The sequence below is a fragment of the Knoellia sp. B-D-2 genome (genome assembly GCF_057714695.1).
The window spans coordinates 1,859,365-2,313,983 of the sequence record NZ_CM173189.1 but is presented as its reverse complement, the minus strand read 5'-3'; the positions used below and the strand labels follow the sequence as shown (position 1 = coordinate 2,313,983).

419 protein-coding genes, 7 tRNA genes, 9 pseudogenes and 2 riboswitches (2 of these 437 only partly in view) are annotated in these 454,619 nt (G+C 70.7%); of the genes and pseudogenes, 190 read left to right on the top strand and 245 right to left on the bottom strand.

From position 1 onward, the window contains the following. Nucleotides 1-272 carry the 3' portion of a DUF302 domain-containing protein gene (locus AC3EU2_RS11045; protein ID WP_488176347.1) on the top strand. It extends 118 nt beyond the left edge of the window, so 272 of the gene's 390 nt are visible here — the last part of the coding sequence; its start codon lies off the left edge, out of view; it ends in the stop codon at nt 270-272. 26 nt (nt 273-298) lie between these two features. Then, a complete protein-coding gene (locus tag AC3EU2_RS11040) occupies nt 299-565 on the top strand; it encodes a metal-sensitive transcriptional regulator (protein ID WP_488176346.1) in 267 nt (88 codons plus the stop codon). Between the two features lie 32 nt (nt 566-597). Here the strand turns inward: AC3EU2_RS11040 and AC3EU2_RS11035 are convergent, their stop codons facing one another. Beyond that, nucleotides 598-1,041: a hypothetical protein gene (locus AC3EU2_RS11035; protein ID WP_488176345.1), complete on the bottom strand. Its 444-nt coding sequence runs from the start codon at nt 1,039-1,041 to the stop codon at nt 598-600. Nucleotides 1,042-2,047: 1,006 nt separating this feature from the next. On the opposite strand from AC3EU2_RS11035, the gene AC3EU2_RS11030 reads away from it, so the two are divergent. Further along, a complete protein-coding gene (locus AC3EU2_RS11030; protein WP_488176344.1) occupies nt 2,048-2,470 on the top strand; it encodes a hypothetical protein in 423 nt (140 codons plus the stop codon). A 390-nt stretch (nt 2,471-2,860) separates the two neighbouring features. Here the strand turns inward: AC3EU2_RS11030 and AC3EU2_RS11025 are convergent, their stop codons facing one another. Then, complete coding sequence (locus AC3EU2_RS11025; protein WP_488176343.1) at nt 2,861-3,175, bottom strand: hypothetical protein; 315 nt, start codon at nt 3,173-3,175, stop codon at nt 2,861-2,863. Nucleotides 3,176-3,345: 170 nt separating this feature from the next. Between AC3EU2_RS11025 and AC3EU2_RS11020 the strand changes: the two genes are divergently transcribed. Beyond that, on the top strand, nt 3,346-3,627 hold the full coding sequence (locus AC3EU2_RS11020) for a type II toxin-antitoxin system Phd/YefM family antitoxin (protein ID WP_488176342.1): 282 nt from the start codon (nt 3,346-3,348) through the stop codon (nt 3,625-3,627). Next, nucleotides 3,624-3,899, top strand: a complete 276-nt coding sequence (locus AC3EU2_RS11015) for a type II toxin-antitoxin system RelE family toxin (RefSeq protein ID WP_488176341.1) — start codon at nt 3,624-3,626, stop codon at nt 3,897-3,899. The genes AC3EU2_RS11020 and AC3EU2_RS11015 overlap by 4 nt, the downstream gene beginning before the upstream one ends. 62 nt (nt 3,900-3,961) lie before the next feature. Here AC3EU2_RS11015 and AC3EU2_RS11010 read toward each other — a convergent pair whose 3' ends face one another. Continuing rightward, nucleotides 3,962-4,879, bottom strand: a complete 918-nt coding sequence (locus tag AC3EU2_RS11010) for a hypothetical protein (protein ID WP_488176339.1) — start codon at nt 4,877-4,879, stop codon at nt 3,962-3,964. 446 nt (nt 4,880-5,325) lie between these two features. Here AC3EU2_RS11010 and AC3EU2_RS11005 point away from each other — a divergent pair, with 446 nt between their 5' ends. The 3 genes from AC3EU2_RS11005 (at nt 5,326) to AC3EU2_RS10995 (ending at nt 8,695) form a co-directional block, all read left to right on the top strand. Beyond that, on the top strand, nt 5,326-5,841 hold the full coding sequence (locus tag AC3EU2_RS11005) for a SigE family RNA polymerase sigma factor (RefSeq protein ID WP_488176338.1): 516 nt from the start codon (nt 5,326-5,328) through the stop codon (nt 5,839-5,841). Further along, the gene (locus AC3EU2_RS11000) at nt 5,838-7,133 is read left to right on the top strand and encodes a hypothetical protein (RefSeq protein ID WP_488176337.1); all 1,296 of its coding nucleotides are present in this window, start codon (nt 5,838-5,840) and stop codon (nt 7,131-7,133) included. The genes AC3EU2_RS11005 and AC3EU2_RS11000 overlap by 4 nt, the downstream gene beginning before the upstream one ends. Nucleotides 7,134-7,418: 285 nt before the next feature. Next, a protein-coding gene (locus tag AC3EU2_RS10995; RefSeq protein ID WP_488176336.1) for an IS3 family transposase occupies nt 7,419-8,695 on the top strand; the annotation gives its coding sequence in 2 pieces (ribosomal slippage) (nt 7,419-7,692 and nt 7,692-8,695; 1,278 coding nt in all). A 25-nt stretch (nt 8,696-8,720) separates the two neighbouring features. Here AC3EU2_RS10995 and AC3EU2_RS10990 read toward each other — a convergent pair. Next, nucleotides 8,721-9,718, bottom strand: a pseudogene (locus AC3EU2_RS10990) (IS3 family transposase); the annotation flags it as partial. An 80-nt stretch (nt 9,719-9,798) separates the two neighbouring features. Here AC3EU2_RS10990 and AC3EU2_RS10985 point away from each other — a divergent pair. Further along, nucleotides 9,799-10,827: a tyrosine-type recombinase/integrase gene (locus tag AC3EU2_RS10985; RefSeq protein WP_488176335.1), complete on the top strand. Its 1,029-nt coding sequence runs from the start codon at nt 9,799-9,801 to the stop codon at nt 10,825-10,827. Between the two features lie 61 nt (nt 10,828-10,888). On the opposite strand, the gene AC3EU2_RS10980 is transcribed toward AC3EU2_RS10985, so the two are convergent. Then, nucleotides 10,889-10,961: transfer RNA gene (locus tag AC3EU2_RS10980), tRNA-Ala, on the bottom strand. Between the two features lie 73 nt (nt 10,962-11,034). Between AC3EU2_RS10980 and AC3EU2_RS10975 the strand changes: the two genes are divergently transcribed. Beyond that, nucleotides 11,035-12,342 (top strand): AI-2E family transporter, encoded by a 1,308-nt coding sequence (locus AC3EU2_RS10975; protein ID WP_488176334.1) that lies wholly within the window; start codon nt 11,035-11,037, stop codon nt 12,340-12,342. 60 nt (nt 12,343-12,402) lie between these two features. On the opposite strand, the gene AC3EU2_RS10970 is transcribed toward AC3EU2_RS10975, so the two are convergent. From AC3EU2_RS10970 to AC3EU2_RS10945, 6 genes are all read right to left on the bottom strand, one after another. Continuing rightward, on the bottom strand, nt 12,403-13,377 hold the full coding sequence (locus AC3EU2_RS10970) for a hypothetical protein (protein ID WP_488176333.1): 975 nt from the start codon (nt 13,375-13,377) through the stop codon (nt 12,403-12,405). Nucleotides 13,378-13,402: 25 nt separating this feature from the next. Further along, nucleotides 13,403-14,068: a GNAT family N-acetyltransferase gene (locus AC3EU2_RS10965; RefSeq protein WP_488176332.1), complete on the bottom strand. Its 666-nt coding sequence runs from the start codon at nt 14,066-14,068 to the stop codon at nt 13,403-13,405. Continuing rightward, nucleotides 14,068-14,574, bottom strand: coding sequence for a MogA/MoaB family molybdenum cofactor biosynthesis protein (locus AC3EU2_RS10960; protein ID WP_488176331.1), 507 nt, complete (start codon nt 14,572-14,574; stop codon nt 14,068-14,070). The genes AC3EU2_RS10965 and AC3EU2_RS10960 overlap by 1 nt, the downstream gene beginning before the upstream one ends. Further along, nucleotides 14,571-15,002, bottom strand: coding sequence for a cyclic pyranopterin monophosphate synthase MoaC (moaC, locus tag AC3EU2_RS10955; RefSeq protein WP_488179476.1), 432 nt, complete (start codon nt 15,000-15,002; stop codon nt 14,571-14,573). The genes AC3EU2_RS10960 and moaC overlap by 4 nt, the downstream gene beginning before the upstream one ends. A 75-nt stretch (nt 15,003-15,077) precedes the next feature. After that, entirely contained in the window at nt 15,078-16,283 is a 1,206-nt protein-coding gene (locus tag AC3EU2_RS10950) for a molybdopterin molybdotransferase MoeA (RefSeq protein ID WP_488176330.1), read from the bottom strand. Beyond that, complete coding sequence (locus AC3EU2_RS10945) at nt 16,280-17,629, bottom strand: UTP--glucose-1-phosphate uridylyltransferase (RefSeq protein WP_488176329.1); 1,350 nt, start codon at nt 17,627-17,629, stop codon at nt 16,280-16,282. Before AC3EU2_RS10945 ends, AC3EU2_RS10950 begins: the two co-directional genes overlap by 4 nt. A gap of 85 nt (nt 17,630-17,714) precedes the next feature. Between AC3EU2_RS10945 and AC3EU2_RS10940 the strand changes: the two genes are divergently transcribed. Then, nucleotides 17,715-18,275 (top strand): 5-formyltetrahydrofolate cyclo-ligase, encoded by a 561-nt coding sequence (locus AC3EU2_RS10940; protein ID WP_488176328.1) that lies wholly within the window; start codon nt 17,715-17,717, stop codon nt 18,273-18,275. Nucleotides 18,276-18,278: 3 nt separating this feature from the next. Here AC3EU2_RS10940 and AC3EU2_RS10935 read toward each other — a convergent pair whose 3' ends face one another. After that, a complete protein-coding gene (locus tag AC3EU2_RS10935) occupies nt 18,279-20,942 on the bottom strand; it encodes a penicillin acylase family protein (RefSeq protein ID WP_488176327.1) in 2,664 nt (887 codons plus the stop codon). A 47-nt stretch (nt 20,943-20,989) separates the two neighbouring features. Between AC3EU2_RS10935 and AC3EU2_RS10930 the strand changes: the two genes are divergently transcribed. From AC3EU2_RS10930 to mscL, 4 genes are all read left to right on the top strand, one after another. Further along, a complete protein-coding gene (locus AC3EU2_RS10930; RefSeq protein WP_488176326.1) occupies nt 20,990-22,570 on the top strand; it encodes a potassium/proton antiporter in 1,581 nt (526 codons plus the stop codon). Between the two features lie 214 nt (nt 22,571-22,784). Further along, entirely contained in the window at nt 22,785-23,147 is a 363-nt protein-coding gene (locus tag AC3EU2_RS10925) for an FmdB family zinc ribbon protein (RefSeq protein ID WP_488176325.1), read from the top strand. Nucleotides 23,148-23,187: 40 nt separating this feature from the next. Next, nucleotides 23,188-23,865, top strand: a complete 678-nt coding sequence (locus AC3EU2_RS10920) for an SAF domain-containing protein (RefSeq protein WP_488176324.1) — start codon at nt 23,188-23,190, stop codon at nt 23,863-23,865. A gap of 129 nt (nt 23,866-23,994) precedes the next feature. Next, nucleotides 23,995-24,363, top strand: coding sequence for a large conductance mechanosensitive channel protein MscL (gene mscL / locus AC3EU2_RS10915; protein WP_488176323.1), 369 nt, complete (start codon nt 23,995-23,997; stop codon nt 24,361-24,363). 267 nt (nt 24,364-24,630) lie between these two features. Here mscL and AC3EU2_RS10910 read toward each other — a convergent pair whose 3' ends face one another. Both AC3EU2_RS10910 and AC3EU2_RS10905 read right to left on the bottom strand, forming a co-directional pair. After that, nucleotides 24,631-24,945 carry a hypothetical protein gene (locus AC3EU2_RS10910; protein ID WP_488176322.1) on the bottom strand — a complete coding sequence of 105 codons (315 nt, stop codon included), beginning with the start codon at nt 24,943-24,945 and terminating at the stop codon, nt 24,631-24,633. Further along, the gene (locus AC3EU2_RS10905) at nt 24,942-28,694 is read right to left on the bottom strand and encodes an AAA domain-containing protein (RefSeq protein WP_488176321.1); all 3,753 of its coding nucleotides are present in this window, start codon (nt 28,692-28,694) and stop codon (nt 24,942-24,944) included. Before AC3EU2_RS10905 ends, AC3EU2_RS10910 begins: the two co-directional genes overlap by 4 nt. 97 nt (nt 28,695-28,791) lie before the next feature. On the opposite strand from AC3EU2_RS10905, the gene AC3EU2_RS10900 reads away from it, so the two are divergent. Continuing rightward, a complete protein-coding gene (locus tag AC3EU2_RS10900) occupies nt 28,792-29,613 on the top strand; it encodes an enoyl-CoA hydratase/isomerase family protein (protein WP_488176320.1) in 822 nt (273 codons plus the stop codon). Here the strand turns inward: AC3EU2_RS10900 and AC3EU2_RS10895 are convergent. After that, on the bottom strand, nt 29,600-30,877 hold the full coding sequence (locus AC3EU2_RS10895; RefSeq protein WP_488176319.1) for an MFS transporter: 1,278 nt from the start codon (nt 30,875-30,877) through the stop codon (nt 29,600-29,602). The two genes, AC3EU2_RS10900 and AC3EU2_RS10895, sit on opposite strands and share 14 nt — an antisense overlap. Nucleotides 30,878-30,980: 103 nt before the next feature. On the opposite strand from AC3EU2_RS10895, the gene AC3EU2_RS10890 reads away from it, so the two are divergent. Together AC3EU2_RS10890 and AC3EU2_RS10885 are read left to right on the top strand one after the other, a co-directional pair. Continuing rightward, nucleotides 30,981-31,052: transfer RNA gene (locus AC3EU2_RS10890), tRNA-Arg, on the top strand. A 161-nt stretch (nt 31,053-31,213) separates the two neighbouring features. Continuing rightward, entirely contained in the window at nt 31,214-31,453 is a 240-nt protein-coding gene (locus tag AC3EU2_RS10885; protein WP_488176318.1) for a hypothetical protein, read from the top strand. Here AC3EU2_RS10885 and istB (AC3EU2_RS10880) read toward each other — a convergent pair. Together istB (AC3EU2_RS10880) and istA (AC3EU2_RS10875) are read right to left on the bottom strand one after the other, a co-directional pair. Continuing rightward, entirely contained in the window at nt 31,450-32,247 is a 798-nt protein-coding gene (istB, locus tag AC3EU2_RS10880) for an IS21-like element helper ATPase IstB (protein ID WP_488176317.1), read from the bottom strand. The genes AC3EU2_RS10885 and istB (AC3EU2_RS10880) overlap by 4 nt on opposite strands. Next, nucleotides 32,247-33,470: an IS21 family transposase gene (gene istA, locus AC3EU2_RS10875; protein WP_488176316.1), complete on the bottom strand. Its 1,224-nt coding sequence runs from the start codon at nt 33,468-33,470 to the stop codon at nt 32,247-32,249. The genes istB (AC3EU2_RS10880) and istA (AC3EU2_RS10875) overlap by 1 nt, the downstream gene beginning before the upstream one ends. A 109-nt stretch (nt 33,471-33,579) precedes the next feature. Between istA (AC3EU2_RS10875) and AC3EU2_RS10870 the strand changes: the two genes are divergently transcribed. Continuing rightward, nucleotides 33,580-34,548: a tyrosine-type recombinase/integrase gene (locus tag AC3EU2_RS10870; RefSeq protein WP_488176315.1), complete on the top strand. Its 969-nt coding sequence runs from the start codon at nt 33,580-33,582 to the stop codon at nt 34,546-34,548. A gap of 591 nt (nt 34,549-35,139) precedes the next feature. On the opposite strand, the gene AC3EU2_RS10865 is transcribed toward AC3EU2_RS10870, so the two are convergent. From AC3EU2_RS10865 to AC3EU2_RS10755, 23 genes are all read right to left on the bottom strand, one after another. Next, a complete protein-coding gene (locus AC3EU2_RS10865; RefSeq protein WP_488176314.1) occupies nt 35,140-35,874 on the bottom strand; it encodes an SLOG cluster 4 domain-containing protein in 735 nt (244 codons plus the stop codon). A gap of 16 nt (nt 35,875-35,890) precedes the next feature. Beyond that, nucleotides 35,891-38,317 (bottom strand): hypothetical protein, encoded by a 2,427-nt coding sequence (locus tag AC3EU2_RS10860; protein ID WP_488176313.1) that lies wholly within the window; start codon nt 38,315-38,317, stop codon nt 35,891-35,893. Between the two features lie 521 nt (nt 38,318-38,838). Next, entirely contained in the window at nt 38,839-40,836 is a 1,998-nt protein-coding gene (locus AC3EU2_RS10855; protein ID WP_488176312.1) for an ATP-binding protein, read from the bottom strand. Continuing rightward, complete coding sequence (locus AC3EU2_RS10850) at nt 40,812-42,164, bottom strand: hypothetical protein (protein ID WP_488176311.1); 1,353 nt, start codon at nt 42,162-42,164, stop codon at nt 40,812-40,814. Before AC3EU2_RS10850 ends, AC3EU2_RS10855 begins: the two co-directional genes overlap by 25 nt. Nucleotides 42,165-42,278: 114 nt before the next feature. Then, entirely contained in the window at nt 42,279-42,497 is a 219-nt protein-coding gene (locus tag AC3EU2_RS10845; protein ID WP_488176310.1) for a hypothetical protein, read from the bottom strand. 11 nt (nt 42,498-42,508) lie between these two features. Further along, complete coding sequence (locus AC3EU2_RS10840) at nt 42,509-44,503, bottom strand: hypothetical protein (RefSeq protein ID WP_488176309.1); 1,995 nt, start codon at nt 44,501-44,503, stop codon at nt 42,509-42,511. Then, a complete protein-coding gene (locus tag AC3EU2_RS10835; RefSeq protein WP_488176308.1) occupies nt 44,500-46,077 on the bottom strand; it encodes a hypothetical protein in 1,578 nt (525 codons plus the stop codon). The genes AC3EU2_RS10840 and AC3EU2_RS10835 overlap by 4 nt, the downstream gene beginning before the upstream one ends. Nucleotides 46,078-46,256: 179 nt before the next feature. Next, complete coding sequence (locus AC3EU2_RS10830; RefSeq protein WP_488176307.1) at nt 46,257-48,746, bottom strand: AsmA family protein; 2,490 nt, start codon at nt 48,744-48,746, stop codon at nt 46,257-46,259. A 9-nt stretch (nt 48,747-48,755) separates the two neighbouring features. Then, nucleotides 48,756-50,843, bottom strand: a complete 2,088-nt coding sequence (locus AC3EU2_RS10825) for a hypothetical protein (protein ID WP_488176306.1) — start codon at nt 50,841-50,843, stop codon at nt 48,756-48,758. Next, entirely contained in the window at nt 50,840-52,813 is a 1,974-nt protein-coding gene (locus tag AC3EU2_RS10820; RefSeq protein WP_488176304.1) for a putative baseplate assembly protein, read from the bottom strand. Before AC3EU2_RS10820 ends, AC3EU2_RS10825 begins: the two co-directional genes overlap by 4 nt. Before the next feature lie 2 nt (nt 52,814-52,815). After that, entirely contained in the window at nt 52,816-53,211 is a 396-nt protein-coding gene (locus AC3EU2_RS10815; RefSeq protein ID WP_488176303.1) for a GPW/gp25 family protein, read from the bottom strand. 9 nt (nt 53,212-53,220) lie between these two features. Further along, a complete protein-coding gene (locus AC3EU2_RS10810; protein ID WP_488176302.1) occupies nt 53,221-53,982 on the bottom strand; it encodes a hypothetical protein in 762 nt (253 codons plus the stop codon). A 5-nt stretch (nt 53,983-53,987) separates the two neighbouring features. After that, nucleotides 53,988-54,776 (bottom strand): phage baseplate assembly protein V, encoded by a 789-nt coding sequence (locus tag AC3EU2_RS10805; RefSeq protein WP_488176301.1) that lies wholly within the window; start codon nt 54,774-54,776, stop codon nt 53,988-53,990. Beyond that, nucleotides 54,773-55,999 (bottom strand): phage late control D family protein, encoded by a 1,227-nt coding sequence (locus tag AC3EU2_RS10800; protein ID WP_488176300.1) that lies wholly within the window; start codon nt 55,997-55,999, stop codon nt 54,773-54,775. The genes AC3EU2_RS10805 and AC3EU2_RS10800 overlap by 4 nt, the downstream gene beginning before the upstream one ends. A 6-nt stretch (nt 56,000-56,005) precedes the next feature. Then, on the bottom strand, nt 56,006-56,707 hold the full coding sequence (locus AC3EU2_RS10795) for a CIS tube protein (protein ID WP_488176299.1): 702 nt from the start codon (nt 56,705-56,707) through the stop codon (nt 56,006-56,008). Continuing rightward, a complete protein-coding gene (locus AC3EU2_RS10790) occupies nt 56,695-56,910 on the bottom strand; it encodes a hypothetical protein (RefSeq protein WP_488176298.1) in 216 nt (71 codons plus the stop codon). Before AC3EU2_RS10790 ends, AC3EU2_RS10795 begins: the two co-directional genes overlap by 13 nt. Before the next feature lie 3 nt (nt 56,911-56,913). Further along, nucleotides 56,914-57,471 carry a phage tail protein gene (locus tag AC3EU2_RS10785; protein ID WP_488176297.1) on the bottom strand — a complete coding sequence of 186 codons (558 nt, stop codon included), beginning with the start codon at nt 57,469-57,471 and terminating at the stop codon, nt 56,914-56,916. Continuing rightward, nucleotides 57,468-59,501, bottom strand: a complete 2,034-nt coding sequence (locus AC3EU2_RS10780; protein ID WP_488176296.1) for a phage tail sheath family protein — start codon at nt 59,499-59,501, stop codon at nt 57,468-57,470. The genes AC3EU2_RS10785 and AC3EU2_RS10780 overlap by 4 nt, the downstream gene beginning before the upstream one ends. 3 nt (nt 59,502-59,504) lie before the next feature. Then, nucleotides 59,505-59,945, bottom strand: coding sequence for a phage tail protein (locus AC3EU2_RS10775; RefSeq protein WP_488176295.1), 441 nt, complete (start codon nt 59,943-59,945; stop codon nt 59,505-59,507). A 21-nt stretch (nt 59,946-59,966) separates the two neighbouring features. Then, the gene (locus AC3EU2_RS10770) at nt 59,967-63,332 is read right to left on the bottom strand and encodes a phage tail sheath C-terminal domain-containing protein (RefSeq protein ID WP_488176294.1); all 3,366 of its coding nucleotides are present in this window, start codon (nt 63,330-63,332) and stop codon (nt 59,967-59,969) included. 24 nt (nt 63,333-63,356) lie between these two features. Further along, a complete protein-coding gene (locus tag AC3EU2_RS10765) occupies nt 63,357-64,397 on the bottom strand; it encodes a hypothetical protein (protein WP_488176293.1) in 1,041 nt (346 codons plus the stop codon). A 101-nt stretch (nt 64,398-64,498) separates the two neighbouring features. Beyond that, nucleotides 64,499-65,107, bottom strand: a complete 609-nt coding sequence (locus tag AC3EU2_RS10760; protein WP_488176292.1) for a Pvc16 family protein — start codon at nt 65,105-65,107, stop codon at nt 64,499-64,501. Then, nucleotides 65,104-65,532: a hypothetical protein gene (locus AC3EU2_RS10755; RefSeq protein WP_488176291.1), complete on the bottom strand. Its 429-nt coding sequence runs from the start codon at nt 65,530-65,532 to the stop codon at nt 65,104-65,106. Before AC3EU2_RS10755 ends, AC3EU2_RS10760 begins: the two co-directional genes overlap by 4 nt. A gap of 406 nt (nt 65,533-65,938) precedes the next feature. On the opposite strand from AC3EU2_RS10755, the gene AC3EU2_RS10750 reads away from it, so the two are divergent. The 3 genes from AC3EU2_RS10750 to AC3EU2_RS10740 all read left to right on the top strand — a co-directional run bounded on the left by AC3EU2_RS10750 (nt 65,939) and on the right by AC3EU2_RS10740 (nt 67,278). Next, entirely contained in the window at nt 65,939-66,619 is a 681-nt protein-coding gene (locus tag AC3EU2_RS10750) for a LuxR C-terminal-related transcriptional regulator (protein WP_488176290.1), read from the top strand. Between the two features lie 115 nt (nt 66,620-66,734). Further along, nucleotides 66,735-66,905, top strand: a complete 171-nt coding sequence (locus AC3EU2_RS10745; protein WP_488176289.1) for a hypothetical protein — start codon at nt 66,735-66,737, stop codon at nt 66,903-66,905. A 157-nt stretch (nt 66,906-67,062) separates the two neighbouring features. After that, on the top strand, nt 67,063-67,278 hold the full coding sequence (locus AC3EU2_RS10740; RefSeq protein WP_488176288.1) for a hypothetical protein: 216 nt from the start codon (nt 67,063-67,065) through the stop codon (nt 67,276-67,278). Nucleotides 67,279-67,392: 114 nt separating this feature from the next. Here the strand turns inward: AC3EU2_RS10740 and AC3EU2_RS10735 are convergent. Together AC3EU2_RS10735 and AC3EU2_RS10730 are read right to left on the bottom strand one after the other, a co-directional pair. Next, a pseudogene (locus tag AC3EU2_RS10735) lies at nt 67,393-68,561 on the bottom strand (IS3 family transposase). 58 nt (nt 68,562-68,619) lie between these two features. Then, a complete protein-coding gene (locus AC3EU2_RS10730; protein ID WP_488176287.1) occupies nt 68,620-69,216 on the bottom strand; it encodes an alpha/beta fold hydrolase in 597 nt (198 codons plus the stop codon). Nucleotides 69,217-69,389: 173 nt separating this feature from the next. Between AC3EU2_RS10730 and AC3EU2_RS10725 the strand changes: the two genes are divergently transcribed. Then, entirely contained in the window at nt 69,390-69,977 is a 588-nt protein-coding gene (locus AC3EU2_RS10725) for a GNAT family protein (RefSeq protein ID WP_488176286.1), read from the top strand. A 64-nt stretch (nt 69,978-70,041) separates the two neighbouring features. On the opposite strand, the gene AC3EU2_RS10720 is transcribed toward AC3EU2_RS10725, so the two are convergent. The 3 genes from AC3EU2_RS10720 to AC3EU2_RS10710 all read right to left on the bottom strand — a co-directional run bounded on the left by AC3EU2_RS10720 (nt 70,042) and on the right by AC3EU2_RS10710 (nt 71,976). Beyond that, nucleotides 70,042-70,608, bottom strand: coding sequence for a dihydrofolate reductase family protein (locus AC3EU2_RS10720; protein ID WP_488176285.1), 567 nt, complete (start codon nt 70,606-70,608; stop codon nt 70,042-70,044). 120 nt (nt 70,609-70,728) lie between these two features. Further along, nucleotides 70,729-71,763, bottom strand: a complete 1,035-nt coding sequence (locus tag AC3EU2_RS10715; RefSeq protein WP_488176284.1) for a zinc-dependent alcohol dehydrogenase family protein — start codon at nt 71,761-71,763, stop codon at nt 70,729-70,731. A 12-nt stretch (nt 71,764-71,775) separates the two neighbouring features. Continuing rightward, nucleotides 71,776-71,976, bottom strand: coding sequence for a hypothetical protein (locus AC3EU2_RS10710; protein WP_488176283.1), 201 nt, complete (start codon nt 71,974-71,976; stop codon nt 71,776-71,778). A gap of 75 nt (nt 71,977-72,051) precedes the next feature. On the opposite strand from AC3EU2_RS10710, the gene AC3EU2_RS10705 reads away from it, so the two are divergent. The 6 genes from AC3EU2_RS10705 to AC3EU2_RS10680 all read left to right on the top strand — a co-directional run bounded on the left by AC3EU2_RS10705 (nt 72,052) and on the right by AC3EU2_RS10680 (nt 75,746). Continuing rightward, a complete protein-coding gene (locus AC3EU2_RS10705; RefSeq protein WP_488176282.1) occupies nt 72,052-72,519 on the top strand; it encodes a MarR family winged helix-turn-helix transcriptional regulator in 468 nt (155 codons plus the stop codon). 176 nt (nt 72,520-72,695) lie between these two features. Beyond that, nucleotides 72,696-73,412 carry a hypothetical protein gene (locus tag AC3EU2_RS10700; protein ID WP_488176281.1) on the top strand — a complete coding sequence of 239 codons (717 nt, stop codon included), beginning with the start codon at nt 72,696-72,698 and terminating at the stop codon, nt 73,410-73,412. Next, complete coding sequence (locus AC3EU2_RS10695; RefSeq protein WP_488176280.1) at nt 73,409-73,831, top strand: phage holin family protein; 423 nt, start codon at nt 73,409-73,411, stop codon at nt 73,829-73,831. The genes AC3EU2_RS10700 and AC3EU2_RS10695 overlap by 4 nt, the downstream gene beginning before the upstream one ends. Continuing rightward, entirely contained in the window at nt 73,828-74,445 is a 618-nt protein-coding gene (locus AC3EU2_RS10690) for a DUF3618 domain-containing protein (protein WP_488176279.1), read from the top strand. Before AC3EU2_RS10695 ends, AC3EU2_RS10690 begins: the two co-directional genes overlap by 4 nt. Nucleotides 74,446-74,632: 187 nt before the next feature. After that, complete coding sequence (locus tag AC3EU2_RS10685) at nt 74,633-75,130, top strand: hemerythrin domain-containing protein (RefSeq protein WP_035934695.1); 498 nt, start codon at nt 74,633-74,635, stop codon at nt 75,128-75,130. Then, on the top strand, nt 75,114-75,746 hold the full coding sequence (locus tag AC3EU2_RS10680; RefSeq protein ID WP_488176278.1) for a DUF2231 domain-containing protein: 633 nt from the start codon (nt 75,114-75,116) through the stop codon (nt 75,744-75,746). Before AC3EU2_RS10685 ends, AC3EU2_RS10680 begins: the two co-directional genes overlap by 17 nt. Before the next feature lie 39 nt (nt 75,747-75,785). Here the strand turns inward: AC3EU2_RS10680 and AC3EU2_RS10675 are convergent, their stop codons facing one another. After that, complete coding sequence (locus AC3EU2_RS10675; protein WP_488176277.1) at nt 75,786-76,028, bottom strand: hypothetical protein; 243 nt, start codon at nt 76,026-76,028, stop codon at nt 75,786-75,788. Nucleotides 76,029-76,318: 290 nt separating this feature from the next. Between AC3EU2_RS10675 and AC3EU2_RS10670 the strand changes: the two genes are divergently transcribed. Next, nucleotides 76,319-77,131, top strand: a complete 813-nt coding sequence (locus tag AC3EU2_RS10670; RefSeq protein ID WP_488176276.1) for a sigma-70 family RNA polymerase sigma factor — start codon at nt 76,319-76,321, stop codon at nt 77,129-77,131. Between the two features lie 21 nt (nt 77,132-77,152). On the opposite strand, the gene AC3EU2_RS10665 is transcribed toward AC3EU2_RS10670, so the two are convergent. The 5 genes from AC3EU2_RS10665 to AC3EU2_RS10645 all read right to left on the bottom strand — a co-directional run bounded on the left by AC3EU2_RS10665 (nt 77,153) and on the right by AC3EU2_RS10645 (nt 82,109). Continuing rightward, nucleotides 77,153-77,734, bottom strand: coding sequence for a DsbA family oxidoreductase (locus AC3EU2_RS10665; RefSeq protein ID WP_488176275.1), 582 nt, complete (start codon nt 77,732-77,734; stop codon nt 77,153-77,155). An 84-nt stretch (nt 77,735-77,818) separates the two neighbouring features. Further along, complete coding sequence (locus tag AC3EU2_RS10660; protein WP_488176274.1) at nt 77,819-78,664, bottom strand: C40 family peptidase; 846 nt, start codon at nt 78,662-78,664, stop codon at nt 77,819-77,821. Nucleotides 78,665-78,669: 5 nt separating this feature from the next. Continuing rightward, nucleotides 78,670-78,822: riboswitch (cyclic di-AMP (ydaO/yuaA leader) on the bottom strand. 247 nt (nt 78,823-79,069) lie between these two features. After that, a complete protein-coding gene (locus AC3EU2_RS10655; RefSeq protein WP_488176273.1) occupies nt 79,070-79,924 on the bottom strand; it encodes a VldE C-terminal domain-containing protein in 855 nt (284 codons plus the stop codon). Between the two features lie 167 nt (nt 79,925-80,091). Then, nucleotides 80,092-80,832 carry an iron-dependent transcriptional repressor DtxR gene (locus AC3EU2_RS10650; protein ID WP_488176272.1) on the bottom strand — a complete coding sequence of 247 codons (741 nt, stop codon included), beginning with the start codon at nt 80,830-80,832 and terminating at the stop codon, nt 80,092-80,094. Continuing rightward, complete coding sequence (locus tag AC3EU2_RS10645; RefSeq protein WP_488176271.1) at nt 80,829-82,109, bottom strand: MFS transporter; 1,281 nt, start codon at nt 82,107-82,109, stop codon at nt 80,829-80,831. The genes AC3EU2_RS10650 and AC3EU2_RS10645 overlap by 4 nt, the downstream gene beginning before the upstream one ends. Nucleotides 82,110-82,148: 39 nt before the next feature. Between AC3EU2_RS10645 and AC3EU2_RS10640 the strand changes: the two genes are divergently transcribed. From AC3EU2_RS10640 to serC, 3 genes are all read left to right on the top strand, one after another. Beyond that, nucleotides 82,149-82,862 (top strand): hypothetical protein, encoded by a 714-nt coding sequence (locus AC3EU2_RS10640; protein ID WP_488176270.1) that lies wholly within the window; start codon nt 82,149-82,151, stop codon nt 82,860-82,862. A 70-nt stretch (nt 82,863-82,932) separates the two neighbouring features. Further along, nucleotides 82,933-84,078, top strand: coding sequence for a citrate synthase 2 (locus AC3EU2_RS10635; protein ID WP_488176269.1), 1,146 nt, complete (start codon nt 82,933-82,935; stop codon nt 84,076-84,078). A 155-nt stretch (nt 84,079-84,233) separates the two neighbouring features. Beyond that, nucleotides 84,234-85,358, top strand: coding sequence for a phosphoserine transaminase (gene serC, locus AC3EU2_RS10630; protein ID WP_488176268.1), 1,125 nt, complete (start codon nt 84,234-84,236; stop codon nt 85,356-85,358). A gap of 271 nt (nt 85,359-85,629) precedes the next feature. On the opposite strand, the gene AC3EU2_RS10625 is transcribed toward serC, so the two are convergent. Continuing rightward, nucleotides 85,630-86,928, bottom strand: coding sequence for an MFS transporter (locus AC3EU2_RS10625; protein ID WP_488176267.1), 1,299 nt, complete (start codon nt 86,926-86,928; stop codon nt 85,630-85,632). Next, complete coding sequence (locus tag AC3EU2_RS10620; RefSeq protein WP_488176266.1) at nt 86,925-87,380, bottom strand: MarR family winged helix-turn-helix transcriptional regulator; 456 nt, start codon at nt 87,378-87,380, stop codon at nt 86,925-86,927. The genes AC3EU2_RS10625 and AC3EU2_RS10620 overlap by 4 nt, the downstream gene beginning before the upstream one ends. Before the next feature lie 116 nt (nt 87,381-87,496). On the opposite strand from AC3EU2_RS10620, the gene AC3EU2_RS10615 reads away from it, so the two are divergent. Beyond that, nucleotides 87,497-88,984, top strand: coding sequence for an NCS2 family permease (locus AC3EU2_RS10615; RefSeq protein ID WP_488176265.1), 1,488 nt, complete (start codon nt 87,497-87,499; stop codon nt 88,982-88,984). A 121-nt stretch (nt 88,985-89,105) separates the two neighbouring features. Here the strand turns inward: AC3EU2_RS10615 and AC3EU2_RS10610 are convergent, their stop codons facing one another. Genes AC3EU2_RS10610 through AC3EU2_RS10600 form a run of 3 tightly spaced genes read right to left on the bottom strand, consistent with a single transcriptional unit; the run spans nt 89,106 to nt 90,557 of the window. Continuing rightward, entirely contained in the window at nt 89,106-89,408 is a 303-nt protein-coding gene (locus tag AC3EU2_RS10610; protein ID WP_488176264.1) for a DUF2530 domain-containing protein, read from the bottom strand. Nucleotides 89,409-89,415: 7 nt separating this feature from the next. Further along, the gene (locus AC3EU2_RS10605) at nt 89,416-90,153 is read right to left on the bottom strand and encodes a DUF3027 domain-containing protein (protein ID WP_488176263.1); all 738 of its coding nucleotides are present in this window, start codon (nt 90,151-90,153) and stop codon (nt 89,416-89,418) included. Beyond that, nucleotides 90,153-90,557 (bottom strand): cold-shock protein, encoded by a 405-nt coding sequence (locus tag AC3EU2_RS10600; RefSeq protein WP_488176262.1) that lies wholly within the window; start codon nt 90,555-90,557, stop codon nt 90,153-90,155. Before AC3EU2_RS10600 ends, AC3EU2_RS10605 begins: the two co-directional genes overlap by 1 nt. Before the next feature lie 298 nt (nt 90,558-90,855). Here AC3EU2_RS10600 and AC3EU2_RS10595 point away from each other — a divergent pair, with 298 nt between their 5' ends. Continuing rightward, nucleotides 90,856-92,124, top strand: coding sequence for an MFS transporter (locus tag AC3EU2_RS10595; RefSeq protein ID WP_488176261.1), 1,269 nt, complete (start codon nt 90,856-90,858; stop codon nt 92,122-92,124). On the opposite strand, the gene AC3EU2_RS10590 is transcribed toward AC3EU2_RS10595, so the two are convergent. Further along, the gene (locus AC3EU2_RS10590; protein ID WP_488176260.1) at nt 92,111-93,031 is read right to left on the bottom strand and encodes an aldose 1-epimerase family protein; all 921 of its coding nucleotides are present in this window, start codon (nt 93,029-93,031) and stop codon (nt 92,111-92,113) included. The genes AC3EU2_RS10595 and AC3EU2_RS10590 overlap by 14 nt on opposite strands. A 43-nt stretch (nt 93,032-93,074) precedes the next feature. Here AC3EU2_RS10590 and AC3EU2_RS10585 point away from each other — a divergent pair, with 43 nt between their 5' ends. Both AC3EU2_RS10585 and AC3EU2_RS10580 read left to right on the top strand, forming a co-directional pair. Then, nucleotides 93,075-95,360 carry a helicase-associated domain-containing protein gene (locus AC3EU2_RS10585; RefSeq protein ID WP_488176259.1) on the top strand — a complete coding sequence of 762 codons (2,286 nt, stop codon included), beginning with the start codon at nt 93,075-93,077 and terminating at the stop codon, nt 95,358-95,360. Nucleotides 95,361-95,530: 170 nt separating this feature from the next. After that, complete coding sequence (locus tag AC3EU2_RS10580; RefSeq protein ID WP_488176163.1) at nt 95,531-96,706, top strand: IS30 family transposase; 1,176 nt, start codon at nt 95,531-95,533, stop codon at nt 96,704-96,706. A 49-nt stretch (nt 96,707-96,755) separates the two neighbouring features. Here AC3EU2_RS10580 and AC3EU2_RS10575 read toward each other — a convergent pair whose 3' ends face one another. Beyond that, nucleotides 96,756-97,688: a hydroxymethylglutaryl-CoA lyase gene (locus tag AC3EU2_RS10575; RefSeq protein WP_488179475.1), complete on the bottom strand. Its 933-nt coding sequence runs from the start codon at nt 97,686-97,688 to the stop codon at nt 96,756-96,758. An 80-nt stretch (nt 97,689-97,768) separates the two neighbouring features. Here AC3EU2_RS10575 and AC3EU2_RS10570 point away from each other — a divergent pair, with 80 nt between their 5' ends. The 8 genes from AC3EU2_RS10570 to AC3EU2_RS10535 all read left to right on the top strand — a co-directional run bounded on the left by AC3EU2_RS10570 (nt 97,769) and on the right by AC3EU2_RS10535 (nt 107,380). Beyond that, nucleotides 97,769-98,539, top strand: a complete 771-nt coding sequence (locus AC3EU2_RS10570; protein WP_488176258.1) for a DUF4190 domain-containing protein — start codon at nt 97,769-97,771, stop codon at nt 98,537-98,539. A gap of 6 nt (nt 98,540-98,545) precedes the next feature. Beyond that, nucleotides 98,546-100,186 carry a DNA repair helicase XPB gene (locus AC3EU2_RS10565; RefSeq protein ID WP_488176257.1) on the top strand — a complete coding sequence of 547 codons (1,641 nt, stop codon included), beginning with the start codon at nt 98,546-98,548 and terminating at the stop codon, nt 100,184-100,186. A 69-nt stretch (nt 100,187-100,255) separates the two neighbouring features. Next, the gene (locus AC3EU2_RS10560; RefSeq protein ID WP_488176256.1) at nt 100,256-100,876 is read left to right on the top strand and encodes an LURP-one-related family protein; all 621 of its coding nucleotides are present in this window, start codon (nt 100,256-100,258) and stop codon (nt 100,874-100,876) included. A 196-nt stretch (nt 100,877-101,072) separates the two neighbouring features. Further along, complete coding sequence (locus AC3EU2_RS10555) at nt 101,073-101,783, top strand: response regulator transcription factor (RefSeq protein WP_488176255.1); 711 nt, start codon at nt 101,073-101,075, stop codon at nt 101,781-101,783. Next, on the top strand, nt 101,780-103,240 hold the full coding sequence (locus AC3EU2_RS10550; protein WP_488176254.1) for a sensor histidine kinase: 1,461 nt from the start codon (nt 101,780-101,782) through the stop codon (nt 103,238-103,240). Before AC3EU2_RS10555 ends, AC3EU2_RS10550 begins: the two co-directional genes overlap by 4 nt. Nucleotides 103,241-103,293: 53 nt before the next feature. After that, the gene (locus AC3EU2_RS10545; protein ID WP_488176253.1) at nt 103,294-104,790 is read left to right on the top strand and encodes a S1C family serine protease; all 1,497 of its coding nucleotides are present in this window, start codon (nt 103,294-103,296) and stop codon (nt 104,788-104,790) included. Nucleotides 104,791-104,887: 97 nt separating this feature from the next. Next, nucleotides 104,888-106,729: a DUF2339 domain-containing protein gene (locus AC3EU2_RS10540; protein WP_488176252.1), complete on the top strand. Its 1,842-nt coding sequence runs from the start codon at nt 104,888-104,890 to the stop codon at nt 106,727-106,729. Between the two features lie 12 nt (nt 106,730-106,741). After that, nucleotides 106,742-107,380, top strand: a complete 639-nt coding sequence (locus AC3EU2_RS10535) for an HD domain-containing protein (protein WP_488176251.1) — start codon at nt 106,742-106,744, stop codon at nt 107,378-107,380. Here AC3EU2_RS10535 and AC3EU2_RS10530 read toward each other — a convergent pair. Continuing rightward, nucleotides 107,352-108,107 (bottom strand): DUF4031 domain-containing protein, encoded by a 756-nt coding sequence (locus AC3EU2_RS10530; protein ID WP_488176250.1) that lies wholly within the window; start codon nt 108,105-108,107, stop codon nt 107,352-107,354. The two genes, AC3EU2_RS10535 and AC3EU2_RS10530, sit on opposite strands and share 29 nt — an antisense overlap. A gap of 126 nt (nt 108,108-108,233) precedes the next feature. Here AC3EU2_RS10530 and AC3EU2_RS10525 point away from each other — a divergent pair, with 126 nt between their 5' ends. Beyond that, a complete protein-coding gene (locus AC3EU2_RS10525) occupies nt 108,234-108,524 on the top strand; it encodes a WXG100 family type VII secretion target (RefSeq protein WP_488176249.1) in 291 nt (96 codons plus the stop codon). 141 nt (nt 108,525-108,665) lie between these two features. Here AC3EU2_RS10525 and AC3EU2_RS10520 read toward each other — a convergent pair whose 3' ends face one another. The 11 genes from AC3EU2_RS10520 to AC3EU2_RS10470 form a co-directional block, all read right to left on the bottom strand. Next, nucleotides 108,666-111,209 carry an ABC transporter permease gene (locus AC3EU2_RS10520; protein WP_488176248.1) on the bottom strand — a complete coding sequence of 848 codons (2,544 nt, stop codon included), beginning with the start codon at nt 111,207-111,209 and terminating at the stop codon, nt 108,666-108,668. 3 nt (nt 111,210-111,212) lie between these two features. Then, nucleotides 111,213-111,995, bottom strand: coding sequence for an ABC transporter ATP-binding protein (locus tag AC3EU2_RS10515; RefSeq protein WP_488176247.1), 783 nt, complete (start codon nt 111,993-111,995; stop codon nt 111,213-111,215). 211 nt (nt 111,996-112,206) lie between these two features. Continuing rightward, nucleotides 112,207-113,835 carry a chaperonin GroEL gene (gene groL / locus AC3EU2_RS10510; protein ID WP_488176246.1) on the bottom strand — a complete coding sequence of 543 codons (1,629 nt, stop codon included), beginning with the start codon at nt 113,833-113,835 and terminating at the stop codon, nt 112,207-112,209. Nucleotides 113,836-114,236: 401 nt separating this feature from the next. After that, entirely contained in the window at nt 114,237-114,701 is a 465-nt protein-coding gene (locus tag AC3EU2_RS10505) for a hypothetical protein (protein ID WP_488176245.1), read from the bottom strand. A gap of 3 nt (nt 114,702-114,704) precedes the next feature. Next, nucleotides 114,705-115,007 carry a DUF3263 domain-containing protein gene (locus AC3EU2_RS10500; RefSeq protein WP_488176244.1) on the bottom strand — a complete coding sequence of 101 codons (303 nt, stop codon included), beginning with the start codon at nt 115,005-115,007 and terminating at the stop codon, nt 114,705-114,707. A gap of 102 nt (nt 115,008-115,109) precedes the next feature. Continuing rightward, nucleotides 115,110-115,787, bottom strand: coding sequence for an HAD family hydrolase (locus tag AC3EU2_RS10495; protein ID WP_488176243.1), 678 nt, complete (start codon nt 115,785-115,787; stop codon nt 115,110-115,112). Between the two features lie 362 nt (nt 115,788-116,149). Then, nucleotides 116,150-116,515 carry an arsenate reductase ArsC gene (locus tag AC3EU2_RS10490; RefSeq protein ID WP_488179474.1) on the bottom strand — a complete coding sequence of 122 codons (366 nt, stop codon included), beginning with the start codon at nt 116,513-116,515 and terminating at the stop codon, nt 116,150-116,152. Nucleotides 116,516-116,595: 80 nt separating this feature from the next. Continuing rightward, a complete protein-coding gene (locus AC3EU2_RS10485) occupies nt 116,596-117,207 on the bottom strand; it encodes an arsenate reductase ArsC (protein ID WP_488176242.1) in 612 nt (203 codons plus the stop codon). Continuing rightward, nucleotides 117,204-117,647: an arsenate-mycothiol transferase ArsC gene (locus tag AC3EU2_RS10480; protein ID WP_488176241.1), complete on the bottom strand. Its 444-nt coding sequence runs from the start codon at nt 117,645-117,647 to the stop codon at nt 117,204-117,206. Before AC3EU2_RS10480 ends, AC3EU2_RS10485 begins: the two co-directional genes overlap by 4 nt. Then, a complete protein-coding gene (gene arsB, locus AC3EU2_RS10475; protein WP_488179473.1) occupies nt 117,644-118,630 on the bottom strand; it encodes an ACR3 family arsenite efflux transporter in 987 nt (328 codons plus the stop codon). The genes AC3EU2_RS10480 and arsB overlap by 4 nt, the downstream gene beginning before the upstream one ends. A gap of 134 nt (nt 118,631-118,764) precedes the next feature. After that, nucleotides 118,765-119,256 (bottom strand): ArsI/CadI family heavy metal resistance metalloenzyme, encoded by a 492-nt coding sequence (locus AC3EU2_RS10470; RefSeq protein ID WP_488176240.1) that lies wholly within the window; start codon nt 119,254-119,256, stop codon nt 118,765-118,767. A 114-nt stretch (nt 119,257-119,370) separates the two neighbouring features. On the opposite strand from AC3EU2_RS10470, the gene AC3EU2_RS10465 reads away from it, so the two are divergent. Beyond that, nucleotides 119,371-119,691 (top strand): ArsR/SmtB family transcription factor, encoded by a 321-nt coding sequence (locus AC3EU2_RS10465; RefSeq protein WP_035939624.1) that lies wholly within the window; start codon nt 119,371-119,373, stop codon nt 119,689-119,691. A gap of 60 nt (nt 119,692-119,751) precedes the next feature. Here the strand turns inward: AC3EU2_RS10465 and AC3EU2_RS10460 are convergent, their stop codons facing one another. After that, entirely contained in the window at nt 119,752-120,258 is a 507-nt protein-coding gene (locus AC3EU2_RS10460) for an SRPBCC family protein (protein WP_488176238.1), read from the bottom strand. 25 nt (nt 120,259-120,283) lie between these two features. Next, entirely contained in the window at nt 120,284-120,619 is a 336-nt protein-coding gene (locus AC3EU2_RS10455; RefSeq protein WP_488176237.1) for an ArsR/SmtB family transcription factor, read from the bottom strand. Nucleotides 120,620-120,688: 69 nt separating this feature from the next. On the opposite strand from AC3EU2_RS10455, the gene AC3EU2_RS10450 reads away from it, so the two are divergent. Genes AC3EU2_RS10450 through AC3EU2_RS10440 form a run of 3 tightly spaced genes read left to right on the top strand, consistent with a single transcriptional unit; the run spans nt 120,689 to nt 123,366 of the window. Continuing rightward, nucleotides 120,689-121,366, top strand: a complete 678-nt coding sequence (locus tag AC3EU2_RS10450; protein WP_488176236.1) for a uracil-DNA glycosylase — start codon at nt 120,689-120,691, stop codon at nt 121,364-121,366. A 5-nt stretch (nt 121,367-121,371) separates the two neighbouring features. Beyond that, entirely contained in the window at nt 121,372-122,187 is an 816-nt protein-coding gene (locus AC3EU2_RS10445; RefSeq protein WP_488176235.1) for an SGNH/GDSL hydrolase family protein, read from the top strand. A gap of 24 nt (nt 122,188-122,211) precedes the next feature. Beyond that, entirely contained in the window at nt 122,212-123,366 is a 1,155-nt protein-coding gene (locus AC3EU2_RS10440) for an acyl-CoA dehydrogenase family protein (protein ID WP_488176234.1), read from the top strand. A 134-nt stretch (nt 123,367-123,500) separates the two neighbouring features. Here AC3EU2_RS10440 and AC3EU2_RS10435 read toward each other — a convergent pair whose 3' ends face one another. Together AC3EU2_RS10435 and AC3EU2_RS10430 are read right to left on the bottom strand one after the other, a co-directional pair. Continuing rightward, on the bottom strand, nt 123,501-124,844 hold the full coding sequence (locus tag AC3EU2_RS10435) for an MFS transporter (protein WP_488176233.1): 1,344 nt from the start codon (nt 124,842-124,844) through the stop codon (nt 123,501-123,503). Nucleotides 124,845-124,940: 96 nt separating this feature from the next. Further along, entirely contained in the window at nt 124,941-125,399 is a 459-nt protein-coding gene (locus AC3EU2_RS10430) for a GyrI-like domain-containing protein (RefSeq protein WP_488176232.1), read from the bottom strand. Between the two features lie 124 nt (nt 125,400-125,523). Between AC3EU2_RS10430 and AC3EU2_RS10425 the strand changes: the two genes are divergently transcribed. Together AC3EU2_RS10425 and AC3EU2_RS10420 are read left to right on the top strand one after the other, a co-directional pair. After that, nucleotides 125,524-125,596: transfer RNA gene (locus AC3EU2_RS10425), tRNA-Thr, on the top strand. Nucleotides 125,597-125,750: 154 nt separating this feature from the next. After that, nucleotides 125,751-126,869: a tyrosine-type recombinase/integrase gene (locus AC3EU2_RS10420; RefSeq protein ID WP_488176231.1), complete on the top strand. Its 1,119-nt coding sequence runs from the start codon at nt 125,751-125,753 to the stop codon at nt 126,867-126,869. Nucleotides 126,870-127,043: 174 nt separating this feature from the next. On the opposite strand, the gene AC3EU2_RS10415 is transcribed toward AC3EU2_RS10420, so the two are convergent. The 3 genes from AC3EU2_RS10415 to AC3EU2_RS10405 form a co-directional block, all read right to left on the bottom strand. Beyond that, nucleotides 127,044-127,193, bottom strand: coding sequence for a hypothetical protein (locus AC3EU2_RS10415; protein ID WP_488176230.1), 150 nt, complete (start codon nt 127,191-127,193; stop codon nt 127,044-127,046). Between the two features lie 66 nt (nt 127,194-127,259). Then, nucleotides 127,260-127,622, bottom strand: a complete 363-nt coding sequence (locus AC3EU2_RS10410) for a hypothetical protein (RefSeq protein ID WP_488176229.1) — start codon at nt 127,620-127,622, stop codon at nt 127,260-127,262. A gap of 284 nt (nt 127,623-127,906) precedes the next feature. After that, a complete protein-coding gene (locus tag AC3EU2_RS10405) occupies nt 127,907-129,124 on the bottom strand; it encodes a chymotrypsin family serine protease (protein WP_488176228.1) in 1,218 nt (405 codons plus the stop codon). A 444-nt stretch (nt 129,125-129,568) separates the two neighbouring features. On the opposite strand from AC3EU2_RS10405, the gene AC3EU2_RS10400 reads away from it, so the two are divergent. Further along, entirely contained in the window at nt 129,569-129,796 is a 228-nt protein-coding gene (locus AC3EU2_RS10400; protein ID WP_488176227.1) for a hypothetical protein, read from the top strand. A gap of 89 nt (nt 129,797-129,885) precedes the next feature. Here the strand turns inward: AC3EU2_RS10400 and AC3EU2_RS10395 are convergent, their stop codons facing one another. From AC3EU2_RS10395 to AC3EU2_RS10375, 5 genes and pseudogenes are all read right to left on the bottom strand, one after another. After that, on the bottom strand, nt 129,886-130,080 hold the full coding sequence (locus tag AC3EU2_RS10395) for a helix-turn-helix domain-containing protein (RefSeq protein WP_488176226.1): 195 nt from the start codon (nt 130,078-130,080) through the stop codon (nt 129,886-129,888). Between the two features lie 110 nt (nt 130,081-130,190). Beyond that, nucleotides 130,191-134,174, bottom strand: coding sequence for a MobF family relaxase (gene mobF, locus AC3EU2_RS10390; protein WP_488176225.1), 3,984 nt, complete (start codon nt 134,172-134,174; stop codon nt 130,191-130,193). Between the two features lie 366 nt (nt 134,175-134,540). Beyond that, complete coding sequence (locus AC3EU2_RS10385) at nt 134,541-134,819, bottom strand: type II toxin-antitoxin system RelE family toxin (protein WP_488176224.1); 279 nt, start codon at nt 134,817-134,819, stop codon at nt 134,541-134,543. Beyond that, nucleotides 134,816-135,724, bottom strand: coding sequence for an aldo/keto reductase (locus AC3EU2_RS10380; protein ID WP_488176223.1), 909 nt, complete (start codon nt 135,722-135,724; stop codon nt 134,816-134,818). The genes AC3EU2_RS10385 and AC3EU2_RS10380 overlap by 4 nt, the downstream gene beginning before the upstream one ends. Before the next feature lie 399 nt (nt 135,725-136,123). Continuing rightward, nucleotides 136,124-137,367 (bottom strand): annotated as a pseudogene (locus tag AC3EU2_RS10375) (IS256 family transposase). A 177-nt stretch (nt 137,368-137,544) separates the two neighbouring features. On the opposite strand from AC3EU2_RS10375, the gene AC3EU2_RS10370 reads away from it, so the two are divergent. The 4 genes from AC3EU2_RS10370 to AC3EU2_RS10355 all read left to right on the top strand — a co-directional run bounded on the left by AC3EU2_RS10370 (nt 137,545) and on the right by AC3EU2_RS10355 (nt 142,787). Continuing rightward, on the top strand, nt 137,545-138,939 hold the full coding sequence (locus AC3EU2_RS10370) for an NAD-dependent epimerase/dehydratase family protein (RefSeq protein ID WP_488176222.1): 1,395 nt from the start codon (nt 137,545-137,547) through the stop codon (nt 138,937-138,939). Between the two features lie 178 nt (nt 138,940-139,117). After that, the gene (locus tag AC3EU2_RS10365) at nt 139,118-140,032 is read left to right on the top strand and encodes a tyrosine-type recombinase/integrase (protein WP_488176221.1); all 915 of its coding nucleotides are present in this window, start codon (nt 139,118-139,120) and stop codon (nt 140,030-140,032) included. Nucleotides 140,033-140,350: 318 nt separating this feature from the next. Next, a complete protein-coding gene (locus AC3EU2_RS10360) occupies nt 140,351-140,929 on the top strand; it encodes a dihydrofolate reductase family protein (protein ID WP_488176220.1) in 579 nt (192 codons plus the stop codon). Between the two features lie 400 nt (nt 140,930-141,329). Beyond that, nucleotides 141,330-142,787: a carotenoid oxygenase family protein gene (locus AC3EU2_RS10355; protein WP_488176219.1), complete on the top strand. Its 1,458-nt coding sequence runs from the start codon at nt 141,330-141,332 to the stop codon at nt 142,785-142,787. 73 nt (nt 142,788-142,860) lie between these two features. Here AC3EU2_RS10355 and AC3EU2_RS10350 read toward each other — a convergent pair whose 3' ends face one another. The 3 genes from AC3EU2_RS10350 to AC3EU2_RS10340 form a co-directional block, all read right to left on the bottom strand. Beyond that, complete coding sequence (locus tag AC3EU2_RS10350) at nt 142,861-144,060, bottom strand: IS110 family RNA-guided transposase (protein ID WP_488176218.1); 1,200 nt, start codon at nt 144,058-144,060, stop codon at nt 142,861-142,863. A gap of 835 nt (nt 144,061-144,895) precedes the next feature. Continuing rightward, the gene (locus AC3EU2_RS10345) at nt 144,896-145,033 is read right to left on the bottom strand and encodes a hypothetical protein (protein ID WP_488176217.1); all 138 of its coding nucleotides are present in this window, start codon (nt 145,031-145,033) and stop codon (nt 144,896-144,898) included. A 158-nt stretch (nt 145,034-145,191) separates the two neighbouring features. Beyond that, a complete protein-coding gene (locus AC3EU2_RS10340; protein WP_488176216.1) occupies nt 145,192-145,779 on the bottom strand; it encodes a hypothetical protein in 588 nt (195 codons plus the stop codon). A gap of 1,219 nt (nt 145,780-146,998) precedes the next feature. Between AC3EU2_RS10340 and AC3EU2_RS10335 the strand changes: the two genes are divergently transcribed. Continuing rightward, the gene (locus AC3EU2_RS10335; RefSeq protein WP_488176215.1) at nt 146,999-147,838 is read left to right on the top strand and encodes a class I SAM-dependent methyltransferase; all 840 of its coding nucleotides are present in this window, start codon (nt 146,999-147,001) and stop codon (nt 147,836-147,838) included. Between the two features lie 409 nt (nt 147,839-148,247). On the opposite strand, the gene AC3EU2_RS10330 is transcribed toward AC3EU2_RS10335, so the two are convergent. From AC3EU2_RS10330 to AC3EU2_RS10285, 10 genes are all read right to left on the bottom strand, one after another. Beyond that, nucleotides 148,248-148,838, bottom strand: coding sequence for a GNAT family N-acetyltransferase (locus AC3EU2_RS10330; protein WP_488176214.1), 591 nt, complete (start codon nt 148,836-148,838; stop codon nt 148,248-148,250). A gap of 145 nt (nt 148,839-148,983) precedes the next feature. Then, nucleotides 148,984-150,000 carry a hypothetical protein gene (locus AC3EU2_RS10325; RefSeq protein ID WP_488176212.1) on the bottom strand — a complete coding sequence of 339 codons (1,017 nt, stop codon included), beginning with the start codon at nt 149,998-150,000 and terminating at the stop codon, nt 148,984-148,986. Then, complete coding sequence (locus AC3EU2_RS10320; RefSeq protein WP_488176211.1) at nt 149,993-150,478, bottom strand: SigE family RNA polymerase sigma factor; 486 nt, start codon at nt 150,476-150,478, stop codon at nt 149,993-149,995. Before AC3EU2_RS10320 ends, AC3EU2_RS10325 begins: the two co-directional genes overlap by 8 nt. 127 nt (nt 150,479-150,605) lie before the next feature. Continuing rightward, complete coding sequence (locus tag AC3EU2_RS10315) at nt 150,606-151,580, bottom strand: serine hydrolase domain-containing protein (protein WP_488176210.1); 975 nt, start codon at nt 151,578-151,580, stop codon at nt 150,606-150,608. Between the two features lie 314 nt (nt 151,581-151,894). Beyond that, entirely contained in the window at nt 151,895-152,602 is a 708-nt protein-coding gene (locus AC3EU2_RS10310) for a 4a-hydroxytetrahydrobiopterin dehydratase (protein WP_488176209.1), read from the bottom strand. 11 nt (nt 152,603-152,613) lie between these two features. Continuing rightward, nucleotides 152,614-153,231, bottom strand: coding sequence for a GrpB family protein (locus tag AC3EU2_RS10305; protein WP_488176208.1), 618 nt, complete (start codon nt 153,229-153,231; stop codon nt 152,614-152,616). Between the two features lie 469 nt (nt 153,232-153,700). Beyond that, on the bottom strand, nt 153,701-155,842 hold the full coding sequence (locus AC3EU2_RS10300; protein WP_488176207.1) for a DEAD/DEAH box helicase: 2,142 nt from the start codon (nt 155,840-155,842) through the stop codon (nt 153,701-153,703). A 212-nt stretch (nt 155,843-156,054) separates the two neighbouring features. Beyond that, a complete protein-coding gene (locus AC3EU2_RS10295; RefSeq protein ID WP_488176206.1) occupies nt 156,055-156,633 on the bottom strand; it encodes a carboxymuconolactone decarboxylase family protein in 579 nt (192 codons plus the stop codon). A gap of 127 nt (nt 156,634-156,760) precedes the next feature. Then, a complete protein-coding gene (locus AC3EU2_RS10290) occupies nt 156,761-157,042 on the bottom strand; it encodes a hypothetical protein (RefSeq protein ID WP_488176205.1) in 282 nt (93 codons plus the stop codon). A 24-nt stretch (nt 157,043-157,066) separates the two neighbouring features. After that, complete coding sequence (locus tag AC3EU2_RS10285; RefSeq protein ID WP_488176204.1) at nt 157,067-157,501, bottom strand: Hsp20/alpha crystallin family protein; 435 nt, start codon at nt 157,499-157,501, stop codon at nt 157,067-157,069. 208 nt (nt 157,502-157,709) lie between these two features. Between AC3EU2_RS10285 and AC3EU2_RS10280 the strand changes: the two genes are divergently transcribed. Further along, on the top strand, nt 157,710-158,429 hold the full coding sequence (locus AC3EU2_RS10280) for an ANTAR domain-containing protein (RefSeq protein ID WP_488176203.1): 720 nt from the start codon (nt 157,710-157,712) through the stop codon (nt 158,427-158,429). After that, nucleotides 158,426-159,157 (top strand): ANTAR domain-containing protein, encoded by a 732-nt coding sequence (locus AC3EU2_RS10275; RefSeq protein WP_488176202.1) that lies wholly within the window; start codon nt 158,426-158,428, stop codon nt 159,155-159,157. Before AC3EU2_RS10280 ends, AC3EU2_RS10275 begins: the two co-directional genes overlap by 4 nt. Nucleotides 159,158-159,173: 16 nt before the next feature. Here the strand turns inward: AC3EU2_RS10275 and AC3EU2_RS10270 are convergent, their stop codons facing one another. Then, on the bottom strand, nt 159,174-159,938 hold the full coding sequence (locus AC3EU2_RS10270) for a GAF and ANTAR domain-containing protein (RefSeq protein WP_488176201.1): 765 nt from the start codon (nt 159,936-159,938) through the stop codon (nt 159,174-159,176). A gap of 216 nt (nt 159,939-160,154) precedes the next feature. Continuing rightward, the gene (locus AC3EU2_RS10265; RefSeq protein WP_488176200.1) at nt 160,155-160,877 is read right to left on the bottom strand and encodes a GAF and ANTAR domain-containing protein; all 723 of its coding nucleotides are present in this window, start codon (nt 160,875-160,877) and stop codon (nt 160,155-160,157) included. Nucleotides 160,878-161,135: 258 nt separating this feature from the next. On the opposite strand from AC3EU2_RS10265, the gene AC3EU2_RS10260 reads away from it, so the two are divergent. Next, nucleotides 161,136-161,915 (top strand): sigma-70 family RNA polymerase sigma factor, encoded by a 780-nt coding sequence (locus tag AC3EU2_RS10260; RefSeq protein ID WP_488176199.1) that lies wholly within the window; start codon nt 161,136-161,138, stop codon nt 161,913-161,915. A gap of 25 nt (nt 161,916-161,940) precedes the next feature. On the opposite strand, the gene AC3EU2_RS10255 is transcribed toward AC3EU2_RS10260, so the two are convergent. The 4 genes from AC3EU2_RS10255 to AC3EU2_RS10240 form a co-directional block, all read right to left on the bottom strand. Beyond that, nucleotides 161,941-162,630, bottom strand: a complete 690-nt coding sequence (locus AC3EU2_RS10255; RefSeq protein ID WP_488176198.1) for a transglycosylase family protein — start codon at nt 162,628-162,630, stop codon at nt 161,941-161,943. Nucleotides 162,631-162,822: 192 nt separating this feature from the next. After that, on the bottom strand, nt 162,823-164,274 hold the full coding sequence (locus AC3EU2_RS10250; protein WP_488176197.1) for a threonine/serine exporter family protein: 1,452 nt from the start codon (nt 164,272-164,274) through the stop codon (nt 162,823-162,825). Beyond that, nucleotides 164,271-165,998: a serine/threonine-protein kinase gene (locus tag AC3EU2_RS10245; RefSeq protein WP_488176196.1), complete on the bottom strand. Its 1,728-nt coding sequence runs from the start codon at nt 165,996-165,998 to the stop codon at nt 164,271-164,273. Before AC3EU2_RS10245 ends, AC3EU2_RS10250 begins: the two co-directional genes overlap by 4 nt. A 79-nt stretch (nt 165,999-166,077) precedes the next feature. Beyond that, nucleotides 166,078-168,804, bottom strand: a complete 2,727-nt coding sequence (locus tag AC3EU2_RS10240) for an ATP-binding protein (protein ID WP_488176195.1) — start codon at nt 168,802-168,804, stop codon at nt 166,078-166,080. A gap of 126 nt (nt 168,805-168,930) precedes the next feature. Between AC3EU2_RS10240 and AC3EU2_RS10235 the strand changes: the two genes are divergently transcribed. Together AC3EU2_RS10235 and AC3EU2_RS10230 are read left to right on the top strand one after the other, a co-directional pair. Beyond that, entirely contained in the window at nt 168,931-170,010 is a 1,080-nt protein-coding gene (locus AC3EU2_RS10235; RefSeq protein ID WP_488176194.1) for a class I SAM-dependent methyltransferase, read from the top strand. 4 nt (nt 170,011-170,014) lie between these two features. Beyond that, nucleotides 170,015-172,174 (top strand): alpha/beta fold hydrolase, encoded by a 2,160-nt coding sequence (locus tag AC3EU2_RS10230; RefSeq protein ID WP_488176193.1) that lies wholly within the window; start codon nt 170,015-170,017, stop codon nt 172,172-172,174. A 177-nt stretch (nt 172,175-172,351) separates the two neighbouring features. Here the strand turns inward: AC3EU2_RS10230 and AC3EU2_RS10225 are convergent, their stop codons facing one another. Next, nucleotides 172,352-172,780, bottom strand: a complete 429-nt coding sequence (locus AC3EU2_RS10225) for a CBS domain-containing protein (RefSeq protein ID WP_488176192.1) — start codon at nt 172,778-172,780, stop codon at nt 172,352-172,354. A 181-nt stretch (nt 172,781-172,961) separates the two neighbouring features. On the opposite strand from AC3EU2_RS10225, the gene AC3EU2_RS10220 reads away from it, so the two are divergent. The 3 genes from AC3EU2_RS10220 (at nt 172,962) to AC3EU2_RS10210 (ending at nt 176,128) form a co-directional block, all read left to right on the top strand. Further along, nucleotides 172,962-174,068, top strand: a complete 1,107-nt coding sequence (locus tag AC3EU2_RS10220; RefSeq protein ID WP_488176191.1) for an ABC transporter ATP-binding protein — start codon at nt 172,962-172,964, stop codon at nt 174,066-174,068. Between the two features lie 94 nt (nt 174,069-174,162). Beyond that, nucleotides 174,163-175,401, top strand: a complete 1,239-nt coding sequence (locus AC3EU2_RS10215; protein WP_488176190.1) for a DUF4032 domain-containing protein — start codon at nt 174,163-174,165, stop codon at nt 175,399-175,401. 64 nt (nt 175,402-175,465) lie between these two features. Then, nucleotides 175,466-176,128 (top strand): RDD family protein, encoded by a 663-nt coding sequence (locus AC3EU2_RS10210; RefSeq protein WP_488176189.1) that lies wholly within the window; start codon nt 175,466-175,468, stop codon nt 176,126-176,128. Between the two features lie 48 nt (nt 176,129-176,176). Here AC3EU2_RS10210 and AC3EU2_RS10205 read toward each other — a convergent pair whose 3' ends face one another. The 10 genes from AC3EU2_RS10205 to AC3EU2_RS10160 form a co-directional block, all read right to left on the bottom strand. Further along, nucleotides 176,177-176,632: a DUF2752 domain-containing protein gene (locus AC3EU2_RS10205; RefSeq protein ID WP_488176188.1), complete on the bottom strand. Its 456-nt coding sequence runs from the start codon at nt 176,630-176,632 to the stop codon at nt 176,177-176,179. Then, nucleotides 176,629-177,057 carry a CD225/dispanin family protein gene (locus AC3EU2_RS10200; RefSeq protein ID WP_488176187.1) on the bottom strand — a complete coding sequence of 143 codons (429 nt, stop codon included), beginning with the start codon at nt 177,055-177,057 and terminating at the stop codon, nt 176,629-176,631. Before AC3EU2_RS10200 ends, AC3EU2_RS10205 begins: the two co-directional genes overlap by 4 nt. 145 nt (nt 177,058-177,202) lie before the next feature. After that, complete coding sequence (rlmB, locus tag AC3EU2_RS10195; RefSeq protein WP_488176186.1) at nt 177,203-178,150, bottom strand: 23S rRNA (guanosine(2251)-2'-O)-methyltransferase RlmB; 948 nt, start codon at nt 178,148-178,150, stop codon at nt 177,203-177,205. 2 nt (nt 178,151-178,152) lie between these two features. Next, nucleotides 178,153-179,586, bottom strand: coding sequence for a cysteine--tRNA ligase (gene cysS, locus AC3EU2_RS10190; protein ID WP_488176185.1), 1,434 nt, complete (start codon nt 179,584-179,586; stop codon nt 178,153-178,155). Between the two features lie 218 nt (nt 179,587-179,804). Next, entirely contained in the window at nt 179,805-180,476 is a 672-nt protein-coding gene (locus tag AC3EU2_RS10185) for an MBL fold metallo-hydrolase (protein ID WP_488176184.1), read from the bottom strand. Then, the gene (locus AC3EU2_RS10180) at nt 180,476-181,564 is read right to left on the bottom strand and encodes an S-(hydroxymethyl)mycothiol dehydrogenase (protein ID WP_488176183.1); all 1,089 of its coding nucleotides are present in this window, start codon (nt 181,562-181,564) and stop codon (nt 180,476-180,478) included. The genes AC3EU2_RS10185 and AC3EU2_RS10180 overlap by 1 nt, the downstream gene beginning before the upstream one ends. Before the next feature lie 79 nt (nt 181,565-181,643). Beyond that, the gene (gene ispF, locus AC3EU2_RS10175; protein WP_488176182.1) at nt 181,644-182,141 is read right to left on the bottom strand and encodes a 2-C-methyl-D-erythritol 2,4-cyclodiphosphate synthase; all 498 of its coding nucleotides are present in this window, start codon (nt 182,139-182,141) and stop codon (nt 181,644-181,646) included. Further along, on the bottom strand, nt 182,138-182,908 hold the full coding sequence (locus tag AC3EU2_RS10170; protein WP_488176181.1) for an SDR family oxidoreductase: 771 nt from the start codon (nt 182,906-182,908) through the stop codon (nt 182,138-182,140). Before AC3EU2_RS10170 ends, ispF begins: the two co-directional genes overlap by 4 nt. Then, nucleotides 182,905-183,561 carry a 2-C-methyl-D-erythritol 4-phosphate cytidylyltransferase gene (gene ispD / locus AC3EU2_RS10165; RefSeq protein ID WP_488179472.1) on the bottom strand — a complete coding sequence of 219 codons (657 nt, stop codon included), beginning with the start codon at nt 183,559-183,561 and terminating at the stop codon, nt 182,905-182,907. Before ispD ends, AC3EU2_RS10170 begins: the two co-directional genes overlap by 4 nt. 57 nt (nt 183,562-183,618) lie before the next feature. After that, a complete protein-coding gene (locus AC3EU2_RS10160) occupies nt 183,619-184,101 on the bottom strand; it encodes a CarD family transcriptional regulator (RefSeq protein ID WP_035938524.1) in 483 nt (160 codons plus the stop codon). 233 nt (nt 184,102-184,334) lie between these two features. Here AC3EU2_RS10160 and AC3EU2_RS10155 point away from each other — a divergent pair, with 233 nt between their 5' ends. Next, a complete protein-coding gene (locus AC3EU2_RS10155) occupies nt 184,335-184,844 on the top strand; it encodes a hypothetical protein (RefSeq protein ID WP_488176180.1) in 510 nt (169 codons plus the stop codon). 23 nt (nt 184,845-184,867) lie between these two features. After that, nucleotides 184,868-185,659 (top strand): type I methionyl aminopeptidase, encoded by a 792-nt coding sequence (map, locus tag AC3EU2_RS10150; RefSeq protein ID WP_488176179.1) that lies wholly within the window; start codon nt 184,868-184,870, stop codon nt 185,657-185,659. Between the two features lie 55 nt (nt 185,660-185,714). Here map and AC3EU2_RS10145 read toward each other — a convergent pair whose 3' ends face one another. Both AC3EU2_RS10145 and AC3EU2_RS10140 read right to left on the bottom strand, forming a co-directional pair. Continuing rightward, on the bottom strand, nt 185,715-186,395 hold the full coding sequence (locus tag AC3EU2_RS10145; RefSeq protein ID WP_488176178.1) for a response regulator: 681 nt from the start codon (nt 186,393-186,395) through the stop codon (nt 185,715-185,717). Then, nucleotides 186,392-187,579, bottom strand: a complete 1,188-nt coding sequence (locus AC3EU2_RS10140) for a sensor histidine kinase (RefSeq protein ID WP_488176177.1) — start codon at nt 187,577-187,579, stop codon at nt 186,392-186,394. The genes AC3EU2_RS10145 and AC3EU2_RS10140 overlap by 4 nt, the downstream gene beginning before the upstream one ends. 190 nt (nt 187,580-187,769) lie before the next feature. Between AC3EU2_RS10140 and phoU the strand changes: the two genes are divergently transcribed. Next, complete coding sequence (phoU, locus tag AC3EU2_RS10135; protein ID WP_488176176.1) at nt 187,770-188,477, top strand: phosphate signaling complex protein PhoU; 708 nt, start codon at nt 187,770-187,772, stop codon at nt 188,475-188,477. A gap of 91 nt (nt 188,478-188,568) precedes the next feature. On the opposite strand, the gene AC3EU2_RS10130 is transcribed toward phoU, so the two are convergent. Genes AC3EU2_RS10130 through AC3EU2_RS10115 form a run of 4 tightly spaced genes read right to left on the bottom strand, consistent with a single transcriptional unit; the run spans nt 188,569 to nt 191,950 of the window. Continuing rightward, nucleotides 188,569-189,303, bottom strand: coding sequence for a phosphoglyceromutase (locus tag AC3EU2_RS10130; protein WP_488176175.1), 735 nt, complete (start codon nt 189,301-189,303; stop codon nt 188,569-188,571). A 9-nt stretch (nt 189,304-189,312) separates the two neighbouring features. Then, nucleotides 189,313-189,825 (bottom strand): type III secretion system chaperone family protein, encoded by a 513-nt coding sequence (locus AC3EU2_RS10125; RefSeq protein WP_488176174.1) that lies wholly within the window; start codon nt 189,823-189,825, stop codon nt 189,313-189,315. Then, complete coding sequence (gene mshA, locus AC3EU2_RS10120) at nt 189,822-191,135, bottom strand: D-inositol-3-phosphate glycosyltransferase (protein WP_488176173.1); 1,314 nt, start codon at nt 191,133-191,135, stop codon at nt 189,822-189,824. Before mshA ends, AC3EU2_RS10125 begins: the two co-directional genes overlap by 4 nt. A 23-nt stretch (nt 191,136-191,158) precedes the next feature. After that, nucleotides 191,159-191,950, bottom strand: coding sequence for a hypothetical protein (locus tag AC3EU2_RS10115; protein ID WP_488176172.1), 792 nt, complete (start codon nt 191,948-191,950; stop codon nt 191,159-191,161). Nucleotides 191,951-192,041: 91 nt separating this feature from the next. Between AC3EU2_RS10115 and AC3EU2_RS10110 the strand changes: the two genes are divergently transcribed. Further along, nucleotides 192,042-192,848, top strand: coding sequence for a class I SAM-dependent methyltransferase (locus tag AC3EU2_RS10110; RefSeq protein ID WP_488176171.1), 807 nt, complete (start codon nt 192,042-192,044; stop codon nt 192,846-192,848). Here the strand turns inward: AC3EU2_RS10110 and AC3EU2_RS10105 are convergent. The 5 genes from AC3EU2_RS10105 to AC3EU2_RS10085 all read right to left on the bottom strand — a co-directional run bounded on the left by AC3EU2_RS10105 (nt 192,833) and on the right by AC3EU2_RS10085 (nt 195,821). After that, nucleotides 192,833-193,156 (bottom strand): DUF2516 family protein, encoded by a 324-nt coding sequence (locus tag AC3EU2_RS10105; RefSeq protein WP_488176170.1) that lies wholly within the window; start codon nt 193,154-193,156, stop codon nt 192,833-192,835. The two genes, AC3EU2_RS10110 and AC3EU2_RS10105, sit on opposite strands and share 16 nt — an antisense overlap. A 9-nt stretch (nt 193,157-193,165) precedes the next feature. After that, nucleotides 193,166-193,600 (bottom strand): D-aminoacyl-tRNA deacylase, encoded by a 435-nt coding sequence (gene dtd, locus AC3EU2_RS10100; RefSeq protein ID WP_488176169.1) that lies wholly within the window; start codon nt 193,598-193,600, stop codon nt 193,166-193,168. Then, nucleotides 193,601-194,590, bottom strand: coding sequence for an asparaginase (locus tag AC3EU2_RS10095; RefSeq protein ID WP_488176167.1), 990 nt, complete (start codon nt 194,588-194,590; stop codon nt 193,601-193,603). It lies immediately after the preceding gene. Between the two features lie 103 nt (nt 194,591-194,693). Further along, nucleotides 194,694-195,362, bottom strand: a complete 669-nt coding sequence (locus tag AC3EU2_RS10090; RefSeq protein WP_488176166.1) for a hypothetical protein — start codon at nt 195,360-195,362, stop codon at nt 194,694-194,696. A 90-nt stretch (nt 195,363-195,452) separates the two neighbouring features. Beyond that, complete coding sequence (locus AC3EU2_RS10085; RefSeq protein ID WP_488176165.1) at nt 195,453-195,821, bottom strand: helix-turn-helix domain-containing protein; 369 nt, start codon at nt 195,819-195,821, stop codon at nt 195,453-195,455. A 166-nt stretch (nt 195,822-195,987) separates the two neighbouring features. On the opposite strand from AC3EU2_RS10085, the gene AC3EU2_RS10080 reads away from it, so the two are divergent. Then, nucleotides 195,988-196,515, top strand: coding sequence for a DUF4395 domain-containing protein (locus AC3EU2_RS10080; RefSeq protein WP_488176164.1), 528 nt, complete (start codon nt 195,988-195,990; stop codon nt 196,513-196,515). A 149-nt stretch (nt 196,516-196,664) separates the two neighbouring features. On the opposite strand, the gene AC3EU2_RS10075 is transcribed toward AC3EU2_RS10080, so the two are convergent. The 4 genes from AC3EU2_RS10075 to AC3EU2_RS10060 all read right to left on the bottom strand — a co-directional run bounded on the left by AC3EU2_RS10075 (nt 196,665) and on the right by AC3EU2_RS10060 (nt 200,276). After that, the gene (locus AC3EU2_RS10075; RefSeq protein WP_488176163.1) at nt 196,665-197,840 is read right to left on the bottom strand and encodes an IS30 family transposase; all 1,176 of its coding nucleotides are present in this window, start codon (nt 197,838-197,840) and stop codon (nt 196,665-196,667) included. A gap of 78 nt (nt 197,841-197,918) precedes the next feature. Then, nucleotides 197,919-198,761, bottom strand: coding sequence for a beta-keto acid cleavage family enzyme (locus AC3EU2_RS10070; RefSeq protein WP_488176162.1), 843 nt, complete (start codon nt 198,759-198,761; stop codon nt 197,919-197,921). A 64-nt stretch (nt 198,762-198,825) separates the two neighbouring features. Continuing rightward, nucleotides 198,826-199,860: a CAF17-like 4Fe-4S cluster assembly/insertion protein YgfZ gene (ygfZ, locus tag AC3EU2_RS10065; RefSeq protein ID WP_488176161.1), complete on the bottom strand. Its 1,035-nt coding sequence runs from the start codon at nt 199,858-199,860 to the stop codon at nt 198,826-198,828. Then, entirely contained in the window at nt 199,857-200,276 is a 420-nt protein-coding gene (locus AC3EU2_RS10060; RefSeq protein WP_488176160.1) for a Fur family transcriptional regulator, read from the bottom strand. Before AC3EU2_RS10060 ends, ygfZ begins: the two co-directional genes overlap by 4 nt. A gap of 57 nt (nt 200,277-200,333) precedes the next feature. On the opposite strand from AC3EU2_RS10060, the gene AC3EU2_RS10055 reads away from it, so the two are divergent. Then, nucleotides 200,334-201,362, top strand: coding sequence for an LCP family protein (locus AC3EU2_RS10055; protein WP_488176159.1), 1,029 nt, complete (start codon nt 200,334-200,336; stop codon nt 201,360-201,362). 260 nt (nt 201,363-201,622) lie between these two features. On the opposite strand, the gene AC3EU2_RS10050 is transcribed toward AC3EU2_RS10055, so the two are convergent. Next, on the bottom strand, nt 201,623-202,132 hold the full coding sequence (locus tag AC3EU2_RS10050) for a heme-binding beta-barrel domain-containing protein (RefSeq protein WP_488176158.1): 510 nt from the start codon (nt 202,130-202,132) through the stop codon (nt 201,623-201,625). A 35-nt stretch (nt 202,133-202,167) separates the two neighbouring features. Between AC3EU2_RS10050 and AC3EU2_RS10045 the strand changes: the two genes are divergently transcribed. Next, nucleotides 202,168-202,536 (top strand): DsrE family protein, encoded by a 369-nt coding sequence (locus AC3EU2_RS10045; protein WP_488176157.1) that lies wholly within the window; start codon nt 202,168-202,170, stop codon nt 202,534-202,536. 46 nt (nt 202,537-202,582) lie between these two features. Then, entirely contained in the window at nt 202,583-202,954 is a 372-nt protein-coding gene (locus tag AC3EU2_RS10040; RefSeq protein WP_488176156.1) for a hypothetical protein, read from the top strand. Nucleotides 202,955-202,988: 34 nt separating this feature from the next. Here AC3EU2_RS10040 and AC3EU2_RS10035 read toward each other — a convergent pair whose 3' ends face one another. Both AC3EU2_RS10035 and AC3EU2_RS10030 read right to left on the bottom strand, forming a co-directional pair. Beyond that, nucleotides 202,989-203,828 (bottom strand): hypothetical protein, encoded by an 840-nt coding sequence (locus AC3EU2_RS10035; protein WP_488176155.1) that lies wholly within the window; start codon nt 203,826-203,828, stop codon nt 202,989-202,991. Between the two features lie 16 nt (nt 203,829-203,844). Beyond that, nucleotides 203,845-204,087 carry a MoaD/ThiS family protein gene (locus tag AC3EU2_RS10030; protein WP_488176154.1) on the bottom strand — a complete coding sequence of 81 codons (243 nt, stop codon included), beginning with the start codon at nt 204,085-204,087 and terminating at the stop codon, nt 203,845-203,847. 50 nt (nt 204,088-204,137) lie between these two features. Between AC3EU2_RS10030 and AC3EU2_RS10025 the strand changes: the two genes are divergently transcribed. Genes AC3EU2_RS10025 through murJ form a run of 3 tightly spaced genes read left to right on the top strand, consistent with a single transcriptional unit; the run spans nt 204,138 to nt 207,523 of the window. Continuing rightward, nucleotides 204,138-204,845: a winged helix-turn-helix transcriptional regulator gene (locus AC3EU2_RS10025; RefSeq protein WP_488176153.1), complete on the top strand. Its 708-nt coding sequence runs from the start codon at nt 204,138-204,140 to the stop codon at nt 204,843-204,845. Continuing rightward, on the top strand, nt 204,842-205,795 hold the full coding sequence (mshD, locus tag AC3EU2_RS10020; protein WP_488176152.1) for a mycothiol synthase: 954 nt from the start codon (nt 204,842-204,844) through the stop codon (nt 205,793-205,795). Before AC3EU2_RS10025 ends, mshD begins: the two co-directional genes overlap by 4 nt. Nucleotides 205,796-205,825: 30 nt before the next feature. Further along, the gene (gene murJ / locus AC3EU2_RS10015; protein WP_488176151.1) at nt 205,826-207,523 is read left to right on the top strand and encodes a murein biosynthesis integral membrane protein MurJ; all 1,698 of its coding nucleotides are present in this window, start codon (nt 205,826-205,828) and stop codon (nt 207,521-207,523) included. A gap of 82 nt (nt 207,524-207,605) precedes the next feature. Here the strand turns inward: murJ and AC3EU2_RS10010 are convergent, their stop codons facing one another. Next, on the bottom strand, nt 207,606-208,436 hold the full coding sequence (locus AC3EU2_RS10010) for a class I SAM-dependent methyltransferase (protein WP_488176150.1): 831 nt from the start codon (nt 208,434-208,436) through the stop codon (nt 207,606-207,608). Then, entirely contained in the window at nt 208,433-208,669 is a 237-nt protein-coding gene (locus AC3EU2_RS10005; protein ID WP_488176149.1) for a hypothetical protein, read from the bottom strand. Before AC3EU2_RS10005 ends, AC3EU2_RS10010 begins: the two co-directional genes overlap by 4 nt. A 183-nt stretch (nt 208,670-208,852) precedes the next feature. Between AC3EU2_RS10005 and AC3EU2_RS10000 the strand changes: the two genes are divergently transcribed. After that, nucleotides 208,853-211,762: a helix-turn-helix transcriptional regulator gene (locus AC3EU2_RS10000; RefSeq protein ID WP_488176148.1), complete on the top strand. Its 2,910-nt coding sequence runs from the start codon at nt 208,853-208,855 to the stop codon at nt 211,760-211,762. Here the strand turns inward: AC3EU2_RS10000 and AC3EU2_RS09995 are convergent. Both AC3EU2_RS09995 and AC3EU2_RS09990 read right to left on the bottom strand, forming a co-directional pair. Beyond that, nucleotides 211,752-213,062 (bottom strand): carboxylate--amine ligase, encoded by a 1,311-nt coding sequence (locus tag AC3EU2_RS09995; protein WP_488176147.1) that lies wholly within the window; start codon nt 213,060-213,062, stop codon nt 211,752-211,754. The two genes, AC3EU2_RS10000 and AC3EU2_RS09995, sit on opposite strands and share 11 nt — an antisense overlap. A gap of 37 nt (nt 213,063-213,099) precedes the next feature. Then, nucleotides 213,100-214,320, bottom strand: a complete 1,221-nt coding sequence (locus AC3EU2_RS09990) for a lipid II:glycine glycyltransferase FemX (RefSeq protein ID WP_488176146.1) — start codon at nt 214,318-214,320, stop codon at nt 213,100-213,102. Between the two features lie 99 nt (nt 214,321-214,419). Between AC3EU2_RS09990 and cuyB the strand changes: the two genes are divergently transcribed. The 8 genes from cuyB to AC3EU2_RS09950 all read left to right on the top strand — a co-directional run bounded on the left by cuyB (nt 214,420) and on the right by AC3EU2_RS09950 (nt 224,040). Next, the gene (gene cuyB / locus AC3EU2_RS09985; protein WP_488176145.1) at nt 214,420-215,127 is read left to right on the top strand and encodes a cysteate racemase; all 708 of its coding nucleotides are present in this window, start codon (nt 214,420-214,422) and stop codon (nt 215,125-215,127) included. Nucleotides 215,128-215,246: 119 nt separating this feature from the next. Further along, nucleotides 215,247-217,562: an RNA degradosome polyphosphate kinase gene (locus AC3EU2_RS09980; RefSeq protein ID WP_488176144.1), complete on the top strand. Its 2,316-nt coding sequence runs from the start codon at nt 215,247-215,249 to the stop codon at nt 217,560-217,562. A 41-nt stretch (nt 217,563-217,603) separates the two neighbouring features. Next, the gene (locus tag AC3EU2_RS09975; protein WP_488176143.1) at nt 217,604-218,524 is read left to right on the top strand and encodes an NUDIX hydrolase; all 921 of its coding nucleotides are present in this window, start codon (nt 217,604-217,606) and stop codon (nt 218,522-218,524) included. 291 nt (nt 218,525-218,815) lie between these two features. Then, nucleotides 218,816-219,943: a phosphate ABC transporter substrate-binding protein PstS gene (pstS, locus tag AC3EU2_RS09970; protein ID WP_488176142.1), complete on the top strand. Its 1,128-nt coding sequence runs from the start codon at nt 218,816-218,818 to the stop codon at nt 219,941-219,943. Between the two features lie 102 nt (nt 219,944-220,045). Continuing rightward, nucleotides 220,046-221,059, top strand: a complete 1,014-nt coding sequence (gene pstC / locus AC3EU2_RS09965; protein WP_488176141.1) for a phosphate ABC transporter permease subunit PstC — start codon at nt 220,046-220,048, stop codon at nt 221,057-221,059. After that, a complete protein-coding gene (gene pstA, locus AC3EU2_RS09960; RefSeq protein WP_488176140.1) occupies nt 221,056-221,976 on the top strand; it encodes a phosphate ABC transporter permease PstA in 921 nt (306 codons plus the stop codon). The genes pstC and pstA overlap by 4 nt, the downstream gene beginning before the upstream one ends. Before the next feature lie 64 nt (nt 221,977-222,040). Then, complete coding sequence (gene pstB / locus AC3EU2_RS09955) at nt 222,041-222,817, top strand: phosphate ABC transporter ATP-binding protein PstB (protein ID WP_488176139.1); 777 nt, start codon at nt 222,041-222,043, stop codon at nt 222,815-222,817. Nucleotides 222,818-222,987: 170 nt separating this feature from the next. Next, nucleotides 222,988-224,040, top strand: coding sequence for a type IV toxin-antitoxin system AbiEi family antitoxin domain-containing protein (locus AC3EU2_RS09950; RefSeq protein WP_488176138.1), 1,053 nt, complete (start codon nt 222,988-222,990; stop codon nt 224,038-224,040). Between the two features lie 105 nt (nt 224,041-224,145). Here the strand turns inward: AC3EU2_RS09950 and AC3EU2_RS09945 are convergent, their stop codons facing one another. The 3 genes from AC3EU2_RS09945 to AC3EU2_RS09935 form a co-directional block, all read right to left on the bottom strand. Further along, a complete protein-coding gene (locus AC3EU2_RS09945; RefSeq protein WP_488176137.1) occupies nt 224,146-225,150 on the bottom strand; it encodes an anion permease in 1,005 nt (334 codons plus the stop codon). Between the two features lie 5 nt (nt 225,151-225,155). Next, entirely contained in the window at nt 225,156-225,782 is a 627-nt protein-coding gene (locus tag AC3EU2_RS09940) for a DUF47 domain-containing protein (RefSeq protein ID WP_488176136.1), read from the bottom strand. Nucleotides 225,783-226,139: 357 nt separating this feature from the next. Continuing rightward, nucleotides 226,140-226,781 (bottom strand): hypothetical protein, encoded by a 642-nt coding sequence (locus tag AC3EU2_RS09935; RefSeq protein WP_488176135.1) that lies wholly within the window; start codon nt 226,779-226,781, stop codon nt 226,140-226,142. 29 nt (nt 226,782-226,810) lie between these two features. Here AC3EU2_RS09935 and AC3EU2_RS09930 point away from each other — a divergent pair, with 29 nt between their 5' ends. The 6 genes from AC3EU2_RS09930 (at nt 226,811) to AC3EU2_RS09905 (ending at nt 231,965) form a co-directional block, all read left to right on the top strand. Beyond that, nucleotides 226,811-227,710 (top strand): crotonase/enoyl-CoA hydratase family protein, encoded by a 900-nt coding sequence (locus AC3EU2_RS09930; protein ID WP_488176134.1) that lies wholly within the window; start codon nt 226,811-226,813, stop codon nt 227,708-227,710. Beyond that, on the top strand, nt 227,701-228,123 hold the full coding sequence (locus AC3EU2_RS09925) for a DUF1810 domain-containing protein (RefSeq protein ID WP_488176133.1): 423 nt from the start codon (nt 227,701-227,703) through the stop codon (nt 228,121-228,123). The genes AC3EU2_RS09930 and AC3EU2_RS09925 overlap by 10 nt, the downstream gene beginning before the upstream one ends. A 43-nt stretch (nt 228,124-228,166) precedes the next feature. Then, nucleotides 228,167-228,239, top strand: a tRNA-Lys gene (locus AC3EU2_RS09920). A 459-nt stretch (nt 228,240-228,698) separates the two neighbouring features. Next, on the top strand, nt 228,699-229,829 hold the full coding sequence (locus tag AC3EU2_RS09915; protein ID WP_488176132.1) for a cell wall-binding repeat-containing protein: 1,131 nt from the start codon (nt 228,699-228,701) through the stop codon (nt 229,827-229,829). Nucleotides 229,830-230,240: 411 nt separating this feature from the next. After that, nucleotides 230,241-231,254 carry an NAD(P)H-binding protein gene (locus AC3EU2_RS09910; RefSeq protein WP_488176131.1) on the top strand — a complete coding sequence of 338 codons (1,014 nt, stop codon included), beginning with the start codon at nt 230,241-230,243 and terminating at the stop codon, nt 231,252-231,254. A 276-nt stretch (nt 231,255-231,530) separates the two neighbouring features. Continuing rightward, a complete protein-coding gene (locus AC3EU2_RS09905; RefSeq protein ID WP_488176130.1) occupies nt 231,531-231,965 on the top strand; it encodes a hypothetical protein in 435 nt (144 codons plus the stop codon). A 10-nt stretch (nt 231,966-231,975) separates the two neighbouring features. Here AC3EU2_RS09905 and AC3EU2_RS09900 read toward each other — a convergent pair whose 3' ends face one another. From AC3EU2_RS09900 to AC3EU2_RS09890, 3 genes are all read right to left on the bottom strand, one after another. Continuing rightward, nucleotides 231,976-232,803, bottom strand: a complete 828-nt coding sequence (locus tag AC3EU2_RS09900; protein ID WP_488176129.1) for a hypothetical protein — start codon at nt 232,801-232,803, stop codon at nt 231,976-231,978. A 61-nt stretch (nt 232,804-232,864) separates the two neighbouring features. Continuing rightward, nucleotides 232,865-233,227 carry a TFIIB-type zinc ribbon-containing protein gene (locus AC3EU2_RS09895; RefSeq protein WP_488176128.1) on the bottom strand — a complete coding sequence of 121 codons (363 nt, stop codon included), beginning with the start codon at nt 233,225-233,227 and terminating at the stop codon, nt 232,865-232,867. 79 nt (nt 233,228-233,306) lie between these two features. Beyond that, nucleotides 233,307-234,032, bottom strand: coding sequence for a CPBP family intramembrane glutamic endopeptidase (locus AC3EU2_RS09890; protein ID WP_488176127.1), 726 nt, complete (start codon nt 234,030-234,032; stop codon nt 233,307-233,309). Between the two features lie 22 nt (nt 234,033-234,054). Between AC3EU2_RS09890 and AC3EU2_RS09885 the strand changes: the two genes are divergently transcribed. Further along, a complete protein-coding gene (locus tag AC3EU2_RS09885; protein ID WP_488176126.1) occupies nt 234,055-235,050 on the top strand; it encodes an NAD(P)H-binding protein in 996 nt (331 codons plus the stop codon). 33 nt (nt 235,051-235,083) lie between these two features. Here AC3EU2_RS09885 and AC3EU2_RS09880 read toward each other — a convergent pair whose 3' ends face one another. Genes AC3EU2_RS09880 through AC3EU2_RS09870 form a run of 3 tightly spaced genes read right to left on the bottom strand, consistent with a single transcriptional unit; the run spans nt 235,084 to nt 238,393 of the window. Further along, nucleotides 235,084-236,340 carry a class I SAM-dependent methyltransferase gene (locus AC3EU2_RS09880; RefSeq protein WP_488176124.1) on the bottom strand — a complete coding sequence of 419 codons (1,257 nt, stop codon included), beginning with the start codon at nt 236,338-236,340 and terminating at the stop codon, nt 235,084-235,086. After that, nucleotides 236,337-237,116: a DUF1365 domain-containing protein gene (locus AC3EU2_RS09875; protein ID WP_488176123.1), complete on the bottom strand. Its 780-nt coding sequence runs from the start codon at nt 237,114-237,116 to the stop codon at nt 236,337-236,339. The genes AC3EU2_RS09880 and AC3EU2_RS09875 overlap by 4 nt, the downstream gene beginning before the upstream one ends. Continuing rightward, nucleotides 237,113-238,393 carry an NAD(P)/FAD-dependent oxidoreductase gene (locus AC3EU2_RS09870; protein ID WP_488176122.1) on the bottom strand — a complete coding sequence of 427 codons (1,281 nt, stop codon included), beginning with the start codon at nt 238,391-238,393 and terminating at the stop codon, nt 237,113-237,115. The genes AC3EU2_RS09875 and AC3EU2_RS09870 overlap by 4 nt, the downstream gene beginning before the upstream one ends. Before the next feature lie 107 nt (nt 238,394-238,500). Between AC3EU2_RS09870 and AC3EU2_RS09865 the strand changes: the two genes are divergently transcribed. Further along, the gene (locus tag AC3EU2_RS09865) at nt 238,501-239,289 is read left to right on the top strand and encodes a DUF1295 domain-containing protein (protein ID WP_488176121.1); all 789 of its coding nucleotides are present in this window, start codon (nt 238,501-238,503) and stop codon (nt 239,287-239,289) included. Between the two features lie 118 nt (nt 239,290-239,407). Then, the gene (locus tag AC3EU2_RS09860) at nt 239,408-239,881 is read left to right on the top strand and encodes a hypothetical protein (protein WP_488176120.1); all 474 of its coding nucleotides are present in this window, start codon (nt 239,408-239,410) and stop codon (nt 239,879-239,881) included. Nucleotides 239,882-239,964: 83 nt separating this feature from the next. On the opposite strand, the gene AC3EU2_RS09855 is transcribed toward AC3EU2_RS09860, so the two are convergent. Further along, nucleotides 239,965-241,218 carry a DUF445 domain-containing protein gene (locus AC3EU2_RS09855; RefSeq protein WP_488176119.1) on the bottom strand — a complete coding sequence of 418 codons (1,254 nt, stop codon included), beginning with the start codon at nt 241,216-241,218 and terminating at the stop codon, nt 239,965-239,967. Between the two features lie 39 nt (nt 241,219-241,257). Here AC3EU2_RS09855 and AC3EU2_RS09850 point away from each other — a divergent pair, with 39 nt between their 5' ends. The 3 genes from AC3EU2_RS09850 (at nt 241,258) to AC3EU2_RS09840 (ending at nt 244,974) form a co-directional block, all read left to right on the top strand. Then, nucleotides 241,258-242,694, top strand: a complete 1,437-nt coding sequence (locus AC3EU2_RS09850) for a GuaB1 family IMP dehydrogenase-related protein (protein ID WP_488176118.1) — start codon at nt 241,258-241,260, stop codon at nt 242,692-242,694. Continuing rightward, nucleotides 242,691-243,659, top strand: coding sequence for a hypothetical protein (locus AC3EU2_RS09845; RefSeq protein ID WP_488176117.1), 969 nt, complete (start codon nt 242,691-242,693; stop codon nt 243,657-243,659). The genes AC3EU2_RS09850 and AC3EU2_RS09845 overlap by 4 nt, the downstream gene beginning before the upstream one ends. Before the next feature lie 67 nt (nt 243,660-243,726). Beyond that, on the top strand, nt 243,727-244,974 hold the full coding sequence (locus tag AC3EU2_RS09840; RefSeq protein ID WP_488176116.1) for a cysteine desulfurase-like protein: 1,248 nt from the start codon (nt 243,727-243,729) through the stop codon (nt 244,972-244,974). 180 nt (nt 244,975-245,154) lie between these two features. On the opposite strand, the gene AC3EU2_RS09835 is transcribed toward AC3EU2_RS09840, so the two are convergent. Beyond that, the gene (locus tag AC3EU2_RS09835) at nt 245,155-246,495 is read right to left on the bottom strand and encodes an alpha-hydroxy-acid oxidizing protein (RefSeq protein ID WP_488176115.1); all 1,341 of its coding nucleotides are present in this window, start codon (nt 246,493-246,495) and stop codon (nt 245,155-245,157) included. Nucleotides 246,496-246,543: 48 nt separating this feature from the next. Here AC3EU2_RS09835 and AC3EU2_RS09830 point away from each other — a divergent pair, with 48 nt between their 5' ends. From AC3EU2_RS09830 to AC3EU2_RS09805, 6 genes are all read left to right on the top strand, one after another. Continuing rightward, nucleotides 246,544-247,599: a PHP domain-containing protein gene (locus AC3EU2_RS09830; protein ID WP_488176114.1), complete on the top strand. Its 1,056-nt coding sequence runs from the start codon at nt 246,544-246,546 to the stop codon at nt 247,597-247,599. 55 nt (nt 247,600-247,654) lie between these two features. Next, complete coding sequence (locus tag AC3EU2_RS09825) at nt 247,655-248,602, top strand: hypothetical protein (RefSeq protein WP_488176113.1); 948 nt, start codon at nt 247,655-247,657, stop codon at nt 248,600-248,602. Then, a complete protein-coding gene (locus tag AC3EU2_RS09820) occupies nt 248,599-248,973 on the top strand; it encodes a GntR family transcriptional regulator (RefSeq protein WP_488176112.1) in 375 nt (124 codons plus the stop codon). Before AC3EU2_RS09825 ends, AC3EU2_RS09820 begins: the two co-directional genes overlap by 4 nt. A gap of 166 nt (nt 248,974-249,139) precedes the next feature. Next, nucleotides 249,140-249,212: transfer RNA gene (locus AC3EU2_RS09815), tRNA-Glu, on the top strand. A 25-nt stretch (nt 249,213-249,237) separates the two neighbouring features. Continuing rightward, nucleotides 249,238-249,314: transfer RNA gene (locus AC3EU2_RS09810), tRNA-Asp, on the top strand. Between the two features lie 75 nt (nt 249,315-249,389). Next, a complete protein-coding gene (locus AC3EU2_RS09805) occupies nt 249,390-250,013 on the top strand; it encodes a LysE family transporter (protein ID WP_488176111.1) in 624 nt (207 codons plus the stop codon). 10 nt (nt 250,014-250,023) lie between these two features. Here the strand turns inward: AC3EU2_RS09805 and AC3EU2_RS09800 are convergent, their stop codons facing one another. Together AC3EU2_RS09800 and AC3EU2_RS09795 are read right to left on the bottom strand one after the other, a co-directional pair. Next, the gene (locus tag AC3EU2_RS09800) at nt 250,024-250,947 is read right to left on the bottom strand and encodes an NADP-dependent oxidoreductase (RefSeq protein WP_488176110.1); all 924 of its coding nucleotides are present in this window, start codon (nt 250,945-250,947) and stop codon (nt 250,024-250,026) included. A gap of 172 nt (nt 250,948-251,119) precedes the next feature. Continuing rightward, nucleotides 251,120-252,151 carry an aldose epimerase family protein gene (locus AC3EU2_RS09795; RefSeq protein WP_488176109.1) on the bottom strand — a complete coding sequence of 344 codons (1,032 nt, stop codon included), beginning with the start codon at nt 252,149-252,151 and terminating at the stop codon, nt 251,120-251,122. 166 nt (nt 252,152-252,317) lie between these two features. Here AC3EU2_RS09795 and AC3EU2_RS09790 point away from each other — a divergent pair. The 5 genes from AC3EU2_RS09790 to AC3EU2_RS09770 all read left to right on the top strand — a co-directional run bounded on the left by AC3EU2_RS09790 (nt 252,318) and on the right by AC3EU2_RS09770 (nt 262,415). Next, a tRNA-Phe gene (locus AC3EU2_RS09790) sits at nt 252,318-252,394 on the top strand. 923 nt (nt 252,395-253,317) lie between these two features. Continuing rightward, entirely contained in the window at nt 253,318-256,497 is a 3,180-nt protein-coding gene (locus tag AC3EU2_RS09785) for a helicase-related protein (protein WP_488176108.1), read from the top strand. Next, nucleotides 256,494-257,255, top strand: a complete 762-nt coding sequence (locus tag AC3EU2_RS09780; protein ID WP_488176107.1) for a DUF4391 domain-containing protein — start codon at nt 256,494-256,496, stop codon at nt 257,253-257,255. The genes AC3EU2_RS09785 and AC3EU2_RS09780 overlap by 4 nt, the downstream gene beginning before the upstream one ends. A 41-nt stretch (nt 257,256-257,296) precedes the next feature. Continuing rightward, on the top strand, nt 257,297-259,279 hold the full coding sequence (locus AC3EU2_RS09775; RefSeq protein WP_488176106.1) for a site-specific DNA-methyltransferase: 1,983 nt from the start codon (nt 257,297-257,299) through the stop codon (nt 259,277-259,279). 1 nt (nt 259,280) lies between these two features. After that, a complete protein-coding gene (locus AC3EU2_RS09770; protein ID WP_488176105.1) occupies nt 259,281-262,415 on the top strand; it encodes a restriction endonuclease in 3,135 nt (1,044 codons plus the stop codon). A 137-nt stretch (nt 262,416-262,552) separates the two neighbouring features. On the opposite strand, the gene mobF (AC3EU2_RS09765) is transcribed toward AC3EU2_RS09770, so the two are convergent. Next, nucleotides 262,553-265,486, bottom strand: a complete 2,934-nt coding sequence (gene mobF, locus AC3EU2_RS09765; RefSeq protein ID WP_488176104.1) for a MobF family relaxase — start codon at nt 265,484-265,486, stop codon at nt 262,553-262,555. A gap of 182 nt (nt 265,487-265,668) precedes the next feature. Next, nucleotides 265,669-266,115, bottom strand: a complete 447-nt coding sequence (locus tag AC3EU2_RS09760; protein WP_488176103.1) for a hypothetical protein — start codon at nt 266,113-266,115, stop codon at nt 265,669-265,671. A gap of 209 nt (nt 266,116-266,324) precedes the next feature. Between AC3EU2_RS09760 and AC3EU2_RS09755 the strand changes: the two genes are divergently transcribed. Next, the gene (locus AC3EU2_RS09755) at nt 266,325-266,621 is read left to right on the top strand and encodes a hypothetical protein (RefSeq protein ID WP_488176102.1); all 297 of its coding nucleotides are present in this window, start codon (nt 266,325-266,327) and stop codon (nt 266,619-266,621) included. Nucleotides 266,622-266,674: 53 nt separating this feature from the next. Continuing rightward, the gene (locus tag AC3EU2_RS09750) at nt 266,675-267,262 is read left to right on the top strand and encodes an HD domain-containing protein (protein WP_488176101.1); all 588 of its coding nucleotides are present in this window, start codon (nt 266,675-266,677) and stop codon (nt 267,260-267,262) included. Here AC3EU2_RS09750 and AC3EU2_RS09745 read toward each other — a convergent pair. After that, nucleotides 267,203-267,673, bottom strand: coding sequence for an NUDIX hydrolase (locus tag AC3EU2_RS09745; protein ID WP_488176100.1), 471 nt, complete (start codon nt 267,671-267,673; stop codon nt 267,203-267,205). The two genes, AC3EU2_RS09750 and AC3EU2_RS09745, sit on opposite strands and share 60 nt — an antisense overlap. Before the next feature lie 11 nt (nt 267,674-267,684). After that, on the bottom strand, nt 267,685-268,476 hold the full coding sequence (locus tag AC3EU2_RS09740) for an XRE family transcriptional regulator (RefSeq protein WP_488176099.1): 792 nt from the start codon (nt 268,474-268,476) through the stop codon (nt 267,685-267,687). Between the two features lie 294 nt (nt 268,477-268,770). Here AC3EU2_RS09740 and AC3EU2_RS09735 point away from each other — a divergent pair, with 294 nt between their 5' ends. After that, nucleotides 268,771-269,187, top strand: coding sequence for a hypothetical protein (locus tag AC3EU2_RS09735; protein WP_488176098.1), 417 nt, complete (start codon nt 268,771-268,773; stop codon nt 269,185-269,187). Beyond that, nucleotides 269,184-269,591, top strand: a complete 408-nt coding sequence (locus tag AC3EU2_RS09730) for a hypothetical protein (protein WP_488176097.1) — start codon at nt 269,184-269,186, stop codon at nt 269,589-269,591. Before AC3EU2_RS09735 ends, AC3EU2_RS09730 begins: the two co-directional genes overlap by 4 nt. Before the next feature lie 799 nt (nt 269,592-270,390). Here the strand turns inward: AC3EU2_RS09730 and AC3EU2_RS09725 are convergent. Next, nucleotides 270,391-270,885, bottom strand: a complete 495-nt coding sequence (locus AC3EU2_RS09725) for a hypothetical protein (protein WP_488176096.1) — start codon at nt 270,883-270,885, stop codon at nt 270,391-270,393. 153 nt (nt 270,886-271,038) lie between these two features. Between AC3EU2_RS09725 and AC3EU2_RS09720 the strand changes: the two genes are divergently transcribed. Continuing rightward, nucleotides 271,039-272,004: a C40 family peptidase gene (locus AC3EU2_RS09720; RefSeq protein WP_488179471.1), complete on the top strand. Its 966-nt coding sequence runs from the start codon at nt 271,039-271,041 to the stop codon at nt 272,002-272,004. 28 nt (nt 272,005-272,032) lie between these two features. Here the strand turns inward: AC3EU2_RS09720 and AC3EU2_RS09715 are convergent, their stop codons facing one another. After that, the gene (locus tag AC3EU2_RS09715; RefSeq protein ID WP_488176095.1) at nt 272,033-272,746 is read right to left on the bottom strand and encodes a hypothetical protein; all 714 of its coding nucleotides are present in this window, start codon (nt 272,744-272,746) and stop codon (nt 272,033-272,035) included. A 173-nt stretch (nt 272,747-272,919) separates the two neighbouring features. On the opposite strand from AC3EU2_RS09715, the gene AC3EU2_RS09710 reads away from it, so the two are divergent. The 8 genes from AC3EU2_RS09710 (at nt 272,920) to AC3EU2_RS09675 (ending at nt 281,618) form a co-directional block, all read left to right on the top strand. Next, a complete protein-coding gene (locus AC3EU2_RS09710; RefSeq protein ID WP_488176094.1) occupies nt 272,920-273,204 on the top strand; it encodes a DUF6112 family protein in 285 nt (94 codons plus the stop codon). 35 nt (nt 273,205-273,239) lie between these two features. Next, nucleotides 273,240-273,986 carry a hypothetical protein gene (locus tag AC3EU2_RS09705; RefSeq protein ID WP_488176093.1) on the top strand — a complete coding sequence of 249 codons (747 nt, stop codon included), beginning with the start codon at nt 273,240-273,242 and terminating at the stop codon, nt 273,984-273,986. Nucleotides 273,987-274,036: 50 nt separating this feature from the next. Next, nucleotides 274,037-275,302 (top strand): hypothetical protein, encoded by a 1,266-nt coding sequence (locus tag AC3EU2_RS09700; protein WP_488176092.1) that lies wholly within the window; start codon nt 274,037-274,039, stop codon nt 275,300-275,302. 15 nt (nt 275,303-275,317) lie between these two features. Next, nucleotides 275,318-276,766, top strand: coding sequence for an SCO6880 family protein (locus AC3EU2_RS09695; protein WP_488176091.1), 1,449 nt, complete (start codon nt 275,318-275,320; stop codon nt 276,764-276,766). After that, nucleotides 276,763-278,253, top strand: coding sequence for an ATP-binding protein (locus AC3EU2_RS09690; protein WP_488176090.1), 1,491 nt, complete (start codon nt 276,763-276,765; stop codon nt 278,251-278,253). The genes AC3EU2_RS09695 and AC3EU2_RS09690 overlap by 4 nt, the downstream gene beginning before the upstream one ends. A gap of 842 nt (nt 278,254-279,095) precedes the next feature. Next, nucleotides 279,096-279,491 (top strand): hypothetical protein, encoded by a 396-nt coding sequence (locus AC3EU2_RS09685; RefSeq protein ID WP_488176089.1) that lies wholly within the window; start codon nt 279,096-279,098, stop codon nt 279,489-279,491. A 394-nt stretch (nt 279,492-279,885) separates the two neighbouring features. Continuing rightward, entirely contained in the window at nt 279,886-281,226 is a 1,341-nt protein-coding gene (locus AC3EU2_RS09680; RefSeq protein WP_488176088.1) for a type IV secretory system conjugative DNA transfer family protein, read from the top strand. After that, nucleotides 281,223-281,618, top strand: coding sequence for a hypothetical protein (locus AC3EU2_RS09675; RefSeq protein WP_488176087.1), 396 nt, complete (start codon nt 281,223-281,225; stop codon nt 281,616-281,618). The genes AC3EU2_RS09680 and AC3EU2_RS09675 overlap by 4 nt, the downstream gene beginning before the upstream one ends. Before the next feature lie 475 nt (nt 281,619-282,093). Here AC3EU2_RS09675 and AC3EU2_RS09670 read toward each other — a convergent pair whose 3' ends face one another. The 3 genes from AC3EU2_RS09670 to AC3EU2_RS09660 are packed head-to-tail and all read right to left on the bottom strand — an operon-like array spanning nt 282,094 to nt 287,280. Further along, nucleotides 282,094-283,398, bottom strand: a complete 1,305-nt coding sequence (locus tag AC3EU2_RS09670) for a hypothetical protein (RefSeq protein ID WP_488176086.1) — start codon at nt 283,396-283,398, stop codon at nt 282,094-282,096. Then, on the bottom strand, nt 283,395-284,606 hold the full coding sequence (locus AC3EU2_RS09665; RefSeq protein WP_488176085.1) for an McrC family protein: 1,212 nt from the start codon (nt 284,604-284,606) through the stop codon (nt 283,395-283,397). Before AC3EU2_RS09665 ends, AC3EU2_RS09670 begins: the two co-directional genes overlap by 4 nt. Next, a complete protein-coding gene (locus tag AC3EU2_RS09660) occupies nt 284,590-287,280 on the bottom strand; it encodes an AAA family ATPase (RefSeq protein WP_488176084.1) in 2,691 nt (896 codons plus the stop codon). Before AC3EU2_RS09660 ends, AC3EU2_RS09665 begins: the two co-directional genes overlap by 17 nt. Before the next feature lie 918 nt (nt 287,281-288,198). On the opposite strand from AC3EU2_RS09660, the gene istA (AC3EU2_RS09655) reads away from it, so the two are divergent. Continuing rightward, nucleotides 288,199-289,416: an IS21 family transposase gene (gene istA / locus AC3EU2_RS09655; RefSeq protein ID WP_488176070.1), complete on the top strand. Its 1,218-nt coding sequence runs from the start codon at nt 288,199-288,201 to the stop codon at nt 289,414-289,416. Next, nucleotides 289,416-290,216 (top strand): IS21-like element helper ATPase IstB, encoded by an 801-nt coding sequence (istB, locus tag AC3EU2_RS09650; protein WP_488176069.1) that lies wholly within the window; start codon nt 289,416-289,418, stop codon nt 290,214-290,216. The genes istA (AC3EU2_RS09655) and istB (AC3EU2_RS09650) overlap by 1 nt, the downstream gene beginning before the upstream one ends. Before the next feature lie 304 nt (nt 290,217-290,520). Here the strand turns inward: istB (AC3EU2_RS09650) and AC3EU2_RS09645 are convergent. Then, nucleotides 290,521-291,689, bottom strand: a protein-coding gene (locus tag AC3EU2_RS09645) for an IS3 family transposase (protein ID WP_488176083.1) whose coding sequence is annotated in 2 segments (ribosomal slippage) — nt 290,521-291,426 and nt 291,429-291,689 — 1,167 coding nt in all. Because the reading frame shifts where the segments join, the coding sequence is not laid out codon by codon here. 211 nt (nt 291,690-291,900) lie between these two features. Between AC3EU2_RS09645 and AC3EU2_RS09640 the strand changes: the two genes are divergently transcribed. Next, nucleotides 291,901-292,491, top strand: a complete 591-nt coding sequence (locus tag AC3EU2_RS09640; protein WP_488176082.1) for a hypothetical protein — start codon at nt 291,901-291,903, stop codon at nt 292,489-292,491. Between the two features lie 312 nt (nt 292,492-292,803). Here AC3EU2_RS09640 and AC3EU2_RS09635 read toward each other — a convergent pair whose 3' ends face one another. After that, nucleotides 292,804-293,376, bottom strand: a complete 573-nt coding sequence (locus tag AC3EU2_RS09635) for a hypothetical protein (protein ID WP_488176081.1) — start codon at nt 293,374-293,376, stop codon at nt 292,804-292,806. Between the two features lie 197 nt (nt 293,377-293,573). On the opposite strand from AC3EU2_RS09635, the gene AC3EU2_RS09630 reads away from it, so the two are divergent. Together AC3EU2_RS09630 and AC3EU2_RS09625 are read left to right on the top strand one after the other, a co-directional pair. Beyond that, nucleotides 293,574-294,674: a hypothetical protein gene (locus tag AC3EU2_RS09630; RefSeq protein WP_488176080.1), complete on the top strand. Its 1,101-nt coding sequence runs from the start codon at nt 293,574-293,576 to the stop codon at nt 294,672-294,674. Nucleotides 294,675-295,074: 400 nt separating this feature from the next. Beyond that, nucleotides 295,075-295,779 carry a hypothetical protein gene (locus tag AC3EU2_RS09625; RefSeq protein ID WP_488176079.1) on the top strand — a complete coding sequence of 235 codons (705 nt, stop codon included), beginning with the start codon at nt 295,075-295,077 and terminating at the stop codon, nt 295,777-295,779. 159 nt (nt 295,780-295,938) lie between these two features. Here AC3EU2_RS09625 and AC3EU2_RS09620 read toward each other — a convergent pair whose 3' ends face one another. Beyond that, complete coding sequence (locus tag AC3EU2_RS09620) at nt 295,939-297,546, bottom strand: esterase/lipase family protein (protein ID WP_488176078.1); 1,608 nt, start codon at nt 297,544-297,546, stop codon at nt 295,939-295,941. A gap of 971 nt (nt 297,547-298,517) precedes the next feature. On the opposite strand from AC3EU2_RS09620, the gene AC3EU2_RS09615 reads away from it, so the two are divergent. Then, complete coding sequence (locus tag AC3EU2_RS09615) at nt 298,518-299,729, top strand: IS110 family RNA-guided transposase (protein WP_488176077.1); 1,212 nt, start codon at nt 298,518-298,520, stop codon at nt 299,727-299,729. Between the two features lie 106 nt (nt 299,730-299,835). Here the strand turns inward: AC3EU2_RS09615 and AC3EU2_RS09610 are convergent, their stop codons facing one another. Further along, nucleotides 299,836-300,228: a nuclear transport factor 2 family protein gene (locus AC3EU2_RS09610; protein ID WP_488176076.1), complete on the bottom strand. Its 393-nt coding sequence runs from the start codon at nt 300,226-300,228 to the stop codon at nt 299,836-299,838. A gap of 201 nt (nt 300,229-300,429) precedes the next feature. On the opposite strand from AC3EU2_RS09610, the gene AC3EU2_RS09605 reads away from it, so the two are divergent. After that, nucleotides 300,430-301,458: an NAD(P)H-binding protein gene (locus AC3EU2_RS09605; protein ID WP_488176075.1), complete on the top strand. Its 1,029-nt coding sequence runs from the start codon at nt 300,430-300,432 to the stop codon at nt 301,456-301,458. A 188-nt stretch (nt 301,459-301,646) separates the two neighbouring features. Continuing rightward, nucleotides 301,647-302,033 carry a DUF2237 family protein gene (locus AC3EU2_RS09600; protein ID WP_488176074.1) on the top strand — a complete coding sequence of 129 codons (387 nt, stop codon included), beginning with the start codon at nt 301,647-301,649 and terminating at the stop codon, nt 302,031-302,033. A gap of 735 nt (nt 302,034-302,768) precedes the next feature. Here the strand turns inward: AC3EU2_RS09600 and AC3EU2_RS09595 are convergent. The 4 genes from AC3EU2_RS09595 to AC3EU2_RS09580 are packed head-to-tail and all read right to left on the bottom strand — an operon-like array spanning nt 302,769 to nt 310,922. After that, nucleotides 302,769-306,695 carry an SAV_2336 N-terminal domain-related protein gene (locus tag AC3EU2_RS09595; RefSeq protein WP_488179470.1) on the bottom strand — a complete coding sequence of 1,309 codons (3,927 nt, stop codon included), beginning with the start codon at nt 306,693-306,695 and terminating at the stop codon, nt 302,769-302,771. Further along, nucleotides 306,695-307,645 (bottom strand): AAA family ATPase, encoded by a 951-nt coding sequence (locus AC3EU2_RS09590; protein ID WP_488176073.1) that lies wholly within the window; start codon nt 307,643-307,645, stop codon nt 306,695-306,697. Before AC3EU2_RS09590 ends, AC3EU2_RS09595 begins: the two co-directional genes overlap by 1 nt. A gap of 14 nt (nt 307,646-307,659) precedes the next feature. Beyond that, nucleotides 307,660-309,765 (bottom strand): caspase family protein, encoded by a 2,106-nt coding sequence (locus AC3EU2_RS09585; protein WP_488176072.1) that lies wholly within the window; start codon nt 309,763-309,765, stop codon nt 307,660-307,662. Next, entirely contained in the window at nt 309,762-310,922 is a 1,161-nt protein-coding gene (locus AC3EU2_RS09580) for a hypothetical protein (protein ID WP_488176071.1), read from the bottom strand. The genes AC3EU2_RS09585 and AC3EU2_RS09580 overlap by 4 nt, the downstream gene beginning before the upstream one ends. A gap of 1,043 nt (nt 310,923-311,965) precedes the next feature. On the opposite strand from AC3EU2_RS09580, the gene istA (AC3EU2_RS09575) reads away from it, so the two are divergent. The 8 genes from istA (AC3EU2_RS09575) (at nt 311,966) to AC3EU2_RS09540 (ending at nt 319,233) form a co-directional block, all read left to right on the top strand. Beyond that, a complete protein-coding gene (istA, locus tag AC3EU2_RS09575) occupies nt 311,966-313,183 on the top strand; it encodes an IS21 family transposase (RefSeq protein ID WP_488176070.1) in 1,218 nt (405 codons plus the stop codon). Beyond that, nucleotides 313,183-313,983, top strand: a complete 801-nt coding sequence (gene istB / locus AC3EU2_RS09570; RefSeq protein WP_488176069.1) for an IS21-like element helper ATPase IstB — start codon at nt 313,183-313,185, stop codon at nt 313,981-313,983. The genes istA (AC3EU2_RS09575) and istB (AC3EU2_RS09570) overlap by 1 nt, the downstream gene beginning before the upstream one ends. A 344-nt stretch (nt 313,984-314,327) precedes the next feature. After that, nucleotides 314,328-314,969: a hypothetical protein gene (locus AC3EU2_RS09565; RefSeq protein ID WP_488176068.1), complete on the top strand. Its 642-nt coding sequence runs from the start codon at nt 314,328-314,330 to the stop codon at nt 314,967-314,969. Then, a complete protein-coding gene (locus AC3EU2_RS09560; protein ID WP_488176067.1) occupies nt 314,966-316,174 on the top strand; it encodes a CHC2 zinc finger domain-containing protein in 1,209 nt (402 codons plus the stop codon). The genes AC3EU2_RS09565 and AC3EU2_RS09560 overlap by 4 nt, the downstream gene beginning before the upstream one ends. Nucleotides 316,175-316,187: 13 nt before the next feature. Next, entirely contained in the window at nt 316,188-316,520 is a 333-nt protein-coding gene (locus AC3EU2_RS09555) for a hypothetical protein (protein WP_488176066.1), read from the top strand. Then, the gene (locus AC3EU2_RS09550; protein WP_488176065.1) at nt 316,517-317,839 is read left to right on the top strand and encodes a hypothetical protein; all 1,323 of its coding nucleotides are present in this window, start codon (nt 316,517-316,519) and stop codon (nt 317,837-317,839) included. Before AC3EU2_RS09555 ends, AC3EU2_RS09550 begins: the two co-directional genes overlap by 4 nt. Before the next feature lie 81 nt (nt 317,840-317,920). Beyond that, the gene (locus tag AC3EU2_RS09545; protein WP_035940871.1) at nt 317,921-318,121 is read left to right on the top strand and encodes a helix-turn-helix domain-containing protein; all 201 of its coding nucleotides are present in this window, start codon (nt 317,921-317,923) and stop codon (nt 318,119-318,121) included. Beyond that, a complete protein-coding gene (locus tag AC3EU2_RS09540) occupies nt 318,121-319,233 on the top strand; it encodes a site-specific integrase (RefSeq protein ID WP_488176064.1) in 1,113 nt (370 codons plus the stop codon). The genes AC3EU2_RS09545 and AC3EU2_RS09540 overlap by 1 nt, the downstream gene beginning before the upstream one ends. 397 nt (nt 319,234-319,630) lie before the next feature. Here the strand turns inward: AC3EU2_RS09540 and AC3EU2_RS09535 are convergent, their stop codons facing one another. Next, entirely contained in the window at nt 319,631-320,707 is a 1,077-nt protein-coding gene (locus AC3EU2_RS09535) for a J domain-containing protein (RefSeq protein WP_488176063.1), read from the bottom strand. Nucleotides 320,708-321,281: 574 nt separating this feature from the next. Between AC3EU2_RS09535 and AC3EU2_RS09530 the strand changes: the two genes are divergently transcribed. Further along, on the top strand, nt 321,282-321,614 hold the full coding sequence (locus AC3EU2_RS09530) for a cupin domain-containing protein (protein WP_488176062.1): 333 nt from the start codon (nt 321,282-321,284) through the stop codon (nt 321,612-321,614). A 77-nt stretch (nt 321,615-321,691) separates the two neighbouring features. Here the strand turns inward: AC3EU2_RS09530 and AC3EU2_RS09525 are convergent, their stop codons facing one another. Then, nucleotides 321,692-322,387 (bottom strand): winged helix-turn-helix transcriptional regulator, encoded by a 696-nt coding sequence (locus tag AC3EU2_RS09525; RefSeq protein ID WP_488176061.1) that lies wholly within the window; start codon nt 322,385-322,387, stop codon nt 321,692-321,694. A 109-nt stretch (nt 322,388-322,496) separates the two neighbouring features. On the opposite strand from AC3EU2_RS09525, the gene AC3EU2_RS09520 reads away from it, so the two are divergent. Beyond that, a complete protein-coding gene (locus AC3EU2_RS09520) occupies nt 322,497-323,498 on the top strand; it encodes an alpha/beta fold hydrolase (protein ID WP_488176060.1) in 1,002 nt (333 codons plus the stop codon). Continuing rightward, nucleotides 323,491-324,597 (top strand): FAD-dependent oxidoreductase, encoded by a 1,107-nt coding sequence (locus AC3EU2_RS09515; protein ID WP_488176059.1) that lies wholly within the window; start codon nt 323,491-323,493, stop codon nt 324,595-324,597. Before AC3EU2_RS09520 ends, AC3EU2_RS09515 begins: the two co-directional genes overlap by 8 nt. A 63-nt stretch (nt 324,598-324,660) precedes the next feature. Here the strand turns inward: AC3EU2_RS09515 and AC3EU2_RS09510 are convergent, their stop codons facing one another. Together AC3EU2_RS09510 and AC3EU2_RS09505 are read right to left on the bottom strand one after the other, a co-directional pair. Next, nucleotides 324,661-325,272: a hypothetical protein gene (locus tag AC3EU2_RS09510; RefSeq protein ID WP_488176058.1), complete on the bottom strand. Its 612-nt coding sequence runs from the start codon at nt 325,270-325,272 to the stop codon at nt 324,661-324,663. A gap of 61 nt (nt 325,273-325,333) precedes the next feature. Then, a complete protein-coding gene (locus tag AC3EU2_RS09505; protein WP_488176057.1) occupies nt 325,334-327,484 on the bottom strand; it encodes an MMPL family transporter in 2,151 nt (716 codons plus the stop codon). A gap of 236 nt (nt 327,485-327,720) precedes the next feature. On the opposite strand from AC3EU2_RS09505, the gene AC3EU2_RS09500 reads away from it, so the two are divergent. The 6 genes from AC3EU2_RS09500 to AC3EU2_RS09475 all read left to right on the top strand — a co-directional run bounded on the left by AC3EU2_RS09500 (nt 327,721) and on the right by AC3EU2_RS09475 (nt 333,659). After that, complete coding sequence (locus AC3EU2_RS09500; RefSeq protein WP_488176056.1) at nt 327,721-329,049, top strand: wax ester/triacylglycerol synthase domain-containing protein; 1,329 nt, start codon at nt 327,721-327,723, stop codon at nt 329,047-329,049. Nucleotides 329,050-329,119: 70 nt separating this feature from the next. After that, on the top strand, nt 329,120-330,001 hold the full coding sequence (locus tag AC3EU2_RS09495; protein WP_488176055.1) for a hypothetical protein: 882 nt from the start codon (nt 329,120-329,122) through the stop codon (nt 329,999-330,001). Nucleotides 330,002-330,003: 2 nt separating this feature from the next. Continuing rightward, nucleotides 330,004-330,729: a dienelactone hydrolase family protein gene (locus tag AC3EU2_RS09490; RefSeq protein WP_488179469.1), complete on the top strand. Its 726-nt coding sequence runs from the start codon at nt 330,004-330,006 to the stop codon at nt 330,727-330,729. A 131-nt stretch (nt 330,730-330,860) separates the two neighbouring features. Next, the gene (locus tag AC3EU2_RS09485; RefSeq protein ID WP_488176054.1) at nt 330,861-332,336 is read left to right on the top strand and encodes a DUF4389 domain-containing protein; all 1,476 of its coding nucleotides are present in this window, start codon (nt 330,861-330,863) and stop codon (nt 332,334-332,336) included. A 57-nt stretch (nt 332,337-332,393) separates the two neighbouring features. Continuing rightward, a complete protein-coding gene (locus AC3EU2_RS09480) occupies nt 332,394-332,894 on the top strand; it encodes a flavodoxin family protein (RefSeq protein WP_488176053.1) in 501 nt (166 codons plus the stop codon). A 3-nt stretch (nt 332,895-332,897) separates the two neighbouring features. Further along, nucleotides 332,898-333,659, top strand: coding sequence for an SDR family NAD(P)-dependent oxidoreductase (locus AC3EU2_RS09475; protein WP_488176052.1), 762 nt, complete (start codon nt 332,898-332,900; stop codon nt 333,657-333,659). Between the two features lie 17 nt (nt 333,660-333,676). On the opposite strand, the gene AC3EU2_RS09470 is transcribed toward AC3EU2_RS09475, so the two are convergent. From AC3EU2_RS09470 to AC3EU2_RS09430, 9 genes and pseudogenes are all read right to left on the bottom strand, one after another. Then, nucleotides 333,677-335,041: a GntP family permease gene (locus AC3EU2_RS09470; protein WP_488176051.1), complete on the bottom strand. Its 1,365-nt coding sequence runs from the start codon at nt 335,039-335,041 to the stop codon at nt 333,677-333,679. 124 nt (nt 335,042-335,165) lie between these two features. Further along, nucleotides 335,166-336,119: pseudogene (locus AC3EU2_RS09465) on the bottom strand (carboxylate-amine ligase); the annotation flags it as partial. Nucleotides 336,120-336,230: 111 nt separating this feature from the next. Then, nucleotides 336,231-337,148 carry an iron-containing redox enzyme family protein gene (locus tag AC3EU2_RS09460; protein WP_488176050.1) on the bottom strand — a complete coding sequence of 306 codons (918 nt, stop codon included), beginning with the start codon at nt 337,146-337,148 and terminating at the stop codon, nt 336,231-336,233. Nucleotides 337,149-337,213: 65 nt separating this feature from the next. Further along, complete coding sequence (locus AC3EU2_RS09455; protein WP_488176049.1) at nt 337,214-337,438, bottom strand: CDGSH iron-sulfur domain-containing protein; 225 nt, start codon at nt 337,436-337,438, stop codon at nt 337,214-337,216. Between the two features lie 137 nt (nt 337,439-337,575). After that, nucleotides 337,576-339,039, bottom strand: a complete 1,464-nt coding sequence (locus tag AC3EU2_RS09450) for a M28 family peptidase (RefSeq protein ID WP_488176048.1) — start codon at nt 339,037-339,039, stop codon at nt 337,576-337,578. Nucleotides 339,040-339,215: 176 nt separating this feature from the next. Continuing rightward, nucleotides 339,216-340,634, bottom strand: coding sequence for a pyridoxal phosphate-dependent decarboxylase family protein (locus AC3EU2_RS09445; protein WP_488176047.1), 1,419 nt, complete (start codon nt 340,632-340,634; stop codon nt 339,216-339,218). Further along, on the bottom strand, nt 340,621-341,940 hold the full coding sequence (locus AC3EU2_RS09440) for an MFS transporter (protein WP_488176046.1): 1,320 nt from the start codon (nt 341,938-341,940) through the stop codon (nt 340,621-340,623). The genes AC3EU2_RS09445 and AC3EU2_RS09440 overlap by 14 nt, the downstream gene beginning before the upstream one ends. Nucleotides 341,941-341,987: 47 nt before the next feature. Beyond that, nucleotides 341,988-342,758: a hypothetical protein gene (locus tag AC3EU2_RS09435; RefSeq protein ID WP_488176045.1), complete on the bottom strand. Its 771-nt coding sequence runs from the start codon at nt 342,756-342,758 to the stop codon at nt 341,988-341,990. Then, nucleotides 342,755-343,687: an ABC transporter ATP-binding protein gene (locus AC3EU2_RS09430; RefSeq protein WP_488176044.1), complete on the bottom strand. Its 933-nt coding sequence runs from the start codon at nt 343,685-343,687 to the stop codon at nt 342,755-342,757. The genes AC3EU2_RS09435 and AC3EU2_RS09430 overlap by 4 nt, the downstream gene beginning before the upstream one ends. Before the next feature lie 210 nt (nt 343,688-343,897). On the opposite strand from AC3EU2_RS09430, the gene AC3EU2_RS09425 reads away from it, so the two are divergent. From AC3EU2_RS09425 to AC3EU2_RS09415, 3 genes are all read left to right on the top strand, one after another. Beyond that, on the top strand, nt 343,898-344,644 hold the full coding sequence (locus AC3EU2_RS09425) for a hypothetical protein (protein ID WP_488176043.1): 747 nt from the start codon (nt 343,898-343,900) through the stop codon (nt 344,642-344,644). Between the two features lie 66 nt (nt 344,645-344,710). Beyond that, nucleotides 344,711-346,666 (top strand): sensor histidine kinase, encoded by a 1,956-nt coding sequence (locus tag AC3EU2_RS09420; protein ID WP_488176042.1) that lies wholly within the window; start codon nt 344,711-344,713, stop codon nt 346,664-346,666. Continuing rightward, complete coding sequence (locus tag AC3EU2_RS09415) at nt 346,659-347,306, top strand: response regulator (RefSeq protein WP_488176041.1); 648 nt, start codon at nt 346,659-346,661, stop codon at nt 347,304-347,306. The genes AC3EU2_RS09420 and AC3EU2_RS09415 overlap by 8 nt, the downstream gene beginning before the upstream one ends. Before the next feature lie 105 nt (nt 347,307-347,411). On the opposite strand, the gene AC3EU2_RS09410 is transcribed toward AC3EU2_RS09415, so the two are convergent. The 7 genes from AC3EU2_RS09410 to fgd are packed head-to-tail and all read right to left on the bottom strand — an operon-like array spanning nt 347,412 to nt 353,459. Further along, a complete protein-coding gene (locus AC3EU2_RS09410) occupies nt 347,412-348,080 on the bottom strand; it encodes a class III extradiol ring-cleavage dioxygenase family protein (protein ID WP_488176040.1) in 669 nt (222 codons plus the stop codon). Continuing rightward, the gene (folP, locus tag AC3EU2_RS09405; protein ID WP_488176039.1) at nt 348,077-348,943 is read right to left on the bottom strand and encodes a dihydropteroate synthase; all 867 of its coding nucleotides are present in this window, start codon (nt 348,941-348,943) and stop codon (nt 348,077-348,079) included. Before folP ends, AC3EU2_RS09410 begins: the two co-directional genes overlap by 4 nt. Further along, complete coding sequence (locus AC3EU2_RS09400; RefSeq protein ID WP_488176038.1) at nt 348,937-349,911, bottom strand: glucosyl-3-phosphoglycerate synthase; 975 nt, start codon at nt 349,909-349,911, stop codon at nt 348,937-348,939. Before AC3EU2_RS09400 ends, folP begins: the two co-directional genes overlap by 7 nt. Before the next feature lie 8 nt (nt 349,912-349,919). Continuing rightward, nucleotides 349,920-350,705 carry an enoyl-CoA hydratase/isomerase family protein gene (locus AC3EU2_RS09395; RefSeq protein ID WP_488176037.1) on the bottom strand — a complete coding sequence of 262 codons (786 nt, stop codon included), beginning with the start codon at nt 350,703-350,705 and terminating at the stop codon, nt 349,920-349,922. Continuing rightward, on the bottom strand, nt 350,702-351,874 hold the full coding sequence (locus AC3EU2_RS09390; RefSeq protein ID WP_488176036.1) for a thiolase family protein: 1,173 nt from the start codon (nt 351,872-351,874) through the stop codon (nt 350,702-350,704). The genes AC3EU2_RS09395 and AC3EU2_RS09390 overlap by 4 nt, the downstream gene beginning before the upstream one ends. Beyond that, nucleotides 351,871-352,395, bottom strand: coding sequence for a DoxX family protein (locus tag AC3EU2_RS09385; RefSeq protein WP_488176035.1), 525 nt, complete (start codon nt 352,393-352,395; stop codon nt 351,871-351,873). Before AC3EU2_RS09385 ends, AC3EU2_RS09390 begins: the two co-directional genes overlap by 4 nt. Then, nucleotides 352,395-353,459: a glucose-6-phosphate dehydrogenase (coenzyme-F420) gene (gene fgd / locus AC3EU2_RS09380; RefSeq protein ID WP_488176034.1), complete on the bottom strand. Its 1,065-nt coding sequence runs from the start codon at nt 353,457-353,459 to the stop codon at nt 352,395-352,397. The genes AC3EU2_RS09385 and fgd overlap by 1 nt, the downstream gene beginning before the upstream one ends. A gap of 38 nt (nt 353,460-353,497) precedes the next feature. On the opposite strand from fgd, the gene AC3EU2_RS09375 reads away from it, so the two are divergent. From AC3EU2_RS09375 to AC3EU2_RS09360, 4 genes are all read left to right on the top strand, one after another. Continuing rightward, entirely contained in the window at nt 353,498-353,947 is a 450-nt protein-coding gene (locus AC3EU2_RS09375) for a hypothetical protein (protein WP_488176033.1), read from the top strand. 85 nt (nt 353,948-354,032) lie between these two features. Next, entirely contained in the window at nt 354,033-354,716 is a 684-nt protein-coding gene (locus AC3EU2_RS09370; RefSeq protein WP_488176032.1) for a DUF6766 family protein, read from the top strand. A 77-nt stretch (nt 354,717-354,793) separates the two neighbouring features. Continuing rightward, nucleotides 354,794-355,264, top strand: coding sequence for a nitroreductase family deazaflavin-dependent oxidoreductase (locus AC3EU2_RS09365; RefSeq protein WP_488176031.1), 471 nt, complete (start codon nt 354,794-354,796; stop codon nt 355,262-355,264). Nucleotides 355,265-355,348: 84 nt separating this feature from the next. Further along, nucleotides 355,349-356,461 (top strand): Glu/Leu/Phe/Val family dehydrogenase, encoded by a 1,113-nt coding sequence (locus tag AC3EU2_RS09360; RefSeq protein WP_488176030.1) that lies wholly within the window; start codon nt 355,349-355,351, stop codon nt 356,459-356,461. A 427-nt stretch (nt 356,462-356,888) separates the two neighbouring features. Here the strand turns inward: AC3EU2_RS09360 and AC3EU2_RS09355 are convergent, their stop codons facing one another. Beyond that, nucleotides 356,889-357,101, bottom strand: a complete 213-nt coding sequence (locus tag AC3EU2_RS09355) for a hypothetical protein (protein ID WP_488176029.1) — start codon at nt 357,099-357,101, stop codon at nt 356,889-356,891. Between the two features lie 358 nt (nt 357,102-357,459). Here AC3EU2_RS09355 and AC3EU2_RS09350 point away from each other — a divergent pair, with 358 nt between their 5' ends. From AC3EU2_RS09350 to AC3EU2_RS09340, 3 genes are all read left to right on the top strand, one after another. Next, nucleotides 357,460-357,657: a DUF3073 domain-containing protein gene (locus tag AC3EU2_RS09350; RefSeq protein WP_488176028.1), complete on the top strand. Its 198-nt coding sequence runs from the start codon at nt 357,460-357,462 to the stop codon at nt 357,655-357,657. An 85-nt stretch (nt 357,658-357,742) separates the two neighbouring features. Then, on the top strand, nt 357,743-359,242 hold the full coding sequence (locus tag AC3EU2_RS09345; protein ID WP_488176027.1) for a purine-cytosine permease family protein: 1,500 nt from the start codon (nt 357,743-357,745) through the stop codon (nt 359,240-359,242). After that, a complete protein-coding gene (locus tag AC3EU2_RS09340; RefSeq protein WP_488176026.1) occupies nt 359,239-359,793 on the top strand; it encodes a cysteine hydrolase family protein in 555 nt (184 codons plus the stop codon). Before AC3EU2_RS09345 ends, AC3EU2_RS09340 begins: the two co-directional genes overlap by 4 nt. Before the next feature lie 15 nt (nt 359,794-359,808). Here AC3EU2_RS09340 and AC3EU2_RS09335 read toward each other — a convergent pair whose 3' ends face one another. From AC3EU2_RS09335 to purF, 3 genes are all read right to left on the bottom strand, one after another. Next, nucleotides 359,809-360,237 (bottom strand): hypothetical protein, encoded by a 429-nt coding sequence (locus AC3EU2_RS09335; RefSeq protein WP_488176025.1) that lies wholly within the window; start codon nt 360,235-360,237, stop codon nt 359,809-359,811. Between the two features lie 87 nt (nt 360,238-360,324). Next, the gene (purM, locus tag AC3EU2_RS09330; protein WP_488176024.1) at nt 360,325-361,446 is read right to left on the bottom strand and encodes a phosphoribosylformylglycinamidine cyclo-ligase; all 1,122 of its coding nucleotides are present in this window, start codon (nt 361,444-361,446) and stop codon (nt 360,325-360,327) included. A 25-nt stretch (nt 361,447-361,471) separates the two neighbouring features. After that, the gene (gene purF / locus AC3EU2_RS09325) at nt 361,472-363,046 is read right to left on the bottom strand and encodes an amidophosphoribosyltransferase (RefSeq protein ID WP_488176023.1); all 1,575 of its coding nucleotides are present in this window, start codon (nt 363,044-363,046) and stop codon (nt 361,472-361,474) included. 85 nt (nt 363,047-363,131) lie between these two features. Between purF and AC3EU2_RS09320 the strand changes: the two genes are divergently transcribed. The 4 genes from AC3EU2_RS09320 to AC3EU2_RS09305 all read left to right on the top strand — a co-directional run bounded on the left by AC3EU2_RS09320 (nt 363,132) and on the right by AC3EU2_RS09305 (nt 367,011). Next, nucleotides 363,132-364,715, top strand: coding sequence for a molybdopterin-dependent oxidoreductase (locus AC3EU2_RS09320; protein WP_488176022.1), 1,584 nt, complete (start codon nt 363,132-363,134; stop codon nt 364,713-364,715). Between the two features lie 225 nt (nt 364,716-364,940). Further along, the gene (locus AC3EU2_RS09315) at nt 364,941-365,591 is read left to right on the top strand and encodes a fasciclin domain-containing protein (RefSeq protein ID WP_488176021.1); all 651 of its coding nucleotides are present in this window, start codon (nt 364,941-364,943) and stop codon (nt 365,589-365,591) included. Between the two features lie 35 nt (nt 365,592-365,626). Then, complete coding sequence (sigK, locus tag AC3EU2_RS09310; protein WP_488176020.1) at nt 365,627-366,220, top strand: ECF RNA polymerase sigma factor SigK; 594 nt, start codon at nt 365,627-365,629, stop codon at nt 366,218-366,220. Next, complete coding sequence (locus AC3EU2_RS09305; RefSeq protein WP_488176019.1) at nt 366,217-367,011, top strand: anti-sigma factor; 795 nt, start codon at nt 366,217-366,219, stop codon at nt 367,009-367,011. The genes sigK and AC3EU2_RS09305 overlap by 4 nt, the downstream gene beginning before the upstream one ends. 6 nt (nt 367,012-367,017) lie before the next feature. Here AC3EU2_RS09305 and AC3EU2_RS09300 read toward each other — a convergent pair whose 3' ends face one another. The 5 genes from AC3EU2_RS09300 to AC3EU2_RS09280 are packed head-to-tail and all read right to left on the bottom strand — an operon-like array spanning nt 367,018 to nt 369,244. Next, entirely contained in the window at nt 367,018-367,203 is a 186-nt protein-coding gene (locus AC3EU2_RS09300; protein ID WP_488176018.1) for a hypothetical protein, read from the bottom strand. After that, complete coding sequence (locus AC3EU2_RS09295; RefSeq protein WP_488176017.1) at nt 367,200-367,643, bottom strand: SRPBCC family protein; 444 nt, start codon at nt 367,641-367,643, stop codon at nt 367,200-367,202. Before AC3EU2_RS09295 ends, AC3EU2_RS09300 begins: the two co-directional genes overlap by 4 nt. A 47-nt stretch (nt 367,644-367,690) precedes the next feature. Then, nucleotides 367,691-367,939: a hypothetical protein gene (locus tag AC3EU2_RS09290; RefSeq protein WP_488176016.1), complete on the bottom strand. Its 249-nt coding sequence runs from the start codon at nt 367,937-367,939 to the stop codon at nt 367,691-367,693. A gap of 9 nt (nt 367,940-367,948) precedes the next feature. Beyond that, entirely contained in the window at nt 367,949-368,848 is a 900-nt protein-coding gene (locus tag AC3EU2_RS09285) for an LLM class flavin-dependent oxidoreductase (protein WP_488176015.1), read from the bottom strand. Nucleotides 368,849-368,854: 6 nt separating this feature from the next. Further along, nucleotides 368,855-369,244, bottom strand: coding sequence for a sterol carrier family protein (locus AC3EU2_RS09280; RefSeq protein ID WP_488176014.1), 390 nt, complete (start codon nt 369,242-369,244; stop codon nt 368,855-368,857). 183 nt (nt 369,245-369,427) lie between these two features. On the opposite strand from AC3EU2_RS09280, the gene AC3EU2_RS09275 reads away from it, so the two are divergent. Together AC3EU2_RS09275 and AC3EU2_RS09270 are read left to right on the top strand one after the other, a co-directional pair. Further along, a complete protein-coding gene (locus AC3EU2_RS09275; RefSeq protein WP_488176013.1) occupies nt 369,428-371,170 on the top strand; it encodes a bifunctional metallophosphatase/5'-nucleotidase in 1,743 nt (580 codons plus the stop codon). A 70-nt stretch (nt 371,171-371,240) separates the two neighbouring features. Further along, the gene (locus tag AC3EU2_RS09270; RefSeq protein WP_488176012.1) at nt 371,241-372,041 is read left to right on the top strand and encodes a spermidine synthase; all 801 of its coding nucleotides are present in this window, start codon (nt 371,241-371,243) and stop codon (nt 372,039-372,041) included. Nucleotides 372,042-372,071: 30 nt separating this feature from the next. On the opposite strand, the gene AC3EU2_RS09265 is transcribed toward AC3EU2_RS09270, so the two are convergent. The 5 genes from AC3EU2_RS09265 to AC3EU2_RS09245 all read right to left on the bottom strand — a co-directional run bounded on the left by AC3EU2_RS09265 (nt 372,072) and on the right by AC3EU2_RS09245 (nt 380,084). After that, nucleotides 372,072-372,788 carry a hypothetical protein gene (locus AC3EU2_RS09265; RefSeq protein WP_488176011.1) on the bottom strand — a complete coding sequence of 239 codons (717 nt, stop codon included), beginning with the start codon at nt 372,786-372,788 and terminating at the stop codon, nt 372,072-372,074. Then, nucleotides 372,785-376,672: a phosphoribosylformylglycinamidine synthase gene (gene purL / locus AC3EU2_RS09260; RefSeq protein WP_488179468.1), complete on the bottom strand. Its 3,888-nt coding sequence runs from the start codon at nt 376,670-376,672 to the stop codon at nt 372,785-372,787. Before purL ends, AC3EU2_RS09265 begins: the two co-directional genes overlap by 4 nt. Nucleotides 376,673-376,711: 39 nt before the next feature. Beyond that, nucleotides 376,712-378,313: a serine hydrolase domain-containing protein gene (locus AC3EU2_RS09255; protein WP_488176010.1), complete on the bottom strand. Its 1,602-nt coding sequence runs from the start codon at nt 378,311-378,313 to the stop codon at nt 376,712-376,714. Between the two features lie 97 nt (nt 378,314-378,410). After that, nucleotides 378,411-379,076: a class I SAM-dependent methyltransferase gene (locus AC3EU2_RS09250; RefSeq protein ID WP_488176009.1), complete on the bottom strand. Its 666-nt coding sequence runs from the start codon at nt 379,074-379,076 to the stop codon at nt 378,411-378,413. Nucleotides 379,077-379,193: 117 nt separating this feature from the next. Beyond that, nucleotides 379,194-380,084, bottom strand: coding sequence for a phosphoribosylaminoimidazolesuccinocarboxamide synthase (locus AC3EU2_RS09245; protein WP_488176008.1), 891 nt, complete (start codon nt 380,082-380,084; stop codon nt 379,194-379,196). A gap of 121 nt (nt 380,085-380,205) precedes the next feature. Between AC3EU2_RS09245 and AC3EU2_RS09240 the strand changes: the two genes are divergently transcribed. From AC3EU2_RS09240 to AC3EU2_RS09230, 3 genes are read left to right on the top strand one after another with little or no spacing between them, the layout of a single operon-like run. Continuing rightward, the gene (locus AC3EU2_RS09240; protein ID WP_488176007.1) at nt 380,206-380,793 is read left to right on the top strand and encodes a biotin transporter BioY; all 588 of its coding nucleotides are present in this window, start codon (nt 380,206-380,208) and stop codon (nt 380,791-380,793) included. A gap of 17 nt (nt 380,794-380,810) precedes the next feature. Continuing rightward, complete coding sequence (locus AC3EU2_RS09235; RefSeq protein WP_488176006.1) at nt 380,811-381,506, top strand: energy-coupling factor ABC transporter ATP-binding protein; 696 nt, start codon at nt 380,811-380,813, stop codon at nt 381,504-381,506. Continuing rightward, nucleotides 381,506-382,114, top strand: a complete 609-nt coding sequence (locus AC3EU2_RS09230) for an energy-coupling factor transporter transmembrane component T family protein (RefSeq protein WP_488179413.1) — start codon at nt 381,506-381,508, stop codon at nt 382,112-382,114. The genes AC3EU2_RS09235 and AC3EU2_RS09230 overlap by 1 nt, the downstream gene beginning before the upstream one ends. A gap of 37 nt (nt 382,115-382,151) precedes the next feature. On the opposite strand, the gene AC3EU2_RS09225 is transcribed toward AC3EU2_RS09230, so the two are convergent. Both AC3EU2_RS09225 and purD read right to left on the bottom strand, forming a co-directional pair. Next, nucleotides 382,152-382,598: a VOC family protein gene (locus AC3EU2_RS09225; RefSeq protein WP_488179412.1), complete on the bottom strand. Its 447-nt coding sequence runs from the start codon at nt 382,596-382,598 to the stop codon at nt 382,152-382,154. A gap of 30 nt (nt 382,599-382,628) precedes the next feature. Continuing rightward, nucleotides 382,629-383,909 carry a phosphoribosylamine--glycine ligase gene (gene purD / locus AC3EU2_RS09220; protein WP_488179411.1) on the bottom strand — a complete coding sequence of 427 codons (1,281 nt, stop codon included), beginning with the start codon at nt 383,907-383,909 and terminating at the stop codon, nt 382,629-382,631. Between the two features lie 306 nt (nt 383,910-384,215). Here purD and AC3EU2_RS09215 point away from each other — a divergent pair, with 306 nt between their 5' ends. Both AC3EU2_RS09215 and AC3EU2_RS09210 read left to right on the top strand, forming a co-directional pair. Next, the gene (locus AC3EU2_RS09215; RefSeq protein ID WP_488179410.1) at nt 384,216-385,208 is read left to right on the top strand and encodes a helix-turn-helix transcriptional regulator; all 993 of its coding nucleotides are present in this window, start codon (nt 384,216-384,218) and stop codon (nt 385,206-385,208) included. Nucleotides 385,209-385,369: 161 nt separating this feature from the next. After that, nucleotides 385,370-387,583, top strand: coding sequence for a HelD family protein (locus tag AC3EU2_RS09210; protein ID WP_488179409.1), 2,214 nt, complete (start codon nt 385,370-385,372; stop codon nt 387,581-387,583). 313 nt (nt 387,584-387,896) lie between these two features. Here the strand turns inward: AC3EU2_RS09210 and AC3EU2_RS09205 are convergent, their stop codons facing one another. The 6 genes from AC3EU2_RS09205 to AC3EU2_RS09180 all read right to left on the bottom strand — a co-directional run bounded on the left by AC3EU2_RS09205 (nt 387,897) and on the right by AC3EU2_RS09180 (nt 393,437). Beyond that, the gene (locus tag AC3EU2_RS09205) at nt 387,897-389,195 is read right to left on the bottom strand and encodes an adenylosuccinate synthase (RefSeq protein WP_488179407.1); all 1,299 of its coding nucleotides are present in this window, start codon (nt 389,193-389,195) and stop codon (nt 387,897-387,899) included. Nucleotides 389,196-389,291: 96 nt separating this feature from the next. Beyond that, a complete protein-coding gene (locus AC3EU2_RS09200; protein WP_488179406.1) occupies nt 389,292-390,119 on the bottom strand; it encodes a helix-turn-helix transcriptional regulator in 828 nt (275 codons plus the stop codon). Nucleotides 390,120-390,325: 206 nt separating this feature from the next. Continuing rightward, the gene (locus AC3EU2_RS09195; protein WP_488179405.1) at nt 390,326-390,730 is read right to left on the bottom strand and encodes a DUF3151 domain-containing protein; all 405 of its coding nucleotides are present in this window, start codon (nt 390,728-390,730) and stop codon (nt 390,326-390,328) included. A gap of 3 nt (nt 390,731-390,733) precedes the next feature. Continuing rightward, nucleotides 390,734-391,765, bottom strand: coding sequence for a class II fructose-bisphosphate aldolase (gene fbaA / locus AC3EU2_RS09190; protein WP_488179404.1), 1,032 nt, complete (start codon nt 391,763-391,765; stop codon nt 390,734-390,736). Nucleotides 391,766-391,863: 98 nt separating this feature from the next. Continuing rightward, complete coding sequence (locus AC3EU2_RS09185; protein WP_488179403.1) at nt 391,864-393,072, bottom strand: RNA polymerase sigma factor; 1,209 nt, start codon at nt 393,070-393,072, stop codon at nt 391,864-391,866. Between the two features lie 17 nt (nt 393,073-393,089). Next, nucleotides 393,090-393,437: a YciI family protein gene (locus AC3EU2_RS09180; protein WP_488179402.1), complete on the bottom strand. Its 348-nt coding sequence runs from the start codon at nt 393,435-393,437 to the stop codon at nt 393,090-393,092. 137 nt (nt 393,438-393,574) lie between these two features. On the opposite strand from AC3EU2_RS09180, the gene AC3EU2_RS09175 reads away from it, so the two are divergent. Then, entirely contained in the window at nt 393,575-394,873 is a 1,299-nt protein-coding gene (locus AC3EU2_RS09175) for an acyltransferase family protein (RefSeq protein WP_488179401.1), read from the top strand. On the opposite strand, the gene AC3EU2_RS09170 is transcribed toward AC3EU2_RS09175, so the two are convergent. Next, on the bottom strand, nt 394,845-396,866 hold the full coding sequence (locus AC3EU2_RS09170; RefSeq protein WP_488179467.1) for a HelD family protein: 2,022 nt from the start codon (nt 396,864-396,866) through the stop codon (nt 394,845-394,847). The genes AC3EU2_RS09175 and AC3EU2_RS09170 overlap by 29 nt on opposite strands. 126 nt (nt 396,867-396,992) lie before the next feature. Here AC3EU2_RS09170 and AC3EU2_RS09165 point away from each other — a divergent pair, with 126 nt between their 5' ends. Continuing rightward, nucleotides 396,993-397,460, top strand: a complete 468-nt coding sequence (locus AC3EU2_RS09165) for an iron chaperone (protein ID WP_488179400.1) — start codon at nt 396,993-396,995, stop codon at nt 397,458-397,460. Here the strand turns inward: AC3EU2_RS09165 and AC3EU2_RS09160 are convergent. Next, nucleotides 397,441-398,142 carry a TrmH family RNA methyltransferase gene (locus AC3EU2_RS09160; RefSeq protein WP_488179399.1) on the bottom strand — a complete coding sequence of 234 codons (702 nt, stop codon included), beginning with the start codon at nt 398,140-398,142 and terminating at the stop codon, nt 397,441-397,443. The genes AC3EU2_RS09165 and AC3EU2_RS09160 overlap by 20 nt on opposite strands. Between AC3EU2_RS09160 and AC3EU2_RS09155 the strand changes: the two genes are divergently transcribed. Then, nucleotides 398,141-398,689, top strand: coding sequence for a DinB family protein (locus tag AC3EU2_RS09155; RefSeq protein WP_488179398.1), 549 nt, complete (start codon nt 398,141-398,143; stop codon nt 398,687-398,689). The genes AC3EU2_RS09160 and AC3EU2_RS09155 overlap by 2 nt on opposite strands. A gap of 6 nt (nt 398,690-398,695) precedes the next feature. On the opposite strand, the gene narI is transcribed toward AC3EU2_RS09155, so the two are convergent. Genes narI through AC3EU2_RS09135 form a run of 4 tightly spaced genes read right to left on the bottom strand, consistent with a single transcriptional unit; the run spans nt 398,696 to nt 405,567 of the window. Beyond that, nucleotides 398,696-399,433 carry a respiratory nitrate reductase subunit gamma gene (gene narI, locus AC3EU2_RS09150; protein WP_488179397.1) on the bottom strand — a complete coding sequence of 246 codons (738 nt, stop codon included), beginning with the start codon at nt 399,431-399,433 and terminating at the stop codon, nt 398,696-398,698. Next, nucleotides 399,430-400,149, bottom strand: a complete 720-nt coding sequence (narJ, locus tag AC3EU2_RS09145; RefSeq protein ID WP_488179396.1) for a nitrate reductase molybdenum cofactor assembly chaperone — start codon at nt 400,147-400,149, stop codon at nt 399,430-399,432. Before narJ ends, narI begins: the two co-directional genes overlap by 4 nt. Continuing rightward, a complete protein-coding gene (narH, locus tag AC3EU2_RS09140) occupies nt 400,149-401,840 on the bottom strand; it encodes a nitrate reductase subunit beta (RefSeq protein WP_488179394.1) in 1,692 nt (563 codons plus the stop codon). Before narH ends, narJ begins: the two co-directional genes overlap by 1 nt. A 1-nt stretch (nt 401,841) precedes the next feature. Further along, complete coding sequence (locus AC3EU2_RS09135) at nt 401,842-405,567, bottom strand: nitrate reductase subunit alpha (RefSeq protein WP_488179393.1); 3,726 nt, start codon at nt 405,565-405,567, stop codon at nt 401,842-401,844. Between the two features lie 188 nt (nt 405,568-405,755). Between AC3EU2_RS09135 and AC3EU2_RS09130 the strand changes: the two genes are divergently transcribed. Both AC3EU2_RS09130 and AC3EU2_RS09125 read left to right on the top strand, forming a co-directional pair. Then, entirely contained in the window at nt 405,756-407,150 is a 1,395-nt protein-coding gene (locus AC3EU2_RS09130; RefSeq protein WP_488179392.1) for an MFS transporter, read from the top strand. Beyond that, entirely contained in the window at nt 407,147-408,547 is a 1,401-nt protein-coding gene (locus AC3EU2_RS09125; RefSeq protein WP_488179391.1) for an MFS transporter, read from the top strand. The genes AC3EU2_RS09130 and AC3EU2_RS09125 overlap by 4 nt, the downstream gene beginning before the upstream one ends. Before the next feature lie 55 nt (nt 408,548-408,602). Here the strand turns inward: AC3EU2_RS09125 and AC3EU2_RS09120 are convergent, their stop codons facing one another. Continuing rightward, complete coding sequence (locus AC3EU2_RS09120; RefSeq protein ID WP_488179390.1) at nt 408,603-408,872, bottom strand: DUF7218 family protein; 270 nt, start codon at nt 408,870-408,872, stop codon at nt 408,603-408,605. Between the two features lie 121 nt (nt 408,873-408,993). On the opposite strand from AC3EU2_RS09120, the gene AC3EU2_RS09115 reads away from it, so the two are divergent. The 4 genes and pseudogenes from AC3EU2_RS09115 (at nt 408,994) to AC3EU2_RS09100 (ending at nt 412,010) form a co-directional block, all read left to right on the top strand. After that, on the top strand, nt 408,994-409,677 hold the full coding sequence (locus AC3EU2_RS09115; RefSeq protein ID WP_488179466.1) for a DedA family protein: 684 nt from the start codon (nt 408,994-408,996) through the stop codon (nt 409,675-409,677). Nucleotides 409,678-409,723: 46 nt separating this feature from the next. Next, entirely contained in the window at nt 409,724-410,635 is a 912-nt protein-coding gene (locus AC3EU2_RS09110; RefSeq protein WP_488179389.1) for an NYN domain-containing protein, read from the top strand. A 279-nt stretch (nt 410,636-410,914) separates the two neighbouring features. Next, nucleotides 410,915-411,340 (top strand): annotated as a pseudogene (locus tag AC3EU2_RS09105) (HNH endonuclease); the annotation flags it as partial. A 142-nt stretch (nt 411,341-411,482) separates the two neighbouring features. After that, nucleotides 411,483-412,010: a hypothetical protein gene (locus AC3EU2_RS09100; protein WP_488179528.1), complete on the top strand. Its 528-nt coding sequence runs from the start codon at nt 411,483-411,485 to the stop codon at nt 412,008-412,010. A 4-nt stretch (nt 412,011-412,014) separates the two neighbouring features. Here the strand turns inward: AC3EU2_RS09100 and AC3EU2_RS09095 are convergent, their stop codons facing one another. From AC3EU2_RS09095 to AC3EU2_RS09080, 4 genes are read right to left on the bottom strand one after another with little or no spacing between them, the layout of a single operon-like run. After that, nucleotides 412,015-412,440 (bottom strand): FHA domain-containing protein, encoded by a 426-nt coding sequence (locus AC3EU2_RS09095; RefSeq protein ID WP_488179388.1) that lies wholly within the window; start codon nt 412,438-412,440, stop codon nt 412,015-412,017. A 7-nt stretch (nt 412,441-412,447) separates the two neighbouring features. Next, nucleotides 412,448-413,197: a LemA family protein gene (locus AC3EU2_RS09090; RefSeq protein WP_488179387.1), complete on the bottom strand. Its 750-nt coding sequence runs from the start codon at nt 413,195-413,197 to the stop codon at nt 412,448-412,450. 57 nt (nt 413,198-413,254) lie between these two features. Continuing rightward, complete coding sequence (gene pyrE, locus AC3EU2_RS09085; RefSeq protein WP_488179386.1) at nt 413,255-413,809, bottom strand: orotate phosphoribosyltransferase; 555 nt, start codon at nt 413,807-413,809, stop codon at nt 413,255-413,257. A 42-nt stretch (nt 413,810-413,851) separates the two neighbouring features. Further along, nucleotides 413,852-414,622, bottom strand: a complete 771-nt coding sequence (locus AC3EU2_RS09080) for an SDR family NAD(P)-dependent oxidoreductase (protein ID WP_488179384.1) — start codon at nt 414,620-414,622, stop codon at nt 413,852-413,854. Between the two features lie 87 nt (nt 414,623-414,709). Between AC3EU2_RS09080 and AC3EU2_RS09075 the strand changes: the two genes are divergently transcribed. Further along, complete coding sequence (locus tag AC3EU2_RS09075) at nt 414,710-415,495, top strand: exodeoxyribonuclease III (protein WP_488179383.1); 786 nt, start codon at nt 414,710-414,712, stop codon at nt 415,493-415,495. After that, nucleotides 415,492-416,349, top strand: a complete 858-nt coding sequence (locus AC3EU2_RS09070; RefSeq protein ID WP_488179382.1) for an alpha/beta fold hydrolase — start codon at nt 415,492-415,494, stop codon at nt 416,347-416,349. The genes AC3EU2_RS09075 and AC3EU2_RS09070 overlap by 4 nt, the downstream gene beginning before the upstream one ends. Nucleotide 416,350: 1 nt before the next feature. Here AC3EU2_RS09070 and AC3EU2_RS09065 read toward each other — a convergent pair whose 3' ends face one another. The 4 genes and pseudogenes from AC3EU2_RS09065 to AC3EU2_RS09050 form a co-directional block, all read right to left on the bottom strand. After that, on the bottom strand, nt 416,351-418,201 hold the full coding sequence (locus AC3EU2_RS09065) for a hypothetical protein (RefSeq protein WP_488179381.1): 1,851 nt from the start codon (nt 418,199-418,201) through the stop codon (nt 416,351-416,353). 67 nt (nt 418,202-418,268) lie between these two features. Beyond that, on the bottom strand, nt 418,269-418,904 hold the full coding sequence (locus AC3EU2_RS09060; RefSeq protein ID WP_488179380.1) for a hypothetical protein: 636 nt from the start codon (nt 418,902-418,904) through the stop codon (nt 418,269-418,271). Continuing rightward, nucleotides 418,901-419,158: a sigma-70 family RNA polymerase sigma factor gene (locus tag AC3EU2_RS09055; protein ID WP_488179465.1), complete on the bottom strand. Its 258-nt coding sequence runs from the start codon at nt 419,156-419,158 to the stop codon at nt 418,901-418,903. The genes AC3EU2_RS09060 and AC3EU2_RS09055 overlap by 4 nt, the downstream gene beginning before the upstream one ends. Before the next feature lie 107 nt (nt 419,159-419,265). Beyond that, a pseudogene (locus tag AC3EU2_RS09050) lies at nt 419,266-419,634 on the bottom strand (sigma factor); the annotation flags it as partial. Between AC3EU2_RS09050 and AC3EU2_RS09045 the strand changes: the two are divergent. Continuing rightward, a complete protein-coding gene (locus AC3EU2_RS09045) occupies nt 419,588-420,115 on the top strand; it encodes a superoxide dismutase family protein (protein ID WP_488179379.1) in 528 nt (175 codons plus the stop codon). The pseudogene AC3EU2_RS09050 and the gene AC3EU2_RS09045 overlap by 47 nt on opposite strands. After that, nucleotides 420,115-420,687 carry a hypothetical protein gene (locus AC3EU2_RS09040; protein WP_488179377.1) on the top strand — a complete coding sequence of 191 codons (573 nt, stop codon included), beginning with the start codon at nt 420,115-420,117 and terminating at the stop codon, nt 420,685-420,687. Before AC3EU2_RS09045 ends, AC3EU2_RS09040 begins: the two co-directional genes overlap by 1 nt. Here AC3EU2_RS09040 and AC3EU2_RS09035 read toward each other — a convergent pair. The 14 genes from AC3EU2_RS09035 to dnaK all read right to left on the bottom strand — a co-directional run bounded on the left by AC3EU2_RS09035 (nt 420,671) and on the right by dnaK (nt 438,364). Continuing rightward, a complete protein-coding gene (locus tag AC3EU2_RS09035; protein WP_488179376.1) occupies nt 420,671-422,299 on the bottom strand; it encodes an MFS transporter in 1,629 nt (542 codons plus the stop codon). The two genes, AC3EU2_RS09040 and AC3EU2_RS09035, sit on opposite strands and share 17 nt — an antisense overlap. Continuing rightward, nucleotides 422,280-422,975, bottom strand: a complete 696-nt coding sequence (locus AC3EU2_RS09030) for an LppX_LprAFG lipoprotein (protein WP_488179375.1) — start codon at nt 422,973-422,975, stop codon at nt 422,280-422,282. The genes AC3EU2_RS09035 and AC3EU2_RS09030 overlap by 20 nt, the downstream gene beginning before the upstream one ends. Before the next feature lie 115 nt (nt 422,976-423,090). Further along, nucleotides 423,091-424,524, bottom strand: a complete 1,434-nt coding sequence (locus AC3EU2_RS09025) for a D-glucuronyl C5-epimerase family protein (RefSeq protein ID WP_488179374.1) — start codon at nt 424,522-424,524, stop codon at nt 423,091-423,093. A 332-nt stretch (nt 424,525-424,856) separates the two neighbouring features. Continuing rightward, entirely contained in the window at nt 424,857-427,424 is a 2,568-nt protein-coding gene (gene clpB / locus AC3EU2_RS09020) for an ATP-dependent chaperone ClpB (protein WP_488179372.1), read from the bottom strand. Nucleotides 427,425-427,514: 90 nt separating this feature from the next. Further along, nucleotides 427,515-428,972: an LCP family protein gene (locus AC3EU2_RS09015; protein WP_488179371.1), complete on the bottom strand. Its 1,458-nt coding sequence runs from the start codon at nt 428,970-428,972 to the stop codon at nt 427,515-427,517. Between the two features lie 30 nt (nt 428,973-429,002). Then, nucleotides 429,003-429,557: a gluconokinase gene (locus tag AC3EU2_RS09010; RefSeq protein ID WP_488179370.1), complete on the bottom strand. Its 555-nt coding sequence runs from the start codon at nt 429,555-429,557 to the stop codon at nt 429,003-429,005. A gap of 165 nt (nt 429,558-429,722) precedes the next feature. Further along, nucleotides 429,723-430,829, bottom strand: coding sequence for a substrate-binding domain-containing protein (locus AC3EU2_RS09005; RefSeq protein WP_488179368.1), 1,107 nt, complete (start codon nt 430,827-430,829; stop codon nt 429,723-429,725). A gap of 90 nt (nt 430,830-430,919) precedes the next feature. Continuing rightward, nucleotides 430,920-432,170, bottom strand: a complete 1,251-nt coding sequence (gene mmsB / locus AC3EU2_RS09000) for a multiple monosaccharide ABC transporter permease (protein ID WP_488179367.1) — start codon at nt 432,168-432,170, stop codon at nt 430,920-430,922. Continuing rightward, a complete protein-coding gene (gene mmsA / locus AC3EU2_RS08995) occupies nt 432,167-433,699 on the bottom strand; it encodes a multiple monosaccharide ABC transporter ATP-binding protein (protein WP_488179366.1) in 1,533 nt (510 codons plus the stop codon). The genes mmsB and mmsA overlap by 4 nt, the downstream gene beginning before the upstream one ends. Nucleotides 433,700-433,915: 216 nt before the next feature. Continuing rightward, on the bottom strand, nt 433,916-434,212 hold the full coding sequence (locus AC3EU2_RS08990; protein WP_488179365.1) for a hypothetical protein: 297 nt from the start codon (nt 434,210-434,212) through the stop codon (nt 433,916-433,918). Nucleotides 434,213-434,243: 31 nt separating this feature from the next. Further along, a complete protein-coding gene (locus AC3EU2_RS08985; protein WP_488179364.1) occupies nt 434,244-434,699 on the bottom strand; it encodes a heat shock protein transcriptional repressor HspR in 456 nt (151 codons plus the stop codon). A gap of 2 nt (nt 434,700-434,701) precedes the next feature. Beyond that, a complete protein-coding gene (locus AC3EU2_RS08980; protein ID WP_488179363.1) occupies nt 434,702-435,742 on the bottom strand; it encodes a DnaJ C-terminal domain-containing protein in 1,041 nt (346 codons plus the stop codon). A gap of 73 nt (nt 435,743-435,815) precedes the next feature. Then, entirely contained in the window at nt 435,816-436,469 is a 654-nt protein-coding gene (grpE, locus tag AC3EU2_RS08975) for a nucleotide exchange factor GrpE (protein ID WP_488179362.1), read from the bottom strand. Continuing rightward, nucleotides 436,466-438,364: a molecular chaperone DnaK gene (gene dnaK, locus AC3EU2_RS08970; protein WP_488179361.1), complete on the bottom strand. Its 1,899-nt coding sequence runs from the start codon at nt 438,362-438,364 to the stop codon at nt 436,466-436,468. Before dnaK ends, grpE begins: the two co-directional genes overlap by 4 nt. A 182-nt stretch (nt 438,365-438,546) precedes the next feature. Here dnaK and AC3EU2_RS08965 point away from each other — a divergent pair, with 182 nt between their 5' ends. From AC3EU2_RS08965 to AC3EU2_RS08950, 4 genes are read left to right on the top strand one after another with little or no spacing between them, the layout of a single operon-like run. Next, nucleotides 438,547-438,693 carry a hypothetical protein gene (locus tag AC3EU2_RS08965; RefSeq protein WP_488179360.1) on the top strand — a complete coding sequence of 49 codons (147 nt, stop codon included), beginning with the start codon at nt 438,547-438,549 and terminating at the stop codon, nt 438,691-438,693. A 39-nt stretch (nt 438,694-438,732) separates the two neighbouring features. Beyond that, on the top strand, nt 438,733-439,353 hold the full coding sequence (locus tag AC3EU2_RS08960; protein WP_488179359.1) for a hypothetical protein: 621 nt from the start codon (nt 438,733-438,735) through the stop codon (nt 439,351-439,353). After that, the gene (locus AC3EU2_RS08955; protein ID WP_488179358.1) at nt 439,350-439,949 is read left to right on the top strand and encodes a hypothetical protein; all 600 of its coding nucleotides are present in this window, start codon (nt 439,350-439,352) and stop codon (nt 439,947-439,949) included. Before AC3EU2_RS08960 ends, AC3EU2_RS08955 begins: the two co-directional genes overlap by 4 nt. Then, entirely contained in the window at nt 439,946-440,584 is a 639-nt protein-coding gene (locus tag AC3EU2_RS08950; RefSeq protein WP_488179357.1) for a hypothetical protein, read from the top strand. Before AC3EU2_RS08955 ends, AC3EU2_RS08950 begins: the two co-directional genes overlap by 4 nt. On the opposite strand, the gene AC3EU2_RS08945 is transcribed toward AC3EU2_RS08950, so the two are convergent. From AC3EU2_RS08945 to AC3EU2_RS08930, 4 genes are all read right to left on the bottom strand, one after another. Further along, nucleotides 440,562-441,893: a hypothetical protein gene (locus AC3EU2_RS08945; protein WP_488179356.1), complete on the bottom strand. Its 1,332-nt coding sequence runs from the start codon at nt 441,891-441,893 to the stop codon at nt 440,562-440,564. The two genes, AC3EU2_RS08950 and AC3EU2_RS08945, sit on opposite strands and share 23 nt — an antisense overlap. Nucleotides 441,894-441,937: 44 nt before the next feature. Continuing rightward, the gene (locus AC3EU2_RS08940) at nt 441,938-442,459 is read right to left on the bottom strand and encodes an alpha/beta fold hydrolase (protein ID WP_488179355.1); all 522 of its coding nucleotides are present in this window, start codon (nt 442,457-442,459) and stop codon (nt 441,938-441,940) included. Nucleotides 442,460-442,638: 179 nt separating this feature from the next. Next, complete coding sequence (locus AC3EU2_RS08935; RefSeq protein WP_488179354.1) at nt 442,639-443,538, bottom strand: NAD(P)/FAD-dependent oxidoreductase; 900 nt, start codon at nt 443,536-443,538, stop codon at nt 442,639-442,641. Nucleotides 443,539-443,589: 51 nt separating this feature from the next. Next, nucleotides 443,590-444,696, bottom strand: coding sequence for a DNA polymerase IV (locus tag AC3EU2_RS08930; protein WP_488179353.1), 1,107 nt, complete (start codon nt 444,694-444,696; stop codon nt 443,590-443,592). A 54-nt stretch (nt 444,697-444,750) separates the two neighbouring features. Between AC3EU2_RS08930 and AC3EU2_RS08925 the strand changes: the two genes are divergently transcribed. The 4 genes from AC3EU2_RS08925 to AC3EU2_RS08910 all read left to right on the top strand — a co-directional run bounded on the left by AC3EU2_RS08925 (nt 444,751) and on the right by AC3EU2_RS08910 (nt 448,614). Then, nucleotides 444,751-445,185, top strand: a complete 435-nt coding sequence (locus AC3EU2_RS08925) for a MerR family transcriptional regulator (RefSeq protein WP_488179352.1) — start codon at nt 444,751-444,753, stop codon at nt 445,183-445,185. Then, nucleotides 445,178-446,389, top strand: a complete 1,212-nt coding sequence (lhgO, locus tag AC3EU2_RS08920) for an L-2-hydroxyglutarate oxidase (protein ID WP_488179464.1) — start codon at nt 445,178-445,180, stop codon at nt 446,387-446,389. Before AC3EU2_RS08925 ends, lhgO begins: the two co-directional genes overlap by 8 nt. Then, a complete protein-coding gene (locus AC3EU2_RS08915) occupies nt 446,386-447,474 on the top strand; it encodes an SLC13 family permease (RefSeq protein ID WP_488179351.1) in 1,089 nt (362 codons plus the stop codon). Before lhgO ends, AC3EU2_RS08915 begins: the two co-directional genes overlap by 4 nt. A gap of 312 nt (nt 447,475-447,786) precedes the next feature. After that, entirely contained in the window at nt 447,787-448,614 is an 828-nt protein-coding gene (locus tag AC3EU2_RS08910) for a L,D-transpeptidase family protein (RefSeq protein ID WP_488179350.1), read from the top strand. 27 nt (nt 448,615-448,641) lie between these two features. Here AC3EU2_RS08910 and AC3EU2_RS08905 read toward each other — a convergent pair whose 3' ends face one another. The 5 genes and pseudogenes from AC3EU2_RS08905 to AC3EU2_RS08885 all read right to left on the bottom strand — a co-directional run bounded on the left by AC3EU2_RS08905 (nt 448,642) and on the right by AC3EU2_RS08885 (nt 452,934). Then, nucleotides 448,642-449,874, bottom strand: a complete 1,233-nt coding sequence (locus AC3EU2_RS08905; RefSeq protein ID WP_488179349.1) for an MFS transporter — start codon at nt 449,872-449,874, stop codon at nt 448,642-448,644. Between the two features lie 122 nt (nt 449,875-449,996). Beyond that, a pseudogene (locus AC3EU2_RS08900) lies at nt 449,997-450,611 on the bottom strand (energy-coupling factor transporter transmembrane component T family protein); the annotation flags it as partial. 294 nt (nt 450,612-450,905) lie between these two features. Next, nucleotides 450,906-451,337: pseudogene (locus AC3EU2_RS08895) on the bottom strand (ATP-binding cassette domain-containing protein); the annotation flags it as partial. A gap of 405 nt (nt 451,338-451,742) precedes the next feature. Continuing rightward, a pseudogene (locus tag AC3EU2_RS08890) lies at nt 451,743-452,177 on the bottom strand (ABC transporter ATP-binding protein); the annotation flags it as partial. Nucleotides 452,178-452,265: 88 nt separating this feature from the next. Further along, nucleotides 452,266-452,934 (bottom strand): ECF transporter S component, encoded by a 669-nt coding sequence (locus tag AC3EU2_RS08885; RefSeq protein WP_488179348.1) that lies wholly within the window; start codon nt 452,932-452,934, stop codon nt 452,266-452,268. A 76-nt stretch (nt 452,935-453,010) separates the two neighbouring features. Further along, nucleotides 453,011-453,113: riboswitch (TPP riboswitch) on the bottom strand. A gap of 94 nt (nt 453,114-453,207) precedes the next feature. On the opposite strand from AC3EU2_RS08885, the gene AC3EU2_RS08880 reads away from it, so the two are divergent. After that, entirely contained in the window at nt 453,208-453,486 is a 279-nt protein-coding gene (locus AC3EU2_RS08880; RefSeq protein ID WP_488179347.1) for a DUF4235 domain-containing protein, read from the top strand. Between the two features lie 24 nt (nt 453,487-453,510). Here the strand turns inward: AC3EU2_RS08880 and hutI are convergent, their stop codons facing one another. After that, nucleotides 453,511-454,619 carry the 3' portion of an imidazolonepropionase gene (gene hutI / locus AC3EU2_RS08875; protein ID WP_488179346.1) on the bottom strand. 67 nt of this gene lie beyond the right edge of the window, so 1,109 of the gene's 1,176 nt are visible here — the last part of the coding sequence; its start codon lies off the right edge, out of view; the stop codon is at nt 453,511-453,513.

Below are 454,619 nucleotides of genomic sequence, written 5' to 3'. Positions count from 1 at the left end.
CCCTCAAGGAGAAGCTCGACGCCGACATCGCCCCCCAAGTCATCCTCGGTGCCTGCCGGCCGCCGTTGGCCCACGCGGCCCTCGAGGCAGAGCCCTCCATCGGCCTCCTGCTGCCCTGCAACGTCGTCGTGCGTGAGGTCGAGGACGGAACCCTCATCGAGGCCTTGGACCCCGAGGTCATGGTCACCCTCACCGGCAACGAGAACCTCTCAGCAGTCGCCGCCGACGCGCGGGGGCGACTCACGGCAGCCCTGGCCGCGCTGACCACCTGACCCATCCCCATCCCCAAGGAGCACCCATGGTCACCCTCAACACCGACGACATGACGCCGGTCGTCAACCGACTGCGCCGCGCGCAGGGTCAGCTGGGCGGGGTCATCCGCCTCATCGAGGAGGGCCGCGACTGCAAGGACGTCGTCACCCAGCTCGCCGCCGTCAACCGCGCCCTCGACCGCGCCGGGTTCGCGATCGTCTCCTCCGCGCTGCGTGAGTGCCTCACGTCCCCGGACGGCATCAACGAGGAGGACCACGCCGCGATGGAGAAGCTCTTCCTCACCCTCGCGTGACCTCGTCACGACGACTGGAGGCCGGGGACTGATCAGCCCCTCTCGCGCGCCGGCGAGTCGAGGGAGTGCAGCAGGGTGTGCTGCACCTTGCTCAGCTGGGTGCTCCACGCCTGGAGCGGTGCCAACGAACGCTCCAAGATCTCCAGCTGGTCGTCCAGAACCTCCAGCTCTGCCGTGATGGCCTGGATGGTCAGCCGCTTGGCATGGACCTCCTTGAGGACGATCTCGAGCTCGGCGCCGATCTGCGGCGCCGACTCGACTGCCTCGCGCAGGGATTCGAGCATGTGGGTGGCCGACGAGAGGACCGACTCGGGGACGACGGCCTGCGCGCCTGCCCCTCCCGCCTGGGCCACCTGCCGCACCAGCATCCGCGTGCTGCTCAGGAACCGATCCGTCGCCGAGTGCACGAGGCCTTGGTGCTCCTGCCGCGGCCCGCTGCGGGACCCCTCGGCCTCCACACCGTCGTCCTGGTCCATGCTCCCATTGTCGTCCTCGGGGCCGCCGCCGGTGACGCGTTGGCGCATGAGGGTTCCTTCTGTGTGCGCCGGACCACGATCCGAGGCGCAAAGAGAAACCCCGCCCCACCCGGCGGATGCGGGTCGGACGGGGTTCCCGTCGGGTGGAGCTGCGGGGAATCGAACCCCGGACCTTCTCATTGCGAAGGCCTTCCGGCATCGGACCGCTGTCGACCGCACGCTCCCGGCGGTGCCCGCAGCGGGGGTCTCGATGCTGCCGCTGCAAGGTCGGGGGTGCGCCGGGGGTACACGGCTCGCAACTGCCTCGGGCACGCGAAGCCACCGATTCGACAGCGGAGCAGGCAGCTCGGCGGAGTGGCTGGGTCAAGGGGGGCCGTAGGCCATCACGCAGTGACGCGGCAGCGCCCTTGACGCAGACCGGAGTCGAGCGGACGGTGGAGCGTCGGGTCGGCGGCTCTTGGTGAGTGATCCGGTTGGTTGACATCGACCGATTGGCCCGGGCCTCGGCTGCCGCCGCGCCCGGAACGGCCGCCAGGCCGCATGCCCGGCACGGCGGCGGGCCGCTGGCCCGCGCGCCCGAGGCGCGCCTCGAACCAGTAAGGAAAGTTCTCACCGCCGCGCCATTCGAGATGCGGCAAGACTGGCGTATGGACAACTCGTAGCTCGCTTACCCGAGTGGACGATCCGTCCTGTCATGCCGATGGTCGGACGTTTGCCCCGGCGGCCAATCGAGCCGTCAAGACATGCGCGGCTCAGCGCTCGATCCCGGGCAATTCTCGACCCCTCGACTTATCGCGTCGCGGCTTGGAGGTCGCGCGTAGGCACCGCGTGCCTACCAACAGGCAAACGAATACCTGGGACCGGTGGCTGAGCGTGGCGCCCGCGAGACGGGGGAACAGGACCCTGTCACCAGGCGCAGCCGTCCGAAGGTGCCGCAGCGAGGTCGTCGTCGTGCTTCGAATCGCGCCCGCCGTAAGCGTTGGTTCTCGGCCCTACCATCGGTTGCATGCCCTCGGTCGACCCCGATGATGACTCCATTCGGAGATGGGTCGTGCGCCAATACAAGTACGACCCCGATCGACGAGAGCGCCGGCATGTCACTTTGGGCGCTTTCGACAGCGAACGCGAGTTCAAGGCTGCGTTCGACCGCGCACAGCAGGAGTTGTTGGCGGCCCGAGAAGACGACGGTGGCGATCGGCGCGAGTACATCTCCGGCACTCGGCTAGACCCTGGCGACCGCGCGCGCGCCCGGGTTGGCCGCTTCGTGAGACGCTCCATGGAGCATGGCGTCGACCCATGGGCATCGGTGACCGAGGAGGAACTTCCTCACAACATCGCGAGGTACACGGCCACCTCGCCACATCAGCACCTGATCGCATCGCTGCAGCGGCTCAAGCGATGGTCTCGTCGCCCACGGCAAGGCCGTTAGCCCAACCCATGGTCAATAGACCGGGCAGCAGGAGAGGCCATCAACGGGCCGCTCAGCCTGATGTGACGTCCTACATTGCCGCGGATAGCGCTCCCGGATCGGAGCTGCGTCATCGCCGCGGCCCGCTGGGACGCTGGGTCCGGTGGTTACGCCTCAACATCCATGCCGACAGTGCCAGGGCGGCAAGCCCGAGCAGGAGTAGCCCGCCAGAGCCACCACTTCTGCAGGATGAGGCGGCGGCATCAGCAGAGTCGACGCAAGTGCCGGACCGGCTCGCAAGGGCAGCGACGACCAGGATGACCGAGGCGGCCAAGGCGATCCACCACAAAACGAGTCTGGTCATGCGGACATCCTCCCCCTGCCGCATATCTGAAGCGTTGAGGCCAGCAGTCACTTCGGAGGAATGTCGTCATCGGCTGGGCTCACCTCGACGGTCTGCCCGGTCGATTGGTCAACAACGGTGCGCGTGCCGAGTGGCGCTTTCAGGGTGACTACGACGCCATCGGCACAGTCGTCGGCGTTACGACCCAACCAACGTCCGCTCGTGACTTGCACACGCACCTCGGTGTCCGACTCCACCACTTCGGCCGTGGGGTTCTCGTTGCATGACGCGACGTTGAGCTCCAGGCGCGTGGACTCGGCGTCGCCGTAGGCCGCGAAGACAGATCGACTCCGGCCGTCGCAGCCCGTCGAGGCGAGGAGCACGCAAGCCCCAACGGCTATCGCCCCCGCCGTCCGTTGAAGTCCCACGTTCTGACGGTAGCGACCCACACGACAGAACGGCTCCGCTCACCGTTTCAAACGTCCGGAAATGCCGCGAGCAGCGAGGGTTGTGCCACTGGACACCCATCTGCGTTCTAGTCATACTTGTGACCATGACGAGCATTCCACTGGCCGACGCCAAGGCCCACCTATCCGACGTCGTCAGCCGAGTCAGCAAGCACCACGAGCGGGTCACCGTCACCGTGCACGGCCAGCCCTCGGCCGTCCTGCTCTCCCCTGATGACCTGGCCATGCTCGAAGAGACCATTGCTGTCCTGGGCGATCAGGACCTCATGATGCAGCTTGCCGCCGCCGAGGCCGACCTGGCCGCCGGCCGGGTCGAGACCCAAGAGGACCTCGAGGCGGCGATGCGTTCACGCCGGACCTCAGCGTGAGCGATCCGCGCTACCAGCTGCAGATCGTCTCCTCGGCGCGCAGGCACCTCACCGAAGACCTCCCCGAAGCCATTGCCACCGCCGCGTTCGAGTTCATCATCGGCCCATTGCTCGACAACCCGCACCGCGTCGGCAAACAGCTCCGCCCACCTCTGGCAGACCGGCACAGTGCGCGACGAGGCACCTATCGCATCCTGTACCGCATCGACGATCAGGCCCGGACGGTGACTGTCCTCGCCATCGGCCACCGCAGGGACATCTACAACGCCTGAGCATCCGGAGCGGCCTTCCTCATCTGCCGCACGTGGCGCGATATTCGTGCTCGCTGATCGCCTCAGCGCGGGGCTGGAGTCGATGGTGGGAAGCCCGGGGTGGCCGGCTGGGTGAGTACGGGACGGCCGCTGACGGCATCCACGATCGGTCGGGTGCCGACCGGCCGAGTCGTGCGTACCTCGACTCGCTGTAGCACGAGACTGGCGTTGCAGGACGTTCCGGCCTCGGGTGGTGACACGGAGCCACCGACCACGATCACTTCTGGGAACTCGCTGACAAGCCCCTGCGCGCCCTTGTCACATGCACCGATGCCGATGTCGAAGGCTATGGAGTCGCCGCGGCTTGATGCGAGCTGCATCGCGGACACGATCCCATTGCCGGGGTTGGGGCCTGACGGCTCCACCGGCAGGGACGTTGTCGCTGAGGGGGCAACGGCGACCTGTAGTAGCGGCTGTGGCAGTCCGTCGACGGTGAACGACCACGCGGGCACCTCGGCCGGGCCTCTTGACGTCTCGATCGAGGCGGTGGACAGCCGTGCCTGGGTGATGGTCAGCCAGTGGCAACTGGGCGGATGACCATCTGTGGGGCAGTCACCAGACCGCCGGGGCAGTTGGCCGTAGGCCGCCTTCGCGCCCACGAGCGGAACCGAGAGGGACGTGCCGTCCGCGAACTGAATGACCCCGCGCCCGCCCAAATCGGGCAGGGGAGCCGAGGTGCGGATCCAGCCGTTGCCATAGGAGGCCTTGAGAACCTCGTTGGGGCTCCAGTTCGGCTCCACGACGAGGTCTTGTAGGGGGACGAAGCCCTTGGTCCAAGCCGCGGTGATCCCGCGCTCCTGCCAAGCCGCTGCCACCTCCGTCGCCCGGTCTTGGAACGCACCTTCGCTCACAGTGCCGGTCGTCGAACGTTGCGTCGTACCGCAACCCGCGAGGAGGAGTCCGCACGCGACCAAGACCAGTAGCCGGCTTGTCACATTCATGCGACGCTCCGTGCCCCGCAAAGGTTCCGGCTAGTCGCGATCGGCGCAGACCAAAGTCGAGCGGATGCCCGGGGCCGTCGGTCACTGCACCGACGACGAGGGCCGTCCCTCAGGGCGGGTCTCCTCGACGATGGGCTCCTCTGCTGCCACGGGTGATACGGGGTCCACGTGGCCCGGGCCACGATCCCGCTCGGGTTGCCCGCTGATCCCATACCGCTCAGTGTCGCAGCGCGGCAAAGGCGTTTCTGCGAACATCCTCAACTGCCGCGTTCTGCGGGCGTGCCGATGTCCGGTTGCCATGGGGGCTGTTCAGCGAGGGGCGGAGACCTCACGCTTCCGGCGGTCGCCGATCTGCATAACTTGAGGTCTGAATCTTCCACCCGTGGGAGGGTCGGCATACGTCTTCCTGAGTGAACCTGAGCTGCAGGGCCGACGGAGGGAGTGACGTGCCTGACCGTGAGGCCTTCGACTCCTACGTGCGCGACCGCTGGGAGCCGCTGCTCCGCACGGCTGCGCTGCTCACCGGCGACGCCGCTGCCGCCGAGGACCTCGTGCAGGAGTCGCTCGTGCGGGCGGCCCGGCACTGGCACCGCGTCGACCCGGGCGCCGTCGACAGCTACGTGCGACGCGTCATGTACACCCGCTCGATCGACGCTTGGCGGTGGCGTCGCCGCCAGCCCGACCCCGTTGACACATCGCGCCACGACCTGGTCCGCGCCGATGGGACCGACGAATTGGTGACCCGGCTGACCTTGGTCGACGCCCTGTCGCGGCTGACCCCTCGACAGCGGGCTGTGCTGGTGGCCCGGTTCTACGAGGACCGCACGGAGGTCGACACTGCCCGGGTGCTCGGCTGCTCGGTGAGCACGGTGAAGTCGCAGACCCGGCATGCGCTTGCGCGACTGCGCGTTCTCGCACCGGAGCTCACCCCGACGTTCGGCCGTGAGGAGGCCCCGCGATGAGTCCATCCACCGACGAGCTCACCCGCCTGCTGCCCGGTGCTGCCCACGACATCGTCGAGCGTGGCACCGTGCGGGAACCCGACGCTCCAATGCTGTGGAGGCGAGGGCGCCGGGTCACCTGGGCCGGTCGCGCCGCGGCCGCCCTGATCGTGGCTGTTGTGACGGTGATCGTGGCCACAGGCGGGCTGCTGCTCAGCGGCCTGCCCGTGGCCACACCCGCGCAGGGCGGTGCCCCGACCTATCCGGAGGTCGTTTCGGACTTGTTCGTCCAGGACCGGAAGGCCGTGAGCGGTGAGATCTTCGGGTTGGTCGCGGCAACCCCGTCGGACTCACAGCCTGACGACACCCTGGTGATCGAGCGTCAGGGGAGCCTGGCAACTCTCAGGACTCCTGCTTCGTCCAGGGGCGAGCACCTCAGGCTGTCCAGCGGGGCCGCGCTGTCCCTGGCACCGGACGGCAGACGCGCCTGGACCAGTGAGGGCATCCTCGACCTCGACGACGGGTTCATGACCCAACCTCTGGCCGGGTCCCTCGCGAGCATTGGGGTTCCCGGCGTGTGGAGCCCCGACTCCGAGCACGTCCTGATCGACACCGGGGACGGTCCGGCCGTCCTGAACAGGTACGCCGACATCGTGCTCAGCCCCGCCCCCGGTGACGAGGAGGTTCGGCCGGCTGGCTGGGGCGACGCCAGTAGCGTGCTTGCGGTGCGACCCTCTGTTGACGGCCGGCTCGACATCGTGACCCGGGGGCTCACGGACCCGACGTGGCAGACCGTGGCCCGGGTGGCGATTGTTGCTGTGGACGGGGTTGGCGCGCCGTCACGGTTGTTCGCCCCCCCGGATGGTTCGCGTCTGCTTCTCATCTGGGCGGACGGGTCAGTTCCGGAGCGCAGCGTCCTTGTCGACGCCCGGACCGGGAGCGAGGTGCCGCTGGCCGGCCAGACCTCGGCCACCACGGTGGCCTGGGACACGTGTGACCCGGTGTGGCAGGCCGGGCAGCCCCTGCTGGCCTACAGCGGCCTTCGACGGCCGGCCACCGGCGAGAGCGTCTTGACCTTCTCGGGGCACCGCCAACACGGCTGCGTCAGCGTTGCTGGGAACGAGCTGACCGGGGCTCCAGCAACGGGTGCGGCCGGCGCTTGGCAGGAACGTGCTTGGCAGCTGTGGCTGGCGGCGCTGCCCTATGGCGGCGCATTGGCCCTCGTCGGGCTGGTGTGGATGGTCCTGGCCCTGCGTCGCAGTCGACGGCACGGTGAGCGCTTCCTCCCGATGGTTCTCGGGAACCTCTTCTGAGGCGCAGAGGCCGACCCATTTCCCCTAGAGGGATGAGTACGACATCGGTCGGTGGCCTATCGGCGCCAGCGGCGCACCAACCGGCAGCATCAGCCGAGATCGCATGGCCACTTCGCCAAAACCCCGCGAGAGCACCCGCCCTGATTCTCCCCTACCAGAACAACGTCCTCATTTGCCGCTGATAGTCGATGCCGGTCTTGTACGCCACTACGAGCTCAAGTCGGGATTGGATTGAAGCGCCCCGGGTTCCTTGCCGCATTCTTGTGAGTTGGAAGGATGCGAACCATGCCGAAGAAGATCGATCCCAAGGTCAAGGAGCGCTGTGTGCGTCTCGTGCTTGACCACCTGCAGGAGTACCCGACCCTGACGGCGGCCGCGGAGGCTGTGGCTCGTCGTGAAGGTGTGGGGAAGGAGTCGGTGCGTCGCTGGGTGATCCAGGCCCAGGTCGATGGTGGACAGCGCCAGGGCGCGACCAGCCAGGAGCTGGCAGAGATCAAGGACCTCAAGGCCAAGGTGCGACGGCTGGAGGAAGACAACGAGATCCTCCGTCGGGCCTCGATTTTCTTCGCGGGGGAACTCGACCCCCGCGGCCGCTGATCGTCGCGTTCGTGGACGAGATGCGCACCGAGGGCTACGCGGTCGAGTCGACTTGCCGGGTACTGCGTGAGCAGGGCTGCCAGGTCGCCGCGCGGACCTACCGACTCTGGCATCAACCGCGGGTGCCGGCTGATCGTGTCGTCAGCGACGCCGTCGTGCAGGGCCGGGTTCGGGAGCTGGCGTGGGCCGTCGATGAGCACGGTTGTCGGCGGCTCACCCCTGAGGGTCTGTACGGGCGGCGGAAGATGACAGCGCTCGTGCGCCGCCACCTGCCCCAGGCATCGCCGGGATCGGTGGACCGGGCGATGAAAGCGTTGGGGCTGAGCGGGGTTCGCCGTTCCAAGGGCATCCGAACCACGATCCCGGCCAAGGACGGCAAGCGGGCCGGTGACCTGCTCAACCGCGACTTCACCGCTGCCGCCCCGAACCGGACCTGGGTCATGGATTTCACCTACTGCCGCACCTGGGCCGGGTTCGCCTACGTCGCGTTCGTCGTCGACGTGTTCGCCCAGAGGATCCTCGCCTGGCACGCGGCCACCATCCGCGACGCCGACCTCGTCCTGACCCCGCTGCAGATGGCGATCTGGGCGCGCGGTCGCGAGGGACACCCGATCGTGCCCGGCGAGCTGATCGGACACTCCGACGCCGGCCGGCAATACACCGCCATCCGGTACACCGAGCACCTCGAGCTCGAAGGCGGCAAACCCTCGATCGGGTCCGTCGGCGACGCGTATGACAACGCCCTCATGGAGTGCGTGATCGGCCTGTACAAGACCGAGTGCATCCGCACCACTGTCTTCCACGCCGGCCCGTACCGCACCATCGCCGACGTCGAGTACGCCACCGCCGGCTGGGTCGACTGGTACAACAACAGGCGCCTGCACAGTAGCCTCGGCTACACGGCCCCGGCCGAGCACGAAGCCGCCCACTACGCGACCCTCACCCGAGAGCCGCAACCCGTATGAGAGCGGCAGAGAACCTGGGGCGCTTCAGGGCGAAGAAGGACTCCATCGCGGCGTTGTCGGCCGAGGAGGCGACGCGTCCCATCGAGCCGAGCAGGCCGTGGCGGTGCAACGCGGCGACGTAGGGTCGTGAGCGGAACTGGCTGCCTCGGTCCGCGTGGACCACGCATCCGGTGACCTGGTCCGGGCCGCGTCGAGCGATCGCCATCTCGAGGGCGTCGACAGCCAGGTGCGAAGTCATCCGCGAGTCGATCGAGTACCCGACGATGCGGCGGGACCAGACGTCCTTGACCGCGCACAGGTACAGCTTCCCTTCGGCGGTGGGGTGCTCGGTGATGTCGGTCAGCCACAACCGGTTCGGTGCGGGTGCGGTGAAGTCGCGTTCGACGAGGTCGTCGTGCACCGGCGGCCCGGGTTTCTTGGCCCGGCCCCGCTTGCGGGAGTGCGCGGACACGATCCCCGCCTGCGAGCACAGGCGCCACACCCGCCGCTCGGACACGGTGTGGCCGGCGTCGGTGAGCTCGTCGGCGATGAACCGGTACCCGAACCCCGGGTCGTCGGCGTGGACCTCGAGCGCGGCATGGGTGGCGTACGCGTCGACCAGGTCCCGCTCACTGACCGGGTGTACCTTCCACGCGTAGAAGGCCTGCCGGGAGAACCCGAGCAGCCCGCAGGTCACCGCGACGGGGACACCGTCGGCGGCAAGGTCCAGGACCAGCGGGAACGTCATTTTGGGGACTGACCCAGCCTCAGGTTCGCCTGGGAGAGGTACGCCGCGGCCCGACGCAGGACCTCGTTCTCCTGCTCCAGCAGCCGGTTGCGCCGACGCAGGTCCCTGACTTCCTCGGACTCGGCTCGGGTCACGCCGGGACGGTGGCCGTCCTCGACGTCCGCGCGGTGGAGCCAATTCCGAAGGCAGGACTCGGAGATTCCGAAGTCCTTGGCCACTTGCGCGATCGACGCATCGCCTCGGCGCGCGACCGCGACGACGTCATCACGAAACTCTTTCGGGTGAGCAGCTGGCATGTCGACATCCTTCCAGCGGGGATCTCTCGTCCCCACAGATCAGGTGTCAACCAAACCTTCAGCAGTCCCGTTCGTGTCTCGTGGAGCCGTCAGCGACGTGTGGGACGTTCGCGACCAAGCGGGACGCCCAGGCCTGGCTCGCCCGAGAGCGCGCAGCCCTCGCTGGCGGCGTCGACCCCAGGGCGGGGCGCGCGACGGTGCGGGCCCTCCTCCCGGTCTGGCTCGAGGAGCGCGCCCACTCGGTCTCGCGCAAGACCTACGTCTCCGACAAGGCGCTCGTGCGCCTCGTGCCGCTGTCGCTTGCCGCGCTGTCCATCAACGTCGTGACCGACCGCGAGGTGACGAGGGCGCTGGTCGCCCTGACCAAGGACGGACTCGCCGAGGCGTCGGTGCGCCGGTTCCGGGCGTCGCTGTCCTCGTTCTTCGCGTGGGCGGTGCGCGAGCGGCTCATCGTCGCCAATCCCGTCCTCCCGACGCGGGTTCCGCGTTCCGGCGGGGTGCGGGTGGAGATGTTCCCGTTCAGCGAGCAGGAGCTCGAAGAGATCCATGCCGCGGCCGCAGATCGCGACCCGCGGCTGGCCGACATCCTCCTCGTCGCCGGCTGGACCGGTCTGCGGTGGTCCGAACTGCGGGCCATCCGGGTCCGGGACTTCATCGAGGTGCCGATGCCTACGCTCGTCGTCCAACGCGCCGAGCCGGAAGGGAGTGAGGTCAAGACGACGAAGTCCGGGCGCTCGAGACGTGTCCCCGTCGCCGACCGGGTCCTCCCGATCGTGCGCGCCCTGGCAGGGGGACGGGAGGCAGAGGACCCACTCTTCGTCACCTCGACCGGGCATCGCCTCCACGCCTCGGCCTTCAAGCGCACCCTCCACTGGTCCGAGCTCGCGCGCGGTCGCCGGATCCACGACCTGCGCCACACCGCGGCCTGTCTCTGGCTCTCCAGGGGCGTGGACCCGGGCACGGTCCAGGCGTGGATGGGGCACGCCTCGATCGCGACGACGAACATCTACCTGCACCACCTCGGAACCCCCGCCGACCGGGCCGGTCTGGACCGTCTCAACACCCGGGGGTACACCGGGGGCACACACGGGCAGGCGGGGTCCGAATGACAACTGGAAAACCCCGCCCGACCGAGCACATCAGTGCTGGTCGGACGGGGTTCCCGTCGGGTGGAGCTGCGGGGAATCGAACCCCGGACCTTCTCATTGCGAACGAGACGCGCTACCAACTGCGCTACAGCCCCATTGAGCGGCATCACGATAACACCGGCGGCGGCCCGCCACGAAACCGGGACGGGCCGACATACGCTCGTCGACATGCGCCTTCGTATGCCGTCCGGCCGGGTTGGTCGAGCCGACCCCGCCGACCTGCCGCGACTGGGGATGCCGGCCCCGGCCGAGCCCCCGGCCCCCGGTCCGAGCCACCCCACCGCCCACCCCGCTCCGGACCTCGACCCGGCCCACCAGCCCGTCGCCTGGCAGGTGCCCTGGGGGGTGCGGACCGCGAGCGAGTGGTCGTGGCGGGTCATCCTCATCGCGGCGGCGGTGCTCGGCGGGCTGTGGCTGTTCGCGTACCTGTCCGAGGTGACGGTGCCGATCGTCGTCGCGCTCCTCCTCGCGGCGCTGCTCCGCCCGGTGACCCGGTTCCTCACCCGCGCTCTCCCCCGGGGTGCCGCCGCCGGCCTCACCGTCCTCGGCACCCTGGCCGTCACCATCGGGGCGCTGAGCTTCGTCGGATCGCAGTTCACCTCGCAGTTCGGGGACATCCAGGACCAGGTCGGGCAGGGCATCGACGAGATCCGCGTATGGTTCCGCGACACCTTCGGCATCAGCGACACCCAGGTCGACCAGTGGATCGACCGGGCCCGCGAACAGCTCTCCTCGGGCGACTCGAGCGTCGGCCAGACCGCGGCCCAGGCGGGCCTCACCGTGACCCACCTCGTCGCCGGCTTCTTCATCGCGATGTTCGCGCTGTTCTTCTTCCTCTACGAGGGTGAGCGCATCTGGGCGTGGGTCGTGCGGCTCTTCCCGCGCGACTCGCGTGAGCGCATCCACTCCTCCGGGATCATCGCCTGGGGCCAGCTGTCGGCCTTCACCCGCGCCACGATCCTCGTCGCGGCGGTCGACGCCCTCGGCATCGGCGTCGTCGCCGGCGTCCTCGGGGTGCCCTTCGCCTCCGGGGTCGCGGTGCTCGTCTTCTTCGGCGCCTTCGTCCCCGTCATCGGCGCGCTCATCTCCGGCGCCGTCCCGGTCCTCCTCGCGCTCGTCGCCCTCGGGCCGGTGCAGGCGCTCATCATGCTCGGCGGCGTCATCGCCGTGCAGCAGGTCGAGTCGCACGTCCTCCAGCCGTTCCTCCTCGGGCGCGCGGTGCGGGTCCACCCGCTCGGGGTCATCCTCGGGATCGCCGCCGGTGTCGTCGTCGCCGGGATCATCGGAGCGCTCATCGCGGTGCCGCTCGTCGCCGTCCTCAACGCGGTCGGGCACCACCTGCTCGACGGCGACGAGGCCCCGGACGAGGCCGACGACCTGCTCACCGCCCGGGAGCAGCAGCGGTCCGACCATGACGTCGCGCAGGAGCGCCGCCTCGACGAGCAGGCGCTCGAGGACAGGCTCCCGGGGCACTGACCACGGGCACGACGAACGCCCCGCCGGTCGGCGGGGCGTTCGTCGTCGGTGGCGAAGGAGTCAGGCGCCGGCGGTGCGGCGCTGGAGCGCCGCGTCCTCGTATGCCGTCCGCACCGGTCCCGCTGCCGGCTCCACCTCGGGGGCGGGGGCCGGGCGCTGGGCCGCACGGGCCTTCATCGTGTACGTGGGGCGGGGCACGGGACGCGGGTCCCAGGTGAGCGGGATGTCGTCCTCGTCGAGCTCGGGAAGCGCGACCTCGTGCTCGGTGACCGGCTCGGGTGCGGGGGCGGCGACGTCGACGTCGATGACCTCGGGGGCGGACACGTCGTACGGCGCCGGAGCGACCTCGACGGTCTCGACCTGCTCGGCGACCTCGGTCTCGACAGCAGCGGGCTGGGACCTCGTCGAGGGCGCCGCGGGGACGGGCGCGGCGGCGGCACGGGGGGCCGAGGGGGCGAGGCCGGAGGCGGCGCGACGGGCGCGTCCGCGGGCGGCGCGGCGCGCCTTGACCTCGGCCTGCACACCGGCCCGGAGCCAGACGAAGCCACCGACGGCCATGAGGAGGGGCACGACGAACGCCCCCCACACGAGCACCCCGACGGCCGCGAGCAGTCCGAAGACGAGTGTCCCGACGAGTCCGACGAGCAGGACGATGCCGCGGGTCGCACGGCTCGGGGACATCGAGGGGGCGGCGACGTCGCGGCGCTCGGCGGCTCGGCCGGCACTGACGGGAGCCGGACCGGTCGCGACGGGAGCCGCCGCGGTCGCCGGCGACGCGGCATACGCCTCGGCCCGCTTGACGGTCACCTGCGGGCGCATCGCGCGTGCCGGGCTCACGGAGTAGGTGCGGGGCACGCGCCCACCGTCGTCGACGGAGGGCAGGGGCGCACGGACCTGCAGCACCCGCATCGTCTCGGAGAACGCGTCGACGGACCGGATCGTCGCGAGGTGCTCGCGACGACGGACCCAGTACTGGACGAAGTAGGCACCCCAGATCCCGATGATGACCAGGAAGATCAGGCTGCTCGGCTCCACGCGACGACCGTATGCGTGCGGGAGGTCAGGCAGTCGGACCTGTCGCGGTGTGTCGCCCAAGTGACTGCTGTGACGAGTGGGTCAGCCGGTCCATGAGGGTGGATCCGGCCAGGTCCTCGCTCGTCAGCGCGAACGAGCGGTGGTCGCGCCAGTCGCCGTCGATGTGCAGCATCCGCAGTCGCAGACCCTCGTCGCGGAAGCCGAGCCGGCGCACGACCGCGAGGCTCGCCGTGTTCTCCGGCCGGATGTTGACCTCGATCCGGTGCAGCCCGAGGTCGCCCATCGCGTGGTCGGCGACGAGGGCCAGCGCGGTGGGGACGATGCGCTGACCGGCGACCGCCTCCGACACCCAGTAGCCGACGGTGCACGAGCGGAAGGACCCCATGACGATGTTGCTGACGTTGACCTGGCCGACGAGCCGGCCCTCGGTCTCGATGACGAACGGGAGCATGCGGCCGGCGACCGCCTCCTCCTGGTAGTAGTCGACGAGGTCCTGGAAGGTGCGCGCCCCCGTCGGTGGCACGGGCGAGGTCGCGTCCCAGCGGCTCAGCCAGTGGCGGTTGGCGGCGCGGACCGCGGAGTACTCGTCGCCGTCCTCGGGTCGCAGCGGGCGGAGGATGAAGCGCACCCCGGTGGGCGTCGACCCCACGAGGACCTGCGACCACTCCGGGCGCGGGCGACCCCACCGCATCAGTGGTCGCCGCCGGCGAGCTGGCTCAGCGCGTGGCCGAGCACGGGTTCGAGGACCGCGAGCGCGTCGCGGACGCCGCCGGCCGAGCCGGGGAGGTTGACGACGAGCGTGCGGCCCGCGACGCCGGCGAGGCCGCGCGAGAGCATCGCCGTCGGCACTCCCCCGTCGACGCCGGCGGCGCGGATGGCCTCCGCGATGCCGGGGACCACGCGGTCGAGCAGCGGCGCGGTCGCCTCGGGGGTGCCGTCGGTCGGGCTGATCCCCGTGCCCCCGGTCGTGACGAGCAGGTCCGGCCGCTCCCCGAGCGCGGCGGTGAGGGCCTCGGCGAGCCCGGCGTCCGGGACGACCGTGGCGTCCTCGACGTCGGCGCCCCAGGTGCGCAGGGTCGCGACGATGAGGGCGCCACCCGTGTCGGGGTAGACACCCTGCGAGGCGCGGGTCGAGGCGGTGACGACGACGGCCCGCCGCCCGGCGAGGGGCCCGGCTGCGGTGGCGGCGTCGCTCACGGCTCCTCCACCCAGTCGCCGGAGCGCCCGCCGGACTTCGCGGTGACGCGGACGTCGGTGATGCGCGCGTGCTTGTCGACGGCCTTGACCATGTCGATGAGGGCGAGGGCGGCGACGGCCACGGCCGTGAGGGCCTCCATCTCGATGCCGGTCCGGTCCGCGGTCCGCACCGTGGCGGCGATGTCGACCCCGTCGTCGGTGACGTCGAGGTCGACCGAGGCGGCGTGGACGGCCACCGGGTGCGCGAGCGGGATGAGCTCCGGCGTGCGCTTGACCGCCTGTATGCCGGCCAGCCGGGCGACCGCCAGCGCGTCACCCTTGGGGACGGTCCCGTCGCGCAGGGCGGCGACGGCGGCGGGGGCGAGCAGGACGCGGCCGCGGGCGCTGGCCTCACGCACGGTGACGGCCTTGGCGGAGACGTCGACCATGTGCGCCGACCCGTCGGCACGGACGTGGGTCAGGCCGGGGGGTCGGGCGCCGCCGCCCTCGTCACCGCTCACTCCTCAATCCTGCCCCACGAGGGGAAGCAGCCGGACCTCGTCCCCCGGGCGGATCTCGGAGGTGGCGGCGTCGACGACGGCGAGGTGGGTGGCGTCGGCGAGCGCGCCGAGCATGTGGGACCCCTGCCCGCCGGACGGGCGGACGCCGTCGGCGTCGAGCACGACGCGGGTGAGCTCGACCTTGCCGAGGACGGAGGACCAGCCCCGGGTCGCCGTCGCGGTCGTCGTCGGCACCTCGGGGTCGAGGCCGGTGAGGGCTCGGAGCACAGGCAGGACGAACACGTGGAAGGACACGAAGGAGCTCACCGGGTTGCCGGGCAGCGTGATGATCGGGGTGCGGCGCGCCCCGACGACACCGGAGCCCTGGGGCATCCCGGGGCGCATCGCGACCTTGACGAAGTCGACGCGACCGTCCCGGGACAGCACCTCCTTGACCGTGTCGTAGGCCCCCATCGACACCCCGCCGGTGGTGAGGACGAGGTCGGGCTCCCCGGGGACGTCGGCGAGGAGGGCGCCGAGGGCCTCGGGGTCGTCGCGCAGGTGGGCGGAGTGCACGAGCTCGACCTGCGCGGCGAGCACCAGCGCGGACAGCATCGGCCCGTTGGAGTCGACGATCTCGCCGTGGGCGAGGCTCGACCCCGGCGGCAGGAGCTCGTCCCCCGTCGAGACCACCGCCACCCGCGGGCGCCGGACGACCGTGACCTCGGCGAGGTTGGCCGCGGCGATGAGGGCGAGCCGGCCGGGCGTCACCCGGACCCCGGCGCGCAGGACCACGTCGCCCGCTCGCACGTCCTCGCCGCGACGGCGCAGGTGCCGGCCGGGCTCCGCGGCGAGGTCCAGCGAGACCCGGTCGACCCCACTGTCGCTGCGCTCCACGGGCACGACGGCGTCGGCGCCCTCGGGCAGGGGCGCCCCGGTCATGATCCGCATCGCCGTGCCGGGCCGCAGGACGTGCCGGGTCGTGTCGCCGGCGGCGATGTCCCCGTCGACGCCGAGGACGACGGGGGTCCCGGGGGCGGCGCCGTCGACGTCGGCCGAGCGGACGGCATACCCGTCCATCGCGCTGTTGTCGAAGCCCGGGAGGTCCACGGAGGCGGTGACGTCCGCGGCCAGGACCCGCCCCAGCGCCCCGGCGATCGGCACGGTCTCGGGCGGCAGCACGTCGACGAGGGCGAGCAGCACGGCCCGGTGCTCCTCGACGGTCCTCACACGTCCCCTTCGAGGCGCGAGCCGTCGGCGACGGTCCGAGGCGAGTCGGCGCGGACCGTGACGTCGCCGACGCAGGTCACGTCACGCCCGAAGGTGACGTCGCCGTCGACGACGAGCGAGTGGGCCTCTCGGATCGACGGGACGCCGTGGGGGAAGCGGGCGTCGAAGTCGTGGACGAACTTGTAGTGGTCGGACAGGTCGATGAACGGCTCCTCCTCGGCGCTGAGCGACATGACCCGGCTGGCGTGATCGAGCGCGTAGAGGTCCGAGCGGAGGAGGAGGAGCTCGTTCGTCGTCTTGACCGGCCGGAACCGGTCGCGGGGGACGAGCAGGGCACGGGACCCCTCGAAGACCTCGACGGCCGTGCCCATCGCCGACTCGATCTGGATGACCGGGGTCGACTCCTTGCGGGTCGGGTCCACGGTCTTGCGGTTGACGATGATCGGCAGCTCGAGGACCCCGTCGTGCTCGGTGAGCCGGGCGGCGAGGACGTCGAGGTCGAGCCAGAGGTTGTTGACGTGGAAGTAGACGTGCCGGGTGTTGTCCTGGAAGTACTGGTCCTCCCCAGGCGCGACCATCGCCGAGTCCCGCAGGACGAGCCGGCCGTCGCTGCGGCGGGTCGCGAGGTGGCCGCCCTTGCGGTCGTTGCGGGTGCGCTCGCACACCTCGGCGACGTAGGGGATCTGCTCCCGCGCCATCCACGCGGGGATCCTCGGGTCGCACGTCGCACCGAGGTTGTCGGCGTTGGACAGGAAGAGGTGGCGGAACCCCTTGTCCCGCAACGTGTCGAGGAGCCCGCTGGACTGCAGGGCGACGTAGACGTCACCGTGGCCGGGCGGGCACCACTCGAGGTCGGGATCCTCGGGCCACGACACCGGCGTGAGGTCGTCCGCCCGCAGCTTGGGCTCGGCGCTCTGCAGGAAGTCCAGGGGCAGGCCGTCGATCTCGAGACCGTCGTGGACGGCGAGGAGCCGCAGCGTGTCGTCCCGGGTGCGGAACGAGTCCATGAAGACGACGGGCAGGTCGACGTCGTGCTCGCGCCGGATCGCGAGGACCTGGCGGGCGATGATGTCGAGGAAGCTCAGCCCGTCGCGCACGGGCAGGGCCGATTTCGGGCCACTGATGCCCATGGACGTGCCGAGACCGCCGTTGAGCTTGAGCACCACGGTCGTCGCCAGGGCGGCGCGGGCCTCGGCCTCGTCGACGTCGAGGTCGGCGAGCGCGGGGACGTCGCCGAGCGGCGCGATGCTCTCCTCGAGGATGTGACCGGTCGCCTCCTGCTCGAGCATCCCGTAGAAGCGGGTGAAGGCGGCGACCGCCCGCTCGTCGACCTCACGGGCACGCATCAGCTCCGTGCTTCGGCGGAGCCCCTCTGCACCCATGTCGGCAACCCTAGGCGACCCGCGCGGCCCAGACGTGGACACTGGGCGCGTGACCCCGGATTCCGTCGCGAGCGCCAAGGCCGCGCTGCGCCCCGTCCTGCTCGCGGTCCGTCGCGAGCGGGTCGCCGCCCGCGACCGCGACGCCGACGACGCGGCGCTCGCCCGTGAGGTGCTGGCCCTCGCCGCCGAGCTCGGGATCGAGGCGGGCCACACGGTCGCGGCCTACGAGGCCCTGCGCAGCGAGCCACCCACGGCGGCGAGCGTGCACGCACTGGCGACACACGGCATACGCGTCGTTGTCCCGGTCACGTTGCCGGACAACGACCTCGACTGGTGCGACGCGAGCGACGAACGGCGCGTGCCGCTCGGTCCTGAGGCGATCGCGGCCGCCGCCCTCGTGCTCGCGCCGGGCCTGGCCGCAGACCGGGCGGGGACGCGGCTGGGCCGGGGGGGTGGCAGCTACGACCGTGCGCTGGCCCGGCGGCGTCCCGACGCTCGCGTGCTCGTCGTCCTCCACCCGGGCGAGGTCCGGGCCGAGGCGCTGCCGGCGGACGCGCACGACCAGCCCGTCCACGGCGTCCTCACCGCGGACGGGGTGACCTGGCTCTGAGGGTCAGCCGCCACCCTCGGGCACGAGGGTGAGCTCGTCCTCGCTCGCCTCGCGGACGGCCTTCTCGGTGAAGGCCCACGGGTGCTGTCGACCCTCGACCCAGTCCTCGGTCTGGTCGTCGTAGTGCCCGTTGAACGCGTGGCCGCTCGCACCGGTCTGGTTGACCCACGTGGAGCGGTCGAAGCCCCCGAGGTCGACGACCATGCGCATCGAGGGTGCGGCGGTGACCTCGTAGCCGAGGTTGGCCTTCCAGGCCGTGGCGTTGACGATCGCGGACCCCCCGGGCATCTCGTACTCGCCACGGTTGAAGATGCTCCGGACGATCCCGGGCACGGTGTCGCCACCGAGCACCTGGTGGGTGAGGTCGAGCGTGTGCAGTGAGCCCCAGCGCCAGTCCTCGGGGTCCTTGCCGAGCTTGCGGGTCAGCTCGAGCCGGGCCTCCACCTGCGCCTGGCGCAGGATCTCGTCGCGCCCCTCGGTGATGGCGGCGGTCTGCCGGTTGTCCCACCACGCGCTGCGGGGGTTGTCGAGCAGCCCGGCGACGGCTGTCATGTAGCGGCTCCCACCCTCGGCGCGCAGGTCCTCGGGCACCTCGTCGTCGAAGAGGAGGCGCAGCAGGTTGGCCCAGACGGCGTTGTAGTAGGCCGCGGCGGCAGTGGAACGGGACCGGTCGGCGGGCGTCGTGTGGTCCCAGTCGCGCAGGAGGTCCTGGGCCTCCTTGGTGAAGGCGACCTCCGCGTCAAAGTCACCGGCGCCCTTGAGCGGCACCTCGAGCAGCGCCTCGACGAGGACGGGGGCGAAGTCGTTGCGCGAGTCCATCTGGATCTCGCCCATCTGCGCCACCGTGAGCGTGTCGCCGTCGCGGGTGGCCGCGTCGAGGAGCTCACGGATGCGCTGCGAGCGGTAGCCGTAGTCCCATTCGGTGGTGAGGAACGGGGTCGGCCGCGCGGTCACCGCCTGGTTGGCGGCGACGATCATCCCCGACGCGGGGTCGAGAGAGCTCGGCATCGACGCGAACGGGACGAAGCCCTGCCAGTCGTAGGCCTCGTCCCAGCCGGGTGCCGGCCAGTAGCCGGGCGGCGCACCCGCGAAGGCCGACACGCGGACGGGGACCTGGCCGGGCGCCTGGTAGCCGATGTGGCCGTCGACGTCGGCGTAGACGAGGTTCTGCGACGGGACGGCGAACGACCTAGCGGCCTCCCGGAACTCCCCGAAGTTCTGAGCCACGTTGAGCTGGAGGATCGCGTCGGCCGTCTGGCTCGGCTCGAGCCCGGTCCACGCCATCGACACGGCGTACGTCTGGCTGTCGCGGGCGGTGCCCTCGGAGGGCGGGATGGGCGCACGCTCCCCCGCGTCGACGACCGCGGGGATCGCGTCGGACATGAGCGGCCCGTGACGGGTCGCACGGACCGTGAGGTCGACGTCGTCGCCCCCGGCGACCTTGATGGTCTCGCGGCGCGTGGTGAGCGGCTCCCACGTGTCGCCGCGCAGCACGCGGTCACCGTCGAGCCGCTCGAGGTAGAAGTCGCTGACGTCCGGTGACAGGTTCGTCATGCCCCAGGCGATCCTGTCGTTGTGGCCGATGACGACCCCGGGCACGCCGGCGAACGAGAAGCCGGACACGGCGAGGGGGCACTCGGCGCTCTTGGTGCGGCAGTGCAGGCCCACCTGGTACCAGATCCCGGGGATGCTTGGCGAGAGGTGGGGGTCGTTGGCGAGCAGCGGCTTGCCGGTCGCGGACTTCTCCGGTCCGACGACCCACGAGTTCGAGCCGATGCCCTCCCCCCGCCCGATGAGCTGGGGCACGGCGGAGAGCGCACGCTCGACCGCGGCATACGCCTCCTGCGCCGAGGAGTCGGTGAGCGCACCGGCGACCTGCTTCGCGGAGGGCCGCTCGGCCGCCGCGCTCAGCGCTGCCGGGACGGCCGACGACGACTGCTGGAGCGGGGGTGGCGCCGGATCCCAGTCCTCGCCGGAGAGGATCGGCTCCTTCGCGAGGTCGTAGGGCGGGTAGATCTCCGCGATCTGGTTGACGGTCACGCGCTTCGAGAGCCGCGCCCGCGCCAGCTCGTCGGAGTAGTCGCCACGCAGGTCCCACGCCATCGCCTTGAGCCAGGCGATCGAGTCGGCCGGCGTCCAGTCCTCGATCTTGTAGTCGGAGACCCGGGTGCCGAGCACGACGTACTCCAGCGAGGCCTGCGACGGCGAGCGGCCACGGAGGTAGGCGTTGACGCCGTCGGCGTAGGACTGCAGGTACGTCCGTGTCGTCGGGGCCAGGGTCGGCAGCTCGGCCTCGGCGACGCGGCGCCAGCCCATCGTGCGGATGACCTTGTCGGTCTCGACGCCGGCGTCCCCGACGAGCTCGGCCAGCCGGCCCGCCGTGATGTGGCGGCGCATGTCCATCTCGAAGAAGCGGTCCTGCGCGTGCACATACCCTTGGGCCCGGGCGATGTCGGCGACGCTGTCGCCGTAGATCTGGGGGATGCCCCGCTCGTCACGCAGGACGTCCACGGTGCCGGTCAGGCCGGGGACGTCGATCTCACCCTCGGTCTGCGGGAACGACCGCCGGACCAGCGACACCCCGACGACGGACAGGACGAGGGCGGCAATGGTGAGGACGCCGACGACGGTCAGGGCGACGCGACGGGCCACGCGGTGAGGGGACACCCTGCGAGACTAGGACAGACCGCCAGACGAGCGAGCGAGGACGGGCCGTGACCGACATCGTGGGAATGGCGCACGTCGGCTTGGTCAGTGTGCTCGGCGCGGTCAGCCCGGCCTCCGTCGCCGCGGCGGAGGGGGAGAACCTGCGCTCGCTCTCGCTCGGGCTGCTCATCGGCGCCGCCGTCCTCATCGTGTCGATCGCGGCGGTCAAGCTGTCCACCCGCTCGGGCCTGCCCTCGCTCCTGCTCTACCTCGGCATCGGCCTGGCTCTGGGGAACCGCGGCCTCGGCATCGACTTCTCCGACGAGGAGCTCACCCAGGTCCTCGGCTACGCCGCGCTCGTCCTCATCCTCACCGAGGGCGGGGTGACGACGAAGTGGGACTCGATCAAGGGCTCGCTCGCCCCGGCGGCGGCGCTGGCCACCGTCGGCGTCGTCGTCTCGATCCTCGTCGTCGCGCTCGCCGGTCACTACGTCCTCGACATGTCGTGGAGCACCGCGCTGCTCATCGGCGCGATCCTCGCCTCCACCGACGCCGCCGCAGTCTTCGCGGTGCTGCGCCGGGTGCCGCTGCCGAGGGGGGTGAGCGGCATGCTCGAGGCCGAGTCCGGCTTCAACGACGCGCCGGTCGTCATCATCGTCACGGCCATCGCGGTGCAGTCGGCGGCCGGCGAGGAGGTGTCGCTGTGGTCGATCATGCTCATCGTCACCGGCGAGCTCATCATCGGCTCGCTCGTCGGCCTCGGCGTGGGGTGGCTCGGCGGGCGACTCATGTCCCGGGTCGCCGGCGGCTCGTCGGCGCTGTTCGCCATCGGGGTCGTCGCGATGTCGGTCCTCGCCTACGCCGCCGCGGACGTGGTCCACGCGTCGGGGTTCATCGCCTGCTACCTCGCGTCCCTCGTCCTCGGGAACATGTCGCTCCCCCACCGCGCGGCGGTGCTCGGCTTCTCGACCGCACTCGGCTGGCTCGCCCAGATCGGGCTGTTCGTCCTGCTCGGCCTGCTCGCCGACCCGGCGGCGTTCCCGGACCAGATCGGGCGCGCCCTCGTCCTCGGGCTCGCGCTCCTGCTCGTCGCCCGACCCCTGTCGGTGCTCGTGTCGTGCACACCGTTCGGGCTGGGGTGGCGCACCCAGGCGTTCCTGTCGTGGGCCGGCCTGCGCGGCGCCGTGCCGGTCGTGCTCGCCACCGTCCCGCTCACCGTCGGGGCGACGGGGGTGGAGTGGATCTTCGACCTCGTCTTCGTGCTCGTCATCATCTTCACGCTCGTCCAGGCGCCCTCCCTGCCGTGGGTGGCGCACCGGCTGGGGCTCGACCGCGGCCACCACTCCTTCGACCTGGCCGTCGAGGTGACCCCGTTCGACGACATCGGTGCGCACCTCATCGAGGTCACCGTGGGGCCGTTGTCCCGTCTCGCGGGGGTGCAGGTCTACGAGCTGCGGCTGCCGGCGGGGGCCAACGTGGCCCTCGTCGTGCGCGAGGGGGCCTCGTTCGTCCCGCACGAGACGACGCCGCTGCGACGCGGTGACCAGCTGCTCGTCGTCACGCCCGCCACCCTGCGCGCCGCCGTCGAGAAGCGGCTGTATGCCGTGAGCCGGGGTGGGCGCCTCGCCGGCTGGTCCCAGGAGACCTGACTTCTTCTCTCGTCCGCCCCCCTCACCCCCACCCCGGGCCTGTGCGTCTGCGTGGATGGTCAGAGAACTCGCCATCCGCGCAGACGCAATGGGGCGGCATACGGGAGCGGGGGTGGGGGCGGGTGGCGGCGGGCGGGCGCACGGCATACCGGAGCACCCCGTGACGTTCCGTATCCTTGGAGCCGCTCACCCCGCAGTGCCCCAGGAGGAACCCGTGCCCACGTACGCCTACGCGTGCCGTGACTGTGACCACCGCTTCGAGGCGGTCCAGTCCTTCAGCGACGACTCGCTCTCGATCTGCCCGGAGTGCAACGGGTCCCTGCGGAAGGTCTTCAACTCGGTGGGTGTCGTCTTCAAGGGCGGCGGGTTCTACCGCAACGACTCGCGGGCCGCCTCGAGCAGCTCGTCACCGGCGGCGCCGTCCGGCGACTCCGGATCCGGGTCCTCGTCCGGCTCCGGGGCCGATGCGGGCAGCGGCAAGGACAGCGGCAAGGGCAAGGACTCCGGCTCGTCCGGCTCGTCCGGCTCGTCCACAGGAGCCTCGCCCACCCCGGCGTCGTCCACAGCCTCGGCCTGATCCCTGCCGGGCGCGGCTGTGCCGACCTAGCGTCGGCTCCATGCCGCGACCGCACCTCCCCTCCTTCCTGCGCCCCGGACTCCTCGGTCCGTCACGACGTGCGCGCTGGCGACGGTGGGCGCTGCGCCGGCTGGCCTCCGCGGCGTGCGCGGTCGCGGCCGTCGTCGTCCTCGTCGGGGTCGTCCGGCCACCTCCGGCACCCACGACCCCGGTGGTCGTCGCAGCCCGGGACCTGGCGAGCGGCGTCGTCCTCGACGACGGGGACCTCCGGGTCGTCGACGTGCCCCGCGACCCGCCACCGGTGGCGACGTCCCCCGACCCCTCCGGCCTGGTCGGGCGACGCCTGACCTCCCGGGTCACCGGCGGCGAGGTCGTCACGACGACCCGGCTCGTGCCCCGCACCCCGGCCGACGGGCTGCCGTCCGGGACGGTTGCCGCCCACGTGCTGGTGGCCGACGAGCGCAGCCTCGACCTCGTCCCGGTCGGCCACCGGGTCACCCTCTACGCGGAGGTCGGCGGGGCGGCGCTGGCCCGCGACGTGCTCGTTCTGGGCATCGACACGCCCGAGGAGACCTCCGTGACAGGACCGTTGCCCGGAGCCCCGTCCGCCTCGCGCGGTCTTGTCTGCGCCCTGACCGAGACCGACGTGCAGCGCGTCTTCGCAGGTCAACGACCAGAGGGCGGGGCGCCGCGGGTGCTGCCGGTCGTGACCGGCTGAGCCGGGCCGGGCACACGACCCGGTGCAGTCGTTCGTGGACTGTCCTGCATCCCCGACACCTTGTACGGTGGTCGCGCTCGGCCGACCACCAGATCGAGCAGTTTGCCTTCCACAGCAAAGGACACGCTCATGAACGGCTTCAAGGACTTCGTACTCAAGGGGAACGTCGTCGACCTCGCGGTGGCCGTCGTCATCGCCACGGCCTTTGGCAAGGTCGTCGAGGCGATGGTGAAGATCATCATGGAGATCGTCGGCAAGATCGGCGGCACGCCGGACTTCTCCAACTGGAAGCCCGCCGAGCTCTCGATCGGTGGGTTCCTCACCGTCCTCATCTCCTTCCTCATTCTCGCGGCGGTCATCTACTTCTTCGTCGTGAAGCCCTACACGGCAGCCAAGGCCCGGTTCTTCCCGGACGAGCCGGACGCCGAGACGGTCGACCCCAACACCGAGCTCCTCAAGGAGATCCGCGACAGCCTGCGCGCTCGTCCGACTCTCTGACTTCACCGAACCACCGCACCACCGGAGTCCACCGCACCACCGCATCGGGGCGGGAACCAGTACCTGCTGGTTCCCGCCCCGCGTCGCGTCAACCCCCAGCCTCTTCCGCAACGTCAGCGTCAACGGCAGCTAGAACGACCACCGGCGCTGACGCTGTGCAAGCCCCCTCTGCAACGTCAGCGTCAACGGCGGGTAGAACGACCACCGGCGCTGACGCTGCGGGAGCCGGGGGGAACCGGGGGGCGTCGGGTCGCGTCGGCGGGCGGGTCAGGACCAGTGCGGGGGGCGGTTCTCGCGGAGCCAGCGAGCCGACGTGTCGTCGTCGCCCCGCTCCCCCCAGCCCTCGTCGGTGTCGTCGCTCGTCTGCTCGACCGGGGTGCGCTCGACCCCTGCGGCCTCCGGCGACGAGCCGGCGCCAGCTTCCGCGGCCGGCGCCGGGGTCCCGGCGACCCGACCCCCTTGGCCCTTGCCCTCGCTCTCGTCAGCGGCGGCGGCGGCCACCAGGGGCCGGGTCGAGGTCAGGCCCTCGTCCGAGCCGACCCGCTGCGGGGTGCTCGACGCGCGACGTGGGCGCCGGGTCATGACCGCGGGCGGTCGGCCATCGACCTGATCCGCGCGACGTCGCGCGCGGGGTCGCGGAAGGCGTCCCGGGTCCAGACCCGCACGTGCTGCCAGCCGAGCCGGCCGAGGTGCTCCGCGCGGAGGCGGTCGCGGTCGCGGGCGCTGGACATCGCGGCGTACTCCGGTCCGTCCGACTCCACGGCGACGGCGAGCCGTCCCGGGTGGTGCGGGTCCTCGACCGCGAGGTCGATGGGGGCCGCCGACGAGCCGAAGCGCTCGTGCACGACGAGGCCGGTGTCGCGCAGGCGCCTCGCGAACTCGGCCATGACGACCGACTGCGTCGGCGCGCTCGGGACGACGTCGCCGGGCCCGCCCTCGACCGCGGCGGCGGTCGACGTGGCGGCGTGCTCGAGGAAGTCGCGCAGCATCTGGGCGCCGCGGGCCTTGAGCCGCTGCGGGTCGAGCTCGTCCGCACCGATGGACGACACGACGGTCATGCGCTTCTTGGCCCGGGTGATCGCGACGTTGAGGCGGCGTTCGCCCCCTTCGGTGTTGAGCGGGCCGAAGCGGTGCAGCACCCGACCGTGGGGGGTCTTGCCGTAGCCGACGGACAGGATGACGGCGTCCCGTTCGTCACCCTGGACCCTCTCGAGGTTCTTGACGAAGAAGCGCTCGTGGACGTCCTCGGTGAAGAAGGTCGCGGTCCTCGTGTCGAGCCCCTGGAGGGCTCGGCGAAGCGCGTCCTCGATCCGCTGGGTGTGCGCCAGCCCCAACGCGATGACGCCGAGGCTCTCGCTGGGTCGGGTGCGCGCGTGCTCGAGGACCAGCTCGACGACCCGGTCCACCTCGGCCTGCGTCGTCTCGACGCTCGCCGCTCCCTCGGTGAGGACGCCCACGCCGTCGACGAGCTCGTGGCGGAGCACGGGGGCCGAGCCGGTCCCCGGGAAGGTGACGAGCGAGCCGCCGTAGACGTGCTCGTTCGCGAACGAGATGAGCCGCTCGTCCTGCGAGCGGTAGTGCCACGAGAGGCGACGGCTGGGAAGCGTCGCCGCGAGCACGTCGAGGATCGACTCGACGCCCTCGGTGAGCCCATCGTCAGGGGCGGCCATACCGCCGTCGGAAACCGTCGTGAAGAACGACGTCGGGGGCAGCTGCTTGGCGTCGCCGGCCAGCACCACCTGGCGCGCACGGGAGATCGCGGAGACCGCTTCGGCCGGGGGCACCTGGGACGCCTCGTCGAAGACGACCACGTCGAACCAGACGCCGGGCGGCAGCACGGAGGCGACGACGAGCGGGCTCATCACCCAGCACGGCCGCGACGCCGTGAGCAGCTCGCCGGCCACGGGGAAGAGGTCGCGCAGCGGTCGGTGGCGACGTGACTTCGCCGCCTCGGCGCGCACGATGCTCTCCAGCTCGGGCGCGTCGGACAGCACCCGGTCGATGTTGGCGCGCACGGCGGCGCGGACGCGGGAGGCGTTCTGCCGCAGCACCTCCCGGTCGGCGGAGGCGAACTCACCGAGGGTCCGGCGCAGGTCCTCACCGTCGTGGGCACCCACCCGGGGGTCGCGCAGGGCGATGTCGTCGAGCACCGAGCTCCACCAGACGAAGTCGGCCTCGCTCGCGACGTCGTCGGCGGGCACGCGGCGGGTGGCGAGGTCCTCGAGCAGCGAGCCCAGGCCGGCGGCGCGCATCGACTCGACCGGGCCGATGATCGACGGAACGACCGCGAGCCGGTCGGGGGCGTCGGCGAGCGCCTGGAGGCGGTCACGCAGATCGTCGCGCGGCACGTCGAGCAGCGACGCGGACTCGTCGGTGTGCGGCACGCGCTCGTCCAGCCACGCGAGGTCGGCGGCGAGGGCGGCGTACGCGTCGGTGGCGCGGTCGAGGTCGGCGGGCATCTCGGGGCGCCCGCCGGCACCGGCCATCTCCTTCCAGGCACTCCTCTGCTCGCTGGCCGCGAGCAGGGCCGCGTGCAGGTCGGCCGGCGGGCGGCCGGGCCGCACGTGGCGACGGACCTGGCGCCGCAGCCCGCGACGCTCCCACCACCCCAGCTCGGAGCCGACGGAGGACCGGTAGGCCGCAGTGCCGGTCGCCGCGACGAAGTCGCCCAGCGGGACGTCGAAGATCTCGGGCCGGAACGTCTCGAGGGTGTCGCGCACCTGCGCCACGGTGTCGAGGATGCGCCCCCACTCCCGCACGGTGCTCGACGGCGGGAGCCGGAGCCCGGTGAAGACCTCTCGCAGGGTCTGGCCGACGTCCTCGATCGCGGAGCCGGACCAGCGCTCCACGAGCTCGCGGGCCCGGATCGCCTCCTCGGGGGTGCGCACGGTCGCGCCGTACCAGGGGTCCGCGCCGCGGTCGGTGCGCCACGCGCCGAGGGACGCGACCCGCGTCATCTCGCGGGCGAGCACCTCGAACCGCTCGAGCGGCAGGGACTGGAGCGCCTCACCCCGGATCCGCACGCGCGAGTGCGGGGGTCGCTGCGTCGTGCCGAGCCCGCTGATGGCCTCCTGCACGTCGTGGACGGACACCCCCCACGGGTGCCGGGGCTCGTGCATCGCGTCGAGGTGCTCGCGCAGGGAGGACGCGGTCGACCGCAGCCGGTCGACGTCGCGGCTCGCCGGGTCGGCCGGGCGCGGGGAGCCACCCGGCAGGGTGTCCGCGAGCTCGGTCGCGATGCGGCGCCGGCCGCGGGGGCCGTCGTGCAGGTCCAGCACGAGCTCGCCGAGCCCGATCCGGTCGAGGCGTCCGACGACGGCGTCGATCGCGGCCCGCTTCTCGGCGACGAAGAGCACCCGCTTGCCGTCGGCCGCCAGCGACGCGACGAGGTTGGCGATCGTCTGCGACTTCCCGGTCCCGGGCGGGCCGTGGATGACGAGGTGCGCGCCCGAGCGGGCGGCCTCGATGGCCTCCTGCTGGGAGGAGTCGGCGTCGAGGACGAGGAGGCCCCTGGCGGGGTCGGGCACGACGTCGTCGGCGCGGCCGGGGAGCTCGTGCCGCACGGAGCGCAGCGCCGTGGCGTCGCCGGCGATGGCGGCGATGACGTCGTGGTCCGCGAGGGCGTCACCGTGGGCGGCGAGGTCGGCGACCATCGGCAGCTTCGCGTAGGAGAACGTCCCGAGGACGATGCGCGGCGTCACGGCGAAGTCGGGCACGGAGGCGCACGCCTCGGTCAGCGCGGCATACGCGGGGTAGGGGTCGAACCCCCCGGGACGGAAGGCGAGCGCCTCGAGCTTCTCGGTGTCGATGGTGACGCCCTGCTCCGAGGCGAGGTAGTGCTCGAGGACGGGGTTGAGCTCGATCTCGTCGCCGAGGTCGAGCTCGTAGTCGTCGTGCTGCGGCGTGGTCGGACGCAGGGTGCAGCTGCGCAGCAGCACGGGCGCTGCGGGCTCGCGCCCGGCGGCCGCACCGCGACCCCGGCCCAGGCTCCACGTCGCCATGCCCACGGCGACGAAGCCGGTGTCGATGCCGCGCTCCTCCCGCAGCTCGCGGGACTTGGCCGCGATGGTGCGGGCTCGGCGGCGGGCCTCGTCGAAGGCGGCAGGCTCGCGAACCAGGTCGGACAGGCGGGTAGGACGACCGGCGAGGAGCATGGCCACGCCGCCCGGGTGGGCCGTGGTGAGGTCGAGGGTGCCCGTGGGCAGGTCGCGGTACCAGAGCAGGGTGTTGCGCCCGCCGAGGTCGACGAGATGCCTGGTCCACCCCTCGACGGCGTGGCGGACCTTCTCGGTCCGCGAGTCGATCTCTGACTGCGGTCCGGTCTCACTCACCTCAGCAGGCTAACAACGACAGGCGCGTATGCCGTGTGCCGCCACCCTGCGGGCAGCCTCGCCACCCGACGTGGCCGGGATCGGGGAGGATGGCGCCATGTCAGAGGATGCAGCGCAGGACCCCGGATCCGCGACGACCGGGCTCGTCCGGGTCGTCCGTCACGACGACGGGGTCGCCGAGATCGTCCTCGACCGGACGGAGGCCATGAACGCCGTCTCGACCGCGATGGCCCGGGCGCTCACCGAGGCCGCCCAGGGCCTGGCCGCGGACGAGACGGTCCGCGCGGTCGTCGTCTCGTCGTCGCACCCCACGGCGTTCTGCGTGGGCGCCGACCTCAAGGAGCGCAACCGGCTGAGCGACGACGAGCTGAGGGCGCAGCGTCCCGGCAACCGGGCGGCATACGGCAGCGTCCTCGACCTGCCCGTGCCGGTCATCGCCGCCGTGGGCGGCTACGCGCTCGGCGGCGGCTGCGAGATCGCGCTGTCGTGCGACCTCATCGTCGCGTCACCGCGTGCGACGTTCGCGTTGCCCGAAGTCTCCGTCGGCGTCATCCCCGGGGGTGGCGGGACCCAGCTCCTCACCCGGCGCATCGGCTGGTCCCGCGCCGCCGACCTCATCTTCACGGCCCGCCGGGTCGACGGCATGGAAGCCCTCGCCCTCGGCCTCGCGGACAGGGTCGTCGAGGACCCGCGGGCGGCCGCGCTGGAGATCGCCGCGACGATCGCGGCGCACTCCCCCGTGGGCGTGCGCAACGCCAAGGCGGCGATGCGCGCCGGCATGGACGTCTCCCTCGCCGACGGGCTGGACGTCGAGGACGCCCGGTGGCACGACACCGCCTTCAGCCCCGACCGCGCCGAGGGCGTCGCGGCGTTCGCGGAGAAGCGTCGGCCCCAGTGGCCCGGGGTCAGCGCTCGCTGACCTCACCCGTCCCGCGCAGTACCACGGCGAGGACGCCGATGGCCAGGGCGACGACGAGCGCCGCGAGCGCGAGGGCCTGGAAGCTCGCCACGTCGACGACGACCCCGGCGAGCGCCCCGCCGAGGCCGGCGGTGAGCCCCATGACGAGGTCGCTCGCACCCTGGGCGCCAGGTCGCTCGGCGGCCGGGAGGGCCGCGGTGAGCATCGTGGAGCCGGAGACGAGCGTGCACGACCAGCCCAGCCCGAGGAGGAAGAGCGCGACGAGGAGCCCCGTCGAGTGCCCCTCCGGGGCCGTGGAGGCGAGCAGCGTGGCGGTGGCGAGCACCGCCGACCCGACGATCGCGACCGCGCGCCCGCCGAGTCGATCCACCGCCAGCCCGGTCAGCGGTGAGAAGGCGAACATCCCGAGGATGTGGACGCTGATGACGAAGCCGATGACGGTGAGGTCGGCCTGGCCGTGCCTCATGTGCAGCGGCGTCATGACCATGACGCTCACCATGACCATGTGGCCGAGAGCCAGGGTCATCAGGCCGAGCAGGGCCCGCGGATGGCCGGCGACGACGCGCAGCCCGCGGCCGACGCGACCGTGCGTGCGGCCGGAGGCGCCGGGGTCGGCCGCGACGGCGCGACGCCTGGCCTCGACCAGGGGGTCGGGGCGCAGCCGCACGAGCAGGACGGCGATGGCGAGCAGCAGCCCGGCGAGCGAGAAGACGAACGGCCCGGTGAGCCGGGGCAGCCCGAGCAGCCTCGACACCGGCTCGCTCGGGCCGACGAGGTTCGGTCCGACGACGCTCCCGATGGTCGTCGCCCAGACGACGAGGCTGATGTCGCGGCCGCGGTGCGCCGGGGCGGCGAGGTCCGCCGCGGCATACCTCGCCTGGTTGTTCGACGCCGTCGAGCCACCGAACAGCAGGCTGGCGGCGAGCAGCAGCGCGAAGCTCCCGACGACCCCCGACATGATGAGACCGAGCGCGCCGACGAACGCGAGGCCGTAGCCGAGCACGAGCCCGTGCCGCCGCCCGCGCGCCGCACTGAGCCGGGCCATCGGGACGGCGATGAGAGCGGAGCCGAGGACCTGGAACGTCGAACCCAGCCCGGCATACGTCGGCGAGCCGCTGATTTCCTCGGCGAGCAGCGCGCCCACGGCGAGCCCACTGGCGAGCGAGATCCCGCCGAGCACCTGCGACAACGACAGGGTCGCGACGGTGCGCCGCTGCACGAGGTCGCGCTGTCCGCGCACCCCGGTGCCCCCGCTCGCCGTCACCCGCCCGAGTATGCCGTTCGCCCGGCCGGTTCGTCGTCGAACCTCGGTGCGCACCGCGCTGACGGGCGTCAACTAGGCTGGTCAGCGGCCTTCGGGCCTCCCCGCCCTCGTAGCTCAGGGGAAGAGCACTTCTCTCCTAAAGAAGGTGTCGCAGGTTCGAATCCTGCCGGGGGCACTCACGAAACCCGCTGTGAACAGCGGGTTTTCGTGTTTTCCGGGTCATCCGACGTGGACATAGTTGGACACAAATTGACCCTTTTGTGGCACGCTTAAGGCACGGTATGGCACATATATGGCACGGCCCACGGCCACGCCCGACCCTTAGGAGGTCCGCCGATGGCTGGCCGCAAAGGCCGCAGTGGGTTCGGCAGCGTCCGTAAGCTGGCGTCTGGGCGCTGGCAGGCCCGGTACTCCGGGCCGGACACGATCTACCACTCGGGCCCGACCACCTTTCAGACCAAAGGCGACGCCCAAGCATGGCTGGCTGAGGAACGACAGCTGATCTCCCTGTCGACGTCGCTCGAATATGAGGCCGATGCGACGCTCGAAATCGAGGCCACCGGTTCGTGTTTCTAGTGTGCCGTGTCTTGGGTTCTGATGCTGGGCAGGGTGTCGATGCCGCGGTTGCGGAGGCGGTAGCTGGCGCCTTTGAGGGTGAGGACGTCGGCGTGATGGACGACGCGGTCGATCATGGCCGCGGCGACGGCTTGGTCGCCGAACACGGCGCCCCAGCCGCTGAAGGGCAGGTTGGAGGTCAGGATCAGCGAGGCGTGTTCGTAGCGGGATGAGACGAGCTGGAAGAACAGGTTCGCGGCGTCCTGCTCGAAGGGGAGGTAGCCGACCTCGTCGACGATGATCAGGGCGTAGCGGCGCAGCCGGGTGAGCTCTTGGGGTAGCCGGCCGGCGCGGTGGGCGTCGGTCAGGCGGGTGACCCATTCGGTCGCGGTCGCGAACAGGACGCGGTGGCCGTGGTGGGCGGCGGTGATGCCCAGGGCTGTGGCCAGGTGGGTCTTGCCGGTGCCGGGTGGGCCGAGGAGGACGATGTTGCGGGCCTCGGTCAGGAACGCGCCGGAGGCCAGGGCGGCGACCTGCTGGCGTACCGCGGGTTGGGCGTCCCAGTCGAACTCCTCCAGGGCCTTGCGGGCGGCGAAGCCGGCGGCGCGGATCCGCAGCTGGGCGCCGGAGGCGTTGCGGGCGGCGACCTCACGGTCCAGGACGGCGGCGAGGTACTCCTCGTGGGTCCAGCCGGCGTCGCGGGCGTGGTCGGCCAACCGGGCGGCGGCTTCGGTGATCCGGGGCGCCTTCAACGCTGCAGCGAGATAGGTCAGCTGCTTGACCGCCTCGGCGGCGCTGGTGGTCTTGGCCGCCATCACGCGACCTCGCCATCGGTGAGCTCGTCGGTCAGGCCGAAGGCGCGGTCGTACTCGGCCAGGTCCCGCGCCAGCGCGTCGTCAGCCGGTGCGCGACGGGGTTGCTGGAACTGCTCGCGCAGCACCTTCGCGGCAGCGACATGGGCGGGGTCGGTGAGGGTCATGCCACGCGCCCACACCCGGTCATGGGAGGCGACCAGGCGACCTTGGTGGTGCACCTGCACCCGGGACAGGTCAGCGCGGACGTCGACGAAACGGCCGATGGCCGCGGGGTCCACGGAGTAGTCGCTGCTGTCGACGCGGACGTAGTAGTCGCGTCCCAACCGGACCCGGTTGACCCAGCCGACCGCGGGCGGCACCGGTGGCAGCGCCAACATCGCGGCCCGGTCGATGTCGAGCCGGTCGACCGGGCGGGCCTTGGTGGTGCGCACCACCCGGGCGTTGGCGATCCTGAGCCAGGCGGTGAGCTGGGTGTTGAAGTCGGCCGGGGAGGTGAAGTCCCGCCCGGGCATGAAGGAGGTTTCGAAGAACCCGTTGCGTCGCTCGACCACCCCCTTGGATTCGGGGTCGTACGCCTTGAGCCGCTGCAGCGTCGTGGCCAAGGTCCCGGCGAACGCCCCGACCCCTTCGGCGTGCCGCTTGCCGCGGCCGATGCCGGACTCGTTGTCCCAGATCAGCCGCCGCGGGACGGCGCCGAGCTGCGTCAGCAGCTCCCACATCCCCAGCAGCAGATCCGCGGTGTGCCGGGTCGGGATCATCACCGCGAGCATGAACCTGGAGTGCGCGCAGGTGATCACCAGCACCGGCAACAGCGCCGTGGTGCCGTCCTCGAGCGGGATCCGCTTCGCGGGAAACCACAGGTCACACTGCGCCGCATCCCCTGGCAGCCACATCAACCGGTCGCACGGGTCGACCGGGGCGTGCTGCGGACGCACCCGCCGCACGTTGTCACGAAACCAGGTGATCGACCCCGTCCAGCCGACCCGTTCGGCGATCACCGTCGCCGGCATGTCCGGCGTCGTCGCCAGCAGCTGCGCCACCAGCGGCTCGAACGGCGTGAACGCCGTCGGCACCGAAGGCCGCTCGTACTTCGGTGGCCGGTCGCAGGCCAACGCTCGCGCCACCGTGGACCTCCCAATCCCCAAGTCCCGCGCGACCTGACGCTGCGGAACACCGTCCGCGACCAGCCGCCGCACCAACGCCCAATCCTCCACCGAGATCACCCATCCAATCTGTCTGGGTGGCCTCGTTTTCGACCGTCGCTATGGCCTCGTTTTCAAGCGTCGTCGACACTCCCAGCGGCGATGGTCGTCACCGAACGAGCGAGCAGCCGTGGCTGCGGCCGCCGAGGCCAGCCGGCGCGAGCGGACCCTTGCGGCCTATGCAGATGCGTGGCTGTTGGGCCGAGTGACCTCCTCGGGGGCTGCGCTACGCCCGTCCACCAAGGCGGGATACCGGAACTCCCTGGACGTCCACATACTCCCCGGCTTCGGTCAGTTGCCACTGGACGAGATCACCACGCCTGCTGTCCGCCAATGGCGCGGAAAGTTCTCGATGGAAGGGCACGACGCCGCGGGGGCTAAGGCGTACGGCTTGCTGAAGGCCATCCTGCAGACCGCCGAGGACGACGAGCTCATCCTGCGCAACCCCTGCCGCCTTAAAGGTGCTGGCCATGCCCAGAAGCGAAGAGAGTCGATTGCTCTTTCCCCGGCTGAACTCGACCAGATTACCGAGGCCATGCCGCCCCGATGGCAGGCACTCACGCTCGTGTCCGGCTGGTGCGGACTGCGCATCGCAGAATCCGCAGGCCTGAGACGACGCGACGTCGACCTCGATCTCGGGGTTCTGGTCATCGCTCAGACTGCGCAGTATGTCGGCACACCCGCCCGACTGGTCATCGGGCCGCCAAAGTCCTCGCGCGGCGCCCGCGCGGTGCACATGCCGGGCCATGTCACCGAAGCCTTGGCTGCGCACCTCGCTGCCCAGGAACCGGGCCGACCGAATGATTACGTCTGGACCCGTCGGGACGGGCAGCCTATCTCGCGGCACACCGTCCTATCCGCATACAAGTCCGCGACCCGGACGATCGGCCGGGACGGAATGGTGTGGCATGACCTCCGACACACCGCCAACACCCTGGCTGCCGACGCCGGAGCGACCCAAGCGACCCTCCAAGCGCGGATGGGCCACGCCGACCCGAAGGTGAGCTCCATCTACCTCCACACCTCGCAAACCCACGACCGTGAGCTCGCCAGCCGTCTACACCAGATGGCCCGAAAGGAGCCCTCCAAGGACTTCTAACACCGGGACCGGCGCGGTCGAGTGGTACGCCGCCTGAGTGAGGACTCGGACGTCAGCAGGGGCGCATCCGCAGGAGCATCGTCGGTGGCAATGGCGACTCCGTCGGAGGCCGGCGTCCGAATCTCCGTTCAGCTTCCCCGTGCTTGACTTACGCGTCCGCCGGGCGGGGTCAGGCTGAGGTCAACGACCCGCTGACAGTCTCCGTCAGTGGTCGACCAGCCTCCCGCGGGCGAATGATGCATGGGCAGGGAGCAGCCACTCTGCGTCAGTCAGTTCCCTAGGCCAGCGAGACGACGATTCCCCTCAGGCCGACGCATCAGCCCAAGCCCAGATGCCCTCGTCATGTTCGATCCCGCCGACCGTCACCCGTTCTCGGATCGAGCCCATCGTCGCCGGAGGCTTCGGCATCGACACCTCCGGCATCGGGTGCGGCACCGGGTCATCCGCGACGCGCTCCGGAGGTGCCAATACCTCGGGACTACCCACTGCGCGCTCTCCGTCACGGCGCATGAGTGAGATCGCACCGGTCGGGGACACCCGGTTGCCGATGCCGCGCGATGAGTCGCTGGTCAGCCGAGGCCAGCTGACGGATCAGCGGCCGGCGTCGTCGAGGGCTGTTCTTACGTAGCGATCCCAAGTGGTCTCGTCGACCAGGTTGTCGAAGGTCGGCCTAGGGGCGGGTCGGGTGATCCGGCCGATGAGCTCGGTGACGAGGGTCTCCGCGGAGTCGTCGTCGAAGGGAAGCGGTCCGGTCTCAGCGGAGGTGTCGGGGTGGTCGGCCCACGCGTACGCGTCAGCGATGCCGTGGTCGACGCTCAGGATCGGGTGCTCTGGCCAGGGGATCCGCTTCCTTCTCGCGCGTTCCCGGAGGGCAATCGGGGCTACCTCGGCCTCCGGCAGGTCCCCGACGATGACGACCGGGCGTTTGAGGTACAGGCAGAAAAGGGCCTCGGAGGCGGTGCCGTCGCTGCTCCCGCCGATGGCGATCGCAGCGTCGCACAGGCAGGCTTCGACGAAGTTGCGTCGGTGGTCCCAGCCGGGGGTGACGACCATCGCGTGCAGCCCCCGTGGCTGCGGCTCTCGCGCCTCGCTCTCGTTCGCCACACCGATCCAGGTCGCCGGGGCGTCGCGGGATCCAGCGCCCTCCGCAGCCCAGATCGCGGCGTCCTTCACCGTATCGGCATCGATCAGGTCGCCTCCCGTCAGGAGGACGGCCGCGGACTGCTTGACTGCGACGGCGATCAGGCGGGCAGCGGCCAGCTCACCTTCTTTCACTGTGTTGCTGCCGAAAACCGCGATCCTCCGAAGCACAGGGTCTATGGGCATGGTCGCCTCCTCAGGGCTACTTCTTCTTCGGCTTCTGCTTGGGCACCGGTCCGGCCGGTGCCGGATCGGTCTGCGCTGCGGCCGACTTGGCCCCGCCGCCGGCGTGCACTCGGCCGGCCGCGACGGCGGCCTTGTGAGCGAACTCCGCCATCGCTTTCCGCTGCGCGGTCCGTCTGTTGCCCATGTCGAGCTGGTGCACGTCCCAGCCTGCGGCGACCAGCGCCGTGATGTCGCTTGCCCGAGTGAACGGGGCCTTGGTCACCCTTGGATAAGGCGGGAGGATGATCCCTTGCTTACTCACCTTCTGCCTATGTGCTTCCCATTCCGCTTCATCAGCATCGATCTCCTCCTCCGTCGGAACCCTGTCCTGCTCGTAGGTGTGAGTGGGCGCAAGAATGAAGATCGTTCGTTCGCGGATCGACGCCGGGACTTCGGTGATCGCCTTGATGAGCGCCGGCGTACACCAGCCGTGACACGGCGACCGGTTGACCGCGAACACCACTTGGTGCTGACCGGGTAGGTTCTCCAGCTTCTGCAGGACTTTCGGCCAGGACGTGTCCAGCAAATTCTCTTCGGCGTGGTTGAGCGTGTCACTGGCGACGACGCTGCCTTCGGCCACGCGATCGATGGACACCAGCGCATGTGACTTGTAGCTCGGGGGCTTGCGGAACAACTCCTCGCCGAGAGTCTCGATGCTGAACGCGTCAGACCACTTGATGCGCCGGCCCTCCCGTTCGCTGGCCCGCGCCGAGACCACCAGCTCCATCGACTCCTCGTCGGGCACGTCCACGTCGAGGGAGACCAGGCCCTGGCCGGCGTACTCGGAGTAGACGGCGCTGACCAACGACTGGAGCTCGGCGGCCGACCGCAGCTTGCCTCCGCTGGCATGTTCCACGACCTGGCCGAGGGCTGCCGCCTTCACTGCGACTGGGTCGACCGGACGTCCCTTGTCGGTCGCGGCGCCGGGACCCGCGTCGCCCGAGGGTGCACCGGGTGCGCGCCCGGAGCGTCCGGGAGCGCTTGCGGGAGCGGGCGCCGCGCCGCCGGCGGCGACCGGCTCCGCGGCGGTCGGCGGGCCTTCCGGCTCTTCGGTCCAGGTGCCCTGCTTCTCCTGTTCGCCGGTCCGGCCCTTGGGGACGTGGTCGTTGATCAGGTCGGTCATGAACTTGTCGGCGCTGAAGTCAACGGCCGAGAACTCGATCTCGGGGAGATCGGGCGAGCCGACGACGTAGTCGACCTTGGCGCCGATCCCGAACTGGCCGGGGAGCGGGTACTCGAGCTGCCCGAGCGGCCAGGTCCACTTGTCGTCCGGGGCCGGTGACCACCACGGACTGTCGAGCTCCACAAACAGGTCGCCGCTGAGCGCCAGGGAGGGCTGGGCAGCCAGCTCCAGCGCACCTTGTAGGTAGAACTCGCCCGAACGTCCCTCGGCCGGCGCGGCCTTCTCGCGATAGCCGATCCGCGGGCGGGCCTCGACGTACCCCCGGATGCCCGCCAGGGCGGAGAGCCCGACTCCGACCTTGATGTCGTGCTGCGCGATCTCGATCCCGACCCCGCCCTCCGCGCGGAGCCGAAGTCCTGCGAAGGCGGAGATGTTGAGCGCGGCCGAGAGGCTGAGCGCGTTGGCGATCAGGGGGTCGGTGGAGTACTGGCCCTCGACCTTGATGTCGTAGAGGATGCCGGGCCCGAGCTTCGCGAGTGCCTCCAGCCCGATGTTGGCGAACAGGAAGACGTTGCCGACGAGCGGGACGCCGTACATCGTGCGGATCTCGAGGAGGAAGATCCGCTTCACGATGTCGCGCTGGGCGAACAGCTCGACCCGGGCCGGCGGCGCGATCTCGCCGATGACCGTGATCTGGCCCTTGTTGTCGATCGCGACCTTGGCCCGACCAGTGAGCCACTCGGTGAACGCGAAGTCGAGCTCCCCCCAGCCGGCCAGCGCCCGCGGACCCGGCTTCGGCCCCTCACCACCTGCCGCCGGCGCGACAGCGGGTGCGGCGCTCGTGCTCCCGGCCCCCGGGGCTCCACCGGGGGGCACCAGCATCGCGGGGTCCAGCTTGCGGGCAGCGATCGTGCGGGCCGACTCCAGGTCGGTGACGACCAGGTTGACCTCGCCGGTGAGCTTCTCGGTCTGGTAGCGGGCCTTGCCGCTGATGTCGACGACACCGCCCGCGAAGACCGCGACCACGTTGCCGGAGAACTTCGCGATCGTCACCGGCACCTCGATGCGACCCGAGATCAGCCCGGCCGCATCGCGGGTCACGGAGAGCTCGGCCTCGGCAAGCCCACCGACCTTCACGTGCGCCGCACCGGCGAAGCTGAGGGCCTCGTTGGTCAGCCCGAACGCCGCCGTTCCCTTCAGGTAGCCGGCCAGACCGAAGCGAAGGTCGTCCACGCGCACGCAGATCTGGCCGCCCAGGAACGTGTTGACCACGCTCGGCACCTTGAGGTCGTCCAGCCCGATCCAGCCGAGCTCGGCGGGGTGTGTGCGGATCCAGGCGGTGAGGGCGCTGGGGTCCGGTGCGACCTTGTCACCTCGGCGCACAGACACGAAGCCGGAGACGGCTCCGCGCTTCACCTCGACGACCAGGACGGTGTCGAGGCCGGCCGCTCGGGCTGCGGCGAGGGCAGGATGCTCGAGGGTCAGTGCCTCGGACCTGCTCGCTGTCCTCCATGTCTCGCCGTCGGCTTTCATCCGGAGACTGCCTGAGGCCAGCGAGCCCAGCCGCACGGGGACCGCGAGCCCTCGCTTTCCGGCCGCCGTGATCGCCGCCGCGACGTCCGGAGGGGGCGCAAACTCGCTGACCCCGTCCAGGACGACGGGCGTCAGCGCGACCGGAGGCTGGGCGGCCTGGTTGCCCGGCGCGGCATCAGGGGTGACGGGCTTCGATCGCCGGGTCGCGGTTGGGGGTGCGCTCGCCGCTACCGGGGCGACCGTTCGTTCCGGCGTGGCGACCGGGCCGGTCACGGCTCAGCCTCCTGCTCGCGGGCCAGGCGCAGGTAGCCCCGGAACTCGGCCGACGTGGGGAGCTTGCCCTGTTGGCGGCGCTGCCGGGCCAGGGCGAGCATCACGTGCTCCATCCCGATGGGCTCCTCGGCGGCTGCGGCCATGAAGGCCGCGGTGAGCGTGGCGCTCCGGATGTCACCACCACTGAGGGTGAAGCGCTGCGCGAGGGTGGCCGGATCGAGGTCGGGCGACACCGGCGCCTGCGGCGGTACTGCCAACCGCCAGAGCCGCTCCCGGGCCGCCTGGTCCGGCAGCGGGAACTCGACGTGGAACTGCAGCCGACGGGCGAAGGCGTCGTCGAGGTTGCCGGGCAGGTTGGTCGCCAGGATCACCACACCGTCGAAGGCCTCGAGCCGCTGGAGGAGGAACGCGACCTCGAGATTGGCGTAGCGGTCGTGGGCGTCGCGTACCTCCGAGCGCTTGCCGAACAGCGCGTCCGCCTCGTCGAAGAACAGCACGCTCGTGCCCGTCTCCGCGGCCGCCAGCACCCGGTCGAGGTTCTTCTCCGTCTCACCGATGTACTTGCTGACCACGCTCGACAGGTCGACGCGATGCAGGGCCAGGCCCAGCTCGCCGGCGACGATGGAGGCGGCCATCGTCTTGCCCGTCCCGGAGGGACCGCTGAACAGCGCCCGGATGCCCGGGTGGCCGCCCGACAGCCGCCCGAACGCCCAGGTCTCGAAGACCTGGTGCCGCAGCCGGATCGCCGCGACGAGGTCGCGGAGCCGGTGTTCGGCCGCCGGGGGCAGGACCAGGTCCGGCCACGAGTACGTCGCGCGGAGCTGCTCGACCAGGCCGGCCGCGGGCGGCGTGCTGCTCTCGCGCGCGACGCGCCGCAGCGTTGGGAGGTCGGCCCTGCCGGCACGCGCCGCCGCGGCGGCGGCCGTGCGGATCTGGCCCGGACCCAGGGCGAAGAGCCGGGCAACCTCCTCGACGTCGCCCTGGGCCGGCGCGAGCGCGTGAGCAGCGAGCGCGCTGCACCAGAGCGCTTCGCGCTCCATCGGATCCGTTTGGTGCAGCGGCACCCACTCGTGGTCGATCCCCGCCAGCCGGAGCCTGCCGCGGTCCTCGGGGCGAACACCCACCACGACCGGGACCGGTGCGGCGCGGATCCGCTGCCAGACGTCACGGGCGCCGTCGGCGGAGAGCAACCCGACCTCGTGGGCGACGAGCAGCGCAGCCCGGTTGCCCAGCCTCGCAGCCAGGAAGGCCGCAACGACCGGATCGCCGGTTGAGTTGGCGACGGTCGTGCAGACCACCGGGTCCGTGCCAGTGGCCTCGCGGACGGCGGCGACCAGGTCGTCGTGGTCGGTGTGCTCGACGACCATCACCCGAGGCGTCAACGCGGGGCTGAGCGGCCGGTCGGCCGCCCCGTCGACCAGGAAGGCGCGGACGGTCTCGGCCAGCAGCAGGCCGGCCGAGCGCCAGCTGGGGGCTGCCTCGACCCGGTGCACAAGCAGGGCGCCGCTGGCCACCACGGGTGAGTCCGGCGCCAGCCGTCCACCCGGGCCGGCGAGTCGGTGCACCAGGTCGACGGTGGGCAGCCGTCGCGCCACGTCGTCGTTGAGGTAGGCGTAGAGCGCCTGGTAGCCGGGATCGACCTCGGGGGCCAGGCACAGCACCAGGGCGAGCAGCCCCACCTCGTCGAGACCGAGCCGGAGCACTGCCTCGCCGACCGGAGTACGGCGTGCCGTGACGTCGCGGAGCAACGACTCGCGGTCCGCGTCGAGGCGGGACAGCTGGGCGGCGGCCTCTGGGGAGGGCACCTCGCGAGCCACCAGCCGGTCGACCTGTTCGTGGCCGACGTACAGGCCGCGCAGCTCATCGGAGCTCAGGGCGTACCTCGCCCGCAGTCGCAGGATCTCCCGGTGCAGCGCGACGTCGAGCCAGTCCAGCCACGGTTGCAACCAGTCGGGACCGCGGTGGGTGGTCACCCGCGCGTCGACAACGTCCATGTCACCTCCGGGCAGGTGGCGAGACGGAAGGTGCCCCGGGTGAGCCCGGCCATGGACAGGAGTACGTGGAGCGGTGGCTGGCCGAGCTCGACCGCCACCAGCTCCGGCTCGACAGTCGCCGAGGCGGGGAAGCGCAGCAGGTTGTCGCGCAGATGTCCCGTGCTGGACCCGGCCATGCCGGGCAGCCGGTGCGCCAGCACGGCCAACAGCCGGTCAGCAGCGTCGGGGACCAGCCGGCCCTCCGGCTCGTGCCGGCGCAGCCATCGCGGCACCGTCCAGCCGTCGGCTTCCTCCGGGATGCCCAGTGCCCGCCTCAGCAGCCCGTCGAACACCGGGGCGACCCCCTGGTCGTCCAGGGCCGCAGCGACCACCAACAAGCGCAGCCAGCGGGTGGCCTCGACGCCGTCGTGCGCCTCCCAGCCTTCGGTGACGGCCGCCCAGTCCAGGAGGTCGTCGATGAAGGGCAGCAAGAAGAACATCCCCCCGAACGGCGTGGACAACAAGGGCCCCTCGGTCACCTCACCCAGCACGGCCTCGGCGAGCAGGCGCCGGTCTCCCTCGGGCCAGGTGACCAGAGCGAGCAGCTCGTTGGTCGAACCCAGACCGTCGCTGGCTTCCCGCCACCGCCCAGCGGTGAGGTCGGCCAGGATCCTGGGGGCCCGATCGCCCCGGGCGAGCACCGCCGCTACCACTGCGGCGACGTCGGCGGCGGCCGTGGCGACGGAGGCCAGCGATGTCCCCCCGGACCGAGCGGCGGTGACGCAGAGCAGCACGAGCGAGCCCGGACCGGTTAGCAGTCCGCTCCGGACCAGCGGGCCGAGCGCGGTCAGCACGAGGCCGCGGCGGCTCGTCGCGCCCGCCCTCGGGACCAGCGCCGCCAGCACCTCGCGACCTATGCGTCCCGGCAGCCGGCCGAGGACCCGCACCCGGGCCGCGTCATCGAGGTCGAGCAGCGCCGCGGCGGTCGCGTCGGGCTCCGCTGTGGCCAGGGCGAGCAACACCGTCGGCAGGTCGCCGGTGAGGTGGTCGAACTGGGCGTACTCCCACCGCCCGGCAGCACGCCGCGACGCCCTGTCGTCGAGGAAGGCCGCAAGGTAAGCGGCCCGGTCGCGGAACCACAGCACCTCCCCATCGCCCGAGGTGCGGTTGATCGAGTGGACGAGCGCCCGTCCGAAGGCGGCCGCCAGGACGTCGAGCAGCTGCGGCTCGGACCACGCCACGCTCGACTCCATGTCCACATCGAGACGGCGCACCAGCCAGTAGCCCTCGGCCAGGCTGCGGGCGGCCACGGCCTCCCCGAGCCGGGTCTCGAGGCCGTGCCCGGACACGGCTCGGCGTACCGCCGCCGCGGCCACGGCACGGGGAGCCGCAACTCGCACGTAATGCCGGTGCACGGTGAGCCGAGACGCTGTGGCGGCGGCAACAGGCGGCGTGGCCATGTGTCAGGCCTGGCGTGCCAGGGCCGGCTCGGCGACCGGCTCCAGTGCGCCGGCGAGCTGCTCCTCGAGGATCCGCATGCCACCCTCGAGAACGAGCAGCCGATCGCGTACCCGGCTGCGCTCGTCGCTGAGCGCGGCCAGGCGGGCCTCGCCCTCGGCGTACTCCTGGCGGAGCTCCTGCAGTCTGGCCAGCTGCCAGGACAGGTCGTGTGGGCTCTCCACGCCGTCTCCTCTCATCGGGGCCCGAGGGCCAGGAACGTGAAGCCGGCGTTGGCGTCGGCGCCGTTGGCTGCGGCCGTGGCGACCACGGCCGTGCTCGAGTCGAGGTAGTCGATCACCGCGGTCTCGCCCGGGTCGACGCTGGCGCCTGCGTCGATGTCGAGGTCGCCGTACACCCGGGTGACGATCATCGTGCCGGGGCCGGTGAACGGTGTCGTGAAGGTGAGCAGGTACTGCCCGGTCGCCCGGCGGACCACGGTGAAGCCGTCCCCGCTGCGGATCGTGCCGTCGATGCGTACCGAGCCCCAGACCAGCCTGATCCCGGCGACGGCACCCACCGCCTCGAGCCCCTGGAAGCGGAAGGCTCCGGAGGCCAGAACGTCGCCGCGGACGTCCAGCTTCGCGGTCGGTGCGGCTGTGCCGACGCCCACGTTGCCGCCATGGTGGCCCATCGCCACGTCGCCGGAGTGCCCACTGACCAGCAGTCGGGAGGACCAGGTCCGGTTGTCGTTGAGGATCGTGGTGAAGACCTCGAACCGCGGGGCTCCGGGGGCGGCGTCCAGCTCGATGGTGGCGGCGGGCTTGGAGGCATCGGGGAACACCCAGGTCCCGTTGCCCGCGTCGTGGTGGGCGTTGAAGGTCAGGCTGCTCCAGTTGTCGTCGCCGCTGAGATACAGCGAGCGCTGCCGGATGCCCAGGCTGGCGTCCACGTGGAGGGGATGGGTCGGGTTGGTGGCTCCGATCCCGACCCGTCCCGTCGAGGTCATCGACACCAGTGGCACGCCGGCGCCGACGTTGTTGTTGAGGAACCGCAGCGTCTTCGCTGCGGCGTCGGCCTGGATATGGAAGTTCTTGTCGCCGGCCGGGTCGTCACCCCATTGCACGCCGTCTGCCGGCACGTGCAGCGGGGCGGTCGGCCTGTCGATACGCACGCCGACGTTGCCGGCATCGGTCACCACCAGGTGCGGCTCGTGGGTGTCGCGGCCCTGCGGATCGGTGCCCGTCTTGGGTCCGACGACCAGCCGGTTTTCGCCCGCCGACTGGTCGCCGATGACGAGGGTCAGCGCGCTCGAGGTGCCGACGGGGTCGGGCGAGCGGAGCATGCCGAAGGGCTGCACGGGCGAGTCGGTGTGCGAGATCCGGAAGTCCACGCGGCCGTCGTAGAGGCGGACGTCGCCGTCGGCCCGCACATCGCCCTCGACGCTCAACAGCTCGCCGGTGTGGTGCGGCTCGTAGGGCCGGGAACGGTCATGTACCCGCACCACGCCGCCGGTCGCCTCGACGGAGCCGGCCACGACCCCGGCGTACTGCCGGCTCTGCCGATGCAGCTGCATCGCGGCCGCGTCGCGGGCGACGAAGGTGCCGGGCTCGCCAGGTTGGTAGTTGACGAGGCCCAGGGGCACCAGCCACCGCGCGAAGTCACCCTCGTCGGGGAAGTCCTGGTGCGGGACGCTGGCGTCCTCGAGCGGTGCGGCGGCGGGGTCGAACGTCTGCAGCGCCAGGGCGGCGTCGATGCTCTGCCCGGCGATCGTGATCTCGTCACGACGGCTGGCCGTGGTCGGCCGCGTGCCGGCCTCGAGTGCGAAGCCCTCCTCCGCTCGGGAGTACGACGCGCCCTGCCCACACGTCTCGAAGCCGGGCCGGGGCCCTCGGGTCAGCTGCTCGTCATAGCGGATCCACACCTCGACGAGCTGCGGCGGTGGCGGCGGGCTGCCGGACACGAACGTCGCGTCCAACGCCGCGAACAGCGATGCGTTCAGCCGCACTGGATCGGACACCAGGATCGGTCGTCCGTAGCCGTCCCACGCGTAGCCCGGTTGGAGTACGACGTCCAGAGTCGCGTTCGGGCCGGCCACCTCGGTCAGGTCCATACCGAGCGCGATGCCCCACCGGTGGGCGCCCAGCAGCACCCGGGCGCGTTGCACGCGCTCGTAGTCGACGACCGCGGTGAGGTCGTCCGCCTCGAGGTACTGGCCCTCGTAGAAGCGGGGCCGGGCCGCCTCGCTCATTTCTCCACCTTCGCCTTGAGGGTGCGCAGCTGCCCGGCCTGGCTCTTCACGGTCTTGGTCAGCGAGGCGATCGACTTCTCGAGGGCGGCGATCCGGTCGGCCGCACCGCTGTCTCCGCCGCTCGTCACGCCTCCCGGGATAAGGCGCGAGAACTCCGAGGGCACCACGGCCTCCGTCGCGGGCAGCCCGACCTTGGTCAGCGCCATGGCCAGCAGTGGGTTGGCGAGCTCGAGCGGGCTGGCCAGTGCCGTGCCCTTGTCATCGGCGGCGCCCAGGCTGGCCAGCACGGTGGCCTCCAGGCCTGCGAGTGGCGAGATGTCCCCGGCATACTGCGCGGCCAGGCCGAGCAGGGCGGTCGGGGCACCCGGGACAGGTGCCTTCGCCGCGGCCGGCGGCACGTGCACCGACGCCGCCGCGGCGGCCGCACCGGCGGGGCTGGCCGGGGTCGTATCCGCGGCGACCGCCTTGACGCGCAGCTTGGAGTCGAGGTTGAAGCCGCCCCGGAGCGGTTGGCAACAGAGTCGCTCAAGGGCGGACCGCAGGGTGTCGAAGATGGGGATCCAGCCGAGCCAGTACGACAGGTTGGTGGCGGTCAGCGCGAACTTGCGGGCACTCCAGTTGCAGATATCGAGCACCCGGAGATCGGCGGACCGGACCGTCAGCACCGCGAGCGGGACACAGTCGTCCTCGCAGGCGGTCGGACACGGCGGCAGCAGCGCCGAGCACACGCAGGACCGGAAGAGCTCGATGACGATGCCGGCCATCGTCTTGAGGGCCACGATCGCCTTCTCCAGGGCCTGGGGGTCGGCCGGGTCCGGGATCACGACCTCCGAGAGTCGCTGCCCCAGGAGGCAGTTGTGGATCGCACTGGTCTCCAGCAGGTCCGCGAGTTCGGCCTTGAACTGGTCGGCGTAGTCCACCACCTCCTCCGGCTTGGGGTCGTCTGGGAAGTCGCTGATCCGGTCGCGCAGCGACTTTAGGCAGGCCAGCACCCGGTCGGGCAGGTCGCCCGACAGGTCGCGTTCTGCGCCCTTGTCGGTCGTTGGTGCGACCTTGGTGACGGTGAACCGGTAGCCCTCGCAGATGACCGTCGGCTCGCAGCCGCCCGGCCGCGCCGGCCGCGGCGAGCAGGAGCCTCCGCAGTCGCCCCCACCCGACCCGCCACAGGACCCATCGCAGCCGCACCCCGAGTCGCGGGTGCGCAGTGCTCCGATCGGACGGCTCGGCTGTTCGTCGTAGCAGATGCTCAGGACCCACTTCTGGCGAGCCGCCTCACAGTCCTCGGGGGTCACGCCGTACGGCGGGCAGTCGGCCTGGCGGGTCCTGCGCTGCTCGCGCACCAGGGCGCCGACGTCGACGGAGGTGTCGGAGCAGACGACAATGTCCTCTCCGCACGGGCCGAGGGCGTAGCCCGGACGAACAGTCACGGTGTCGTCACACGGGTTGCAGACCACCTCCAGGCCACACACCACGCCGGTGCCGTGCAGATAGTGGTTGTGCAGCCGGTCCTTGCCGATCCGGTACTCGTCCTGCCGGTCGAAGTCCGCGGCGGTGATCACCTGGCCGTCGAACATGCGCGGACGACACAGGCAGACCAGGCCGCACTCCTCGCAGCCGCCACAGCCGCAACCGCAGCCGGACTGCTTGGTGGAGCGACCGCCGGTCCGTGCCGTCGACCGCGACGGCGTACTCGTCCTGGTGCCGCAGCCGCATCCGGAGCTCCTGGATTCGTGCGTGTACATGGGTACCTGCCTCAGTTGTCTCGGACGGGGGCGAGCCAGCTCTGGAAGAGTCCGCCCTGGACGCCGTGGGGACTCCCGTTCGGGTGATCCCCTGTCGGCAGCTCGGCCCGGGTGAACTCCGCATCCACAGCGCGTCCGTCGAGGTCGATGACGAACTCGCCCTGCAGGCGCACCCACAGGTCCTCGATCTCACGCTCGAGGAGCACCGCCTTGACGAACTCGTCGTCGAAGACGAAAACCAGTGCCGTGGCCGAGGAGGCGCCATTGAGCACCTCGGCCTCCTTCAGCACGCCGGCGACGGTGAAGGAAGGCTTCGCCAGGAACACTTCACCGCGGATGGGGCACCGGCAGACGAAGCCGGGTACCCGGGGCTCCTGGTCGTCCTTGGGGTGAGGGGCGTCGACGGTGAACACGTGAGTGCTGTCGACGAACTTGCCCTGCACCTCGCGGCTGAACACCACGATGAGCCCCCACGTGCGACTGCGGCGACCGGTCAGGGGGTCGACGAGCCAGACGTTCTTCAGGCTCGACACCCCGACCTGGGCGGCGTGCTCCCAGCTGATCGCCTCGATACGGGTGAGGTCCTCCTCGAGGCCTGGGCCGGCCGGCCCTGCCGCGCCGGTGGCGCCCGTCGCCCCGGTCGCACCCGTGGCACCAGTCGCCCCGGTCGCACCCGTGGCCCCGGTCGCACCCGTGGCCCCGGTCGCGCCGGTCCCGCCCGCTGGTCCGGCCGGTCCGGCGGGGCCACGTGGCCCGGATCCCGCGCCCAGGCCGGTGTCGCTGGTGAGCAGGCACTCGATCGTCGACTGCAGTGCCTGGGTGCTGCGCAGTCGGCGCCGCCCGGCGTTGTTGTCTATCCGAGCGATCCGGTTGGCGAGATCGTCCTCGGGAGTGGTCGGTGGCTCGGCGGGGTCGAGCACTTTGAAGCCCGGGCGGTAGCCGTGGATCGTCGCCACCACGAGGCAGTCCGCTTCCGCGCAGGACGGACAGTCGCCGAGCTCCTGCCAGCCGGACAGGCACTCACGCGCGTCGACGTCGAAGACCTTGATCCCGGCGGTCGCCCCCTGGTCCGCACCCGAGTAGGCGGCGTACACGCGGCTCTTGTCGACCGAGGCCGCGACGGTGTGGCCGTCTCCCTCGAAGCCGAGCACCGGGCCGGCGGAATCGGTGCGTCCGGCCACGATGCGGTGCAGGCCGACCGCCTGCAGGCGGCTGTGCCCGGCATCGCTCGCAAGCGCGAACGACCAGGGAGCGTCGGCCAGGGACACCGCCGCGCCGCCGAGGCCGTGCTCGCCGGCGACGTCGCCGGTGGCGGGGTCGACGACGACCAGTCGGCCGTCGGCCAGTGCCACGCTGAGGACCGGCAGGGTCCCGACGGTCGCGGCAGAGAGGGCGGTCGGTACGGTCCCGGCGAGAGTGAGCGTGCCGGCGGGGCCGCCGTCGAGGTCGATCACGTCGATCCGGTCGGGCTGCGTGCCAGCGCCACCCGGGGTGACGGCGACGAAGGCCGTCGGATCCGCGGGATGCACTGCCAACAGGCTCCGGTGCTTGTCGAGGGTCAGCACGGCGGGCGCGGCCGGGCTCCCGCCCTCGAGGTCGGTGCCGTAGACGACCATCGAGCCGAGCTCCGGGAAGAGAAGCACCAGTCGACCGTCGGCGCTGATCGCGGTGTGCACCGGAAGCACCGAGTTGGCGACGTCCTCGGAGCTGGTGGCGACCAGATCGTCGATGCCGAGCACGGAGACGACCACCTTGCCGCTGCCGTCGTCGTGCGTGGCATAGATCGCGCCGCCGGATGCCAGTTGCAGGCCGTGCACCTTGCCGGCCAGGGTGGCCGACGCCACCTCGGCGCCCGCAACGTCCTTCCGGACCACCCGGACACCGTCGCCGTACACGAGGTCGCCCCCGTCGATCGGGAGCAGGGGGCCCGGATCGGTCGCCGGCAGATCGTCACCCCGGGTCAGCGTTGGGCCGGTCCAGCCCTCGGGCGGGGTCTGTGGGTCGACGAGCGCGTCGACCTCGTAGCTCTCCAGAATCCAGTTGGGGAGGCATCGGTCGTCGTCGCAGCCGCAGTCGTCGTAGAGAACCGGCACGGGCTCGGTCCCGCACTCGTGATACCGCACGCACAGCTGGACTTCGTGCGACGTGTCCTCGGCGGGATCCAGCGCCGCCACCGCGGGCAGGGCCGCCAGCTCGACGACCTCCTCGTCGACGACGAGGACCTCGTTGCCGCAACAGTCCAGGGCGGTGCCCGGCTGGAGCAGGACGAAGCGGTCCGTGCAGCTGCCGGACTGGTGTTGCCGCACCTGCAGCCCGCACACCACCCCGCTGCCGTGCAACCGCAGGTTGTGGTGCCGGATCTTGTCCCGGAAATAGGTCTGCTCGCCGGTGAAGTCCCGCACGCCCATGAGCTTGGCGAGGAAGAAGTTGTTGCGCTGGAACGGCGAGAACGCGCACGTGTCGCACCTGCAGTCGGTGTGATGGGCCGTCGTGAGTGGCATGCCGGCCTCCTAGCCGAGTACGGCGGTCGTCCCGACCGCGAGAGATGGACGGGATGAGATGGTGGGTCGGGTCCCGAGTGGACCGCCGTCGAGCACGGAGGCGGGTCCGAGAGGGGTCGCGCCGAGGGTGACGCCATGGGGCTGCCGGGCCACCACGGTGTCCAGTCCGATCGAGCACTGCACGCCGATGCGCATCCGGGGCTCGACGTAGCGGATGTCACCGTCGGTGTGCGCGGGCGCGGCCCACCGAACGAGGCCGGCGAGGGCGCGGCGGCGCTCTTCGGTGCGTCCCGCCGAGGCGGGCGCGAAGACCGTGAACCTATGGGCGTACACGTGGAAGGGGTCCCGCGCAGGGTCCTGGGTGCCCTTGATCTGGGTGGTGCCCACGCGAGCGGACTCACCGAGCTGGCTGCGGTTGACGATGCTGTCGCCCCACAGCGTCGTGGTGTCTCCGAGGGCACTCGCGCCGGACTCGAACCAACGCCGCAGCCGGAAGTGCTCGAGGATGAGCGCAGGGGGCTGCCAGTTGTCCACCACCGGGGTTGGCGGGCAGGTCTCCCGGGGTGGTGCGCAGGGCCTGCACCGGCCGCGCACATGTCGGCAGCTGTCGTGCTCCTGTGGCCGTCGGGCGAGCCCCAGGGCCAGCACGAGCAGGCTGTGCAGGCCATGAAGGGTGCCGCGCTCCTCCATCAGCCGGCCGGCGCCGGCCACCAGGTCCCTCTGCAGCCGCTCGGGGAGGCGGCGGTCGGGACGCATCCCGATCCAGCCCGCCAGCCGGTCGAGGTGGCGGGTCGCATGCGGGTCGAGCTCCGCGGGCACGTCGTCGATGCGGCCCTCGATCTCCCGGAGGACGCGGTCGACGATCGCTAGCAGTCGATCCGTGAAGTCGGCGCTGACCGGCTCGGCCCCGAAGACGGCCGGCAGGTGCGGTCGAAGCCCGATCCGGGGAAACTCGACGACGAGCTCGTTGAGTCGCGGCGTGGCCTGGCCGTCGCCCACCAGGCGGAGCCGCAGCCACAGGTGACGACCGCCGGCGCTCCTCACGAGCGCGTCCCATTGTTCTCCCGAGCGGCAGACCTGGCGAGTGGCCCACGCGGCATCGGGGAGCGCGGCCACGTCGTCGGGGGACAGCACGACCTGCGCCGTGAAGGACTCGACGCTGATGCCGGTGCCGGCGGGCACATCCGCACTCAGGACGACGCGGTCCCAGACGCAGTCGTCGAGAAGGCTGTCGAGGGGCCCGACGACGTAGTTCTGCTCCGCCACGAACAACCGTACGGGTGCCGGTGGCGACGGAACCGCCTCACCGTGGGAGCCGAACCAGCCGTCCCCGGGAGGTTGGCAGTACGGCCCGAGGTGCACGGCGCCGTCGGGGGCCACCTGGAAGGGCGGCGCCGGCAGATCCACCTGTGCCGGATCGTCCGTGTCGAGCCTTGTTGGCCGGCCGTCGACCACGAGGAACGCCGTCGTAGGACCGGCCACGACGAGGGCGCCCTCCCGCGTCAACCCGAGGCTGGTCGCATCTCCCAGTACGTCGGACTGCCCCAGGTGGCGACCCGACCAGCCGAAGCGGTGCACGACGTGGGCGGTGGCATCGAGGACATGTACGCGGAACCGGTCGTCGACCACCACCGCGCTGGGCGCTCCGCCCGGGATGTCCCAGATGCCGGAGATCACGAGCTCCGGCGACAGGAACACCTGGACCCGGCTGTTGCCGGTGTCGCACACGAACAGGTGCCCGGCGCAGGCGGCGATGCCGCTCGGTCGATCAAGGCGCCCCGGGGCGCTTCCGTGGCCGCCCACTCCGGGCACGGCCGCGAAGGTGCAGGCACAGTCGTCGAACAGGAGCAGGCGATGGGTGTCGGAGTCGACCAGCCAGACGCGGCCGGCGTCGTCGACGGCCACTCTGGACGGCAGTGCGCGGCCGCCCAGGCTGCCGCTCGGCTCGCCCAGCGATCGCCGGGTGGCCGGGTCCGGGGGCAGCGCCAGCGATGCGCCCGCACCCGTCACACCGGGCCACCCCAGCCGGCCCCCGAGCAGCAGGGTGAGCGGATCGTGGGGCGGGGTCCGCAGGGCCGGGAGCACCGTCGTACTCATGGTGCCGCCTCCCAGCTCTCGTCGCTGTAGGTCACCGCGACACTGTGCGTGAGCGACCAGGCGAGGGTGTCCGGGTTCAGCGGCACGTCGCGGCACTCAGGCCGCTCGAGCCCGCCGACCGTGAGGAGCAGTCGGGTGACCGACGCGACGCCGGGGACCGAGAACACCCGTTGCGCCGTGCGGGAGTAGGAGATGGTCCCCCCGAAGGGCCAGCCCCGACCGTCGTCGCCGCCGTGCAGTGGGTGGAAGTAGCCCATCAGGGTCTGCTCGACGCTGCGCTGGACGTCGGCCAGGTCGGCCTCGGGCTCGGCGGCGACCTCGACGGTGACCGAGACCTCCTCGTACTTCGGCGGGGACACGTACAGCTCACTCGTGAGCAGCCGGCGTTGGTCCAGGTAGGCGCAGACGGTGCGAAGCGTGCCGTCGCTCGGGAGCGGCTTCGGCTCGAGCGAGTCGGGAACGACGAGCACGGTCACGACGCCGGGGACGCTGGCCCCCGGGTAGCCGGGGTGGTGCAGCGGGAGCGCCCGCGCCCGCGCGATCGGGCCGGCCTGGATGGCGAAGAACTCGAAGTCGTCAGCGGTCACGGCCCGGCTGCGAGCGCGGATCTGGCCCGGTGCCCGCTCCTTGGCCTGGTCGATGGTCTCCTCGTCGCGGCCGCCGTAGCTCGCGACCAGCTGGACGACGGCGCTGTCGTCGATGCCCGGAACGGCTGAGCGAAGGGCGTCGACCTTGCCGGCCGGGACGTTGCCCTGGCTGCCACCGCCGTAGGCGTAGCGGCGAGCAACCACGTTGGCGCCGGGGTTGTCGACGTTCGCGATCGGGATGGCGCCGTGCCGACCGTCGCCGGTGCGGATCTCACCGGTCGTCCGGTTGAGGACGAAGTGGAGGTCTCGCGGACCTGAACCCAGCAGGTCATCGACGCTCGCCCAGGCTTCGGGTCCGGAGCCCTGGTCGATCTCGAGCTCGAGGGAGCCGTCCCTGACCGGTGCGTTGGCTAGCCGGAAGGTCTGGTTCGGCCGCCCGGTGCTGCCACCCAGCACCTCGTCGCGGACGGTCTCCTGCTGGACGAGGGTCATCGTGTTGGCTCGGATGCCGAGCACCTCGGGCGGGCGTTCGTACTGGGCGACCTCGAGCTCGGCCCGCAACCAGTAGAGCGAGCGTGGATCGGCCGGGACGGCCAGCCGAGCCATCCCCGGCGGTGTCCGCAGGACCACGGCTCCGCTGCGGGTGAAGGCGAGGGACTCGTCCTTGAGCAGGGTCACCGGCGTCCACTGGAAGGCCGTCCAGGTGCTCCACCGCACCCTGGCCGGCGCGAAGGCTGGCGAAGGGAGGCCACCGGACGACACGGGCGCGGTCCGACCGGCCCCCCTGGCCCACGCGTGCAGGGCCATCTCGGCCGCCGGGAAGGCGCCGGTGTCATCGAAACCCAGCAGCAGGGCGGCCCCGGGTCGCGGTGCCTCGCCGAAGACCTGGAAGCCGGCGACGCCATCGTTCCGGTCGGTGAAGGCGCGGTAGGAGTTGGTGCCGTCGTAGACGACGGTGGCCACCAGCCGAGGCCGAATCACGGTGAGCGCCCGCGTGGCCTCGAAGACGAGAGGTGGCCCCCCGCCGTCGGTCTCCGCGATGACCTGCGTGCCCAGCGGCACGATGGCGGTCGAGCTGGTGTGGGTGGGCTTCACCTCGAAGCCGACCTCGATGCGCGCCGGCTCGGCGGCCCGCAGCTCGATGCCTATGAGCTGCAAGAGCTTCAGGTAGTGCAGGTCGGGCACCTGGTTCATCCGGTAGCCGAGCATCTCGCCCAGCCAGGCCACGACCTGCAGCATCGTGATGCCCGGGTCGGAGTCGTTCAGGTCCGACCAGTCCGGCCGCCACTCGGGGGTGTAGCGCGAGATGCGCGAGCGCATCTCCGCGAGGATCGAGTCGTAGTCGCGATCGTCCAGATTCGGGACGTGGTCCTGGAGCGGCATGCTCACCGCCCTTCGGTCATGAAGAACGGATAGACGAGGTTGCCGCGCGCATTGTTGGACCGAACCCGGTAGTCGACGCGGATCAGCAGGACGTTGCGCTGTCCCGCGGCGGTCTCGACGTCGACAGAGAGTACGTCGATGCGGGGTTCGAAGCTGATCAGGGCAGTCCGCACGGTGGTGGTGATCGCAGCCACCGTGTCGGTGTCGTCAGGAGCGAAGACCAGGTCGTGGATGCCGCAGCCGAACGCGGGCAGGGTCGGCCGCTCCAGGGGAGCCGTGCTGAGGATCAGGTAGATCGACTCCTCGATCTTCTGCTCCGCCCGCGACGTCGCGATGGCTCCGGTGGGCGTGACCTGCACCGGGAACTTCCAGCCGACGCCGAGGAACTCGCGATCCATCATTCCCTCCTAGCCCAGCGACTTCCGCAGGCCGCCGCCCGACGGCAGGTAGGTGATCCGGCCGGCGTCAAGGTCGCCCATGACGACGGTGCGGCCGACCGCGGGAAGCAGCTCGATGGACCCATCCGCGCGCAGGACGACCGATGCGCCCGCGGCGTTCCGCAGTTCCACTCGGGCACCCGGTGCGTCACGGTGCACCTCGAGCCCGCCGATGACGACGCGGGCCGTGTTCTTGAGCTGGAAGCGCAGCTGTGTGGCTTCATCGGGCTCCTCGCCGTCGGGCGGGCCGACCACCAGAAGGCTCGTGTCGGAGACCGAGCCGAACCTCACGGCCTCGCTGGCGGCGCTCGCACCGCTCTGTCCGTCCTTGGCCCGGAACACCGCGCGGAAGGAGTAGGTCGGGTAGCCCCCCACGGCCTTGGCGTACTGCGGCTGCCCCGTGGCGTCCTTGCCGGCCGAGCCGATCAGGACGGCGGTCCAGGGTGTCGCCACGGCCGGGTCGAAGATCAGCGGCTCGCCGGGCAGGTCGGCGTACGCACCGCCGAGATCCGGCACCCAGCTGGTGGCTGCCGAGCTCCAGAGCTGGTTCGGACCGGCGGCCGTCAGCCGGCGCAGCGCCAGCAGGCCGAAAGCCGCCAGGCCAACCGGGTCCAGGGGTGAGCCGGACGACGTGACCGGCCCGATCCCGACCGACACGGGCAGCTCGCGCGGGGCCACGCCCGGAGCAAGGGCCTCGTAGGCGAGCGTGGGAGTCGGCACGGTCAGCGTCATGGACGTCACCACATGTTCCCCACGCCGGGTGTGTAGCTCTGGCTGACGACCGACTGGGTCATCAGGGCACTGCACTGGACGACGCCGCTGAACTGGGTCATGGCCGCCTGGACGGACACCGACGGCGCCACCAGCTTGACCTGCGTGCCCGCCGAGATCGTCACGGTGGTCCCGCCGGTGAGGTCGGTCGAGGTCATCGAGCTCGTCGACATGGACAGGTTGTCAATGGTCACCGTGACGCCCGACCCGCCAGGTCCGACCTTCAGCTCGCACTTGTCGTCCTCGAGGCTGAGCTCGGTGCCGTTCGGACTGCGCACGACGACCTTGCCGGGGGAGTCGGTGAGCCGGACGCGGTGGCCGCCCCGGGTGTTCAGCTCGATCCGGTCATCCGCGTCGTGGAGCTCGAGCTGGTGCCCCTTGCTCGTGGTCAGCCGGATGCTCTCCTCGCCGGCGCGGTCGTCGAGCTCGAACTGCTGCCCGGAGACGCTCTCGAGACGGCGCACGTGCTCATCGATGCCCTTCTGCGGCGGCTTGTCGACGCCGTTGTGCAGGAAGCCCAGCACCATCGGGTGGTCGATGTCGCCCTGCTCGAAGGCGACCAGCACCTCGTCGTCGACCTCGGGAACGTAGAAGAAGCCGCGCTCCTTGCCGGCCATCGGCCGCACCATCGGCGCCCAACCCCCGTCGACGGTGTCCGAGCTCAGCCACGGGAAGGTGACCTTCACCCTGCCCTGCTGGTCGGGGTCGACGACATCGGTGACCAGCCCGATGACGACGGCGAAGTTGCGGCTCATGAGTCCAGCCCCGCTTCGCGTCGGCACTTGAAGCTCGTCAGGTAGCCGGAGTCGTTGATGGTGTGCTCGGACGAGGTGACCAGGTAGCGCCCGCTGAGCCGGGCTCCCAAGCCGGTGATGACGACGTTCTGTCCCGCCCGGAGGTCCGGCAGGCCGACGACCTTGACGTCGGCCGTCACAATCTTCTTCAGCTCGGTCTCGAGGATCGCGATCGCGCGCTCGCGGGCCTGGCAGTTGGTGTACATGGGCTCATCGACCACGACCTCCTCGCGGGCACCGCAGAGGTTGAGCAGCCGGTGCATGTCCTTGTTGGTGGTGACCCTCGGGTCGTCGAGCGTTACCTTGCGCATGATCGGTTGCTTGCGCGTCCGGTGCCAGCCGCGCACTGTGACGCTGGTGACCTGGTTGGCGGTCTGGATGCTCGGCTTGAACTCCACCAGCGAGCGCCCCCACGCGAACTCGAAGGTGACGTCGCGGAGACCGGGGATCGAGCCCGGCCGGGCCCGCCCGAAGTAGAGGCGGCGCTCGCGGGGTGGGCGTGCCGACTTGTCCTCCTCCTGAACGAAGATCACGTAGCCGCGTTCCTGGGCTCGCTTGTAGAGGAAGTCGATGTCGTACTCGTCGGACTGGCGGACGAGCGGGAGCTCCTTCTCGTCCCCGGCCGCGTTGTCGTCGATGGTGATGGGCAGCGGGAAGCGGGCCTTGCCGGCGTCCTTGAGGGAGGCGATGTTGGTGGCGATCTGGCTGTCCGTGCGATTGGTCCAGGTGGTCGAGTACTTCTTGCGGCGCAGCTGGTGGAGCACGTTCAGCCCGCCGACCGACAGCTCCGAGGCGCCGTCGCCGAACGTCGGCGTCATCGAGGTGAACTGGCCGCGGACCATGGTCGTGAGCTCGTTGCCGTAGCCCATCCTGATCACCACGTCCTTGCCGCACGGCTCGAAGAGCGTGACGCGGGCGTGGTCGGGGTGCCCCTTGTCCAGCTCGGCGAGCGTCTCGGCGCCGACGTACTTGAACCTCCCGTGCTCGTCGTCCCAGTTGTTGACGGCCATGGTGAAGCTGTCGATCTCGGCGAGGTCGTCCTTGTAGGTGATGCTCCGGACGTCGTAGAGGAGGTCGCGCGGCAGGTTCGCGCCGTCGATCTGTACCTCGTAGCGCGGCACGTAGAAGCCGCCGGAGCGCTCGGCTTCCTCCTGCAGCGGGGTGGTGACAGCGGTGGGTGGCATGGCGTCCTAGGGCAGCGGTGGGATCGTCAGGGTCAGGCCGGCGGGGATCCGTCGAGGGTCGGTCAGGCCGTTGGCGTCGGCCAGGTGGCGCCAGGCGCGCGCCGACCCGAGATACTCAGCAGCCATCTGGGTGAGCGTCTGGCCGTGCTCGACGACGTGGCTGCGGGTGTGGTCGGAGGACTCCGGGTTGATCGTGTCGACCTGGGTCTGGAGGGGGATGTACTCCTCGAGCGCGAGGGTGAGCTTGGCGCGCAGCGGGGTGCCCTCGGGGCTGAACAGCTTGAACTCCTGCTTGACGCTGGTGACCAGGCACGGGAACACGGTCCGGCGCTGGCTGCCGTATCGCTCGGGCAGGGAGTCGCCCGGGAACTTGGCGCCCCAGGCGAACGTGCAGACGGGGGAGGCGTGGGTCTTGGGGTCGATCTTCACCAGGCCGAAGAAGGGGTCGGTCAGCGTGGTGACGCTGACGGCCTTCCTTCCCGTGCCCTTCTCCGTCGTGTCGAAGAAGAGCTCCACGGACAGGGTCTCGGTCTTGCCGCGGATGAACTGGCGCACCGGGTTGTTGAGTCCGGGGATGGCGATCTCGGCGATCTGGACACCCTTGTCGAAGGCCAGCGAGGCCGGGTTGAACTGCACCGGCAGCGCCGTGTCGACGGTCTTCAGGTCCGCCTTGAGGATGTTGAACGTGGCCTTGGTCAGGCTCGCCATGTCGACCTCCCCAAGGGCAGGGCCTGGCGCTGGGTCATCTGCCGGCGGTCCAGCTCTGCCTCGCGGACGAGATCGAGCCGATCGGTGTCGCGGAGGCGGGCCAGGACGGCCGCCACGACCAGGTCGAGCACGTCCGGGGTCAGCAGCGCGGCTGGGTCGGTGACCTGCACGGTGGTGACGACATCCTCGATGTGAACGTCCATGCCCTAGCCCCCCACGCCGATGAGCTCGGCGCCGATCTTGAGAAGGGACAGCTGCCACAGTCCCTCATGGGCGATCTCGAGGACCTCGACCGCTGCCTCGTTGCCGATGCCGGAGAGCTTGGGTCCCTCGAACTTGACGGGGAAGCCCCGCTTGAAGGTCCAGATGTTGTGCGGCAACGAGCGGTCGTCGAGCAGGACGATGATGCCGTCCATCCGCTTGACCTTGCCGTCGGCGAAGCCGTAGAGCCAGTCCCAGCCGCTCTGGCTGATCCGCGAGACTCCACGGGTCAGGGTGATGTTGGGCCAGGTCAGGCGCGTCGGGAACCTGTGCTCGGTGTCGTTGAGCCCGCCCTCGGGCAGCTTCTCCTCCTCCTGGAGCATCTTGAGTCCTTCGCACTCGGAGAAGCCACCGAAGAGGGCATCGCCCAGCAGCGAGGCGGCGCCGGTCATCGCGAACGACTTCGCGCTGGAGGTGTCGGCCATCATGATCAGGAAGTTGTGGTTCAGCGGTGGGTCCAGCCGCAGGCCCGTGACCGACTCGAAGGCGGGGAGCAGCGTCATGTCGCACCCGTCCCCGTGGCGCTGAGGGTGATGACCTCGTCGGTCTGACCCTGGGCGTCGCGCACCCGCCCCACCCGGACGATCACGAACTCGAAGGGCTGGGACGGCGCGACGCCGATCTCGACCAGCAGCTGGCCCAGCTCACGGGTCTCGGGCGGGTTGTTGTCGAGGTCGCACTTGACGAAGAACGACTCTTGGGCTGTCGGTCCCGCGAGCATGCCGCGCTCGACCAGGGTGTTGAGGAAGAACGTCGCGGTGAGAGTCGCGCGGGCGCGAGTCAGGAACCCGTTGGGCTCGAACACCGCCCACTGCAGCGCCACGCCCAGCGCCTTCTCGACCATCGCCATCAGCCGCCGCACGTTGACGAAGCGCCAGGCTGGGTCCGAACACAGGGTGCGCGCTCCGAGGAGACGGACGCCCCGTCCGCCGGTCGTGCGCCACACGTTCACGGCCGTGCGGTTGAGGACCGCGTGGTGCTCCTCGTTCAGCGAGACCGTGGGGCCGAGCGCCCAGGCGACCGGCCTGTTGGCCGGCGCCCGGTGTACGCCGAGGTCCACGTCGGTGTCGGCGTACTGGCCGGCCGCGTGCCCGCAGGACGGCACCACGCGCACGGCACCCGGGCCGCCGATCGGGTCGGCCACCTCGAGCCAGGGGTAGTCCAGGGCGGCCCAGGCGGTGTCGAAGCGGGATCGCCAGTCAAGGGCTCCCCGCAGGCCACCGATCTCGTCCGCGATGACCTCGAAGGGCACGTCGAGGACGGCGAAGCGGTCGCGTCGCCGCTCGGCCTGCTCGACCATCGCCGCCTGCACCGAGAACACGTCCGCCGGTGAGAACAGCGGCGGCTGCTCGCCGGCCTCGACGGGGAGCGGACCGACGGTGACCGGGGCGGGGTCCAGGCAGGGGTCGGGCACGCAGGCGATCGACGGGGCCGGTGGGTGGGTCTCGACGGGGCGGACGTGGATGTCCGGCACCGCCAGGATCGCCACCTCGTCGACCGCATCCAGAGCGGCGAGCCCGCGCGTGGCCTCAACGCCCCGGTCCGGCGCGGGGGTTCCGTTGCCGGTCCGGACGCCCACGAAGTCAGCGGCCACGAGGGTCTCGAGGCCGTCGGTGCCGCCCGCGAGGCGAAGAGTGGCGAAGGGGTCCACGTGCAGCCCCGACGGCCAGGCGGCGGGCTGGCCGGCGAGTGGCCGCAGCTCCTCGATGACCAGGGGCTCAGGTGACGTTGCGCCGGCAACGCCCTGGGCGCTGCCAAGTGACGGGGCGCGCCGGGGCAGGACGGTCGGTCCGTACGCGGGGCTCTGCGGTGCCAGGGACAGGCCACCGTACGTGCGCACCAGCCGGCCTCGTTCGTTGACGACGATGCGGTGGGTGAGCGCTTCGAGGAGGATCGGAAGCTGCGCGTCGAGCAACGCCCGAGCCTCGCCGGGACCCCTCTTCCCGGACCCTTGCTCGTCGGGGTGCATCCAGAACAACCGTGACCCGGCGGCGTCGACGGCAGCCACGATCCGGTGCTGGGGCGGGTGGCCGGGCTGCGAGAGGCGCACCAGCACGTTGTCGGCGAAGCCGGCCAGGCTGGGCACCGAGGTCCAGCTGCCGAGTACGTCGTGTCCCGTGGCATGGACCTGCGCCCGCAGCTGCTCTCGCACCTGGAGGCTGAGCTGGTTCCCCCAGGAGCCGTGGCTTGCGGCGGACACCCGCCAGGCCGGGCCGGCATCGTCGCTCAGGACCACGCCGGCCGCGGCGGAGCCGCGCTCGGGATCGTCGGAGGTCACGCGGACCACCCAGCACCGCGTTCCGCCGTTCTCGAGGAAGGCGCGCACGCTGTAGGCGAGGAACCCGGTGCCGAGGAAGCCGCCGAACCAGGACACGAACTGCTGCCACGTGCCGATCGGGATCGGCACCCCGACCGGACCCCGCTCCGCGATGCCGACGAAGCCCGCGATGTCTGTGCGCAGCGGGGTGACTGGGGCGGCGCCCGCGTCCACTCGCTGGTAGAGCACTCCCGGTGCCAGGTCGGTCGTGAACATGACCTAGGCGACCTCGAGCTCGATGTTCTCGACAATCAGCTCGACGGACTCGACAACGACCTCGTTGCCGGCCGCCTTGAACTCGGAGGCCTGCACCTTGTTCGGGAAGGCGCTCTGGAAGTGCCATCGCAGTACGTCGACGCGCTGCTCGTCCATCAGGATCACCGTGCCGTTGCGACGGTCGGGCTGGCCGGTGGCGATGTTCTTGTACCAGTCCCACAAGGTGGAGTCGGCGAGCATGCCGCGCTTGAGGGTGATGGGCCCGAACTTGCGCAGGCCGGGCAGCTTCCGGTTGGTGAGCTGCAGGTCCATCCCGGTGCGGTAGTCGGCCACCTCGCCGTCGGACTGGAGGCCGCTCACCTCGCTGAAGGCGGCCACCGTGGTGTCGTCGATCTCGAGCCGGAAGTTGAACCCCCGGAACGGGTCGAACCGCTGCACTGTCATCTCGTGTCTCCTCGCTGGTGGCTAGTTGTCGGCCCGGGCGGTCCACAGCCCTATCCGGACGATCACGAACTCGGCGGGCTTCACCGGCGCGACGCCGACCTGGATGATCAGCCGACCGTTGTCGATGTCGGTCTGGGTCATCGTGGTGCGGTCGCACCGCACGAAGAACGCCTCCTCCGGGCTGGTGCCCTCGAGGGCGCCGTTGCGCCACGCGACGGTCAGGAAGTTGGTGATCGTGCGTTGGACCCGGGCCCACAGCGCCTCGGAGTTCGGCTCGAACACCACCCACTGGAGGCCACGCTCGATGGAGGCCTCGAAGAAGATCAGCAGCCGCCGCACGTTGACGTACTTCCAATCAGGGTCGGAGGTGATCACGCGACCGCCATAGACCCGGATGCCGCGATTGTTGTCGCGGAAGTCGCGGATCACGTTCACGTTGACCGGTGACGGGTTGAGGAGGTCCTGCTGCTCCTTGTTGATGCTGCGGCGCAGTCCGGTGATGCCGCGGACGACCTCGTTGGCCGGCGCCTTGTGGACGCCGCGGTCGACGTCGGTGCGGGCGTAGATGCCGAGGACGTGGCCCGACGGCGGCAGCGGGTAGTCGCGGATGTCGGCCGGGTTGTCGGGGAAGGGGTCGGGCACCGAGAGCCACGGGTAGTACAGGGCGGCGTACTTGGTGTCGTACTGCTGCCGCTGGTCCTGGACGTCGACAATGGTGTCGGCCGGCTCGTTGCGGGAGTCGAGGACGGCGAACCGGTAGCGCATCAGCTCGCAGTGATCGATCAACCCCTGCTGGACCTGCGCACCGAACTGGCCGGGGATGGCGACCAGGCTGACGTCCTCGATGTTGCGCAGGGACTGCAGCCCGGTACGCAGCTCGGGGTCGGCGTTGTCCGTGCCGAGGTAGCTGGCACCGTTCAGCAGGCTGATCGCGTCGTCGCCGAGGATCTCCTCGAGCCGGTGTCGCGCGGGCACCCAGCGCCCGTCGGGGAGCTGGTCGAGGAGGGGCTCGGGGCCCAGCCGCACCTGCTCGGCGGCGGCCGGGCTCGCGGCCAGGTCGGTCACCCGGATGTAGAGAGAGGCACCCTCGGTCCGGCGGTCCCACTTGCGGAGGGTGCCGACGGCGGCGCCGATCACCTTCTCCACGTAGCGGCTGTGCCGGGGGTCCATCGACAGGTTCTGGAACTTCTCGCTGTCGATGATCTGCCCGTCCCGGGACGGCGTGGCCGGATCGGGTTGCCGCCGCAGGAGCACTTCGATCGAGAACTCCCGCGACCGGACCGCGTTGCCCACGACCCGTTGCGGAACGCTGAGGCCGGGTGCTGCCAACGAGATGTTGTTGGCGGTCCGGTCCACCGCACGGACCTTGACCGGCGTGCCGATCACGGTCGCGGTGAGCGGGTCGCGGATCTCCAGGACGGTGCCCGGCTCCACACCTGAGCGAGAGGCGAGCCGGACGGTGGTGGGGTCCACGATCGCGGCCAGCGTGGTGCTCGCGACCAGGCCGACGGCGTCGTCAGTGACGCTGATGCGCAGCCGGTTGCCCCACCCGCCGGCGTCGAGCGCCTGGATCGTGAGCAGGGGATCCCGGGTGACCATCCCCGAGCCCACCGGGTGAGCGCGAGTCAGGGCGTTGGTGACTGTGAGCATTTCGGGCACCACGGCCGCGGCGGCCTGGCTGAGGGTCAGGTAGCTGACGTCACCGCCTGGCGAGGTGATCCGGAGCTCGTCGGCGGCCGCCAGCCCTGTGGCGTCGCTGACGACGAGCCCGTCCGCCCCGGGCGCGGCCGGGAGCACCAGTGTCGTCGCTTGCGCAGCGGCGTCCCGGACGGAGTTCGTGAGCAGGGCAAGCTGGGTGCCGTCGGACACCGTGGCGGCCAGGGCCGGGAACACGACGACGCTGCCCGCGTCCGGCGCGATGCCGGTGCTCCCCGGGACGGAGACGACCGTCACGATCTGCGCGGTCGGTGCCGCGCCGAGGCGGAGGGTCGTGCCCTCTGCGACACCGAGCCGGTTGTCCAGGTTGAGAAGCCGTGAGCCCGCCGGGGCGTCGGCGGTGGTCTCCTTGGCCACCGGCACGACTGCTGAGCCGCTCGCGACCGCGGAGGGAAGGGGCGTTACGTCCACGGTCGCGCCGTCCGCCCGGGTGGCGACGACGGCGACCTCGTCGGCTGCACCGGCCGGATCCAGGGTCAGCGTCTGCCCGGCCGCCAGGCCTATTGCCTCTCCGGCACCGAGCACGATGAAGGCGTCGTTGGCGGCCGCGTTCGCGGCCAGGGTCAGGTCGGGGAAGGTCACCCGCTCTACGCGGCTGCCGGCTTCCAGTCCGTCCACGGGGGCCGGGGTTCCGGCCAGCTCGCCGAGAGTGCCGATCCGCCGCACCTCGAGTTGCTCGTCGGCTCCGATCACCACGAGGTCGGCGCGGTCGTCGAGGTTGCCCTGCCGGTCGTCGACCCAGAGCATCGCCTCGCCGGCGACCCCGCTCTCGACCGCGGCGGTCTGGATCACCGCCCCGGAAAGGTCGACGCGCGTGACATCGTCGCCGGCGGCGTACGCCGCGGTGAGGGGAGCGTCGAGCCGGACCCGGGCCGTGGAGTCGGTTGCGTCGAAGACCGTCACCTGGCTGACCTGACGGCTGACGCGGTACTCCGCAACGCCGGCGGCACCCAACTCGAGAACGGCGTTCCCGGGTCCGCTGAGCGTGTCGGCGAGCAACGTGGCGATGTCGGCGTGGGCTCCGCGGACCACGACGGACGTGTCGCCCGGCTCCACGTCGTTGTCATCAGCGACCGTGTACGCCTCCGCGGTGGCCCGGACGAACTGGTCGACGTTCTCAGGTGCGCCGTGGGACCTGGCCAGGGGCAGGTCGACCGGCACCATGACGGTTTCGGGCACCGGTGCGGCCGCCGCGGACCGGTACTCCGCACGGCTCCCGTCGCCGATCCGTACCTCGTCACCGCCCGCGAGCCCGTTGACCGGGAGGATGACGATCGGCGGGGGAGCGGTGCCCGAGCCGGTGCCCTCACCGGCCGCCCGAAGGAGGGTGCTGGCGGTGCTGGTTGCGTCGCCGCGGTCGTACAGCGAACCCACGGCGCGGGTGGCGGCCGGGTCGAGGACGCGCACAGCAAAGAGCCGCTTGCCGCCGTTGGTGAAGAATCCCTCGACGGCGTGCGGAAGGTACCGATGGGTGCCGAAGGGGTCGTCGCTCAGGAGACCACCGAACCATCGAGAGAACTCACCCGTGCTGGTGACCAGCACCGGCACGTTCGCCGGTCCGCGCTCGGTGACGCCGACCATGCCGGTCGTGCTCGTGCTCACGCCCTCGATGGGCTTGGCGCCGGTGTCGACCTCTTCGACGTACACACCGGGTGCGAGGTATTCGGGCATCTGCTCCTCCGTGGTTCGTGACGCTCACTCGAGCGTCAGGTCGACTTCTGGGCGCTGATCGCTGACGAGCGAGATGGGTGCACCGCCCTGGAGTGCGCCGGCCGAGGCGGCGACCTGGATGGCCGCGAGTCCAGTGAGTGCCGGCAGCCGCGCGACACCGGCTGCGTCGGACAGGACGCGGTAGCGACGGGGCACGACGTACTCCGGGGCGACTCCGCCGCTGACGCGGAGGACACCGCCGTTGACCAGCCCCGTGCTCGTGTGGAGCGTCCGGTCGCCCGCGAGGGCCGCACGGGTCAGTACGCCGACGCCCGACGGGACCGGCGGGATGAGCCGGACGACGGCGGTGCGGTCCGGGTGGTCGTGCTGCAGCGGGAAGCGCAGGACGAGCTCGGCCGGAGAGTCGGGATCGGCGGCGGCGTCGACAGTGACCACTTCGATCCGCTCGGCCACGTCGAGGCTCGCAAGGTCGAGCCCGGCCAGGTTTCCAGCAACCATCCCGCCAGCCCGGCTGACGGGCAGACGAGCCTGCCCGGCCCATGCGGGACCCACGAGGAGCCGGGCCGGCTCGACCGACGCAGCGAGCACGGGGACGTCGACACCCGAGCCCGACGGGTGTGAGGTCGCCAGGCGTGGGGCCACGGCTTGGAGCGTCGTGGAGTCCGGTAGCGCGTCGAGGTCGGCGACCCGCGCCCAGTGGCCGGTCATCTCCACGATCGCACCGGACACCGGAACAGGCAGCGGATCCGTAAGGTAGCGGAATGTGCGCACCTCCACTCTGACCGGGGCGCGGTGCAGTTCGAGCACGCCCAGGTCCACCGGGGTGAAGGTGCCCGGGAACAGCGGCTGGGCAGACAGGGTCACCCGCTCGGTGCGCGCGGCGAAGCCGGCAGCGTCCACGTGCAGGATCAGATCGTACGACTGCGTGTCCAGAGCCGGGAGGGCCGTGGTCGGCGTGCCGACGAGACCCACGAAGCCGTCGCGGGTGGCTCGGCCGCGCAGCCCCGCGGTCTCCGTCCCGATCCGCGTCCGGGCCGTGACCGGGCCGCCGGTCAGCGCGTCCACCAGCCGAGCGATCACAACGGACTGGAAGATTCGCCCTACGGGTCGAGGGTCGGGTTCGGCGACCGCGTAGGCCCGACCCGCGACGGTCACGGTCGACCGGGTCATGGGCCACCCACGATCAGGTGCTCCTGGTGCAGTGGAACCAGGACAGGTGGGCCGACCGTGTCGGGCACGGCGGCCCGGATGTCGACCACCGTCACCTCGTAGGACACCGACGTGCGATACGACGTCTCGAGGGCATCCCAGATCCGGGCTAGCTCCTCGATGCTGAGCGTCTCGAAGCGCACACCGATCTCCACGTCCCGGCGGACGAAGTCGGCCGACAGGTCAACTCCCGAGAGCCGCGGGTGGTCGTGCAGGACCTGGAGGGCTTTGCACAGGATGACCTGCTCGGTCTCCGGTCCGTCGATGCCCTGGACCTCGACCACGGGACACACCAGGTAGTGGAGCCGCGCTGGGAACGGCGAAGACAACACGGTTGCCGGGGTGATGCGTTCGGGAGGCCGGTTCAACGTGACATCGTCGCGAGCGATCCTGTAGAGCCAGACAGACAGACCCGCCTGCGCGCCGGACATCTCGGCGGGGGAGTCTAGGTAGACGCGCATAGCCCCGACCCCGGAGAAGAACAGGCCGAGGTCAGGATCGGCTTCGAACTCGCGCTGGAGCAGATCGGCGATTGTGCGGCTGGCCGCCTTGATGGCTGTGCTCACGGGGACTTCCCCTGGGCGGTGCCAAGCGTCCTTCCGAACGCGCGGGCAATCGTGCTCACTACTTCGTCGGGCGACAGGGCACCGAGCTCGGTGCGTCGGGGGGCCAGTTCCCACAGGGAGGCCCTCCGCCCGTCACCGGTCGTTCCGAGGACCCTTGGGGAGTTTGCGGTGGCACGGCGATGTAGCCAAGCGCCGAGGGTGTCCTCGTCTGCGTCGTTCCAGAGCAACACGTCGACCGCATCGATCCGGTCGAGATCGAGATCGGCAACCGAGTCGATCGACGTCAGCACCTCGATCTGGGGCGCTGCGGTCACCGCGCGTTCAAGGATGTCACCCAATAGTCCGGTACACCCCACGAGCACCACCGAAATCGGCCGGTCCGATCCCGATTGGTTTTGCTTCGGCGCAACAACCTCGTTGTTCACTCGCGTGATCCCCTTGCCCGCGTGGATGGCTAGTGAAGTCCAGTAGGCACCCGCTTGACCCGCTTGACCATGGATCTCGGGGCTCTGGTTGGGACCCCCGGACCAGATCCGGCGCGTGCCGGACCCGGCCAGAAGACGCCGTTGGGCGGGGTGTGGACCGCGTCTTGTGCGGGAAGGTCTACGCCCTCGAATGAGCAATGGTCTGGATCCCGTCAGGAACGCTCGGCGAGGAGCGCTTTCGTGGCGCAATTCGACCCACCGGTGCCTCTGCTGACGGCATTGCGTGCGATGCCACGGGTTGATACGGTTTGCCCTTGGGGGCTAGAGGCAGCATTTGCCGGCAACCCAGCCCTCGTCTCCACCGGCCCTGTCGTTGGGCGCCTGGTAGGTGAGGGAGGTGATCTCCATGCGGGTTCTCGTCGTTGCCGACATCCGGCTGTATCGCGACGGAGTGGCTGAGGCGTTGCGACGGGTCCCTGATATCGCAGTCCCGGCGACGGCGGGGTCGGGTGCTGCAGCGGTGATGGCCGCTCGGCGCACCGAGTGCGATGTGGCGCTGCTTGACATGACGCTGCGCGACAGCACGGCCTTGGTGGCCGCTCTCCTGGCGGCGCGACGAGGTCTCAAGGTCGTGGCCCTCGGCGTTGCCGAGGACGGACCAGACGTGGTGGCCTGCGCCCAAGCGGGAGTGGCGGGCTACGTGCCCCGTGACGCGACACTAGCGGAGTTAGTCGAAGCCCTGCGTGCGGCGTTGCGGGGAGAGGTGTCCTGCTCGGGCACGGTGACCGCCCGTCTAATCAATCATATCGCCCATCAGGCCACAACACGACGAATCGTCCTCGGCCCCGTCCCGCTCACGACCCGGGAACGCGAGGTTCTCGACCTACTCGAGACCGGCATGAGCAACAAGCAGATCGCGGGAGCTCTCGACATTCAGCTGAGCACTGTCAAGAACCACGTCCACAACGTGCTCGGCAAGTACGGAGTTGCTACCCGTCGACAGGCCGCGGCGGCCGACCAAGGAATGTCCGTCGACGTCCCGATCGCCATCATCGGCTGCGGCTCGCCGGAGTCGCACGACAATTGACTTGTCATACGCGCCGACAGGAGGCCCGAGTTCGACGCACAGTTCGATGGGCCTCCTTTCACCGCCGCCAGCCCGCCCCGACGGACGACTGAAGTGGTGGGCCATGGACATGGACATGGACGACAACAGCCTGATCAACCAGACGACCCCCGAGCGGCTCTACGGGGTTCAGAACGCACCCTCAACGGCCTGCGGCACCCGTACCCCTTACGACGAGATCGCCCCACCCGCTATGACCAGCGCCACCCAATCACCGACAACGAAGTTCAAGCCCTCAGGGAGTTGATCGCGCCGTTCACGAGCGACTACCCGACCTCGGTCCTTGATGTCGGTTGCAGCGCGGGTCGCGTGTTGGACAGGGCCTGACCACACCTGAACGGTACGCCGGCATCAACCCGAGCCAGCCGATGCTCAACATGCCCGTCCGAACGTACCCCAACGTCGTGAGGATCTACCCGACGACGATCGAACAGGCACTCACCGACGGCATCTTCACACCGGGCCAGTTCGAGACTGCGGCTTATGGCAGTGCCGATGAGCTGGACTCAACAACGATCTCCGCGCTGGCGACGCTCACCGGTCGAGCACTCGTACTCAGCGGCGCCAGCGGCGTGCCGGAGGTCGTTGACTGTTGGGGTTCGCTGTCTGGCGGGACGTGACGTGGCGGCAAGCGTGAGTTCGAACGGCCGTGCGGCCCCGGTAACGGGGTTACCGACGTGAGTACGCGCGGGCGGGACTGCTGACGATCTGGTTGTCACTTCCGGTGTGGTGTTTCAGGCCGCGTGCGCGGCACGGTTGATGGTCTCAAACTCGATCGGGGTGAGTTTGCCGAGGGCGCGTTGCCGCCGCCGGCGGTGGTAGGTCCGTTCGGTCCAGCTGACGATGGCCAGCCGGAGCTGGTCGCGGGTGTCCCAGCGGCGGGCGTTGAGGACGTTCTTCTGGAGCAGGGCGAAGAAGGACTCCATCGCGGCGTTGTCGGCCGAGGAGGCGACGCGTCCCATCGACCCGAGCAGGCCGTGGCGGTGCAACGCGGCGACGTAGGGTCGTGAGCGGAACTGGCTGCCTCGGTCCGCGTGGACCACGCATCCGGTGACCTGGTCCGGGCCGCGTCGAGCGATCGCCATCTCGAGGGCGTCGACAGCCAGGTGCGAAGTCATCCGCGAGTCGATCGAGTACCCGACGATGCGGCGGGACCAGACGTCCTTGACCGCGCACAGGTACAGCTTCCCTTCGGCGGTGGGGTGCTCGGTGATGTCGGTCAGCCACAACCGGTTCGGTGCGGGTGCGGTGAAGTCGCGTTCGACGAGGTCGTCGTGCACCGGCGGCCCGGGTTTCTTGGCCCGGCCCCGCTTGCGGGAGTGCGCGGACACGATCCCCGCCTGCGAGCACAGGCGCCACACCCGCCGCTCGGATACGGTGTGGCCGGCGTCGGTGAGCTCGTCGGCGATGAACCGGTACCCGAACCCCGGGTCGTCGGCGTGGACCTCGAGCGCGGCATGGGTGGCGTACGCGTCGACCAGGTCCCGCTCACTGACCGGGTGTGCCTTCCACGCGTAGAAGGCCTGCCGGGAGAACCCGAGCAGCCCGCAGGTCACCGCGACGGGGACACCGTCGGCGGCAAGGTCCAGGACCAGCGGGAACGTCATTTTGGGGACTGACCCAGCCTCAGGTTCGCCTGGGAGAGGTACGCCGCGGCCCGACGCAGGACCTCGTTCTCCTGCTCCAGCAGCCGGTTGCGCCGACGCAGGTCCCTGACTTCCTCGGACTCGGCTCGGGTCACGCCGGGACGGTGGCCGTCCTCGACGTCCGCGCGGTGGAGCCAATTCCGAAGGCAGGACTCGGAGATTCCGAAGTCCTTGGCCACTTGCGCGATCGACGCATCGCCTCGGCGCGCGACCGCGACGACGTCATCACGAAACTCTTTCGGGTGAGCAGCTGGCATGTCGACATCCTTCCATCGGGGATCTCTCGTCCCCACAGATCAGGTGTCAACCAAACCTTCAGCAGTCCCCCTTGATCCCGTCGAGCATCGCGTCGATCTCAGCTTGCAGGACGGCTGGGCTTTCGGTGAGGGGCTTGAACCAGTGGTCCAGCACGACGTGCTGATCAATGCGTTGGGTGGTGAGGACCCGCGCCCGCTCAGGCTCGGGCAGCCCCCCGACACCGATGCTGACCGCAAAAGGTTCAAAGGTCGTGCCGAAGTCTGGACCCCTGAGCGCCGGTGCCAAAGTCTGCAGGAAGCCAGCGAACGGTCCCACGCGCAGCGACTGGTCCACATTCACCACCCCTGCGCTGGCATGGGCGAATCCGTAGCCTGTCGCGTGGAGCGCCCCGGAGAAGTGACCGACCACCACGGGCTTGATCACTCCGTTCTCGACCACCGTGGCATGGATCCGCTCGACCACGACCATCGGGTCAGCACCTGACCCGGTGGATTCGCCGTGCCCGGGAAGGTCCACGCACAGACAACGGAACCGGTCCCTGAGCCGGTCAACGATCGGGTCCCACGTCGCCTTCGAGAAGGTCATCCCGTGGACCAGCACGACGGCGGGCAGTTCCCCGCCAGTGTCGACGTGAGCGAGGGGTTCAACAGCCATGGCGGTACTCCCCGTTCAGGTTCGCGATGCGAGGTCTCAGAGAACAGGAAAGCACTCGTTCGAGCGTGCAGCCAGCACGTGGGTGAGCCAGGGCGACGAGACCGCGTACGCGGCGGCCGTGAGAAGGCCGGAGCCATGGACGACCACCCTTCGATCGGGTCTAGGTTGCCCACATGTCCGACGTCACGATCAAGCCGCTCACATCGGAGACCTTCGACGACTTCGCCGCCCTCGTCGAGCGCAGCAAGGGCATGTTCGCGAACTGCTGGTGCACGTGGTTCCATCCCGATGACCGCGAACCGGACGGCACCGCCGAGGACAACCGGGCGTTCAAGAGGCGCCGCGTGGAAGAGGGGATCGCGCACGCAGCGTTGGTCTACGACGGCGATCTGGCCATCGCCTGGGCGGAATACGGCACACCCGAGGAGCTGCCCGGCATCCACCACCGCACGGAGTACCTCGCCACCGCCGAGCGACTGCCCGACTACCGGATCACCTGCATCCAGGTCGAGAAGGCCCACCGTGGCAGAGGCTTGGCTTCGGTCGCCCTGCGCGGAGCCGTGGACCTGATTGCGCAGGCGGGCGGCGGCGTGGTGGAGGGCTACCCGCACGACACCGCCGGGGTACGCAAGAAGAACTCGTCGTTCCTCTACAACGGCACCCGCACGATGTACGAGCGCGAGGGCTTCACCTACGACCGCCCCAAGGGTCTGGGCAACTGCGTCATGGTGCGCACCGTGGCCCCGAGCCCGCGTCGCTGAGGCGTATCGCCGGTCACAGCCTCCGAACGAAAGACCCTGTCACGCCGTTCGTCCGGAGCACGCGTCAGGTGGGCTGTCGGACCGCGTACCGGACGTGGACCACACCGTTGCCGAGACGTCCGTGGTCCAGCAGCTCGAGGTCGAGGCGTACGCCTCGAGGCAGCGCCGGCTTGCCGCCGCCGACGAGGACCGGGCACAGCAGCAGCACGCACTCGTCGACCAGGCCGTGCCGGAAGGCCTCGGCCGCGATCCCCGCGCCACCGATGCTCAGGTCCGAGCCGGCGGCCTCCTTGAGCGCTCGCACCGCCTCGGGCTCGAACCGCCGCTCGATCCTCGTGCGCGCCGTCGACACGGCGGTCAGTGTGGTGGAGTAGACGACCTTGTCCGCGTCACGCCAGACCCCGGCGTACTCGCGGACCACCGGTGGCTCGTCCGTCAGCCAGTCGTCGCTCTCCCACACGCGCATCGCGTCGTACATGCGTCGCCCGTAGAGCGACGTGCCGATGTGCCGCTCGTGCTCGTTCCAGAACGCGTGCAGGGCCTCGTCCGGCACGGACCAGTCGAACGAGCCCGTCTCGTCCTCGAGGAAACCGTCGAGCGAAATGTTGGCCGCGTAGATCAACTTGCCCATGGAGACCTCCGCTCGGTCCGTGGGCAACAGCGTGCGACGTCACACAGACACAGTCAACAACAGCGAGTACGCCTCGTCACGCCCCCGGAGTGTGGGTTGAGGTCACCGACCGCCCGAGGGTCAGCGGGAAGGGTCGACCATGGTCATGCCCGCCACGGTGGCCGAGTCGAAGACGGGCAGCAGCGCGGCCGCCTCGTCCAGCCCGATCGTCCGCTCGACGAGCCGCTGCGGCTGGAGCCGGCCCTGGTCGATGAGGCCGAGCATCCCGGGGTAGTCGACGGCCGCCATGCCGTGGCTCCCGAGCAGATCGAGCTCCCAGCCGATGACCCGCGCCATCGACACCCGGGGGTGTCCACCGACCGGCGGCAGGAGACCGACCTGGATGTGCCGACCTCGCCGCCGGAGGCTGAGGATCGCGTCGGCACAGGTCTGCTCGCTCCCCACGGCGTCGACGGCCACGTGGCTGCCCCCACCGGTGAGCTCGGTGACCGCGGCCGGGACGTCGGTGCCGGTGAGCAGCACGTGGTCGGCGCCAAGGCCGGAGGCGACCGCGAGCGCCTCGGCGTTCCGGTCCACGGCGACGACCTTGGCGCCGAGCGCCTTGGCGATCATCACGGCGCTCAGCCCCAGGCCCCCCGCGCCGACGACGGTCACCCACTCCCCCTCGGCCACCCGCGCCCGGTCGACCAAGGCGCGGTAGGCCGTCGAAAAACGGCACCCGAGGCTCGCCGCGGTCGCGAACTCGACCTGCGGCGGGACGGCGACGAGGTTGGTGTCGGCGGAGTGCAGGGCGACGTACTCGGCGAACGACCCCCAGTGGGTGAAGCCCGGCTGTTCCTGGAGAGGGCACACCTGCGCCTGACCGGTCGCGCACCACTCGCAGGTCCCGCAGCCGGAGACGAACGGCGTGGTGACGCGGTCCCCCACCCGCCACGTCGTCACGGCGCTGTCGACCGCGACCACGACGCCGGCGAGCTCGTGGCCGGGGACGTGCGGGAAGGCGATGTCGTCGTGCCCGGCCCAGGCGTGCCAGTCGCTGCGGCACATCCCCGTGGCCATGACGCGCACCACGACTCCTCCCGCGGGAGGGGTGGGATCGGGCACCTCCCGGACCTCGGGTCGGGCTCTGACGGCATCAACGACCATGGCGCGCACCGCCCCATGGTGTCAGGGGTGGTGCAGCGCCTCGCGCTCGAGCCGTGCCGCACGGGCTGCGGCGACCTTGGCCTCACGGCGGCGCTTGAGCCGCGCCTGCGGGTCGGAGCCGGGACCCAGCTGGGCCGGGCCGAAGACGTGCAGGCCGGCGTACTTGATCCGGTACATGATCCGGTAGCCCAACGACAGGCCCTCGCGGTCGGCCTTGGCCATGACGACATCCTCTATAGTGAGTGCGGTAACAGTTAGCCCACTAATCATAACCCGACATCGCCAGGACGGACGACGATGCCCCGCACGCGCGCACCTCGACCCACGGTCGAGGTTGACCTCCTCGCCCTCGACCGTCAGGTCTGTTTCGCCCTGGCCGTCGCCTCCCGCAACGTCATCGGCCTCTACCGCCCGCTGCTGGAGCCCATGGGGCTCACCCACCCCCAGTACCTGGTGATGCTGGCCCTGTGGGAGGAGTCGCCACTACGGGTCTCCGAGATCGCGGACCGCCTCAGCCTCGAGCCGGCCACGCTGTCCCCGCTCCTCAAGCGGCTCGAAACGGCCGGCCTGCTGACCCGCGGTCGGGACACCCGGGACGAGCGAGCCCTCGCGGTCTCGCTCACCTCCGCCGGGCGCCGGCTCAGGTCGAAGGCTCTCAAGGTGCCGCCCGCGGTCATCGACCGGCTCGGCATGGACTTCGGCGACCTCGAGGCCATCCGCGACCGCCTGAGCGTCCTCATCGAGGCGACCCGCCGCAGGACCTGACCGTTGCGCCCTGCGCGACGATCCGACCCGCCCGTATGCCGTCCTGTCGGCTCGCGTGGTCCCGCTCTCCACGGCATACGTGGAAGTTGCCGCAGGTCACGGGTTTGCTGTGGACGGGCACCGGGTAGGCCGCCCTCGACCGTCGATCGACGACGGCACCGAGAGGAGGGGCACAGATGGACAACCAGACCAGCACCCCGCAGAGCCCCGCGGAGCGGGCCCAGACGGTGGGCCACGACACCAAGCAGGCGGCTCAGAACGTGGCTTCGACAGCCGGCGACGAGGCGAAGAGGACCACGCGTGAGGCCGCGGAGCAGGCTCGCCAGCTCCTGGGCCAGGCACGCAGCGACGTCACCGACCAGGCCGCGGCCCAGCAGACGCGGGCCGCCAGCGGTCTGCGCGAGCTCTCCGACCAGCTGCAGTCGATGGCGCAGGGCACCGGCGACGACGGCATGGCCAAGGGACTCGTCGAGGACGTGGCCCGCAGGGCGAGCGACGCGGCCACCTGGCTGGACCGGCGCGACCCGGGGAGCCTGCTCGAGGAGGCTCGCGGGTTCGCTCGCCGCCGCCCCATGGCGTTCCTCGCGGCCGCGGCAGGGCTCGGCGTCATCGCCGGGCGACTGAGCCGTGGCCTCGTCGACGAGGCCAGGGACGACACTTCATCCTCCACTCCCACCACGGCATGGACCCCCGCCGCCGCAGGTGCGCCGGCACCGCTGTTCACCGAGGACGCGGGGACCGTGCCCGTCGCCCCGATCACGACGGCAACCACCGGTCAGATCCCCGAGCTGCACCGCACCACCCAGCCTGTCGCGCCGGACGGGACCCCGAGCCCGATCGACCCCGAGGGCCGCCTGACCGCCGCCGATGAGCTCGGCGGGGGTGGGCGATGACCGAGCCGCAGACGCGTCCGGACCTCCCTGATGCGTCCCTGCGCTCGGTGGGCGAGCTGCTGGGCGACGTCACCAGCGACCTGTCGACCCTGCTCCGGCAGGAGGTCGCCCTCGCCAAGGCCGAGCTCAAGGAGACCGGCGACCACGCCAAGGCCGCCGGCGGCATGCTCGCCGGCGCAGGAGTCGCAGGGCTCCTCGCCCTGATCTTCCTGTCCCTCGCCCTGTGGTGGGCGCTGGGAGACCTGCTGGACAGCCTGGGGTGGTCGGCGCTCGTCGTCGGCGTGCTCTGGGCTCTCGTCGCCACCGTGCTGGCCCTGCAGGGCAGGAAGCGCATGCAGCGAGCCACCCCGGTCGCCCCCCGGACCGTGGACACCGCCAAGGACATTCCCGATGCACTGAGAGGACGCGAGACATCATGACCACGACCAACCAGGACCCCGAAGCCATCCGCCGGGAGATCGACCGCACCCGCGGCCGGCTCAGCGAGGACGTCGACGTCCTCGCGGAGAGCGTGACCCCCAGCGCCGTCGCCAAGCGCACCGCCGCACGGGCGACGGGTCGCGCCAGCCGACTCAAGGAGACCGTCATGGGCACCGCCCAGGACACGGCCGGCACCGTCACGAGCACGGGTTCCGACGCGGTCCACGGAGCGGCAGACGCCGTCACCTCCGCCCCCGAACTGGCTCGCCGCCAGGCCCGTGGCAACCCGCTCGCCGCGGGTGCCGTGGCCCTCGCCGCCGGGTGGCTCATCGGCTCGCTCCTGCCGGCCTCCGACAAGGAGCGCGAGCTCGCGTCGGCGGCCAAGGAGCAGGCGCAGCCACTCGTCGACGAGGCCACGTCGATGGCCAAGGACGTCGCCGACCACCTCAAGGAGCCCGCGCAGGAGGCCGTCGAGTCGGTCAAGGGCACCGCCCAGGAGGGCGTCGAGAACGTCCGCGGCGAAGGCGCCTCCGCCGCACAGGACGTCAAGGAGACGGCCGCGAGGAGCGGCAGCGACAACGGACGCAACACCCCCTCGTCCCCGACCGCCTGAGCGGACGGGAGGCCCTGCCCCCGACGACCCCTCCGTCCGGGAGTGACCGGACGGAGGGGTCGCCCGCGTGGCCCCGGGCGGCCCCGACCTTCCCGGTGTTTCCGCGGTCGCGTTCCGGGGTAGTGACTCCACATCCGGTCGGGTGCCATCGCGCCCGGCCGCCCCGTGATCCCCGAGGAGACCGCCCATGTCGCAGGACGCCATCGTCATGCTCAAAGCCGACCACAAGGAGGTTCGCGCCCTCTTCCGCGAGTTCCAGAAGTCGACGACCACCGACGCTCGCAAGGGCAGGCTGGTCGAGCAGATCATCGAGCTCCTCACGGTGCACACGTACATCGAGAACGAGGTCATGTACCCGCGGGTGCGTGCCCTGCTGCCCGACCTCGAGGACGACGTGCTCGAGTCCTACGAGGAGCACCACGTCGCCGACGTTCTCGTCATGGAGCTCGTCCCGATGTCGCCGAAGGACGAGCGCTTCGAGGCCAAGACCACCGTCCTCATCGAGAACGTCACGCACCACATCGAGGAGGAGGAGCAGGACTGGTTCCCGAAGGTCCGCGAGGGCCTGTCCCGCACCCAGCTCCGCGAGATCGGCGCCGAGCTCGCCGAGGCCAAGAAGCGCGCTCCGCGCCGCCCGGAGCAGCCGAGCGCCCTCAAGAAGACCGTCGATGCCGTCCTCGCCTGAGCCAGCGCTCCCCGGGCCGGTCGCGACGAGGCCCCGGACGACGCCGCCCCTCGTGACGGCGACCCAGCGCCTCGAACAGGCGGCGGCGCTCGACGGCCTGCGACGTTTCTACGGGATGCTCGCTCGACCCCTCGACCGCTGGTCGGGCAGTGAGCTGCTGCGCTCCGGCCTCGTCGGGCACGCCCTGCACCCGGTGCTCACCGACGTGCCGCTCGGGTGCTGGACCGCCGCGTCGATCCTCGACCTCGGTCGCCGCCCGTCGGACCAGGACGCCAGTCGGCGGCTGGTCGGAGCCGGTCTCGTCGCCGTCGGGCCCACCGCCCTCACCGGCCTCGCCGAGTGGGCGCGCACCGGACGCGAGGCGCAGCGCGTCGGTGCGCTCCACGGTGCCCTCAACGTCGTGGCGACGTCGCTGTACCTCACCTCCTACGTCGCCCGCGGCCGCCGGCGACACGGTCTCGGCGTCGCGACGGCTCTGGCCGGTGCGGCGGTCGCCGGCGCCTCGGGCTACCTCGGCGGACACCTCACGACGGCTCGCAAGGTCGGCAGCAGGGATCCGGCGTACGTCTCCGACCGGGTCCGGGACGAGCTGGGCAGCACCGTCGCCGGCTCGTGACGTCTCGGCCCGGGCGACTGCCGAACGTCTCGCCTGAACCTAGGGGCGGTGGCGCTCCTTGGCCGCCCGGCGGCGACGTCGCAGCTCGCCGACGATGCGGTCCTGCTCCCGCGTCAACGCCGACCTCGCTGTCTCACCGGCGTCCCCATCACGAAGCGCCGCCTCGGACACGGCGAGGTCGGTGAGGAGCTCTCGCACCGTCTGCGCGCGCAGCTTCAACCGTGCTCGAGGACTGCGCGGGACGGTCGCACCCACGATGTCGATGACGTCAGCTTCATCCATGCCTGGCTGCCTCCATGACGCGCCGGGAGGTCCGTCTCCTTGAGGCCCCAACCCGGTCACCACCTCCAGTACCCACCGACCGGTCGCATACGCCTCGGCGGGTGCGGTGTCCGCGCCGATGTGTCGTCGGCCGGGTCGGGCGGCACCCGGGGAAGTCGCCGAGGTTCAAGCGCCCATTGCCCTCTCTGCGGCGGTACGGTCGAAAGGTCTGGAGTGGAGATCGAACCCCCCTGTCTCCCTTGTTCACATGGTCCGACAGTGGTGCCGTCACTCTCCCCAAGGACGAGTTCATGGCTGCCGCCCCGCCCACCCTCGTGTCGACCAGCTCCCACTGGCAGCACACCATCGACCGCCAGGTCGAACCCCTCGCCGAGCGCTGGGCGACCACCCAGGACCCCGCGGTCCGGGCCGACCTGCTCGAGCGCATCGTGCTCATCGCCCTTCCCATGGCCGACACCATCGCCAGGCGCTACCGGTTCCGGGGCATCGAGGACGACGACCTCGAGCAGGTGGCCCGCACCGCCCTCGTCAAGGCCGTGACCCGCTACCGCCCCGACCAGGGTCACGGGTTCGTCGCCTTCGCGGCGCCGTCGATCAGTGGCGAGCTCAAGAGGTGGTTCCGCGACCACGGCTGGGCCGTGAGACCGCCACGACGGCTGCAGGAGCTGCGGCCGCTGCTCGTCAGCGAGGAGGAGCAGCTGAGGCACTCGCTTCTCCGAGAGCCGTTGGACAGCGAGATCGCCACGGCACTCGACATCACCGAGGCTGACGTGACCGAGGCGAGAGTGTGTGCGGCCGGATACCAGGCCGCGTCCCTCGATGAGCAGAACGCCGCCGGCACGAGCCTGGCCGACCGGGCCCTCGTCGCCCCCTCCGCCTGCGAGTGGATCGAGACCCGGGAGGCCCTCCGGTGGGCCGTCGAGCATTTGGACCGACGACAGCGCCTCGTGCTGAGACTGCGGTTCGTCGAGGACCTGACGCAGGCCGAGATCGGCGTGCGCATCGGTGTCAGCCAGATGCAGGTCTCCCGGATCCTGCGCACCGTCATGACGTCGTTGCGGGCCGCTCTGGCGCGGGAGGACCTCCAGCAGCCCGTCGCCTGACCGGCGGACCCGCCCGGGGAGTCAGACCGCGGTGACGCGGTGGATGAGGGACAGGTAGTCCTCGACCCCGGCCGGGCCGGCGCAGTGGACACGCCGGTCCACGAGCAGGTGCGGCGTCCCGGTGACGCCGGCAGCGCGCGCGGCGTCCGCGTCGGCCGCCAGCTGGTCGGCGAGCGCCGACGACGCGAGGACCTCCGAGACGCGGTGCTCGTCCAGTCCCGCCTCGCCCGCCAGTCGCTGGAGCACGTGGTGCGACTCGACGTCGAGCGCCTCACGGAACACCGCGGCATACAGCCGCTCGAGCATGGCCGACTGGAGCGCCGGCCCACCCAGCTCGTGGCCGAGCGCCACGAGGCGGTGGGCGTCCGTGGTGTCCGCGGTCGGTGGCTCGGTCAGCGAGATGTCGAGGCCGTCGGGGCGGGTCTGCACGGCAGCCTGCTCGAAGTCGTCGGCGGACAGGGCCGAACCCGGCAGTGCGTGGTGGTGGATGAAGACCTCAGCGGGCCGTTCGGAGGCGGCGACCGCCGCCTCGAGGCGACGTTTGGCGGCATACGACCACGGATCGGTCACGTCGCCCCAGAGGTCGAGCACCAGGTCAGCCATTCCCTCACTGTGGCACACGACAGCGAACGCCCCCAGACCACGAAGGGTCGGGGGCGTTCGTCAGGCGGGTGCCGCGGGGTCGGCTCAGAACCGACCGAAACCGGTGGGGGTGCCCCACATGTTGCGCTCGCTCGAGAACTTCCCGGTGCGCGGGGAGTCCATCATCATGTCGCCACCGGTGAAGATGCCGACGTGGTAGGCGGGGCTGCCGTAGAAGACGAGGTCGCCGGGGCGGGGGCTCGTCACGCGGGTCGCGGCACGCTGCTGCGCGGACGCGGTGCGCGGGATGCTGATCCCGGCTTTGCCGTAGACGTACTGCGTGAACCCGGAGCAGTCGAAGCCGGCCGGGGTGCTGCCGCCGTAGACGTAGGCGATGCCGAGCAGGCCGCGGGCGATGTTGACGACCCGGCTCGAGGACTGGGTCACCGACTTCTGCGCTGCAGGGATGCGCGCGGCGGTGCGGCTCGGCTGCGTCGTGCCCGTCGTGCGCGTCGACCGGGTGGCAGTGCGCGCCTCGCTCCGCTCGCCGGCGGCGACCAGACGGCTCTCGCGCGGCTGCTCCACCCTGACGACCGGCTTCGGCTTCGGCTTCGGCTTCGGCTTGGGCTTCGGCTTCGCGACGGCCTTGACGCCGACGACGCCGACGATCTCTGCCCGGACGGGGGTGGAGACGGCCGGGGCGCTGATCGCGGGGGCCGAGACGGCGACCGGGGCGGCGGGAGCAGCCGGGGCAACGGTCACGCGTGCCGGGGCGGCCTCGGGGGCAGCCGACGCCGGCAGGGCGAAAGCGGCGACGAGGCCACCGGAGGCGGCGAGGACGGCGGACGCCTTGGCGCCGGTGACACCGACACGGGAGACGATGGTCGACAGTTCGGAGACAGGGTTGTGTCGTCCCGGCGCGCGGTGGCGCCCATGGGTGGAGTGAGCCACGGTGATGAACCTCTCGATGCCTACGAGGTGAGCTGTCGGGTTCGGGCGTGAGGTCTGCCCTGCCAGTCGTGACTGGCTTCACCCCAAGGACCGACCTGGCTGGTCGGCCCACTATTGGGTCCCCCGCTCCTGCCAAGCGGATTGTGCTGCAGTCGACGACGGTGGCAGGACTCGGCGTATCCGTCTCGACGGTTCACCCCAGGGGAGGACGAACCGCAGTCACGGTACCCAATCGAACGGGCAAAGTCACGTTTGGGTCACGGCAGCCGGTTCGGGAAACCCGGCCGACCACGGCGCGGCCCGAGGGCGGGTCAGGGCACGACCGGGTCCGGGCGGCGGGGCCCGGACGTGGCGAGGGCGGGGAGCCGGTCCGGCCCTCCCGCCCTCGTCGTCACCTTCGCGGGATCACTCCACGGAGATGTGCACGTGGTCGTAGTGGTTGGCCGTGACCGAGCCACGGTCGTCCATGGCACGCCAGCCGGAGGCGCCGGCGAGCCAGATGCGCTGCTTCCAGATGACGTAGGTGATGTCGTGGGCACCCATGTTGTTGATCGCCCACTGGGCCACGGCGTCACCGCGCGAGCCGGTGACCATGACGTCGACGGCCTTGCCCGAGCCGTGGTCGCCGCCACCGGCGCGGTAACCACCGATGTTGGTGATGCCGAAGTTGGAGCGGATCGCCGAGTAGACCTTGGCGGCGTTGCCGCCCAGGCCCTTGCCGCGGCCGGCGTCGTAGTAGGCCATGGAGGACCCGCCGCCGGACGAGGAGGGCGACGACGAGGTCGACGTGCGGGCCGACGAGGTGGACCTGGTCGTGGAGGACTTCGCCGCGGCCTTCTTCTCGGTCTTCTTCTCGGGAGCGGCGACCGGCTTCGGCTTCGGGGCCGGCTTCGGCTTGGCAACAGCGGTCACACCGGCGGTCCCGGCGGACACCGCGGCGCTCTCGGCCGCTGCGGGGGCGCTGAGCGCCGTCCGGGCGGTGGCGACCGCGCTGCGGCCGGCGCTGCGCGAGGTCGTGCCGCTCACGGCCTCGGCGCGGTCACGGGCGACGAGGGCCGAGGTCCGGCTGGAGAGCTCGACCTGCTCGGGCGAGGCCTGGACCGGGATGGCGATGGCGGCTGCCAGGCTCGAGGCCAGGCCGAGGCCGACGAGGCCCTTGACGGCGGTGGGGCGGGAGATGGACTTGACGGTCGCGAGGTCGGGCAGACGCCGGGACGTCTGCGCACGGCGGCGACCGGCGCGGGAGACAGGGGAGAACACGAAAAAGGAAACCTTCCGGGTGGATCAGGGGTGTCAACACCGTAGCGGCGCCTCGGACGCATGTCACATTCCGGTAACGGGGCGGCGCCCGCTCCGCGGTCGTCGGGCCGGGTCAGGTCCGCCGACGCTCGTGCCCGGCTCGTGCTCGGCTCGTGCTCAGCTCGTGCTCAGCGGGATACGGCCCCGTCGACCGTGGCGGCGTCGACGTGACGTGCAGCACGTGCGACGAACACGTGCGACGCGATGTCGTCCGGGAGCGAGACCCCGGTGGCTTCGTCGGCCCCCGCGAGGGCCGCGATGACCCGTCCACCATCGCGGCGCACGACGGCCAGCTGGCCCGGCAGCAGCCCGGCGGCGGTGATGAGGCCGAGGGCCTCGTGGTCGTTCTGGGCCGGCTCGCCGATGCGTCGCACGGTCACCGTCACCGGGACCTCGACCGCGACCTCGCTGAGGGTCGACAGCCCGGTCCGGAAGTCCTCGCCCAAGGCCTCGCCGAACTCGTCGAGCCCCGGGATGGGGTTGCCGTAGGGCGACTCCGCGTGGTCGGCGAGCAGCGCGAGGATCTTGCGTTCGACGCGGTCGGACATGACGTGCTCCCAGCGACAGGCCTCGTCGTGGACGTACTCCCACTCGAGCCCGATGACGTCGACGAGGAGCCGCTCGGCGATGCGGTGCTTGCGCATGACGCGGGTCGCGAGGCGCCGCCCCTCCACCGAGAGCTCGATGTGCCGGTCTCCTGCGACGGCCAGCAGCCCGTCCCGCTCCATCCGCGCGACGGTCTGGGAGACCGTCGGGCCCGAGTGCCCCAGGCGCTCGGCGATCCGCGCGCGGAGAGGAGTGATGCCCTCCTCCTCGAGCTCGAAGACGGTGCGAAGGTACATCTCCGTGGTGTCGATGAGGTCGGTCACGGCTCAAGTCTCTCATTCACATCGGCGGGCACCCGACCACGCCGACGGGGGTCGTGGGCCGGCAGCCACCGGGCGAGCAGCGGGGCGCCGGCGAGGACGACGAGCCCGAGGACGACGCTGGCGGCGCCGAGGCTCGCCACGACGGTCACGGCGCTGACCAGGACCGGAGCGCCGTTCTGCCCGATGAGCGAGAGGAAGCGCCACACCGAGAGGAACTGCGCCCGGCCGGCGACCGGCGCGGCGTCCGCCCCCAGCGTCTGGACGATCCCCGACCCGAGCCCGTTGCCGACGCCCATGAGCGTGGAGACCACCGCGACGGCGGCGAACCCGTGGGTCAGCGGCAGCGCCACCAGGCCCAGCCCGAGGACGACGAGGAAGGGCACGGCGACCCACACCCGGCCGAAACGGTCCATGACCGAGCCGGCCGGGTAGAAGAGGAGAACCTCGGCGGCACCGGCGATGCCGAAGAGGACGGCGGTGCCGCTGCTGCTGACGCCGACCGACTCGGCCCAGAGCGGGACGACGATGAACCGTCCCTGCCGGGCGACGCCGATGAGGACCACCCCCAGGCCGATCGTCGACAGGACGCGGCGGTGGCTGCGCACGACGTCGACCAGACGGACCCGCGAAGCAGTCTGCGGGGCGGGCCGAGCCTGCGGCCTCCCACCTCCGGCGGGTGTCGGCCGTGGTGCGTCCACGTCGACGAGGTCGTCGTCACGCAGCGCGAACCACGCCCACACCGCCGCCGACAGACCAGCGACGACGGCGACGGCATACGCGGCCTGGGTTCCCCAGAGCGCGATGACGGGCGCGGCGAGGAAGGGGCCGACGAACAGGCCGATGCGCTGGACGCCGCCCATCGTCGACATGGCGCGGGCCCTGACGTGCACGGGGGCGCGGGCCGTGAGCCACGACTGGCGGGCGAGCAGGAAGACCGACCCGGTCGTCCCCATGAGCGCGACGGCGGCGCCGAGGACCCAGAGGTTCTGCGCGACCACCGCGAGGGTGGCGCCGAGCGCGTCCAGCACCGCGGCGCCGACGAGCGCCCGGCGCTCGCCGATCCGTGACACGAGGGACCCGCTCGGCAGCGACGACGCGAACGCGGAGAGTCCCTCGATGAGGACGAACGCCGCCGCGACCGCCACACTCGCCCCGAGGCCACGGGCGCTGAGCGCCACGACGGGGATGGTCGCGCCGACGCCGATCGACCACACCGCGGTCGGCCCGAACGCCGGGAAGGCAATGCTCCGCAGCGAGAAGTCGTCGGGTACCGGCACGCCCGCCACCCTGACACGTAGGTTGGCAGGGTGCATGTGGTGATCCCGGGTCGACACAACGGCCCTCCGAGCTCGGGCAACGGCGGCTGGGTGAGCGGGCTGGTCGCCGGCCACACCCCGGTGACCGACGACGCGCCCGCCGTGTCCGTGCGCCTGCACCTGCCCCCTCCCCTGGATCGGCCGCTCGTCCTCGAGCCCGGCGACCCGGCCGACCCGGTCGACCCGGCCCACCCCGGCTCCCGGACGGTCCTGCGCGACGGGGACGACGTCGTCGCGAGCGCCGTCGCGGCGCCGACGCCCGCCGGCGACGCGCCCGCACCGGTGACCGTGGAGGTGGCGCGCGAGTCCGAGACGAGGGGCATCACGGCGCAGGAGCACCCCTTCCCGACCTGCTACGGCTGCGGCCCGCTCCACCCGGACGGGCTCCGACTCCGCTCCGGACCCGTCGCCGGAAACACCGGCCTGTATGCCGCCACGTGGACTCCCCGGGACGCCGCACCGCCCGAGGTGTGGGCCGCGCTGGACTGCCCCGGTGGCAAGGCGGCCGGGTTCCCGACCACGCTCATGGTGCTCGGTACGATGACCGCGCAGATCTTCACGCCTCCCGTCGTCGGGCGCGAGCACGTCGTGACCTCGTGGTCGCGCGGCGACGACGGACGCAAACGCCACGCGGGGTCCGCCCTGTTCACCGCCGACGGACGCCTCCTCGCCCGCGCCGAGCAGACGTGGATCGCCATCGACCGACCCGTTTGACCCATTGACACCGTGCGGGGGCGGGCACACTGTTGCTGCCCCACACCGGAAGACACCGAGACGAGGGAACGTGACACCGCAGTCCGACACCCAGACCACCACCCCCCAGCCCGCCGCGGCGGACCCCGACTTCCGCCCCGGGCTCGAGGGCGTCGTCGCCTTCGAGTCCCGGATCGCCGAGCCGGACAAGGAGGGCGGGGCGCTGCGCTACCGCGGCGTCGACATCAACGACCTCGTCGGCCACGTGAGCTTCGGCCAGGTGTGGGGGCTGCTCGTCGACAACGAGTTCGACCCGGGCCTGCCGCCGGCCGAGCCGTTCCCGCTCCCCGTGCACACCGGTGACGTCCGCGTCGACGTCCAGTCGGCGCTCGCGACACTGGCCCCGCTGTGGGGGTTCAAGCCGCTGCTCGACATCGACGCGGCGGAGGCCCGCGACCAGCTCGCCCGCTCCGCCGTCATGGCGCTGTCGTTCGTCGCCCAGTCGGCGCGCGGCCAGGGCCGGCCGATGGTCCCGCAGACCCAGGTCGACACGGGCGCGACGATCGCCGAGCGCTTCATGATCCGCTGGCGCGGCGAGCCCGACCCGAAGCACGTCGAGGCCGTCGACGCCTACTGGATCACCGCCGCCGAGCACGGCATGAACGCCTCGACGTTCACCGCGCGCGTCATCGCCTCGACCGGCGCCGACGTCGCCGCGTGCCTGTCCGGCGCGGTCGGTGCGATGTCCGGGCCCCTGCACGGCGGGGCCCCGTCGCGCGTCCTCCACATGATCGAGGGGGTCGAGGAGAGCGGCGACGCCCTGGCCTACGTCAAGGGCGTCCTCGACGGAGGCGAGCGCCTCATGGGCTTCGGGCACCGGGTCTACCGCGCCGAGGACCCGCGGGCCAAGGTCCTGCGCGACACCTGCCAACGGCTCGGCGCACCCCGCTTCGAGGTCGCCGCGGCGCTGGAACAGGCGGCCCTCGACGAGCTGCACGCCCGCCGTCCCGACCGGGTCCTCGCGACCAACGTCGAGTTCTGGGCCGCGGTCCTGCTCGACTTCGCGGAGGTGCCGGCTGACATGTTCACCTCGATGTTCACGTGTGCCCGGACCGCCGGCTGGTCCGCGCACATCCTCGAGCAGAAGGAGACGGGCCGCCTCATCCGCCCGAGCTCCCGCTACATCGGCGAGGCCACCCGTGGCATCGACGCCGTCGCGGGGTACCGCGAGGGCTGAGCGGGACCGGACGGCACGGCATACGAGGGCTGTGGTCGTATGCCGTGCGCTCCCGGCGGGTGGCCGCGTGCGCCGTGGTGAGCCGACCGCTGGGACGGCGTCCCGGTGGGTGAACTCCGGTCAGCGGCGTCGGCGGCGTTTGCGAGACTGTCCGCGTGACTGACGCCGCGATCACCCTGCCCGCCGACCTCCTCCCCACCGACGGCCGCTTCGGCTCGGGACCCTCCAAGGTCCGCCCCGAGCAGGTCGAGTTCCTCGCCTCCCTCGGCACCACCGTCCTCGGGACCTCCCACCGCCAGGCCCCCGTGAAGAACCTCGTGAAGTCCGTGCGCACCGGGCTCGCCGACCTTTTCTCGCTGCCCGAGGGCTACGAGGTCGTGCTCGGCAACGGTGGCGCGACGGCCTTCTGGGACATCGCCGCGTTCGGGCTGGTGCGCGAGCGTGCCCAGCACCTCGCGTTCGGGGAGTTCTCGAGCAAGTTCGGTGCGGTCACCGCCAACGCGCCGTTCCTCGGCGAGTCCTCGATCATCAAGAGCGAGCCGGGCACCCGCCCGAGCCCGGTCGCCGAGGACGGCATCGACGTCTACGCGTGGGCCCACAACGAGACGAGCACCGGCGTCATGGCCGACGTGCAGCGGGTCGAGGGCGCCGACGACGACGCGCTCGTGCTCATCGACTCCACGTCCGGCGCGGGCGGCCTGCCGGTCGACGTCGCGCAGACCGACGTCTACTACTTCGGCCCGCAGAAGTGCTTCGCCGCCGACGGTGGCCTGTGGCTTGCCCTCTTCTCCCCGGCCGCCCTCGCGCGCGTCGACGAGATCACCGCCTCGGGTCGCTGGGTGCCCGACTTCTTCAGCCTCCCCACGGCGATCGACAACAGCCGCAAGGACCAGACCTACAACACCCCGGCCGTCGGCACCCTCGCGCTCCTCGCCAACCAGCTCGAGTGGCTCAACGGCAACGGCGGGCTCGACTGGGCGACCGCACGCACCAAGGACTCCTCCGACCGGATCTACACGTGGGCCGAGTCCGTGGACTACGCGACGCCCTACGTCGCCGACCCCGCCGCCCGCAGCCAGGTCGTCGCGACGATCGACTTCGACGACGCCGTCGACGCCTCGGTCATCGCCGCGACGCTGCGCGCGCACGGCGTCGTCGACACCGAGCCGTACCGCAAGCTCGGGCGCAACCAGCTGCGCATCGCGACCTTCCCGGCTGTCGAGCCGGAGGACGTCAGCAAGCTCATCGCCTGCATCGAGCACGTCGTCGACGCCCTCTGACCGCCCCTGCCCACGGCCGAGCAGGTCGTGGGTCGGCGCGCGAAGTGCCCCACTCCTCTGACGACACGGACGGTTTCCGAGCGGTAACCTGACCTCACGGCCGTCAGTCTCGTGGGCGCCCAGGCGGCCTGGGCGCCGTCACGCCCACGGAGGGCGCCCGGCCCGGCGCGCGCAGGAGGGGCGCCGGGTCAGGTGAGGATGGCATACGCGACCGCGACGACGAGGAGCACGGCCAGCACGGCCAGCGTCATCCGACGGCGGAAGACCGGGGTCATCGGGCAGCCTCCGGGGCCGGCTCGGTGACCGTGTCACGCACGGGGACCGCCTCGATGGTGATGCGCGGGGAACGCTGCGACTCGTAGCTCACCCGGACATTCTGCTGCCGCGCGAGCCACCACAGCACCGCGACGAGGGTGAGCCCGATGAAGATGGGACCGATGGCGATGGTCCACCGGGGTCCCCACACCTCGCCGATCCAGCCAATGATCGGGGCGCCGATGGGCGTGCCGCCCATGAAGATCGCCATGTAGAGGGCCATCACCCGGCCGCGCACGAGCGGGTCGGTGCGAAGCTGGACCATCGCGTTGGCCGTCGTGAGCGCGGTGAGTGCCGACAGCCCGACCGGCACGAGGGCGAGCGCGAAGAGCTCGTAGGTCGGCGCCAGGGCGGCCGCCGTGGTCGAGACGGTGAAACCGACGAGCGCGAAGAGCAGGACCCGCAGCCGGGGTTCGCCGCGCCTGGCGCTGAGCAGGGCCGCGGTGAGCGAGCCGATCGCCATGATCGAGCCGAGGATGCCGTACTCGGTCGGGCCCTTGTGGAACTCCGCCGTCGCCATGAGCGCGGTCGTCACCTGGAAGTTCATCCCGAAGGTGCCGAGCACGAAGACGAGCAGCATGACCACCTTGAGGTCCGGGCGGTTGCGGACGTAGACGAGGCCGTCGCGGATCGCCCCCTTGCCCCGGGTGAGGGGAGACGGGATGAGCTCGCTGGCGCGCAGCCTGCTCAGGGCCACGAGGACGAAGACGAAGGTCAGCACGTTGACGAGCAGGGTCAGCCCGGTGCCGTAGGCCGCGATCATCAGGCCGGCGACGCCGGGGCCGATGAGCCGACCCCCGTTGAACGAGGCGCTGTTGAGCGCGACCGCGTTGGCAAGCTTGTCGCGGGGGACCATCTCGGAGACGAACGACTGGCGGGCCGGGTTGTCGATCGCGGTGATGACGCCCTGGGTGAGGGCGATCGCGTAGACCATCCACAGGGTCGCGACGTCCGTGATGACGAGCAGGGCGAGCACGAGGCTCGTGACGAGGAGCAGGGCCTGCGTGACGAGGAGGATCCGGCGCTTCGGGAAGCGGTCGGCGATCGCCCCCGCCCAGGGGGCGAGCACGAGGAACGGAAGGAACTGGAGCCCGGTGACGATGCCCAGCGCCTGGCTGGAGTTGTCGGTCAGCTCGGTGAGGACCAGCCAGTCCTGGGCGACCCGCCCCATCCAGGTTCCGACGTTGGACACGAAGGAGCCGGCGTAGTAGATCCGGTAGTTGCGTTCGGAGAACGAGGTGAAGGTCGGGCTCATTCGGCGGCGACCTTGGCGAGGATCGTGGCCGCCTGCTGGAGGACGGCCTGCTCGTGGGGGTTCAGCCGGGCCACGCGCACGACCATCCACGCGTCGCGCTTGCGCCGGGTGTCGCGCAGGACCTGTCGCGCCGCGGGTGTGAGCGTGAGGTTGACCTGGCGCCGGTCGGTGGGGTCGGGCGCGCGCTCGACCCACCCGAGGTCGACGAGACCCGCCACGGTCCGGGACATGCTCGGCGCGCTGACCCGCTCGATCTCGGCGAGCTCACCGGGCGTGCGGGCCCCCTCCTCGAGGCGGCACATGACCGAGAAGTGGTGCGGCGCAATGGTGTCGGTGCTCTCGTAGCGCACGCGTCGCGAGATCCGCATGCAGGCCAGGCGCAGCTCGCCGGCGAGGGAGGACACGGCAGCGGGCCGCAGGGCGGCATACGGGTGGCTGGTGTCCTGAGTCATGTACTTAGCCTAACTCCTTACTTTGGCTAAGTATTCCTCCGAGGTCGGGCTCGCGCTGCAGGTCACGACCCGGACTGCGTATGCCGTCCCACCCGGCGCTCGCTAGGGTTCCGCCCATGCCGACTGCCACCACCCACGCCGCCGACCCACGCACGGGGCCCTCCACCATCGACCGCTACTTCAAGATCTCCGAGCGCGGCTCGAGCATCGGGCAGGAGGTGCGCGGCGGGGTCGTCACGTTCTTCACGATGGCCTACATCGTCGTGCTCAACCCGCTCATCCTCGGCTTCGCCCAGGACGTCAACGGGGACTTCCTCGGCGGCGGGTCCGGTGACGGCTCGAACCTCCCCGCGATCGCCGCGGGCACGGCCCTGGTGGCCGGTCTCCTCACGATCCTCATGGGGGTCGTCGCCAACTTCCCGCTCGCCCTGGCGACCGGGCTGGGGCTCAACGCGTTCGTCGCGTTCGCCATCGCCTCGCAGATGACGTGGGCCGACGCCATGGGCCTCGTCGTCCTCGAGGGCCTCATCATCCTCGTGCTCGTCCTCACCGGCTTCCGAACGGCGGTCTTCCACGCCGTCCCGACCCAGCTCAAGGTCGCGATCTCCGTGGGGATCGGCCTGTTCATCGCGCTCATCGGCTTCGTCGACGCCGGCTTCGTCCGCCGCACGGCCCAGGGCACGGTCCCGGTCCAGCTCGGCGTCGACGGCTTCCTCGGCGGCTGGCCGACCTTCGTCTTCGTCATCGGCCTGCTGCTCATCATCGTCCTGTGGGTCCGCAAGGTCCGCGGCGCCATCCTCATCGCCATCGCCGCGACGACCGTCCTCGCCATCGTCATCGAGGCCATCGCCAAGATCGGCCCCGCGGTCGCGGGCGACAAGGTCAACCCGACCGGCTGGGGCCTCGTCGTGCCCACCCTGCCGGACCAGATCATCGACTCCCCCGACTTCTCGACCGTCGGCCAGTTCTCGCTGTTCGGGTCGTTCCAGTCGGTCGGTGTCGTCGCCGCCGCGCTGCTCATCTTCACGCTCATGCTCGCCGACTTCTTCGACACCATGGGCACGATGACCGCCATCGGCGCCGAGGCGAACCTCCTCGACGAGGACGGCATGCCGCCGAACACCGAGCGCATCCTCGTCGTCGACTCGCTCGCCGCCGCGGCCGGTGGCGCCGCCGGTGTCTCGTCGAACACCTCCTACATCGAGTCGGCGTCGGGCGTCGGGGAGGGCGCGCGCACCGGGCTGGCCTCGGTCGTCACCGGCCTGCTGTTCCTCGCCTCGATGGTGTTCGCGCCGCTCGTCAAGGTCATCCCGTCCGAGGCCGCGGTCCCCGCTCTCGTGCTCGTCGGGTTCCTCATGATGCAGCAGGTCAAGGACATCGACTGGGACGACGTCGAGATCGCCATCCCGGCGTTCCTCACGATCGTGCTCATGCCGTTCACGTACTCGATCACCGCGGGCATCGGCGCCGGCTTCGTCGCCTACGTCCTCATCAAGGTCGTGCGCGGCAAGGCGGCCGCGGTGCACCCGCTCATGTGGCTCGTCGCCGGGCTCTTCGTCCTCTACTTCGCGATCGACCCGATCAAGGACCTCCTCGGCGTCTGACCCCCACCCCCGACTTATTGCGCATTCCGGTCCCACAGCAGCGACTTATTGCGCGTTTCGGCCCCTTCCAGAGACGAGAACCGTCCGCGGGAGGGGCCGAAATGCGCAATAAGTCGGCTTCTCAACCGGCGTCGTGGGCGTTGCCGCGGCCGCGGCGCACGTAGGCCAGGCCGATCGAGCCGAGCACGAACCCGGCCACGCAGCCCCACGGCCACCACGACCGGTCGCCCTCGTGCAGGGCCGGGACGAGCAGGGTCACGGCCAGGGCGACGAGCCAGAGGACGAGCCCGATGGCGATGATCCGCTGGGTCGGGACCTGCATGGCCTCGAGCACCTCGATCTCGCGCTCGGTCACGCCGTCCGGCACGGCTTCGGGCGGTATGCCGTCCGGCCGCCGTCCCTGCGTCCCCTCGGACCCGCTCATCGGGCCGTCAGACCCGCTCGAGCGCGGTGTCGTCGAGCACCGGAGGGGCGATCAGCTCGGGCTCGGGAGCGTCGATGTCGACCTCGGAGTGGGCGCCACACCCGTGGTCACAGCTCACGACGCGACCGTCGGAAGGAGACCACGCGTTGGCGCACACGCCGAAAAAAGACCGCAACGCACCCGCCATCGGGACGAAGAACCCGCACGACGAGCAGGGGGCCGGGGCCTTCTGGGCCACGGGGGCCGACGGTCCGGAGTCGCCCTCGTACCAGCGCTGCGCCGCGGTCTCGCGACCCTCGGCGGACAGCACCCGGGGGCGGCCCAGTCCGAGCTCCCACAGGGCGAGCTGGTCGACGTCCTCGTCGCCGGTGGCCTCGAAGCCGGCCTCCAGCAGCGGGTCGTCGTCGATCCTGGGCGTGACGTCGCCGGGGCCGATGTCCCCGGGAGCCAGCCGGTCGGCATACGGGAGCCACTGCGGTGACAGGAGCGCGCCGTCACCGGGAAGCAGGTTCGCCTCGGACACGGTGACCGTCTTGGAACGCGGCACGCGCGCGACGGTGATCGCCCAGCGCCAGCCGGGGTAGGACGCGGCCGTGCAGGCGAAGTAGTGCGTGCCGACGCGGTCCTCGACCATGTCCATGCCGAGGTGCTCGCCGACGGTGCCCTTCTCGGCGATCGACTCGGCGGCCTCACGGGCGAGGTCGACCGCCCCCTTGAGGGTCGGGTCGGGCTTGACGACCGCCATCAGATCTCGAGGTCGTCGGCGACCGCGCGCAGGACCTGGGCGACCTTGCCGCCGTGGGCCTTGTCGGGGTAGTGCCCACGCCGCAGCGAGCTCTGGACGGAGTCGAGGAGGGTGATGACGTCCTCGACGATGACGACCATGTCCTCGGCCGGCTTGCGGTCGCGCACCTTGCGGTTCGCGGTGACGCTCGCGGCGGGCTCGAGGAGGCGCACGGACAGGGCCTGCGCGCCGCGCCGCCCCTCGACGATCCCGAACTCGATGCGGGCACCGTTCTTGAGCGAGGTCACGCCCTCGGGGAGCGCGCTGGAGGGCACGAAGACGTCACCGCCCTCGGTGGGGTCGTCGGTGGACACGAATCCGAAGCCCTTCTCGGAGTCGTAGAACTTCACCTTGCCAGTCGGCACGGGGCACCTCTGTGGTCGCTGCGAATGGGGCGGAGTGCGGGCGTCGCACCTCCGGTCGGACTCCCACAGGCTATCCCGGCCCGCGTATGCCGCGCGCACACCTTTCCGGGTGACCGCCCCACCCCTCCCGCTTGCGTCTGCGTGGATGGTGAGGAATCCGACCATGCACGCAGACGCAGGCAGCCGGGGGGGCAGCCGGGGGGCGGGCGGGGGCGGGCGGGGGCGGGCGGGGGCGGGCGGGGGCGGGCGGGCGGAAACCGGGTTGGGGGGTGTCGGTCCGGGCTGGGAGAGTGCTCCGGTGACCGCAGCGACCGACCGACCCAAGGTGAGCCTGCGCCAGTTCTGGGCAGACCTGCCGGCGCCGGGTCGGTGGCTGCTGTCGACCGTGGCCGTCCAGACGCTCGGACGCGGCCTGACCCTGCCCTTCACCGTCATCTACATCAACGAGGTCCGCGGCATCGGTCTCGGCACCGCGGGCACGCTGCTCGCCCTCATCGCCGTCGTCGCGCTGCTCGTCACCGGCCCCGGCGGCTCGCTCACCGACCGCATCGGCGCCCGCAGGATGCTCATCGTCGGCACCACGTCGCAGCTCGTCGGGTGCGTCGTCCTCGCGTTCGCGACCACCGTGCCGATGTTCGTCGTGGGGTTCGTGCTGCTCGGGGTCAACTTCGGGGTGTCGTGGCCGGCGTTCAACGCCCTCATCGCCTCGGTCGTCTCCGGGCCGCTGCGCCAGCAGTACTTCGGGGTCAACTTCGCCCTCGTCAACCTGGGCATCGGCCTCGGCGGCGTGGTCGGCGGGCTGTTCGTCGACGTGCGCGAGCCGATGACCTTCACGCTCATCTTCCTCGCCGACGCCCTGAGCATGCTCGTCCCCATCGGGCTGCTCCTCGGCCCGCTGCGTCACGTCCACGGCCGTGCGGAGCGACCCGAGGACGCTCCGACCGTCGGCTACCTCGACCTGCTGCGACGCCCGCCGGTGCTGTGGCTGACCTTCATCACCTTCCTCTGCACCTTCATCGGCTACGGGCAGATCGAGTCCGGCTTCCCCGCGTTCTCGCGCCAGGTCGGCGAGGTCTCGACCGGCGTCATCGGGCTCGCCTTCGCCCTCAACACCCTCGTCATCGTCGCGATGCAGTTCCCGGTGCTCCAGGCGGTGACCGGTCGCCGGCGCACGCGGGGGCTGCTCGTCATGGTCGTCGTGTGGTTCGTCTCGTGGCTGGCCCTGTCGGCGGCCGGCCTCGGACCGGCGACGATCGGCGCGACCGTCGCCGTCATCGGCTTCATGGCCCTGTTCGGCTTCGGCGAGATCTTCATGCAGATCGCCATCCCGGCCATCACCAACGACATGGCCGACGACCACATCCGCGGCCGCGCCAATGCCGTCAACGCGGGGGCGTTCCAGGCCGGGGCCATCCTCGGCCCGATCGTGTCCGGCCTGCTGCTGGAGCACGACCTGTCCGGCGCGTTCATCGCGACCATGCTGGCCGGGCTCGTCGTCATGGCCGGCGCGATCGTCGTGCTCGAGCGTCAGCTCGACGACACCGAGAACGGCGTCACCGTACGCTGATCCCCCACGCGCCCGTCCACGTCGCCCCGGGGGCGAGGACGAGGAGCGAGTCCCCGGAGTTGAACGCGTCCGGCGGGCAGGTCATCGGCTCGACCGCGATGCCGTGCTCGCCACTCTGGTCGGCCTCCGCCTTCCCGGAGAACACCTGCGCCCACGGGAACGCCTCGGCGTCGCCCCACACGTCGACGACCGGCCTCCCGGGGACGGCGACCGTGACCGTCCACGGCCCCTCCCCGGCCGTGAGATCCGTGTATGCCGTGTCGAGCCGCTGCGTCCCCAGCCGCCTCCGCTCCCTGAAGTCGTATGCCGTCCCCTCCACCGGGTGCGTGCCGGCGGGGATGAGCCTGTCGTCGACCTCGACCCAGGTGTCGCCGGGCACGCGCACCTCGACCTCGCCGACGGGGACGTCACCGATGGCGACGTAGGGGTGGGCGCCGTAGCCGAACGGCGCGGCTTCCCCTCCGACGTTCGTCACCCCGGTGGTGACGGTGAGGCCGTCCCGTGACACGGCATACGTCGTCGTCGTCTCGAGGTGCCAGTCCCAGCCCGGCTGCGGGAAGAGGCGATGGCCGACGGTGAGGGAGGTGTCCGTGCGCTCGAGGAGCCGCCACGGGGCCCACCGCACGAGGCCGTGGCTCGCGTTGCCGTGCTCGACCTCGGTGAGCGGCAGCTGTCGCTGCACCCCGCCGTGGGAGTAGCGGCCGTCGCGGATGCGGTTGGGCCACGGGATGAGCTGCTGGCCGCGCCCGGACGTGCACGTCGCGTCCTCGGCGTAGCCCGCGAGGACGTGGACGCCGTCGCGCGTCCAGGTGCGCAGGCCGCCGCCCACCTCGACGACGACGAGCTCGTCCGGACCGACCGTGAGGTGCCACTGCTCGCCGGTGGGTGCGGGGGCGTCAGCGCTCATGTCGGCGAATCTACGCGCGACCGGGCGGGACTACGGTGGTGAGGTGCCGCTCCCTTCTCCCTCCACTGCCCGTTCCCTCGCCGACGACATCCGGGGACGGTCCGACGAGGAGCTGGCGGCACTGCTCGCGGCCCGGCCCGACCTCGCGCGACCCGCGCCGAGCGACCTCACGGCCCTCGCGGCGCGCAGCTCGACGCGCGCCAGCACCGCTCGCGCGATCGACGGGCTCGACGCCGCGCACGTCCAGGTCCTCGAGGCCGCGGCCGTCGGGGGCGAGGTCGTCACCTCGAAGGCGCTGACCCTCAGCCTCGGCGACGCCGACCCCGCCCGGGTCACTGAGCTGCTCGACGACCTGTGGCGGCTCGCCCTCGTCTGGCGGGCGCCCGAAGGCCTCGTCGTCACCCGCACCGCCAAGGACGTCCTCGGTGAGGGGGTCGCCGGGCTCGGGCCGTCGGCCACCGACCTGCCCGGCGGCGACGTTCCCGATGCGGCGACACTGCGTGCCTCGATCGCCGCCGCACCCGCACGGGCGCGCGCGATCCTCGACCGGCTGACGTGGGGGCCCTCGGTCGGCATCGTCCCGCCGGAGGACGGCCCGGGACGCCGCGTCCCTTCCGACGACGGGCCACGCTGGCTGCTCGCCCAAGGCCTCGTCCGCGCGGTGGCCGCCGACCAGATCGCGATGCCCCGCGAGGTGGCGATGGTCCTGCGCGAGGGCCGGGTGCACCGCCAGCCCCAGCTCTCGCCGCCCCCGGTCGAGGGACCGCAGCGGGACGGCGACGCCGTCGACGCGGCCGCCGGTGCCGCCGCGAGCGCCGTCCTGGCCCTCCTCGACGAGCTGCTCGACTCGTGGTCGCAGACGCCGCCGCGGGTCCTGCGGACCGGCGGGCTCGCGGTGCGCGACCTCAAGGCGGCCGCCGCGCGGCTGGACACGTCACCGGAGCACACGGCATACCTCGTCGAGCTGGCCCTCATCGGTGACCTCGTCGCCGACGACGGCGAGGTCGACCCGCACTGGGTGCCGACCGCGGAGTACGACGCGTGGCAGACCGAGCCCGGCGGCGAGCGGTGGGCCCGGCTCGCGCTGGCGTGGCTCGCGACGACCCGCGCTCCGCACCGCGTCGGGTCGCGGACCGACGCCGCCGCGGTCGTCAACGCCCTCGGGCCGGACGTGCAGTGGCCCCCGATCCGGTCGCTGCGCCGCGAGGTGCTGGACCTGCTCGCGAGCGCCGAGCCGGGTGTCGCGACGACGTCCGCCGGGCTCGCGGCCGCGGTGCGCTGGCGTCGGCCCCGCCGTGTCCCCCGCACGCTCGAGGACGTCGTCGAGTCGGTCCTCGGCGAGGCGGCCTGGCTCGGCGTGACCGGGCACGGGGCGCTGAGCGTCGCCGGTCGCGCCCTGCTCGCCAGCGAGGGCGACGTCGCGGTCGTGGCCGAGTCGATCCACCCGCACCTCCCGGCGCCCGTCGACGCCGTCCTGCTCCAGGCCGACCTCACCGCGATCGCGCCCGGGCCGGTGACCGGCTCGCTGGCGGCGTTCCTCCGCCTCGTCGCCGACGTCGAGTCGCGTGGTGGGGCGACGGTGCACCGCTTCAGCGACGCCTCGATCCGCCGCTGCCTCGACACGGGCTGGACCGGTGAGGACATCCTCGCCGGGCTGCGCGACGCCAGCCGGACGCCGGTGCCGCAGCCGCTCGAGTACCTCGTGCGCGACGTCGCCCGCCGCCACGGCACGGTCCGGGTGCGGGGGGTCGGTGCCATCGTCCGCAGCGAGGACGAGGCCGGTCTCGACGTCATGCTCGCCAACCGGCGCCTCGCCGCGCTCCAGCTCCGGCGCATCGCGCCCACGGTGCTCACCTCGCCGGCCGGGCCCGAGGTGGTGCTCGAGATGCTGCGCGAGGAGGGCTACTCACCCGTGGGCGAGTCCCCGTCCGGCACGGTCACCGTGCCCAGGCGGCCCGTGCGACGGGCGGTCCGCCGCACCTCGGTGGACTCGGCCCTCGTGCACGCGATGGACCGGGGGCAGATCGGCTCGCTCGTGTCCGGGCTCCGCGCGGCGGAGTCGCACGCCCGGGCCAAGGCCGCCGCCGCGCCCGGCGGGCGCAGCGGTCCGGCCATCCCCGCGAACGACCCGACGACGTCGGTGGCGGTGCTGCGCGAGGCGATCGCCGACGGGCGGGCCGTGTGGCTCGGCTACTCGGACGGCATCGGCCGCACGCAGCGGCTGCTCTTCTACCCCGAGCGGCTCGACGGCGGGCGCGTCTCCGGCGTGAGCGACGGCATCACCCGGACCCTGTCGATCCACCGCATCACCGGCGTCGTCGCCGACTGACCACCCCACCCCACCCCCCAGCCCCGACTTATTGCGCATTCCGTCCCCAGCCGTGCGACTGATTGCGCAACACGGCCGGCCGAGCCGGCCGTGTTGCGCAATCAGTCCGGCTTGCAGGGGGCGGGTTCAAGGGAGTCACGCAACACCTCGATCACGAGGAGTTGTTTGTCATGAGGGGTCGGCCGAGGGCGCCGCGGGAGCTGGATCGCCGGTTTTGGGCTGGGATCCGGGACGGGTTGAGCGTGGAGGATGCGGGCGGGTTGACGGGGCTGTCGTACAGGTGGGCCAGTCGCATCTTCCGGGAGGCTGGCGGGGTGAAACCCACGTCTGTTGCCGCCCCGGTTGGCCGGTACCTGTCGTTCTCGGAGCGGGAGGAGATCGCGGCGTTGGTCCATGCCGACCGCGGGGTACGGGAGATCGCCCGCCGGCTGGGGCGTGATCCGGGCAGCATCAGCCGCGAGCTGGCTCGGGGCGCGACCAGGCGCGGCTACCGTCCCTCGGTGGCCCAAGCCGCAGTCGATCGTGGCCGCACGGCTCCTCGCGCGGCGAAGCTGGCCACCAATCTCCGGCTGCGTGGGGAGGTCCAGGCCAGGCTGGAGCGGCACGAAAGCCCGGAACAGGTCGCTGGAAGACTGAAGGTCGACTTCCCCGACGAACCGGAGATGCGGGTGTCGCACGAGACGATCTACCAGTCGCTGTACATCCAGGCCCGTGGTGGTCTCAAGCGGGAGCTGACCGCGTGCTTGCGCACCGGCCGGTCGATGCGCCGACCACGCCGCCGCGAGGGTGAGCGCCGCGCGCGGATCCCGGACATGGTGATGATCAGCTCGCGCCCGCCCGAGGTCGAGGACCGCGCGGTGCCCGGACACTGGGAAGGCGACCTCATCCTCGGCTCCACCGCCTCGGCGTCCGCGGTCGGCACGTTGGTGGAGCGCACCACCGGCTTCACGATGCTGCTGCACCTGCCCGACAACCACGGCGCCCTGGCCGTGCAGGACGCGCTGGTGGCCAAGATGCTGACGCTGCCTGAACAGCTCAGACGGTCGCTGACCTGGGACCAGGGCAGCGAGATGGCACGTCACGCCCAGATCGCCGAAGCCACCGGTCTGGAGATCTACTTCTGTGACCCCCACTCGCCCTGGCAGCGCGGCACGAACGAGAACACCAACGGGCTGCTGCGCCAGTACCTGCCCAAAGGTAGCGACCTCAGCTTCTACGGGCCCGGGATGCTCGACAACATCGCCGCCGAACTGAACTCCAGACCCCGCAAACGCCACGCCTTCAAAACCCCAGCCGAGATGCTCAACGAACTACTGTCTGCGAACATCGCCAACGGTGTTGCGTGACTCCCTTGATTCCGCCGGGCCGGAATGCGCAATAAGTCGTCAGGCGGGGTCAGGCGGGGGTGAGGGCGCGGACGACGGCGGAGGGTGAGGGGCGGCCGAGGTGCTGCGCCATCCACGCGCTCGTCCCGAGCAGCGCCTCGAGGTCGACGCCGGTGCGGACCCCCGCGCCCGCCATCGCCCAGACGAGGTCCTCGGTGGCGAGGTTGCCGGTCGCGCTCTCGGCGTAGGGGCAGCCCCCGAGCCCACCGGCCGACGCGTCGACCACGGTGACCCCGCGCCGGAGCGCGACGAGCGTGTTGCTCAGCGCCTGGCCGTACGTGTCGTGGAAGTGGACGCCGATCCGGTCCACTCCGATCCCCCGGTCGTGCAGCGCGTCGAGCAGTCGGGCGACGTGTCCGGAGGTCGCGACCCCGATCGTGTCCCCCAACGACAGCTGGTCACAGCCGAGGTCCATGAGCCGCTCCGCCACCGAGACGACCTGGTCGACCGGCACCGGCCCCTCCCAGGGGTCGCCGAAGCACATCGACACGTACGCACGCACCCACAGCCCCGCCCCCTGCGCGCGCTCGACGACCGGCGCGAACATCGCGATGGACTCGTCGACGCTGCGGTTGAGGTTCTTGCGCGCGAAGGTCTCGGTCGCGCTGCCGAAGATCGCCACCGCGCCGACGCCCGCCTCGAGCGCCCGGTCGAGGCCGCGCTCGTTCGGGACGAGCACCGGCCGCCTCGGCCCGAGCCCCTCGTCGCCGAGCAGCTCGAGGACCTCGCTCGCGTCGGCCAGCTGCGGCACCCACTGCGGGTTGACGAACGACGTCGTCTCCACCGTCCCGAGCCCGGCCGCGGCCAGGCGTCGGATGAACTCCGCCTTGACGGCCGCCGGCACGACCGCCTTCTCGTTCTGGAGGCCGTCGCGCGCCCCCACCTCGTAGATGGTGATCTCCGGCGGCAGTGTCGGGTCGGGCTCGACCTGCGGGGTGCGCATGCTCATGCCTGATCCTGACACGGGCGGCGAGATCACCGACCGAGGCGTGAGCAGGCCGCCGGGCGGGATACCTTGTCGCCATGAGCGAGAACGACAAGGACCAGAGCCCGGGCGAGCACACCGACCCGACCGCCAGCCCGGACTGGACGGCGCCGTCGGGCTCCCAGGGCTCCGGCACCCCCGCGGACTCCTCATCCGACCCCACTCACGAGCGCCCGGCCGCGCCCGAGTCGGCACCCACCGAGCAGATCCCGCAGGGCTCCGACGCCCCCCAGGGCCCTGAGACCCCGCCGGTCCCGCCCGCCCCCAGCTACGAGTCTCCGTACCAGGTGCCCCGCGGCCCGGGCGACCCGTACGCCGGGTCGAGCACCCAGCCCACGAACCCGTATGCCGCCACGCCTCCCCCGTCGCCGCACGACCCGTATGCCGTCCCGCAGCCGCCGCCGTACGACCCCTACGCGGCGACGGGCGGGCAGTGGCAGCAGACGCCGCAGGCCCAGCCCGGTGGCTACCCGGCCTACCAGGTTCCCGGCCAGTGGCAGGCACCGCCGGCCGCCTACGGCGCCCCCGCCACGCAGAACACCAGCGCGCTCGTCCTGACGATCCTCTCGGGCATCGTCACGCTCTCGTGCTGCGTTCCGGGCATCGCGCCGCTCATCCTCGGCATCATGGCGCTCAACAAGCAGTCGACCGACCCGGAGGGCTCGCGCCGGCTGACGAAGTGGGGCTGGATCGCCTTCGGGGTCGGGATGGCCCTCGTCGTCCTCGGGATCATCGGCTTCATCGCGCTCGGCGCCGCCGGGGTCTGGGACGACGGTGGCTACAGTTCCGACTCCGACTTCTCGTACTGAGGCAGCGTGACCGACGGCGCACTCATCGTCCAGAGCGACAAGACGCTCCTCCTCGAGGTCGACCACCCCGGGTCGGCCGACGCGCGGCGGGCCATCGCGCCGTTCGCCGAGCTGGAGCGCGCCCCGGAGCACATCCACACCTACCGGATCACCCCGCTCGGTCTGTGGAACGCCCGGGCTGCCGGTCATGACGCGGAGCAGGTGGTCGATGCCCTCGTCACCCACAGCCGATACCCGGTGCCTCATGCGCTGCTCATCGACGTGGCCGACACGATGGCCCGCTACGGACGGCTCACCCTCAGCAAGGACGCCGAGTCCCGCCTCATCCTCCGGACCACAGATCGCGCCGTGCTCACGGAAGTGTTGCGGCACAAGCGGATCAAGCCGCTCATCGGCGACCGCATCGACGACGACACCGTCGTCGTCCACCCGAGCGAGCGCGGCCACCTCAAGCAGGAGCTGCTCAAGGTGGGCTGGCCCGCCGAGGACGAGGCCGGCTACGTCGACGGCGAGGCACACGCGATCTCGCTCGACCAGAGCGACGGCTGGGCCCTGCGGCCCTACCAGGAGCAGGCGGTCGACGGCTTCTGGGACGGCGGCTCCGGAGTCGTCGTCCTGCCCTGCGGCGCCGGCAAGACCCTCGTCGGTGCCGGCGCGATGGCCAAGGCATCCGCGACGACCCTCATCCTCGTCACCAACACCGTCTCGGCGCGACAGTGGAAGGACGAGCTCATCCGGCGCACGAGCCTGACCGAGGACGAGATCGGCGAGTACTCCGGCGCCCGCAAGGAGATCCGCCCGGTCACCATCGCGACCTACCAGGTGCTGACGACGCGTCGCAAGGGCGTGTACACCCACCTCGACCTGCTCGACGCCAAGGACTGGGGCCTCGTCGTCTATGACGAGGTGCACCTGCTCCCCGCGCCGATCTTCCGGATGACCGCCGACCTCCAGGCGCGCCGCCGACTGGGGCTCACCGCAACCCTGGTGCGCGAGGACGGACTCGAGTCCGACGTCTTCTCGCTCATCGGTCCCAAGCGCTTCGACGCGCCCTGGAAGGACATCGAGGCGCAGGGCTACATCGCCCCGGCCGACTGCGTCGAGGTCCGGGTCACGCTGCCCGACGGACAACGCATGGCGTATGCCGTCGCGGAGCCGGACGAGCGCTACCGCCTCGCCTCCTGCTCGGACGCCAAGCTGCCCGTGGTCGAGCAGCTCGTCGCAAAGCACCGCGGCGAGCCGACGCTCGTCATCGGCCAGTACCTCGACCAGCTCGACGAGCTCGCCGGCCGCCTCGAGGCCGACGTCATCACCGGCGCCACCACCGTCGCCGAGCGCCAGCGCCTCTACTCCGCGTTCCGCGACGGCGAGATCAGCCTGCTCGTCGTCTCCAAGGTCGCGAACTTCTCGATCGACCTGCCGGAGGCGAGCGTCGCGATCCAGGTGTCGGGCACCTTCGGCTCCCGCCAGGAGGAGGCCCAGCGCCTCGGCCGGGTCCTGCGCCCCAAGGGCGACGGCCGCACCGCGCACTTCTACACCGTCGTCGCTCGCGACACCGTCGACGCCGACTTCGCCGCGCACCGGCAGCGCTTCCTCGCCGAGCAGGGCTACGCCTACCGCATCATCGACGCCGACGACCTCGCCTGAGCCCCGACCCGACCCTGAAAGGTGAGCACCCGGCATACTCCGCCGCCGAGCGTGTGTGAGAGTGGCGCCATGACGCAGCAGCCACAGGGCACCCCCACCGCAACCACCCGCTTCCGGGTCCGCCAGAAGCTCACGATGATGGTCAACCGCTACGACATTCACGGCGTGGGCCCGGACGGGACCGAGGTGGGCCTGTGGGCCTTCGCCGAGCAGAAGAGGATGGCGTTCAAGGAGCAGGTGACATTCTTCTCCGACGCCGGCAAGAGCCAGCCGGTGTTCGGGTTCAAGGCCCGCACCCGGATGGACCTCGGCGCGACCTACGACGTCACCGACGCGTCCGGGGCCCCGATCGGCGAGTTCCGCAAGGACTTCGGCAAGTCGCTGCTGCGCTCGACCTGGCACCTCACCACCCCCGACGGCCGCGTCGCCTTCGGCCAGGAGCGCAACAAGAACATCGCGGTCCTGCGACGCGTCTGGGACCTCGTTCCGGTCGTGGGCGACATCCCCGTGCCGTTCCTCTTCCACTTCGACTTCACCCTGCCCGACGGCCAGGTCGTCATGAGCAGCACGAAGAAGGCGGCCATGCGCGACGTCTACGAGGTCGAGCTGCCAGTCGTCGACGGCCACCCGCTCGACTGGCGCGTCGGCGCCGCCATGGCCGTGGCCCTCGACGCCCTCCAGTCCCGCTGACCCTGCGTCGCCCACCCCTGGGGGACGCACGAAGTGGTTCGCGAACCTAGACGTCACTCGTGAGCAGGTTCGAACCGGTTCACGAGCGACAGGCGGGTTCGCGAACCGGCTTGGGCTACCCCACCAGCACGGACTTCCGGGCGAGCTCACGGCGCGCGTCCAGACAACTCCCAGACTCCGGCAGGACACTGCGAAGGTGAACGCCACCCAGACCCCCGAGGCCACGCTCCTCGTCGTCGAGGACGAGCCCAACATCCGCGAGCTCCTCGCGACCTCGCTCCGCTTCGCGGGGTTCGAGGTCCACACGGCGGCCACCGGCGGCGAGGCGGTCCGGCTCGCCGACGCGCACCACCCGGACCTCTGTGTCCTCGACGTCATGCTGCCCGACATGGACGGCTTCGCGGTGACGCGCAAGCTGCGGGAGTCCGGCCGCCAGCTCCCGATCGTCTTCGTCACGGCCCGCGACTCGGTCGAGGACAAGATCACCGGACTCACCGTCGGCGGCGACGACTACGTCACCAAGCCGTTCAGCCTCGAGGAGGTCGTCGCCCGGATCCGCGCGGTCCTGCGACGCACCCGCGGCGAGATCGACGACAGCGCCGCACTGCGCTTCGAGGACCTCGAGCTCGACGAGGACAGCCACGAGGTGCGTCGCGCCGGCCGGGTCATCGAGACCAGCCCGACCGAGTTCAAGCTCCTGCGCTACCTCATGCTCAACCCCAACCGGGTCCTGTCGAAGGCTCAGATCCTCGACCACGTGTGGGAGTACGACTTCCGCGGCGAGAGCGGGATCGTCGAGTCCTACATCTCCTACCTCCGCCGCAAGATCGACACCGAGGGCCACCCGCCCCTGATCCACACCAAGCGCGGCGTCGGATACGTCCTGCGGCTCCCCCCGCAGACGTGAGGTCCCGGCTCGCCGGCCCGCCCGCGGTCGTGTCGCGCCTCGAGCGCATGCCGCTGCGGGTCCGGCTCGTCGCGATCGTCCTCGTGGTCCTCGCGGCGGCCCTGCTGTTCTCGAACCTCGCCACGGCCTACCTCATGCACCGCGACCTCATGGGGCGCGTCGACTCCGAGCTCGAGAGCGTCGCCAGGCCCGTCGCCACACAGGCCCTCGCCGACCTCACCGAGGGGGGCGACTCGAAGCCGACCGGCTACGCCTTCGTGCTCTTCCCGATGAACCGTGAGGCGACCACGGTCAACCCGACGGGCGTCCGCCTGCACCCGGACGTCCCCCGGCTCGCCCTGGACGACTCCCGCGTCCGCGACGGCCAGCCGTTCACCGTGCCGTCCGTCGACGGCGCCATGGAGTGGCGCTTCGTGGCCGGCACGGTCGGGCGCAACGAGGCGACGTTCGCGGTGGGGGTCCCGCTGCGCTCGGTGAAGCAGACGGTGACGCGGCTGCTCGTGACGACGGGTGCGCTCAGCGCTCTCGTCCTCGCCGGGTCGGCACTGCTCGGCTGGTATGCCGTCCGCCGCGCCTTCCGTCCCCTCAACCAGATCGAGGACACCGCCGCAGCCATCGCCGGCGGCGACCTCACGCGCCGCATCCCGGTGCGCGCCGCCGACGACGAGGTCACCTCGCTGTCCCGCAGCCTCAACGTGATGCTCGCCCAGATCGAGTCCTCCTTCGCGGTGCGCGAGGCGTCGGAGGACCGGATGCGCCAGTTCGTCGCCGACGCCAGCCACGAGCTGCGCACCCCCTTGGCGACCGTCCGCGGCTACGCCGAGCTGCACCGCCAGGGCGCCATCTCGAGCCCGGAGGACACCCGCGCGGCGATGGAGCGCATCGAGTCCGAGTCCGGACGGATGAGCGGGCTCGTCGAGGACCTCCTCACGCTCGCGCGGCTCGACGAGCAGCCGACCGCCTCGATGGGCGACGTGGACCTCACGGTCCTCGCCGCCGACGCGACCGCCGATGCGCGGGTGCGCGCACCGGAGCGTCGGATCACGATGACCGGTCTCAGCGGCCCGGTGTCCGCGACCCCCGTGTGGGGGTCGGAGTCGCGACTCCGCCAGGTCGTGACCAACCTCGTCGCGAACGCCATCCGGCACACGCCGAACGGTCGCGCCATCGAGCTCGCCGTCGGCGTCGACGGCCCTGACGGCGTCATCGAGGTGCGCGACCACGGCGACGGAATCCCTTCTGGCACAGCCCATCGCGTCTTCGAGCGCTTCTACCGGGCCGACCCGTCGCGAGGCCGCGCGACCGGGGGCGGCAACGGGCTCGGGCTGGCGATCGTCGCCGCCATCGTCGCCGCACACCACGGTCGTGTCGGCGTCCACGAGACCCCCGGCGGTGGCGCGACGTTCGTCGTGCGCATACCCACAGTCCGCTCACAGGCTCGGCCCAGCGGCTCTTGAGGTCGGGGGGTTTGAGTGTGCAGTGCCCCACCCGACGAAGGAGACACACCCTGATGAGCAGCACCGACCACGGAGACCACGAGCAGTCCGGTCAGCACGGCCAGTCCGGAGAGCCGGGCCCCCACGCGCCCGATGCTCCGGTCACCCACGGTGACGCCCCTACTCAGGCGCTCCCCCAGCAGCCCGCGCCCGAGCAGGCTGCGCCCCAGCAGCCCGGGCCGCAGCAGCCCGGGCCGCAGCAGCCCGGGCCGCAGTTCGCCGCCCCCCAGTACCACCCGAACCACGACGCGCAGGCGTCGAACCACACGCCGACCATCTGGCACGGCGCCCACGAACCCGCCGGACCGGTGTTCCCCCCGCCACCGGCCCACGGGGCAGCCCCGCAGCGCCCGTCGACGGAGCCTCGCCCCAGGCGCCGTCTCGGCGAGCTCGTCGCGGTGGCTGCGCTCACCGCCGCCCTGGCCACGGGCGGTACGTACGCCGCGACCCAGCTGGGGTCGCAGGAGACGCAGTCCCCCACCGCGTCCTCCTCCTCCAGTCTGGGTCGCGGTGCCGAGACCGCGCCCGTGTCGCAGAGCAACCCGCAGTCCCCCAACTGGACCGCCACCGCGGCCGCCGTCTCCCCCAGCGTCGTGGCCATCAAGACCGACAGCGGCGAGGGGTCCGGCGTCATCATCGACGACTCCGGGCACGTGCTCACCAACAACCACGTCGTCGCCGGCGCGGACGAGCTCACCGTGACGATGTCCGACGGCCGGACCTTCAAGGCGCGCATCCAGGGCACCGACCCGTCGACCGACCTCGCGGTCGTCACCATCGAGGGCGCCCCCGACGACCTCCAGCCGATCTCGATCGGCGACTCCGACGCGCTCAAGGTCGGCGACCCGGTCATGGCCGTGGGCAACCCGCTCGGGCTGGCCGGGACCGTGACCACGGGCATCGTCAGCGCGCTCAACCGCCCGGTGACGACCAGCGCCGCCGAGCAGGAGCCGCAGAGCCCGTTCGGCAACGGCCCGCAGCAGCAGCAGTCCAGCACCGAGCCGGTCGTCACCAACGCGATCCAGACCTCCGCCGCGATCAACCCCGGCAACAGCGGTGGCGCCCTCGTCAACGCCAACGGCCAGCTCGTGGGGATCAACTCCTCGATCGCCTCCCTCGGCTCGTCCGGTGGCACGAGCGGCAACATCGGCATCGGCTTCGCGATCCCCGTCAAGGAGGCCGCGTCGATCGCCGAGCAGCTCATCGAGGACGGCACGGCCGAACACGCCTACCTCGGCGTCACCCCGGCCGACGGCAGCGCCTCGGACGGCAGCGCCACCCGCGCCGGCGCCCAGATCCGCTCCGTCATCAGCGGCACGCCCGCCGAGAAGGCCGGGCTGAAGCAGGGCGACGTCATCACCCAGGTCAACGGCGAGGCGGTCGACTCCGCCGAGTCGCTCGTGGCCCACATCCGCGAGTACGCCGTCGGTGACACCGTCAAGCTCACCGTCCTGCGAGACAACACGAGCCAGGAGATCTCGGCGACGCTCGCCGCCGCTCCCGCGAGCTGACCCACGGGCCGGCACTCAGCGGCACACCACCCACCTGAGTGACCCGGTGAGTACCCCGACTCATGGAGTCGGGGTACTCCTCGTCCACGCTGTCACCATGAACCAACAGCTGCAGGACGTGCGGCGACTCGAGGGCGAGTTCGCCGAGGCGATGAACCGGATGTATGCCGTGGGCAACGGGCTCGCACGGATGCGCGCCTCCCTCGAGGTCAGCCAGGCCGCGGAGACGCCGGCGCCCGCTGTGGGAGCGCCCACCGTCCCGGCACCCACCACCGCCACGCAGGCCCAGCCACGCGGCATGGTGCCGCCCCCGTCCGCGGTTCCTCCGCCCGTGCGTCAGACGGCCGCGGCCCTGCCGTCATGGTGGCAGCGCGAGGGCGCGGTGACGAAGGTGCTCGCCCTCGCGGGGGCCGTCGTCACCCTCCTCGGGGTCGCGATGCTCCTCGCCCTCGCGATGCAGCAGGGCTGGTTCGTCCCCGAGCTGCGGGTCGCGCTCGGTGTCCTGCTCGCCGTGGCGCTCGTCGGTGCCGGACACGTCGTCCGCGGACGCGAGGTCGCCGCCGGCCGGTGCAGTGCCGCTCCCGTCGCCCTCGCCGCCACCGGGTATGCCGCGGGCTACCTGAACGTCGTCGCCGTCACCACCGTCTACGGATGGGTGCCGCGCGCCGGGGGGCTGATGCTCGCGGCCGCGGTCGCGGTGAGTGGGCTGCTCCTCGCCCGCAGGTGGGAACGGCAGCTCCTCGCCGTCATCACCGTCGTCGGCGCCACCCTCCTCGCGCCGTTCGTCGCGGGCCGCGCCGGCGACGAGGTGTCGCTCTTCGTCGTCGTGCTCTCCGCCGCAGCGCTCATGGCGCGTGGTGACCGGGGCTGGCCGATGCTCGCCGCGGCCCGCACCATCCCGGCCAGCGGCCTCGTCCTGCTCGGCATCGCCGTGTCCGAGGGCGACGGCACCCCGTCCCGGGTCGCGATCATCGCCGCCACCGCCCTCGCCCTGCTGGCGCTCACCGGGGCGGTCTCCGCCGGCCGCCATGACGGACGCGACCTCGTCGGCAGCGCCACGACCGCGGCCTCGGCCGTCGTCCTGCTCGCCTCGTTCGGGGTGCACGGCGAGACACTGCGGACCACGGGTTTCGCGCTCGTCGCCGTGGCGTTCGCGGTCGCCCTGGCCGTGACCTCGCGCTCGCCCGTCGGGCCGGTGCCCACCCCGCTCGCGACGACCATCGGCGCCGTCTCGGGGGTCGCGGCCCTCCTGGCCGTCACCAGCGGTGCCCCGGACCGCTGGGTCGTCACCGGCGTCCTACTCACGGCTCTCGGGTACGCGGCAGCAGCCGTGACGACGCGCTCGCGGGTCACGCTCTGGGTCGCCGCAGGGGCCACCGTCGTGGCGTCCGTCGCCTACCTCACCCACCCCGTCGCCTTCGTCGAGCTGGGACTGGCCCGCGACCACGACGCGGTCACGGCCCTGGTCGACAGCGCCCTCGCCGGCGGCGTGGCGGCCCTCGGCGCCTGGGGGGTGGACGTCGTGCGCGACGTCTCCGCCCAAGTGCGCCGCCTCACTCGGCTCGCCGCGCTGGTCGCCGGGCTCGTCACCTCGGCCGTCGCCGTGATCTCGCTCGGGCTGCTCGTCGGTGACGCCCTCGATGCCACAGCGACCGGCTTCCTCGCCGGGCACGCCCTGGCCACGGTCCTGTGGATGCTCGCCTCCGCGTGGCTGCTCCTGCGCGGCCTGCGCGCCGAGTCGCGGCGGGTCTTCTCGCTCCGCCTGGGCCTCGGGCTGGCGGCGGTCAGCGTCGCCAAGCTCTTCCTCTTCGACCTGGCCACCCTCGACGGGCTGTGGCGGGTGGTGGCGTTCATCGTCACCGGACTGCTGCTCCTCACCAGCGGGACGGCATACGCCAAGGCCTTGGAGCGGGCACGCCCGGTGGAGGCTGCCGCCTGAGAGACTTCCCGCATGCAGCGGGACGAGGTGTGGGACGAGGCCGTGCGAGTCGTCAGGGGTGACGTGCACGGCCTCGTCCCCGTCCGTGCGGACCTGACCGAGCGGTGGTCGGAGCCACATCGCGGCTACCACGACCTGCGGCACCTCGACGAGGTGGTGGTCGCGCTGGCCCGTCTGCGCGCACCCGCCCTCGACGCCGATGCGGACTGGGCGACCGTCGTGCTCGCCGCGTGGTTCCACGACGCGGTCTACGACGTGACGACGCCGGCGGACAACGAGCGACTCAGTGCCGACCTCGCCCGAACGTCCCTGTCCGCCAACGGCATCGCCCTCACCGTCGTCGACGCCGTGACGTCCCTCGTCCTGGACTCGGCCGACCACGTCGTGTCGGACACGAGGGGGCCGCACGCAGTGTTCCACGACGCCGACCTGTGGATCCTCGCGGCTCCGACCGTCCGCTTCGACGGGTACTGCGCGGACGTGCGGCGCGAGTACGCGTCCGTCCCGGATGCCGACTACGCCCGCGGCCGGACGGCCGTCCTCGAGCCCTTCCTCGACCGCGAGTCGGTGTATCGGACCGAGCTGGCCCGGAGGGACTGGGAGCCCGCGGCCCGGCGCAACCTCAGTCGTGAGCTGCGTCGACTGAGATGAGGCCGAGATGGAGCGCGACCACCGGCCACCAGTGCCGGTCGCTCAGCTCGGCAGCGCTGTCCTGCAACGCGACCCACTCACCCACGGCGAGGACCTCGCGGCCGTCCGACGGGAGCGCGTGCACCGCGAAGCACGCGAACGGTGTGGGCCACGGGTAGGCGGCATCGGGCTCGCGGACGACGTTGCGGACGTAGCCGATGAGCGAGGGAGCCTGCCTCCCAGCCGCGCCGACGGTGGACGCGACGAGGTCGCCGAGAGCGGCCTCGACGGTGGCCCCCCCGACGCGCCTGCTCGGGAGGTCCAGGTCCCCGTCCGGGCGGCGCCGCGCGAGCAGTCCGCTCGGCCCGGTCACCGCGAGGCGCACCACCACGGTGTTCGGCGGTGCGTTCTCCTGCCTCGACGTGATGACATCGGCGCGTCCGCCGCGCGGCAGCCACGAGGCCTGCGACGTGCTCTGCAGCACCCGCTCATGCTTGCGCTTGGCGATGCGAAGACCGCTGTCCCGCAGGCGTTTGAGGAGCTCACGGCCATCGATGGGGAGGGCGCCGGCGGCGACGACCGCGGCATACCGCTCCTCGGGGACGTCGTAGTGGTCGCCCTCGAAGCCGCGACGCGGGATCCCGACCCGCGTGGCGAACGCGTGCAGCTCCTCCACCGAGGTGTCGCTCACGAGGTGAGACCACAGCCGCCCGTGGGCCGGCCACGCGGGCGGGTCGATGAGGAGCACCCCGTGATCGTATGCCGCCCACGTCACCCGAGCCTGTGGACAACTCGACGGACCGCGACGGCGACCTGCCTACGGTCGAGGGAGTGGTCGCACCACCGGGTGCGGCGCCGAGAGAGGAGACCCGCCATGGCGGCGCACTTCCAGGTTGATACCGAGCGGATCCAGGCCGCGTCGGGGGACATCGCCCGCATCTCGAGCGAGATCGAGGGGCAGGTCGCGCAGATGATGGCGCGCCTCACCGCGCTCCAGGACGCCTGGACGGGTGGCGCGGCGACCCAGTTCCAGGGGGTCGTGGCCCAGTGGCAGGGCACCCAGCGCCAGGTGCAGTCCTCGCTCGACACGATCGGTCGGGTGCTCGGCGCCGCGGGTGCCCAGTACGCCGAGACCGAGGCCCAGAACACCCGCATGTTCACCTGACCCCAGCCTTGCGACTTATTGCGCATACCGGCCGTACAGGTGCGACTGATTGCGCATTCCGTTCAGGGCGGAGGGCCTTCGGCCCGAGGACCTGAACGGAATGCGCAATCAGTCGGGGTGTCCTACCAATCAGTCGGGGGGCTACTCGGTCGTCACGGCCCGGAGGATGTCGAGCTTGGCCGCCCGCCAGCCCGGCCACCAGGCGGCGAGGATGCCCACGAGGCCGGCCAAGCCGACGAAGAGCGCGAGCTGCGGCCACGGCACGGCGAGGACGTCGATGCCGTCGTCGGACAGCGACCGCTGGAGCGCCACGCCGAAGGCCACGCCGAGTCCGACACCGAGGGCGGCGCCGAGCAGGGCGATGACGATCGACTCCAGCCGCAGCATCCGCTTGAGCTGACGCCGGCTGAGGCCCACGGCCCGCAGCAGCCCGATCTCGCGGGTCCTCTCGATCACGGAGAGGGCGAGGGTGTTGATGATGCCGAGGATCGCGATGATGACGGCGAGCCCGAGCAGGGCGTAGATGAGGTAGAGCATCTGGTTGACCTGGCTGCGCTGCTCGTCGGCGAACTCGTCCTGGTCCTTGACCGTGACGACGGGCAGGTCGGCCAGCGCCCGGTCGAGGTCGCGGGCCACCTGCGCCGGCACCGTCTGCGCCTTGCGGGTCACGAAGACGAACGAGTCCGTCTTCGGTGCGCCGAGGGACTCGAGCGCCGCGTGGCTGAGCAGGAAGTCGGAGTCGAGCAGGGCGGACTCCCCGTGGATCGCCGAGACCGTGAAGGGCCTGGTCGTCCCGCTGCGGGTCAGCTCCACGGTCGAGCCCACGGCGAGCGAGTCGGCGGTGGCGCGCTCCTGTGAGACCGACACCGACGTCGGCGTGAGGGCGTCGAGCCGTCCCGTGACCATGGGGGTGGGGCCGAGGACGCCGACGTGGGCGGGGTCGATCCCGATGGCGCCCGCGCGGTCGCCCTTGACCGAGACGGCGTCCCAGCGGAACGCGGCCACCTCCTCGACACCCTCGACCCGGGTGAGCCGGTTGGTCACCTCGGACGAGAAGGGCATGCCGACGGCGCTCGAGACGACGTAGTCGGCGACGAACTCGCGGTTGACCGCCTTGTCGATGCTCGCCTTCGCACTGGCCCCGAAGACCGCCATCATCGACACCAGGGTCACGCCGATCATCAGCGCGGACGCGGTGGCGCCGGTGCGGCGCGGGTTGCGCTGGGCGTTCTGCTGGGCCATGAGCCCGACGGCGCCGAACACCCGGCGGTAGATCCAGCCGATGCCGGCGATGACCGGTCGCCCGACGAGCGGGCTGATGAGCGCGACGCCGAGGACGACACCGAGGATCCCGGCGCCGACCCAGTAGGTCGGGTTGGGGACGTCGACGAACAACCCGGTGCCGAGGAGCGCGGCCCCGACGACGGTGAGGAACGACCCGACGATGGTGCGACCGCGCATGCCGCTCTCCGCGAGGACGGCGTCGTCGCGCATGGCTGCGACGGGCGGCACCTTGCCCGCCTTGCGCGCCGGCAGGTAGGCCGCGACGAGGGTGACGACCAGACCGACGACGAGCGAGACGACGATGGTGCGCGGTTCGATGATGAGCGCCTGCTCGCTGAGGTCCAAGCCGAAGCGTCCGAAGAGGACCCGGATCCCCATGGCGATGACGATCCCCACCCCCAGGCCGATGATCGAGCCGATGAGGCCGATGACGAACGCCTCGAAGAGGACCGACCGCGCGACCTGGCGCCGGGTGCTGCCGAGCGCGCGGAAGAGCGCGAGCTCACGGGAGCGCTGCGCCACGAGGATGCTGAACGTGTTGACGATGAGGAACGACCCGACGACCAGCGCCACCCCCGCGAAGATGAGCAGGAAGGTCGTGATGAAGCCGAGCGCCTCCTGGACGTCGGACGCGGCCTGGGCCGCAGCCGTGTCACCGGTGACCGCCTCGACACCTTGCGGCAGAGAGGCCGCGACCGCGTCGCGGAGCTCCTGCTGGCTCGTCCCGTCGGCCGCCGTCACCCAGATGTCGGAGTAGAGGTCCTTGCCCCCGGTGAAGAGCTGCTGCGCCTGCGAGGTCTCGAAGATCGTGATGCTGGCCCCGGCGAGGCCGCCGTCCATCGACGCGATGCCGACGAGCCTGGCCTGGACCTGGGGCTGCGAGCCGGAGGTGACGATGTTGACCTTCTCGCCGACGAGGTAGCCGGCCTTGTCGGCGGTCTTGTCGTCGAGCACGACCTCACCGGGTGTGTCCGGCCAGTCGCCGACGGTGAGGCTCCAGGGCTGCAGGCCCTTGGCCGCCGGCCCGTCGGTGAAGTTGACGCCGATCCCGGGAGGCCCGAAGCCGCCGATGAGCTTGCCGTTCTTGCCGACGACGAACGTGCCGAAGTTCGTGATGTTGCCGTCGGCGCGCTCGGCCCCCGAGGTCTTCGCGAGCGTGGCCGCGAGAGACCCCGGCAGGGTCGCGGTCGACGGCTCCTCCTCGAGGTCGGTGTCACCGACAGCGGGACGCACGACGACGTCGCCGACGGTGCTCGACATGATCGAGTCGAAGCTGCGACCCAGGGTGTCGGTGAAGACGAACGAGCCGGCGACGAACGCGACGCCGAGGATGATCGCGAAGGCGCTCATGAACAGCCGCAGCTTGCGGGCCATGAGGCTCTTCCAGCTGGCACGCAGCATGGGTCAGCCCTGCACCTTCGCGTCCAGGCTCTTCATCGTCTCGAGGATCCGCTCCGGGGTGGGCTCGCGCAGCTCGGTGACGATCTGGCCGTCGGCGAGAAAGACGACCCGGTCGGTCCAGCTCGCGGCGCCGGGGTCGTGGGTGACCATGACGATGGTCTGCCCGAAGTCGTCGACCGAACGCCGCAGGAAGCCGAGCACCTCGGCGCCGGACGTGGAGTCGAGGTTTCCGGTCGGCTCGTCCGCGAAGATGATCTCGGGCCGGCTGACGAGGGCCCGGGCGCAGGCGACGCGCTGCTGCTGACCGCCGGACAGCTCGCCCGGCCGGTGGCCCAGCCGGTCGCCCAGGCCCACGGTCGAGATGACGTGGTCGAACCATGCCCGGTCCGGCTTGCGGCCGGCGATCGACAGCGGCAGGAGGATGTTCTCCTCCGCGTTGAGCGTGGGGATGAGGTTGAACGACTGGAAGACGAAGCCGATGTGGTCGCGCCGGACCTTCGTGAGGTCCTTCTCCTTGAGCGAGGTCAGCTCGATGTCCCCGAGCTGCACCGTCCCGCGGGTCACCGAGTCGAGCCCGGCAGCGCAGTGCATGAGCGTCGACTTGCCCGAGCCGGACGGGCCCATGATGGCGGTGAACTCGCCGGCGACGATGTCCAGGCTCACGCCCCGCAGGGCGGTGACCGAGGTGTCCCCCGAGCCGTAGGTCTTCACGAGGTCGGTGACGCGGGCGGCCACCTTCGTGGTGGTGTTCGTGGCGCGGCGCTCGGGGGCCAGGTCGGTACTCATGGTGACCACGGTAGGTGCGCGCGCGGCATACGCGCTGTGGGTTTTCACCCCGAGCCGACCCTGACCCGACCCCAGCGCGACCCCCACCGCGCCCCCACCGCGCCCCCACCGCGAGCACGGTCCGACCCCGAGCCGGGACGAAGAACGGGCGGCCCTCCCCGTGGGGAGAGCCGCCCGTCCAGTCGACGTCAGAGACGTCAGAGGGGGTGGGTCAGAAACCCATCCCGCCCATCTCGTCGCCGCCGCCGGGCATCGCCGGACCAGCCTTCTCGGGCTTGTCGGCGATGACGGCCTCGGTCGTGAGGAACAGCGCGGCGATCGACGCGGCGTTCTGCAGCGCCGAGCGCGTCACCTTGGCCGGGTCGATGATGCCGGCCTTGATGAGGTCGACGTACTCGCCGGTGGCGGCGTTGAGGCCCCACCCGGACTCGAGGTTCGACACCTTCTCGGAGACGACGCCGCCCTCGAGGCCGGCGTTGATGGCGATCTGCTTGAGCGGGGCCTCGATCGCGACACGCACGATGTTGGCACCGGTCGCCTCGTCACCGGTGAGCTCGAGCTTGGCGAACGCCGCCTTGCCGGCCTGGAGCAGGGCGACGCCACCACCGGCGACGATCCCCTCCTCGACGGCAGCCTTGGCGTTGCGCACGGCGTCCTCGATGCGGTGCTTGCGCTCCTTGAGCTCGACCTCGGTGGCCGCGCCCGCCTTGATGACGGCGACGCCGCCGGCGAGCTTGGCGAGGCGCTCCTGGAGCTTCTCGCGGTCGTAGTCCGAGTCCGACTTCTCGATCTCGGCGCGGATCTGGTTGACGCGACCCTGGATCTGGTCGGCGTCACCCGAACCCTCGACGATGGTCGTCTCGTCCTTGGTGACGACGACCTTGCGGGCCTTGCCGAGCAGGTCGAGCTCCGCGGTGTCGAGCTTGAGGCCGACCTCCTCGGAGATGACCTGGCCACCGGTGAGGATGGCGATGTCGGCGAGCATGGCCTTGCGGCGGTCGCCGAAGCCGGGAGCCTTGACGGCGACCGACTTGAACGTGCCACGGATCTTGTTGACGACGAGCGTCGACAGGGCCTCGCCCTCGACGTCCTCGGCGATGATGAGCAGCGGCTTGCCGGACTGCATGACCTTCTCGAGGAGGGGCAGCAGGTCCTTGATCGAGCCGATCTTGGAGTTGACGACGAGGACGTAGGGCTCGTCGAGGACGGTCTCCATGCGCTCGGCGTCGGTGACGAAGTAGTGGCTGATGTAGCCCTTGTCGAAGCGCATGCCCTCGGTGAGCTCGAGCTCGAGGCCGAAGGTGTTGCTCTCCTCGACGGTGATGACGCCTTCCTTGCCGACCTTGTCCATGGCCTCGGCGATCATCTCGCCGATCTGGGGGTCCGCAGCGGAGATCGAGGCGGTGGCAGCGATCTGCTCCTTGGTCTCGACGTCCTTGGCGTTCGCGAGCAGCTCGTCGGAGACGGCCGCGACGGCCTTCTCGATGCCGCGCTTGAGCGCCATCGGGTTGGCACCGGCGGCGACGTTGCGCAGGCCTTCCTTGACGAGGGCCTGGGCGAGGACGGTCGCCGTCGTCGTGCCGTCACCGGCGACGTCGTCGGTCTTCTTGGCGACCTCCTTGACCAGCTCGGCGCCGATCTTCTCGTAGGGGTCGTCGAGCTCGATCTCCTTGGCGATGGACACACCGTCGTTGGTGATCGTGGGGGCTCCCCACTTCTTCTCCAGCACGACGTTGCGGCCCTTGGGCCCCAGGGTGACCTTGACGGCGTCGGCGAGGATGTTCATTCCTCGCTCGAGACCGCGGCGAGCCTCTTCATCAAAAGCGATGATCTTGGCCATTCGGGTGGTTCCTCCCACACGACGAAGGGGCTGGCCAGAGGGCGCCCGCGACGGACGAGCCTGCTCGCGCGCCTCATGTCTGCGCGCGTGCGGACCCTCACCGGACTGGCCAGGTTCTGTCACTCTCATGCCGAGAGTGCTAACCCATTATTGGCACTCTCGAGTGGAGAGTGCAAACGCCCGCCCGCCGTTGCGTCCGCAATTCTGGTCACCTGTGCGACCAAGGTTGCGGACGCCGCCGTATGCCGTCCGCGTGCGTCCGCAGATGTGGTCACCTTCTCGACCAGGTTTGCGGACGCTGGCGCGGAGGGGCGGGTGGCGGCCGGGCGGCTCGGGAGCCGTGTCGCGCCGTGTCGCGCCGTGTTGCGCCGTGTCGCGCCGTGTCGCGCCGGGCCGAGCCGTCAGAGGACGGGGGCGTGGCCCTCGAAGGTCGCCCGCATCGCCCCGTCCGCCTCGGACGACACGGGGTCCTCGAGGTCGGCGACGAACACCGCGACGAGCGTGCGCGCCGGGTTGGACCGCGCCTCGGCGAGCGCGACCCGCCACGCGGCGAGGTTGGGGTGCTCCAGCGACGTGCACGCCTGCGCCGGCTCGAGCGACTCGACGGCCGCGGCGAGCTGGGCGGTCGTGAGGTCGAGCGTGGCGGTCGAACCGTCGTGGCCGAGGACGCTCGCCAGCACGACGGCGGGCAGGCCGTGCCGGCCGCCGGGGGTGTTGATGTGCGCGAAGTCCCACTCCGGCGAGCTGGACGCAGAGCTCACGCCGACGGCATACGCGACGGGTTGGCGCCAGCCCTCGATGCGGGCGGCGAGGTGGTCCCTGATGGCGGCGAGGCCCTCGGGCGTGCTCCAGTCGAGGTCGGCCACGGCTCAGCCCTGCGGCTGCAGGCCGAGGCGGCGGGCCGAGCGGGCGCGCTGGCGGGTGGCCCGCTGGCGGCGGAGGCGCTTGACGAGCATCGGGTCGTGCTCCATGGCGACGGCGCTGTCGATGAGCGCGTTGAGCACCTGGTAGTAGCGGGTGGGGCTCATGTCGAAGAGCTCCTTGATGGCCGACTCCTTGGAGCCGGCGTACTTCCACCACTGCCGCTCGAAGTCGATGATCCGGCGGTCACGATCGCTCAGCGCCTCGTGCGTGGGCTCAGCGGGCGCGGCGGTGTCGTGGACGACGTTCACGTGGGGACCCTTCTCGGTGACGGCTGCGCCCGCCACTCTATCGGTCGAATGACATGCCTGTCATTCGACCCGGCGTGTCCGCTGGACAGGCGACGACGGCGCCTACTCACCCGTCCCAGCAGTCCCAGTGGTCCCGCCGAGGAGGTATGCCGTGAGCTCGCCGACGTTGTCGAAGACGGCTTCGGGGCCGGTCGCCGCCAGGGCGTCCCGCTCCCCCGCGCCCCACGTCACGGCCACGGCGGCCATGCCTGCAGCGCGGGCGGCGAGGACGTCCACCGTGGCGTCGCCGACGTAGACGGCGGTCGCGGGGTCGATCCCCAGCCGACGAGCCGCCTCGAGGAGCGGGTCGGGCTCGGGCTTGTGCCGGGTCGTGTCCTCGAGGGCGCCGACGACGTCGACGAGGTGGTCGATCCCGACCGCGGCGAGCGCGGTGCGCGCGGTGTCACGGCGCTTGCTCGTGACGACGTGGACGGCCGCGCCCGCCGCGGTGAGGGCGGTGAGCATCTCGGGCACGCCGGCATACCGCCGGATGAGGCGCGAGGTGTTGGCGAGGTTCCACTCCCGGTAGGTGCGGTCGAGCTCGTGGCCGCGCTCGGGGTCCTCCTCGAGCAGCGCTCCGAGGAGGGGGCGGCCGATCCAGGCCCGGGCGCGCACCTCGTCGATCTCCTCGCCGCGGACCTCGCGGAACGCGTGCTGGTAGGACGCGACGATGAGCGGGATCGTGTCGGCGAGGGTGCCGTCGAGGTCGAAGAGGATCGTCTGCCATCGGGGTGCACTCACGCGACCCATCATCGCCGGCGGTCGAACTCCGCGGTTTCGTGGGTGTCGAGCCGCCGGGCGCATGGGCAGCCTGAGCGCATCGTCGCCGAGGGGGCGGCCCGACCCGAGAACCCGCCATGACCCGCACCCGTTCCGCCCTCGCCACCATCGTCGGGGGCGCCGGGGGCGCCGGGTCGACGCCGGGCACAACTCCGGCGCGACCTACGACGTGAAGCCGGGCGGGGCCATCACCTTCGCCTTCACCCGGGGCACCGCCAGCCAACCGACCGGCAGGCACGCGATGCACGGGACCATGTACAGGGCGGCAACGGCTGCACGGCGTACTTCATGTCCGGGACGCCGTGCTCGCACTCGGTGACCTTCTACCGCTGAGCCGGCACCGGCTCGATCCCGAGGCTCTCGAGGAGCTCGACGACCCGGCCGCGGATCTCGTCGCGGATGGGGCGCACCGAGTCGACGCCCTTGCCCGCCGGGTCCTCGAGCACCCAGTCCTCGTAGCGCTTGCCGGGGAAGATCGGGCACGCGTCGCCGCACCCCATGGTGATGACGACGTCGGAGGACTGCACGGCCTCGGTCGTCAGCACCTTGGGCGTGGCCGCGGTGACGTCGATGCCCTCTTCCGCCATCGCCTCGATGGCAGCCGGGTTGACCTGGTCGGCGGGGGCGCTGCCGGCCGAGCGCACCTCGACCCGGCCGGCGCCCAGCGCCTCGAGGTAGCCGGCGGCCATCTGGGAGCGGCCGGCGTTGTGGACGCACACGAAGAGCACGGAGGGGCGGTCGGACGTTGAGGCGGTCACGAGGAAACCTTTCAGTCGAGGACGTCACGAAGGAGGGCGGACACGCGGCGTTGGAGGTCGTCCCGGATGTCGCGCACGACGTCAATGCTCTGTCGGGCCGGGTCCTCGATCTCCCAGTCCTCGTACCGCTTGCCGGGGAAGACGGGGCACGCGTCGCCGCACCCCATCGTGACGATGACGTCGGCGGCTCGGACGACGGTGTCGGTGAGCGGCTTGGGATACGGCTGGCCCAGCTCGATCCCGCGCTCCGCCAAGACCTCGACGACCAGGGGGTGGACTGACTCGGCGGGCCGCGACCCGGCCGACCGCACGTGGACCCGCCGCGCGGACAGGTGCTCCGCGAGCGCCGCTGCCATCTGTGACCGCCCGGCGTTCTGCACACAGACGAACAGGAGCTCCGGGACGGTCTTGGCGAGCCGACCCTCACCCTGCGCCGCCGCCAGGAGCTGCTCACGGGCCTGGCGGGCCACCAGCAATGGGAGGAACTCCCTCACCGTGGCCCGCGGCTCGAGCAGGGCGCGAGCGTCGGAGACCGCGCGGGCGACGGCCTCCCTGGGGAAGACGCCGTCGTACGCGTAGGCGAGGTCGTCGACGACCGCGGACACGGAGTCGTCGAGCTTCATCCCTGCGCTCCTTGACTGTCCAGCTCGGACCGGAGGCCCCGGACTCTTTCCCTGATGTCGTCGCGGACGAGCCGCATCCGCTCCATGCCGTCGATGCCTCGGGCCGACGGCTCGTCCGTCTCCCAGGTCTCCACGTGGGCGCTCATCCCCGGTATCCGGGCGACGGTGGCCTCGGACCCGAGGACGACCACCCGGTCGACCCTGGCCAGCAGCTCGGGGTCGATGGGCTTCGGATGCTCGCCGTCGAGGTGCACACCGATCTCGGCGAGCGCTTCGACGGACTGCGCGTTGAGCGACGATCCCGGGCGCGTGCCGGCGGTGTGCACCTCCACACGCTCCCCCGCTTCCAGCCGCATCAGGGCGCCAGCCATCTGGGACTTGCCCCCGTTCTTCACGCACACGAAGAGCACTGCGGGTCGTCGACGCGTCGTGGAGCTCATGTCGGGTCCTTGGCGAAGAAGCGCGAGCGGAGGGCGAGGGAGACGTAGACGAGGCCGACGAGCACGGGCACCTCGATGAGCGGGCCGACGACCCCCGCGAGGGCCTGGCCGGACGTCACGCCGAAGGTCGCGATGGCGACGGCGATCGCGAGCTCGAAGTTGTTGCCCGCCGCGGTGAACGCGAGCGTGGTGGTGCGCTCGTAGGTCATGCCGAGCCCCCGGCCCAGGGCGAAGCCGCCGCCCCACATGAGCGCGAAGTAGGCGAGCAGCGGCAGCGCGATCCGGGCCACGTCCCACGGTCGGGACGTGATCTGGTCGCCCTGCAGGGCGAAGAGGACGACGATCGTGAAGAGCAGCCCGTAGAGCGCCCACGGACCGATCCGCGGGAGGAACGACGTCTCGTATGCCGTCCGTCCCCACCGCTTCTCCCCCACCCGACGCGACAGGTAGCCCAGGACGAGCGGCACCCCGAGGAAGACGAGCACGCTCGTGGCGATCTGCCACGTCGAGACGTCGAGCGAGTCCTGCTCGAGCCCGAGCCGGCCCGGCAGCCAGGCGAGGTAGAACCAGCCGAGGCCGGCGAACGCGACGACCTGGAAGACCGAGTTGAGCGCCACGAGCACGGCCGCGGCCTCACGGTCCCCGCAGGCCAGGTCGTTCCAGATGATGACCATGGCGATGCAGCGGGCCAGGCCGACGACGATGAGCCCGGTCCGGTACTCCGGCAGGTCGGGCAGCAGCAGCCAGGCCAGCGCGAACATCAGCGCGGGCCCGAGGAGCCAGTTGAGGACGAGCGAGGCACCGAGCATCCGCCGGTCCGCGGTGACCGAGTCGAGCCGGTCGTAGCGGACCTTGGCGAGGACGGGGTACATCATGACGAGCAGCCCCAGGGCGATCGGCAGGCTCACCCCGTCGATCTCGACGGCCCCGAGGGCGCTCCCGAGGCCCGGCACTGCCCGCCCGAGCAGCAGGCCGGCGACCATCGCGAGGCCGATCCACACAGGGAGGAAGCGGTCGAGGGTCGAGAGGCGAGCCGCGACCGGGACCTCGGACGTCGGAGCGGACCCGGCGGACCCGGACGACTCGGCGGACTCGGACGACTCGGTCGTCGTCGGGCTCATGCGGTGGTGGCGCAGCAGACGGCGCCGGATTCTGCCCCGGACGGCTGGAGGACCTCGAGGGACGCGGTGGCCGGGCGGGCGTCGGCGGGGTTCTCGTCCTTGACGGTGTAGACCTCCCACGGCGCCCCGGCCGGGTCGTGGACCCACACCTTGTCCTGGAGGGCGTAGCAGCAGGTCGTGTCGTTCTCGTCGAAGGACGCGAGCCCGGCCTCGGTGAACCGCTCGCGCGCCGCGTCGACGCCCTCGACGCCCGCGACCTCGACGCCGAGGTGGTTGAGGGCTCCGACGGTGCCGTGACCACGAGCCTCCGCGCCGGTCTCGATGAGGACGAGCTTGAGCGGGGGCTGCTCGACGGCGAAGTTGGCGTATCCGGGACGGCGCTTGGCCGGCTCGACCCCGAACATGGCCGAGTAGAAGGCGATCGACGCTTCGAGGTCGGCCACGTTGAGCGCGAGCTGGACGCGGGACGACGCGGGTGCACTGGTCATGTCGGACACCTTCCCATACATTGATGACGATCGATAGAGGCAGTGAACCGCGTCGATCGATGTCTGTCAATATGGATGGATGGCATCATGGGACCAGACGACAGGGAGGGTGAGATGACGACGACGAGCGAGTGCTGCGCGATCACGACGCCCGGCGGGATGTCGCGCGAGCAGGCCGAGACGAGTGCGGTCGCCCTCAAGGCCGTCGCCGACCCGGTGCGCCTGCGCCTGCTGAGCATCATCCGTGACAGCGACGGGGGCGAGGCCTGCGTCTGCGACCTCACCCCCGCCGTCGGCCTCTCCCAGCCCACGGTGAGCCATCACCTCAAGGTGCTCACCGAGGCCGGCCTCATCGAGCGCGAGAAGCGCGGCACGTGGGCCTGGTTCCGGCTCGTGCCCTCGCGGCTCGAGGAGTTGCGCGCGATCCTGTCCTGACGCTGCTCGGCGCGTGCGCGCCAGTCAGCCGTCAGCGCCCGGACAGCCAGCGGTCAGCGGTCAGCGGTCAGCGGTCGAACGCTCGCCGGCGAGGATCTCGTCGATCTGGCCGATCGCGCCGGTGAGCCCCTCCTCCATCCCCATCGCGAGCACCTTCTCGAGGTCCTCCGCGGTGGCGTAGGTCGACGTCGAGACCACCCGGGTCCCGCCGTCGTGCTCGAAGAGCTCGACCTCGATCCGGCCCACGGGAAGCCCCTCCTGCGGGTTCCCGTCGGCGTCGGCGAAGCCGTCGCTGAAGGTGAGGCGTCGTGGCGGCTCGATGCTGTCGATGTCCCAGTAGCCGCCGAACCTCTCGCCCTCGGGGCTGGTCATGTAGTAGCCCACCCGCCCCCCGGGCTCGAAGGAGGCGTCGGTGAACGTCGCCGGGTATCCGGGAGGGCCCCACCACTGCTCCAGCTCCCGCGGGTCGGTCCAGAAGCGCCAGAGTCGCTCCACGGGGGCGGGGAAGTCGGAGGTGACGACGAGCGAGTGGTCGTCGGGGTTCTTGTCGATGCTCGTGACGGGCATGGTTCTCTCCTTCGGTGGGTGGGGATCAGGGGTGACCCGGACCAGCGAGCAAGTCGTCGATCCGCGCCACCCGGCCGCGCCAGACGGTCTCGAACTCCTCGAGCAGGGCGGTGACCGAGCGCACGGCCTCCACCTCCCCGCTCGCGAGGGCCTCGCGACCGCTGCGGCGCTTGGTGACCAGTCCGGCCCGCTCGAGGACCGCGACGTGCTTCTGCACCGCCGCGAAGCTCATGTCGTAGCTGCGGGCCAGGGCCGAGACCGAGTGCTCCCCCGCCAGCACGCGGCGCAGGATGTCGCGACGCGTCCGGTCGGATAGGGCGTGGAAGAGGGCGTCGGCTCTGCTCTCCTCCGCCTCGGTCATGGGACCAATATACAACTGATCGGTTGTAGGTTGTCAACCCCTCGGAGGGACGGCACTACGGTGAGTGACGTGACCCCTCGACCGCTCGCCGAGCTCGTCCACCCCTCGTGGGCGCAGGCCCTGGCACCGGTGCAGGGCGAGCTCGACGACCTCGGCGCGTTCCTCCGTGGCGAGGTGGCCGCAGGACGCGGCTACCTGCCGGGCGGACCCCACGTCCTGCGCGCCTTCGAGCAGCCCCTCGAGGACGTCCGGGTGCTCATCGTCGGTCAGGACCCCTACCCGACGCCCGGGCACGCCATCGGCCTCAGCTTCGCCGTCGCCCCCGACGTCCGGCCCATCCCTCGCAGCCTCGTCAACATCTACGCCGAGCTCGGCAGCGACCTCGGACTGCCCGCGCCGACCACGGGCGACCTCACGCCGTGGGCCGAACGCGGCGTGCTCCTCCTCAACCGCGTGCTCACCGTCCGTCCCGGGGAGTCGGCGAGCCACCGCGGCAAGGGCTGGGAGCGGGTCACCGACTGCGCCATCGACGCCCTCGTCGCCCGAGGCGGGCCGCTCGTCGCCGTCCTGTGGGGCAGGGACGCCCGCTCACTGCGGAGCCGGCTGGACGGCATACCGTGTGTGGAGAGCGCCCACCCCTCGCCGCTGTCGGCACGGTCCGGGTTCTTCGGGTCGCGACCGTTCAGCCAGGTCAACGACCTGCTCGCCCGCCAGGGCGCCGCGCCCCTCGACTGGAGACTGCCGTGAACGCCATGCCGAGCGGGCCCCGCGTCTGGAGCAGCTACGTGGCCCTGGGCGACTCGTTCACCGAAGGTCTGTCCGACCCGGACCCGGAGACGCCGGACCGCTACATCGGCTGGGCCGACCGGCTGGCCGAGTCGCTGAGCGACCTGGCCCACATGGAGCGGGTGACGTTCCGCTACGCCAACCTCGCCGTGCGCGGCCGGCTCCTCTCCGACGTCGTGGGCCCACAGCTGGACCGGGCGCTCGCCATGTCCCCGGACCTCGTGTCCCTCATCGGCGGCGGCAACGACCTCCTGCGGCCCTCGGTCGACACGAACACCCTCATGGAGACGATCGAGGACGCCGTGGTCCGGGTGCGGCAGACCGGCGCCGACGTCCTGCTCGCCACCCCGGTCGACCCGCAGGAGGCAGGCCTGCTCAAACCCCTGCGTGGCCGGCACGCCGTCCACACCGCGAACCTCTTCACGATCGCCCAGCGCCACGGGTGCTACGTGCTCAACCTCTGGGGCGTTCCGGCCCTGCGCGACTGGCGCCTCTGGGCCGACGACCGGATCCACCTCACCGCCGAGGGCCACCGCCGGGTGGCGCTGGCGGCGCTCACCTCGCTCGGGCACGCGAGCGAGGACGACTGGGCGACCCCCCTCCCGCCTGCCGACGCGGCGACCCGACGCCAAGAGCTGCGCACGCACGCCGCGTGGGCGCGCGAGCACCTCGCCCCGTGGGTGCAGCGGCGGATGCGGGGGCAGTCCAGCGGCGACCAGCTCGAGCCCAAGCGCCCGGAGCTCACACCGATGAGCGCGTTCGAGGAGGCTCCCGGGGGCTGACGGCCGCGCGTTACAGTCGCCCGTATGCCGGTCACCCGCCTCATGCCGACGCCCGAGGGCGACGACCTCATCGACCTCACCCGCGAGATCTGCGCGAAGGAGCTGCGCCCGCGCGTCGACGACGCCGAGCGCGCGGCCGCGACGGGAGAAGCGTTCCCGACCGAGGTGTTCCGCACGCTGGGGCGCGCGGGGCTGCTGTCGCTCCCCCACCCCGAGGAGTTCGATGGGGGCGCCCAGCCCTACGAGGTCTACCTCCAGGTCGTCGAGGAGATCGCCGCGTCGTGGATGAGCGTCGCCGTCGGGGTGTCGGTGCACTCGCTGACGGCCTACCCGGTGACGACCTTCGGGACCGCCGAGCAGCAGCAGGCCCTGCTGCCGGGGATGCTCTCGGGCGACCAGCTCGGCGCCTACTGCCTCTCCGAGCCCCTCGCCGGGTCCGACGTCGGCGCGATGACGACGCGGGCGACGCGTGACGGTGCGGCATACGTCATCAAGGGCCGCAAGGCCTGGATCAGCCACGCCGGCCACGCGGACTACTACACGACCTTCGCGCGGACCTCCGACGACGGCGGGCGCGGCCTCTCGTGCTTCGTCGTGCCGGCCGGTGACGAGGCGATGACCTTCGGGGCGCCGGAGAAGAAGATGGGCCTGCACTGCGACACCGTGCGCGAGGTCATCTACGACGGGGTTCGGGTGGACGCCGCCCACCGCATCGGTGAGGAGGGGCAGGGCATGGCCATCGCCCTGTCGGCACTCGATGCGGGACGGCTCGGGATCGCCTCCGCCGCAACGGGTCTGGCGCAGTCCGCGCTCGACGCGGCCACGGCATACGCGAAGGAACGTCAGCAGTTCGGACGGGCGATCGCCGCGAACCAAGGGCTCGCGTTCCTCCTGGCCGACATGGAGGCTGCGGTCAGCGGTGCGCGCGCGGCCTACCTGTATGCCGCACGGCTCAAGGACGCCGGGCGGGCCTTCTCGAAGGAGGCCGCCGTCGCGAAGCTGCTCGCCACCGACGCCGCGATGAAGGTGACCACGGACGCGATCCAGGTGCTCGGCGGGGCCGGCTACACGCAGGACTTCCCGGTCGAGCGCTACTTTCGCGAGGCGAAGGTCACCCAGATCTTCGAGGGGACCAACCAGATCCAGCGGCTCGTCATCAGCCGTCACCTCCTGCGCTGAGCCTGCGCTGGGCCCGCCTGCGAGCAGCAACGACAGACCGGGCCGTCTCATACACGGCCCGGTCACCCCTTTATAGGTCGATGGCGCGGGCTCGCCGGTGACCGACACGCGTCATCGAGGCGAACGTGGCCCGATCAGTCGGGGTCGCGGGAGATGCCGGGCAGGAGGGTGTCGCCGGCCCGCAGGGCGTCGAGCGCGCCCGGGTGGTCGTCGATGTAGTCGAGGCCCTTGTGGCGGTAGCGCCAGATCTGGAGCGAGCCGAACCCCCAGAGCAGGAACTGCACCGACATGGCCCACTTGAAGTCGGTGAGCGTGTAGGTGCCCGGTCCTCCCGGCGCCCGCTGGTCGAGGATGACCCCGATGAGCGCCATCGTCACGAGCGAGGCCGTGAACCCGCCGATGTTGATGACCCCGGCCGCCCGCCCGAGCCTCTCCGACGGGTGGAAGGTGCGGGCGAGGTCGAAGCCGACCATCGACCCGGGACCGCCGCAGCCGGTGACGCAGACGAGGAGGACGAGCAGCCACAGCGGCGCGCGACCGGGCCAGAGGAGCACGAGCGCCCAGACGCTGGCCATGGCGACGACGATGACCTGGACGATCTGCGAGCGCCGGTAGGGCAGCCGCCCGGTGAGGTGGCCGACGACCGGCCCGGCGACGACGGCGGTGAGCGTGAGCGTGATGAGCAGCCCGCCGGCCGCGGCCGGGCTCAGCCCCTGCCCCTCGACGAGGAAGGGGTAGCCCCAGAGCATCGTGAAGACCGTGGCGCCGAACTGCCCGGTGAAGTGGATCCACATCGCAAGGCGCGTCCCCGGGTTGCCCCAGACCTCGGCGAGGGTGCGGGCGAGCGCCCTGACCTTGATCTTCTCGACGGACAGGCCGGTGTACGGCGAGTCCTTGACGATGAGCACGAGGGCGACCGACAGGAGCGCGCCGACACCGGCCGAGATCCCGAACGACCGCTCCCATCCGAACCGCTCCAGCGCCGCGGCGAGCGGGGTGGCGGCCGCGACGGCGCCGAGCTGTCCGATCATCCCGCTCAGCTGGGTGATGACCGGCGCCTGCCGCACACGGAACCACAGCGCGACGAGCCGCAGCAGGCTGGTGAAGATCATCGCGTCGCCGATGCCCAGCAGGACGCGCGCCGCGAGACCGACCTCGAAGCTCCCCGCGAAGGCGAACCACAGCTGCCCGGCGGTCATGAGCGCGAGACCGACCAGCAGAAGAAGCCGGGAGCCGAAGCGGTCCAGGAGGACGCCCACGGGGATCTGCATGCCGGCGTACACGACGAGCTGGAGGACCGTGAACGTCGCGAGCTGCGCGGCGGTGATGTCGAACCGGTCCGCCGCGACGAGGCCGGCGACGCCGAGCGAGGTGCGGTGGAAGACCGCGACGATGTAGACGGCGAGCCCGACGAGCCAGATGACCCAGGCGCGGCGCCGACCGATGTCGTGCACCTGGCGGCGGAGCGGTCGCGTCACCGCTCGAGTGTAGGGACGACGGACGTATGCCGGCCGCGCGCGTTCACGTCCCGGGCGCGGCTGTCGACCCCCGGTCGGGGTCGGGTCGGTGAGGCGTCAGCGGATCGGGCAGAGGACGCGGGTGCGCCACTTGGCGGGGTCCGGCTCGGTCTCCGGGTCTGTGAGGTACTGCTCCCACATGTCGGTGCCCGGCTGGAGTCCCTGCTCCGCGGTCCAGCGCATCATCTCGTCGTAGGTCTGCGCGAGCGTGTCGTAGGGACCGATGTGGGTGGCCTCGACCGCGCGGCCGGCGGGAAGGACGCTGGCCCGGACGTCGTCGCTGGCCTCGACCGTGGACGTCACCGGGAACCCGGCGTCGACGTCGACGGTGTCGGAGGGCGTCCCGTGGTACATCGCGAAGGGCGGCCCGGCGACCTGCCCGCCCTGCCGGCCCACGACCTCCATGACCGTGGCGAACGCCCGGCCGAAGAACTCCGTGAGATCCGACATCGGGACCTTTTCGCCTACGACGGCCGTGGGCTGCTCCTTGAGCTCGACAACTCTGATCTGTGTCATGTCCTCACCGTCACACCACCGGCGGCGCCGGGTCAGGGACGATCGTCCCGGCTCTCGTCGCGTCACCGTGGCGCCGCCCGGTAAAGTGCGGGTCGCCGTCGGGAGCGAACGCTCGCCGACGTGCGCTGGCGTGGCGCAATCGGTAGCGCACCTGTCTTGTAAACAGGGGGTTAGGGGTTCAAGTCCCCTCGCCAGCTCAACAAGATCTTGCTGAAAACCCTTGTCCTGTGGTCCTATTGAGCGAGCGAAGCAGCGCTTCGCCAGGGGACGGGAGTGGACGCGAATGGACAAGAATGGCCACCGTTGTTGCACGTATGTTGCACGCCGGCTGCCACAGACAGGTGCGTCGAGGTGACTCGGGGGGCGTCCAGAAGAGGTTTCGGAAGTCTTCGGAAGCTCCCTTCGGGTCGTTGGCAAGCGAGCTTTGTCGGCCCGGACCTGGTCCGCCGCCCGGCTGCGCAGACGTTCGAGACCAAGGGGGACGCCGAGGGGTGGCTCGGCCGGCGACGGGGGGAGGTGCTCGCGGGTGAGTGGCAACCGCCGATCAAGGTGGCGCGGCTGGCGCCGCTGACGTTCGACGCCTACTCAACCCAGTGGCTGCGGGAGCGCGACCTCAAGCCCCGAACCCGCGAAGGGTACGAGCACCTGCTGCGCCGATACCTGATCCCAGTGCTGGGTCCGCTCACCATGGAGGCAATGACCCCGAGCGTCGTACGGACGTGGTGGTCGCAGTTGCCGACCGACAGGCCAACCGTCCGTGCGCGTGGCTATGCCTTGCTGAAGGCGGTGATGAACACCGCGGTCGCTGACGAGGTGATCGACAGCAACCCATGCCGCATCCGCGGCGCGGCAAACACACCTCGAGTTCGAGAGATTCGCCCAGCCTCTCTCGACGAGCTGGCGAATATCGTGGAGGCCATCCCTGAACGTCATCGCGCGCTGGTGCTGCTGTGCGCCTGGTGCGCGCTGCGCAGCGGTGAGGTGCTCGAGCTACGCCGAAAGGACATCGACGTCGCTGCTGGGACGGTAAGGATCGTCCGCGCGGTCTCCTGGGTGGGCGGCCAGGCCATCGTGGGCACGCCGAAGTCGGCGGCAGGGACGAGGGTGGTGTCCATCCCGCCGCACATCGTCCCTGCGGTTGCTCACCATCTCGACACGATGACGGACCCGAGTGCGGACGCGCTGCTCTTTCCGGGACGTGATCGTGTCTCGCACCTGCAGCCGTCGACGCTCCACCGCAACTGGCGGATGGCGCGCGAGGCCGCCGGTCGTCCGGACCTGAGGGTGCACGACCTCCGCCACACGGGTGCCACGATGGCGGCCCGTGCGGGCGCCACCCTCGCCGAGCTGCAGCAGCGTCTCGGCCATAGTTCGGTCTCCGCGGCGCTGAGATACCAACACGCGGCTCAAGGCCGCGACAGGGAGATCGCCGCCGCACTCTCGGCGATGGCCGGCCGCGAGGGCCGATAGCGAGGTAGGGGTGTGCCTCGAGCGGCCTTCGGTCAACAACGGTGGGCCTTGGTGCAAGGTACGAGCGATCTGTCGCACGCCTACGAGCGTGCGGCGCACCGCCCACATGTGGCCACTCCGAGTGCGGCGTGTTTCACACACGTGCCTGGTTATGCGCACGCGCTCAGACTTGTGTCACCGAGGTCTCGGACCGGCGACGAGCGCCACCCCGGCCTCGTAGTCGCAGCCGAACTCGATTCGTGTCAGGTCTTCGAGGTCGACGGCTCGGGGCTTGCGCGCCCACTCAGCCAGGGTGCTGACTTCCAGAAACTTGAGGCTGTACACGTCGACTTGCACCACCGATCCGAGCCACATGATGTCGGGACGATCTAACTCAACGTAGCCGCGACCTCAGCTGACGAACTGAGGGACCACCGCCGCATCGTCAAGGGCCACGTCGACTACGAGAGGTGGCCACTGCTCGCGGACCTTCAAAACCTTCGATGCGAGTGGGTCTGGGTCGAGGAAGACGGACTGGATGTCCTTCCTCCGGAGCAGGCACCACCCATCGAGGCTGACCCCGTCGACCTTGGCCAGCGATACCCACCTTTCGCCACCAGCAAGGACGAAGCCGTCATGGCGATCGGAGTCCGGTATCCATCGAAGCACGCTCACGTCGAGCTGCTCATCGCGTGCGCATGCGAGCCGCGCCAGAATCGACTCCTGCTCGATGGGCAGCTTGCGCGACTTCTTGGGCTCCTGTTTCCCACTCACGTGCCGATGATGACGGGGCCAAACATCTTCGGCACGTCATTAACAGGTCAGTCCGAAACAGGACCTCACGCTCTCGGGCCCCGATCCGTGGAGGTCGACGCAGAGACCCGCGTGGGCGCCGAACAAACAGAAAAGCCGGTGCGTAGCATCACAGGCGGCGGCCGCCGACCGCTGCCTCAGTTTCCTTGCCGAACTGTCAAGAATCAGGTGATACAGACCCATCGGGCATCAGGTGCGTCAAGACATCGAGGCTCAGACGCACAGGCAGAGCTACCTTCGCCACGTCACGGTGTCATCAGAGCGACGGAGCCCAATCGGGGCACGCCGCGATACCAGGGAAGAAACAATGCCGTGCTTCCGGCAAAACCATCTTGCGGACACACAACGATGGTTCCGCGGGCTCTGATTCCATTGCCAGGGGAGGCGTCGTAGACGGGACCCCCACTGTCACCGGGTCGGCACGGGGAAGATCCATCTGTTGATACGACCTGCACCAGACCCGTCGTTGTCACGCCGCCCTCGGTGAAGGAAGTGTTCAAGTTGCTTGTAGTTTTCAACTTGCAGTTTTGACCCGAGCGCCCGCCGTCGAAACATGTGGGCGCGTCCTTTACGTCGCTCGACGATGCCACTCTCTGGGCGAGAAACGTTGTTGCCGAATTCCACACGAAAGGTGCATATTCTCCGGCGATCAGCGACGTATCGGCTGGGGCTCCGCTCACAAAATCCCTTTGTGACGCGTGTCCCATGATCGCCTCAGTCCAGAAATACTGAGCTCGATCCCCGGTCGCGTTAAAGCAGTGACCGGCGCTGAGAGAGTAGTCGTTCGTCGACTTAAGAACCGCGAAGCTCGTTGAGCATCGACCGAGAAAGGCGTTAGAGCCGGCAGCAAGAACATTGAAGTAGTTGCCGCCATACCAAGGCGAGTAATCTGTAGATCGCGTCGCTGATCGACTTAGCGTTCGCCCTTTCTCAATGACTTGGACTTGGGCGCCATAATCACGCTCGAATTTAGCAACGGGAGCAGAATCGCTTGGCTCCACCCACACAAGAACTGCTCCACTCGACACATCCGAGGACGTGCTCCAGATATCGAGACCCTGCGCTCGCCAAACGTCCATCTCAACCAAGATTCGTTCTTGAAGTGCACTGGCAGACGCCTGACTGAACGTGGTGTTGATGAAGCGCACTTCCATGTCCGGGATCTTCACATCCTCAGCGGAGACACCAGGATCGAGGTATACATCGATTTGACGTTGTCCCACAACTCTTGCGAAGGCGACTTCTGTCATTCCACGAGCAGCCAGTTGCCGCCGAACATCGGCAATAGCCTCTTCGGCTTGGCGGTTAAGCGAACCTCCTCCCGCCTCGCTTAGAGGAACGCCTAGCGCGAGTTCGAATTCCTCTGCAGTCTGGTCTCCCGGCACATCCTTGATGTCCGCACGAGACAAGGGGTCCAGATCAGCCTGAGCGGTCGATGCGACGACGGGCAGGACGCCGATCATCAGGGCCACTGCAACCGCTGGCGCTACATGCTTGAGACTAGCCATTCGTAACCCCCACGAATATGTTCACGCTGGGAACCCGTACTCGCAGACTACACCTGGCCAGCTCAGAAAGACCCGTATGGGGGCAAATGCTATCGGCCCTTCCGGCATTTCACCCTTTGTACATCAGGCTCGCGGATCTGTGAAGCGCTTCTCTTGGCGACGATGCTCTCAGACCGCGCGGAGCCAAAACGTCCGAACATCAGCGTGAGGTGTTTAGCGTCAAGGGGTGGGGCGGGTGCCCTTGTCTCGTCGTCGGTCCCTGCATAGCGGTAATCGGGCTCTTCACCGATGAGTGTGGGGTGAGCACGGCGCGCCGGGTCGCGGGTTGAGGGGTGGGAGGGGTCGAGGCCCTCGAGGATCAGAGGACTCTTACCTCTCCTGATCTCAAGGACCTCGACGATGACCGAGCCTACGTTGTGCTGCCGTGCCCGCGGCGGATACTGCGACCGTTGCGACCTGCTCGTGGGGCTGCCCGGTCTGCACGTGATCGGAGTTGATCGCGATCCTCGGGACCGGCTGGTGGTCACGGTTGAGTCCGAGCCGGAGCCGATGGGGTGTCGCTCCTGTGGCGTCATCGCGCACGGCCACGGCCGGGTGAACGTGCACCTGATCGATGTGTCGCACTGAGCGATGCTCACACTCCCTCTCGGGCGCAGTCCCTCGGCTGTCACCGACTCCGGGGCCCGCCTCCGCAGCTTGTCCAGGTGCGGCCACAGTCAATCACTGGCTGCGGGAATGCGCACCATGAGGCGGTCGACATCGTCCGGATCGACGCGAATGACCCGGAGGCCGTTGCGGTAGGCGGCGAGGTCGCCACTGGCGATTCTTCGGCGCAGGGTGCGGATGCTCAGCCCGGTGCGTTCGGCGGCTGAGGACAGGGACTCGAATTCTCGGTGGACTTTCGTGGTCATGACTACCTCCTGCTTGCCTAAAGCCCGCTGAGAGGCGTGTGTGGACACGGGACGGCAGATCCGTTCGGGCAGTCTCGCGTCGCCGGACGATGAGGCACGCGGGTGGGGGGTCATCGCGACATACCCGGCCCTCGAGGTTGGGGACGGCGGACCGGGCTGTTGCGCCGGGCCTGGGTGGCGCGGCGGCGTATGTCGTCGAGGCCGGCGCGCGGGTCCCGGACAATCGGCAGCTCCCGCGGTGCCGACCAGGTGGGTGGGTTCGGCGCGCCAGGGTCGGTGGGGTCGGGCAGGTGGCGTTGGATGCGCCACCACAGGGCTGAGGCGGCGTGGTCGTCGGGAAGGGGGACCCCGGGCCCCGTGGCGATGCGCAGCAGGGCCTCGGCGGGTACGCCCGCGGCTGAGAGCTCGGCAAGGTGTTCCGCCAGGTGCGCGGTGTAGTCGTCGCACCGAGCAGCGGGAACCAATGCGTGGATGAGCGAGGTCCAGTCGGCGAGCGTCGCGGTGTTTCTGCTGCCGAGGCGGGCGTCGAGCTCGTGCTGCCACCGGGCGTGGGCCTTCGCGGGTTGTGCGGACCCGGTGGGTCGGTGATCGCTGTCGGGGACGGCGTTCGCGGCCCGCCAGACGGCGACGTCACCGAGCAGTTCCGGGGCGGGCAGTGAGCGACCCGGGGGCCACCATATTGGGGTGTTCGGCACGTCAGTGGCCTGGTGGCGCACCTCACCGGCCAGCGTGGTGATCAGGTTGGACCGGGCGGTCAGGTACGGGCCCCAGTGCGGGTCGTCGTGCAGGGCTGCGGGGATGCTAGTCAGCCAAGGCAGGGGTCCGGAGCCGGTGGCGCCGGGGTGGGGCAGGCGCCAGTGCAGGACGGCCGCGCGGTCGTCGGCGGTGTCCAGCTCGCGGGCGCTGGCCGCGCCCTGCAGGATCACTAACGGGTCGGCGCCGGTGGCGGCGAGCAGGACGAGGTGGGCGCGCAGGGTCGGCCACGCAGGGTCGTCGGCGATGCTCGGCACGATCCGGTCGGCGCCCGTCTCCAGAGCCGCGACCGCAGCGGTGCCGAGGTGGTGTTCGGCGGCGACGTGGAGGGCGTCGAGGTAGCGGGCGGTGGCCGCGCCAAGCCGCAGGGCGGGAGAGGCATGTTCGCGGGCGGTGGTGGTGGCGGAGACGGGGGCGTCGTCTCGGGCGAGGATGGCCTCGAGGATGTCGGTCGCGCTTCGCGGCTGGACGTTGTCCGGGCGGGTGATGTCGTGGGGGTCGCCGTTGCCGATGACCTGGAGGTAGAGGTGGTTGGCGGCGGACCCGCGGGTGAGGATCGTGTAGAGCTGCTGTCGGCTCTCCGCTCCGGTGGCCAGGCCGTGGACGGTGGCCACGGAGATGCCCTGGGCGCCGTGGACGGTGCTCGCGTATCCGAGCTCAGCGGCGGCGGCGACATAGTCAGCGGGGAGCGTGACGAGTCGTCCGCTGTGGTTGTGCTGCACCGCGAGTGACCCGTCATCGCGGACGCCTTGGACGTTCCACCGGTCGCCGTTCTTGACCCAGTCGTTGCCGCCAGTCCTCAGCCGGCGGTCGTTGGATCTGGTGAGCACGGTGTCGCCCACAAACGCGGTGTTGCCGTCGGCCAGTCGCACCCCAAGCCCGGGATTACGGCCGGCGAGGCGGTGCGTCTGGGCTTGGCTGTTGAGCTGGGAGACCAGGTCTCGGGTGGGGGCCAGCATCATCGCGTCCAGGCCGCGGGCGCGGTCGGTGGCCCAGGCGGTGAACACGTGCGTGGTGACGGTGGCGAGGTCGCCGACATGGACCCGGTCGTGGTCGAGGTAGAACCCGAGCGCTTCGGTGCGCCCGTCGCGCAGGGCCAGGGAGGCGGCTCCTTCGACGGGGTCGGTGAACCGCATGAGCTCGTCCAGGTGCGGGGCGCCGTGGGTGGCGGCGATGTCGCGCAGGACGCCGCCGGCGCCGATCGCGGCGAGCTGCTGGGTGTCCCCGATGAGCCGGACCTGCCCGCCGCGGCTGGTGACGAAGTGCACGGCGGTGTCCAGGGAGAGGGTGTCGGCCATTCCGGCCTCGTCGATGACGACCAGGGTGCGTGCCCCGATTGCTTCGGCCCAGTCGGGCAGGTCACCTGCGCTGATCGACCAGGTGAGCTTGGCCAGGGTGTCGGTGGTGGCGCCGGTCTGCTCGCGCAGGACGGCTGCGGCGGCGGCGGAGGGTGCGAAGCCGAGGACGGTGCCGCCGTCCTCGACCCACGCGGCGGCCAGCGCGCGCATGGCGGTGGTCTTCCCGGTCCCGGCAGGGGCGATGGCCAGCTGGAGCCGCGCCCCGGAGGTCGCCATCTGCGTGACGAGGGCCGTTTGTCCGGGGTTGAGGGTGACCCCGTTGGCGGCCTGCTCGAGCAGGGCCAGGTCGACTGCGTCCCGGCTGGCCCGGTGACCGTCGACGACGCCGGCGGTGTGCACGAGGCGCTGCTCCGCAGCGAGGATGCCCTCGCTGGTGTAGACCGCGGAGCCGGCGACCTCGTACATGCTCGACCCGTCGACTCGACGGAGCTCTGCGGGCTCCTCCAGACCATCACCGACGGGGGTCAGGCGGACCGAGGCGGCAGCCAAGGTGTGGTCGATGACCAGGTCCACGACCTGCTCGACCAGGGCGGCGGGCAGGTTCGCGGCGCGCACCTGCCGGTGCGCCTCGCCGCGCACGTGCCAGACCTGCCAGGTCGAGCGGCGGGCCGAGATCTCGTCGCGGACCTGGTATGCGGTCTCCCGCACCCACGCCGCATCCACCGTGGTCGCCGGTGTCGCGTGGCCTCGCGCGGCGGACAGGGCGGTGGTCACCATCGCTGCCACACCGGCTGGGCCGCCGAGAATGTCCTGCGCCTGCTCGCGCCATTCCGCTCGTTGCTCGGTCAGGGTGCGCGGTTCGTGTTTGGCGTCGCGGGTCTCCAGGGTGGCCTGCTGGGCGAGCTGGATCGCCTCCACCACGCTCGGCGGGCGGCCGTGGTCGCCCTGGAAGGTAGTGGCCAGCTCCCCGCGGCGGGTCTCGATCGCGGCCCGGCGGGTGGACCAGCGGTGGTTCAGGGACGGGTCGACACCGACCACCTCGCGGATCGGGCGTTTGCCGCGATCGGTGCCGGGACGGGGCGCGAAGGTCAGCCCGAGCCGGGTCCGCAGGTGCTTCTCCAAGGCGGTGTTGTAGGTCTCGGAGGCGGTGACCTTGGCCTTGAACAGGATCCGTCCGTCGATGGCCAGCCACTTCCCAGACAGTGTTTGGACCTTGTTCGCGACTGCGACGTGGGTGTGCAGGTCCGGGTCCCCGGCACGCGAGTCGCGGTGGGTGAACGCGGCCGCGACCAGCCCGGTGACGTCGACCTGACGCACCCCGTTGGTGCCCTCCCGCGAGTACAGCGCGTGCGCCTCGATGAAACCCAGGGCGTCGGCGACGGCCTCGTTGTGGGCCAGCTCGATCTGCGCCGCGACCTCCGGTGGAGCGATCGCCCACAAGGTACTGACCGACTTCACCGGGGAGAAGGTCAGGTCGAACCCACCCACCGCGCTCGTGCGCGGCCTCGACAGTTTCGCGACCGCCCCGGAGAGCTCGCGGGCGTCTCGGGGGTCCCGCCCGTGCTCGGCACGGAAGAACTCGGCGGCGACCTCGGAGCGGATCCGGGCCCGATCCTTCGGCGCAACGGGGTAGTCGCGTGGGTGCCCCAGGGAGGCCGCGTGGTCCTCGACCCGCTGGGCGACCTGCACCTGGAACGCGCTGGGACCGCCCGCGTAGACCTTGCACGGCACCCCCAGCCGGCGCGCGGCGCGGTAGTCCCGCTCGGTCAGGCCGGGACCCGACAGCTGCTCCTCGCGCAGTTCCGCGAGGGGGTGCAGACCAAACCCGAACAGCAGCCGCATCTGCTCCGCGGTGACCTCGTCCCCCACACTCAGACCATTGATCCCGGCGATGCCGGAGCCCACCCACCGTCCCGGCGTCTCACCCCGCTCGGAGTAGTACGACGCCAACGACGTGCGCGGCCCGCCGGCGCGGTCGTGAGCAGCCACCTGCCGCGTCAGGTACGTGTACCCCGACCCGGCCGTCAGTTTGTGCAAACTCATCGCCATACCTCCCAACGCCATCGGGGAGGTCCTTTGTGGCCACTGGCCACCAAATCGTTACCGACAATGCACCGGGTGTGCGGGACTTGGTCTCGGGGAATTCGTCCTCTCGCGGGCGCGGTAGCGGCGGCCGGCTGAGGTGGGGTACGTCGGCGCGGCGTGTCGGCGATGAGGCCGAGTCGACGGGGAAAGGTCTGCTTGACACTCGATCAGGGGAGGGGTGGATCCGGACGATCGATCAAGAACAGGTTGACGGGCTACTGGTGCTTGACGTCCTTGTGGTCCGTCGCCGGGACGGCCTTTACCTGGAGCCTGCAGCTGGCGAGCATGCCAGCCACGGCAAGCTGACGTGAGAGTCCAGCGCCATCACCCGGGTCGGTAGACGTCGCTTCGGTGATCGATGCGGAGCACGAGGACCTCACGCTCGTCATTGTTGATCCGATACAGCACGCGGTAGGTGCCGCGGCGGGCCGAGTGGATGCCGGCGAGGTCACCGCGCAGCGCCTTGCCGACCCGGTGAGGGTTTTCGACCAGGGCACCGGTCACGAACTCGAGGACCGCGGCAGCAACACCCTGAGGCAGCCCGGACTGAAGGGCCCGGATGGCGGGTGGGGCCAGGACCAGCTCGTATGGAGCGTCGCTCACGACCGCAGGGCTCGGACGGCATCCACGCCGCGGACGACGTCACCAGCTGCATAGGCGGCGTCGGCTTCGCGGATGTCGGCCAGGGCCTGCGGGTCGCTCAGAACCGAGAGGGTCTCCTCGAGCTCGGCCAGGTCCTCGGGACTGAGGATGACCGCCACGGCGCGGCCGTTGCGGGTGACGGTGACGCGCTCGTGCTCGTGCTCGACCCGGTCGATGACGTCGCTGAAGTGGTTACGGACGTCCCGGAGCGGTTCAACGGTCATGCACACAATTGTGGCGCTTTGCTGCGCCTCATGCAAGGGCTTGCCCACGTTACAGTCTTGGACGGGGACGCGAAGGGTTCCAGCTTGCGGTTCACTCCGTCCTTGGTGGAGTTGCCGAGCACGCTGTCGTCCCCACGCACGTCCGTCAAGGGCTGAAACGATGTCGCACGACACAGGTGCACACGGGTGAACATCGGTGTCGCACGCGTGAAGCGTCTGCTCCAGCGGCGTGGCCGGGTCGGGGAAATGCGCGTAATAGACGTCAATGCGGTCGGTGCGTAGCCGACGCAGGCTCTGCTCGACCTGCTGGATGACGTACCGGCGTGACAGCCCCGCCTCAGGGTGGAACCGGCGCTCGCCGGACTTTGTCGCGAGCACCACCGCGTCGCGGCGTCCGGCCAAGGCTCGGCCGAGGATCTCCTCGGCCGGCTCGCGCTCCGCAGCCGGCGGCGCACCGGGCCGGTCGAACGTCGGGGTCGAGCCATAGACGTCCGCCGTATCGAAGAAATTGATGCCCAGATCAAGGGCCGCACCGACGACGCCATCGGCGTCCTGGGAGCTCGGGGCCACGCCGAAGGTTGCCGTGCCCATGCAGATCCGGGACACGCGGACACCGGTCTGGCCGAGAACGGAGTACTTCATGGGCTGGGTTCCCTTCGTCAGCCGTCGGACTGCGGCCGCGCAGGCGCTCGGCGCGCCCACGGGGACGGCGGTGCGTGGGCTCTTGAACGCTAACCGACCCCGGTTGCATGGCGAAAGATTCATGTCGTCGCGGGCGGCCGAGGGGGCCGTCGCATGCGAGCGACCGGGCTACCAGCGACGCTCGCTCATGCCGCGACGGGGTTAGATCCCTGCACGGTCCAGTTTCTAGCGCTGAGACGGTCGCGGCTTCTGGATGACTTCTTCTAGCCACTCGAGCAGCTGGTTGGTGCGCCGCTGATCGATGTCGGCGTAGGCGGCCAGCAGGCGCTCCCAGGTGATGATGGGTGTCCCGAGGGTCAAGTCCCTGGGAGTGGTGTAGCGCTGCGTGATCGGTGAGGGTCAGGCGGTCAGGGCGGGCATGGTGTCTGCTCCGATCTCGGGGTCGGTGGTGGTGAGGGTGAGGCGGCAGCGGGTGAGGACCTCTAGGCCGAGGTAGCGGCGGCCTTCGGCCCATTCGTCGGTCTGCTCGGCCAGGACAGCTCCGACGAGCCGGATGATGGCATCGCGGTTGGGGAAGATCCCGACGGCGTCGGTGCGGCGGCGGATCTCCCTGTTGAGGCGTTCGGCGGGGTTGTTGGACCAGACCTGGGTCCGCACGTCCTTGGGGAAGGTGGTGAACGCGAGGATGTCGTCGCGAGCGCCGGCGAGGTGCTCGGCCACCGCGGGGAGCTTCTCGCTGACGTAGTCGATGAGCCGGTCGAACTGGGCGTGCACGGCGGGGGCGTCGGGCTGGTCGTACACGCTGTGCAGCATCGCCTTGACCGCGGGCCACATCGCTTTCGGGGTCACGCTCATGAGGTTGGCGGCGTAGTGGGTGCGGCAGCGCTGCCAGGACGCGCCGGGCAGGTTCGCCGCGATCGCCTCGCGCAGGCCGGCGTGGGCGTCGGAGGTGACCAGGCGGACCCCGGCCAGGCCGCGGGCGACCAGGTCGGCGAAGAACTCGTTCCACGCCGCCCCGGTTTCGGAGGTCGCGACCCGCAGACCCAAGACCTCGCGGTGGCCGTCACCGTTGACGCCGGTGGCGAGCAGCACGACCGCGTTGACGACCCGGCCGCCTTCGCGGACCTTCATCGTGAGGGCGTCGGCTGCCACGAACGTGAACGGTCCCGCCGTGTCCAGGGGGCGGTGGCGGAAGTCCTCGACGACCTGGTCCAGCTCGGTCGCCATCCGGGAGACCTGCGACTTGGACAGCGAGTCGATCCCCAACGTCTTGACCAGCTTGTCCATGCGCCGGGTGGACACCCCGGCGAGGTAACAGTCGGCGACCACGGTGATCAACGCCGCCTCGGCCCGCTTGCGACGCTCGAGCAGCCACTGCGGGAAGTAGGTGCCCTGGCGCAGCTTGGGGATCGCGACGTCGATCGTGCCGACGCGGGTGTCGAGGTCGCGATGGCGGTAGCCGTTGCGCTGCGCCGTGCGGTCCGAGAGGGCCGTCCCCACTCGGCGTCCACGACCGCGTCAGCATCGGCCGACAGCAACGTGTTGATGATCGACTGCAGCAGCGAACGCATCAGATCCGGCGACGCCTCGGACAGTGCTTCGCCCAGCAGGCCTGCAGGGTCGACAATCGGTGGTGCGGTCATCGTGATGACTCCATTCGAGAGTGCTTTGGAAGGTTCACTCGAAGGATCACGCGGTGGCCGCACCTCGTCCATCACCAACTCGGCAACGAACCCGGCGACCGCGCTACACCACATCGGGGACTCAACTGTCCCGAGATCGGGCATCGCCGCCGCCAGCGCCTCGGGGAGCAGGGCCCAATGCGCAAGAGCCACCTTGTCGACATCCAAGTGGCCAGCGCGGTGCTCGCAGATTTGATCCAATTGCGCCTTCTGCGCAGACAACTGCTTCAGCAGGTCTGGCTTGCTCAGGCGATCGAACATCTTCGCCTCGAGCGCGATGAGGACCGGGGATGGCTCGGTGATACGGATGACGACGTGGGGTGTCCTTGGCCAGAGCCGCCAATCCTGGGTACAGGCCGCCGCGTTGCCGATGGCGTGCTCGATAAGGCTGTATTGGGTGAAGAAGCCCGCTATGGCTACCCGGCGGTGCGTTTTCAGAAATGGTTAACCCTCAATGTGGACCCCGGAGGCCACCCCCATTGGCACTGTCCCTCCGCGGGCGGTGGCGACAGACTGAGGGCCATGTCCGTTGTCATGCTCACGGGTGCATCGGGGTTCCTCGGCATCCACATCCTCGGGCGCCTTTTCGACGAGGGCCACCGGGTGAGGGCGTTGGTGCGGACACCTGCGAAGCTGCGGGCGAACCTCGCGCTGCTCGACGTGGATCCGGACGACCCGCGCATGGAGGTCGTGCCCGGGGACATGACCGATGCTGCCGCGGCGAGAGACGCGGCGCGCGGTTGCGACCGGGCCATCCACGCCGCCGCCACGTTCTCCTACCGACGCCGCGATGCCGAGCGGATGCAGCGGGAGAACGAGGCCGGCACGATCACGGTCCTGGACGCGGCGACAGAAGCCGGCTGCACCGGCATCGTCCACGTGTCCTCGACCGGGGCACTTTTGCGACCTGGCGCAACTCTGGATCATGAGAGCCCGTTGGGCGTCACCCTCGGTCCGTACACCCAGAGCAAGGTGGAGTCCGAGCGTGTTGCCCGGGACCGGCAGGAGGACGGTGCTCCGATTGCCATCGTCAATCCGGGCGGCGTCTTGGGCCCGCACGACCCCTACCTCGGCGAGAGTGACCAGGTGATCCGTGAGATTCTGCGCGGTCGTCTCCCCACCTGGCCTCGGGGTGGAACGCAGTGGGTGGACGTCCGCGACGCTGCGGACGTGGTGGTGGCGGCCCTCGACCGACCGGGGCGTCGCTATCTGGTCCCCGGCGAGACGGTCGCCCTCCCGCACGAGACGCTACGAACCGTGACCGGACGCAGGCTCCCGGCGGCTCGTCTGCCGCTCAAAGCCATGCTCCCGGTGTTGCAGCTCGGCTACCGGACCGGCTGGCCCTTCCTGCCGCACGCGGTGGAGGGTGCCCGGTTCATCGCGATCGACGCCCGCGTCGACTACTCCGCGACGGTCAACGATCTCGGAGTCAGCGGACGCTCCCTGGCGGAGTCCATGCGAGATACCGTGCGCTGGCTCGCCGATGCGGGGTACATCAGCCGCCGCGACGCCGGTCGCTCCCTGGAACCTTGAGAAAGAGCAATCGTCATCCCCGGCTCGTAGACAGCCGAGCCCGACCCGCGGCACATCGCCGCCTGCGGACTGGCTGCTTATGCGAAAGGGGCGTAGCGTCGATGCGGTTCGGGTGCCTGGGCCGCGTTGGCGGCGCGCGTGACCTTGGCCTCTTGCGGTCGCTGCATGAGGTAACGCCATGTCCGCTCCGACGACTCTGCTTCCGTTCCAGCCGTCATCGATGTCGACCGCCCAGCTGGCGGCGGTCTCTTTCCTGGCCCGTTACGCCGGGCGCACCCACACCCTGTACGCGTTCCAGGTGCGGCAGTGGTTCGCCTGGTGTGAGGCGAACACCTTGGACCCGTTGGTGGGGGTCCAGCGCGCCCATGTCGAGCTGTACATCCCCAGTCTCGGCGAGCGGGGCCTGATGGACTCCTCTGTCGTGACGATGATGCACGGCGTCCGTGGCTTCTTCCGGTTCGCGCACATCGACGGTCTCATCCCCGCAGACCCGGCCGTCTACGCAAGGCTGCCGAAAGTCCACCGCGACGAATCCCGCACTCGAGGACTGGACCGACTGGAGCTGATCCGCTTCCTGCAAGTCGCCCAGACCATCACCGTCCACCACGGCGCCCTCGCCTACCTGCTCGGCATCAACGCACTACGAGCATCCGAGGCTGCCGCGGTGCGGATCGAGGACTACGCCGACACCCTGCGTGGCCACCGGGTGCTGCACCTGGTGGGCAAGGGCAACAAGCCCGCCACGATGCCGATCACCGTCCCGGTGCTGCGGGTCTTGGAGGCATGCCGGGGCGAGCGCACCAGGGGGCCACTGGTCCTTCGGCCGCTCACCGGGAAGGCGATCGACCGCCGCGATGCTTACCGGATGGTCGCCCGGATTGCGAAGGCCGCCGGCATCCCGCGGCACATCAGCCCGCACTCGTTGCGGCACGCCGCGATCACCAACGCTCTCGACGCCGGCGTCCCCTTGCGGGACGCCCAGATTTTGGCCCGGCACGCCGACCCAAGCACCACCGAGCACTACGACCGCGCCCGAGGCAACCTCGACCGACACGGCGTGCACTTCCTCACTGCCTACGTCGCCGGCGTCTGAACCGTAGGCGTCAGCCGCGTTGACTCCGCGCACTTGGCACCAGACTGGGCTCAAGCCCGTCTTGATGGTGATCGCCAGCCTTGGACTTAGTCGGCTTCGCGAGGTGCTCCTTGACGGCGACTGGTGAGGTCCCCAGTCAGCGGTCCTAACGGTCCGTGCTCCGCGCCGCGCGGTCCCGCAGGCCACGAAGACTCCTGCCACTCCTGCCGGTCGCGGCGATACCCTCGACCATGACGGCATGCACGTCTCGGCGTCCTCTCGCCTTCCGGGATGGCACGGACTCGAACACACCGAAACTCGGGACGAGGAGGACATGGCGTGACCGCTACCTACACCTGGGACGTGTTCTCCACCCTGGATGGCTACGGCTCGTACGGGCCGAAGGGCGACTGGGGCGGCTACTGGAGCAAGCAAGGACCAGAACTGCTTGAGCACCGTGCGGCGCTGTTCGACACCGAGCAACGGATGGTGTTCGGTGCCACGACCTTGCGAGAGAACGCCAAGATCCTGTTACACACCGACGACCCGAACAACCAGGACGAGTGGAACCGTCGGATGCTGCGGATGCCGGCCACGGTTATCTCCTCGACCCTCCACGACACCCTCGGATGGCCCAACGCGACCATCGTCAGCGGCGACGCAGCCGAAATAGTCGCCCGGCTCAGGGACGAGTCGAACGTGTCGCTGCGCTCGCAGGCCAGCCTGTCGCTCAACTGGGCTTTGCTTGCCGCCGGACTCGTCGACCGCATCGAGGTGACGATCTTCCCGGTCATCTCGGGCGAAACTGGAACCAGCCCCATCCTGAGCGGGGCCGGCGACTTCGACCTCGAGCTCCTCGAGTCGCTCACCTTCGACGGCCGCAGCCAGCTGCTGGTCTACCGTCCGACCGCTCACTAACCATTCAGCCCAGTGGTGCGCAAGGCGTCCGCGTGGAGGCCCCGTGTTTCGAGATCTGGGCGAGGAGCGACGGGTGTGGGCGTCCCGGTCTGCCGATGGGCCCTCGCATGATCCGAGAGCCGGCGGGACCCGTGGACGACGATCTCGCGCACCAGGTTCAGCATCCACCTGAAGTGGGTGTAGACCGCCATCGTGGAGAGGTCCGCGGCCCCCGTCAGCCGACGAGCCGTGAGCGCCTCCGGACTCTCCCCGTCAAGGAGCAGGGCAGTCTCACCGGCCCTGCCCTCTACGTCATCTGGGTCTTTTCGGGCGCTGGCGTGCTCAGCGGGGAAAATCTTGCTTGCCGCGGTCTCATAACAGCGTTACACAGGATGGTGATAACCGTTATGGGAGATGTGTCGTGACCAACCGCTACTTGAGGGACAACTTCGCTCCCGTCCACGAAGAGGTCACCAGCTTCGATCTGGACGTGACCGGTCGGGTGCCCGAACATCTCGACGGCCGCTATCTGCGCATCGGCCCGAACCCGATCGGCTCACCGGGCGAGGGGCACCACTGGTTCATGGGCGACGGGATGGTGCACGGGGTGCGCTTGGCCGAGGGTGAGGCCCGGTGGTATCGCAACCGCTACGTGCGCTCGGGCACGGTGGCCCGGTACCTCGGCGAACCGTCCCGATCCGAGGGCTGGGAGAGCACCGACTTCGCCCCCAATACCCACGTGCTGGAGCATGCGGGCCGCACGTTGGCTTTGGTGGAGGGTGGCTCCTCGCCCTACGAGCTGACCGAAGAGCTCGACACCGTGGGGCCCACCGATTTCGAGGGCACCCTCCGGATGATGGGCACCCTGCCGGCCGGCTACTCCGCACACCCGCACCAGGACCCCCAGACCGGTGAGCTCCACGCGGTTTCCTACAACTGGTTGCGCGGCAACCAGGTCGACTACACGGTGCGCGATACGCAGGGACGAGTCCGCCGCCAACAGCCGATCCAGGTCGGTGGCAGCCCGATGATGCACGACTTCGCTCTGACCGAGAACTACGTGGTGATCTACGACCTGCCCGTGGTCTTCGACAAGCGACGAGCCCTCCAGGGGATGCCTCTGGCCGCCCGGATCCCCACGAGGCTGATGATGGCCGCCATCCACGCGCTCGTCCCGTTGCCCGACCCGGTCATCTCGCGGATCGCCCGCGGCTCCTACGCCAGCAGCTCGGGCGCGACCCTGCCCTACTCGTGGGACCCGGGATACCCCGCACGGATCGGGCTGTTCCCTCGCGAGGGCACTGACACCGGCACCCGATGGTTCGACATCGACCCGTGCTTCGTCTTCCACACGCTGAACGCCTACGAGGACGGCGACACCGTCGTCATCGACGTGGTGCGTCACGACCGGATGTTCGCGACCGTCCTCAACGGCCCCGACGAAGGGCCGCCCACACTGGCACGGTTCACCCTCGACCTCACTGGCGACAAGGTTCACGAGGACCGCTTCGACGATCACGCGCAGGAGTTCCCGCGCTTCGACGAGCGGCGGACCGGGAGTCGACACCGCTTCGGCTACTCGGTGGGCTTTCAGGGGGGCCTGCTCGGCGACTGCGTGCTGCGTCACGACCTCGCGGCCGGTTCGACCCTCGTACGTAGCCTCGGCACCGGCCTGGAGGCGAGCGAGTTCTGCTTCGTGGCCAACGACGGGACCACTGATGAGGCCGACGGCGTGCTGATGGGCTACGCGTTCGACCGGGCGTCCGGCACCAGCGACCTGCTGATGCTCGATGCGGAGACGCTCGAGGACGTCGCGGCCGTCCATTTGCCCGCGCGCGTCCCGGCCGGATTCCACGGCAGCTGGAACCCCACCACCTAGGGCACGAGCAACGCCGAGACAGGGCGCATGGCGCAGGGCTTCATACCTGCGTCTTACCGGCACCCCTCTGATGTCAAGGGGCGGTTTGGAGGGCTCTTACCTTCGCGGTCTTCCACCTCGTTCGGGATGCGGGTAGCGTCTCTGGAGCGGGTCCCGGGAGTGGCTGATCCGAAGTGCCGGTGTGCGGGTGCAAGCCGGCCGCGCTGGATATGAGTGCCGCCCCGCAGTGCCCTCCCGGGCCCGCCTCCATGCGAAGGGCGGCATCGGCGCGCAGCTGTCGATAGATGGCGTCGGAGATGCGCCGCTTGAGGCAGCGCAGGGCTTCCATCGGGGTCTTCCCGGCTGCGAGCTTGCGCCGGTAGTAGGCCCGGCCGGGACTGTCGAGGCGGATCTGGTTGACGGCGGCGATGTGGATGACGTGGTTGGCCTTGCGGTTGCCGGCGCGCGAGAGACGGTGGCGAATCTGCTCCCCGGAGGAGGCGTCCAGGGGCGCGGTCCCGGTCCAGGACGCGAACCGGTTCCGATCGGCGAACCGGGCGACATCGCCGACGTCGGCCAGGATCCGGGCGGCGACCACGGGCCCGACACCGATGAGGTCCATCAGGTGCGAGCCGCGCGCGATCACCAGGGCCTTGAGCTCCTTGCTGGAGTCCTTGATCTTCTTCTCGATCACCACCAGTTCGGCCAGCTGCTCGAGCGCGAGCCGCTTGAGGGTCTTGCGGACCGAGTCGCGGGGGCGCGCCGAGGCCAGGATCGCCTTGGCCTGCAACGCGGTCAGGTCCTTCTTGCCCTGTCCCGGAACCAGTTCCGACAACAGCCGGTGCAGCCGGTTGATGCACTGCACCTTCGCCCGGGACAGCTCGTCGCGGCGGTCGACCAGCATCCGCAGCACCTCCAGGTCCGCGTCATAGGCGAGCACCCGCAAGTTCTTGGTGCGGACCGCGACCACCGCCACCGCGTGCGCGTCATGCGCGTCGGTCTTGCGGTTGTGCCCGGTGTCCAACAGCCGCGCCCGCGCGGACAGCTTCGCCGGCACGTCCACGACGTGCTCGCCGTCGGCCAGGAGCCGCTGCGCCAGCGGGCGCCCGGTGCCGTTGCTGCCCTCGACCGCCCACACCCGCTCCCGATACCCAGCGACGTGTTGGCGCATCGCCGCGTAACCGGCCTTGTCCGTGGCGAACCGGCCGGTCGCCAAGACCCTCTCGTGCCGGTCGACCACCTCGATCGTCGCCGACAACCGGTGGGGATCGACCCCGATGAACACCTTCGCCATGAGCTTCGTCCTTCCCGCCGTCACTGATCGGTTGACGCCGGGCGGGCATTGCTACTGAGAGCAGGGCAGACCCCTCTGGAGCCACGCACCGGCAACGGCGCCCGGCCGGAGAGCAAACCGATAGAGAGCCACACCCAACACGCTGGTGGGCAGCCGCAAAGAGAGCCTCCAGCCGAACACCTGGACCGAGTCTGGCCAGACACCGGCCCTACCGACAATCGTCAAGTAGCCTCTAGAGCGGTACTCCCAGATTCGACTTCCGCATGGGCGTGACCGGGTTGTCGATGTCCGGCGTGATCGCTTCCCCGTCCGACGTCGGCAAGCCCGTCGACGTGGTCGCGCGTTGTCGGCTCCCGAACCACCCCGGCGTGCACGACCGAGCCTTGTGACGCGCCGAGTCGGTGTCGCACCACTCTGCGGCGCAGGGTGGGCGACGCCTCGACCTCGTAGCCTGCGTCGAGGAAGACCTGGAGCAACCGACCGAGGCCTCGTCCCAGATCACGGTCTTCCCTGGCGGCGGCTCGGTGGGGTAGCCCTCGAGGACGCGAGCGCCGACCTGCCTGCCGTACTCGACGGTGGCGGCGGCGAGCTCGTACATCAGCCCCTGTCGACGGAAGCGCTGACGCACGACGAAGCAGGTGACCTACCAGACGCCCTCGAGGTCGGGGTCCTTCCGCATCCACGATTTCTGCCGGGCCCAGATCCTCGGGTAGTTCTCCCGCGGCTCGACGGCGACCCAGCCGGCCGGCTCGCCGTCGACGTACCCGACGAGGCCGGACGTGGGGCCGCTCGTGCCGCAGCCGGCCTGCTCCAGCAGCGCGGCGTCGCGCTCCTCCTAGGTTGTGTCGCGCCAGATCCAGCCCGGAACCTTGAGCGCCTGACAACGGCACGTGCGGGCGCCGCCCGCGTCGAACACGGCCTCGACCGCCTCGCGCGTGGCGTCGTTGGCCGGTCGCCAGTTGAACTCAGTCACACCGTGACACTAGTGGTGGGCGGGCGGATAACGACTCTGTGACAGTCGATTCGTACCTCGTAGATGCGTCACATCACCGCCAGTCGGCGCATGCCGTTCTACCGCATCTGCCGAGTTGCGGATGTGAGGACTAGGGTGACGCCTTACCGAGGAGCTGCCTACAGAGTGGGGTTTTCTTGGCGGACGCGGTCCTCGTCCCGGCGCTCCGCCTCGGCCGCGTGGCGGCGACGAGCCTCCTTTTCGCAGGGGTCCGCTACGGCGCGTAGGGAGATCGACAGTTGCACGATTGAGCGAGTCGTCGGGGTTGCGCCGTCGGAGCGAGATTCACTGGAGTAGGAGTACATCTCGATGGTGTGTGCGTCAAGGTTCCAGAACCACGTCCCGAACGATCCGGGGACAGGTCCTGTGACCTCTGCGGGATCATCCAGCGACCGGGAAAGCTCGTCGGCGAGTTCCATCGCGGCGGCCTTGACTGCCTGCGGTTCGGCACCGCCCCACAGCCACCAGTTGACGTCTGCGAGATGGTCTCGGTAGGTAGACCAGCCGGCCCGCGCCCGGTTCCCCCATGACGGGACGGCGGCATCGTCCCATGCCTCCGTGCCGTCTTCCTTGCGTCTAGTGCGGGGCGCGTCCGAGTCGATGCCGAGTGACTTGAGCCAGGGAGTAGCTTCTTCGATGCCGTGTGGCCATTCGGTGCGGAAAAGCTGAGCGACCGTCGCGGCCACCTGAGTCGGCTGGGGCTCCATTCGCGCGAGCCTAGCCCTGAACGGCTGGGCGGGTCGCCCGCGACCCGTGCGTACCTGACTCGTTAAGGCGGCAGCAGGGGCCCTGCGGCTCATCTCTTGACGAAGAACTCGCCGTCGTAGGACGACGCCTCGCGGGGCCGGGCATGATGCGGAGTCGCCCACGTTGGCATTGCTCGCCGGGCTGGTGCTTGCCGTCCTCGGTACGACGCTCGTCACCGCTGCCCGGGCCGGGCTACTCCGTCCTCTTGCTGGGACTTGTCGTCGCCGTAGCCGCGGCGACGTTGATGCGGCTGCGGTCAGGCAAGTGCCCCCAACGCGGCAGTTCCGGACGTATGCAGGCGCAGGGGGCAGCCGGAAGGGGGCGTTGCTGCGATCATCGCGTCATGCCGTCACAGGTCGTGAAGCCCGGAGCGATCACGCTGGTCGTGTGCGCTCTCTTCGCCGGATGTGCCTCGGGCAGCGCATCGAGGCGGGCGGCCTCATCGTCCTGATCGCCGAGCCGGCGGACAGCGGCGATGACGCGCTGTTGGCGGTTGCCTCGGTATCGAGAGCTACGCCGTTGTGTGGCCCCACGGAACTCGGGTCAGCGATGAAGGCCCCTTATCGCTCACGGTCCCTAGCCAACCCCCGGTCGCGATGGGCGAACGCGTGGAAGTCGGCGGAGGCGTCCTCTTCGAAGCCAACGAGCAGAAGGCGGAGGACTACTCGATCGCAGGCGTCAGTATCCCCGCGTCGTGCGTCGCGGCCGGCGTATGGATGTCCAGTCCACCGCGGTGAAGCACCCGCGAATCGCGGCATTTGCGGACGTTCGGGCTTCCCCCACTGGCGCTGAGTTGCGACCATGGAGGATGAACTTCTCCGAGTCAGAGATTGTCGCCCTGATGGCGATCGCCGTCCTCCTCAACGGAGTGGGCCTCCTGGCGTGGAGACGCGGGCTTTTGGGGCACGGGTACCCATCGCGATCGGCCTCTCGATGGCGGCCCTGCTGGCTGACCCGATGAGCCTGCCCGGGGTTGCTAGTGCAGGCGCGATCGCCGCGATGCTGCTGGGAGGCTTTGGCCTCGTTGTGTCCGTCCGGCACCGCAAGGGCGGAACCGTGGGGCGGCTTCGCGCTAGCGACCCGGGAAGAGGCTCGACACGCGGTCCCAGCACGCTTATGGCTCGCCGCGTTTTCGGATAACACCGCCGATGGAATCACCACAGGTAGAGGACCGGACTGATGAGCAAACAAGCCGGCGTCAAGGTGCAGGACCACTACTCCAGCGACGACATCGCCACCCGCATCTTGGCTGCCCTTAGGTCGGCGCAGGGCGATGATGCAGGTCCAGTCACGCCAGAGGTCCTCGCCCCGCTGGACCACTTCCATGGCCGGGGCGTTAAGGCCACCCACGAGATGGTCGCCCATCTACAGCCTGAGCCCGGTGACCGCCTCCTTGACCTCGGTGGCGGCATCGGTGGGCCAGCCCACTGGATTGCGGCGCGGTTCGGCTGCCATGTCACCTCACTTGATCTGACCCCCGAGTTCTGCCGGGCCGCGGAAGCACTGAATGCCGCCACCGGCCTGTCTGACTGTGTGCGGGTGGTGGAGGGCAGCGCCACGGATCTGCCCTTCTCCGAAGCAGCCTTTGACCGCGTGTACTCGCAGAACGTGGCCATGAACATCGAGAACAAGCGGCGCCTCTACGCCGAGGTGTTTTGCGTCCTGAGACCAGGCGGCGTCTTCGCCTTTTCCCAGTACGGCGCGGGGCCCTGCGGCGAGCCGCACTACCCGCTTCCGTGGGCGGCGGGGCCGGCGACGAGCTTTCTCTCCTCGACCGAGGAGACCCGCGCCGATGTGACGGTGGCCGGCTTCGACCTTGTGAAGTTTCTTGATCGGACGGAGGAGATCCTGCCGGACCTGCGGGAGAACCGGCGGCGCCTGCAGGAACAAGGTCTGCCACCACTTGGCCTGCAGACGCTCATGGGCGAGGCCATCCGCGACCTGCAGATCAACGTGGTGCGCAGTGCCGAGGAGGGACGGCTCACCATCATCGAGGCGCTGGTCCGCAAGCCAGCTTAGGCGCTGGTGGCACTGCGAGTCTTCTCTGAGGGGTAGTCAATGGGCAGCAGCCCAGCAGCCACTCCAACCCTAGTGCAGCCGCGTCGCTCTGCCGAGGGCGTCGATCGCAGCCCACGCCTGGGCGGCCTCCTCGGAGGGGAACGTGCCCTCCCACCGGTCCACACCCGACTCATCGGTCCACCGCCGCAAGGGACTGCTGAAGGTTTGGTTGACACCTGATCTGTGGGGACGAGAGATCCCCGCTGGAAGGATGTCGACATGCCAGCTGCTCACCCGAGAGAGTTTCGTGATGACGTCGTCGCGGTCGCGCGCCGAGGCGACGCGCTTCGTCCCGCGCGACATCGGCGCACCCGTGCACGTAGTCGCGCGCCCGCGACTCCCGAGCCACCCCGGCGTGCACGACCGAGCCTTACGACGCGCCGAGTCGGTGTCGCACCACTCTGCGGCGCAGGGTGGGCGACGACTCCACCTCGTAGCCTGCGTCGAGGAAGACGTGAAGCAACCCGACCGAGGCCTCGTCCCAGATCACGGTCTTCCCCGGCGGCGGCTCGGTGGGGTAGCCCTCGAGGACGCGAGCGCCGACCTGCCTGCCGTACTCGACGGTGGCGGCGGCGAGCTCGTACATCAGCCCCTGTCGACGGAAGCGCTGACGCACGACGAAGCAGGTGACCGACCAGACGCCCTCGAGGTCGGGGTCCGTCCGCATCCACGATTTCTGCCGGGCCCAGATCCTCGGGTAGTTCTCCCGCGGCTCGACGGCGACCCAGCCGGCCGGCTCGCCGTCGACGTACCCGACGAGGCCGGACGTCGGACCGCTCGTGCCGCAACCGGCCTGCTCCAGCAGGGCGGCATCGCGCTCCTCCTGGGTCGTGTCGCGCCAGATCCAGCCCGGAACCTTGAGCGCCTGGCAGCGGCACTTGCGGGCACCGCCGGCGTCGAACACGGCCTCGAGGTCCTCGCTCGTCGCGTCGTTGGCCGGTCGCCAGCTGAAGTCGGGCACACCGCGAGACTAGGGGTGGGCCGGGGCGAGCAACCCCTGGACCGTCGACACGGTCTTCGTCGATGTGCGACAGCGCCGCTGCACGGGGCCTGTGGGCGGGCAGGAAGTCGTCGTGGGGCAAGGTCCGCCGCATACCTGGAGGAGCTCAGCTCGTGCCGGGGTGGACTCCGCCGTCCCTGTCCACCCACTCGGCGGTCGGACCGTTGAAGCGCGTCACGCCGGTGAGGTGGGCCACGAGGACCTTCCGGCCGCCCAGGACGAGGACCTCCTGGCTGTCGACTCGGCCCGACCTGGCGAGCACCTCACCTGACGCGGCCGCAGCCGGGAGCACGTACGCGTAGTAGTCGCCGTTCAGGTCGCCCATACCGCCGATCTGCGGCGTGTCCCCCCGCAGGTCGGGGCCCGTGGAGAACCACGCATCCATGCTGTCGGGCCGAAGTCCCAGGATGCTGCCGTCCAGACTCGAGGCGAAGACCGCGACGGGCACGGAGCGGGCGTGGGTCTGGAGCAGGGCTGTGCCCGAGCTGTCAGCGGCCGTGCCGTCGTCCAGTTCCCACACAGCCCCGCGCAGGGAGCGCAGGTCAGCGGCCGAGGCGGCAACGACGACGACGGAGACGTCCGGGACCGAGAAGCGTCCGACCACAGGGAAGCCTGGAGCGACGTCCGGGGTGCTCGGATCGGTGTATGCCGTGATTCCCGCGCGCACGGGGGCCCGCACGACGCACGCCTGCACCAGGAGCACCGGACTCACCCGGCACGACGCGGCCCCGGCAGACGGGGGCACTGGTACCGCAAGGCCGGCGCTTCCCCTTGGGTCGCCCGACCGCAGGTCGATCGTCGTGACGGCCCGGTCGAGGTTGGCGGTGAGCTGTCCCTGGCCGGGGACGTCGAGCAGGGCAGTGAGGCTTCTCGCGGGCGTCGAGGGGGTCGGGCTGGACGGGGTCGGGCTCGACGGGGCCGGGCGGGCGGGGAGCGCCCCGTCCCTGCCCGCGACGAGCACGGACCCGGCGGCGACCGCGAGGACGGACACCACGGCGGCCACCGTCATGGCGAAGCGTCGGCGGACGCGGGCTCGGCGACCAGCAGCCATCGCGGCGTACGGGTCGATCGACATGGGCGGCTCCGGGACCGTCTTGAGGAGGTCGAGGACGTCATCAGACATGGGCCCCTCCTTCCGCGAGCAGGGTTCGCAGACGCATGAGCCCGCGGGAGGTCGACGACTTGACGGTGCCGATGCTGACGCCGAGGAGGTCGGCCGTCTCGGCCTCGGACAGGTCCGCGTAGTGCCGCAGGACGACGCACTGCCGCTCGCGCGGGGGCAGCGTCGCGAGGGCGGCGAGGAGCCAGCGAGTGTCCGCAGGCAAAGCGTCGAGGGTCCCCCGGTCGGGGACGAGGTGGGTGACGACCTCGCGGCGTCGCCTGCGGGTCGCGTCGATGTGCGCGTTGATGACGCACCGCCGGGCGTAGGCCGCAGGATTGTCGGAGCTGAGGCGACCCCAGCGCTGGTAGACCGCGGCCAGCGCCCCCTGGACGAGGTCCTCGGCGAGCTGGTGGTCTCCACACGTGAGCCAGGCGGTTCGCAACAGCCGCGGGGACACCGCATCCGCGAACGCGACGAAGGCCTCGTCTGCCGTGGTCATGGCGACACCTCCTGCCCTCCACGTCATCGTCTCACTCACCTCAACGGACGAGCCGCCCTCGGGGTTGAGTCACCGGGGCGTCCCGGACTGTCGAGGGCCCGGGCCGGGGAGCGGCGGGGGGGGGTGGTCACCGATTCGACGCGGCTCGCATGAGTGAGTGGGTGACCACGTCGAGGTCGGGCCCGTCTTCGTGGTTGGACAGCAGGACCACGGTGACGTGGGTGTCCCGGTTGTGGGTGAGGTCGGCGGCGAACCCGTCAATCCCACCGTCGTGCAGGATGAGAGGTTCGGCCGGGTCGAGGCTCACGAAGACGCCATAGCCGTAACCGAATCCGGTTCGTTCGGTGATGTCGACGTGCGAGGTCATCATCGCGGCGGTACCGGCCGCATCGAGGACGCGTCCCTCTACGAGCGCGGTCTCCCAACGGTGCAGGTCCTGGACGGTCGAGTACAGCCCTCCCGCCGCGCCCGGGACCACCATGTCGATGGGGAAGGCGGGCGTGGTGCCTTCCGTGTAGCCGACCGCCACGCCGTCGGTGCCGGTGTCGTAGCCGCTGTCCGCCATGCCCAGGGGCCCGAAGATCCGGGCCTGGAGGTAGTCGCGGTACGACTGCCCGGAGAGCTTCTCGATGAGGAGCCCGAGCAGGAGGTAGCCGCTGTTGCTGTAGCGGAAGCTCGTCCCGGGGGGGAAGCCGAGGGGCAGACCGCGGATCCACGCCAGCTGCTGCTCGGGTGTCGTCGGCCGTCCGCGGGCCGTCTCGAACTGCGGCTGCTCCGTGACCTCGGGCATTCCTGAGGAGTGGGTGAGCAGCTGCTCGATGGTGATCTGCTGCCAGGCGACGGGACAGATCGTCAGGTGGGTGCAGGCATGGTCTTTGACTGACAGCTCGCCGTCCTGCTGGAGCAGCAGGATCGCGGCGCCGGTGAACTGCTTGGTGACCGACGCGATGCGGAACCGTGTCGTGGCCTCGTTCGGTGTGCCGCGGTCCGCGTCGGCGAGCCCGTAACCCCGGCTGAGGAGCACCTCGGCGCCACGGGCGACCAGGAGGGCGCCGGAGAAGCCGGTGAGTCCGCGGCCGATCTCGTCCAACCGCTGCTGCACCGTGGGGGTGGATGGACGCTGCGGCGCCGATGCGTCGGGGGCCCGTGAGTCACCGGTGCAGGCCGAACCGGCCAGGAGCACCGCCAGACCCGCGCACCACCAGCGGATGCGTCTGCTCCGCCGATGTCGCACCGCGACAGGGCGACAGGACTGGTCGGCGAACACGAGGACCACCTCGTCGTCTCCTCGAGCCATGTCCACTACCTCCACCGTCCAGGACCCATCGTGGCCCCACACCCCCATAACGGTGGAGGACTCGACGAGGTTGAGTCGGCTGCCGGTGCTTCCTGACCGGGGTCACCGAAGTCAGCGGTTCAGTCCTTCGTCGCAGCAGCGACGTCGACGCAGACGACCCCGGTGTTGCCGTCCTGGTCGGCGATCACCGTGAGCGACGGCGCTTCGCTGTGGTCGACGACGGTCCCACCAGCGGCGACGGCTGCAACGATTCGTTGCTCGGCCGTCTCGGGCGCCACGTAGACCTCGACATGGAACCGCTGACGCGGGGCCTCGGCCTCGTCGGCATCCCCGAACCAGAGGTTCGGTACCCGGCCCGTGGCGTCCCGGATCTCGTCACCGGGGGTTCCGCGACCCTGGGCCTCGGCATCCCCGGTCAGCAGGGCGGCCCACACCGGGGCGATGGTCGTCGAGTGCACCGTGTCGAGGCCCAGCTCGATGACGCTCACCGAGGCCGGGTCGGCAGCGATCTGGTGGTCGGCGGCGATCTCGGTGATCCGTCGGGCGAGGTCGACGTCCTGCTGCGTCACCCATTCGACGACGTACTCAGTGCCCTCGTCGTCGCGGTAGATGGCGTCGGTGCTGCTCAGTTTGAGATCGACGTACCCCTTGCCGATCGCCACGCCCGGGTGGTGTCCGAGCGCGTCCCCCGCCTCACCCACCGCGGCGACGAACCGCACGGCGGCGCCGAAGTCGTCGGCCGCGTAGCGGGCGTGAAGTCCCTGGGCCAGCTTGCGCCAGTCGGTCAGCCTGGCCTCGGCGATCTCCTCGCTCTTCAGCATGTCCATGCTCGGGGACCCTATCTGCGACCGTGCCCGTCCGCGGCGGATCCGTCCACCTCAACCGGGTCGACGCCCGACGACGTCCGGGCGCGCCCGAGGATCTCGGCGATGACCTCGGTCTTGGCGTCGGAGTAAGCGTTCATGTCGGGCCAGTCCTGGTCGAGCAGTGCGCGCTTGGTCCGCTCGTACAGGTCGCGGTCTGCCCGCTCCGAGCGCAGACGATCGCGGAAGAGCAGGACGTCCTGTGCCTCCTGCGTGCCGGCTTCGAGGACGTGCACATGAACGTCGCGGGCGGGGGTGCGCACCAGGCGGTGCCCGGGTTCGCGGGTGCGAAGTTCGTAGCCAGCGTCCAGGAGCTGGTCGAGATAGTCCTCTTCGGCGGTGATGTCCTCGACGATGACCAGGATGTCGATGATCGGCTTCGCCGACAGTCCCGGCACGGACGTCGACCCGGTGTGCTCGACGCGAACCGGTTCGAGCACACCGAGAGCGGCCCGAATCCGTCGCTCGTGCTCGGCGTACCTCTCCGGCCAGCGCGGGTCGTGGTCGGCCAGCACGAGGTCACGTTGCTCGATGCCACCCACCAGTTCAACCGTCCTGACGTCTGGTCGGCGGTGCTCGCGGATGGTGGACATCTGCCGAAGTCTTCCATGGCAGCTGAACGGGCGCGGACCTGCACATCAACCGTTGCGGCCCGCCTCTCCCGACGTCATGCCGTGCCTGGCGACGAGCTGGTCGTCGGACCCCAACATGGCCCTGCGCGACACACGCACCACCGTGACGACGAGCTCTGGGTCGTCCTCGAGGAGACTTCCGGTTCGCGGCCGGGGCGACGGTTCTTCGCGCTTCCACGGGGGGCATGGCGTTCGGGCCGAGAGGAACACCCCAGGCGTTCCAGAACATCGAGAACGAACCCGGACGACTGCTCATCGTCACGACCCCTGCAGGACTCGAGGGGTTCTTCCCAGGACTTCGCCGCACAGCGCGAACGGAGTTCCGTCGACGCAGAGACGCTCTCGGAGCTCGGCCGCGCCTACGGGGTGGAGTTCGTCGGTCCTCCGCTGGGTGTCTCAGATCCCTTGTCGGGGGTGAACGTCGCGGACCTCAGTCGATCGGCGCGTCGGCCTCGAGCGCCTCGGTCAGCAGGGACACCAGCGCCTCGAGCTGGACGTCTGCCGAGGAGCCGACCTCCTCGTCGGACCCGTCGAGCGCGCGGGCTGCGAGCCCGGCCTTGTCGTCGATGAGCTGCGCGAGCCGGGAGTCGATGGTCTGCGCGGCGATGATCCGCCACGCGGTGACCGGCTCGGTCTGCCCGATCCGGTGCACGCGGTCGATGGCCTGCGTCTGCTCCGCCGACGTCCACGACAGCTCGGCGAGGACGACGTTCGAGGCGACCTGGAGGTTGAGCCCCACCCCCGCTGCCGTGAGCGAGCACACGACGACGGCGATGTCGGGGTCGGTGAGGAAGGCCTCGATGTTGGCCTTGCGGACCTTCGGGGTCTGGTCCCCACGGATCGAGGTGTAGCCCACTCCTCGCTTGACGAACTGCTGCTCCGCCACGTCCATGACATCGACGTGCTTGGCGAAGAAGACGACCTTGCCGACGCTGCGGGCCAGCTGACCGGCGTAGTCGGCGGCGAGGGCGGCCTTCGCCTGGCCGATCTTGCGCATGACGGTGAAGACGTTGTCGCCGGTCTTGCTCGTCCCGGCGTTCTTGAGCTCGGACGCGGCCACGCGGCGGACGACGTCGTGGTCGATCCCGTCGCCGAGGTCGAAGACCCCGCGAGCGGCCTGTGCCGCCTCGTACCGCTTGACGAGGCGACGGGCCAGCTCATGCTCGGCGGCCCTGATCGAGCGGGCGGCCGCGTCGTCGAGCTCGACCGGGAGGTCCGCGACCCGGCGTGCGGGGATGTCGGAGGCCACGTCGACCTTGCGGCGACGGACGATGCCGAGGTCGATGACGCTCGTGCGCGCCGCCGCGTAGAAGCCGTGGTCGGCCGGCGTCAACCCGGTCTCCTCGAGCGCGGCCATGAGCGCCGGCTGCGGCTTCTTGTCCTCGATCCAGCCGAGGAACTGCCAGATCGCCCGGAAGTCCTCGATGTCGTTGATGAGCGGGGTCCCCGTGAGCGCCATGAGCAGGGGGTTTCTCGTCCGCGCCCGGATCCGGTCCGCGATCTCGAGGACGTGCTGCGAGCGCTGCGACGACTTGTTCTTGATGAAGTGCGCCTCGTCGACGACCATCCCGCGGAAGCCGTGGCGTCCGAGCCAGCCCGCGTGCCGGTCGAGGATCTCGTAGTTGACGATGACGATGTCGGCGAAGCCGTCGATGGTGTCGCCGTCGCCGTGGACGACGGTGGCCGCCCGGCGCGGGGTCCACAGCTCGGCCTCGTGCGCCCAGTTGGCCTTGACGACGTTGGGGACGACGACGAGCAGGGGGAAGGCGCCCGCCGCGTCGGCGGCGAGCAGCGCCTGGGCGGTCTTGCCGAGGCCGGGCTCGTCGGCCAGCAGGAACGTGCGGTGGCCCGCCGCAGCGGCGGCCACGACCTGGGCCTGGTGGTGCATGAGCTCGAGCCCACGGATCCCGTGCCAGGTCTCGTCGGGCTCGGGCAGCGGCATGCAGGTCGCGTCGCCGCCGTACTCGAAGGCGCGGAAGAGGGGGGTCAACAGCTCCCACTGGGCGAGGCGGTTGGTCCGCGGGCGCCGGGTCGGCACGGCGGAGAAGTCCGGCGCGAGGAACGGGTTCGCGAGCTGGCGGGCGATGACCGTCTGCGGGACCACGCGCCGCGACGACGGCGCGGAGTCGGCCGGAGCCACGGGCTCCGGCTCGACCTCGGCCTCGGGCTCGCGACCGGCGGCGCGCAGCATCTCGTTCTTGAGCTCGACGGCTGCGGACGAGACCGCAGCGCCCTCCGCGAGCAGCTCGAGCAGCGAGGTGTCACGAGCCGCGGTCTTCGCGAGGATCGTCGCGATGCCGTCGAGCCGCGTCATCGCGGCGGTGCGCTCACCCTCCGAGATCGAGGCGTCCGCCCGCACGCGCTTGCGCTCCTCCCGCAGCAGGATGGCGACGACCTGGTATGCCGTCCGCTCCCGCGGGCGGACCTTGCCGCGCTGGGCGCCGGCCTCGACCTGTCGGACGGCCTTGGCCAGGACCGGGATGATGCCCTCGCCGTCGCGTGCGCGGGACGGACGCCGGTCGCGCGACGCGGTACGCGAGGCGCCACCGCTGCGCGAAGTTCGTTGTGCCAAGCCGAACCTTCTCGTGAGTCGGACACAGCAGGGAGCCCAAGCCGTCCCGGTTCACCGTGGTCGAGGCGATGCGGGCGCCTGCTGGCACCGCGGCACACCGGACCGACGTGGACGCGGGCGAGGGACCAAGCCCTTGGCCACCGTGTCGCCGAGCGCCCTCGCCGAACGACGGGACGCCAGACCAGCATAGGCGTTCGGGCACGCCAGTCGAGTCACGTGGGCGGCGAGCCCACCCGGAAGACGTCGAGCATGAGCCCCAGTGTCGCGTAGTAGCCGGTGAGGACGACCAGCTCGAGAAGGCGCTGCTCACCCAGGACGGTGACCAACCCGGCATACGTCGGGTCGTCCAACGACTCCCTCGCAGACAGCAGGCGGACGGCCTCATGGACGGAAGCCTCCACCGGGTCCACGCCGGCCTGCTGCGCGAACCCCCCAGAACGGATCGCGTCCAGCTCCTCGTCGGCCAGCCCGACCGACCGTCCGATGCGGGTGTGAGCCCACCACTCGAAGTCGCTGTCGAGCCGCGAGGCGACGGTGAGGATCGCGATCTCGCGCTCGCGGTCGGTGAAGGACGTGAGGTACCGGACGGCGGCGCCGAGCTGTTGCAGGGGCTGCCCGAGATGGGGCACATGGAGCATGAGGCCGAAGGGTCCGACGAGGGAGCCGTCGGCAGCAGCGAGGGCGAACGTCTGCGGGCCCGACGAACGGGGGCCGCCCGTGATCGCGGCACGGAGCTCTCGCTGGGCGTCGTCGAGCCGGTCGGGGGTCAGTCGTGCCAGTCGCTCACCCATCACCACTCCCCTGTGCCGTCGCGGACCCGTCGCGGGCTCGTCGGGCTCACCGTAGCGGGACCGCCCGCGCACGCGGCGGACGACGAGGCGGCCACCGGTCCGTGACCGGCGGCCGCCTCTTTCTCGCTCACCCCGGGGGGCTGCGCACCCGGGGTCCCGGTGGGTGAGCAGGGCCACGGCGGGGTGTCGCACGCGGCTCGGCACTGCGCGGCCGAGTCTGCGGGCCCGCCACACCGTGTCCGGTCGCCGGCTCGGCCGGCGCGGCGGCCGAGCCCCACGCGCACGCGATGATCGCGTCGAACTCCGCCGCCAGCAGCTCCTCGTCGGCCAGGACGACGTCCAGGAAGTCGTCGACCTCGGTGCGACTCGAGGACGCGGGCGCGGCGGCGCCCGCGGTCCACAGGGTCACGGGGGCCATCGCCGATCAGCCCGATCAGGCCGAGATGGCTTGGCGCTTGCCGTTGTCGCTGCTGTTGATCTCGATCCTGCGCGGCTTGGCCTTCTCCGCGACCGGGACCTGCAGTCGCAGCACCCCTTGGGCGTAGTCCGCCGTGATGTGGTCCGTGTCGAGCGTGTCCCCGAGGAAGAGCTGTCGGCTGAACACGCCACGGGGACGTTCGGCGGCGAGCAGCTCCTCGTTGTTCGACGGCCCGGGACGCTCCGCCTTGACCGTGAGGACGTTGCGTTCGACGTCGAGGTCGATGCTGGCCGGGTCGACGCCGGGCAGGTCCAGCTCCACGACGAACGTGTCCTTCTCACGCCATGCGTCGATCGGCATGACGGCAGGGCGGGCCAGGGTCCCCACGGCGCCGAAGGCCTGCTGGGCCATGCGGTCGAGCTCGCGGAAGGGGTCGGTGCGCATCAACATCGTCATCACCTCCAACACATCCAGATGCCCTCGACGGGCCACAGACCCCCGGATGGGATCTATGGTGTGCGCTACACATTTATTACCACCCGCGCGGGACACGTGCAACAGTCCGTCGACGGTCCACGGGTGAGCAGGGCACGCGCAGACGGCAGGAGTAGGTTGGGGGAGCACCCCCGAACCAGCTCAGCAGAGCAAGCAAGGACCCATGGCCGACGTCGACGACCTCCTGTCGCAGCTCGCCCGCCGCATCGTGCGAGGCGTCGAGCAGGGCCTTCCCCTGCCCACCCGCCTCTGCCAGGCGACCGTCGACCTCCTCGGGTGCGACGGAGGCGCGATCACGCTGGCCTACACGCTCCTGGAGCGGGTCACGCTGTGCACGACGAACGACACCGCCCGCATCCTCGAGGAGGCCCAAGACGTCGTCGGCCAGGGGCCCGGGCCGGATGCCTTCACCACCGGCACCTACCAGCGGTTCGACCTCACGGTCGAGGACGGACCGAACCCCCGGTGGCCGCTCCTGGAGAGTGAGACGCTCACGGCATTGGCGCCCCTCGTGGTCCACGCACTGCCCCTCGGCGAACCCCACCACATGCTCGGCGTGCTGACCCTGCACCAGACGGGCTCCCCGCCCCCGCTCGACATCGACGCCGCACTGGTCGTCGCCAAGGTCCTCACCGCGGCGCTCCTTGCCGATGCCCCCACCCAGCACGATCTCGGGCACGAGCCGTGGGCGGAGCGGGCCGAGGTCCACCAGGCCACCGGGATGGTGGTCGCCCAGCTGGGGGTGCCGGAGTCCGACGCCATCGCCCTGCTCAGGGCACACGCCTACTCGCACGACCAGAGCGTCACCGCCTCGGCGCATGCGGTCCTCACACGCCAGCTGACGTTCTCGGCCACTCCCGAGAGAAAGATCGAATCGACATGACGACCACGAGTGTCACCGACGTCCTGGTCCAGGCCAACGCTGCCATGGTCGGTCCGCACCCGGACGTCACCGGTGCGATGGCCGAGCTGCTCGTCGGGGTGACCGAGGTGCTGTCCGCCGACGCTGCCGCGGTGCTCGTGACGTCGGACAGCGCCCTCGAGGTGCTCGCCAGCACCTCACACCGCGTGCACGACCTCGAGATCTACCAGGCGCAGGTCCACGAGGGACCCTGCATCGAGTCGTTGCGCACCGGCACCGGCATCAGCGCGCACGGCGTCGACGCCATCCGGTCACGCTGGCCCGTGGCCGGCCCGGTGATCCTGTCCTCGGGATACACCGCGGTTCACGCCACCCCCCTCCGCTGGCACGACGAGACGTTCGGCGCGCTCAACGTCTTCTGGGCCGAGGAGTCCGACTTCGAGGAGCGCCTCTCGGACTGCCGAGCGCTCGGCGACGCGCTCACCCTCGTCCTCCTCTGCGGTCGTCTCGAGGACGGAGCGCTCCTCGAGAGCCTGCGGGCCGCCCTGCACCGTCGCACCGTGGTCGAGCAGGCCAAGGGTGCGCTCGCCCACGTGCTCGGCATCGACCCCGGTGACAGCTTCGAGGCGCTCACCGACTTCTCCCGACGCGAGGAGATCCCCCTGGGCCACGCAGCGGAGCTGGTCATGGCGCTGGCCCGCACCGGCACGCTGGGCGAGCACCTGACGACGTCAGGTCACCACGGCTGACCCGTCCGGGCACCGGTCAGGTGGGGCCGAGGTGCGCCCGCTCGAGCAGCGCGGACGTCCTCACCGGCAGGTCCCCCGTCATCTCCACCTCGGCAGCGATGTCGTGGACCTTGCGGTTGAGGTCCATGCTGGCCTTGCGCAGGAGCGCGAAGGCCTCCTCGCTCGGGACCTGGCGCTGGGCCATGACGATCCCGACCGCGGTCCCGATCTGTCGGCTCGTCCCGAGGGCGGCCGTGAGGTTGTCGACGTCCTCCGCGCGAAGGTGGGCCTCGCCGGCGAGTGCGGCGAACGGGGCGAGGAGCGCCGCCCTGGTCCGGTCTCCGTCGCCGAACGCCCCAGGAGGGGACGCGTAGAGGGACAGCGCGGCGCGATCGGTTCCGCCGAGCACCAGCCGCAGGCAGAGCATGCTGCGCACGCCGACCGCCTCCGCGCAGTCCGGACCGAACACCGGCCACCGCGGATCCGACGCCAGGTCGTCGACCAGCACCACGCCGTGCACGGTCGTCCGCTCGCGGAAGGGGCCCTCCCCGCTGGCGTGCTGGAGCCGGTCCACGGCGTCAGGGACACCGTCGCTTGCCGCCAGCGAGAACGGGGCACGACCTTCGCGCAGCAACGTGATGCCTGCATGCTGCGCCGAGGGCACGGCGAGCAGCACCTCCGAGACCACCCTGTCGGGGTCGGGGGCGCTCCCGCTCGTCGCCAGGGCTGAGGTGAGCTGGACGAGCTGCCGGCTGATCGCAGCGTCGGTGGGAGTCTGACGCCGAGGATCCGAGAGGTTCACGTTGAGCGAGCTCCGCAGGTTCTGCCAGGCGGATGCGCACCGTGGTCAGACGCTCACACCTGTACCCCAAGATACCGGTCGACCACTCACCCCAGATGTCGGACGAGAAATCTCAGAACGAATCACCGCGTGGGCCCCCGCGAAGCGCCGTGGGGGCGCCACCCGTCAGCCGTGGGCATCGCGGCCCGGGCCGCGGCCGGCATACCGCGAAGGGCCCTACCGGCGCCCCTCGGAGGCTGCGCTGACCCGCTTGACCGGGAGCTCGCCGGTGAGGTTGACCTCCTCGGCCACCTCCCGGAGCTTGGCGTTGAGGTCCATGCTCGCGCGCCGGAGGAGCTCGAACGCCTCCGCGTGCGGCAGCCGGTGGGTCGACATGAGGATGCCGACCGCCGTCGAGATCTGGCGGCTGGACTGGAGCGCCTTGATGAGGTTCTCGCGGTCGTGCTCGCGCAGGTCCGCCTCCACTGCGAGGGCGGCGAGCGGGACGAGCACCGACGCCACGGTGACGTCGTCGTCGGTGAAGGCCGCGACGTCCGTCGAGTAGTAGTTGATCGCCGCATGGTCGACCCCACCCACGGGGAGGCGGAGGCTGAGCATGCTGCGCACACCCACGGCCTCGGCGCACCGGGGACCAAAGCTCGGCCACCGGTCGTCGGTGCTGATGTCGTCGGACATCACCATGGCGGGACCCGTGGCTGCCTCGAGGCAGGGACCTTCTGCCAGTGCGTACTGCAGGTCGTCGACCGCGCTCGCCAGGTCGTCCGAGGCGGCCAGCGTGACCGGCGCCCTTCCGGCGCGCAGCAGCGTGAGGCCGGCATGGTGGCCGTGCGGGACGGCCGACGCGCCGGCCTTGACGACCATTCCCGGTGTGACCGGCTCCTCGCCGTGAGACAGCGCGAGGACCAGCTCGCTGAGGTGATGGATCAGCTCCCGAGACATCGGACCGTCCTTTCTGCTCCGCGCTGTCCGCTTCGTGGCGGCAGCGTCCCGACCCGGCACGACCGGTGTGGCCGCGGTTGGGCGACCTGTCGATCTCCATCGAGGATATGCCTCACTGTCGCAGGTCGTCACCGCCAAAGAGTGGGATTGGCGGTCGGACGGACGGAAGTCCCTTGCCCCCGCGGCGGGGCATGGGTATGTTCCTTGCACCGATGGGTCCGACAGTGGCGCCGTCCCCTCCTGCCGAAGGCACGAGCGATGACGACCACCTCCGTAGCCGACACCTCCCGCGTCGCTGACGACACCGAGATCGCCACCCTCGTCGAGCGCCTCACGACGAGCGTCGATCACGAGGCTCCCGCCCTCCGGAACCTGCTCGCCGAGGCCTGCCTGCCGGTCGCCGACGGCATCGCCCGCCGGTTCCGTGGGCGCGGGGTGGAGGACGACGACCTCGAGCAGGTCGCGCGCACCGCGCTCGTCGCTGCGGTCGCACGCTTCGACCCGGCCCTGGGTCGCACGCTCATCCCGTACGTCGTGCTGTCGATCGAGGGTGAGCTCAAGCGCTACTTCCGCGACCACACGTGGGCCGTGCGCCCGCCGCGGCGCCTGCAGGAGCTGCGGCTCGAGGTCCGGTCGGCCGAGGAGTCGCTGCGCCACCGGCTGCTGCGCGAACCCTCGCTCGAGGAGCTGGCCGTCGCTCTCGGAGCGGACGTGGTGGACGTGCGGACCGCGTGCCGCTCGTCGTGCGGGTACCGTGCGGCATCCCTCGACGCGCCGTCACCGCAGGGGCGGACCCTCGCCGACCACGTGGTCGGCAACGACGACCCGGCCGAGCGGATCGTCCTGCGTCAGGCCCTCGTGCAGGCGGTCGGGGCGCTCTCCGAGAGGGAGCGGCTGCTCCTGCACCTCCGCTTCGTCGAGGAGCTCCCGCAGCGTGAGATCGGTGAGGTCCTGGGAGTGAGCCAGATGCAGGTGTCGCGACTGCTCTCCGCAGCGGTCAAGCGCCTCCGGGCGCACCTGCAGCCCGCCGCGGCCTGACCCGCCGACGAACCCTGGCAAGCTGTCAGTCGAAGAGGGAGTTGAGGTAGCGCTGCAGGGCCGCAGTGGTCTTCGGACCCCACGCGCCGTCCTGATGGGCCCCGACCCTGGACTGGAGGGCGCGCGTCGTCTTCGGGCCGATCGAGCCGTCCTGCTGCGCGCCGACCTTGGCCTGGAGCTTCTTGACGTCGTCGCGGGACCAGTACGCGTTGACGGAGCCGCCGATCCACGTCTCGACCGCCTTGCGGGTGCCCGGGCCCTTCTGGCCGTCGACGGTGAGCGGGAACAGCGAGCGCGGCTCGTCCCGCGAGACCGGGACGGTGAGCCCGTTGGCGACGGTGAGGCCGGCCCGCACGCTGCACACCGGCCAGGCACCGGGGCCCTGGACCTTGAGCACGGCCTGGGCGATCTCGATCTGCTGCGACTTCGTGGCGCGGTTGGCCGTCGATGCGTACCTCTGGCCGCCGAAGCCCTTCCAGGTGTTGTACGAGAACTGGAGCCCGCCGTAGTAGCCGTTGCCCGAGTTGATGGCCCAGTTGCCACCGCTCTCGCACTGCGCGACCCGGTCCCACACGGTCTCGCTGGCACCGGCTCCGGTGGCGAGCCCGACGAGGGCCGCCGAGGCGGTCGTGGCGAGCAGCGTGGTCCCGACGAGCGCCCGGCGCAGGGGCCGACGGCGAGCGGGACGGGCAGGGAACTCGGGGGCGAAGAGCATGACGGGGATCCTTTGCGTCAGGGGACGACAAAGGCACGCTACGTCACATCTGCAACATCATTCAATCCTGTCACAGAACTACACAAATGTAACTCGTGCCCCACCCCTGCGCAAGCCGGCTCCTCCGGCGTGTCGACGTATGCCGCCCTTCCGCCCTGACGCGGCGGAGCAAGAGCTGGGCCGGGGAGCGGGTCAGACGCGGGCGCGACGGCGGACCCGGCCCACCCGGCGGTCCCACGGCGAGGCGATGATCTCGCCGAGGGTCGTGCCGGTCGCGATCGCGAGCAGCGCCCCGAACGCCCCGAGCAGGGTCGCGACACCCGCCTGGAACGACAGGGTCCCGATGTCCGTGGACTGTCCGACGAGCTCGTAGAGGCCCCGGAAGATCGTCAGGCCGGGGAGCAGCCCGAAGCTGGCCGGGACGACGACGACCATCGCCGGCGACCCGAGCCGGAGGGCCACGAGCCGTCCCACGAGCCCGATGCCGACGGCGGCGATGCCGGTCGCGGTCACCTGCCCGACGTCGAGCGCGCGGGTGAGCACCGAGAACACCCCGACCGCCACGACGGACAGGGCCGCCGTGGGCAGGACGAGCCGTCGGCGGGTCTGCATGGTCACGGCGCCGCACGAGCCGACGACGAGCGCGCCCGCGAGGGCCGCCCACCACTGCGCCTGCGAGGTCCGCAGGTCGAGGACCGACGGCGCCACGAACGAGAACGACAGCGCGTCGGTGAGCCGGATCGTCGTGCTCAGGCCGACGGCGACGCCGATGATGAGACCGGTGAACGACACGACGACGGCGAGGAGCCGGCCGGCGCCGGTGACGGCATACCCGGAGATGACGTCCTCGACGGCGGAGGCCATGGTGCGCCCGGGCAGCAGGGCGACGATCCCGCCGGCCACGACGAAGGCGAAGTCCTTGCCTCCCACCGGGAGCCAGGCCTGCGAGCCGAGGGCGTATGCCGTCCACGCGAGGGCCGTTGCGACGAACGCGGCGACCGCGTTGGAGTAGAAGTCGGGCAGCCGGAGCGGCCCCATGAGCCGGGTCACGGCGGACACGCCGAGCACGACGAGCAGCGTGACGAGGGCGGTGAACAGGGTCGCGCCGATCATCACCGCGACCGCGCCGGCGAGCAGGGCCGTCGCCAGGGTGACGGCCCAGTCCGGCCAGGTGCGGTTGGCGCGCTTGATGTCGCGCAGCTGCTCGAGCGCCTCGGGCAGCTCGATGTGCCTGTTGACGAACGCATCGACGAGCTCGTGCACCGCGACGAGCCGGGCGTAGTCGTGCCGGGTCGAGCGGACGACCCGCAGCGCCGTGACCGAGCTGACCCCGTCGACCCTGGCGTGGATGAGCAGGGACTGGAGGGTGATGTCGATCTCGACGGTGGTGAGCCCGGCCGCGGCACAGACTGCAGCGACCGACCCCTCGACCTGGGGTGCTCCGGCGCCACTGCGCAGCATGAGCTCCCCGAGACGGACGGCGAGGTCGAGGGCGCTGCGGACCCGCGCCTCCTCGGCGTCCTCGCTGGCGACCCGGGCGTTGCGGTAGGGCGTGCGCCGGAGCAGGTCGACGAGCGGCATCGGCTCGGTCGGCGGTCCGCCCTGGAGCCGCCACGCGCGACGAGGACGGACGTCGTCGCTCACGGCAGGTTCAGCTGGTCGGACCACGCGCTCCCACTCGGCCACCAGGACGGTTCACCGTTGACGACGCCGGCGGCCGCGACCGCGACCGCGCCGACGAGGAGCAGGAGGACGAGCACCCGGCTCGTGCTGGCGCCGGGGCTCACCCCGCGCACGATGCTGCGCGTCCCACGACGGAGGCTGGCACCGCCGGGACCCCACCACGCCATGAGACCGGCGAGCAGACCGCCGACGGCGAGCGGGACGGGGGCGTTCGGCTCGGGGGCACCGCTCCCCCGGGCTGCGACGGCTGCGAGCGCGGCGCAGAAGACCCCCGAGACGGCGATGAGCGCTGGCATGATCGCGCCGAAGAGCGAGCCGACGAGGCCGAGCAGCAGGTGCCACGGGCCGACGAGCACGGTGACCGGCACGTCGCTGCGACGAGGACCCTTGTCGTGGCGGCGCATCACGAGGGACGTCATGGACCGGTCGGCGGTGCGGGCCAGGACGATCCACAGCAGCAGGCCCGCCGCGGCGACGACGGGGACGGTCGCCGCGGCGGCGACGAGCACCGCGAGCAGGGCGCCCACGGTGCCGCTCCGGCTCGCCCGACCGATGCGGGGGTCGAGCCGCGGCTCGAAGGCCTGTCCCGGGCCGGACCCGTCCGGCGGAGGGGTGAGCTCGCCGGCCGGAGGGCCGAAGATGCGGTCCGCGGTGTCGGGCCGCGGCGTCGACAGGCCGGGAGGACCCACGGCCGGCGCCGCAGCGGGTGCGACCCTGGGCGCCACCGCGGACAGGTGGGGTCGCGGCCGGATCTCCGTGCGCGACAACGGCATCGCCGTGGTGGGTGCGACCGTGAGCGACTGGGTCCGCGGTGACGGGGTGCGGGTCTGGATGACGTCGGTGACCGTGCCGCCGTGGGCGTAGCGCTCGAGCGCGGTGACGACCTCACGCTGGTGCGGCCGGTCCGACGGGACCGGCGCGAGCGCGGCATACAGCAGGGGGGCGATGCGCGGGTCGACGCCACGGAGGTCGGGCTCGCCGGCCGTGACCCGCGACAGGACGGCATCCATCGGTCCGCGACCGAACGGCGGGCGGCCGGACGCGGCATACGCGAGGGTGGCCGCCCAGCCCCACCAGTCGGTGGCGGTCGAGACCGGGTCGCCCTCGACGACCTCGGGCGAGAGGTAGCCCGGGGTGCCCATGACGAGGCCGGTCATCGTGAGGCGGATGTCGTCGGTGACGTGCGCGATGCCGAAGTCGATGACGACCGGGTCCCCGTCGAGCAGGAGGACGTTGCCGGGCTTGAGGTCGCGGTGGACGACGTCGCTCGCGTGGATGACGTCGAGGGCCTCCGCGAGCCCGCGGCCGAGCCGGTGCAGGTCGTCGGCACCCATCGGGCCGTCGGCGGAGATGACGTCGTCGAGGGGCGGGCCGGGCACGTAGCGGGTGACGATGAAGGGACGGTCACCGTCGATGTCGGCGTCGATGACGGGGGCGACCCGGGGGCTGCGGATCCGGCTCAGCGTCTCGACCTCGCGCGACAGCCGGGCCCGGGCCGCGGGGTCGTGCGCGACGTGCGGGCGCAGGACCTTGATCGCCACGGCCTTGCCCTGCCGGTCGAGCGCGAGGTGCACGACGCCCATCCCACCCTCGCCGAGGCGCTGGACGAGGCGGTAGGACCCGAGCAGCGAGTGCTCCGGGAGCTCGTCGCGCTCCTCCGGCTCGTCGAGGATGTCGGCGGTCATGGGGGACACGGTATGCCGTGTGGCTGAGTGCGGCCTGTCCGAACCGCCGGGCCCGGTGGGTCGCGTGTGACGGATGGGACTAGGCGGGGACCTCGCGCAGCCGTTCCCTCAGCTCCTCGCGCGAGGCGATGTCGAGCTTGGTGTAGACGTGGCGCAGGTGGTACTCGACCGTCTTGGGGCTGAGGAAGAGCGCAGCCGCGGCCTCCCTCGTCGTCCGCCCCTCGGCGAGCAGGTCGGCGATCTGCAGCTCGCGCGCCGTCAGCCCCACGACCGGGCCGGACTCCCGCGAGCGCGCGCGCAGTCCGGTCGCCTCCAGCTCGGACGCGGCCGCGTCGGCCCACCGCGCCGCACCCAGGTCGTCGAACGCGGCCCGGGCCTCGCGCAGGGGGGTCCGGGAGTCGGACCGCCGGCGCGCGCGACGGAGCCGGGCTCCGTAGAGCAGCAGCGTGCGGGCCCGCTCGAAGGCGTCCACGCCCTCGTCGTGGAGCCGCAGCGCCGCACCGAAGAGGTCGTCGAGCTCGTCGTCCCCGCCGAGCAGCGCCGTCGCCCGGGCGGCCCGGGCCCGTGACCACGGCCGTCCCCGGCGGCCGGCCCGCGCCCGGAACTCCGCGTCCACCTCGACCGCCCGCTCGCGGTCACCGGCGCGCAGCAGCGCCTCGACCAGCTCGGGCCCGGGCGACAGGTCGGGGTCACCGACCCGGAGGTCCGCGAGGAGCTCGTCGACGGCGGTGAACCCGGCGATGGCCGACTCGACGTCACCGAGGGACAGGTCGAGCTCGGCCAGCGCGAAGCCCGTCCAGACCGAGGCCATGTTGAGCTCCCGGCCCTCGCCGACCCGCCGGGCCTCGGCCGCCTCGCGCCGGCACTCCTCGGCCCGGCCCTGGCGGGAGTGCAGGGCCGTCAGCCCGGTGAGCGACGCGCCGAGCTCGGTGAGCTGGCCGAACTCGCGGGCCAGGCCGACCGCTTCGACGTAGAGCGCCTCCGCCCGCGACCACCGGTTCGTCGTGGCGTCGATCCGGGCGAGGTGGAAGAGGAGGTGCGGGAGCTGGCCGAGCTCGGAGTTCCGGCGCCGGGTCTCGATCGTGTCGCGCAGGAGGTCCCGGGCGGCGCCCGACTCGCGCAGGTAGAGCAGGCCCGTCACCGCCCAGTCCGCCTCCTCAGGAGTGGGCTCGGGCAGCGCGGTGAGCGCGTCGACCCCGGTCCGGAGCGCCTCGGAGTCCGGCTCCCCCGCGAGGGCCCGCGCCATGCCCACGGCGATCGAGGCGATCGCGCGGTGGCTGGGGTCGGCGCCCGGTCGGCCCGCCAGGAGGGACGCGCGCTCCGCCGCGGCGAGCGCGCCACGGGCGTCGAGGAGGTAGAAGCAGGCGTCGATGGCACCGGCATACATGAGCATCGCCTCGTCGGGGCCGTCGGCCACGGCGTCCTCGGCGGCCGAGAGGAGGAGGTCGCGCGCGCCGGCCAGCGACCCCGCCCGGACGGCCACCTGGCCGGCCATCGCGAGCGCTCGCGCGCGCTCGAGCCCGGTGGGGGCGTGCCGCGCCGCCTCCTCGAGGAGTGCCGGAGCCCGGGAGTCCTCGCCGCCGAGCCAGGCCGCCTGCCCCGCCGCGAGGAACCGACGGGCTCGCTCGTCCCGCGTCGCCGACAGCGTGGCCGCGCGCTCGAGGGCCGACGACGCCACGGCGAAGGCGCCCCGGGTGGACGCCCGCCGCCCCACCTCCTCCATCTCGAGGGCCACGGTGTCGTCGAGCCCCACGGCGGCCTCGCTGCGGTGCCACGCCCGCCGGTCCGCGTCGCCGGGCGAGAGGGAGTCGGCCACGAGCGCGTGCAGGAGACGCCGCTCCCCCGCCGGGATCGTCACGTACACGGCCGACCCGACGAGCGGGTGGGTGAAGTCGACCCGGTAGGGGGTGACGCTGACGATCCCGAGGTCCTCGGCACGAGCCAGGTGGCCGACGTCGAGGCCGGCCGACCGGCAGACGAGCGAGATCGTGGGGAGGTCCCCGTCGGCGACGACGACGACCTGGAGCACGCGGAGCCCGTCGGCCTCCAGACCGGCGGTCCGGCGCGCGAACGCGTCGGCGACGACGCGAGGCACCGTCACGGTCTGGCCGAACGCCAGGTCGCCGACGCCTCCCGGCTCCTGCGCCAGCGCGCGGATCGCCAAGGGGTTGCCGGCGCTGACGGCGGTGACCCGAGCGCGCTGCTCGGCGGTCAGTGCGGTCCCCGCCGCGTCGTCGGCGAGGCGGGACGCGGCGTCATCGTCGAGTGGTCCGAGGTGCAGGGTCGGCAGGCCCCCCCACGCCTCGGTCTCGCCGGGTCGGACCGCGGCCAGGACGACGACCGAGTCCACGAGCACGCGGCGGGCGACGAACGCCAGCGCCTGGGCCGAAGGGGTGTCGAGCAGGTGGGCGTCGTCGAGGACGACGGCCAGCGGCCCCGCCTCGGCGGCCCGGGTCACGAGGGTGAGCGCCGCCGCCGACACGGCGAACCGGTCGGCGACGCCACCGGTCCGCACCGCCAGGGCGACGCCCAGGGCCCGCGCCTGCGGCTCGGGGAGCTCGTCCACGCCGTCGACGAGCGGCTGCAGCACCCGGGCCAGCCCGGCGAACGGGAGGTCGTGCTCGGCCTTGGTGCCCGCCCCCCGAAGGAGCAGGAAGCCGGAGGCCCGCTCCATGGCGTGGGCGAGCAGGGCGCTCTTGCCGATGCCCGGGTCGCCGCTGAGGACGAGCACCCCGCTGCGCCCGACCCGGGCGCCGGACACCAGCGCATCGAGGGTGCGCTGCTCGTCCTCCCGGCCCATCAGCATGGCCATCTCATGCTAGGGGAGGCGCCAGGGACCAGGGGGGTCCCCGGATGCGACCGCGAGCGCGCCTGCGCCAGCCTCGACGGGACGCCGCGGCGACCGCCCCGGCCCGACCACAGGGGAACGAGCATGACCACCGACACCACCACCACGCCCATCGACATGGACACCCTCATGGGCTTCGTCTTCCGCGCCGTCGACGAGGTCGGCGCCAGCCTCAACTGCGCCCTCGTCGTCATGGGCGACAGGCTCGGCTACTACCGCGCGCTGGCGGACCAGGGCGCGATGAAGGCGTCCGACCTCGCCCGGCGCACCGCCACCGGGGAGCGCTACGCGACCGAGTGGCTCAACGCCCAGGCCGCCGGCGGCTACGTCGACTACGACCCGCAGACGCGGACCTACTCGCTGCCCCCCGAGCACGCGGTGGCGCTCACGGACGAGAGCAGCCCGGCCTTCCTCCCCGGTTTCTTCCAGCTCGCCTTCGGCACGGTGCGTGACGCCGACCGGATCTTCGACCTGGCCCGCGACGGTGACGGGTTGGGCTGGGGCGAGCACAACAGCGACGTCCACGACGGCTGCGAGCGCTTCTTCCGTCCCGGGTACGCGGCGAACCTGGTGTCCGCGTGGCTGCCCGCCCTCGACGGCGTCGTCGAGAAGCTCGAGCGGGGGGCCCGGGTCCACGACCTCGGGTGCGGCCACGGCTCGTCGACCGTCCTCATGGCGCAGGCCCATCCGGCGTCGACCTATGTCGGCTCCGACGTGCACGGTGCGTCGATCGACGTCGCGCGCGAGCGGGCGGCCGCGGCCGGGGTGGGCGACCGCATCGAGTGGCAGACGGCTCCGGCCACCGCGATCGAGGGCTCGGGCTACGACCTCGTGACGACGTTCGACGCCCTCCACGACATGGGCGACCCGGTCGGCGCCGCCCGTCGGGTGCACGGCGCCCTGGCCGACGACGGGACCTGGATGGTCGTCGAGCCGGTCGCCGGCGACCACGTCGAGGACAACCTCAACCCCGTCGGGCGGGCCTACTATGGGTTCTCCACGCTGCTCTGCACCCCGGGATCCCTGTCCCAGGACGTGGGCCTGGCCATCGGCACGCAGGCCGGTCCGGCCCGGATCCACGACATCGTGACCGCCGCCGGCTTCGGCCGCTTCCGGATCGCGGCCACGACCCCGTTCAACAACGTGTTCGAGGTCAGGAAGTGAGCTCGTGACGACGACGAGCACCCGCTACGGCGACGCGGCGGACCCGGCGAGCCGGGCCCGCCGCCCGGACACCGTCGGCGTCACCCGGCGCGACGGGGTCGACCTCGCCTGGGCGTCCTACGGCAGCGGCTCCCCCACGCTCCTCCTCATGCCGACGTGGTCGATCGTCCCGTCGCGGATCTGGAAGGCGCAGGTGCCCTACCTGGCACGCCACTTCCGCGTCGTCACCTTCGACGGCCGCGGCAGCGGCGAGTCGGGGCACCCGACGGGCGCCACGGCATACACGAACGAGGAGTATGCCGCCGACACGGTGGCGGTCATGGACGCGGCGGGCGTGGACCGTGCCGTCCTCGTCTCGCTGTCGTGCGGCGCCTCGTGGTCGGTCCACGTCGCGACGAGCCACCCGGCGAGGGTGGAGGGGCTCTTCGCCATCGCGCCCTCGTGCGGCTTCGCGGTCGACGACCCGCACCGCGACCACGTCCCGTGGAACGAGCGCCTGCCGACCGCCCGCGGCTGGCAGAGGTACAACAAGTACAACTGGCTCGAGGGCGACTACGACGACTTCCTCCGGTTCTTCTTCCGGCAGATGTTCAGTGAGCCCCACTCGACCAAGCAGATCGAGGACGCCGTCACGTGGGGGCGCCAGGTCTCGCCGCAGACCCTCGTCGACACCACGGCCGGGCGGCTCGGCTGCGACGGCGCCGTGTGCTCCGACATCGAGGCCCTCTGCCGGCTCGTGACCCAGCCGGTCACGGTGCTGCACGGGTCGGACGACCGGGTCCGCGGCCTCCAGTACGGCGAGCGGCTCGCCGAGCTGACCGGCGGCGACCTCGTCGTCGTGGAGGGCGCGGGCCACGGACCGCTGGCGCGTGACCCCGTGCTCGTCAACCACGAGATCCGGCGCTTCGCGGAGCGGTTCGCCCCGGGCAGCAGGCGCCGGACCCGCACCCGCGCGGCGCAGCGGCGCCGGCGAGCGCTCTACATCTCCTCCCCCATCGGCCTCGGCCACGCCCGGCGCGACCTCGCCGTGGCCGACGAGCTGCGCCGGCTGCACCCCGACGTCGAGGTCCAGTGGCTCGCCCAGGACCCGGTGACCCGGGTCCTGCGGGAGCGTGGGGAGAGCGTCCATCCCGCCTCGGCGCACCTCGCCACTGAGTCCGGTCACATCGAGCACGAGTCGGGCGAGCACGACCTCCACGCGTTCCGCGCCCTGCGCCGCATGGACGACATCCTCGTCAACAACTTCATGGTCTTCGACGAGCTCCTCGAGGACGAGGGCTTCGACCTCGTCATCGGGGACGAGGCCTGGGACGTCGACTACTTCCTCCACGAGAACCCCGAGCTCAAGCGGTCCGCCTACGCGTGGTTCACCGACTTCGTCGGCTGGCTCCCGATGCCGGACGGCGGGGCCGAGGAGGCGGCGCTCACGACCGACCTCAACGCCGAGATGATCGAGCAGCGGGCCCGCTACCGGGGCCTGCGTGACCGCTCGATCTTCGTGGGCAGCCCGGACGACGTCGTGCCCGACTCCTTCGGGGAGGGGCTGCCCTCGATCCGGGAGTGGACCGAGCGCGAGTTCACGTTCCCCGGCTACGTCACCGGCTTCGACCCCGCCGCGCACGACGTCGACGAGATCCGGGCGCGGCTCGGCCACCGCCCGGACGAGCGCATCTGCGTCGTGTCCGTCGGCGGGTCGGGGGTGGGGCTGCCGCTGCTGCGGCGGGTGCTGGACGCCGTGCCGTTGGCACGCCGGGCCGTCCCCGAGCTGCGGTTCGTCGTCGTCACCGGGCCGCGGATCGACCCCGCCGCGCTGCCGAGCCGACCCGGCGCCGAGGTCGTGGGCTTCCTGCCCGACCTCACCGACCACCTCGCCGCGTGCGACGTCGCCATCACCCAGGGCGGGCTCAGCACGTGCATGGAGCTGACCGCGCTGCGCAAGCCGTTCCTCTACGTGCCGCTGCGCCACCACTTCGAGCAGAACTTCCACGTCCGACGGCGGCTGGAGCGCTACCGGGCGGGAACGTGCCTCGACTACGCCCTCGCGAGCGACCCCGACGCCCTCGCCGCGATGCTCGTCAAGGAGCTGGGGCGGGACGTCGACTACCGGCCGGTGGAGACCGACGGCGCGGCGAGGGCCGCGGCCATGCTCGCCGACCTGCTCTGACGCATCCGGGCCGTCCGGAGGCCCTGCCGGACTCCCCGCACGAGCCCGCACGTCGTTCCCGTCGCCGCATGCCGACACGGCGACAGGGACCGTCGCGAACGCCATGGCGCAGCGGGAAGGACCCGACAACCCGGCGGGTCAGGAGATGGCGCCGGACTCCCGCCGACCTGCTCTGACCTACTGCTGGATGTAGGCGCTCAGCTGGTCGCGCTCGGCCTGGAGGTCGGTGATCCGGTGCTTGACGACGTCGCCGATGCTGACGATCCCGGTGAGTCGACCGTCGACGACGACCGGGACGTGACGGATGCGGAGCTCGGTCATCGTGTGCTCGAGATCGACGAGCTGGTCCCCGGGGGCGCAGGTCTGCACCTCCCGCGTCATGATCGAGGAGACCGGCTGGTCGAGGACCTTCGCGCCGTCCTTGTGCAGGTGGCGCACGATGTCACGCTCGCTGACGATCCCGGCGAGCGACTCCCCGTCGTCGCTGACGACGACCGCACCGATGCCGTGCTCGTCCAGGAGGTCGAGGAGCTCGGTGACACTGGCGTCGGAACGCACCGTGACGACGGTGGCTCCCTTGCGCTTCACGACATCGGAGATCCTCATGCACCGACGGTAGTGCCCACGGTGCACCGGCGCCAGCGTTCGACCGGGGTGCGGCTGAGGCGTGACAGGGGTCACGGCATACGGCATGCTGGGTGCAACCGCTTACACCGACGTGAGCGGGTTTTCCCTTTACGACGGATCGTCCGGCACGTTCCTGCCGGTGAAGGAAGGCACAGCGCTCATGGCAACTGTCAAGTTCGACGAGTCCACCCGGGTCTACCCCGGGAACGACACGCCCTCGGTCGACCGGCTCAACATCGACGTCAAGGACGGCGAGTTCCTCGTCCTCGTCGGCCCCTCCGGAAGTGGCAAGTCCACCGCACTGCGCATGCTGGCCGGCCTCGAAGAGGTCAACGGCGGCAAGATCTGGATCGGTGACCGCGACGTCACCAACCTGTCCCCCAAGGACCGCGACGTCGCCATGGTCTTCCAGAACTACGCGCTGTACCCGCACATGTCGGTCGCCGACAACATGGGCTTCGCGCTCAAGATCGCCGGCGTCGACAAGGGCGAGATCCGCAAGCGCGTCGAGGAGGCCGCCAAGATCCTCGACCTGGAGCCCTACCTCGAGCGCAAGCCCAAGGCCCTCTCCGGTGGCCAGCGCCAGCGCGTGGCCATGGGTCGCGCGATCGTGCGCTCCCCCCAGGTCTTCCTCATGGACGAGCCGCTGTCGAACCTCGACGCCAAGCTGCGCGTGCAGACCCGCACCCAGATCGCCTCGCTCCAGCGCCGTCTCGGTGTCACCACCGTCTACGTCACGCACGACCAGGTCGAGGCCATGACCATGGGTGACCGCATCGCGGTGCTCAAGGACGGCATCCTCCAGCAGGTGGCGACTCCCCGCGAGATGTACGACTCCCCGGCCAACGTCTTCGTCGCCGGCTTCATCGGCTCGCCGGCGATGAACCTCATCAGCGTCCCTGTCACCGACGGTGGGGTGAAGTTCGGCTCGCACACCCTGCAGGTCCCGCGTGACTCCCTCCAGGGTGTCGGCTCGAACGCGATCGTCGGTGTCCGACCCGAGGACGTCGAGGTCACGACCGAGGGTCAGGGTCTCCAGATCACCATCGACGTCGTCGAGGAGCTCGGCGCCGACGCCTACGTCTACGGCACCCCCACCGACGGGGCCATCCACCTCGAGGGCGGCGACGACTCGATCCCCAAGCCGTTCATCGCCCGGGTCGACGGTCGCCGGGTCCCGATGAAGGGTGACACGATCTGGGTTCAGCCGAACTCGAGCCACATGCACGTGTTCAACGCCGAGTCCGGTGCGCGCCTGAGCCACTGACCGCAGCGCCTCAGGGGTGCCAAGAGCGCGGTACGCCGCGCACTTGGCACCCCTGAGGCGTTCCCACCCCGTTCGGTCGAGCCGGAGGTTCCTCATGGCCCTGCAGATCACGACCAACCGACCCGACCCGGCGCTGCTCGACCTGCCCTGGTCGCTGCCGCTCGAGGAGTGGCCCGAGCACCACCTCGCCGCGCTCCCCCGCGGCATCTCCCGCCACGTCGTGCGCTTCGTGCGGCTCTCCGGCGGGGTCATCGCCGTCAAGGAGATCAAGACCGAGCTGGCCCGGCGTGAGTACGAGATGCTGCGCAACCTGCGCCGCCTCGACCAGCCGTCGGTCGAGCCGTTCGGCGTCGTCAGCGGCCGGGTCGACGCCGACGGCAACGAGCTCGACGCGTGCCTGCTCACCCGGCACCTCAAGTTCTCGCTGCCCTACCGCGCCCTGTTCAGCCAGGGGCTTCGGCCCGGCACGGAGACCCGCCTCATCGACGCCCTCGCCGTCCTGCTCGTGCGGCTGCACCTCAGCGGCTTCTGGTGGGGCGACGTCTCGCTGTCGAACACGCTGTTCCGGCGCGACGCGGGCAGCTTCGCCGCGCACCTCGTCGACGCAGAGACCGGCGAGCTCTTCCCGACCCTCAGCGACGGGCAGCGGGCCCACGACCTCGACATCGCGCGCGTCAACATCGCCGGCGAGCTCATGGACCTCCAGGCCGGCGAGCTCCTCGACGAGGCCATCGACCCGGTCGAGATCTCGAACCGGATCGTCACCCGCTACGAGGAGCTGTGGCTCGAGCTGCACGAGACCGAGGAGTTCGACACCGGTGAGCGCTGGCGCGTCGAGGAGCGGATCCGTCGGCTCAACTCGGTCGGCTTCGACGTCGATGAGCTCGCCATCACGACCGACGTCGGCGGCACGCGCATCACCATCCAGCCCAAGGTCGTCGACGCAGGGCACCACTCGCGCCGGCTGCTGCGCCTCACCGGGCTCGACGTCGGCGAGGGTCAGGCCCGACGGCTCCTCAACGACCTCGACAGCTACCGCGCCGCCGCCGACCGCCAGAACGACGACGAGGAGTTCGTCGCCCACGACTGGCTCACCCGCATCTACGAACCGATCACCCGGCGGGTGCCGCGCGAGCTCTCCGGCAAGCTCGAGCCGGCCGAGCTGTTCCACGAGGTGCTCGAGCACCGCTGGTACATGGCCGAGCGCGAGCAGCAGGACGTGCCCATCGAACGGGCCATCGAGGACTACGTCGCCTCGATCCTGCCGACCAAGCCCGACGAGAAGGCGGTCGTCGGTGTCGACACGGTGGAGATGCCGGTGATCGCCGGCTGAGCCGCGCGGGCCCCCTCTAGGATCGAGCCGTCCACGTTCGTCATCTCGCAGGGGGAAGCACCACATGTCGCAGCCGTTCGACCCGAACCAGCCGCCGCCGCCTCCGCCTCCGTCGCAGCAGCCGCAGCAGCCGCAGACGCCGTATGCCGGTGGGGCGCCGACGCCGTACCAGGCGGCCCCGCAGGTGAACCCCTACGGCGGCGCCGGTCAGGCGTTCCCCGGCTCGAAGGCGTACGTCGAGCAGCACTTCGGCCCGGTGGCCGGGTTCGGCGTCCGCGCCGGCGCCCTCGTCATCGACACGCTCCTCTCGCTCATCGGCATCATCCCGATGGTCATCGGGCTGGTGATGCTCATCGTCGCCGCGCCCGACGTCGACGAGCTCGGCTACACGGTCGAGGGCAGCGGCGACGGCGGCACCGCCGCGATCGGCGGCATCCTCATCGCCCTCGGCATCCTGCTGACCATCGGCATCCAGGTGTGGAACCGGGTCTTCAAGATGGGCCGCACCGGGCAGAGCGTCGGCAAGAAGATGCTCGGGCTCTCCCTCGTCAACGAGCAGACCGGCCAGCCGATCGGGGCGCTGCAGTCGTTCCTGCGCGAGCTCCTCGGCGGCCTCATCAACCAGGTCTTCTACCTCAGCTACCTCTGGATGCTGTGGGACGACAACAAGCAGACGCTCGCCGACAAGGTCGTGCACTCCACCGTCATCCGGGTCGCCAAGACCTGAGCGGAGGCCGCGGGGCGGGGGCCGGGGCCGGGGGCAGCCGCCCGCGGCTCAGGCGGGCGAGAGCCAGGTCCAGCCGGGGATGTTGCGGGCGACCCAGAACGCCATGATGAGCCAGAAGAGACCGTAGAGCAGCCAGGCAGGGGCGGCGGTCATCCGCCGTTCACCCCGCCACTGGCGCCGGGTCCAGCGCGCGAACCCCAGGGCCATGAGGACGAACGCGGCCACGGTGAACGGGTTGCGCTGGAGCGCCTCGAGGACGTTGCCCTCGGTCAGGGCATGGGTGGCGCGCAACGTGCCGCAGCCGGGGCAGTACGTCCCCGTGAGGAGCAGCCACGGGCACGTCGGGTAGTTGCCGGCCTGGTTCGGGTCGAGCACGTGCGCGACCACGGCATAGCCGGTCGCCGTGACCGCGGCGACCGCCGGCCACAGCAGGCGACGCCCCCGCCCGACCGACGGGTCGGTGAGCGGGGGCGTCGGGAACTGCATGACGGACGTCGGGATCACATACCCGTCGTCGTGTCGGAGCCGAGCACACCGCCCACGATGAGGGCGCCGTAGATCAGGCTGCCGATGATGCCGAGGACGAGCGCGATGGTCGCGAACTTCTTGGCCTTGCCCGCCGCCTCGACCGCACCGGACTGGTCGCCCGAGTTCCACTTGCCGTTGACCTGCGCGGCGAAGACGACGGCGGGGATGCCGAGCGGCCAGCAGCAGAGCAGGCCGAGGATGGCCAGCACGAGGTTGTTCGACGGCGGCGGACCCGCGGGCGGGCCGCCGTAGCCGCCACCGGGGGGAGGCGGAGCACCGTAGGCGCCACCGTCGTAGCCGCCGCCCGAGGGCGGCGGGGGCGGGGTCGAGCCACCGTCGTAGCCACCACCACTGCCACCGGGCGGGGGCGGGGGCGGCGGGGTGCTTCCGTAGTCAGACATTCATGTCCCTCTCAACGTGACGTCATCGGGGTGATTCCCCCCAGGTCGGGTTCCGACAGCGACATGGTGGCACAGGTCGTCGACGCACCCGAGCCTGACGCACGGACGAAACCGCGGAGCCCAGCCGACCGGCATACGCGCCTGGTCAGCGACGACGACGTCGAGCGACCTCGTAGAGGGTGACCCCGGTGGCGATGCCGGCGTTGAGCGACTCCACCGCCGAGGACATCGGCACGGAGACGATCTGGTCGCACGTCTCGCGCACGAGTCGCGACAGGCCCTTGCCCTCCGAGCCGACGACGATGACGAGCGGCTCGTTGGCCAGCTCCATGTCGGGCAGCTCGACGTCACCGTCCATGTCGAGGCCGACGACGAAGAAGCCCGCCTTGCGGTAGTCCTCGAGCGCCCGGGTGAGGTTGGTGGCCTGGGCCACGGGGATGCGCGCTGCCGCACCCGCCGAGGTCTTCCACGCCGACGCCGTCATGCCCACCGAGCGGCGGGCGGGGACGACGACGCCGTGTCCGCCGAACGCGGCGACGGAGCGGACGATCGCACCGAGGTTGCGCGGGTCGGTGATGCCGTCGAGGGCGACGACGAGCGGGATCCCCGGCATCTCGGGGTCGACGAGGTCGCGCGGGTGGGCGTACTCGTACGGAGGTACCTGGAGCGCCAGGCCCTGGTGGACCGCGCCGTCGGTGATCCGGTCCATCTCACCGCGCGGGGTCTCGAGGATCGGCAGGCTGCGCTCGGTCGCGATCTTCAGCGCCTCCCGGACCCGGTCGTCGCTGTCGATGCGCCCGGCGACGTACATCGTCGTCACCGGGATGTCGGCGCGCAGGGCCTCGAGCACGGAGTTGCGTCCGGCCACGAACTCGCTCGACGGCTTGGCCTTGCGGCCACCCGTGGGACGACCACCGGAACGGCGCTCGCCGGCCTTCGCCGCCGCGTGCGCCTTGTGGTACGGACGCTCCTCGGCCTTGGGGGTCGGGCCGCGGCCCTCCAGTCCCCTGCGGCGCTGGCCGCCTGAACCGACGGTGGGCGCCTTCTTGCCGCCCTTGCGGATGGCTCCTCGTCGCTGGCTGTTGCCGGCCACGGCTACTCCCCTCGTCCACGGGTCAACGACCAGCGGGCGCCGGTCGGGGTGTCCTCGATTGTGATGCCGGCCGCGACGAGCTCGTCGCGGATGGCGTCCGAAGTGCTGTAGTCACGGGCCGAGCGCGCGGCGCCGCGGGCGGAGAGCCGCCGGCGCACGAGCACGTCGAGCGCCGCGAGGGCGTCGCTGGTGGAGCTGTCCGCCCCGGACCACGCCGGGTCCAGCGGGTTGACCCCGAGGACGTCGGCCATGGCGACGACGAGCGCCGCGAGCTCGCGGGCCGTCTCGGGCTCGCCCTCGTCGAGGGCGGTGTTGCCCCGGGTCACGGTCTCGTGGACGGCGGCGAGCGCGCCGGAGACGCCGAGGTCGTCGTCCATGGCCTCGACGAAGTCGTCGGGCAGGCGCTCGTCACCCGTGGGCACGAGCGCGCCGTCGGGACCGAGCGCACGACGGAGGAAGCCCTCGATGCGGTCCACTGCGGCCTCGGCCTCGGCCAGCGAGCCCTCGTGGAACTCGATCATCGAGCGGTAGTGGGCCGCGGTGAGGTAGTAGCGGACCGCGAGGGGGCGTGCCTTCTTCGTCACCTCGTGCACGAGCAGGCTGTTGCCGAGCGACTTGCTCATCTTCTCGCCGCTCGTCGTCACCCACGCGTTGTGCATCCACACCGACGTGAAGGGCAGCCCGGCCGCGCGCGACTGGGCCTGCTCGTTCTCGTGGTGCGGGAAGCGCAGGTCGACCCCGCCGCCGTGGATGTCGAACGCGTCGCCGAGGTACTTGCGCGCCATCGCGGAGCACTCGAGGTGCCAGCCGGGACGGCCGCGACCCCACGGGGTCGGCCAGCTCGCGGACTCCGGCTCGTCGTCTTTGCGCCCCTTCCACAGGGCGAAGTCGCGCGGGTCGCGCTTGCCGCGCGGGTCCGCGTCCTCGGCCGCGCTCATGTCGTCGATCCGCTGGTGCGTCACCTCGCCGTATGCCGGCCACGACCGGACGTCGAAGTAGACGTCACCCGATCCGTCCTCCGCGGCATACGCGTGGCCGCGCTCGATGAGGACCTCCACGAGCTCGACCATCTCGGTGACGTGACCCATGGCGCGGGGCTCGTACGTGGGGGGCAGGACGCCGAGCAGCGCGAGCGCCTGGGAGGTGGCGACCTCGTTGCGGTAGGACAGGGCGAACCAGTCCTCGCCCGCCTCGGCCGACTTGCGCAGGATCTTGTCGTCGAGGTCGGTGACGTTGCGGACGAGGGTGACGTCGAGCCCGTGGCCGCGGGTGAGCCAGCGGCGGAGCACGTCGAAGGCGACGGCGAAGCGGACGTGGCCGATGTGCGGCGGAGCCTGCGTGGTGAGCCCACAGATGTAGATCCCGACCCGGCCAGGTTGCAGCGGGACGAAGTCGCGCAGTTCACGCGACATGGAGTCGAACAGTCTGAGAGTCACCCGCGCAAGCGTACCGGCGCGCAGCACCCCACCCCGACGCCCGACTGATGGCGCATTCCGCCCCAGGCGCCCGACTGATGGCGCATTGCGCGCGCTTCCCGGAAAGGTGCGGCCCGACGAGCAGGGCGCGCAATGCGCAATCAGTCGGTGGTGGCGGGCTGATCAGCCGGGCACGCCAAGGGGCGCGCAATGCGCAATCAGTCGGTGGTGGCGGTGCGTCAGTGGCCGCGGGCGATCCACTCCTCGAGGTGGGGTGCCTCGTCGCCGATGGTCGTGTGGTCCCCGTGGCCGGTCAGCACCACCGTGCCGCCGGGCAGGGTGAGCAGCCGGGTCCGGATCGACTCGATGATCTGGTCGAAGCTGCTGAACGAGCGACCGGTCGCGCCGGGGCCCCCGTTGAAGAGGGTGTCGCCGGTGAAGACCACGTGCAGCGCCGACGCGTGGAAGGAGCACGCGCCCGGGGCGTGACCCGGCGTGTGCAGGACCCGGAGCGAGACGTCGCCGATCCGGAACACCTGGCCGTCGGTGAGGGTGGCGTCGGGAGCGTCGTCCTGGCTCAGCGCCCAGACCACCCGCGCCTCGGGGTGCAGGTGGATCGGCGCCCCCGTCCGTTCGCGCAGGTCGGTGGCCACGTTGACGTGGTCGTTGTGCGCGTGGGTGAGGAGGATGGCGCGGACCTTGCGGCCCGCGATCACCCCGAGGATGGCGTCGGCGTCGTGCGCGGCGTCGACGACGAGACACTCGCGCTCGTCCCCGATGACCCAGACGTTGTTGTCGACCTCCCAGGACCCGCCGTCGAGCTCGAAGGTCCCCGAGGTGGTCACCCGGTCGACACGGACGCCGCCGTGCGAGGGCTTGATGTCGGGCATCGTGTCGAGGTCACCGGACATCAGAGCACCACCACCGATCGGAGCACGTCGCCGCGTTGCATGTCGTCGAACGCCTTCTCGACCTGGTCCAGACCGATCCGCTCCGACACGAACGCGTCGAGGTCGAAGCGGCCCTGGCGGTAGAGGTCGACGAGCATGGGGAAGTCCCGGTTCGGCAGGCAGTCGCCGTACCAGCTGGACTTGAGCGCCCCGCCGCGGCCGAAGATCTCGATCATCGGCAAGGTCACCTCCTGGTCGGGGGTCGGCACCCCCACGAGCACCACGGTGCCGGCGAGGTCGCGCGCGTAGAACGCCTGCTCGTAGGTCTCCGGTCGCCCGACGGCCTCGACGACGACGTCGGCACCGAAGCCGCCGGTCAGCTCGCGGATGCGGGCGACGACGTTCTCGGACCTGCCGTTGACCGTGTGCGTGGCACCGAACGTCGTGGCGCCCTCGAGCTTCCGGTCGTCGACGTCGACGGCGATGATCGTCGTCGCCCCGGCGACCTTGGCCCCGGCGATCGCGGCGTTGCCGACCCCGCCGCAGCCGATGACCGCGATGGAGTCGCCCCGCCCGACGCCCCCGGTGTTGACGGCGGCACCGAAGCCGGCCATGACCCCGCACCCGAGCAGCCCGACCGCGGCCGCGTCGGCGTCCGCGTCGACCTTGGTGCACTGTCCGGCGGCGACGAGGGTCTTCTCGATGAAGGCGCCGATGCCGAGCGCGGGCGTCAGCTCGGTGCCGTCCTCGGCCAGCGTCATCTTCTGGGTGGCGTTGTGGGTGTTGAAGCAGTACCAGGGCTTGCCCCGGTTGCACGCCCGGCACTGGCCGCAGACGGCCCGCCAGTTGAGGATGACGAAGTCGCCCGGGGCCACCTCGGTGACACCCTCGCCGACCGCCTCGACGACGCCCGCGGCCTCGTGCCCGAGGAGGAAGGGGAACTCGTCGTTGATCCCGCCCTCGCGGTAGTGCAGGTCGGTGTGGCACACGCCGCACGACTGGACCTGCACGACGGCCTCACCCGGGCCGGGATCGGGCACGACGATGTCGACGAGCTCGACGTCGGCCCCCTTGGTGCGAGCGATGACGCCCTTGACGGTCTGCGGCACGTGCCACCTCCAGTGGTTACCCCGAGACTGTATGCCGGATGGCACCGTTCCGCGTGTCGGATACCCGCCGCGCGAGTCCCTAAGCGGACGACGCGCTGACCAGCGCCGATGCCAGGGCAGCAATCCCCTCGCCGCGGCCCGTGAGGCCGAGGCCGTCGGTCGTCGTCCCGCTCACCGACACCGGAGCGCCGCAGGCGTCCGACAGTGCCCGCTCGGCCTCGGCGCGCCGGCTGCCCACCTTGGGCCGGTTGCCGACGACCTGCACGGCGACATTGCCGATCTCGAACCCCGCCTCCCGCACGAGCCGGGCCGCCTCAGCGAGCAGGGTCGTGCCGGAGGCACCGGACAGCTCGGGTCGGCCGGTGCCGAAGTGCTGGCCGAGGTCGCCGAGGCCGGCGGCGGAGAAGAGGGCGTCGCAGGCGGCGTGGGCGGCGACGTCGGCGTCCGAGTGGCCCTCGAGGCCGCGCTCGTCCGGCCAGTGCAGGCCGGCCACCCAGAGCTCGCGCTCGGAGCCCTCGGGCGCGAAGGCATGGACGTCCACGCCGATGCCGGTGCGGGGCAGCGGGGGGCGGGTCATGGCGTCTCCTGCCAGTCGATCGGCCCCCGGTGCACGAGGTGGGGTGCGGCCTGGGCGACGGGCTTGACGACGAGGGTGTCGACGTTGACGTGCTGCGGCAGGCCGACGGCGAAGGCGACGCAGGCCGCGACGTCGTCGGCGACCAGCGGGCGGTCGACACCGTCGTACACCTTCTCGGCGGCTGCCCGGTCGCCGTGAAGGCGGGTCAGGGAGAACTCCTCGGTGTGGACCATGCCGGGCCGGATGTCGATGACGCGGACGTGCTCGCCGTTGAGCTCGAGCCGCAGCGTCTCGGAGACGACGGACTCTCCGTGCTTGGCCGCGACGTACCCGGCTCCCCCGGCGTAGACCCGCTCGCCGGCGATGGAGCTGATGTTGACGACCGTGGCTCGAGGGGACCTCCGCAGGAGCGGCAGGGCCGCCTGCACCATCCGCACCGTCCCGAGGACGTTGGTGGCGTACATCGCCTGCCACTCGTCGAGGTCGCCCTGCTCGACCGGGCCGAGGCCCAGCGCGCCACCGGCGTTGTTGACGAGGACGTCGAGCCGCTCGAGGCCGGCGACCGCGTGGCGGACGCTCACCGGGTCGGTGACGTCGAGCGGCAGCGCGGACGCGGCGTCGCCCAGTTCGGCCACGACGGCGTCGAGCCGGTCACGTCGCCGCCCGGCGAGCACGACGGCATACCCGTCGGAGACGAGTCGACGAGCGGTGGCCGCACCGATACCGGTGCCACCTCCGGTGATCAGGGCGACGAGTGGCTGGCTCACGAGCCGAGGATACGGCCGGCGCGCTCGAGGTCGGCCGCCGTGGTGACCTTGAAGGCCAGCTCGTCACCCTTGATGACGAGGACCGTGCCGCCGGCGCGCTCCACGAGGGCGGCGTCGTCGGTGGCGTCCGCGCCGGAGGCGTGCGCATCGAGCAGCACCGAGCGGCGAAAGGCCTGCGGTGTCTGGACCGCCCGCAGGGTCGACCGGTCGGGGGTCGCCACCACGTGGCCGCGCTCGTCGACCTGCTTGATGGTGTCGGTGACCGGCTGCCCCGGGACCACGGCGTCGTGGCCGTCGCGGACGGCGGCGACGAGACGGTCGAAGAGGTCGGCCGGTGCGAGGCACCGGGCGGCGTCGTGCACGAGGACGACGTCGACGTCGTCGCGCAGGGCGCCCAGGCCGAGCGCGACCGACTGGCTGCGCTCACGCCCCCCGGCGACGACGGTGACGTCGCCGGCGCGTGGGTGCCCGGACAGCAGCGCGCCCGCCTCCCTGAGGTGGGAGGCGGGCGCGACGATGACGACCTGGCTGGTGGCGGCACAGTCGAGGGCGCGCGCCACCGCGTGCTCGACGAGCGTGGCGCCCGCGATGCGGACGAACGCCTTGGGCTGCGCTGCCCCGAGCCTCGTGCCCAGTCCGGCGGCGACGAGGATGACACCGACGCGCGCCTGACCACCATCGGTGGGAACGGCGTCGATGTCAGACCACGCTCAGGACGCGAGGACCTCGTCGAGGATGGACTCGGCCTTGTCCTCGTCGGTCTTCTCCGCGAGCGCGAGCTCGGACACGAGGATCTGGCGTGCCTTGGAGAGCATGCGCTTCTCGCCGGCGGACAGTCCGCGGTCCTTGTCACGACGCCACAGGTCACGCACGACCTCGGCCACCTTGATGACGTCGCCGGAGGCGAGCTTCTCGAGGTTGGCCTTGAAGCGGCGCGACCAGTTGGTGGGCTCCTCGGCGAACGGGGCGCGCAGCACCTCGAACACCTTCTCGAGGCCCGCCTTGTCGACGACGTCACGGACGCCGACGAGGTCGCAGTTATCTGCGGGCACCTCGATGACGAGGTCCCCCTGGGCCACCTTGAGCTTGAGGTAGAGCTTCTCCTCGCCACGGACGGTGCGCTTCTTGATCTCTTCGATGCGTGCAGCCCCATGGTGGGGGTACACGACCGTTTCGCCGACCTTGAAAACCATATGGATGATGCCCCTTTCGCGACCCCCAGTTTAACACGCCGCAACCGACACACGGAATCGGAGCGCACGGCATACGTGCAGGTCAGTGCCGTGAAAACCGTTGGGGGCCACCGGCATCGGGTCTTGACACAATCCGCTTTGCATGCCTGCGGCCGCGAGCGCTGCCCCGGCCCGGCACCCGGATGGCCCACCGTCCGCCACAGAGCGGGCCCGTCATCGCTACGCTGTCACCCGTGACGACCGCTGCCCTGATGACCTCCCGCCACCGCCTCCGCGCCGCCCTGGCGGCTGCCGCGCTGGGCTCGACCCTGCTCGGTGGGTGCGCCGTGATGTCCCCGGTGCAGACCGACTACGTCTACCAGGCCGCGGACGGGGTCAACGCGACGTTCGGCGAGCTCGACCTGCGCGGGGTCCTCGTCATCGCCGACGCCAAGGACGGTCCCGGGTCCGTCGTCGGGCAGCTCGTCAACAACGGTGACGAGGACGTCGAGGTGACGATCGGCACCGAGGGCGCCTCCGGCGAGCCCGTCACCGTCGAGCGCCGCTCGTCCCTGGCGCTCGGTGCGGACTCCGCCGTCGCGCTGAGCAGCGTCCCCGCGGCGCCGGGTGACGTCGTGCGCCTCCAGGTCACGACGCTGGGAACCGGGCAGAACCTCGTCACGGTGCCGGTGTTGCCGGCGCTGGGCTACTACGAGGACTCCGCGCCGTCGGAGTCCTCCCCCTCGGCCAGCCCCAGCAGCTGAGACGCGGCCACGCCTCCTCCCCCATGATCGAGATCCTCACCCCCGCCGAGCTGGTCCGTGCCCGGGACGCCGGCGCCCTCGTCGCCGACGTCCTGCAGACGCTCAAGGCCCGCAGCGTCGTGGGCACCAACCTTCTCGACATCGACCGCTGGGCCCAGGCGATGATCGTCGAGGCCGGCGCGGTGTCCTGCTACGTCGACTACGAGCCGTCGTTCGGCCGCGGGCCGTTCGGTCACCACATCTGCACCTCGGTCAACGACGCCGTGCTGCACGGGCTCCCCCACGACCGCACGCTCGAGGACGGCGACCTCCTCTCGCTCGACCTCGCGGTCTCGCTGGGCGGCATCGTCGCGGACTCGGCCATCAGCTTCGTCGTCGGCGACAGCCCGTCACCGGAGAGCCTCGCGATGATCGGTGCGACCGAGCGGGCCCTGGCCGCGGGGATCGCCGCCGCCGGCCCGGACGCTCGCATCGGCGACCTCTCCCACGCCATCGGCACGGTGCTCACCGACGCCGGCTACGCGGTCAACACCCAGTTCGGAGGTCACGGCGTCGGTTCGACGATGCACCAGGACCCGCATGTGTCGAACACCGGCCGCCCCGGCCGCGGCTACCGGCTGCGGCCCGGTCTGCTGCTGGCCTTGGAGCCCTGGATCATGGCAGACACCGCCGAGCTCGTCACCGACGCCGACGGCTGGACCCTGCGCAGCGCCACCGGCTGCCGGACGGCGCACAGCGAGCACACCATCGCCATCACCGACGACGGCGCGGAGATCCTCACCCTGCCGACGCGGGTGGCGCAGCCGACCTCGTGACGACGCGGCCGCGGGGCAGCGGGCCGCGAGGCAGCAGGCCGCGGCGCCGCTCTCCCTACGCCTCGAACTTGTAGCCGAGCCCGCGCACGGTGACGATGTGCCTCGGGTTCGCCGGGTCCGGCTCGACCTTGGCGCGCAACCGCTTCACGTGGACGTCGAGCGTCTTGGTGTCGCCGACGTAGTCGCTGCCCCACACCCGGTCGATGAGCTGGCCCCGGGTGAGCACCCGCCCCGTGTTGCGGAGCAGCATCTCGAGCAGCTCGAACTCCTTGAGCGGCAGGGCCGTGGTGGTGCCGCCGACCGTGACGACGTGGCGCTCGACGTCCATCCGCACCGGCCCCGCCTCGAGCGTCGCGGGCAGCAGCTCCTCGGGCTCGCTGAGCCGGCGGAGCACCGCCTTGATCCGGGCCAGGAGCTCACGCGAGGAGTAGGGCTTGGTGACGTAGTCGTCGGCGCCCAGCTCGAGGCCCACGACCTTGTCGATCTCGCTGTCCTTGGCGGTGAGCATGATGACCGGCACGCTCGAGCGCTGGCGCAGGGCCCGGCACACGTCGACCCCGGACAGCCCGGGCAGCATGAGGTCGAGGAGGACGAGGTCGGCCCCCGCGCTGTCGAAGTCCGCGAGGGCGTCGATGCCGTTCTCCGCCACGCTCACGTCGTAGCCCTCCTTGCGCAGGAGGTAGGACAACGGGTCCGAGAAGGACACTTCGTCCTCGACGACGAGGATGCGGGTCATCGGTGCTGATCTCCTTGTGCCGTGCCGACCGTGTGCCGGTCGGGGTCTGCCGCGGTCCGGCCGGATGCCGCGGGAAGTCTCATGGTGAAGGTGGAGCCGTGGCCCTCCTCGCTCCACACCGACACGTCACCGCCGTGGGTGGCGCAGACGTGCTTGACGATGGCCAGGCCCAGACCGGTGCCGCCGGTGGCGCGTGAGCGCGCGGCGTCGACGCGGTAGAAGCGCTCGAAGATGCGGTCCTGCTCGGTGGCCGGGATGCCCTGCCCCTGGTCGGAGACGGTGATCTCGACGGTGTCGCCCACGCGTCGGGCCGCGACGGCGACCCGGGTGCCCGGCTCCGAGTAGTTCACGGCGTTGGACACGAGGTTGGCGACGGCGGTCGCGAGCAGATCGGCGTCGCCGAAGACGAACGCGCGCTCGTCGGCGACCGGCTCGAGGGCGATGTGGCGCGCCTCGGCCGCGACCCTGACCATGTCGACCGCCTCGGCGACGACCATGGGTATGCCGACCAGCTCGGGCTCGTGGAGGGTGTCGGCAGCCTGGAGCCGGGAGAGGTCGACGATCTCCTTGACGAGCCGGGTGAGCCGGGTCGACTCGACCTGGATGCGGGCGGCGAAGCGCGAGACGGCCTCGGGGTCGTCGCGCGCGTCAAGGATGGCCTCGGCGAGCAGGGCGATCCCCCCGACCGGCGTCTTGAGCTCGTGAGAGACGTTGGCGACGAAGTCGCGGCGGACCTCCTCGACGCGCTGGGCGTGGGTGTGGTCCTCGGCGAGGATGAGGATGTGGAGGGCGCCGAGCGGCGCGACGCGCGCCCGCATGAGGGTGTTGGTCGTCGTCCCGAAGCCGCGGGGCAGCTCGAGGTCGACCTCGCGGATCTCCCCGTCGCGGCGGGCCTGCCGGGCGAGCTGGCGGAGCTCGGTGTGGACGAGCTCGCCGTGCCGGACCAGCCCGTAGCTCACCGCGGAGGCGGAGTTGTTGACCACGGCGTCCGAGGAGTCGAGGACGACGGCGATCGAGCGCAGCACGGCGAGAACGTCGCTCACGCCGGCCGGCAGCGCCGGTGGCTCCGTCGGTGCCGGGATCGTCGTGAAGCTGCGCTCGCTGAAACGGCTGGCAGCGACAGCCACGGCTCCGATGACGAGCCCCAGGCTGCCACCCAGCACCGCGGCGAGCGTCGCATCCACGGATCCAGCGTAGACGGGCGACGGCGGGCTCCGACCCACCCGCGGGTCGCTCGTGGGTGGGTGGAGGAAGATGTTCACCTTCCTGCTCACGCGTGTTCACCACCCCGTGCCACGCTGCCGACGTCGGTCCCTCCCACGACCACGCGCCCGCCGGGCCAGGGAGAGGGCCACCGATGTCGAGAGGGAGCACATGCGCAAGGCATTCCACGAGGAGCTGGACCGGGTCACCGAGGCCCTCGTCGAGATGACCCGGCTCGCCAGCTCGGCGATGGCCCGGGCCACGACCGCCCTGCTCGACGCCGACGTCCAGCTCGCCGAGTCCGTCATCGACGCCGACGCGGAGATCGACGCGCTGCGCGAGGAGCTCGACCTGCTCTCCTTCGACCTGCTCGCCCTCCAGCAGCCGGTCGCGACCGACCTGCGGATGGTCGTCACGAGCATGCGCATGAGCGCCGACATCGAGCGGATGGGTGACCTCGCCCGCCACGTCGCCAAGGTGGCCCGCCTGCGCTACCCGAGCTCCGCCGTGCCGCCCGAGCTGCGCTCGATCATCCTCGAGATGGGTCAGGTCGCCGAGCGCATCGTCACCAAGGCCGGGTCGGTCATCGCCGCCCGCGACGTCGAGGCCGCCAAGCAGATCGAGCGCGACGACGACGCCATGGACGACCTGCACCGCCGGCTCTTCGAGGCCCTGGCATCGCCCACGTGGAAGCACCCCGCGGAGACGACGGTCGACATCACGCTCGTCGGCCGCTACTACGAGCGCTTCGCCGACCACGCGGTGTCCGTCGCGCGCCGCGTCATCTTCCTCGTCACCGGCACGCACGGGGTCGAGAGCGAGTTCAGCCACGAGGACGACGAGGACGACCAGGCCCACCCGGAGACGACGACCCCCTGACGGGGACCGGCGCCACCCGTCGGCTGCGTCCGCAGCCCTGGTCGAGTTCCCGACCAGGGTTGCGGACGTTCGCGTCTGCCGCCCCGGCCCGTCAGCGTCCCTGGTTCGCCACCGCGGCGGCCGCCGCGGCAGCCGCCTCCGGGTCGAGGTACTCCGCCGGCTTCGTCGGCATGAAGTCGTCGCCGAGCTCGTAGACGAGCGGCTGCCCGGTGGGGATGTTGAGCTCGGCGATGGCCTCGTCGCTGATCCCGTCGAGGTGCTTGACCAGGCCGCGCAGGCTGTTGCCGTGGGCGACGACGAGCACGATCTCACCGGCGCGCAGGTCGTCCTGGATGGCGCCCTCCCAGTAGGGCATCATCCGCACGATGACGTCCTTGAGGCACTCGGTCCGGGGCACCTCGATGCCGGCGTAGCGCGGGTCGCCGCTCTGGTCGAACTCGGAGCCGACCTCGATCTGGGGCGGCGGGGTGTCGAAGGACCGGCGCCAGAGCATGAACTGCTCGTCGCCGTACTTCTCGCGGGTCGCGGCCTTGTCGAGGCCCTGCAGTGCGCCGTAGTGGCGCTCGTTGAGCCGCCAGTCGCGACGCACCGGGATCCAGTGGCGGTCGGCGACGTCGAGCGTCATGTTGGCGGTCGTGATGGCGCGGCGCAGCACCGACGTGTGCACGACGGTGGGGAGGATCCCGTTGTCCTTCAACAGCTTCCCGCCGTGAAGGGCCTCCTCACGCCCCTGGTCGTTGAGGTCGACGTCGACCCATCCGGTGAAGAGGTTCTTGGCGTTCCAGTCGGAGTGGCCGTGACGCAGCAGGATCAGGGTGTGTGCCATGCACCCAGCCTAGTGAGGCTGCTCCGGCGACGGGTCGCCCTCACGCGAGAGGATCGAGCGGAACGCCTCGAGGTTGCGCACCGACTCGCCCCGCGACACCCGCCACTCCCACTCCTTGCGCATGGAGGTGAGGAAGCCCAGCGCGAGCAGCTCGTTGAACGGCGCGTCGGCCGCCTCGAGCACCACGCCGAGGACCTGGTCGAGCTGGGCGTCGTCGACGCCGGCCGCCGGGACGCGACCGGTGACGTAGACGTCGCCGCTGGTGTCGACGGCATACGCGAGACCGGGCAGGCGCAGGTTGCGGCGCAGGAGGCTGCGGTAGAACGCCTCGTGGTTCTCGTCGGGGTTGCGGATGACGAACGCCGACACCGACAGGTCCTTGCCGGCGACGAGCGAGACGACCGTCCTGAGCTTCTGGTCGCCGGGGAGGGTGACGACATACTCACCGTCGCGCGCGCCCGCCTCCCACTCGATGCCGTGGGTGTCGAGGAAGGTCTCGACGGTCGCGGCCAGGCCGCTCACGGGGTCACCGCGGTCGGTATGCCGGTGAGCACGTCGGCGTCGTCGATCGAGGCCCGCCGTGGTGTCGTGAGCGCGGCCTCATAGACGGCGGCGAGCCGCTCGGCGGTCGCCTCCCAGCCGAAGGCGCGGGACCGCTCGACCGCTCTGCGGGACAGCTCCGCCGCCCGGTCGGGGTCGTCGAGGACCGCCTCGATCGCGTTGGCCCAGACGTGCGGGTCATGGCCGTCGACGAGGACGCCGGCGTCGCCGACCGCGGTGGGCAGCCCGCCCACGCGGGTGGCCACGACGACGGCACCGCAGGCCTGGGCCTCGACGGCGACGAGCCCGAACGACTCGTTGTGCGACGGGACGGCGACGACGTCCGCGGCGCGCATCCAGGTCGCGAGGGTGTCGCGGTCGGTCGGCGGGACGAAGCGGACAAGGTCGTCGATGCCGAGCTCCTCGGCGAGGCGGTCGAGGGCCATGGGCGTGCGGACCGCGACGCCGCTGGCGCCGCCGAGGAGGCCGACGGCGAGCCGCCCGCGCAGCGACGGGTCACGCCGGACGAGGGTGGCGGCGCTGCGGAGGAGGACGTCCGGGGCCTTGAGCGGCTGGATCCGGCCGACGAAGAGCAGGAGCACGGCGTCGTCGGGCACCCCCACCGCGGCCCGTGCCTTCGAGCGGTCGCCCGGGTGGAAGACGTCGAGATCGACGCCGGGGTGGACGACCTCGACCCGGGACGCGTCGGCGTCGTAGTGCCGGATGAGCTCGCGGGCCTCGTCCTCGGTGTTGGCGACGAGCCGGTCCGCGGCCTCGACGACCTGGGCCTCGCCGATCTCGCGGCCCCGCGGCTCCAGGGCGTCGCCCTCGGCGCGGTGGAGGTTCTTGACGCGCGCCATCGTGTGCATCGTGTGGACCAGCGGCACGTCCCACCGGTCGGCGGCGAGCCAGCCGACCTGGCCGGAGAGCCAGTAGTGCGAGTGCACGAGGTCGTAGTGCCCCTCGGGCGAGTGCGCGGCGACCCGCATCATGCCGGCGGCGAAGGCGCACAGCTGGCCCGGCAGGTCCTCCTTGTCGAGCCCCTCGTAGGGGCCGGCGGCGACGTGGCGGACGAGGACGCCCGGCTCGACCTCGACGACGGGGGCGTCGGCCGCGCTCGTCCGGCGCGTGAAGATGTCGACCGCGACGCCGCGGCGGGCCAGGCGCTTGGCGGACTCGAGGACGTAGACGTTCATGCCGCCCGCATCGCCCGTCCCGGGCTGCGCCAGCGGGGACGTGTGCACCGACACCATGGCGACCCGGCGGCACACCCCGGGCTCGTCGCTCGTCATCGCGTCAGTCTGTCACGCACGGCTCAGCCCGGACGGGGCACGCCGCTGAGGGTCAGCGTCGCCCGGTTCGACCACACGTGGACGTCGAGCCGGCCGTCCGGGCGCAGGTCGAGCCCGCGGGTGCGGACGGCGGGGCCGATGCCGACGACGGCCCGGCGGGCCGACGTGAAGGCGCGCTGCTCCCCCGTCCCCGTGACGACCCACCACCCGCGCGCGCGGAGGTTGTGGTCGGGCAGGGCCGGTGCCAAGCCGGTCGTCGCGGGCATCGCGTCGAGGTGGACGACGACGGCGTCGGCCCCCTGGACGTGCGACGACATGAAGACGCCGGCGGTCGTGAGCAAGAAGGTGAGACGCAGCGGCATCCGACGCTCCTCCCCGGCGACCTCGCCGTAGACCTCACCGAGGTAGGCCGCCCGCGACGGCTCGATGCGGACCTCGTCGATCCGGACGTGGTCGAGGGTGGCCTCGACGTCCTCGCGGGGGTGCTCGTCACCGCGGACCACCTCCCCGACGACCGCGCTCACCGGCGAGCCCTGGGTGATGGTGTCGACGAGAGGGCCGGTGGAGGCGGACACCCGGAAGCCCGACTGGTAGGCAGCCACGGTGTAGCCGCGGCCGAGGGTGGCGATCCCCCGGGCGTCCGGGTGGACCATGAGCAGGCCCGGCTCGACCGGGACGAGACCGATGTCGGTGCGCAGGACGACGGGCAGCCAGGTCGAGACGCCGAGGACGAGCGCGGCAGTCGAGGTGACGAGGAGCGCGACCATGCTCCGACTCACGTCGCGGCCGCGGCCGCGCACTCCCCACTGGCGCACACCTGCAGCCTAAGCGCGCCGGCGGTGGGCCAGCGGCGTTGCTCGTACGCTGGCCCCCGTGGCGCGGACGAGACCGGTGGGGACGAGACCGGTGGGAGCGATCACCCGCGGCACGACGAACCCCAACCGGCTGCGTCGGTGCGACCGCTGGCTCGCCGGCCCGGCCGCGTGGCGACTGCGCCGAGCGGCAACGGCCTCGGCGCCCGTCGTCGTCGACCTCGGCTACGGCGCGTCGCCCGTGACGGCGGTCGAGCTGCACCACCGCCTGACGCGGGTGCGCGCCGACGTCGAGGTCGTCGGGATCGAGATCGACCCGGAACGCGTCGCCGCCGGTGCGCTCCTCGCGCGGCCGGGGCTGAGCTTCCGCCTCGGCGGCTTCGAGCTCCCCCTCGACGGGCGCCGGGCCACGCTCGTGCGGGCCTTCAACGTGCTGCGGCAGTACCCCGAGGACGAGGTGGCCGGCGTGTGGCAGACGGTGCTCGCGCGGCTCACCCCCGACGGGCTGCTCGTCGACGGCACCTGTGACGAGCTCGGTCGCCTCGCGACGTGGGCCGCGGTCGCGGTCGACGGGCCGATGAGCCTCTCCCTGTCGTGGCACCTGCGGGGGCTGCAGCAGCCGTCGGTCATCGCCGAGCGGCTGCCGAAGGCCCTCATCCACCGCAACGTGCCCGGCGAACCGGTCCACGCCTACCTCGCCGAGCTGGACCGGCAGTGGGCCCGCAGCGCCGGGCACGCGGCATACGGTGTGCGGCAACGGTTCCTCGCGACCGCACAGGGGATGCGCGACAGCGGCTGGCCGCTGCTCGACGGGCCCTCGCGCTGGCGTCTGGGCGAGCTCACCGTGGCGTGGCACGCGGTCGCGCCGTCGTCAGGGCCGCAGGGTCACCAAGGTCCGTAGGGTCCCTGGTGCGAGCCGGTGCCGCGGCCCTGCACGGTCTCGACCGCCGGGCGGACGTCGGCGAGGTAGACCCCGGCCGCCACCACGCCGACGATGGCGAGCAGCCCCAAGCCGCCGAGGGAGACGAAGCCGAGCAGGATGGCGACGCCGGTGACGGCCATCCAGAACTGCTTCGTGCGCTTGCCCGCCGCGACGAACGCGTCCGGTCGCGTCTTGAGGGCGTGGACGAAGGCGAAGACCTCGAGCGCCAGTGCCGCGAGCGTGAGCACGAGCATGACGTAACCCTGGGCCTGACCGAGGTTTGGCATGACCCAAGCCTACGGCGCGACGGTGTCCACGACGATGGTGACGGGCCCGTCGGCCACCAGCTCGACGTCCATGTGCGCGCCGAAGCGTCCGGTGGCGACCGTGAGGCCGCGCGCGCGCAGGGCGTCGACCACCTGCAGGACGACGGGTTCGGCGACGTCACCGGGGGCGGCGGCGTTCCACGACGGACGCCGGCCCTTGCGGGTGTCGGCCAGCAGCGTGAACTGGCTCACCACGAGGACCGGGGCGCCCACGTCGGTCACCGACTGCTCGTCGTGGAGCAACCGCAGGTCGGCGATCTTGCGGGCGACGAGCTCGACCTCGGCCGGGCCGTCTTCGTGCCCGACGCCGACGAGGACGAAGAGCCCGGGCTGCGTGATCTCGCCGACGGTCTCACCGTCGACGACGACGGCGGCGCGGCGGACCCGCTGGAGGACCACCCGCACTCAGATGCCCACGGCGACGACCGAGCCCACCGGCTCGCCGTGACCGAGGACCGGGGCGTCCTCGAGGGCCGCCAGGGCGCCGGACTCCACCCCGAGGCGACGCAGGACCGCGGCGAGGATGACGGTGCGCGCCCGCTGGCCGCCGTCGGCCACCTTGAGGGCGATGCCACGACCGTCGGCCAGCCCGACGGCATACACCGCTTCGGCACCGTCCTTCGCGATCGCACCGGGCGTGCGCCGGATGAAGGTCGTGACGTCGCGACGGGTGCCCCCGAGGTACTCCGGGTGGCTGCGGATCGCGTCGGCGACGCGCGCCTCGTCGGTGCCGGGAGCGGCGCTCGCGACCCGGCCGAAGGCGCGGGCGAGGCCGGCGAGCGAGATCGCCATGACCGGGGCGCCGCAGCCGTCGACGGCGGTGGCGGCGACCGGCTCCCCGGCGAGCTCGGCGAGGGTCTCGTCGCACGCGCGCTGGAGCGGGTGGTCCAGCGCGAGGTATGCCGTGTGGTCCCAGCCGTTGGCCGCGCAGGTCGCGAGCATGCCCGAGTGCTTGCCGGAACAGTTCTGGGCCAGCGACTGCTTCTCGTGGCCGGCGCGGATCCAGGCGAGGCGCGCCTCGTCGTCGATCGGGTAGTCGGGGGTGTTGCGCAGGTCGGCGACCGAGAGGCCGGCGCCGTCGAGGATCTCGCGGACCGCCCGGAGGTGGAAGTCCTCGCCGGAGTGGCTGGCGCACACGAGGGCGAGGTGGTGCGGGGCGAGGTCGAGGCCGTGGCGGACCATCGCGAGCGCCTGGATCGGCTTGTTGGAGGACCGCGGGAAGACCGGGTCGGTCGCGCTGCCGAGCTCGAGCTCGACCGAGCCGTCGGCGGCCGTGACGGCGACGCTCGCCCGGTGCACGGACTCGACGACACCGCCTCGGGTCACCTGGGCGAGGACCGGGGCGTCGTCGAGGGCGGCGGGGGTGGGCAGGGAGGGATGCGTCGTGACACTCACCCCCGCATTATCGGGCCCCCACGACGACGACGCTCCACCCGGGGGCAGGGCCCGGGTGGAGCGTCGCGGTGTCAGGTGGAGTCCACCCGAGTGTGGGGCGAGGTCAGCTGCCGACCTTCTCGGCGGCCTTGGCGGTCGCCTTGGTCGAGGTGGCGGCGGTCTTGCGAGCGCTCGTCGTCGTGGCCCTGGCGGACGAGGTCGTGCGCTTGGCGGCCTTGGTCGCCGTCGTGTTGGTGCGCTTGGCGGCGGTGCGGGTGCGCTTCGCGGACGCCTTGATGTCGGTCGCGGCGAACGCGGCGTCCTCGGCCACGGTGTCGACGACGATCTCGGCGACGTGGGCGGCCTCGTGGCGACCGGTGGTGATCGTGGCGAGGGCCGACGTGCGGATGTCGAGGACGGCCTTGCGGGCGGTCGTGACGGCACCCTTGCCGAGGGCGAGAGTGGTCTCGGCCTGGGCGACGAGGTCCTTGGTGGCCTTCTGGTTCTTGATCCGGGTGACGAGCTTCTCGCCACGGTCCGCGAGGTCCTCGTAGCCCTTGGCGACCTGGTCGACGGTCGCGACGCCCTGGTTGAGGGCCTTGGTCGGGAAGGCCTTGGCCTCGCCGAGGACGACCTGCGCGCGGTTCTGGACCGCGGCCGGGGCGAGCTCGCTGCGGACCTTGTCGGCGCGCAGGCGGGCCTCACGGGCACGCTCGACGGCCAGGTCCGTGGCGCCGACGACGGCGAACAGCGGGGTGGCGGAGGTGGTCTTGGTGGTGGTCTTGGTGGCCATGTTCACTCCTGGGTGAGGTGGGGTGGTGCTGGGTCTGGGTGGTGGGTTGGTGCTGGTGCTGGTGCTGGTGCTGGGGGCCGGGCCGGCCGGTTAGGGCTTGGCGTCGGCGCGGACGAACGAGTCGTAGACGTCGATGAGCGTCACCTTCTGACGGTCGGTGAGGTCGGGGTCGGCAGCGATGGCGTCCCGTACGGTCGGGGTCTCGTCCTGGCGCACGGGGTGCTCGTCGAGGATCCCGGCCTTGACGTAGAGCGTCTCGGCGGACACCTCCAGTCCCTTGGCCAGCTGTTGGAGGATCTCGGCGCTGGGACGCTTGAGACCTCGCTCGAGCTGCGACAGGTACGGGTTGGAGATGCCGACGAGCTCGGAGAGCTGACGCAGCGACAGACTGTGCGACTGACGCTGCTCGCGCAGGTAGTCGCCGAGTCCGGCGAGGTCGTTCAGCGGGTTCCGGCTCATGTCTCCATTATGCTTGCTCTAGTTAGCAAAGTGCAAACCCGGGCAAGCGTGAGCCTCGCCACACGGGGCGCGCGGCGCCCTCCCCGGGGGTGGGGTGCGGTCGTGCGGTCGCCTCGTCCTGTGAGACGCGTATGCCGTGTGCTTGGGGTTTCGCTAACCTTGCGTTATGCCGCTCCCCGCCGTCCTCACCTTCCCCAACCCCGTCAACGAGAAGGCCGCCCGTGTCGTCGCCGGCGGGGTGGTCGTGCTGGGCGTCGTCACGCTGCTCACCCAGCAGTGGCGGCTGGCCGCCCTGCTCGCCGTCGGTTTCGCGCTGCGCGTCGCGGCCGGACCCCGGTTCAGCCCGCTCGGACGGCTCGCCGTGCACGCCATCGCGCCGCGGTTCGGGGCGCCCCGGCTCGTCCCGGGCCCGCCGAAGCGCTTCGCCCAGGCCGTCGGCCTCGCGGTGAGCGGCGGCGCGGCGGTGGCCGCGCTCGGGTTCGGGGCGACCGGGCTCGCCTGGGTGCTCGTCGGCGTGCTCGTCGTCTTCGCGACGCTCGAGTCGGCGCTCGGCTTCTGCGCGGGCTGCTGGGCCTTCGGCCACCTCATGCGGCTCGGCGTCATCCCCGAGGAGACCTGCGCCGCCTGCAACGACCTCACCCTCCGCAACCCCGCCCCCGCCCCCGCCCCCCCAACCCGCCTGACCCCCGCCTGACGTGCGCCTGACGGGCCTGACTCCCGCCTGACGTGCGCCTGACGGGGGCGACTTATTGCGCATTCCGGCCCCGCGACCCCGACTTATTGCGCATTCCGTACGACGGAATGCGCAATAGGTCGGTCGCGTACGGGGCGGAATCAAGGAAGTCACGCAACACCGTTGGCGATGTTCGCAGACAGTAGTTCGTTGAGCATCTCGGCTGGGGTTTTGAAGGCGTGGCGTTTGCGGGGTCTGGAGTTCAGTTCGGCGGCGATGTTGTCGAGCATCCCGGGCCCGTAGAAGCTGAGGTCGCTACCTTTGGGCAGGTACTGGCGCAGCAGCCCGTTGGTGTTCTCGTTCGTGCCGCGCTGCCAGGGCGAGTGGGGGTCACAGAAGTAGATCTCCAGACCGGTGGCTTCGGCGATCTGGGCGTGACGTGCCATCTCGCTGCCCTGGTCCCAGGTCAGCGACCGTCTGAGCTGTTCAGGCAGCGTCAGCATCTTGGCCACCAGCGCGTCCTGCACGGCCAGGGCGCCGTGGTTGTCGGGCAGGTGCAGCAGCATCGTGAAGCCGGTGGTGCGCTCCACCAACGTGCCGACCGCGGACGCCGAGGCGGTGGAGCCGAGGATGAGGTCGCCTTCCCAGTGTCCGGGCACCGCGCGGTCCTCGACCTCGGGCGGGCGCGAGCTGATCATCACCATGTCCGGGATCCGCGCGCGGCGCTCACCCTCGCGGCGGCGTGGTCGGCGCATCGACCGGCCGGTGCGCAAGCACGCGGTCAGCTCCCGCTTGAGACCACCACGGGCCTGGATGTACAGCGACTGGTAGATCGTCTCGTGCGACACCCGCATCTCCGGTTCGTCGGGGAAGTCGACCTTCAGTCTTCCAGCGACCTGTTCCGGGCTTTCGTGCCGCTCCAGCCTGGCCTGGACCTCCCCACGCAGCCGGAGATTGGTGGCCAGCTTCGCCGCGCGAGGAGCCGTGCGGCCACGATCGACTGCGGCTTGGGCCACCGAGGGACGGTAGCCGCGCCTGGTCGCGCCCCGAGCCAGCTCGCGGCTGATGCTGCCCGGATCACGCCCCAGCCGGCGGGCGATCTCCCGTACCCCGCGGTCGGCATGGACCAACGCCGCGATCTCCTCCCGCTCCGAGAACGACAGGTACCGGCCAACCGGGGCGGCAACAGACGTGGGTTTCACCCCGCCAGCCTCCCGGAAGATGCGACTGGCCCACCTGTACGACAGCCCCGTCAACCCGCCCGCATCCTCCACGCTCAACCCGTCCCGGATCCCAGCCCAAAACCGGCGATCCAGCTCCCGCGGCGCCCTCGGCCGACCCCTCATGACAAACAACTCCTCGTGATCGAGGTGTTGCGTGACTCCCTTGAACCCGCCCGGCCGGAATGCGCAATAAGTCGGGGGTCAGGGGCGGGGCTTGATGCCGAGGAGCTCGCGGGCCTGGGTCGTCGACATCGGGGGGCGCTGCATCGTCGTCGAGAGCTCAGCCGCCCGCGTCACGAGCTCGACGTTGTGCCGCACCTCCTGGCCCCGCGCGAAGACGACGTTGTCCTCCATACCGACCCTGAGGTGACCCCCGGCGGACAGCGCGGCGGCGAGCACCGGCAGGTGGGTGCGCCCGATCCCGGTCGCCGACCATGACGTCACCTCGTCGGGCAGCATCGCCACCCCCGCGAGCAGCGCGGCCGGCGTCCCCGGCATCGCGCCCGGCACCCCGAGGACGAAGTCGACGTGCACCTTCCCGCCGAACGGCAGCCCGTGCGTGTCGAGGAGCCGGCGCAGGGCGTGGACGTGGCCGAGCTCGAACAGCTCGAACTCGGGCACGACCTCACGCTCCTGGGCCTGGACGTAGAGGTTGGACATGAACCCCCACGGGTTGAGGAACACGTCGTCGCCGAAGTTCGTCGTGCCGCACGTGAGGCTGCACGAGTCGGGTTCGGCGTCGAGCACGGTGAGCCGCTGCTCGAGCGGGTCGTGGACCGACCCCCCGGTCGACAGCTGGACGATGAGGTCGGTCTCGGAGCGGACTGCGTCGACCGCGGCGCGCAGCCGCCCGGCGTCGAGGGTCGGACGGTGCTCGGCGTCGCGGATGTGGAGGTGGATGAGCGCCGCCCCCGCCCGTTCGCACGTGCGCGCCGTCTCCACGAGCTCCTCCAGCGTCGTGGGGAGCTGCGGCAGGTCGCCCTTGGCGTGCTCGGCCCCCGTGGGGGCGACGGTGATGAGGGTCGCGGACGCTGCGGTGGCCATGGGCGCCAGTCTGTCAGGACGATCGGGACGCCGAGGACCCCGGTGGCCGCAGATCCTCCGGCGGTCAGGGGGTGACGACGACGGTTTGCGCCCCGGCGACACCCTCGGACACTAGAACGGCGTCGACCGGGGTGTTGCGCTTGATCACGGCCAGCGCGATCGGGCCGTCGACGTGGTGGCGCGCCACGGTCGTGAGCCGGCCGACCTCGCGTCCGTCGAGGGTGAGGGCCGACCCCGCGACCGGCAGCAGGTGCCCCGAGCCGTCGAGGTGGAGGAAGACGATGCGACGCGGCGGGCGGCCGAGGTTGTGCACCCGCGCGATGGTCTCCTGCCCGCGGTAGCAACCCTTGTGCAGGTGGACGGCAGTGCGCAGCCAGTCGACCTCGTGCGCGATGGTGCGGTGGTCGGTCTCGAACCCGAGCCGGGGACGCCACGCCGCCACGCGCAGCGCCTCGGCGGCCCACGTCCCGGCGAGCGGCCGGTCACCGACGGCGGACTCGAGGTCCGCGCGGGCGACGATGAGCTCGCGCCAGCGTCGCGACTCCCCCGGGTGCCCCGTCTCCGGACCGTATGCCGCGGTGTCGCCGACCAGCGCGGGCCACGGGTCGACCCAGGCGAGGGGCTCGCCCTCGGCACTGGCGGCCGAGATCGGCTCGCCGAGGACGGCATACCCCTCCGTGAGGTCGGAGACCTCGACCCGCAGCATGAAGCGCATCGACTCGAGCCAGGACACGAGGGCGGGCGCGGTGCCGGGTTCGACCGTGATCCACGTGGACTCCCCGTCGTCGACGACGTGGAGGGCGTGCTCGACGTGGCCCTTGGGCGAGAGGACGAGCGACTCGGCGGACTGTCGCGGCGCGAGCCCGGTGAGGTGCTGCGACGTCATCGAGTGCAGCCAGGTGAGGCGGTCGGCACCCGAGACGCGGACGACGCCCCGGTGCGAGAGGTCGACGACGGCCAGGCCCTCCTCGAGCAGGCGCTGCTCCCGGTTGGGGTCGCCGTAGTGGGCCGCTACTCCCGCGTCGGCACCGTCACCCGCGACGGCGCCGGGGCGGCCGAGGAGCGGTGAGGAGGGAAGGGCTGTCGTGGTGTCGGTCATGGCTGCTTCCTGCAGGTGCGGCAGAGGCCGTGGATGGCGGCATGGGTGACGTCGGCCTCGAAGCCGAGCCGGTCGTCGAGGCGGGCGACGAGGTCGTCGGCCACGCTCGTCGGCGCCTCCTCGACGGAGCCGCACTCGCGGCAGACGACGTGGACGTGGGTGGCGTGGGTGGTGAGGTGGTAGCTCGGGACGCGGTGGTCGACGTGCGTGTGGCTCACGAGACCGAGCTCCTGGAGCGCCTCGAGCGAGCGGTAGACGGTCGAGAGTGCCATCGGCGAGGCGCCGCTCGTCGACACCGTGTCGACGATCTGCTCCGGCGTGGCATGACCGAGCGCCTCGACCGCGGCGAGGACCTGCTGGCGCTGGGGCGTGAGCCGCCTGCCGGCGGCGCGGAGCCGGGTGCCGAGGTCACTCACCACTCCAATGTATGCCGGTCGCCCGGGGTCGAAGAATCGCCCACCTAGACTGACCGCGTGCTAGACGTGTTCCCGGGCGAGGACAGCCGCCCCGCCACCGCCCCCAGGAGGAAGTCCCGGACGGGGCGGCGCATTCTCACGTTCATCGCCGCGCTCGTCGCGCTCGTGCTGGTCGCGGTGGGCGGGTTCGTCGTCTTCCTCAACCAGAAGGTGTCGGGCAACATCACCCAGGAGGCGCTCCTCCCCAAGGCGGCGCCGTCGGCCACCCTGCCCGACGGCACGACCGTCGCGATTCCCCAGGCGAAGGTGGGCAAGAACTACCTCATCATCGGCTCCGACGCGCGGCCCGGTGAGACGGCCAGCCGATCGGACGTCATCGTCCTCGCGCACGTGCCCGAGGACAAGAGCGCGGTGCAGCTCATCCACTTCCCGCGTGACCTCTACGTCCCGATCCCCGGCCGCAGCAAGGACAAGATCAACGCCGCGTACGCGTACGGCGGCGCGCCCCTGCTCGTCAGCACCATGCAGAACCTGCTCGGCGTCAAGATCGACCACGTTGCGAAGACCGACTTCGAGGGTTTCCGCGCGATGACCGACGCCGTCGGCGGTGTCCGCGTCTACGCCGAGGAGGCCAGCAACGAGGGCGCGTTCGCCATCAGGGAGGGGTTCAACGACCTCAACGGTGAGCAGGCGCTGGCGTTCGTGCGCGAGCGCTACCAGCTCTCCGAGGGCGACATCTCCCGCGGGCGCCGCCAGCAGGCCTTCATCAAGGCGCTCATGCTCAAGGCGATCAGCGTCGACGTCGTCACCAACCCGATCACGCTGACCCGGTTCGTCGACGCGGCGACCGACAACCTCGTCGTCGACAAGGGCCTGTCCGTCGCGACGATGCGCAGCGAGGCCTTCGCACTGCGCGGCGTCCGCAGCGGCGACATCGTCTTCATCACGGCGCCCTTCACCGGCTTCGGAACCGCGCCGAACGGCGGCTCGATCGACATCCTCGACGAGTCCGGCATGGCCGCCCTGGGCAAGGCCCTGCGCACGGACACGATGGACGAGTACGCCGACGTCTCCGTCATCCCCTGACGGTCATCCCCTGACGTCCAGCGTCACCCGCCTGGCCCGTACAACCCGCCCGCCTGACCCGCCCGCCCGCCTGACCCGCGGAGGTGCAGAGGCAGAGGTGCAGGTGCGGAGGTGCAGGTGCGGAGGTGCAGGTGCGGAGGTGCAGGTGCGGAGGTGCAGGTGCGGAGGTGCGACTTATTGCGCATTCTGGCCGTACAAACGCGACTTATGTCGCGTTTGTACGGCCAGAATGCGCAATAAGTCGGGTGCTGGGGCTGGGGCTACTCGACGCGCTGGAGCTCGGCGGAGACGTGCGACTGGAGCCGCTGGCCCATCGCCGCCATGTCCATCGCCCACATGAGGTTGGACTGGACGTACCCGTACATGCGGTGTGCCGCGGTGTACTCCTTGGCGTGCGGGCTGCGCATCACCCCGTCCGTGCGGAGCTCGACCTTCGCCGGCTGGGCGTGACCGGCATACATCTCGACGAACCCCGTCGGGTGGGTGAGCAGCAGCTCGACGTTGGTGCCGTCCTCGGCCTCGGGCACCGGGCGCCAGAAGCCGACCTCGGTCGCCAGCGGGCGGACCTTCTCCCCCGCGTCGTCGAGCAGCCAGGTCCGGCTGTGCCACGCGAGGAACGGGCGCCCGTCGTGCGAGCAGGTGATCTCCTGGCCGAAGTGGGCGGACTCGATCGTCGGGTAGCCGACGACGCCGGCCCCGGCCCACTTGCCGACGAGCCAGGCGAGGGGGGCGAGCTCGGACGGGAGGTTGGTGTCGAGATGGAAGGCCACGAGTGGGATCGTAGTGGCTCCCGAAGGGAGCACCCATGACCAGCATCCGGCCGCTCGTCGTCAAGATCACCTGCGGCGCGGAGGAGCTCGAGCGCCTCAACCAGGGCCTCACCGTCGCCACCACCGCGCTCGCCGCCGGGGCCGAGGTCAGCCTGTGGCTCACCGGCGAGGCCACCTGGCTCGCCGTGCCCGGCCGCGCCGAGGAGCTCCACCTGCCGCACGGCGCACCGCTCGCCGACCTCCGCGACGGCCTGCTCGCCGGCGCGACCGTCACCGTCTGCGGTCAGTGCGCCGCCCGGCGACAGATCGGCCCCGACGACCTCCTGGAGCCCGCGACGATCCGGGGCGCGGCGGCATACGTCGAGGAGATCCTGCGCCCGGACGTGCAGGCGATCGTCTACTGACGGCCCGGCGACCGGCCGGCTGCCGGGTCGCTCCTAGGCTCGGGCCGTGACCGCTGCCGTGCTCCTCACCGTCCTGCTCGTCCTGCTGGCGCTCTTCCAGCTCGCCCTCGCGCTGGGCGCGCCGCTGGGACGGTTCGCCTGGGGCGGTCAGCACCGGGTGCTCCCCACGGGGCTGCGGGTCGGGAGCGCCCTCGGGATCGCGACCTACGTCCTCATCTCTGTGCTCGCCCTCGACCGCGCCGGGGCGGTGGACGTCGTCACGGACCGCTTCTCCCGGGTGGGCATGTGGGTGGTCCTCGCGTACTTCGTGCTGGGGATCGGTCTCAACGCCGCCTCGCGCAGCGAGTCCGAACGTCGGGTGATGGTGCCGGTCACGGTCGCGCTCGCGGCGCTGAGCCTCGTCGTCGCCCTGCGCTGAGCCCCGGGCCCATCCGGGCCCACCGGGGGCGCTCTCAGCCGACGAGGATCGTCGCGAGGATCGAGACCGGGACGCCCGTGACGAGCACGGACGCCGCGGCGGCGGTGAGCTGTCCGCGCAGGCCGCGGATGGGCGAGAGGACGCACAGCACCCGGCGCATGACGTGCGCCAGCCCCGCGGCGACGAGGCCGAGGACGAGGCCGGCGAACACCCCCACCTCCTCGATGAGGAGACCGCTCGCGCCGCCGGCGGCGAGGCCGAGCACCACTGCGGCGGGCAGCATCCAGGGGCGCGCCCGGTCGCTGGGCGCGGCGAGGTCGGCCACGGCCGACAGGGCGAGGGCGAGCGCCACGACGACGACGACGTCACGACCCCCGAACGTGCGACCCAGCGGGACCCAGGCCGCACCGATGACCGCGATGCCGATGCCGGCGGCGCCGACGGACACCGACTGGGTGAGCCGCGGTCGCCCGTCCCGGCGCATGATCTGGTGCAGGAACATCGCGAGGATCGCGCCCGCCACGACCACCGGGACGTGGCGGAGGTACGGCTCGTCGGGGGTCAGGGCGACGACGGCGGGCGCCAGCACCCCCGCCAGTCCGATCGCGAACGAGGAGCCGAACCGGCTCGACGAGCCCAGCAGCTCGGGCCAGCCCCAGGCGAGCGCGAGCCCGCCCCAGGCCACCGCTGCCGCGCCGAGGGCGTGGTCCGCGGTCGTCGCCAGCGCCAGCAGCGCGGCGAACACGATCGTCGCGAGCACCACGGCGACGCGGCGCTCGGTGGCGATCGGCGGGAGGACCGGGTCGTGTCGGCGCTGCTCGCGCGCGGCCCGGCGGGCGGCGCGCGACTCGCTCACGGGTTCGGGCGCATCCACGGTGGGCATCCTGCCATCACCCACCGGCGAAGGGCGGGAGCACTTCCACGACCGTGCCCTCGGGGACCTCGATGTCCCGGCCGACCGCACGTCCGTCGACGAGGACCGAGCAGACGGCGACGACCTCGCGCAGCGCGGGATGGGCCGCGACGGCACCGTCGAGGACGTCACCGACGAGCGGGCCGGCCACGAGGGTCTCCTCGGAGACGCCGGCGGCCGCACGGGCACCCGCCCAGTAGCGCAGGGTCACCGGTCTCATGACGCGGTGAGAACCGTCCGTCGGGGTCATGTCCACCTATCCTGTGCGTGATGGCCCACCTCCTGCTGCTGACCAACGCCCTGGCGCCGAGCGCCGAGGTGCTGCCTGCTCTGGGCCTGCTGACCCACCATGTTCGCATCCTCCCCGCGGAGCCGACCGCCCTCATCGACGCCCCCAAGGCCGACGCCGTCCTCGTCGACGCGCGGCGCGAGCTGGCGATGGCGCGTTCCCTCTGCCGCGTCATCCGAACGACCGGGCTGTCGGCGCCGCTGTTCGCGGTGCTCACCGAGGGCGGGCTGGCCGGCCTCACGCCCGAGTGGGGCGTCGACGACGTCCTCCTCGACAGCGCCGGACCGGCTGAGGTCGAGGCGCGGCTGCGGCTCGCGATCGCCCGGGTGCTCGAGGGCGAGGGGGTCGAGGACGACGTGCGGATCACCGCCGGCGTGCTCGTCATCGACGAGGCGAGCTACTCGGTGCGCCTGCGCGGCGCCGTCCTCGACCTCACCTACAAGGAGTTCGAGCTGCTGAAGTACCTCGCCCAGCACCCGGGCCGCGTCTTCACCCGCTCCCAGCTGCTCCAGGAGGTCTGGGGCTACGACTACTTCGGCGGCACACGGACCGTCGACGTCCACGTGCGTCGGCTGCGGGCCAAGCTCGGCTCGGATCACGAGACGCTCATCGGCACGGTCCGCAACGTCGGCTACCGCTTCGTCCCCGAGGAGGCCGAGGCGGCGGCCAACGAGGTCGCGACCTCGTGAGCGACGTGCGGGTCGAGGGGTCGACCCACCTCGACGACACCGACGCAGCCGCCGTGCTCGCCCTGGCCGGTCGCGCCGCCGAGACCGACGGCGTCGGCGCGATCTCCGAGGCGTTCCGCCTCGCCCTCACCTCACCGCGCGCGTCGGTCACCCACCTCCTTGCGTATGCCGGTCAGTCCGGTCCCGTGGGCTACGCGGCTCGCGACGTGGCCGGTTCGGCCGAGCTCGTCGTCGACCCGGCGTCCCGCCGTCGCGGCGTCGGGCGGGCGCTGCTGCGGGCGCTCCTCGACGGTGGCGCGACCGGCGTGTGGGCGCACGGCGACCTGCCCGGGGCGCGCGCCCTCGCCGCGTCCGAGGGGCTGGTGCCGACTCGGGAGCTGCACCACATGAGCCGGCCGCTCACCGCCGCCGACCGTGAGGACCCGGCGCTGCCGGAGGGCTTCTCGGTCCGGCCGTTCGAGCCGGGCCGCGACGAGCAGGCCTGGCTGGAGGTCAACCGGCTGGCGTTCGCCTCCCACCCGGAGCAGGGTTCCATCACCCTCGAGGACCTGCGCGACCGGATGAGCCAGGAGTGGTTCGACGCCTCCGGGTTCCTCCTCGTCGAGGACACGACGGTCTCCGACGAGGACGGCGCCCATCCGCTCGCGGCCTTCCACTGGACCAAGCGTGAGCCCGGGACATTGGTCGGGCGGGCCCACGCGGCGGGCAGCGACGAAGGAGCTGGGCGCCGCGGGGAGGTGTACGTCGTCGGGGTGCACCCGGCATACCAGGGTCGTGGTCTGGCAGGCCCGCTCACCGCGCTGGGTACGGCACATCTCGCCCGTCAGGGCGACGACACGGTGGAGCTCTACGTCGACGGCGACAACACGCGAGCGCTCGCGACGTACCGCCGTCAGGGGTTCGTGGACGCCACCCTCCACGTCGTCCACGGTCGTCCGCCCGCGCCGTAGAGTGGCCCGGTCCACGACGAGGGAGAGCACGTGACCGAGACCCGCCCCGAAGGTGCGGAGGCCGATCCCGAGGGTGCCGCTGCCGGCGCGGCCGCCGCTCGCGGCACCGGTGACGACGTCGCCCGCAACAGCGCGATCATGGCGGTCGGGACGTTCGGCTCACGCATCCTCGGCTTCGTGCGGGCCGCGCTGCTCACCGGCGTCGTCGGTGGTGCCGTCGCCCTCGACTCGTTCACCATCGCGAACTCGCTGCCGACGCAGCTGTACGTGCTCATCAACGGTGGGCTCATCTCGGCGCTGCTCATCCCGCAGTTCACCAAGGCGATGATGCGCAAGGACGGCGGCCAGGACTTCAGCGACCGCCTCATCACGCTGTGCCTGCTCGTCCTCGGCGGCGCGACCGTGCTGTGCCTCGCGGCGACCCCGTGGATCATCGGCGCGCTGACCAAGGACGGCGCCGGCGACGACTTCATGTCGCTCACGACGACCATGGCCTACCTCTGCCTGCCGCAGCTCTTCTTCTACGGGCTCTACTCCGTGCTCGGTCAGGTGCTCAACGCGCGCGGCAACTTCCTCGCCTACGCGTGGGCGCCCGCCTGGGCCAACGTCATCCAGATCGTGGGGCTCGTCTGGTTCATCTGGCAGTGGGGCCAGCAGCCGACCGCCTCGACGTGGACGACCGAGATGATCCTCGTCCTCGGCCTCACGACGACCCTCGGCATCGCCGTGCAGGGGCTCAGCCTCCTGCTGCCGCTGCGGAGGACCGGGTTCCGCTACCGTCCCCGGTTCGGCTGGCGCGGCTACGGCTTCGCCGAGATGTCGAAGATGACCGGGTGGACGGTCGCGGCGCTCGTCATCTCGCAGTTCTACGGGTTCGTCAGCACCCGGGTGATGTCGCCGGGTGAGTCGCTCGGAGCGAGCGTCCCGGGCAACGGTGTGCAGGCCCTCGCGTACAGCCTCTACATCCTCCCCCACTCGATCATCACGACCTCGGTCGTCACGGCGCTCTTCCCCGCCATGTCACGGGCCCACGAGGAGGGCGACACCGCGGGCATGCGTCGCCGCGTGCTCAGCGGGATGAGCAGCCCCGCCGTGCTGCTGCTGCCGGCCGCGGCGGCGTTCATCGCCCTGGGGCGGCCCATGGCCGCCACCCTCTTCCCCGGCATCCGGTACGACCCGAGCCGGGGCATCGACGAGCCGGGCAGCGTCGCGCTCGTCCTCGCCCTCATGGCGTTCGGCCTGCTGCCCTTCGGCATCACCGCGGTCAAGCAGCGCTACTGCTTCGCCCGTGGGGACGGCTGGATGAACTTCTGGCTCGTCGCCCTCATGACGGCGGTCAACCTCTCCGCCTGCGCCGTCGCCGTGTGGGTCTCGCCGCCCGAGTACGTCGTCGCCACCGTCGCGGGCGGGGCCACGCTGGCCAACATCGTCTCGGCGACCGCGTTCCTCCTCGTCGCCCGGCGCCAGCTCGGCGGGCTCGGGCTGGCCGTCGTCACCCGGCTCTGGGCCCGGCTGGTCGTGGCGTCGACGCTCGCGGGTCTCGCCGCGTGGGGCGCCGCGTCCCTCGTCGCCGACCCGGCGAGCGAGTGGCTCCTGCAGGGCGTCTCGCTGGCCGTCGGCGGGCTCGTCCTCGGCGTCGTGTTCCTCGTCGTCGCCAGGCTCATGCGGATCCGCGAGGTCGACGACATGCTCGCCCCCGTCCTGCGGCGCCTGTCCCCCACCCGCTGATCCCGCAGGACCACCGCACGGTGCCGGTTCGCGGCGGGTGCGGTGGTCCCGGGGCAGCGGCCCGTCGGGCACGCGGTCGGAGTCAGGAGGCCCGTCGCGCGGTCACGACGAGGTACTCCCACTCCATCGCACCGTCAGGCCCCTGGTGCCGACGCGCGAGGTCGTCCAGGGCGGCATCCAGCTCGGCCGCACGGCCCGGGTCCTCGCCCACGGCCCGGTAGGCCACGATGGTCGGTCCGTAGCGGGCCTTGAAGTACTCCCGGAAGTCCTCCGGCCGACGGAACCGGTCGACGACGACGGACTCGCGGCGCGCCGTCAGCTCGGTCACCCCGGAGCCGAGCAGCGACCGCACGTGCCCGACGTCTCCCCACAGCGGGGGCGGCTGGGCCCCCGGCGGCGGGGCGGGCACGAAGGGTCGCATGGCCGCGAACATCTGGCCGATGAAACCGTCGGGCGTCCACGAGAGCAGCCCGATCGTCGCCCCGGCCCGTGCCACGCGGAGGAGCTCCTCGGCCGCCGCACCGTGGTGGGGGGCGAACATCACGCCGAGGCAGGAGAGCACGACGTCGAAGGACGCGTCGGCCAGCCCCAGCGCCTCGGCGTCGTCGACCCGCCAGTCCAGGTCCAGACCCTCCCTCTCCGCCCGCGCTCGGCCGGCCTCGAGGAGCTCAGGGGTGAGGTCACTGGCGACCACGTGGGCACCGGTGCGCGCCGCCGGGAAGGACGCGTTGCCGCTGCCGGCCGCCACGTCGAGGACGTGCTGCCCGGACCTCACACCGGCGTCCGCGACCAGCACGCGGCCGAGGTCGCCCACGATCTCGTCGGCCACGCTGGCGTAGTTCCCCAGCGCCCACATGGCCCGGTGACGGTCCTTGAGCGCGCGGTCGGCGTCGAGCTGCTCAACCGTGGTCATCGTGACCCCACGACCCGGATGTGCGACGGCGCGCGGACCCCGGCTCCGGTGAGGTCGTCGCTCCGCACGAGCTGGTGGCCGACGCGTTCCAGCGGTCGGCTGTTGAGGTCCGCCGGGACGAACGGGGTCCGGATGTAGGGCCCGGGGTACTGCTGGGCCGAGGCCGCCCCCGGCCCCGTCAGCAGGAACGTCAGAGTGGCTGCCAGGGTGGCGCCACGGATGAGGTTCGTCATGATCTGCTCCTTCTGGGATGGATGTCCTCCACCGTCGGTGGAGGTTCCTTCCACGGTCCGCCGTCGGCAGCTCCCGCACATCGGGCACGACCCCTCAGGTCCTGGCCCCGGCCCCCTTGGATTCGACACCGGGGTTCCTCGCCGACCGCCTGACCCCCTCGGAGGGGCGTGGGACCATGAGGGATGGCGTCCGGGAACGAACGGCACGTCGTCGGCCGCGAGGCCGAGCTCACGGCGCTCACCACCTGCCTCCAGCACGCGGCCGAGGGGCGCAGCCGCACCTTGGTCGTCACCGGCATGCCGGGGATCGGGAAGACGAGCCTGGTGCGCGAGAGCATCGCCGAGGCCGGGGACCGGTTCCTGGTCCTCGCCGGCGCCTGCCTGCCGCTCCAGTCGCTCAGCGTGCCCCTGCAGCCGCTGCGGTCAGCGCTTCGAGAGTCGTCGGCCCCTGACGGTGGCGGGTACCTCGCCTCGATGGACGTCGTCGACCAGGCACCACGCGCTCTTGACGCCTTGGTGGACGACGTCAGCGCCACCCAGCCGCTGGTCCTCTTCGTCGACGACATCCACTGGGCCGACCAGAGCACGCTCGACGTCCTGCTGTACCTGGCGGCCGGACCGAGGAGCCGCGCCGTGGCCCTCGTCGTCGCCGCCCGCGACGACGTCCTGCCCGACGGACACCCGCTGCACCGGTGGCTGGCCGACGTGCAACGCCTTCCGGGAGTCGACACGGTGCACGTCGGGCCCCTGGACCGCCACGGGACCGAGCAACAGCTGATGTCCCTCATGGGCGTGGCACCGCACCAGAGCCTGGTCGACGACGTCTTCGACAAGGGCGGCGGCGTCCCCTACTGCACGAGCCTCCTGGTGCGTGGGGTCGCGACCGACGCGCGAGTCCTGCCCGAGAGCCCGTCGGCCGACCTCAAGGCGGCCGTGAAGCGCGACTGGCACGAGCTGAGCGAGTCGGCACGGACCGTGACCAGCCTGGTGGCAGCCGCCGGAGGCCCGGTGACGGTCGGCCTGCTGCTGGCCGTCGCCCACGACCTCGGGGTGGGAGGTGTCGAGCCGGCACTCGAGGAGGCGGTGGCGCGTCGGGTCCTGCGCATCGAGGAGCCCGCCGGGTACTGGTTCCACCACCCCCTCCAGGCGGAGGTGCTCGACGCGGACCTCGGCGCCACCCGGAGCCGCCTCTGGCACGCGGCCTACGCGCGGCAGCTCGAGGCCGGGGTCGGCGAGACGCCCTCGCTGTCCACGGCCATGGCACTGAGCGACCACCACCAGCAGGCCGGGAACGAGCCCGCCGCCTACGCGTGGGCCATGCGGGCGTGGCAGGTGGCCGGAGCGACGCGAGCCTCGCCCGAGCTCCGCCGCCTCCTGCGACGAGCCATCGGGCTGCGGGCCGGGGTCCCGCAGGCCGCCGAGTCGCGCGAGGAGCTGCTGGAGCTCCTGCGCAGCACGGCCGAGCACGCAGGAGCGTTCGGCGACCAGCTGGTGGCGGTCGACGCCCTGCTCGAGTGTGCCGACGAGCAGGCACAGCCGCTGGAGGTGGGCTGGTTGCACGTCCAGCGCTCTCGGCTGCACACCCTCACGGGTGCCGGAACGCCCAGCCCCACGGAGGCGCGCACCGCGGTGGAGCTCACCCGGACCGCTCCCTCCTCGTGGCAGCACGCGTTCGCGGAGGCCGAGCTGGCGCGCACCATGGTCTGGGCGGCCGAACCGGGAGCGGGCGACCACGCGCAGCGGGCCGTCGCCGTCGCCCGCGACTCAGGCAGCCCGCGCGCACTCGCCTTCGCCCTCTGCGCGTCCGCCATGGTTTCCCTCGTCCGCGGCTCCCCTGCGACCGCGACCCGCCACGCGAGGGAGGCGGGCCGCGTCGCCCTGGACGCGGGCGACTGGCACGGCTACGAGCACGCCATCACGTGGGAGGCCAACGCTGCCCGTCCTCCCGTGGGCGAGGCGGTCGCCGACCTGCTCCGAGGGGCGCGTCGCGAGCTGACCGCCGCTGGCGCCCCTCACGTGTTCGTCGCGATGGCGGCGACCGTGGAGGCCGAGCAGAGGCTGCTCATCGGCGACTGGCAGGGCTGTCGTGACCTGCTGCGCATCTCGCTCGGCTCCTCCGACCCCGGCCCGTTCGTCGACATCCGGTCACGCCTCTCAGCGGCCATGCTCGACGCCTTCCAGGGCCGGCCGAGGCAGGCCACGATGCAGCTCGAGCGAGCCGCCGAGCTGCTGGCTGGACCCGGCGCCCACCCCAACGTCGCCGTGGCCACCGCGACGGCCCTGGTCGCCCTCGCGTCCGGCGACCCTGCGAACGCGTTGCGGGCGGCGGTCGACGGCGCCCGTGCGCCCGGCGCCGCTCCGCACCTGTGTGAGTGGCTCGTCCCGCTGGCCGCCCGCGCCGTCGCCGACCTGGCCGAGGCGGGGCGGTTGCCGGGCGAGGGCGGAGCCGAGGAACGCGACATCGACGACCTCGTGCGCGAGTTCCCCACCATCGTGGTCGACCTCGGCGAGCACCTCGGGGAGCAACCGCAGCTGCGGGCGATGCAGGACTGGTACGACGCCGAGGTGGCGCGAGCCCGGGCGAGCGCGGACACCGGCGACCGCTGGTGGGACGTCGCCGAGTCGTGCGAGGCGGCAGAGCAGCCCTGGGTCGCGGTGTACGCGTGGTGGCGGGCTGCGGAGTCGCTTCTCGCCCAAGGGCCCACGCAACGCCGTCGAGGCATCGAGGCGTGGCGTCGCGCCGACCACATGGCACGCGGGCTCGACGCCAGGTCGATCCTCGACGAGGTTGCCACCCTCGGCCGGATCGCCCGGGTCCCGCGCTCTCCGCAGGCGCCGACGTCGGCGACGGACGTCCCGGCGCCCCTGCCCGGTCTGACCGCCCGCGAGCGCGAGATCCTGGCGCACGTGGTCGAGGGCTCGACCTACGGCGAGATCGCCGCGTCGTTGGTGATCAGCGAGAAGACGGTCTCCTCACACGTGTCCAACCTCCTGCGCAAGACCGGTACCGCGAACCGGGTCGAGCTCTCCCGGCTGGTCACGCGTCTGTCGTCGGACCCCGGCGGACGGGACGCCGAGGCCGTCAGCGGGTGACCGGGAGGTCGGAGTCGGCCGGCTCGCCGCCGGGGTGGTAGGCCGCCTCGGGGTCGTAGTACTGGTGGAACTTCCGGTCGTAGCTCACGCCCGCCGCGAGGATCTTCACCCACCGGCGCGGGTCGCGCTCGGCCCGGTAGTGCAGCGGGTTGCGCAGCCCACCGGCCTTGATGACGCGCTGCACGCGGGCCCACAGGTCGGGGTGGCGGGCCAGCGCCCACTTGATCGTCCGCACGGGGACGACCGAGTAGACCGTCTCGGTGTCGGCCTCGACGAGCTCGAACTCGGTCGGCAGCCGGTCGTGGACGTACTCCTCGACGTACCAGGTCACCGGGTTGAAGCCCGTCCCCGTGACGTAGTAGTTCGACCGGCCGAGCCGCGGGTTGAGCTCGAAGAACTTCGTCTGTCCGTCCCGCGGGTCGTACTTGAGGTCGAAGTTGGCGTAGCCGACCCACTTGAGCTCGGCCAGCAGCCGCACCGCCTCGTCGACGATCCGCCGGTCCTGCCCGGTGAGGATCGCGGCCGGCACCCCGAGCAGCCCCGGCGCGTGCTCCTCGATCAACGTGCGCCCGTAGCTCGCGAACCGCACCCGCGAGTCCCTGTCGCAGTAGCAGGTGAGGATCCGCATCCCGGTGTCGTCGCCGGGGATCCGGTCCTGGACCACGAGCGTCTCGCGGTACCCGGCGGCCTGCACCCGGCCGACGAGGTCGCGCAGCTCGTCGCGCGTCGCCACCTCGTGCACCTTGGCCTGGCCCTGGAAGGTCACCGCGTTCCAGGCGGCCGGGGCCGTGGGCTTGACGATGAGCGGGTACCCGTCGGCGGGGAGGTCGGCTTCGCCGAGGTCGTATGCCGGGTCGCCCAGGTCGATGAAGGTCGTCGCCGGAGTCGTCACTCCCGCCCGCTGGGCGGCCTCCTCGAAGGTGTGCTTGCGGGTGGCGATGGCCAACGGGCCGGCCCCGACGTAGGGGACCTTCCACGAGTCGTCCAGCCGGTCGCGCATGAGCGCGATGACGTCGACGAGCGCGTCCGAGGTGGCGAGCAGGATCTTGGGGGCGGCGAGGGCGTCGAAGGGTGAGCCGGCCAGGGTGGCCGCCAGGGCGTCGGGGTCGTGGGCGTCGGAGCAGTGGACGACCTCGAGGATCGCGGAGTTGTCGACCACCCAGGACGTCGCACCGGTGACGACGAGCGACTTCACGCCGTAGGCCTCGTGGAAGGCCCGCACGAGCGAGTAGCCGCCGACGTGGGCGCCGACGACGACCGGCACGAACGGCTGGTCCGCGATGGACTCGTAGGGCTTCACGGGCGCAGCAGCCTTCTGGGACAAGGGAACCCGCCTCTCAGCGACGCTTGTAGACGCGGACGACGAGGTCGACGAGCCGCCCCGCGAGGGGACGGAGCTGCTTGGTGAACTCACCGGCATACTCGCGACGTTCGGGGTTCCACTGGCGCTTGAACTCCTCGAGCCCCTCGGACGCGTCGATGCCTCCGAAGTCGAAGCTCGTCACGCCCCTGGCCGCGGCGACCTGCATGATCCGCCAGACCATGAGGTAGTTGGGGCGCAGGTTGCGGTGCTCGTCCGACGACGCGGCATAAAGGTAGGAGCCACGGGTGCCGCAGGTCGCGAAGATCGAGCCGGCGAGGTACTGGCCGTCGGGGTGCCGCGCGTGCGACGCCTCGAACTCGGCGGCCGCCGCCTCGTTCTTGGCGATGCCCTGCTCGAGCTGCTCGACCTGGCGGTCGGCCTTCTCGGAGGGGTACTTCTCGCGTTTGGCCTGCGCCTTCTCGAGCTGCTCGCGCGACTCCTCGACCTTGGCCCGAGCCGCCTCGGCAGCGGCGCCGTGGTCGAGCCTCACGAGCGAGACGACGATGTCATCGGTCGGTGAGAGGACGTCGTAGAGCGTCGTGAAGTACTCGAGGCTGCGGATGCCGAAACCGTCGCGCGCGCCGGTCGTCCTCATGAGCTCGTGGAACGCGGGGATCTTGTCGCGGCCGACCGACTCGTAGACCAGGCCCGACTTCTCGGCCTTGCGGATCGACTGGCGCGTGCCCTGCGACAGGTCCTGGTGCAGCGCCTCGAGGTCGGAGATGTCGGTGACCATGCGCAGCGCCGGCTGGGCGAGGGTCTTGGCGGCGTCCTCGCCCGGGTCGGTGCGCGTGAAGCCGCGGGACTCCAGCGCGGGACGGAGGGCCGGGTCGTCGATGCGCACGGCGGGGTCGACGCGGAGCAGGACGCCGCGGTTGTCCTTGGCGACCCGGGTCACCTCGGCGAGCAGCGCGTCGACGCTCTCTCCGTCGGACCAGTCGACGACGAACCCGCGCGGGCAGTAGGCCAGCGCCAGTGGCAGGACCGGGGTCCGCCGGAAGAGGACGAGCGCGGCGCCGGTGACCTCACGCTCCCCGTCGGTCCCGGTCCGGCCCACGGCGACGGTGCGCCAGGTCCAGCCGGTGAGCTCCTTCTCCCTGCCCCAGGGCGTCGTCTGCATGAGGTGCCCGTGCGGGTGGTCCCGCACGAAGTCGTCGTGCTCGCGCGGGGTGAGGTCGAGGGTGGACAGTGCCACGGAGCTCCTTGGTCGGGGTGGTCGCGGGTCGCCGGGAGTCTATCGGCCGGACCGCCGCGACTCCGCGGACAGAAGGGGGGCCGGGGTTAGGCTCGCCGCGTGCGCAACGAACCTGTCGGCATCCTCGGCGGCGTCGGCCCGATGGCCACCGTCTACTTCATGCAGCGCATCCTCGACCTCACCGACGCCTCCCGCGACCAGGACCACGTCGACATGCTCGTGTGGAACCACGCGAGCATCCCGGACCGGACGGCATACCTCGTCGGCGACTCGCCGGACAGCCCCGGGCCCGTCATGGCCGAGGACGCCCGGCAGATCGAGAGGGCGGGAGCGACGTTCATCGCCCTGCCCTGCAACACCGCGCAGGCCTTCATCGACGAGGTCCGGGACGCCGTGAGCATCCCCGTCATCGACATCGTCGCCGAGACCGTCGAGGCCGCCCGGGCGGCGGTCCCCGGCCTCACCACGGTCGGCATCCTCGCGACCGACGGGACGCTGCTGGCCCGGACCTACCACGACGCCGCCGCGGCGGCCGGCCTCGCGGCCGTGGCCCCCGACGAGGTCGCCCAGAAGGACGTCATGTCGATGATCTACGACGGCGTCAAGGCCGGTATGCCGGTCGAGCGCGAACGCTTCGACGCGGCGGTCGCGCACCTGCGCGCCAAGGGGGCCGGGGCCGTCCTGCTCGCGTGCACCGAGCTGTCGATCCTGCGGACCGACCTCGCGGTCGACGACGTCGACGTCGTCGACTCCCTCGACGCCCTCGCCGCGCGCACCGTGACGATGGCCGGCGCGCGGCTGCGCTGAGTCGGGCGCGGAGCCGGGGCGTTGAGCCGGGGCGCTGAGCCGGGGCGGCCGGGGACGGGACAGGAGGCGCCCGGAGCGCAGGTCTCGTCCCGTTCACCTCGACCTGACACCATGAGGGCATGACGACGTCGACGAGCCCCTCCAGCGCTGTCGAGCAGGCACGGGTCGACGGCAGCACCGACGCGGCCGACGACGCCGCCCAGGCCGCCGCCGGCGCCCGCTTCGTGCAGGAGGTCTCGATCGCGAGCGCGTCCGCCGCCGAGGCCCGGCTCACGCAGCCGCGCGCCGCGAACGGACGGTTCGTCCGCACGCCCGGCGAGGTCGACGACGCGGGGCTGCCGACCGACCGCTTCCTCGATCGCGAGATCTCCTGGCTGCAGTTCAACGAGCGGGTCCTCCAGCTCGCCGCCGACGAGGATGTGCCGCTGCTCGAGCGGGCCCGGTTCCTCGCGATCTTCACGTCCAACCTCGACGAGTTCTTCATGGTCCGAGTCGCCGGCCTCAAGCGGCGCATCGCCACCGGCCTCGCCGTCCGCTCGGCCTCGGGCCTGGAGCCGCGCGAGGTCCTCGAGCAGATCTCGGTCGTCAGCCACGAGCTGCTCGACATGCAGGCCCGGGTCTACGACGACATGGTGCAGCCGGCCCTCGAGAAGGAGGGCATCCAGATCCTGCGCTGGGACGAGCTGTCCGAGGAGGAGCAGGGGCAGCTCGGCCAGCTCTTCACCGACCGCGTCTTCCCCGTCCTCACCCCGCTGGCCGTCGACCCGGCGCACCCGTTCCCCTACATCTCCGGGCTGTCGCTCAACCTCGCCGTGCTGCTCATCAACCCCAAGACGGGCAAGGAGCACTTCGCGCGCGTCAAGGTGCCGCCGCTGCTCCCCCGGCTGCTGCGGGTCGGCGAGACCGGGGCGTCCGGCGACATCTTCGACGCGAGGTTCGTCCCGATCGAGGACGTCATGGCCGCCCACCTCGACCAGCTCTTCCCCGGGATGGAGGTCCACGAGCACTACACGTTCCGGGTCACCCGCAACGAGGACCTCGAGGTCGAGGAGGACGACGCCGAGAACCTCCTCGCCGCGCTCGAGAAGGAGCTGACCCGGCGCCGCTTCGGCCCGCCGGTCCGGCTCGAGGTGGACCGGGAGATGGACGACCACGTCATGGACCTGCTCGTGCGCGAGCTCGGGGTCTCCGCCGCCGAGGTGTACCGCCTCCCTGCGCCGCTCGACATGCGCGGGCTCAACATCATCGCCGACCTCGAGCGCTCCGACCTGCACTACGAGGCGTTCGTCGCGCGCACCAACAGCGACCTCGCGCCGACCGAGAGCGCGAAGGCCCGCGACATCTTCGCGAGCATCCGCAAGCAGGACGTCCTGCTCCAGCACCCCTACGACTCGTTCTCGACGTCGGTGCAGGCGTTCATCGAGCAGGCGGCCGCCGACCCCCACGTCCTCGCCATCAAGCAGACGCTCTACCGCACCAGCGGCGACTCCCCGATCATCGACGCCCTCATCGACGCGGCCGACAGCGGCAAGCAGGTGCTCGCGGTCGTCGAGATCAAGGCCCGCTTCGACGAGCAGAACAACATCTCGTGGGCGCGCAAGCTCGAGCGCGCGGGCGTCCACGTCGTCTACGGCATCGTCGGCCTCAAGACGCACTCCAAGCTCAGCCTCGTCGTGCGGCAGGAGGACCACGGGCTGCAACGCTACTGCCACATCGGGACCGGCAACTACAACCCCAAGACCGCCCGACTCTACGAGGACTTCGGCCTGCTCACCGTCGACCCCCAGGTGGCCGACGACCTCACCCGGCTCTTCAACCAGCTGTCGGGGGTGGCTCCTCGCAGCAAGTTCAAGCGCCTCCTCGTCGCCCCTCGCTCCGTGCGCACGGGGCTCCTCGAACGCATCGAGGAGCAGGTCAACCGCGAGGAGGCCGCCGCGGGCACCGGCTACATCGGCATCAAGGTCAACTCGATCGTCGACGAGCAGGTCATCGACGCCCTCTACCTCGCCTCGCGGGCGGGTGTGAAGATCGACGTGTGGGTGCGAGGCATCTGTGCGCTGCGTCCCGGCGTCGAGGGTCTCTCCGAGACCATCACCGTCCACTCCGTGCTGGGCCGCTTCCTCGAGCACTCCCGGGTGTTCCTCTTCGGCACCGGCAACGACACCGAGGCGTGGATCGGCAGCGCCGACATGATGCACCGCAACCTCGACCGGCGCGTCGAGTGCCTCGTCCGGCTGGGCGACCCGCGCCACATCAAGGACCTGTTCTCCCTCATGGGCAGGGGGATGAGCGGCGAGTTCGCCCACTGGGCCCTCAGTGGGGACGGCCGCTGGACCCGACGCCACGTCGGGCCCGACGGGGAGCCGCTCGACGACATCCAGGCTCTGCTCATCGAGATGCACGCCCGGCGTCGACGCAAGGCGCGACGGCGCTGACCCCACAGGACCGCACCCCGGTCATCCCCGCGGCAGGAACGGTGCCGTGGCGGGTGCGCGCCGGGGTGCTCGAAGTGCTCCTCGTGCACCGTCCCCGCTACGACGACTGGTCGTGGCCCAAGGGCAAGCTCGACCCCGGGGAGGACTGGGCGGCCGCCGCCGCCCGCGAGAGCGTCGAGGAGACCGGGCTCGAGGTGCGGCTGGGCCGGCCCCTGCCGGAGGCCCGTTACGTCGTCCTCACCAAGGCGGGCGAGCGCGGCGACAAGGTGGTCCGCTACTGGGCCGCCGCGGTGACCGGCGGCCACGGCCGCCTCGAGAACGAGATCGACGCGATCGCCTGGCTCGACGTGACCGAGGCCTACGCCCGCCTCGACTACGCGCACGACCGCGACCAGCTGCGGTCCCTCGTCCGGGTCCACACCGAGGGCGCCCTCGACACCTGGCCCCTCGTCGTCGTCCGGCACGCCCGGGCGGTGGCCCGCTCGGCCTGGACCCGCGACGACACGGCCCGGCCGTTGGACGCGCGCGGGCTGGAACGGGCGGCCGCCCTCGTCCCGGTGCTCACGGCATACGGCATCACCCGGGTGGTCAGCTCACCCTCCGTGCGGTGTCTCGACACGGTCCTTCCGTATGCCGTGTCCGCCGGCATCGAGCCGCGCACGAGGAGCGGCCTGTCCGAGGAGGGGTACGCCGCCAACCCGGGCCGGGCCGTGTCGCACGTCGACAGCCTGCTGCGGCGGGCCCAGCCCGTGGTGGTGTGCTCGCACGGGCCGGTGATGGGCGACCTGCTCGACGTCCTCGGCTCCCGCCTCGCGCTCGGCGGGCCGGACTCGGTGGGCATGCTCGAGGCGTTCGCGCAGGCGCAGGACGACCGGCTGCTCAAGGGCGAGGCGCTCGTCTGCCACGTGGCCGGCTCGGGCACGGACGCCCGCGTCGTCGCCGTCGAGCGCCACCTCCCCTGACCCCGGGCCCCCCACCCCCGCCCCCCCACCCCCGCCCCCGACTTATTGCGCATTCCGTCCGCGGAACCCCGACTCATTGCGCATTCCGTCCGCACGAGCCCGACTCATGGCGCACACCGGCCGCCGGACCGGGCCCTCGGCGCGCTTGAACTGCTCGACAGGCAATGGCCGAACAGCGTTCACGCCTCGTTCACCCGGCACGGGCCACCACGTCACCGGCCCTGCCTACCTTCAAGGCGTCGGTACACCATGTCCGGCCCCCATTCCATGTCCTTGTGAGAGGTACACACAGTGAAGATTCAGCGTCTCGGCGCGATGGCGTCCCTCGCCCTCGTCGGTTCGATCGCCCTGGCCGGCTGCGGCTCGGACAACAACACCGGCACCGACAGCGCCGGTGCTGCCGAGGGCACCGCCAGCTCGTCGGCCCCCGCCGACTGCTTCGACGGCACCCTCAACGTCGAGGGCTCCTCCGCCCAGAAGAACGCCATCGACGAGGTCGCGGCGGGCTTCAAGGAGAAGTGCAGCGGCGCCACGGTCAACTACAACCCCTCCGGCTCCGGCGCGGGCATCAAGCAGTTCATCGCCGGCCAGGTCGACTTCGGCGGGTCCGACTCCGCGCTGAAGACCGTCGAGAAGGACGGCAAGATCGAGGCCACCGAGGCCGCGACCGCGTGCGGTTCGCCCGCCTGGAACATCCCCATGGTCACCGGCCCCGTCGCCCTCGCCTACAACGTCAAGGGCGTCGACAAGCTCACCCTGACCCCCGCCGTCGCCGGCGACATCTTCTCGGGCAAGATCACCACCTGGAACGACCCGAAGATCGCCGCGGTCAACTCCGGCGTCGAGCTCCCCGCCACCGCCATCAAGGTCTTCTTCCGCTCCGACGAGTCGGGCACGACCGAGAACTTCACCAAGTACCTCAAGGCCGCGGCCCCGGCCAACTGGACCACCGAGCCGGCCAAGACGTGGGACGGCAAGGGCGAGGGCAAGGCCAAGTCGGCCGGTGTCGCCGAGGGCGTCAAGAGCACCGACGGGGGGCTGACCTACGTCGAGTGGAGCTACGCCAAGGACAACGACCTGGCCGTGGCGGCGATCGACAACGGTGCCGGCCCGGTCGAGCTGACCTCCGAGTCGGTCGGCAAGGCCATCGCCACCGCAGAGCAGACCGGCACGGGCAACGACCTCGCCCTCAAGCTCGACTACGCGACCAAGGAGCCGGGGGCCTACCCGATCAACCTCGTGACCTACGAGATCGTCTGCTCCAAGGGCAAGGACCCGGAGAAGCAGAAGAACATCAAGGCGTTCCTCAAGTACTTCGCCTCCGAGGAGGCCCAGAAGACGATCGAGGAGATCGGCTACGCCCCGCTCCCGGCCGAGGTGCAGACCAAGGTCGCCGCGGCGATCGACGCCATCTCCTGACCCCGTCCTTCCGGACCGGTCGACCATCTGGTCCACTGAGGGGGCGGGGCCCGTCCGGCCCCGCCCCCTCTCCCCTTCCCCTCCTGAGAGGACGCGACCCTCGTGTCATCGATCACCGGGCACAGCGCGATCGACGAGCTCCCCAGCAGTGACGGTCGCCCCCCGCTCGAGGCCGACCGGGCCGGCACGGGTCGTCTCGGTGACCGCATCTTCGGTGGGCTGGCCACCGGCGCCGGGATCCTCGTCATCGCGCTCGTCAGCCTCGTCGGGGTCTTCCTCGTCGTCCAGGCCGTCCCGTCGCTGCTCAACAACAACGCCAACTTCCTCACGTCGCGGGAGTGGGTCGCGAGCGGCGCCGAGCCCCGCTTCGGGATCGTCGACCTCCTGTGGGCCACGATCGTCACCTCGGTCATCGCCATGCTCGTCGCCGTGCCGCTCGGCGTCGCGGTCGCCCTCTTCATCACGCAGTACGCGCCCCCGTGGCTGACCAAATCCGCGGCGACCCTCGTCGACCTGCTCGCCGCGGTGCCCTCGATCGTCTACGGCTTCTGGGGCCTCACCGTCGCGGGCCAGTACTTCGAGCCCTTCGCCGAGGTCGTCGACCGGGTGCTCGGCTGGCTGCCCTTCTTCGAGTACACCGGGACGCCGAGCGCCAAGAGCACCCTCGCGTTCGCGGGCCTCATCCTCGCCATCATGATCCTGCCGATCGTCACCGCCATCTCCCGCGAGGTCTTCGCGCAGGTGCCGACCACGCACAAGGAGGGCGCCCTCGCCCTGGGTGCGACCAAGTGGGAGATGATCCGCGTCGCGGTCCTGCCCTTCGGCAAGCCGGGCATCATCTCCGCGGCCATGCTCGGCCTCGGCCGTGCGCTGGGCGAGACCCTTGCCGTCACACTGTTGCTGTCGGCCCTCAACACCTCGTCGGCGTTCTCGTTCTCCATCTTCGGGGGTGGCGAGACCTTCGCGTCCCGGATCGCCAACGACGCCGGCGAGTTCGACTCGGCCCAGAAGACCGGCGCGTACATCGCCGCCGGCCTGGTCCTGTTCATCCTCACCTTCATCGTCAACGCGGCCGCCCGCGTCGTCATCGAGCGCCGGAAGGCCTTCACCGAATGAGCGCCCTCCGCACCCTCGACGACCCCGCCCCCACGTCCACGACGGGCGACGACGACTTCGGCGGCAAGTCCAGCGGACGGGCCCTCACCGACCAGCTCGCCCGAGTCGTCATGTGGGCGGCCTTCGTCATCGCCCTCATCCCCTTGGTCTGGATCCTCGGGACGACCGTCGCCAAGGGCGGACAGATGCTGCTCGACGCCGGCTGGTGGGGCAACTCCCAGTCCGGCATCACCGCGCGCCGGGTCGGCGGCGGCGCGGTGCACGCGATCCAGGGGACGCTCATCCAGGCGTTCGTCACGGCGCTCATCTCGGTGCCGATCGGAGTGCTCACCGCGGTCTACCTCGTCGAGTACGGCCGCGGCCGGCTCGCCAAGACCGTCTCCTTCATGGTCGACATCCTCACCGGCATCCCCTCGATCGTCGCGGCCCTGTTCATCTACGCCGTCTGGGTCGTCACCTTCGGCTTCCAGCGGATCGGCTTCGCCGTGTGCCTCGCGCTGACGATGCTGATGATCCCCACGGTCGTCCGCTCCACCGAGGAGATGCTCAAGCTCGTCCCCAACGAGCTGCGCGAGGCGTCCTACGCCCTCGGGGTGCCGAAGTGGAAGACGATCATGAAGATCGTCATCCCGACCTCCTTCTCGGGCATCGTCACCGGCGTGCTGCTCGGGCTCGCCCGCGTCATGGGTGAGACGGCGCCGCTCATCATCCTCGGCCCGTACACCAAGGTCATCGCGACCAACCTCTTCGACGGGCTCATGGCCACGCTGCCGACGATGATCTACCAGGAGTACAGCGAGAACCTCCAGCCGGCCGTCGACCGGGTCTGGGGCGCGGCCCTCACCCTCATCCTCATCATCTTCCTGCTGAACATCCTCGGCCGTTTCGTCGGCCGGTTCAGCAAGGTGCGGAACTGACCCGGCCGCGCACACGGCATACCGACCTCACGACCCCTGACAGCAGAGAGAAACGACAGCACTCATGGCCAAGCGCATCGACGTCAAGGACCTCGACATCTACTACGGCGACTTCAAGGCCGTCGAGGGGGTCTCGCTCACCGTCGAACCCCGCTCCGTGACAGCCTTCATCGGCCCGTCGGGCTGCGGCAAGTCGACCGTCCTGCGCACCCTCAACCGCATGCACGAGGTCATCCCCGGCGGCCGCGTGGACGGGAAGGTCACGCTCGACGACCAGGACCTGTACGCGTCGTCGATGGACCCGGTGGCGGTGCGCCGCACCGTCGGCATGGTCTTCCAGCGGCCCAACCCGTTCCCGACCATGTCGATCCGCGACAACGTCGCCGCGGGGCTCAGGCTCAACGGCGTCAAGAACAAGAAGAAGCTCGACGAGGTCGTCGAGCGCTCGCTCAAGGGCGCCAACCTGTGGAACGAGGTCAAGGACCGCCTCGACAAGCCGGGTGCCGGGCTGTCCGGTGGCCAGCAGCAGCGGTTGTGCATCGCCCGCGCCATCGCCGTCGAGCCGCAGGTGCTCCTCATGGACGAGCCGTGCTCGGCGCTCGACCCGATCTCGACGCTCGCCATCGAGGACCTCATCAACGACCTCAAGAGCCAGTACACGATCGTCATCGTCACGCACAACATGCAGCAGGCGGCGAGGGTCTCGGACCAGACGGCGTTCTTCAACCTCAAGGCGACGGGCCAGCCCGGGCGCCTCGTCGAGGTCGCCGACACCCAGAAGATCTTCAGCAACCCGACGCAGAAGGCGACCGAGGACTACATCTCCGGCCGCTTCGGCTGACCCACGCACCGAGCTCCTTCCCCGTCTCATTGCGCATTCCGTCCCAGCGACGACGACTGATTGCGCGTGGCGTTCACGGTCGTCCACAGGCGGAGCCCGTGGACCTCGTCGTCCACAAGTCGCACCCTCGGGGGTGACCCGTCCACGGCTCGCGCGCGACGCTGCTGCGGGTGGAAGACTTCGCTCTGCTCCCCCAACCCTTCTCCCGGCACGAGGCCCTCTCGCTCGGCTTCACCAGTGCCTCCCTGTCGCGTGCGACGAGCGCGGGCAGCCTCCAGCGGCTGGGTAGGGGCGTGTATGCCGTCCGCTCACCGTGGTCGGCCCAGGAACCGTGGCAACGGCACCAGTTCCTCAGCCTCGCCGCCGCCCGGCTGACCCCCGACGCCATCCTCAGCCACGCGAGCGCCGCAGCCGCCATGGGACTGCCGCACCCGGCATACCCTCCCGAGCGCGTCTCCATGACGCTGCTGGACGACGCGCGCACGAGCCGGCCCGACGACTGGCGGCGGTTCCACCGCGGGGCGACTCCGCACCGGCACATCGAGCTCGACGGCGGTCGGCCGCGGCTCACCCCGACGCGGACCGTGGTCGACTGCGCGAGGGTGCTGCTGTCGCGCGACGCCCTCGCGATCGCGGACGGGGCGCTGCGTGCTGGGCTCGTCACCCACGAGGGGCTGCTCGCCATGCGCAGGCACCAACGGCGGTGGCCCGGCGTCGCGTCGATGACCGGGATCCTCCTGCTCGCGGACGGCAGGAGGGAGAACTGGCTCGAGTCCGCCTCGGCCTGGGCCCTGGCGGCGTGGGCGGTGCCGGACCCGGTCCCGCAGGTCGAGGTCCTCACTCCTGATGGCGAGTTCCTCGCCCGGGTCGACGCCCTGTGGCCCGAGCACGGGGTCGTGGGCGAGGCCGACGGTGTCGGCAAGTACCTGATCTCGGGGACGTCCGAGCAGGCGGTGAGCAGCGCCGTGGCCGCCGAGGTGAGCCGTGAGAAGCGCCTGCTGCACCACGGCCTGGCCGTCGTGCGGTGGACACCGGCCGAGGCCGTGTCGGGTGAGGCGCTGCATGGTCGGCTCCAGCCGTACCTCACCCGTCCGCCGCTCCGGCACAGCGCGGTGTTCCGGTGCGGGTGCTGCCGCGTGCCCTTGGCCGAGTGCGCGGTCGACCGCCGGCTCAGACGCTGGCGGATCCTCGTCCGCAAGGAGTTCGAGCGCTCCGTGTGGTGAGGTGCCAGGAGTGAACGTCACGCGCCATCAGTGGCGGTGCGGGGACCGGAATGCGCAATAAGTCGGGGACCCCCGGGGGCGGGGGCGGGGGCCGGGGGCCTTGGGTCAGATGCCGACGATGAGCTTGAGGAGGAGGTAGGACGCGGCCGCGACGAGGCCGGCGCCGGGGAAGGTGAAGACCCACGCCCCGACGATGTTCTTGGCCACGCCCCAGCGCACCGCCTTGATCGACTTGGTCGAGCCGACGCCCATGATCGCCGAGGTGATGGCGTGGGTCGTCGAGATCGGGGCGCCGGTGCCGGTGGCGACGAAGAGGACCGCCGCGGCCGTGGTCTCGGCCGCGAAGCCCTGCGGGGGGTCGAGGTGGATGATGCGGCGGCCGAGGGTGCGCATGATCCGCCACCCACCGGCATACGTCCCGGCCGAGATGACCAGGGCGCTGAGGACGAGGACCCACAGCGGGATCGCGGTGCTGTCGGCGGAGTGGAAGCCACCCACGGTGAGCGCGAGGACGACGACACCGGCGGTCTTGGCCGCGTCCTGCATGCCGTGGCCGAACGCCATGGCGGCGGCAGAGACGGTCTGGGCGTAGCGGAAGCCACGGTTGACCTTGCCCGGGTGGGTCCCGCGGAACAGCCAGAGGATCGCCGTCATGACGAGGTAGCCGACGAGGAGTCCGACGACCGGCGAGGCGATCATCGGGAGGATGACCTTCTGGAACACGGCGTCCCAGTGGACGGTCGACGACGCGGCGATCGCCGCACCACCGAGGCCGCCGATGAGGGCGTGCGACGAGGAGGACGGCAGCCCGTACCACCACGTGAGCATGTTCCACGCGATCGCGCCGATGAGGCCCGCGGCGCAGATGGTGAGGCCCACGGTCCCCGCGGGCGCGTCGATGATGCCGCTGCCGACGGTCTTGGCGACCTTGGTGCCGAGGAAGGCGCCGAAGAGGTTGGCGACGGCGGCCATGGCCAGGGCGATCCGGGGCGTGAGCGCACGGGTCGACACGGACGTCGCGATCGCGTTCGCGGCGTCGTGGAAGCCGTTGGTGTAGTTGAAGCCCATCGCCAAGGAGACGACGAGGGCCACCGGGATCCAGCTCTCCACGGTGGTCAGGACTCCTTGACGGCGATGCTCTCGACCTTGTGCGCCACCGACTCGAACGCATCGGCCGCGGCTTCGAGCTCGTCGATGAGCTCCTTGAGCTTCATGACGAGGATGGGGTCGGCGCCGTCGGCGTTGAAGAGCTCGGCGAGCATCCGGCGGTACGCCTTGTCGGCCCGGTTCTCGAGACGGTTGATCTCGATCCAGTACGTGTTGAGGTCCTTCATCGAGCGCAGCCGCGGCATCGCCTCGACGGTGAGCTCGGCCATCCGCGAAAGGATCTCGACCTGCTTGACCACGCCCTTGGGGAAGCTGGCGATGCGGTAGAGCGCGACGAGGTCGGCCGCCGCGTCCATGTGGTCGATGCAGTCGTCGAGCGCGCTCGCGAGACCGTGGATGTCCTCACGGTCGAACGGCGTGATGAACGAGGAGTTGACCTTGCGGATGATCTCGTGGGTCGCCTCGTCGGCCGAGGTCTCCACCTCGTCCATCTTCTGGGCGATCGCTTCGCGTTCTGCTTGGGTGTCCGCTCCGAGGATGGCGGTGAGCTGCGCCGCTCCTTCGATGAGGTGCTTGGCGGACAGCGAGAACAGGTCGTAGAACCCGTTCTCCTTGGGCGTGAGGCTGAAGGCCACGAGAGGCACTCCGAACGGCTCGAGGTCAAGTGTTGGAGGAAAGGCTACGGCCTGTTGGCCAGAACTCCGACATCGGCAGTTCAGGTCCTGTTCACCGGCTCGACGACGAGATGGCGGTGGTGGTGCCGGACCGGGAGCGCCTCACGGCGCGAGGCCGCTCGTAGCGGCTGATTTTGGGACCCGGGGCTGCCGCGGTCCGGCACCACCACTGAAGCCTAACGCGCGGTCGGGCGGGATGTGTTCCCGAGCGTGCGCCCGTCCTTCCGTGCCGTCGACACGTATGCCGGGTGCGCACGGCAGGTGCGTACGCCGGGTGCGTGAGCCGGGTGCGCATGCCGGGGGCGTATGCCGGGGGGCTCAGTCGAGCTCGTCGGCCCGCCAGAGCCGCGCGCAGGCCAGGAGGTCCTCGCCCGTGCGCTGCATCGCCGCGGCGGTCGTGGTGAGGGCCCCGGCACCGACCGGGTCGGTGCCGTCCCGGTCGTGGGCGAGGTCCGCCCGACCTGCGGAGATGACCGAGGCGAACGCCGCGGCACGCTCGAGCGCCACCGCGAGGTCGCCCGCGAACACCCCGGTGAGGATGTCGTCGGCGAGAGCCCTGACCTCGTCCGGCCCGGGGGGCTCGGCGATGCCGGCCACGGCGTGGGCGACGTCGGTGAACCGGACTCCCGCCGCGTACTCCCGGCTCGCCTGGACGGGCTGGCGGCGGACCCACTCGCGCAGCGCGTAGAGCCGCCAGAGCGCACCCGGGAGGCTGCGCGCCGGCCGCCCGGCCCAGAGGTCGGCGACGGTCGACAGCCCCAGGTCGTCGACGAGCCCGACGAGTCGGGCGGTGAGCGCCGGGTCGTGGGCGGCGCGACCCGTGCCGACGAGGACGGCCGCCGTCTGGTGGGCGATCTCGGTGACCTCGGCCGGTCCGGGCAGGCTGGCGCCGTGCGCCTCGATCGCGTCCGGGCCGAACGCGATCGGGCGACGGGGGACGTTGCGGCCGCTGTCTGTCACCGCTCCATCCTGCACCGTACGTTGAGGGCATGACGGACACCGCGGTCCCCCGGCCCTACGAGACCCTCCGCTGGGAGGTGGCCGACGACGGTGTCCTCACCCTCACGCTCCACCGGCCCGAGGCGCTCAACGCGTTCACCGTGACGATGGCGCGTGAGCTCGAGCACGCGTTCCGCCGGGTCAACACCGACGACTCGGTGGCCGCCGTCGTCGTCACCGGCGCCGGGCGGGCCTTCTGCGCCGGGATGGACCTCTCCCGAGAGGGCAACGTCTTCGGGCTCGACGAGTCGACCGCACCGACGCTCGACGACGTGCGCCGCCGTCTCGACGCGCCGGAGATCGCCGACGGCGTGCGCGACACCGGTGGCCGCGTCGCGCTGGCGATCTATGACTGCACGAAGCCGGTCATCGCCGCGATCAACGGCCCGGCCGTCGGGATCGGCGCGACGATGACGCTGCCGATGGACGTGCGCATCGCCTCGACCGCCGCCCGGATCGGCTTCGTCCTCGGCCGGCTGGGCATCGTGCCCGAGGCCTGCTCGTCGTGGTTCCTGCCACGTCTCGTCGGAGTCTCCCGCGCGCTCGAGTGGACGTACGCCGCCGACGTCCTCACCCCCGCCGAGGCCCTGGACGGTGGCCTGCTCCGATCGGTCGTGGAGCCGGACGCGTTGTTGGACACGGCATACGAGCTGGCCAGACGCTTCGTCACGGGCCGTTCGCGAGTCGCGACCGCCCTGACCCGCCAGATGATGTGGCGCAACGCCGCCCAGCCCCACCCGATCGAGGCGCACCGCATCGACTCGCTGGCGATGTGGTGGACGAGCGTCCACGACGGGAAGGAGGGCGTGGCGGCGTTCGCCGAGAAGCGGTCGCCCTCGTTCACGTCCTCGGCGTCCCGCGACCTCCCGGAGTGGCTGCCGTGGGACTGAACCGGTTCGTCGAGGCCCAGGACTCGGGCGGGACGTACGCCGCGGCCCTCGCCGAGCTGCGGCGCGGCCGGAAGACCAGCCACTGGATGTGGTTCGTCTTCCCGCAGGTCGCCGGCCTCGGCCGCAGCGAGACTGCGCAGAGGTATGCCGTGTCCGGCCTGTCGGAAGCACGCGCCTACCTCGCCGATCCCGTTCTCGGGCAACGGCTGCGCGAGTGCTGTGCCGTGCTGCTGGAGCTGCCCGGCTCGGACGCGACCTCGGTGTTCGGGGGCATCGACGCCGTGAAGCTCCGGTCGTCGATGACGCTGTTCGCCCGGGCGGCCGAGGTCGACCTGGACCGGCGGCTCTTCACCGACGTGCTGGAGAAGTACTTCGACGGAGTCGAGGACGCGGCGACCACCGAGCGGCTCTGACTCGGGCAGGTATCGTCTCCGCACGTGCAGGCGTCGCCTGCGCGGGCCTCTAGCTCAATGGTCAGAGCTGCGGACTTTTAATCCGTAGGTTGTGGGTTCGAGTCCCACGGGGCCCACGTACGTTTGCGCAGGTCAGCTTGCTGAAAGCGCGATGGACCGTCACAAGTGAAGATCGCGACGGTCACCCAGACAGCCACTGCGACGAAGACACCGGGAACAGGGACCAAGGCGGCTTCCGTCGACTGGAGCGCTCTCGTCAAGGAGATCGCTGACGCGTTCTTCACGGCAAATCCAGACTATGCCCGGAGGAAGGATTGCAACGACAATTCAACAGTTCCCGCACCATGAGTCGGGGCAAGATTTCCTCGTTGGAACTGAGCACCGCAAATAGTTGTTGACCTGGTGGAATCCGCTCACTTGTGATGCCTCGTCTCCTGAACCGTGGCCGCTTGGTCGCCGAACCGAACAGGCATACGCCGCTTGCCACAACGGGGTCACGAGTCTTATTACATTTCCACCGCTTCGGCACTGATCATGCAAGGGCTTGAGTACGGGCTGGCCGTGGCTTTTCCTTCGTGTATGTTCAGCAACTCATCGCGCATGAAGGGGTGTGGATCATGGGTCGACGGATGAATGTTGGTGCAGTCACTGCTTTCGGAGTCACGGTCATGCTGGCGGTGGGCTCGGCGTCGGCCGCGACGACGCCGCCGGGAGGGCTGGTTCCTGACCCGGGCAACATCACCCGGATCGCGGGGGCTGATCGCTACGAGACGGCGGTGGAGATCTCCACGCGAAGTCGGCCGGTGCCGGGGAACAGCGTGTTCATCGCTTCTGGTGAGGACTTCGCGGATGCGCTCACGGCCGCAAACTACGCCAACGGTCGGCAGAGCCTGCTCCTCGTCCAGAAGGACTTCATCCCGGAGTCGGTGCGAACCCGTCTCACGGCCCTCGAGCCGTACTCGATAAACATCGTTGGCGGTCCTAGCGCCGTGTCACCGGCGGTCGCGACGCAACTTGAGAGATACGGACCCGTGGTTCGCAAGGCCGGGGCTGATCGGTACTCCACGTCTGCACGGGCCTACTACCAATACGCGATCATGCCGGATGAGGCCAGCTACGGCGGGGACATCCTCTATCTCGCCTCGGGACTCGACTTCCCGGATGCACTGTCGGCGGTGGCTGCCGCCCAGCAGCGCCCCGACTTCACGTGCACGAACACTGACGATGCCTGCCTCTTGCGCTTTCATCGCGCCGCTCGTCGATCCGTCCTGCTGGTGCCACAGGGTGGACTCACCGCTGAGATCCGCCGCGTGCTTGCGATCCGCCCTCCGGACCGCGTCGTCCTGGTCGGTGGGGCGGACGCCGTTCCGAGCCTGATCGACAAGGAGGTGCGGGCGCTGCTGCCGAAGGCAGACGTGGTGCGCTACGAAGGCACGGACCGCTACAAGACGGCCGCAGTCGTCGCGGCACAGGTTTGGCCGCAGGGCGCGCAGCGTGCGTTCTTCGCATCAGGATTCGACTTCCCCGATGCGCTCACAGCCTCCGCGATCTCTGGTGACAACAAGGCTCCCCTGTTGCTGACCACTCCCGAGTGCACGCCCGCGGTCACGGCCCGAGCTGCGGCCTCGCTCAAGGTTGTCGACCGCTTCGTCTTCGGTGGTCCCGCCGTAACCGCTGACCCGAGTACGGTCTGCGGCACGCCCTGAAGCGCCAACGGCGCTGTTCACCCTCGCCCGCCTGTTCGACCACTCGGACCGGCTCGGCTTCGCGGCCTGCTACGAGTTGCCGGGGGCACTGACCCTGCACCTCGACCTCGAGCCGTCCGAGTTTCGCGCGATGCTGAAGCCCGCCCGAGCCCGACACACGCTAGCCGCGCCCAACGTGCCGGTGATCCGTGCAGACGGGCCGCAGTCGTCTTGGTAACCCCGTTGGTGACGCAACCAACGATCCTCACCGTCTTCAGAGCACACGCGACATCAGCATGGCTGCACGGTTCGTGCTCAACCGATACCTGGCGACACTGGTGTGCAGCGACCTCGCAGCTCTTTTGTCCGTAGGTTGTGGGTTCGAGTCCCACGGGGCCCACCGACGAACTGGGGTACGCAGTGAAGATTCTCGTGACGGGTGCCAGCGGGTACGTCGGTGGCCGGCTGGTGCCGAGGCTGCTCGAGCTGGGCCACGAGGTGCGCACCACCACGAGCGACCCGGACCGGGAGCAGCCCTGGTGGGCGGACGAGGTCGAGACGCAGGTCATGGACGCCCTCGACGCGGACCAGGTCTCGTCGGCCTGCGCGGGCGTCGACGCGATCTACTACCTCATCCACGGCATGGGCGGCGAGGACTTCGCGGCGGCGGACCGCACGGCGGCCACGCACGTCGCCGACGCGGTCCGCGCCCACGACGTGGACCGAGTGGTCTACCTGTCCGGGTTCGTCCCCGACGTCGCGGACGACGAGCTGTCCGAGCACATCACCTCTCGACGTGAGGTCGAGCGCATCCTCGGTGACGCGCCCTCGACCCTGGTGGTCCTGCGCGCCGCCATCCTCCTCGGCAGCGGGTCCACCTCCTTCGAGATCATCCGCCAGGTCAGCCAGCGTCTCCCGGTGCACACCGTGCCCGCGTGGATGGACTCCCTCGTGCAGCCCATCGCCGTCGTCGACGTCCTCGAGGCGCTCGTCGGCGCCCTGCGTTACCACGGCCCCTCCCGTCACTTCGACGTGGGCGGGCCCGACCGGTTGCGCTACGGCGCGCTGCTCGCCGCCTACACCGCGCACGCCGGCCTCAGGCGTCCCCAGGTCACGGTCCCGTTGCTGCCCACGCAGCTCGTCGGCACGCTCGTCGGCAGTCTCACCGATGTCCCCCGGCTCACGGTCGAGGCCCTCACCGAGAGCCTCCACCACGACATGGTCGCCGCGGACGACGACTTCCGCGAGCTGCTGCTGCCCGCAGGACACCGCCTGGTCGGCCTCGACGAGGCGTTCGGCCGGGCCCTCGCCGCACCTGCCGACGAGGTCGCGCGGGCCGACCCCATGGGCCCCCTCCCCCAGGACCCGGCCTGGGCCAGTGGTGGCGACGACCGCTCCCCGCTCGCCAAGGTGGCTGACGCCGTCAGGGACGTGCTCCCGCGCTGACCGCCGGGGCGCGGATCACCCCGACCCGGGGTGACTCGCCCTTTCTGCCCAGGTCCGGCCCCGCCGAGGGACCGGGTCGCCGTGGTCTCGTCGGGCCATGTCGCGGTCGGTCCGCCGTCGGTAGCGTGGCGGGAGCCACGAGACCGGCATCCTCTCAGGGGTGAGTGGACCGGCCCAGTACTCGGTCGGTGGGAGGCGATCACAGGGGCTCGCCACCCGCCGACCGACCTGGGCGCACGCCGGACACCGGGTCGGCCGCCACCTAGCATCGAGACCATGAAGCCGCTGGACGACGCCCACGCCCGCCCCACCGGTGCCAGCGACGCGACGGTCGAGGCCGTCGGCAAGCTCTCCGAGGCCTTCGAGGTCATCGAGGAGGCCCGGGGCGCGCTCTTCGCCTTCCACCGCAACCTCGGACGGGCCGACCTCACGCTCGGAGAGGCCGTCGACCTGCTGCGCGCCGCCGGCCACGACCAGCTGGCCGACGACATCGAGACCGACCTCGTGGGACGCAATGTCCTCGCCGGGCGGTGGACGTTCCAGGTGGTCGAGGAGTTCGACGACGGCTACTACTCCGCCTTCCGCGAGCACGACCAGCGCGTCCGCGACACGCTGATGGACGGTCGCCGGCACGTCTACGAGGCCGAGATGAAGCAGGACCGGCGCACCCACGGTCGCCCCGGGCACGAGGCGACCCCCGACGACGTGTGAGCCGTCGGGGTCAGAGCGGGACCGGCACGCCGCGCGAGCGCAGGAACCCGAGGGCGGCACCGACCGCGATCGCGACGAGGATCCCGCCGGCGAACCCCGCCCAGCCCTTGAGCCGCCGGGCCGCCGGCCGGTCGGGCCCGCGACGCAGGCCGACGAGCTCGGTCACGGCATACGCGATCGCCCCGATCTGGAGCGGCGTGCCCACGACGAGCCAGAACCAGAACCACTTCGTCCCCACGCGGGTCGGCGGTCCGAGGACGAGCCGTCCCAGCACCAGCACCGCCCCCAGGCCGTACGCCAACTCGAGGGTCGTGACGTCGGAGAACGGGAACGGCCTCGTCGGCACCTGCGCCTCACGCAGCTGACGCACGAGCTGCGTCGTCTCCTCCGTGGCCGACGCCGACATCGACGGGCTGACGGACCCGTCCGGCCCCGCGACCGACCAGCCGGACCCACCCCAGGTCCGCCAGACCATGATTCCGCCGGACGGGAACCCCGATGGGACGATGACGTTCCCGTCCTCGGCGCCGAGCGGGTCCGTGGACCCGTCCGACATCCCCGCCTGCTCGGCCCGGGCGAAGTCCCGCGGACCCGTCTCGAGCGACGACGCGACGTACCACTGGAGGACGTTGCCGGTCGCGATGTCGGACCGCAGCGCCTCGAGGGTCGAGGGCCGCAGCCCGGTGGTCCACGCCGACCCGAGCACCATGAGGCACACGACGACCACGGCACCACCGAAGGCCGCCACCACCCGGGAGGACCAGTGCTCCTCGTGGCTCGGCACGGGGGCGACGTCGCCGTCCGTGGTCCCGAGCGTGTCCCCCACCCCGATGCTCATGGCTCAGCGTGGCACGACAAACCCCCGCTGACCAGTGGTCAACGGGGGCCTGCGAGTCGGGTCAGTCGAACAGCTCGGAGAGGAACGACTTCTTGCGGCGCTGGCCGTAGGGCTGGTTGTCGTGGCCCTTGCCCGGCGAGGACGAGTACCGGGGCGCCTGCCCGTACGACTGGGCGGCGGGCTGCGCGTACGGACCGCTCTGGGAGGGGTATGCCGGCTGCTGCGGGACCGGGGGCTGCTGCGGCTGCGCCGGTGCGGGAGTCGCAGGCTGCTGGTGCCAGGCGTTCTCGGCGTTGACGAGGGCCTCCAGCTCACCGCGGTCGAGGAAGAGGCCGCCGCAGCCGGTGCACTGGTCGACGTGGACCTGGTTGCGCTCGTAGTTGCGCATCTCCGACGCGCACTTGGGGCAGGTGAGGGTGCTCATGCCTGACCCAACGCCCCAACCCCGTCGGGAGTGCCCGCCGCCCGGGGAACGCCCCGGGAGGGCGGGGGGAACGCCCGGCTCAGCCTGCGGCGCCGAGGACGTGCGGGAGGAGGAAGAGCATCCCCTGCGACCACGTGAGGTGGGTGATGATCGGCCCGAGGATGCCACCGGTGACCCGCCGCTGGAGGCCGACGACGAGGCCGACGACCAGCCCGGCGACGATGAGCAGCGGGATGCCGGCAGCGGCCGAGACGAGCGTGTAGATGACCGTCGTCACGAGCACCGCGTGCCTGCGTCCGACGGCGGCGAACAGGGCACCGCGGTAGAACAGCTCCTCCGCGACCCCGTTGACCGCCGTGATGACCGCGACCACGGCCAGCGACCCGTACGTCGCGTGGTCGAGCAGCGCGTCGACCGGCTCGCGCAGGACCGGGATCCGCGCGACGACGAGGGCGCCGGCGAGGAAGAGCGCCAGGAGCGCGCCACCGAGGACGAGCGACTGGACGATCGAGCGGCCCCCGTGGTCACCCGAGCGTGTGTTGGCCCGGCCGAGGTGCAGCGGCCCGGACACCAGGGCGCCGACCGCCCAGACGATGGCCAGGGCCACGGCCGCGAAGTAGAACAGGTCGTTGCCCGCCGGGATGCGCAGCGCCCAGGCGTGCACCCCGAGCCCGACGACGAGCGTCACCCCCGCCACCACGCGCCGTCGCCGGAAGGCCGCGTCGCTCTCCGAGTGGTCCCGCGGGACGGGCTCGATGAGCGCAGCGTTGAGGAAACGTCGCAGTTCCGTGACGGGATTCGGCATGACGAGTGAGACGATGCCACAGATGACTTCCCCACAGCAGCCCCGTGTCCTCGTGACGGGCGCGACCGGCTACATCGGGTCCCGCCTCGTCCCGGTCCTCCTCGACACCGGCCACCACGTCCGGGTCCTCACGAGGTCGGCCGACCGGCTGCGAGCGCGCAACTGGGCCGACGACGTGGAGGTCGTCGAGGGTGACGCCACCTCGCGACGGGACCTCGACACGGCCCTGGCCGACGTCGACGTCGCCTACTACCTGCTCCACTCGATGGACGGCAAGGACGACTTCGAGCACCGCGACCGCGAGCTGGCCCGCACCTTCGGGCTGGCGGCGCAGGAGGCGGGGGTGCGGCGGATCGTCTACCTGTCGGGCCTGCACCCCGACGGGGGGCACCTGTCGACGCACCTCGCCTCGCGGGTGGAGGTCGGCGACCTGCTCATGGCCTCCGGCGTCCCCACGATCGTCCTCCAGGCCGCCATCATCATCGGCTCGGGGTCGGCGTCGTTCGAGATGCTGCGCCACCTCACCAAGAAGCTGCCGGTCATGGTGACGCCCAAGTGGGTCAACAACCGGATCCAGCCCATCGCGATCGCGGACATCCTGCACTACCTCGTCGGTGCCGCGACGATCGAGGAGGACCTCAACCGCAGCTTCGACGTCGGCGGCCCGGAGGTCCTCACCTACCGCGAGATGATCCAGCGCTACGCCAAGGTCGCCGGCCTGCGCCCGCGCACGGTGCGGACCGTCCCGGTCCTCACCCCCGGGCTCGCGAGCCACTGGGTCGGTTTCGTCACGCCGGTGCCCGCGGGCATCGCGAAGCCGCTCGTCGGAAGCCTCATCCACGAGGTCGTCTGCCAAGAGAACGACATCGACGACGTCGTCGGCCCGCCCGCGGGTGGACCGACCCCGTTCGACGACGCGGTGCGCGCCGCCCTCGGCGGCCGGGGCAAGGAGCGCCCGGAGCCGGGCACCGTCGACCCCGCCCACCTCACCGCGGCCGACCCCGACTGGGCCGGCTGAGCCGACCAGGACTGGGCTGAGCCGGACCCGGGGTCAGGCCGCGCGGGGACGGGTCATCGTCACTTGGGCGACGTCGAGGTAGCCGGAGGCGAACCCTGCCTCGCAGTACGCGAGGTAGAACTCCCACATCCGCTTGAACGTCTCGTCGAACGAGCCGCCCTCGATCCGCGGCCACTCCTCGAGGAAACGCAGCCGCCAGCGACGCAGCGTCTCGGCGTAGTCCGTGCCGAACGCGTGCACTCCCGTGACCCGGAGCTCGGTGTGCCGTCCGGTCACCGAGCGCATCGTCTCCAGCGACGGGATGAGCCCGCCGGGGAAGATGTACTTCTGGATCCAGCCGTACGAGTTGCGGGTCGCGAGGTAGCGGTCGTGGTCCATGAGGATCGCCTGGACGACGGCCGTCCCGCCCGGGGACAGCAGCTTGTCGATCGCGGCGAAGTACGTCGGCCAGTACTCCTCTCCGACCGCCTCGATCATCTCGACGGAGACGACCGCGTCGAACGTCCCGTCGGTGCGCGGGCTCACCTCGCGGTAGTCCTGGAGCCTGACCTCGACCCGCTCGGCGAAGCCCCCGTCGGCGATCCGCTCTCGGGCGAGGGCCTGCTGCTCGCGGGACAGGGTGATGGAGAGGACGTCCGCGCCACGGGCCGCGGCCCGGAGCGAGAGCTCGCCCCAGCCGGTGCCGATCTCGAGGACCCGGGAACCCGGGCCGACCTTGGCGGTGTCGAGGATGGCGTCGATCTTGCGGTGCTGCGCCTCGACGAGGTCCTGCTCGGCCAAGGGACGGGAGTCGTCGAACAGCGCCGACGAGTACGACATCGTCGGGTCGAGGAACGCCGCGAACAGGTCGTTGGACAGGTCGTAGTGCGCCTCGATGTTGGCGCGGCTCCCGGACAACGTGTTGCGGGTCGCCGTCGGCAGCGCCCGGTCGACGAGCCGGCGCATTGCGAGCACCGGCTTCGGCAGCAGGTGGCTCATCCGCTCGGCGAACGGCAGCAGCGCCTGAGCGAGGTCGGTGCCCGGCGCCGCCCGCCAGTCTCCCGCCATGTAGCCCTCGCCGAGGCCGATCTTGGGGTGGTGGCCGATCCGCCGGTACATCGACTCCGGCCGGATGACGTCCAGCGTCGGGCCGTCCTCGCCGGCCGAGCCCACGGTGGACCCGTCGGGGTAGCGCAGCCGCACCGGCACGCCGGCGACGATCTGGTGGATCAGCGTGCGGGCGACGGCGCCACGCGTGAGGAACCTTCTCGCAGAAGGCATCTCGAGGGGGCTGAGGGCTTCGGACGTCATCGGACAGTCTCCAGGGATTCGGCGGGGCGGCGTTGGACGGGAAGGCGGCGGGCCCACAGCCGGATGCCGTGCATCCGGATGAGCGCCGACACCTGCTGGGTCATGAACGGGTGGCGGGCGACGGTGGCGACCACGGCGCGGGGGGTCCCCGGGACGAGCTCCCCGTCGACGACGGCGGTGAAGACCAGCTCGCCCTCGCGGTGGAGCCGGATCGCGACGGAGACCCGCTCGGCATCGAGGTAGAAGCGGATCGCGTACTCCCCCGTCGTGTCGTTGAACGGCGAGACGTAGAAGTCCTTGTCCACGGAGGCCGCGCCGCGCGCATCGGGCCGGACGGCATACGCATGCCGGCCGCCGTAGGTGTTGTGCACCTCGACGACGACCCCGCGCAGCTCACCCGACGCGGTGAGGCACCAGAAGGCGGTCATCGGGTCGAAGACGTGGCCGAGCACGCGGGCGTGGGTCAGCGCGACGACCCGAGTGACACCTTCGGTGGGTATGCCGTCCCGCTCCAGGCAGCGCAGCACGTTCGCCTTGAGCTCGGGCAGGGTCACCGGACCGGAGAGGTGGTCCTCCGGGCGGAACGACGCGACCGGACCCAGCCACCGCGGCAGGTCCATCGGCTCGTCGAGGTCGAGGAGCCACTGGTAGTGGCGGTTGGTGAAGGTCCGCCGGAACGGCACGTGCCGGACGTGGTGGACCCGGCCGACGACGAGGCAGGGCAGCGTCGGCAGCTCCACCGACACGACCCCGGGCCTGGGCAGCGTCTCGGTCACGCCCACTCCACCCCGAGCGCCCGGGCGGCCTCGACTCCCGAACGGGCACCGTCCTCGTGGAACCCCCAGCCCCAGTGCGCTCCGGCGAAGGCCGTGCGCGACGTCGTGATCTCGTCGCGGCGCCGCTGGGCCCGGACGGCGTCGAGGTCGTGGATGGGGTGCGCGTAGTCCATGACCGCGACGACGGCGGCCGGGTCGATGAGGGAGGTCGCGTTGAGGGTGACGAACAGCGGGTCCGCGGCGGGCAGGCCCATGAGCCGGTTCATGTCGTAGGTGACGACCGGACCGGTGGTGCCGGCGTCGTGGCCGGGGCCTGCCGCGCGGTAGTTCCAGGACGCGTGCGCCCAGCGCGCGCGCGGCATGAACGAGGAGTCGCGGTGCAGGACCGTCTCGTTGCGCGAGTAGCGGAAGGCGCCGAGCACCTCCTTCTCGGTCGGCGTCGCGTCGACGAGCAGGCGGAGCGCGTCGTCGGCGTGGGTCGCGACGACGACGTGGTCGAAGCGCTCCCGACCGGCGGCCGTGGCCACCTCCACGCCGTCGTCGTCACGCTCGACGGCGAGGACCTCGTGACCTCGCCGGACGTCCGGGAGCCGCGCCGCGAGCGCCTCGACGTAGGTCGCCGAGCCCCCGACGACCGTCCGCCACTGGGGCGCCCCGCCGATGCTGAGCATCCCGTGGTGGTCGAGGAACTGGAACAGGTAGCGGGCCGGGTACTCCATCGCGTCGCCACGACCACTGGACCACACGCAGGACACGAGCGGGACGGCATACAGCTCGACGAAGCTCTCCGGGAAGTCGCGGGCGGCCACGAACGCCCCGTAGGTCGTCTGGTCGGTGTCGTCGGTCGCGGCGAGGAAGTCCGCGGCCTCGTGGTGGAAGCGTCGGACCGAGCGGAGCATGGTGACGAAGTCGCGCGAGAGGAGCTGGCGCGGGCGGGCGAGGAAGCCGGTGATCCCGCGGCCGCCGGCGTACTCCGTGTCGGAGGCGGGGTCGGAGATCGACATCGACATCTCGGTGTCGCGCACCTCGATGCCCAGCTCGGCGAAGAGCCGCCCGAGGAGGGGGTAGGTCCGGTCGTTGTGGACGATGAAGCCCGAGTCGACCCGGACCTGCCCGGCGCCGGAGTCGATGGTGTGCGTGTGGGCGTGCCCGCCCAGCCTGGTGTCCGCCTCGAAGAGGGTCACCCGGTGGCGTCGCGCCAGCACGTGGGCGGCCGTGAGCCCGGCCACGCCGGATCCCACGACGGCGGTGCGGGGCGCATCGTCGTTCGCTGTCATGCCGTCCATTCGTCGCCGGCGGGGAACCGGATGGGTCTGTCGGGAGACCAATATGCCGTGCCGTGGGGCCCCGGACGCACCTTGGCCCCGCGTGACACAGTGCGCGGATGAGCCGCTTCCTCGCCGTCACCCTCTGCGCCCTGCTCGCTGCCGTGGTCGTCATGGGCGTGACCGCCGTCGTGTCCCGTCGGCTGGGCCGGCTCTCGGTCGTCGACATCACGTGGGGGCTGGTCTTCGTCGCGATCGCCTGGGTGTCGTATGCCGTCGGCACCCACTCCGCTCGCTCCCTCCTGCTCGCGGTGCTCGTCACGGTGTGGGGATTCCGGCTGGCCTGGCACATCCGGCGTCGGGCGCTCGGCGGCGAGGAGGACCCGCGCTACGCGAAGCTCGTCGAGGGCGTCCCCGAGCAGGACCGGTTCCGGTTCGCGCTCCGTCGGGTGTTCGGCGTCCAGGGACTCGCGGCCTACGTCGTCTCGCTGCCCGTCCAGGTCGCGGCGGCGACGGACCGCCCGCTCGGCTGGGTGGCCGCGGGCGGGGTCGTGCTCTTCCTCGTCGGGGTGACCTTCGAGGCGGTCGGCGACGCCCAGCTGGCGAGGTTCAAGGCCGACCCGGCCCACCGTGGCGCGATCATGGACCGGGGCCTGTGGGCGTGGACCCGGCACCCGAACTACTTCGGCGACGCAGCCGTGTGGTGGGGACTGTGGGTCGTCGCGGCGGAGGCGTGGCCGGGGGTACTCACCGTGCTGTCGCCGGTGGTGATGACCTATTTCCTGGCGTTCGCCACCGGCGCCCGGCTGCTCGAGTCGGAGATGTCGAAGCGGCCCGGGTACCGCGACTACATGCGACGGACGTCGATGTTCCTCCCGCTCCCGCCGCGTCGTCGGACCGGTGCCTGACGGCGCGTTCGCCCTGCTCAGGGTCGGTTTGGGTCGCCCGCAAGCCGCCTGAGGAGGTCGAACCTCACTAGTTTCGAGGGGTGGGGGCACGTCCCCACGACATCGAAGGAGTGTGATCGTGATGGACGCCATCTGGTGGTGGGTGATCGCAGCTGTCGTGCTCGTCGCACTGGCGCTGCTGCTGGTCCCGCAGCTGCGCAAGCGCAACGTGGAGTCCCGGCGACAGCAGGCCGCCGAGGTCCGCGAGGAGGCCCAGGAGCATTCCCAGGTCGTGCGCGAGCGGGAGGCGCACGCCACGCAGGCCGAGGCGGCTGCCCGCCAGGCGCGGGCCGAGGCCGAGCAGAAGCTCGCCGAGGCCGACAAGCTCGAGACCGAGGGCGCCCGCCGGCGCGAGCCCGCCGTGGCCGCGCGCTCCGAGTACGAGGAGAAGCTCCAGCGCGCCGACGAGCTCGACCCGGACGTCGACACCGACGGTGACGGACGCGCCGACCGCGTGGAGCTCGACCGCGACGGGGTTCCCGACCGCGCGGACCGCGAGCGCGTCGACGGCGACGACGACGTGCGCGACCGGGGCGACGTGCGCCGGCGCTGACCCTCGCGTCCACGTCGAGTGGTCACGACACCCCGTATGCCGTCTGTGCATGCGGGGTGTCCTGACCACTCGACCCGGGTGGGTCAGGTCGCGACGGAGCTGAGCGCGTGGATGACGACGCCGGCGAGGGCCCCGACGATCGTGCCGTTGATGCGGATGAACTGGAGGTCGCGGCCGACGTGCAGCTCGATGCGCTCGGCGGCCTCGCGCCCGTCCCACTGGTCGACGGTCACCGAGATGACCTCGGCGATCTCGGAGCCGTAGGTGTTGACGAAGAACGACACCGCCTCGCCGAGGTGCCCCTCGAGGCGGGAGCGCCAGGGCTCGTCCTCGACGAGGTGGCGTCCGAGGTGTTCGAGGAGCTCCTCGCCGCGGACGTGGAAGTACGACGTCGGGTCATCCATCGCCGACTCGAGCGCCGACCCGAACGAGCGCCACAGGCCCACGGCCGTGTCCGGCACCTGCGGGTGCGACAGGAGCCGCTCCTTGAGCGCCTCGGCCTGCTCCATGACCTCCGGGTCCGACTGCAGGTCGTGCGCCAGCCGGGTGAGCAGGTCGTCGAACGCGACCCGGGCCGGGTGCCCCGGGGTGACCCGGATGTCCCGCAGCCAGGTGAGGACCTGCTGGTAGCTCCAGCCGATGACCCGGTCGTCGACCCACGGCGGTGACCACCAGGGGGCCCGCTCGCCGATGACCGAGGCGAAGGTGCCGGGGTTGTCGCGCAGCCAGTCGTGCAGCTGCTCCAGCCCGAGGTCGACGAGGCCGTGGTGGGTCCGCTCCCCGACGACGCCCTCGAGCAGCGTGCCGGCGATCGGGCTGATCGGCTCCTTCGCCAGTCGCGGGAGGAGGAAGTCCTCGATCACCTCGCGGACGTCGTCGTCGGACAGCCGACCCAGGCCGGCCCGGGTCACCCGGACGACCTCAGACATCACCCGGGTGCGGTGGCCGGGGACGAGCAGCCAGGCGCCGAGCCGCTCCCCCACCCGGGCCGAGGCGAGGCGCTCACGGGCGATCTCCTCGGTGAGGAAGTTCTCGGTGACGAAGTCCTGGAGGTTGCGGCCGATCTCGTTCTTGCGCTTGGGGATGATCGCGGTGTGCGGCACCGGCAGCCCGAGCGGGTGCCGGAACAGCGCGGTCACGGCGAACCAGTCCGCGAGCGCGCCGATCATCGCGGCCTCGGCGCCGGCGTTGACGTAGCCCAGCCAGCCGGTCTCGTGACGGACCGTCACGGCATACACGATCGCGGCGAGCACGAGCAGGCCGAGGGCGAGCGCCCGCATCCGGCGCAGGCCGGTGCGGCGCTGCGCGTCGGCGGGGGACGGGGCGAGCAGACTCACGGGGACGATCCTGCCCCACGCCCCTCCTAGAGTGGGTCCGTGCAGTTCCTCAACGGTCTCCAGCCCCAGCACGACCTCACCTACGACGACGTCTTCATGGTCCCGAACCGCTCCGACGTGGCGAGCCGCCTCGACGTCGACCTCGCGTCGGACGACGGCACGGGCACGACGATCCCGCTCGTCGTGGCGAACATGACGGCGATCGCCGGACGCCGCATGGCCGAGACGACGGCCCGGCGCGGAGCGCTGACGGTCATCCCCCAGGACATCCCCGTCGAGGTCGTCAGCGACGTGGTCGGCTGGACCAAGCAGCGCCACCTCGTCTTCGACACCCCGATCACCCTCGACCCGATCACCACCGTCGGCGAGGCGCAGGTCCTCATCGGCAAGCGTGCCCACGGCGCGGCGATCGTCACCGAGGGCGACCGGCCCATCGGCATCGTCACCGACAGCGACCTCACCGGCATCGACCGGTTCGTCCAGGTCCGCGACGTCATGTCGCGCGACCTCGTCACGGTCCGCGACGACGTCGACGTCGTCGGCGCCTACGACACGCTGTCCGGCACCCGCCGCCGCCTCGCCCCGGTCGTCGCCGAGGACGGGACGCTCGTCGGGGTGCTCACCCGCCAGGGCGCCCTGCGTGCCGGCCTCTACGGCCCCGCGCTCGACGCCGACGGCGCACTGCGCGTCGGTGCGGCCGTCGGCATCAACGGCGACGTGGCCGCCCGGGCCGCCCAGCTGCTCGAGGCCGGGGCCGACGTCCTCGTCATCGACACCGCCCACGGCCACCAGCAGCGGATGTTCGACGCGCTCAAGGCCGTGCGCGCGCTCGACCCGCAGGTGCCGCTCGTCGCCGGCAACGTCGTCAGCGCCGCCGGGACCCGTGAGCTCATCGAGGCCGGAGCCGACATCGTCAAGGTCGGGGTCGGGCCGGGCGCCATGTGCACGACCCGGATGATGACGGCGGTCGGCCGCCCCCAGTTCTCCGCCGTGCTCGAGTGCGCCACCGCGGCCCGCGAGCTCGGCAGGCACGTGTGGGCCGACGGGGGCGTGCGCCACCCGCGGGACGTCGCCCTCGCCCTCGCCGCCGGGGCGTCCAACGTCATGATCGGCTCGTGGTTCGCCGGGACGCTCGAGTCGCCCGGCGACCTGTTCACCGACGAGACCGGGCGCCAGTTCAAGGAGTCCTTCGGCATGGCCTCCTCGCGCGCGGTGCGCAACCGGACCGCCACCGACACGGCCTACGAGCGCGCCCGCAAGGCGATGTTCGAGGAAGGAATCAGCTCGGCCCGGATGTACGTCGACCCGGCCCGGCCCTCGGTCGAGGACGTCATCGACGAGATCATCTCCGGCCTGCGGAGCAGCTGCACCTATGCCGGGGCGCGCACGCTCGCCGAGTTCCACGAGCGCGCGACGATCGGTCTCCAGAGCACGGCCGGCTTCGCCGAGGGACGACCGCTGCACCAGTCCTGGTGACCGCCGGACCGTCGCGCGGGTGGTCCCGCCGCACGACCACGTATGCCGTCACGCCGGTCGTCGTCATCGTGGCGGTCGTCGCGGTGGCGTGGTTCACGACCCCCCGCACCTCCGGGTTGGAGGGCGAGTGGGAGACGGCTGCGGTGCCGGGCGAGGTGCTCGGCGGTCGCGCGCTCGTCGGCTCCGGGTCCCCCGTGGCGGTCGACCTCGTCACCGGGACCCGGATCACCCTCGGGTCCGTCACCGGCGGGGCACCGGCGGTCGGCGCGGGGCGCCTGCTCGTCCTCGGGGACGGCCGCCTCGACGGCGCCGGGCTGGACGGTCGCTCGCGCTGGACCTGGCAGGGACCGCCCGCCCACGCCCTGACGCTCGTGGCCGCCGGACCTGCGGTGACCGTCGTCCAGGCCTGCGGGGGGACCCCCGGCGGGTGCCGCCTCATCGGCGTCGACGGCAACGGGCGCGAGTCCTGGCAGACCCCCCAGCCGACCGCGACCGGCACCTCCGCGCCGGTCGTCGGCGCCGACGGCAACCTCCCGACCGTCGGCGTCCTGCCGACCCCCGACGGCACCCTGGTCCTCGTCGACCCGGCGTCGAGCCGCATCGTCCTGCGACCCGGCTCGCAGGCGTCGGTGGGCCTCGACGGGCGACTGACGCTGCGCTCGGCGGCGGCCGGCGGGTGCGCCCTCACGACGTTCGAGACGCTCGACCGGACGTCGACGTCAACGACGTCGGAGGCGTGCGCGTCCGCTGCGTCACCCTCCGCGGTGGGACGGGTCACCGCGGCGCGCTCCCGGGTGTGGTGGTGGCCCTTCGGTGACGGTCGGCCGACGCTCGAGGTGCGCGGACGGCATACGGGCACGGTGGTGAGCCGGGAACGGTTGGCGGTGCTGCGCCACGACGACGCGGGGCTGACCGTCCGCGAGGGCGACGTGGTCCGTCGCTACGGGTGGCTCGACGGCGGCTGAGGTCGCCGCCGCTGCCGTGGGTGCGGCCCCCGCCTGCGCCCGACGCCGGGCTGGGTACGTTGTCGTGGTGACCTACGACGTGGCAGCGATCCGTGAGCTCTTCCCTGCGCTGCGAGGCGGGCCCGACGGGTCCGCCCCGGCGGTCTTCTTCGACGGGCCCGGTGGCAGCCAGACCCCCACGCCGGTGGCCGACGCCGTCCACGCCACGCTCGTGTCCGCGATCTCCAACCGCGGCGAGGTCACCGCCAGCGAGCGGCGCGCCGAAGACGTCGTCCGCGGGGCCCGACAGGCGGTGGCGGACCTCCTGGGCGCCGACCCGCGAGGCGTCGTGTTCGGGCGCAGCGCGACGGCGCTCACCTACGACTTCGCCCGGGCGCTGGCCAGGACGTGGGCACCCGGCGACGAGGTCGTCGTCACCCGGCTCGACCACGACTCCAACATCCGCCCGTGGGTGCAGGCCGCGGAGGCGGTCGGTGCGGTCGTGCGGTGGGCCGACTTCGAACCCGACACCGGCGAGATGCCCTCCGACGCCGTGACCTCCCTGCTCTCGGACCGGACCCGGCTCGTCGCGACGACGGCGGCGTCGAACCTCATCGGCACCAAGCCGCCGGTCTGCAAGATCGCCCGGGCCGTGCACGAGGTCGGCGCCCTGCACTGGGTCGACGGTGTCCACGCGACGGCGCACGCCTCGGTCGACCTCGACTCGCTCGGTGTCGACTTCTGGACCTGCTCGCCCTACAAGTTCCTCGGGCCGCACATCGGGATCGTCGCGGCCTCCCCCGAGCTCCTCGAGGGCATCCGGATCGACAAGCTGCTGCCGTCCTCCGACGCCGTGCCGGAGCGCTTCGAGTTCGGGACCCTGCCGTACGAGCTGCTCGCGGGGGTCACCGCCGCGGTCGACGTGCTCGCCTCGCTCGACGCCACGGCCACCGGGTCGCGGCGCGAGCGCATCCTCGCGAGCTTCGAGGCGCTGGAGGAGCACGAGCACCGGCTCCTCGACCGGCTCGAGTCCGGGCTGCGCGCGCTGCCCGGCGTGCGGGTGTACTCGAACGCGCGCAAGCGCACCCCCACCCTCCTCTTCACCGTCGAGGGCCGGTCCGCGCAGGACGTGCGACGGGCCCTCGCCGAGAGCGGCGTCAACGCCCCGGCGAGCAACTTCTACGCCATCGAGGCCTCCCGCCACCTCGGCCTCGGCGACGAGGGTGGGGTCCGCATCGGCCTCGCGCCCTACACGGACATGAGCGACGTCGAGCGCCTCCTCACCGCCCTCACCCGACTGATTGCGCAGGACGGTCGGCGAGCGCCAGCGAGCTGAACGTCCTGCGCAATCAGTCGGCGGTCGACGGTCGGCGAGCGCCAGCGAGCTGACCGTCCTGCGCAATCAGTCGGAAGCCCCCTGCGACGGCGACGACGACGACGCCCCCTCCAACGTCCTCGCGCGCCGCTGTGCACTGCTGCAGGCCAGCGCAGCAGTGCACAGCGCGAGCCGGGAAGGTCAGGGCACCTCGGGCGCGGGGACGAGGAACGCGTCGCGGGTGACGTCGGCGATGCTCGCGGCCCCGGTGAGCCCCATCGTGAGGTCGAGCTCGGCGACGACGTCGTCGATGACATCACGCACGCCGTCGGACCCGTCGAGCGCCAGCCCGTAGACGTGGGGCCGCCCCAGGAGGGTCGCGTCCGCGCCGAGGGCGAGCGCCACGAAGACGTCTGCGCCGGTGCGGATCCCGCTGTCCACCAGCACGACCGGCTCGCGCCCCACCCGCTCGCGGATCGCCACGAGGGCGTCGAGCGAGGAGATGGACCGGTCGACCTGCCGACCGCCGTGGTTGGACACGACGACGCCGTCGACACCGGCGTCGAACGCCCTCGCCGCGTCGTCCGGGTGGAGGATCCCCTTGAGCAGCACCGGCAGGGTCGTCCGTTCGCGCAGCGTCTCGATGTGCTGCCAGGACAGGCCCGGGTTCGAGTAGATGTCGAGGAAGGTCTCGACGGCCGCGCGTGGCACCGGTGAGCGCAGGTTGTCCCTCACCCCACCGGGGTGGCGGCGCGACTGGTTGAGGAGCGTCCGGGCGCCGCCCGCCACAGCCCGGACCTTCTCCGCTCCTGCGGTCCCGGCCAGCGGTGAGGGGCCCTCCCCCGCCGCGGCCACCCGCTCCCCGACGATCTCCATGAAGCGGGGGTCGGAGGTGTACTGCGCGATGCCCATGCCCTGCGTGAACGGCAGCGACCCGAGGTCGAGGTCGGCGGTCCGCCAGCCGAGCATCGTCGTGTCGAGGGTGACGACGAGCGCCCGCGCCCCGGCCGCCTCGGCCCGCCCGATGAGCGAGTCGACGAGCCGCTCGTCGGTGGACCAGTACAGCTGGTACCACCACGGCACCTCACCCATGGCCCTGGCGGTCTCCTCCATCGGCGAGCAGCCCTGCGTCGACACGATGTACGGCGTCCCGGCCGCCGCCGACCCGCGGGCGATCGCGACGTCGGCGTCGCGGGCGACGAGCTCGGCCGCGCCGATCGGGGCCAGCATCACCGGCGCCGACAGCGGCGTCCCGAGGACCTCGGTGCGCAGCTCCCGGGTCGTGTGGCCGTGGAGCACCCGCGGGACGATCTGCCACCGGTCGAACGCCGCCCGGTTGGCCCGCATCGTCGCGCCGGCACCTGCGCCGCCGGCGACGTACGCCCACGCCCGGTCACTCATCGCGTCACGGGCTCGCGCCTCGAGCTCGTGGGCGGCGGTCGGGACGCGCGGCGTCTGCCCCAGCGTGCCGCGTCGGTAGATGGCGCCCTGGCGCGCGCGCCCGGGTCCGACCGCGGTCTCGGGGAGGGTCTCATCGGTCACGTGGCCACGCTAGCGGCGAGCGTCGGCGACGTGGGCGAGACTGGGTCCATGGTTGCGCTCCTCCCCCCGCTCGAGGCCCCGGTCGACCCGGTCGACGCCCTGCGCCGCATCGCCTTCCTGCTCGAGCGCACCCGCGCCGGCACCTACCGCGTCGAGGCGTTCCGTGGCGCGGCCAGGGCGCTCAAGGGGATCGGCGACGACGAGGTCGAGCAGCGCGCCCTCGCCGGCACCCTCCAGGACATCCCCGGCATCGGCAAGTCGACCTCCGCGGTGGTGGAGGAGTCCGTGAGAGGCGAGCTACCGGCATACCTCGCGTCGTTGCAGGACAAGAGCGGCGGTCCGCTCGTCGTGGGAGGCGAGGACCTGTATGCCGCACTGCAGGGGGACTGCCACCTCCACTCCGACTGGTCCGACGGCGGGTCACCGATCGACGAGATGGTGCTGACCGGGATCGAGCTCGGCCACCGGTGGATGGTCCTCACCGACCACTCCCCCCAGCTGCGGATCGCCAACGGGCTCACCGCCGAGCGGCTCACCCAGCAGATCGCCATCGTCGACGCGATCAACCGCGGTGTGGGAGAGGCGTTCCGGCTGTTCAAGGGGATCGAGGTCGACATCCTCGACGACGGTGCGCTCGACCAGACCGAGGCGATGCTCGGCCGGCTCGACCTCGTGACGGCGTCGGTCCACAGCAAGCTCCGGATGAACTCCGGCCCGATGACCAAGCGGATGGTGGCGGCGGTCCTCAACCCGAGGGTCAACGTCCTCGGCCACTGCACGGGTCGGCTCGTCGAGGGCTCGCGGGGCAAGCGCCCCCAGTCGGACTTCAACGCGCAGGCCGTCTTCGAGGCGTGCCTCGAGGGTGACACCGCGGTCGAGATCAACTCGCGTCCGGAGCGCTGCGACCCCCCGGACGAGCTCATCGAGCTGGCCCTCGAGATCGGCTGCCTGTTCTCGGTCGACTCGGACGCGCACGCGCCCGGGCAGCTCGACATGAAGGCCTACGGCTGCGAGCGCGCCGAACGGCTCGGCGTCCCGTGGGACCGGATCGTCACCACGTGGGAGGCCGACCGGGTCCACGCCTGGGCCAACCCCGGGCGTTGACACCGGCTGCGAGTTATGTCTCAATGACTCAACACATTGAGACAAAGGGGTCGGTATGAACGGGCAGGTGGTGAAGGACCTGGCGACGCTGGGCGCGTCCTTCCTGGGGTACGTCGTCCTGGCCCTGGTCATCGTCCTGGTCCTGCGGCGGCGCGGACCCGTGTGGGGGTCGAGCGCGTCGAACGCGTCGCTCCTCGCGGTGACCCTCGCCTTCGTGCTGCCCGCCTTCCTCGTCCGCGCGGCAGGCCAGGAGCGCCCGTTCGTGGAGACCGTGCCGGCATTCCTGATGACCTCGTGCGCGGTCGTCGTCGTCACGACCGCCCTCGGCTCGCGCCTCGGCCGACTCCCGGCCGCGGGCGACGTGCGTCAGGCGACGATCGCGCCCCGTCGGCTGTTCGTCGCCGGGGTGCCGCGCCAGCGCCTTGCCGCCCTCGTCAGCGCCGTCATCGCGTTCACGGCCATGGCTGCCGCAAGCCTCATGCCGGCCGCCGGCACCCTTCTCGTCCGACGCCACGACGACGCGGGCGGCGTGTCCGCCGGTTTCCCCGGGTGGCCGGCGTTGCTGCCGAGCGCGTGCACAGGCGTCGTCCTCGCTGCCTCGGCGTGGTGGGCGCTGCGGGAGATCCGGGACCGTCCCCGGATCGTCGAGCCGATGGACACCTACCTGCGGGCCCGGGACGCCTCGCGGGTCGTCCGGGCCGCGGCCTTCGGGTTCGCGGTCACCGGGAGCGCGGTCCTGTTCTCGATCGGCGCCCACATGAACGAGGCGACCCAGATGTTGCGCGCCGACTCGGTGTCCGCGCCGCAATCACCCTGGGACCCCTACCAGTGGCTGGCCTTCGGGCTCTACGTCCCCGCCGCCGGCCTGGTCTTCGTCGCGCTGGCAGCACTGGCAGGTTCGGTGGGGTCGCACGAGGAGCTCGACCGGGCCGCGGCTCCGGTCGCCGATCGCCGCGGCACCCCACACTCGGGCGATGGCTTCGACACGGGATTCTCCTCGTGAGCGACCTCCTCATCACCGTCGACGTGTCCGCCCCGGAGCCGCCGTACGAGCAGGTCCGGGCGCAGCTCGCCGGGCTCATCGGCCGCGGCAACCTGGCCGAGGGTGACCGCCTGCCCACCGTGCGCGCCCTCGCCGGCGACCTCGGCCTCGCCGTCAACACCGTGGCCCGCGCCTACAAGGAGCTCGAGGCCGAGGGCCTGGTCACCACGAGGCGCCGCGCCGGAACGGTCGTCGCTGGCGGCGGCCACGCCACCGACGTCGCGCTCCACCGCAGCGCCGCCGCGTACGCCGAATCCGTCACCCGGGCCGGTCTGAGCGAGTCCGCGGCCATCGACCTGGTCCGCGCAGCGCTCCGGGAGGGGCGTGCCTGAGGTGGGCGCGGGTCCCACGCTCTGCGTCGGCCGGCATACGAAGGGGTCGTTCCGAGCACGGATGAGGTTCGTTTTGGAGCCTGCGCGAGAGTCCCTTATGCTTTCCGAGTCCACGACGGATCCGAGCGCTGCGCGCTGCGCGACGTGGGTTCTCGTCGGAAGACGGGTCCCCATCGTCTAGCGGCCCAGGACCCCGCCCTTTCACGGCGGTAGCACGGGTTCGAATCCCGTTGGGGATACGCAGTAACGGTCTTGCAACCGCAAGGCCCCGTAGCGCAGTTGGTTAGCGCGCCGCCCTGTCACGGCGGAGGTCGCGGGTTCGAGTCCCGTCGGGGTCGCCACCAGAGCGAGAGGCCCACACCACCAGGTGTGGGCCTCTCGTCATCCCCGCGCCGTCAGGCCCTAGCCTGTCGCCCATGTCGTGGTCGGTCTGGCTGTCCCTCGTCGTGACCGGGGTGCTCATCTCGTTCACCCCCGGCGCCGGTGCCATCAACACGATGGCCAACTCGCTGGGCGTCGGGTGGACGCGTTCGATCTGGGGGATCCTCGGCCAACAGATCGCCCTCGTCACCCACATCGTCGTGGTCGCCGCGGGGCTGGGTGTGCTCGTCGCGAGCTCCCCCGCCCTGTTCAGTGCCATCCGCTACGCCGGGGCCGGCTACCTCGTCTACCTCGGTGTCCGGCAGTGGCGCTCGCGCGCGGTCGAGGACGACGGCGCGCCCACGACGACGGGGACCAGGACGCCGGGGGCCATGGTGCGTCGCGGGATCCTCGTCAACCTCACGAACCCCAAGGCCCTCGTCTTCTTCCTTGCCTTCATCCCGCAGTTCACTCGACCGGACCGTCCCCTGCTGCCGCAGTACCTCGTGCTGGCGGCGACGACCGTCGTCATCGACGTCGTCGTCATGTGGTGCGTCTTCGCCACCGCCGCCCGGGGTCTGCGACGGATGACGAGCACCCCGCGCGGTCAGCGGGTGATGAACAGGACGTTCGGCGGCCTCTTCGTCGGGGTCGGCGTGCTGCTCGCCGCCGTCCACTGACCGAGCGGGCTCAGCGGCTGACCTCGATCGCGATCTTCCCGCGGACGTGCCCGCCCTGGCTCAGCTCGAACGCCTTGGCGGCGTCCTCGAGGGGGAACACCTCGGCGACGGGCACGGTGAGCCGGCCCGCGTCGGCGAGGTCCGCGAGCGCCTGCAGGTCCGCGGAGTCGGGTCGGACCCAGGCCGAGATCCCGCCGGCCGGCTCGACGCTCGGGTCGGTGACCGAGCCGTGCCGCCCGCCGTCCGCGAGCACCGCGAGCGTCGTCTCCAGCACTCCCCCGACGAAGTCGGCGACGACGTCGACGCCGTCGGGCGCAAGGAGCCGGACGCGCTCGGCGAGCCCGTCGGCATACGAGACCGGCTCGACGCCGAGACCCCGCAGGAACTCGTGGTTGCCCTCGGTGGCCGTGCCGATGACGCGCGCGCCGAGCGCGGTCGCGATCTGGACGGCGAGGATGCCGACCCCGCCGGCGGCCGCGTGGACGAGGACGGTGTCGCCCACCTTGGTGCCCAGCCGGGTGAGCAGCTGGTATGCCGTGAGGCCGGCGAGCGGGAGCCCTGCGGCCTGGTTCCAGTCCAGGCTGGCCGGCTTGCGGGCGACGGTGCGCACGGGGGCGGCGACGAGCTCGGCGAACGTGCCGTGCTGCACCCAGTCCTTGCGGGCGTAGGCGATGACCTTGTCACCGACGGCGTACTCGGGGGTGTCCAGGCCCACGGCCTCGACGACCCCGGCGACGTCCCAGCCGGGGATCGCCGGGAAGTCGACCTGCATGAGCCCGTCGAGGTACCCGGCGGCGACCTTCCAGTCGACCGGGTTGACCGAGGCGCTGCGGACGCGGATGAGGACCTCGCCGGGTCCCACCCGGGGGTCGGCCACGTCGGTGAGGGTGAGGGTGTCGGGGGAGCCGTACTGGCTGTAGGTGATGGCACGCATGGTGAGGGCCAACGTGCCGGCGGGTCGCCCGCATTCCTCACGGCCAGGAGTGTGGCGCCCCGGGCGGGCGTCAGCCCCGGGCGGGCGTCAGTCCCCGGCGGGCGTCAGCCCCCGGCGGGCGTCAGCCCCCGGCGGGCGTCAGCCCCCGGCGGGCGTCAACCCCGGGTGGCCGTCAGGACGTGAAGGTCCAGCGGGTGTGCGACCGGTAGGTCGCCCCCGGGCGCAGGACGGCAGCGGGGAAGCTCGGCTGGTTCGGGGCGTCCGGGTACTGCTGGGTCTCGAGGCAGATGCCGTCGCCCTGTCGCAAGAGCCGGCCCTCCCGCCCGACCATCGTCCCGTCGAGCCGGTTGCCGGTGTACACCTGAATCGACGGCTGGTCCGTGGCGACCTCCATGGCACGGCCGGTGGCTTGGTGCTCGAGCCGCGCGGCCGTGCGGGTGCCGGACCCGCCGAGGACGAAGGTGTGGTCGATGCCGGCCACTCGCGCCAGCTGAGGGTGCGCGGACCGCACCCGCGGCGCGAGCGGGGCGCTCGCCCTGAGGTCGAGCGGCGTGCCGGCGACGGGCTCCGTCCGGCCCTCGGGAGTGGAGGCCGATGTGACGGGGAGATACTCGTCCGCCTGGACGCTGAGCACGTGCGTGTCGACGCCGCCGCCGTCAGGGCCGCCGAGGGCGAAGTAGGCGTGGTTGGTGAGGCTGACGACGGTAGGGGCGTCGCACGTGGCCTCGTAGTCGATGGTGACGGTGCCCTTGTCGACGACGTACGTCGTCCTCGCGGTCAGCTCACCGGGGAAGCCTTGGTCACCGTCAGGGCTGACGAGCTCCAGCGTGAGGCCGTCCGGAGACTGGTCGGTCACGGTCCACACCCGGGCATGGAACCCGTCCACCCCGCCGTGGAGGCAGGTCGGTCCCTCGTTGGCGGAGACGGCATACGCCGCTCCGTCGAGCGTGAAGGACGCCCCGGCGATGCGGTTCGCGTAGCGGCCCACCGTGGCCCCGAGGTAGGGGTTGGCCGGCGAGACGTAGCCGGCCACGTCGTCGTACCCCAGCACCACCTCCACGGACCGGCCCTCGCCGGTGGGGACCCGGATGCTCTGCACCGTGGCCCCGAGGTCGAGCACGGTGAGCTCCAGGCCCGTCTTGCTCGAGAGGGTGAAGGCAGAAACCGGCTCGCCGCCGGGCATCGTGCCGAAGTGCCGGCCCATGGGGACTCCTCGTGACGTCGACTCGCGTTCGCTTCCGCGCCCACCGTACGAGTTCGGTGCCGCGGATGGGCCTGAGGAGATGCGTTATAGTTCTGGCACGCCGGGGAGACCTGGCTATCTGTTTGAGCAGGCGCGACCGCATGCGGTCCGGAGTCTGTGACGACGCGGCCAGGTAGCTCAGTTGGTACGAGCGTCCGACTGAAAATCGGAAGGTCGACGGTTCGACCCCGTCCCTGGCCACCACCCCAGCCGCAGGTCACACCCCTGTGACCTGCGGCTTTGTCGTTGTCGGCGCGCAGGCGGGAGACGCGGGATGCACCGTGAGGTACCGCCAGAGACCCCGATTGGCCGAGAGATGTTGCACGAGATGTTGCACGAAATCTCGACATCAAGAGACCTCGTTGGCGCCAAGCGGAGGGAGTCGTAGTGGCCCTCACATGCGCCCGGGATCGCCTTGGGACCCGGCAAGCGCATCCTCGCGGGGATCGCCTCGATGATCGCTCATTACGATGGCGCCGAGGAGTGAGAACCGCGCCAACCGGGCATACCGCAGGAGTCGAGCAGAGTGTCTACCTGTCAGCAACGACGGCAATGCGCACAATGAAGTTCCTCGGGGTCTGAGACGTGGCAAATAAGCGACCGACACACAAGGGAAAGCAGACTCGAAGGGCCCAACTCAAAGCGCGGCTCGCGAAACAGAAGTCAGATCTTCGGGCGGTGAACCGCAGGCTTGATGCGCTCGTTCCCGAGCAGTCCGGCGTGAAAGCTCGTGAATCCGTCAGGCAGCGCGAGGCATTGCGGCGCCACCGTCTTCGGCTCCTTCTCGCGATCGAGAAAACTGAACGGTCAATGGAACGTTCTGGGACGAGCGGGCGTAGGACCGTGGTCCAAGGGCCGAAGTCAGGGATCACTTCGATCGTTCAGGGAGGCGCTCCGGGCCTCGGGCGGCGCGCGTGACGACCGACAAGCCCCTGCTGGCCAGTGATCCGTCGCACTCGGGGCAGGTTCCGAGGCTGCCCGCGGACTCCGACCTACCCACTCCCGCGGGGTGTGGAATCCACAGCGGCGACTGGTCTGACGGGCTACGGTTCGGTGGAATGCGCAAGGATAGAACACCAGGTGGCCGGGGTACCCGGGGACGCTCAGTCAGGGAGGGTGCTATCAGCATGGCCGTCGATGACGTATCCACGATCATCGAACGGCTGCGCCTGCACCTGCTCAACGCGAAGCGGCTAGATGTTCTGTCCGACTCCTTCTCAATCTTCGTCTTTGACGCACTCCGTCAAGAGCTGAGAGACATACCGACGCGCCTCCTTCTCCGCAGCGGGTCACTTGATGAATTGCCGCTCAACGGACTGGACGAGGAGCACATGCTCCGCGCCCGTCTAGAGCAGCACTGGATCGCCCGCGAGTTCCTGACTTGGGCTGAGCATCACCTGCAGACCCGGAGTCTCAATCGCCGTAGCCGGGACTCTTGGACAGTGGTGGACGGGCCGGAAGCCTATGCCGTCCACGGCGCCGGATTCGAAGCAGAGAGCCTCGGCCTTGTCTCGTCCTCCTCGCTCCTCTTCCCTCGCGAGATCCACGATGCCGACCAGACGGCGGAGCTGGCGCTCAACTTCGAACGGATCTGGCACGACTCCGCGGCATCTCAGCCCTCGCAGGACGCCTTCCTGGATGCAGCGCGCGTGCTCGCACGCGACAACGCGCCCGAATCTGTCTACCTACGAATCCTGATATCGCTCTTCGGCGACTTCGTTGACGAAGCTGGAAAGGCAACCGCCGATCGCGGCCGGACCGGCTTCTTCAACACGGCAGTGTGGTCGAAGCTGTACAAGTTCCAGCGTGATGGGGTTCTGGGTGCGATAGAAAAGCTGGACCGCCACAACGGATGCATCGTTGCGGACAGTGTCGGTCTCGGAAAGACGTTCGAAGCTCTCGCAGTCATCAAATACTACGAACTGCGCAACGACCGGGTGCTCGTCCTCGCGCCGAAGAGACTCCGGGAGAACTGGACGCTTTACCGCGCAAACGATGCCCGCAACCCGCTCGTCACTGATCGGTTCAACTACGACGTCCTGAACCACACCGATCTCAGCCGTGAGAGCGGCACCTCGGGGGACATCGATCTCGCCCATGTCAACTGGGGCAACTACGACCTCGTAGTGATCGACGAGTCCCATAACTTCCGCAACAACCCGCAGGTCAAGGACCGCACCACCCGGTACGAGCGCCTCATGAGCGAGGTGTTCATGGCGGGGGTGAAGACCAAGGTCCTCATGTTGAGCGCAACCCCCGTTAACACCCGCCTCGCCGACCTGAAGAACCAGGTGCTCTTCGCAACCGAGGGCGACGATAGTGCTCTGGCGGAGAGCGGGATCAAGAGCATCGAGGGCACGCTCCGCAAGGCTCAGGCCCGGTTCACGATGTGGCAGAACCAGCCCGACGAGCAGCGCACGACCGATGCGCTGCTCGGGGCACTCGGCATGGACTACATCCGCCTCCTTGACCTCATCACGATTGCGCGATCGCGAAAGCACATCGAGAAGTACTACGGCACCGCCGACGTGGGCCGCTTCCCCGAACGTGTGGCACCGGTCAACCTGACACCGCCGATCGATGCGACCGACCAGCTGATGCCGTTGGCGGATCTCAACTCGGCCATCCTGATGCTCAACCTTGCCGCCTACAAGCCCACTTCGTACGTCCTCGAGAAGGCGAAGAAGAAGTACGCAGATCTGTACGACCACCATCTCCGAACGGGCGGGTCACGGGTCTGGCGTCAGACCGACCGTGAGGACAACATTGTTCATCTAATGCGAATGGGACTCCTCAAGCGACTGGAGTCATCCGTCCATTCGCTGTCGCTGACGGTCGCCAAGATCCTCGGCAAGGTCGAAGCGGCGATCGAGCGCATCGACGAGTTCGAGGCGCGTGACGACGTGGGTCTCTCGATCAACAGCTTCAGCGAACTGTCCGACCTCGACATGGACGACCAAGAACTGGACGACGTAGTTGGCGGGAAGGTCCGGGTGTTCCTCGCAGACGTTGACCGCATGAGATGGCGTCAAGACCTCGTTGAGGACCGAGAGACCCTGCGTGCAGTCCTCGCCGAAGTTTCGGCTGTCGATGTGAGCCGCGATGCGAAGCTGGCTGAGCTCAAGGCTCTCCTGGTTGAAAAGGCCAAGAATCCGACGAACGGCGATAACCGCAAGGCCTTGATCTTCACGGCCTACTCCGACACCGCGGAATACCTGTACGCCAACGTCGCCGAATGGGCTGTCGCTGATCTGGGGCTGCACGTCGCGCTTATTACCGGCAGCTCCACCAAAACCACAGCGCCCCTTGTGCGAAGCGGCATGCACGACGTGCTGGCGTCATTCGCCCCACGCGCGAAGGGCGGTGATCGCAACGGCCCCCAGATCGATGTAGTGATCGCGACTGACACCATCTCCGAGGGGCAGAACCTTCAGGACTGCGACACCGTCGTCAACTACGACATCCACTGGAACCCGGTCCGAATCGTGCAGCGGTTCGGACGTGTGGACCGACTCGGAACGACGAACGCCACCGTTCACTTGGTGAATTTCTGGCCGAACATCGACCTGGAGTCCTACATCAACTTGGAGAAGCGGGTCTCCAGCCGCATGTCTTTGCTCGACGTGTCCGCGACGGGGGAGGAGAACGTGCTGGACTCTGGCGACGCAGCCTCCATGAACGATCTCGAGTACCGACGCCGGCAGCTCGAGCAGATGCGTGTCGCCGCGCCCACCATGGAAGACCTCGCGGGCGGGTTGAGCATCACCGACCTCACCCTCTCCGACTTCCGCATGGACGCTGCCGCGCGACCCGCGACCGAACTGGCGGAGATCGAGCACTGGCCGCTCGCCCTGTTCGGCGTCAGCCGATTCGATGGCACATTGGCCGACGACGGGCTCGCGCCCGGTGCGATCTTCCTCCTAAGGGCCAGAGAAGGGTCGTCGGCGGTGCCTGCGGACTACCCACTCGCCCCCCACCTGCTCGTCTACGTCACCGACGACGGAGTCATCGCTCATGGAATCGAGCAGCCAAAGCTTGCGCTCGACGTACTGCGCCACCACGCCCTCGGCCAGACCGAGCCGGATGCCGACGCGCTTGCCGCCTTCAACACAGCGACTCGTAAGGGGCGGGACGTAAAGCACTACCGAGAGCTGCTCGACGTTGCTGTTCGAGCCGTCAGCGGCAAGGCCAAAGAGAGCGCGGTCGCATCTCTCTTCTCCGCCGGCGCATCAACCTACGGCGACGAGGCACAGGCAAGCGGGCTGGCCACCGTCGACCTCATCGCGTGGATGGCGCTGGTGCCGTGAGTGTCAGCGAAGCAACCCCCTTTGCGCCTCAGATCGTCCTGGGCCTCCCGGCGTCGGTGCACCAGCCCGGACGGATCCCCAAGAAGACCTTGGTGGAGCAGGCAGCGTCACAGACGGCCGATTCGGCGCTGATCACCCGGGCCGTCGCCGGCGCGTCAGTCCAGGCCGTCCTACGCTCTGACAACCTAAAGGTTCCTGCGTATGTCGACGAACTGAGGCGTGTCGACGACATCGCAGTGTTCCATCTCGAGCTCTCGGACGCAGCCTCGCCGGCAGACATGACAAGGCTTGTCGAGCTGCTCCACCGCAGCATGCCTCGCCCATTGATCCTCTTCCTCAGCTCGCCTCGTGACGGCGAATCGATCTCGCTCGCTTTGACGCACATCAACCTCAGCGATCCCGACCACGCCACGTCGGTCGTCGACCAAGGCGTCGTCGTTTCGCTCAAGAGCATCACGCGCGGCGCGCTGAGGATCGACAACCTGAATCGCACCGACCTTTGGGCCCTGTATCGCGATCTGGTCCGGGTCGCTGCCGCCGATGGCCAGCCCGCCTCGCCGTCACTCAGCACCGATGAGGCACTCGATCTCCGCGGACGACTCGCCGCACTCAACGCTGAGTTGGCTGTCGTTACCCGCGACGCTAAGAAGGAGAAGAGCCACGCAGGTCGGATCCACCTAAACACCAAGGCGAAAGAGTTGAGGCAGCAGATCGAAACTGTCGCCGGCTCCCTCTACAGTCCGACCTTGCCGCAATGACCACTGCCCTGTTCCGACACAATCGCTAGAAAGCAGATCCTGTGACTGAGGACTTCACCCCGCTGAATGAACTCGACGGTCCGGGGGAGGTGACCGGAAACCTCGCTGAGCTGGCCAGGCTGTTCCCGGACGCTGTCGCCGACGGCAGAGTCGACGTTGACGTGTTGCGTGACCTGCTGGGTGACCAGGCAGCACCAGCCGGGAGTGAGGGCTTCGGTCTCCGCTGGCCCGGGATGTCAGCTGCCCGCCGGCTCTCTACCCTTCCCGCCACGATGACGCTGCTCCCGAAGCCCGAAGAGTCCGTGGCCTGGGATGACACCCGCAACATAGTCATCGAGGGCGATAACCTCGAAGTACTCCGCCTGCTTCGCCGTGGTTACACGAACTCGGTCGACGTGATCTATGTCGATCCGCCATACAACACGGGGAACGATTTCGTGTACGACGACAAGCGCGTCGCTACCCAGGCAGAGCATGAGACTGCGGCTGGCCTCCGCGACGAGGCAGGTGCCCTTCAGGCAGGCATGGGGTCAGACCGCGCCACGGAACGAAAAGTTGGTGCCTCTCGCCACTCGAAGTGGCTGTCGATGATGTACCCCCGACTCATGGTTGCTCACCACCTCCTTAAGGAGACTGGCGTCATCATCGTCGCCATCGACGACACCGAACACGCGCGCCTAAAGCTGCTACTGGACCGAGTCTTCGGCGCGGAGAACTTCATCTCGAACGTCGTCTGGCAGGGAGTCAAGAAGAATGACTCGCGATACGTATCTGACAGCCACGACTACATGCTCATTTATGCAAAGAACGAGGCGTACCTCCGGGAGACCGGCGTGTATTGGCGAGCCAAGAAGGATGCCGTCGACGAGGTCCTCGCAAAAGCTGAACAGTCCTGGAGGAAGTCCGGGCAAGACGCCGCCCGCGCGACGGAGATGTATAAGGCGTGGATGACAACCCAAAAGCACAGGTTTACCGCGTCAATCACGAACTACAACAGGATCGATGACGAGGGGCGCGTCTTTTACGGTGACAATCCGGGGTCGCCAAACCTGCGCCCGAACCTCATGTACGACATCGCCCACCCGGTCACGGGCTTGCCAGTGCGCAAACCAAAGAAGGGCTGGCGGTATGCCGAAGACGTGATGAAGAAGAAGATCGCCGATGACCTCATTTTGTTCGGCGCGGACCATACGTCGTTGCCGTACGTAAAGACTTTTCTGGCTGAGCAGTCGATGGAGACAGCATCTTCAGTCTTCGAGCAGGCGCGGCGGTCTGCATCGCAGGCGCTAGAAGCACTACTCGGCACCAAGGTCTTCGACTTTCCAAAGGACGTTAACGTCCTAGCACGCTGGTTCGACCTTGTCTCCGGAGGGAACCAAGAAGCTTTGGTCCTCGATCTCTTCGCGGGATCGGGCACCACGGGCCATGCCGTCATGGACCTCAACGCACGAGATGGGGGAAGGCGGCGCTTCGTCCTCGTGCAATTGGACGAGCCGCTCGATCATGAGGACTTCGAGACGATCGCGGACATCACTCGCGAGCGTCTGCGGCGCGCCGGCCAGCAGATTGGCCAAAGAGCCAATTCCGCCCGGCCTGCGATCGATACCGGTTTTCGCTCCTACAAGCTGGCGGAGAGCAACGTGAGGCCGTGGGACGGCACGGGCGAACTCGACCTGCTGGCCGCAGTGGACAACCTCGCCGCGGGGCGCACCAGCGCCGACCTGCTGGTTGAGATGATGCTGCGACTCGGGATCGATCTGGTTACGCCCGTTTCGACCCGCGCCGTAGCCGGGAGCAAGCTCTACAGCCTCGCCGGGACCCTGTATGCCTTCTTCGGGACAGACGTCGCACTCGATACGGCGGATGAAATTGCACGAGCGATTGTCGCTTGGAGGGACGAAGAACCAGTGGACTCCGACATCACGGTCGTCGTCCGCGACACCGGATTCAAGGACTCCTCGGCCAAGCTGAACCTCGCGGCCGCGCTTCACCAAGCGGGCATCAAGACGCTACGGAGCATCTGACGTGAAGTTCACCTTCGAGGCGGATCTCGACTACCAGCGGGACGCGATCGACGCCGTCACGGGCCTCTTCAAGGGCCAGGAGTCGCTGACGTCACACTTCACCGTCCAAGCCCACGCCTCGTTGAGCGAAGGGTTATTCGAGGCCTCGGGCGACAGCCTGGGCATTTCGACCCACGGCTACGGCAACCGAATGCGTCTCACGCCCGAGACGATCCTCGGAAATCTACATGCGGCGCAGGACAAAATCGGCTTGGCCCCCGAGCCCAAGCTTAAGTCGATGGATTTCACCGTCGAGATGGAGACCGGGACCGGGAAAACCTACGTCTACCTCCGCTCGATCTATGAGTTGAACGCGCTGTACGGGTTCACGAAGTTCGTTATCGTTGTACCTTCCGTTGCGATCAACGAAGGTGTTGCTACGTCGATCGATATGCTGCGAGACCATTTCGGTGCCCTATACGGGAACCCGCCGATGCAATGCTTCCAGTACTCCGGAGACAACGTCTCGCGCCTTCGGTCGTTTGCGACGTCGTCGGGCATAGAGATCATGATCATCACGGTCGCAGCCATGAATAAGGCGACAGCCAGGATCAATAAGCCGTCCGAGGACCTCGATCTCGAAGTGCCGATGGACCTCATGCGCGCAACCAATCCCATCGTCATCGTCGATGAGCCGCAAAGCGTGTATGGCGACGACGGCAACCCGCGCAAGAAGAAGGGCGCTGGCCGGCTCGCCGTGGAGGGTATGAACCCGGTCGCGACGATCCGCTACTCGGCCACGCACCCGAAGTTGGACAAGGGCAACCTGATCTACCGGCTCGATGCAATCGGGGCCTACGAGAAGCAGCTGGTCAAGCAGATCGAGGTCGACGACCTCGTCACCGAGGCCAGCGGCACCACGCCTTACGTGCGACTGCTCGGCACCAAGCGCACCGGCGCCAGATTCACTGCGCGGTTGGAGCTCGATGCCGAGACATCGGTGGGCATTAGTCGGAAGTCGTTCACCGTCGGAATCGGGGAGAACCTGGGCGACCATGCCGGTCGCGATCTGTATCGCGACCTGATGGTCGACAGCATCAGCGTGGTTCCCGGGGCGGAGCATGTCCGGTTCACAGACTACAGCGAGGTGAAGGTCGGCGAAGCGATCGGCGCCGAGATCGGCCTGGCCGAACGCGCCCGACAGATGATCGCGCAGACCATCCGACAGCACCTGCGCAAGGAAGATGAGTTCGCGTTCCACGGACGCAAGATCAAGGTCCTCAGTCTCTTCTTCGTCGACTCAGTAGCGAAGTACCGCGTCTACGACGAGAACGGCGAAGCCCAGCCAGGACAGTATGCCCAGATCTTCGAGGAGGAGTACGCCAAGATCGCGTCCGAACCGGCGTTCAACAAGCTTCTCGGCAACAGGCCCGCCGAGGCCGTCGCGGCCGAAGCGCACCAGGGCTACTTCTCGGTCGACCGCGGCCGCGGAGGCGTCGAACGACTCGTCGAAACAAAGGAAACCACCGACAAGGGCCGACAGCAGGCGGGGCTTGCCTATGAGCAGATCATGAAGGACAAGATCGGCCTGACGACGCCAGGCACCCCGCTCCGGTTCATCTTCAGCCACTCCGCGCTTCAGGAGGGATGGGACAATCCCAACGTGTTCCAGATCTGCGTGCTGCGAAACATGGGCTCTGAGCGTTGGCGGCGGCAGAGCATTGGACGAGGTCTGCGCCTGTGCGTCGATGGCGACGGCAACCGCGTGCGCGGATTCGACGTCAACCGCCTGACCGTCATCGCCAATGAGTCGTACGAGGAGTTTGCTGAGCAGCTACAGCGCGAACTAGCTGAGGACCTCGGCATTGAGTTCGGCATCGTCACGATCGACGGTTTTGCCCGGCTCACCTATAAGCCGGTCGGAGCAACCGAAGCCAGGCCCGTCGGCAATGAGGCTGGCCGCGGGCTCTTCGCCGCCCTCCTGGAGGCCGGATACATCGAATCGCGCGGAAAGGTGCAAGACAGGCTCCGCGAAGCTGTTCAACAAGACACCGAAGAACTGCGTCAGCTGATCGAAGGGGCCATCGCGGACGAGCGGGGTCAGTTCGAAGTTCGCAGGCTGATCAAGAGCCTCGTCAAGCCCATTGACATCAAGAGGGCCGGGTCCCGCATTTCTGTGCCGATGGTGCAGGAGCGACTGGAAAGCCCCGAGTTCCGCGCTCTATGGGATCGCATCCAACACCGCACCGAGTTCCGAGTCGCAGTCGACGAGGACGCGCTGCGCGACGAGATTGTGAAGGCGTTGCGGGAGATGATGCCGGTGCCGCGGCGCAAGGGAGAGTGGCTCACCCACGTTGTCGGTCGCATCGATCAGAGCGGCTTGAACGCAGAGACCAGCCATGCGCGTCGCGCCGATGTCCTCTACGAAGACAGCCAGAATCTGCCTGACATCCTCTCCGTGCTCGCTGATCGCACTCAGCTCACCCGGGCAACCATCGCTCACGTGCTAACCGGGTCGGGAACCCTTCACCAGTTCAAGCTGAACCCGCAGGTGTACGTCGATCGGGTAACCGCGATCTTGAACGCCACCAAGTCCCGATTCCTGATTCAGGGACTCCGGTACGAGCTCGTGGATACCAATAGGCCCGATCGCGAGCGTCGTTACCCCCTGTCGCTGCTCGAGGAAGCTGATCTGTCGGGGTACACGGGTAGTGGCGGGAACGTGGTCGCTGATGACAACAACGAGCCAGTCTCGTTCGCGGCGAAGTCGCCCTACAAGTACTTGGTCGTCGACTCGGGCGTGGAGAAGGCGTTCGCTCTTCGGCTTCAGGAGCGAGACGACATCAAGGCCTTCGTCAAACTGCCCGCCGCATTCGTCATCCCCACGCCGCTTGGTGACTACAACCCGGACTGGGCCGTGATGGCGGAGCGCCCTGACGGAAGTCAGTACATCGTCTTCGAGACCAAGAGCACTACAGACCTCGAACTCCTCCGCCCGGCTGAGCGCGGTAAGATCCTAGCCGCGCGACGTCACTTTGACCGCGTCCGAGCCGACGTGGGCTTCACGGATCTGAAGTACGCAGTCGTGAACAACATGGAGACGGCTAATGCGATTCTCGATGACGTCGTCGCCTATGACCTGGCGCTCTTGGAATGATGCGCGAAACTGACCGTGGACGACGTGACGGAGCCCCGTTCGTAGCCGCGTGCAGTTACCAGGGTGGTTCAGAGACGCAGGGGTCCGATTCGCGGTTATAAGCCGTAGCGAACAGGCGCTCCTGGACCGCTCTGGGTTCAGATCTCAATCGTGATTAGGGGTTCGGCCATTCGCTTGACGTTCTGGATTGCGGCGCCTTGGGCATCCAGACGCCAGGCAGTCGACGCCGCGGCCTCCTCGAAGCTTCGAGTCTCGGTCGCGGACAGATCGACTCCGGACGACGCGACGATTGTCTGCAGGACCTCAAGTGGCTCGACCTTCGTGGGCTCCTCGTGGCTCGTCGCAGCGTTCGGGTCATGCGTGGTGTCGACGTACAGACGGTTCGACTCACGGCCGCGCGTAGCCATCACGTAGAGCGATTCCCGCATGGTGTTCGCGGTGATGTACGCGTGCGCGGTGTTCACGGTCCGGCCCTGTGCCCTGTGGGCGGTCGTGGCGTAACCGAGTTCGAGGTTCTCGACGACATAGTCAGCGGGGAGCACAGCGACCTCTCCCCCGCTCGCTCGACGCACACGCACCGACCCGTTCTCGTCAATGGCCTGCACGATCCAGTCGTCACCGTTCTTGACCCAACCGCTCCCCGTAAGGAGTGCGCGCCGGTTCAGACGGGTCACGACGACGTCGCCAACCCCGACGACAGTCCCGTCCCCGAGCCGAACTCCCACGTCGCCGACCTCGCTGGCGGCGACCCGGTGGGATCGGGCGCGAGCGTTGAGGTCTCGCACGGTTTCGGTGTCTGCGGCCAGCATCAACGAGGTCTGGCCGGCCCTCACGTCCTGCTGCCACCCCTCGAAGATGAGGTCGACCATGTCGTCTCGAGACCCAGATTCGACCCGCCCCTTAGCAGCATACGTCGCTGCCACCGAGGCCAGGCCGGACCGCAGGTCGAGGCTGGCGTTGCGTTCCCACTCGTGGCGGAACCGTCGAACGTCGTGCAGCGTCGGCGCGTCTGGCCGAGCGTCAGAAAGCAACTTGAAGGCGCCCCCGGCTTGCACTGGGGACAGTTGGGCCCAGTCCCCCACCAGCAGTACCTTCGCGCCCGCGTCGGTGGCCGCTGTCGCGATCCGGTCCAGGTCGAACGTGGCAGCCATTGACGCCTCGTCCACGATCACCAGTTGCCCGGGGCGCAGAGCCCACCGCTCGTATGCCGCTCGCGCGGTTGCCGTTTCTGCCTCCAGTCTCCGCGTGGCGGGTGAGGGGTACGCGCGAGCCAGCCGGCCGGCATACGCGTCGGCCTTTGCTTTGTGTTCGGGGAGGCGGTCTTGTTCGCTGATCCATTTGGCGGTGTTCTCGGTGGGGACGCCGACTGCGTCGGCGAGGACCTCGGCGCCTGCCGCTGAGGGGGCGAGGCCCACAACGGAACCTGGCCCGTAGGTGGCTTCCCAGGCTGCACGGACGCCGGCCATCGCGGTGGACTTCCCCGTTCCGGCGGCACCAACGAGGAGGTCGACTCGGCGGCCCGACGTGACGGTCGCGGTGACGGCAGCGGCCTGGTCAGCGGACAGGTGGTGGGTACGCCCGGGCAGGGGTTGCTCGGCAATGGCGGAGGCGGTTGCGGCGGGAACGACGGGCGCGTCTTCGGCAGCAGCGGCGTCGAGGAGGCGGGCCTCGGCGTCGAGGAGCTCCTGGGTGGCGAAGACCTCGCTGTCGCGGGCAACGAACTTGGTGCTCCCGTCGGCACGCCGGAGCCCGTCGGGCACGCGACCGACGTCGGGTGGGGTGAGTTGGACTGCCAGCTCAGTGGCGTAGGTGGCGGTCTTGCCAGCCACAGACGTTCGGTCGTTTGGGGTGGCGAAGCGGACGCCGTGAAGCTCGCGGAGGGCTTCGGCGAAGAGGTTGGCCCGGGTGAACGTGGCTCGCTTGTCGGCAACCTTTGCCAGCACGATCGTGGCGGCGTCACGGAAGATCCCGTCGTCTGTGTCGTCGGCCGAGCGGAGCGTGGGCGCCGTGTCGCGGGTGAGGTCGGCGGCCCACCGTTCGGGCTCGTCGCCAATATGAGGACGGGCACGGTCGCGCCAATCGGCGATGAGGTCGCGCAGGGGTCGGAGGTGCTTGTCCTCACGGGTGGTGAGGGTGGCATGTTGGCGCATCTGAATGACTTCGCGAGCCGTGGGTTCCCGGCCATGGGAGGCCGTGAAGCTGGCGACGAGGTCATCCTTGGCCGACTCGATCGCGGTGGTGCGCTGGGAGAAGTGGTCGCGAAGGGCCTTGGGGACGCCGTCGACTTCCCACTTGGGTTCTGCGGAACGGCGGCGCTGCTCGGGTGCCCAGGTCCAGCCGAGGTCGGCCGTGAGCTGGTCCGCGAGGATGCCGTTGTAGAGCTCGGACATCCCGACGGCTGCGCGGAAAAGCGCCTTGGAGTCGAGGGTGCGCCACTTGCCGTCGCTGACGGCTTGGACGCGGTTGAGGACGACGACGTGGGTGTGGAGCTGGGGATCACCGGAGCGGGAGTCCCAGTGGTCGAACGCGGTGGCGACGATGCCCCGAATGTCTTCTTGGACGACGCCGCCCTTGCCGAGTCGGGTCGCGAAGACCTGGGACTCGCCGTAGGCGATAACGGCCTCGAGAGCGCGGCGGTGGGCGGCGTAGATGCGGGCGCGGGTGGCGTCGTCGGCCAGCGCCCACGCGACGCTGACGGACTTGGGGGCGGAGAAGGTGAGGTCGAAACCGGCGACGGTCTTGGGGGCCTTGCGTTGCCGGCCGAACCGGTCGATGACGGTGGCGGGCTGAGTGTGCGGTATCTGGCCGAGGGGTTCGCCGGTAACGGGATCTCGGAGCATGCCGAGCATGCGCCAGAGAGCTTCCTCGGTGACGAGCGTGCCTGACTCGACGCCTGCGCCGCCAGCCAGGCCTGCAAGGCCGGCGCCGAGGAATCGCCCGGGCGGGGTTCCTCCGGCTGCGTAGTAGGCGGCGAGCCCAGCGGCCGCACCAGCCTCGTCGAGCCGGGCGACTGAGGACATCAGGTAGCGGTATCCCGCCCCCAGAGTCATCCGCCGGATCGACATCGTCATGCGGAGACAACGGCTCGGCTGGGGCACTATGGAAGTGGGCGGCGCGACCACCCGCGACAGCGGGTGCCAGACGTGTGGCGCTCAGTACGGGGTTGGTGGCTGGCGCGCCATTGAAGGTGCTCGGAACGCAGGGCGAAGGGAAGGGTTCTGTGCCTGCCGCGGGACCCGGGACGGGCCGGCTGCTACGGGAAGAGGGCGGGTGCTTGGACCTCGAGCAGGTAGCGATTCATGTGGCCTTCGTACCTGAGTGAACCACCCGGCAGCGAAGGAGACTCGATTCGCCAGTACAGCTGGCGCATACCTGTCGCGGAGTGCTGTTGGGCGAGGTGCCTCGCCTCATCGAGCGAGACGAGCCAAACCATGTCCGCGTCCAAGGCCACAAAGGCGATGAACTCAGCGGGACAGTCGTGCGGAAAGAACCATCCCCGAGACAGTGGGCCTCGGCCTCCCGTCGGCTTCGAAGCGAGGTTCGTCTTAACCTGGACCGTCGTCGCCGACCGGTCGCCAGGCGAGTAGACCACGAGGTCGATGCCTGCGTCGGTTGTCAGTCGCGCACTGTCGATCCCCACCTTCAGGAGCTGGTACTGAACTAGGAGTTCACCTGCAGCGCCGATGTGCTGAGTACTCACAGTCCGGACAGTAATCGCTGTCAGGGGCAATTGGATGACGCCGGACGGCACTCCTCGGATCAACGCCTGCGCAGCCGTCCGAGTCGGAACCGGGCCACGTCTGACGACGCCTGAACCGCGGCTGGTCGTCGCCTCGCCGCCAGCATGGCGCCGCGTCGTGCCCCGACGCGTGCGTGACTCTCATGAAGCCGAACGCGCCAGGAGGCATCATGAAGACGCACCCCAACCGTGAAGATGCTCGTCGTCGTCTGCATGAGGCACAGCGCGCCGAGGCGGCCGCTCTCGCCGGTACGACGAAGGCGTACGCGGCTCGCGCCCGGGTTCAGGAGCGCGTTGACGCTGCTGACCAGAACATCGCCGAAGCGGTTGCCAGGCTGGCGGAGGTCTCGGGCCTCGACCGAGCCGCGCAGCTCCTCGACCAGCCGCTCGGCGTGGTCAAGCGTGCCGTGCAGGCAGCCGAAAGCAGCCGGTCGGGCGCCGACACGGCGCGCCCCATCTCTCCCTGACCATGTCGGCCGCCGCTGTGTTCAGCCGGCTGCCTGCGGCAAGATGGCGAGTCATGTGGCGGACGGAGGAGGCCCCAGAGCTCGCCGCCCGATATCTGGGCGACCTTGGGACGAGGTGGGATCACGTCGAGACCGTTGGACGGCTCGCGGACTGGATGGTTTCGGAGGTCGGGATCTCCTCCGACATCGCTGCGGCGGCGTGGCTCCATGACCTCGGCTACGCGCCCGCACTGGCGATCACCGGCTTCCACCCGGTCGACGGCGCGACGTTCCTGGCACACGCGGGCGCGCCGGATGGAGTGGTGAGTCTGGTGGCCCATCACACGGGCGCACGCTTCGAAGCCGAGGAGCGAGGGCTCGAGAGTGACCTCGGCCGCTTCTCCGCTCCGGACGCAGACGATCTCGATGCTTTGAATCTGCTCGACCTGGTGTCGTCGCCGACAGGGGCAATCACGACTCCGCGAGAGCGAGTCGACGAGATCCTCAACCGCTACCCCGAGGGTCACCCCGTCCACCGCGCCATCACGCGTTCGCATCCCGAGCTTCTCGCCTCGGCGTTGCGGGGTCGATTGCGGCTTGGGCTATCCGATGTGTGGCCGGCCGGAGTCCTCGAGGGCGTGGGCGAGGCGCAACCGCATTGACGGGTGGAGGTCGAGGTCGGAGATCTCCTCTGGTGCCAGCCACTCGACTTCACTGCTCTCTTCGCTCGTGCGTTTGGCACCGCCAATCAGTTTGGCGCGGAAGGCAATTGAGAACTGCTGACGCACCTCACCATCGTCATACGCCATGACGTGGTGGGGGTTGGTGTAGGTGCCCGTGATCGTCTCGACCTCGACGTCGTAGCCGGTCTCTTCCTTCACCTCGCGCACGACGGTATCGGCGATTGACTCGCCGGGCTCGTGCCCTCCCCCGGGTAGTGCCCATCGGTTGTTGTCCGTCTTGTGGATCATCAAAATCCGGCCCTCGTCGTCACGGACGATGGCCACGACGGAAGGCACGACGCTGTTGATCGCCGGTGCGCCGGGGTCGTCGATGTAGTCGATGCGTCCCATGGGCGTCGACGTTACGCCGTGCCGAGCGGCTTGGCTTTCTGCCACGTCCTATCGAACGACTCGAGGTAGTGGGTGAACAGCCGGCCGCCTGGAACGCGGTTGAGATGCAGCACCGGCGAGTGTCCGGCGGCGGCACCGTAGGTGTGAGGATTGACAAGCAGAGCATCGTCGAAGCGGAAGAGCGAGGCGTACAGAGTGCATCCGTGCTGACGTGCCTGCACGCCTCCTCCTGCGTCGTCGATCTCGACCGCGGACCCGCCGACCACCTCACCTCCGTTGAGGATCAGCGCCAAGTAGTTCCAAGTCAGAGAACAGCGAGCCGCCATCAGCTCGCCGATCCCTTCCTCCTTGCCGCGCAGCGCGACCGCGTCGCTCGTTGGGTCACCAAACAGCAGGCGCACAGAGACGCCCGCGGCGGCTCGTTCTGAAAGCCGCTGAGCGAAGGACGGCACGCTGTCGTGAAGGAAGCTCCCGGCATACGCCAAAAGGTCGATCGATTCGTGAGCTGAGTCGAGAAGCTCGACCCAGGTCGAGCTTGGGACGCTCCCGCGACTGGGGTAGAGATCGACGAACTCGGCCTTCGCTGCAGCTCGCGATCTTGGGTCGGATTCCGTTGTGGGCCAGAGGAATACGTCTGTTCGGCCGAGCACACCGGCGGACTTCAGCCGGTGGGCTCGATGCGGCACACGGTCCTTGGTGATCCATCGCTCGACGGTCTTGGGGTCGACGCCGACGGCGTCACCGAACTCGGCCAAGGACATGCCGGCCTCGACGATCGCCGACCGGAGTCGCTCGTTGGACATGACCCTCCCTTGCACACCTGCTGGGACGTTCTGCCAGAACTGAGACGTCCTCAAACGTCCTGCCACGTGGTGACCGCGTCCTGCCCTCTCGGGATGTGCTGTTCGCGGCACCAAGGCCAATTGGCCTCAACAACAACCATGCCGGATCCCAAGACGCACCGGGCACTCGAATCTTCGGCTGTGGATAACCGCAGCCGCAAGGGCGACTGTGGACAACTTTCAAGGCGCTCCGCCCATTTCTGGTCCTCTGAACGACACCGGCGCTCGGAACAAGCAGAAGGGGAGAACTGCGACATGGCGATCGGACAGATGGAGAAGGGCGCGGAGCTCAAAGCCGCGCTGGATGGGTGCGGCAGCTTGGGGACCTCGGGGCCGGAGACCGCTCGACTTTGGCTCGAGATCCGCGACTGCGTGTGCACACGCGGATGCGTCGACGTCGTGCCCTACGGCTCGACGAGGCCGGTCACCGTCACCGACGACTACGTTGGCGAAGAACTCGTCGCTGCGATGGAGTGGCTCATCAAGAACGAGGACACCGCTCGCGGTCTCGGCCCCGAGTCGCTGTTCGCCCACATCTCCTCCCAGGCCAAGCGCAGCGCGAAGGGGTCGGGACGCGCCGCCCGGAACGACCAGCTGCACGGCATGACCGACGTCCCGGCCGGCGCGCCCGTGAGGTTCGTCGAGCTCGACGCCCCAAAGGACGAGTCATGAGCGCGTCCGCACTGGACCGCTGGGTCGCCGGCGAACTCGGACTCGAGGTGGATGACCCGCGGATGACGGGCGTCATCTCCCCTGCGATCGACATCCTTATCTCCCGCATCGAGGAAGCCAGGAGTCGAGGCGCCGAAGACCCGCTGGTGACCATCACGGCCAAGAGCGCCGGCGGCAACTCGCGGGAGTGCACCAAACGCATGCTCAGCCAGCTCAGACTCGAGCCGACCTCACGACGAGCGGTCCACCGGCTCCTCGGCGGCTCACCATCAGGCTGGTCGGGCCTGCTCCGGATCTTCACCGAGGGGCGACACCTGACCGAACTCGAGTTCGTCTACGCGCGACGTCAGGTCCTGGCGATCTCGCCGGCTCGGGCTGTCGATGCGACGAGCATGGGCGCATGAGCGCGTGTCCATCTGTCGCGGAGCGAGAGCCTCCACGGCGTCAGGAACTGGCCTGATACCGCACTACTGCCTGCAAAACGGCGCGGCCGGCAGTGTTGTGCTCGCGGAGGACTTCGCCTGTCGAGTAGTCAGTCAGGGTGGTCCGACACGTTCCAACCGTGGGCTCAACAGTTACCTTCAGATCGGCGTCACCGTAGCCAGGACCAGTCCCGTACTTCCTGTCGAAGGACTCGATTCCACCTACCGACAGGGTCGTGGGATTCCGTCCAACCAAGACTTGGTCAGCCGAAGTGCCGTACGCGATGTCCACGCCGGCAACGCCATCCGCGCCGCAGTCGACTTGAACAACGATCGATGCGTCGGGACCACTCACCGTTGGAGTCGGGACGCTCGACGGGGAGGCCGACGAAGTCGAAGCTGCACCCAGTCCCTGCTCGAGAGTCTCCGACGAGCACGCGGTTAAGGAGACCAAGGCCATGACGAGGAGCACGAGGTTGCGATGCAAATTCATGGCGGGCGCCTTCCGGCCGGGAGAGAGGACGGGCGACCATAACAGGAGGCTTCGGCTGCATGGACACGGCTCCGTCCCAAGGTCGATGCAGAGGTTGAGTCCGATTCACGATCGGCGCGCCTGCCGTGGTCCGAACTGCAGTGCTTGGCACTCGACCCACCGAGGGAGGGATGGGCTGCGACATGCATGACCCGCTCGCCAAGCGGCTCCATACCCGAGGCCCTCCAGTGGGAGGGACAGCACCTCCGACGGCGCCCTTAGATGACCACGTCACACGGGAGATGTGGTTCAGCTCGGGGATGGAGCCCTATGGGTCCGGAGGGGTTCAAGGCTGGGATGCCGGATCAACGCCTCGGTCCCGTAGAGCGCGTCGATGCCCGCAACGGCGATAACCGCGACGGCCGGCCCGGCAATCTGTCGCGGCCGACCGTCGCCGTAGTCGAGCACGACGTTTCCCGCCTCAAGGTCCGCGTCGAAGCCCACGACGGTCCCCCACCACTGCGACCGCAGGCTGCCGTCGGGCAGACGCAGGAGCAGCCGCCGCGTTGTCACGATCCCTTGGCACCAGTAGGCCTCACCCCACTGCCCATCCACGCGCCATCGGGTCCAGCACATCGCCACACGCAGGACGTCCTCATCCGGCTCGGTCACGATCCGCAACGCCAGAGCGTCCACGCGCTGAGGCTCGCTCATCCCTGCCAGTTCCAAGGCGAGAGCGCGCGCATCCTCCACGGCCGCCGAAGCGACGGTCGTGGGGTATGCCGTCCGCTCACTTGCGCGCACGAACTCTCCTTGGTCTGACGCACCTCTACTGACAACACTCTCGCGTAGGGGCGCGACACCGCAACAGGACCGCGGATGGTGCCCCGCAGTGCTCGTGTGGGTGACATGTCTGTTGCTCGTGTCGGTGCCGCCGTCTCTGCTGCTGCCGCAGCGATGGGTTTCGTGGGATTCGTGATTCTCCTCGGAGCCATGCCGCAGTCCGCGGCGGCGGGAGTTGACATCTGTACGACCTCGGGACCCGTCGCCGAGCTCTCGGAGGCCCAGGCCAGGAACGCGCGGACGATCGTCGCCGTCGCCACACCGCGTGGTGGGCGGGTCGCCGCGCAGATCGCGATCATGACGGCCATCACCGAGTCCGCCCTTAGGAACATCGGGAACCCCAACGACCCAAACGGAACGCAGTTACCCAACGAGGGGTGGGGCTACGACCACGACTCACTCGGCCTGTTCCAGCAACGGCCGGGGTGGGGCAGCGCAGCGCAGCGGATGGACCCGATCGTCTCGACCGGGCTCTTCCTCGACGCACTTCTCGAGGTCAGGGACTGGCACGTGCGCTCACCTTGGGTTGTCGCCCAACAGGTCCAGCGCTCGGCCTTCTCCGACGGAAGCAATTACCTGGTCCACGCGGCCGCAGCCGCGCGAGTCGTTGACGTCGTCCTCGGCACGTCATCGGAGTGCGAGGCCACTACCAACGGGCAGCCGGTGGCGCTGCCTGCTGGCTTCACCCTCCCGCCCGGGACGAGTCCGGCAGCACAGCGTGCGGTCTCGTTCGCGCTGGCCCAACTTGGCAAGCCCTATGTCTGGGGTGCCGAGGGACCCGAATCCTATGACTGCTCAGGCCTTACCCAGACCGCCTGGCGAGCCGCCGGCGTCTCCATTACCCGCGTCGTCGGCACCCAGATGCACGACGGCGTCCCGACCGACCTAGCTCACCTGCTTCCGGGTGACCTCATCGCGATCCCTGGCGGGTTGGGCACCATGGCCAGACCGGGGCACGTCGGGATGTACATCGGGGACGGCCTCGTCGTCGAGGCCCCGCACACGGGCGACGTCGTCAAGGTGGTCAGCGTCAAGTCCTACATCGCTGGAGGCGTCGCCGGCATCCGCCACATAGCTTGAACCCACCCGTCCGCCGATACCTCTTGTTCTAGTCCATGATGGGTTTGGCTTTGACGACGACGACCTCTTGCCGGAGCTCGCTGGGGTCAAGGAGAACGCCTGCATGCATGGCTGCGCATGCGGCCAGATTCAAGGCGACGTGGGGGTAGCAGGTCACGTCTCCAACAAGCGTGTCGCCGGCGGCCGCCACCATCAGCAACTCCTCGAGACGTCTGGCGGCCACCACAGCGTCGGCATGGTCCTGTGATTCTTCAACTGGCTCTGGTTTGCCGTCGCTCGTCACCATCGCTTCGGCCAGAAGCAGATTGGCTTGCCCGCTGAGGAACGCGTCTGGTTGGGTCGTCGCGACGACCGGCGTGCCGGATCGGGTCGCGACGTAGGAAAGCAGCCACGGCACTTGCACCAGTCCTGTCGCTAGGACGCCGGCGCCTGCGCCGGCACTCCAAGACCGATTTCGCTCTCCGGCCCTCGCCCGACCGAGGTAGCTCCAGCTCCCGGCATCGGCAGATGGCACCGGAACCGACAGTGGGCATTCAAAGGCCAACGCCACTGGGCGCCCGGACGCCAGCGCGGACACCACAGCATTCCCGAGCAACGTGGGATCGTCCTGCCCACGCTGGCTCGCGTCGCTGGTCGACCAAGAGAAGCCGCCCGTCCTGCGGACCGACCCAACATCGACGCCGAAGATCAGGACGCCGCTTGGCGCATTGGGCGTCGTAACGCCGGCCGAAAGCGTCGTCATCGTTGTTCCCTTCGGCTTGGATTCCTGGGCGCCATGATCGGAATGCTGTCACGCGGGGATGGCACGCCATCTGCTGAGAGTCTTCGGCAGAGCACGCAGATGGTGCCCCAGCGGCTGGGTGGTCGCAGTACGAGCGGGATCGGCCCGCCTCTGCTGCGAAAGGCACCCTTGCCATGTCTGCTCCGTTCATCGACATCAAGCCAAACACCAGCGGGCTTCCCGGCCTCGACGCGCTCGAGACGATCGTCGGCGGCCTGCTCGCGTTCGGACTCGTTGCCGCTGTCGCTGGCGTCGCACTGTCAGCGGTCGCCTGGGCCATCGGCAGCCACTCGTCCAACCCCCACGTCGCCGGCAAGGGCAAGTCCGGTGTCCTCGTCGCTGCGGGTGCGGCGATGTTGCTCGGCGCCGCCAGCACGCTGGTCACGTTCTTCAACAACGCTGGCGGCGGGATCCGGTGATGCGGGCGCCTCGCCTGCCACGTGGCGCTGCTTTCGTGGCGCTGCTCGTGGTTGTCCTCGGTGCGATGTTCGGCGCTGCCGCCCACTTCGGCGGCGCGAGCGATCGCCCTCCCCCGGCCGCACCCCGTCAGTCGGCGCCCGATGCCCGCGTCCCCAGCGCCGTGCCGAGCCTGCCGGACGGAACCTCGGACGTGGCACTTAAGGAGGGGCTCGCGAGGATCGCGTCGACCCCGCGCTACGAGGCGAAGTCAACGACCCCTCGCATCACGGGCGCGACAACAGAGCAGGCCGATCTCTACGCCACCGAGTTTGTCCGCCGCCTTTTGTCACGCGACTACACGAAGGTCCCGCGCGACTCGCACCTCGCCTGGGTCCAGGCCGAGTCCGCCGCCACGACCGAACCCTTGGTGATTGGCCTGGTGCCCGAGTCCGCGCGCGATCGGTTCGCCGTCTGGTCCGTGACCGACGCGACGGCCGGTCCGGCGCCCGTCCCGTCTCAGACAGAGTGGGCCCAGCTGGGGACTCAGCACACGGTCGACGTCGCGGAAGTCGAGCGCGTCCAGCAGCCCACCGTGTGGACGAATGCCGTCGCCAGCGGACGCATCACCGACCCCGGTGTCACGGCCCGCGAGGTCTCCGCGATGGTGACCCGCACCTCCGCTGCTGGCACGCAGCGGTTCAGCGTCGCGGTCAGCCTCAACCTCGAAGGACCACCGGTGCGGACGGCATACGGCGTCGTTGGCGTCATCACCTTCACCTCGATCCCGGTGGGTCCGTCATGAGCTGCGAGGGTCCGAACAAGCTAAACCCGCTCTGCCTAATCCAGGACTCGGTGAACGACGCCGCTGCGGGGGCCGCGACGTCGGCGTTCTCCCACATCGCCGGATACTTCGGTGAAGCATCGGTCAAGGCCACGACGTGGTTGTGGGAGCAGATCGACGAGGCGACCACCCTCGATCTCACGTCGCCGAATCTGCTGCGGGAGATGGCAATCACGGGAGCGATCGCCGCCGTGCTCTGCGTAGGCCTGTTCGCCATCCAGCTGATCCGTGCAGTCCTGCGCCAAGAACCCGGCGGCCTCCAACGCGCCCTATCAGGTCTCGTCACGGCCACCCTGGGGACTGCGTTGGCCCTCGCGGCCACCCGAGTCCTCCTTGCCGCGGTCGATGCGCTCAGCGCCGGTGTCGTCCAGGCCACCATGGACACTCACGTCGCAGGTCTCGGGGCCAAGCTCACCGTCGCTCGGCTCACCTCCCAATCGAATCCAGCTGTGGTATTGCTGCTCTCCCTCGTGACGCTCGCCGCGGTCGTGATCGTGTGGGCGGCCATGCTGGCGCGCAAGCTCATGCTGCTCGTCGCTGCCGTCCTCGCCCCGATCGCCTTCGCCGGAGCTGCCGCTGACTTCTCCCGCGCGTGGGTGCGGCGCTGGATCGAGTTCGTCGTCGCGATGATCGCGTCCAAACTCCTCCTCGTCCTCATCCTGTCGATCGGCGTCTTCATCCTCGAAGGAGCCGGACAAGCCGGCGACGGCGCGACCCAACAAGCCACCCAACTCATTGGCGGCGCGTTGGTGCTCCTCATGGGTGGCCTCGCCCCCTGGGTCTCGATCAAGATGTTCAGCTTCGCCGGGGAGTCGATCCACGCGGCGCACGCGGCGGCATCCCAAACCGGCACCGGTGCTCGCAGCGTCGCCGCGGCCCCTCAGAAGGTCGCGGCGATTCGAGCAACAGGTCGGGCGCTCCTGCCAGCCATGGCTGCGACTGGTGGCGCTGGAGCCGCGGCTGGACTGGCAGCCAGAGGTCAGCAGGCGCCCCAACTGCGACCCGGCCCACTTGAGAACGCTCCTCACCCCGGCGACCAACAGGCCGCCCAGGGTCGGGGACCCTTCAACCGCTCGGCTGGGGCCGTCGAGTCTCGCGGTCCAGCCGCAGCCTCGGCCGCGACAAACGCGACGACCCCAGCCGAGTTCACCCTCACGGAACCTCCGCGAGGTGGAGCTTCCGGGAGTGGCCCGCCCACCCACACGACACCTCCAGCGTCCGGGCCACAACCCCCTTCGCCTTCAACAGGTCCACACCAGACGCCGCAGAAGAACTGATCAGGAAGCCTCGCCATGACCGACACCACCTCCACGGCTCCCGCGATCCGATTCGCCCGGCTGCCTCGCCGAGGGGTCCTCCTCGGCTTCTCGGCCCTGCGTCTCGCCTCCCTGGGCTTCGCGGTCGCCATCCTTGTCCCTGCCCTCTTCGTCGGTGGGAGCCAAGGCGCCGCGCTCACCTCACCGATATGGGGAAGCGCCATCGCGGCAACGTTCGTCCCATGGCGCGGCACCCCGCTGATCGAGTGGGTGCCCACCGCGCTGCACTACGCATGGCGCAGCGCGACCAGGCAGACGCGCTTCCGGGCCCGCCCGGACCGGCCACGCCCCTCCGGCACGCTTGCGTTGCCGGGGGACGCCGCAGCCCTGCGCTTTCTTGTCGACCCCGACACCGGCGCCGCGATGCTGCACGATCCGCACGCTCAGACCCTCACCGCAATCGCCATGCTGAGACACCCTTCATTCGTGCTCCAGTCGCCGGACGAGCAGGCCCGCCGGGTCCATGGCTGGTCGCGCACTCTCGCCCACCTCGCCGCGACAGGCAGCGGTACCCGGGTCCAGATCCTCGAGGTCACCCTCCCGGATGCCGGCCGCGGCATCACCGGGTGGTGGGAGACCCACGCCAGTGGGGACAAGGACGCGTGGGTGGTCCGGCAGTACGAAGAGCTCATGACGACCGTGGTCCCGGCGGCCTCGACCCACCGGACACTCGCCGCTCTTTCGCTGGACCTGCGCAAGGCGCGGCCGCTCATCCGCCAGTCCGGTCGCGGCCTCGTCGGAGCAGCCGCCTTCCTCAAGCAGGAAATGACGTCGTTCCAGGCCAGCCTGAGGGCGGCCGAGATCCAACTTCCCTGGTGGCTCGGTGAAGAGGACGTCGCCGCGACCCTGCGCACCGCTTACGACCCCGGCTTCGGCGCCACCGTTCAGGCCACAGCCAAGCTCGACACCGCGGGTCCCGTCGCGGTCGAGGAGTACTGGGGCCACCTCCAGCACGACACCGGTCACTCTGCGGTCCTCTGGGTCAGCGAATGGCCCCGTGTCGCCGCTCCCCCGTTCTTCCTGCACTCCCTCGTCTTCCAGCCCGGGATCCGCAAAACGATCTCCATGACGTACGAGCCAATCCCGGCCGACGAAGCGATCCGCGACATCCGACGCGCCAAGGTCGAGTACGCCACCGACGCCGCCCAGAAGGCCAAGCTCGGTGTCATCGCCGACCTGTCCGACTCGGTCGAGGCCTCCGACGTCGTCGACCGTGAACGTGCCCTCATCTCGGGTCACGCCGACATCCGGTTCACCGGCCTCGTCGCCGTGACCGCCGGCTCGCTCGAGGACCTCGAGGCCGCGGTCGATGAGATCGCCCGGGCCGCAATCCAGTCCGGCTGCGAGACCCGGCGGCTCTACGGGCAACAGGCCCGCGCCTTCACTACCGCCGCGCTCCCCCTCGGCCGGAAGGTTTCCCGATGACCCGCCGCACGACCGAAGCCGCCTTCTTCACTGCGTCCGGGACACGGCGTCGTATGCCGTCCGCCCGCCCAGCGCTTTCAGCTCTCCGGTCGCTGGGTCACCTTCCAGGCAACGAAGGTGAGCCGAAGGAGAAGCGCGAGCGGACGGCATACCTGCCCGCCGGAGGCGAGAACGGACCGGAGGCGGGGCGATCACTGCAACGGCTGCGAGTCCCCGCGCATCGGGCAACCTCGGACGTGGTCGCTGGTGCCTACCCGTTCCTGGCGGAGGCTGGGCTTGGGTCGGAGGGGGTCTACATCGGTCAGGACGCGTGGTCCGGTGGCGGGTTCTGCTTCGACCCGTGGGTGCTCTACGGCAACGGGGTGCTCACGAACCCGAACTGCCTGCTCGCCGGGGTCGTGGGCAAGGGCAAGTCGTTCCTAGCCAAGTCCATGGCGACGCGGTCGATCGCGGTCGGGCGACGCGTCTACGTGCCGGGCGACCCGAAGGGTGAGTGGACCGCGGTTGCTGAGGCTGTTGGTGGGGCGTCGATCCAGCTCGGCGGCGGTACCCGGCACCGGCTCAACCCGTTGGACCCGGGACCGCGCGGGTCGTTGCTCGACGAAGGTGCTTGGGCTCGGGAGGTGGCGCAGCGGCGCCGCGTGCTCGTCGGGTCGCTGGCGGAGTCGGCGCTTGGGCGGCCGCTGCGGGCGGTCGAGCACACGGCTCTCGATGCGGCGCTGACGTCTGCTGTGTCGTCGAGCTCCACGCCAACGCTGCCGATGGTGGTGGACGCGATGCTCACCCCGCGCGTCGGGCTGCCGGGCGCGACCGTGAAGGAGCTGGCACGCGATGGCCGGGAGGTCGGTCACGCGCTGCGCCGTCTCGTGTCGGGTGACCTGGCGGGGTTGTTTGATGGGCCCTCGACGGTCACTCTCGACCCTTCACTGCCGATGGTGACGCTCGACCTGTCGCGGGTGCACGGCTCGGACCAGCTGATGGCGATGCTGATGACCTGTGCGTCGGCGTGGATGGAGTCAGCACTGGCCGACCCGGCCGGCGGTCAGCGGTGGGTGATCTATGACGAGGCGTGGCGGCTCATGCGCCAGCCCGCGTTGCTCGCGCGAATGCAGTCACAGTGGAAGCTGTCGCGTGGGCTCGGGATCGCGAATCTGCTTGTGGTCCATCGCCTTTCGGATCTCGATGCGGTCGGGGACGCGGGGTCCGAGGCGCGGGCGTTGGCCAGGGGGCTGCTGGGTGACTGCTCGACCAAGATCGTCTATCAGCAGGAGGTGAGCGAGGCTCGGCACGCGGCAGAGCAGCTGGGGTTGACCACCGCCGAACGGGACCAGCTTCCGGATCTGCAGCAGGGTGAGGGGCTGTGGCGAGTTGGTGGCCGAGCGTTCGTGGTCAGGCACCTCGCGACGGAGGCCGAGCGCTCTGTCTTCGACACGAGCCAACGGATGAGGTCAACGGCCAAGGGGCCAGGTGTCCCGGGTCAGGATTGACGTTGCGACCCGTCGTCTGTTGAGCTCCGGGGTTGGTGAGGAGCCACCGAGCATTCTCCGTCGTTGTTGACTCGAGCTTGGCCCCGAACTTAAGGACGGAGGCGGCGCCACTTGCGCCCTTGGATGGTGATGAATCCTTGGTTGACCAACAGAGCTCGCTGAAGGCCGCTCGGATCTGGGACGTCAGACCAGGCCAAGTCTGTGACGGGGCCGGCCTCCCAAACGCTGACGAAGTACGTCAGGTGGCGTGCTGATTCCTGCAGGTGGGTCGGCAGTTTCTGGAGCCACGACCAACCCTGCACTGGCGACCACTGCTCAATGTTTGGAAAGGCCTTACGACGTTGCGAGAGAAGGTGCGTATCGCCCTTCGGCTTGGGGCGTGGGAGTCGTCCTGCAGCCTCCCGAAGCGCAGCATCTCGTCGTGCGTCACGAGAACTGCGACGCAGCTGCCGTTGGTGCTCTAGGCGAGCTACTTGGGCGGCTCTGGCCGCCTGCAAATTCGAACGCCACTCCCGAGTTTCGGCCAGCGCGTAACGAAGATGGGGCGTTCGCAATCCTTGGTTGTCGAGGGTGCACTCCCATAGGTCATCCCAGCCGAGATCAGTGTCGTCCACCCCGGTCGCCCATAGGGTGCCGACCTGAACGTCCAAGTCTGGCGTGACGCGAACGTGGAACGCGACGTCGTGTGTGACGAGGGCAAGTTCCGCCTCTGTTTGACGGTCACAGGCCCAAAGCCACGTCACGGACGCCATCTGCTTTCGGTAGACGGCGTCGCGGCGGCGCCAGTCGTCCGAACTCAAGGGAGAGCGCTATACCTCGATCGAGTGCCCGGCGTCACCTGCGTGAGCATGTACATCCACACGCCCACCGACGATCTGATGCTCGATGGTCGCCCGATATCCCAGCCCTTCGAGCCACTCCCGCAGAATCTGCTGGAGGGCCAAGTGGTGGTACCCAGAGACCAGAAGGTCACGATCCTCATTGCCATCGCATTGAGGAGCAGAGCCTGGAAGGTGGGCGAAGTACGGTCGCACGACGCCTCCTGCCTTGAGGATCAAGGCACCTCCGCATCCTCCGGCGCCACGCGCGCACCAGAAGTGTTCGTATCGGACGCGCATCTCGATGGCTATCAGCCTTTGCGATGGAGCGACGACAGCAAGTCGCCCCGACGGCCCATCGACCACGGCGTAGCGCTCGTGAGCGGCGCTCCTCCCAGGAAGCTCGACTGTCTCCATTGACATGCGCAGATCAAACCGCGCGCTACCGACAGGGCATCCGGTCAGCCCCGCACTCAACGGCGGCTGGCGGCACAGGTGTGGAGGAAGGCCTCGCGGGGAGAGCCAGGGTGCCCCCAGCTCCTCGTTTCCGAATTGACGCAATCGAGGAGGGATCACAGCGATGGTGTTGAACAGTGTCCAAGGGACCACTTGGCCGGCAGTCCTACTCTTCGTTATGGGCCTCGGGCTTCTGCTCCTGGTCGACCGAAATGACCTCCGGCCCGGCTGTCGGGGTTCGGACTCGCGCCGGCGGCCGTCCCACACTGCGTCCCGGGCGACGGTGAGGCACGCGGCCGGACGACGTCGTCTCCGTGCACGGGCAGGGACTCTTCTGCCTGGCCGGAAACGGATGCGTGTGAGCGATCTCGGCTACCGCATCGGCAGTTCACGCGGGGTGGCCTGTCACGCCTCGATCGAGGACTCCGTCGTCATCCTCGGCCCGCCACGATCAGGAAAGGGGCTGCACTTGGCGATCCCGCTCATCCTTGACGCGCCCGGCGCTGTCGTCACAACCAGCACCCGTCCCGACAACCTCGCCGTCACGCTTCGCTCCCGCAGCACGACTGGCCCGGTAGCCGTGTTCGATCCGCAAGGGCTCGCGACCGGCATACGGTCATCGACGCGGTGGTCTCCGATCCGCGGCTGTCGGGACCCGCACGTCGCCATGATTCGCGCCAAGGGCCTGACCTCCGGCACGGCCGACGGCACCACGGACGCCAACTTCTGGCAGGCCTCGGCTGAGCAAGCGGTCCGCTGCCTGCTCCACGCCGCTGACCTAGGTGGCCGCACGAGTCGGGACCTCTATCGGTGGTCGCTGTCGGCGATTCACGCTGGCGAGGCTGTCCACATTCTCGCCACCCACGAGAACGCGGCGCACGCGTGGGATCAGGCCCTCGACGGCATCCTCAACGCCGACCCCCGTCAACGGGACTCGGTGTGGGCCATGGTCACGATCGCGTTCAACGCCCTGGGCGACCCCACCGTCCTGGACGCGCTCTCCCCCAGCCTCGGTGAGAACTTCGCCCCCGACACGTTTCTGTCGGCCAAGGGCACGCTGTACTTGCTTGGTACGTCCACGGGCGCGACCGCGACGTCGGGCATCGTGGCCGCGTTCATCGAGGACATCGTGGAGACTGCGCGGCGGCGGGCGGCCGCGTCACCGGGCGCGCGGCTGGACCCGCCGCTCTCACTCATACTCGATGAGGCGGCGAACTACCCCCTCCACTCCCTGCCCTCGCTGATGTCAGACGGGGGCGGGACAGGCATCTCAACCATCGTCGTGCTGCAGTCGCTGGCGCAAGCGCGGCACGTGTGGGGTGAGCATGCGGCACAGGCGATCTGGGACGCGGCGATCGTGAAGATCGTCCTGGGTGGCGGTTCGAACGCCCGGGACCTTGAGGACCTTTCGCGCCTCATCGGTCAGCGAGAGAAGACGACCAAGACGACGAGTCGCGGGCCCGATGGACGCCGTTCCACAACGACGTCCACGAGCAAGGTACCGATCGTTGAGCCTGCGCAACTGCGCACACTTCCGTTCGGAAGCGCGATTCTGTTGATGCGCGCGGCACCGGCAATCGCGCTGTCACTTCGCCCATGGACTAGGCGCAAGGATGCGGAGCAGCTCGCGGCTGGCCGAGGCGCTGTCGAGGTGGAACTACGAGCCGGGGCATTGGGTGAGCGGGCCGCAGCGGCATGACTGCCCTTGCGAGCTCACAGAGCGAGACGCCGCATTTTCCTGCGCCGGCACCGATGGGTGGCGGGCCGGTCCACGTGCCATCGCTGAGCGAGGCCGAGTACGAGGCGCTACTCACCGACCTCCGGATCTGGGTCGATGGTCTTCTCGCGAGGTTTGCTCTCGACCTCCGAACGATCCCGCCGTGCTGGGAAAGGCACAACGCCATGGTGGAGACGCTCGTAGCCTTGCGTGACGCCGAGCGCGGCTGCTTCGTCGATAGGCCCCCACCCAGCGCAGGGCTCGATTGGATCAGAGCCGTTCGGGACTGTGTCGTCTACTTGCGCGACCAAGCTGCCATAACCCGATGCACGGCCCACGAGCACCGCGACCCGGTGAGCCCGTTGACCCAGTGATCGACACCCGAATGGCTCGCGTCGGGAGCCTCCCGGCTGTCAGGGCCGGTCAATCTGAGGCCCAGGGCTGCGCGGTCGCTTAAACGACACTCGCAGCTACTAGACGAATCACGTAGGACCGGTGTCCGGCCAGCCTCGACTCGTCGCGGAGGTTTCTGCTTGTGGTGAGGGGTGACCGAAGCTGTGAGCTGATTGCGGATGATGCCGTCCGAGCCAGGAACGCGACAATCGTGCCGGCAGCCGCCAAGCCACGAGGACATGCATCGCAAGATCTACGTCGCCTGCGCCCGCGCACGCCGGCGCACCGTCGAGGTTCTGCCCGAGCCGTCAACGACCACCACAGCACGTCGACGACGTTCGCCGCGTCGCTGAGATCAGCCCCGGCTTCCACATGCCGGGCAGTGGTTGGCAGTTTGCCAGTCGTCGGCTCGGGGGAAGGGCCACAGTCTGTCGCAGCGGTCGGCTACGCCGCGAGCTACTCCTGATCGCCCTCGGGTTCGCGATTGAGTCGACCGCGGCCAGATCTCAGGCGACCGGGCAAGGCCTGCACGGACCTTCGCGCACCGTTGGCACCCTGCTTGGCACGCACAGCCGCAATGCCTCCGCCATGTCGGACCACTTCGATGCCTTCAGAGCCGGTCTCGATAGCCCGGTCGCGCACCTCGCCTGCCGCGGAAGACCAACGGCGCACCTCCAGGCCCTCGCGATTCGACGTCAGCCCGAGCAATCCGTTGAAGTCGATGATCGTGCTGCCGACCCGTTCGCTGGTCCGCGCCGCCTTCGGTGAGGCGGCCGGATGCAGCAGAACCTTCTCGTTCGCAGTGCCTGCCGCGGCGATGATCCGCATCAGCAGGCGCTCGGTGGCCGCACCGATGGCCGTGAGCCGCTTGTGTCGAGCTTCTTCCAGCCCTCGCCGATGGTCGTCCACCGCGTCAGGCGACGCGTCGAGCACCCGGTCCAGCTCGAGGACGTCGAGCCCGTCCTGCAGTTGGAACGTCCGGGCAAGTACCGCCAGCCACTCCTGCGTCGACGCTGCGGCGGCCGAGGTGGCGCTCGCGATGTCCGAGACCTTGTGCGCGGACTCTAGCTTTTCAGCCAAGCCGTCGAGCTGCGCCAACGCGTAGCCCTGGACCTCAGCGATGGTTGTGGTCAGGTTCTGCACCTTCGACCACGTCACCTCGTCGACCTTGCCGCGGGCTCGGCTGACCGTCATCGCCTCGTCAATCGCCATGCCTGCCCCGGTCAGCCGCGAGACCACCGAGTCCTTCTGCGCCCGCAGGACGTCGTCCAACTTCGCGTCGATGCGCGCCAGGTAGTCGGTGATCTCGTCCATCGTCTGCTGCATGGCGAGCTGCGCCATGATGCCAGCGGCGCCGGCGAGCATTGTCGGGTTGGTGAGAGCAGCACCAGGGCCACGGACGAACTCGACGAAACCCCTGGCCTGCCCCTTGTCGCCCCTCAGCACCCCGGTCGACAGGCCGCTCTTTGAGCTCTCCCTGAGGCCGTACTTCTTCATTGCCTTCGCCGACTCCTCGCTGAGCTTCACCCAGCGCCCCGAGTTCGCGGCGATCTCCGAGCCGGCCTGAGCCGCCGCTGAGCCCGTCCCGAGGATTCCACGGAGGCGACCCACGCCCAGGCCAGTCGATGCCAGTCCTGGGGCCTCTAGGCCCTCGGCGGCCAAGAACTGCTCTACCGCGCTCGGCGCTCCGAATACTGCCAGGCCGTGTTCGTCCGCCACGAGTTGGATCTCGTTGGCGTCTAGGTTCTCGTCGTCCTTCACGCGCTCTCTACCATCCTCGGTGCCTTCTCGATCGGTGCAGGTGTGAGTGTGGCTGCCAACTCCAACACCTCGGCTCGAAGTTCCCGTGGCGACGCGGTGAGGTCGATTCGGTGGACCGCGATAGGGGCGTTAGTACCTCGCACCTCGTAGCGCGGCGGGGCGGTCCCGCCATCGGCGTAGATCAGGTGCCCGGCGGTGAGGCCGAGGCGTGCGCAGTAGGTGACGAGTTGGTAGATGTCGGCGTTCGAGACCTTGCCAACCTCGTCGAGCACCTTGTACTTGGTGTCCGCGACTCCGGTCCACCCGGTGCCGTCGTCGCGCACCAGGTCGGGTCGGATCATGAGGGTCTCCCGCTGATCCAGTGGCAACGTGACCTGCGCCGACCAGGCCGGGTCAACGTCGGCCAGTAGTCGCGCCACCAGTCGCTCGAATAGGTGCGCCATGTTCACCCGGAATCCGTGCACGACAGTCTCTCCTGCCGTGCTTTCCACACTCGCGTGCCGCAGCGTCAGCGCGGCCAGCCCCAGCAGCGCGTGCAGACGGGCGTTCAACCGCGTCGGCTGCCACGCCGGCAGCGCCGCACCCGGTACCAGCCGCTCTGCCTCGACGAGCATCCGATCCATCCGACGCAGGTCCGTCTCCACGCCGGGCGTCAGACCCGGCAGGGTAAGCAGGGCCAGCGCTGCCGAGCGGATCAGCCGGTTCTCCGCCGTGTCGACGGTCCATTCGTCCACCGTGACCTCCAGCGGGCTCAGCTGCCCGAACCGCCGCAGGTACTGGTCCCGCAGCCGCAACCGTCCACGCAGCACGGGCAGCCTCTGATCCTCGGTGCGGTAGCCACGCAACGGACCTGCCGCGAGAGCATACTCAGCCTCCAGTACGAACATACGGGCAAGGACGGCTGATAGGTCGGCGTCGCCCGCCACTTCGACCCGCTCGTCGTCGACCGTCAGGTCCGCTGCCCCGTCCGCCATCGCGAGCAGGCGTAGCACCTGAACGGCCCCGATTTTCGGGGCGACTCGCACCACAAGGTCGCCGCGCGCCACGGTTCCGACCCAGTACTCAGCCGTTACCCTCCAGCCCAGCTCGTCCGGGGCGGCCTTCACCAGCTGCGAGGTGTTGAGCGCTGCCGCCTCGGCGGTGGTGAGGTCGACCGGGTACAGCGTCTGCCCCTCGGACAGCCGCCTCAGGTCACTGCGGGTCGGCACCGGCCTCATCCACCGCGGGTGTCACTAGGCCGTCCAACACGAGTTCTCGAGCCCACGTCGGGAAGGGATACCAGGCGTCTACCTGAGTGTGCTTGCCGTAGTGGTGCTCGACCAACATCGGGCGCAGCTCACGGCGCCATAGCCGGTCCAGCGCAGCTGGGGTCTCGGCGCCATCCCGCATGAAGTACGACGGGCCAAACGCCAATGCCGGGTCCAGCCCGCGCTTGGCCATCTCGGCGTTGAGGCGGTCGCGAAGATCAGCCAGTCCGGTCGGACGGCCGGTGCCCTCGCACCAGCGGTGCAGCATCCCCGCGAGTGCCGGCTCCTCCGAACCCATTGAGAGGAACACGAATCGGCGTCGCATAGCCGCGTCCAGCAGCGCGATCGACCTGTCCGCGGTGTTCATCGTGCCGATGACGAAGAGGTTCTCCGGCAGCGCGAAGCGCTCCCCCGCGCTGTACAGAAGCTCGACCTCGGCGCCGCGGTACTCCAGCAGGAAGTACAGCTCACCGAAAACCTTCGCAATGTTCGCACGGTTGATCTCGTCGATTACCAACACGAACGGCTTGCCCGGTGCGTTGCGCGCCTCGTCAGCGATCCGTTTGAGAGGCCCAGGGGTCACCGTCAGCGACGCCCCGCCGGCGTCCGAGGTCGCCACTGGTCGGAAGCCCTCGACGAAGTCCTCGTAGGAGTACGTCGGGTGGAACTGCACTAGCGCCGACTGGGCCTCGGTCAGCCCGCATGCCTCCAGCAGGGCCCGCACCAAAAACGTCTTCCCCGTGCCCGGTGGCCCTTCGAGCACCACCTGCCGGCGCTCGTTGAGGCTGATCAACAGTTCCTCAACCCAAGAGGCGTCTGCGTGGTGCAGTTGGGCCGCCAGCTCCTTCTCGTCGCAGACCAAGACGGCGGTCTCGACTGTGACCGGCTCGTCCTCCGCTTCCTCGAGCTCAGGCACGGACGACGCCAGGAGATTGTCCAACTTATCGTCGCCGGGCTGGGTCAGCTCGTCCTCGCTGCCTGTGAGCTCCTCGAGAGGGCCTGCGAGATCAGTCAGGTCAAGGACGTCCTCCCCCTTGAATCGCACTCTAGTCCGGATGCTGCTCGGCAACGTCTTCACCTCGGGGGCGACGTCGGAGTACCAGGTCACGCCCCGCGTCAGAAGTGTCATTCCACCGATGGACTGGAGCCGTGCCGGCTCGTCCAGCAGCCACCCCAACCGCAGTGCGCCGCCGTCCACGGTGGCGACGAGGTCACCTCCCTTCATCCCGAGTGCGAAGGAGAGCACATCGCGCTTCTTGGCCTCCCGCTTCACCACCTGGAGGTCTCCGTAGTGCTCATCCACCAGATCGCCCAACGACTTCTGGGTCGGCTCCTTGGGCAGCTGCGTCAGCTTGCCGACGGTGATCGACACGATCCCCTGCCGCACCCAGGTGGGGACGCGGTTCTGCTGATCGACCTCGCCGCGGACCAGCCAGGCGCGCTGCCCCCCGTCGTCGCTCCACGCCTGCAACAGGGGTGCTTGGTCGTAGCGGACCGCCGCGCCACCGGCCTCGGCCTGCAGACGCAGCGTGACCGCCTTCAAGTCCTTCTCCGTGTCGCCGGTGAGTAGGTCGTCATCCGTGCCGAGCGCGGTGACGATCGCCTGGCGGTCGACGGGACGCAGCATGGTCGTGAACGAACCCGGGTGGACAACGACGCACAGCAGGGCGGCGACGCGCGGGTCGACACCCGGCGCCGTGGCGGCGAGGTCGCGGAACGCCCACGGGTCGTCCAAGAGGGCGTCGCGGGCCTCGGCAGGCTGCTCGTGCCAGTGCACCAGCAGATTCGCGAAGGAGGACAGCATCACCCACGGAGTCGCGATGAGTGCCTGCCCGGCGTGGATGTGGCCCTGCTCGAGGTGCGCGGAAAGTTCCCATGGCAAGCCGGGCGGCAGGTCGACCGTTCGCAGCAGCGGGCCTCGGACGCGGCTGCGCTTGCTCGACCCGACCATGTCGCTGAGCGGTCCCACCAGCAACACCCACATCTCCGCGGCCAGCACGCGTGCTGTGTCCGGTGCAAGGCCCCGCATCGTCGCATCGGGGTTCGGCTGCGCCAGCAAGAAGTCACGCAAGGCCAACACTGCGGCGGCGCCCCAAGCGTCGAGTCCAGACGACAGCGCGGAGTCACCGCCGCGCCACGCCGCGAGTACAGGCGTCACGGCGAGCGTGGCGTGGGCGAACCCGCTCCCTCCGTGAGTGATCGCAGTCGCCGGGTCCTCGGCGGAGTCCAGGGTTGCCTTCCGCAAGGCGTCCCACTGGTAGTACAGGTCGACGGAGGACTGGAAGAAGTCCTGCGGGTCCGGATGCTGGGCGAGTGCTGCCCGTCCCTCGACGGTGGCGCGGAACCCATCACGGGTGGCGTGCAGCCATCCCGCATGCTCGATGTTGGTGGTGAGATTCCATCCGAGATTCGTCCAAGCTCGGACCGCGCCGCTGCTGGTGAGGCTTGCGTCCCAGGGCATCAGCGGCTCGAACGCCGAGGATGCGTCCTGAAGCTCGACCTGGAAGACCGGTTCGCGCAGCTCGACTAGTGCTTCCACCGCGTGCCGGATGCGGCGCACCGTGCGCGCCGGCCAGTCCGTGTCCGGGCCATCGGGTGCGGACAGGGCCACTGTGTCGAGGGAGTTCTCGGTCATGCGAGCCTCTCAGAGCATCCGGGGGTCGGCCGCTCGGGTGCCGGGGGCCGTCGCCAAGTGACGGTGGAGCACGATGGGGTCACGCCTGGCGTCTTGCGGGTCCGACCTAAGCGAAGGATTCGTCCCGACTCGGGGGGGAGCAAGCCGTCTCGATCCAGCTCCGACACAGACCCGCTAGTCGGGAAGGACGGAATGAGCCCGACCCACGGGTCGGGCCACTGCACACCCTTGTCGAACTGCTCGTCGGCGAATGCCTGGACGCGATTGTCGCGTAACTCCCCGAAGCCCGACGCGAACGCGCGGTAGTCCGCGATCACCCGCTCATGGACCTTGGCAACGTCCACGCTGGCTCCGATCCCCCTCGCCACAAATGCCACCTCCTGCCTGCGTCAACCTACGCCACCGACCGCTCGCACAGTGGGAACCCGGCGGATGGGTGGCTAGGTAGACGCCACCGGACGACCAGCGCAGAAAGAGCCCGCAACAGGTGACGGACGACCTGTTCGCGGCGGGTGGAGTCACCTCATCGCGCTCCAGCTACGATGTTCTCGGCTCCCTCCGGCGAGCCCGATACCCCACCGGTCAGTGGCCGAACGTAGGGTTGCCGCACATGACCAAGCAGCAGCGCCTACGGAACGTCGCCGAGGGTTTGATGGCCGGTCTCGTAGCCAACGGATTCACTGGTCCTTGGCGGTGGGGTCACCACCAGTGGGAAGGGGCCTTCTACCGCGTGTGGTGCGATTGGCCACCAGCCCAGCGTGATCCCGCTAGCTTTCCGACGTTCCAGTTGGGTGGCGGCGCTGGCCGCACGTCACAAGCGCGCGACATGCTGTGGACGTTGAAGAGCACTGTCGACGACGCTTGAAAACGAGGCCATAGCGACGGTCGAAAACGAGGCCACCCAGACAGATTGGATGGGTGATCTCTGTGGAGGATTGGGCTCTGATCCGGCGGCTGGTGGCGGACGGTGTTTCGCATCGTCAGGTTGCTCGGGACTTGGGTGTCGGTAGGTCGACGGTTGAGCGGGCGCTGGCGTCGGACCGGCCGCCGAGGTATGAGCGGGCGACGGGGCCGACCTCGTTCACGCCGTTCGAGCCAGCGGTGCGTCAGCTGCTCGCGGCGACGCCTGACATGCCCGCGACGGTGCTCGCCGAGCGGGTCGGGTGGACGGGGTCGATCACCTGGTTCCGCGACAACGTGCGGCTGCTGCGGCCGGAGCATCGGCCGGTGGATCCGGCGGACCGGTTGATCTGGCTGCCGGGTGATGCCGTGCAGTGCGACCTGTGGTTCCCGCCGAAGAAGATCCCGCTCGAGGACGGCACCAAGACACTGTTGCCGGTGCTGGTGATGACCGCGGCGCATTCCCGGTTCATGCTCGGCCGGATGATCCCGACCCGGCACACGGTCGATCTGCTGCTGGGGATGTGGATGCTGCTGCAGTTGCTCGGTCGGGTGCCGCGTCGGCTGATCTGGGACAACGAGTCCGGCATCGGCCGCGGGAAGCGACACGCTGAGGGCGTGGGGGCCTTCACCGGCACGCTTGCCACGACGTTGCAGCGGCTCAAGCCGAACGACCCCGAATCGAAGGGGCTGGTCGAACGCAGGAACGGCTACTTCGAAACCTCGTTCATGCCCGGTCGTGACTTCGCATCGCCTGCTGACTTCAACACCCAGTTCGGTGGCTGGCTGGATCTGGCGAACGGCCGGGTGGTGCGCACGACCCGGGCGCGGCCGGTCGATCTGATCGACGCTGACAAGGCGGCGATGCTGCCGCTGCCGCCGGTGCCGCCGGCGGTGGGGTGGGTCAACCGGGTCCGGCTGGGACGCGACTACTACGTGCGCGTCGACAGCAGCGACTACTCCGTGGACCCGGCGGTGATCGGCCGGTTCGTCGACGTCCATGCCGACCTGTCCCGGGTCGAGGTCCGCCACGACGGCCGGCTCGTCGCTGCTCATGACCGGGTCTGGGCCCGCGGGCAGACGCTCACCGACCCCGCCCACGTGGCCGCCGCGAAGCAGCTGCGCGAGCGGTTCCAGGCGCCCCTGCCGGCTGCCGACCCGCCCGACGAACTGGTGCGGGACCTGCGCGACTACGACCGCGCGTTCGGGCTCGTCGACGGTGAGGAGGTGGCCTGATGGCAGCCAGGACCAAGAGCGACGCGACCGAGGCGCTCAAGCAGCTCACCTACCTGGCGTCCGCGTTGAAAGCGCCCAGGATCACCGAAGCCGCCGCCCGGCTGGCCGACCACGCCCGCGACGCCGGCTGGACCCACGAGGAATACCTCGCCGCCGTCCTCGACCGCGAGGTCGCAGCCAGGAACGCCTCCGGCGCCCAGCTGCGGATCCGCGCCGCAGGCTTCGCCGCACGCAAGACGCTCGAGGAGTTCGTCTGGGACGCCCAACCCGCCGTCCGGCAACAGGTCGCCTCGCTCGCATCGGGCGGCTTCCTCACCGAAGCCCGCAACGTGGTCCTGTTGGGCCCGCCGGGCACCGGCAAGACCCATCTGGCCACCGGCCTGGGGATCGCCGCAGCCCACCACGGCCACCGGGTCCTGTTCGCGACCGCGACCGAGTGGGTCACCCGGCTCACCGACGCCCACCGCGCCGGCCGGCTCCCGCAAGAGCTCACCCGGCTACGGCGCTACGGGCTGATCATCGTCGACGAGGTCGGCTACCTGCCCTTCGAGCAAGACGCCGCGAACCTGTTCTTCCAACTCGTGTCCAGCCGCTACGAACACGCCTCGCTCATCCTCACGTCCAACCTGCCGTTCAGCGGCTGGGGCGGCGTCTTCGGGGACCAGGCCGTCGCTGCCGCGATGATCGACCGCGTCGTCCACCATGCCGACGTCCTCACCCTCAAGGGCGCCAGCTACCGGCTACGCAACCGCGGGATCGACACCCTGCCCAGCATCAAGACCCAAGACACGGCAGACTGAACAACACGAACCGGTGGCCTCGTTTTCGAGCGTCGCATCGGCCTCATTTTCGAGCGTTGCCGACAAGCACATCGCCGTTCCACAATCACGACCGTCAACCGCTCACAACGGAGCCGCTCGGCATGACGCCCGTTGAGTACCTCGAGATCTGGGTGAAAGGAGCGCACCCCGACGAGTGGATTGACCTCGCGCGAAGGTTCTTGGCCGAGATGAAGAACTAGAACTATTCAGTGGCGCCCAGCATGCGGCGCTGAGACGCACCTGGGACTGCTGACGATTTGATTGACACTTCGGGTGTGGTGGTTCAGGCCGCATTCGTCGGCCAGTAGATGGTCTCAAACTCGACCGGGGTGGTCTTGCCGAGGGAGCGTTGTCGGCGCCGGCGATGGTAGGTCCGTTCGATCCAGGTGACGATCGCGAGCCGGAGCTCGGCGCGGGTGGTCCACCGGCGGCTGTTGAGGACGTTCTTCTGCAGGAGAGCGAAGAAGCTCTCCATGGCGGCATTGTCGGCGCTGGAGGCGACCCGGCCCATCGACCCGACCAGGCCGTGGTGGTGCAGCGCTGCAATGTAGGGCCGGGAGCGGAACTGGCTGCCCCGGTCGGCATGGACGATGCAGCCACCCACATCAGCGGGGCCGCGGCGGGTAACGGCCATCTCGAGGGCATCGACCGCCAACGCTGACGGCATCCGGTCGCCGATGGAGTAGCCGACGATCCGGCGCGACCACACGTCCTTGACCGCGCAAAGGTACAGCTTGCCCTCACTGGTGGGGTGCTCGGTGATGTCGGTGAGCCACAACCGGTTCGGGCCGGGCGCGGTGAAGTCCCGTTCGACGAGGTCGTCGTGGACCGGCGGTCCGGGCTTCTTCCACCGGCCGCGTGTGCGGGCGTGCGCGGACACGATCCGCGCTTGGGAGCAGATCTTCCACACCCGCCGCTCGGACACCAGGTGCCCAGCGGCGGCGAGTTCGTCGGCGATGAACCGATACCCAAACCCCGGGTCGTCGGCATGCACGTCGAACGCGGCGTTCATCGCATACGCGTCGACCAGATCACGCGCACTGACCGGGTTGGCCTGCCAGGCATAGAACGCTTGCCGGGAGAAGCCCAGCAGCCCGCAGGTCACCGCGACGGGAATGCCGTCGACGGCAAGGTCCTGGACCAGCGGGTACGTCATTTTGGGGACTGGCCCAGCCTCAGGTTCGCCTGCGACAGGTACGCCGCCGCACGCCGTAGGACCTCGTTCTCCTGCTCCAAGAGCCGATTGCGTCGACGAAGGTCTTTGACCTCGTCGGACTCGGCCTTGGACACGCCGGGACGCTGACCGTCCTCGACATCGGCTTGATGGAGCCAGTTCCGCAGACACGACTCGGAGATCCCGAAGTCCTTGGCCACTTGCGCGATCGGAGCCTCGCCACGACGGGCGACCGCGATGACGTCCTCACGGAACTCTCTGGGGTGGGCAGCTGGCATGTCGACATCCTTCCAGCGGGGACCTCATGTCCCCACAGATCAGGTGTCAACCAAACCTTCAGCAGTCCCCCTCGAGTTGCACTGTCTTGCCGATGGTTGGATGTTCGCGGTCAGGCCGAGTACAGGATCTTGATGTGGCTGTAGCGGCGATCCGGACGCACCAACGACTAGGACGAGACATCAAGTCGGCTCGTGTGCCACGGTCCGTCCCATGGCAAAACGAGACTACGAAAAGGCCGCCCAGCGCTTCCTGTTCGCCGCTCGGCGGGCGACCAAGGGGCTGAAGCTTCAGAAGGAGCGGATCGAGTGGGAGGCGAAGAACGCACCCGAGATCCTGCCTGCCTCTGAGATTAAGGTGCGTGTCCTCGACAGCGACAAGTCAACCGACATCGATTACTACATCTACGAGTTGGCTCGCCTCGAGGACATCGGCAAGTCGGTGATCAAGGTGTTCGGCAAGCCGCCCGAGCTCGTCGATGCTCAAGCGACGTTCGACCAAGCCATCCCGCGCCTACGCAAGGCGCGAAACCCCCTCACGCATCCAAACGACAACGACGAGATGGAGGGCTTCATGTGGTTCTCGTCCCTCGTCCTGGACGACGGCTACGGAAACCCGCAGGCTCTCGTCGACCCGCGGTACGGACAACATGACGCTGCCATGGCCTACAGCAAGGCGCTCACCGACTACCTCAGTGGCGTGATCCAGCAGGCGATTGAAGACGACCCACCGCAGTCCCTAGCCAAGCAGATCGATGAGCGCAACGCCCGGTGGCGAGAAGAGGGGCGTCTTCCTCCGGAGTGATCGGCCACGCGTACGGACCGCTCGCAGTCCTGCGCTCGCGTAGACGTCCAGGCAAGCCGCTGCTGCAAGGGTGTCCGCGTGCTGAGGCTCTCTCCTTGTGTTGTAGAGGTCGTATTCAAAGACGTCGAGTGCGTCGATCAACGACAGGAGGGCGCGTGGACACCGCAAAGCCTGTCTGGGAGCGGGCACGGCTTAGCCAGCCTGAGTTCGATCGTGCTATCGAGCTCCTCGTCGAGATGGAGATCGGCGAGAGCCACATCGTGCTTCCACGGCTCCTCGCCTTCCCTCCTTGGGCCCCGGCGACTGCTGCGCTCATCCCGCTGGCTGGAGCCGCGCCAGGAGTTCGGCTTGTTCCACGCCGGCCTCCTCGATCCGGCCAACCAACTCAGGGTCCTCGCGCCTTGCCGTCACGTAAACGTCGACAGCGGCGCGCAACTGATCTGCCAGCGTCCAGTCATCCAGAAGCGCCAGACCTGTGAAGTAATCGACACTCGTGCTGTCGAGCCGGAACGTGACCGACTTCTCGGACGCAGCATCACGCGCGGGCCGCGGTGCCACCTGATCCATATCCTCAGGCCTCTCGTCGACCGGCTCGACTTGCCTCCCCGAGCGAGCCTCAAGCAACGGAGTGAACTGGGCCTGGAAGCGGGCTACCGCACGATGAGCGCGGGCCTCCAGCGCGGGATCGGACAGTCGCAAGTCCACGTAAAGCTCACTCGCCTGGCGGATCTGCTCCGCAACGGTTGTCTCGTCGACGATGGCCAACGCCGTGAGAAGGGTTAGGCGCTGATCATCGAGGCGGACGGTGACGGGCCGCTCTGTGCGATTCGATATCTCCCGGCTGCCACCGGGCCGTCGCGACGCAATGTTGCGCACCTTCGTCATGGAAATCTGCCTTCCTAGAGGTCATAGCACTCGGCACCGCCCCGGCTGGTTCGCCAGTCCAACGTGGGTGGCGGACGTCCGCGTCGGGCCGACGATGTAGAGAACATAGCAGGAGCGTATCTCAGATACATGATTATGGGGTACGCTGAGGCACGACCTCACACAGGAGGACGACTCCCCACAGCCGAGGAGCCGACATGAGCAAGTCCACCAGTCCGCCACCCGGGCCCGACAACCCCCCCCTCCGACTTAACCAGCTCCTCCTGCAGACCGGTCTAGCGCAGCACCGCTGCTTGGCCGAGGTCATGGCCCTCGACCTAGACCGCAAGACGATGCACGTACTCGATCTCGACGATGAGCAATACACCAGGATGATGCCGGCACACGACCGGATCGTGGCCATCCGCCGGCTTCTCTCCAAAGCTGGAGGAAAGCGCGAGAGTGACTTCGGTCTCGCCCAGACGGCACTCGACCGGCTCGCCCACGTGATCATGGCCGATGCTCTGAAGGAAGTCCTGCCGGGATCGCTCGTGGCAGGTGAAGAGGCGACCGAACGTGACTGGGACCTCGTCGCCCAAGCTCCAGAGGGCACCTTTGTGTGGATCCTAGACGCGATCGATGGCAGCGGGCCGCAGGACACTGTGGGTTTCGGGTACTCGTCGAACGTCCTTCTGTACCGCAAGCGCAAGCACAGCGCTGCCAAGCCGGTCATGAGCGTTGTCGTGTCGGGCTCCTCTCAGATGTTGGGTTGGATCAGTCCTGGCACCGTCGGGGCAGCACACCTCAACCACGTGGACCCTGACACGGGAAGACCGACGCTCATCGAACTGCTTGAACCGCTGGCCGATGAGGACGCCGTCCGGCCCAACTGGGTCGCCGTCGTTGGTGCGCAGCCAGATGCGCGCCAGTTGCTCATGCCTCTCTATGTCGACAAGACCCTGACCGTTCAGAACCTCGGCGGCGCACCCGCGATGCCAGGTCTCCTCACGGGCCGACTCGCGGCACTGGTGGTCCCTTCCCGCCAGACCCGCCACGATGCTGCACCGCTCCTCGCTCTGGCGTCTGGGCAGGGTCTCCACTTCGTCGACATCTGGTCCGGTCGCTTCTTCACGGACCTCGAGGTCCGCCTATTCTTCGACGGCATCGAGCGCCCGAGCCTGGACAGCAAGCAGAACCCCTTGTACAAGCCGGTGCCCGAGATGATCGTCGCGCGAAACGCGATGCTCGCCCTCGAGCTTGCGCGCATGCTCCGACACCACTGGCAGCTCGTGAAGGGCCGCGACTCGAGCCAACCGTGAACCGAGGACATCACGGACCCCGACACTGCCGGGTTCGTGCCGGGTCGCTGTCCCGCCACCGCGGCGAAGGAGGCGCACGAGCTCGCCCATGGCATTGAGGTCCTGCGTGCGCACGTGCAGGGACAGGCTCGTCCGACGGTGCGATGTGCTCGGCGGTTGGCGTTTGCAGACACGGGAAGGTGAGCCTATGCACGAACAGTTCGAGGTGAGAGATGGGCGGCCCTGGGGCAGGGACTACGACGAGGAAGTCATCCCTTTGTTGGGGACGGCCTGAAGGTCCACATTTTTCGACCTGTGTCTCTTTCGTTGTGTCAGCCCTGCCCTGCGCAGGCCTGCGAGGCGGAATGACGTACTTATGGGGTGCGGCGCAGCTGACGCCCGCCGGACTACCCTGCAGGCCATGAGCAACGCAGCTAGCGCGCAGGCAACACGGGAAGAAGAGCTCGCCTTCCTCGCCATGGAGGAGATCCTCGGGGTCGACATCCGGCTCGCGGATGCCGGCGCCGGCAACAAGATGCCTGACGGCACCTGGGTCTACCCCGATGGGCAGGGCCGGCGCGGCATCGTCGAGATCACCTCGCCCCCAGCCGCGGTCCTAATGAAGGAATGGGCGGCGGCGAAGCGGGAGGGGCGACCGCAGAGTGAAAGCGGGTCAATCCCAACGCGCTTCGGCGAGCTCGCGCAAGTGTGCACCGAGATGCTTGGGACGGACTGGGCCTGCGAGAACCTCGATAAGCTTGTGGCGCAACCCGCGGATGAAAGGCACCTGTTCCTCTTCGGGCGCGGCTATGACGTAGAGGACTACTTCTACCGACTCTCCGACACATTCGACGATGCGCAGGCGGAGCACGTCGAGGACCTGGAACTGCCAGAGGGCATCTCGGACGTCTGGTTCCGCGGCCGAGCGCGCCGAGACCCGGAAGGTCGGCAAGGCTCGACGGTGGTCTGGCTCGCTCGATTCCAAGCCGCAGTCGGGTGGCACCGCTACGTGGCAAACATCGAGGAGCAGCAACTGCCGTCCCCCAACGCCGGCATCGTCGACGACCCGGTTCCAGACGGTTGGCGAGAGCCGAAGGACCGATCGATCACGCCCGCCGGCGACTAGGGCCGGTTCGAGCACCCCTTCGTCGCTGCCAGGGGGCAGCCCCGGTGCTCGGTGCGGAGGTCAGGTGCCACATTTCGGCACTCGCGGCGGATGGACGCGACCTTCGTCTCTGGCTGGGCCGCCGGCGATGCTTCGTTCGAACAACAAGAGGGCCGTTCTCTACCAGGCCAACGTGTCCCGGCGGGACTTCGCTGGCCGTGGGCGCCGTTCCTCCGATTGGAGTTCCACGTACAGCCCCGGCATCCGTTTGATCGCGTCCGCCATCAAACGGTGCACATCGTCGTCCAGTAGATACGAAAAGTGGTCGCATTCGATCTGCTCCGAGTGCGACACCCCGGACGTTGCCGACTCGGCGCTGACCACCCGGTCATTTGGCGACTCTTCAAATGCACGCTCGGCAAACCCGTCCAAGAACGCCAGCCCGTAAGTGTCGATTCTGTAGTCATGGCCGACGGAGCCTGCGGCCGCATTGCTAGCGACCTCGAATGCATTCGCCGTGTTCAGGTATGTCGAGGCCGGGGACATGTCCGCGAGGCCGGGTGGGAGTTCCCCTCGGATCATCCAACCAAGTAGGCGCGTCGCAGGGTCGACGACAGGGTTTGACGTGGCCACGCGTAGGGCGCCCATGAGGGCGCGTACACCCAATAGGCCTCTGCGCACACCATCGACGATCGGAGTGCCACCGAACGGCGTGCCGAGTGCCAAGATGTCCGCGGTCACTCCGCCCCGATGCAGAACCTGAGCAGCGTGCCGTGCGACGAGCCCTCCACGCGAGTGAGCAACGAATAGGACGTGAGGCGTTCCCAACCGCTGTACTTCGCTGACGAGTGCTTGCACGTTGGTCGGAATTGGCTGCCAGGAGTCGTGCTCGAAACGGGCCACTGGTGCCATCGGTGCAACCGACTTGACTGCGCTTGCCAATGGCATTCCCGTGCTCATGGTTCCGTGCACGGCAACGACAAGTTTGCCGAGCCTGCCTGGAAAGGGTTTGATGACATCCTCGAGTCGAGGGCATCCGCTGGCCGTGGCATGATCGCGAAATTCCGCAGCGAGCAGGCGCTGATCAGCGAAGGGGTCCGGTCGCGGGGCCCGCGAACTCAGAGGGATTGAGTACAGCAGTCTGCCGACGAGGAGTCCGCCCATCCGGGTGCCTCCGAAGAGTAGGCGATGAGCCCCGCGCGTCTCCGGTGTCGAACCGTCGAAACGGCCGGTGTTCTCGCCGAAGTACAGCCGCCACACCAAGTGCCTCTTGACCACACCACCAACGCTGGACGTCAAGGCCTCACGAATCACCGATTCGTTCTCGAGTTCGTTTGGCCGCGTAGGACGAAAGGCCACTGAGAACCGATCCGTGCCTGGAGGGACGAAAGAAAGGAAGGCCTCGGCGCCAAACACGACTCCAGCACGAGCGATGTCGGCCTCTTCCAAGGTGACCATGGCCGCGCCGTCTGGCAAGAGGGCGTGGCCGCGAAGCCGGAACGGGGAACCAAGCATCTCGCTCAGCGCCTCCTCGGTCGCGTTGAGCCTGCCCAGCGAGGCGGCATCAAGCTTGCCGAGCGGGCTCCAGTCCTCCGGCGCAACCCCGAGGATCAGGTCAGATCGTTCGGCATCCGCTACGGCCGAGTCCAACGAGCCCGGATTGAAGTCGTAGGCCTGCCAAAGTTGGGCCGCGAGGGATCTAACTGCCCCCATATCAGAATGGTGAATGGTGGACCGAGCCCCGACAAGACCCTGATGACCGGACACCAGTATCGGCGGCACGGACACTCTGCGTCCTCCGACAACCGCTGACGTCACGAACACAACTCGACGGTAGCCTCACTAACCAGGCCACGGTGCGGATATCCCCAGGTCTCCCACCCAACACTTCTCGCAACGCGAGTCATCTCGGGGGTACGTCGCCCCTGTGGCACGTCGCCAACCTTGCGCGATGACTACGGTTGAGCGCTCACGCCACCACCAGCCCCCCAGGCGGCGCAGAGACACATGTTGGCGGCCGCGGGCATCGAGAATGTAGGTGTGGTTAGGCCGTCGTTCAAGGGCACGAAGTATTTGTCCGAAAGAGCGTCTTCTGGCGGTCGAAGCTTCAGGCGGCGGCACAGGGCGGATCCCGCACCGATGTCACTCGGCGTAGCCTTCGTACAGGCGGTCAGATGCCACCGCTGAGTGGCCGCCCGTCCGGTGCCCAGGCCCGGGGCCGGCGGTAAAGGGCGAAGGGCGCCAAGCGGGCGGCTCCGGTCCGAAGTCTCGAAGCTGACGGATTAAGAGGGCCGCCTGCCGCCAGCGTGGATCCTCTAGGTCAGTGGCAATAGCCTCAATCGCTTCGTACATGGCCAGTGCCTGCTCTGCACGCTCTTGTCGTTGGGGCTCTACTTCACTCATAGACCAAGTCTGGCGCTCAGCGCTCATTTCCGGGCGTGATATGGAATATGAGCATGGCCGCTGTCGAATCGAGCCAGTCCTCTGCCGCTCTCGAACGATTACGGCTGCTTGGGCGCCGGATAGGCGGCTACTTGACGATTGTCGGTAGGGCCGGTGTCTGGCCAGACTCGGTCCAGGTGTTCGGCTGGAGGCTCTCTTTGCGGCTGCCCACCAGCGTGATGGGTGTGGCTCTCTATCGGTTTGCTCTCCGGTCGGGCACCGTTGCCGGTGCGTGGCTCCAGAGGGGTCTGCCCTGCTCTCAGTAGCAATGCCCGCCCGGCGTCAACCGACCAGCGACGGCGGGAAGGACGAAGCTCATGGCGAAGGTGTTCATCGGGGTCGATCCCCACCGGTTGTCGGCCACGATCGAGGTGGTCGACCGGCACGAGAGGGTCTTGGCGACCGGACGGTTCGCCACGGACAAGGCCGGCTACGCGGCGATGCGCCAACACGTCGCCGGGTACCGGGACCGGGTGTGGGCGGTGGAGGGCAGCAACGGCACCGGCCGCCCGTTGGCGCAGCGGCTCCTCGCGGACGGCGAGCACGTCGTGGACGTGCCGGCGAAGCTCTCGGCGCGGGCGCGTCTGCTCGACACCGGGCACAACCGCAAGACCGACGCGCATGACGCGCACGCGGTGGCGGTGGTCGCGGTCCGCACCAAAGACCTGCGGGTGCTCGCCTATGACGCGGACCTGGAGGTGCTGCGGATGCTGGTCGACCGCCGCGACGAGCTGTCCCGGGCGAAGGTGCAGTGCATCAACCGGCTCCACCGGCTGCTGTCGGAACTGGTTCCGGGACACGGCAAGAAGGACCTGACCGCGTTGCAGGCCAAGGCGATCCTGGCCTCGGCGCGCCCCCGCGACCCAGTCCGCAAGACCCTCAAGCGGCTCGCGCTCGAGCAGCTGGCCGAACTGATGGTGATCGAGAAGAAGATCAAGGCCTCCAGCAAGGAGCTCAAGGCCCTGGTGATCGCCCGCGGCTCGCACCTGATGGACCTGACCGGTGTCGGGCCCGTGGTCGCCGCCCGGATCCTGGCCGACGTCGGGGACGTGGCCCGGTTCGCCGACCGGAACCGGTTCGCGTCCTGGACTGGGACCGCGCCCCTGGACGCCTCCTCCGGGGAGCAGATCCGCCACCGTCTCTCGCGCGCCGGCAACCGCAAGGCCAACCACGTCATCCACATCGCTGCCGTCAACCAGATCCGCCTCGACAGTCCCGGCCGGGCCTACTACCGGCGCAAGCTCGCAGCCGGGAAGACCCCGCTGGAAGCCTTGCGCTGCCTCAAGAGGCGCATCTCCGACGCCCTCTATCGCCAGCTGCGCGCCGACGCCAACACCACCACCAGCGCGCACGTGGACACGGACCCGGGAGGGCACTGCGGGGCGGCACTCATATCCAGCGCGGCCGGCTTGCACCCGCACACCGGCACTTCGGATCAGCCACTCCCGGGACCCGCTCCAACGACGCTACCCGCACCCCGAACGAGGCGGAAGACCACGACGCCAAGGACCCTCCAACCCCGCCCTTGACATCAGAGGGGTGCCGATGTGACGCACCTTGGGACCCATACCTGAAGAGCGGATCGCGCCAGATCTGGGCTTCCCCACTGCACACCCGTTGGAGCTGGGGACGACGTCAGTCGGTGGCTACTACGGTCCCCTGGTGGTAGAGAACGTGCCATCCACGGGCGGCGTCGAGGCGCCAGATGGTGGCTCGGCGGGTGACGCGGCCCGGGCCATGCAGGACGTACGTCAGCAAGTAGGTGTTCTGGCCGAGTTCCCGGAGCTGGTGGTCCTCGGTCCGCCAGTTCTCGACCACCATCTCGTCGACTGCTGTGTCAGCGAGGCGCCGCAGGATGTTCTCCTTCACGGTGTCTCGGTCGTAGACCCGACCTGAGGCGCCAACCTCCCAGAAGTCATCGGCAGCCTCAAGATCGAACGTGTCAGCCGAGTGGACGAGCTGCTGGTGATGAAACAGCGGTTCTCGCGCCACGAGTTCCTCCATGATGGCGTTCATCTCACCGGGCATGGTGCCGACTGTGCTCTAGACGAGCCGGCCTGTCACCACCCGACCCACCCGTACGACGGCATGGTCGGATGGCTCCGCCCCGACAGCGGCATTAGCGGATCTCTCGCGGGTCCCGGCCGGGTTCCGCGTAAGGGTTACAGTCATCTCGGTGGAACGTGGCCAGACGCCGACGCCGACAACCCGTGGAGAGTTGAGGACGAGTTGAAGATCCTGGTGACCGGTGCGACTGGCTATGTCGGGGGCCGATTGGTGCCGCTGCTGCTTGATCGCGGTCACCTCGTGCGCACGACCACGACCAACCCTGACCGCGAGCAGCCATGGTGGGGAAACCGGGTGGAGACCGTCTTGGTGGACGCGCTCGACGCCGACCAGGTCGCGGCAGCCTGCGAGGGCGTCGATGCGGTCTATTACTTGATCCACGGGATGGGAGGCGACAACTTTGTCGAGACCGATCGCAAGGCAGCCACCAACTTCGCCGACGGCGTACGTGTCCACGGCGTCGAGCGGATGGTCTACCTGTCCGGAATCGTGCCAAACGTTCCCGAGGAGGACCTCTCAGAGCACATCGAGTCCCGCCGCGAGGTCGAACGGATCCTGAGCGACACGCCTGCAACCGTGGTCGTCCTACGTGCCGCAGTGCTCCTCGGGAGCGGGTCCACGTCATTCGAGATCATCCGGCAGGTCAGTCAACGAATGCCCGTGCACACCATCCCGACGTGGATGGACTCCATGGTGCAGCCGATCGCACTCGTCGACGCGCTCGAAGCGTTGGTCGGCGCGCTCGACTACAGCGGCCCCCCGCGCCACTTCGACGTGGGCGGGCCCGACAAGTTGCGCTACAGCGCCCTGCTCGACGCCTACACCTCGCACGCGAGGCTCGAACGCACGCAGGTCGACGTGCCGATGTTGCCGACGGCGCTCGTGGGGACACTGGTCGGCAGCCTCACTGACGTGCCCCGCCCTACGGTCGAGGCGCTTGTCGAGAGCCTCCGCCACGACATGGTCGCAGCGGACGACGACTTCCTGGCGATGCTGCTTCCCGGGGGATACCGTCTGGTAGGTCTGGAGGAGGCGTTCCGGCGCTCGCTCGCTCCGGCCGCGACGCGGCCCGAGGACGCAGACCCGATGGGGCCCCTGCCGCAGGACCCGGCCTGGGCCAGCGGCGGCGACGACCGGCACACACTCGCCAAGGTGGTCGACGCGCTCAAGGACGTCCTGCCGCGCGCGTAGTGAGGCGCGCTGGGTCGCTTCATCGGCATCTGAGCGAATCGAAGCCGCCCGCAGACGGCTATCCCGATGTGGGCGCTGTGTGGCGCGTCGCCAAAGGTGGGCACGTGGCATCTTCGGGACGGGTTCGGTCCGCGGAGCACAACCCTGCGGCCAGACGCACCTGGACTCAGTCCTGCCACACTGCCCACATGGCGCTCAACGTTCTCGGCACCCAGCTCGAACCCTGTGGGATGGACCCACTTACCGGCTTCTACCGGGAGGGCGCCTGCAACACCGGCCCGGAGGACGTCGGCAGCCACACCATCTGCGCCGTGGTCACCGGAGAGTTCCTCGCCCACCAGCGTTCGATCGGCAACGACCTGGTGACCCCGGCGCCGCGATACCAGTTTCCCGGGCTGGTTCCCGGCGACCGCTGGTGTGTTACTGCGCGCAACTGGCTGCGGGCCCACGCCGACGGGGTCAGTGCCCCCGTGATCCTCGCCGCCACTCACGAGCGCGCGATAGAGGCCGTCCCCCTCGCGGTTCTGCGGGCCCAAGCTGTCGACGTGCCTAACGACGTCGCCGGCCTCGAGTGACGATGGTTCACGTCGCGATCTGGGCGCTGGTGACAAACGTGTGTCTCACTGCTCCTGGCCCTGTCGCGGCGTAGTGACGCATGTTGGCGACGGCCTCCGCGCTCGACCCTTGGGGCCTCAGGAGACGTGGTGGGCAATCAGCTTGTTGAGATTCGCGACGTCGGATACCCACTCGACCAACGCCTGAGAGTTGGTCGCCACAGGTCAGCGACGACGACGGCGTCAGCTATGTGAGACCGTGGATGGCGGGACTCGCGTCGTTAACTGTACGAAGGTAGGCCGACCTTGGCTGGTGCGCCGACCCAGCGGGCCGGGCACTCGGACCGAAGACGTGTGTCCTTTGGAAACAGTAATCATTCTGAACACGCATAGCCCCACTCCTCGACCACCTTATGGGTTAGTGCGATGCGGTAGATGTCGGATTTGCTGCTTGCGAGGTTTGGCTCATGGCGAAGAAGCGCACGATCGCCAATAGTTGCTGACGCCCTGTCCCGGGTCAGTCCGAAGCGTGACTGGGCTACTCTCGGGATCTGGCTGGGGTCAGAGGGAGGATGAAGAGCGTGATCGTGCCGCAGACGGGTGGTCAAGTGCCCCCGCGTAGTGATGTGGGGGTACCGGGTGGAGGGCTGCCAGCCGGTGCCTGAGATACAGTGCGGGCACTTCGTCACCACGTGGGACAGGTCAGGCTCGATTATGGTTCTGTGAATGTGACCGCGCCGACCCGTTCTGTGGAGGCTATTCGCTGGGGCGATCCAGCGGAGGCTGGATACGAGTGCCGACATCTCCATGTATCGAGTAGGCCAAGCCGAGTGGGTTGCCGTGCGCGAGTAAGAGTTGACGCCTAACGGTCAGAATGGCCTGGCCCGCCGACTCACCATCGAAGAAGCGATCGAAGAAGGCTTCGGCGAAATATGTTGCGAACAGGAGCGGTATCTTGACCTGCGTGCCGATCACGGCCCTGGCGCCCCTAGCGAGAAAATAGGGCACGAAGCCAGCGTTCAATTTGGGCGTGAGGTACGCGGACTCGGAGGCGTTGATAAAGACGAGCGGGCTCTGCATGAGCGGCCTCAGGGGCTGGCGGCTTTCCAGCTCGCGGAGTGTGATAGGTCCACCCTCGGCCAGAGAGAGGCTAGCACCTCCCGGATTCCCGTCCTTGCCGCTTCTGGTGCCATGACAGAGGAAGTAGACGATCTGGTCCGCGGTCGCCGGGTCGTGGAGTGCCTCCAGGACCGAATCGCGCGTGTCTCGCGACAGAAGTGTTAGCCCTGATCGCTGGCCAGCGGTGGTCGACCACCAGGCTTGATGGCTAAGCCCCCGGGCTGTATTGAGCTGGAGGTCAACCGCGCTGTTTATGTTCAGCCCAACCATCAAGTTTGGCGCGCTATCGATCCTGTTGTCCTGAACATTCAACTGCTCATGCGGTTGGAGCGCGATCAGTTCAACGATGTGGCGAATGCCGAAAAAATTGTCCCAGTCGAGGCTGGAGCTGTCATGTGTTTCGCCGAGGTAGAGCAATTGCCACGGAATGGCAGCAGCTGCTGCACCTACCACTTGGACCGTGAGCGAGACATTGGGCTGCATTGCCTGCTCCCTAAGCCATGCCCCGACGCGAGCGACATCGGGGTTTGCGGCCGAGTGCAGGAACAATCCCGCGAACAGTCGGCCGCCTGCCTGGGCCAACGTTGAGAGCGCGTTGGCCTCGATGTCCGATGGCACAGTTACGCCTGTCTGTAATGCACGCTTGCCTTGGCCATCGGTCGAATCGACGACGGTGAACAACGCCTCGCGCGCCTCGTCCACCAGAAATGACAACTCATCCGATGTGATCGGCAGATGTACTTCCCTCGCAACCGCACCTGCAACGGTCAGGTCATAACCCCCTCGCGCTGCGGGCCTCATGATCAGCGCGAGGTCTCGTGCCTCAAGTGTCGACAACGAGGCATCCTCGCCGCTCGTCACCGCAGTCGAGCCCGTATCCGCGGCGAGCCACTCCCCGTTTGGTGACGATTCACCGTCCGCCAAGACCATCTCCATCGTGAGCGACCCCTCCCCAAAATGCAGGTACGCGAGCGCGGAGGACCGGTCGGCGGGAACCTTCACCAGCGTTCTTTGGCTTCGAGACAGCGCATCGGCGGTCGAGCTGCGCGCCATCAGGTCGCGATAGAGGCTCCTGGCGAGGCGGTCGCTGACGCGCTCGTCAACCCGCCAGGCGCGCGCGATGACTGCGCGCGCGCCAGACAGGAGCAGCGCGGACGCGAGCCCCGAACCGCCGGGCACGTCCAGGAACACGAATGGCCCGCGCACCAGGTCGAGCTCGGCGAGTTCCGAGTACGTGATCGAAGTCCCGTCACCGAAGTCAAGTCCGTGCTCGTTGCGTCGTCGGCGGGCGCCCAGCGAAACGTGGACGATTTCGCTGTCTGCAAGCGCGGTCAGCATGCTAGCTCGGGTGGCCTTGGTCGTCTTGATCTCCGCGGTCATCAAGTCGCCGAACAGAGGTGGCCCGTCCTGCCCGCCGGACGTCCTCTCGGTGAGGACGCTCACGCGTCTGACCATGAGAGGGCCACTGTGACGCGCGCGCCACCCGACCGGGACCACGGTCAGCCGTGAGCGGACCGCGAGAACGGACGCAAGCTCGTCGTTGCGAGGCCGGCGCATCGATGCTGCGATCAGGTGCCAGGGCACGGTAGGCATGTTCGTCTCGATGGCGAGCGCGGGCCGAACGCGCGGCTGCGACCCGAGAGCCCGAGACAACTGCGGCGGGATGACACGATCGAGTGCGTGAGCGGCGGTGCGCACAGACAAGGCGGTGTCGGCGCGGCTGCGACCCTTGTGGATCGCATCGAGTAGATGTGCCACCTCGCGGGCCAAACCGTACCGTTCACGCTGGGTCGAGTCTTCTCCCCACGTCCAGTCGATTACCTCCTCACCGTCTGAGAACGAAGCGCGGATCGTGATCGACTCGGGGAACTCCTGTGGGGGCCCTACGGACATAGTTGGTCGGTCGGGATCGTCCGACGCAACTGTTGTGGCATCTCCCCTCGCTTCTTTGTCTTCGCTAGCGGCTGCAGTGGTTGTTCCTGCGAAGCGGCCTAGCCTGAACCTCTTGGCAAGCGCATCGACGACATCTGCCATGGGCGATCCGCCGGCGGCTTCGCCGGCGGCGTCGCCGAAGAGGATTGAGAAAGGAGCTCTGTCAGGGGCGTACTTGTCGAGGTATGGAGTCACCGCACGCCACACATCAAAGGTCATAGTTGTTGTGAGATATGGCTGCAGCTGCTCGCGGACACCGGGGAGGAAGTCGTACACCTCGGGGCGGCCCGGCGATGGTTTGACCAAGCCCCCGGCCAACACCTCGGCAAGGTGCGACAGCCGCGGCGCTGGGAACAGGCTGCGCAACAGGATGCGCGCCACAGGCAGCGATGCATCGACGGCGGATAGCATGACGGCAAGCGTGGCGGCCTCGGGAGATACGGTTGCCCGGAAGGTGGCGACGATTTCGTCCGGCGATCGCTGGGCAGCATGGGCAGGCTCGAAGACGGGAGATCGGGCGTCAGGATGTAGCAAGACGCCTGCTGTGCGAGCGCCTCCCCCCATGATCATCTTGGCCCATCCCCGAAGTCGGTCCGCGTCGAGCGTGATCACCGGCACGACGTTCGGTCTACCCTCCCCTTCCCACCACCAGGGGAGCCGGGACTCGAGCTGAGCGTTAGGTTCGCCACGGTGGTCAGACGACACGACAACGTCGGCTGGTCCCATCGCGGTGGCCTCCCAAAGCCGCTCCGGCAGCACCTGGACGATGGCGACTGGACCGCTCCTACCCCACATGTCGATGGCATTCCAACCGGCTAAGCCTCGCCAGACCGGCCCCAGACAATCAGTGATGACCAGGGTAAGCCGTCGCCCGTCGTAGTCGACAAGGTGGCGCGGGTCGTGCCGCGTTTCCGTCGCACGCCCGCCGCCGACAGCATCTGAGCGCTGACGTTGTCGCACTTGCGAGACGAGGTAAGTGCCCTTGCTGTCCGCGCCTAAGGTCCAGCGCGTGACGCGGCCCGAGGCCCCCATGCGATTGAGCAGCGCTTCAAGTTCGTCGATCGTATGGCTCCATACTGCAAGGGTGGAGTGGGTGTCGACGACGAGAGCAATCTCGTCGAACCAGCGCACGGGTGCGGCGCGCAGGACCGGCATCAGCACCCGCGTTCGACAGTACTCGTCGACGGTGCGGTCCACGTCGAGCATTCTTGAGATTCGGGCAGGTCGCGACTGTCTCAGCGGTCTTAACGCGCGGGCGATGTCGGCTTCCCCTGGCAGCGCGAGCCTGCGGGATGCCGACACACTGGCCTCGACGTCGGCCGCCTCGCCTGCTGTGCGGCTCAGCCATGTCGCCGAAGTTGCAATGGCATCGGCGCTGACGGACGCCGCGTTTCGCGGCCCGCTCTCACTTCCGCCGTCGAGCGCGTCCGCCTCCGCGGACGCCCTGAGCCGCTCGTTGGCGCGAGAGTCATCGGCCCGCGATCCGCTCGGTGCCAGAGGTGCCGTTGCCCCTTCGTAGCCTGAGTGGGCTCCGGCCGGCGCTGCTTCAGTCGCCAGCCACAGGATGTCGGCGACATCGCGCCAGTCAGGCTCGACGCCGGTCGCGAATAGCGCCGCGATCAGCCGATCCATCATGCGGTATCAGACGTCAACTCTTTGAGGAGCGTGTCGAGAATTTCCTGCCGCTTAGCTGGGTCATCCGGAAGAACATCATTTGTAACGAGGTAGGCCGCGTTGAGCAGCTGGTCAGTTGCCTTGAGTTTCTGACTGCCCTCGAAATCGCTGATCAGCTTGGTCGCGGCGGCCGCCTTCTTCTCGCCGAGGTGCGCCGTCACAATGTCAGTAAGCAAACCTATTCCTGCCGTCGGCATTCTTAGCCGGATGCATCGACGCAGAAAGGCGGGTGGGAAGTCGCGTTCTCCGTTGCTGGTGAGCACGACGAACGGGAACTCGCGACAGCGCACTTTGCCCTTTGTGATCGGCACCCGAGAGTCGCTTTCGTGCTCTCTGATGTCGACGGTGTCGACTGAATGCCGACTCAGTTCAGGGATTTCAAACTCGCCGCGCTCAAAGATGTTGAGCAGGTCGTTGGGCAGGTCGATATCGCTCTTATCGATCTCGTCGACGAGCAGTGCCCGCGGCCGATCGCGGGGTATCAGCGCAGACCCGAGCGGGCCGAGTCGCAGGAAATCGCCGATCGCCGTCCCCTCTTCGAATTGCTCGGCTTGCATCCGGCCGATGGCGTCGTATCGGTAAAGGGCGTCAGTGAGCGTGCTACGTGAAGTGACATGCCAGCGAAGGACCTTGCCGAGATCGAGTTCCCTGGCCACGGCATCGATGAGGGACGACTTTCCCGACCCCGGGTCACCCGTGAGCAGCAGGGGGCGTCGCAGTCGGAGCGCAGCATTCACGGCGTCGACTACTTGGGGCGGCGCTTGGAAGGTCGCCTTCTCCACAAGATCGACTGGCTCTGCCGGAGGCGCCGACTCTGCATCAGAGTCGAATCTGCGCCACGGCGGGGCAATGGGTATGTCAGGTCGCCTCGGCCTATTGTCGCCGCGATAGATCTGCCAGTCACTCATTGCGGCCACACCATTCATTCCAAGGCCGCGAGTAGCGGCCGAACGGGCAGTTCTGATGGATGGTCCCAAATCATCCGGATGTTGTTTGCGATCGGATCGTTCTGGGTGCGCTTCGCATGAAGCCGGGAGGGCGTCTGCTCGAACGGCCCATGTGTGACGACCTCCTTGACCAGGTCCCTTGTCTGGGACCAGTCACCGGGCGACTCGTGCATCCAGAAGACGAACGCCGCTCCGACGCCTGCGCTGTTCGCTATCGAGGTACCTCCACACTCCTTCGGTCCGACCCGGCCCTTCAGCACATGGCAGTGTATTGGCGGCTCGCCGGGCTGTGGTGCGGCAGCTGTCATGCCAGCCTCGATCCACGCGATTCTGGCCTCGTTTCCGCTGACGTCGGTGAGGACCCGCGCGACTTGCTTCCCCCACGCGTCGCCCCAACCCGGACGGGCTCTGCGCTCAGCCATGTGCAAGTAGGTCGGCCATAGATGCCACATAATACCGTGGATGTCGCCATCCTCCGATTCAACATGCCAAGCTTCAGGGAGGCATCCCTCGACCACTTTGCGTGGAACGATAAGGCCGATAGAGAACTCCGCATTCACTGTGTAACTCATGTGGACCAGCCACTCTGTTACGGCGGCTTTCACCGAGTCCTCCGTCGGCTCGCAAGTGACCTCTTGGACCATCTTGAATTCGCCGCCCGGTGGGCGGATGTAGACGCTGAACCGCGTCGGCCATGTCGTGCCACTAGCAACGGGCAACGACAACACGATCCGTGCAGGCTGAAGTTTGGCCGGGAGAGCCGCACGAATCCGCTCGAGCTCCTCATCGTCGACCCAGCTGTCGAACGCGGCCCGAGGGACGGTCTCCCCTGTCGCTTGCTCAAGCGCGACGACGAAGTTGACGAGGTTGGTGTCGCCGTGCTCGGCTGCGACACGGAGGGAATCGTCAAGGTGGGACGGGATTCCCTCCTCCCCAGGGACGTGCAGCCAGAAGGGTCCGCGCCGCTGGTCGAGCGTGGCCCTTCGAAGGGGCCTAAGAAAGGGCAGCACCTTGTCACTCAACTCCCATTCGGAGCGGAGCTGGTCGGCGACCTCGCGCCCGAGCCCTTCGCGGAATGCCGCGAAGAGTGTGTGCCTTCTCTTCTGACCGATCACATCCGCGATCAAGTCCCCCAAAGTGGTGTCCTCGTCAGCCGTCCCAAGGTCAACGATCGGCCTTATGAGCGCGATCAGGTGATCGGCGTCGACACCTAGCCGTTCAGCTGTCGCGCTGAACCGGCGGACCTGCCGCGGTGTCCACATAAGTTGATCGGGGCTCCGCCCGTAAGAGCGATCGTCGTCCCGCGTGGGGGTGTGCACTCGGTGTTGGACCGGATGACCTTTCGCTGTGCGGCCCGTCGTCCGTTGCTTAATGGTCGTGTCTATGTGTTTGAATGCTGCGTCGACGTCGAGGTCGACAATGCTGCGGCTTTCGAGCCAAGTCAGTAGGCTCCCCGAGAACGTGGTCTCCGTCGTCTCGCTCGTATTGCTGAAAGCTCCGAGTGCGGCGGAGAAGACCCATGACTGAGGAGTCTTACGCAAGAGCCTGCGGTTGACGGCGAACGTCCCACTGTCGAATCGTCCAGGGACATCCTCGTTGAGGTTCGCACATGCGTCTATGAAGAAGACTTGAGTGTCGAAGTTCTTGTAGCGCCGAAGAAACTGCTCGAGGTTCTTAAGCGGCAAATACCGGTTCACCTCGGTCGTCGTATCGGCCGTGAACACAATCCGCTCGTCGTTCTCGTTCAGCAGGCCGTGTCCGGCCCAGTAGACGAGCAACAACTCGCCTTCGATCTTCTGAAGCGACGAAAAGAGATCCTGCAAAGTCTGCAGGTTGGCGTCTAGGACGGTCACTCCCTTGGCGGCCAGCGCGTCGATCCGGTACTGGAGTGGATTTGGTTGCTCGCGCTCGGCGGGCGCGCACGCAAGCCACACCGACGCAGGCTGGTCCTGCGTCGAGATGGCCCACTCCGCGAACGCCACCGCATGTCGCGCTGGACCCATGAGCGTCGCTAACGCGGCGTTCCTATAAGTCTCGATGCCGACCGCGACCACATGCACCTTCGCGGCGTCACGTGTCACGAAAGGGCTCCTTCAATGGCATCCCAAACCGCTGAGTTCGTCCAGTACGCACTGTGAGAGTCCGGGAAGGGCTGACCGTTGTCGACTTCGACATCCTTGATGCGGCCGGGAAACACGTCCTCTCCGATGTACGAGAGCAGGTCGCGTGGGTCGTACACGTTAATCCAGCGCGCCGGGAAATGATCGGGAAGTTCTTGCGGAGGTTCGAGGCCGGGGAAGGCGCCGATCTCGAATAGGTACGGCGTCTGCGAGCCGACGGTGATCAATGACTTGACCCCCGGGAAGCTCGAGCGCACCAGAAGGTCGGCGGCCATGATGCCGCCCAAGGAGTGGGCGAGTACAACAACAGGTCCGTCTGATGAAAGGCTCTTAAGCTGGTGAGTGATGAAGTCGCGAGCGGCATCGCCACGGGCGAGGTAGCGCATAATGTCGCCGCTCGTGTTACCGGTCTTGTCGGTGATGCGTCCGCGGCGTCCGGTCGCATACCAGGTCGCGATTCCCTTGAGCGGTCTCGCGAGAAAGTCCTTGAGAGCCATGGTCTGGCCTCCGAGCTCGTCAATGGCGGCCCTGACGAGCGCGTCCCTTAGTGCGCCGCTCTGGGCGGGCATTCCAGAGTCGACGGCCATAACATGGACGCGAGCAATGAGGGCTCGAGCAATGGCCTCGCGGTGCAAAGGTGCTTGTCCACGCGCCGTCGCGAGCGCCTCAATGAACTCATCAGAATCGATCAAATCCATCTTCGCCGTTGCGAAGAAGTCAATGAGGTCATAAAGGACAAGGTGATCCCGCAGGTCGCCGTCGCCCGGCAGACCGCCAACGTCCTGCTCAATGTACTCGGCAGCAGGCTCCTCGCCAAGCTCGCCTCGATAGGTGCGAAGCAGACGGAGTTCGTACCAAGGGTCGGTGTAAAGGACCGCCCATAGTGCCGTCTCTTCGTCCGCTGGCGACGGCGGGCCACCGCCCGCACTCAAATAGCCCGGCACAGACTTGATTTCGGCATTGAGCGTGGCCCCAGGGGAGCCACCCCAATAGCAGCCTTTGACGTCCGCCGGCAGATTCCTCCTCTTTGCCTGCGCCTCGATGGTCTGCAGCGTTTTCGCATACGCGACGCCGCGCAACCCTGTGCCGTGGACGAAAAGCAAGGTGGTGCGCGTCATGACTCACCCTCCGCTTGCGCCAGCCGACCGGTCATGCGCATCTCACCTGCCCGGGCCTGTGTTTCCAACCTGCGATGTTAACATGATGCCGCGCTTCCGGCCATTCCGTGAGGGCTGCTATTCAGATCACGCGAGAACACCCCCCAGGCGGCTCGGACGTCTCGGACCTTCTCCGCCCTCGTCCAGAAGCTCGCCACCCATGGCACCCCCTACGAGCGTTCACAACTCAGAATGTGAGGGCCCGGCTTCACGTCCTCACTGACCACGACTTTACCATCTTGCGCTACAAGGGGTGCCACGGACGGCCGCGGATCTCCGCCCGCAACCTCGACGAGTACCTCTCAACCGTGGACGTGCCCGCACATAGCATCGATCGGGTGGACAAGCTCGGTCCCGGCCAGTCGTCGGCGTCGAGATCGCCCCTCCTACCTCCGGGCGCCATTCTGTGAATGACAACACGACGTGAGTGAAGTCGTCGGCGGCGAAGGCGACTTGGTTCGAGCCGCGTCAGTCACCGCCGTTGCCACGGACTGGTCGTAGGCATCTCGCGCCTCGAGCTGCAAAGGAGGCTAAATACGTAGCGCAAGTCGAACACGCCTCGTGCAGCCCGCTGCCACTAGTGCGCCACGCTGTTCGGAGTTTGGGGTCCCACCACTGGTGGAAGGGCGAGTCTGGCCACATGTTCGAGGCCGATCGCTGGTAACCGACGCGCAGAATCGCGAACAGGACGCCCCTCCGGACTCTTGAGCAGCCCTTCCCGCAATTGATTACCGCGGGGCGAGCGTGTCCGCAGCGGCTGGCTGCAGACTAGGGACATGGCGCCGGACCGTCTAGGCAATTGGGGTGATCGGGGCACAAAGGAGGATTCGCTAACGGCAGTCGGTAGATCAAGCTCCGACAAGATTCGATCGAGCGGCTGGGCATTCAGGTCGCCTGAAGCCTGACGTCGGAACCAGGACGGGAGGGAGCGCACTTGTCGACGACGCTTGAAAACGAGGCCATAGCGACGGTCGAAAACGAGGCCACCCAGACAGATTGGATGGGTGATCTCTGTGGAGGATTGGGCTCTGATCCGGCGGCTGGTGGCGGACGGTGTTTCGCATCGTCAGGTTGCTCGGGACTTGGGTGTCGGTAGGTCGACGGTTGAGCGGGCGCTGGCGTCGGACCGGCCGCCGAGGTATGAGCGGGCGACGGGGCCGACCTCGTTCACGCCGTTCGAGCCAGCGGTGCGTCAGCTGCTCGCGGCGACGCCTGACATGCCCGCGACGGTGCTCGCCGAGCGGGTCGGGTGGACGGGGTCGATCACCTGGTTCCGCGACAACGTGCGGCTGCTGCGGCCGGAGCATCGGCCGGTGGATCCGGCGGACCGGTTGATCTGGCTGCCGGGTGATGCCGTGCAGTGCGACCTGTGGTTCCCGCCGAAGAAGATCCCGCTCGAGGACGGCACCAAGACACTGTTGCCGGTGCTGGTGATGACCGCGGCGCATTCCCGGTTCATGCTCGGCCGGATGATCCCGACCCGGCACACGGTCGATCTGCTGCTGGGGATGTGGATGCTGCTGCAGTTGCTCGGTCGGGTGCCGCGTCGGCTGATCTGGGACAACGAGTCCGGCATCGGCCGCGGGAAGCGACACGCTGAGGGCGTGGGGGCCTTCACCGGCACGCTTGCCACGACGTTGCAGCGGCTCAAGCCGAACGACCCCGAATCGAAGGGGCTGGTCGAACGCAGGAACGGCTACTTCGAAACCTCGTTCATGCCCGGTCGTGACTTCGCATCGCCTGCTGACTTCAACACCCAGTTCGGTGGCTGGCTGGATCTGGCGAACGGCCGGGTGGTGCGCACGACCCGGGCGCGGCCGGTCGATCTGATCGACGCTGACAAGGCGGCGATGCTGCCGCTGCCGCCGGTGCCGCCGGCGGTGGGGTGGGTCAACCGGGTCCGGCTGGGACGCGACTACTACGTGCGCGTCGACAGCAGCGACTACTCCGTGGACCCGGCGGTGATCGGCCGGTTCGTCGACGTCCATGCCGACCTGTCCCGGGTCGAGGTCCGCCACGACGGCCGGCTCGTCGCTGCTCATGACCGGGTCTGGGCCCGCGGGCAGACGCTCACCGACCCCGCCCACGTGGCCGCCGCGAAGCAGCTGCGCGAGCGGTTCCAGGCGCCCCTGCCGGCTGCCGACCCGCCCGACGAACTGGTGCGGGACCTGCGCGACTACGACCGCGCGTTCGGGCTCGTCGACGGTGAGGAGGTGGCCTGATGGCAGCCAGGACCAAGAGCGACGCGACCGAGGCGCTCAAGCAGCTCACCTACCTGGCGTCCGCGTTGAAAGCGCCCAGGATCACCGAAGCCGCCGCCCGGCTGGCCGACCACGCCCGCGACGCCGGCTGGACCCACGAGGAATACCTCGCCGCCGTCCTCGACCGCGAGGTCGCAGCCAGGAACGCCTCCGGCGCCCAGCTGCGGATCCGCGCCGCAGGCTTCGCCGCACGCAAGACGCTCGAGGAGTTCGTCTGGGACGCCCAACCCGCCGTCCGGCAACAGGTCGCCTCGCTCGCATCGGGCGGCTTCCTCACCGAAGCCCGCAACGTGGTCCTGTTGGGCCCGCCGGGCACCGGCAAGACCCATCTGGCCACCGGCCTGGGGATCGCCGCAGCCCACCACGGCCACCGGGTCCTGTTCGCGACCGCGACCGAGTGGGTCACCCGGCTCACCGACGCCCACCGCGCCGGCCGGCTCCCGCAAGAGCTCACCCGGCTACGGCGCTACGGGCTGATCATCGTCGACGAGGTCGGCTACCTGCCCTTCGAGCAAGACGCCGCGAACCTGTTCTTCCAACTCGTGTCCAGCCGCTACGAACACGCCTCGCTCATCCTCACGTCCAACCTGCCGTTCAGCGGCTGGGGCGGCGTCTTCGGGGACCAGGCCGTCGCTGCCGCGATGATCGACCGCGTCGTCCACCATGCCGACGTCCTCACCCTCAAGGGCGCCAGCTACCGGCTACGCAACCGCGGGATCGACACCCTGCCCAGCATCAAGACCCAAGACACGGCAGACTGAACAACACGAACCGGTGGCCTCGTTTTCGAGCGTCGCATCGGCCTCATTTTCGAGCGTTGCCGACAGCACTAGTGGGCGAAGTGGGGCGCCCAGACCGGGCAGCCCGACGCTCGCAGGGACCACAGGCCTCCGTCTGGATCGCACAGGGCTGTGGGGCCGACAGAAGGCACCGCCGATGGCGCCTTCGGCTCGCGATCCGCTTTCCGCCCCGCATCGGATCTGCCTCCGTCACGGGACAGACTCAACGGCTTCTTCCCGCGCGCTGCGAGCTCACCTCTGAGTGCCCCGCTCTGACGGTGTCCTCCTCATAGCGCGACATCCGGTCGTGCGGGGAGGTCGAACCGATGCGCGACATCACGGACCCGGACCACACCACCGAGAGCTCGAAGCACGAGGACCTTGAGGCCCTCGCCCTGCGGATGGCGATCAACAATCACGCCCTGATCGAGAGGGAGAGTGATTCGCCCTACCTCGAAGGCCGCCGCAATGCCTTCCTTCTCATGGCCGTGGCTATGGAGACCCAAGAGGAGCCCGTCTTCAGCCGCGCCGTGGCGCAGCTCTGCCATGCACTGGACGGCGGCGTCACCGAAGTCGAACAGCTGCGCGACATCATCACCCGATCAACTGGCCGGTCCCCCACTCCGACGCCCACTCTCGAATGGGTGGGCCCCAAGGCCTTCAACGCCCGCCACGGCGACCGGGGCCTCGACGAGGACTTCGGCATGCGCTGGGGCGCCAAGCACGACGTCCGCATCTCCTTCAAGCGCCACCCCGGCGCCACCGAGGGCCTGCTCTACGCCTATGACAAGACGTGGGACACCTACGCCGTCATCGCCGTGACCACCAGCCGCACCTTGGTCCAGCGGACCTACCAACGAGCCCTCGCCACCAACCCCGACATGACGGCCGAGCACTTCGCCCGCCACCACCACACCATTACCGCCGTCGCGCGCACGACGGCCCTAGCGCGGGCGGTGTCGCCGTGACTGCCACCGGCACCATCGACGTCGCCGCCATCCGGTCCCGCCACCGCATTGAAGACGTCATCGCCGCCTCCGGAGTCGAACTCCGCCCCACCGGCAAGTCCCTCATGGGCTGCTGCCCCCTGCACGAGGACCACACCGCATCCCTGTCCGTCGGCGGCATCCCCGACCGGTTCCACTGCTTCGGCTGCGGCGCCTCCGGCGACGTCATCGAATACGTCGCCCGTCTCCGCAACCTCACCTTCCGCGACGCCGTCGCCTACCTCGAAAACGACCACGACCTCGGTATGCCGTCCGCTCACCGAGCGCCCGCCTCCCCCTTACCGCAGCCGCCCACGATCGACGTCACCCCGGAGCGGGCGTGGGAGACCAACGAGCTGGCGTGGCAACGCTGGACCCGGCCGGTCAACCACGAGTTCGCCCTCTCCTGGCTGCGAAACCACCGCGGACTCGACGTCGCCCCGGTCGAGGCAGCACTCGAGTCCCACGTCGTCGGGCACACCGGCGCCGCATGGGCCATGACGACCCGCCACCTCAGCCGCGCCGGCGTGAGCGACGACGAGTTACTCGCCCTGGATCTGTCACAGCGCACGCGTCGAGGCACACTGATCGACACCCTGCGTGGACGGCTGGTCGTCCCGGTTCGCGACTCCGAGGGTCACCTGACCGGGTTCATCGGCCGGCAGACTCTGGAGAACTCGCACGGGCCGAGGTACCGAAACCCCACGCACACAGCGGTATTCGACAAGTCGACCATGCTCTACGTGGTCGAGTCCCACCCCGGCCGCCCTGCGCACGTCGTCGTCGTGGAGGGACCGTTGGACGTACTCGCGGTGGCCGCCGCTGGAGTGGGCGCGAACCTGCCCGTCGTCGCCGTCTCGACCGGCGGCACGAGCGTGAGCCGGGACCAGGCCCGCCACGTCTCGGCCTTGTCGCCGCAGCGGGTGTACCTCGCCCTCGACGGCGACCCCGCCGGACGCGATGGCGCCGCCCGCTGGGTCGACCTGCTGCACCGGCAACTCCATCACCCGATCGCGGTGGCGGACCTCCCCGCCGGGCGGGATCCTGCCGACTGGATCGCCGAACACGGCCCCAGGGGGCTCCGCAGCCTACTGACGCAAGCCCGCCACCCGGCATACGAACTCGCACGGCTGGCCCCCCACGGACCGGCAGCCGCGCCCGCGACCGCGTTCACCCCTCACCTGTGAAAGAAGCCCCTCCATGACCATGACCGCCCGAGCCCAAGACCTCATCGACCTCGCGCATGGCCACCTCGACGCCGCCGCAGAGTCCGCACAGGGGGCCAAGACCGACGAGGTCACGGGGAGCGCGTTCGCGGCGCAGATCCGACTCTCCGCGGCAGCCCTCCCTGGGGCCAGGGGGGGAGAGGTCAACGACCCACCTGTCCCAGCCGCGGATGTCGCCACACACCTGGGGGAGGCACTCGCCGCGCTCGACCAGATCCCCCCTTTCGACGGCCCACCCGACCTGCCGTTGTGCGCGTGGCACGTCCACGAGCTGTTCCGGATCGCAACGAGGCCCGGTGCCGCATGATCACCGTCGACCAGCTGGTCGAACGAGTCGCCGTCCTCACCCGAGAGGTGCGATCCAGCGACGAACCGGTCACACAGAAGCAGTGGGAGGCATTCGACGCCAACCTGCACCGCTTCCTCGTCGGCAGCATTGGGTACCAGGGCACGAGAGTGGCCAGAGGAGCCCCGTGCGCGGACATCCTCAGGGAGATCGTCGACCGCTATCCGCCCCTTCTGCGCTCATCCGAGGCTGACGCGGCCGTGCGACCGGAGGATGCGATCCGAATGAGTGAGCATTCCTCGGCCCGCGGGGTGGCGCTCCCTCGGCGCGGCGGACTGCGGCTCCTGCCTACACCGGACGCGACGACGAGCGTCATGCTGCCCGATGCCACCGACCCGAACCCGGTCGCACGCATCACCTGCGCGCTCGGCGCCTTGGCTGACCTGGTCGATGTCCTTGGGTTGCAGCAGGTTCCGGATACGAGTGAGATCGCAACCAACGCGGCGCACGTGCTCGCGGCTGCGGCCGTCCTCGCCCGCCACACCCTCGCCCGGGGTTCTCTCGGCGCCGCCGATCGACCCCTGGCCATTGGGAAGCATGTCGAGGCTGCCCTGGCAGCAATGCAGCCGTTGCTGGAGGCTGCCCCGCCCGTGTCGTTTCGGGGCCTGCCAGCCCTGGCGGACGACGAGGTCGGAGACACGGCTCTCGATCGATCGGTGAGCGCGTGGGCGTTCGCCAGTGAGGTCGAGCTGCGGGCACGCATCCCCAGCGCCCAATCGCTGCACATGCTGGTCAACCAAGGTGCCCACATCGCCGCCTCCCTCGCCGCAGTCGGCGACCGACCAGACGTTGTACGGGGGCGGGACGGTGCGACGACGCCATTGGTCGAAGCCAGGCACGCCCTCGCGGCCGCGGACAAGGCGTGGGTTCCCGGGCTGACAACGCTCGTCAGGCCTAGTACCGACTTCATCACGGCCAGCCGCGAGCTCTTCCTCGCCCTCGAAGAAACGCGGACTCGTTCGTCTGGGCTCACTGGGCAGGAGCGGGATCGTGCCACGGACAGCCTCGGGCAGGCCATGACCACTCTCGACCGTCGGCTGACAGCCGCCCGCTCCTTCCTTCGGCCACTGGCCGACGGGGAGGTCCTGTACGCACCGGCACGCCGCGTCGAGGGTTCGCCGGAGCGCCTCAACGACCGTCTCAAGGGGCGCTACATCACCGTCGAGTACTTCGACATCAAAGACCTCGACGCTGCCTGGCGTGCGGCCGCCGTCGCCACCCGTAGCGCCACGACCCAGCTGGCCCGTCGGCCCGCATCGCTTGCGGCCACCATTTGCTAGCGACGACGTTCAGCAGCGAAAGGACCCGCGGTGCCCCACAGGACCGGTGTACCCATGGAACCTGAACCAGGAGGACTCGACATGGTGCACTTGCTGACCGTCGGTCAAGCCGCCGAGATTCTCGGCACTTCGGAACGCTTCCCGCGCCGCCTCATCGCCGAGCGACGCATCCGGTTCGTCCGGGTCGGCCGGCACGTGCGGATCCCCGAGGACGCGCTCAGCGAGTTCGTCCGCGACGGGGAAGTCGAACCAATCGACCTCTCGCACCTGGCAGGCGCCTGATGGTCCGAAGGAAGTTCGGCCTCATCCGCCGCCTTCCCTCCGGTCGGTTTCAGGCGTCCTTCACCGATCCAAATCGCCGCAGGGTCAACGCACCCGAGACGTTCCGCACCGAGGCTGACGCCCATCGCTACCTAGATCGAATTGAGCAGGAGATCAAGCGTGGCCATTGGCTGCCCGACGCGGGCCTCGGGCGGAGGACGCTGCGCGACGCCTGCGAGGCCTATCTCGACGAGAACCCCCGCATCGGTCTCCGTTGGGCCGAGACCTGTCGGCGAAACATGCGTCTGCACCTCAAGGACTTGCTCGACTTGCCCATTGTCACCATCACCCCGCCCCTGGTGCGGGCATGGCACGCAAAGGCGCTGAAGGGCGATGGCGGTCGCACGTCCATCAGCCAGTCATACCGGCTGTTGCGATCCGTGATGAATGTCGCCGTTAACGACGGAGCCATCCCCCGCAACCCCTGTCAGATCCCAGGGGCCGGATCCGAACGGACACCCGAGCGAAGTGTCGCCACCCCGAGTCAGATCGCCGAACTCATCGAAGCCATCACGCCTCGCTATCGGGCCGCGGTCGTCCTCGCTGCCTGGTGCGGCCTGCGCCGCGGGGAGGTGTGCGCGATCCGTACTGCCGACGTCGACCTCCAAAGCCATCGCGTCCGCGTCGCGAAGAACTGGGTCGAGCTCCTTGAGTCGCCAGTGAGGTTCGAGAAGGACCCCAAGAGCAATGCCGGCAAGCGCACCGTGACCATCCCACCGCACGTGCTGTCCATCCTGCAGGCCCATCTCGAAGAGTTCGCTGGCCCGGAGTTTTTCACGGTCGGCCGTGATGGGAAACGGGCCAGAGGCAACACCATCTATCAAGCCTTCGTACGCGCCCGGACCAAGGTCGGTGTCGACATCTCCTTCCACGACCTCCGCCATACCGGCCAAACCCTCGCGGCCTCCACGGGCGCCAGCCTCGCCGACCTCAAGCAGCGGCTCGGCCACTCCTCGAATACCGCGGCCCAGCGATACATGCACGCCGTCGAGGGGCGCGATGCGCAGATCGCCGACGCCCTCTCGGCCCTCGCGGAGGAGGGTGACGCGGCCAAGCTGCCGAAACGGTTCTGAATAACCTCGGGTGGCGCAGCCCGCGCGGTAGCGGAGCCACGGCCTCAGGTGGTCCCCGGAGCAAGGCGAACTGCCACGGCAGAACCATAAGCTGCCGGCATTTGCTGAATGCACGGTTGCCTGCACGGCACGACCACGACCTGGATGCTCCGTCCGCTCGCCGTCCATCCGTACCTCGCCTTTCGCAGCTGCTCGCCATCGACGTACCGCTGAAGCGCGCTTGAGAGATCAACGAGCTGGCGTGGCAACGATGGACCCGGACGGGCCAACCACCGATTCGCCCTGTCCTGGCTGCGAAACCAACGCGGATCGACATCGCCTCCGTCGAGGCGAGGCTCATCTCCCAGGTGACCCCTTGCCCATCCGCGGTGCTCCACCAAGCCAAACGCTTCAATTCCTATGAGGTCCAGAAGCGGATGCCTGCGGCGACTAGCAGCAAACCAAGCACTGCCAGGACCGACCACATGACGAAACGGGCGAGAGCGCCCATCCCCAGGAGCAGTCGATGTGTCATGCGTGTGCGTTGGCGGCCTTCGAAGATGATGTCGACAAGGAGGTCGCCAGAACCTCCCCCAAACTCACCTGCGCACCCTTGGCCGACGTACTTGAGCGTGGCGTTGCCCGCCCCAGCGGGGATGCCCAGCACGTCGCCCGTCACCGGTCCTGTGAAACGCCCACTTCGCCAACGATTGCGACCTTGTCGCGAGACGGAGTGCGAGATATCCGCTCCCCGCACGGGACTGGGCCAGTAATACCGGAGGATCAAGTTCCCTCGTGGACCTCCAAACGGGGCGAACCATCCTCGCCCGTCGATCGTGTATGTCCCGGGCATCAGCCCGGCAGGGACCTCGACGCGGCCCCCGTCCGCGCCGCTCACGAACGAGAACCCGCTCCGATGAAATCCGGGTTGGCCCACGACCGTGACGACTTCGTCCTGCCCACGAACTGATAGGAGGTCTCTTAGCTGCCGATCAGACCACGTGTACTTCACTTGCCAGGCGGTTGGTGCAGTCTGAGCGGCCCGAGCCGCGGCCTCAGCTGCATGCCGACGCCGGCGCGACTCATCCTCACGGAGTCGGCGGGCATCTTCCTCCCTGCGAAGGAGCCAAGCCTCACGCTCAGCGGTTTCCGCTGTGGCCCTTCGGACCTGTTCCTCGCGCGCGGCGCGGGCCGCCGTTTCGGCTGCGGCTGCCTCCCTCTGTCGCCTCGCCTGCTCTCGCTCCTGCAACTGGATCGCGCCTCGGTGCTGGTCGTAGCGATGTCGTTGCTCCGGGTGAGTCAGCACCTGTTGCGCCTCAAGAACCAACTTGAACCGCTCCTCGCTGCCTGGCCGGACGTCGGGATGCATCGCCCGTGCCAGCCTCCTAGATGCTTGAACGATCTGGACTCTGTCTGCCGCTTCCGACACACCGAGAACCCGGTAGAAGGACTCTGAGGCCGACCAAGAGAGAGGGACAGCGCGCTGCTCATCCACAGGGAGCCCCAGGCCTACACGCGGTGCCGGTCACGCTCAACACGACCTGCTCGTGGTACCAACATTAGATCCGCTGTACCACGCTGGTGGGCGCTGCCGTGCGGACCTGCTCTGTCGCCAATCTCGGCCCCACGAAGAAGTCACGTCAAATACCTACCGGTTCGCGCGGACGTGCGCACCCACAAGAGACAAAATAGCGAAGACGTCGGAGACTACGACCTCTATACCGGGACTGACGCGGCCGCGCTCAAGGCGGGGAGGCAGTCGGCGCCCCACGATCGCACGGTGCCCCGTAGGCGGCGTGTTTCACCAGCGGGTCAAGCTGACGACGAGTCCTGACCGCCGAGCCGATCGAGAAGTTGCATGAGAAGTTGCACGACAGTCCTCTCACCCTTGCTGACCTGCGGTGATGCCTCTGTCTGAAAATCGGAAGGTCGACGGTTCGACCCCGTCCCTGGCCACCACGACCACCGGAGTCCTCCTCCGCGCAGGCGTCATCCAAGCCCCCATCATTGATCCCCGCCCATCCTTGACCGCGGAGCGGGGCCGCGACCAGGTGTGGCAGGGTCGGGGCATGGAGAAGACGTCGCTCACGGCCCTGGCCCGGCAGCAGCTCAAGATCGCGCAGCAGGCGTCCAGCGGGCGTGGGGCGGACACCGTCTATGGCGGCAACGAACACGTCCTGCGCCAGACGGTGATCGCGCTGGCAGCAGGTCGCCGCCTCGACGAGCACGAGAACCCGGGTGAGGCCACCGTCCACGTGCTGCTCGGTCGGGTGCGGCTCGCGTCAGGGGAACAGTCCTGGGAGGGTTCCCCCGGGGACCTGCTCGTCGTCCCTCAGGCCCGCCACAGCCTCGAGGCACTGGAGGACTCCGCGGTCCTCCTCACGGTGGCCAAGCACCGCTGAGGTTCGCTGGGTCCCCGCGACCACCGGGGTCTCGGGCCACCCGCGCCGAGGACCCGCACCGGGGGGTGGCCCTCGCCTCACCCCGCGCGCGCCGAGTGCACCGTGCTCGCGGCGGGCACGAACCACCTCGGCACACGCCGTAGCAGGTCAGGGTTGCCGCTGCCCCGCACGGAGCCGTCGTCGAAGCCGTCGGACCAGCTCCTCCTCCCCCTCGCGATCGCGAGCAGCGCGGGCAGGGAGGAGTCGAGGTAGACGTAGCGGCTGCCGTCCAGCAACGGGTCGGTCAGGCACCCGTAAGCCTCGCCCTGCTGCAGCACGAGCCAGTACCTCCGGTCGCGTCGGTGGTGCAGCCTCACCTCAAGGACGACGGGTCGCTCGGGTGCCCGGTCGAGGTCCGCACGCTGCGCCAGCCAGGCGAGCAGGACGTCGGGGTCGCGGTCCAGCATGTCGGGATCGTCCGGCAGCCAGGTGTCCGCCCAGTCCCGAAGCGTGGCGAGGGTGGGCATCAGACCCTGACCGACCGCGGTGAGGCGGTATGCCGGATGCGGGGCGCCGTCGTCGGCGTGCGACACCAGACCCAGGCTCTCCAGACGCCGAAGCCGATCGGCGAGGACCGAGCGGGAGATCCGGCCCGGTAGCCCGAGCGCGAGACCGTTGAAGCCCTGCGGTCCGAAGACCCCCAGCTCCCGCACGATGAGCAGGCTCCATCGGTCACCGAGGTGCTCGATGGCCTTGGTGAACGAGCAGTATCCGGGGATCTCACTCGAGCCCACGTCTTCAGTGTCCCACCGGGCGCGGCCCTGGGCAGTGCGAGATTCGAACTAGCCGGGAGGAGCGGGGGGACCGATCGTTCGAGGAGGACGAGCACGCGAAGGAGTGGCGATGACGGCACAGCTGAGGGGGTCGCGGGTCCCCGGTCACCCGGGCGCCCTGCACGAGCGGTACGACCGGATGGTCCGTGCCGCCGGCGCCGAGGGCCGCTTCATCAGGGCCGGGTCGGCGCGGGTCCACCTCATCGAAGCCGGGGACGGACCGGTCACCGTCCACCTGCACGGCAACAACACGTCCTCCCTGTCGCACCTGATGCTCCTCGAGCACCTCACGGGAGTGCGCTCGGTCCTCGTCGACCGTCCGGGGTTCGGGCTCAGTGAGCCGGTCGACGTCCCAGGAGCGTCCTTCCGGGACAGTGCCGTGCGGTTCATCGACGAGGTCCTCGACGGCTTGCGGGTCGAGTCGGCGGTCCTCGTCGGCGCCTCGGGCGGGGGAATCTGGGCGGTCTGGTATGCCCTCGCCCGTCCCGAGCGGGTACGCGGGCTCGTCATGCTCGGTTCGGTGCCACTGATGCCCGGCAGCCGCATCCCCCTGCCGATCCGGCTGCTGGCCACGCCGACGGTGGGCCCCCTCCTCACCCGTGCCGTGAAACCGAACCGGCGGATGGTGCTACGCCTGATGTCTTCGGTCGGCGAGGGCGAGACGATTCGGCGGTACCCCGACCTGCTCGACTCCATCGTCGACGCGGCACGGGACCCGGTCGCGGTCGCGGCGAACAGCGCGGAGCTCCGTGCCCTCTTCTCACCGCTCGGGCCGCGACCGGCCGCCCGCATCCGAGCGGACGACCTGCGCCGACTGGCGGTCCCCACCCTGATGGTCTGTGGCACCCATGACCCGGTCCTGCCGGTGGCGCAGGCGAAGGCCGTGGCCGCGTTGATCCCGCATGCCCGCCTCGAGCTGCTGCCGGCAGGACATGTGCCCCAGCTCGGGAACCCCCAGCGCGTGGCGGCACTTCTCGAGCGCTTCGCCCTCTCGCTCCCACGGGCCACCGACCGTGACGTCGTCTCCCCCGCTCGACGACCGCCTCCCACGAACGAGGAGAACCGTGGCTGACACGACACACGTGCTCGTCGTGGGCGGCGGGATCGCGGGGCTTGCCACCGCGCGGGCCCTCATCCAGCGAGGCGCCGAGGTCGACGTGGTCGAGCGGGCACCCCGTCGTTCGCACCCGGGCGCGGGGGTGTACCTGCCGGCGAATGCCGTCCGGGCCCTCGGTGCCCTGCAGGTCGGGGACGTCGTCCTCGACCGGGCCCACCCCATCAGCCGGCAGCGGTTCCTCGACCGGCGCGGGCGCGTGCTGCTCGAGGTCGATCTTCGCTCGGTGTGGGGGTCGGTCGGGCCGTGCGTCGCCATCAGCCACCGCGACCTCCACGAGGTGCTGGCCGACGGGATCCCCGTGCGGATGGGGACCACGGTCACGACACTCGCCCCCCGGGGCGCCCGGGTCCACGCGGTCCTCCACGACGGTTCCGCCCGTGACCACGACCTGGTGGTCGGCGCCGACGGCGTCCGCTCCTGGGTCAGGGACGCAGCCTTCGGAGGGGGCGAGCCACGGTTCCTGCACCAGGTGAGCTGGCGCTTCCTCGTCGAGGGATGGGACGCGATCACGTCGTGGACGGTGCACCTCGGAAGCCGAGCAGCCTTCCTCACGGTCCCGCTCGGACGAGGACTGACGTACTGCTACGCCGACGCCGACGCGCCCACCGGGGTCGACCCGGTCGCCGGCGACCCGGAGGCACTGGCACGCCGGTATGCCGGCTTCGCCCACCCGGTGCCCACGCTCGTCAACGAGTTCCTCGGCTCCGGTGGAACGCCCCACTTCACCCCGATCCAAGAGGTCGACCACACGCCCTGGGTGAAGGGGTCGACCGTGCTCGTCGGCGACGCCGCACACGCGATGTCACCCAACATGGCCGAAGGCGTCGGGATGGCACTGGAGGACGCGCTGGTCCTCGCCGACGTCGCGTCCCACCACCTCCCACTGACCCGCTACGAGGACCGGCGACGACCACGGGTGCGCTTCGTCCGCGCCCAGACGCATCGACGCGACCGCACCCGGGCCCTGCCCCGGCTCGCACGAGACACGGTGCTGCGGCTCGTCGGCCAACGGATCTTCCGCAGCAACTACTCCGCCCTCGTCCCGGATCCCTGACCCGGCGGCGGCGGTGGTGGCGATGGCGGCGGCCGTGCGGACCTCCACCCTCAACCCGGATGCCTAGGTGGAGGGCGACACCATCCAAGGGTCGCGCAGGTCGTAGAAGGTGACCTCGCCGACCTCCAGGTCGTTCATCTCCTGCATGGTCGCCGCCAGCTCGGCGGGGGGTTCGGTCTTCTCGCCCACCCTGGCCTCGGCCTCGGACGTGAAGTAGATCGCCATGACGTACCCCCCGTCGTCGCGGGTGAGCAGGAGCGAGCCGAGGATGTCGGGGCGGAAGCGGGCCCACGCTCCCGAGTCCGTCCCGGCCAGCTCACGAGCGCGGGCGGTGTCGCTGACCTGTCCTCGCATCACCTGGACGAACCCGGCGGTGTCCGGGTCGCCGACGAGGTCCTCGTCGACCTCGACGCTGTCGAAGAAGGTGGCCTCGCCGTCGAGGTTCGCCGCCAGTGAGTCCCACCACTCGCCCTGCTCGGGCCGGTCGCTGTTGGCGCGCGCCGCGTCCGCGGACTCGAAGCGGGCGAGGGCCACGAGGAGGCCGTCGTCGGTGATGCCGGCCGTCGATCCCAGCCATCCCTTCGCGTCACGCCCGGCTCCCGCCGGCCAGCTCTCGAGGGTGGCGCGGACGGCCTCCGCGTCGGTGACCTTGCCGGTGAACATCTGCGCGAACATCGCGACCTCCTGGTGCCTACTGGTTGCTGGTTGCTGGTTGCTCCGGACGTGGGTGCCACCCTCAGCGGGCCGCCTCCAACGTCGCGGCGGGCTGTGGCTCCTCCGACCTCGCCGGCGACTCCGCATCGAGCTCGGCGTCCCGCCGGGCGAGGGCGCTCGGCCACCACATCCGGCCCCGCACGTCGAGGTTGAGGGCGGTGACGAGGACCGAACGGACGACGAGGGTGTCGAGCAGGACGCCCAGGGCCACCGCGATCCCGATCTCGGCGAAGGCGACCAGCGGGAGGGTCGCGAGCACGGCGAACGTCCCCGCGAGCACGAGGCCGGCCGAGGTGATCACGCCACCGGTCGCGGCCAGCCCGACGAGGGCACCTCGGCGCGTGCCGATCTCCTTGGCCTCCTCGTGGACGCGGGTCATGAGGAAGATGTTGTAGTCGATCCCCAGCGCGACGAGGAACACGAAGACGAACAGCGGCAGGGACGAGTCCGCGCCGGCGAAGTCGAACACGTGCCGGAAGAGCAGCGCCGAGATGCCGAGAGCGGCCCCGAAGGACAGCACGACGGTGCCGATGAGGATGAGGGGGGCGGTGATCGCGCGCAGCAGCAGGACGAGGATCAGCAGGACGACCACGAGGATGAGCGGGATGATCCGCACGTTGTCGTCGGCGGCGGCGCGAAGGGTGTCGGCACGGGTGGCGGTGTCCCCGCCGGCGATCGCATCAGCACCGGACACGTCCGCGATCGCGTCGCGGATCCGGTCGATGCTCTCCGTGGCCGCGTCCGAGTCGGGGGCGTCGGCGAGGGTCGCCTGCAGAAGCGTGCGCTCGCCCTGCGTCACGGGCTCGGCGACCGAGGCCACGCCGTCCACCTCCTGCAGCGTGGTCCTGACCTCGCCGGCCGCGCCGGCGTTCGCCAGCACGAGGACCGGCGAGCCGGCCCCGGCCGGGAAGTGCTGGGCGAGCACCTCTTCCCCGACGACGGACTCCGTCTTGTCGTAGAAGGAGTCCTTGTTCTCCAGGCCGGTCGCGTTGAGCTGCAGGACGCCGAGGGAAGCCACTGCCAGCAGGACCGACGTCACGACCCAGGTGCGCCGCGGCGCGCGGGCGATGCGGGCGCCGACCCGGGCCCACAGGCCGTCACGCGTGTGGTCGGCCGAGCCGTACGACGGGCGCACCGGCCAGAAGATCCACCGCCCGCAGACGACGAGGATCGCGGGCAGCAGCGTCAACATGACGAGCAGCCCCACCGCGATGCCGATCGCCGCCACCGGCCCCAGTCCCTTGGTGGAGTTCATCGTCGCGACGAGCAGGCAGAGCATGCCGGCGATGACGGTGGCGCCGGAGGCGACGATCGCGGGGCCGGCCCGGTGCAGGGCGAACGCCATCGCCTCGTGCCGGTCCTCGTGCCGCCGCAGCTCCTCCCGGTAGCGGGCGACGAGGAGCAAGGCATAGTCGGTCCCGGCACCAAACACGATGACGGTGAGGATGCCCGAGCTCTGGGCGTTGACGGTGAGGGTGTCGTCCCTGGCGAGGAAGTAGATGACGCCCTGGGCGACGAAGAGGGCGGTGCCGGCCGAGACCACCGGGACGAGCCACAGCACCGGGCTGCGGTAGGTCAACAACAGGATGACGATGACGACACCCATCGCCGAGTAGAGCAGCTTGCCGTCGATCCCCGCGAACGCCTCCGAGGAGTCCGCCGCCAGGCCGACCGGACCGGTGACGTGCATGGACAGCCCGTCCGGGCGGTCCTCGGCGGCGGCCCGCAGTTCCTCGACGGTCGCGCCCAGCGAGTCCCACCCCTCCTCGCCGGCGTCGACCGGGACGATCACCTGCAGGGCCTCACCGTCCTGCGACGGGATGGGGCCGATGACGTCGGTCCGGACCTCATCGATGGCGCCGAACTGCGCGGCGTGGGCCGTGACCGCCTGCGTGTCCTCCGGGGTGAGGCCGCCGGGTCGCTCGTAGACGATGACCGCGGGGAACTCGTTCTTGCTCCGGAAGGCCTCGATCTGCCTCACCACCTGCGTGGACTGAGCGTCCTCGGGCAGCCAGGCGACCGCCTCGTTGTTGAGGACGTCCGGCAGCCTGCTCGACGGCCCGAACGCGGCGGCCAGCACGAGCACCCAGAACACCACGACGAGCCACTTGGTCCTCCGGGACGCCGGGAACCAGGCCAGCCTGCCCACGTCCGCGATCCGTGTCTGCGCCACCGCCATCGCCCTTTCCTCCGCGACGCCGCCCCTGCTCCACGGCGCACACTCGTTCCACGTTAGGGCGGCCCTTCCCGACCCGACAATGGTCGTTTCGGCCCGGTGGTGCCGCCGTCGGTGGTTCCTCCGGACTGGCCCCGACGGGGGACCTTCGGACCTTGTCCCGACACGAGGCCCCCTCGCAGGCTGGCGGCATGGGCGCATCGGTGGCAGGCGGCGCAAGACCGGCAGGTGCGGTGGAGCGCATCAGCGCCGGCGACGCGCTGCAGCTGGCCACGGACGTCGGTCCCGTCCCCATGAACATCGGTGCGCTCCTGACCCTCGGTCCCGGTGCGAGTGCCTCCCACGTCCAGCAGACGCTGCAGCGGCGCGCCGGGAAGATCCGCCGGCTGCGCCAGGTCCTCGTGTCTCCGCCACCCGGGCTCGGCCGGGCCTACTGGACCGACGACGTGGCGTTCGACGCCCGGTCGCACGTGACGACCCAGCACCTCCCGCGGTCCGGCGACGAGGACGCGCTGCTGGCGAGCGCCGTCGACGCCGTGACCCGACCCCTCCCGCGAAACCTGCCCCTCTGGCGGGCCGTCGTCCTCCATCGCGAGGATGGTGAGGCAGCGGCCGTCGTCGTCGTCCTCCACCACGTCCTCACCGACGGGGTCGGTGGTCTCGCCGTGCTCGACCGCCTCGTCGACGGGGGCGAAGGGGGGACCGCACCGACGGGAGCGTCGCGCGGAGCAAGCCCCGGCACACGCGATCTCCTGTCCGAGCGCGCGCGCGAGCTCGCGCGCGGCCTGCAGGACCTGCGGGACCTGCCGTCGAGCCTGGCCCGGCTGCGTCGTGGAGCGGCGGAGCTCGGACCCCGCCGTGGCCGCCGGGCGCCCAGGACCTCGATCAACCGGGCGACCGGTCCGCGGCGACGCATCTCGACGGTCAGCGTCGACCTGGACGGCGTGCACGTGACCGCTCGGCGTCACGGTGCCACCGTCAACGACGTCGCGCTCGTCGCCGTCACCGGCGCGATGGCCGAGGTCCTCCGCCGGCGGGGTGAGCACCTGCGGGAGCTCGTCGTCTCGGTGCCCGTCTCGGCCCGCGTGCGCACCACCGGCGGGGACCTCGGGAACCGGGTGGGGGTCATGCCCGTCCGGGTGCCGCTCTCAGGGTCGGTCACCGAGCGCCTCGAGGCGGTCGCCGCGCTCACGCGGGTGCAGAAGACCCAGACCCGCGGCGCCTCGGCTGCGCTCATCGGGCCGGCCTTCCGGCTGGTCGCCGCGACGGGCCTGTTCGCCCGGTTCATCAACCGGCAACAGCTCGTCAACTCGTTCCTCACCAACCTCCCCGGCCCACGTCGCGAGCTCACCCTCGCGGGAGTCCCGATCCGCCGGATCGTCCCCGTGACGACGACGGCCGGCAACATCGGGGTCTCCTTCGCGGCGCTGTCCTACGCCGGCTGGCTCACCGTCGTGGCGATGACGGACCCGGAGGTGGTCCCCGAGATCGGGCTGCTGACGACGTCGTTGCGACGCGAGCTGGAGACGCTGGCGCGAGCACCGAGGACGGTGCCGGCGTAGTCGAGCAGCCGAGGGCCACGGGACCAAGTGCCCTGTCCCAGCGGCGTCCTCGACACGCAGGCTTCTCGATGTGGACACCAGGACCGCATCGACAAACGCCCTCGGAACCGCGAGGACACACGCTCTCGGGCCCGCGACGGCCCTGGCCGTCGCGACGGCCGCTCTCGCGCTCGTGTCGGCCGTCTGGACGTTCGTCGACCCCGGTCTCCTCCACGGGCCGGCGGCGATGCAGGGGTCTGCCCGGGGGACGGCGCTCGTACTGGGAGTGCTGGCCGTCCCCGTGCTGCTCGGGTCCGTGTGGAGGGCGAGGCTCGGCTCGGAGCCCGCACTGGTCACGTGGGCCGGGGCGGTCCTCTACGTCGTCTACAACGCGGTGCTCTTCCTCTTCCTCACGCCCTTCAACGCGGCCTTCCTCGTGTACGTGGCCCTCTTCGGCAGCTCTCTGTGGGCGGCCGGCCACCTCGCGGTGTCGCCCCGGCTGTGGCAGGTCGCCCGCGACACGGCCCGCCGCGCCCCCGTCCGGGGAGTCGCCGTCTACGTGTGGGTGGTCGCCGTCCTCAACGCGCTCGCCTGGCTCGCCATGATCGTCCCGTCGCTCGGTGACCACCCGGCCCCCGTGCTCGAGGGCACCGGGGTGCAGACGAACGCCATCTACGTCCAGGACCTCGCGGTCTGGCTCCCCCTCGCAGCCGTGGCGGCCCTGTGGCTGTGGCGTCGGGAGGCCCGCGGTGCGCTGGTGGCCGGCGCGGTCCTGGGTCTGTGGGTCATCGAGTCCGTGAGCATCGCGGTGGACCAGTGGTTCGGCGTCCGCGCGGACCCGGACTCCCCCGTGGTGTCCCTGTCCGTCATCCCGCCGTTCCTCGTCCTCGCGGTGGTGGGTCTCGTGCCGCTCTGGCTCCTCCTGCGACCCGGGTCCCGCGCCACGCCGGGGCGTGAGGGGGACGCACCGTGACGATGATCCGGGTGCAGACCCGACAGGGCCGTATGCCGGCCTACTGCGCGGTGCCGACGACCTCACCTCCGTGGCCGGGCGTCGTGGTGGTCCACGACTTCACCGGGATGAGCCACGACCTGCGCTCGCAGGCGGATTGGCTGGCCGGTGTGGGCTTCCTCGCGGTCGCCCCGGACCTGTTCCACTGGGGCAGCCGGGTGCGGTGCCTGAGGACGATCATGCGCGACCTGGGGGAACGCCGTGGGCGGACCTTCGAGGACATCGACGCGGCCCGACGGTGGCTGGTCGCGCACGAGGGCTGCAGCGGGCGGGTTGGTGTCATCGGCTTCTGCATGGGTGGCGGCTACGCCCTCGCGCTCGCGCCGGAACCCGGCTACGAGGCGGCCAGCGTCAACTACGGCGGGTGCCCGGCCGACGCCGGATCGTGGCTGCCGGAGGCCTGCCCCATCGTCGGCAGCTTCGGCGGCGCGGACCGTTCACCCCTGGGCGCGGGCGCGGGACGACGGCTGGAGCGGCTGCTCGAGGACAACGACATCCCCCACGACGTGAAGATCTACCCCGGGGTGGGCCACGGCTTCATGAACGACCACGACCCCGCCGACGCGACCCTGATGCTGCGCTTCCTCGCCCGGGTCTCCGGCACGGAGTACGACGCCGAGGCGACGACCGACGCGCGCCGCCGGATCTGCGACTTCTTCGACATCCACCTGCGGCGCAGCCCGCCCTGACCGGAGGCAGCCCTGACCGGCGACAGCCTGACCGGCGAGACCGGTCGGCGGGCCGAAAGTCCCTAGCCGATCCCCCGTCGGGAGCGGAGCGTGGAAGGACAAGGACACCCGCACCGAAGGTCTTGGTCATCATGGCGGTCACCACTCCCTACGCACCCTCCCCCAGCCCGTACCCCGTCCACGTCGACGCCGTCGACCAGCCCGCCGTCTCCCGATGGCTGTGGCTCGTCAAGTGGCTCCTCGCGATCCCGCACTACGTGGTCCTCCTGTTCCTCTGGGCGGCCTTCGTCGTCCTCAGCGTGGTCGCGCTCTTCGCGATCCTCTTCACTGGCCGCTACCCGAGGGCGATCTTCGACTTCAACGTCGGGGTGCTCCGGTGGTGGTGGCGGGTGACCTACTACTCCTACGGGGCGCTGGCGACCGACCAGTACCCGCCCTTCACCCTCGCGGAGGACCCGAGCTACCCCGCACACCTCGAGATCGACTACCCCGACCACCTGTCTCGCGGCCTCGCGCTCGTCAAGTGGTGGCTGCTCGCGATCCCGCACTACCTCGTCGTCGGCGTCCTCGTCGGCAGCGGCGCGACCGTGGCCTGGCAGGCCGACAGCGACGTCCGGTGGGCCCTCGGTGGGGGCCTCGTGGGTCTGCTGGCGCTCGTGGCCGCCGTGGTCGTCGCCGTCACCGGGGCCTACCCCCGACCGCTCTACGACCTGCTGCTCGGTCTGAACCGCTGGGTCCTGCGGGTCGCGGCGTATGCCGGCCTGATGACCGACCAGTACCCGCCCTTCCGTCTCGACCAGGGGCCGCACGAGCCGCAGGGCCGCATGGACCTCACGTCGTCCGGTGGCCCTCCGCCACCTCCCCCGCCGGCCGGGTACCAGCGCGCGTCGGGCCAGCTCCCGACCGGGGGCGGCGCTCCCAACGCCCCCGGCGGCTGGGGCACCGGCTCCGTCCTCACCGTGGTCATCGGCACCCTCGCGGCCCTGATCTCCCTCGGGCTGCTGACCGGCGGTGTCACCACCCTCGTCGCGAGCAGCGTGGCCCGCGACGCGGACGGCTACGTCATGTCACGGGTCGAGCCCGTCGGCACGGACGGGCACGCGGTCGTCTTCAGCGACCTCGAGATCCACACCGCAGGTGCGAGGTGGGTGCCCGAGCAGGTCATCGGGGACGTCAAGGTGACGGTCACGTCCCGCGCCACCGGCGACGCGATCTTCTTCGGCATCGGTCCGGGGACGGACGTCGACACGTTCCTCGGCAGCGCGTCCTACAGCGTCGAGCGTGGGCCCGGCCTGGAGCCCCGCGAGGTCGCGGGGTCCGGCACTCCGAGCTCGCCCTCGTCGGTCGACTTCTGGGACGCCACCCGGGAGGGCACCGGGACGCAGGAGCTCGTGTGGACGCCGAAGGACGGTGACTGGTCCGCCGTCATCATGAACACCGACGCCAGCGCGGGCGTCACCGCCGACGTGGCCGTCGGAGCGACCTTCCCGTGGATGGGCCGACTCGGCGTCGGCCTGCTCGTGGCCGGTCTCCTCGTCGCCGCCCTCAGCGCGGTGCTGATCACGCTCGCCATGCGGGAGGTCGCTCGACCCTCCGCCCGCGCCTGACCCGACACACACCACAGTCCGACGTGCGCACGGCACGGACGCGAGAAGGAGAAGACGATGACGAAGGCATGGGTGGTCTACGAGTCGATGTTCGGCAACACCCGCGAGGTCGCCGAGGCGGTGGCCCAGGGCATCAAGGAGTCCGCCGAGGTCGAGGTGCACGAGGTGTCCGCGGCTCGGCCGCTGCCCGCGGACCTCGACCTGCTCGTCGTGGGAGCCCCGACCCACGCGTTCGGCCTGAGCCGGGCCTCCACCCGCGAGGACGCCGCCACCAAGGCCCATCGCGCGGTCGAGTCGGCGTCCATGGGCCTGCGTGAGTGGCTGGAGCAGCTGACCCCGGACGCGACCCCGCCCCGGTTCGCGACCTTCGACACCCGCGTGAACCACCCCCGGGTGCCGGGGTCCGCCGCGAAGAAGGCCGCCAAGCGGCTGCGCAAGCGTGGAGCGACGGCGCAGACGGACCCGGAGTCGTTCTGGGTGCACGGGACCGAGGGCCCCATGCTCGACGGTGAGCTCGACCGGGCCCGCACCTGGGGCAGCTCGATCGCGAAGGCCTGAGCTGTGAACAGCTACGGACTGGGCGGCAAGGTCGCCGTCATCACCGGAGGAGCGTCGGGCATCGGGAGGGCCTGCGCCCACGTCATGGCGCGCTCGGGTGCCGACATCTCCATCTGGGACCGCGACCAGGAGCACATCGACGCCGTCCTCAAGGAGCTCGAGGGGTTCGAGTGCCGCACCCACAGCGCCCTCGTCGACGTCGGTGACTCCGCGTCGGTCGACGCCGCGATGGAGTCCACCCTGGCCGCGCTTCACCACGTCGACATCGTCGTCGCCAACGCCGGCATCGGGGGCGAGGCCGTGAGCAGCGGCGACTACACCGACGACGCGTGGCACCAGGTGATCAAGGTCAATCTCGACGGCGTCTTCTACACCCAGCGTGCCGGCATACGGGCCATGAAGGAGTCCGAGCGCGGCGGGTCGATCATCAACATGGCCTCGATCCTCGGTGCGGTCGGCTACGCCACCGCGAGCGCCTACAGCGCCGCCAAGCACGGCGTCGTCGGCCTCACCCAGACCGCGGCCTGGGAGCACGCGGCCGACAACATCCGCGTCAACGCCGTGGGCCCGGCCTTCATCCGCACGCCGCTCCTCACGGCCAACCTCACCGAGGAGGTGTCGGCCGCCCTGGCCTCGCAGCACGCGCTGCAACGTCTCGGTGAGCCGGAGGAGGTCGCCGAGCTCGTGGCGTGGCTTGCCAGCGACGCCTCCTCGTTCGCGACCGGCACCTACTACCCGATCGACGGTGGCTACCTCGCCCGCTGAGGGCAGCCACAGGGCAGCTACAGCGCGGCGACGAGGCTGGCGACGAAGACCAGCGGCAGCGAGACGAGGGCTCCCAGCGACGTCGCCATCGTCAGGGTCTTGAGACTGCCCTTGGTCGAGAGCTCGAGCAGGGTGCTGAACATCCAGAAGAAGTTGCTGTTGACGTGCAGCGCGAACATGGCTCCCGAGGCGATGGCCAGCGCGATGACGACGGGGTCCACGCCGAGCGAGCCGACGACCGGCGAGATGATGCCGGCGGCGGTGATCGCCCCGACCGAGACCGAGCCGATGGCGAAGTGCAGCACCGCGGCGATGAACCAGGCGAGCAGGATGCTGACGATGACCGACGCGTTCTCGTCCGCGGAGAAGAGCTCCTTGAGGGTGTCCTGCATGCCGCTCTCGGCGATGACGGCACCCAGGGAGCCGCCGACGCCGGTGACGAGCAGGATCTCGCCGGTGGTGTGGAACCCGGCGGTGAGGACCTTGCCGACACCGTCCGCACCGAGGGACCGGCGCACCATGGTGAACGCGATGAGCAGGCCGATGAAGAGGGCCATGTTGGCGTCGCCGAGGAAGTCGAGGACGGGGTTCGAGACGTCGGCGACCTGGGCGATCGCCCCGCTCGCGATGAGGACCAACGGCACGAGGATCGGCAGCAGCCGCACGACCAGTGGCAGCCGGGCCGCTGTCTCGGCCAGCGGCACGTCCTCGGTCTCGCTGTGCGGGCGGTCGTCGACGATGACGGCATCGGGGTCGACGTCGGTCTCGGCGTTCCAGAAGCCGCGACCGAGGATGAGCCGGAAGAGGAACGTCGTGATGAGCGCCGTCGCGAGCCCGATCGGGAGCCCGTAGAGCAGGTAGGTCCCGAGCGGCACGTCCATGAGCCCGGCCACCGCGACCGCGGCCAGGCCGGGCACGACGAAGACGTAGCCGGAGAAGATCCCGATGCCCAGGGCCCCCGCCATCCACGGCAGCCCGAGGCGGCGGTCGACGGCCGGCGCCGACTCCTTGGCCATCGGGGCCGCGAGCACGACCTGCACGTCGACGTAGATCGACGGGAAGATCGTGGCGAGCGTGCCGGCCATCGCGTAGGGCAGGCGCTTGCCCACCCGCGTCGCGAGGATGCCGACGAGGTCGTTGAAGGTCCCCATCGCGTGCAGCAGCGCGCCGATGAGGACGCCGAACCCGATGAGCAGCCCGACCTCGGCCATGATCTCGCCGAAGCCGCCGGTGATCTGCTCGACGGTGCCGTCCGCGCCGAGACCGGTCGCGAGCCCCAGGTAGACGCACGCCACGAGGAGCGAGATCACCGGGTCGATCCTGACCTTGATGATGAGCAGGATGGCCCCGAGGATCGCGACGGCCGAGTGCAGGATCTCCATGGAGCTGTCCCATCTGGTGCGACCACCATCGCGCACCAGAGGTGGTCCGGAGCGGATCGGGGTGGTCCGGGTGGCGGAACCACCCTAGGGCGTCGACACCCCGTCCGCCCTGCTCAGTCGACGCTCAGTCGACGCGTCGACCGACGCGGAACGACGACAACCCGGGCGCCGGCGCAGCGGGGTCCACCTCGTCCCGCTGACGTCGTGCGGCGCCGCCCTCCCGGACCACGCGGTCGACGGTCTCCTTGACGAGTCCCAGGTCACCGACGTCCTCGAGCGCCTCCCGCGAGGCACGCATCAGCGACTCGACCGCGAGCGCGGCGGTCACGAGGTCACCCGTGGCGGGGTCGACGAGCCGTTCGGCGAGCCCGTGCCTGGCAGCCCGCCAGGCGGCCGCGCGCAGGGTGGAGGTGGGCAGGTCGGTCCGTCGGCCCGGCCCCTCCACCATCGTCGTCACGAGCGCACGACAGAGGGCGGCGACGGCCACCGCGACACCCGGGTCGGGGCAGACGTCGGTGACCCGCACCTCCACCGTGGGGTAGCGCGCCGAGAGCCGCGCGTCGTAGTACAGCATCCCGTCGTCGAACGCCCCGCCGACGTCGATGATCTGCCGCGCCGTCCGCCGGTAGGTGTCGACGTCGTGCCACACCTGCGTCGGGCCGGCGGTGGGCAGCTGCGACAGGACCACCGCGCGGAAGCTCGCGTGGCCGGTGTCGCGCCCCTGCCAGAACGGTGAGTTGGCGGTGAGCGCCGTGAGGACGGACAACCACGGGCGTATGCCGTCGAGCGCGACGATGCCCTCCTCCGGCGAGGCGACCGACACGTGGACGTGCGTACCGCACGTGAGCTGGTGCTCGGCGAGGTGCCCGAACTCGTGGGCGATCCGGGCGAAGCGCTCGGACTCGGTCGGCACCGGGTCGTGGGCACCGGGCCAGGTGCCCGAGGCCACCACGAGGCCGTCGTGTGCTGCGGCGAGCTCGCCGACCCGTTGACGCAGGCGGTCGATGTCCTGCGCGAGCTCTCCCATCGACGAGCACGGCCGCGAGGTGATCTCCACCTGCTCCTGCTTGAACTGTGTGCGCGTCCGGGTCGGCGGCGTCGGCGGCGAGGCGCGGGCCCAGGGGCACGGGCTCGCCGGTCGTGGCGCCCACGAGGAGGAACTCCTCCTCGACGCCGACGGTCCGGAGCGTCACCGCAGGCTCGAGCGTCCGGCCGACCACGCGTCGAGGACCTCGCCGGCGAACCGGCCGCCGAGGAGCTGGCTGGCCTGGATGCCGAAGACGAGGTCCTCCGCCAGGTGGGGCTCGTCCGCGAGCATCGGCCCGATGACCTCGCGGCGCAGGATCTGCTCGTGCACCGCGTCCGCCTCGACGTGCTCGGCGTAGAAGTGCTGGGTCGCCGGCCCGCAACCCAGTCGCTGCGCGGCCCGGACCAGGCGCGCCGACCCCGGGGACGACGTCAGCTCGATGACGGCGAACTGACCGACGGCAGCGGCGCGCAGCTCGCGGCGCAGCCCGCACACGGACATGAGGTTGACCTCGGCGAGCACCGACCCGCTCACCCGGTCGAGGTGGTCGCCGTAGGCGGACGAGAGGTCGAGCTCGCGCATCATGTCGGCGAAGAGCTCGGAGTGCATCTCCTCGGCCCGGCCGGCGCCGTACTCGTCGTGCTCGACCGTGACCATCCCGGCCTTGGCCCGGCCCGACATCCGCGACACCACGAGCAGCTGCGGGTCGGCCTCCTTGAGGTGGTAGGCAGACCGGTGGGTGACGTACTCGCGGAACTGCTCCGTCGTCCCGTCCCTGAGCAGGTGGTGCGAGATGCCGCGCGCCCCCACCGTCTCGGTGAGCAGCGCCGCGACCTCGGCGTCGACGTCAGCGCCGCCGGCGACGTCCCGGCGCAGCGCCCCGAGGAAGGACGCCTCGAGCTCGAGGCGCAGGGCGAGGAGGTCCAGGTCCCACTCCATCGCGTCGGGGACGTCGGCGAATCCGCGGTAGTGCAGCTCGTAGCAGACGTAGAGGGCGAGCTGGAGGTCCTCGCCGTAGGGGTCCGCGACGGACACGTCCACGAGCAGCGGCCCGGAGCCAGCGGCGCAGTGGTCGATCACCGCCCGGGAGAGTGGTCCTCGGTCCGCAGGCAGGCGAGGCGCCCGGACCCGCGCCCCGGTCGCGGTCATGGGGCGTCCGCCCGGTCGGCACGCACCTTCGTGCGGTGGCTCGTGTCACAGAACGGGGCGATTCGGCTCCTCCGGCAGGTGCACAGCGCGACGACGCGGCGCTCGGATCGCACGGTCGTGCCGTCCTCCAGGACGACCTCCACCGGCCCGTCGACGAGCACCGGGCCCTCGTCGGTCACCGTCACCCGGGTCGCGGGCCGTGCGGTCTCATCCTTCACCATCGTTCCTCCTGGGTTCCGTGCTGCCGAGACTAGACGTCCCGACGAGGGCAGTGCCCCGGACCGCCGCTGCGGTCCGGGGCACTGCACTCCACTGCTGCGGCGTCGACAGGGAGCTGCCGACCGTTGTTGCCGGTGGGTCAGGCCGCCGGCTGGACCACTCCGTCGTCCACGGGGTGCGGCTTGCCGGACTTGCCGGCGCTGCGTGCGCCGTTGATGGCCTGGGTGCTCTGGGCCAGCGTGATCGCGGCGTGCGCGATGGCGTCGCTGTTGATGTCCAGGGCTTCGGCGTTGACGTTGTCGATGTCGTCGCCGGCACCGTGGTAGTTCACGTCGTACGCGACGCCGGCCTGGCCGCCGAACAGGGCGGCCTCCTCGGCGGTCTTGAGCTGCTCGGCACCGGTGAACAGGCCCGAGGCAGGCACCCCGTTGACGATGAACGCCTGGTAGTCCGAGCGACCGGAGAACTCCGTGTCGACCCAGGGCTGACCAACCGAGTCGAAGTAGTCCGTGAGGACGTCCTCGGTCTGGGTCGAACCCTCCGGCACCGCCACGGGCGCGGGGTAGGTCGACTCGTCGGCGTCGTAGACCCCGATCTGGTAGTTCGGCGATCCGACCATGTCGAAGTTGAGGTAGGTCGCGATCCTGGCGAGCTCAGCGGGGTCGTTGGCGACGAGGTCGTTGACGTAGTGGGTCGAGCCGATGAGGCCGGCCTCCTCGGCACCCCACCACGCAAAGCGCACCGTGTTGTTGAGCTTGTTGACCTTGGCGAGCTGCACCGCGGTCTCGAGGATCGACGCCGAGCCGCTGCCGTTGTCGTTGATACCCGCTCCGTCTCGCACGCTGTCGAGGTGGGCACCGATCATGACGACGTTGTCGTCGCGACCCGTCCTGGTCTCGGCCAGGACGTTGAAGGTCGGACGGTTCTGGATCGGTGCGGCGTAGACACGGGCGATCGTGGTCGACGGGTCAGCGAGGTCGACCCCCGTGGCGAACGAGGCGCCGACGACGGGGATGCCCACGTCGTAGGTGCCGAGCGTGCCGACGATCAGGGCTTCCCGGTCCGGGGCGTTGCCCTGGTTGAAGATGATGACCCCGGCCGCGCCGGCGGCTTCGGCGTTGTCCGCCTTGAGGCCGAAGTCGCACGACCCGCGCTGGATGAGAGCGATGTTGCCTGCGGGGAAGCCCGCGAAGTCTGCGGCCTCACAGCCCGACGTGCTCGCTCGTGGGGGCGTGAGGTTGATGTCGACGGCAGTCACCGTGGCCGTGACGTTGCCTGCTCCAGATCCCGTGAAGGAGTCGGTCACGTACGTCGTCGCGGTCGGCGAGATCTGCTGCAACGCACCCTGCTCCTGGTACTCGAAGTCGAAGTACTGGCGCCGCGTCTCGTATCCCGCGGCCTGCAGGACCTCTTCGACATACGCGCCGGACTCGTCGTATCCCGACGTGCCCGCCTCGCGGTTGCCGTCGTTGGCGTCGGCGATCGCCTGGAACGCCCTCAGGTGGTTCATCACTCCCTCGACGGTCACCGCCTTCGTGAGCTTCTTGGAGTTGTTGGGGTTGGTGGCGGAAGCCGGGGCTGCCGCTGCGACAAGGCTTGTCACCAGTCCGACGGCAGCGACTGCGGCCAGGGAAGTACGACGTTGTACTCGCACGAATGCTCCTCCTCATAGGGGCGCCCGGCGGTGACCGGGCGTGGGCCTGACGCTAGGGGCCGCGGGTGACAAAGGGAATAGCCCAGCCAGGGGCTCGCGTCCCAGAGGCGCCTCCGGGCTGGGACTCAGCGCGGCGCCGTGAACCGCTGCAGGAACGCCGACAGCAGCTGCGCCGACTGGTCCCGTGGCAACGACTCGATGACCGCCAGGACCGACGTGAGGTCCAGGTCCCCGCCTGTCCGCGCGGCATCCGCCAGCACCACCGGGTCCGGTATGCCGTTCTGCGAGAACGCCTCCGGGCCGGGCAGGACAGCACCACGCACGGACTCCGCGCCGGCCTCGAGCGCCGCCGCCAGCTCGTCGACGAGCCCGTCGGTCACCGGAGTGATCGTGAGGTGCGCGGTGTGCGGCACGACCGATCCGTCCGACTGGACCATCGCCGGCTGGCCCTGCAGGACGAAGCCCCGCTCGGCCACGGCCGCCGTCCACAGCAGTGGGTCGACCCGTCGCTCCGCCGGGACGGCGGGGTCCGTCGCGACCGCGACCAGCGGACCGACCCGGTCCCCGACGACACGGAGCCCGTCGACCCCCTCGACGGCGGCGACCACGGCCGACGTCGCGCGGACGACGCGACCGGTGAGGGCGGCATACCCCTCGTCCCCGAGCGACTGCACGACCGCCCACGCCGCGGCGAGCGACGTCGCGGAGCGGGTGCCGAGGACCGTCGGGTTGACGACGGGGTACCCGAGCCAGTCGGTCAGCGCGAAGTAGCGCGCGCGGTCGAGCTCGGCGTCCGCGAAGAGGAGGAGCGAGGCGCCCTTCGGCGCGTAGCCGTACTTGTGGAGGTCCGCGCTGATGCTGCTCACCCCGCGAACGGTGAAGTCCCACAAGGGCACCGGGCCGCCGCCGGCCGCCGACCACCACGGCAGCACCCAGCCGCCGATGCAGGCGTCGACGTGGCACGCGATGCCCCGGTCGGCCGCGGTGCCCGCCACCTCGGCGACCGGGTCGACGACGCCGTGCGGGTACGACGGCGCCGACACGACGACGACCGCGACGTCGTCACCGAGCGCCCCGACGTAGCCACTCGCAGGGGCGCGACCGCTGCCCGGGTCCACCGGGAGCACCGTCGTCGCCAGCCCCAGGTAGGCCGCGGCCTTGTGGAAGGCGGCGTGCGCGGACGAGGACATGACGATCCGCGGTCGCCCCTGGCCTCCGCGCTCACGCCACAGGTCGCGCGCCGCCTTGACCGCAAGCAGGCAGCTCTCCGTCCCGCCCGACGTGACCGAACCGGTCGCGTCCGGCCCCCGCAGCACGCTCCGCCCGAAGGTCACGAGGTCGGCCTCCATGAGGGCGACGGACGGGAACGTCGTCGGGTCGAGCCCGTTGACGGGCTGCAGCATCCGCATCGCCTGGGCCGCGATCTCGTCAAGCTCCGGGCGCCCGTGGTCGTAGACGTAGGACAGCACCCGTCCGCCGTGGGTCGGGGCGTCGTGCTCCCGGTACGCCCGCAGCCGTCGCAGCACCTCGTCAGCGCCCGTCACGCCCCACCTCCGGTTCCTCGTAGCGGCGCAGGGCCGCGATCGACAGCACGGCCAGCAGCGCCGGCACGAGAGAGAACGCGAGCGCCATGGCCGACTCGGCCCCGCGCGGCTGCGCCACCGGGTCGCCCGTCGACGACACGAAGCCGCCCACGGCCAGCATGACGAGGACGATGCCGGGCCCGAGCGCCAGACCGGCCGTCTCCAGCGCCGTCCACACGCCGCTCATCGCGCCACCGCGGGCCCGCCCGGCCTCCTCGACCACGTCCGGGAGCATCGCGAGCGGGAAGAGCTGCATCCCGGCATACGCGACACCGCCGAGCGCGAGGGCGAGCACCGACAGCCACACCCATCCGAGACCCAGCGCGGGCAGCTGCAGCAGGCAGGCGAGGACGAACAACCACGACGACGCGAGGTATGCCGTCCGCTTGCCTCGCGCTGCGGCGTACCGCTTCCAGACCGGCATGACGACGAGCGCCGGCGCGACGACGGCGGCGAAGAGGACGCTGACCCACGACGGCGAGCCGAGGAGGTAGGTCGCGACGTACTGGGTGGCCGCGAGGACGATCCCGACCGCGAGGGCCTGCAGGACGAAGACGACGAGGAGCGCGCGGAAGCGCGGGAGCTCACGGAGGGCGTCGATCCCGGCACGCAGGCTGGGTGGCTGCGAGACCCGGGCGGCCGGTGCGTCGTGGCCGCGGAGGCTGGTGACCGTCGCGAGCATCCCCGCCGTGAGGGCGAGGGCCGACACGACGGCCATGACGAGGTAGCCGGCGCGTCCGCCGCCGAGCAGGTCGCGCACCCCCGGCGCGCCGGCCCCGAAGACGAGGATCGCGAGGGCGAGCACGCCGACCCGCCAGGCCATCATCCGGGTGCGCTCGGCGTAGTCGCTCGTGAGGTCGGCGGGCGCGGCGATGTAGGGAACCTGGAAGAGGCTGAAGGACGTCGTGGCGAGGACGAACGCGATCGTCACCCACACCGCGGCGGCCGCCCCGGACCAGCCGCCCGGCACGGCGAACATCGCGACGAAGCCGACCGGCAGGGTGAGCGCCCCGACCGTCATGAGCCGGTGCCGCGAGCCACGGGTCACCAGCTCGCGGTCGCTTCGGGCACCGATCGCCGGGTCGATGACGACGTCCCACACCTTCGGGAGGAGGACGACGACCGCGGCCAGGGCAGCGGCGACGCCGAGCGTGTCGGTGAGGTAGTAGGCGAGCACGAGACCCGGGAGGGTGCCGAAGCCGCCGGTGCCGACGCTGCCGGCCGCGTACCCCGCGGTCTGCGCTCGGGTCAGGCGGTCGCGGGGCATGTCCCGCAGTATGTCGGTCGACGTGCCCCGAGAGCGGCCGGACGCGGTCAGTGCCCCGCGTCGCTCCTCATCAGCCGCCACCCTCCGGCCGCCATGGCGCCCACGGCCCACGCGGCCAGGGTGAGCCGCGCCGACGCCACCGTCATGTCGTCCAGCGGCCCTTCGCCGAAGATGAGGAACAGCGCCCCGGACCCCGGCAGTCGCGACGACGTGGTCGCCGCCCAGTCGAAGGGCAGCTGCGCCACGAGCAGGGGCAGGACGAGGAGCAGGGCGATGGCGAGCACGAGCGCGGCAGCCGTGCTGCGGGTCGCGAGACCGAGCCCGATGCCGAGCAGCGCTCCGCAGCCCAGGACGAGGACGATGTCGCCCATCGACCGGAACCCGTCGCCGAGCGGCAGCCCGACCCGCGGCGGCGCGAGCGTCCACACCACGACGCTGGCCGCGACGACGAGCACGACCCCGAGCGCGGTGACGGTGAGCGCGACGACGAGCGCTCGGGCGGCGAGCAGCACTCCCCGGCGCGGGGTCCACTGCAGGGTCGGGACGATCGCTCCCGTGCCGTGGTCGGCGGTGCTCGTCACCACCGCCATGGCGACCGTCCCGAAGAGCGCGAACATCGCGGTGAAGCGCGCGCCCTCCCACGCCGAGGCCCCCACCGGCACCGACTCGGGGTTGTTGGCGACGTCGATCCCGACGAGCAGCCCCAGTCCGACGACGGCGCACGAGATCAGACCGGTGAAGACCCAGCTCGAGCGCACGCTCCAGATCCGGGCCCACTCCGCCCGGCTCGTCCGGGCCAGCACCGTCGCGGTGCTCATCGGACCGCTCCCTGCGCGAGCGCGTCCGGGACGTGCCCGTGGTGCTCGACGCTGCCCTCGGTGAGCGAGAGGTAGGCGTCCTCCAGGGACTGCTCGACCTCGGCGAGGTGGTGCAGCCGGATGCCGTGCGCGTGGGCGAGGTCGCCGACCACGCTCGCGGGCACCCCGCTCACCTCCAGCTCGTCCGGCGCCGGGTGCTCCACCGCGGTGTCGGGTCCGAGCACCCTCTCGAGCTCGTCCGCCTGCGGCGTGCGCACCCGTACCCGCTGTCCACCCAGGCCCCGCAGGAGGCCGGGCATGTCCGTGTCGGCGATGAGCCGGCCCCTGCCGATGACGACGACCCGGTCCGCGATGAGCTGCATCTCGCTCATGAGGTGGCTCGACACGAGGACCGTGCGCCCCTCCTCCGCGAACCCGCGCAGGAGGCCGCGGATCCACCGCACCCCGTCGAGGTCCAGCCCGTTGACCGGCTCGTCGAAGAGCAGGACCGGCGGGTCGCCGAGCAGGGCCGCGGCGATGCCGAGGCGCTGGCGCATCCCCAGCGAGTACCCCTTGATCCGCCGGCCGGCCGCCTTCCCGAGCCCCACCTGCTCGATCACCTCGTCGACGCGTTCGCGCTGGATACCGTTGCTGTGGGCCGCGATCCGCAGGTGCGATCGGCCCGTCCGGCCCGGGTGCATGGCACCCGCGTCGAGCAGCGCGCCGACCTCGCGCAACGGCGCGGGGAACGCGGCATACGAGCTGCCGTTCACCGTCGCCGTCCCGGAGGTGGCCCGGTCCAGGCCCATGACGACCCGCATGGTCGTCGACTTCCCCGCACCGTTGGGCCCGAGGAAGCCGGTCACCTTGCCCGACTCCACCTCGAAGCTCAGGTCGTCGACCGCGCGCACCGAGCCGTACGTCTTCGTCACTCCGCTCACCGAGATCATGGGAGGGACGCTAGGAGAAGGCGTGCGGGTGGCGGGGGCGTGTTGTGTGAAGGTTCCGTGCAGATCGTGGACGCCCCGCGTATGCCGTCCGCGCGCTTCGCGTCCCACCCCGACGTCCCGGGAGGACGGGACGCCGTCCCCTGTGGCCCGGGACGGGGGGCGGGAGAACGTGTGTCTCGTTCACCTGACCCCGACCCGAAGGACGCCCCCATGAGCACCACCCTCGACGCGAGCCGCCAGACCTCCGGCGCCGCCGACCCCTCCTCCACCGACACCACCGACACCACCGCCACCACCGCCGGCGCTGCGGGCGGGCGCGGCTGGGCGTTCACCGGCGTCGCCGCCGGCGTCGCCTCGATCGTCGGCATCGCCGCCTCGATCCAGGTCGACGCCGTCTACTCCCCCGAGGCCGACGGCGACCCGGACGTCATCGTGGCCCGGCTCGGCGAGCTCGTTCCGCAGATCCTCGTCTTCCACACCGCGACCATGCTCTCGGTCGTGCTGCTGCTCGTCTTCGCTGCCGGCCTGCGCCGCCGGCTCGCCGACCAGCTGCCGACCCGGAGCCTCGTCCCGGACGTCGCGGCCGCCGGGCTCGGTCTCGTCTCCGTCGCCGGCCTGCTCGGCTCCGGCCTCACGACCGAGTTCGTCTTCGGCGTCGCCGACCCGAGCGTGGGTCTCGTGCCGGAGAGCGCGGTCTTCTTCAACCACTGGATCGGCACGATCCCGTGGCTGTGGGTCGGGGCCGGGGTCACCGGTGTCGCGGTCGCCGTCGCGGCGATCCGTCACGGTGCCGCCACCCGCTGGGTCGGCTGGGTCGGGCTCGTCCTCGGCGGCCTCACCCTGCTGCTCGGGATCTCCCCGCTGCAGTACATGGCCGGGATGACCGGGCCCGTCTGGCTCGTCGTCACCGCCCTTGGCCTCGCGCTCGGTGACCGCACCTCCCCCGTGCGCGACTGACGCGCCCGGACCGGGTTCGGGAAAGCGCAGATCGGCGGCCTGGACCGGCGCTATGGTGCCGACACGATGACCACCGAGGACGCCCTCCGCAGTGCAGGACGCCCCCGGGCGGCCGCGGCGATCGCCACGGCCGCCTGGGGTTGTGCCGTGCTCGCGGTGTCCCTCGTGGTCCTCGCCCGACCGGCGCTGGGTGAGGGGCTGTGGTTCTTCGTCGTCGACATCGCCGTTGCGTGCATCCACGGCACGGTGGCCGCCCTCGTGCTGTCCCGGCGGCCGCACCCCGTCGGGTGGATCCTCGGCCTCACCGCCCTGGGCGGAGGGGTCGCGGCGATCGGCTTCGGCTACCCCGCGCTCGCCGAGCAGCGGCCGGGGCTGCCGGGGGTCGAGCTCGTGCAGTGGCTGCAGAGCACGGCCTGGGTGCCCGGCACGCTGGCGTTGTTCCTCGTCGTGCCGTGGCTCGTGCGCGACCACCCGCTCGGGCGGGCCCGGTGGGGGGTGGCGCTCGGGGTCGTGCTCATCGTCGCGGTGCTCACGGCACAGCTGCTGGAGGCCTTCGGACCGTTCACCGCACTGCTCGCCGGGACCGTCGTCACGGGACTCGTCGCCGCCCTCGCGGTCGAGCACCGACGCCGGAACGGTCCGGTCGCCGAGCGCAACGGCCTCGGGTGGCTGGCGCTGGGCTCGAGCCTGCTCGCCCTGTCGTTCGTCCCGCTCGTCGTTCCGTACGGCGCGTTGCCGCTCCCGGTGTGGACCACCCCGGCGCTGCACCTGCTGTCCCAGGCGGTCTACCCGGCGGCGATCCTCGTCGCCGTCCTGCGCAGCCGCATGTGGGGTCTGCGCCTCGCCGTGAGCCGCACGGTCCTCGCCGGGCTGCTCACCGTCTCACTCGTGTCCGTGTACGTCGTCGTCACGGCGCTCGCCACCCGGCTCGTCCCCGGAGACGGAGCAACCGGTCTGGTCGGAGCGGCCGTGGTCGCCGTCGCGGTGCAGCCGGCGCGGCTGTGGCTCGAACGCCGGGTGCACCGGCTGGTCTACGGCGTCTCGGCGTCGCCGGAGCACCTCGTGCGCCGTCTCGGCCACCATCTCCGGCTGGCTGAGAGCACCGACGACCTCCTGCGCGGCCTCACCGCCGACGTCGGGGCCGCGATGCGACTCGAGTCGCTGACCGTGCTCGTCCCCGGACGCGCGCCCATGGTCTGGGGGACGCCGGGAGGGCACCCGGTGCGCATGCCGCTGTCGCACCGCGGCGAGCCGGTCGGGGAGCTCGAGGCCACCCTGCCCGGTGGCGAGACGCTCGGCACGCGCGGCGAGCAGACGCTCGCCGACCTCGCCACCGTCGTCGCGACGGCGGCGGCCGTCACCCGCGCTGCCGCGGAGGTCGACGACGCGCGAGCCCGGCTCGCCCGGGCCCGGCTCGAGGAGCGGCGGGTCATCCGCCGCGAGATCCACGACGGCCTCGGCCCGTCGCTCGCCGGGCTGCGCCTCGGGCTCCAGGGGGCACGCAACCTCCTCGGGTCCGACCCCGCCGGGGCCACCGAGCTCCTCGCCAGCCTCCAGGCGGAGCTGGACCAGCGGGTGTCCGACGTGCGCACCCTCTCGCACAGCCTGCTCCCACCGGTCCTCGACGAGCTCGGGCTCGCCGCGGCGCTCGCCGAGCTCGCGGCCCGTCACGCCGAGGACGGCGTCGTCGTCGACCTCGACCCGCGCCACGAGGACGCGCTCGACCCGCAGACTGCTGCCGCGGCATACGGCATCGCGTCCGAGGCGGTCACGAACTCGGTGCGGCACAGCGGATCCCACGAGTGCCTCGTCGAGACGTCGACCACCGACGAGGGACTCATCGTCCGTGTGACCGACACCGGTGGCGGCGTGGCGCCGGACGCGCGGCCCGGTGTCGGCACGAGCTCGATGCGTGAGCGGGCGGAGGAGCAGGGTGGCGTGCTCGACATCCGCCCGGCCCCCGACGGCGGCACCGTCGTCGAGGCCGTCCTCCCGCTCAGCGGGGCGGTGACCCGTGCCTGAGACCGTCCGGGTCGCCGTCGTCGACGACCACCCCGTCTTCCGCATGGGCATGGCCGGCCTGCTCGACTCGCTCGACGGCATCTCCGTGGTCGGGCAGGCGGCGGACGCGGCGGCAGCCCTCGCCCTGCCGCTCGCGGAGATCGACGTCGTCCTCATGGACCTGCACCTCGGCGAGGACTCGGGCATCGACACGACCCGCGAGATCGTGCGACGCGACCCCCACGCGCGGGTGCTCGTCGTGACGATGCGCGAGGACGACGACGCCGTCGCGTCGTGCATGCGCGTGGGCGCCCGCGGCTACCTGCTCAAGGGCGCGAGCCCTGCCGAGGTGGAGCGCGCCGTGCGTGCCGTCGCGAACGGCGAGGTGATCCTCGGTCCGGCGGTCGCCGCGCGAGCGGTGGCGGCCCTGACCTCGGGTCGGTCCGCGGTCCGGGTGCCGTTCCCCGCGCTGACCGACCGGGAGCGCGAGGTGCTCGATCTCGTCGCCCGGGGGCACGACAACCTCACGATCTCGAGGCGCCTCGTCCTCTCGCCCAAGACCGTGCGCAACGTCGTGTCGAACGTCCTCACCAAGCTCGCCGTGCGCGACCGGGCCGCGGCGATCGTGCTCGCCCGGGAGAGCGGCCTCGGCGTCGGCTGACGCTGCTCGGAGCGCCGAACGGAGGGAACAGTGGGGGTCCGGAGGGTTCGGATCCCTCCGGACCCCCGAGGTTTGCCCATGGGGAGCGAAAGCTGGGGCGCGGGGTCAGGTCGTGCGGGTCAGGTGGGCGACGACGTAGAGGACGCCGAACGGGTCGCTGACGTCGAGGGAGCGGGCGACCAGCGGGACCTGCCCGGCGGCGGCCGCGAGGACCTGCAGCGGGGCCCGACCGGCGACGAGGAGGTCGGCGCAGAGGTCGGCGTCGAGGTCGAGGAGCCGGGTCAGGCCACCGTCGGCACAGTCACGGAGGGCGGCGACGATGAGGTCGTCGACCTCGGCCGCGCGGGGGTCGAGGTGACCGGGGGCCTTCTCGGTGCGCCGGGCCGAGCCGTCGGCGACGACGAGCAGCGTGGTCGCGTGCCCCTCCGCCGCCAGCGCGGTGCCGGCGGCGACGCACTCGGCGGTGGTGGCGTCCCACGCCACGGCGACGTGCTCGACGTCGAAGTCGAGGTGCGAGGCAGCGAGCAGGTGGTCGGCGACGCGCAGGCCCACCGGCGGCCTGGTGCTGCGTGGCTCGCGGTCGGTGGCGTGGACGACGACGACGTGTGAGGCCGTGGCCACCGCGGACCGGACCGCCTCCAGGCAGGACTCGGCGAGGTCGGGGGCGGCGGCGGCCCTCCCCCGGTACTCCGGCAGGAGGAGGGGCGCGCCCGGGACGATGACGACGTCGGTGACCGGCCCGCGTGGCGGCGTCGACGTGGGCCGGGGCGTCACGCGAGCCCCCGGGCGGTGCGCGCCGGCGGCAGGTCCCCGGCGATGACCGAGACCATGTCGAGCACCTGGCGGGTCTCGACGACCTCGTGCACCCGGTAGATGTGGGCGCCGTGCCAGGCGGCGACCGCGGTCGCGGCCAGCGTCCCCGTCAACCGCTCGCCGACGGGCAGGTCCAGCGCCTCACCGACGAAGTCCTTGTTGGAGAGCGAGACCAGGAGCGGCCAGTCGAGGGCGACGAGCTCCTCCAGCCGTCGGGTGACCTCGAGCGAGTGCCAGGTGTTCTTGCCGAAGTCGTGCGCCGGGTCGATGACGACGCGCGTGCGGTCGACGCCCGCGGCGACGGCGCGGTCGGCCTGCGCGAGGAGGGAGCGGACGACGTCGGCCACGACGTCGTCGTACTCGATGCGGTGCGGGCGGGTCCGCGGCGCGACCCCGCCGGTGTGAGTGCACACCACCGCGGCGTCGAACTCCCCCGCCACCGACACCAGCTCGGCGTCGGCGCCACCCCACGCGTCGTTGAGGATGTCGGCGCCAGCCTCGAGGACGGCCCGGCCGACCGAGGCGCGCCAGGTGTCCACGCTGATGAGCAGATCGGGGTGCTCGGCACGGACCGCCGCGACGAAGTCGACGACCCGGGCCTTCTCCTCGTCTGCACCGATCTCGACGCCGGGCGCGGCCTTGATCCCTCCGATGTCGACGATGTCCGCGCCCTGCTCGACGACCTCGCGCACGCGGTCGAACGCGGCGTCCTCGCTCCACGTCGAGCCCTTGTCGTAGAACGAGTCGGGCGTGCGGTTGACGATCGCCATGACGAGGCGCGAGCGCGCGTCGAACTCACGGCGCCCCAGCCGGAAGGTCAGCACGACGCCGCCGGAGGACGTTCACCGATGCCGACGGGCGTGACGACGGGCTCGAACCCGGTGCTCCGCCGCGCGTACTGCGTGAGGACGGCCGTCTCACCGAGGCCGGACTCGTCGCGGCGGTCACCGTCCAGGGGCTCGCCGACAGGCCGGAGCCGTCGCCGGTCGGCGGCCGCGAGGACCTGCACTGCCATGAGGCCGAGCGTGTCATGGCGGTGGTGCCGGTGGGTGCGCCGCCCCAGGTCGACCTGCGCGATCCCGTCGAGGCCGTGGGTGTCGGCCGTGTCGATGAGGGCGGCGATCTCGATCCCGTAGCCCACGGGCACCGCGTACGACGCGAGGGCGGAGCGCCGGATCGCCCACTCCCCCGACAGCGGCTGCACGATCCCCGCGAGCTCGGGGCGGTGCAGCGCGAGCCACGGGCGGGCCACGAGCTCGGTGACCCGGCCCCCGGTCTCCTCCTCCCGCCCCTCGGCGTCGATCATCGGTCGGTCGTAGACCGCCTTGACGAGGTGGACGTGCTCGTCGACGAGCAGCGGGCCCAGCAGCCCCGTGACGAAGTGGGTGCCCCAGTCGACGAGGTCCGCGTCGACGAAGACGACGAGGTCACCGCGCGTGACGAACTGCGACTTCCACAGGGCCTCCCCCTTGCCGGGCACCGTGCCGAGGTCGGGGCGGATCCCCGCGGCGGGCTCGACCCGCGCGCCGGCGGCCGCCGCGACCCGCGCCGTGGCGTCGGTGGAGTCGGAGTCGATGACGACGAGCTCGTCGACGAGCCCGGGCCGACCGGACCCGGCGCCCACGAGGTCGGCGACGAGCCGCTCGACGACGCCACCGACCGTCGCCTCCTCGTCCCGGGCGGGGACGACCACCGAGATCGTCCGGTCACCCTTGAGCGCGAGCAGGTCCGCGGTGGTCCAGTCCGAGGCCCGGTATGCCGTCACGGCACGGTTGGTGCCCGGTTCAGCCATCGCTGTCGTCACGACCCGAAGGTCGGCGGTCGCTTCTCACGGAACGCGGCGAGGCCCTCGGCGAAGTCCGGGGTCCGGAGGAGGGCCTGCTGGCCGCTCTCCTCACGGCCCAGGGTGGCGTCGAGGTCGAGGGTGGCCGCGGTGATCGCCGCCGTCGTCAGCGCCGTCCCCTCGGGGGCGAGCGTGGCGAGGTGCGTGACGATCTCGTCGGCCCGGCCCGCGAAGGCCTCCGCCGCCACCGACTCCGACACGAGGCCCCACTGCGCGGCCGTCGCACCGGAGAGGCGTTCGCCGCTGAGGGCCAGCCGGAGGGCGCGGGCCCGCCCGACCGACGCCGCCACGAGCGCGGTGGCGCCACCGTCGGGCATGAGGCCGAGGGCGCCGAAGGCCAGGACGAGCTTCGCGTCGTCGGCGACGAGCACGTAGTCGGCGGACAGCGCGAGGGAGAGCCCGGCGCCCGCGGCGACCCCGGGCACGAGCGACAGGACCGGGGTGCCCGCCTCGAGGACGGCCCGGACGGCGGCTCCGACGCCGAAGAGCGTCCCGTCGAGGTCGCCCTCGTCGACGTGCACGCCGAGGTCGGCCCCGGCGCTGAACGCCCGGCCCTCGCCCGAGAGGACGATGACGCGGACCGCCGGGTCGTCGTCGAGCCGCCGGACCCCGCGGGCGACCGCCCGGAGCATGTCCGGCGCGACCGCGTTGAGCCGCTCGGGAGCAGACAGCGTGAGCCGCCCGACCACCCCGTCGACCTCGACCCGGACCTGGTCGCCCGGGGTCGACGCGTCGTCGGTCATGCCCGGACGAGCTCGAGGATGGTCGCGTTGGCCATGCCGCCGCCCTCGCACATCGTCTGGAGGCCGTAGCGGATGTCCTCGCGCCTCATGTGGAAGAGGAGGTCGCTCATGATCCGACCGCCGGACCCGCCGAGCGGGTGGCCGACGGCGATGGCGCCACCGTTGGGGTTGAGCAGCGCCTCGTCGACACCGAACTCCGCCTGCCACGCCAGCGGCACCGAGGCGAAGGCCTCGTTGACCTCGAACGCCCCGATGTCGGAGAGCGCGAGCCCGGAGCGCTCCAGCACCTTGTGCGTCGCGGGGATCGGGGCGGTGAGCATCATGACCGGGTCGTCCCCGGCGAGCGCGCCGGTGTGGAAGCGGGCGATCGGTGTCAGGCCCAACGCCTCGGCCTTCTCCGCGGCCATGAGCAGCAGCGCCGAGGCGCCGTCGCTGATCTGCGAGGCGTTGCCGGCGTGGATGACGCCGTCGTCCTTGAAGACCGGCTTGAGCTCCGCGAGCGACTCCATCGAGGTGCCCCGGCGCAGGCCCTCGTCGACCGAGAAGGTCGACCCGTCCGCGAGCGTGACGGGGGCGATGTGGTCGGAGAAGCGGTCCGCGTCGATCGCCGCGGCGAGGCGCTCGTGGGAGCGGACGGCATACGCGTCGAGGGTCTCGCGGGACAGGCCCCACTTCTCGGCGATCATCTCGGCCCCGATGCCCTGGTTGAACGTGTCGACGCCGTACCGCTCGAGCAGCGAGGGCGGGTACGGGAAGCCGAGGTCCTTGACGGCGAGAGGTGAGCCCATGGGGACGGCGGTCATCATCTCGACGCCGCCGGCGACGACGACGTCCTGCTGCCCGGACTGGATCGCCGCGGCGGCGAAGTGGACCGCCTGCTGCGAGGAGCCGCACTGGCGGTCGATCGTCGTGGCGGGCACGGACTCGGGCCATCCGGCGGTGAGGACCGCGTTGCGGCCGAGGTTGAACGACTGCTGGCCGACCTGCTGGACGCAGCCCCAGATGACGTCGTCGACGATGGCCGGGTCGAGCTGCGAGCGCTCGGCGAGGGCGCGCAGGACGTGGGCGGAGAGCTCGACGCCGTGGACCGCGGCGAGCGAGCCCTTGCGGCGGCCGATCGGGGTGCGGACGGCGTCGACGATGACGGCGTCGCGGGGGGAGAGGGTCATGCGTTGCTCCTGGTGGTCTGCGAGGGACGGTAGGACGTGACGAGGAGGGCGGCGGCCCCGGCGAGGCCACCGACGAGGGCGACCGCGCCCCAGCCGAGCCCGTCGAGGTCGAGGCCGAGCGAGTGGTCGAGGGACCACCGGCCCGGCCCGGTGACGGCGAGGACGACGGCGGCCATGGCGACGAACACGACGTACTCGGCGCCGCCCTTGAAGATGAAGTAGCCCTTGCCGCGGTGGTCGGTGAGCGCGGCCACCGCCATGAGGCCGACGAAGGCCGTGGCGGCGAGGCCGGTGAGCAGGCCGAGCGTGACGAGCAGCCCGGCGCCGATCTCCGTGACCGCGGCGACGCGGGCGTGCAGCCACGCGGGACGCAGGCCGAGCGACTCGAACCAGCTCGCCGTGCCGGTGAGCCCGCCGCGGACCTTGTTGAGGCCGTGCAGGACGAGCATCGGGCCGAGGGCGAGGCGCAGGACGAGGGTCGCCACGTCCAGCTCGGTCGTCGTGATCGGGACGGCGTCCATCAGGCGTCACCCTTCTCGGTGGTCTCGGTGGTCTCGGTGTCGGGCGTGGGCACGTGCGGCACGAGCTCGCGCAGGCCCGGCACGACCTGCTCGCTGAAGGTGCGCAGGAAGCGCTCCTGGTCGCCGCCGGGTCCGTGGAAGACGAGGTGGTCGAAGCCGAGGTCGGTGTACTCGCGCACGGCGGCCACCACGGCCTCGGGGTCCGAGGCGACGATCCACCGCTTCGCGACCTGCTCGATCGGCAGCTCGTCGGCGGCCTTCTCCATCTCGGCCGGGCTGTGGATCGAGTGCTTCTGCTCGGCGGTGAGCGACAGCGGCGCCCAGAAGCGGGTGTTCTCGAGGGCCCGCTCGGCGTCCGGGTCCCACGACAGCTTGATCTCGATCATCCGATCGATGTCGGTCGGGGCGCGGTCCGCCTTCGCCAGGCCCTCGGCCACGGCCGGGAGGAGCTTGTCCGCGTAGAGCTCTCGGCCCTTGCCGGAGGTGCAGATGAAGCCGTCACCGGACCGGCCGGCATACCGGGCCACGAGGGGGCCACCGGCGGCGACGTAGACGGGCACGGGCTGGTCCGGGCGGTCGAAGATGCGGGCGTCCTCGGTGCGGTAGTACTCGCCCTCGAAGGTCACCGACTCCTCGGTCCACAGCGCCCGCATGAGGCGCACCGACTCCCGGAGCCGGGCGTACCGCTCCTTGAACTCGGGCCAGCCGCTCTCCGGGACCGACCCGACGGCCACCTCGTTGAGCGCCTCCCCGGTGCCGACGCCGAGCATGATCCGCCCCGGCGCGAGGCACCCGAGGGTCGCGAACGTCTGGGCGACGACCGCCGGGTTGTAGCGGAACGTCGGGGTCATCACCGACGTGCCGAGCAGGACCCGCTCGGTGCGCGCCGCCACCCACGACAGCCACGCGAGGGAGTTCGGGGCGTGGCCGCCCTCGAGCCGCCAGGGCTGGAAGTGGTCGGAGATGGTGACCGAGTCCAGTCCCAGCTCCTCGGCGAGGACGGCGTATGCCGCGAGGTCACCTGGGGCGAACTGCTCCGCCGAGGCCTTGTAGCCGATACGCATGCGGCCATCTTCGCCCATGCCGGTGCCATAGTGACCGTGTGCCCGGTCACCCCCGCCACGCCGCCCGCCGCCGTCGCGCCTCGTGCGCCACGAGCGCGGTCGTCGCCTCCGCGTCGCTGGCCCTCACGCTCGGCGGCTGCGCCGGTCGTGGGTCGGTCGAGGACGGCGCCGCGACCGACGCGGCGACGGCCTTCCTCGCGGCGGCCTCGTCGGCGCCCCAGGGCGCCTGCGACCTGCTCGCACCGGCCACCCTCGAGACGCTCCGCTCCGCCGGGGAGGACTGCGCTGCCGCGCTCGCCGGGGTCGCGCCGGGCGACCTCGCCGGGGCGGAGCCGACGGCCGAGGTCTACGGGCGCGACGCGATCGTCCGCTTGGCCGGCGAGACGGTCTTCCTCGCCCGCTTCGACGACGGCTGGCGGGTCACCGCCGCCGGGTGCCGTCCGCGCGGCGACAACCTCCCGTACGACTGCTCCGTCGAGGGTCGGTGAGCCGGATGCGCTGGATGTTCGTCGGGTGGCTGGTCTTCATCGTCGGCGGGCTCGCGTGGTGCCTCGCCATGGGGGTGAGTGCTCGGTGACGGGACCTCTGAGGCGGCTGCGCGACCACGGCCTGTCGCTCGTCTTCGCCGGGCTGCTCGTCCTCGCGCTCGTCGGCCAGGCCGTCTCCGGTCTCGTCGGGGTCAACGACGACGCCCGCGACCACGGTCTGCCGACGGTCGGCATGGGCGAGTACCTCGCGTCGTCGAGCTTCGCGGTCGACGTCGCCGAGAACTGGCAGTCGGAGTACCTCCAGTTCCTCCTCTTCATCCTCCTCACCGTGTGGTTCGTCCAGCGCGGTTCGCCGGAGTCCAAGCCGCTCGACAAGGTCGGACGGGAGAGCGACGAGGACCAGAAGGTCGGCCGGTTCGCCGAGCCGGGCTCCCCCCGGTGGGCCGCGGTCGGCGGGTGGCGGCGCAGCCTCTACTCGCACTCCCTCGGGATCACGATGGGGCTGGTGTTCCTCGGCTCGTGGGCCGCCCAGCTCGTCGCCGGTCGCGCCGCGCACAACGCCGAGCAGATCCGCGACCTCCAGGCGCCCTTGGGCTGGGCCGACTACCTCGCCGCACCGGACTTCTGGAGCCGGACGTTCCAGAACTGGCAGTCGGAGTTTCTCGCCGTCGGGAGCATGGTGGTCCTCGCCATCTACCTGCGCGAGCGGGGATCACCGGAGTCCAAGCCGGTCGGTGCCTCGCACGAGGCGACCGGCGTCGAGGGCTGAGCCCGGCCGTCGTCGTCGTGCCGCCCGTTGACCGGGGTCGGTGCCGCGGAGGACGCTGGGAGCGGGAGGTGTAGGCCATGGAGACGTCCCATGCGATGAGGGCTCGCGGCAACGCGATGGGGCTGTGGATGCACCGAGCGTTCAAGGGGCGGCTCGACGGGGGCGGCAAGGTCGGCGGCGTCCTCATGGTGACGTCACCGGGTCGCCGCACGGGGCTCCCGCGCTCGGCAATGGTGCGCTACCTCGACGACGGCGACGCCTACCTCGTCTGGGGCACGGGCAGCGGCTCGCGCACGGAGCCGGACTGGTTCCGCAACCTCCGCCGCGCGGGGGAGGCGACGATCGAGATCGGGACCCGCTCGGAGAAGGTCCGGCCCGAGGTGCTCCAGGGGGAGGAGCTGGCCCGGGTGTGGCGGGGCACGGTCCTCGCCCGGATCCCGTCGGTCGAGAAGTACGAGCGGAGGTCGGGGCGCACCATCCCGGTGGCGCGACTGCACCCCGTGGCAGCGGGGCCGGACACCGCGGGCAGGGCGGAGCGATCCCGCTAACCTGTGGGCGTGCGTGCGACCCACGCCACGACCCGTTCTGCGCTGCACCATCTCGCGGCGCGCACTGACGAAGGAGTCACGACCGTGACCGTGTCGAGCACCACCGTCCACCCCTCCCCGCCGACGTCCCCGCTCTCGATGGACGGCCACGAGCAGGTCGTCCACTGCTTCGACCGCGCCTCGGGACTGCGGGCGATCATCGCCATCCACGACACCTCGATCGGCCCCGCCCTCGGCGGCACCCGGTTCCACCCGTACGCCAGCGACGACGAGGCCCTGGCCGACGTCCTGCGCCTGTCTCGCAGCATGAGCTACAAGAACGCGGTGGCGGGGATCCCGCACGGTGGCGGCAAGGCCGTGATCATCGGCAACCCGGCGACGGACAAGACCCCGGAGCTGCTGCGCGCCTACGGGCGGTTCGTCGAGAGTCTCGGCGGGCGCTACGTCACGGCCTGCGACGTCGGCACCTACGTGCAGGACATGGACGTCGTCGCCGAGACGACCCGCTTCGCGACCGGCCGCTCCCCCGAGAACGGCGGCGCGGGCGACTCCTCGGTGCTCACGGCATACGGCGTCTTCCAGGGCATGCGCGCGGCCGCCCAGCACGTCTGGGGCGAGCCCACCCTGCGCGGCCGACGGGTCGGCATCGCCGGCGTCGGCAAGGTCGGACGCGTCCTCGCGGGTCACCTCGTCGAGGACGGCGCGCACGTCGTCGTCACCGACGTCAACAGCGCCGCGGTCGCGGCCCTGCTGACCACCCACCCATCGGTCGAGACGGTCGGCGACGTGGCCGCGCTCGTGCGCGGTGACCTCGACGTCTACGCCCCGTGCGCTCTCGGTGGCGCCCTCGACGACGACACCGTCGAGGTGCTGCGGGCCCGCATCGTCTGCGGCGGAGCCAACAACCAGCTCGTCACCGAGGGAGACGGCGGCACCGCGGACCGGCTCGTCGCCAAGGGCATCACCTACGCCCCCGACTTCCTCGTCAACGCCGGCGGCGTCATCCAGGTCAGCGACGAACTGCGCGGCTTCGACTTCGAGCGGGCCAAGCGGGGCGCCAGCGCCATCTTCGAGCACACCCTCGAGGTGCTCCGGCTCGCCGACGAGCGGGGCGAGAGCCCGGCCGCCGCCGCCGACCACATCGCCGAGCAGCGCATGGCCGCGGGGTCGCCGACGATCTGGCTCCCAGACCGATGACGTGGCTGCTTCCGCCCTACGGTCAGCCTCCGCCGAATCGGAAGGAGGCGAGAATCTCGCTCGTCCGGGAAACACCGACCATATCGGTGACCCGGATGTGCGACACCGGCAACCAGTGCTGTGTCACGGTGAACCGGCGGCCGGAGGTACATGAACCCGCGTACGTGTAGGTCTCGGCCGTCTTGGTCCCCACCCTGGCGAAGGACTTGGCGGGTTTGTCCCCGGAGTCCCTGACGTAGTCTTCGGAGCCCCCTCCGGGCACAGGGCAGAGCCCCACGTCGGAGCGTGTGTACCAGCCGCCCCGTTGTCCGGGCTCCCAGATGGTCTGGCCCTCGTGACCGATGAGCTCCTTCCCGACCTCGATGCTGACGTCGCAGCCCCAGCCCTCCTCAGCATCCGTCCTGTCATCGATGAGGCAGATGAGTCGTTACGTGGAGGCGGGGCGCTCGAGGTGTCCCAGGTCGAGGTCACTCGTCTCGGCCTTCCAACCCTGAGGGATGGTGAGGTGGACCGAGCCGTCGATGACCGTCACCGTGCCCGCCGTGGGCGTGGGGGTGGGGGTGGCGGTGGAGGTGACTGAGACGGTCTTCGTCGCGGTCTGCGTCTTGCGTCTGCCGGGTGCGTGCAGACTCCCGGCCACGCTCGCCCAGCTGGCTGACGGCCACCCACGACACCGGCCACCACCACGAGGACCCCGAGGGCAACCGCGATCACTGGCCTTGCTCTCCGACCCTCCATGGCGACCATGTGGTGGCTCCTTCGACGCCGCCATGAACGGGTTTACACCCTGCAAGGCGCTCGCTCTGGCCATTCGCGCGAGATCCCGGGCCGTCAGCGTCAGAGCGTTCTGACCGGTGGAGCGGAAACACCCCGGCCTGCTGTAGCGTTGGCCCCACGACATACACACGATTCCCGGGACCACAGCTCGACTTGGGATGACCCCTTCGGGGCCGTCCCTTCGGGTATGTCGCCCGGCAGACGCACAAGGGGGTCTCGCCATGGGGCGCGGCCGAGCAAAAGCCAAGCAGACCAAGGTGGCACGGGAGCTGAAGTACTACAGCCCCGACACCGACCTGAGCTCGCTTGAGCGCGAACTCCACGGGAGCGCCCCGTCGCTGCCGTCGACGACTCGGGTCGCCGAGCCGGACAGCGACGAGGACGACGACTACGACAAGTGGGCCAGCGGGCGTCGCTGACGTCCCACCGCCTGCTCGATCCTCTCCCGCACGGTTCCGTGCGGCATGTGCGCCCTGCCCCCGGCGATCTGACATGCTCACCGGCATGACTGACGTGCGCAGCGCCGACGCCGCCAAGCGGCTCGGCGTCGAGACCACCGGGATCGAGATCATCGACGAGGCGGCCCGCACCGCCTCACCGCGCGACCTGTTCTGGCCGTGGTTCGCCGCCAACGTGTCGGTGTTCGGCATCTCCTACGCCGCGTTCGTCCTCGGCTTCGGCATCTCCTTCTGGCAGGCCGTCGTCGTGACGGTCATCGGCATCATCGTCTCGTTCGCCCTGTGCGGGATCATCGCCCTCGCGGGCAAGCGCGGGTCGGCCCCGACGATGGTGCTGTCGCGGGCAGCGTTCGGCGTCAAGGGGCAGAGGGTGCCCGGGGTCGTCTCGTGGCTGGTCTCGATCGGCTGGGAGACCTTCCTCGCCATCCTCGCCGTACTCGCGACCGCGACGATCTTCGAGCGGCTCGGCTGGGGCGGGGGCACGGTCACCAAGGTCATCGCCGCGGTCGTCGTGGCCACGATGATCGTGCTCGCCTCGGTCGCCGGCTACCACATCATCATGCGGATGCAGTCGGTGCTCACCTGGCTCACCGGCGCCATCACCGTCCTCTACGTCGTCATGACGGTCCAGCACCTCGACTGGTCGGCGATCTCCTCCCTGCCCTCCGGTGGGATCGGCGCGACGATCGGCGCCCTCACCCTCGTCATGACCGGCTTCGGGCTCGGCTGGATCAACATCGCCGCCGACTGGTCCCGCTACCAGCACCGTGACGCGAGCGGCGCGGCGATCGTCGGCTGGAACACCTTCGGCGGCGCCCTCGCGCCGGCCCTGCTCGTGAGCTACGGCCTCGCCCTGGCCGGGTCGGACGAGGAGGTCCTCGCCGGCATCGGCGCCGACCCCATCGGCACCCTCGCCACGCTCCTGCCCACCTGGGTGCTCGTGCCCTTCCTCCTCGCGGCGGTCCTCTCGCTCGTGTCGGGGGCGGTGCTCGGCATCTACTCCTCCGGCCTCACCCTCATCTCGCTCGGGGTGAAGATCCCCCGGCCCATGGCCGCCCTGGTCGACGGTGTCATCCTCACCCTCGGCACGTTCTACGTGGTCTTCGTCGCCGAGAGCTTCATCAACCCGTTCCAGTCCTTCCTCATCACCCTCGGGGTGCCGCTCGCCTCGTGGGCGGGGATCATGATCGCCGACATCGCCCTGCGCCGGCGCGACTACGACGACGACGCCCTCTTCGACGAGACCGGCCGCTACGGCGCCTTCGACTGGGTCTCGATCGGGACGATGGTCGCCGCGTCCGTGCTCGGGTGGGGACTCGTCGTCAACAACTTCGCCGACGACGCGACGTGGAACAACTGGCAGGGCTTCCTGCTCGACCCGCTCGGCCTCGGCACGTTCATCGAGGGAACAGCGGACTCCGCAGCGTATTGGGAGGGCACCTTCGCCTACGCCAACCTCGGCGTGCTCCTCGCGCTGATCCTGTCCTTCGTCGTGACGTATGCCGCCCGGCGCGGCACGGTGCGCCGCCAGGAGAGCGGCGCGTGACCTCGGGTCAGCCGGTCGACGTCGAGCCGCTGCCCGGCGAGTGGCTCGTCGTCATCGACCCGCAGGCGATCTTCGCGGACCCGGCCACCAGCGCCTGGGGGTCGCCGATGTGGTCGGAGACGGCCCCTCGCATCGCGCGTCTCGCCGCGGCATACGGTCCCGGGCGCACGGTCGTCACCCGCTTCGTGGCCGACCCGTCCCTCGGCGGCTCATGGGGGGCGTACTACGACGCCTGGCCTTTCGCCCTCGTCCCCGACGACGACCCCCTGTATGCCGTCGTGCCCCAGCTCCGTGGTGTCGCCGAGCGGGTGCTCACCGCCGGGACGTTCGGCAAGTGGCCCCTCCTCCGCGACGTCGTCGGTGACGACGCCCGGCTGCTCCTCACCGGGGTCTCCACCGACTGCTGCGTCCTCTCGACCGCGCTGCCGGCGGCCGACGCCGGTGCCCGCGTGCGGGTGGCCGCGGACGGGTGCGCGGGCTCCACCCCCGAGAACCACGCGCGGGCCCTCGCGGCGATGGCCCTCTACGGTCCCCAGATCACCCTGGTCTGACGCTCCCCGCCCTCGTCAGAGGACGCCGGTCGCGGCGAGCACCGCCGCACCCGCCAGGACACCGAGCGAGCCTGCTGCGACGCCTGCGCCACGAGGACCCACTGCCTCCCCGCGACCCAGCACCGCGGCGGCCGCGAGCCCGACGGCCCACCCGACGAACAGGCCCGGCGCGCTCTCGACGAGCAGCGGCGTGAGCTCGAGTGCGCCGACCTCGCGATCCATCACGACCTCGATGGCGGACCCGAGCGCCCACGCGGCCACGGCGACCAGGGCCAGCCAGGCGGCCAGCGCGAGCGTGCCGAGGGAGAGGACGCCGACGGCCCAGCGCCGGGTCGTGCGGTCTGCGCCAGCTCCGACGCGAGCACCCCCCGGGCCTGAGGGGCCTGAGGGGCCGGGTGGGCCGGACGGGCCGGACTCGAGGAGCGGGGCCTGGCCGTCGGACATGGTCACAGGATGGCCGCCCAGGAGCGGCCTGTCATGGGAACGGGTACTCAGAGCTGCCCCGTGGAGACGGTGTAGGACGCCACGTGCTCAGGCCGGGTGGTCGCCGACGACCTGGACGGAGCCGCCGTCGACGCCCTTGGCGCCGCGCACGACCTCGACACCGGCGGCGAGGCTCGCGCCCCCGAGCGACCGCACCTCGCCGATCGCCCACGACCGGATGCCGCGCTCGGCGAGCACCGCGCTCGCGGGGTCCACGGAGTCGGCGGGCAGGACGGCGACGAACCCCACGCCCATGTTGAGCGTGCGCTCGATGTCGTCGCGGGGGACGTTGCCGAGCTGCTGGAGGGTCGTGAAGACGGGGGGCGGGGTCCACGTGGACCGGTCGACCCGGGCGAGCACGGTGTCCGGCAGGACGCGGGCGAGGTTGGCGGCGAGCCCGCCTCCGGTCACGTGGCTGAGGCTGTGCACGTCGACGTCGTCGGCCCGGATGAGCGCGAGCAGGTCGGCGGCGTACACGCGGGTGGGGGTGAGGAGCTCCTCGCCGAGCGTGCGGCCGAACTCGGGCACGTCGCGGTCGAGCTCCCAGCCGGCGGCGGAGACGATCCGGCGCACGAGCGAGTAGCCGTTGGAGTGCAGCCCGCTCGACTCGAGGGCGAGGACGACGTCGCCCGCGGCGACGCGGTCAGGGCCGAGCACGTCGGCGTACTCGACGACACCGGTGGCGGCGCCGGCGACGTCGTACTCGTCGGGACCGAGCAGGCCCGGGTGCTCGGCCGTCTCGCCTCCGACGAGGGCCACGCCGGCCTGCTGGCAGGCACGGGCGATGCCGCCGACGATCGAGGCGATGCGCTCGGGCACGACCTTGCCGCAGGCGATGTAGTCGGTCATGAACAGCGGCTCGGCGCCGCAGACGACGATGTCGTCGACGACCATCCCGACGAGGTCGAAGCCGATGGTGTCGTGCCGGTCGAGCGCCTGCGCGATGGCGACCTTGGTGCCGACCCCGTCGGTGCTGGACGCGAGGACGGGCCGCCGGAAGCGGGTGAGGGCGCTCGCGTCGAACATCCCGGCGAAGCCCCCGAGCCCGCCGAGCACCTCCGGCCGGGTCGCGCGACGCACGTCGGCCTTCATCAGCTCGACGGCGCGGTCACCGGCCGCGACGTCGACGCCGGCTGCGGCATACGTGATCTGCTCGCCCTGTCCGCTCACGCCGGTCAGCCTAGTTCCCGGCTCGTCACGGACGGCGCACGGCCTCCGCGGCGCCGCCGGCGGCGGTGACCGAGACCCGGTCGACGTCGAGCGTGCCGGTCTCGGTGACGTCGCTGAGGCCCGCGTCGACCGGGAACTCGAGCTCGAGCAGGCCCTTGCCCAGCCGGTCCGCGGACGGCAGCTCGATCGGGTAGTTGCCGGTGAAGCAGGCCGTGCAGAGCTTCTCGGGCTCCTGGTCGGTCGCGGCGATCATGCCCGCCTCGGAGATGTAGCCCAGCGAGTCCGCCCCGAGAGAGCGGCAGACCTCCTCGACCCCGATGCCCGTGGCGATGAGCTCGGCGCGGGTCGCGAAGTCGATGCCGTAGAAGCACGGCCAGCGCACGGGAGGCGACGAGATGCGCACGTGGACCTCGGCGGCCCCGGCCTCGCGCAGCATCCGGACCAGGGCCCGCTGGGTGTTGCCGCGCACGATCGAGTCGTCGACGACGATGAGCCGCTTGCCCTTGATGACGTCCTTGAGGGGGTTGAGCTTGAGCCGGATGCCGAGCTGGCGGATGGTCTGAGAGGGCGCGATGAAGGTGCGGCCGACGTAGGCGTTCTTGACGAGGCCCTGGCCGTAGGGGATCCCCGACTCCTGGGCGTAGCCGATCGCGGCGGGGGTTCCCGACTCCGGCGTCGGCATGACGAGGTCGGCCTCGACCGGGTGCTCGCGGGCGAGGGCGCGGCCCATCTCGACCCGGGCCTCGTGCACGACCTTGCCGTTGATCGTCGTGTCCGGGCGGGCGAGGTAGACGTACTCGAAGACGCAGCCCTTGCGGTCGGTCTCGGCGAACCGCCGCGAGCGCAGCCCGTCCTCGTCGATGGCGATGAGCTCACCCGGCTCGACCTCGCGGATGAACGAGGCGCCGACGATGTCGAGCGCCGCCGTCTCGGAGGCGACCACCCAGCCGCGCTCGAGCCGGCCGAGGACGAGCGGACGGATCCCCTGGGGGTCGCGGGCGGCATACAGGGTCTGCTCGTTCATGAAGACGAAGCAGAAGGCACCGCGCAGCCGCGGGAGCACCTCGAGCGCGGAGTCCTCGAGTGTGCGGTCCGGGTCGGCGGTGAGCAGGGCGGTGACGAGGGCCGTGTCGGTGGTGTTGCCGCGGCCGAGCTCGCCGGGGTGCGGGCCGGAGCCGCTGCGCTCGTCGACGAGGTCGCGGAGCTCGCCGGAGTTGATGAGGTTGCCGTTGTGGGCGAGGGCCACGGTGCCGCCGTCGTGGCCGCCGAGGGTCGGCTGGGCGTTCTCCCAGGTGGAGGCCCCGGTCGTCGAGTAGCGGCAGTGCCCGATCGCGAGGTGGCCCTTGAGCGAGCCGAGGGAACGCTCGTCGAAGACCTGCGAGACCAGGCCCATGTCCTTGTAGACGAGCAGGCGGCGCCCGTCGGACGCGGCGATGCCCGCCGACTCCTGCCCGCGGTGCTGCAGCGCGTAGAGGCCGTAGTACGTCAGCTTGGCGACGTCCTCACCGGGGGCCCAGACGCCGAAGACCCCACAGGCGTCCTGCGGCCCCTTCTCGCCGGGCATGAGGTCGTGGGTGAGTCGTCCGTCTCCGCGTGCCACGCTGTCAGTGTCCCACGATCCCGCGGGACCTCGGCGCGGCCGTCGGCGACCCATCCGCACCGGGCTCGGCACCGAATGACTGGACATGAACGTTTCGGGCACGACGCACTCACGCTGGCCGTATGCCGCCAGCGGCCTCCTCGCGGCAGCGGCCGGTGCCGCCGCCGGTCACCTCGCCGCGTACTTCGTGGCGCCGGAGGCCTCGCCCGTGCTCGCCGTGGGCTCGACGGTCATCGACGCGACGCCGACGCCGGTGAAGGAGTGGGCGGTGCGCACGATGGGCACCGCGGACAAGCCGGTGCTCATCGGCAGCGTCGCCGTCGTCACCCTCCTCCTCGCCGCCGTGGCGGGGCTGCTGTCCGCGCGGCGCCCGATGGTGGGCCGGCTCGTCATCCTCGCGCTCGCCGTCCTCGCCACCGTCGCGGCGGTCCTGCGCCCCACGGCCGGCCAGGCCGACGTCATCCCCGGTCTCGTGACCGGGCTCGTCGGCGTGGCCGTCCTCGGACTGCTGCTCGGCCTGCTCCCCCGCGCTGGGGGCGCGGGAGCACCGGCCGGGGCCGGGCGGGAGCAGCCCACCGACCACAACGCCCGTGAGACCGGAGAGCCGGTCGCCCCGGCGCGTCGCAGCTTCCTGCTCGCCGCCGGCGGCACGGCGGTCGGCGCGGCCGCGGTCGGGGGCCTCGGCCAGAAGCTCACCACCGACGCGATCGCGCCGTCCTCGGTGACGCTCCCGACGCCGGCCGAGGCGCTCCCGCCCCTGCCGGCCGGCCTCGAGGGCCGCATCAAGGGCCTCGTCCCGTGGCGCACCCCGAACAAGGACTTCTACCGGATCGACACCGCGCTGGTCATCCCGCGCGTCGACGTCGACGGCTGGTCGCTGACGATCGACGGCGAGGTCGACTCACCCTTCACGATCGAGTACGCCGAGCTGAGCTCGATGGACCTCGTCGAGAAGGACATCACGATGTGCTGCGTGAGCAACGAGGTCGGCGGCGGCTACATCGGCGGCGCCCGCTGGCTCGGTGTCCCCGTGCGCCAGCTCCTCGAGCGCGCCGGGGTCCGCTCCGGCGCCGACCAGATCCTCAGCACCTCCGTCGACGGCATGACCATCTCCACGCCGGTCCAGGCGCTCACCGACGACCGCGACGCCCTGCTCGCCATCGGCATGAACGGCGAGCCGCTGCCGCGCCGCCACGGCTACCCCGTCCGCCTCGTCACCCCCGGCCTGTTCGGGTTCGTCGGCTCGACCAAGTGGGTCGAGCGCCTCACCGCGACGACGTATGCCGCGAAGAAGGCCTACTGGACCGAGCGCGAGTGGGCGACCGACGGCCGGGTGCTCACCCAGTCGCGCATCGACACCCCGCGTGGCCTGTCCCAGCTCAAGACGGGCAAGAACGTCATCGGCGGAGTCGCCTGGGCGCAGGGTCGCGGGATCGCCAAGGTCGAGGTTCGGATCGGCGAGGGACCCTGGCGGCAGGCCGTGCTCGGCCCGGACGCCAACATCGACTACTGGCGCCAGTGGTACCTCGAGTGGGACGCCCCCGCCGGTCAGCACCAGCTGACCGTCCGCGCGACCGACCTCACCGGCGCGGTCCAGCCCGAGCAGCGCACCGAGCCGTTCCCGCGAGGCGCCACCGGCTGGCACACCATCCCCGTCACCGTCGAGTAGCCGCCGCGCGCCCAGCTTTTGCTCCCCATGCGGCAACCGGTGGGGTCCGGAGGGAACCGTTCCCTCCGGACCCCCGAGGTTCGCCCATGGGGAGAAAAAGCTGTGTCGGGGGGGCTGGGAGGCGTGCGCGAGAAAGTTCGAGAAACATTGGGGCGCAAGCAATCCGGGTGGGATGCGGCTGCGAATAGCAGGTGTACGCCAACCCTTTCCAGGAAGAGATCGATCATGAAGCTCACGCACCGTTCCTCTGCCCTCGCCCTCGCATTCGTCCTCCCGCTCGGCCTCGCGGCCTGCGGCAGCTCCGACGACACCGCGGACGCCGGCTCCACCACGGAGAGCTCGATGTCGGCGTCGGCCTCCCCCAGCGCCTCGGCCTCCCCCTCGGAGTCCATGGCCATGGCGGGCGAGCCGTTCGGCGCCGCCTGCAGCCAGGTCCCCGCGTCGGGTGCGGGCTCCTTCGACGGCATGTCGACGGCCCCCGTCGCCACCGCCGCGAGCGCCAACCCGCTCCTGTCGACCCTCGTCACCGCCGTCGGTGAGGCCGGTCTCGTCGACACCCTCAACAGCGCCCCCGAGCTGACCGTCTTCGCGCCGGTCAACGACGCCTTCGCCGCGCTCCCCAAGGCGACGATGGACGCCGCGATGGCCGACCCCAAGGGTCTGCTCACCAAGGTGCTCACCAACCACGTCGTCGCGGGCAAGATCGCCCCGGACAAGATCGCCGGCGAGCACAAGACCCTCGGTGGCGGGACCATCACCGTCGCAGGCAGCGGTGAGGACTTCACCGTCGGGGAGGCCAAGGTCATCTGCGGCAACGTGCAGACCGCCAACGCCACCGTCTACATCATCGACGGCGTCCTCCTCCCGGCCATGTGATCCGGCTCCACGAGGCGTAGGTCATCATGGTCGTCATGGCAGCGGTGGGTTCAGGGGACGAGTCCCTACCGACCGCTGCCATGGGGCCGGACCTCGTCGCCCTCCTCACCAGGGCGGCACGCGGTGACGAAGCCGCCTTCGCCGAGCTCTACGACGCCACCGCCAGCCGGATCCACGGACTCGTGGTCCGGGTCGTGCGCGACCGGGCGCAGAGCGAAGAGGTCACGCAGGACGCCTACCTCGACATCTGGCGGCACTGCACCCGCTTCGACCCCGCGAAGGGCTCGCCGCTCTCGTGGATGATGACCATCGCGCACCGCAAGGCGGTCGACCGGATCCGCTCGGTCGAGGCCAGCAAGGCGCGGGAAGTCACCTACGAGGCCACCACCGTCGACCGGGAGCACGACTCGACGCTCGAGCAGGTCGAGGTCCGCCTCGACCAGCAGCGCGTGAGACGGGCCCTGGCCAGCCTCACCGACACCCAACGAGGAGCCGTCGAGCTCGCCTACCTGGGTGGCCACACCCACACCGAGGTGGCCGCCCTCCTCGACATCCCGCTCGGGACCGCGAAGACACGGATCCGGGACGGTCTCATCCGACTTCGCGACACCCTGGAGGTGACGGCATGAACCCTGACACCCACGCCCTCGCGGGTGCGTATGCCGTCAACGCCGTGACCGAGGACGAGCGCGCCTCGTTCGAGACCCACCTCGAGCTGTGCCCCGACTGCCGTGCCGAGGTCGCCGAGCTCCGGGCCGCCGCCGCGACCCTCACCTCCGACGTCGAGATGACCCCACCGCCCGCGCTGCGGGCCTCGGTCCTCTCCGCCATCTCCCAGACCCGCCAGCTCTCCCCCCTCGCCGATGCCGCCGGGACCCGCACCCCACCCGGGACCTGGGCGGCTTCCCCGTCGTCAGTCGCGGCGCCGGCGCAGGACGCCCTCGTGGTCGACGAGCTCGCCGCCCGACGCGGTCGACGTCTCCAGCCGTGGCTCGCCGGGGTCGTCGCCGCCGCCGTCATCGGGGTCGCCACCTTGGCGTGGCAGCCGTGGGACGACGCCGCCCCGGGCCAGCAGGTCACCGCCACGGAGCAGGTGCTCCGGGCCGGGGACGCGCAGCGGCTCGAGCAGCCCATGGGCGCCTCCGAGATCGCCATCGTCCGCAGCCCGTCCATGAAGCAGGCCGTCTTCGTCGCCGACGCGATGCCGACGCCACCCGCCGGCCGGGCCTACCAGCTGTGGTTCGACGTGCCCGGGCTGGGCATGGTGAGCGCCGGGATGATCCCGACGTCCAACGCCACCGTCGCCGTGATGCTCAAGGGTGACGCCTCGGCCGCCACCGGCGCCGGGATTACGCTGGAGCCCGAGACCGGCTCCGAGCACCCGACCTCCGACCCGGTCGCGCTCTTCACCTTCGCCTGACGGCCGTCAGCGACGGCGGCGGCTCGCGACGACGAGGGCGACCCCGGCCACGGCGACGACCGGTCCGATGACCGCCCACGTCGTGACGCCCGACATCGCGCTGCCTCCCAGCACACCCAGCCCCTGCAGCGTCCAGATGCCTCCCACGACGACGAGCATCACCCCGAGAGCGAGCCGCAGCCCCGGGCTCACGAGCGTCGGTCCGACTCCGCGAAGACCTTGAAGGCCTCGAGGTCCCGGCGGGTCGCCTGCGGGAAGGTCCGGCCGAGCACCAGCCCGACGACCTTCATCGCGCCGCTGAACTCGAAGAGGTGGTGGGCGACCCATCGGGTCGCGTCCGGGCCCGCCTCGTGGAACTCGTTGCGCGCCACGTTGTGCACGCCCTTGGCCTCGTAGGTGGCCTCGAAGGCGTAGGGGAGGTCGTGCCGCGTGACCGTCTCGGTCATCTCCACCGTCCCCCGTCCGCGCCTCACCATCAGCCTGGAGCGCGCGCCAGGACGCCGGGGCTCGCCGCTGAGGTGCTCGACCGAGACCAGCCCGTCCTGCCACTCGGTCATGGTGTCCGGGTCGTCGAAGAGCTCGATGAACCGCGCCCGCGGGACGTTGACGACGATCTCCTCGGTGTACTCCACCCTGTGACGCTACTGCGCCGGGTCCGCGCACTGCAGGTCCTTGAGGATCAGCGGTTGCGGCGCTCCGACAGCGTCTCGACGAGGATGGAGACCGCGGCGGCGAGGAGCCCGACGACGAGCGCGCCGAGGAGCCCCAGGTAGCCGACCGCCGTCGACGTCGAGTACTCCCCCTGCACGACCCGCGACGACGGCTCGAGCCCGCCGTAGATCCCCAGGAACGCGCCGAGGGCGAAGCCGACGACCGCTCCGATGATGAGGACGCGGAGGTGGTTGGGGCGACGGACCTGACTGTTCACGAGTCCACGTTACTTCGCCTCAGGAGCGCCGCCGCCGGAGGCCCCGGCGTCCCCGCCACCCTGCCGGACGCGGGAGGCGACCTCCTCGAGCGTCGCCTCCGACCCGGCATACGGGTCCTCGGCACGCGGCCAGTGCGTGATCGTGTCGGTGAAGCCCAGCGCGGCCGCGCGCCCGGTCATCTCCTCGTAGACGCCGACCGACGCGAGCGAGAACTGGGGCGAGGCGTCGAGCAGGAGGTAGCGGTCCTTGCCCTCCGACCCGTGCGTGCCCGTGAACCGTGCGGCGAGCGCGGCGACCCCGGTCCACCACTCCTCCACCGTGTCCCCGCCGCTGCCCGTGGTCACCCAGGCGTCGCCGTGCAAGGCGGCGAGGCGCAGCGAGCGCGGTCCGTTGGCCGCGACGACGAAGGGCACCCGGTCACGGACCGGACCGGGGAGCGTGCGGGCGTCGCGGACGTCGCGGACGGCATACCACTCACCGTCGTGGTCGACGTGGTCCTCGCGCAGCAGGCGGTCGAGGAGCGGGACGAACTCGTGGAAGCGGTCCACCCTCGCCCTGAGCGGGTGCGCCTCCCCGAGGATCGTCGAGTCGAGGTCGCCGCCGGTGCCGAGGCCGCAGAGGAAACGGCCTGCGGACAGGTCGTCGAGCGCGAGGACGTCGCGGGCGAACACGTACGGGTGGCGGAAGTTCGGTGACGTGACGAAGGTGCCGAGCCGGATCGTCGACGTCACCCCGGCCGCAGCCGCCAGCGTCGGCACCGCGGGGAACCACGGGCTGTCCGGGAGGCCGCCCCACACGAGGTGGTCGTAGACCCAGGCGTGGCTGAAGCCCATCTCCTCGGCGGCGCGCCAGCGCGGGCCGGCCTCGCGCCAGGGGAGGTCGGGCAGGATCGAGATGCCGTGGCGCACCCCTGCTCAGCTCCTCTCGTCGTCCGGGTGACCGGGGAAGAGCGGCAGGTATGCCGTGAGGTCGGCTCGCGTGCCGCTCACCCGCAGGCGCCCCTCGCCTGCGGCAGTCGCGCTTTCGAGGTCACCGACCGCGAGCGCCAGCCACGTCGACGCGTCGGTCTCGATGACGTTGGGCGGGGTGCCGCGACGGTGCTGGAGGCCCTCGACGCACTGGACCACGCCGAACGGGGGGACGCGGACCTCCACGCTGCGCCCGGGCGCCCGGATGCCGAGCTCCTCGAGGGTGAACCGGACCGCCAGGGCCGTCGTGGGACGGTCCGCAGCGGTCGGGTCGGCGGCCCATACGGTGAGCGCAGCGCGCCCGGCGGCGGTGGGCACTCGGCGACGGGGCGGCATACGCCCATCGTAGGTCTGACCTCGGACGTCACCCTCGCGGCGGTCGGGTCAGGCGTCGTTCACAGAACGTTCGCACAGAAGGCTGTGCAAACGGCTCGGCTCAGGGCAATATGGACCGGGTTGCCGAGCCCCTGCCGGCGACCACGCGCGCACTCACCCGGAGTGGCGGAACCAGGAGTTGGCATGACGATCACCACCAGGCGCCGGGTCGGCGCGACCGTTCTGGCGGCGGCCTGCGCCGCAACCCTCGCGGCGGCCCCGGCGAGTGCCGACCGTCCCAAGCCCACCAAGCCGACCAAGGCGACGACGACGGTCCAGCTGCTGTCGTTCAACGACTACCACGGGCACCTCGAGGCCACCGACCCGAAGCTCACCCCCGTCGAGGACCCGAGCCAGACGCCCGTTGGTGGCGCCGAGTACCTCTCCTCGACGCTGGGCGCGCTGCGCCAGAAGCCCGGCTACGCCGGCAGCCTGACGGTCGCGGCCGGAGACCTCATCGGTGGTTCGCCGTTCCTGTCGGGCATGTTCCACGACGAGCCCGCCGTGGAGTCGCTCAACGAGATGGGCCTCGACGTCAGCTCCGTCGGCAACCATGAGTTCGACGAGGGCACCGACGAGCTGCTCCGCATGCAGGACGGTGGCTGCCACCCGACCGACGGCTGCTACTTCCCGCAGGCGCCGTACGCCGGTGCCGACTTCCAGTGGCTCTCGGCCAACGTGGTCCGCAAGGACAACGGCCGCACCCTCCTGCCCGGCACCTCGATCAAGAAGATCAACGGTGCCAGGATCGGCTTCATCGGCATGACCCTCGAGGCCACGCCCACCCTCGTCAGCCCGGCCGGTGTCGCGTCGGTCGACTTCCTCGACGAGGTCGAGACCGCGAACGCGCAGGCAAAGCAGCTCAAGAGGCAGGGCGTGAAGGCGATCGTCGTCCTCCTCCACGAGGGCGGCTACCAGACCGGCACCATCAACGCCTGCAACGGCATCTCGTCGCCGATCGCCCAGATCGCCGCCCAGATGAGCCCTGAGATCGACCAGATCATCACGGGTCACACCCACCAGGCCTACATCTGCTCGCTGCCCGACCCGGCCGGCAACCCGCGACTCGTCACCAGTGCCCACGACTACGGACGCACCGTCACGGAGACCTCGCTCGTCATCGACCGCCGCACGGGTGAGGTGGTTCGTGACAGGTCGACGGCCGTCAACCACCTCGTCAAGCAGGAGACGAAGGACGGCGCGATCACTCAGATCATCGACAAGTGGAACACCCTCGCGGGCCCGCTCAAGGGCCAGGTGGTCGGGACGCACTCCGAGGACATCCTCGGCGACTCCGGCGGCAACCGCGGCATCGAGACGCCGATGGCCGACGTCGTGGCCGACGCGATCCTCGCCGGCACCGACGGTGCGGCCGAGGGCGGCGCGCAGATCGCGTTCATGAACGTCGGAGGTGTCCGCGAGGACCTGCCGATGGCCCCGAAGTACTCCGAGGCGCCCGGTGAGATCACCTACGCCGAGGCGTTCGACGTCGCACCGTTCAACAACCTGCTCGTGAGCATCGACCTCACCGGTGACCAGATCCGCCAGGTCCTCGAGCAGCAGTACCAGCCCGTGGCCGCCCGCGGCTCGCGCCCCATGCTGGCTCTGGGCGTCTCCGAGGGCTTCACCTACGACTGGGACGCGTCGCAGCCGCAGGGCTCGCGGGTCGTCTTCGGCTCGATGGCCCTCGACGGGGCGCCGATCGAGGCGACGAAGACCTACCGGGTCGGGACGCTGAACTTCCTCGCCGACGGTGGCGACCTGTTCACCGCGTTCACCCAGGGCACGAACCGCGCCGGTGGCCCGGAGGACCTGGCCAACCTCGTCGCGTACTTCGAGGCCAACCCCGGCCTGACCGCTCCGGCCAGCCGCATCGGCGGCCTCTGAGCACCGTCGGTCCCAGCACCCCAAGCACCCCCCGCGCCACGTCGGCGCGGGGGGTGCTTGGCTGGGGGGCGTGACCGACGCACCCGTCTTCGAGCAGGACGGCGACGTCACGTGGGTCCACGTCGGCGAGCACGCCCAGTCCGCGGTGTCCCTCACCGACCCCTCCTACCTCGCCTTCGAGTACGTCCAGCACCTCGCCCTCTGCGTCGACGCGGTCTTCGCCCGTCCGGAACCCGTGCGGGTGACGCACGTCGGCGGCGCCGGGCTGACGCTGGCGCGCTGGGTGCACCACACCCGCCCCGGGTCGCCCCAGATCGTGCTCGAGCCCGACACCGCGCTCACCGAGGCGGTCCGGCGCGAGCTGCCGCTCCCCCGCGGCCACCGGATCCGGGTGCGCCCGCTCGGTGGCGAGGAGGGCGTGGCCGGGCTCGCCTCGGCCAGCGCGGACCTCGTCGTCCTCGATGCGTATGCCGGCGGGCAGGTTCCCGCCTCCCTCACCACCGTGGAGTGGCTGGGCGAGGTCGCCCGAGTCCTCGCACCCGGCGGGCTCGTGCTCGCGAACCTCGGCGACCGCCCGGGGCTGCGGTATGCCGCGCGCGTCGCCTCGGGTGCCCGGGCCGCGCTGGGCCCGGGTGCGCAGACGGCCTTCGTCGCGCTGCACGGCGTGCTCAAGTCGAAGGGGTTCGGCAACGTCGTCGTCGCCGCCTCGCGGGACCCGCTGCCCGTGGACGCGCTCAAGCGGGCAGCGGCCCGGCAGCCGCTGCCGACCGGGGTGGTGGGGCCGAGGGAGGTGCTCGGCCGCAGCGCCGGCGCCGTCCCCTTCAGCGAGGCCGCGGGCGACACCGCCCCCTCGCCGGCTCCCCCCGGCTGAACCGGGCGGCCCGCCGTTGCTGCGGCTCGGTCACCTCGGGGGCCGGAAGTCCTCGGGCGACCAGTCCCGTGACCAGTCCGTGGTGGCCCCGTCGTCCACGGAGGTCGACGCACCGCGGGACGCATCCCCCGGGGTCGAGTCCGTCGCCGTCGGCTCCTCCTCGACCGACTCCTCGACGTCGACCTCGGGCGCCGGCGCAAGGCGCAACCACCACAGCACCGCCCCGGTCAAGGTCAGCAGCGAGGCGCAGAGCGTCGTCAGGTTGCCCACCATCAGGTCGGTCGGCGGCCCCGTGCCGAAGAAGCCCGCCGGGTCATCCTCCGCACCGTCCGGACTCGTCATCGCGTAGAGGTTGGCCAGGACGAGCCCCACGACGACGACGAGGGCGAGCAGCAGCGCCCCCAGCACCTCCCAGCGGAGCCGTCTGACCTGCTCCCACGAAGGGAGACGGTGGAGGGCCATGACGGCGGCGGCCACCAGCGCCGACGCCAGCAGGAGATGGGCACCGATCGGACGGAAACCGGACTCGACCACCAGCAGAGTGGTGCGAACGGCGAAGGTCAGTGTCAGGGGCGAGCCGTCCGGTCCGGAGGACTCCTCGTACTGCTGCCACGCGCTCCGGAGGCCGATGAGGAGTCCGGTGGTCGTCAACACCGACGCCCCCGCCAGCAGTCGAGTGCTGACGCCGACGAGCCGATCCCGTGCCATCGCACGCACGTGCCCGGTCGCCCCACCCTGTCCCGTCATCCGACAAAGGTACGGGCGTTGCGGAAGAGGCGCATCCACGGCGACAGGTCCTCGACCGAACCGCTCGTCCACGACATCTGGGCGTTGCGCTGGACCCGCTCGGGGTGCGGCATCATCGCCGTGAACCGGCCGTCGGTCGTCGTGACCGCGGTCAACCCGTCGGGCGAGCCGTTGGGGTTGACCGGGTAGGACGTCGCGACGCCACCGTCATTCATCACGTAGCGAGCCACACGCGGCACCTCCGCCGCGTCACCCCGCACCGAGAAGTCGGCGAAGCCCTCGCCGTGCGCGACCGCGATCGGGATGCGCGACCCGGCCATGCCGGACGTGAAGATCGAGGGCGAGTCGAGGACCTCGACCAGCGAGAGGCGCGCCTCGTACTGCTCGGAGCGGTTGCGGGTGAACCGCGGCCAGTCCTGCGCGCCCGGGATGAGGTCGGCCAGCGCCGCGAACATCTGGCAGCCGTTGCAGATGCCGAGCCCGAAGGTGTCACCGCGGTGGAAGAAGCCGTGGAACTCGTCCGTCAGCTTCTCGTTGAAGAGCACCGACCGCGCCCAGCCCTCACCGGCCCCGAGGGTGTCGCCGTAGGAGAAGCCGCCGCACGCGACCAGCCCGACGACGTCGGACAGGGAGGCCCGACCGGTCTGCAGGTCGGTCATGTGGACGTCGATCGTCTCGAAGCCGGCCCGGTGGAACGCGTAGGCCGTCTCGACGTGGGAGTTGACGCCCTGCTCGCGCAGGATCGCCACCCGCGGCCGGGCGCCCAGGTTGAGGAACGGCGCAGCCACGTCGTCTGCGGGGTCGAAGGAGGTGGAGACGTGAAGCCCGAGGTCATCATCGGAGCCGACGGACGCGTGCTCCTGGTCGGCGCACTCCGGGTTGTCGCGCAGCGACGAGATCCGCCAGGACACCTCGTCCCACGCCTGCACGAGGTCCTGCACGGCCTCGTCGATCGGCATGTCGCCGTCGACCGACACCCGCACCCGGCGCTCCTCCTGGGTCCCGCCGACGACCGACGAGAAGTCGCCGACGCCAGCGCGGACGAGCACCTCGCGCACCTCGTTGACCGAGTCGGCCGGCACCCCGAGCACGGCGCCGAGCTCCTCGGTGAAGAGGGCCTCCACCGAGTCGACGGCGACCTCGACGCCCAACCCGCTCGCGAACGCCATCTCGCACACGGTCGCCCACAGTCCGCCGTCCGAGCGGTCGTGGTAGGCCGAAACCAGCGCGCGAGAACGCAGCTCGCGCACGGCCTCGACGAGCGCCACGAGCCGGGACGGGTCGTCGAGGTCGGGGACCTCACCGCCGAACACCCCGGACACCTGGGCGAGCATCGAGCCGCCGAGGCGGTCGGCGCCGGCGCCGAGGTCGACGAGGACGAGTGCCGAGTCGGGCTGCAGCTGGGGCGTGAGCGTGCCGCGCACGTCCGGCAGCGCCGCGAAGGCGGTGACGACGAGCGACACCGGTGACGTCACCTGACGGGCCTCCCCGGAGGAGGGGTCGGTCCAGCGCGTGCGCATCGACATCGAGTCCTTGCCGACCGGCACCGAGATCCCGAGCGCCGGGCACAGCTCCATGGCGACGGCCTCGACCGTGTCGTAGAGGGCGGCGTCCTCGCCGTCCTCCCCGGCCGCGGCCATCCAGTTGCACGACAGCTTCACGCCCGCCAGGGCCGACAGGGGCGCCGCGAGCAGGTTGGTCAGCGCCTCGCCGACCGCCATCCGCCCGGAGGCGGGAGCGTTGACGGAGGCGAGCGGCATACGCTCCCCCGACGCCATGGCCTCACCCGCGAAGCCGGCGTGGTCCGCCAGGGTGACCGCGACGTCGGCGACCGGGACCTGCCACGGGCCGACCATCTGGTCGCGGTGCGAGAAGCCCCCCACGGTCCGGTCCGCGATGGTGACGAGGAAGCGCTTGCTGGCGACCGACGGGTGCCGCAGGACGGCGTAGGCCGCGTCGCGCACGTCGACCGCGCCCACGTCGAGCGGGTCGCCGGTCCACGACACCCGGGTCGCGTCGCGGGTCATCTTCGGCGGCTTGCCGAGCAGGACCTCCATCGGCATGTCGATGGGGACGTCGTCGTCGGAGTCGCCGGCGACGAGAAGCTGGGCGTCGTCCGCCGCGACCCCGATGACCGACAGTGGGCAGCGCTCGCGCCCGGCGAAGGACTCGAGCAGCTCGAGCGACTCCGGCGCGATCGCGAGCACGTAGCGCTCCTGGCTCTCGTTGCACCAGATCTCCTTGGGCGCGAGACCGGACTCCTCGAGCAGCACCGCGGACAGGTCGAAGCGGGCACCGAGCCCGGCGTCGTCGACGAGCTCGGGGAAGGCGTTGGAGAGGCCGCCCGCGCCGACGTCGTGGATCGCGAGCACCGGGTTGTCGGCGCCCATCGACCAGCAGTGGTTGATGACCTCCTGCGCGCGCCGCTCCATCTCCGGGTTGCCGCGCTGCACGGAGTCGAAGTCGAGCTCGGCCGCGTTGGCGCCGGACGCCATCGACGACGCGGCGCCGCCGCCCATGCCGATCCGCATGCCGGGTCCCCCGATCTGGACGAGCAGCGTCCCGGCGGGGAAGAGCACCTTCTCGGTCTGGTCGGCGCTGATCGCGCCGAGGCCGCCGGCGCTCATGATCGGCTTGTGGTATCCGCGGCGCACCCCGTCGACGGTCTGCTCGTAGACGCGGAAGAACCCGCCGAGCCCGGGGCGCCCGAACTCGTTGTTGAAGGCGGCGGCGCCGATCGGGCCGTCGACCATGATGTCCAGCGGCGTCGCGATGTGGTCGGGTGATCCGTAGCCCTCGCGCTCCCACGGCTCGTCCGTGCCGGGCAGGTGCAGGTTAGACACGACGAAGCCGGTGAGCCCGGCCTTGGGCGCGGACCCCCGCCCGGTCGCCCCCTCGTCGCGGATCTCGCCGCCGGCGCCGGTCGCGGCACCGGGGAACGGCGAGATGGCGGTGGGGTGGTTGTGCGTCTCGACCTTCATGAGGACGTGCACGTCCTCCTCCCGGGCGGCGTAGGCCGTCGGCCCGTCACCGCGCCCCGGCAGCCAGCGCTCGACCCGCCCGCCCTCCATGACGGAGGCGTTGTCCTTGTAGGCGACGACGGTGCCCGCGCCGGCGACCGCCTCGGTGTGCCGGATCATCCCGAACAGGCTGCGGACCTGCGGCTCGCCGTCGACGACGAAGTCGGCGTTGAAGATCTTGTGCCGGCAGTGCTCCGAGTTGGCCTGCGCGAACATCATCAGCTCGACGTCGGTCGGGTTGCGCTGCAGCCCCGTGAACGACTCCGCGAGGTAGTCGATCTCGTCGTCGGACAGGGCCAGCCCGTATGCCGTGTTCGCGCCTTCCAGCGCGGCGCGGCCACCGCCCAGCACGTCGACGTGCTCCATCGGCTCGGCCCGGCGCTCGTCGAAGAGGGCCTGCGCCGCCTCGCGCAGCGGGAGCGCGGTCTCGGTCATGCGGTCGTGGAGCAGCGCGGCGACGGCGCCCCACGGCTCGCCGGTGAGCTCGACCCCCTCGACGAGGAACTCGGTGACCCGCTCGACGCGGCGGATGTCGATGCCGCAGTTGTGGACGATGTCGGTCGCCTTGCTCGCCCACGGCGAGATGGTGCCGAGCCGGGGCCCGACCACGACGAGGGTGCGGGGCTCCTCGTCAGCCGGCGGACCGGCATACGCCTCCCCGTAGGTGAGCAACCGGGAGACCGTCGCCGCGAGGTCGCCGGTGAGGGGCGCCTCGCTGGCGACCCAGTGCACGAAGCGGGCCGAGACGCCCGTGACCCCGGGGTCCACCGCACGGAGCCTCGCGACGAGGGCGCGGGCCCGGAACGGTGAGAGTGCGGACCCGCCCTCGACGGCGGTCAGGGCGAGGTCGTGCGAGGAAACCAACACAGGAGGTTCTCCGAGGGGTGGTGCGGCCGGGCCGTGTCACAGGCTACTGGCCCGGCGAGATCGCCCGACCTCGGCGTCATCGGGCGAGCGCGGCCCCGACGTCCGGCGCAGGCCAGCGACCCGTCTCACCGCGATTCCCCCTGCCGCCACGGTCAGCAGCGCCGTCACCACGGTGGCGAGGGCGAGGTCCGGCAACGCGGACCACAGTGCCCTCAGGTGGGAGCCGTCGCGGTTCGGCACGTGGACGAGGGCGAGCCAGAGCAGGCCGGCGCCGTAGGCGAGGGCCACCGCGCTCACGACAGTCGCGGCGACCCGGCGTCGGCGCAGCGCCACCGAGGCGCCGACGAGCACGACCAGGAGGGCGGGTCCCCCGACGAGGATCCAGGTCGAGCGATCGACGAGGAGGTCCCGGGGCGGCTCGCCCGCCTCGGTGCCGAGGACCAGGTGCACGAGCTCCACCCGGAGCCGCTGGAGGCGGTTCGCGTCAGGCCCGGAGCCGACGTTCGACAGCGCCACGACGGCGAGCCCTGCCTCCCGGCAGACGAACATCGTCGTCATCGACCGGTCGATCATGCCGTCGTGCTCGAGGCACGCGGGCAGCCCCGGGTCACGCCAGTCACCTCCGGGCGGCACGGCCTCCCACAGGCGCCGGACGTACCACCCGCTGGCGTACTCGGCCTGGTCGTGGACCCGGGCCACGGGCGCCGCCGCGGCGGCGAGCACCTCCTCCGGGAGGCGGGTGTCCACGGCCCGAAGATGCGCCCGGGCGACGAGGGCCAGGTCGTCGGCACTCGACACGACGAGGGCAGAAGGGACGCCGCCCGCGGGCCGGGGCGCGGGAGTGGGCGCGGTCACGGCGCCGAACCAGGTGTAGTGGCCGTCCGCGACGCCCCACCGCGCCGCCTCGGCCGGATCAGCGGTCGTCCGGGTCAGCCCGAGAGGACCCGCGACGAGGTCACGCAGGGCCGTGGCGTAGCTCGTCCCGGTGACCTCCTCGACGAGGGCACCGAGGACGTCGTAGCCCGCGTTCGAGTACTCGAACCCCGAACCCGGCGAGCGCTCGAGGTCCACCGACGCGAGGACCTCGGCCTCGTCCCGGATCGACTCCGGGGCGTCGGCGAACCAACCCCACTTGCGCTGGCCGGCCGCCGTCGACCAACCGGCGGTGTGGCCCAGCAGGTGGCGCACGGTGATGGCGGCGTGCGACGGGCTGGCATCGGCGAACTCCGGGAGCACGTCGCCGAGTCGGTCGTCCAGGCGCAGCCGACCGTCGGCGATGAGCGACTGCACGACGAGTCCGGTGAACTGCTTGGAGGTGGAGCCCAGGTGGTAGGGCGTCGAGCCGTCGACCCCGCCGACATGGTGCTCGACGAACGTCTGACCGTCCTTGACGACCACGACGGCGAGACTCGGCAGGTGCAGCGCCTCGGCGCGTGCGTCGAGGAAGCGGCGGACGTCGTCGCCCGTCGTCGGCGACGCTGCACTCGCCGGCCTCGCCGCCGCGCTCGCCCACCCTGCCGTCCGGTCGCTGGGGGATGCGCCCGCCCCTGCGGGACCCGCCGCACCGACCGACACCGTCACGAGAGCACCCACGGTCAGCGCGACCAGACGGGCACCGCGGCTCGGGGCCGACACCATGGAGCCATCGTCCTCCGGCCCTTGGCCCCGCGCAGCCGGTTTTCGCCAGGACCCGCCACCGGACTCCGCGCGTCGAGTGTCCCCCGGGTCCTCGGCGTCAGCCGGCGAACTCGGCGCGCCAGTGGGCGGCGCCGTCGGCGTCGCGGTGCTCCGTGACGGCGACCTCGGTCAGGCCCGCCCGGGCGAAGGACGCGACCTCGCCCCGGGTCAGCGGCCACGGCGGGCCGGAGCCGTCGTCGTCGGACTCGAGCACGGCCTGGATGGCGAGGAGCGTGCCGCCCTGCGCCAGGAGCCCGGCGATGGCGGCCACCGCACGTTCGCGCAGGTCGCGCGGCAGCGCCTGCACGGTGTAGACGTCGACGACGAGGTCGAAGCCCTGCTGCCACGCCTCGGGCAGCTCGAAGAGGTCGGCGACGTGGTAGCCGACCGACGAGTCCGGATGCCGCGACCTCGCGGTGCGGATGGCCGTCGGCGACAGGTCGAACGCCGTCGTGGCGAAGCCGAGCGAGGCGAGGTGCTCGGCGTCCGCACCCAGGCCGCAGCCCACGACGACTGCCGTGCTCCCGTCTCCGGTGACCCGGCCCTCGCGGGTCCACGCGGCGAGCAGTGGCTGCGGGTCGGAGCGGTCCCACGCCATCGCCACCTCGCCGGACTCGCCCGCGGCATAGAGCTGCTCGAACCATCCGGTGGGATCCCCGCGCTCGACGCTGGCGTGGGCCAACCGGTCGGCCTCGGCCTGCCATCCCCGCGGCTCGGTCGTCATGCTCCGACGGTAGCGCGGCCTCGGGCCAGGACCCCACGAGTCGGGGTTGCGTGACGGGTCGGGGGCGCACGGTGCCCCGACCCGTCACACAGCCCCCGACTGGTGGCTGCCGGCAGCTCAGAAGGTCCGGCCGGTGAGCCGCTCGTAGGCCTCGACGTACTTCGCCCGGGTCCGCTGCACGACCTCGGGCGATAACGGCGGGGGCGCCTCGCCCGACGACCTGTCCCAGCCGCTCGCGGGCGAGAGCAGCCACTCGCGGACGAACTCCTTGTCGAAGCTCGGCTGGGGGTGCCCGGGTTCCCACTGGTCGGCCGGCCAGAAGCGCGACGAGTCGGGGGTGAGCACCTCGTCGGCCAGGACGATGGTGCCGTCGGCGTCGAGGCCGAACTCGACCTTGGTGTCGGCGATGAGGATGCCGCGCTCCCCGGCGATCTCGTTGCCCCGGGCGAGGATCCGCGTCGTGAGGTCGCGGAGCCGGGCGGCGAGCTCGGGCCCGACCTCTGCCTCCACCGCCTCGTAGGTCATCGGCTCGTCGTGCTCCCCCATCGGAGCCTTGGTCGACGGCGTGAAGAGCGGCTCGGCGAAGCGGTCGCCGTCCCGCAGCCCCGGCGGCAGGGCGAGCCCGCTCACGGTGCCGTCGGCGGCGTACTCCCGCAGCCCACCCCCGGTGAGGTAGGCGCGGGCCACGCACTCCACGGGGACCATCTCGAGGCGGCGCACGAGCACCGCGCGCCCGGCGACGTCCTGCGGTACGTCAGTCGAGACGACGTGGTGGGGGACGAGGTCGGCGAGCTGGTCGAACCACCAGAGCGACAGCTGCGTGAGCACCGCACCCTTGTCGGGGATCGGCGGGTCGAGGATGAAGTCGAACGCCGAGATCCGGTCCGAGGCCACGAGCAGCAACTGGTCGTCGCGGCCATCGGGCGCGTAGAGGTCGCGCACCTTGCCGGAGTAGACGTGGGTGAAGCCGGGGATCGCGAGCGGGGACTGCGAGTCGGGCGTCGTCATGGCGCCGATTCTCGCAGGCGGCGCGGAGGCGACGATCAGGCGACGATGCCCTCACCTCACGCCTCCGTCCGCAGACCGGCCCGCACTCCCCGGCACCCCGTCGGAGTGGCACAGTACGGGAATGCTCACGTCCCGAGACCTCGCCCTCATCGCGATGTTCACCGGTGTCATCACCGCCCTCGGCCTCATCCCGGCCGTCGCCCCTTTCGGCGCCGCGGTCCCCATCACCGCGCAGTCGATGGGCGTCATGCTCGCCGGGGCCATCCTCGGCTCGAAGCGGGGAGCCCTCGCGGTCCTGCTGTTCCTCGGCCTCGTGGCCATCGGCCTGCCGCTGCTGTCGGGGGGACGCGGCGGGCTCGGTGTCTTCGCCGGCCCCAGCGTCGGCTACCTCGTCGGCTTCCCGGTCGCCGCGTGGCTGGTCGGCCGGCTCACCGAGCTCATCGGCCGCCCGTACCGCGTCACGCTCGGCGTCATGGCCAACGTCCTCGGCGGTGTCCTCGTCCTCAACGTCATCGGCATCCTCGGGATGGCGCTCGTCGCGGACCTCTCGCTGGTCAAGGCCACCACGGTCGCCGCGGTCTTCATCCCCGGCGACCTCATCAAGGCGGTCCTCACCGCGCTCGTCGCGGTCGGCGTCCACGCGGCCTACCCCGGCCTCATCCCCGCCCGCCGCGAGCGCACCGAGACCACCCCCCGCGTCCACGCCTGACCCTGCGGACCGCGACCGTGCCCGACATCCACGTCAGCGCCGTCAGCCACTGCTTCGGCGACGGCGCCGCACGCCGGGCCGTCCTGCGCGACGTCGACCTGCACCTCACCGAGGCCCGGATCGGTGTCGTCGGGGCCAACGGCTCGGGCAAGTCGACGTTCGTCCGGCTCCTCAACGGCCTCGTGCACCCCGACTCGGGGACGGTGACGGTCGACGGGCTCGACACGGTGCGTGACGGCCGTGAGGTGCGCCGCCGCGTCGGCTTCTGCTTCACCGACCCGGACGCCCAGATCGTCATGCCGACGGTCGGGGAGGACATCGCCTTCGGGCTGCGTCGCCGCGGCCTCTCCCGGACCGAGATCGCGGAACGCACGCAAAGTGCGCTGACGGCATACGGTCTTGCGGACCACGCCGACCACCCGGCCCACCTGCTGTCCGGGGGCCAGAAGCAGCTCCTCGCGCTGGCGAGCGTCCTCGTCACCCGGCCCGACCTGCTCGTCCTCGACGAGCCGACGACGCTGCTCGACCTGCGCAATGCGGACATGGTGCGCCGGCTCGTCGACCGCCTCCCGCAGCAGGTCGTGCTCGTCACCCACCACCTCGACCTGCTGCGCGGCTTCGACCGCGTCCTCGTCTTCGACGACGGCAGGGTCGTCCACGACGGCGCCGCCGACGACGCGGTCGAGGCCTACCGCGAGCTCGCGACCCGCTGATGCGCGCCCAGGCCGTCCCGCTCTACCTCCCCGGTGCCTCGCTCGTGCACCGGGTGGGGGCGGGGCCCAAGCTCCTCCTCCTGCTCGCGACCGGCGCCGCGCTGGCCGTGTGGCGCTCACCGTGGCAGGTCGGGCTCGCCATCGCGCTCGTCCTGACGGGGTATGCCGTGGCGCGACTGCCGCTGCGAGCGCTGCTCCGCCAGGTGGCGGGGCTGGCCTGGGTCGCGCTGCCGCTGCTCGTCGTCCAGTGGGTGTTCGCGTCGTGGCGCACGGGTGTGGGGGTCGTCGGGTCGTTCGTCGCGCTCGTGCTGCTCGCGGGCCTCGTCACCCTGACGACCCGGACGACGGCGATGGTGGACGTCGTCGTGCGGGTGGCAGGGTGGCTGCGCTGGTTCGGGATCGACCCGCAGCGCGTCGGGCTCATGCTCGCCCTGGGGATCCGTTCGGTCCACGTCGTCCTCGGGTTGGCGCAGGAGGTCCGCGAGGCCCAGCACGCCCGGGGCCTGCGGTCGAGCCCGCGCGCGTTCGCCGTGCCGCTCATCGTGCGCTCGCTGCGGCACGCCGACCGTCTCGGCGAGGCGCTGAGCGCGCGGGGCGTCGACGACTGACCCGGCCGGCGGCGACCAGCGGCGGCCGCGCAGGGGATCAGACGATGCAGAACTCGTTGCCCTCCGGGTCCTCCATGACGAGGTGGTCGAGGTGGCCGTCGAGCCGGTCCTCGCGCTGGAGCCGCGCGCCCCGCGCGACGAGGTCGGCCTCGGCCGCCCGGATGCGCTGCTCGCGCAGCACCTGCTCGACCGCGCGCCCGCCGCTGACGCGCACGTCGAGGTGGACCCGGTTCTTCACGGTCTTGGGCTCGGGCACCTTGAGGAAGCTGATCCTGGGTCCCTGGCCCGACACTGGGCCGATGGTCGCCCCGTCGCCCCACTCGTCCTCCGGGACGTCGTGGTCGCGCAGGAAGCTCGGCCAGTCGCTCCATCCCTCTGGCGGTGGCGCCTCCATCCAGCCGAGCGCGTGCGCCCAGAAGTCGGCGACGACCCGGGCGTCCGTGCAGTCGATCGTGATCCCGAGCTCGGGCAGCGGCTGGTCCATCGCCCCACCGTAGCCACGGCCACCGACGGGTCAGCCCACCGTGACCTCACCGCGGCACGCCCGCAGCGCGATGTCGGTGCGGTGGTGCGACCCGTCCAGCTCGACGAGCGCGACCGCGGCGTAGGCACGGTCCCGCGCCTGCTCGAGGTCGGCTCCGGTCGCGACGACCGAGAGCACCCGCCCGCCGGACGACACGAGGGTGCCGTCGGTGTCGAGCGCCGTCCCGGCGTGCAGGACGTATGCCGTGGGGACGCTCTCGACCTCGTCGAGCCCCCCGACGGGGTCGCCCGTGCGCGGCGCGCCCGGGTAGTTGTGCGCCGCGACGACCACCGTGACGGCGTGCTCGTCGGACCACCGGAGCGTGTCGTACTCGTCGAGACGACCGGTGGCCGCCGCCTTGAGCAGGGTGCCGAGCGGGGTGAGGAGACGGGCGAGAACGACCTGGGTCTCGGGGTCGCCGAATCGGGCGTTGAACTCGATCACCCGCGGACCCCGCGTGGTGAGGGCGAGGCCGATGAACAGCACGCCGACGAACGGGGTCCCGCGACGGCGCATCTCGTCGACCGTCGGCTGGGCGACCCGCGCCACGAGGTCGGCGGTGAGCCCGGCCGGGGCCCAGTCGAGCGGGCTGTAGGCCCCCATGCCGCCGGTGTTGGGGCCGGCGTCGTCGTCGCCGACCCGCTTGAAGTCCTGCGCCGGCGACAGCGGCAGCACCGTCATCCCGTCGCTGAGGACGAAGAGGGAGACCTCGGGCCCGTCGAGGAACTCCTCGACGACGACCTCGCCGCCCTCCTTGGCGAGGCAGGCCGCGGCGTGCCGCAGCCCGGCCTCACGGTCGTCGGTGACGACGACGCCCTTGCCGGCGGCGAGCCCGTCGTCCTTGATGACGTAGGGCGTGCCCAGCGCGTCCATGGAGTCGGCGACCTCGTCGCGAGTGGTGCAGAGGTGGGCGAGCCCGGTCGGGACCTCGGCTGCCGACATGACCTCCTTGGCGAAGGCCTTGCTCCCCTCGAGCCGGGCAGCGGCCGCGGACGGGCCGAAGACGTCGAAGCCCCCGTCGCGCAGGACGTCCGCCATGCCGGCGACGAGCGGGACCTCGGGCCCGACGACGACGAGGTCGACGTCGTGGCGCTGCGCGATGGCCAGGGCGGTCACGCTGTCGGTGATGTCGTCGAGCGGCTCGCAGAGGGCGAGGTGGCCGATGCCGGGGTTGCCGGGGGCCGCGATGACCGCGTCGACCGAGGTGTCCGCGACGAGGCTGCGGACGATGGCGTGCTCGCGAGCACCGGCGCCGATGACGAGGACCTTCATGGGCGCCAAGCCTAGGGCGGGCCGGAGGCGGGGCCGACGGCAGTCCGCGGCCGCCACCCGAACGGCATACGAGGCCGGCAGCGCCGCGGGGGAGAAAAGTGTGGGCGCGACACGCCCAGGGAGCAGGGGGGTACCCCCGGGAGCGTCGCGCCCGATCACGCGGCAATCACGGTTGGGGGGAACCGGCGCTCTGCGTGAACGTCGACGTGGTCGACGTGTCCCACCATGACACGCCGGTCGCCCGTCATTCAAACCGAGAGGAGGCGGGTTCCTGACAATGTCGCCATCCCGCCATAGTGTGGGTCCGTGACCGACTCCGCTCCCCTGCTCGCGGGCGACGAGCTGACGACCCGGGTCTACCTGCTCCTGCTGCGCCAGACGGCGCCCCGCCGCAGCGCGCTGCTCAAGGAGGGGTTCACCGAGGCCGAGGTCGGCGCCGCCCTGACCAGCCTCGAGATGCGGGGGATGGTCACCGCGACCCGACGCGACGTCATCGAGGTCTACCCACCCGACAGCACCCTCCCGGCCTACGCGGCCGACCTCGAGCGCCAGGCCCGCACGACCCGATCCGCCGTCGAGGGCCTCACCCACATGTACGACGAGGCGCGCTCGGCGGAGGGCGGGTCCCGGACGAACCGGGAGGTGGCCCTCCTCGCGACCGTCGACGACGTCGAGGCGGCGTTCTTCCGCGCCGCCCGCCGGGCCGAGACCCGGGTCGTCCGGCTCGTCGCCCGCAGCGAGCGCATGGACAAGGTCGTCATCCGCCACGCCGAGTCGATCATCGCCGCCCGTCCGACGACGACCAACCCCAGCCTCGAGCGCCTCCTCGTCTTCGAGCAGTCGATCCTCGAGGTCGAGGGGGCGTTCAGCGCGCTCGAGACGATGCGCGCCGACGGCATCGAGGTGCGGCTCACCCCCCACCTGGCGTTCTCGGTGCTCGCGGTCGACCGCACCACGGCGGTCATCGACGTCACCCACCTCGACGCCACGGGTGGCGGCTCCCTCTACGTCCAGCAGCGCCACCTCGCGGGCGCCCTGATGGACATGTGCGTGGGCCTCTTCGCGGCCAGCACCCCTCTGCCGCGCACGCTCCGGGGCGGGCCACTCGCCCGTCTGCACGAGCGCGACGGGCAGGTCATCGCGCTGCTCGCCGCCGGCGCCAGCGACCAGACGATCGCCCGGCAGCTGAGCATCTCCCAGCGCACGGTCGAGCGTCGGATCCGCGCCATCATGGTCGAGCTGGGGGCGACGACCCGCTTCCAGGCGGGCGTGATCGCCGTCCGGCGCGAGTTTGTCTGAGGCCCGCGGCCCGGGGTGCGCCGCCCGTCCGCGGCCACGGGCCGATGCCGCGGACCCATGCCAGGGACCGCGTCCTCGCGCCCTCGTCGCCCGCGTAGACTCGTCCCTTCCGTGCGCGACGCGCACCACGCACACGTTGCTCTGCAGGGAGGGCCCCGACAGTGACGACCGCGCGCCCCGGCGCCACCGACACGTCGGCCGATGTCGCACGCGAGATCGCCGGCGAGCAGGACCATGTCGACCGCGTCTACCGCGAGCTGGAGAAGGCGTCCGCGCGCGCCTCCGAGGTGGAGAAGGACGGCATCGCCCGGGGGCGGTCGAGCCGCAGCGGCGAGGTCCGCCACGAGGAGCTCACCGGGCTCTTCGAACGTGACGCACTCGTCTACGCCGCCGCGAAGCGCCGGTCCGCGATCGAGAAGCAGTACGAGGGCCTCGTCTTCGGACGCCTCGACCTCGGCGACGTCGAGACCCCGGCCGCCGAGCGCGACATCCGGCACATCGGCCGCCTCGGGGTGCGCGACGACGACTACGAGCCGCTGGTCGTCGACTGGCGGGCACCCGCCGCCGCGGCCTTCTACCGGGCCACCCCCGTCGACCCCATGGGGGTGCTCCGCCGACGCGTGCTGCGTTGCAAGGGCGCCACCGTCGTGGGCGTCGAGGACGATCTCATGGTGCCGGAGGCGCCGGACGACATCGTCGTCGTCGGCGACGGGGCGCTCATCGCCGCGCTGACCCGCACCCGCGGCCGCCAGATGCGCGACATCGTCGCCACCATCCAGCGCCACCAGGACGAGGCGATCCGCGCGCCCTCGCGGGGCGTCACCGAGATCACCGGCGGTCCCGGCACCGGCAAGACGGTCGTGGCCCTGCACCGGGCGGCATACCTCCTGTACTCCGAGCGCCGCCGGTTCGAGTCCGGCGGCATCCTCGTCGTGGGTCCGTCCGCGGCGTACACCGCCTACATCGAACGCGTGCTGCCCTCGCTCGGCGAGGACAGCGTCGCGCTCCGGGCGCTCGGCGACCTCGTCGACGGCGTCACCGCGAGCCGCCTCGACCAGCCCGAGGTCGCGGCGGTCAAGGGTTCGCTGCGGATTCGGCGGCTGCTGTCCCGCGCGGCGTCACGGCCGCCGGCCGGGGCCCCCAGCCAGCTGCGGGCCTTCATCAACGGCCACGCCGTGCGGCTCGACGAGTCCGTCCTGCACCGCATCCGCCGTCAGGTGCTGCGCTCGGTCCAGCACAACCTCGCCACCCACCAGGCCCGCGAGCAGCTCGCCCAGGCGGCGTGGACGTCGGTGCGCCAGGGCGAGCGGGACGAGTTCTTCGACGCGTTCGACTCCTCGCGCGACGTCGACGAGTTCATGCGCACGTGGTGGCGCCAGGTCGACCCCCGCGAGGTGCTGCTCGGTCTCGCCGACACCGACCTCGTCTACGGTCTCGCCCGCGGCGTCCTCGACCAGGAGGAGTCGGCCGCGCTCGCCCTCTCGATGCGCGAGGCGCTGGAGCTCGGCTCGTGGTCGGTGTCCGACATCGCCCTCATCGACGACCTCTCCGGGAAACTCGGCCAGGTGCAGGAACCCGAGTCCGAGGAGCGCGGGTTCTACGACATCGACGAGTACGACGACCTCTCGTCCTACGGCGTCAACGACGTGCGCGCCGGCGTGGACCGGGGGGTGGCGACCGCCCGGACCCAGAGCGTGGTCACCCCTCTCGACCCCCGCGAACGGCTCCTGCACGGCCGCATCGAGCGCGCCTCGAGCAGCGCGCACGTCCTCGTCGACGAGGCGCAGGACCTGTCCCCGATGCAGTGGCGGGTGCTGGCACGCCGGGGGCGCAACGCCTCGTGGACCGTCGTCGGCGACGCGGCCCAGGCGTCGTGGAGCGACCGTGAGGAGGCCCGCGCCGCGCAGACGGAGGCCTACGGCTCGCACGAGGTGCGGGGTTTCCACATGGACACCAACTACCGCAACGCGCGGGAGATCTTCGCCTACGCCCGCGACCTCATCCTCCCGCTCGTGCCCGACGCCGACATCCCGGAGGCCGTGCGCGACACGGGCGTCGACCCCCTCGACCGCATCGTCGACGCACCCCCCACGTCCGCAGTCGAGCAGGCGGTCGGGGAGATGCTCGACGAGGTCGAGGGTTCGATCGCCGTCATCACGCCACGTCGCTGGGCCGACCGGCTCGCCCACCTCGACGGCACCGGGGACGGACGGGTGCAGGTCATCGACCCGCTCTCGACCAAGGGTCTCGAGTGGGACGCGACGGTCGTGCTCGACCCCGACGCGATCGTCGAGGAGTCACCCGGCGGGGTGCGCGTCCTCTACGTCGTCCTCACCCGCGCCGCGCACCGCATGACCGTCCTCCGCCCCGGCTGAGCCCCCCCCAACTCCCTCTGCCGCCCCCCTGCCCTGCCCTGCCGCGGCTGCCGTTGCCACTTGCGTCCGCAACCCTGGTCGTGAACCCGACCACCCCTGCGGACGCAACAGGACGGCATACCGCAACGTCCGCAACCCTGGTCACGAACCCGACCACCCCTGCGGACGCAACCGGACCTGACGACGTATGCCGGTCAGTCACCGAGGCGGGACCCGACTTCTTGCGCATTCCGGTCGCACCGCGGACCGCAGCCGGCGCCGATGCCTGACCGGAATGCGCAAGAAGTCGCGGTCGGGGGGCCGCAATGCGCAATCAGTCGAGGAGGGGGTGGCGCTCGATGATCTCGTGGCGGCCGGGGCCGACACCGATGGCCGAGACCCGCGCGCCGATGAGCTCCTCGACGCGGAGCACGTAGGCCTGCGCGTTGGCGGGCAGGTCCTCGAAGGTGCGGCACCCCGAGATGTCCTCCGGCCAGCCGGGGAGCTCCTCGTAGATCGGCGTGGCGTGGTGGAAGTCGCTCTGGCCCACCGGCATCTCGTCGTGGCGGACGCCGTCGACGTCGTAGGCGACACAGATCGGGACGGTGTCGAGCCCGGTGAGCACGTCAAGCTTGGTGATGACGAAGTCGGTGACCCCGTTGATCCGGGTGGCGTAGCGGCCGATGACGACGTCGAGCCACCCGCAGCGACGCGGGCGCCCGGTGGTCGTGCCGTACTCGGCGCCGGTCCTGCGGAGGAACTCGCCGTTGTCGTCGTCGAGCTCGGTCGGGAAGGGGCCCTCACCGACGCGGGTCGTGTACGCCTTGAGGATCGCGATGACCCGGGTGACGCGGGTCGGCGGGATGCCGGAGCCGGTGCAGGCGCCGCCCGCCGTCGCCGAGGAGGACGTGACGAACGGATAGGTGCCGTGGTCGACGTCGAGCAGCGTCGCCTGACCGGCCTCGAGGAGGACGTTCTTGCCCTCGTTCAGGGCCTGCTCGAGCACGAGGGTGGTGTCTGCGACCATGGGACGCAACCGGTCGGCATACGAGAGCAGCTCCTCGACGACGCGGTCGGCCTCGGCAGCGCGGGTGTTGTAGATCTTGACGAGCACCTGGTTCTTGAGCAGCAGGGCTGCCTCGACCTTCTGGCGCAGGATGCCCTCGTCGAAGATGTCCTGGATGCGGATGCCGACGCGGTTCATCTTGTCGGCGTAGGTCGGGCCGATGCCGCGGCCGGTGGTGCCGATCTTGCGGGCACCGAGGAAGCGCTCGGTGACCTTGTCGAGGGTGCGGTTGTAGGGCGCGATGACGTGGGCGTTGGCGCTGACGAGCAGCTTGCTCGTGTCGACGCCACGCGCGTTGAGCCCGTCGAGCTCCTCGAAGAGGACCTCGAGGTCGACGACGACGCCGTTGCCGATGACCGGGGTGACGCTCGGTGTGAGGATGCCGGAGGGAAGGAGGTGCAGCGCGTACTTCTCCCGCTTGCCGTCGGTCTCGATGACGACGGTGTGCCCCGCGTTGTTGCCACCGTTGAACTTCACGACGTAGTCGACGTCCTCGCCCATGAGGTCGGTCGCCTTGCCCTTGCCTTCGTCGCCCCACTGGGCCCCGACGAGCACGATTGCCGGCATCTGGTCCACCTTCCGTGCGCGGGCGAGCCCGCGCGTGCGTGACATGCGAGGGGCCCGGCGCGAGACATGCGACGGGCCCCCGGATCGCCCTCCAGCCTATCGGGTGTGGACCGGCCCCATCCGCGTCGACCGCGTCGACCGCGTCGACCGCGAGCGCAGCGACGCCAGTGCCGCGCCGAGCTGGAACCGGGTGTCGACGCCGTGGATCGCCATGAGGGCGGCGATCCGCCGACGGACGGTGCGCAGACCGATTCCGAGGAAGCGCGCGATGGCCTCGTCCTTGAGGCCCATGCCGAGCAGCTCGACGAGTCGCTCGTCACGGGGGACGCTGGCCGTGAACGGCACCGCGTGCGCGTGCTCCCAGGCGAGGTCGAAGTATGCCGCGAGCGTCGAGATGAGCAGCGGGTCCCGAATGAGGACGTAGCCCGACAGCGGCTCGCCCCACCGGGCCAGTGCCACGGCGCCGACGTCGCCGAACACCGCGTACTCCGAGCCGACGTCCGGCAGAAGGCGCTGCTCCTCCCCCACGGTCGACCAGGACCGCAGCCACTGCAGTCCCTGCGGGGTGTCAAGGGCGGCCGCGGGGTAGATCGTGCGCTGGACGTTGCCGCCGGCGATCCACTGCTGGTTGTCGCGCATCGTCGTGTCGTCGAGGGCCGGGCCCGCGTCGACGACCATGACGACGTTGCGCAGCAGGCCGCTGGACTCGTGGATGAGCCGCTGCACGACGGTCGGCGCCATCTCGTCGCTGATCGGCTCGACCCCCTGCGTGCTCGGCGTCGGGCCGGCGCCGTCGAGGCGGGCGAGCAGCGCCCGGGCCTGCCCGAGGTCGCGCAGGCGCTCCTCGATCCGTGAGTCCTCCCGGTCGCAGTACTCCCCGAGCAGGCGGGAGGGCGACGTCGCATCTGCTGAGGTCAGCGGCATGAAAGCTCCTGTGCGTGGGCGTCGTGGCAAGTTCCTGCCATTGGCCGTTAAGTGTCGCAGAAACCGCCGACAGCGGTGCATGATGGCACTGCGCATCCGGCGTGGCAGGGGACACAACGGACGCGCTCGCGCCACGGCGCGGTGCTCCTGGCAGGGGCGGAGAGGGGCCCGGACCACACGGTCCGGGCCCCTCTCGACGTCCCCAGTCAGAGACCGAGCTCGCGCGCCCCCGTCGTCGAGGAGTCACGCAGGAAGTCGGCGCAGCGCCGCTCCTCGTCGCTCTCGCCGATGAGGCCGGCGGCCCGGGACAGCACGGCCAGCGAGCGCAGGAACCCACGGTTCGGCTCGTGCTCCCACGGCACCGGACCCTGGCCGCGCCAGCCGCTCTTGCGCAGCGCGTCGAGGGCACGGTGGTAGCCCGTGCGGGCGTAGGCGTAGCCCTCGACCGTGCGACCGTCGGCGAGGGCGTCCTCCGCGAGGGTGGCCCAGGCCAGCGACGACGTCGGATTGCCGGCGGCGACCTGGTCGGGTGCCACCCCCTCGTCGAGCAGCCGTGCGGCGGGGTCCTCGGGGAGGCGGGTCTCGGGGATGCCGAGCAGGTTGTCGCTCACGCCTCAGGCCCGGTGGGTGCCGGCGGAGCGGAGGTTCTCGCAGGCCTCGACGACGCGGGCGGCCATGCCCTTCTCGGCCTCCTTGCCCCAGGCGCGCGGGTCGTACTGCTTCTTGTTGCCGACCTCGCCGTCGATCTTGAGGACGCCGTCGTAGTTGCGCAGCATCCACTCGACGACCGGCCGCGTGAAGGAGTACTGGGTGTCGGTGTCGACGTTCATCTTGACGACGCCGTAGTCGACGGCCGCGGCGATCTCCTCGGCGCTCGAGCCCGACCCGCCGTGGAAGACGAGGTCGAAGGGGCGGGCGTCGGAGCCCAGACCCAGCTCGGCGGCCGCGGCCTCCTGGGCGGACTTGAGGATCTCGGGGCGGAGCTTGACGTTGCCCGGCTTGTAGACGCCGTGGACGTTGCCGAAGGTCAGCGCCGTGAGGTAGCGGCCCTCCTCACCCGAACCGAGCGCCTTGATGGTCGCGACCGCGTCCTCGGGGGTCGTGTACAGCTGCTCGTTGATGTCGTTGGCGACACCGTCCTCCTCGCCACCGACGACACCGACCTCGATCTCGAGGATGACGTTCGCCGCCTTGCACAGGGCGAGGAGCTCGTCGGCGATCTGGAGGTTCTCCTCGAGCGGCACGGCCGAGCCGTCCCACATGTGGCTCTGGAAGATGGGGAGTCCTCCGGCCTTGACCCGCTCCGTGCTCGCGGCGAGCAGGGGGCGTACGAAGCCGTCGAGCTTGCCCTTGGGGCAGTGGTCCGTGTGCAGCGCGATGTTGACCGGGTAGCCCTTCGCCACCTCCTCGGCGTAGGCCGCGAGGGCCTTGGCGCCGGTGACCATGTCCTTGATCGTCGAGCCCGAGGCGTACTCGCCGCCGCCCGTCGAGACCTGGATGATGCCGTCGCTGCCGGCCTCGGCGAAGCCACGGATCGCGGCGGTGACCGTCTGGCTGGACGTGATGTTGATGGCCGGGTAGGCGAACGAGCCGTTCTTGGCCCGGTCGAGCATGTCGGCATAGATCTCGGGAGTGGCGATGGGCATGGGGTCTCCTAGTCAGCGGCGAACAGGTTCGGTCTCGATCCTTCCACGCACTCCCCCGCTGGCAACAGCGTGCCCATGGACCGGCCGGTAACCCGGGCCTACGTACCGAGCGCGTCCCGTCGGTCCTCGAGATGGCGACGCTCGATCTCGTTCTCGCAGAGCGCGAGCGCCTCCGTGAGGCTCGCGCGGGCCGCGTCGAGGTCGCCCGCCCGTGCCAGCAGCTCGCCGCGGACGGCCGGGAGCCGGTGCCCGACCATCGCGACCCCGTCGAGGAGCGCCAACCCGCGTCGCGGCCCCTCGGCCTCTGCGACCGCCACCGCGCGAGCGACCCGGACCGCGGGGGAGGGAGTGAGCCGCTCGAGGGCGGCGTACAGGGTCGCGATGCGGTCCCACCGCGTGTCCTCGGGCCTCGCGGCGGTCGCGTGCTCGACCGCGACCAACGCCTGGAGGTGGTAGGTCCGCGCCAACGCCGACGTCGGGGCAGGTCCGTCCTCCCTCGAGCGGAGCAGGGTGAGCGCGTCCGCGATCTCGTCGTGGTGCCAGCGGTCGCGGTCCTGGTCGGCGAGCAGCACGAGCGCGCCGTCCGGTCCCACGCGCGCGTCGCGGCGCGAGTGCTGCAGGGTCATGAGCACGATGAGGAGGTCGAGGGTGTCGCTCGGGTGCAGGGCGCGGGCGACGCGCGCGAGGCGCAGTGCCTCACCGGCCAGCTCGACCCGCAGGAGATCGGGTCCGCTGCCGGGAGCGTAGCCGGCCGTGAAGGCCAGGTATGCCGTGTGCGCGACGACGTCGAGCCGCTCACCGATGGCGTCGGTCCCGGGGATCGCGAAGGGGATGCCGGCCGCGACGACCTTCTTCTTCGCCCGGGTGATCCGCGCCGCCATCGTCGCCTCCGGGACGAGGAAAAGCCGGGCGATGTCGGGGGTCGCGATCCCCAGGACGAGGCGGAGCGACAGGGCGCTCGCGCCCTCCGGGGACAGGTCCGGGTGGGCGCACATGAGCACGAGGCGCAGCAGGTCGTCGTCCACGACCGTCCCGTCCCGGGCCATGACCCCCTCCCGAGGTCGTCGTTCGGCCTCGACCGTGAGCAACGGCTGCTTGCGCGCGGCCGTCGCCTCGGCACGCAGCCGGTCGAGGATGCGTCGCCTGGCCGCCGTCACCAGCCAGCCGGCGGGGTTGGCCGGGGTGGTGGCCTCACCCCACGTGGCCTGCGCCGACGCCACCGCCTCCGCCAGGGCCTCCTCGACGAGGTCGAGCCGGCGGAACTGCGCGAGGAGCAGGGCGACGAGTCGGCCCCACTCCTCGCGCACGACGCGCTCGAGGGGTGTCAGACCAGCGCCCGGAGCTCGATGAGCTCGCCGCGCGCGGCGAACTCGGTGCAGATGCGACGCAGGTCGGGTCCGTCCTCGGTCTCGACGAGGTAGAAGCCGACGACCTGCTCGGCGGACTCGGTGAAGGGCCCGTCGGTGACGAGTGCCCCTCCCCTGCCGTCGGGACGCATCGAGGTGGCCTCCGCCGAGGGCGCGAGCGGGCTCGTGGCGAGCACGGTGTGCCCACCGGCCTCGAGGTCGCGCTGGAACTGCTCGTGCGAGCGCATCCCCTTCTCGTGCTCCTCGGGTGGCAGCTGCGCCCACTCCGCCTCGGGTGCGGGCAACAGCAGCAGGTGGCGGCTCATCGGTGTGCTCCTCGGGTGACGGTGGTGGGGGCGCGAGTGCGTCCCCACCCTCATGACGAGCGAACCACACGAGAATCGACAGCGGGGTGGGTGGCCGTACTCACGCGCGCGGCTTGCCGGGACGCCACCCTCTCCTCATGGACCTCTCCACCGTGCGTGAGCTCGCGGGCTCCACCCCCGTGCAGCGCAACCGCGTCGTCGACCTCCTGCGCGCGGCGGCCATCGTCGTCGTCGTCCTGGGCCACTGGCTCATGGCGGCCGTGCACGTCCGCGACGGCGAGCTCGTCGTCGGGCACCTGCTCGCCCTCGCCTCGTGGACGCACCCCCTCACCTGGGTCTTCCAGGTCATGCCGGTCTTCTTCATCGTCGGCGGCTACGCGAACGGCCTGTCCTGGCGCTCCGCCCGCGGCCGTGGCCTCCCGTATGCCGGCTGGCTGCGTTCGCGGCTGCGTCGCCTCCTCGTCCCGGTCGTCCCGCTGCTGGGCTTCTGGCTCGCCGCCACCGCGGTGGCGTGGGCTGCCGGCGTCCCGGCGGGGACGCTGCGCACGGCCTCCCAGGTGGCGCTCGTCCCGACCTGGTTCCTCGCGGCCTACGTCGTCGTGTGCGCCGTCGCCCCCGCCACCCTGTGGCTCTGGGAGCGCGCCGGATGGACGTCGGTCGCCGGGGGTGTTGCGCTGGCCTGCCTCGTCGACCTCGTGTCCATCGGCACCGACACCCTGCTCGCCGGGTTCGCCAACTACGTCGTCGTCTGGGCCACGGTCTCCATGCTCGGCTACGCCTGGCTCGACGGGCGGCTGTCCGGCACCGGCCGCCGCGCGCTCCTCGCGGCCGTGGGCGCGGTCGGGATGGTCGCCCTCGTGTGGGCCGGTCCGTACCCGGTGTCGATGATCGGGCTCGACGGCGCCGCGGTGAACAACTCCTACCCGACGCGGGTCACGATGCTCTTCCTCGGCATGCTCCAGGGCGGCGTCGTGCTCGCGCTCGAACCCCTGCTGGCCCGCTGGATGCAGCGACCCCGCGCCTGGACCGCGACGGTGCTCGTCAACACGCGGATCATGACGCTCTACCTGTGGCACCTCACGGCGATGGTGCTCGTCATCGGCGTCTCGGTGCTGCTCGGCGGCCCCGGCCTCGGGATCGAGCCGCTGACCGCCGCGTGGTGGGCGAGCCGGCCGCTGTGGTGGGCGGCGCTGGCCCTCGTCACCACCGGCTTCATCGCCGTGCTGGGGCGGTTCGAGACGCCCCGCCCCGACGACGCCGCACCCCCACCGGCCTGGCTGCCCGTCGTCGTCACGCTGGCGGCCTGCGGCGGGCTCGGGCTCATGGCCGGTCAGGGGGTCGTCGACGACGACGGCGTCCACTGGTGGTGGCCGGTGCTCACCGTGGCCGCGGTCGGCCTGCTCCTCGTCAGCCCCCGACGCGTGGCGACTCGGTGAGCTGCTGGGGAAGCGGCTCCGTGTGGACGACGGTGAGGTCGGAGACGGCGCGGGTCAGGACGACGTAGAGGCGGCGCAGTCCCGTCCGCTCGTCCGGTTCGGCCGCCGCGATCTCGGCGGGCTCGAGGACGAGCACGTGGTCGAACTCCAGGCCCTTGGCCACGGTGGCCGGGACGACGTCGACCTGGTGGTCGACGTCCCCGTGCCCGGCTCCGAGCGTCCCGTGCTCGATGCCGCCGGCGCCCAGCGCCGCGGACACCTCGGCGACACGCGCGTCGGGCACGATGACGCCGATGCTGCCCTCGAGGGCGCGGAGCCCGTCGACCCGGGCCACCGTCGCCGGGACGAGGTCGTCCGACCCCACGCGCACGAGGTCGAGGCGTCCCGGGTTGTCTCGCACGGACAGCGGGGCGGCGAGCCCGGGGGCGGCGAGCGGCAGCAGCCGGGCCGCGAAGTCGATGACTCTCGCCGGCACCCGGAACCCGCGGCGCAGCTCGGACACCACGCCGTCGGGCTTGCCGAGGTGGCGCAGGCTCTCCGCCCACGAGCCGGTCGCCCACGGGGTCGTGCCCTGCGCGATGTCGCCCAGCACGGTCGCCGCGCCGCTGGCGCACCGCCGGCCGACGGCCCGCAGCTGCATCGGCGAGAGGTCCTGGGCCTCGTCGAGGACGACGTGCCCGAGGCTCGGCGTGCGGCTGAGGAGGTCGCCGAGCTCGTCGAGCAGCACCGTGTCGGCCAACGTCCACTTCGCCGATCCGGCTGTGCGCGACGGCTTCTCCCACCGAAGCCGCTCCTGCTCCTCCTCCGTGAGGATGCCGTCCGCGGCGGCCGCGAGCGCATCGGCGTCGGAGAGCAGGCGGTGCAGCAGCGCGCGGGCGTCGACCTTCGGCCACAGCGAGGCGGCATACGCCTTGACGGGGGCGCTGCGTGCCACCGAGTCCTGGACGCGGTCATCGGGGTACTCCCCCAGCGCCTCCATCTTGAGGAGGACCGCATGCGCGAGTCGTTGCGGCAGCAGCTGTCGCGCGGTCTCGTAGCGGATGTCGCGTCCCGCCAGGCCGTCCACGAGCGGGGCGAGGTCGTATGCCGGGACACGCCACCGCCGCGACCCGCGCGGCAGCACCATCGCCTCCGTGGGCGGGACGAGGTGCGACCAGACCGCGCGGTGCAGCACCTCCGCCATGCGGGCGTCCCCCTTGAGCCGGGCCACCTCGGTGGGCTCGCCGGCGCGGACCGGGACGGAGGACGTCAGCGCCTCGATGCTCGTGTGCCGCACCTCGACCTCGCCGAGGGTGGGGAGGACGGCGCCGATGTGCTCGAGGAACGCCTGGTTGGGGCCGATGACGAGCACGCCTGTGCGCGTGAGTCGGTCGCGGAACGCGTAGAGCAGCCAGGCCGCCCGGTGGAGGCCGACGGCGGTCTTGCCGGTGCCGGGCGCCCCCTGGATGCAGACGGTGGTCGTGACGTCGACCCGGACGAGGGCGTCCTGCTCGGGCTGGATGGTCGCGACGATGTCGCGCATGGGGCCCACACGGGGCCGCTCGATCTCGCTCGCGAGGATCTGCGAGCGGGCGTCCGGCTCGCCGGCGTCGAGGAGGTGCTCGTCCTCCATCGCCGTGATCCGGCCGTGGTCGTAGCCGAACCGGCGACGAAGCCGCACCCCGAGCGGGTCGGCGGGGGAGGCGCGGTAGAACGTCGTCGAGACCGGGGCGCGCCAGTCGATGACGAGCGGGTCGCCGGCGTCGTCGGTGACGTGGCGGCGGCCGATGTACCAGCGTTCGTCGGTCTCGAGGTCGATGCGCCCGAAGAACAGGGCGGTCGCCGGGTCGTCCTCGAGGGAGCGGGCCCGCCGCCACAGCGACTCGGCCAGCGCCTCGCTGGAGGCGGCGTTGCCTCCCTGGACCTCGAGGGCGAGGGTGCGCTCCCGCATCCGGGACAGCTCGGCACGGGCGGAGGCGAGGTGCTGTCGCTCCGCCGTGAGCTCCTCGGGCATGGGCATGGCGAAGCGCCTCTCGTGGGCTCTGGGGGTGCAGGGGGGAGAGCAAGCCTAGACCACCGACGGCGGATGGGTCAGGATCGGAACAGGCCCCCACGACGACCCCAGGAGGGACGGCAGCGCATGGCGACGAAGAAGACCGCAGCGACGCGCGCAGCCACGCACGACGGGTTCACCGAGGAGGAGCGCGCGGCGATGAAGGAACGGGCCAGCGAGCTCAAGTCCTCCGCCACCCGCGGCACCGGCGCCAGGAAGGCGGCCGCCGACGCGCAGGACTGCCTCGACAAGATCGGTGAGATGTCCGGCACGGACCGCGACGTCGCGCAGAAGCTGCACGACATCGTCGCGGAGCACGCACCCGACCTGGCGGCGAAGACCTGGTACGGCATGCCCGCCTACGCCAGGGACGGCAAGGTCATCGTCTTCTTCAAGCCCGCCGCGAAGTTCACGGTGCGCTACGCGGAGGTCGGCTTCAACGAGTTCGCGCAGCTCGACGACGGCGACATGTGGCCGACGGCGTTCGCCGTGACCGCGATGACCCCCGCGATCGAGGAGAAGCTCGTCGGCCTCGTCACGAAGGCGGCGAGCTGACCGACCCCGACGCCGGTGCCGTCGGCAGCACGTCCTGCCCGAAGACGTGGCGGCGCACCCACGCGTGCATCGCGACGGCTGCGGCCGCCCCGGCGTTGATCGAGCGGGTCGACCCGAACTGCTCGATGTGCAGGGTGGCCTCGCACTCGGCGCGCATCGCCTCGGAGAGCCCGGGACCCTCCTGGCCGAACACGAGCATCGTGCGCCTCGGCAGGTCGTAGGTCTCGAGCGCCCGGCTGCCGGGCAGGTTGTCGATGCCGATGAGGCGTATGCCGTTCTCCCGGGCCCACGTGGCGAGGTCACCGGGGGTGGGGTGGTGGTGCTCGTGCTGGTAGCGGTCGGTGACCATGGCACCGCGGCGGTTCCACCGGCGTCGGCCGACGATGTGGAACGCCGCGGCGCCCATGGCGTTGGCGGTCCGCACCACGGACCCGATGTTGAAGTCGTGCTCCCAGTTCTCGATCGCGACGTGGAAGTCGTGCCGGCGGGTGTCGAGGTCGGCGACGATCGCGTCGTGGCGCCAGTAGCGGTAGCCGTCCACGACGTTGCGGCGGTCACCGTCACGCAGCAGGTCGGGGTCCAGGCGCTCGTCGTCCGGCCACGGTCCCACCCACGGTCCGACGCCCACCTCTGCACCATTGCGGTCGCGTTCGCCCGTCACGACCCCAACAATGTCAGGCATGGCTGAACAGACGTATGGCGACATGTGGGTGGCACCGGACGACGACCCCCGCGAGGGCGACACCCCACCCCTGGGCGAGCGCGACAACTACGCGGCGTACCTGCGTCATCGCCGGCAGACCCTGGAGCTCAAGTGCGACGGGCTCACCCCGGAGCAGATGGCCCGGCGCTCCGTCCCGCCGTCATCGATGTCGCTGCTGGGGCTCGTGCGTCACCTTGCCGAGGTGGAGCGGATGTGGTGGCGTCGGGTCCTGTCGGGGGACGACGTCCCGCGCCTCTGGGGCCCGCCCCGCACCGATGCCGACTGGAACGACGTCGTCGCCGAGCAGTCGGCCGTCGACGCCGCCTGGGCCGCGTGGCGCGAGGAGGTCGCCCACGCCGAGCAGTGGCTCGCGGCGCACGACGACATGGGGCTGGTCGTCCCGTCCGACCACCACGGCGAGCTCAACGTGCGCGACGTCGTCGTCCACCTCATCGAGGAGTACGCGCAGCACCTCGGGCACGCGGACCTGCTCCGTGAGTGCATCGACGGCCGCACCGGCCAGTGAGGGCGCTCACCCGACCTTTTCCCAGCCGCGCTTCTGGGCGCGGCTGCCGGTCCCCCGACCGGGGCGCTCGTCGCGGCTGCGGTAGACGATGTAGGGGCGGGTGAAGTAGCCGAGCGGCGCCGAGAACACGTGGACGAGCCGGGTGAACGGCCACATGGCGATGAGGACGAACGCGAGGACGGCGTGCAGCTTGAAGCCGAACGGCGCCGCCGCCATGAGACTCGCGTCGGGCTGGAACCAGAAGATCTGGCGGAACCACGGCGAGACCCCGTCGCGGTAGTTGTACTCGCCACCGATGGTGAACAGGCTTCCGGCGATGGTGTTCCACATCCCCAGGACGATGACCGTGCCGAGCACGGCATACATCACCTTGTCGTTGACGGTCGTGGCCGAGAAGACCGGACCGACCGTGCGGCGCCGGTAGACGAGGATCGCGAGCCCGACGACGGCGGCGATGCCGGCCGGGATGCCGCCCGCCAGCGCGAGCACGTGGTACGCCTCGTGGCTCAGGCCGAGGGAGTCGGTGAGGCTCTGCGGGATGAGGAGCCCCATGACGTGGCCGAGCACGACCCCCAGCATCCCGAAGTGGAAGAGCGGGCTGCCGATGCGCAGCAGCTTGCTCTCGTAGAGCTGCGAGCTGCGCGTGGTCCAGCCGAACTTGTCGTAGCGGTAGCGCCACACGTGGCCGACGACGAAGACCGCGAGACAGATGTAGGGGAAGATCACCCACAGGAACGTGCTCATCGCGGGCCTCCGATCGTGACGGGCGTGGGGCCGCTGGGCTGGTGGTCGTCGAGGTTCGACGGTGTCGCGTAGGGGGCGTTCATCTCGGTGCTCAGCCCGACGAGCTCGGCAGGCGGACCCTCCTCGATGAGCCGGGCGAGGGCCTCGTGGTCGTCCCCGGCAAGGACCGGCAGGGTCGCCCGGAGGGCCTCGACGACGTCGAGCCAGACCGAGTCACGCTCGACGAGCGCGACGCGGAGCAGCTCGATGCCGACCCGGTGGTCGTTGAGCAGCCGCCAGGTCGTCCCCGCGTCCACGGTCGCGCCGAACTCCAGTGCCACACAGAGGTGGTCGGGCAGCTCGGCGTCCTCGTCGGTGAACTGCACGCCGTGCCGGCGGTAGTCCTGCTTGATCCGGACCAACGCCGCGCCTCGGTTGCGGGTGTCGCCGTGGAGGAAGTAGGTGAGGTGCAGGCAGCAGCGACGGGTCACGTCGAACGTGTCGACGTAGTCGCGCTGGAGCTCGCCGAGGTCGGTGTCGGTGAGGTGGGCGAGGAAGCGGCGCAACGGCATACGCACACCGTCGGGAAGCCCGTCGACGACCTCGGTGAGCATGGGCACCCGCTCGAGCAGGGTCTCGTCCGGGTAGTCGAGCAGCAGCGAGATGCACTGCCACGCGCTGGCCTGGTCCTGCGGGGAGAGCTGCGAGGACGTGCGGCGGTGACGCCGCCACGGCATCATCGCCGGGCCTCCTCGTCGACCACGGGGCCGTCGTCCGGGTCCGTCGGGAACATCCCCGGCGGCACGCCCTTGCCGTCCCAGTTGAGCAGGTTGACCCGCCCGCTGGAGCTGCCACCGCCGACGAGGCCCTCGGAGGTCTGGCGCTGCTGGAGCATGTGGAAGTTCTCGACGGCGACCGGGGTCGCCGACCCGCGGCCGGAGCCCTCGCCGAACGGCCCGGAGATGTCGAGCAGCTCGTCGTCGTAGCTCGTCACGGGGCAGTCGGTCGCCAGCTCCTCGAGGCCGTGCGCCTCCTCGACGTGGGCCGTGGGGATGACGTAGCGGTCCTCGTACTTGGCGATGGCGAGCAGCCGGAACATGTCGTACATCTCCTCCTCCGTCATGCCGACGGCGGCGGGGATGCGCTCCTGCGGGTCGCGCCCGAGGTTGATGTCGCGCATGTAGGAGCGCATGGCCGCGAGGCGGCGGAGCACGGCGTCGACCGGCGCCGGGTCACCCGCGGTGAAGAGGTTGGCGAGGTACTCGATGGGGATCCGGAGGGTGTCGATGGCCGCGAAGAGGTTGTCCTGGTCCTCGGCGTCGTGGCCGGTGTCCTTGATGACGTCGACGACGGGAGACAGCGGCGGGATGTACCAGACCATCGGCATGGTGCGGTACTCCGGGTGCAGCGGCAGCGCGACCTTGTAGGTGTTGATGAGCGCGTAGACCGGCGAGCGCTGGGCCGCGTCGACCCAGTCACCCGGTATGCCGGCCCGCTCCGCCTCGCGCATCACCGCCGGGTCGAACGGGTCGAGGAAGACCGAGCGCTGCGCCTCGTAGAGGTCGTGGTCGTCCTCGACCGACGCCGCCTCGAGGACCGCGTCGGCGTCGTAGAGCATGAGCCCGATGTAGCGGAGCCGGCCGACGCACGTCTCCGCGCAGACGGTCGGGATGCCGACCTCGATGCGCGGGTAGCAGAAGGTGCACTTCTCGGCCTTGCCGGTCTTGTGGTTGAAGTAGATCTTCTTGTAGGGGCACCCGGTCACGCACATGCGCCAGCCGCGGCACTTGTCCTGGTCCACGAGGACGATGCCGTCCTCCTCGCGCTTGTAGATCGCGCCGGAGGGGCACGACGCGGCGCAGCTGGGGTTGAGGCAGTGCTCGCAGATGCGCGGCAGGTAGAACATGAAGGTCTGGTCGAACTCGAACTTCACCTTGTCCTCGATGCCCTTGAGCATGAGGTCCTTGGCGGCGTGCTCCATGCTGCCGCCGAGGTCGTCGTCCCAGTTGGCCGACCACTCGATGTTGATCGGCTTGCCGGAGATGAGCGAGTGCGGCCGGGCCACCGGGAAGTTCTTCTGCGCCGGTGCGCTGAGCAGGGTCTCGTAGTCGTAGGTCCACGGTTCGTAGTAGTCGCTCAGCGCCGGCATCTTCGGGTTCGAGAAGATGTTGAGGAGCTTGTTGAGGCGGCCGCCGGCGCGCAGGGTCAGGCGTCCCCGCCCGTTGAGGGCCCAGCCGCCCTTCCACTTCTCCTGGTCCTGGTAGCCGCGCGGGTAGCCCAGGCCGGGGCGGGTCTCGACGTTGTTGAACCAGACGTACTCCATCCCGGAGCGGTTGGTCCACGCCTGCTTGCAGGTCACCGAGCAGGTGTGGCACCCGATGCACTTGTCGAGGTTCATGACCATCGCCATCTGAGCCATCACGCGCATGTCAGTACTCCACCTTCGCGGTCCGCTTGCGGATGGTCGTGACCTCGTCGCGGTTGTTGCCGATCGGCCCGATGTAGTTGAAGAAGTACGACAGCTGGGCGTACCCACCGACGATGTGGTTCGGCTTGAGCAGGATGCGGGTGAGGCTGTTGTGGATGCCGCCCCGCTTGCCGTCGCGCTCGGTGAGCGGCACGTCGATGAGCCGGTCCTGCGCGTGGTGCATGTAGACCGTGCCCTCGGGCATCCGGTGGCTGACGATGGCGCGGGCCGCGACGACGCCGTTGCGGTTGACCATCTCGATCCAGTCGTTGTCCTTGATGCCGACCTTGTCCGCGTCGACGTCCGACATCCACACCGACTGCCCGCCGCGCGAGAGCGAGAGCATGAAGAGGTTGTCCTGGTACTCCGAGTGGATCGACCACTTGTTGTGCGGCGTGAGGTACCGCACGGACACCGACAGGCTCTGGCCGTGCTTGTCGCTCAGCTCCCCGACGGGCGCCTCACCGAAGAGGTGGGTCATGTTGAGCGGTGGCCGGTAGACGGGCAGGGCCTCCCCCATGCCGAGGAACCAGTCGTGGTCGACGTAGAACTGCTGCCGACCCGTGAGCGTGTGGAAGGGCTTGTGCCGCTCGATGTTGATGGTGAACGGGGCGTAGCGCCGTCCACCCGACTCCGAGCCCGACCACTCCGGGCTCGTGATGACCGGGACCGGCGCGACCTGGGTGTCGGCGAAGGTGATCTGCTTTCCCTCGTGCTCCGAGGCGAGGTCGGCGAGCTTCGTGCCCGTCCGCTTCTCGAGGAACTCGAAGCCCTGGGTGGCGAGGTGGCCGTTGGACACGCCAGCGAGGTGCAGCATGGCGTCGGCCATCTGGATGTCGGTCTCGACCTTCGGCTGGCCGTCGCCGGCGCCGCCGCGGCGGACCCCGTTGCGACCGCGGAGGATCTCGACCTCACGCTTGACGTCGTAGACGACGCCCTTGGTGAGCATGCCGACCTTCTCGAGGAGCGGGCCGATCGTCGTCATCTTGTCGTAGATCTGGGTGTAGTCCCGCTCGGCGACCGCGATGACCGGCATGGTCTTGCCGGGCACCGGCTCGCACTCTCCGGCGCGCCAGTCCTTGACCTCGCCGTGGACCGTGGCCATGGCCTCGGGGGTGTCGTGCCAGAGGGGCTTGGCGATGACGTCCTTGCGGGTGCCGAGGTGGTCCACGGCCAGCTCGCTGAACTTCTTCGCGATGGCCTTCCACGTCTCCCAGTCCGACTTCGTCTGCCACGGCGGGTTGATCGCCGGGTTGAACGAGTGGATGAACGGGTGCATGTCGGTCGTCGACAGGTCGTGCTTCTCGTACCACGTGGCGGCCGGCAGCACGACGTCCGAGAAGATCGTCGAGCTCGTCATCCGGAAGTCGATGGTGAGGAGCAGGTCGAGCTTGCCGTCGAGGGCCTTGTCGGCCCAGTCGACGCTCGTCGGCCGCTGCTCCGGGCCGGCCTCGACCGCGGTGGCCGCACTGTCGGTGCCGAGCAGGTGGCGCAGGAAGTACTCGTTGCCCTTGGCCGAGCTGCCGAGGAGGTTGGAGCGCCAGAGCGAGAGGATCCGCGGGTGGTTGGTGCCTGACTCGGGGTCCTCGACCGCGAAGCGCAGCCGGCCCTCCTTGAGCTCCTGGGCGACGTAGGCCGGGGCCTCCATGCCGGCGGCGGCGGCGTCGTCGGCGAGATCGAGCGAGCTGCGGTCGAAGGTCGGGTAGCTCGGCGTCCAGCCCAGCCGCACCGACTGGGAGAGCAGGTCCATGACGCTCTTGCCCTTGAAGATCCCCGTACCGGCGTCGAGGTCGTCGGCGGAGAACGTGTCGTAGCGGTACTGGGAGGTGTGGACGTACCAGTACGCGGTCTGGTTCATGTGGCGCGGCGGGCGCTGCCAGTCGAGGGCGAACGCCATGTGCTGGAAGCCCATGATCGGCCGGATCTTCTCCTGGCCGACGTAGTGCGCCCAGCCGCCGCCGTTGCGTCCCTGGCAGCCGGTGATCGTCGTGAGCAGGAGGATCGCCCGGTAGATCTGGTCGCTGTGGAACCAGTGGTTGGTGCCGGCGCCGAGCAGGATCATCCCGCGGCCGTCGGTGTCGATGGCGTTCTGGGCCCACTCGCGGGCGAGCCGCTCGACCTGAGCGGCGGGGACACCGGTGAGCTCCTCCTGCCACGCGGGCGTCGCGGGCACCGACGGGTCGTCGTAGCCGGTGGGCCAGGCGCCGGGCAGTCCGTCGCGGGCCACGCCGTACTGGGCGAGGAGCAGGTCGAGCACGGTGGTGACGAGCCGGTCGCCGAGACGACGCACCGGGACCCCCCGGGGCTCGTGGGCGACCTTGCCGTCGGCGGCGTCGAATCGCGGCAGCGAGACCTCGACCGCGTCGTCGTGGGTGCCGTACAGGGTGAGCACCGGGTCGACGTCACCGAGCTCGAGGTTCCACTTGCCCAGGCCCTCGTCACCGAACCGGTCGCCGATCGACCCGCCCAGGACCGCGAGCTCGCCGGTGCGCGCGTCGAAGACGGCCGGCTTCCACATGGCGTTCTCGGAGTCCGACTTCGGGCCGCCCTCGACGTCGCCCGCGACGAGGTACTTGCCCGGCCGCAGGACCCCGTCGTCGCCGGGCACGAGCACGACGAGGTTGGAGAGGTCGGTGTACTGCTTGTTGTAGTCGGTGAAGAACGGGACCTGCTGGTCGACGAAGAACTCCTTGAGGATGACGTGCCCCATCGCCATGGCGAGCGCACCGTCCGTGCCCGGGCCGAGGGTCACCCACTCGTCCGCGAACTTGACGTTCTCGGCGTAGTCGGGCGCGACCGCGATGACCTTCTGCCCGCGGTAGCGCGCCTCCGTCATCCAGTGGGCGTCCGGCGTGCGCGTGAGCGGCACGTTCGAGCCCCACATGATGAGGTATGCCGCGTCCCACCAGTCCCCGGACTCCGGCACGTCGGTCTGGTCGCCGAACATCTGCGGCGAGGCGTTGGGCAGGTCGGCGTACCAGTCGTAGAACGAGAGCATGGGTGCGCCGACGAGCTCGAGGAAGCGGGCCCCGGACGCGTACGACACCGGGGACATCGCGGGGATGGGCGAGAACCCGGCGATGCGGTCGGGCCCGTGGACCTTCGTCGTCCAGACGTGCGCCGCCGCGACGATCTCGACGACCTCGTCCCACGTGGAGCGGACGAGGCCGCCCTTGCCGCGGGCCTTCTTGTAGCGGTCGGCCTTCACGGGGTCCTCGACGATCGAGCCCCACGCGAGCACCGGGTCGCCGCCGTGGGCCTTCTTGGCCTCACGGAACAGCTCGACCAGGACCGCACGGACGTAGGGGTATCGGATCCGGGTGGGCGAGTAGGTGTACCAGGAGAAGGCGGCCCCCCGAGGACAGCCGCGCGGCTCGTAGTCGGGCCGGTCGGCGCCGGCGGACGGGTAGTCCGTCTGCTGCGCCTCCCACGTGATGATGCCGTCCTTGACGTACACCTTCCACGAGCACGAGCCCGTGCAGTTCACCCCGTGCGTCGAGCGCACGACCTTGTCATGACTCCAGCGGTCGCGGTAGAACGAGTCGCCGCCGCGCCCGCCCTCGAGGCTGAGGGTGCGCTTGTCGTCGGAGACGTCACCCCGCGTGAAGAACCTGCGGGTCCCGACGAGTGCGTCGGCGAGTGGGCCGTCGAATCCGGATCGTCTGGCGGCGGGCTCGCTGATGCTCACGTGATCTCCTCGTCGTCGCGGAACTCCGACGCCAGCCAACCCCCCCAGACGCCGAAGGGCAAGGACCAACGTCCCGACGACACGTGGCGGCACGGGACCAAAGACCCTGACCGGCGGTCGTTGAGGTCACTAACGTCACGTGCCGACGGTCGAAAACGACCGCGCCACGCTTGGAAGGGAGACCGGCCGTGCCGGACCACCGCTCTGCCACGGTCGACAGTGAGGTCAAGTCCGCTCGCCGGGTCCTGGTCATGTCGACCCTCGCCTTCACCGTGATGTTCGCGGTGTGGCTGATGTTCGGCATCCTCGGCATCCCGATCCGCGAGGAGTTCGGTCTCAGCGACGTCGAGCTCTCGTGGTTGAGCGCGGTGGCGGTCCTCAACGGCTCGCTGTGGCGGCTGCCGGCCGGGATGATCACCGACCGCATCGGCGGTCGCAAGGTCTTCGCGGCGATGCTCGCGTTCACCGCGGTGCCGGCCTACTTCGTGTCCCGGGCGGAGAGCTACGGTCTCCTCCTCGTCCTCGCCTTCCTCGTCGGCTTCGCCGGCAACTCCTTCAGCGCCGGCATCTCCTGGAACTCGGCCTGGACGGCGCGGGGCCGGCAGGGCTTCGCTCTCGGGGTCTTCGGGGCCGGGAACGTCGGCGCGTCGGTCACCAAGTTCATCGGGCCCGCGCTCATCACGGGCACCGCCGGTGCCACGTACTTCGGTGTCGTGGAGGGCGGCTGGCGGATCGTCCCGGTCATCTACGCCGTGCTGCTCCTCGTCCTCGCGGTCCTCGTCCTCGTCGTCACCCCGGCCGAGGACCGGATGCCGGGCCGCGGGCGCCCGTTGCGCGAGCAGGTCAAGCCCTTGCGGCAGCTGCGGGTGTGGCGCTTCAGCCTCTACTACGTCGCCGTCTTCGGTGCCTACGTGGCGCTGGCCGCCTGGCTGCCGAAGTACTACGTCGACAACTTCGACGTGAGCCTGTCCACCGCGGCCCTGCTCACCGCGACCTTCATCTTCCCGGCCTCGCTGCTGCGCCCGGTCGGTGGCTGGTTCTCCGACCGGTGGGGCGCCCGACGCGCGATGTACTGGACCTTCGGCGTGATGATGGCGACCACCCTGTTCCTGTCGATGCCGGGTGGCCACATCGTCCTGCAGACCCGGAGCGGGGCGAAGGAGATCCTCCCGTACGAGATCGGCCTGTGGCCCTTCGCCATCGTCGTCTTCGTGCTCGGCTGCGCGATGGGGGTCGGCAAGGCCGCCGTCTTCAAGCACATCCCCGAGTACTTCCCGAAGGACGTCGGCGCCGTCGGTGGGCTCGTCGGGATGCTCGGTGGTCTGGGTGGCTTCTTCCTGCCACCCCTGTTCGCCTACAGCCAGCGGTGGACCGGCCTGCCGTCGAGCACATTCTTCGTCCTCTTCCTCCTCACCACCGCCTGCAGCCTGTGGATGCACTGGACCGTCGTCCACATGCTCCACACCTCCTCGCCCGAGCTCGCCACAGCCCTCGAAGCCCCGGGCACCATTCCCGACACGTCCCCGGCCACCCCGGCCACCCCGGCGGACTCCCGCCAGATCCCACAGGAGGCACGAGCATGAGCAGCACGACCGCGAAGCGCACAGGTGGTGAGTGGCTGGACGCCTGGGACCCCGAGAACGAGGAAACCTGGGACAAACGGCTGGCCTGGACGACCCTCTCCATCACGACGTTCACCCTGACCCTCTGCTTCGCCTCGTGGTTCCTCGCCAGCGCCATCGCCCCCAAGCTCACCAACCTCGGGTTCGACCTCACCCAGAGCCAGCTCTACTGGCTCACCTCGCTGCCCGGGCTCGCGGGTGGACTGATGCGCCTCGGGTGGATGGTCATGCCGCCCGTGCTCGGCACCCGCAAGCTCGTCACGCTCACGACGCTGCTCCTCATCTTCCCGGTGCTCGGCTGGGCCGTGCGCATCCAGGACCCGACCACGCCCTACTGGGAGCTCCTCGCGCTCTCGTTCCTGTCCGGCATCGGCGGTGGAGCCTTCTCGGGCTTCATGCCCAGCACGTCCTACTTCTTCCCACGTCGGCTGCAGGGCACGGCGCTGGGACTCCAGGCCGGCATCGGCAACTTCGGCGTCTCCTTGGTCCAGCTGCTCACCCCGTGGATCATCGGCTTCAGCATGATCGGGTTCCTCGGCAGCTCGCAGACGATGCAGGGCCTGCCGGGCAAGCAGGCCTCCGAGGTCTGGTACCAGAACGCGTCCTTCGTCTACATCCCGTTCATCCTCATCGGTGCCGCGCTCGCCTGGACGATGCTCAAGTCGGTCCCGATCACCTCCAACATCCGCCAGCAGTTCGACATCTTCAAGAGCCAGGACACGTGGTGGATGACGCTCATCTACATCATGACCTTCGGCACCTTCTCCGGCCTCGCCGCCCAGTTCGGCCTGCTCATGAAGAGCCTCTACGGCGCCGGCAACGCCGACATCGTCCAGGGAGCCGGTGCGAGCGCCCAGCTGCTCATCGACGGCTACTCGGTGCCCGACCCGGTGAAGTACGTCTTCCTCGGCCCGCTGGTCGGTGCCGCCGCCAGGGTCGTCTTCAGCCCGCTGACCGACCGGATGGGCGGAGCCCGCTGGACGCTCATCTCCGGGATCGGCCTCGTGGTCTCGATCGCCTGGACGATGACCGCGCTGGTGCCCGACACGTCGTCGGCGGACGCCCTGCGCAGTGACTTCAATGCGTTCCTCTGGGGGATGCTCGCGATCTTCCTCTTCAGCGGCATCGGCAACGCCTCGACCTTCAAGCAGATGCCCATGATCTTCGAGCGCCGCCAGGCCGGTGGGGTCATCGGATGGACGGCGGCAATCGCGGCCTTCGGCCCGTTCCTCTTCGGCGTGGGCCTCACGATCATGTCGCCGACGACGTTCTACGCCATCGGTATCGCGTGGGCCGTCATGTGCATCGCCATCACGTGGATGCGCTACGCGCGGCCCGGGGCCCCAAAACCCTCGTAGGGCACCCCCGCCCATCGCACCCACGGCCCCACTCGCGTCCACCGACGCGGGCGGGTCAGTGGTGTCGCAGGGCGTCGATGAGCTCGCTCTTCTTCATCGACGAGTGCCCCTCGATGCCGAGCTCCCTGGCCCGCTCATGCAGCTCCTCGACCGTGCGGTCGTCGTAGCTGCCTGCCTCACCACCCTTCTCCCCCATCCGGGAGCGTGAGGTCGCCGCGGCGGCGTTCGAGATGCGGGCAGCCTTCTCCTTGCTCGCCCCGTCGTCGCGCAGCTTCTCGTAGAGCTCGGGATCCTTGATGCTGGGGCTGGGCTTCTCCTGCGGCATGGGTCCTCCTCCGTCGTCGGGACTCGTCATCCCACCCTGCTCCCGGAGCGTCCGGTCCGCAACGCCGGACGGCGGCGTGGCGGAGGACCCAGCCCGACGGCATACCCTTGTCCGCGTGATGATGCCCTCGCTCGGACCCGACTGGATGGACCCCCAGTGGCTCCTCGACCGCTTCGGCTCCCAGTTCTTCTGGGTGAGCACGGCGATCGTCTTCATCGAGTGCGGTCTGCTCTTCCCGATCCTCCCGGGTGACTCGCTGCTCTTCGCGATCGGCCTGTTCATCAACCGCGGCGACCTCGACATCAACATCGCCCTGGCCTGCCTCATCCTCAGCATCGCCGCCTTCCTCGGCAACGTCGTCGGCTACGAGATCGGGCGCTTCATCGGGGCCCCGCTCTACGAGCGCGACGGCCGCTTCATCAAGCGCAAGTACTTCGACCAGACCCACGAGTTCTTCGAGAAGCACGGCAACAAGGCGCTCGTCCTCGGTCGGTTCGTGCCGATCGTCCGGACGTTCATCACGGTCGTCGCCGGCGTGAGCCGCATGGACCGGGGCCGCTTCTTCCTCTGGAGCGGTGTGGGCGCCGTGCTGTGGGCGACCGGCGTCACCCTGCTCGGCTACTTCCTCGGCGGCATCCAGTTCGTCCACGACAACCTCGAGGCCGCAATCCTGCTCATCGTGGCCATGTCGGTGCTGCCGATGGTCTTCGAGCTGGTGCGCGCACGGCGCGGTCACACGGCGAGCGACACCATCATCGAGGAGACCGCCGAGGTCATCGACGACGTCCGCAAGGACCGGCTCTGACGTCTCACCCGGCGGAAGCCGAGCCCGGCCGGGCTATGGTCTGGCCATGAGTGATGGGTCCCGCGTGGCCGTGTACGTCGACTTCGACAACATGGTCATCTCTCGGTACGACGACGTCCACGGCGCCGGCCACTGGCGCCGCGACGACGCCCGACGGCACGCCCCGGACAGTGGCTCCGGCGACGACGTCTCCCAGCGGCTGGCCGAGGCCCAGGTCGACCTGGGCGCGATCATCGACTACGCCTCGTCCTTCGGCACGGTCGCGCTGACCCGGGCCTACGCCGACTGGTCGGTGCCGGCGAACGCCGCCTACAAGCACCAGCTCATCGACCGGGCGGTCGACCTCGTGCAGCTCTTCGCCACCTCGGGCACCAAGAACGGCGCCGACATCCGGCTGTCGATCGACGCCGTCGACGACCTCTTCCAGCACGCCGACATCACCCACGTCGTCGTGGTCGGCGGTGACTCCGACTACATCCCGCTGGCCCAGCGCTGCAAGCGGATGGGCCGGTTCGTCGTCGGGATCGGGGTCACCGGGTCCACGAGCCGTGCCCTGGTCGCGGCCTGTGACGACTTCAGCTCCTACGGCGACCTCCCCGGCGTCGACGAGCCGCCGGTCCCCGACCCGGTCCAGGAGACCGCGCCCGAGTCCGCGCCCGAGTCGACCCCCGCCAGGGCGAGGAAGGCCGCGCCCACGAAGGCGGCGGCACCGGGTCGGGGCAAAGGCGCCAAGGCGCAGGCGACGCTGTTCCGTCGGGCCATCGAGGTGGGGTCGGAGAAGAGCGACGACGGCTGGCAGCACTCCTCCAGCGTGAAGAGCCAGATGCAGCGGCTGGACTCGACGTTCAAGGAGAAGGCGCTGGGGTTCTCGTCGTTCCGGGCGTTCGTGGAGGCCCACGACCACCTCGTCGAGACGAAGGTGCTCGACAACGGGCAGCTGGCCGTGCGCCTGCGCTGAACGACGGTCGCTCCCGGCCGACGGACCGGGCGCGCCCAACCCGCCCGCCGAGGAGTGACCCCCTCCCCCCTCGTCCCGCGAGTGCACACCTGTTGTGCTGCACCGCTGGTCACTCGCGACCAGCCCGCGACCGAGGTCGACTGTCAGTGGTCGTCCGTGGTGTTGGGGCATGGAGAGGACAGCCGAGGCGAGCGGGCGCGAGGGCAGCGTCCCACCCGTGGTGTCCTCCTTCGCGAGCATCACGCCTGAGGGCTGTCCGGGGCGGAGCGGGTCGCGACCGTGTCGGCACTGGAGTCGCTCAAGGGTGCCGCTGCGGCCGCGCAGGCCCGGCTCACCGCGGCAGCCGTGGCCGACCGGGAGCAGCTCGGCGAGGACTCCCGCTCCGTGCGCGCCGACCTCGCGCTCGCCCGCCGCTGCTCACCCACTCTCGCCGACCAGCACGTCGGTGTGGCAAAGGCACTGGTGAGCGAGATGCCTCACACCCTGCAGGCCCTCGAGCGTGGCGAGATCAGCGAGCGGCGCGCCACCATCATGGTCCGCGAGACCGCCTGCCTCAGCGTCGAGCACCGCGCCGAGGTGGACCGGCGGCTCGCACCGGTGATCGGGTCGCTCGGCGACAAGGCGTTGGCCGCGGCGGCCCGACGCGCCGGTGCCGCGTTGGACGCGGAGACCCCGGCCGAACGCCACCGCCGGGCCGTCGCGAGCCGCCGCGTGAGCATCCGTCCCGCCGCCGACGGGATGGCTGCGCGTCGCGCGTCGTTGTCCGTGCGCCGCTGTCCCATCCGCACTGACAACGACGCGCTCCCTTGGCTCGGCCCGCGCCAACACCCGGGGCAAGGGCGCATGGATGAGCGACCGTGCCCTCCAGCTCCTCAGTGGCCGAGCCGACAGCCAGCCGCAGCCGGTCGAGGTCGCCGTCGTCATGACCGACCGTGCCCTCGTCCCCGCCGCCTTCGGTGGCGCCCGGGCTCCGTCGGACGACGTCGCCGTGGTCCCGGGGTGGGGTCCGCTCAGCGGCGCCGAGGCCAGGTCCCGGATCGAGGACCTCACCCAGGACGCCGAGGCGCAGGTCTGGCTCCGCCGGCTCTTCACCGACCCGACCGGTCGCGACCTCGTCGCCATGGACTCGCGACGACGGTTCTTCCATGGTGGCCTGCGGCGGTCCTCGAGCTGCGCGAGCGGGCTCGACGGCACGGGACCACACGGCATACGCCTCAGCACCCCGAGCGGGCAGACCCACGACGCGATGGCCCCACCGATCCTCGGTGAGGGCTGGACGCCCCCGGCGCCGGACGACTGGCTCGACGACGACTTCGAGACGAGGTTCTGCGACTGGCTGGAGGACGCCCACGAGGGTCACTCCTGGGTCGCATGAGCGGTCAGCGGGCGAGTGGCTCCTCGCGGAGCACGATCCGGGTCCACGACCCGAGGTAGAGCACGTTGCCCGAGCGGACCGGCAGGCCGGCCTCGATCGGGTCGTCGGGGATGTCGCCGACCACGGCGCTGAGGTAGGTGCCGTTGGCCGAGCCCAGGTCCTGGAGCACCCAACCGGCGCCGTGCCGGGTGAGCTGCGCGTGCCGACGGCTCACCCCCGCGTCCCCGTCACAGTCGATGTGCGGCGCCACCGCGGCAGCGGCGCTGTGGCGCCCGATGAGGATCTGGCTCCCCCGGAGGCTGACGACGGTCGGGGGACCGGGGTCGGGCAGCCGGTCCGGGCTGCTCTGGCACTCGTACCACTGGGGGTCCACCCAGACCTCGGCCACCCAGGGGGCGACGGCGCGACTGCTGAAGGTGAGGAGGGGCACGCATGCCTCAGGCCCGGGGTGCCGGCGGCGCGTCAGTGGGGGGCGTGGCACGTGCCGGGGGCGTCGGGTCGATCGGCTGGGTCTGCTCGACCGGCGCGGCGGGGGTCTGGGCGGGCGAGGCCGGGCCGGGCGGCGCCTGCAAAGCTTGCGGCTGCTCGGCGCCCACGTAGCCACTGGGCGGCGGGATGGTCGCGTCGCGCTGCCCGAAGTCGACCCGCGGCGCCTCGCGCTGCTCACCGACGGCCTCGAAGTACTCGGCCTGCTTGATGCCGAACATGCCCGCGATGAAGTTCGTCGGCACCGTCTCGACCTTGGTGTTGAGGTCGCGCACGGTCGCGTTGTAGTAGCGCCGAGCCGACGCGATCCGGTCCTCGGTGGAGGTCAGCTCCTGCTGCAGGGCGAGGAAGTTCTGGTTGGCCTTGAGGTCGGGGTAGGCCTCGACCACCGCGAGGAGCCGGCCGAGCGACTGGCTGAGGATGTTCTCGCTCTCGGCCTGCTGCGCCGGCGACTGGTTCGGCGCCATGGCCGCGCTGCGCGCCTTCATGACGTCCTCGAGGGTGCCGCGCTCGTGGGCCGCGTAGCCCTTGACCGTCTCGACAAGGTTGCCGATGAGGTCGTGGCGCCGGGTGAGCTCGACGTCGATCTGCCGCCAGGCCTCCTGCACGAGGTTGCGCAGCTTGATGAGCCCGTTGTACATGCCGACGACCACGCCGACGAGCAGCAGCACGACGACGGCGATGATGATGGCGGTGATCATGGGAACTCCCCTGTTGGTGGCGTCTCGTTCGCGATCCTAGGGCCTGGCCGTGCCCGATCAGGCGAGGCCGAGGTCGCCCAGGCCGTAGGCGTGGCGGTACTCCAGCCCGGCGTCGGCGAACACCTCGGCCGCCCCGGTGGCCCGGTCGGCGATGGTCGCGACCCCGACGACGGTGGCACCCGCGTCCTGGGCCGCCTTCGCGGCGTCGAGCGGTGAGGCGCCGGTGGTCGAGGTGTCCTCGACGATGAGCACGCGCCGACCCTCGATCGACGGACCCTCGATGCGCTGCTGCAGTCCGTGCGCCTTCCCCGCCTTGCGCACGACGAAGGCGTCCAGCCGCTCCCCGGCGGCTGCTGCGGCGTGGAGCATTGCCGTGGCGACCGGGTCGGCGCCGAGGGTAAGGCCGCCCACGGCGTCGAAGTCGAGGTCGGCGACCAGGTCGCGCATGACGCGACCGACCAGGGGGCTCGCCTCGCCGTCCAGCGAGATCCGCCGGAGGTCGACGTAGTAGTCGGCCTCCCTGCCGGAGGACAGGGTGACGCGGCCGTGGACGACGGCCTTGGCCATGATGAGCTCGAGCAGGCGGGCGCGGTCGGCAGCGGTGTCGGTCATGCGCCCGAGGCTACCGACCACCACGCCGCGGGGGGTGGACGGTCAGTCGGCCGAGGGTCGGTGCGCGCCGCGGGACTGGGCGCGGACCAGTGGCCGCGGGAGGAGCCGCAGCGCCGCGACGGCCACCTTGTAGCGGCGACCGGGGACGGAGACGACCTGGCCCCGGGCGACGTCGGCGAGGGCGTCGCGCACCAGCCGTGGGGCGTCGAGCCAGGCGAAGTCGGGCAGGCGGCTCATGTCGACGTCGGCCCGCTCGTGGAACTCGGTGCGGGTGAAGCCCGGGCACAGGGCCGTCGCGCTCACCCCCGTCCCCCGGAGCTCGGCCGCCAGACCCTCGGTGAAGACCGTGACGAACGACTTCGTCGCGCTGTAGGTGCCCGACGCCATGAACGACGCCACCGAGGACACGTTGACGATCGCCCCACTCCCCCTCGCGCGCATGGCGTTGCCGGCGGCGTGCGAGAGGACGAGCACCGCTCGGGCCAGGACGTCGAACAGCGCCTCCTCGTCGGCCACGTCGTTGTCGAGGAAGCGCTTCTTGAGCGAGTAGCCAGCGTTGTTGACGAGCACGTCGACGGAGCGCTCGGTCGACGCCAGCCTCTCGGCGACCCGGGCGGTCTGCTCCCGGTCCGACAGGTCGGCCGGCAGCACCTCGACCTCGACGCCGTGGGCGGTGCGGAGCTCGTCGGCCAGCGCCTCCAGCCGGGCCACGTCGCGGGCGACGAGGACGAGGTCGTCACCACGGGTGGCGAGCTGGACGGCGAACTCCCGGCCGATGCCGGCGGTGGCGCCGGTCACGAGTGCTGTGGTCATGGCTCGACCCTAGGCGGCCCGTACGGCGCGCGAGTCTCCCCCGCCCGCTGACCGCTCCGCATGGCTACTCGCGGGTAGGGTGTTGGGGTGCGAATCGCCACGTGGAACGTCAACTCCATCCGTTCACGCATGGACCGGGTCGAGGCCTGGGTCCAGCGTTCCGAGGTGGACGTCCTCGCGATCCAGGAGACGAAGTGCCGCGAGGACCAGTTCCCCTTCGACCGCTTCCAGGCCCTCGGCTACGAGGTCGCGCACCACGGCCTCAGCCAGTGGAACGGTGTCGCGATCGCCTCCCGGGTGGGCCTGTCCGACGTGAGCCGGGGCTTCCCAGGCATGCCGCACTGGGGTGAGCCGGCCGCCGAGGAGGCCCGCGCGATCGGCGCGACGTGCAACGGGGTCCGCCTCTGGTCGCTCTACGTCCCCAACGGCCGCCACCTCACCGACCCCCACATGCAGTACAAGCTCGCGTGGCTCGAGCAGCTGCGCGTCCAGACGAGCGCCTGGGCAGCCGGGGGCGAGCCCTTCGCCCTCATGGGCGACTGGAACATCGCGCCCCAGGACGAGGACGTCTGGTCGATGGAGTACTACCTCGACAAGAGCCACGTCAGCCCTCCCGAGCGCGCCGCGTTCCAGGGCGTGCTCGACGCCGGCGTCACCGACGTCGTGCGCCCGCACATCGAGCCCGGGACCTTCACCTACTGGGACTACCAGCGGCTCGCGTTCCAGAAGCGGCGCGGCATGCGGATCGACTTCATCCTCGCGTCGCAGGCCCTCGCCCACCGCGTCCGCGGGGCCGCGATCGACCGCGAGGAGCGCAAGGGGACGGGCGCCAGCGACCACGCCCCCGTCGTCATCGAGGTGGCCGACGCGTGACCCACCGCATCCTCAGCGTCCCGGCGTCGGGAGGCGCAGCGCTCGCGGCCACCGAGTTCTCGCCCCGCAACACCCCCGCCCCCGACGCCCCCACGGTCGTCCTCGCGCACGGCTGGACCCTCACCCGCGAGAGCTGGGAGCCCGTCGTGCGAGAAGTGCAGTCGCACCGGGACGTTCGCGTCATCACCTACGACCAGCGAGGGCATGGGCGCTCCTCCTGGGGCAAGGTCCGGTCGCAGTCCATCCGCGCACTGGCCGACGACCTCGCGGCGGTCATCGAGGCCACTGCCCAGGGCGGTCCACTCGTGCTCGGTGGCCACTCCATGGGTGGGATGACCCTCCTCGCGTATGCCGGCCAGCACCGTTCCGCGTTCGCCAACCGGGTGCGCGGGACCGTCCTCGTCTCGACGACCGCGTCGGTGGGGGACCGCAAGGGCATCCGCGGAGAGGCGGCCGTCATGTCCCTCGCCGCCCGCGTGCCGCTGTTCGCACCCCGCGCGCTCCTTCCCACGGCCGTCCACCGGCGCCACGCGTTCGGTGAGAACCCCGACCCGGCGGCGGTCAGGGCCACCGCACGCCAGATCGGCCGGACCCCGTTCGCGACGACCGGTCGCTACTTCGCGTCGATCAGCGCGCACGACGAGGTCGGGTCCCTCGAGAGCGTCGCCGTCGCGCCGACCCAGGTCCTGGTGGGTGGGAAGGACCGGATCACCCCGGCACGGTGGTCACGGGCGCTGCACGCCGGCATACCGGGTTCGCGGCTGACGGTGCTCCCCGGCAAGGGGCACATGCTCACCTACGAAGCCACCGACGTCGTCGCCGACGCCCTCATCGGGATGATCGACCACCACTGAGTCACCCGATCGCGAGCGCCTCACCGGCACCGAAGGTGCTGAGGAGGACGCCGACGGCGCCGATCGCGCCGTTGGGCGCGGTCCAGAACTGCGCGCTCCGCGGGTCGAGCGCCACGACCGAGCCGTCACCCACCACCGTCGAGGCTGCTCCGGGCGCGACTCGCACCGCGGTGTCCTCACCGACCCCCCACGCCATGTCCTGTGGCGCAAGGGCGCCGAGGTCGAAGAGCTTGCCCCAGCGGTAGTCGAGGGTGAGCGACGGGACGAGCGACCCGGTCACGAGTCCCAGTCCGGGCTGCCACTGACCGTCTCCCGTGCGGAAGTTGGCGATCGCCTCGTCCTCGTAGTTGGTGTCGGTCGGGTCCGCCTTGGCGGAGTACCACGTCCCGAGCGCGGCGCCGAGGTGTCGGTCCGCGAGGACGACCGGCGTGGTCAGCACGGCCGACCGCACGAGCGCCGCGAAGGCGGCATCCGCCAGTGCCGTCGCGACAGCGGCCGGCGTCTCGCCGACGAGGACGACCCCGGCGGCACCGCTGGTCACGACCTTGGACTTCTTGTCCTGCTCGACGACCTCGACCGTGCCGGTCCACCCGGCGGCCTCGAGCGCGTCGGTGTACGCCTTGGTCGCCTTCTTGTCCCTGGACGAGGCCGCGAGCACGACGACCCGCGGCTGTGCGCCGGCGGTGACGGCGGCGCGGGCGTCCGCAACGAACTGGTCGACGACCGCCGTCGAACCGCCACCCACGACGTCCCCGCCGAGGTAGACCGTGCCGACGGCGCCCGGGACCGTCGGGCCACCGGTCGGCGCCGGCGCCACCGTGGGCACGGCGGCGCCGTTGCGCGTGACCGTCCGGGTGGCGAGGTCGTATGCCGTGGAGCTGCCGCCGCCGTCCGGCGGCAGGAGGTGCGTGACGACGTTGCGGGTGGACAGGACGCGGTCGGTTCCGACCCAGGCGATGGGCGACGACAGCGACTCGAGGTCGAGCACGGCCACGGAGGACGCCCCGAAGGTCCCGCTCAGCGTCGCGTCGGCCGTGTTGCGGATGCCGGTCGCGTAGTCGACTCCGACCCCGACCTTGCTCACGCCCCCGAAGCGTCCGTCCGACGTCGCGAGGGTCGAGAGCAGCCGACCGAAGCGGCCACGCTGGAAGAAGTGCTGGTCGTAGATGGCGCGCTCGGAACCGAAGCGCAGCCCACGCTCGCGGTCGGCGTCGTCACCCCACCAGATGAGCGAGCTGCCCTGTTGCAGCCCGTCCCACGGTCCGAGGTCCCCGACGTAGCCGTTGATCATCGTGCGCGACTCGACGGCGGCCCCGGCGCTCGTGCCGCCGACCGCCGCACCACCCCGGAAGGCCGCCTCCATCGCGGCCTCCGCCGGGGAGTCGGCGAGGATCGACATCGCCAGACCCTGGTCGCCGCCGAGGATGAAGATGCCATCGGTCTGCGCACCGATCATCGCCGAGTTCGCGGGGTCGTCCGCATCCGCACGGGCGAGCAGGGGGGCGAGGACGGCGGTGCAGCCGGTGAACGGCGCCGTGACGACGGCGTCGCACGCGGCGTCGACCTCGCTGGTGCGCTGCTGGGCGAGGATGAGGTTCTCCTCCCGGTCGGCCGGAGCGTCACCGTAGGACGAGGGGATGACGACGAGGTCGACACTCGGGCCACTCGCACCGTCGGCGGACGCACGGGCGAAGCCCTGCAACGTCTCCAGCGTGTAGCCACCACCGATGGGTGTCATCACGGTGGGGTCGGCCGCGCGGGCCGCGCCGCCTCCGAGGACGCCGAGGCCGCACGCGGCGGCAGTCGTCAGGGCGAGGACGCGGGAGGCGCGAGGGCGCGAGGGCGTGGACATGGACCCCAACCTAGGTGTGGCCCGGCCGTGGCGCGACCGCAGGCGCGACCCCGATCGGCCGGTCCGGTCACTCCCGGTCGTCGGTGCGCAGCCGTCCCACCCCCACGGCGTCGGGGAGCCTGCGGTTGAGCGAGAACAGCCGGCCGAGGACGGGCATGAGGATGATGTTGAGCCCGTGCAGGATCCCGATGATGAGCAGGATGCCGCCGACACGCACGAGCGACTGCTGGACCTGCGGGGCGGTCACCAGTCCCTTGAGGGAGTACCAGCCGGACTCGGGTTCCACCCGCACCCAGAAGAGGATGTAGGCCGTGAAGATGAGGTAGTAGACGATGTCGGTCAGCACGATGTAGCTCTTGCCGGTGAGGGGGTTGTCGTGGAAGACGTCGGCGGCATACGCCCTCCCGAACCGCTTGATGAAGGGTCCGAGCCACAGCGCGATGGCGACGAGGACGGCGTTCGTGGCGACTTCGAGGATCCACCAGGGCATGGCGAGGGCTCCGTTCGATCGGGGCGTGAGGAGGAGGACGGCCGCGACGGCCAGGGCGAGGGCGACGACGGCAACGAACGACCACCGCAGGACAGCACGGCGGCGGGCCCGGTCGGCGGCGATGCTCTCGACGACCCGGTCGAACAGGTCCGGCGAGGGTTCCATCGGGTAGTCGGAAAGGGCGCGGGTGAGCCGGTCCTCGAGGTTGCTCATCGCGTTCCTTCCAAGGTCTGGGCGAGGCCCGCGAGCCCGCGCTGGAGATGGGTCTTCACGGTGTTGGCCGACAGGCCGAGCGTCACGGCGATGTCGGGGATGGACAGGTCGAGGTAGTAGCGCAGGGTCACACAGTCCCGCTGCCGCCGCGGCAGGGAACGCAACGCCTCGATGACCTCCTGCCGCTCCGCCCGACTGCTCGCGTCCTCCTCCGCGGAGGGCGCGTCCGGTTGGGCGGGCGGACGGTGTCGCAGCGAGACCAGGCCACGGCGGTTGTGATCCCGGGCGAGGTTGATGACATCGACCGCAGGTATGCCGCCGCGCTGCCACCGTGGCGGATCCGTCCGGCCGAGCGTGACAGCCGGATGAACGCCTCCTGGACGAGGTCCTCGGCGGCTGTCCGGTCGTCGAGATAGAACCTCGCCAGACGGGTGAGGGAGGCCGCCTCCGCCGCGAACAGCTCGACGACGTCGGGTCTCGCGTCACCCGCGTGGCCCACGTCCACCGAGTGCGGATCGAGGTGGGCGACGGACTCCTTCGCCCTGACAGACGTGTCTGGGGCGCCCGTCGGGTGACGCGCGGAGCGACGTTTTTCCTGTGACTTTACGGTGTCACCCGGCAGGACCACAGGGACGTCTGCAGTGGTGTCGACACCTTGTCGACGTCGCAGAAAGGACACTCCGATGCTCACCACCTCACCGTTGCGGACCGCCGTCGGCGCCACCGCCATCGTGCTCCTCACCGCCACCCCGGCGCTGGCACTTGGGCCATTCCTGCGCACCTCGGGTGCCCTCAGCGACCTCGCCACGGCGACCTCGGGTCCCTTCGACGGTGCCACGGCCCGGGTCCAGATGGTCGAGTCGGCCAAGGGCAGTCACGCGGTCCTCACCGTCAAGGGCATCGGCCCGGCCGCCGAGGGCGACACCTTCGGGGCGCACCTGCACGACGGCCCGTGCGTCGCCGGCAACGGGGCCGCGGCAGGTCCCCACTACAACTCGCACGTCCACGGCCAGAGCCCGACCCCCGGCATCAGCGACCGCACCGAGATCTGGCTCGACTTCACCGTCGAGGACGGCACCGGGACCGGGACGGCCAAGGTCCCCTTCGTCCCCGAGTCCGGCTCCCGATCGGTCGTCATCCACGCGGACCCGACCAACGCCCAGACCGGGGCCGCCGGCCTGCGCCTGGCGTGTCTCACGGTGGCGTGGTGATGGGCGCGCTGTTCCGGCAGCTCGCTGCCGGGCTGGGGCTGGGAATGGCCCTCGGCCTCGTGGCCCGTGGCTTCATGGCCCTGCTCACCGAGGACCCGGAGTTCACCTGGGCGGGAACGGGGTTCGTCGTCGGGGTCTTCGCCGTCGCGGGGCTCTGCCTGGCAGCCGCCCACGCCCTCAAGCTGCGGGGCCGTTCGCGCTGGTGGAAGCTGCTCGCCCTCCCCTCGCTCGTGCTGTTCTTCGGGCCCGGGATGTTCCTCGCCCCCGGCGTCCTCGGCCTGGCCCTGGTGGGCGCGCGCAGCCGGTGGCTGCGCGCCCTGGGCGTGCTGGCCATCGTCGGGTTCCTGGCCCTCATCGTCGTCGAGACGGCGGGGTCCGAGGAGTCGCTCACCGTCCGGACGATCGCAGGGTTCGTCGTCATGACCGCGTGCTGCGGTGCCCTGGCGGTGGCGGCGCGGGCGGCGCTCACCGGGTGGACGCCCGACGCTCACGCCGTGCGGTCACCACGGCCGGCCCCGGCGACCGCTGCCGGGAACCACCGGCACGACCTGGAGGTCAGGGCCGCCGGGTGAGGCCGAGGGCGACGGAGGCCACGGCGCCGACCGCGGCGGCGACGGCCGCACCGCGGAAGACGTACTCGACCTGGACGACCGCCGCGTCGAGCAGGGCCTGGTTGTCGGTCTGGTCCGGCAGCGCCGCGACCGCTGCGTAGTACTGGTGCAGGCCGATCGCGGTGAGCAGGGCCAGCCCGACCACCATGCCGATCATCCGGGCGACGACGACGAGCGCGCTGGCCGTGCCGTGGGCGTCCTGCGGGGAGTCGGCGAGCGCGGCGTTGTTCACCGGGGCGAGGGCCAGGCCGATGCCCAGGCCCACGAGCGCGAGGACCACCGTCGAGGTCCACTCGTCGAGGGAGCCCCGGCCCCACGTCGACATGAGGACGAGCCCGACCGCCGCGAGCGCGAGCCCGACGCCGCTGACGAGCCCGTCACCGAGACGGCGCAGCGACCACCCGCCCACGAGCGCCCCCACGGGGACCGCGACGAGGAAGCGGACGAGCACGAACGCGGCCACCGTCTCGCTCTCGGTGTGGACGAGCCGGGCGAGCAGCGGCACGTCGACGATGACGGCGACGAGGGCGACCCCGACGCAGAGGCTGACGAGCAGCGACCACCGCGTCCGGCCGACGACGACGCCCCGCGGAACGAGCGGTTGCTCCGCGCGCCGGTGCTGCAGCAGGTAGAGCCCGGCGAGCGCGGCGGCCACCGGGAGGAGCGCGAACCCGAGAGGTCCGACCACCTCCTTCTCCGGGTCGGAGGCGGCGAAGGTGAGGACGACACACCCGAGGGCGCCCCCGAGGAGCAGGGCACCGAGCAGGTCGGCCCGGCGCAGCACGGCCCACGACCCGCGCACCCACAGCGCTGCCGCCGTCACGACGAGCACCAGGGCCACGACGCCGACGGGTGTGGCGAGCCTCGACGTCGACTCCCCGAAGGGCACGAACGGCACGCCGAGGGCCACGTCCGTGGCGAGGGCCGCGGGGGCGGCCAGCGCGAGCCAACCGACCAGGGCCGCCACGAGCGACACGACGACGGGCAGGGCGCGGGGGCGGGACGGCACACCGCCACCGACCGCGACGACGGCCGCCACGAGCAGCACGCCCAGGACGGCGTTGAGCCAGAAGATCGCGCGCCAGTCGGCGACGGCGAGCACCGCAGCGCCGAGCACCGGACCGAGGACCGAGCCGAGCTCCTGCACCGCCCCGACAACCCCCAGCGGGGTGCCACGGCGGTCGCGGCCCCAGAGCTGGGCGACGATCGCGAGGGTCGCGGGGACGAGTCCGCCGCCGCCGACACCCTGGATGACGCGGCCGGCGACGAGGACCGGGAGCTCGACCGCGAGGGCGGTGACGGCCGAGCCCACGACGAAGATCGCGAGACAGGCGAGCAGGACGCGCTGGCGCTCGGTGAGGTCGGCGAGGCGGCCGATGAGGGGCAGCACGGCGATGTAGCCGAGCAGGAACCCGGAGATGATCGGCGTCGCCCGTTGCAGGTTGTCGATGCCGAGGCCGACCCCGGCCATCATGTCGGTCAGCGCGAGCACGACGACATAGGTGTCGGCTGCCGCGAGCGCCACCGCGACGGACGCCGTCGCGAGCAGCGCCCTAGGGGCGGGTGATCTCAACCGGCGTTCCGTAGCTCTTGAGGCGCAGGGTGAAGGTCGAGGTCGTGCCCGCGAAGAACGGCCCGGTCATCTCGGCGAGCTGGAGCTTGTCGCCCTCGGCGATGCCGTAGGTGACGGTGAAGGTGCTCGTGCCGTCGCCGAGGTTGAGCAGCTCCTTGATCCGGGCGCCGGGCAACGTGCCGCTGTACTGCTGGAGCACCGCGGCGCCGTCGCGCACCTTCTCGCCGACGACGGGCGAGCCGGTGTCGACGAGCAGCGCCGAGATGCCGGTGGCCGGGTCGAAGAAGTTCGACGGGTTGGGCGCCCCGAGGTCGGCGAGGTCGGTGGGGTTGTAGCCCGGCGTGAAGAACTTCATCCAGGCCGCGTCGCCGATCGTCACGACGTCCGCCGACCCGGTGACGCCCTTGATCGTGGCGGTGACCGTGCCCTTGAACTTCGGCTCCGTCGCGCTGATCTCGCCCGTGCCGATGGCACCGGTGACGCCGTTCTCGGTCTGGGGGACGTCCTTGCTCGACAAGGTCAGTCCGACGTACTTGGCCTCGTCGAAGACCCGCTTGGCCGCCTCGAGCTCTGTCGCGGGGTCGGCCTCGGCGGTGGGCTCGTCTCCCCCGGAGCACCCGACCAGCAGGACCGCGGCCACGGTGACTGAGGTGCTCAGCAGAGCGCGTCGTCGCATGGCGCTCACCCTACTGGCCACGGCCGGTGCCCCTGATGCGCGTCACGCTCCGGCCACCGAAGGGGCGACTCAACCCGTGTCGAGCCCCCGGGCGTGAGCGGCTGCGCAGGGGTTGTCAGGACAGGGGAACGATTCCGGTCTGCATCGGCACCCAGAGGCCGGCAAACGCGCCATCGGGGAAGTACCACGCCGGGCGGCCCTGGACGACACCGCTCTCTGGACTGGGAGCGTTGGAGGTGCGAGTGATCGTGAGGTTCTTGTGGCCCGCGATGTTGCCCGCCCCGTCGAGGCGGTAGGCGGTGAAGGACTTCGGCTGGAACTGGATCGTGACCCGCGGCAGGTAACCGTGGCGGTCCACCGCTCCTGTTGACCACGCCACGCCGAAACCCTCTGGAGCGAACCATCCCGCGTAGGCACCTGCGGAGATTCGCAGACCGACAGGACCTCCCTGGAGACGGTGCCGGTAGTCGTACGGGGCGCCTGTCCGTCGAGTGAAGCTGACCGATCTCGTCGCCGAGATCTTGCCCAGGCTGTCCGCCTTGTAGAGCGTGGTGACCCGCGGGGAGATGACCGCGACGCCGGCACCGCCACGTTGGGAGAAGTCCCTGCGGTACACGTTGGCCACGTTGACGAAGTAGACGCGGGAGGTCACCAGCCGCCAGATCTCGAGCATCTGCCGGACGTGGACGTTGTGGTACGTGTAGCTGGGGTATCCATGGCGAAGGGAGTAGACGCTGGCGCCGTTCGGCCGGCGAAACTCCACGGGAACCGTCAGCTCGACCGTGCGCAGGGCTCCGAGGGCCAGGTCCTGGACCTCGCTCTCGCCGGTGAGGATCCAGTAGTCGTGCAGCCCGTAGAACGCGAAGATGTGCCCGTTGAGGACCTTCTCGCTGTTGGCGAACGGGTATCGGGGGTACTCCTCCAGCCAGAGCCGCCCCTGTGCGTCGACATGGGAGGCAAATGGCGCCTCACCCTCGGGCGCCTGCCGCAGGGAGGCGTAGGTGGCGTCGGCCGCAGCCTTCCACGTGGGGTCGGCCGTGACCTCGAAGAGTCGGACGAACACGGACAAGGCTTGGCCCTGGGCCATCGCCGAGTACCACGGCGCCCGCAACGTCTGGGTGGTGTCGCCATGGACGGCGAAGTCGAAGTCGTACGGGTAGTACCACGCCCCGCCAGAGATCACCCTCCGATCGACGAGCCTCTGCGCGTTCTTCGTTGCGATGTCGAGGTAGGTCTGATCCTTGGTGAGGCGATACGAGTTGAGACTGGTCAGGGCGTACTGGGCCTGGCCAACCGGGTGGTTCCACAGGGTGCTCTGGCCCGAGAAGGAGAACATCCGCACGCCGGTGGAGTCCCGCACACCAAAACCGTCGCGGGCGGTGATGGTGGTGCCCTCATACGGGCGAGCGCCCGCACTCGCGGGCCGCAGGGTGGCACTGGACTTCGCGTAGCCGATGATCGGGGGGTCGGCGGGCAGTCGGGCCTCGGGCGACACCGAGTTGCGGGGAGTGTCCCGGATGGACGCCTGGCGCTTCTTCGTGGCACTCACATCACGTGTCGGCGCCAGCGGTGTGCCGACGAGGCCACCGTATTCGGGCTGCCCTCCGTCGAGGTCGGACTCCAGGACCCGAGTGTGGGCATTCGTGGGGGAGGAGACCGTGAGCGCCGATCGACCGACTGGCGCCTGCGCCTCGGCGAGAGGTGACACGCTCAGACCCAGCGTCGTTGCGAGCGGAAGTGCGAGCAGGGCTGTCAGGAGACGACGCATGGGGAGTCCTCCGGGGTGTGGGTGGCCCACAGGGTACTGACAACGCACCTCGCGGGTCCCCGATGAAGAGACACCTGCGGCGTGTCGTGGTCGCACGGAGGAGTGGCGAGAGGTCAGACCAGGCTGAGCGCGTCGTCCTCGAGGTCGACGGTCACGGTCTGTCCGTCGCGGACCTGGCCTGCGAGGAGGGCCCGGGCGAGTCGGTCGCCGATCTCCTTCTGCACGAGCCGCCGCAGCGGACGAGCACCGTACGCCGGGTCGTACCCGGTGTCGGCGAGCCACTCGCGTGCCGCGTCGGTCACCTCGAGCACGATCCGGCGGTCGCTGAGCCGGGCTGCGAGGGAACGCACCTGGAGGTCGACGATGTGTGCCAGCTCGTCGCGGGTCAGGGCGTCGAACAGGACGATCTCGTCGAGGCGGTTGAGGAACTCCGGCTTGAACGCCGACCGCACGGCCGCCATGACGGCGTTGCGCTTGGCCTCCGGCTCCATCACCGGGTCGATGAGGAAGTGGCTTCCGAGGTTGCTCGTCATCACGAGGATGACGTTGCGGAAGTCGACCGTGCGGCCCTGCCCGTCGGTGAGCCGCCCGTCGTCGAGGACCTGGAGCAGGATGTCGAAGGTCTCGGGGTGGGCCTTCTCGACCTCGTCGAGGAGCACGACGGAGTAGGGACGCCGGCGCACCGCCTCGGTGAGCTGGCCGCCCTCCTCGTGGCCGATGTAGCCCGGGGGCGCGCCGATGAGCCGGGCGACCGCGTGCCGCTCGGAGTACTCGGACATGTCGATCCGGACCATCGCCCGCTCGTCGTCGAAGAGGAAGTCCGCGAGCGACTTGGCCAGCTCGGTCTTGCCGACACCGGTGGGCCCGAGGAAGAGGAAGCTCCCGGTGGGACGGTCGGGGTCGGCGATGCCGGCCCGGCTGCGCCGGACGGCGTCGGCGACCGCCTGGACGGCGCTCGACTGGCCGATGAGGCGCGACCCGATGATCGCCTCCATGGACAGGAGCTTCTCGGTCTCGCCCTGGAGCAGGCGTCCTGCCGGGATGCCGGTCCACGCGGAGATGACCTCGGCGATGTCGTCGGCCCCGACGCGCTCCTTGACCATGAGGTCGGAGGGCCCGGAGGCCGCCGCGGCCTCCTCGTTGGCGGCCGCGAGCTGCTTCTCGAGCTCGGGGATCTCGCCGTACAGGAGGCGGGAGGCCCCCTCGTAGTCCCCGTCCCGCTGGAGGCGCTCGGCGCGGGTGCGCGCGTCGTCGACCTGCGCCTTGAGGTCACCCACCCGGTTGAGGCCGGACTTCTCGGCGTCCCACCGGGCGTTGAGACCGGCGAGCTCCTCGGACCTGTCGGCGAGGTCCGCCCGGAGCCGGGCGAGGCGCTCGACGGAGGCCTCGTCGGTCTCGCGCGCGAGGTGCAGCTCCTCCATCTTGAGCCGGTCGACCGCACGCCGGAGCTCGTCGATCTCGACCGGGCTGGAGTCGATCTCCATCCGCAGGCGTGAGGCGGCCTCGTCGACGAGGTCGATGGCCTTGTCGGGGAGCTGGCGTCCGGTGATGTAGCGGTCGGAGAGGCTGGCCGCGGCCACGAGGGCGGTGTCCTCGATCTCGACCTTGTGGTGCGCCTCGTAGCGCTCCTTGAGCCCGCGCAGGATCGCGACCGTGTCCTCGACCGAGGGCTCGCCGACGAACACCTGCTGGAAGCGTCGTTCGAGGGCCGGGTCCTTCTCGACGTGCTCCCGGAACTCGTCGAGGGTCGTGGCGCCGACGAGCCGCAGCTCGCCGCGGGCGAGCATCGGCTTGAGCATGTTGCCGGCGTCCATGGACCCGTCTCCGGTGGCGCCGGCCCCGACGACGGTGTGCAGCTCGTCGATGAAGGTGACGATCTGGCCGTTGCTCGCCTTGATCTCCGCGAGGACCGCCTTGAGCCGCTCCTCGAACTCGCCGCGGTACTTCGCCCCGGCGACCATGGAGCCGAGGTCGAGGCTGATGAGGCGCTTGCCGCGCAGGGACTCCGGCACGTCACCGTCGACGATGCGCTGGGCCAGGCCCTCGACGACCGCGGTCTTGCCGACTCCGGGGTCCCCGATGAGGACGGGGTTGTTCTTGGTCCGCCGCGAGAGGACCTGGACGACCCGGCGGATCTCGGCGTCGCGGCCGATGACCGGGTCGAGCTTGCCGTCACGGGCGGCCTCGGTGAGGTCGGTGCCGTACTTCTCCAGCGACTCGCTCCCGCTCTCCTGCGCCTCCGACGTCACGTGCCGACCCGCTCGCAGCTCGTCGATGCGGGCCTCGACGGCCCGGGCCGCCGCGCGCTGCGCGCCGGGCAGGAGGCCCTTCTCGACGAGGGCGAGGACGAGCAGGTCGGTGGCGAGGTGCGTGTCCCCCTTGGCCGACATGAGGGTCGACGCGTGCTTCAGCACGCCCAGGGTCGCCTGCCCGAGCGTCGGGTCCGCCGCGCTGGGACCGGAGCTCACCGGCATACGGGACAGCGCGGAGCGCGCCGCGGTGGCGACGGCCTCCGGGGTGGTGCCGGCGGCCTCGAGCAGCGCCGGCGTGGAGGTCTCGGGCTGCTCGGCGAGGGCCAGCGCGAGGTGGTCGGGGGTGACCTCGGGGTTCCCGGCGCCCTGAGCGGAGCGCTGGGCGAGGGCAAGGGCCTCGGCGACCTTGGTCGTCGGGGTGAGTTCCATGGGCGATCTCCTCGGTGAGCAGGCAGGACAGGCGTCTCACCATGGACAACGCCGCCGAAGTTGAGTTGATTCCACTCAACTCTGGGAGGATCAGCAGGTGGCGGCGATGTCCTCGACCTGGTCGGTCGGCTCACTCGGGGAGGTGCTCGGTGACGGGGAGTCCGACGGCTCCGACGCCGACCTCGACGGTGTCGGGGTGGCCGTGACGGTGGGCGTCGGCACCGGGTCGATCGCCGCCTGGACGAGGTCGCGGATCTTGTCGAAGTCGGGGTTGGCGACCCTGACGACCTTGTTGGTGATGGGCAGGCTCAGGATCGAGCCGGTCTCCTGGAGGGTGCCGACCAGCTCGGCCCAGGCGGGCAGCTCCGACTGGGGGATGTCGAGGCTGACGTTGTCCTTGACGACCCTGGCGAGGTCCGGGTAGTTGCGCAGCAGCTCGGTGGGGTTGGCCTGGTCGAGGATCGCCGCGGTGACGCACCGCTGGCGGCGCATCCTGCTGAAGTCGTCGCTGCCGGCGCGCGAGCGGGCGTACCAGAGGGCACGCTTGCCGTCGAGGCGCTGCCGGCCGATCTCGATCCAGCGCTCCTCGCCACTGACGAAGACGATCCGGCCGTTGCGGAGCTTGCAGTCCATGCAGACGCGCTCCTTGACGTTCACCTCCACCCCACCCATCGCGTTGACGAGCGCCTGGAATCCGCGCAGGTTGACGACGAGCGAGCGGTCGATCTCGAGGCCGAGGATCGCGCCGATGACGTCGCGAGTGGTCGTGAGGCCCGGGTTGGGGTCCCCGGCGAAGAGCGCGGGGTCCTCCGTCGCGGCGTTCGTCGCCAGGGTCCACACCCCGTTGAGCAGGCACTCGTCTCCGCAGTCGTACCCGTTCGGGTATGCGGCCGCGAGGGGGTTGGACGCGGGGATCGGCACGCGCTCGAGGTTGCGGGGCAGCCCGAACAGCACGGTGTCGCCCGTGCCCGTGTCGATGCTCGCGACCATCATCGAGTCGGTACGGACACCGACCCGGTCGTCGGCCGCGTCCGACCCGAGGAGGAGGACGTTGACCCGCGGCTTCCCCGCCCAGGCGTTGGCCTCCTTCTCGTCGGCGCCGCCGGTGAGGACGTTGATGACGTCGTGCTGGATGGTCATGTAGCGCACCGCGGTGGCCGCCGGGGCGATGACGAGGAGGCAGCACAGCGCGGCGAACCCCGCCCGCTGCAGGCGGCCGGGCTCCTCCGGTGCCGTCTCGCGGGCGGTGAGGAGGATCCCGGCGCACCACAGCAGCGCCACGACGATCGTCGCCACGAGCAGCGTCACGAGCATTCCCGGCCGCACCGCGACGTTGAGGGCGGTGAGAACGAACCCCTTGCGCCACGCGTAGACGAGCCCGAGCGCGCCGAGGAGCAGGAACCCCAGCAGGAGGAACAGGCCCAGCGGGCGGCGGCGCGTCGGCAGCAGGCCGGCACCCGGGAGGAGGGTGCTGAGCGCGGTCAGGCCGAAGAACCGGCCGGAGCCGTCGTCCGTGCGACGTCCCTGTCGGCGCGGGGTGGTGGGCACCCGCACATCATGCCGCGCCCACCCGTGGGCTCAGTGAGGACGGGTGGGACGCGCCGGTCCGGCGTCGTCGGCCTCGAGCCACGCGACCGCCTCAGCGACGATCCGCTCCGGCGGGTGGCGCAGGTCGAGCACGACGCCGCTCTCGTCGGCGTCGAGCGCCTCGAGGGTGTCGATCTGGGACTGGAGCAGGCTCGCGGGCATGAAGTGGCCCGTACGGTCCGACAACCGGTCGCGGATCACCTCGGCCGGCCCGTCGAGGTGGAGGAAGTCCACCGAAGGCGGGTCCTCGCGCAGCACGTCGCGGTAGGACCGGCGCAGCGCCGAGCAGGTGATGACCGTCGACCGCCCGGCGGCCGCCTGCTCCCCCATCCACCTCGAGAGGTCACGAAGCCACGGCCAGCGGTCCTCGTCGGTGAGCGGCGTCCCCGACTCCATCTTGGCGATGTTGGCCGCGCTGTGGAACTCGTCGGCCTCGACGAAGTCGAACCCGAGCGCATCGGCGACCCCCTTGGCGACGGTCGACTTGCCGGACCCCGAGACGCCCATGACGACGACGTGCCTTGTGCGCCCTGCTCCGTCGACCATCTGGGCAACCTACCGGGAGCACCGCCCCCGTGGGGCCATGTCGTTCTCGACGGGCCATGCGGCCCTGGCGACGTGCGCCCGCGAGAACGACGGAGACACAAGGGACCGGCCCCGCCACCCAGGGGTGACGGGGCCGAGTCGCAGGTGGGCCTGACGGGGGTCAGGTCAGCCGGTGACCTTGGAGAGGGTCGGGTCGTTGGCGTACGCCTCCTTGGCGTTGGCCTTGGTGACGATGAGCGGCTCGAGCAGGTTGGCCGGGACGACCTTGACGCCGTTGTCGTAGGACTTGTCGTCCGTGACGGTCGGCTTCTCGCCCTTCTGCAGCGCGGCGACCATCTCGAGGGTCGCCTTGACGAGGTTGCGGGTGTCCTTGTTGATGGTCGAGTACTGCTCACCGGCCATGATCGACTTCACCGACTCGACCTCGGAGTCCTGACCCGTGACGACGGGGACCGGCTTGCCGGCGGCCTTGACCGAGGTGATGATCGCCCGGGCGAGGGTGTCGTTCGGGGAAAGGACGCCGTCGAGCGTGGCGGAGGCGTAGGACGCCGAGAGGAGGGTGTCCATGCGCTTCTGCGCGTTCTCGGCCTTCCAGCCCTGGGTGACGGCCTGGTTGAAGGCCGTCTGGTTGGACGTGACCTTGAGCGTCCCGTCGTCGATCTTCGGCTTGAGGACGCTCATCGCGCCGTCGAAGAAGACCTGCGCGTTGGCGTCGTCGGGGGAACCCGCGAAGAGCTCGATGTTGTACGGGCCCTGCGGCTTCTTGGCGGCCATGCCCTCGAGGAGCGCGTTGCCCTGGAGCTCGCCGACCTTGAAGTTGTCGTAGGCGACGTAGTAGTCGACCGCGTCGGTGTTCTTGATGAGGCGGTCGTAGGCGATGACGGTCGCGCCGGCGTCCTTGGCCGCCTTGACCTGGGTGCCGAGCTGGGCACCGTCGATGGCGCCGATGACGATGACCTTGGCGCCCTTGGTGACCATGGACTGGATCTGGTTCTGCTGCTCGCCGACACCACCGTTGGCGAACTGCACGTCGGCCTTGAAGCCGGCCTTGGCGAGGTCGTCCTTGAAGAGGTTCTCGGCGAGGACCCAGTTCTCGGACGTCTTCTGCGGGAGCGAGACGCCGATGAGTGCGTCCTTGGGGAAGGCCTCGGCCGCGCCACTGGCGCCGCCACTGGCGGTGTCGGTCGGGGTCTCCTCGTCGGCACGGCCACAGCCGGTCAGTGCGAGAGCTGCGACGGCGGAGGCCGCCATCACCTTGGTGAGGGAACGCATGTCGTCTCTTTCTTTCGTATGCCGTGACTCACCCGGGACGGATGCGCCACCTGTGAGAGCTATGAAGTTGTGTGGTGCGGCGAGCCCGGGTCAGGACTCCTGCTTCACCGTCTCGGTCGTGTCCTGGGTGGCTCGCCGACCGAAGTTCTGCATGAGCAGGCCCGTGATCGAGCGACGGCCCTGCGACTTGTTGTAGACGTCGAAGGCGACGGCGGCGAGCAGCACGAGGCCCTTGATGATCTGGGTCATGTCGGCGCCGACGCCGAGCAGCTGGAGGCCGTTGTTGAGGACGGCCATGACGAGGCCTCCGATGACGGCACCGACGACCGTGCCGACACCACCGGTGACCGCGGCGCCACCGATGAAGACGGCGGCGATCGCGTCCAGCTCCCAGCCGACACCGTCGAACGGGCCGGAGGCGTTGGACCGGGCGACGAACATCATCCCGGCGAGCGCCGCGAGGATCGACATGTTCATCATGACGAGGAAGTTGACCCGCTTGGAGCGGACACCGGACAGCTCGGCCGCGTGGCGGTTGCCACCGACGGCATAGACGTGGCGACCGATGATCGTGCGCGTCGAGATGAAGCCGTAGAGCAGGACGAGCGCGCCGAGGATGAGCGCCGAGATCGGCAGCGAGGTGCCGCGCCGGCCGGAGGCCATGAGCATGGCCACGGCGAGGATGGCGACGGTGATGAGGCCGAGCCGGATCCACATGGTCGAGCCCGCCTCGACCTCGGCACCGATCCTGGCCTGGTTGCGGCGGTTGCGCAGGGTCCCCCCGATGATCGCCGCGCAGACGAGCAGGCCGATGAGGATGGTGAGGTTGTTGTAGCCCGTCTTGGGCCCCACCTCGGGCAGGTAGCCGGCACCGATGGTCTGGAAGCTCTCGTCGACCGGCACCGTGTTGGACTTGCCGACCCACTGGTTGGCTCCGCGGAAGATGAGCATGCCCGCGAGGGTGACGATGAAGGCGGGGATGCCGATGAAGGCCACCCAGAACCCCTGCCATGCACCGACGAGCGCGCCGATGACGAGGCCGAGGAGGATGCCGACGTACCAGGGGATGCCCCAGTCCCGCATGGCGATCGCGACGACGATGCCCGCGAAGGCCGCCACCGAGCCGACCGAGAGGTCGATGTGGCCGGCGATGATGACGAGCACCATGCCGATCGCCATGACGAGGATGTAGCTGTTGCCCTGGAAGATGTTGATGACGTTCCCGGGGTCGAGGGTGAGCCCGTCGGTGAGGACCTGGAACAGCACGATGAGGAAGACGAGGGCGAAGATCATCCCGAACTGTCGGGTGTCCCCACCGAAGATCTCCTTGAGCTTGTTCATGCGGCGTCCTTCGGGGTCGGCGTCGTCGAGGTCTTGGTCATGAGGCGCATGAGGGACTCCTGGTCCGCATGACCCTTGTCGAGGACACCGGTGATCCGGCCCTCGCTGATGGTGTAGATCCGGTCGCTCAGGCCGAGCAGCTCGGGCAGCTCCGAGCTGACGACGATGACACCCTTGCCCTCGTTCGCCAGGCGCTGGATGATCCCGTAGATCTCGAACTTGGCGCCGACGTCGATGCCGCGGGTGGGTTCGTCGAGGATGAGCAGGTCGGGGTCCGTGAACAGCCATTTCGCCAGGACGACCTTCTGCTGGTTGCCGCCCGAGAGCTTGGCCACGCCGTAGTCGACGTTGGGCGTCTTGGTGCGCAGCGCCTTGCGGTAGTCGTCCGCGGCCGAGTGCTCCGCGCGCCGGTCGATGACGAAGTTGTGGGCGATCTTCTTGAGCTTGGCCGAGACCGTCGTCGTCTTGATGTCGTCGAGGAGGTTGAGCCCCAGCGTCTTGCGGTCCTCGGTGAGGTAGCCGATGCCGGCGTCGATGGCGGCCGGGACGCTGCGCAGGTCCACCTTCTTGCCGTTGAGCGTCATCTCGCCGCCGAGCCAGGTGCCGTAGGAGTGGCCGAAGATCGAGCGCATCAGCTCGGTGCGGCCCGAGCCCATGAGGCCGGCGAACCCGACGATCTCGCCGCGCCGGACGAAGAAGTCGGACTGCTTGGCCACGAGCCGGTCGGGGACCTGCGGGTGGGCGACGGTCCAGCCCTTGACCTCGAACATCACCTCGCCGATCTCGGGCGTGTGGTCGGGGAAGCGCGACTCGAGCGACCTGCCGACCATCCCGCGGATGATGCGGTCCTCGTCGACGGCACCCTCGCGGACGTCGAGGGTCTCGACGGTCTGGCCGTCGCGGATGATCGTGATGGCGTCGGCGATCGCCTCGATCTCGTTGAGCTTGTGGCTGATCATGATGCTCGTGATGCCCTTGCCCTGCAGGCCCCGGATGAGGTCGAGCAGGTGACGCGAGTCCTCCTCGTTGAGGGCCGCCGTCGGCTCGTCGAGGATGAGGAGCTGGACGTCCTTGGCGAGGGCCTTGGCGATCTCGACGAGCTGCTGCTTGCCGACACCGATGTTCTTGATCGGGGTCTCGGGGTCCTCGACGAGGCCGACCCGGGCGAGCAGCTCGCGGGCGCGGTTGTTGGTGCGCACCCAGTCGATGACGCCGTTCTTGGTCTCCTCGTTGCCGAGGAAGATGTTCTCGGCGATGGACAGCTCGGGGATGAGCGCCAGCTCCTGGTGGATGATGACGATGCCGGCGTGCTCGGAGTCACGGATGTTGTTGAAGGTGACGTCGGCACCGTTGAAGCGGATCGTCCCGTCGTAGGTGCCGTGCGGGTGGACGCCCGACAGGACCTTCATGAGGGTCGACTTGCCCGCGCCGTTCTCACCGCAGATCGCGTGGACGTCACCGCGACGGACGGTCAGCGTGACGTCGTCGAGTGCCTTGACTCCGGGAAAGGTCTTGGTGATGGCCGTCATCTCCAGGATGGGCGCCGCATCGACCACTTCTGTCTCCTCGTCGGTCGTTCACCAAGGACCTCACTGGCCTCAGTGGCTCGATGCTAAACCCACAACCTGCCCGTGGTCCGGTGGTTCGGGGGTGGACGCGCGGGCTTGTCCATTGGACAAGGCCAACGGGACATTCTCGGGGCTTCCCGCACCGGGAAACAGACCGCGCAACCCGGCCGGGACCGGTCAGGAGGTCGAGGGTTGCGGGTCGTACCAGCCGTCCCGATCCTCGGCCAGGGCACGGAACCGCTCGCGGAGCCCGCCCTCGACCGGCCCGGACTCGTCGGCGACCATCTCCTCGCGCACGAGGACGCCCCACTCGACGTCCTCGGCGTCGTCGGCCCCAGCGCTGCGCGCCGGGGTACCCCGCCCAGCGTTGGCGACGCGGATGACGCGGACCTCGGTGAATCCCTCGTCGGAGAGCTCCGCGGCCACCTCGTCGGCGGTGTCACGCTCGGGGAACAGCAGCAGGTGGTCGCTCACGCGCGCCAGTATGCCGTGGCCTGCCCCGGGCTCAGGGCCGCCACAGGACGAGCGCCTGCGAGGCGGAGCCACCACCGGGACGGCGGCGCGGGCGCTCCCCGAGCCGGCTCGCGAGGATCTCGCCACCGGGGCCGACCGAGAAGACCCTGGACCCCTGGGAGGCCACCGCCTGCAGCCGCTCGACCTCGTGGGTGAGCTCGGCGACGCGGGCCCGCAGGGCGTCCACGTGGTTCTCGAGCTCGAGGATCCGGGCGATGCCGGCGAGGCTGACGCCCTCCTCCTGGGAGAGGCGCTGGACCTGACGGAGCAGGTCGACGTCCCGGGCCGAGTACCGCCGACCGCCCCCCCGGGTGCGCGAGGGCGTCACGAGGCCGAGCCGGTCGTACTGGCGCAGCGTCTGGGCGTGCATGCCGGCCAGCTCGGCCGCGACCGAGATGACGAAGACGGCGTCGTCGTCCGGTCGCGGCAACCCCTGGCGCGAACCCATCGTCAGGCCTTGGCCTGCTCGGCGAGCGCCGCCCGGGGGTCGCCACCGGCCTCGGCGCGCAGGACCTCGACGGCCTCACGAGCCTTGTCCGACAACGACTCCGGCACGACCACCTGCACCTTGGCCAGCAGGTCACCGGCAGCCCCCTTGCCAGCCACGCCGCGTCCCTTGACGCGGAGCACGCGTCCGGACGGGGTGCCGGGCGCGATCCGCACCTTGACGCTGGCGCCGTCGAGGGTGGGCACCGTGACCGTGGCACCGAGGGCGGCCTCGGCGAAGGTCACGGGCAGGTCGACCGTGAGGTTGTCTCCGTCGCGGCCGAACACCGGGTGCTTCTGGACGGTGACGGTGAGGATGAGGTCGCCGGCCCCGGCGCCGGGCTCCCCCGGCTGCCCCTTGCCACGAAGGCGGATCTTCTGACCGTCCTTGACACCGGCGGGGATCCGAGCCGTCATGGTGCGGCCCTCGGCGGTCCGCAGCGTCACGGTCGAGCCCTCGACGGCGTCGCGGAACGCGAGGGTCGTCGTCGCCTGGACGTCGGCCCCCTTGCGGGGACCACGCGGGGCGCCGTAGCCGGCATACCCGGCCGGTCCGGGACGCGCGGCACCACCGGCGGCACCGCCGAACATCTGCGACAGGAGGTCGTTGATGTCCCCCTCGCCGCCTCCGGGGTAGCCGCCGTAGGACGAGCCGCCTCCGGTGTCGAAGCGGACGCGCGAGCCGCCACCCCCACCGCCGAAGGCGCTGAAGATGTCCTCGAACCCCCCGTTGCCGCCCGGTCCGCCCGCACGGAAGCGCGCGCCACCGTGCGCCATCTGGCGGATGGCGTCGTACTCCTCGCGCTGCTTGGGGTCGGACAGGACCGCGTGCGCCTCGCCGATGTCCTTGAACTTCTGCTCGGCGGCGGTGTCACCCGGGTTCTTGTCCGGGTGGTGGGTGCGTGCGAGCTTGCGGTAGGCCTTCTTGACCGCGGCGGCATCGGCGTCCTTGGGGACGCCGAGGATCGCGTAGAAGTCCTTCTCGAACCAGTCCTGGCTCGCCATCAGCGCCTCCTCTCAGTCATCGTATGCCGCTGTGGGACAACGACGGTGAACGTCACCGCCCGCTCCGTACCGGTCATTCAGGGTCGGCGACGGCCACCCGTGCGGGTCGGAGGACCTGGTCGCCGCTGCGGTACCCGGGCTGGAGCACCTGAACGACGGTGGTCGTGCCGGCGTCGGTCGGCAGGTCGGGGTTCGAGGCGTCCCACGCGGCGTGCATGAGGGCCTCGTGGTGCATGGGGTCGAAGACCTCGCCCACGGCGCCGAAGCGGACGAGGCCGAACTTGCCGAGGCTGGCCTCGAGCTTGTCGGCGATCGCCGCGAACGGCCCGTCGGTGAGGTCGCCGTGCTCACGGGCCAGCTGGATGTCGTCGAGCACCGGCAGCAGTGTCTCGAGGACGTCGCGCACCGCCCGCTCCTGGACGCTGGCACGGTCGCGGTCGACCCGGCGCTTGTAGTTGACGTACTCCGCGTTGAGCCGCTGGAGGTCGTCGAGGCGCTGGGCCGCGAGCGCGGTGTCGGGGTGCTCCACCGCCGCGGGTGCCGCTACACCCGCGGGGGCGGTGGCCCCCGCCCGAGCCGGAGCCACCTCCTCACCGTCGTTGACCGACTCGGTGTTGATCGAGTCGTCACCCTGCTCGGCGTCCTCGACGACCTCGCCGTCGAGGACGTCGTCCTCGTGCGGCGGCGGGTCACCGGGCACGTCGCCCTGCCGGAAGGAGTCGGTCACTTCTTCTCCTCGTCGTCCTCGACGACCTCGGCGTCGACGACGTCGTCGTCCGACGCACCGGCGTCGCCGGTCGGCGCGGCGCCGTCGCCGGCCTCGCCGGTGGCGTCCGCGGACTCGCCCTGCTCGGCCGCTGCGGCGTACATCGCGGCGCCCATCTTCTGGGACTCCTCGTTGAGGGTGTCGATCTTGGCCTGGATGTCGTCGCGGGACAGCGTGGACTCGGGCTTGATGGCCTCCTTGAGGTCCGCGAGGGCCTCGTCGACCGGCTTGCGCTGGTCGTCGGAGAGCTTGTCGCCGGACTCGCCGAGGAACTTCTCGGTCGAGAAGACGAGCGACTCGGCGAGGTTGCGGGTCTCGGTCTCCTCGCGACGCACGCGGTCCTCCTCGGCGTGGGCCTCGGCGTCCTTGACCATGCGCTCGATCTCCTCCTTGGACAGCGCGCTGCCGCCCGAGATGGTGATCTTCTGCTCCTTGCCGGTACCGCGGTCCTTGGCCGTCACGTGGACGATGCCGTTGGCGTCGATGTCGAAGGTCACCTCGACCTGCGGGACGCCACGCGGGGCGGGGGCGATGCCGGAGAGCTCGAAGGTGCCGAGCGCCTTGTTCTGCTGCGCGATCTCGCGCTCGCCCTGGAAGACCTGGATGAGCACGCTCGGCTGGTTGTCCTCGGCGGTCGAGAACACCTCGGAGCGCTTGGTCGGGATCGCCGTGTTGCGCTCGATGAGCTTGGTGAACAGCCCGCCCTTGGTCTCGATGCCGAGGCTGAGGGGGGTGACGTCGATGAGGAGGACGTCCTTGCGCTCACCCTTGAGGACACCGGCCTGCAGGGCGGCGCCCAGCGCCACGACCTCGTCGGGGTTGACGCCCTTGTTGGGCTCCTTGCCCCCGGTGAGCTCCTTGACGAGAGCCGTCACGGACGGCATCCGGGTCGAGCCGCCGACGAGGACGACGTGGTCGATGTCAGCGAGGTTGATGCCGGCGTCCTTGATGACGTTCTGGAACGGCTGCTTGGTCCGGTCGAGCAGGTCCTTGGTCATCTGCTCGAACTGGGCGCGGGTGAGGTTCTCGTCGAGGTGGATCGGGCCGTTCTCGCTCATCGAGAGGTACTGGAGCGAGAGGTTGGTGCTGCTCGCGGACGAGAGCTCCTTCTTGGCCTGCTCGGCGGCGTCACGCAGGCGCTGCATGGCGATCTTGTCCTTGGACAGGTCGACGCCGGTGGTGTTCTTCACCGTGGTGAGGAGGTGCTGGACGACGCGGTCGTCCCAGTCGTCGCCACCGAGCTGGTTGTCGCCGCTCGTCGCGCGGACCTGGATCGTCGAGAAGCCGTCCTCGGGGTCCTTGCCGACCTCGAGGAGGGAGACGTCGAAGGTGCCGCCACCGAGGTCGAAGACGAGGATGAGCTCGTCCTCCTTGCCCTTGTCGAGGCCGTACGCGAGCGCGGCGGCGGTGGGCTCGTTGACGATCCGCAGGACGTTGAGGCCCGCGATCTCGCCGGCCTCCTTCGTGGCCTGGCGCTCGGCGTCGTCGAAGTAGGCGGGCACGGTGATGACGGCGTCGGTGACGGGCTCGCCGAGGTAGGACTCCGCGTCGCGCTTGAGCTTCTGCAGCGTGCGGGCGCTGATCTCCTGGGCGGTGTACTTCTTGCCGTCGATGTCCTCGCTCGTCCAGTCGGTGCCGATGTGGCGCTTGACGGAGCGCAGGGTGCGGTCGGCGTTGGTCACGGCCTGTCGCTTGGCGATCTCACCGACGAGGACCTCACCGCCCTTGGTGAAGGCGACGACCGACGGGGTGGTGCGGCCGCCCTCGGCGTTCGCGATGATGGTGGGCTCGCCACCCTCGAGGACGGCGACGGCGGAGTTGGTGGTTCCGAGGTCGATACCGACTGCACGGGCCATGGGTGTGTCTCCTTGCGTGAGCTGAGTTGAGTTGCTGTCACTCAAGTTAGGAGCCCGCCTGCCGAATGGCAAATCCGAGCGCCCAAACTTGCGTTCACCTGACTCAACTCTTGCCGAGGCGGTGTTGTTCCCGGCGGCGCGGCCCGCGGACCCTGTCGGTGGGTGGCCCTAGCGTCGTCGTCATGGCAGAGGAGAGCACCTCGCGACACCTCCGAGCGGTCCGCGGCGCCGCGCCCCGGATCGAAATCGTCGCCGACGAGTCCCGCGCCGAGTACTGGGCGCGCCTGCAGGCCCTGCGGGCCGAGCGGCAGCGGCTGCGCGCCGGCTGACCCGCACGGACCGGCGGGACAGTCCCTACACTCCGTGGCATGGGGGAGAACGCGACGATGGGGCGAGGGGTGCTGCGGCACGCACGCACCTACGTGTCCGGGCGCCCGACCACGCAGAAGGCCGGGGCAGGGGTGGCCGCCGCGCTGCTCGCGAGCGCACCGTTCGGTGGCCTGGCCGGGGTGCCCGAGCCCGGTCCCGAGCCGATCGCGGCCGGCAGGTCGATGATGGTCGGCCCCTACGAGGTCGTCATCGACAAGGTCGTCGAGCTGCCCGACCTCGCACCCGCGGTCCGGCCGAAGCCGTCCGAACGCGTCGTCGTGCTCGACACGCACGTGACGCTCACCGGTGACCGGCCGGAGTACGCCGTGACCCTGACCAAGAACGTCAGGGTGTCCGGCGGTGGCGTCGACGTGGTGGACACTCCCCAGCTCTACTTCGTCGAGGACTCGACGCGGATGTCGAGCTTCAACCCCGGCCTCACCTACCGGCTCGCGCTCACGTTCACGACGTCGGGGCCGTGGCAGGGGGACGAGGTGACCGTCAGCACCAACCTCGTGGAGTTCCGCGAGGAGGACAAGCAGACCCTCGACCCCAACGCCTGGGTCGGCCGCGACGAGATCCAGGGACGGGGCTCGCTCGCCCTGGTGAGGCGACCGTGAGGCGCGCCATCGCGAGCGCGGCGCTCGTCGTCGCCGCCATGGGAGTTGGCCGGCTCATCAACGACCACATCCCGTTGGACGACGTCGCCGACAAGCCGTTCGTTCACGAGGGTGTGGTCGACCGGACGGTGCGGCTCGACCAGGTCGAGCTCACCGTCACCGGCGTCCACGTGACACCGACGATCATGGGCAACCCGGCCTCGGCCTCAGGCGGCCGGTGGCTCGTCGTCGACACCGAGATGCTCGCGACGCAGCAGCCCACGACGATGGCCGGCTTCTTCGTCGTCGACGCCCAGGACCGACGGTGGATCGCCTCCGCCCGCGGCCCGGAGTGCGTCCAGAGCGCGAACCTCTCCACCGGCGTCCGGCACTACGCGAGCATCTGCTTCGACGTGCCCAGGAAGGCTCTCCGGGGAGCACGGCTCATGGCGACCCGCGGCGCGTGGGACTCGCACGAGTCGCAGTTCCGTCGCGACGACCTCGCCGAGGTGGACCTCGGCATCGAGGCCTCCGCGGTCGACGCCCTCTGGTCGCAGCAGGACGCAGTCAATGTCAGGGAGAGCGGCCCCGTGCCGCCCGAGGAGGCTCGGCGATGACCACCACCCTGACGGCCCGCCGACCGAGCCGGTGGTGGATGGCCGCCGCACCCGTCGCGATCGTGGCCATGCTCGCGGCCAGCGGCTACCGCGTGCCCGTGTTCTGGTACCAGTCCGGCCAGCACCACGAGATCGCCGACGGCGACGCCGACGCCTGGGTCGCCGTCACCGAGCAGACGTCGGACGCCCACGGTGACTTCACCCGCCGCTACTCGGTGAGGCTCGCCGGGCTGGGAGGTGCCGACCCAGCATACGAGTCGCTGTCCGACGAGTTCACGCTCGCCGACGGGATGGTGGCGCGCACGGTCGACCTCGACTTCCGGGCCGAGCCGGGCCAGCCGCTCAAGAACTGCGCACTGACCCTCGTCGACGACCGGGGCCGGCAGTACCGCGTCGGGCACGTCTTCGACGCGATCGGCCAGCGCGTCACCGTCTGCGTGCCGGACAAGACGCCCGGACCCAGCGTGCCGATCTTCGAGTCGGAGAAGCGAGGAGCGCTCCCCGAGAAGGAGCTGCCCCGTCCGCGGGAGTGGTCGGTCTCCCCCGCGATCGCCGTGCCGACGGACGCGCGGTTCGTCGAGCTGAGGATCTCGTTCGAGAACCCGGACTACGTCACGCTGAGGCTTCCGCGCTGACCTCGTGCGCGACGGGCTGGGGATCGTCGTCGGGGCTCGTGGCGAGCTTCGGCCCGAGGAGCCAGTCGATCGCGGCGGCGAGCAGGGCGGCCGTGAGGACCATGGTGACCGCGAGGCCGACGGCCTTCTCCATCGGTGAGAACGCCAGCCACGTGTCGGTCTGGATCGGGCCGATCGCCAGGCGCAGCAGCTGGCCCACGAGCCACGGGATGCGGATCACGAGGAGGAACGCGAGGCAGAAGGTCAGCATTGGGAGCAGACCGGCCGTCGCCATCATCCGCAGGCCGTTCCAGAACGCCGACCAGCGCTCGCGCACGTCGCCGACGAGTCCGCCACCCAAGCGTCGGACCGGCGCCGGGATGCGCTCCCAGCGCGGGTTCGGCTGTGCCTCGGGCCTCTCGGGTCCGGACAGCTTGTGACCGAGGACGACCGCGCCGACGGTGATCCAGGCGAGCGGGACGATGACGACGGCGTCGACGGCACCGAGCAACCCGAAGAGCCACGTCGTCGCGGTGTCGACCGGGTTCGCCATGGGACCAAGGGTGCCGATGAGGGTGTCGTACTGGTCCAGCACGAGCTGTGCCGCCCGGCGCTCCTCGACCCAGGCGAGGCCCGCCTCGCGGATGTCGGCGACCTTCTGCGCGACCTGGGAGGTGTAGTAGACCTCGACGAGCGCGCCGAGGAACGCGAGCCAGAGGAAGCGCGTGACGCTCTCGAACTTCCCTAGCGCGTAGCGCAGCACCCAGGCGATCGCGACGATGGCGAGGACCACCTGCCAGTCGTAGATCGCGAGCCGACCGGCGAAGTCGATGTCGGGCGGGGCCCCGAGGCTGAACTGGTTGAACTCGGCGTAGGCCGCCTCGTTGGTGAACCGGTAGAGGTCCTCCTTGAGGAGGCCGTAGGACACGTAGACCGCGAGGAAGGGCACGAGCACGCTCACCGCGACGTCGACGAGGCGCAGCTCGCGCTTCTCGGTCGGCGCCTGCCGCGCCTCGCGACGGGACAGCTCGGCGACGTTGGGCAGGGCCCCGCGCGTCATGTACAGCATCGCGATCATCGCAAGGAGGAAGCCGAGCGGCGCGATGACGAGGATGAGCTGGGCGAGGAACGCGTTGTGGTCGCTCACGATGACGGCGAGCCAGACCGCCCCGCTGCGCACCGCCAGGCCGAGGCAGGCGATGACGACGAAGGGCGCCCAGTAGACGCGCAGGATCCGCAGCGCCGACAGCAGGACGGCGGGGATGTCCCGCACCCGCATCGCGTCGTCCACTGCTCCCCCGAACGTCGTCCCCCGCGTGGTGTCGACCACGCATGTCGTGCGTGAGCATAGCCAGCCCCCCGGCCACGGGCGCGTCAGCGGTCGAGGAAACCGCTGAGCGCGCGGAGGAACTCGCCCGGTCTGGTCGCGTGGACCTCGTGGCCCGCGTCGACCGTCGCCATCGTGGCCCCGGGCACAGCAGCGACGAGGTCCTCCACCCACTCCGGCGGGACGAAGCTCGTCGGACCGCCGCTGACGGCGAGGACGGGGATCCGGAGCGAGCGCAGCACGCCCGGCCACCCGGGCGACGGGGCGTCGATCTCGGGCCGGACCTGCTCGACCACGGCCCAGTCGAACAGCAGCGTCCCGTTCGGGCGCTCGGGTGTCGTCGGCGTGCGCGGGCGCATGAGGCCGACGTCCTCGAGGACGAGCCGCCGCACCTCGGGCGAGGTGGACGCCACGAGGCACGCGACCAGCCCGCCGAGCGAGTGCCCCACGAGGTCGACCTGCGGCCCCAGCTGGGGCAGGAGCAGCGTGACGTCCCGGGCCAGGAGCTCGATCGAGTAGCGGCCCGGACGGTCGCTGGACCCGTGGCCTCGCAGGTCCACGGCGTGCACGACCCGGTCCCGGGTGAGGGCCGCCGCGACGACGTCCCAAGTCGCTCGCCGTGAGCCCGGTGCCGGGCAGCAGGACCACCGGAGGGTGCGCGGGCTGCTCGCCCGACCACGTGCGCACGTGGAGCGCGACCCCGCCGCACTCGACGCGCCGGCTGCTGGGCATGCCACCAGTGTGCGCGTCAGCTCCGCGTGAGGAGCCGGGCGATCGCCGAGTTCGCGGCGATCTGTCCGGCCGCCGAGGCCTGCACCACCGAGGCCATCGGCATCGGGAACGCCGCCAGGTGTGCGAGGTCGCCGGCCGCCATGACGCCCACAACGGACGTCCGCCCGAACTCGTCGATGCGCACCGCCCCCGACGCGTTGAGGTCGAGGCCCAGCTGCTCCGCGAACGGCGCCGACTGGTGCAGGGTCGGCACGACGAAGAGCACCGCGACGTCCTCGGTCGAGCCGTCGTCGAGGCTGACCCGCAGGCCCTGACCGTGTCGCTCGACCGCGGTCAGGCGAGGGGAGACCACCGGGGCGGTGAGCACCACACCGTCGGGGACCTCCTGGCCCTCCTCGAAGACGACGAACTCGCCCGCGACGAGGCCGAGCAGGGCGGTGAGGTGGCCGGCGGCGGCCGTCCCGACGATGCCGATGCGCTCGCCCGCGAACTCGAACCCGTGGCAGAACGGGCACTGCGCCGCGAGGTCGCCCCACACCTCCGTGAGGCCAGGGATGGGCGGCGGCTCGTCGCGGACCCCGGTGGCCAGCACGACGGCATACGCGGTCATGACGTCACCACCGGCGAGGGTGAGCCGGAAGTCATCGCCGTCGCGCTCGACCGTCACGACGCGCTCCTCGCGGACCGTGACGGTGTCGTATGCCGTGAGCTCGCGTCGCGCTGCGGCGCGGAAGTCCGCGGGTGGGGTGCCGTCGTGGGTGAGGACGTTGTGCATGTGGCTGACCGTCGCGTTGCGGTAGGTGCCGTCGTCGAAGACGGTGACCTGCCGGCGGACGCGGCCGGCGGTGAGGGCGGCCTGGAGGCCGGCGGGGCCGCCGCCGATGACGGCGATGTCGGTGTGCAGTGAAGGTGTCATGATCCGATCGTCAACCTTCAGGTCGACCTGAAGGCAAGCCTCCCGTTCGCGTCAGTCGGGTGGGTGGGCCGCCGGCCCGCCACGGCCGGTGGTGCGCGGCTGCTCGTAGCCACCCTCAGGCGGGACCATCTCGGCACGGACCCCGAGCAGCCGAACCGGCCGGTCGTCCCCGAGGTCGCGGAGCAGTTCGAGCGCGGTGGACGCGATGACGGCCGGATCCGACGTGGGCTCGGCGAGCTTGCGGATGCGCGTGGTCGTGAAGAAGGGCGCGAAGCGGACCTTGAGGTGCACCCGGGCGCAGGCCCTGCCCTCCCGCCGGATGTCCTCGACGACCTGGGCGGAGAGCGAGCCGATGGCCGCCGCGATCTCCTCCTCGTCGGTGAGGTTGCTCTGGTAGGTCGTCTCGCGCCCGTGAGCCCTGGCGACCCACGGGGTGTCGTCGATGCGCGTCGCCCCCACCCCCCGACCCAGCCGACCGTAGTGCGGCCCCATCCGCGGACCGAACTCCGCGGCGAGCACGTCGTCGGAGGCGTCGGCCAGCTGACGGACCGTGTCGTAGCCGTGGGCCGCGAGCCGGGCGGCGATCCGGGTGCCCACGCCCCAGAGCGCGGTCGTCGGGCGCTCCCCCATGACCTCGAACCAGTTCTCCCGGGTGAGCACGAAGGTGCCCCGGGGCTTGCCGAAGTCGGTGGCGATTTTGGCGCGAACCGTGGTGTCACCGACGCCGACCGAGCAGTGCAGCAGCGACGCCTCGAGGACCTCGGCGCGGATCGCGTCGGCGTGAGCCACCGCCTCCACCACGTCCGGTCCGGGGGTCTCGATGCCGACGAAGGCCTCGTCCCACCCCAGGACCTGGACCACCGCCCGCGGGTGCGCCCGCACGGCCTCCATCACCACCGCCGACGCCTCGTCGTAGGCCGCACCGTCCACCGGGAGGAACACCGCGTCAGGGCACTTGCGGACCGCGAGCTTGAGCGGCATGCCCGAGTGGACGCCGAACGCGCGCGCCTCGTAGGACGCGGTCGAGACCACCGCCCGCTCGGTCGGGTCGCCCCGCCCGCCCACGACCACGGGCAGCCCCGCCAGCTCGGGCCGGCGGAGGATCTCGACGGCCGCGATGAACTGGTCGAGGTCGACGTGGAGCACCCAGCGGGCCATGACGCCAGTGTGCCGTGCGTGGGTCACGGTCGGAGGGGGTACGTTCAGGTGGACATGAATGTGACCACGGAGAACTGGACCATCAGCGACCTCGCGAGCCGCTTCGACCTGCCCACGCACGTCCTGCGCCACTGGGAGTCGATCGGGCTGCTCGAGCCGCGACGCGACGCGTCGGGCTACCGCCGCTACGGGCACGACGACCTCGTGCGCATCGCGATCATCCAGCGCAACAAGCTCGCCGGCATGAGCCTCGAGCAGATCCGGGTCCTGCTCGACGCCGGGGCGAAGGACCGCCACGAGGTGCTCGAGGGCCACCTGCGCGACCTCGACGAGCGGATGCTCGCCGTGGAGCGCTCGCGCGAGATGACCGAGCACGCCCTGCGCTGCCGGGCCCACGACATCACGGCGTGCCCACGCTTCGTCGCCGCCGTGGAGGACCTCGTGGAGGGTCGGACCCACCCTGCTCTGCTCGGTCGTGCCCATGCGTGACGTCGTCGTCGTGGGCGGGGGAATCGTCGGCCTGGCGACCGCGCACGAGATCCTGCGGCGGCGACCGGGGGCGGACGTCCTCGTCGTCGAGAAGGAGACCGAGGTCGCCCGGCACCAGAGCGGCCACAACAGCGGCGTGATCCACGCCGGTGTCTACTACGCGCCCGGGAGCCTCAAGGCCAGGTTCTGCACCGAGGGCGCCGCGCGGACGCGCGAGTACTGCTCCGAGAAGGACATCCCCGTCGTCGACACCGGCAAGCTCGTCGTGGCCACGAACGACGTCGAGGTCGCTCGGCTGGCCGACCTCACCGACCGCGCCCGCGCGAACGGGCTGCGCGTCACCCCGCTCGGCGCCGGTGAGCTCCGCGAGCGCGAGCCGCACGTCACGGGGCTGGGCGCGCTGCACGTCCATGCGACCGGCATCACCGACTACGTCGCCGTGTGCCGGGCGCTCGCCGCCGACGTCGTGGCCGCCGGTGGGTCGGTCCGCACCTCCGTGGCGGTGGTCGGCATCGACGAGGCCATCGACGCGGTGACCCTCACCCTCAACGAGGACGGCTGGCGCACCACCGAGTCGGCACGGCGGGTCGTCGTCTGCGGTGGACTCCAGGCCGACCGGCTCGCGGCGATGTCCGGTCTCAACACCGGTTCCGACTCCTTCCAGGTCTTGCCGTTCCGAGGCGAGTACCACCGCCTCCCCGGTTCGCGCGCCGGCCTCGTCGACGCGCTCATCTACCCGGTGCCCGACCCCGACCTGCCCTTCCTCGGGGTCCACCTCACGCGGACGGTCGACGGCGGGATCACGGTCGGACCCAACGCGGTCCTCGGGTTCAGCCGCGAGGGCTACCGCAAGGGGTCGGTCCACCTGCGCGACGTCGCGGCCTACGCCCGGTTCCCGGGCATGTGGAGCGTGGCCCGCGAGCACTGGCGCACCGGGTTCGCCGAGCAGCGCGACTCGTGGAGGCGCCGGGGCTACCTCGAGCTCGTGCGGCGCTACTGCCCCGAGCTCACGGTCGACGACCTCCTCCCGGAGCCGGCCGGCATACGGGCCCAGGCCGTCCTGCGCGACGGCACGCTCGTCCACGACTTCCTCGTCCGGCGGACCGCGCGCACCGTGCACGTCTGCAACGCCCCCTCCCCCGCGGCCACGTCCGCCTTCCCGATCGCGGCCCACGTCGCCGACCTCGCGGCCTCGGCTGGATGACCGTCCAGGAACTGCTGGCCCTCGCGGAGCGCATCGGGCCGGTCATGGTCTTCCTCGTGGCCATGTCGGTCGTCGCCGAGGTCGCCGAGATGGCCGGCGTCTTCGACGTCGCCGCCCACTGGACCGCCCGCGCCGGGCGCCACCGCACGTGGCTGCTGTGGCTCCTCGTCGTCGCCCTCGCCACCGCGTGCACGATCGTCCTCAGCATCGACACCACCGCCGTGCTGCTCACCCCGGTCGTCATCGCGGTCGCCCAGCAGCTCGGCATCCCGGCGATGCCGTTCGCGCTGACGACGGTCTGGCTCGCCAACACCGCCTCGCTGCTGCTGCCGGTCTCGAACCTGTCCAACCTCATCTCCCTGCACCGCTTCTCGGCCCTCGACGTCGGGACGCACGAGTACATCGCGCTGGCGTGGCGGCCCGCCCTCGCCGCGATCCTCGCGACGGTGCTCGTGCTCTTCGTCCTGCACCGGCGCGAGCTGATGACGCGCTACGCGCCCGAAGCGCCCGACGAGCCGCACGACCGCGTGCTGCTGCTCGTCGCGGCCGGGGTGTGCGTCGCGCTGGGCCCGGCCTTCGTCAGCGGTGTGACGCCGGCGGGACCCGCGGCCATCGGCGCGGTGGTGCTCGTGGCGGCGCTGGCGTGGCGGTGGCGCGCGAGGCTGGTCGACATCCGGGTGCCCTGGGCGATGGTGCTCGCCGTCTGCGCGCTCTTCGTCGTCGTCGACGTCGCCATGCGGCACGGCCTCGAGCCGGTGCTCGGCGCCCTCGTCGGCTCGGGCGACGGGGACCTGTGGAGGGTCGGCGCCGCCGGGGCGGTCGCCGCCAACCTCGCCAACAACCTCCCGGCCTACCTCGCGCTCGAGCCCGTCTCGGACGGCTCACCCACCCGCCTCATGGCCCTGCTCGTCGGGGTCAACGTCGGCTCCATCGTCACGCTGTGGGGCTCGCTCGCGACCCTGCTCTGGCGCGACCGCTGCCGACGCGCCGGACTGACGATCGACGCCTGGCCGTATGCCGTCCGCAGCCTGGTCTGTGCCGTCGCCGCCGTCTCGGCTGCGCTGTTCGCCCTCAGTCTGGCGTGACGGTCAGACCTCCCCGTTGCCCGGCACCCGTCCCACGCGCTCAGGGCCCTGTCCGGGCACACCCCCGGGGCTTGCCCCGCCGCGCGTCGGGGTCACGATCCGGCCACGGACGCAACCCGCCTCCCGGCTCTCGCGTCTACCGGGGTGCAGGATGGCCGCGATCGACGAAGCAGGGGGAGCGACATGACACGCAGCGTGCGTCGAGGGATCGTCACCATGGGGACGGTGGCGGTGCTCACCGGCGGGCTGGGGGCATGCGCCGGGGTCAGCTGGACGCCAGACCGCGACCTGACGTCGCCGGCACCACAGGGCATGACGGAACCGAGCGTCACCGCCGCCCCGATCTCGCCGACCCCGCCCACGGCGTCCACCGCCCCCAGCACCACGCCGACGCCGACGCCGACGCCGACGATCACCGCGACGCCGAGCATCACCGCGACGCCCAAGCCGAGCGTCACCGTCACGCCGAAGCCCCAGCCCTCGGCGACCGCCACCCCGAAGCCGAAGCCCAGGCCCAGGCCGTCGGAAACCACGCCCCCGTCCACGGCGTCCCTGCGGGTCGGAGACCGGAGCCCCGCGGTCCTCGCCCTGCAGCAACGGCTGTCCGCCCTCGGCTACTGGATGGGCGAGCCCGACGGGCACTTCGGCGCCCTCACCCAGCAGGCCGTGTGGGCGCTCCAGAAGTCCGCCGGCATCTCCCGCGACGGCCGGGTCGGACCGAGGACGCAGCGGGCGCTCGACGACGGCGTCCGTCCCGAAACCCGGCTCGGGGGCACGGGCGTCGACATCGACCTCCAGCGCCAGATCCTCATGATCGTCCGCGGCGGCCACGTGACGTACATCCTCAACACGAGCACGGGCGGCGGCTACGAGTACGAGCGCAAGGACGGGAGCACCGCGACCGCCCGCACCCCGAAGGGCAGGTTCCGGGTCGGCTACGTCGTCGACGGACGCGACGAGGGGTTCCTCGGCGAGATGTGGCGACCCCGCTACTTCAACGGCGGGTATGCCGTCCACGGCTCGCCGTCGATCCCGGCCCACCCGGCCTCGCACGGCTGCGCCCGGGTGAGCAACTCGGCCATGAACATGATCTGGGGCCAGAACCACATGCCGAAGGGCTCGACCGTTCTCGTGCGCTGAGCCGGGCGCGGCCCTCGGCTCGCGCGCTCAGCGCACCGCGGAGGCCGCAGCGACGCCGGCTTCCCGGGGCAGGGTCTCGCGGGCTCGCGACCAGGGGACGGTCGCGACGAGGCTGAGCAGTCCGGTCACCCCGAACGCCAGCGCGTAGCTGCCCGAGTCGACGAGGGCGCCGGCGAGGATGGGTCCGATGATCGCGCCGGCGTCGGCCGACATCTGGAAGGCCGCCAGGGCGGGTCCGCCGCTGCGGTCGCGGCCGATGATGTCGGCGATGCTCGCCTGCTGCGCCGGGTTGAGGGCTCCGGACCCGAGACCGGCGATGATCGAGAAGGCGACGAGGACCGGGAAGGTCGTGGCGAAGCCGGTCGCGATCGTCGCGACCCCGGCGACGGCGAGCCCGCCGATGATGAAGGGCCGCCTCCCGAGCCGGTCGCTGAGTCGCCCGGCGACGTTCATCCCGATGGCGTTGCCCGCGGCGTAGATCGCGAGGACGGCCCCGGCGAGCCAGGGCTCCTTGCCGATGTTGGCCGCGACGAAGAGCGGGATGATCGCGTTGCGCACACCGAAGTTGGCCCACCCGTTGGCGAACGCCGAGACGAGGCCCGCCCGGTAGGCGCTGTCCTGGAGCCCGTCGCGAGCGGTCATGACCGGGAGCACCGGCGCGTCGGAGGCCGGACGCAACGCGCTTCCGCTGATGAAGATCGCGACGAGAGCGGCGGCGACGACGAGCGCCGCGGCATACGCGAGGAAGGGAACGCGCAAACCGAACCCGCCGAGGGCGCCACCGACGGCCGGCCCGCCGATGCCGCCGATGAGGAAGGCCGAGCCGTAGGCGGAGGAGACCCGTCCCCGGATCGCCGGGGGGGCGAGGCGAACGATGAGTGCCGTCGCCGAGATGGTGAACATCACCGAGCCGATGCCGCCGAGCCCGCGGAAGACGAGGAGCTGCCAGTAGCTCTGCGCGAACGCCGTCGCCGCGGTGGACGCGGCGACGATGAGCAGGCCGGCGAGGTAGATCGGGCGCTCGCCGAGCCGGACGATGAGGCTGCCCCCGGCGGGGGCGAAGACGAGGCGGAAGAAGGCGAACACGCTGACGACGACCGCGCTGGCCGTCGCGCCCACGCCGAAGCTCTGGGCGAACTGCGGGAGGACCGGCGTGATGAGCCCGAAGCCGAGGGCGATGACGAACGCGGACGCCACCAGGACCCAGATCTCGCGAGGGATGCGGACGCGCTCGACTCGCGTGGAGGTGGTGGGGGCCATGAGACAGACAAGTATGCCGCCCGCCCCCGACATTCCCGGACCCTCACCTCCGCCGGTCCCCAACTCGCCAATTCCCCCGTGAGGGACCGACACGCCGTGTCCCTCACGGGGGAATTGGCGAGTTAGGTGCGGGAGGCGAGGAGGGCGACCACGGCGGGCAGGGACGCGGCCAGGACGAGGGCGGTGTCGCGGCCGTGCCACCCGGCCGGGGCGAACCACGTGCGGCGCCGGACGGTCGCGAACCCCCGGGCGTCCATCGCGACGGCGAGGTCGGCGGCGAGGCGGAGCGTGCGCACGAGCAGGCCGAAGGTCAGGGCGCCCACGTGGGCGAGGAACCGGCGTGGCGACCTCGCGGTGACGCCGAGACCGCGCACCCGGCGGGCCCGGGCGATCTCGCCCCAGATCTCGCCGAAGGTGTGCACCCGCTGGAGCGCCGCCGCAACCGCGACGACGGGGCGCGGGGGCAGCCGCAGCACCTGCCCCGCATGGTCGCCGAGCCGGTCGGGGTCGACGAACGGGATGAGCACCGCGGACGGCAGCACGATGATGACGACCCGCAGGAAGCCGGTGGCGGCGAGCTCGAGGTCGTGACCGCCCAGCAGCCAGGTCGACCACGCGACACCGGCGGCCCCGACGAGTCCGGGGACCATCCGGACGAGGAACCGTCGCACCCGCCGGCGCGGCCGCGGCCCCTCCCCGGGGGCGGCCAGGCCGACCGCAGCGAGCACGAGCTGGGTGGCGATCACGAGCACCGAGGTGCGCCAGCCGGGCGAGGCCACGCCGGCGACGATCGCGAGCGCTGACCCGGCGAACAGGGCCAGGGGTCCGCACCGGGCGACCAGCGGGGTGCGTGGCGTCGGGTCCGGTGCCGGCTTCGGCGGCGCGACGAGGGTCCGGACGTCGTCGGCGCGATCGACCAGGCCGGGGTCGTGGGTGGCGACGACGACCGAGCCGCCGGCGGCCGAGTGCGCGGCGAGCAGCCCGGCCACCGCGGCCCAGGTGTGCCGGTCCTGGCCCACGGTGGGCTCGTCCGCCAGCAGGGTGGGCGGCCGGTGCAGCAGCCCGGCGGCGAGGGCGAGGCGCCGTTGCTCCCCGCCGGAGAGCTCGCGCGGGTCGGCGCCCTCGAGGTGGTCGATCGCCAGGACGGCGAGGAGCTCGCGGGCGCGCTCGAGCGTGGCAGCGGAGTCGTCGCCGAGCGCGCGCGAGGTCGTCAGCACCTCGTCGAGCACGGTGCGGGCGACGATCGTCGAGCTCGACCACTGGGGCGACCAGGCGAGCACCCGCGCGAGGTCGGTGGAGCCGAGATCGCCCACCGGTCCGCGGGAGCGTGGCCGGTCCGCCGTGACGGGGCCCACGACCTCGACCCCACCCCCACCCCCGGTCGGGTCGACGAAGCCGGCCAGCGCGTGCAGGAGGGTCGACTTTCCCGACCCGGAGGAGCCGACCAGCGCCGTCACGGTGCCGGGGGCCGGGGCGAGCGGCTCCGGGCTGACGAGCGCCGGCACCGCGCGGGGGGTGCCGTCGACGAGGGTCACCTCACGGTCGACGCGCAGCGCGGTGGCCCGAAGGAGACCGGCGTCGTCGCGGACGGGCGCCAGGGTGACGGACAGGGGCGCGGGGCGTGCCCCGCCGGGCACCCAGACGCCCATCTCGAGCAGGCGGTCGCGCTCGCGGGCCAGCACCTCACCCACCGGTCCGTCGGCGACGAGCCGCCCGTCATGGTCGAGGACGAGCACCCGGTCGACGAGGTCGACCCACGGTCCGAGGACGTGCTCGACGATCACGGTCGTGAGCCCTGCGCCCATGACGTCGGCGACGGCCGACCGGACCTGGGCGGCGTTGTCGGCGTCGAGCATCGCCGTCGGCTCGTCGAGGAGCAGGACCGCGGGGGCCAGGGCGAGCGCGCCGGCGAGGGCGAGCCGCTGCGTCTGCCCGCCGGACAGGGCGTGGGTGGGGGTGTCCTCGGGCAGCCCGTCGAGACCGACGGCGTCGAGGCTGCCGCGGACGACGTCAGGCATGAGGTCCCGGGCGACGCCGGTGTTCTCGAGCCCGAACGCGACGTCGCGCCCGACGGTCGTCGCGACGACGCCGGCGCCGGGCTCCTGGAGGACGAGGCCGACCTCGCCCACCCGCGTCCCCGGCTCGTGCCCGTCGACGGTGACCGAGCCCGAGAGCTCGCCGGCGTCGGCGGTCGTGAGCAGGCCGGCGAAGGCACGCAGCAGGGTCGACTTGCCGGACCCGCTGGGCCCGACGAGCAGGACCCGTTCCCCGGGGGCGACGGACAGCGAGACGTCACGGAGCACGGGCTCGCGGCGCCCGTAGGGCCGCCAGGTGAGCCCGTCGACGACGACGGCGCCGCCCGTGTGCAGCGGCGACGCCGTCGGGTCCGGGTCAGACAGCTCGGACCTCACGGTGCTCCTGCCCGGGCGGGAACGCGTTGAGCGCGCCCGCGGCGGCGAGAGCCCGGGTGAGCAGCCACCCGAGGCCGCCCGCGATGACCGCGCCGGCCGCGGTCATGACGGCGAGGTAGGCGATCTTGTGGTCCCACGCCCAGTCCGGGTAGTAGGTGACCCACTCGTACGCGACCTCGAGCGGCGCCGACAGGGCACCCGCCAGGGCTGCGGCACCGAGCCCGTACACGGCATACCCGAGGATCGCGAACGCGAGCTCGGCACCGAGGCCCTGGAGGACCCCGGCGAGGAAGGTCGAGAAGCCCCACTTCGTCCCGGGGACCATCGAGACCAGCGCGGCGACGACCTCGCAGAGGAGGGCTGCTCCGGGTCGGCGCACGACGAGCCCGCCGACCACACCGGCCATGAGCCAAGGCGCGGCGGTGATCCCGGCGAGCGGCGGGTACACCGTCGTCAGGGCGGTCGACGGCACCTCGTAGGCCTGGCCCCAGCCCCAGTACGCGACACCGAAGGCGGCGCCGAGGAAGGCGATCGTGAGGATGTCGACGGTGCGCCAGGCCATGAGCGGCCGGGTCGCGAGGATGCTGCGGCCCCGACGGCGACCGTTCGTGGCCGGCGCGCTCGCCGGCGTGGTGGTGTGTGCTGCCATGACGTCTTCTCCCGTGGCGTCCGATGGATACCTCGGGGAGGTGAGCCGCACCGCACGCACCTCGCGTGAGGCACGGCCACCTGAGAACTCGACTCCCTACGCCGGTGCGAACCGGATCAGGTGTGAGGGTCTGCGGTTGCCCGCACTCTCAGCGCCGGAGCGCTCCCCTGTCGTTTGACGTGGTCACCCTACTCCTCACGTGTGGCAGGGTGGAACGAGGTGAACAGGACGAGCCCGGCTCGTCCGTCACGACTCGCAAACCAGGAGTGACTGATGGGCAGCATGGTGTGGAAGGTCCTCGGGACCGGTTCGGCGATCCTCGCGGGGATCGCCGCGACCAAGGTGGCCGACCAGCTCTGGCAGAAGGCGGGCCGCGACAAGGCGCTCGACCCCAAGGACCCGGACTCGCCGGTCTGGGAGGCCCTGGCGTATGCCGCCCTCACCGGTCTCGCGGCCGGCGTCGCCCGGACGATGGCGACCCGCAAGGCGGCCCAGTTCTACGCCCGTTCGGCCGGCCACAAGCCGCAGGAGATCGTCGACCGCGACCTCTGAGCCGACCGGCCCGGGCGGGAGCGCTCAGCCGAGCGCGCTCGCGATCGGGACCCCCGCCCGGTAGGCCAGGTGCAGGTGGCTCGGGGCGTCGAGCACCGCGAGGTCGGCCGGGCCACCGATCGCGATGCGGCCGACGTCGTCGCGCCTCAGCGCCCGCGCGCCGCCCGCGGTCGCGGCCCACACGGCCTCGCCGGGCGTCATCCCCATCTCGCGCACCGCGAGGGCGATGACGAACGGCATCGAGCTCGAGTAGCAGGTTCCCGGGTTGCAGTCGGTGGCGAGCGCCACGGCGACGCCGGCGTCGAGCAGCCTCCTGGCGTCGGGGTACGGCGAGCGGGTCGAGAACTCGACCCCGGGCAGCAGGGTCGCGACGGTCGTGGCGGCGGCCGACGCGAGCGCGTCGACGTCGGCGTCGCCGAGGAAGGTGCAGTGGTCGACGCTCGCCGCCTCGAGCTCCACGGCGAGCCGCACCCCGGGCCCGGGACCGAGCTGGTTGCCGTGGACGCGCAGCCCCAGGCCGGCACCCGCCGCGGCCGTGAGGACGGCACGGGACTCGTCCCCGGTGAAGGCGTGTGCGGACCCGGGCTCGCAGAAGACGTCCGCCCACCTCGCGTGCGGCGCGCACGCCTCGAGCATGGGACCGGTGACGAGGTCGACGTATGCCGCCCGGTCACCACGCGCCTCCGGTGGCACGACGTGCGCCCCGAGGAAGGTCGTCTCGCTCGTGTACTCACCGGCGATGCGCAGGCCGCGCTCCTCGTCGGCCACGGTGAGCCCGTAGCCGCCCTTGATCTCGACGGTCGTCGTCCCCTGCGCGCGCATCTCGGCCACCCGGCGGCCGACGAGCTCCCGGAGCCGGTCGTCCGAGGCCGCCCGGGTCGCCGCCACGGACACCCCGATCCCGCCGCCGTCGTAGCGCTCCCCCACCATCCGCGCCGCGAACTCCCCCGCGCGGTCGCCGTCGAAGACGAGGTGGCTGTGGCTGTCGACGAACCCCGGCAGGACCGCACGGCCCTCGAGTTCGACCCGGCGGTCGGCCTCGGGCACGCTGCCCTCGTCGCCGAGCCAGGCGATGCGCCCACCCTCGACGACGAGCGCTGCGCCCGCTCGCAGGCCGAGCCCGGCCGCGCCCG

Bases quoted from the DNA above. Each gene is read 5' to 3' on its own strand.
- AC3EU2_RS11040 (WP_488176346.1), top strand. From the start codon at position 299: ATGGTCACCCTCAACACCGACGACATGACGCCGGTCGTCAACCGACTG.
- AC3EU2_RS11035 (WP_488176345.1), bottom strand. From the start codon at position 1,041: ATGGACCAGGACGACGGTGTGGAGGCCGAGGGGTCCCGCAGCGGGCCG.
- AC3EU2_RS11030 (WP_488176344.1), top strand. From the start codon at position 2,048: ATGCCCTCGGTCGACCCCGATGATGACTCCATTCGGAGATGGGTCGTG.
- AC3EU2_RS11020 (WP_488176342.1), top strand. From the start codon at position 3,346: ATGACGAGCATTCCACTGGCCGACGCCAAGGCCCACCTATCCGACGTC.
- AC3EU2_RS11010 (WP_488176339.1), bottom strand. From the start codon at position 4,879: ATGAATGTGACAAGCCGGCTACTGGTCTTGGTCGCGTGCGGACTCCTC.
- AC3EU2_RS11000 (WP_488176337.1), top strand. From the start codon at position 5,838: ATGAGTCCATCCACCGACGAGCTCACCCGCCTGCTGCCCGGTGCTGCC.
- AC3EU2_RS10975 (WP_488176334.1), top strand. From the start codon at position 11,035: ATGCGCCTTCGTATGCCGTCCGGCCGGGTTGGTCGAGCCGACCCCGCC.
- AC3EU2_RS10965 (WP_488176332.1), bottom strand. From the start codon at position 14,068: ATGCGGTGGGGTCGCCCGCGCCCGGAGTGGTCGCAGGTCCTCGTGGGG.
- moaC (WP_488179476.1), bottom strand. From the start codon at position 15,002: ATGGTCGACGTCTCCGCCAAGGCCGTCACCGTGCGTGAGGCCAGCGCC.
- AC3EU2_RS10945 (WP_488176329.1), bottom strand. From the start codon at position 17,629: ATGCGTGCCCGTGAGGTCGACGAGCGGGCGGTCGCCGCCTTCACCCGC.
- AC3EU2_RS10920 (WP_488176324.1), top strand. From the start codon at position 23,188: ATGCCGCGACCGCACCTCCCCTCCTTCCTGCGCCCCGGACTCCTCGGT.
- mscL (WP_488176323.1), top strand. From the start codon at position 23,995: ATGAACGGCTTCAAGGACTTCGTACTCAAGGGGAACGTCGTCGACCTC.
- AC3EU2_RS10910 (WP_488176322.1), bottom strand. From the start codon at position 24,945: ATGACCCGGCGCCCACGTCGCGCGTCGAGCACCCCGCAGCGGGTCGGC.
- AC3EU2_RS10900 (WP_488176320.1), top strand. From the start codon at position 28,792: ATGTCAGAGGATGCAGCGCAGGACCCCGGATCCGCGACGACCGGGCTC.
- AC3EU2_RS10885 (WP_488176318.1), top strand. From the start codon at position 31,214: ATGGCTGGCCGCAAAGGCCGCAGTGGGTTCGGCAGCGTCCGTAAGCTG.
- istB (WP_488176317.1), bottom strand. From the start codon at position 32,247: ATGGCGGCCAAGACCACCAGCGCCGCCGAGGCGGTCAAGCAGCTGACC.
- AC3EU2_RS10865 (WP_488176314.1), bottom strand. From the start codon at position 35,874: ATGCCCATAGACCCTGTGCTTCGGAGGATCGCGGTTTTCGGCAGCAAC.
- AC3EU2_RS10855 (WP_488176312.1), bottom strand. From the start codon at position 40,836: ATGGACGTTGTCGACGCGCGGGTGACCACCCACCGCGGTCCCGACTGG.
- AC3EU2_RS10840 (WP_488176309.1), bottom strand. From the start codon at position 44,503: ATGAGCGAGGCGGCCCGGCCCCGCTTCTACGAGGGCCAGTACCTCGAG.
- AC3EU2_RS10835 (WP_488176308.1), bottom strand. From the start codon at position 46,077: ATGTTCGACGGCCAGGTGATCACCGCCGCGGACTTCGACCGGCAGGAC.
- AC3EU2_RS10830 (WP_488176307.1), bottom strand. From the start codon at position 48,746: ATGCCACTCACGACGGCCCATCACACCGACTGCAGGTGCGACACGTGC.
- AC3EU2_RS10825 (WP_488176306.1), bottom strand. From the start codon at position 50,843: ATGAGTACGACGGTGCTCCCGGCCCTGCGGACCCCGCCCCACGATCCG.
- AC3EU2_RS10820 (WP_488176304.1), bottom strand. From the start codon at position 52,813: ATGCCGCTCCAGGACCACGTCCCGAATCTGGACGATCGCGACTACGAC.
- AC3EU2_RS10815 (WP_488176303.1), bottom strand. From the start codon at position 53,211: ATGGATCGCGAGTTCCTCGGCGTCGGCTGGAAGTTCCCGGTGCAGGTC.
- AC3EU2_RS10810 (WP_488176302.1), bottom strand. From the start codon at position 53,982: ATGACGCTGACCGTGCCGACTCCCACGCTCGCCTACGAGGCCCTTGCT.
- AC3EU2_RS10805 (WP_488176301.1), bottom strand. From the start codon at position 54,776: ATGAGCCGCAACTTCGCCGTCGTCATCGGGCTGGTCACCGATGTCGTC.
- AC3EU2_RS10800 (WP_488176300.1), bottom strand. From the start codon at position 55,999: ATGCCACCCACCGCTGTCACCACCCCGCTGCAGGAGGAAGCCGAGCGC.
- AC3EU2_RS10795 (WP_488176299.1), bottom strand. From the start codon at position 56,707: ATGGCGAGCCTGACCAAGGCCACGTTCAACATCCTCAAGGCGGACCTG.
- AC3EU2_RS10790 (WP_488176298.1), bottom strand. From the start codon at position 56,910: ATGGACGTTCACATCGAGGATGTCGTCACCACCGTGCAGGTCACCGAC.
- AC3EU2_RS10785 (WP_488176297.1), bottom strand. From the start codon at position 57,471: ATGACGCTGCTCCCCGCCTTCGAGTCGGTCACGGGCCTGCGGCTGGAC.
- AC3EU2_RS10780 (WP_488176296.1), bottom strand. From the start codon at position 59,501: ATGTTCACGACCGACCTGGCACCGGGAGTGCTCTACCAGCGAGTGGAC.
- AC3EU2_RS10775 (WP_488176295.1), bottom strand. From the start codon at position 59,945: ATGACAGTGCAGCGGTTCGACCCGTTCCGGGGGTTCAACTTCCGGCTC.
- AC3EU2_RS10770 (WP_488176294.1), bottom strand. From the start codon at position 63,332: ATGCCCGAATACCTCGCACCCGGTGTGTACGTCGAAGAGGTCGACACC.
- AC3EU2_RS10750 (WP_488176290.1), top strand. From the start codon at position 65,939: ATGCGGGTTCTCGTCGTTGCCGACATCCGGCTGTATCGCGACGGAGTG.
- AC3EU2_RS10745 (WP_488176289.1), top strand. From the start codon at position 66,735: ATGGACGACAACAGCCTGATCAACCAGACGACCCCCGAGCGGCTCTAC.
- AC3EU2_RS10730 (WP_488176287.1), bottom strand. From the start codon at position 69,216: ATGGCTGTTGAACCCCTCGCTCACGTCGACACTGGCGGGGAACTGCCC.
- AC3EU2_RS10725 (WP_488176286.1), top strand. From the start codon at position 69,390: ATGTCCGACGTCACGATCAAGCCGCTCACATCGGAGACCTTCGACGAC.
- AC3EU2_RS10720 (WP_488176285.1), bottom strand. From the start codon at position 70,608: ATGGGCAAGTTGATCTACGCGGCCAACATTTCGCTCGACGGTTTCCTC.
- AC3EU2_RS10710 (WP_488176283.1), bottom strand. From the start codon at position 71,976: ATGGCCAAGGCCGACCGCGAGGGCCTGTCGTTGGGCTACCGGATCATG.
- AC3EU2_RS10705 (WP_488176282.1), top strand. From the start codon at position 72,052: ATGCCCCGCACGCGCGCACCTCGACCCACGGTCGAGGTTGACCTCCTC.
- AC3EU2_RS10700 (WP_488176281.1), top strand. From the start codon at position 72,696: ATGGACAACCAGACCAGCACCCCGCAGAGCCCCGCGGAGCGGGCCCAG.
- AC3EU2_RS10695 (WP_488176280.1), top strand. From the start codon at position 73,409: ATGACCGAGCCGCAGACGCGTCCGGACCTCCCTGATGCGTCCCTGCGC.
- AC3EU2_RS10690 (WP_488176279.1), top strand. From the start codon at position 73,828: ATGACCACGACCAACCAGGACCCCGAAGCCATCCGCCGGGAGATCGAC.
- AC3EU2_RS10685 (WP_035934695.1), top strand. From the start codon at position 74,633: ATGTCGCAGGACGCCATCGTCATGCTCAAAGCCGACCACAAGGAGGTT.
- AC3EU2_RS10680 (WP_488176278.1), top strand. From the start codon at position 75,114: ATGCCGTCCTCGCCTGAGCCAGCGCTCCCCGGGCCGGTCGCGACGAGG.
- AC3EU2_RS10675 (WP_488176277.1), bottom strand. From the start codon at position 76,028: ATGGATGAAGCTGACGTCATCGACATCGTGGGTGCGACCGTCCCGCGC.
- AC3EU2_RS10670 (WP_488176276.1), top strand. From the start codon at position 76,319: ATGGCTGCCGCCCCGCCCACCCTCGTGTCGACCAGCTCCCACTGGCAG.
- AC3EU2_RS10665 (WP_488176275.1), bottom strand. From the start codon at position 77,734: ATGGCTGACCTGGTGCTCGACCTCTGGGGCGACGTGACCGATCCGTGG.
- AC3EU2_RS10625 (WP_488176267.1), bottom strand. From the start codon at position 86,928: ATGAGCCCGACCTTCACCTCGTTCTCCGAACGCAACTACCGGATCTAC.
- AC3EU2_RS10620 (WP_488176266.1), bottom strand. From the start codon at position 87,380: ATGACTCAGGACACCAGCCACCCGTATGCCGCCCTGCGGCCCGCTGCC.
- AC3EU2_RS10615 (WP_488176265.1), top strand. From the start codon at position 87,497: ATGCCGACTGCCACCACCCACGCCGCCGACCCACGCACGGGGCCCTCC.
- AC3EU2_RS10610 (WP_488176264.1), bottom strand. From the start codon at position 89,408: ATGAGCGGGTCCGAGGGGACGCAGGGACGGCGGCCGGACGGCATACCG.
- AC3EU2_RS10605 (WP_488176263.1), bottom strand. From the start codon at position 90,153: ATGGCGGTCGTCAAGCCCGACCCGACCCTCAAGGGGGCGGTCGACCTC.
- AC3EU2_RS10590 (WP_488176260.1), bottom strand. From the start codon at position 93,031: ATGAGCGCTGACGCCCCCGCACCCACCGGCGAGCAGTGGCACCTCACG.
- AC3EU2_RS10580 (WP_488176163.1), top strand. From the start codon at position 95,531: ATGAGGGGTCGGCCGAGGGCGCCGCGGGAGCTGGATCGCCGGTTTTGG.
- AC3EU2_RS10575 (WP_488179475.1), bottom strand. From the start codon at position 97,688: ATGCGCACCCCGCAGGTCGAGCCCGACCCGACACTGCCGCCGGAGATC.
- AC3EU2_RS10570 (WP_488176258.1), top strand. From the start codon at position 97,769: ATGAGCGAGAACGACAAGGACCAGAGCCCGGGCGAGCACACCGACCCG.
- AC3EU2_RS10560 (WP_488176256.1), top strand. From the start codon at position 100,256: ATGACGCAGCAGCCACAGGGCACCCCCACCGCAACCACCCGCTTCCGG.
- AC3EU2_RS10545 (WP_488176253.1), top strand. From the start codon at position 103,294: ATGAGCAGCACCGACCACGGAGACCACGAGCAGTCCGGTCAGCACGGC.
- AC3EU2_RS10540 (WP_488176252.1), top strand. From the start codon at position 104,888: ATGAACCAACAGCTGCAGGACGTGCGGCGACTCGAGGGCGAGTTCGCC.
- AC3EU2_RS10535 (WP_488176251.1), top strand. From the start codon at position 106,742: ATGCAGCGGGACGAGGTGTGGGACGAGGCCGTGCGAGTCGTCAGGGGT.
- AC3EU2_RS10525 (WP_488176249.1), top strand. From the start codon at position 108,234: ATGGCGGCGCACTTCCAGGTTGATACCGAGCGGATCCAGGCCGCGTCG.
- AC3EU2_RS10520 (WP_488176248.1), bottom strand. From the start codon at position 111,209: ATGCTGCGTGCCAGCTGGAAGAGCCTCATGGCCCGCAAGCTGCGGCTG.
- AC3EU2_RS10515 (WP_488176247.1), bottom strand. From the start codon at position 111,995: ATGAGTACCGACCTGGCCCCCGAGCGCCGCGCCACGAACACCACCACG.
- groL (WP_488176246.1), bottom strand. From the start codon at position 113,835: ATGGCCAAGATCATCGCTTTTGATGAAGAGGCTCGCCGCGGTCTCGAG.
- AC3EU2_RS10490 (WP_488179474.1), bottom strand. From the start codon at position 116,515: ATGGCCGCCGGCTACCTCGAGGCGCTGGGCGCCGGCCGGGTCGAGGTG.
- AC3EU2_RS10485 (WP_488176242.1), bottom strand. From the start codon at position 117,207: ATGAAGCTCGACGACTCCGTGTCCGCGGTCGTCGACGACCTCGCCTAC.
- AC3EU2_RS10480 (WP_488176241.1), bottom strand. From the start codon at position 117,647: ATGAGCTCCACGACGCGTCGACGACCCGCAGTGCTCTTCGTGTGCGTG.
- arsB (WP_488179473.1), bottom strand. From the start codon at position 118,630: ATGGTCGCCGGCCTGCTGCTCGGGCGGGCAGTGCCGGGCCTCGGGAGC.
- AC3EU2_RS10470 (WP_488176240.1), bottom strand. From the start codon at position 119,256: ATGACCAGTGCACCCGCGTCGTCCCGCGTCCAGCTCGCGCTCAACGTG.
- AC3EU2_RS10465 (WP_035939624.1), top strand. From the start codon at position 119,371: ATGACGACGACGAGCGAGTGCTGCGCGATCACGACGCCCGGCGGGATG.
- AC3EU2_RS10460 (WP_488176238.1), bottom strand. From the start codon at position 120,258: ATGCCCGTCACGAGCATCGACAAGAACCCCGACGACCACTCGCTCGTC.
- AC3EU2_RS10455 (WP_488176237.1), bottom strand. From the start codon at position 120,619: ATGACCGAGGCGGAGGAGAGCAGAGCCGACGCCCTCTTCCACGCCCTA.
- AC3EU2_RS10445 (WP_488176235.1), top strand. From the start codon at position 121,372: ATGCCGAGCGGGCCCCGCGTCTGGAGCAGCTACGTGGCCCTGGGCGAC.
- AC3EU2_RS10440 (WP_488176234.1), top strand. From the start codon at position 122,212: ATGCCGGTCACCCGCCTCATGCCGACGCCCGAGGGCGACGACCTCATC.
- AC3EU2_RS10430 (WP_488176232.1), bottom strand. From the start codon at position 125,399: ATGACACAGATCAGAGTTGTCGAGCTCAAGGAGCAGCCCACGGCCGTC.
- AC3EU2_RS10405 (WP_488176228.1), bottom strand. From the start codon at position 129,124: ATGATCGGCGTCCTGCCCGTCGTCGCATCGACCGCTCAGGCTGATCTG.
- AC3EU2_RS10400 (WP_488176227.1), top strand. From the start codon at position 129,569: ATGACCGAGCCTACGTTGTGCTGCCGTGCCCGCGGCGGATACTGCGAC.
- AC3EU2_RS10395 (WP_488176226.1), bottom strand. From the start codon at position 130,080: ATGACCACGAAAGTCCACCGAGAATTCGAGTCCCTGTCCTCAGCCGCC.
- mobF (WP_488176225.1), bottom strand. From the start codon at position 134,174: ATGAGTTTGCACAAACTGACGGCCGGGTCGGGGTACACGTACCTGACG.
- AC3EU2_RS10380 (WP_488176223.1), bottom strand. From the start codon at position 135,724: ATGAAGTACTCCGTTCTCGGCCAGACCGGTGTCCGCGTGTCCCGGATC.
- AC3EU2_RS10370 (WP_488176222.1), top strand. From the start codon at position 137,545: ATGCGCAAGAGCCACCTTGTCGACATCCAAGTGGCCAGCGCGGTGCTC.
- AC3EU2_RS10365 (WP_488176221.1), top strand. From the start codon at position 139,118: ATGTCCGCTCCGACGACTCTGCTTCCGTTCCAGCCGTCATCGATGTCG.
- AC3EU2_RS10350 (WP_488176218.1), bottom strand. From the start codon at position 144,060: ATGGCGAAGGTGTTCATCGGGGTCGATCCCCACCGGTTGTCGGCGACG.
- AC3EU2_RS10340 (WP_488176216.1), bottom strand. From the start codon at position 145,779: ATGGAGCCCCAGCCGACTCAGGTGGCCGCGACGGTCGCTCAGCTTTTC.
- AC3EU2_RS10335 (WP_488176215.1), top strand. From the start codon at position 146,999: ATGAGCAAACAAGCCGGCGTCAAGGTGCAGGACCACTACTCCAGCGAC.
- AC3EU2_RS10325 (WP_488176212.1), bottom strand. From the start codon at position 150,000: ATGTCTGATGACGTCCTCGACCTCCTCAAGACGGTCCCGGAGCCGCCC.
- AC3EU2_RS10320 (WP_488176211.1), bottom strand. From the start codon at position 150,478: ATGACCACGGCAGACGAGGCCTTCGTCGCGTTCGCGGATGCGGTGTCC.
- AC3EU2_RS10310 (WP_488176209.1), bottom strand. From the start codon at position 152,602: ATGGACATGCTGAAGAGCGAGGAGATCGCCGAGGCCAGGCTGACCGAC.
- AC3EU2_RS10305 (WP_488176208.1), bottom strand. From the start codon at position 153,231: ATGTCCACCATCCGCGAGCACCGCCGACCAGACGTCAGGACGGTTGAA.
- AC3EU2_RS10295 (WP_488176206.1), bottom strand. From the start codon at position 156,633: ATGGGTGAGCGACTGGCACGACTGACCCCCGACCGGCTCGACGACGCC.
- AC3EU2_RS10285 (WP_488176204.1), bottom strand. From the start codon at position 157,501: ATGTTGATGCGCACCGACCCCTTCCGCGAGCTCGACCGCATGGCCCAG.
- AC3EU2_RS10280 (WP_488176203.1), top strand. From the start codon at position 157,710: ATGGCCGACGTCGACGACCTCCTGTCGCAGCTCGCCCGCCGCATCGTG.
- AC3EU2_RS10275 (WP_488176202.1), top strand. From the start codon at position 158,426: ATGACGACCACGAGTGTCACCGACGTCCTGGTCCAGGCCAACGCTGCC.
- AC3EU2_RS10265 (WP_488176200.1), bottom strand. From the start codon at position 160,877: ATGTCTCGGGAGCTGATCCATCACCTCAGCGAGCTGGTCCTCGCGCTG.
- AC3EU2_RS10260 (WP_488176199.1), top strand. From the start codon at position 161,136: ATGACGACCACCTCCGTAGCCGACACCTCCCGCGTCGCTGACGACACC.
- AC3EU2_RS10255 (WP_488176198.1), bottom strand. From the start codon at position 162,630: ATGCTCTTCGCCCCCGAGTTCCCTGCCCGTCCCGCTCGCCGTCGGCCC.
- AC3EU2_RS10245 (WP_488176196.1), bottom strand. From the start codon at position 165,998: ATGACCGCCGACATCCTCGACGAGCCGGAGGAGCGCGACGAGCTCCCG.
- AC3EU2_RS10240 (WP_488176195.1), bottom strand. From the start codon at position 168,804: ATGCTGATGGGCCGGGAGGACGAGCAGCGCACCCTCGATGCGCTGGTG.
- AC3EU2_RS10235 (WP_488176194.1), top strand. From the start codon at position 168,931: ATGACCACCGACACCACCACCACGCCCATCGACATGGACACCCTCATG.
- AC3EU2_RS10225 (WP_488176192.1), bottom strand. From the start codon at position 172,780: ATGAGGATCTCCGATGTCGTGAAGCGCAAGGGAGCCACCGTCGTCACG.
- AC3EU2_RS10220 (WP_488176191.1), top strand. From the start codon at position 172,962: ATGGCAACTGTCAAGTTCGACGAGTCCACCCGGGTCTACCCCGGGAAC.
- AC3EU2_RS10215 (WP_488176190.1), top strand. From the start codon at position 174,163: ATGGCCCTGCAGATCACGACCAACCGACCCGACCCGGCGCTGCTCGAC.
- AC3EU2_RS10210 (WP_488176189.1), top strand. From the start codon at position 175,466: ATGTCGCAGCCGTTCGACCCGAACCAGCCGCCGCCGCCTCCGCCTCCG.
- AC3EU2_RS10200 (WP_488176187.1), bottom strand. From the start codon at position 177,057: ATGTCTGACTACGGAAGCACCCCGCCGCCCCCGCCCCCGCCCGGTGGC.
- AC3EU2_RS10185 (WP_488176184.1), bottom strand. From the start codon at position 180,476: ATGTCCGGTGACCTCGACACGATGCCCGACATCAAGCCCTCGCACGGC.
- ispF (WP_488176182.1), bottom strand. From the start codon at position 182,141: ATGACCCGCCCCCCGCTGCCCCGCACCGGCATCGGCGTGGACGTCCAT.
- AC3EU2_RS10160 (WP_035938524.1), bottom strand. From the start codon at position 184,101: ATGGTTTTCAAGGTCGGCGAAACGGTCGTGTACCCCCACCATGGGGCT.
- map (WP_488176179.1), top strand. From the start codon at position 184,868: ATGATCGAGATCCTCACCCCCGCCGAGCTGGTCCGTGCCCGGGACGCC.
- AC3EU2_RS10145 (WP_488176178.1), bottom strand. From the start codon at position 186,395: ATGACCCGCATCCTCGTCGTCGAGGACGAAGTGTCCTTCTCGGACCCG.
- phoU (WP_488176176.1), top strand. From the start codon at position 187,770: ATGCGCAAGGCATTCCACGAGGAGCTGGACCGGGTCACCGAGGCCCTC.
- AC3EU2_RS10130 (WP_488176175.1), bottom strand. From the start codon at position 189,303: ATGGCACACACCCTGATCCTGCTGCGTCACGGCCACTCCGACTGGAAC.
- mshA (WP_488176173.1), bottom strand. From the start codon at position 191,135: ATGACGAGCGACGAGCCCGGGGTGTGCCGCCGGGTCGCCATGGTGTCG.
- AC3EU2_RS10105 (WP_488176170.1), bottom strand. From the start codon at position 193,156: ATGCCAAACCTCGGTCAGGCCCAGGGTTACGTCATGCTCGTGCTCACG.
- AC3EU2_RS10090 (WP_488176166.1), bottom strand. From the start codon at position 195,362: ATGGCCACCAAGACCACCACCAAGACCACCTCCGCCACCCCGCTGTTC.
- AC3EU2_RS10085 (WP_488176165.1), bottom strand. From the start codon at position 195,821: ATGAGCCGGAACCCGCTGAACGACCTCGCCGGACTCGGCGACTACCTG.
- AC3EU2_RS10080 (WP_488176164.1), top strand. From the start codon at position 195,988: ATGCCGCTCCCCGCCGTCCTCACCTTCCCCAACCCCGTCAACGAGAAG.
- AC3EU2_RS10075 (WP_488176163.1), bottom strand. From the start codon at position 197,840: ATGAGGGGTCGGCCGAGGGCGCCGCGGGAGCTGGATCGCCGGTTTTGG.
- AC3EU2_RS10070 (WP_488176162.1), bottom strand. From the start codon at position 198,761: ATGGCCACCGCAGCGTCCGCGACCCTCATCACCGTCGCCCCCACGGGG.
- ygfZ (WP_488176161.1), bottom strand. From the start codon at position 199,860: ATGACCGACACCACGACAGCCCTTCCCTCCTCACCGCTCCTCGGCCGC.
- AC3EU2_RS10045 (WP_488176157.1), top strand. From the start codon at position 202,168: ATGACCAGCATCCGGCCGCTCGTCGTCAAGATCACCTGCGGCGCGGAG.
- AC3EU2_RS10030 (WP_488176154.1), bottom strand. From the start codon at position 204,087: ATGAGACCGGTGACCCTGCGCTACTGGGCGGGTGCCCGTGCGGCCGCC.
- AC3EU2_RS10025 (WP_488176153.1), top strand. From the start codon at position 204,138: ATGGCCCACCTCCTGCTGCTGACCAACGCCCTGGCGCCGAGCGCCGAG.
- AC3EU2_RS10010 (WP_488176150.1), bottom strand. From the start codon at position 208,436: ATGACCACGGTTGAGCAGCTCGACGCCGACCGCGCGCTCAAGGACCGT.
- AC3EU2_RS10005 (WP_488176149.1), bottom strand. From the start codon at position 208,669: ATGACGAACCTCATCCGTGGCGCCACCCTGGCAGCCACTCTGACGTTC.
- AC3EU2_RS10000 (WP_488176148.1), top strand. From the start codon at position 208,853: ATGGCGTCCGGGAACGAACGGCACGTCGTCGGCCGCGAGGCCGAGCTC.
- AC3EU2_RS09980 (WP_488176144.1), top strand. From the start codon at position 215,247: ATGACGACGTCGACGAGCCCCTCCAGCGCTGTCGAGCAGGCACGGGTC.
- pstA (WP_488176140.1), top strand. From the start codon at position 221,056: ATGAGCGCCCTCCGCACCCTCGACGACCCCGCCCCCACGTCCACGACG.
- pstB (WP_488176139.1), top strand. From the start codon at position 222,041: ATGGCCAAGCGCATCGACGTCAAGGACCTCGACATCTACTACGGCGAC.
- AC3EU2_RS09930 (WP_488176134.1), top strand. From the start codon at position 226,811: ATGACGGACACCGCGGTCCCCCGGCCCTACGAGACCCTCCGCTGGGAG.
- AC3EU2_RS09905 (WP_488176130.1), top strand. From the start codon at position 231,531: ATGAAGCCGCTGGACGACGCCCACGCCCGCCCCACCGGTGCCAGCGAC.
- AC3EU2_RS09900 (WP_488176129.1), bottom strand. From the start codon at position 232,803: ATGAGCATCGGGGTGGGGGACACGCTCGGGACCACGGACGGCGACGTC.
- AC3EU2_RS09895 (WP_488176128.1), bottom strand. From the start codon at position 233,227: ATGAGCACCCTCACCTGCCCCAAGTGCGCGTCGGAGATGCGCAACTAC.
- AC3EU2_RS09890 (WP_488176127.1), bottom strand. From the start codon at position 234,032: ATGCCGAATCCCGTCACGGAACTGCGACGTTTCCTCAACGCTGCGCTC.
- AC3EU2_RS09885 (WP_488176126.1), top strand. From the start codon at position 234,055: ATGACTTCCCCACAGCAGCCCCGTGTCCTCGTGACGGGCGCGACCGGC.
- AC3EU2_RS09880 (WP_488176124.1), bottom strand. From the start codon at position 236,340: ATGACGTCCGAAGCCCTCAGCCCCCTCGAGATGCCTTCTGCGAGAAGG.
- AC3EU2_RS09870 (WP_488176122.1), bottom strand. From the start codon at position 238,393: ATGACAGCGAACGACGATGCGCCCCGCACCGCCGTCGTGGGATCCGGC.
- AC3EU2_RS09865 (WP_488176121.1), top strand. From the start codon at position 238,501: ATGAGCCGCTTCCTCGCCGTCACCCTCTGCGCCCTGCTCGCTGCCGTG.
- AC3EU2_RS09830 (WP_488176114.1), top strand. From the start codon at position 246,544: ATGGTTGCGCTCCTCCCCCCGCTCGAGGCCCCGGTCGACCCGGTCGAC.
- AC3EU2_RS09825 (WP_488176113.1), top strand. From the start codon at position 247,655: ATGAACGGGCAGGTGGTGAAGGACCTGGCGACGCTGGGCGCGTCCTTC.
- AC3EU2_RS09805 (WP_488176111.1), top strand. From the start codon at position 249,390: ATGTCGTGGTCGGTCTGGCTGTCCCTCGTCGTGACCGGGGTGCTCATC.
- AC3EU2_RS09800 (WP_488176110.1), bottom strand. From the start codon at position 250,947: ATGCGTGCCATCACCTACAGCCAGTACGGCTCCCCCGACACCCTCACC.
- AC3EU2_RS09795 (WP_488176109.1), bottom strand. From the start codon at position 252,151: ATGGGCCGGCACTTCGGCACGATGCCCGGCGGCGAGCCGGTTTCTGCC.
- AC3EU2_RS09785 (WP_488176108.1), top strand. From the start codon at position 253,318: ATGGCCGTCGATGACGTATCCACGATCATCGAACGGCTGCGCCTGCAC.
- mobF (WP_488176104.1), bottom strand. From the start codon at position 265,486: ATGACGATGTCGATCCGGCGGATGACTCTGGGGGCGGGATACCGCTAC.
- AC3EU2_RS09755 (WP_488176102.1), top strand. From the start codon at position 266,325: ATGAAGACGCACCCCAACCGTGAAGATGCTCGTCGTCGTCTGCATGAG.
- AC3EU2_RS09750 (WP_488176101.1), top strand. From the start codon at position 266,675: ATGTGGCGGACGGAGGAGGCCCCAGAGCTCGCCGCCCGATATCTGGGC.
- AC3EU2_RS09745 (WP_488176100.1), bottom strand. From the start codon at position 267,673: ATGGGACGCATCGACTACATCGACGACCCCGGCGCACCGGCGATCAAC.
- AC3EU2_RS09740 (WP_488176099.1), bottom strand. From the start codon at position 268,476: ATGTCCAACGAGCGACTCCGGTCGGCGATCGTCGAGGCCGGCATGTCC.
- AC3EU2_RS09735 (WP_488176098.1), top strand. From the start codon at position 268,771: ATGGCGATCGGACAGATGGAGAAGGGCGCGGAGCTCAAAGCCGCGCTG.
- AC3EU2_RS09730 (WP_488176097.1), top strand. From the start codon at position 269,184: ATGAGCGCGTCCGCACTGGACCGCTGGGTCGCCGGCGAACTCGGACTC.
- AC3EU2_RS09720 (WP_488179471.1), top strand. From the start codon at position 271,039: ATGGGTTTCGTGGGATTCGTGATTCTCCTCGGAGCCATGCCGCAGTCC.
- AC3EU2_RS09715 (WP_488176095.1), bottom strand. From the start codon at position 272,746: ATGACGACGCTTTCGGCCGGCGTTACGACGCCCAATGCGCCAAGCGGC.
- AC3EU2_RS09710 (WP_488176094.1), top strand. From the start codon at position 272,920: ATGTCTGCTCCGTTCATCGACATCAAGCCAAACACCAGCGGGCTTCCC.
- AC3EU2_RS09695 (WP_488176091.1), top strand. From the start codon at position 275,318: ATGACCGACACCACCTCCACGGCTCCCGCGATCCGATTCGCCCGGCTG.
- AC3EU2_RS09690 (WP_488176090.1), top strand. From the start codon at position 276,763: ATGACCCGCCGCACGACCGAAGCCGCCTTCTTCACTGCGTCCGGGACA.
- AC3EU2_RS09675 (WP_488176087.1), top strand. From the start codon at position 281,223: ATGACTGCCCTTGCGAGCTCACAGAGCGAGACGCCGCATTTTCCTGCG.
- AC3EU2_RS09660 (WP_488176084.1), bottom strand. From the start codon at position 287,280: ATGACCGAGAACTCCCTCGACACAGTGGCCCTGTCCGCACCCGATGGC.
- istB (WP_488176069.1), top strand. From the start codon at position 289,416: ATGGCAGCCAGGACCAAGAGCGACGCGACCGAGGCGCTCAAGCAGCTC.
- AC3EU2_RS09640 (WP_488176082.1), top strand. From the start codon at position 291,901: ATGGCAAAACGAGACTACGAAAAGGCCGCCCAGCGCTTCCTGTTCGCC.
- AC3EU2_RS09635 (WP_488176081.1), bottom strand. From the start codon at position 293,376: ATGACGAAGGTGCGCAACATTGCGTCGCGACGGCCCGGTGGCAGCCGG.
- AC3EU2_RS09630 (WP_488176080.1), top strand. From the start codon at position 293,574: ATGAGCAAGTCCACCAGTCCGCCACCCGGGCCCGACAACCCCCCCCTC.
- AC3EU2_RS09625 (WP_488176079.1), top strand. From the start codon at position 295,075: ATGAGCAACGCAGCTAGCGCGCAGGCAACACGGGAAGAAGAGCTCGCC.
- AC3EU2_RS09615 (WP_488176077.1), top strand. From the start codon at position 298,518: ATGGCGAAGGTGTTCATCGGGGTCGATCCCCACCGGTTGTCGGCCACG.
- AC3EU2_RS09610 (WP_488176076.1), bottom strand. From the start codon at position 300,228: ATGCCCGGTGAGATGAACGCCATCATGGAGGAACTCGTGGCGCGAGAA.
- AC3EU2_RS09600 (WP_488176074.1), top strand. From the start codon at position 301,647: ATGGCGCTCAACGTTCTCGGCACCCAGCTCGAACCCTGTGGGATGGAC.
- AC3EU2_RS09595 (WP_488179470.1), bottom strand. From the start codon at position 306,695: ATGGATCGGCTGATCGCGGCGCTATTCGCGACCGGCGTCGAGCCTGAC.
- AC3EU2_RS09590 (WP_488176073.1), bottom strand. From the start codon at position 307,645: ATGAGTGACTGGCAGATCTATCGCGGCGACAATAGGCCGAGGCGACCT.
- AC3EU2_RS09580 (WP_488176071.1), bottom strand. From the start codon at position 310,922: ATGACGCGCACCACCTTGCTTTTCGTCCACGGCACAGGGTTGCGCGGC.
- istB (WP_488176069.1), top strand. From the start codon at position 313,183: ATGGCAGCCAGGACCAAGAGCGACGCGACCGAGGCGCTCAAGCAGCTC.
- AC3EU2_RS09565 (WP_488176068.1), top strand. From the start codon at position 314,328: ATGCGCGACATCACGGACCCGGACCACACCACCGAGAGCTCGAAGCAC.
- AC3EU2_RS09555 (WP_488176066.1), top strand. From the start codon at position 316,188: ATGACCATGACCGCCCGAGCCCAAGACCTCATCGACCTCGCGCATGGC.
- AC3EU2_RS09550 (WP_488176065.1), top strand. From the start codon at position 316,517: ATGATCACCGTCGACCAGCTGGTCGAACGAGTCGCCGTCCTCACCCGA.
- AC3EU2_RS09545 (WP_035940871.1), top strand. From the start codon at position 317,921: ATGGTGCACTTGCTGACCGTCGGTCAAGCCGCCGAGATTCTCGGCACT.
- AC3EU2_RS09540 (WP_488176064.1), top strand. From the start codon at position 318,121: ATGGTCCGAAGGAAGTTCGGCCTCATCCGCCGCCTTCCCTCCGGTCGG.
- AC3EU2_RS09530 (WP_488176062.1), top strand. From the start codon at position 321,282: ATGGAGAAGACGTCGCTCACGGCCCTGGCCCGGCAGCAGCTCAAGATC.
- AC3EU2_RS09520 (WP_488176060.1), top strand. From the start codon at position 322,497: ATGACGGCACAGCTGAGGGGGTCGCGGGTCCCCGGTCACCCGGGCGCC.
- AC3EU2_RS09510 (WP_488176058.1), bottom strand. From the start codon at position 325,272: ATGTTCGCGCAGATGTTCACCGGCAAGGTCACCGACGCGGAGGCCGTC.
- AC3EU2_RS09490 (WP_488179469.1), top strand. From the start codon at position 330,004: ATGATCCGGGTGCAGACCCGACAGGGCCGTATGCCGGCCTACTGCGCG.
- AC3EU2_RS09485 (WP_488176054.1), top strand. From the start codon at position 330,861: ATGGCGGTCACCACTCCCTACGCACCCTCCCCCAGCCCGTACCCCGTC.
- AC3EU2_RS09480 (WP_488176053.1), top strand. From the start codon at position 332,394: ATGACGAAGGCATGGGTGGTCTACGAGTCGATGTTCGGCAACACCCGC.
- AC3EU2_RS09470 (WP_488176051.1), bottom strand. From the start codon at position 335,041: ATGGAGATCCTGCACTCGGCCGTCGCGATCCTCGGGGCCATCCTGCTC.
- AC3EU2_RS09455 (WP_488176049.1), bottom strand. From the start codon at position 337,438: ATGGTGAAGGATGAGACCGCACGGCCCGCGACCCGGGTGACGGTGACC.
- AC3EU2_RS09440 (WP_488176046.1), bottom strand. From the start codon at position 341,940: ATGCCCCGCGACCGCCTGACCCGAGCGCAGACCGCGGGGTACGCGGCC.
- AC3EU2_RS09435 (WP_488176045.1), bottom strand. From the start codon at position 342,758: ATGAGCACCGCGACGGTGCTGGCCCGGACGAGCCGGGCGGAGTGGGCC.
- AC3EU2_RS09430 (WP_488176044.1), bottom strand. From the start codon at position 343,687: ATGATCTCGGTGAGCGGAGTGACGAAGACGTACGGCTCGGTGCGCGCG.
- AC3EU2_RS09425 (WP_488176043.1), top strand. From the start codon at position 343,898: ATGAGCACCACCCTCGACGCGAGCCGCCAGACCTCCGGCGCCGCCGAC.
- AC3EU2_RS09420 (WP_488176042.1), top strand. From the start codon at position 344,711: ATGACCACCGAGGACGCCCTCCGCAGTGCAGGACGCCCCCGGGCGGCC.
- AC3EU2_RS09400 (WP_488176038.1), bottom strand. From the start codon at position 349,911: ATGGCTGAACCGGGCACCAACCGTGCCGTGACGGCATACCGGGCCTCG.
- AC3EU2_RS09395 (WP_488176037.1), bottom strand. From the start codon at position 350,705: ATGACCGACGACGCGTCGACCCCGGGCGACCAGGTCCGGGTCGAGGTC.
- AC3EU2_RS09390 (WP_488176036.1), bottom strand. From the start codon at position 351,874: ATGACCCTCTCCCCCCGCGACGCCGTCATCGTCGACGCCGTCCGCACC.
- AC3EU2_RS09385 (WP_488176035.1), bottom strand. From the start codon at position 352,395: ATGGACGCCGTCCCGATCACGACGACCGAGCTGGACGTGGCGACCCTC.
- fgd (WP_488176034.1), bottom strand. From the start codon at position 353,459: ATGCGTATCGGCTACAAGGCCTCGGCGGAGCAGTTCGCCCCAGGTGAC.
- AC3EU2_RS09365 (WP_488176031.1), top strand. From the start codon at position 354,794: ATGGAGACGTCCCATGCGATGAGGGCTCGCGGCAACGCGATGGGGCTG.
- AC3EU2_RS09350 (WP_488176028.1), top strand. From the start codon at position 357,460: ATGGGGCGCGGCCGAGCAAAAGCCAAGCAGACCAAGGTGGCACGGGAG.
- AC3EU2_RS09345 (WP_488176027.1), top strand. From the start codon at position 357,743: ATGACTGACGTGCGCAGCGCCGACGCCGCCAAGCGGCTCGGCGTCGAG.
- AC3EU2_RS09335 (WP_488176025.1), bottom strand. From the start codon at position 360,237: ATGTCCGACGGCCAGGCCCCGCTCCTCGAGTCCGGCCCGTCCGGCCCA.
- AC3EU2_RS09320 (WP_488176022.1), top strand. From the start codon at position 363,132: ATGAACGTTTCGGGCACGACGCACTCACGCTGGCCGTATGCCGCCAGC.
- AC3EU2_RS09315 (WP_488176021.1), top strand. From the start codon at position 364,941: ATGAAGCTCACGCACCGTTCCTCTGCCCTCGCCCTCGCATTCGTCCTC.
- sigK (WP_488176020.1), top strand. From the start codon at position 365,627: ATGGCAGCGGTGGGTTCAGGGGACGAGTCCCTACCGACCGCTGCCATG.
- AC3EU2_RS09305 (WP_488176019.1), top strand. From the start codon at position 366,217: ATGAACCCTGACACCCACGCCCTCGCGGGTGCGTATGCCGTCAACGCC.
- AC3EU2_RS09280 (WP_488176014.1), bottom strand. From the start codon at position 369,244: ATGCCGCCCCGTCGCCGAGTGCCCACCGCCGCCGGGCGCGCTGCGCTC.
- AC3EU2_RS09275 (WP_488176013.1), top strand. From the start codon at position 369,428: ATGACGATCACCACCAGGCGCCGGGTCGGCGCGACCGTTCTGGCGGCG.
- AC3EU2_RS09265 (WP_488176011.1), bottom strand. From the start codon at position 372,788: ATGACGGGACAGGGTGGGGCGACCGGGCACGTGCGTGCGATGGCACGG.
- AC3EU2_RS09255 (WP_488176010.1), bottom strand. From the start codon at position 378,313: ATGGTGTCGGCCCCGAGCCGCGGTGCCCGTCTGGTCGCGCTGACCGTG.
- AC3EU2_RS09250 (WP_488176009.1), bottom strand. From the start codon at position 379,076: ATGACGACCGAGCCGCGGGGATGGCAGGCCGAGGCCGACCGGTTGGCC.
- AC3EU2_RS09245 (WP_488176008.1), bottom strand. From the start codon at position 380,084: ATGACGACGCCCGACTCGCAGTCCCCGCTCGCGATCCCCGGCTTCACC.
- AC3EU2_RS09240 (WP_488176007.1), top strand. From the start codon at position 380,206: ATGCTCACGTCCCGAGACCTCGCCCTCATCGCGATGTTCACCGGTGTC.
- AC3EU2_RS09230 (WP_488179413.1), top strand. From the start codon at position 381,506: ATGCGCGCCCAGGCCGTCCCGCTCTACCTCCCCGGTGCCTCGCTCGTG.
- AC3EU2_RS09225 (WP_488179412.1), bottom strand. From the start codon at position 382,598: ATGGACCAGCCGCTGCCCGAGCTCGGGATCACGATCGACTGCACGGAC.
- purD (WP_488179411.1), bottom strand. From the start codon at position 383,909: ATGAAGGTCCTCGTCATCGGCGCCGGTGCTCGCGAGCACGCCATCGTC.
- AC3EU2_RS09205 (WP_488179407.1), bottom strand. From the start codon at position 389,195: ATGCCGGCAATCGTGCTCGTCGGGGCCCAGTGGGGCGACGAAGGCAAG.
- AC3EU2_RS09200 (WP_488179406.1), bottom strand. From the start codon at position 390,119: ATGCCGCTGACCTCAGCAGATGCGACGTCGCCCTCCCGCCTGCTCGGG.
- fbaA (WP_488179404.1), bottom strand. From the start codon at position 391,765: ATGCCCATCGCCACTCCCGAGATCTATGCCGACATGCTCGACCGGGCC.
- AC3EU2_RS09180 (WP_488179402.1), bottom strand. From the start codon at position 393,437: ATGAGCCGCCACCTGCTGCTGTTGCCCGCACCCGAGGCGGAGTGGGCG.
- AC3EU2_RS09175 (WP_488179401.1), top strand. From the start codon at position 393,575: ATGGACCTCTCCACCGTGCGTGAGCTCGCGGGCTCCACCCCCGTGCAG.
- AC3EU2_RS09170 (WP_488179467.1), bottom strand. From the start codon at position 396,866: ATGCCCGAGGAGCTCACGGCGGAGCGACAGCACCTCGCCTCCGCCCGT.
- AC3EU2_RS09165 (WP_488179400.1), top strand. From the start codon at position 396,993: ATGGCGACGAAGAAGACCGCAGCGACGCGCGCAGCCACGCACGACGGG.
- AC3EU2_RS09155 (WP_488179398.1), top strand. From the start codon at position 398,141: ATGGCTGAACAGACGTATGGCGACATGTGGGTGGCACCGGACGACGAC.
- AC3EU2_RS09160 (WP_488179399.1), bottom strand. From the start codon at position 398,142: ATGCCTGACATTGTTGGGGTCGTGACGGGCGAACGCGACCGCAATGGT.
- narI (WP_488179397.1), bottom strand. From the start codon at position 399,433: ATGAGCACGTTCCTGTGGGTGATCTTCCCCTACATCTGTCTCGCGGTC.
- narJ (WP_488179396.1), bottom strand. From the start codon at position 400,149: ATGCCGTGGCGGCGTCACCGCCGCACGTCCTCGCAGCTCTCCCCGCAG.
- narH (WP_488179394.1), bottom strand. From the start codon at position 401,840: ATGCGCGTGATGGCTCAGATGGCGATGGTCATGAACCTCGACAAGTGC.
- AC3EU2_RS09125 (WP_488179391.1), top strand. From the start codon at position 407,147: ATGAGCAGCACGACCGCGAAGCGCACAGGTGGTGAGTGGCTGGACGCC.
- AC3EU2_RS09120 (WP_488179390.1), bottom strand. From the start codon at position 408,872: ATGCCGCAGGAGAAGCCCAGCCCCAGCATCAAGGATCCCGAGCTCTAC.
- AC3EU2_RS09115 (WP_488179466.1), top strand. From the start codon at position 408,994: ATGCCCTCGCTCGGACCCGACTGGATGGACCCCCAGTGGCTCCTCGAC.
- AC3EU2_RS09110 (WP_488179389.1), top strand. From the start codon at position 409,724: ATGAGTGATGGGTCCCGCGTGGCCGTGTACGTCGACTTCGACAACATG.
- AC3EU2_RS09100 (WP_488179528.1), top strand. From the start codon at position 411,483: ATGAGCGACCGTGCCCTCCAGCTCCTCAGTGGCCGAGCCGACAGCCAG.
- AC3EU2_RS09090 (WP_488179387.1), bottom strand. From the start codon at position 413,197: ATGATCACCGCCATCATCATCGCCGTCGTCGTGCTGCTGCTCGTCGGC.
- pyrE (WP_488179386.1), bottom strand. From the start codon at position 413,809: ATGACCGACACCGCTGCCGACCGCGCCCGCCTGCTCGAGCTCATCATG.
- AC3EU2_RS09080 (WP_488179384.1), bottom strand. From the start codon at position 414,622: ATGACCACAGCACTCGTGACCGGCGCCACCGCCGGCATCGGCCGGGAG.
- AC3EU2_RS09065 (WP_488179381.1), bottom strand. From the start codon at position 418,201: ATGTCCACGCCCTCGCGCCCTCGCGCCTCCCGCGTCCTCGCCCTGACG.
- AC3EU2_RS09060 (WP_488179380.1), bottom strand. From the start codon at position 418,904: ATGAGCAACCTCGAGGACCGGCTCACCCGCGCCCTTTCCGACTACCCG.
- AC3EU2_RS09045 (WP_488179379.1), top strand. From the start codon at position 419,588: ATGCTCACCACCTCACCGTTGCGGACCGCCGTCGGCGCCACCGCCATC.
- AC3EU2_RS09040 (WP_488179377.1), top strand. From the start codon at position 420,115: ATGGGCGCGCTGTTCCGGCAGCTCGCTGCCGGGCTGGGGCTGGGAATG.
- AC3EU2_RS09030 (WP_488179375.1), bottom strand. From the start codon at position 422,975: ATGCGACGACGCGCTCTGCTGAGCACCTCAGTCACCGTGGCCGCGGTC.
- clpB (WP_488179372.1), bottom strand. From the start codon at position 427,424: ATGGAACTCACCCCGACGACCAAGGTCGCCGAGGCCCTTGCCCTCGCC.
- AC3EU2_RS09010 (WP_488179370.1), bottom strand. From the start codon at position 429,557: ATGGTCGACGGAGCAGGGCGCACAAGGCACGTCGTCGTCATGGGCGTC.
- AC3EU2_RS09005 (WP_488179368.1), bottom strand. From the start codon at position 430,829: ATGCGTTCCCTCACCAAGGTGATGGCGGCCTCCGCCGTCGCAGCTCTC.
- mmsB (WP_488179367.1), bottom strand. From the start codon at position 432,170: ATGAACAAGCTCAAGGAGATCTTCGGTGGGGACACCCGACAGTTCGGG.
- mmsA (WP_488179366.1), bottom strand. From the start codon at position 433,699: ATGACGGCCATCACCAAGACCTTTCCCGGAGTCAAGGCACTCGACGAC.
- AC3EU2_RS08985 (WP_488179364.1), bottom strand. From the start codon at position 434,699: ATGGGTTCGCGCCAGGGGTTGCCGCGACCGGACGACGACGCCGTCTTC.
- AC3EU2_RS08980 (WP_488179363.1), bottom strand. From the start codon at position 435,742: ATGGCGAGCCAGGACTGGTTCGAGAAGGACTTCTACGCGATCCTCGGC.
- dnaK (WP_488179361.1), bottom strand. From the start codon at position 438,364: ATGGCCCGTGCAGTCGGTATCGACCTCGGAACCACCAACTCCGCCGTC.
- AC3EU2_RS08965 (WP_488179360.1), top strand. From the start codon at position 438,547: ATGGCAGAGGAGAGCACCTCGCGACACCTCCGAGCGGTCCGCGGCGCC.
- AC3EU2_RS08960 (WP_488179359.1), top strand. From the start codon at position 438,733: ATGGGGGAGAACGCGACGATGGGGCGAGGGGTGCTGCGGCACGCACGC.
- AC3EU2_RS08950 (WP_488179357.1), top strand. From the start codon at position 439,946: ATGACCACCACCCTGACGGCCCGCCGACCGAGCCGGTGGTGGATGGCC.
- AC3EU2_RS08935 (WP_488179354.1), bottom strand. From the start codon at position 443,538: ATGACACCTTCACTGCACACCGACATCGCCGTCATCGGCGGCGGCCCC.
- AC3EU2_RS08930 (WP_488179353.1), bottom strand. From the start codon at position 444,696: ATGGCCCGCTGGGTGCTCCACGTCGACCTCGACCAGTTCATCGCGGCC.
- AC3EU2_RS08925 (WP_488179352.1), top strand. From the start codon at position 444,751: ATGAATGTGACCACGGAGAACTGGACCATCAGCGACCTCGCGAGCCGC.
- lhgO (WP_488179464.1), top strand. From the start codon at position 445,178: ATGCGTGACGTCGTCGTCGTGGGCGGGGGAATCGTCGGCCTGGCGACC.
- AC3EU2_RS08915 (WP_488179351.1), top strand. From the start codon at position 446,386: ATGACCGTCCAGGAACTGCTGGCCCTCGCGGAGCGCATCGGGCCGGTC.
- AC3EU2_RS08910 (WP_488179350.1), top strand. From the start codon at position 447,787: ATGACGGAACCGAGCGTCACCGCCGCCCCGATCTCGCCGACCCCGCCC.
- AC3EU2_RS08905 (WP_488179349.1), bottom strand. From the start codon at position 449,874: ATGGCCCCCACCACCTCCACGCGAGTCGAGCGCGTCCGCATCCCTCGC.
- AC3EU2_RS08885 (WP_488179348.1), bottom strand. From the start codon at position 452,934: ATGGCAGCACACACCACCACGCCGGCGAGCGCGCCGGCCACGAACGGT.
- AC3EU2_RS08880 (WP_488179347.1), top strand. From the start codon at position 453,208: ATGGGCAGCATGGTGTGGAAGGTCCTCGGGACCGGTTCGGCGATCCTC.